The 358,818-nt window shown below is 66.5% G+C and carries 340 protein-coding genes, 1 tRNA gene, 2 other RNA genes and 2 pseudogenes (1 of these 345 running past the window's edge); 200 read left to right on the top strand and 145 right to left on the bottom strand.

Going from position 1 to position 358,818, the window contains the following annotated elements; translation table 11 throughout:
* Positions 1 to 556 (top strand): transposase (locus LJ725_RS05845; RefSeq protein WP_230549672.1); only part of this gene is annotated, 556 nt, incomplete at its 5' end.
* 118 nt (positions 557 to 674) lie between these two features.
* On the opposite strand, the gene moaA is transcribed toward LJ725_RS05845, so the two are convergent.
* From moaA to LJ725_RS05830, 3 genes are all read right to left on the bottom strand, one after another.
* Positions 675 to 1,667 carry a GTP 3',8-cyclase MoaA gene (moaA, locus tag LJ725_RS05840; RefSeq protein ID WP_230549671.1) on the bottom strand — a complete coding sequence of 331 codons (993 nt, stop codon included), beginning with the start codon at positions 1,665 to 1,667 and terminating at the stop codon, positions 675 to 677.
* A gap of 78 nt (positions 1,668 to 1,745) precedes the next feature.
* Positions 1,746 to 3,323: a cisplatin damage response ATP-dependent DNA ligase gene (locus tag LJ725_RS05835; protein WP_230549670.1), complete on the bottom strand. Its 1,578-nt coding sequence runs from the start codon at positions 3,321 to 3,323 to the stop codon at positions 1,746 to 1,748.
* Between the two features lie 3 nt (positions 3,324 to 3,326).
* Complete coding sequence (locus tag LJ725_RS05830) at positions 3,327 to 4,358, bottom strand: ligase-associated DNA damage response exonuclease (protein WP_230549669.1); 1,032 nt, start codon at positions 4,356 to 4,358, stop codon at positions 3,327 to 3,329.
* Between LJ725_RS05830 and LJ725_RS05825 the strand changes: the two genes are divergently transcribed.
* On the top strand, positions 4,357 to 6,828 hold the full coding sequence (locus LJ725_RS05825; protein ID WP_230549668.1) for a ligase-associated DNA damage response DEXH box helicase: 2,472 nt from the start codon (positions 4,357 to 4,359) through the stop codon (positions 6,826 to 6,828). The genes LJ725_RS05830 and LJ725_RS05825 overlap by 2 nt on opposite strands.
* Before the next feature lie 6 nt (positions 6,829 to 6,834).
* On the opposite strand, the gene LJ725_RS05820 is transcribed toward LJ725_RS05825, so the two are convergent.
* Positions 6,835 to 7,203 (bottom strand): hypothetical protein, encoded by a 369-nt coding sequence (locus tag LJ725_RS05820; protein WP_230549667.1) that lies wholly within the window; start codon positions 7,201 to 7,203, stop codon positions 6,835 to 6,837.
* An 8-nt stretch (positions 7,204 to 7,211) separates the two neighbouring features.
* The gene (gene hrpB / locus LJ725_RS05815) at positions 7,212 to 9,680 is read right to left on the bottom strand and encodes an ATP-dependent helicase HrpB (protein ID WP_230549666.1); all 2,469 of its coding nucleotides are present in this window, start codon (positions 9,678 to 9,680) and stop codon (positions 7,212 to 7,214) included.
* Between the two features lie 80 nt (positions 9,681 to 9,760).
* Here hrpB and LJ725_RS05810 point away from each other — a divergent pair, with 80 nt between their 5' ends.
* Positions 9,761 to 10,165, top strand: a complete 405-nt coding sequence (locus LJ725_RS05810) for a VOC family protein (protein WP_230549665.1) — start codon at positions 9,761 to 9,763, stop codon at positions 10,163 to 10,165.
* 194 nt (positions 10,166 to 10,359) lie between these two features.
* On the opposite strand, the gene LJ725_RS05805 is transcribed toward LJ725_RS05810, so the two are convergent.
* The 6 genes from LJ725_RS05805 to LJ725_RS05780 all read right to left on the bottom strand — a co-directional run bounded on the left by LJ725_RS05805 (position 10,360) and on the right by LJ725_RS05780 (position 15,715).
* Entirely contained in the window at positions 10,360 to 11,148 is a 789-nt protein-coding gene (locus LJ725_RS05805; protein ID WP_230549664.1) for a phosphodiesterase, read from the bottom strand.
* Positions 11,149 to 11,212: 64 nt separating this feature from the next.
* Positions 11,213 to 12,472, bottom strand: coding sequence for an ABC transporter substrate-binding protein (locus LJ725_RS05800; protein WP_230549663.1), 1,260 nt, complete (start codon positions 12,470 to 12,472; stop codon positions 11,213 to 11,215).
* Between the two features lie 57 nt (positions 12,473 to 12,529).
* Entirely contained in the window at positions 12,530 to 13,366 is an 837-nt protein-coding gene (locus LJ725_RS05795; RefSeq protein ID WP_230549662.1) for a carbohydrate ABC transporter permease, read from the bottom strand.
* Between the two features lie 24 nt (positions 13,367 to 13,390).
* A complete protein-coding gene (locus tag LJ725_RS05790) occupies positions 13,391 to 14,290 on the bottom strand; it encodes a carbohydrate ABC transporter permease (protein WP_230549661.1) in 900 nt (299 codons plus the stop codon).
* Entirely contained in the window at positions 14,287 to 15,339 is a 1,053-nt protein-coding gene (locus LJ725_RS05785; protein WP_230549660.1) for an ABC transporter ATP-binding protein, read from the bottom strand. The genes LJ725_RS05790 and LJ725_RS05785 overlap by 4 nt, the downstream gene beginning before the upstream one ends.
* A gap of 55 nt (positions 15,340 to 15,394) precedes the next feature.
* The gene (locus LJ725_RS05780) at positions 15,395 to 15,715 is read right to left on the bottom strand and encodes a hypothetical protein (RefSeq protein WP_230549659.1); all 321 of its coding nucleotides are present in this window, start codon (positions 15,713 to 15,715) and stop codon (positions 15,395 to 15,397) included.
* Between the two features lie 323 nt (positions 15,716 to 16,038).
* On the opposite strand from LJ725_RS05780, the gene gltB reads away from it, so the two are divergent.
* The 3 genes from gltB to LJ725_RS05765 all read left to right on the top strand — a co-directional run bounded on the left by gltB (position 16,039) and on the right by LJ725_RS05765 (position 22,686).
* Positions 16,039 to 20,679, top strand: a complete 4,641-nt coding sequence (gene gltB / locus LJ725_RS05775; RefSeq protein WP_230549658.1) for a glutamate synthase large subunit — start codon at positions 16,039 to 16,041, stop codon at positions 20,677 to 20,679.
* 65 nt (positions 20,680 to 20,744) lie between these two features.
* Positions 20,745 to 22,196 (top strand): glutamate synthase subunit beta, encoded by a 1,452-nt coding sequence (locus LJ725_RS05770; RefSeq protein WP_230549657.1) that lies wholly within the window; start codon positions 20,745 to 20,747, stop codon positions 22,194 to 22,196.
* 52 nt (positions 22,197 to 22,248) lie between these two features.
* Positions 22,249 to 22,686 carry a type II 3-dehydroquinate dehydratase gene (locus LJ725_RS05765; RefSeq protein ID WP_230549656.1) on the top strand — a complete coding sequence of 146 codons (438 nt, stop codon included), beginning with the start codon at positions 22,249 to 22,251 and terminating at the stop codon, positions 22,684 to 22,686.
* On the opposite strand, the gene LJ725_RS05760 is transcribed toward LJ725_RS05765, so the two are convergent.
* Both LJ725_RS05760 and LJ725_RS05755 read right to left on the bottom strand, forming a co-directional pair.
* Positions 22,632 to 23,768 (bottom strand): glycosyltransferase family 2 protein, encoded by a 1,137-nt coding sequence (locus LJ725_RS05760; RefSeq protein WP_230549655.1) that lies wholly within the window; start codon positions 23,766 to 23,768, stop codon positions 22,632 to 22,634. The genes LJ725_RS05765 and LJ725_RS05760 overlap by 55 nt on opposite strands.
* A gap of 60 nt (positions 23,769 to 23,828) precedes the next feature.
* Positions 23,829 to 24,764 (bottom strand): pyridoxamine 5'-phosphate oxidase family protein, encoded by a 936-nt coding sequence (locus tag LJ725_RS05755; protein ID WP_230549654.1) that lies wholly within the window; start codon positions 24,762 to 24,764, stop codon positions 23,829 to 23,831.
* A 170-nt stretch (positions 24,765 to 24,934) separates the two neighbouring features.
* Between LJ725_RS05755 and LJ725_RS05750 the strand changes: the two genes are divergently transcribed.
* The 3 genes from LJ725_RS05750 (at position 24,935) to LJ725_RS05740 (ending at position 27,208) form a co-directional block, all read left to right on the top strand.
* Positions 24,935 to 25,831, top strand: a complete 897-nt coding sequence (locus LJ725_RS05750) for a LysR family transcriptional regulator (protein ID WP_230549653.1) — start codon at positions 24,935 to 24,937, stop codon at positions 25,829 to 25,831.
* A gap of 58 nt (positions 25,832 to 25,889) precedes the next feature.
* A complete protein-coding gene (locus LJ725_RS05745) occupies positions 25,890 to 26,243 on the top strand; it encodes a DUF1428 domain-containing protein (RefSeq protein WP_230549652.1) in 354 nt (117 codons plus the stop codon).
* An 83-nt stretch (positions 26,244 to 26,326) separates the two neighbouring features.
* Positions 26,327 to 27,208 (top strand): FecR family protein, encoded by an 882-nt coding sequence (locus LJ725_RS05740; RefSeq protein WP_230549651.1) that lies wholly within the window; start codon positions 26,327 to 26,329, stop codon positions 27,206 to 27,208.
* Between the two features lie 3 nt (positions 27,209 to 27,211).
* On the opposite strand, the gene LJ725_RS05735 is transcribed toward LJ725_RS05740, so the two are convergent.
* Together LJ725_RS05735 and LJ725_RS05730 are read right to left on the bottom strand one after the other, a co-directional pair.
* Positions 27,212 to 28,045 (bottom strand): class I SAM-dependent methyltransferase, encoded by an 834-nt coding sequence (locus LJ725_RS05735; protein ID WP_230549650.1) that lies wholly within the window; start codon positions 28,043 to 28,045, stop codon positions 27,212 to 27,214.
* A 79-nt stretch (positions 28,046 to 28,124) separates the two neighbouring features.
* Positions 28,125 to 29,027, bottom strand: coding sequence for a DUF1194 domain-containing protein (locus LJ725_RS05730; RefSeq protein ID WP_230549649.1), 903 nt, complete (start codon positions 29,025 to 29,027; stop codon positions 28,125 to 28,127).
* 133 nt (positions 29,028 to 29,160) lie between these two features.
* On the opposite strand from LJ725_RS05730, the gene LJ725_RS05725 reads away from it, so the two are divergent.
* From LJ725_RS05725 to LJ725_RS05715, 3 genes are read left to right on the top strand one after another with little or no spacing between them, the layout of a single operon-like run.
* Positions 29,161 to 30,369 carry an acyl-CoA dehydrogenase family protein gene (locus LJ725_RS05725; RefSeq protein ID WP_230549648.1) on the top strand — a complete coding sequence of 403 codons (1,209 nt, stop codon included), beginning with the start codon at positions 29,161 to 29,163 and terminating at the stop codon, positions 30,367 to 30,369.
* 53 nt (positions 30,370 to 30,422) lie between these two features.
* The gene (locus tag LJ725_RS05720; RefSeq protein ID WP_230549647.1) at positions 30,423 to 31,358 is read left to right on the top strand and encodes a DnaJ C-terminal domain-containing protein; all 936 of its coding nucleotides are present in this window, start codon (positions 30,423 to 30,425) and stop codon (positions 31,356 to 31,358) included.
* The gene (locus LJ725_RS05715) at positions 31,355 to 31,684 is read left to right on the top strand and encodes a chaperone modulator CbpM (protein WP_230549646.1); all 330 of its coding nucleotides are present in this window, start codon (positions 31,355 to 31,357) and stop codon (positions 31,682 to 31,684) included. The genes LJ725_RS05720 and LJ725_RS05715 overlap by 4 nt, the downstream gene beginning before the upstream one ends.
* 1 nt (position 31,685) lies before the next feature.
* Here LJ725_RS05715 and LJ725_RS05710 read toward each other — a convergent pair whose 3' ends face one another.
* The 3 genes from LJ725_RS05710 to LJ725_RS05700 form a co-directional block, all read right to left on the bottom strand.
* Positions 31,686 to 32,270, bottom strand: coding sequence for an NAD(P)H-dependent oxidoreductase (locus tag LJ725_RS05710; protein WP_230549645.1), 585 nt, complete (start codon positions 32,268 to 32,270; stop codon positions 31,686 to 31,688).
* A 90-nt stretch (positions 32,271 to 32,360) separates the two neighbouring features.
* Positions 32,361 to 33,329, bottom strand: a complete 969-nt coding sequence (locus LJ725_RS05705; protein WP_230549644.1) for a Bug family tripartite tricarboxylate transporter substrate binding protein — start codon at positions 33,327 to 33,329, stop codon at positions 32,361 to 32,363.
* Between the two features lie 55 nt (positions 33,330 to 33,384).
* The gene (locus LJ725_RS05700) at positions 33,385 to 34,257 is read right to left on the bottom strand and encodes an MBL fold metallo-hydrolase (RefSeq protein ID WP_230549643.1); all 873 of its coding nucleotides are present in this window, start codon (positions 34,255 to 34,257) and stop codon (positions 33,385 to 33,387) included.
* 62 nt (positions 34,258 to 34,319) lie between these two features.
* Between LJ725_RS05700 and LJ725_RS05695 the strand changes: the two genes are divergently transcribed.
* Genes LJ725_RS05695 through LJ725_RS05685 form a run of 3 tightly spaced genes read left to right on the top strand, consistent with a single transcriptional unit; the run spans position 34,320 to position 35,980 of the window.
* The gene (locus tag LJ725_RS05695; RefSeq protein ID WP_230549642.1) at positions 34,320 to 34,637 is read left to right on the top strand and encodes an ArsR/SmtB family transcription factor; all 318 of its coding nucleotides are present in this window, start codon (positions 34,320 to 34,322) and stop codon (positions 34,635 to 34,637) included.
* A gap of 24 nt (positions 34,638 to 34,661) precedes the next feature.
* Positions 34,662 to 35,189: a rhodanese family protein gene (locus tag LJ725_RS05690; RefSeq protein WP_230549641.1), complete on the top strand. Its 528-nt coding sequence runs from the start codon at positions 34,662 to 34,664 to the stop codon at positions 35,187 to 35,189.
* Positions 35,189 to 35,980 (top strand): sulfite exporter TauE/SafE family protein, encoded by a 792-nt coding sequence (locus LJ725_RS05685; RefSeq protein ID WP_230549640.1) that lies wholly within the window; start codon positions 35,189 to 35,191, stop codon positions 35,978 to 35,980. Before LJ725_RS05690 ends, LJ725_RS05685 begins: the two co-directional genes overlap by 1 nt.
* Here LJ725_RS05685 and LJ725_RS05680 read toward each other — a convergent pair whose 3' ends face one another.
* Complete coding sequence (locus LJ725_RS05680) at positions 35,981 to 38,269, bottom strand: xanthine dehydrogenase family protein molybdopterin-binding subunit (RefSeq protein ID WP_230549639.1); 2,289 nt, start codon at positions 38,267 to 38,269, stop codon at positions 35,981 to 35,983.
* Between the two features lie 157 nt (positions 38,270 to 38,426).
* Here LJ725_RS05680 and LJ725_RS05675 point away from each other — a divergent pair, with 157 nt between their 5' ends.
* Positions 38,427 to 40,490 (top strand): hypothetical protein, encoded by a 2,064-nt coding sequence (locus LJ725_RS05675; RefSeq protein WP_230549638.1) that lies wholly within the window; start codon positions 38,427 to 38,429, stop codon positions 40,488 to 40,490.
* 13 nt (positions 40,491 to 40,503) lie between these two features.
* Here LJ725_RS05675 and LJ725_RS05670 read toward each other — a convergent pair whose 3' ends face one another.
* Complete coding sequence (locus LJ725_RS05670) at positions 40,504 to 41,547, bottom strand: threonine aldolase family protein (protein WP_230549637.1); 1,044 nt, start codon at positions 41,545 to 41,547, stop codon at positions 40,504 to 40,506.
* A gap of 54 nt (positions 41,548 to 41,601) precedes the next feature.
* Here LJ725_RS05670 and LJ725_RS05665 point away from each other — a divergent pair, with 54 nt between their 5' ends.
* Both LJ725_RS05665 and LJ725_RS05660 read left to right on the top strand, forming a co-directional pair.
* Positions 41,602 to 42,432 (top strand): enoyl-CoA hydratase/isomerase family protein, encoded by an 831-nt coding sequence (locus LJ725_RS05665; protein ID WP_230549636.1) that lies wholly within the window; start codon positions 41,602 to 41,604, stop codon positions 42,430 to 42,432.
* A 67-nt stretch (positions 42,433 to 42,499) separates the two neighbouring features.
* Complete coding sequence (locus LJ725_RS05660) at positions 42,500 to 42,865, top strand: hypothetical protein (RefSeq protein ID WP_230549635.1); 366 nt, start codon at positions 42,500 to 42,502, stop codon at positions 42,863 to 42,865.
* 4 nt (positions 42,866 to 42,869) lie between these two features.
* Here LJ725_RS05660 and LJ725_RS05655 read toward each other — a convergent pair whose 3' ends face one another.
* The 3 genes from LJ725_RS05655 to LJ725_RS05645 are packed head-to-tail and all read right to left on the bottom strand — an operon-like array spanning position 42,870 to position 46,326.
* Positions 42,870 to 43,877, bottom strand: a complete 1,008-nt coding sequence (locus tag LJ725_RS05655) for an NADPH:quinone oxidoreductase family protein (protein WP_230549634.1) — start codon at positions 43,875 to 43,877, stop codon at positions 42,870 to 42,872.
* Between the two features lie 13 nt (positions 43,878 to 43,890).
* Complete coding sequence (locus LJ725_RS05650) at positions 43,891 to 45,093, bottom strand: acetyl-CoA acetyltransferase (protein ID WP_230549633.1); 1,203 nt, start codon at positions 45,091 to 45,093, stop codon at positions 43,891 to 43,893.
* 12 nt (positions 45,094 to 45,105) lie between these two features.
* Positions 45,106 to 46,326, bottom strand: a complete 1,221-nt coding sequence (locus LJ725_RS05645; protein ID WP_230549632.1) for a cytochrome P450 — start codon at positions 46,324 to 46,326, stop codon at positions 45,106 to 45,108.
* Positions 46,327 to 46,402: 76 nt separating this feature from the next.
* On the opposite strand from LJ725_RS05645, the gene LJ725_RS05640 reads away from it, so the two are divergent.
* Together LJ725_RS05640 and LJ725_RS05635 are read left to right on the top strand one after the other, a co-directional pair.
* On the top strand, positions 46,403 to 46,939 hold the full coding sequence (locus tag LJ725_RS05640) for a TetR/AcrR family transcriptional regulator (RefSeq protein ID WP_230549631.1): 537 nt from the start codon (positions 46,403 to 46,405) through the stop codon (positions 46,937 to 46,939).
* Positions 46,936 to 47,358: a GNAT family N-acetyltransferase gene (locus tag LJ725_RS05635; RefSeq protein ID WP_230549630.1), complete on the top strand. Its 423-nt coding sequence runs from the start codon at positions 46,936 to 46,938 to the stop codon at positions 47,356 to 47,358. The genes LJ725_RS05640 and LJ725_RS05635 overlap by 4 nt, the downstream gene beginning before the upstream one ends.
* 59 nt (positions 47,359 to 47,417) lie before the next feature.
* On the opposite strand, the gene LJ725_RS05630 is transcribed toward LJ725_RS05635, so the two are convergent.
* The gene (locus LJ725_RS05630; RefSeq protein ID WP_230549629.1) at positions 47,418 to 48,257 is read right to left on the bottom strand and encodes an enoyl-CoA hydratase-related protein; all 840 of its coding nucleotides are present in this window, start codon (positions 48,255 to 48,257) and stop codon (positions 47,418 to 47,420) included.
* A 115-nt stretch (positions 48,258 to 48,372) separates the two neighbouring features.
* Here LJ725_RS05630 and LJ725_RS05625 point away from each other — a divergent pair, with 115 nt between their 5' ends.
* Complete coding sequence (locus tag LJ725_RS05625; protein ID WP_230549628.1) at positions 48,373 to 49,164, top strand: enoyl-CoA hydratase; 792 nt, start codon at positions 48,373 to 48,375, stop codon at positions 49,162 to 49,164.
* Positions 49,165 to 49,170: 6 nt separating this feature from the next.
* Here LJ725_RS05625 and LJ725_RS05620 read toward each other — a convergent pair whose 3' ends face one another.
* On the bottom strand, positions 49,171 to 50,109 hold the full coding sequence (locus LJ725_RS05620) for a branched-chain amino acid ABC transporter permease (RefSeq protein ID WP_230549627.1): 939 nt from the start codon (positions 50,107 to 50,109) through the stop codon (positions 49,171 to 49,173).
* Between the two features lie 43 nt (positions 50,110 to 50,152).
* On the opposite strand from LJ725_RS05620, the gene LJ725_RS05615 reads away from it, so the two are divergent.
* The 3 genes from LJ725_RS05615 (at position 50,153) to LJ725_RS05605 (ending at position 51,793) form a co-directional block, all read left to right on the top strand.
* Positions 50,153 to 50,902: a VOC family protein gene (locus LJ725_RS05615; protein ID WP_230549626.1), complete on the top strand. Its 750-nt coding sequence runs from the start codon at positions 50,153 to 50,155 to the stop codon at positions 50,900 to 50,902.
* 89 nt (positions 50,903 to 50,991) lie between these two features.
* Positions 50,992 to 51,393, top strand: a complete 402-nt coding sequence (locus LJ725_RS05610) for a hypothetical protein (protein WP_230549625.1) — start codon at positions 50,992 to 50,994, stop codon at positions 51,391 to 51,393.
* Positions 51,394 to 51,397: 4 nt separating this feature from the next.
* Entirely contained in the window at positions 51,398 to 51,793 is a 396-nt protein-coding gene (locus LJ725_RS05605) for a hypothetical protein (protein ID WP_230549624.1), read from the top strand.
* An 89-nt stretch (positions 51,794 to 51,882) separates the two neighbouring features.
* Here LJ725_RS05605 and LJ725_RS05600 read toward each other — a convergent pair whose 3' ends face one another.
* From LJ725_RS05600 to LJ725_RS05590, 3 genes are all read right to left on the bottom strand, one after another.
* Complete coding sequence (locus LJ725_RS05600; protein ID WP_230549623.1) at positions 51,883 to 52,857, bottom strand: NAD(P)H-dependent flavin oxidoreductase; 975 nt, start codon at positions 52,855 to 52,857, stop codon at positions 51,883 to 51,885.
* Between the two features lie 101 nt (positions 52,858 to 52,958).
* Positions 52,959 to 53,789: an alpha/beta hydrolase gene (locus LJ725_RS05595; protein WP_230549622.1), complete on the bottom strand. Its 831-nt coding sequence runs from the start codon at positions 53,787 to 53,789 to the stop codon at positions 52,959 to 52,961.
* 10 nt (positions 53,790 to 53,799) lie between these two features.
* Positions 53,800 to 54,921: an NAD(P)/FAD-dependent oxidoreductase gene (locus tag LJ725_RS05590; protein ID WP_230549621.1), complete on the bottom strand. Its 1,122-nt coding sequence runs from the start codon at positions 54,919 to 54,921 to the stop codon at positions 53,800 to 53,802.
* A gap of 54 nt (positions 54,922 to 54,975) precedes the next feature.
* Between LJ725_RS05590 and LJ725_RS05585 the strand changes: the two genes are divergently transcribed.
* From LJ725_RS05585 to LJ725_RS05560, 6 genes are read left to right on the top strand one after another with little or no spacing between them, the layout of a single operon-like run.
* Complete coding sequence (locus tag LJ725_RS05585) at positions 54,976 to 55,737, top strand: SDR family oxidoreductase (RefSeq protein ID WP_230549620.1); 762 nt, start codon at positions 54,976 to 54,978, stop codon at positions 55,735 to 55,737.
* A gap of 2 nt (positions 55,738 to 55,739) precedes the next feature.
* A complete protein-coding gene (locus LJ725_RS05580) occupies positions 55,740 to 56,111 on the top strand; it encodes a dihydroneopterin aldolase (RefSeq protein WP_230549619.1) in 372 nt (123 codons plus the stop codon).
* Between the two features lie 12 nt (positions 56,112 to 56,123).
* Positions 56,124 to 57,044 (top strand): DMT family transporter, encoded by a 921-nt coding sequence (locus LJ725_RS05575; protein WP_230549618.1) that lies wholly within the window; start codon positions 56,124 to 56,126, stop codon positions 57,042 to 57,044.
* A complete protein-coding gene (locus tag LJ725_RS05570) occupies positions 57,041 to 57,970 on the top strand; it encodes a DMT family transporter (RefSeq protein ID WP_230549617.1) in 930 nt (309 codons plus the stop codon). Before LJ725_RS05575 ends, LJ725_RS05570 begins: the two co-directional genes overlap by 4 nt.
* Before the next feature lie 19 nt (positions 57,971 to 57,989).
* On the top strand, positions 57,990 to 58,418 hold the full coding sequence (locus LJ725_RS05565) for a sugar 3,4-ketoisomerase (protein WP_230549616.1): 429 nt from the start codon (positions 57,990 to 57,992) through the stop codon (positions 58,416 to 58,418).
* Positions 58,415 to 59,515, top strand: a complete 1,101-nt coding sequence (locus LJ725_RS05560) for a DegT/DnrJ/EryC1/StrS family aminotransferase (protein WP_230549615.1) — start codon at positions 58,415 to 58,417, stop codon at positions 59,513 to 59,515. The genes LJ725_RS05565 and LJ725_RS05560 overlap by 4 nt, the downstream gene beginning before the upstream one ends.
* A 42-nt stretch (positions 59,516 to 59,557) precedes the next feature.
* Here the strand turns inward: LJ725_RS05560 and rfbB are convergent, their stop codons facing one another.
* The 8 genes from rfbB to LJ725_RS05520 all read right to left on the bottom strand — a co-directional run bounded on the left by rfbB (position 59,558) and on the right by LJ725_RS05520 (position 68,866).
* A complete protein-coding gene (rfbB, locus tag LJ725_RS05555; protein WP_230549614.1) occupies positions 59,558 to 60,610 on the bottom strand; it encodes a dTDP-glucose 4,6-dehydratase in 1,053 nt (350 codons plus the stop codon).
* Positions 60,611 to 60,664: 54 nt separating this feature from the next.
* Positions 60,665 to 61,435, bottom strand: a complete 771-nt coding sequence (locus LJ725_RS05550; RefSeq protein WP_230549613.1) for an amino acid ABC transporter ATP-binding protein — start codon at positions 61,433 to 61,435, stop codon at positions 60,665 to 60,667.
* Positions 61,436 to 61,455: 20 nt separating this feature from the next.
* Positions 61,456 to 62,736, bottom strand: a complete 1,281-nt coding sequence (locus LJ725_RS05545; RefSeq protein WP_230549612.1) for an amino acid ABC transporter permease — start codon at positions 62,734 to 62,736, stop codon at positions 61,456 to 61,458.
* A gap of 2 nt (positions 62,737 to 62,738) precedes the next feature.
* Entirely contained in the window at positions 62,739 to 63,929 is a 1,191-nt protein-coding gene (locus tag LJ725_RS05540) for an amino acid ABC transporter permease (protein WP_230549611.1), read from the bottom strand.
* 131 nt (positions 63,930 to 64,060) lie between these two features.
* Complete coding sequence (locus LJ725_RS05535) at positions 64,061 to 65,098, bottom strand: amino acid ABC transporter substrate-binding protein (protein ID WP_230549610.1); 1,038 nt, start codon at positions 65,096 to 65,098, stop codon at positions 64,061 to 64,063.
* 81 nt (positions 65,099 to 65,179) lie between these two features.
* Positions 65,180 to 66,193 (bottom strand): amino acid ABC transporter substrate-binding protein, encoded by a 1,014-nt coding sequence (locus LJ725_RS05530; RefSeq protein ID WP_268990391.1) that lies wholly within the window; start codon positions 66,191 to 66,193, stop codon positions 65,180 to 65,182.
* Between the two features lie 115 nt (positions 66,194 to 66,308).
* Complete coding sequence (locus LJ725_RS05525; protein WP_230549608.1) at positions 66,309 to 67,331, bottom strand: amino acid ABC transporter substrate-binding protein; 1,023 nt, start codon at positions 67,329 to 67,331, stop codon at positions 66,309 to 66,311.
* 128 nt (positions 67,332 to 67,459) lie between these two features.
* Entirely contained in the window at positions 67,460 to 68,866 is a 1,407-nt protein-coding gene (locus LJ725_RS05520) for a M23 family metallopeptidase (protein ID WP_230549607.1), read from the bottom strand.
* Positions 68,867 to 69,297: 431 nt separating this feature from the next.
* On the opposite strand from LJ725_RS05520, the gene LJ725_RS05515 reads away from it, so the two are divergent.
* Complete coding sequence (locus tag LJ725_RS05515; protein WP_230549606.1) at positions 69,298 to 70,176, top strand: pirin family protein; 879 nt, start codon at positions 69,298 to 69,300, stop codon at positions 70,174 to 70,176.
* A gap of 6 nt (positions 70,177 to 70,182) precedes the next feature.
* Here LJ725_RS05515 and LJ725_RS05510 read toward each other — a convergent pair whose 3' ends face one another.
* Genes LJ725_RS05510 through LJ725_RS05490 form a run of 5 tightly spaced genes read right to left on the bottom strand, consistent with a single transcriptional unit; the run spans position 70,183 to position 76,007 of the window.
* Positions 70,183 to 71,748: an ABC transporter substrate-binding protein gene (locus LJ725_RS05510; RefSeq protein ID WP_230549605.1), complete on the bottom strand. Its 1,566-nt coding sequence runs from the start codon at positions 71,746 to 71,748 to the stop codon at positions 70,183 to 70,185.
* 10 nt (positions 71,749 to 71,758) lie between these two features.
* The gene (locus tag LJ725_RS05505; RefSeq protein ID WP_230549604.1) at positions 71,759 to 73,294 is read right to left on the bottom strand and encodes a M81 family metallopeptidase; all 1,536 of its coding nucleotides are present in this window, start codon (positions 73,292 to 73,294) and stop codon (positions 71,759 to 71,761) included.
* Complete coding sequence (locus tag LJ725_RS05500) at positions 73,295 to 74,140, bottom strand: alpha/beta fold hydrolase (RefSeq protein ID WP_230549603.1); 846 nt, start codon at positions 74,138 to 74,140, stop codon at positions 73,295 to 73,297.
* A gap of 14 nt (positions 74,141 to 74,154) precedes the next feature.
* Positions 74,155 to 74,973 carry an SDR family NAD(P)-dependent oxidoreductase gene (locus tag LJ725_RS05495; protein WP_230549602.1) on the bottom strand — a complete coding sequence of 273 codons (819 nt, stop codon included), beginning with the start codon at positions 74,971 to 74,973 and terminating at the stop codon, positions 74,155 to 74,157.
* A complete protein-coding gene (locus LJ725_RS05490; RefSeq protein WP_230549601.1) occupies positions 74,970 to 76,007 on the bottom strand; it encodes a 2Fe-2S iron-sulfur cluster-binding protein in 1,038 nt (345 codons plus the stop codon). The genes LJ725_RS05495 and LJ725_RS05490 overlap by 4 nt, the downstream gene beginning before the upstream one ends.
* 155 nt (positions 76,008 to 76,162) lie before the next feature.
* Here LJ725_RS05490 and LJ725_RS05485 point away from each other — a divergent pair, with 155 nt between their 5' ends.
* Positions 76,163 to 76,636, top strand: coding sequence for a PaaI family thioesterase (locus tag LJ725_RS05485; protein WP_230549600.1), 474 nt, complete (start codon positions 76,163 to 76,165; stop codon positions 76,634 to 76,636).
* Between the two features lie 100 nt (positions 76,637 to 76,736).
* Here LJ725_RS05485 and LJ725_RS05480 read toward each other — a convergent pair whose 3' ends face one another.
* The 8 genes from LJ725_RS05480 to LJ725_RS05445 are packed head-to-tail and all read right to left on the bottom strand — an operon-like array spanning position 76,737 to position 83,682.
* Positions 76,737 to 77,627: a polysaccharide deacetylase family protein gene (locus LJ725_RS05480; RefSeq protein WP_230549599.1), complete on the bottom strand. Its 891-nt coding sequence runs from the start codon at positions 77,625 to 77,627 to the stop codon at positions 76,737 to 76,739.
* Between the two features lie 5 nt (positions 77,628 to 77,632).
* A complete protein-coding gene (locus LJ725_RS05475) occupies positions 77,633 to 78,382 on the bottom strand; it encodes an aspartate/glutamate racemase family protein (RefSeq protein WP_230549598.1) in 750 nt (249 codons plus the stop codon).
* Between the two features lie 10 nt (positions 78,383 to 78,392).
* Positions 78,393 to 79,193, bottom strand: coding sequence for an ABC transporter permease (locus LJ725_RS05470; RefSeq protein ID WP_230549597.1), 801 nt, complete (start codon positions 79,191 to 79,193; stop codon positions 78,393 to 78,395).
* Positions 79,190 to 80,041: an ABC transporter permease gene (locus tag LJ725_RS05465; RefSeq protein WP_230549596.1), complete on the bottom strand. Its 852-nt coding sequence runs from the start codon at positions 80,039 to 80,041 to the stop codon at positions 79,190 to 79,192. The genes LJ725_RS05470 and LJ725_RS05465 overlap by 4 nt, the downstream gene beginning before the upstream one ends.
* Complete coding sequence (locus LJ725_RS05460; protein WP_230549595.1) at positions 80,038 to 81,102, bottom strand: ABC transporter ATP-binding protein; 1,065 nt, start codon at positions 81,100 to 81,102, stop codon at positions 80,038 to 80,040. The genes LJ725_RS05465 and LJ725_RS05460 overlap by 4 nt, the downstream gene beginning before the upstream one ends.
* A 15-nt stretch (positions 81,103 to 81,117) precedes the next feature.
* Positions 81,118 to 82,170 carry an ABC transporter substrate-binding protein gene (locus tag LJ725_RS05455; RefSeq protein ID WP_230549594.1) on the bottom strand — a complete coding sequence of 351 codons (1,053 nt, stop codon included), beginning with the start codon at positions 82,168 to 82,170 and terminating at the stop codon, positions 81,118 to 81,120.
* A gap of 44 nt (positions 82,171 to 82,214) precedes the next feature.
* Positions 82,215 to 82,802: a pyridoxamine 5'-phosphate oxidase family protein gene (locus tag LJ725_RS05450; protein ID WP_230549593.1), complete on the bottom strand. Its 588-nt coding sequence runs from the start codon at positions 82,800 to 82,802 to the stop codon at positions 82,215 to 82,217.
* Between the two features lie 16 nt (positions 82,803 to 82,818).
* Positions 82,819 to 83,682, bottom strand: a complete 864-nt coding sequence (locus LJ725_RS05445; protein WP_230549592.1) for an ATP-binding protein — start codon at positions 83,680 to 83,682, stop codon at positions 82,819 to 82,821.
* Between the two features lie 118 nt (positions 83,683 to 83,800).
* Between LJ725_RS05445 and yajC the strand changes: the two genes are divergently transcribed.
* From yajC to LJ725_RS05425, 4 genes are read left to right on the top strand one after another with little or no spacing between them, the layout of a single operon-like run.
* Entirely contained in the window at positions 83,801 to 84,232 is a 432-nt protein-coding gene (yajC, locus tag LJ725_RS05440) for a preprotein translocase subunit YajC (RefSeq protein WP_230549591.1), read from the top strand.
* A gap of 23 nt (positions 84,233 to 84,255) precedes the next feature.
* On the top strand, positions 84,256 to 85,926 hold the full coding sequence (gene secD, locus LJ725_RS05435; protein ID WP_230549590.1) for a protein translocase subunit SecD: 1,671 nt from the start codon (positions 84,256 to 84,258) through the stop codon (positions 85,924 to 85,926).
* A gap of 9 nt (positions 85,927 to 85,935) precedes the next feature.
* The gene (gene secF, locus LJ725_RS05430) at positions 85,936 to 87,129 is read left to right on the top strand and encodes a protein translocase subunit SecF (protein ID WP_230549589.1); all 1,194 of its coding nucleotides are present in this window, start codon (positions 85,936 to 85,938) and stop codon (positions 87,127 to 87,129) included.
* A complete protein-coding gene (locus LJ725_RS05425) occupies positions 87,126 to 87,530 on the top strand; it encodes an Mth938-like domain-containing protein (RefSeq protein ID WP_230549588.1) in 405 nt (134 codons plus the stop codon). The genes secF and LJ725_RS05425 overlap by 4 nt, the downstream gene beginning before the upstream one ends.
* 68 nt (positions 87,531 to 87,598) lie before the next feature.
* Here the strand turns inward: LJ725_RS05425 and LJ725_RS05420 are convergent, their stop codons facing one another.
* A complete protein-coding gene (locus tag LJ725_RS05420) occupies positions 87,599 to 88,195 on the bottom strand; it encodes a urate hydroxylase PuuD (protein WP_230549587.1) in 597 nt (198 codons plus the stop codon).
* A gap of 108 nt (positions 88,196 to 88,303) precedes the next feature.
* On the opposite strand from LJ725_RS05420, the gene LJ725_RS05415 reads away from it, so the two are divergent.
* Genes LJ725_RS05415 through LJ725_RS05405 form a run of 3 tightly spaced genes read left to right on the top strand, consistent with a single transcriptional unit; the run spans position 88,304 to position 91,119 of the window.
* Positions 88,304 to 88,963 carry a squalene/phytoene synthase family protein gene (locus LJ725_RS05415; protein WP_230549586.1) on the top strand — a complete coding sequence of 220 codons (660 nt, stop codon included), beginning with the start codon at positions 88,304 to 88,306 and terminating at the stop codon, positions 88,961 to 88,963.
* A gap of 20 nt (positions 88,964 to 88,983) precedes the next feature.
* Positions 88,984 to 89,868 carry an alpha/beta fold hydrolase gene (locus tag LJ725_RS05410; protein ID WP_230549585.1) on the top strand — a complete coding sequence of 295 codons (885 nt, stop codon included), beginning with the start codon at positions 88,984 to 88,986 and terminating at the stop codon, positions 89,866 to 89,868.
* 12 nt (positions 89,869 to 89,880) lie between these two features.
* The gene (locus LJ725_RS05405) at positions 89,881 to 91,119 is read left to right on the top strand and encodes an LLM class flavin-dependent oxidoreductase (RefSeq protein ID WP_230549584.1); all 1,239 of its coding nucleotides are present in this window, start codon (positions 89,881 to 89,883) and stop codon (positions 91,117 to 91,119) included.
* A gap of 6 nt (positions 91,120 to 91,125) precedes the next feature.
* On the opposite strand, the gene LJ725_RS05400 is transcribed toward LJ725_RS05405, so the two are convergent.
* The 9 genes from LJ725_RS05400 to trmFO form a co-directional block, all read right to left on the bottom strand.
* Positions 91,126 to 92,022: a polysaccharide deacetylase family protein gene (locus LJ725_RS05400; protein ID WP_230549583.1), complete on the bottom strand. Its 897-nt coding sequence runs from the start codon at positions 92,020 to 92,022 to the stop codon at positions 91,126 to 91,128.
* A gap of 110 nt (positions 92,023 to 92,132) precedes the next feature.
* Positions 92,133 to 92,909 carry a dienelactone hydrolase family protein gene (locus LJ725_RS05395; RefSeq protein WP_230549582.1) on the bottom strand — a complete coding sequence of 259 codons (777 nt, stop codon included), beginning with the start codon at positions 92,907 to 92,909 and terminating at the stop codon, positions 92,133 to 92,135.
* Positions 92,910 to 92,932: 23 nt separating this feature from the next.
* Positions 92,933 to 94,078 (bottom strand): zinc-binding dehydrogenase, encoded by a 1,146-nt coding sequence (locus tag LJ725_RS05390; protein ID WP_230549581.1) that lies wholly within the window; start codon positions 94,076 to 94,078, stop codon positions 92,933 to 92,935.
* A 120-nt stretch (positions 94,079 to 94,198) separates the two neighbouring features.
* Positions 94,199 to 95,323 (bottom strand): polyphosphate kinase 2, encoded by a 1,125-nt coding sequence (ppk2, locus tag LJ725_RS05385; RefSeq protein WP_230549580.1) that lies wholly within the window; start codon positions 95,321 to 95,323, stop codon positions 94,199 to 94,201.
* A 120-nt stretch (positions 95,324 to 95,443) separates the two neighbouring features.
* Complete coding sequence (gene cobF, locus LJ725_RS05380; RefSeq protein WP_230549579.1) at positions 95,444 to 96,199, bottom strand: precorrin-6A synthase (deacetylating); 756 nt, start codon at positions 96,197 to 96,199, stop codon at positions 95,444 to 95,446.
* A gap of 33 nt (positions 96,200 to 96,232) precedes the next feature.
* Positions 96,233 to 97,582 (bottom strand): MATE family efflux transporter, encoded by a 1,350-nt coding sequence (locus tag LJ725_RS05375; protein WP_230549578.1) that lies wholly within the window; start codon positions 97,580 to 97,582, stop codon positions 96,233 to 96,235.
* Positions 97,583 to 97,648: 66 nt separating this feature from the next.
* Entirely contained in the window at positions 97,649 to 97,939 is a 291-nt protein-coding gene (locus LJ725_RS05370; RefSeq protein WP_230549577.1) for an acyl carrier protein, read from the bottom strand.
* 111 nt (positions 97,940 to 98,050) lie between these two features.
* A complete protein-coding gene (locus LJ725_RS05365) occupies positions 98,051 to 99,016 on the bottom strand; it encodes a hypothetical protein (protein ID WP_230549576.1) in 966 nt (321 codons plus the stop codon).
* 13 nt (positions 99,017 to 99,029) lie between these two features.
* On the bottom strand, positions 99,030 to 100,388 hold the full coding sequence (gene trmFO / locus LJ725_RS05360) for a methylenetetrahydrofolate--tRNA-(uracil(54)-C(5))-methyltransferase (FADH(2)-oxidizing) TrmFO (protein WP_230549575.1): 1,359 nt from the start codon (positions 100,386 to 100,388) through the stop codon (positions 99,030 to 99,032).
* Between the two features lie 48 nt (positions 100,389 to 100,436).
* Here trmFO and LJ725_RS05355 point away from each other — a divergent pair, with 48 nt between their 5' ends.
* The 3 genes from LJ725_RS05355 (at position 100,437) to LJ725_RS05345 (ending at position 102,266) form a co-directional block, all read left to right on the top strand.
* Complete coding sequence (locus tag LJ725_RS05355; protein ID WP_230549574.1) at positions 100,437 to 100,826, top strand: RidA family protein; 390 nt, start codon at positions 100,437 to 100,439, stop codon at positions 100,824 to 100,826.
* Between the two features lie 17 nt (positions 100,827 to 100,843).
* Complete coding sequence (locus LJ725_RS05350) at positions 100,844 to 101,152, top strand: hypothetical protein (RefSeq protein WP_230549573.1); 309 nt, start codon at positions 100,844 to 100,846, stop codon at positions 101,150 to 101,152.
* Positions 101,153 to 101,486: 334 nt separating this feature from the next.
* Positions 101,487 to 102,266 (top strand): gamma-glutamyl-gamma-aminobutyrate hydrolase family protein, encoded by a 780-nt coding sequence (locus LJ725_RS05345; RefSeq protein ID WP_230549705.1) that lies wholly within the window; start codon positions 101,487 to 101,489, stop codon positions 102,264 to 102,266.
* Here the strand turns inward: LJ725_RS05345 and LJ725_RS05340 are convergent, their stop codons facing one another.
* Positions 102,267 to 103,250, bottom strand: a complete 984-nt coding sequence (locus tag LJ725_RS05340; RefSeq protein WP_230549572.1) for a D-2-hydroxyacid dehydrogenase family protein — start codon at positions 103,248 to 103,250, stop codon at positions 102,267 to 102,269.
* A gap of 133 nt (positions 103,251 to 103,383) precedes the next feature.
* On the opposite strand from LJ725_RS05340, the gene LJ725_RS05335 reads away from it, so the two are divergent.
* The 6 genes from LJ725_RS05335 to LJ725_RS05310 all read left to right on the top strand — a co-directional run bounded on the left by LJ725_RS05335 (position 103,384) and on the right by LJ725_RS05310 (position 108,901).
* Positions 103,384 to 105,039, top strand: a complete 1,656-nt coding sequence (locus tag LJ725_RS05335) for an NAD+ synthase (RefSeq protein ID WP_230549571.1) — start codon at positions 103,384 to 103,386, stop codon at positions 105,037 to 105,039.
* 16 nt (positions 105,040 to 105,055) lie between these two features.
* A complete protein-coding gene (locus tag LJ725_RS05330; protein ID WP_230549570.1) occupies positions 105,056 to 105,427 on the top strand; it encodes a hypothetical protein in 372 nt (123 codons plus the stop codon).
* 45 nt (positions 105,428 to 105,472) lie between these two features.
* Positions 105,473 to 106,267 (top strand): phosphodiesterase, encoded by a 795-nt coding sequence (locus tag LJ725_RS05325; RefSeq protein WP_230549569.1) that lies wholly within the window; start codon positions 105,473 to 105,475, stop codon positions 106,265 to 106,267.
* Between the two features lie 98 nt (positions 106,268 to 106,365).
* On the top strand, positions 106,366 to 107,622 hold the full coding sequence (locus tag LJ725_RS05320) for an Nramp family divalent metal transporter (RefSeq protein ID WP_230549568.1): 1,257 nt from the start codon (positions 106,366 to 106,368) through the stop codon (positions 107,620 to 107,622).
* A 26-nt stretch (positions 107,623 to 107,648) separates the two neighbouring features.
* Positions 107,649 to 108,296 (top strand): glutathione S-transferase family protein, encoded by a 648-nt coding sequence (locus tag LJ725_RS05315; RefSeq protein WP_230549567.1) that lies wholly within the window; start codon positions 107,649 to 107,651, stop codon positions 108,294 to 108,296.
* Between the two features lie 2 nt (positions 108,297 to 108,298).
* On the top strand, positions 108,299 to 108,901 hold the full coding sequence (locus tag LJ725_RS05310) for an alpha/beta fold hydrolase (protein WP_230549566.1): 603 nt from the start codon (positions 108,299 to 108,301) through the stop codon (positions 108,899 to 108,901).
* Here LJ725_RS05310 and LJ725_RS05305 read toward each other — a convergent pair.
* On the bottom strand, positions 108,898 to 109,788 hold the full coding sequence (locus LJ725_RS05305) for an NAD(P)-dependent oxidoreductase (RefSeq protein ID WP_268990389.1): 891 nt from the start codon (positions 109,786 to 109,788) through the stop codon (positions 108,898 to 108,900). The two genes, LJ725_RS05310 and LJ725_RS05305, sit on opposite strands and share 4 nt — an antisense overlap.
* 94 nt (positions 109,789 to 109,882) lie before the next feature.
* Between LJ725_RS05305 and LJ725_RS05300 the strand changes: the two genes are divergently transcribed.
* The 3 genes from LJ725_RS05300 to LJ725_RS05290 are packed head-to-tail and all read left to right on the top strand — an operon-like array spanning position 109,883 to position 114,778.
* Entirely contained in the window at positions 109,883 to 113,080 is a 3,198-nt protein-coding gene (locus tag LJ725_RS05300) for a bifunctional cytochrome P450/NADPH--P450 reductase (RefSeq protein WP_230549564.1), read from the top strand.
* On the top strand, positions 113,065 to 114,336 hold the full coding sequence (locus LJ725_RS05295) for a DUF445 domain-containing protein (protein ID WP_230549563.1): 1,272 nt from the start codon (positions 113,065 to 113,067) through the stop codon (positions 114,334 to 114,336). Before LJ725_RS05300 ends, LJ725_RS05295 begins: the two co-directional genes overlap by 16 nt.
* A gap of 16 nt (positions 114,337 to 114,352) precedes the next feature.
* The gene (locus LJ725_RS05290) at positions 114,353 to 114,778 is read left to right on the top strand and encodes a phasin family protein (RefSeq protein WP_230549562.1); all 426 of its coding nucleotides are present in this window, start codon (positions 114,353 to 114,355) and stop codon (positions 114,776 to 114,778) included.
* 105 nt (positions 114,779 to 114,883) lie between these two features.
* On the opposite strand, the gene LJ725_RS05285 is transcribed toward LJ725_RS05290, so the two are convergent.
* Together LJ725_RS05285 and LJ725_RS05280 are read right to left on the bottom strand one after the other, a co-directional pair.
* Positions 114,884 to 115,660: an esterase/lipase family protein gene (locus tag LJ725_RS05285; RefSeq protein WP_230549561.1), complete on the bottom strand. Its 777-nt coding sequence runs from the start codon at positions 115,658 to 115,660 to the stop codon at positions 114,884 to 114,886.
* Positions 115,661 to 115,715: 55 nt separating this feature from the next.
* Complete coding sequence (locus LJ725_RS05280; RefSeq protein ID WP_230549560.1) at positions 115,716 to 117,170, bottom strand: WS/DGAT/MGAT family O-acyltransferase; 1,455 nt, start codon at positions 117,168 to 117,170, stop codon at positions 115,716 to 115,718.
* A gap of 230 nt (positions 117,171 to 117,400) precedes the next feature.
* Between LJ725_RS05280 and LJ725_RS05275 the strand changes: the two genes are divergently transcribed.
* The 4 genes and pseudogenes from LJ725_RS05275 (at position 117,401) to LJ725_RS05260 (ending at position 120,759) form a co-directional block, all read left to right on the top strand.
* A complete protein-coding gene (locus tag LJ725_RS05275; RefSeq protein WP_230549559.1) occupies positions 117,401 to 117,850 on the top strand; it encodes a phasin family protein in 450 nt (149 codons plus the stop codon).
* 100 nt (positions 117,851 to 117,950) lie between these two features.
* Positions 117,951 to 119,638, top strand: a pseudogene (locus LJ725_RS05270) (long-chain-fatty-acid--CoA ligase).
* A gap of 74 nt (positions 119,639 to 119,712) precedes the next feature.
* The gene (locus LJ725_RS05265; RefSeq protein WP_230549558.1) at positions 119,713 to 120,327 is read left to right on the top strand and encodes a hypothetical protein; all 615 of its coding nucleotides are present in this window, start codon (positions 119,713 to 119,715) and stop codon (positions 120,325 to 120,327) included.
* Between the two features lie 9 nt (positions 120,328 to 120,336).
* A complete protein-coding gene (locus tag LJ725_RS05260; RefSeq protein WP_230549557.1) occupies positions 120,337 to 120,759 on the top strand; it encodes a hypothetical protein in 423 nt (140 codons plus the stop codon).
* Positions 120,760 to 120,766: 7 nt separating this feature from the next.
* On the opposite strand, the gene LJ725_RS05255 is transcribed toward LJ725_RS05260, so the two are convergent.
* Positions 120,767 to 121,741: a Bug family tripartite tricarboxylate transporter substrate binding protein gene (locus LJ725_RS05255; RefSeq protein WP_230549556.1), complete on the bottom strand. Its 975-nt coding sequence runs from the start codon at positions 121,739 to 121,741 to the stop codon at positions 120,767 to 120,769.
* 28 nt (positions 121,742 to 121,769) lie between these two features.
* Positions 121,770 to 122,486 carry a dienelactone hydrolase family protein gene (locus LJ725_RS05250; protein WP_230549555.1) on the bottom strand — a complete coding sequence of 239 codons (717 nt, stop codon included), beginning with the start codon at positions 122,484 to 122,486 and terminating at the stop codon, positions 121,770 to 121,772.
* A 330-nt stretch (positions 122,487 to 122,816) separates the two neighbouring features.
* Here LJ725_RS05250 and cysS point away from each other — a divergent pair, with 330 nt between their 5' ends.
* Positions 122,817 to 124,148, top strand: a complete 1,332-nt coding sequence (gene cysS / locus LJ725_RS05245; RefSeq protein ID WP_230549554.1) for a cysteine--tRNA ligase — start codon at positions 122,817 to 122,819, stop codon at positions 124,146 to 124,148.
* A 75-nt stretch (positions 124,149 to 124,223) separates the two neighbouring features.
* Here the strand turns inward: cysS and LJ725_RS05240 are convergent.
* The 3 genes and pseudogenes from LJ725_RS05240 to LJ725_RS05230 form a co-directional block, all read right to left on the bottom strand.
* Positions 124,224 to 124,475, bottom strand: a pseudogene (locus tag LJ725_RS05240) (putative quinol monooxygenase); the annotation flags it as partial.
* 50 nt (positions 124,476 to 124,525) lie between these two features.
* The gene (locus LJ725_RS05235) at positions 124,526 to 125,317 is read right to left on the bottom strand and encodes a thioesterase family protein (RefSeq protein WP_230549552.1); all 792 of its coding nucleotides are present in this window, start codon (positions 125,315 to 125,317) and stop codon (positions 124,526 to 124,528) included.
* 5 nt (positions 125,318 to 125,322) lie between these two features.
* Positions 125,323 to 126,198 (bottom strand): alpha/beta fold hydrolase, encoded by an 876-nt coding sequence (locus LJ725_RS05230; protein WP_230549551.1) that lies wholly within the window; start codon positions 126,196 to 126,198, stop codon positions 125,323 to 125,325.
* A gap of 122 nt (positions 126,199 to 126,320) precedes the next feature.
* Between LJ725_RS05230 and LJ725_RS05225 the strand changes: the two genes are divergently transcribed.
* From LJ725_RS05225 to LJ725_RS05210, 4 genes are read left to right on the top strand one after another with little or no spacing between them, the layout of a single operon-like run.
* Entirely contained in the window at positions 126,321 to 126,680 is a 360-nt protein-coding gene (locus LJ725_RS05225) for an ArsR/SmtB family transcription factor (RefSeq protein WP_230549704.1), read from the top strand.
* Complete coding sequence (locus LJ725_RS05220; RefSeq protein WP_230549550.1) at positions 126,658 to 127,122, top strand: SRPBCC family protein; 465 nt, start codon at positions 126,658 to 126,660, stop codon at positions 127,120 to 127,122. Before LJ725_RS05225 ends, LJ725_RS05220 begins: the two co-directional genes overlap by 23 nt.
* On the top strand, positions 127,119 to 127,811 hold the full coding sequence (locus LJ725_RS05215; RefSeq protein ID WP_230549549.1) for a DUF899 domain-containing protein: 693 nt from the start codon (positions 127,119 to 127,121) through the stop codon (positions 127,809 to 127,811). Before LJ725_RS05220 ends, LJ725_RS05215 begins: the two co-directional genes overlap by 4 nt.
* A 16-nt stretch (positions 127,812 to 127,827) precedes the next feature.
* Positions 127,828 to 128,109 (top strand): DUF427 domain-containing protein, encoded by a 282-nt coding sequence (locus LJ725_RS05210; protein WP_230549548.1) that lies wholly within the window; start codon positions 127,828 to 127,830, stop codon positions 128,107 to 128,109.
* A gap of 73 nt (positions 128,110 to 128,182) precedes the next feature.
* Here the strand turns inward: LJ725_RS05210 and LJ725_RS05205 are convergent, their stop codons facing one another.
* The 3 genes from LJ725_RS05205 to LJ725_RS05195 all read right to left on the bottom strand — a co-directional run bounded on the left by LJ725_RS05205 (position 128,183) and on the right by LJ725_RS05195 (position 130,920).
* Positions 128,183 to 128,764 (bottom strand): hypothetical protein, encoded by a 582-nt coding sequence (locus LJ725_RS05205; RefSeq protein WP_230549547.1) that lies wholly within the window; start codon positions 128,762 to 128,764, stop codon positions 128,183 to 128,185.
* 97 nt (positions 128,765 to 128,861) lie between these two features.
* Positions 128,862 to 129,641, bottom strand: a complete 780-nt coding sequence (locus LJ725_RS05200) for an alpha/beta fold hydrolase (protein WP_230549546.1) — start codon at positions 129,639 to 129,641, stop codon at positions 128,862 to 128,864.
* 4 nt (positions 129,642 to 129,645) lie between these two features.
* Positions 129,646 to 130,920 carry an LLM class flavin-dependent oxidoreductase gene (locus LJ725_RS05195; RefSeq protein WP_230549545.1) on the bottom strand — a complete coding sequence of 425 codons (1,275 nt, stop codon included), beginning with the start codon at positions 130,918 to 130,920 and terminating at the stop codon, positions 129,646 to 129,648.
* A gap of 210 nt (positions 130,921 to 131,130) precedes the next feature.
* Here LJ725_RS05195 and ccrA point away from each other — a divergent pair, with 210 nt between their 5' ends.
* Positions 131,131 to 132,420: a crotonyl-CoA carboxylase/reductase gene (gene ccrA, locus LJ725_RS05190; RefSeq protein WP_230549544.1), complete on the top strand. Its 1,290-nt coding sequence runs from the start codon at positions 131,131 to 131,133 to the stop codon at positions 132,418 to 132,420.
* A gap of 161 nt (positions 132,421 to 132,581) precedes the next feature.
* A complete protein-coding gene (locus tag LJ725_RS05185; protein WP_230549543.1) occupies positions 132,582 to 134,222 on the top strand; it encodes an acyl-CoA dehydrogenase family protein in 1,641 nt (546 codons plus the stop codon).
* An 87-nt stretch (positions 134,223 to 134,309) separates the two neighbouring features.
* Here the strand turns inward: LJ725_RS05185 and LJ725_RS05180 are convergent, their stop codons facing one another.
* Positions 134,310 to 134,522, bottom strand: coding sequence for an HIG1 domain-containing protein (locus tag LJ725_RS05180; protein WP_230549542.1), 213 nt, complete (start codon positions 134,520 to 134,522; stop codon positions 134,310 to 134,312).
* 156 nt (positions 134,523 to 134,678) lie between these two features.
* Between LJ725_RS05180 and LJ725_RS05175 the strand changes: the two genes are divergently transcribed.
* The 3 genes from LJ725_RS05175 to LJ725_RS05165 are packed head-to-tail and all read left to right on the top strand — an operon-like array spanning position 134,679 to position 136,064.
* A complete protein-coding gene (locus LJ725_RS05175; RefSeq protein ID WP_230549541.1) occupies positions 134,679 to 134,981 on the top strand; it encodes a hypothetical protein in 303 nt (100 codons plus the stop codon).
* 43 nt (positions 134,982 to 135,024) lie between these two features.
* The gene (locus LJ725_RS05170; RefSeq protein ID WP_230549540.1) at positions 135,025 to 135,336 is read left to right on the top strand and encodes a GNAT family N-acetyltransferase; all 312 of its coding nucleotides are present in this window, start codon (positions 135,025 to 135,027) and stop codon (positions 135,334 to 135,336) included.
* Positions 135,333 to 136,064: an SDR family oxidoreductase gene (locus LJ725_RS05165; RefSeq protein ID WP_230549539.1), complete on the top strand. Its 732-nt coding sequence runs from the start codon at positions 135,333 to 135,335 to the stop codon at positions 136,062 to 136,064. The genes LJ725_RS05170 and LJ725_RS05165 overlap by 4 nt, the downstream gene beginning before the upstream one ends.
* A gap of 25 nt (positions 136,065 to 136,089) precedes the next feature.
* On the opposite strand, the gene LJ725_RS05160 is transcribed toward LJ725_RS05165, so the two are convergent.
* Both LJ725_RS05160 and LJ725_RS05155 read right to left on the bottom strand, forming a co-directional pair.
* Positions 136,090 to 137,619, bottom strand: coding sequence for an arylsulfatase (locus LJ725_RS05160; protein ID WP_230549538.1), 1,530 nt, complete (start codon positions 137,617 to 137,619; stop codon positions 136,090 to 136,092).
* Positions 137,620 to 137,649: 30 nt separating this feature from the next.
* Positions 137,650 to 138,375, bottom strand: coding sequence for a helix-turn-helix domain-containing protein (locus LJ725_RS05155; protein ID WP_230549537.1), 726 nt, complete (start codon positions 138,373 to 138,375; stop codon positions 137,650 to 137,652).
* Positions 138,376 to 138,475: 100 nt separating this feature from the next.
* Here LJ725_RS05155 and LJ725_RS05150 point away from each other — a divergent pair, with 100 nt between their 5' ends.
* The 12 genes from LJ725_RS05150 to LJ725_RS05095 all read left to right on the top strand — a co-directional run bounded on the left by LJ725_RS05150 (position 138,476) and on the right by LJ725_RS05095 (position 149,074).
* Positions 138,476 to 139,444, top strand: a complete 969-nt coding sequence (locus LJ725_RS05150; protein WP_230549536.1) for a Bug family tripartite tricarboxylate transporter substrate binding protein — start codon at positions 138,476 to 138,478, stop codon at positions 139,442 to 139,444.
* A gap of 8 nt (positions 139,445 to 139,452) precedes the next feature.
* The gene (locus tag LJ725_RS05145; RefSeq protein ID WP_230549535.1) at positions 139,453 to 140,337 is read left to right on the top strand and encodes a TauD/TfdA dioxygenase family protein; all 885 of its coding nucleotides are present in this window, start codon (positions 139,453 to 139,455) and stop codon (positions 140,335 to 140,337) included.
* 12 nt (positions 140,338 to 140,349) lie between these two features.
* Entirely contained in the window at positions 140,350 to 141,006 is a 657-nt protein-coding gene (locus tag LJ725_RS05140; protein WP_230549534.1) for an HAD family hydrolase, read from the top strand.
* Positions 141,003 to 142,430, top strand: a complete 1,428-nt coding sequence (locus tag LJ725_RS05135; RefSeq protein ID WP_230549533.1) for a flavin monoamine oxidase family protein — start codon at positions 141,003 to 141,005, stop codon at positions 142,428 to 142,430. Before LJ725_RS05140 ends, LJ725_RS05135 begins: the two co-directional genes overlap by 4 nt.
* A 6-nt stretch (positions 142,431 to 142,436) precedes the next feature.
* A complete protein-coding gene (locus tag LJ725_RS05130) occupies positions 142,437 to 142,649 on the top strand; it encodes a twin transmembrane helix small protein (protein ID WP_230549532.1) in 213 nt (70 codons plus the stop codon).
* A 3-nt stretch (positions 142,650 to 142,652) separates the two neighbouring features.
* Complete coding sequence (locus LJ725_RS05125) at positions 142,653 to 143,249, top strand: cob(I)yrinic acid a,c-diamide adenosyltransferase (RefSeq protein ID WP_230549531.1); 597 nt, start codon at positions 142,653 to 142,655, stop codon at positions 143,247 to 143,249.
* A 156-nt stretch (positions 143,250 to 143,405) separates the two neighbouring features.
* Positions 143,406 to 144,155 carry an electron transfer flavoprotein subunit beta/FixA family protein gene (locus tag LJ725_RS05120; RefSeq protein ID WP_230549530.1) on the top strand — a complete coding sequence of 250 codons (750 nt, stop codon included), beginning with the start codon at positions 143,406 to 143,408 and terminating at the stop codon, positions 144,153 to 144,155.
* A 1-nt stretch (position 144,156) separates the two neighbouring features.
* Complete coding sequence (locus tag LJ725_RS05115; protein WP_230549529.1) at positions 144,157 to 145,092, top strand: electron transfer flavoprotein subunit alpha/FixB family protein; 936 nt, start codon at positions 144,157 to 144,159, stop codon at positions 145,090 to 145,092.
* Positions 145,093 to 145,113: 21 nt separating this feature from the next.
* Positions 145,114 to 145,986, top strand: a complete 873-nt coding sequence (locus LJ725_RS05110) for a 3-hydroxybutyryl-CoA dehydrogenase (protein ID WP_230549528.1) — start codon at positions 145,114 to 145,116, stop codon at positions 145,984 to 145,986.
* A gap of 16 nt (positions 145,987 to 146,002) precedes the next feature.
* Positions 146,003 to 147,472, top strand: a complete 1,470-nt coding sequence (locus LJ725_RS05105; RefSeq protein ID WP_230549527.1) for a M81 family metallopeptidase — start codon at positions 146,003 to 146,005, stop codon at positions 147,470 to 147,472.
* Between the two features lie 11 nt (positions 147,473 to 147,483).
* On the top strand, positions 147,484 to 148,584 hold the full coding sequence (locus tag LJ725_RS05100; protein WP_230549526.1) for an NADH:flavin oxidoreductase: 1,101 nt from the start codon (positions 147,484 to 147,486) through the stop codon (positions 148,582 to 148,584).
* Positions 148,585 to 148,612: 28 nt separating this feature from the next.
* Positions 148,613 to 149,074, top strand: coding sequence for a hypothetical protein (locus LJ725_RS05095; protein WP_230549525.1), 462 nt, complete (start codon positions 148,613 to 148,615; stop codon positions 149,072 to 149,074).
* A 2-nt stretch (positions 149,075 to 149,076) separates the two neighbouring features.
* Here the strand turns inward: LJ725_RS05095 and nadC are convergent, their stop codons facing one another.
* The 4 genes from nadC to LJ725_RS05075 all read right to left on the bottom strand — a co-directional run bounded on the left by nadC (position 149,077) and on the right by LJ725_RS05075 (position 152,575).
* Positions 149,077 to 149,928: a carboxylating nicotinate-nucleotide diphosphorylase gene (gene nadC, locus LJ725_RS05090; protein ID WP_230549524.1), complete on the bottom strand. Its 852-nt coding sequence runs from the start codon at positions 149,926 to 149,928 to the stop codon at positions 149,077 to 149,079.
* Between the two features lie 7 nt (positions 149,929 to 149,935).
* On the bottom strand, positions 149,936 to 150,925 hold the full coding sequence (gene nadA, locus LJ725_RS05085) for a quinolinate synthase NadA (protein WP_230549523.1): 990 nt from the start codon (positions 150,923 to 150,925) through the stop codon (positions 149,936 to 149,938).
* A gap of 72 nt (positions 150,926 to 150,997) precedes the next feature.
* Entirely contained in the window at positions 150,998 to 151,942 is a 945-nt protein-coding gene (locus LJ725_RS05080; protein WP_230549522.1) for an NUDIX hydrolase, read from the bottom strand.
* Positions 151,943 to 151,984: 42 nt separating this feature from the next.
* Positions 151,985 to 152,575: a TlpA family protein disulfide reductase gene (locus LJ725_RS05075; RefSeq protein WP_230549521.1), complete on the bottom strand. Its 591-nt coding sequence runs from the start codon at positions 152,573 to 152,575 to the stop codon at positions 151,985 to 151,987.
* Between the two features lie 35 nt (positions 152,576 to 152,610).
* On the opposite strand from LJ725_RS05075, the gene argH reads away from it, so the two are divergent.
* The 3 genes from argH to LJ725_RS05060 are packed head-to-tail and all read left to right on the top strand — an operon-like array spanning position 152,611 to position 157,939.
* Entirely contained in the window at positions 152,611 to 154,047 is a 1,437-nt protein-coding gene (gene argH, locus LJ725_RS05070; protein WP_230549520.1) for an argininosuccinate lyase, read from the top strand.
* 2 nt (positions 154,048 to 154,049) lie between these two features.
* On the top strand, positions 154,050 to 155,324 hold the full coding sequence (lysA, locus tag LJ725_RS05065) for a diaminopimelate decarboxylase (protein WP_230549519.1): 1,275 nt from the start codon (positions 154,050 to 154,052) through the stop codon (positions 155,322 to 155,324).
* A 14-nt stretch (positions 155,325 to 155,338) separates the two neighbouring features.
* Positions 155,339 to 157,939 carry a TIGR02302 family protein gene (locus tag LJ725_RS05060; RefSeq protein WP_230549518.1) on the top strand — a complete coding sequence of 867 codons (2,601 nt, stop codon included), beginning with the start codon at positions 155,339 to 155,341 and terminating at the stop codon, positions 157,937 to 157,939.
* Between the two features lie 102 nt (positions 157,940 to 158,041).
* Here the strand turns inward: LJ725_RS05060 and hpt are convergent, their stop codons facing one another.
* Together hpt and LJ725_RS05050 are read right to left on the bottom strand one after the other, a co-directional pair.
* Entirely contained in the window at positions 158,042 to 158,599 is a 558-nt protein-coding gene (gene hpt / locus LJ725_RS05055; protein WP_230549517.1) for a hypoxanthine phosphoribosyltransferase, read from the bottom strand.
* Positions 158,599 to 159,273 (bottom strand): zinc-ribbon domain-containing protein, encoded by a 675-nt coding sequence (locus LJ725_RS05050; RefSeq protein ID WP_230549516.1) that lies wholly within the window; start codon positions 159,271 to 159,273, stop codon positions 158,599 to 158,601. Before LJ725_RS05050 ends, hpt begins: the two co-directional genes overlap by 1 nt.
* A 99-nt stretch (positions 159,274 to 159,372) precedes the next feature.
* Here LJ725_RS05050 and LJ725_RS05045 point away from each other — a divergent pair, with 99 nt between their 5' ends.
* The 3 genes from LJ725_RS05045 to LJ725_RS05035 all read left to right on the top strand — a co-directional run bounded on the left by LJ725_RS05045 (position 159,373) and on the right by LJ725_RS05035 (position 163,482).
* A complete protein-coding gene (locus LJ725_RS05045) occupies positions 159,373 to 160,107 on the top strand; it encodes a lysophospholipid acyltransferase family protein (RefSeq protein WP_230549515.1) in 735 nt (244 codons plus the stop codon).
* 80 nt (positions 160,108 to 160,187) lie between these two features.
* On the top strand, positions 160,188 to 162,494 hold the full coding sequence (locus LJ725_RS05040; RefSeq protein ID WP_230549514.1) for an adenosylcobalamin-dependent ribonucleoside-diphosphate reductase: 2,307 nt from the start codon (positions 160,188 to 160,190) through the stop codon (positions 162,492 to 162,494).
* 7 nt (positions 162,495 to 162,501) lie between these two features.
* On the top strand, positions 162,502 to 163,482 hold the full coding sequence (locus LJ725_RS05035; RefSeq protein ID WP_230549513.1) for a 2-dehydropantoate 2-reductase: 981 nt from the start codon (positions 162,502 to 162,504) through the stop codon (positions 163,480 to 163,482).
* Here the strand turns inward: LJ725_RS05035 and LJ725_RS05030 are convergent, their stop codons facing one another.
* On the bottom strand, positions 163,483 to 164,484 hold the full coding sequence (locus tag LJ725_RS05030) for a Bug family tripartite tricarboxylate transporter substrate binding protein (RefSeq protein WP_230549512.1): 1,002 nt from the start codon (positions 164,482 to 164,484) through the stop codon (positions 163,483 to 163,485).
* A gap of 136 nt (positions 164,485 to 164,620) precedes the next feature.
* On the opposite strand from LJ725_RS05030, the gene LJ725_RS05025 reads away from it, so the two are divergent.
* Positions 164,621 to 165,994 carry a Do family serine endopeptidase gene (locus tag LJ725_RS05025; RefSeq protein ID WP_230549511.1) on the top strand — a complete coding sequence of 458 codons (1,374 nt, stop codon included), beginning with the start codon at positions 164,621 to 164,623 and terminating at the stop codon, positions 165,992 to 165,994.
* A 24-nt stretch (positions 165,995 to 166,018) separates the two neighbouring features.
* On the top strand, positions 166,019 to 167,308 hold the full coding sequence (locus LJ725_RS05020) for a replication-associated recombination protein A (RefSeq protein WP_230549510.1): 1,290 nt from the start codon (positions 166,019 to 166,021) through the stop codon (positions 167,306 to 167,308).
* 39 nt (positions 167,309 to 167,347) lie between these two features.
* Here the strand turns inward: LJ725_RS05020 and LJ725_RS05015 are convergent, their stop codons facing one another.
* A complete protein-coding gene (locus tag LJ725_RS05015; RefSeq protein ID WP_230549509.1) occupies positions 167,348 to 168,835 on the bottom strand; it encodes a L,D-transpeptidase family protein in 1,488 nt (495 codons plus the stop codon).
* A gap of 35 nt (positions 168,836 to 168,870) precedes the next feature.
* Complete coding sequence (locus LJ725_RS05010) at positions 168,871 to 169,761, bottom strand: dienelactone hydrolase family protein (RefSeq protein WP_230549508.1); 891 nt, start codon at positions 169,759 to 169,761, stop codon at positions 168,871 to 168,873.
* 35 nt (positions 169,762 to 169,796) lie between these two features.
* Between LJ725_RS05010 and LJ725_RS05005 the strand changes: the two genes are divergently transcribed.
* From LJ725_RS05005 to LJ725_RS04970, 8 genes are all read left to right on the top strand, one after another.
* The gene (locus tag LJ725_RS05005) at positions 169,797 to 170,804 is read left to right on the top strand and encodes an RluA family pseudouridine synthase (RefSeq protein WP_230549507.1); all 1,008 of its coding nucleotides are present in this window, start codon (positions 169,797 to 169,799) and stop codon (positions 170,802 to 170,804) included.
* 37 nt (positions 170,805 to 170,841) lie between these two features.
* Positions 170,842 to 172,842, top strand: coding sequence for an AsmA family protein (locus LJ725_RS05000; RefSeq protein ID WP_230549506.1), 2,001 nt, complete (start codon positions 170,842 to 170,844; stop codon positions 172,840 to 172,842).
* 98 nt (positions 172,843 to 172,940) lie between these two features.
* A complete protein-coding gene (locus LJ725_RS04995) occupies positions 172,941 to 173,657 on the top strand; it encodes an ATP12 family chaperone protein (protein ID WP_230549505.1) in 717 nt (238 codons plus the stop codon).
* Between the two features lie 8 nt (positions 173,658 to 173,665).
* Positions 173,666 to 174,538, top strand: a complete 873-nt coding sequence (locus LJ725_RS04990; protein ID WP_268990386.1) for a phosphonopyruvate hydrolase — start codon at positions 173,666 to 173,668, stop codon at positions 174,536 to 174,538.
* Between the two features lie 48 nt (positions 174,539 to 174,586).
* Positions 174,587 to 176,119, top strand: coding sequence for an acyl-CoA carboxylase subunit beta (locus LJ725_RS04985; protein WP_230549503.1), 1,533 nt, complete (start codon positions 174,587 to 174,589; stop codon positions 176,117 to 176,119).
* Between the two features lie 34 nt (positions 176,120 to 176,153).
* The gene (locus LJ725_RS04980; RefSeq protein ID WP_230549502.1) at positions 176,154 to 176,348 is read left to right on the top strand and encodes a hypothetical protein; all 195 of its coding nucleotides are present in this window, start codon (positions 176,154 to 176,156) and stop codon (positions 176,346 to 176,348) included.
* Between the two features lie 134 nt (positions 176,349 to 176,482).
* Positions 176,483 to 178,435 carry an acetyl-CoA carboxylase biotin carboxylase subunit gene (locus LJ725_RS04975; protein WP_230549703.1) on the top strand — a complete coding sequence of 651 codons (1,953 nt, stop codon included), beginning with the start codon at positions 176,483 to 176,485 and terminating at the stop codon, positions 178,433 to 178,435.
* A 4-nt stretch (positions 178,436 to 178,439) separates the two neighbouring features.
* Positions 178,440 to 178,721, top strand: a complete 282-nt coding sequence (locus tag LJ725_RS04970; RefSeq protein ID WP_230549501.1) for an acylphosphatase — start codon at positions 178,440 to 178,442, stop codon at positions 178,719 to 178,721.
* Here the strand turns inward: LJ725_RS04970 and lipB are convergent.
* The gene (lipB, locus tag LJ725_RS04965) at positions 178,699 to 179,376 is read right to left on the bottom strand and encodes a lipoyl(octanoyl) transferase LipB (RefSeq protein WP_230549500.1); all 678 of its coding nucleotides are present in this window, start codon (positions 179,374 to 179,376) and stop codon (positions 178,699 to 178,701) included. The genes LJ725_RS04970 and lipB overlap by 23 nt on opposite strands.
* Before the next feature lie 89 nt (positions 179,377 to 179,465).
* Between lipB and LJ725_RS04960 the strand changes: the two genes are divergently transcribed.
* The 8 genes from LJ725_RS04960 to LJ725_RS04925 all read left to right on the top strand — a co-directional run bounded on the left by LJ725_RS04960 (position 179,466) and on the right by LJ725_RS04925 (position 187,942).
* A tRNA-Leu gene (locus LJ725_RS04960) sits at positions 179,466 to 179,550 on the top strand.
* A 93-nt stretch (positions 179,551 to 179,643) separates the two neighbouring features.
* Positions 179,644 to 181,926 (top strand): NADP-dependent malic enzyme, encoded by a 2,283-nt coding sequence (locus LJ725_RS04955; RefSeq protein WP_230549499.1) that lies wholly within the window; start codon positions 179,644 to 179,646, stop codon positions 181,924 to 181,926.
* Positions 181,923 to 183,284: a magnesium transporter gene (gene mgtE / locus LJ725_RS04950; protein ID WP_230549498.1), complete on the top strand. Its 1,362-nt coding sequence runs from the start codon at positions 181,923 to 181,925 to the stop codon at positions 183,282 to 183,284. The genes LJ725_RS04955 and mgtE overlap by 4 nt, the downstream gene beginning before the upstream one ends.
* 105 nt (positions 183,285 to 183,389) lie before the next feature.
* Entirely contained in the window at positions 183,390 to 184,562 is a 1,173-nt protein-coding gene (locus LJ725_RS04945; protein WP_230549497.1) for an isovaleryl-CoA dehydrogenase, read from the top strand.
* A gap of 50 nt (positions 184,563 to 184,612) precedes the next feature.
* Positions 184,613 to 185,236: a TetR/AcrR family transcriptional regulator gene (locus LJ725_RS04940; protein ID WP_230549496.1), complete on the top strand. Its 624-nt coding sequence runs from the start codon at positions 184,613 to 184,615 to the stop codon at positions 185,234 to 185,236.
* Positions 185,233 to 186,768: an acyl-CoA synthetase gene (locus tag LJ725_RS04935; protein WP_230549495.1), complete on the top strand. Its 1,536-nt coding sequence runs from the start codon at positions 185,233 to 185,235 to the stop codon at positions 186,766 to 186,768. The genes LJ725_RS04940 and LJ725_RS04935 overlap by 4 nt, the downstream gene beginning before the upstream one ends.
* A 9-nt stretch (positions 186,769 to 186,777) precedes the next feature.
* Complete coding sequence (locus LJ725_RS04930) at positions 186,778 to 187,452, top strand: sulfite oxidase-like oxidoreductase (RefSeq protein WP_230549494.1); 675 nt, start codon at positions 186,778 to 186,780, stop codon at positions 187,450 to 187,452.
* Between the two features lie 16 nt (positions 187,453 to 187,468).
* Positions 187,469 to 187,942 carry a glutathione peroxidase gene (locus LJ725_RS04925; RefSeq protein WP_230549493.1) on the top strand — a complete coding sequence of 158 codons (474 nt, stop codon included), beginning with the start codon at positions 187,469 to 187,471 and terminating at the stop codon, positions 187,940 to 187,942.
* Between the two features lie 3 nt (positions 187,943 to 187,945).
* On the opposite strand, the gene LJ725_RS04920 is transcribed toward LJ725_RS04925, so the two are convergent.
* Both LJ725_RS04920 and LJ725_RS04915 read right to left on the bottom strand, forming a co-directional pair.
* Complete coding sequence (locus LJ725_RS04920) at positions 187,946 to 188,596, bottom strand: uracil-DNA glycosylase (RefSeq protein ID WP_230549492.1); 651 nt, start codon at positions 188,594 to 188,596, stop codon at positions 187,946 to 187,948.
* Positions 188,597 to 188,609: 13 nt separating this feature from the next.
* Positions 188,610 to 189,230, bottom strand: coding sequence for a LabA-like NYN domain-containing protein (locus LJ725_RS04915; protein WP_230549491.1), 621 nt, complete (start codon positions 189,228 to 189,230; stop codon positions 188,610 to 188,612).
* Positions 189,231 to 189,363: 133 nt separating this feature from the next.
* Between LJ725_RS04915 and folK the strand changes: the two genes are divergently transcribed.
* From folK to era, 8 genes are all read left to right on the top strand, one after another.
* A complete protein-coding gene (gene folK, locus LJ725_RS04910; RefSeq protein WP_230549490.1) occupies positions 189,364 to 189,888 on the top strand; it encodes a 2-amino-4-hydroxy-6-hydroxymethyldihydropteridine diphosphokinase in 525 nt (174 codons plus the stop codon).
* A 71-nt stretch (positions 189,889 to 189,959) separates the two neighbouring features.
* Positions 189,960 to 190,322, top strand: a complete 363-nt coding sequence (rpoZ, locus tag LJ725_RS04905; protein WP_408015719.1) for a DNA-directed RNA polymerase subunit omega — start codon at positions 189,960 to 189,962, stop codon at positions 190,320 to 190,322.
* Between the two features lie 85 nt (positions 190,323 to 190,407).
* Positions 190,408 to 192,588, top strand: coding sequence for a RelA/SpoT family protein (locus LJ725_RS04900; protein ID WP_230549489.1), 2,181 nt, complete (start codon positions 190,408 to 190,410; stop codon positions 192,586 to 192,588).
* A 34-nt stretch (positions 192,589 to 192,622) separates the two neighbouring features.
* Entirely contained in the window at positions 192,623 to 193,375 is a 753-nt protein-coding gene (locus LJ725_RS04895; RefSeq protein WP_230549488.1) for a pyridoxine 5'-phosphate synthase, read from the top strand.
* The gene (gene acpS / locus LJ725_RS04890) at positions 193,372 to 193,773 is read left to right on the top strand and encodes a holo-ACP synthase (protein WP_230549487.1); all 402 of its coding nucleotides are present in this window, start codon (positions 193,372 to 193,374) and stop codon (positions 193,771 to 193,773) included. Before LJ725_RS04895 ends, acpS begins: the two co-directional genes overlap by 4 nt.
* A 109-nt stretch (positions 193,774 to 193,882) precedes the next feature.
* On the top strand, positions 193,883 to 194,707 hold the full coding sequence (lepB, locus tag LJ725_RS04885; RefSeq protein ID WP_230549486.1) for a signal peptidase I: 825 nt from the start codon (positions 193,883 to 193,885) through the stop codon (positions 194,705 to 194,707).
* Complete coding sequence (rnc, locus tag LJ725_RS04880) at positions 194,659 to 195,411, top strand: ribonuclease III (RefSeq protein ID WP_230549485.1); 753 nt, start codon at positions 194,659 to 194,661, stop codon at positions 195,409 to 195,411. The genes lepB and rnc overlap by 49 nt, the downstream gene beginning before the upstream one ends.
* Positions 195,408 to 196,340: a GTPase Era gene (era, locus tag LJ725_RS04875; RefSeq protein WP_230549484.1), complete on the top strand. Its 933-nt coding sequence runs from the start codon at positions 195,408 to 195,410 to the stop codon at positions 196,338 to 196,340. The genes rnc and era overlap by 4 nt, the downstream gene beginning before the upstream one ends.
* A gap of 1 nt (position 196,341) precedes the next feature.
* On the opposite strand, the gene LJ725_RS04870 is transcribed toward era, so the two are convergent.
* Positions 196,342 to 197,895: an alkaline phosphatase D family protein gene (locus tag LJ725_RS04870; RefSeq protein WP_230549483.1), complete on the bottom strand. Its 1,554-nt coding sequence runs from the start codon at positions 197,893 to 197,895 to the stop codon at positions 196,342 to 196,344.
* Between the two features lie 43 nt (positions 197,896 to 197,938).
* Here LJ725_RS04870 and recO point away from each other — a divergent pair, with 43 nt between their 5' ends.
* From recO to LJ725_RS04840, 6 genes are all read left to right on the top strand, one after another.
* The gene (gene recO, locus LJ725_RS04865) at positions 197,939 to 198,655 is read left to right on the top strand and encodes a DNA repair protein RecO (RefSeq protein ID WP_230549482.1); all 717 of its coding nucleotides are present in this window, start codon (positions 197,939 to 197,941) and stop codon (positions 198,653 to 198,655) included.
* A 53-nt stretch (positions 198,656 to 198,708) separates the two neighbouring features.
* Positions 198,709 to 200,949 carry a DNA topoisomerase IV subunit A gene (parC, locus tag LJ725_RS04860; protein ID WP_230549481.1) on the top strand — a complete coding sequence of 747 codons (2,241 nt, stop codon included), beginning with the start codon at positions 198,709 to 198,711 and terminating at the stop codon, positions 200,947 to 200,949.
* A gap of 2 nt (positions 200,950 to 200,951) precedes the next feature.
* Positions 200,952 to 201,758 (top strand): undecaprenyl-diphosphate phosphatase, encoded by an 807-nt coding sequence (locus LJ725_RS04855; RefSeq protein ID WP_230549480.1) that lies wholly within the window; start codon positions 200,952 to 200,954, stop codon positions 201,756 to 201,758.
* A 90-nt stretch (positions 201,759 to 201,848) separates the two neighbouring features.
* Positions 201,849 to 202,955 (top strand): TRAP transporter substrate-binding protein, encoded by a 1,107-nt coding sequence (locus LJ725_RS04850; protein ID WP_230549479.1) that lies wholly within the window; start codon positions 201,849 to 201,851, stop codon positions 202,953 to 202,955.
* Positions 202,956 to 203,128: 173 nt separating this feature from the next.
* A complete protein-coding gene (locus tag LJ725_RS04845) occupies positions 203,129 to 204,235 on the top strand; it encodes a TRAP transporter substrate-binding protein (protein ID WP_230549478.1) in 1,107 nt (368 codons plus the stop codon).
* Between the two features lie 192 nt (positions 204,236 to 204,427).
* Positions 204,428 to 205,531 carry a TRAP transporter substrate-binding protein gene (locus LJ725_RS04840; RefSeq protein WP_230549477.1) on the top strand — a complete coding sequence of 368 codons (1,104 nt, stop codon included), beginning with the start codon at positions 204,428 to 204,430 and terminating at the stop codon, positions 205,529 to 205,531.
* A gap of 76 nt (positions 205,532 to 205,607) precedes the next feature.
* Here the strand turns inward: LJ725_RS04840 and LJ725_RS04835 are convergent, their stop codons facing one another.
* The 11 genes from LJ725_RS04835 to LJ725_RS04785 form a co-directional block, all read right to left on the bottom strand.
* On the bottom strand, positions 205,608 to 207,197 hold the full coding sequence (locus LJ725_RS04835; protein ID WP_230549476.1) for a TRAP transporter large permease: 1,590 nt from the start codon (positions 207,195 to 207,197) through the stop codon (positions 205,608 to 205,610).
* Entirely contained in the window at positions 207,194 to 207,739 is a 546-nt protein-coding gene (locus LJ725_RS04830) for a TRAP transporter small permease subunit (protein ID WP_230549475.1), read from the bottom strand. The genes LJ725_RS04835 and LJ725_RS04830 overlap by 4 nt, the downstream gene beginning before the upstream one ends.
* Before the next feature lie 155 nt (positions 207,740 to 207,894).
* Entirely contained in the window at positions 207,895 to 208,629 is a 735-nt protein-coding gene (locus LJ725_RS04825; RefSeq protein ID WP_230549474.1) for an arginyltransferase, read from the bottom strand.
* An 83-nt stretch (positions 208,630 to 208,712) separates the two neighbouring features.
* Complete coding sequence (locus tag LJ725_RS04820) at positions 208,713 to 209,315, bottom strand: DUF4126 domain-containing protein (protein WP_230549473.1); 603 nt, start codon at positions 209,313 to 209,315, stop codon at positions 208,713 to 208,715.
* A gap of 9 nt (positions 209,316 to 209,324) precedes the next feature.
* Positions 209,325 to 209,918, bottom strand: coding sequence for a recombination mediator RecR (recR, locus tag LJ725_RS04815; RefSeq protein ID WP_230549472.1), 594 nt, complete (start codon positions 209,916 to 209,918; stop codon positions 209,325 to 209,327).
* Between the two features lie 10 nt (positions 209,919 to 209,928).
* Positions 209,929 to 210,258, bottom strand: a complete 330-nt coding sequence (locus LJ725_RS04810; protein WP_230549471.1) for a YbaB/EbfC family nucleoid-associated protein — start codon at positions 210,256 to 210,258, stop codon at positions 209,929 to 209,931.
* The gene (locus LJ725_RS04805) at positions 210,258 to 212,015 is read right to left on the bottom strand and encodes a DNA polymerase III subunit gamma/tau (RefSeq protein ID WP_230549470.1); all 1,758 of its coding nucleotides are present in this window, start codon (positions 212,013 to 212,015) and stop codon (positions 210,258 to 210,260) included. The genes LJ725_RS04810 and LJ725_RS04805 overlap by 1 nt, the downstream gene beginning before the upstream one ends.
* A gap of 97 nt (positions 212,016 to 212,112) precedes the next feature.
* Positions 212,113 to 212,207, bottom strand: an RNA gene (gene ffs / locus LJ725_RS04800) — signal recognition particle sRNA small type.
* A gap of 96 nt (positions 212,208 to 212,303) precedes the next feature.
* Entirely contained in the window at positions 212,304 to 213,590 is a 1,287-nt protein-coding gene (locus tag LJ725_RS04795; RefSeq protein WP_230549469.1) for an LLM class flavin-dependent oxidoreductase, read from the bottom strand.
* A gap of 26 nt (positions 213,591 to 213,616) precedes the next feature.
* The gene (locus LJ725_RS04790) at positions 213,617 to 214,027 is read right to left on the bottom strand and encodes a copper chaperone PCu(A)C (RefSeq protein WP_230549468.1); all 411 of its coding nucleotides are present in this window, start codon (positions 214,025 to 214,027) and stop codon (positions 213,617 to 213,619) included.
* A gap of 56 nt (positions 214,028 to 214,083) precedes the next feature.
* Entirely contained in the window at positions 214,084 to 214,926 is an 843-nt protein-coding gene (locus tag LJ725_RS04785) for an SDR family NAD(P)-dependent oxidoreductase (RefSeq protein ID WP_230549467.1), read from the bottom strand.
* Here LJ725_RS04785 and LJ725_RS04780 point away from each other — a divergent pair.
* Entirely contained in the window at positions 214,889 to 215,641 is a 753-nt protein-coding gene (locus tag LJ725_RS04780; protein WP_230549466.1) for an SDR family oxidoreductase, read from the top strand. The genes LJ725_RS04785 and LJ725_RS04780 overlap by 38 nt on opposite strands.
* Before the next feature lie 9 nt (positions 215,642 to 215,650).
* Here LJ725_RS04780 and LJ725_RS04775 read toward each other — a convergent pair whose 3' ends face one another.
* Together LJ725_RS04775 and LJ725_RS04770 are read right to left on the bottom strand one after the other, a co-directional pair.
* Complete coding sequence (locus LJ725_RS04775) at positions 215,651 to 217,444, bottom strand: hydantoinase B/oxoprolinase family protein (protein WP_230549465.1); 1,794 nt, start codon at positions 217,442 to 217,444, stop codon at positions 215,651 to 215,653.
* Positions 217,441 to 219,519: a hydantoinase/oxoprolinase family protein gene (locus LJ725_RS04770; protein WP_230549464.1), complete on the bottom strand. Its 2,079-nt coding sequence runs from the start codon at positions 219,517 to 219,519 to the stop codon at positions 217,441 to 217,443. The genes LJ725_RS04775 and LJ725_RS04770 overlap by 4 nt, the downstream gene beginning before the upstream one ends.
* A 121-nt stretch (positions 219,520 to 219,640) precedes the next feature.
* On the opposite strand from LJ725_RS04770, the gene LJ725_RS04765 reads away from it, so the two are divergent.
* From LJ725_RS04765 to LJ725_RS04740, 6 genes are all read left to right on the top strand, one after another.
* The gene (locus LJ725_RS04765) at positions 219,641 to 220,663 is read left to right on the top strand and encodes an ABC transporter ATP-binding protein (protein WP_230549463.1); all 1,023 of its coding nucleotides are present in this window, start codon (positions 219,641 to 219,643) and stop codon (positions 220,661 to 220,663) included.
* A gap of 43 nt (positions 220,664 to 220,706) precedes the next feature.
* A complete protein-coding gene (locus tag LJ725_RS04760) occupies positions 220,707 to 221,996 on the top strand; it encodes an ABC transporter substrate-binding protein (RefSeq protein ID WP_230549462.1) in 1,290 nt (429 codons plus the stop codon).
* A gap of 122 nt (positions 221,997 to 222,118) precedes the next feature.
* Positions 222,119 to 222,973, top strand: a complete 855-nt coding sequence (locus tag LJ725_RS04755; protein WP_230549461.1) for an ABC transporter permease — start codon at positions 222,119 to 222,121, stop codon at positions 222,971 to 222,973.
* 1 nt (position 222,974) lies between these two features.
* Positions 222,975 to 223,817, top strand: coding sequence for an ABC transporter permease (locus tag LJ725_RS04750; protein ID WP_230549460.1), 843 nt, complete (start codon positions 222,975 to 222,977; stop codon positions 223,815 to 223,817).
* Between the two features lies 1 nt (position 223,818).
* Positions 223,819 to 224,883 (top strand): cyanuric acid amidohydrolase, encoded by a 1,065-nt coding sequence (gene atzD / locus LJ725_RS04745; protein ID WP_230549459.1) that lies wholly within the window; start codon positions 223,819 to 223,821, stop codon positions 224,881 to 224,883.
* Between the two features lie 22 nt (positions 224,884 to 224,905).
* The gene (locus LJ725_RS04740; protein WP_230549458.1) at positions 224,906 to 226,096 is read left to right on the top strand and encodes an aminotransferase class V-fold PLP-dependent enzyme; all 1,191 of its coding nucleotides are present in this window, start codon (positions 224,906 to 224,908) and stop codon (positions 226,094 to 226,096) included.
* Here the strand turns inward: LJ725_RS04740 and LJ725_RS04735 are convergent.
* From LJ725_RS04735 to LJ725_RS04720, 4 genes are all read right to left on the bottom strand, one after another.
* Positions 226,078 to 227,187: an ABC transporter ATP-binding protein gene (locus LJ725_RS04735; RefSeq protein ID WP_230549457.1), complete on the bottom strand. Its 1,110-nt coding sequence runs from the start codon at positions 227,185 to 227,187 to the stop codon at positions 226,078 to 226,080. The genes LJ725_RS04740 and LJ725_RS04735 overlap by 19 nt on opposite strands.
* The gene (locus LJ725_RS04730; protein WP_230549456.1) at positions 227,184 to 228,212 is read right to left on the bottom strand and encodes an extracellular solute-binding protein; all 1,029 of its coding nucleotides are present in this window, start codon (positions 228,210 to 228,212) and stop codon (positions 227,184 to 227,186) included. Before LJ725_RS04730 ends, LJ725_RS04735 begins: the two co-directional genes overlap by 4 nt.
* Positions 228,213 to 228,241: 29 nt before the next feature.
* Positions 228,242 to 230,005 carry an ABC transporter permease gene (locus LJ725_RS04725; protein ID WP_230549455.1) on the bottom strand — a complete coding sequence of 588 codons (1,764 nt, stop codon included), beginning with the start codon at positions 230,003 to 230,005 and terminating at the stop codon, positions 228,242 to 228,244.
* 138 nt (positions 230,006 to 230,143) lie between these two features.
* Positions 230,144 to 231,433 carry a hypothetical protein gene (locus LJ725_RS04720; protein WP_230549454.1) on the bottom strand — a complete coding sequence of 430 codons (1,290 nt, stop codon included), beginning with the start codon at positions 231,431 to 231,433 and terminating at the stop codon, positions 230,144 to 230,146.
* 44 nt (positions 231,434 to 231,477) lie between these two features.
* Here LJ725_RS04720 and LJ725_RS04715 point away from each other — a divergent pair, with 44 nt between their 5' ends.
* The 7 genes from LJ725_RS04715 to LJ725_RS04685 all read left to right on the top strand — a co-directional run bounded on the left by LJ725_RS04715 (position 231,478) and on the right by LJ725_RS04685 (position 239,404).
* Positions 231,478 to 232,368 carry a polysaccharide deacetylase family protein gene (locus tag LJ725_RS04715; RefSeq protein ID WP_230549453.1) on the top strand — a complete coding sequence of 297 codons (891 nt, stop codon included), beginning with the start codon at positions 231,478 to 231,480 and terminating at the stop codon, positions 232,366 to 232,368.
* 7 nt (positions 232,369 to 232,375) lie between these two features.
* Positions 232,376 to 233,848 (top strand): M81 family metallopeptidase, encoded by a 1,473-nt coding sequence (locus LJ725_RS04710; RefSeq protein ID WP_230549452.1) that lies wholly within the window; start codon positions 232,376 to 232,378, stop codon positions 233,846 to 233,848.
* Between the two features lie 66 nt (positions 233,849 to 233,914).
* Entirely contained in the window at positions 233,915 to 235,501 is a 1,587-nt protein-coding gene (locus LJ725_RS04705; RefSeq protein WP_230549451.1) for an ABC transporter substrate-binding protein, read from the top strand.
* A 67-nt stretch (positions 235,502 to 235,568) separates the two neighbouring features.
* Positions 235,569 to 236,510: an ABC transporter permease gene (locus LJ725_RS04700; RefSeq protein WP_230549450.1), complete on the top strand. Its 942-nt coding sequence runs from the start codon at positions 235,569 to 235,571 to the stop codon at positions 236,508 to 236,510.
* 1 nt (position 236,511) lies between these two features.
* On the top strand, positions 236,512 to 237,387 hold the full coding sequence (locus tag LJ725_RS04695) for an ABC transporter permease (protein WP_230549449.1): 876 nt from the start codon (positions 236,512 to 236,514) through the stop codon (positions 237,385 to 237,387).
* Positions 237,384 to 238,397 (top strand): ABC transporter ATP-binding protein, encoded by a 1,014-nt coding sequence (locus LJ725_RS04690; protein ID WP_230549448.1) that lies wholly within the window; start codon positions 237,384 to 237,386, stop codon positions 238,395 to 238,397. The genes LJ725_RS04695 and LJ725_RS04690 overlap by 4 nt, the downstream gene beginning before the upstream one ends.
* Positions 238,394 to 239,404, top strand: a complete 1,011-nt coding sequence (locus tag LJ725_RS04685; RefSeq protein WP_230549447.1) for an ABC transporter ATP-binding protein — start codon at positions 238,394 to 238,396, stop codon at positions 239,402 to 239,404. Before LJ725_RS04690 ends, LJ725_RS04685 begins: the two co-directional genes overlap by 4 nt.
* Here the strand turns inward: LJ725_RS04685 and LJ725_RS04680 are convergent.
* Both LJ725_RS04680 and LJ725_RS04675 read right to left on the bottom strand, forming a co-directional pair.
* Complete coding sequence (locus LJ725_RS04680; RefSeq protein WP_230549446.1) at positions 239,401 to 240,033, bottom strand: glutathione S-transferase family protein; 633 nt, start codon at positions 240,031 to 240,033, stop codon at positions 239,401 to 239,403. The genes LJ725_RS04685 and LJ725_RS04680 overlap by 4 nt on opposite strands.
* Before the next feature lie 16 nt (positions 240,034 to 240,049).
* On the bottom strand, positions 240,050 to 241,246 hold the full coding sequence (locus LJ725_RS04675) for a pyridoxal-phosphate-dependent aminotransferase family protein (RefSeq protein WP_230549445.1): 1,197 nt from the start codon (positions 241,244 to 241,246) through the stop codon (positions 240,050 to 240,052).
* A 66-nt stretch (positions 241,247 to 241,312) separates the two neighbouring features.
* Between LJ725_RS04675 and LJ725_RS04670 the strand changes: the two genes are divergently transcribed.
* From LJ725_RS04670 to LJ725_RS04605, 14 genes are all read left to right on the top strand, one after another.
* Positions 241,313 to 242,011, top strand: a complete 699-nt coding sequence (locus LJ725_RS04670) for a GntR family transcriptional regulator (protein WP_230549444.1) — start codon at positions 241,313 to 241,315, stop codon at positions 242,009 to 242,011.
* The gene (locus LJ725_RS04665) at positions 242,008 to 243,000 is read left to right on the top strand and encodes a Bug family tripartite tricarboxylate transporter substrate binding protein (protein WP_230549443.1); all 993 of its coding nucleotides are present in this window, start codon (positions 242,008 to 242,010) and stop codon (positions 242,998 to 243,000) included. The genes LJ725_RS04670 and LJ725_RS04665 overlap by 4 nt, the downstream gene beginning before the upstream one ends.
* A gap of 104 nt (positions 243,001 to 243,104) precedes the next feature.
* Entirely contained in the window at positions 243,105 to 246,035 is a 2,931-nt protein-coding gene (locus LJ725_RS04660) for an FAD-binding and (Fe-S)-binding domain-containing protein (protein ID WP_329958338.1), read from the top strand.
* Between the two features lie 118 nt (positions 246,036 to 246,153).
* Complete coding sequence (nudC, locus tag LJ725_RS04655; protein WP_230549441.1) at positions 246,154 to 247,008, top strand: NAD(+) diphosphatase; 855 nt, start codon at positions 246,154 to 246,156, stop codon at positions 247,006 to 247,008.
* Positions 247,009 to 247,025: 17 nt separating this feature from the next.
* Positions 247,026 to 248,162: an NADH:flavin oxidoreductase/NADH oxidase gene (locus LJ725_RS04650; protein WP_230549440.1), complete on the top strand. Its 1,137-nt coding sequence runs from the start codon at positions 247,026 to 247,028 to the stop codon at positions 248,160 to 248,162.
* Between the two features lie 9 nt (positions 248,163 to 248,171).
* Positions 248,172 to 248,528, top strand: coding sequence for a response regulator (locus tag LJ725_RS04645; protein ID WP_230549439.1), 357 nt, complete (start codon positions 248,172 to 248,174; stop codon positions 248,526 to 248,528).
* A gap of 9 nt (positions 248,529 to 248,537) precedes the next feature.
* Positions 248,538 to 250,715: an ATP-binding protein gene (locus LJ725_RS04640; RefSeq protein WP_230549438.1), complete on the top strand. Its 2,178-nt coding sequence runs from the start codon at positions 248,538 to 248,540 to the stop codon at positions 250,713 to 250,715.
* A 27-nt stretch (positions 250,716 to 250,742) separates the two neighbouring features.
* Positions 250,743 to 251,888 (top strand): HlyD family secretion protein, encoded by a 1,146-nt coding sequence (locus LJ725_RS04635; protein ID WP_230549437.1) that lies wholly within the window; start codon positions 250,743 to 250,745, stop codon positions 251,886 to 251,888.
* The gene (locus LJ725_RS04630) at positions 251,888 to 253,033 is read left to right on the top strand and encodes an FUSC family protein (RefSeq protein WP_230549702.1); all 1,146 of its coding nucleotides are present in this window, start codon (positions 251,888 to 251,890) and stop codon (positions 253,031 to 253,033) included. Before LJ725_RS04635 ends, LJ725_RS04630 begins: the two co-directional genes overlap by 1 nt.
* Positions 253,034 to 253,136: 103 nt before the next feature.
* The gene (locus LJ725_RS04625; RefSeq protein WP_230549436.1) at positions 253,137 to 254,036 is read left to right on the top strand and encodes a DMT family transporter; all 900 of its coding nucleotides are present in this window, start codon (positions 253,137 to 253,139) and stop codon (positions 254,034 to 254,036) included.
* Positions 254,037 to 254,297: 261 nt separating this feature from the next.
* Positions 254,298 to 255,386, top strand: coding sequence for an ABC transporter substrate-binding protein (locus tag LJ725_RS04620; RefSeq protein ID WP_408015718.1), 1,089 nt, complete (start codon positions 254,298 to 254,300; stop codon positions 255,384 to 255,386).
* The gene (locus LJ725_RS04615; RefSeq protein ID WP_230549434.1) at positions 255,386 to 256,321 is read left to right on the top strand and encodes an ABC transporter permease; all 936 of its coding nucleotides are present in this window, start codon (positions 255,386 to 255,388) and stop codon (positions 256,319 to 256,321) included. Before LJ725_RS04620 ends, LJ725_RS04615 begins: the two co-directional genes overlap by 1 nt.
* On the top strand, positions 256,311 to 257,138 hold the full coding sequence (locus LJ725_RS04610; protein WP_230549433.1) for an ABC transporter ATP-binding protein: 828 nt from the start codon (positions 256,311 to 256,313) through the stop codon (positions 257,136 to 257,138). Before LJ725_RS04615 ends, LJ725_RS04610 begins: the two co-directional genes overlap by 11 nt.
* Positions 257,139 to 257,168: 30 nt before the next feature.
* Positions 257,169 to 258,710 carry an amidohydrolase family protein gene (locus tag LJ725_RS04605; protein WP_230549432.1) on the top strand — a complete coding sequence of 514 codons (1,542 nt, stop codon included), beginning with the start codon at positions 257,169 to 257,171 and terminating at the stop codon, positions 258,708 to 258,710.
* Between the two features lie 318 nt (positions 258,711 to 259,028).
* Here LJ725_RS04605 and LJ725_RS04600 read toward each other — a convergent pair whose 3' ends face one another.
* Entirely contained in the window at positions 259,029 to 260,321 is a 1,293-nt protein-coding gene (locus LJ725_RS04600) for an RsmB/NOP family class I SAM-dependent RNA methyltransferase (RefSeq protein ID WP_230549431.1), read from the bottom strand.
* Between the two features lie 82 nt (positions 260,322 to 260,403).
* On the opposite strand from LJ725_RS04600, the gene LJ725_RS04595 reads away from it, so the two are divergent.
* The gene (locus tag LJ725_RS04595) at positions 260,404 to 262,119 is read left to right on the top strand and encodes an ABC transporter ATP-binding protein/permease (protein ID WP_230549430.1); all 1,716 of its coding nucleotides are present in this window, start codon (positions 260,404 to 260,406) and stop codon (positions 262,117 to 262,119) included.
* Here LJ725_RS04595 and LJ725_RS04590 read toward each other — a convergent pair.
* Complete coding sequence (locus LJ725_RS04590) at positions 262,102 to 263,031, bottom strand: hypothetical protein (RefSeq protein ID WP_230549429.1); 930 nt, start codon at positions 263,029 to 263,031, stop codon at positions 262,102 to 262,104. The genes LJ725_RS04595 and LJ725_RS04590 overlap by 18 nt on opposite strands.
* A gap of 82 nt (positions 263,032 to 263,113) precedes the next feature.
* Here LJ725_RS04590 and LJ725_RS04585 point away from each other — a divergent pair, with 82 nt between their 5' ends.
* Together LJ725_RS04585 and LJ725_RS04580 are read left to right on the top strand one after the other, a co-directional pair.
* Entirely contained in the window at positions 263,114 to 263,779 is a 666-nt protein-coding gene (locus LJ725_RS04585) for a helix-turn-helix domain-containing protein (protein WP_230549428.1), read from the top strand.
* A complete protein-coding gene (locus LJ725_RS04580) occupies positions 263,776 to 264,261 on the top strand; it encodes a cupin domain-containing protein (protein WP_230549427.1) in 486 nt (161 codons plus the stop codon). The genes LJ725_RS04585 and LJ725_RS04580 overlap by 4 nt, the downstream gene beginning before the upstream one ends.
* On the opposite strand, the gene LJ725_RS04575 is transcribed toward LJ725_RS04580, so the two are convergent.
* From LJ725_RS04575 to LJ725_RS04555, 5 genes are all read right to left on the bottom strand, one after another.
* On the bottom strand, positions 264,258 to 264,428 hold the full coding sequence (locus LJ725_RS04575) for a hypothetical protein (RefSeq protein WP_230549426.1): 171 nt from the start codon (positions 264,426 to 264,428) through the stop codon (positions 264,258 to 264,260). The two genes, LJ725_RS04580 and LJ725_RS04575, sit on opposite strands and share 4 nt — an antisense overlap.
* 59 nt (positions 264,429 to 264,487) lie before the next feature.
* Entirely contained in the window at positions 264,488 to 265,543 is a 1,056-nt protein-coding gene (locus LJ725_RS04570) for a 2-oxoacid:ferredoxin oxidoreductase subunit beta (protein ID WP_230549425.1), read from the bottom strand.
* A complete protein-coding gene (locus LJ725_RS04565) occupies positions 265,540 to 267,384 on the bottom strand; it encodes a 2-oxoacid:acceptor oxidoreductase subunit alpha (RefSeq protein ID WP_230549424.1) in 1,845 nt (614 codons plus the stop codon). The genes LJ725_RS04570 and LJ725_RS04565 overlap by 4 nt, the downstream gene beginning before the upstream one ends.
* Entirely contained in the window at positions 267,369 to 269,180 is a 1,812-nt protein-coding gene (locus LJ725_RS04560) for an FAD-dependent oxidoreductase (RefSeq protein WP_230549423.1), read from the bottom strand. Before LJ725_RS04560 ends, LJ725_RS04565 begins: the two co-directional genes overlap by 16 nt.
* Positions 269,181 to 269,336: 156 nt before the next feature.
* Complete coding sequence (locus tag LJ725_RS04555) at positions 269,337 to 270,131, bottom strand: AraC family transcriptional regulator (protein WP_230549422.1); 795 nt, start codon at positions 270,129 to 270,131, stop codon at positions 269,337 to 269,339.
* A 71-nt stretch (positions 270,132 to 270,202) separates the two neighbouring features.
* Here LJ725_RS04555 and LJ725_RS04550 point away from each other — a divergent pair, with 71 nt between their 5' ends.
* The 10 genes from LJ725_RS04550 (at position 270,203) to LJ725_RS04505 (ending at position 281,766) form a co-directional block, all read left to right on the top strand.
* Positions 270,203 to 271,396, top strand: coding sequence for an MFS transporter (locus tag LJ725_RS04550; RefSeq protein ID WP_230549421.1), 1,194 nt, complete (start codon positions 270,203 to 270,205; stop codon positions 271,394 to 271,396).
* 95 nt (positions 271,397 to 271,491) lie between these two features.
* A complete protein-coding gene (locus tag LJ725_RS04545) occupies positions 271,492 to 272,466 on the top strand; it encodes a Bug family tripartite tricarboxylate transporter substrate binding protein (RefSeq protein WP_230549420.1) in 975 nt (324 codons plus the stop codon).
* Between the two features lie 7 nt (positions 272,467 to 272,473).
* The gene (locus tag LJ725_RS04540) at positions 272,474 to 273,451 is read left to right on the top strand and encodes a Bug family tripartite tricarboxylate transporter substrate binding protein (RefSeq protein ID WP_230549419.1); all 978 of its coding nucleotides are present in this window, start codon (positions 272,474 to 272,476) and stop codon (positions 273,449 to 273,451) included.
* A 5-nt stretch (positions 273,452 to 273,456) separates the two neighbouring features.
* Positions 273,457 to 275,409, top strand: coding sequence for an alkyl/aryl-sulfatase (locus LJ725_RS04535; RefSeq protein ID WP_230549418.1), 1,953 nt, complete (start codon positions 273,457 to 273,459; stop codon positions 275,407 to 275,409).
* A gap of 76 nt (positions 275,410 to 275,485) precedes the next feature.
* A complete protein-coding gene (locus LJ725_RS04530; protein ID WP_230549417.1) occupies positions 275,486 to 276,799 on the top strand; it encodes an ABC transporter substrate-binding protein in 1,314 nt (437 codons plus the stop codon).
* Positions 276,800 to 276,828: 29 nt separating this feature from the next.
* On the top strand, positions 276,829 to 277,608 hold the full coding sequence (locus tag LJ725_RS04525) for an ABC transporter ATP-binding protein (RefSeq protein ID WP_230549416.1): 780 nt from the start codon (positions 276,829 to 276,831) through the stop codon (positions 277,606 to 277,608).
* 13 nt (positions 277,609 to 277,621) lie between these two features.
* Positions 277,622 to 278,326, top strand: a complete 705-nt coding sequence (locus LJ725_RS04520; RefSeq protein ID WP_230549415.1) for an ABC transporter ATP-binding protein — start codon at positions 277,622 to 277,624, stop codon at positions 278,324 to 278,326.
* 8 nt (positions 278,327 to 278,334) lie between these two features.
* A complete protein-coding gene (locus tag LJ725_RS04515) occupies positions 278,335 to 279,207 on the top strand; it encodes a branched-chain amino acid ABC transporter permease (RefSeq protein WP_230549414.1) in 873 nt (290 codons plus the stop codon).
* Entirely contained in the window at positions 279,204 to 280,175 is a 972-nt protein-coding gene (locus tag LJ725_RS04510; RefSeq protein ID WP_230549413.1) for a branched-chain amino acid ABC transporter permease, read from the top strand. Before LJ725_RS04515 ends, LJ725_RS04510 begins: the two co-directional genes overlap by 4 nt.
* Positions 280,168 to 281,766, top strand: coding sequence for a GMC family oxidoreductase (locus LJ725_RS04505; protein WP_230549412.1), 1,599 nt, complete (start codon positions 280,168 to 280,170; stop codon positions 281,764 to 281,766). Before LJ725_RS04510 ends, LJ725_RS04505 begins: the two co-directional genes overlap by 8 nt.
* On the opposite strand, the gene LJ725_RS04500 is transcribed toward LJ725_RS04505, so the two are convergent.
* The 3 genes from LJ725_RS04500 to LJ725_RS04490 are packed head-to-tail and all read right to left on the bottom strand — an operon-like array spanning position 281,734 to position 284,446.
* A complete protein-coding gene (locus tag LJ725_RS04500; protein WP_230549411.1) occupies positions 281,734 to 282,777 on the bottom strand; it encodes an adenylate/guanylate cyclase domain-containing protein in 1,044 nt (347 codons plus the stop codon). The two genes, LJ725_RS04505 and LJ725_RS04500, sit on opposite strands and share 33 nt — an antisense overlap.
* Positions 282,774 to 283,760, bottom strand: coding sequence for a threonine ammonia-lyase (locus LJ725_RS04495; RefSeq protein ID WP_230549410.1), 987 nt, complete (start codon positions 283,758 to 283,760; stop codon positions 282,774 to 282,776). The genes LJ725_RS04500 and LJ725_RS04495 overlap by 4 nt, the downstream gene beginning before the upstream one ends.
* Positions 283,757 to 284,446 carry a haloacid dehalogenase type II gene (locus LJ725_RS04490; RefSeq protein ID WP_230549409.1) on the bottom strand — a complete coding sequence of 230 codons (690 nt, stop codon included), beginning with the start codon at positions 284,444 to 284,446 and terminating at the stop codon, positions 283,757 to 283,759. The genes LJ725_RS04495 and LJ725_RS04490 overlap by 4 nt, the downstream gene beginning before the upstream one ends.
* Before the next feature lie 39 nt (positions 284,447 to 284,485).
* Here LJ725_RS04490 and LJ725_RS04485 point away from each other — a divergent pair, with 39 nt between their 5' ends.
* Both LJ725_RS04485 and LJ725_RS04480 read left to right on the top strand, forming a co-directional pair.
* Positions 284,486 to 284,797 (top strand): YdhR family protein, encoded by a 312-nt coding sequence (locus LJ725_RS04485; protein ID WP_230549408.1) that lies wholly within the window; start codon positions 284,486 to 284,488, stop codon positions 284,795 to 284,797.
* Positions 284,798 to 284,813: 16 nt separating this feature from the next.
* Positions 284,814 to 285,779 carry an aldo/keto reductase gene (locus tag LJ725_RS04480; protein ID WP_230549407.1) on the top strand — a complete coding sequence of 322 codons (966 nt, stop codon included), beginning with the start codon at positions 284,814 to 284,816 and terminating at the stop codon, positions 285,777 to 285,779.
* A 33-nt stretch (positions 285,780 to 285,812) separates the two neighbouring features.
* Here the strand turns inward: LJ725_RS04480 and trxC are convergent, their stop codons facing one another.
* Positions 285,813 to 286,259, bottom strand: coding sequence for a thioredoxin TrxC (gene trxC / locus LJ725_RS04475; RefSeq protein ID WP_230549406.1), 447 nt, complete (start codon positions 286,257 to 286,259; stop codon positions 285,813 to 285,815).
* A 103-nt stretch (positions 286,260 to 286,362) separates the two neighbouring features.
* Entirely contained in the window at positions 286,363 to 288,453 is a 2,091-nt protein-coding gene (locus LJ725_RS29100; protein WP_230549405.1) for a lytic transglycosylase domain-containing protein, read from the bottom strand.
* A gap of 114 nt (positions 288,454 to 288,567) precedes the next feature.
* Between LJ725_RS29100 and dapA the strand changes: the two genes are divergently transcribed.
* From dapA to LJ725_RS04415, 11 genes are all read left to right on the top strand, one after another.
* Entirely contained in the window at positions 288,568 to 289,446 is an 879-nt protein-coding gene (gene dapA / locus LJ725_RS04465) for a 4-hydroxy-tetrahydrodipicolinate synthase (RefSeq protein WP_230549404.1), read from the top strand.
* 44 nt (positions 289,447 to 289,490) lie between these two features.
* Entirely contained in the window at positions 289,491 to 289,964 is a 474-nt protein-coding gene (gene smpB / locus LJ725_RS04460) for an SsrA-binding protein SmpB (protein ID WP_230549403.1), read from the top strand.
* Between the two features lie 32 nt (positions 289,965 to 289,996).
* Entirely contained in the window at positions 289,997 to 290,668 is a 672-nt protein-coding gene (locus tag LJ725_RS04455; protein ID WP_230549402.1) for an SDR family oxidoreductase, read from the top strand.
* Between the two features lie 2 nt (positions 290,669 to 290,670).
* Positions 290,671 to 291,807, top strand: coding sequence for an acyl-CoA dehydrogenase family protein (locus LJ725_RS04450; RefSeq protein ID WP_230549401.1), 1,137 nt, complete (start codon positions 290,671 to 290,673; stop codon positions 291,805 to 291,807).
* A 111-nt stretch (positions 291,808 to 291,918) separates the two neighbouring features.
* The gene (locus LJ725_RS04445) at positions 291,919 to 293,004 is read left to right on the top strand and encodes a TRAP transporter substrate-binding protein (protein ID WP_230549400.1); all 1,086 of its coding nucleotides are present in this window, start codon (positions 291,919 to 291,921) and stop codon (positions 293,002 to 293,004) included.
* Positions 293,005 to 293,050: 46 nt separating this feature from the next.
* A complete protein-coding gene (locus LJ725_RS04440) occupies positions 293,051 to 294,658 on the top strand; it encodes a carboxyl transferase domain-containing protein (RefSeq protein ID WP_230549399.1) in 1,608 nt (535 codons plus the stop codon).
* Between the two features lie 7 nt (positions 294,659 to 294,665).
* On the top strand, positions 294,666 to 295,448 hold the full coding sequence (locus tag LJ725_RS04435) for an enoyl-CoA hydratase/isomerase family protein (protein WP_230549398.1): 783 nt from the start codon (positions 294,666 to 294,668) through the stop codon (positions 295,446 to 295,448).
* A gap of 188 nt (positions 295,449 to 295,636) precedes the next feature.
* Positions 295,637 to 296,020, top strand: a complete 384-nt coding sequence (locus LJ725_RS04430; protein WP_230549397.1) for a hypothetical protein — start codon at positions 295,637 to 295,639, stop codon at positions 296,018 to 296,020.
* Positions 296,021 to 296,038: 18 nt separating this feature from the next.
* On the top strand, positions 296,039 to 298,042 hold the full coding sequence (locus tag LJ725_RS04425; RefSeq protein ID WP_230549396.1) for an acetyl-CoA carboxylase biotin carboxylase subunit: 2,004 nt from the start codon (positions 296,039 to 296,041) through the stop codon (positions 298,040 to 298,042).
* Positions 298,043 to 298,081: 39 nt separating this feature from the next.
* On the top strand, positions 298,082 to 298,288 hold the full coding sequence (locus LJ725_RS04420) for a hypothetical protein (protein WP_230549395.1): 207 nt from the start codon (positions 298,082 to 298,084) through the stop codon (positions 298,286 to 298,288).
* A 99-nt stretch (positions 298,289 to 298,387) separates the two neighbouring features.
* On the top strand, positions 298,388 to 298,864 hold the full coding sequence (locus LJ725_RS04415; protein ID WP_408015720.1) for a disulfide bond formation protein B: 477 nt from the start codon (positions 298,388 to 298,390) through the stop codon (positions 298,862 to 298,864).
* A gap of 13 nt (positions 298,865 to 298,877) precedes the next feature.
* On the opposite strand, the gene LJ725_RS04410 is transcribed toward LJ725_RS04415, so the two are convergent.
* The 4 genes from LJ725_RS04410 to LJ725_RS04395 form a co-directional block, all read right to left on the bottom strand.
* Positions 298,878 to 300,152: a solute carrier family 23 protein gene (locus LJ725_RS04410; protein ID WP_230549393.1), complete on the bottom strand. Its 1,275-nt coding sequence runs from the start codon at positions 300,150 to 300,152 to the stop codon at positions 298,878 to 298,880.
* 26 nt (positions 300,153 to 300,178) lie between these two features.
* Entirely contained in the window at positions 300,179 to 301,051 is an 873-nt protein-coding gene (locus LJ725_RS04405) for a DUF2189 domain-containing protein (RefSeq protein ID WP_230549392.1), read from the bottom strand.
* Positions 301,052 to 301,191: 140 nt separating this feature from the next.
* Positions 301,192 to 302,121: an aminotransferase class IV gene (locus LJ725_RS04400; protein WP_230549391.1), complete on the bottom strand. Its 930-nt coding sequence runs from the start codon at positions 302,119 to 302,121 to the stop codon at positions 301,192 to 301,194.
* A gap of 13 nt (positions 302,122 to 302,134) precedes the next feature.
* Positions 302,135 to 302,893, bottom strand: coding sequence for a GntR family transcriptional regulator (locus tag LJ725_RS04395; RefSeq protein ID WP_268990384.1), 759 nt, complete (start codon positions 302,891 to 302,893; stop codon positions 302,135 to 302,137).
* Positions 302,894 to 303,044: 151 nt separating this feature from the next.
* Between LJ725_RS04395 and LJ725_RS04390 the strand changes: the two genes are divergently transcribed.
* The 7 genes from LJ725_RS04390 (at position 303,045) to LJ725_RS04360 (ending at position 310,230) form a co-directional block, all read left to right on the top strand.
* Positions 303,045 to 304,355: an aspartate aminotransferase family protein gene (locus LJ725_RS04390; protein WP_230549389.1), complete on the top strand. Its 1,311-nt coding sequence runs from the start codon at positions 303,045 to 303,047 to the stop codon at positions 304,353 to 304,355.
* Positions 304,356 to 305,336, top strand: a complete 981-nt coding sequence (locus LJ725_RS04385; protein WP_230549388.1) for an ABC transporter ATP-binding protein — start codon at positions 304,356 to 304,358, stop codon at positions 305,334 to 305,336.
* An 11-nt stretch (positions 305,337 to 305,347) separates the two neighbouring features.
* Complete coding sequence (locus LJ725_RS04380; RefSeq protein ID WP_230549387.1) at positions 305,348 to 306,370, top strand: extracellular solute-binding protein; 1,023 nt, start codon at positions 305,348 to 305,350, stop codon at positions 306,368 to 306,370.
* Positions 306,371 to 306,527: 157 nt separating this feature from the next.
* The gene (locus tag LJ725_RS04375; protein ID WP_230549386.1) at positions 306,528 to 307,349 is read left to right on the top strand and encodes an ABC transporter permease; all 822 of its coding nucleotides are present in this window, start codon (positions 306,528 to 306,530) and stop codon (positions 307,347 to 307,349) included.
* Positions 307,350 to 307,359: 10 nt separating this feature from the next.
* Positions 307,360 to 308,178, top strand: a complete 819-nt coding sequence (locus LJ725_RS04370; RefSeq protein ID WP_230549385.1) for an ABC transporter permease — start codon at positions 307,360 to 307,362, stop codon at positions 308,176 to 308,178.
* A 107-nt stretch (positions 308,179 to 308,285) separates the two neighbouring features.
* On the top strand, positions 308,286 to 309,257 hold the full coding sequence (locus LJ725_RS29095; protein ID WP_230549384.1) for a cupin domain-containing protein: 972 nt from the start codon (positions 308,286 to 308,288) through the stop codon (positions 309,255 to 309,257).
* Between the two features lie 67 nt (positions 309,258 to 309,324).
* Positions 309,325 to 310,230: a hydroxymethylglutaryl-CoA lyase gene (locus LJ725_RS04360; protein ID WP_230549383.1), complete on the top strand. Its 906-nt coding sequence runs from the start codon at positions 309,325 to 309,327 to the stop codon at positions 310,228 to 310,230.
* A 2-nt stretch (positions 310,231 to 310,232) separates the two neighbouring features.
* Here the strand turns inward: LJ725_RS04360 and pbpC are convergent, their stop codons facing one another.
* Together pbpC and LJ725_RS04350 are read right to left on the bottom strand one after the other, a co-directional pair.
* Complete coding sequence (gene pbpC / locus LJ725_RS04355; protein WP_230549382.1) at positions 310,233 to 312,269, bottom strand: penicillin-binding protein 1C; 2,037 nt, start codon at positions 312,267 to 312,269, stop codon at positions 310,233 to 310,235.
* Between the two features lie 12 nt (positions 312,270 to 312,281).
* Positions 312,282 to 317,255 carry an alpha-2-macroglobulin family protein gene (locus tag LJ725_RS04350; protein ID WP_230549381.1) on the bottom strand — a complete coding sequence of 1,658 codons (4,974 nt, stop codon included), beginning with the start codon at positions 317,253 to 317,255 and terminating at the stop codon, positions 312,282 to 312,284.
* 161 nt (positions 317,256 to 317,416) lie between these two features.
* On the opposite strand from LJ725_RS04350, the gene LJ725_RS04345 reads away from it, so the two are divergent.
* Complete coding sequence (locus LJ725_RS04345; RefSeq protein WP_230549380.1) at positions 317,417 to 317,845, top strand: DUF1489 family protein; 429 nt, start codon at positions 317,417 to 317,419, stop codon at positions 317,843 to 317,845.
* Positions 317,846 to 317,854: 9 nt separating this feature from the next.
* On the opposite strand, the gene LJ725_RS04340 is transcribed toward LJ725_RS04345, so the two are convergent.
* From LJ725_RS04340 to LJ725_RS04315, 6 genes are all read right to left on the bottom strand, one after another.
* Entirely contained in the window at positions 317,855 to 319,054 is a 1,200-nt protein-coding gene (locus tag LJ725_RS04340) for a peptidoglycan -binding protein (RefSeq protein WP_230549379.1), read from the bottom strand.
* Between the two features lie 5 nt (positions 319,055 to 319,059).
* Complete coding sequence (locus LJ725_RS04335; RefSeq protein ID WP_230549378.1) at positions 319,060 to 320,211, bottom strand: flagellar motor protein MotA; 1,152 nt, start codon at positions 320,209 to 320,211, stop codon at positions 319,060 to 319,062.
* Positions 320,212 to 320,250: 39 nt separating this feature from the next.
* Positions 320,251 to 321,198: an OmpA family protein gene (locus LJ725_RS04330; RefSeq protein ID WP_230549377.1), complete on the bottom strand. Its 948-nt coding sequence runs from the start codon at positions 321,196 to 321,198 to the stop codon at positions 320,251 to 320,253.
* 115 nt (positions 321,199 to 321,313) lie between these two features.
* On the bottom strand, positions 321,314 to 322,162 hold the full coding sequence (locus tag LJ725_RS04325) for an inositol monophosphatase family protein (protein ID WP_230549701.1): 849 nt from the start codon (positions 322,160 to 322,162) through the stop codon (positions 321,314 to 321,316).
* 73 nt (positions 322,163 to 322,235) lie between these two features.
* Positions 322,236 to 322,805, bottom strand: a complete 570-nt coding sequence (gene efp / locus LJ725_RS04320; protein WP_230549376.1) for an elongation factor P — start codon at positions 322,803 to 322,805, stop codon at positions 322,236 to 322,238.
* A gap of 131 nt (positions 322,806 to 322,936) precedes the next feature.
* Positions 322,937 to 323,290 carry an MmcQ/YjbR family DNA-binding protein gene (locus LJ725_RS04315; protein WP_230549375.1) on the bottom strand — a complete coding sequence of 118 codons (354 nt, stop codon included), beginning with the start codon at positions 323,288 to 323,290 and terminating at the stop codon, positions 322,937 to 322,939.
* A gap of 44 nt (positions 323,291 to 323,334) precedes the next feature.
* Between LJ725_RS04315 and epmA the strand changes: the two genes are divergently transcribed.
* Complete coding sequence (gene epmA, locus LJ725_RS04310) at positions 323,335 to 324,330, top strand: EF-P lysine aminoacylase EpmA (RefSeq protein ID WP_230549374.1); 996 nt, start codon at positions 323,335 to 323,337, stop codon at positions 324,328 to 324,330.
* On the opposite strand, the gene thiE is transcribed toward epmA, so the two are convergent.
* Entirely contained in the window at positions 324,310 to 324,945 is a 636-nt protein-coding gene (gene thiE, locus LJ725_RS04305) for a thiamine phosphate synthase (RefSeq protein WP_230549373.1), read from the bottom strand. The genes epmA and thiE overlap by 21 nt on opposite strands.
* 127 nt (positions 324,946 to 325,072) lie before the next feature.
* On the opposite strand from thiE, the gene LJ725_RS04300 reads away from it, so the two are divergent.
* Positions 325,073 to 326,107: a hypothetical protein gene (locus LJ725_RS04300; RefSeq protein ID WP_230549372.1), complete on the top strand. Its 1,035-nt coding sequence runs from the start codon at positions 325,073 to 325,075 to the stop codon at positions 326,105 to 326,107.
* Here the strand turns inward: LJ725_RS04300 and LJ725_RS04295 are convergent.
* The 3 genes from LJ725_RS04295 to LJ725_RS04285 all read right to left on the bottom strand — a co-directional run bounded on the left by LJ725_RS04295 (position 326,104) and on the right by LJ725_RS04285 (position 330,586).
* Entirely contained in the window at positions 326,104 to 326,607 is a 504-nt protein-coding gene (locus LJ725_RS04295) for an ester cyclase (protein ID WP_230549371.1), read from the bottom strand. The two genes, LJ725_RS04300 and LJ725_RS04295, sit on opposite strands and share 4 nt — an antisense overlap.
* A gap of 45 nt (positions 326,608 to 326,652) precedes the next feature.
* Positions 326,653 to 329,535, bottom strand: coding sequence for a DUF4114 domain-containing protein (locus tag LJ725_RS04290; RefSeq protein WP_230549370.1), 2,883 nt, complete (start codon positions 329,533 to 329,535; stop codon positions 326,653 to 326,655).
* 130 nt (positions 329,536 to 329,665) lie between these two features.
* A complete protein-coding gene (locus tag LJ725_RS04285) occupies positions 329,666 to 330,586 on the bottom strand; it encodes a class I fructose-bisphosphate aldolase (RefSeq protein WP_230549369.1) in 921 nt (306 codons plus the stop codon).
* A 186-nt stretch (positions 330,587 to 330,772) separates the two neighbouring features.
* Between LJ725_RS04285 and LJ725_RS04280 the strand changes: the two genes are divergently transcribed.
* The gene (locus LJ725_RS04280) at positions 330,773 to 332,092 is read left to right on the top strand and encodes an MFS transporter (RefSeq protein ID WP_230549368.1); all 1,320 of its coding nucleotides are present in this window, start codon (positions 330,773 to 330,775) and stop codon (positions 332,090 to 332,092) included.
* A 3-nt stretch (positions 332,093 to 332,095) separates the two neighbouring features.
* On the opposite strand, the gene LJ725_RS04275 is transcribed toward LJ725_RS04280, so the two are convergent.
* Genes LJ725_RS04275 through LJ725_RS04235 form a run of 9 tightly spaced genes read right to left on the bottom strand, consistent with a single transcriptional unit; the run spans position 332,096 to position 339,548 of the window.
* On the bottom strand, positions 332,096 to 333,019 hold the full coding sequence (locus tag LJ725_RS04275; protein WP_230549367.1) for an allantoinase PuuE: 924 nt from the start codon (positions 333,017 to 333,019) through the stop codon (positions 332,096 to 332,098).
* Positions 333,016 to 333,348: a hypothetical protein gene (locus tag LJ725_RS04270; protein ID WP_230549366.1), complete on the bottom strand. Its 333-nt coding sequence runs from the start codon at positions 333,346 to 333,348 to the stop codon at positions 333,016 to 333,018. Before LJ725_RS04270 ends, LJ725_RS04275 begins: the two co-directional genes overlap by 4 nt.
* Positions 333,349 to 333,359: 11 nt before the next feature.
* Positions 333,360 to 334,283, bottom strand: a complete 924-nt coding sequence (locus tag LJ725_RS04265; RefSeq protein ID WP_230549365.1) for a polysaccharide deacetylase family protein — start codon at positions 334,281 to 334,283, stop codon at positions 333,360 to 333,362.
* A 13-nt stretch (positions 334,284 to 334,296) separates the two neighbouring features.
* On the bottom strand, positions 334,297 to 334,770 hold the full coding sequence (locus tag LJ725_RS04260; RefSeq protein ID WP_230549364.1) for an ureidoglycolate lyase: 474 nt from the start codon (positions 334,768 to 334,770) through the stop codon (positions 334,297 to 334,299).
* Positions 334,771 to 334,780: 10 nt separating this feature from the next.
* Positions 334,781 to 335,608: an ABC transporter permease gene (locus tag LJ725_RS04255; RefSeq protein WP_408015717.1), complete on the bottom strand. Its 828-nt coding sequence runs from the start codon at positions 335,606 to 335,608 to the stop codon at positions 334,781 to 334,783.
* Complete coding sequence (locus LJ725_RS04250) at positions 335,595 to 336,434, bottom strand: ABC transporter permease (RefSeq protein WP_230549362.1); 840 nt, start codon at positions 336,432 to 336,434, stop codon at positions 335,595 to 335,597. Before LJ725_RS04250 ends, LJ725_RS04255 begins: the two co-directional genes overlap by 14 nt.
* Complete coding sequence (locus tag LJ725_RS04245; RefSeq protein ID WP_230549361.1) at positions 336,431 to 337,450, bottom strand: extracellular solute-binding protein; 1,020 nt, start codon at positions 337,448 to 337,450, stop codon at positions 336,431 to 336,433. The genes LJ725_RS04250 and LJ725_RS04245 overlap by 4 nt, the downstream gene beginning before the upstream one ends.
* Before the next feature lie 30 nt (positions 337,451 to 337,480).
* Entirely contained in the window at positions 337,481 to 338,575 is a 1,095-nt protein-coding gene (locus LJ725_RS04240; RefSeq protein WP_230549360.1) for an ABC transporter ATP-binding protein, read from the bottom strand.
* A 58-nt stretch (positions 338,576 to 338,633) separates the two neighbouring features.
* Positions 338,634 to 339,548, bottom strand: a complete 915-nt coding sequence (locus LJ725_RS04235; protein WP_230549359.1) for a polysaccharide deacetylase family protein — start codon at positions 339,546 to 339,548, stop codon at positions 338,634 to 338,636.
* Between the two features lie 73 nt (positions 339,549 to 339,621).
* Between LJ725_RS04235 and LJ725_RS04230 the strand changes: the two genes are divergently transcribed.
* The 7 genes from LJ725_RS04230 to LJ725_RS04200 all read left to right on the top strand — a co-directional run bounded on the left by LJ725_RS04230 (position 339,622) and on the right by LJ725_RS04200 (position 348,036).
* Positions 339,622 to 340,902 (top strand): Zn-dependent hydrolase, encoded by a 1,281-nt coding sequence (locus LJ725_RS04230; RefSeq protein WP_230549358.1) that lies wholly within the window; start codon positions 339,622 to 339,624, stop codon positions 340,900 to 340,902.
* Positions 340,892 to 341,629, top strand: a complete 738-nt coding sequence (locus tag LJ725_RS04225; RefSeq protein WP_230549357.1) for a GntR family transcriptional regulator — start codon at positions 340,892 to 340,894, stop codon at positions 341,627 to 341,629. The genes LJ725_RS04230 and LJ725_RS04225 overlap by 11 nt, the downstream gene beginning before the upstream one ends.
* A gap of 148 nt (positions 341,630 to 341,777) precedes the next feature.
* Entirely contained in the window at positions 341,778 to 342,719 is a 942-nt protein-coding gene (locus LJ725_RS04220) for an ABC transporter substrate-binding protein (protein WP_230549356.1), read from the top strand.
* The gene (locus tag LJ725_RS04215) at positions 342,716 to 345,568 is read left to right on the top strand and encodes an ATP-binding protein (RefSeq protein WP_230549355.1); all 2,853 of its coding nucleotides are present in this window, start codon (positions 342,716 to 342,718) and stop codon (positions 345,566 to 345,568) included. Before LJ725_RS04220 ends, LJ725_RS04215 begins: the two co-directional genes overlap by 4 nt.
* On the top strand, positions 345,565 to 345,930 hold the full coding sequence (locus LJ725_RS04210) for a response regulator (protein WP_230549354.1): 366 nt from the start codon (positions 345,565 to 345,567) through the stop codon (positions 345,928 to 345,930). The genes LJ725_RS04215 and LJ725_RS04210 overlap by 4 nt, the downstream gene beginning before the upstream one ends.
* A 3-nt stretch (positions 345,931 to 345,933) precedes the next feature.
* Entirely contained in the window at positions 345,934 to 347,052 is a 1,119-nt protein-coding gene (locus tag LJ725_RS04205; protein WP_230549353.1) for an adenylate/guanylate cyclase domain-containing protein, read from the top strand.
* Between the two features lie 3 nt (positions 347,053 to 347,055).
* Entirely contained in the window at positions 347,056 to 348,036 is a 981-nt protein-coding gene (locus tag LJ725_RS04200; RefSeq protein WP_230549352.1) for an ABC transporter substrate-binding protein, read from the top strand.
* Between the two features lie 81 nt (positions 348,037 to 348,117).
* Here LJ725_RS04200 and gap read toward each other — a convergent pair whose 3' ends face one another.
* Both gap and tkt read right to left on the bottom strand, forming a co-directional pair.
* Positions 348,118 to 349,122, bottom strand: a complete 1,005-nt coding sequence (gene gap, locus LJ725_RS04195) for a type I glyceraldehyde-3-phosphate dehydrogenase (RefSeq protein ID WP_230549351.1) — start codon at positions 349,120 to 349,122, stop codon at positions 348,118 to 348,120.
* A gap of 14 nt (positions 349,123 to 349,136) precedes the next feature.
* On the bottom strand, positions 349,137 to 351,125 hold the full coding sequence (gene tkt / locus LJ725_RS04190; protein ID WP_230549350.1) for a transketolase: 1,989 nt from the start codon (positions 351,123 to 351,125) through the stop codon (positions 349,137 to 349,139).
* A 215-nt stretch (positions 351,126 to 351,340) separates the two neighbouring features.
* Here tkt and LJ725_RS04185 point away from each other — a divergent pair, with 215 nt between their 5' ends.
* From LJ725_RS04185 to LJ725_RS04125, 13 genes are all read left to right on the top strand, one after another.
* On the top strand, positions 351,341 to 351,574 hold the full coding sequence (locus LJ725_RS04185) for a hypothetical protein (RefSeq protein ID WP_230549349.1): 234 nt from the start codon (positions 351,341 to 351,343) through the stop codon (positions 351,572 to 351,574).
* 114 nt (positions 351,575 to 351,688) lie between these two features.
* Entirely contained in the window at positions 351,689 to 352,021 is a 333-nt protein-coding gene (locus LJ725_RS04180; RefSeq protein WP_230549348.1) for a cell division protein ZapA, read from the top strand.
* Between the two features lie 58 nt (positions 352,022 to 352,079).
* Positions 352,080 to 352,236: non-coding RNA, 6S RNA (gene ssrS / locus LJ725_RS04175), on the top strand.
* A 25-nt stretch (positions 352,237 to 352,261) separates the two neighbouring features.
* The gene (locus LJ725_RS04170) at positions 352,262 to 352,837 is read left to right on the top strand and encodes a 5-formyltetrahydrofolate cyclo-ligase (RefSeq protein WP_230549347.1); all 576 of its coding nucleotides are present in this window, start codon (positions 352,262 to 352,264) and stop codon (positions 352,835 to 352,837) included.
* Between the two features lie 3 nt (positions 352,838 to 352,840).
* Complete coding sequence (locus LJ725_RS04165; RefSeq protein ID WP_230549346.1) at positions 352,841 to 353,647, top strand: TIGR00282 family metallophosphoesterase; 807 nt, start codon at positions 352,841 to 352,843, stop codon at positions 353,645 to 353,647.
* Between the two features lie 301 nt (positions 353,648 to 353,948).
* Positions 353,949 to 354,707, top strand: a complete 759-nt coding sequence (locus tag LJ725_RS04160; protein ID WP_230549345.1) for a YebC/PmpR family DNA-binding transcriptional regulator — start codon at positions 353,949 to 353,951, stop codon at positions 354,705 to 354,707.
* Positions 354,708 to 354,717: 10 nt separating this feature from the next.
* Positions 354,718 to 355,209, top strand: coding sequence for a crossover junction endodeoxyribonuclease RuvC (gene ruvC, locus LJ725_RS04155; RefSeq protein WP_230549344.1), 492 nt, complete (start codon positions 354,718 to 354,720; stop codon positions 355,207 to 355,209).
* A complete protein-coding gene (gene ruvA / locus LJ725_RS04150) occupies positions 355,206 to 355,820 on the top strand; it encodes a Holliday junction branch migration protein RuvA (RefSeq protein ID WP_230549343.1) in 615 nt (204 codons plus the stop codon). Before ruvC ends, ruvA begins: the two co-directional genes overlap by 4 nt.
* The gene (gene ruvB, locus LJ725_RS04145) at positions 355,817 to 356,875 is read left to right on the top strand and encodes a Holliday junction branch migration DNA helicase RuvB (protein WP_230549342.1); all 1,059 of its coding nucleotides are present in this window, start codon (positions 355,817 to 355,819) and stop codon (positions 356,873 to 356,875) included. The genes ruvA and ruvB overlap by 4 nt, the downstream gene beginning before the upstream one ends.
* Entirely contained in the window at positions 356,872 to 357,351 is a 480-nt protein-coding gene (ybgC, locus tag LJ725_RS04140; protein ID WP_289296536.1) for a tol-pal system-associated acyl-CoA thioesterase, read from the top strand. The genes ruvB and ybgC overlap by 4 nt, the downstream gene beginning before the upstream one ends.
* 17 nt (positions 357,352 to 357,368) lie before the next feature.
* On the top strand, positions 357,369 to 358,103 hold the full coding sequence (gene tolQ, locus LJ725_RS04135; protein WP_230549341.1) for a protein TolQ: 735 nt from the start codon (positions 357,369 to 357,371) through the stop codon (positions 358,101 to 358,103).
* The gene (gene tolR / locus LJ725_RS04130; protein ID WP_230549340.1) at positions 358,103 to 358,648 is read left to right on the top strand and encodes a protein TolR; all 546 of its coding nucleotides are present in this window, start codon (positions 358,103 to 358,105) and stop codon (positions 358,646 to 358,648) included. Before tolQ ends, tolR begins: the two co-directional genes overlap by 1 nt.
* Positions 358,649 to 358,667: 19 nt before the next feature.
* Positions 358,668 to 358,818, top strand: the start of a protein-coding gene (locus tag LJ725_RS04125; protein WP_230549339.1) for a hypothetical protein. 806 nt of this gene lie beyond the right edge of the window; 151 of the gene's 957 nt are visible here — the first part of the coding sequence; its start codon is at positions 358,668 to 358,670; the stop codon falls past the right edge of the window.

Below are 358,818 nucleotides of genomic sequence, written 5' to 3'. Positions count from 1 at the left end.
ACTGATGGCGCGCCGCCGTCAGCTCATCGAGATGATCGGGGCCGAGAGCAATCGCCGCCGCATGCTCACCGTGCGGCGCACCCTCAAGACCGTCGATCGCGTGCTGGCCACCCTGAAGGCCCAGCTCGAACAGATCGACGACGACATCGATACCGCCGTCCGGGGAACCCCGGCCTGGCGCGAGGCCGAGGACCTTCTGATCAGCGTTCCCGGCATCGGGCCCAGGATCGCCCGCACCCTGATCGCCGAACTGCCTGAACTGGGCCGTCTCGGCCGACGCGAGATCGCTTCCCTGACCGGTGTCGCCCCGTTCAATCGCGACAGCGGCACCTTGCGGGGCCGTCGCACCATCGCCGGCGGACGGCCTGTCGTGCGGGCCGCCCTCTATATGAGCATCCTCGTCGCAATCCGGCGCAAGCTCCCCTTGGCGATGACCTATCATCGCCTGCGCGCCGCCGGAAAGCCCGCAAAGGTCGCCATCGTCGCCTGCATGCGCAAGCTCGTGACCATCCTCAACGCAATCCTCAGGGACAAAAAGCCATGGGCAAACGCTTGACCCTCACGACGGTCGCTCAGGATGAGGTAGGTGCTTGAAGGGATTCAGTTCATTTCCGGCCGACCTCTCAGGATGAGGGCGGTTGTTGATTTTCCTGGGGGAAGAAAAGCCCGACCGCTCAGCCGCCGGTCACGCTCATGTGGCGCGGGACGGCGGGGCCGCTGTTGCGGCGGTCGATGATGAAGTCGTGGCCCTTCGGCTTGCGCGCGATTGCCTCGGTGATGGCGCGGTCGAGTACCTCGTCGCTCTCCGATGCCCGCAACGGGGCGCGCAGGTCTGCCGCATCCTCCTGGCCCAGGCACATGTAGAGCGTGCCGGTGCAGGTGAGGCGCACGCGATTGCAGCTTTCGCAGAAATTGTGGGTGAGCGGCGTGATGAAGCCCAGGCGTCCGCCGGTCTCCTCGACCCTGAAGTAGCGGGCGGGACCGCCCGTCCGGTAGTCGGTCTCGGTCAGCGTGAAGTGCCGCCCGATCTCGGTGCGCGCCAGCGACAGGGGCAGGTACTGGTCGAGCCGCGCCGCGTCGCCGATCTCGCCCATCGGCATGACCTCGATCAGGACCAGGTCCATGCCGCGGCCGTGGCTCCAGCGGATCATCTCGTCGAACTCGCCGTCGTTCACGCCGCGCAGCGCCACCGCGTTGATCTTGATCGCCAAGCCGGCGCGCTGGGCGGCATCGAGCCCGCGCATCACCTGGTCGAGGTCGCCCCAGCGCGTGAGCTGGCGGAACTTGTCGGGGTCCAGCGTGTCCATCGACACATTGACGCGGCGCACGCCGATATCGGCCAGTTCCTGGGCGTACTTCGCCAGCTGACTGCCGTTGGTGGTGAGGGTGAGTTCCTCCAGGGCGCCACTGTCGAGATGCTTCCCGAGCCCGCGGAACAGCGACATCACGTTCTTGCGCACCAGTGGCTCGCCGCCCGTGAGGCGCAGCTTCTTGACCCCGCGGCGCACGAACGCCGTGCACAGCCGCTCCAGCTCCTCCAGCGACAGCACTTCCGCCTTGGGCAGGAAAGTCATGTCCTCGGCCATGCAGTAGACGCAGCGGAAATCGCAGCGGTCCGTCACGGAGACGCGGAGGTAGGAGATGTGGCGGCCGAACGGGTCGATCATGGCTCTTCGGTTACAATGTTGCCCGGATAATGGGCATGCGACATTGCCCCTGCAAGGGGGCGTTTCCGGCCGGCCGGCTCAGGAGAGGAGCCGCAGGAGGTTGTCGACCGAATCGGCCTCGGCGGCCGGCTTGTCGGTCCGGATGCGGCTGATACGCGGAAAGCGCATGGCCACGCCCGATTTGTGCCGGGTCGAGCGGGCGATGCCGTCGAAGGCGATCTCGAGCACCAGCTTCTGCTCGACCTCGCGGACCGGGCCGTAGCGGTTGACCGTGTGGTCGCGCACCCATTTGTCGAGCCAGCGCAGCTCCTCGTCGGTGAAGCCGAAATAGGCCTTGCCGACCGGCGCTAACTCGCGGCCTTCGGCACCGTCGCGCCAGCAGCCGAAAGTGAAGTCCGAATAGAACGAGCTGCGCTTTCCGTGGCCGCGCTGGGCGTACATCATTACGCAGTCCGCGAGCATCGGGTCGCGCTTCCACTTGAACCACGGACCCTTCGGCCGCCCGGCGACATATGCGCTGTCGCCGCGCTTCAGCATCAGCCCCTCGATGCCGTCGGCCCGCATCTCCTCGCGCTTGGCGGCAAGCTCGGCCCAGTCGGCGAAACTCACCAGAGGCGAGAGGTCGAAGCGCGGGCGTTCCTTTTGGGCGATCCAGGACTCCAGCCGGGCGCGGCGTTCGTCGAAGCCGAGGCCGCGCAGGTCCTCGCTCTCGAGCCACAGCACGTCGTAGAGCCGGACATGGGCGGGATGCTCCTTCAGCATCTTCGGCGTCACCGTCTTGCGGTTCAGCCGCTGCTGCAGGTCGTTGAACGGCGCGACCGCGGACTCGCGCCGCACCAGTAGTTCGCCGTCGAACACCCCCTCGAAGTCGATCGCCTCGATGATGTCGGGAAAGGCGCCCGACACGTCCTCGCCCGCGCGGCTGTAGAGCCGCTTCAACCCGCCCGAGGCCGCGACCTGCACGCGGATACCGTCCCATTTCCATTCGGCGCGGAAATGCGCCGGATCCAGCGCGTCCAGTTCGGCGCGGTCGATCGGGTTGGCCAGCATGGCGGGCAGGAAGGCCGCGCCGGCGTTGCTGCTGGGTCGTGGCGCGCCGTTCAGCAGCCAGTCGAACAATGGCCGGTAGGGTGCTTCCAGCCCGTGCCAGACCTCCTCGACGGCATCGACCGGCTGGTCGCCGATGTTGGCGACCGCCTGCTTCGCGAGGCGCGCCGAGACGCCGACGCGCAGCGCGCCGGTCAGCAGCTTCAGCAGCGCCCAGCGGCCGGTCGAATCGAGCGCGTCGAGCCAGCGCTTCAGGATGGCCGGCGTCTGCGTGCGCGTCGCGCGCTGCAGCGTCTCGACGACCTCGCCCAAGGTCGGCGGCGGGCCGGCGGCGGGATCGGTCTCCCAGATCAGCGCCAGCGTCTCGGCGAGGTCGCCGACATAGTCGTAGGACAGGGCGAACAGCTCCTCGCCGATCTTCTCCTGGCCGAAGCCGCGGAGTAGGGCCGGCTTGGCCGACGAAAAATCGAGACCGCCCGTCAGCGCCGCCAGCGCCCAGCCGCGGTCGGGATCGGGCGTTTCGCGCAGATAGGTCTCGATCAGCCGCAGCTTGGCGTTGCGGGCCGGCTGGAAGGAGAGAGAGTCGAGAAGGCGCGCAAAGGCCTGCACGGTTCAGGAATCCTCTTCCTCGCGGCCGGCGAGGTGCAGGGCCTCGGCGTCGATGCCGATACCGCGCGCATAGTGGACAAGCGCTTCCTCGCGGCCGTGCGTCACCCAGACCCTGGGAGCGCCGACATCCTTCAGCGTCTGCGTGAGTTCGGGCCAGTCGGCATGGTCGGAGATCACCAGCGGCAGTTCGGCGCCCCGTTGCCGGGCGCGCGCGCGCACGTTCATCCAGCCCGAGCACACCGCTGCGATCGGTTCGGCGAAGCGCCGCGACCAGCGGTCGGCGATGGCCGACGGCGGACAGAGCACGATGGCGCCCTTGAAGGTTTCGAGGATCGCCTCGGAGACGGGCGCTACGTCGCCGAGATCGACGCCATGCTCCTGGTAGAGCCTGCACAGGGACATCAGCCCGCCATGCAGCCAGATGCGCTTGTCGTAGCCCGCCTCACGCAACAGCCGGATGACCCTCTGGCACTTGCCGAGCGCATAGACGCCCACCAGATGAGTGCGCTCGGGAAAGGTGGCGACGGAGCGCAGCAGCTTGCCGATCTCGCCGGTGTCGGAGGGATGATGGAAGACCGGCAGCGCGAAGGTCGCCTCGGTGATGAACACGTCGCACGGGACGGGCTCGAACGGCGGGCAGGTCGGATCGGGGCGGCGCTTGTAGTCGCCCGACACGACGATGCGCTGGCCTCTGTATGCCAGCACTGCCTGCGCCGAGCCGAGGATGTGGCCGGCCGGCGCGAAGCCGACCTCGACCTCGCCGATCCGCACGCTCTCGCCGTATCTCAGCGCCTGCTGCTCGGTATCGGGCATGTCCTGGAAGCGCGTGCGCATGATCGCCAGCGTCTCGGGCGTCGCCAGCGCCTTGCGATGGCCCGGCCGCGCATGATCGCCATGGCCGTGCGTGATCACCGCACGCGGCACCGCGAAGGCCGGATCGATGTAAAAATCGCCCGGTTCGCAATAGAGGCCGCGCGGCGTCGGATAGAGCCACGTCCGGGGATTGAGGGTCTCGGTTGCCGTCGTTATTGCCATGGCTCCTGATGCATCCTACCCCACGGATATGGGGCTTCCCGACCTGTTTGCACGCTGGTTCGAAAGTCGCGGCTGGGCGCCGCGGCCGCACCAGCTTGCGCTGATTGATCTCGCGCGAAAGGGCAAGGGCGCGCTGCTGATCGCGCCGACCGGCGGCGGCAAGACGCTGGCTGGCTTTCTTCCGTCACTGATCGAACTCACGGAGCGCCGCCAGGCCGGCGAGGACCTTGCCTACAAGAAGGGGCAGGGCGAGCTTCACACGCTCTACATCTCGCCGCTAAAGGCGCTGGCGACCGACATCCGCCGCAACCTCGAACAGCCGATGGCGGAGATGCAGTTGCCGGTGCGCGCCGAGAGCCGCACCGGCGACACGCCGCAGAGCCGGCGGCTGCGTCAGCGCGAGCGGCCGCCCGACCTGCTGATGACGACGCCGGAATCGCTGGCGCTGCTGCTCTCCTATCTCGATGCGGCCAAGTTCTTCGCCAGCCTGAAGTGCGTGATCATCGACGAACTGCATGCCTTCGCGACCAGCAAGCGCGGTCACCATCTGGCGCTCTGCCTGTCGCGTCTGGCGACGCTCGCCCCGCAGGCGCGCTTCGTGGGGCTTTCCGCGACGGTCGCCGATCCGCCGGCGCTCGCCGAGTTCCTCAACCTGCGCGACGAGCCGGTCGAGATCGTGGTGGGCGAGCCCGGCGCGCCGCCGGTCGTGTCGATCATCGATGCGCAGGAGCGAATCCCGTGGGGCGGCCACATGGGGCGCCACGCTGTACCCGAGATCTACAACATCATCCGCCAGCACAGGACGTCGATCATCTTCGTGAACACGCGCGCCCAGGCGGAGCTGGCCTTCGACGCGCTGTGGCGGATCAACGACGAGAACCTGTCGATCGGGCTGCATCATGGATCACTCGCGGTCGAGCAGCGGCGCAAGGTCGAGGCCGCGATGGCGGCCGGCAAACTCCGTGCTGTGGTCGCGACTTCGTCGCTCGATCTCGGCATCGACTGGGGCGATGTCGACCTGGTGATCCAGATGGGCGCGCCCAAGGGCGTCAGCCGACTGATGCAGCGCATCGGCCGCGCCAACCACCGGCTCGACGAGCCCAGCCGCGCCATGATCGCCCCGGCCAATCGTTTCGAGGTGCTGGAATCGCTGGCCGCGCTGGAGGCCGTCGAGGCGCGCGAACTCGACGGCGATCCGCCACGACCGCCCTGCCTCGACGTGCTGGCGCAGCACATCGTGGGCACCGCCTGCGCCCAGCCGATCGACCGCGAGGCCTTCTTTGCCGAGGTGCGGCGCGCGCAGCCCTATCGCGACCTGCCGCGAAAGGATTTCGACGACACGTTCGATTTCGTGGCGACCGGTGGCTATGCGCTGGCGGCCTACGATCGCTGGCACCGGCTGAAGCAGCTGCCCGACGGACGCTGGATGCTGGCCTCGCCGCTGGTGGCCAAGCAGTTCCGCATGAATGTCGGCACGATCGTCGAGCTGCCGCTGATGAAGGTTCGGCTGCGGCGCGGTCCGGTCCTGGGCGAGGTCGAGGAGGGCTTCGTCCAGGGGCTGGTGCCGGGCGACACGTTCGTCTTCGCCGGCCGACTGCTGCGCTTCGAGGGCGTGAAGGAACTGGCGGCGATCTGTTCGCCGGCGACCGGCGGCGATCCCAAGGTGCCGGCCTATGGCGGCGGCCGGCTGCCGCTCTCGACGTTCCTGGCCAACCGGGTGCGCGGGATCCTGCAGGATCCGCTGAAGCATCCCAAGCTGCCGGCCGAGGTTCAGGAATGGCTGCGCATCCAGGTCTTCCGCTCGATGCTGCCGCCGGCCGACAAGCTGCTGGTCGAGGGTTTCCCGCGCGGCGGCAAGCAGTTCCTGGTCGCCTACTGCTTCGAGGGCCGCAACGCGCACCAGACGCTGGGCATGCTGCTGACGCGGCGCATGGAGCGGATGGGACTGCGGCCGCTGGGCTTCGTCGCCACCGACTATGTGCTGGGCCTGTGGGGATTGCGGCCGGCCTCGCCGAAGCAGATCGAGGAGCTGTTCGACGAGGACATGCTGGGTGACGATCTCGAAGCCTGGATGGACGAATCGAGCATGCTGCGGCGGTCCTTCCGCAACGTCGCGGTGATCGCGGGCCTGATCGAGCGGCGGTTCCCGGGGGAGGAAAAGTCGCGCCGCCAGGTCACGTTCAGCTCAGACCTGATCTACGACACGCTGCGCCAGCACGAGCCTGGCCACATCCTGCTGCGCGCCACGCGCCAGGATGCGGCGTGGCAGCTCGCCGACCTCAAGCGGCTGGGCGACCTGCTGAGGCGCGCCAAGGGCCGCATCGTCTATCGCCGCCTCGACCGCATCTCGCCCCTCGCCGTGCCGGTGCTGCTGGAGATCGGCCGTGAAAGCGTGCAGGGCGGCACCGCCGAGGACGAACTCCTCGACATCGCCGCACAGGAGCTGATCGACGAGGCGACGCGGCTCTGACGGGTTTTAAGGCTCGGCGAGCCGCCGGTACTTCACTTCGAGGCGCGTGAGCACCGCGAGATTGCGCGTGGCCTCGGGACCGGCCCAGCGACGGTTGATGGCGCTGGCCTCGCGCACCCGTTCGAGCGTGCGGCGATAGGTTTCGAGCCAGGTGGCGCTGTCGCTGGCCTGCACGCCCTCGCGCATCGCCTGGCTGAGCGTCGTGTCGATGTTGATCATGCGGCAGGTGTAGCCGTAGGCCGCGAGCTTGAGGTCGGGCGAAGCGATCCAGGCCTCCAGCGTTATGGGCACATAGCGAGGGCAGTCTTCCAGTGCCTGCGCGGCCGCCGGCGTGGCGAAGGCCATGACGACGAAGAAGATCGAGAGCGCGCGCACCGCTGCACTCAACGCGGCCGCGGCCGGGCGCGGGCGGTGGGTTCGGCCACCAGCGGATCGTCCGGCCAGTAGTGGCGGGGATAGCGGCCCTTCAATTCCGACTTCACGGCCTTGTAGCCGTTCGCCCAGAAGCTCGCGAGATCGCGCGTCACCTGCACCGGTCGCCGGGCGGGCGACAGGAGGTGGATCGTGAGCGGGACCTTTCCGCTGGCGATACGCGGCGTCTCGGTCAGGCCGAACATCTCCTGCAGGCGCACCGAGAGCGTCGGCTCATCGGGATTGGAATAGTCGATCGCCACCCGCGATCCGCTCGGCACTTCCACATGAGTCGGCACGAGGCGGTCGACCTCGCGTTGCCTGTCCCAGGGAACGAGCACCTTCAAGGCGGCGGCGAGATCGATCCGCGCGAGATGATCCCGCCGCGACGCGCCGTCGAGATGCGGCCCCAGCCAGTCTGCGAGCGAGGATAGAAGTGCCTCGTCGGAGAGATCGGGCCACTCCTCGCCGGCGTGGCGGCGCAGGAAGCCAATGCGCTCGCGCCAGCGCACGAGATCGTCGCTCCACGGCAAGGCGCCGATCCCCAGCTGGCGCACACCGTCGAGCATGGCGGCCCGCACCCTGTCGGCATCCGGCCGGGCCAGCGGCTTGTCCTCGAGCGCCAGCGCCCCCAGCCGGCGGCGTTGACGGGCCAGCACCGCGCCGTCGCGGGCGCTCCATTGGACGAGCTGTTCGTCGAGGATGCGATCGGTATAGAGATCCTCGATCTCGGCCGCGGTGATCGGGGCGGCGAGGAAGATGCGCGCTTCCTGGGCCGCGCCGTCGAGATCGGCGACGACGAGGAACTCCTCGTTGGCCAGCGGGTCGCCTTCGGACAGCACCGCGCCGCGCCCGCCCGACAGAAGGTAGCGCCCCGCCGTGCCCGGACGGCGGCGACCGATGCGGTCGGGATAGGCCAGCGCCAGCAGCGGTCCGGTCATGGCGATGTCGGGACGCTCGTCGCCCGCGTTGCGCAGCATCAGGCGGCGGGCCGCCTCATGGATCAGGCGTAGCGGGCCGTCGCGCCGGCCGCCCAGCGCAATGTCGACGCGGTGACGGAGATCGGCGTCGCGCTGGCCGGGGGGCAGCCGCAGGAAATCGCGCTCGCCCAGGATGGCGGCGATCAGGGCGGCGATTCTGCCCTGTCCCATCTCCCGTCCCTTCAGCACCAGATGGGCGATGCGCGGGTGCTGGCCGAGGCGCACCATGGCGCGGCCGTGCGGGGTGATCGCGCCGCGGGCGTCGATGGCCCCCAGATCGGCCAGCAATGTACGCGCCGTGACGAGCGAGGCGGCCGGCGGCGGGGTGAGCCAGGGCAGGCTCGCGGCGTCGCCGGTGCCCCAGGCGGCGAGTTCCAGCGCGAGGGGCGCGAGGTCGGCGTCGAGGATTTCCGGCGGCGTGAACGGCAGCAGGCCGCGCTGGGATTCCTCCGGCCACAGCCGATAGCAGACGCCGGGTTCTAGACGGCCGGCGCGTCCGCGACGCTGGTCGGCCGAGGCCTGGCTGACGCGCACGGTTTCGAGGCGCGTCATCCCCGAGCGGGGCGAAAATTTCGGGACACGCATCTGTCCGCAGTCGATCACGATGCGCACGCCCTCGATGGTGAGGCTGGTCTCCGCGATCGACGTCGCGAGTACGACCTTGCGCCAGCCGGGCGGCGAGGGGGCAATCGCGCGGTCCTGGTCGGCGGGCGAGAGGTCGCCGTAGAGCGGCGCGACGTCGACGTTGGCGCCGATGCCCTGCAGCCGCTCCTCGACCCGGCGGATCTCGCCGACGCCCGGCAGGAACACGAGCGCGCTGCCGGTCTCCTCGGCCAGCGCGCGCCGCACAGCGGCCGCGACATTGTCCTCGATGCGGCCAGCGGGCTCGCGGTCGAGGTAGCGCGTATCGACCGGAAACATGCGGCCCGCACTCTCGATCACGGGGGCGCCGCCCAGCCGTGCCGACACCGGGCCGGGATCGAGCGTCGCCGACATGGCGACCACGCGCAGATCCTCGCGCAACGCCGCCTGCGCCTCGCACACCAGGGCAAAGGACAGGTCGGTTTCGAGGCCGCGTTCGTGCAACTCGTCGAAGATCACGCAGCCCACCGACTCGAGCGAGGGATCGTCCTGCAGCAGGCGCAGGAAGAGGCCGTCGGTGACGACCTCGATGCGCGTGCGCGGCCCGATCTTGCTGTCGAAACGCACGCGATAGCCCACCGTCTCGCCGACCGCCTCGCCGAGGCTCGCGGCCATGCGCCGGGCGGCGGCGCGGGCGGCCAGCCGGCGCGGCTCCTGCATCACGATCCTGCGGCCGGCGAGCCACGGCGCGTCGAGCAGGGCCAGCGGCACGCGCGTCGTCTTGCCCGCGCCCGGCGGCGCCACCAGCACCGCGGCGTTGCGGCTCTCCAGCGCGGCGCGCAGCCGCGGCAACGCCTCGTCGACGGGAAGTTGCTCCATCGATCCCTGTTAGCGCGCAAGCGGATGGACGGGAAGGAGGGGCGGGTTCACTCTGGGGGCCCGAAAATCGAGGTCGTGCAATGGCTGTTGTCGTCGAGGCGCTGGATCATCTCGTCATGAATGTGCGCGACGTCGAGGTCGCCGCCGCCTGGTACGAGCGCGTGCTGGGCATGACGCGCAAGGTCACCGAACCGTCGCCCGGCCGACGCGTGACCTCGATGCATTTCGGGCGCCAGAAGATCAACCTGCGCCCCGAGACGGCCACCCAGAAGCAGTGGTTCACGGGCCGGACGGTGGCGCCCGGCAGCGACGATCTGTGCTTTCTCACCGCGTCGCCACCGCAGGCCGTCGCCGACCACTTCCGCGCCTGCGGCGTGGAGATCGAACTGGGGCCGACCGAGAAGAGCGGCGCGATGGGCACGATCGTCTCGGTCTATTGCCGCGATCCCGACGGCAACCTGGTCGAGGTCTCTTCCTACAAATAGAGACCGAGCGGCCAGAGTCCTTCCGATGGAGATAGATCAAGTACCTGCCTCATCCTGAGGAGCGCCGCGAAGCGGCGCGTCTCGAAGGATGGACAACAAACGCGGTGCCCGTGCCCATGCTTCGAGACGCACTCCTGCGGAGCGCTCCTCAGCATGAGGTTGGTGTCGGTGATTTTATCGTGTTCAGAGCGACCCTAAAGCAGGAAGGTGTTCGTGCGGTCGAGGAAGTCGTGCATGTGCACGATCATCTGGTCTTCCTCGAGCAGGCAGACTCCATAGGCCGGCGGCTCGTGGCTGCCGGGGATACGGCCCTCGATGACGAAGTCGAGCGCGACCTGGTGGCTGGTGGCGCGCAGCGTCGAGAGCGGGATGCCGCGCCAGGCGCCGGCGATCGGCCGGTGGAGATGGCCGAAGAACAGATGGCGGATGTTCCGGCGGCCCTCGATCGCCTTGATGAAATGCTGCGGATCGAGCAGCGAGATGTCGTCCATTCGCTTCAGCCGCACCTTGAAGGGCGGGTGATGGATGAAGATCATCACCGGCCTGTCGCCCAGCCGGTCGAGCGTCGCCTTCAGCCAGGCGCCGCGCTTCTCGCAGAAGGTGCCCCACGGCTTGCCGGGCTCGTTGGTGTCGAGGCAGATGCCCGTCACGCCCTCGCCCATGTCGAGCGTGTATTGCACGAAGCCGTTCTCGTCGAACTTCGCCTGCGGGAAGGTCGTCCGGAAGTTCTCGCGATCGTCATGGTTGCCCACCAGCAGGTGATAGGGGATCACCAGCTTGTCGAACTCGCGCTTCAGTGCGGCGTAGGCTTCCATCTCGCCCTTGTGGGCGAGGTCGCCGGTGACGATCGCGAAGGCCGCATCGGGATGGTTGCGGTTCACGTCGGCGACGCAGAGCGCCAGACGGTCGATCGGGTTGAGGCCGTAGAGCAGGTTGCCCGGCGGCACGAAATGGGTGTCGGTAATGTGAATGAATTTTTGCACGTCGTTCCTCTGACATGACAGGCGGAGCAGGGGATCCCGCTCCGCCCGCATGTTTCGTCTGGCGTTATTTCGGCAGCAGCGCCTGCGTGTCCGAGGTCATCTTCTTCAGCGCGTCGGCGGGCTTGGCGCTGCCGTTCACGACCGTCTGCAGATGATCCTTGATCACGTCGGTGATCTTGAGGCCGTTCTCGCCCGGGAAGGCGTACCAGGCGGTCATGCTGGGGAGCTGGCCGATGGCGACGCGATGGTTCGGGTTCTGGGCGTAGAAATCACCCAGCATCTTCGGATCCTTGGCCGGGATGGCGTTGGCCGGGAAGTAGCCGGTGCCCTTGACCATGATGGTCGCGCCGACCGGGCCGGTGGCGAACTTGATGTATTCCCAAGCGGCTTTCTGCTTGGCCGGATCCTTGGCCAGCATCATGGCGACGTTGCCGCCGGCCGGCAGGCGGGAGTCGGCCCCGGCGCCCAGCGGGAAGGTGGCGGTGCGCAGGTTGAACACGCCCTGGGCCTGCTTGGTGACGCCGCCGAGGCGCGACGTCGAGTGCGCCCAGATGCCGAGGCGGCCCGCGACGAAGTCCTGCAGCGAGGTCGCCTGGCTCACGTCGCGCATCCCGCCGTCGGTGATCATGAGGCGCAGCGTCTCGATCGCCTTCTGGCCGGGCGGCTGGTCGAAGGCGACCTTCTTCTCGTCCGCCGTCAGCATCGTGCCGCCGTTGGAGAAGACGAGGGCCTGCCACATCCAGTTGCCGGTGATGTCCCAGTCGAAGTGGAAGCCGGTGATCTTGTTGGCCGGATCGTTGATCTTCCTGGCGAGCGCGAAGATGCCTTCCCAGGTCTTGGGGAAGTTGTCGGGATCGCCGCCGGCCTTTTTCACGAGATCGGCGTTGAAATAGATGATCGGCGTCGAGAGCGAGAAGCCCATGCCGTACTGCTTGCCCTTGACCTGGCCGAGCGTCAGCAGCGCGCCGTCGTAGCCCGCCTTGGCCCAGTCCTTTTCGGCAGCGATGAAGGGATCGAGCGGCTGGGCGATGCCGCGATCGGCCAGGATGCGCTGGCGGTTGAGGCCCTGGAAGGTGACGTCGGGGAGTTGGCCGGTGACGGCGTTGCGCAGCACCTGCTGCGTGGCGTCCTCGTACTCCTTGGTCGGCTGGGTGAATTTCACCTTGATGTTTGGGTTCGCCGCCATGAACTGCTTGGCGATCTCCTCCTGCACATCCTTGAAGATGTCGGGGATCGCGTACTGGACGGTTATTTCGGTCTGAGCCGCGGCGGGACCGGCCACGAATGCGGCGGCGAGCGCCGCCACCCCCAAGAGCTTGCGCATGACTTCTCCCTTCGTTGAACGTTTCCTCTCATCACACGGCTATGTTGCCGTTTCCTTTCACCCCTTCATGCCGCTCAGCGTGACTCCCTCGATGAAGCGCCGCTGGGCGGCGAGGAACAGCAGGACGAGCGGTGCGGTGATGACGACCGTGCCGGCCATCAGGGGACCGAAATCGCTGCCCGCCTCCTCGTTGCGGAAGAAGAGCGTACCCAGGGGGGGCGTGGCAAGGTCGCCGGTCTGGATGACGATCAGCGGCCAGAAGAAATCGTTCCAGTGCGAGACGACGGAAATGACCCCGAAGGCCAGCATGGCGGGCATGGCGAGCGGCAGCATGATCCGCCACAGGATCTCGAATTCGCCCAGCCCGTCGATCCGGGCGGCATGCATCAGGTCGTCCGGCACCGTCTTGAAGAACTGCCGCATCAGGAAGATGCCGAACGCCGAAAAGACGAACGGGACGATGAGGGCGGCATAGCTGTCGAGCAGGCCCACTTCATAAAGCATGACGTAGCGCGGAATGGCCGGCGCCTGGGCGGGGATCATCAGCCCGATCAGGACCATCGTGAACAGGATGTCGCGACCCTTGAAGCGCAGCTTGGCCAGCGCATAGGCGGCGGGCAGGGAGACGACCAGCTGCAGCAGGAAGATGCCGCCGGTCACGATCACGCCGTTCAGCAGGTAGCGCAGCAGCGGCACCTTGGTGAAGGCCTTGCCGTAGTTATCGGCCGCGGCCCAGTTGTTGGGCAGCAGGCTGAGCTTGGTCGAGAAGATCTCGTTGGGCGGCTTCAGCGAGGTTGAGATCATCCAGACGAACGGCGTCAGCATGATCACCAACCCGGCAATCAGCAGGAGGTGACGCAGAATGTGGCCGAGGATCGACCCGCCGGGTTTCATGCGGGGCGCCTCATCCGCAGTGCCTCATCCATAGTGCGTCCTCTTCTCGCCGGCCTTCACCTGCAGGAGGGTGAGGGCCAGCACCACCACGAGGAACACCACGGTGATGGCGGCGCCATAGCCGGTCCGGAAGAAATTGAAGGCCTCGGTGTACATCGTATAGAGCAGCACCTCGGTCGACTTGTTCGGTCCGCCCTTGGTCAGCACTTCGACGGTGTCGAAGACCTGGAAGGAGCGGATGCCGGACACCACGGTGACGAACAGGGTCGCCGGCCCCAGCATCGGCCAGGTAACACAGCGGAAGCGTTCCCACGCCGAAGCCGCGCCGTCGATCTCGGCGGCCTCGTAGAGGTCGGCGGGGATCGACTTCAGCCCGGCCATGAACAGCACCATGTTGAGCCCGGCCGATTGCCAGATGCCGATGCCGGCCAGCGTGAACAGTGCGCGGCTGGGGTTCTTCAGCCAGTCGCCGCCGGTGATGCCGACCTGTTCCAGCACGATGTTGATCAGGCCGACGCTGGGATGCAGCAGGAACTCCCAGACCACCGCCATCGCGATCAGGGTCGAGGTCACGGGCAGGAAGTAGGCCGCGCGGTAGAAGCCACGGCCGAAGGTGGCGCCCTCGATCAGCAGCGCGAGGCCGAGCCCCAGGAAGACCGAGCCCGGCACCGTGACGAGGCAGTAGACGGCGGTGTTGCCGAACGATTTCCAGAATACCCGGTCGGCAAAGAGCTGCTCGTAGTTGCCCAGGCCGATGAAGTTCATCGTCGGCGCGCCGAGCTGCCAGTCGGTGAGCGACAGGACGAACACCGCCAGTGTCGGACCGGCCAGCAGCACGATGAAGGCTAGCCAGGCGGGCGAGACCAGCGCCAGCGCGGCGCGGCGCTCGGCGGGCGTGGCGTCGTTTGCCGCCGGCGCCGTCACCGGACCCGCCTTCCCTCGGAGTCGAACTTCAGGACGCGGTGGGGCAGCGGCTTCAGGCCGACGGCTTCGCCGCGCTGCGGGTCGCGTTCCGCATGGGCATCGATGCGGGCGATCAGCGGTGTCGGCTGTCCCTTCACCTCGACGTGGACGAGGCTTTCCGAGCCCATGTGCTCGACCAGCCGGACATGGCCCGCGATTGCGCCGGCCTCGTAGGGGGCAACGAGCTGCATCGCCTCTGGGCGTACGGCGTGGAAGCCGCCCTCGACCGGCATGACGTTGATCTTCGGGCTGCCCACGAACTCGGCGACGGCGAGCGTCTCGGGATCGTCGTAGAGCCGGCGCGGCGGCGCCACCTGCTCGAGCCTGCCCGCCAGCATGACCGCGACGCGGTCCGACATGGTCATCGCCTCGGCCTGGTCATGCGTCACGTAGATCATCGTGGCCCCCAGCCGGCGCTGGAGCTCGGTGAGCTCCGACCGCATCTGCACCCGCAGCTTGGCGTCGAGATTGGAGAGCGGCTCGTCGAGCAGGAAGGCCGCCGGGTGGCGGACCATGGCGCGGCCCAGCGCCACGCGCTGCTTCTGGCCGCCCGAGAGCTGGCCGGGCTTGCGGCCAAGCAGGGGGCCGATGTCGAGGGCCTGCGCGGCTTCAGCCACGTCCTTTGCAATGGTCCTGCGGGCGGCGGCGGTGCCAGGCAGCATCGAGCCGATCCAGGGCAGGCGTTGCCACACGTTCATGCGGCGCATCGAGAGCGGCAGGCCGATGTTCTGGGCGACGGTCATGTGCGGATAGAGAGCGTAGCTCTGGAACACCATCGCGATGTCGCGGTCGCGCGCCGGCAAGTCGTCCACGCGGCGGCCGCCGATCACGATCGCGCCGGCGTCGTTGCGCTCCAGTCCGGCAATGATGCGCAGCAGGGTCGACTTGCCGCAGCCAGACGGGCCGAGCAGCGTCAGGAATTCGCCGTCGGCGATTTCCAGCGAAATATCCTTGAGGACCTCGACAGGACCGAAGTTCTTGCGGACTGCTTCGATGGAAATGGTCGCCACTCGGCGGTCGCCCCCCACACCTTCGATTCAGCCTAGCCGACTAGTGTTACAGCCGCTATTGGCCCGCCACAGGCGGGGGAGGCGGGTCGATCGGGTAGAACCCGTACGGCTTCGGCCGGCCCGGATGATTTACGCAGAGCATTTCCGGCGAAACGATCGGGCCGAGCTTGATGCGCTCTTCCTCGCATTTTTCGTAGGTGAACGGTCCGCCGAACACCTTCGGGCTGCTGGCAAGGATGATGTAGGATTTCTCGAGGTACCAGCCCGGCCCCGTATAGGCCTGGGGGGCGGTCGGCGTCGAACAGGCGCCGAGCGTTGCGGCCAGCAGGGGAGCCGCCAGCAGGGTCGCCCAGCGACCGATCGAACGTTCCGACATCAGCTCAGTCTCTCCCCCCGGGCACGAACGCTGCCCGCGTGCGGTCGGCAAGGTAGGCCATGGCGGCGATGGCTTCAATGCACTCGCTGCGCCGGTGCTCCGGGCGTGCACGGCGTCCACCTTGCGGACCCGCAGCATCGGGGCTGCACCGGGCCCGACCGCAATCGCTCTGAAATTCAAGCGGGTAGAGTAACGACCTGAAGTCGGCTATTGCGACGCAACGAGGGCTTTCGCCGGAGCCCGCGACCGGTCTAATAATGCGCCGATAGACGAAAGCATCCGGGGGGATGCTGGGCCCGCTCGCGCGCCAGCAGGATAGAGTCATGGGATTGCCTGAAAAGCAGGGACTGTACGATCCACGCAACGAACACGACGCGTGCGGCGTGGGCTTTGTCGCCGACATCAAGGGGCGCAAAACCCATGACATCGTGCGCCAGGGTCTGCAGATCCTGGTCAACCTCGACCATCGCGGCGCCGTGGGCGCCGACCCGCTGATGGGCGACGGCGCCGGGGCCATGATCCAGATTCCCGACGCGCTGCTGCGCGACTGGGCGCGCAAGGAAGGCGTCGATCTGCCGGAGCCCGGCCACTACGCGGTCGCGATGTGCTTCCTGCCGCAGGATGAGAAGGCAAGATCGTTTGCAATCAAGCGCTTCGAGCATTTTGTTAAAGTAGAAAAGCAGAAGCTCGTCGGCTGGAGAGACGTGCCGACCAACCTCGACGGTCTGGGCAAGGCGGTCATCGCGTCGATGCCGGTCATCCGCATGGCCATCGTCGGGCGCAGCTCGAAGCTGGCCGACCAGGACGCGTTCGAGCGCAAGCTCCTGGCGATCCGCAAGCAGACCCAGAACCCGCTGGCCGACCTCGAGAAGAAGCAGAAGCTGCCCGGCCTGTCGCAGCTCTACATGCCGTCCTTCTCGTCGCGGACCGTGGTCTACAAAGGGCTGCTGCTCGCCCACCAGGTTGAGAGTTTTTATGAGGATCTGAGGAATCCTCTTTGTGCATCAGCGCTTTGTCTCGTTCATCAGAGATTCTCCACGAACACGTTCCCGTCGTGGAAGCTGGCGCATCCCTACCGGTTCATCGCCCATAACGGCGAGATCAACACGGTCCGCGGCAACGTCAACTGGATGTATGCCCGCCGGCGGACGATGGAATCCGACCTGATCGGCGCCGACCTCGACAAGATGTGGCCGATCATCCCGCACGGCCAGTCGGACACCGCCTGCCTCGACAACGCCCTCGAACTGCTGGTCGCCGGCGGCTACTCGCTCAGCCACGCCATGATGATGCTGATTCCGGAGGCCTGGGCCGGTAATCCGCTGATGGATGGCAGCCGCAAGGCCTTCTACGAGTACCACGCAGCCTTGATGGAGCCGTGGGACGGACCGGCCTCGATTGCCTTCACCGACGGCCGCCAGATCGGCGCCACGCTCGACCGCAACGGCCTGCGGCCCGCGCGCTTCCTGATCACCGAGGACGACCTCGTCGTGATGTCGTCCGAATCGGGCGTCCTGCCGATCCCCGACAACAAGATCGTGCGCAAGTGGCGCCTGCAGCCCGGCAAGATGCTGCTGATCGACCTGGAAGAGGGTCGGATCGTCGAGGACGAGGAGCTGAAGCGGACGCTGGCCGAGGCCGAGCCCTACGAGGAATGGCTGAAGGAGACGCAGCACAAGCTGGAAGAGCTCTCCGAGATTCCCGACGCGCCGTCGCCGGTGCCGTCGAACGATCCCTCGACCCTGCTCGATCGCCAGCAGGCCTTCGGCTACACCCAGGAGGACATCAAGTTCTTCCTCGAGCCGATGGCGAGCGAGCCGGACGATCCGATCGGCTCCATGGGCACCGACACGCCCATCGCCGTGCTCTCGAAGAAGCCCAAGCTCCTCTACAACTACTTCAAGCAGAACTTCGCGCAGGTCACCAACCCGCCGATCGATCCGATCCGCGAGGAGCTGGTGATGTCGCTGGTCTCGATGATCGGCCCGCGCCCCAACCTGCTCGGCCGGCACGCCGGCATGCACAAGCGGCTCGAAGTGGCGCAGCCGATCCTGACCAATGCCGAGCTGGAGAAGATCCGCTCGATCGAGGATCTGCTCGACGGCTCGTTCCGCACCGCCACCATCGACACGACCTGGCTGGCGTCGGAAGGCGCGGCGGGGCTCGAGAAGGCGCTCGACCGCGTCTGTGCCGAAGCGACGGACCTGGTGCTGGCCGATCGCAACATCCTGATCCTGTCGGATCGCGCGGTATCGGCCGAGCGGGTGCCGATCCCGGCGCTGCTCGCGACCGCGGCCGTGCATCACAGCCTGATCCGGCGCGGCCTGCGCACCCAGACCGGCCTCGTGGTCGAGACCGGCGAGGCGCGGGAGGTCCATCACTTCTGCTGCCTGGCCGGCTACGGCGCCGAGGCGGTGAATCCCTATCTCGCCTTCGAGACGCTGGAGGCGCTGCGCATCCAGAACGGCCTGCCGCTGAAGCCCTACGAGGTTCAGAAGAACTTCATCAAGGCGGTCGGCAAGGGCCTGCTCAAGGTCATGTCCAAGATGGGCATTTCGACCTACCAGTCCTATTGCGGCGCCCAGATCTTCGACGCCGTGGGCCTCCATTCCGGCTTCGTCGAGAAGTACTTCACCGGTACCGCCACGACGATCGAGGGCGCGGGCTGGCAGGAGATCGCCGAGGAGACGGTGCGCCGCCATCGCAACGCGTACGGCGACAACCCGGTCTACCGCAACATGCTCGACGTCGGCGGCGACTATGCGTTCCGCCTGCGCGGCGAGGACCATGCCTGGACGCCGGAGAGCGTGTCGCGCCTGCAGCACGCGGTCCGCGGCAATTCGTCGGCCGAGTACAAGGCCTTCGCCACCACGATCAACGAGCAGAGCGAGCGGCTGCTGACGATTCGCGGCCTGATGCAGTTCAAGTGGTCGGACAAGCCCGTTCCGGTCGAGGAAGTCGAGCCGGCTGCTGCAATCGTAAAGCGCTTCGCCACCGGCGCCATGAGCTTCGGCTCAATCAGCCGCGAGGCGCACACGACTCTCGCCATCGCCATGAACCGGATCGGCGGCAAGTCGAACACCGGCGAGGGCGGCGAGGAGGCGGATCGCTTCAAGCGCCTGGCCAACGGCGATTCGATGCGCTCGGCGATCAAGCAGGTCGCGTCGGGCCGCTTCGGCGTCTCGGCCGAGTACCTGGTCAATGCCGACGACATCCAGATCAAGATGGCGCAGGGCGCCAAGCCCGGCGAGGGCGGCCAGCTGCCCGGCCACAAGGTCGACGAGAACATCGCCCGCGTCCGCCGCTCGACGGCCGGCGTCGGCCTCATCTCGCCGCCGCCGCATCACGACATCTATTCGATCGAGGATCTGGCGCAGCTCATCCACGACCTCAAGAACGTGAACACGAAGGCACGTGTCTCCGTGAAGCTGGTCTCCGAGGTCGGCGTCGGCACGGTCGCGGCCGGCGTCAGCAAGGCGCGCGCCGACCACGTCACGATCTCGGGCTATGAGGGCGGCACCGGCGCTTCGCCGCTCACCTCGCTCACCCATGCCGGCTCGCCCTGGGAGATCGGCCTCGCCGAGACGCAGCAGACGCTGGTGCTGAACGGGCTGCGCGGCCGCATCGCCGTCCAGGTCGACGGCGGCCTGCGCACCGGCCGCGACGTCGCCATCGGCGCGCTGCTGGGCGCGGACGAGTTCGGCTTCGCCACCGCGCCGCTGATCGCCGCGGGCTGCATCATGATGCGCAAGTGTCACCTCAACACCTGCCCGGTGGGCGTGGCGACGCAGGATCCGGTGCTGCGCAAGCGCTTCACCGGCCAGCCCGAGCATGTGATCAACTACTTCTTCTTCGTGGCCGAGGAACTGCGCGAGATCATGGCGCAGCTGGGCTTCCGGACGCTGAACGAGATGATCGGCCGGGTCGACCGGCTCGACATGCGCAAGGCCATCGACCATTGGAAGGCGGGCGGCGTCGACCTCTCGAAGCTGCTCTACCAGGCGCCGGCCCGCGAAGGCATCGCGATCTGGAACGCCGAGCGTCAGGACCACGGGCTGGACAAGGCCCTGGACCACAAGCTGATCGAGGCGGCAGGTCCGGCGCTCGACGGCGGCCACCCGGTCCGGATCGAGCTGCCGATCACCAACGTCAACCGCACCGTCGGCGCGATGCTCTCGGGCGAGGTGGCGCGGCGCTACGGCCATGTCGGACTGGCCGAGGACACGATCTCGGTGCGTCTCACCGGCACCGCCGGCCAGAGCTTCGGCGCCTTCCTGGCGCGCGGCGTGTCGCTGGAACTGTCGGGTGACGGCAACGACTATGTCGGCAAGGGTCTGTCGGGCGGTCGCGTCGTCGTGCGCCAGCCCAGGGACTGTGCGCGCGATCCGCTGAAGAACATCATCGTGGGCAACACGGTGCTCTACGGCGCCATCGCGGGCGAGGCCTACTTCGAGGGCGTTGCGGGCGAGCGCTTCGCCGTGCGCAACTCGGGCGCTGTCTGCGTCGTCGAGGGCACCGGCGACCATGGCTGCGAATACATGACAGGTGGCGTCGTCGTGGTGCTGGGCGACACCGGCCGCAACTTCGCGGCCGGCATGTCGGGCGGCATCGCCTACGTCTACGACCCGAAGGCGCGCTTCAAGGACCTTTGCAATCCCGCGATGGTCGACCTCGAGAAGGTCGGTCCGGCGTCGGGCGAGAGCGAGGAGACCGGAAAGCCGCGTCAGCGGGCGGTGGATGTCGAGGACAACGGCATGGGCGACGTGCTGCGGTTCGACGCCGAGCGGCTGCGCATCCTCGTCGAACGCCATCTTCTCCACACCGGCAGTGCGCGGGCACGCGCGCTGCTGGAGGATTGGGACAAGGCGCTGCAGAGCTTCGTGAAGGTCATGCCGCGCGACTACAAGCGGGCCCTGTTGCAGGCCCGCGAGCGGGCGGCGGCGAAGGCCGTTGCTGCGGAGTGAATCGGGTTCCTCTGCCCCGCTAGGGGGAGAGGAGAGGAAATCAGCGAGCTGAAGGATATCGGACGATGGGCCTAGCCACAGGCTTCCTCGAGATCGAGCGCAAGGACCGGTCCTACGAAAAGGTCGAGTCCCGCCTCAAGAACTACAGAGAATTCGTGCTGCCGATGCCGCCGGCCGAGGTCTCCCGGCAGGGCGCGCGCTGCATGGATTGCGGCATTCCGTTCTGTCACAACGGTTGCCCGGTCAACAACATCATCCCCGAGTGGAACGAGCTGGTCCGCCGCGACCGCTGGAAGGACGCGCTCGAGGTCCTGCACTCGACCAACAACTTCCCGGAGTTCACCGGCCGCATCTGCCCCGCGCCCTGCGAGGCCTCCTGCACGCTGAACATCGACGACAACCCCGTGACCATCAAGTCGATCGAATGCGCGATCGTCGATCGCGGCTGGGAAGAGGGCTGGATCCAGCCCGCTGTTCCTGCGCACAAGACCGGCAAGCGTGTCGCCGTCGTCGGCTCCGGCCCCGCCGGCCTTTCCTGCGCCCAGCAGCTCGCGCGCGCCGGCCATTCGGTGACGCTGTTCGAGAAGGCCGATCGCATCGGCGGCCTGCTGCGCTACGGCATTCCCGACTTCAAGATGGAGAAGCACCTCATCGACCGGCGCATGCGGCAGATGGAAGCCGAGGGCGTCGAGTTCCGCACCGGTGTCGAGGTCGGCGCGACACTCTCGATCAAGTCGCTGCTCGAAGGCTACGACGCCGTCGCGCTGACGGGCGGCGCCGAACTGCCGCGCGATCTCGAAGTGCCGGGTCGCGAGCTCGACGGCATCCATTTCGCGATGGATTTCCTGACGCAGCAGAACAAGCGCAACGCGGGCGACGACGAATCGCGCGCGGCGCCGCGCGGCACGCTCAGCGCCAAGGGCAAGCACGTCATCGTCATCGGCGGCGGCGATACCGGCTCCGATTGCGTCGGTACGTCGAACCGCCATGGCGCCGCGTCGGTGACGCAGCTCGAAGTCATGCCGCAGCCGCCGGTGCGCGAGAACAAGGCGCTGACCTGGCCGGACTGGCCCCTCAAGCTGCGCACCTCGTCGAGCCACGAGGAGGGCGCGGCCCGCGACTTCGCCGTGCTGACCAAGCGCGCGATCGGCCGCAACGGCAGGATCGAGGCGCTGGAATGCGTTCGGGTCGAATGGGTGAAGGGCGCGGACGGCCGCATGGCCATGCAGGAGGTCGCGGGCAGCAGCTTCGAGCTGAAGGCCGATCTCGTACTTCTGGCCATGGGCTTCCTCGGCCCGCGCAGGCCGGGCCTCGTCGAGCAGGCCGGCGTCGCGCTGGATCCGCGCGGCAACGTCGCCGCCAACGTCACGGACTACCGGACGTCGGTGCCCAAGCTGTTCGCCGCCGGCGACATGCGTCGCGGCCAGTCGCTGGTCGTCTGGGCAATCCGCGAAGGCCGCCAGTGCGCCCGGTCGATTGACGAAAGCTTGATGGGTTCGACCACGCTGCCGCGTTGATCTGCCGAACGGATGGTTCGCGTGGTCAGCCGGTTGCCCTAGGATGCGCCAGATGAAGCTGCTGCTGATCCAGGGCGCGAACATGGAGTATCTGGGCAAACGCCAGCCCGAACTCTATGGAACCACCACGGCCAGGCAACTCGACGCGCTCATACGCCGGCGCGCGCGGGAACTCGGCGTATCGGTCGAAATTCTTTACACGAACATCGAGGGCGAGGCGGTGTCGGCGATCTACAAGGCCGACCGCGCCAGGTTCGACGGGTTGCTGTTCAATCCCGCGGGCTTCCTCCATGCTGGCTATGCTCTGCGGGATTGTCTGCGGTCGATCGCAATGCCCGCGATCGAAATCCATATGACCAACATCGAGAAGCGCGGGTTCGGGTCCATCACCGCGGCGGCAGCCGTCGGCATGATCGCGGGATTCGGAACCGATTCCTACCTGCTGGCGCTCGAAGCGATGGTGGCGCGACTTCGCTCGGCGGCTGTCTGATCTTCGGCCTCGCCTTCGTACTTGCCGATGTAGAAGGCGTCCTGCCGGTCAGCCTCGTTTGCCGGGGCCTCCAGCCTGTCGAGATAGGGCGCTTCCCTGCGCCGCAACTTTTCGGCGCCCGCGAGCATCAGGTGCAGCGCCCGGAAGCCTGCCAGGTTCAGCACGGCATCGCCGAGCTTGCGTTTCAGGGGGCTCCGCGGCGGCGGCGTCACGTAGTAGCGCTCGCCGCCCCATTCCCGGAACGCAGCGGCGAGCTGCGGCATGTAGCTCCGGCCCGCCGCCACGATGGACAGCCGGATCAGACTGTCCATCAAGCCGTTGCGCAGGGCTTCCGCGCAGGCCCGGTGCTCGGGATGGTCGCGCAGGATCGCCGCCCACTTCAGCCAGTAGCGCGCCGACCATAGAAGCTGGTTGGTGTCGTCCCCGGCATGGGTGATCCGCGGCGCTCCATGGACGCGGATATAGTACATGCCGACTTCGCGGCCGATCACGTGCAGGCCGGACAGGATGGCCCGTCCGCACAGGTCGAAATCCTCGTAGAAGCTCAGGGTCTCGTCCCATGTCTCCGTGTCGAACAGGCGGCGAGGCCACAGGATCGTGGTGTGCGTGATGGTGCGCAGCGCCGTGGGCTCGAGGAACTGGATCAGCGTGTCGGTGTCGGAGCGCTCCGCCGCGGTCCAGACCGGTGGGCTGAATACGATGCTGTCGTCGCGGACGGCGAAGTCTCGCGAGCGCCCGGCGACGAGCGATTGAGGAGGAGCGGCCAGGGTGGCCGCCAGGAGTTCCGCCAGGTGCGAGGGGTGCATCAGGTCGTCGTCGTCGTGGAAGAAGATCCACTCGCCCGATGCAACGGCCACACCGGCGTTGCGCGCGGCGCTGGGCCCCTTCGACGAGGGATGATGGACGACCTTCACCTCGGGAAAGGAGGTCGCGAGCATCGAAAGCGTATCGTCGGTCGATCCATCGACGACGACCACGATCTCCTTGTCGCGCAGGGTTTGCGATTGCACGCAGACGAGCGCGCGTCGCAGCAGCGAAGCGCGGTTATGCGTCGGTATGACGATGCTGACCCTGTTTCCCACGACTTCCCGACCCCTGCCCGACATAGCCTGTCAGGCAGGGACTTGTCCGGACGAATGTGGCTACCAGGTGCCCGTATGAAGGGTGCTGGGAGAAAATTCACCGAAAGTTGACCCCGAGGGAAACGCAGAGCGTGTGCGCCAGGCGCGCTCGACCTTCACGCGCCAAAGCCGCTCCGCTCCGGTGGGCTCGCTTCCCTCCGGCTGCCAGTCGATCGTCACCGTGCCCTGGATCTGGAGAAGGTCGCCGTTGCTGAAATCGATGAACAGCAGGCCCGCCCGGGGATTGCCCAGGAGGTTTCCCAGCGTGTTGAAGAAGCCATTGCCACGAAAATCCGGAATCACGAGCGTCTCTCCCTGCACGGCCACGAAGCCCGGCCGTCCACCGCGATGAGACATGTCGAAACCGCCTTCTGTCCCGAGTTCGTCGCGGCCTCGGCTGGCGACGAAGAACGTGTCGGCCGACTCGATGAGATCCCGCGCGGCTTCGTCCAGTCGGTCCAGGTCGACCGACGCAGCAACGACGCCCCGGCCGTCGGTCTTCGTCGCCGGGACCGAACGTGTCTGGATGTATTGCGGGCAATTGCCGAAGCTCTGCGCGATGCGCACGGTCAGCCCCTGGTTACGGCTGACGATGCTGCCGTTGGCGCGATTGCGCCGCCGGGTCGCGAGGTCGAGACCCAGCAGACCGATCTCGGTACCCGCCGCGAAGCCGGGTTCGGCCGGATCGTCGGCTTGCGGCAGCGCGTCGATCCGCAAGGTCGTCGGATCGGGCGATGTGATGAAGCCACGTGGACCCGTCAGCACCGAGGCCAAGGGCCAGCCCCGCTCATCGGGCGTGGCGGTGAACAGGTAGGTGAGGAGGGGGAAGAACGCGCGGTGCTGTTCCGGCATGAACGGGCGAATGGGCGCGATGCGTCCGGGCGTGAGGCCGGCCCGCAATTGTGCCGCCCGCTCGTCGGCGTTGAAGGGCAAGAAAGTGGTCGTGTCGATGCTCATCACAGGCCCTCCTGTTCGATGCGGGCGTCTGCCTGGTCGGTGACCGCGCCGCAGGGGCAGCTTCCATTCAGCATGCCGGCTCTCCTTGAGGGGGCGAACATAGGGCCGGTCGATTGCGGCGATAACAGCACGAATGCTAAAGTAATAATTCCAATTACTGGAAGAATAACATGGACCGGCTCGACGAGTTGGCGATCTTCGTGCGCATCGTGGAAGATGGAAGCCTCGTGCGGGCGGCGCGCCGGCTGCGGCGCTCGCCGCCCGCGGTCACGCGCGCGCTTGCGGCCCTCGAGGACCGGATCGGCGCGCGGCTGATCGACCGGACCACGCGCCGTCTCGCGCCCACGGAAGCGGGGCGCAACCTGTACGAGCAGGCGCGGGCCGTGGTGGCCGGTTACGAAGCGGCGACGGCGGGCGCGCGCGAGGCGCCGGTGCGCGGCTTGCTGCGCATCGCCGCGCCCGTCCAGTTCGGACGACGACACGTGTCGCCCCTCGCGGCCCACTTTCTCGATACGCATGCGGAAATCGAGATCGAACTGCTGCTGAACGACCGCAACGTTGATCTGATCGACGAGGATGTCGACGTGGCGGTGCGGATCGGGGCGCTGGCCGATTCCAGCCTGACGGCCCGGCGCGTCGGGCACGTGCGTCGGCAATGGGTGGCGAGCCCCGACTATCTGGCGCGTCGCGGCGTGCCGAAGAATCCAGCGGATCTGGCGCGGCACGAGGCCCTGCTGGGTACGTCGCTTGGTGCAATGGACTGGAGTTTTGCCAGGCGTCGCCGCGGGGCGCCGCTTCGCCTGGAAGGGCGGTTCCGCACCGATGACATCGAAACCAGACTACGCGCGGTTCGGGACGGGCGGGGGATCGCGCAGTTCCTGTCGTATCAAGTGGCTGACGACCTCGCGGCCGGCCGCCTGGTGCGCCTGCTGCGCGCCTTCGAGACGGCGCCGTTGCCTGTCCACTTGCTGACGAAGGGCCGCGCCCACCGCGCTCCGAAGATCGACGTATTCCTCGAATTCGCGGCAAGCAGATTGTCGGCCCTGCCGGTACTGCATCCGGATTGACACATCGTGTGAAGCGCAGTTATTCCGCACCCGAATGATCAACTGATGGGAGACCGAGATGTCGTACGTCGATGGCTTCGTCCTGGTCGTTCCCAAGAAGAAGCTGGCTGCCTACACGAAACTGGCTCGCATGGCCGGCAAGGTCTGGCGCGAGCATGGCGCTCTCGACTATCGCGAATGTGTCGCCGACGACCTGAAAGTGAAGTTCGGTCTTCCATTCACCAAGCTGGTGAAGACCAAGCCGAGCGAGACGATCATGTTCTCCTACATCGTCTACAAGTCGAGGGCTCATCGCGACAAGGTCAACGCCCGGGTGATGGCCGACCCCCGCATGCAGGAACCGCCCAAGGATATCCCGTTCGATCCCAAGCGCATGGCCTATGGCGGCTTCAAGACGATCGTCGCTGCGTAGCGTCTGCGAATTGACCGTGCGGTGCGACGATTGCCCGCCGCGGCGGATGGGGATGGCGGGCGCCGCGTTCGCGTAGCCCTCTCATGTCGAACATGCGGAAGGCACTCCTTGTGGGTGCAGCAATCATGACGGTGCCGCTGGCGACGAGCATGTCGGCGGCGGCCGATGCGCCCCGGGTGGGGATCGCCTCCGCGGTCGCGGGCGATCCGACTGGCAAGCCTCCGGACGAGATCGAGCGGGTCCTTCATGTCGGCCTCGACGTCCAGGCGGGCGAGGTCATCACCACCGGCAGCGCCGATCGCGCCCATCTCCTGTTCCTCGACGGGACGGCACTGACGATCGGCAGCGAGGCCCAGGTCACGCTCGACAGGTTCGTCTACGATTCGGACAGGAAGCTGGGCGAGCTTGGCGTGACGGCCACCAAGGGCGTGTTCCGGCTGGTCGGCGGCAAGATCAGCAAGAAGACGCCGGTCATTGTCACGACGCCGTCGGGCACAATCACCATCCGCGGCGGCATCGCCCTGTTCAGCGTCGAGCCGACCAGAACGACCGCAACCTTCGTGTTCGGTTACGAGATGACGCTGACGAGCCAGGGGCGAACTCGGAGAGTGACCGCGCCGGGCTTCCAGGTGAGTGCGATGCTCGGCCAACCGCCGGGACTGGCATCGCCCGTTGCGCGGCGAGGACTTGCCGACAGTATCGGCCGGCTCGAGGCGAACGGCGGCAAGCGCGACGGCGGGGCCGATCGGGCGGCCAAGGCAGCCGGGCTTGCGGAAGCCAATTCGGCGAGAGGGCCCAATGCGGCAGGCCCCGTTCAGGGCGGTCCGGCACCGGCGTCGCAGATGCCCGGTGGTCCGAACGGACCCGGCGGCCCACCCCGGATGGGGGGCTTCGACCCGCAGGGGGCTGGACCGATGCAGCCTTTTCCGCCGGCGGGAGCAGGAGTCGCGCGCACTGCGCCTTAGGCGCTACTTGACCGCCACCAGCCGTATGCCGCCGAGTTCGCGCTTCGTGATGAGGTCGACGAAGCGGATGTAGGATTCGTGGAAGGCGTCGTGCCCCATGGGTGTGCCGGCCACGCGTGCCTCTTCGCGGAGGCGCTGATACATGGCGAGCCGTTGCTTCAGGATCGGTCCCCATTCCTCCGTCAGGTCGGTCGCCGCCTCGACCCGGAATCCGGCAGCGCGCGCAAGTTCGCCGTAGGTCGCGAGCGTTTCCAGTGGCTGGATCGCCATGCCGTCCCACATGAGCTTGGCGTCCGGCACGGACAGCGGCTTGTTGGCGATCCAGTCGGTCATGGCCAGCCGGCCGCCTTTCCGCAGAACCCGGAAAGCCTCTGACAACGTCTTCGCATGGTCGGGGACATGGCAGAGCGCTTCCTGGCTCACCACGACGTCCACGCATTCGTCGGCCAACGGCACGTCCATTACATTGCCTTGCCGGACGCGGGCGCGTTCCTGCAGGCCAACCAGCGCAATGAGCTCTTCTGCGGCCTGCGCACGCGAGGCCGTGAGCTCGATGCCGGTCACGTCGGCGCCATAGCGATGGGCGAGGTAGCGCACGGTGCCGCCCAATCCGGCACAGAAATCCGCGACCTCGGTGCCCGGGCCGATGGAAGCGGCCGCCGCCAGCGCATCGGTCGCAGCGATGCCTCCGTAGTGATCCTGGTCGTGGGGCCAGAGTTCCTCGGGCGTGACGCCGTCCAGGTGGCCACGCGCCGCCTGTAACTTCGCCTTGATGATCTGGCCCGACATCGGATGCCGGTCGTAGAAATAGATCGCCTGGGCGGTCGCGTCGTTCATGGGCTCCCCCGGCCGGAGCGCCCGACCCTTATTGCTTGGCTGGGAGCATCTTCAGGACGGCGCGTCGCGCGTCAAACGGTCAGTCCGGCGTGACGCCGAACCGGCGCTGCCAGAAGTCGCGCGAACGCCGCTCGCCGACGTCGCAGCCCAGTTCGTATTCGGGGCGCACGAACCGGGTGTAATCGTCGTCAGCCTTGACGGCCCGACGACCGCCGGCGGACTGCGCGAGCTGCACGCCGTCGCGTGACTTGCCGAGTTCGCCGATGTCGAAGTCGTTCAGCGGACCGATGTCGGCCACTTCCTGCAGGAGCTTCTTGCGGATGGCGCGGGGAAAGTCCTCGAAGCTGCGCGCCACCTCGACGAAGGAGCGCGGGCCGCCGGTGACGCAGTGCAGGTAATACCTGTCGAGATCGTCCTCGGCGGGGAAGCCGAAGGGATTGGGCCGGCCGTTCATGATCGGCAGGCCGTTGATCACGATGCGCTCCTTGAGGGCGTCATGGCGGATGTCGGTGACGAGCCCGCCGTCGTTGTTCGATCCGTCGCCCGAAATGTCGAGGACCTTGCGCTCGGCCTCGTAGGGGCTGCGGCTGTACATCGGAATGGCATAGCGGATCGCGCCGCTGATCGAGGTGCGGCGCGCGATCGAGATCGGTGCATCCGCGAGGCGCTGGGAGAAGGCTGCGATCGCGGCCTCCGAATCGAGCAGTGTCCAGTCGATGAGCAGCTTCTGCACCCACGAATCGGACCATTCGAAATAGGCGACGGCAATGCGGCCATGATTGCCGCCGAGGATCGCCTTGACGATGACGGGGTCGCTGAACGCCTCGACATAGCCCTGGCGCTGCAGCCGTGCTTCGTCGGGATCGATGCTGCCCGAGATGTCGATCGCCAGAACCAGCGCGAGGTCGACTTCCTTGCGCTCCTGCGCAGCCGCCGGCAGGGCCAGGAAGAGAAGGGCGATCAGACCAACCAGTCGGGCCACGGCGACCTCCGCGTTCGGTTACGCTTGCGAGGCAAGAACCATACCGCCCGTCGGAAGCCCGTGTCAGCCGCGCACTGGACGGGCCATGGCGTCGGTCGCTAGCCTCTTCCCAAGGAAGCAAGGGAGCAGGCTCATGGATCTGGCGCTGAGCAGGGAAGACGAGGCCTTCCAGGATGAAGTCCGGCGTTTCCTCGACGAGAACCTGACCGAGGACCTGCGGGAGGCGGGGCGCAAGACCGGAGGCGTCTTCGCCGACTTTGCAGCCGGTCTGCGCTGGCATCGGGTCCTCGCCCGGCGCGGCTGGTCGGCGCCGAGCTGGCCGAAGGAGTATGGCGGTACCGGCTGGAACGCCACCCAGCGCTACATCTTCAGCCGCGAGTGCACTGCCGCCGATGCGCCCCGCATCTTCTCGATGGGCCTGCGGATGGTCGGACCGGTGATCATGAAATTCGGCACGCCGGAGCAGAAGGCCAAGTACCTGCCGCGCATCCTCTCGGGCGATATCACCTTCTGCCAGGGCTATTCCGAACCCGGTTCGGGCTCCGATCTCGCCAGCCTCAAGACCCGCGCGGTTCGTGATGGCGACGACTACGTCATCACCGGCACCAAGATCTGGACGACCGGTGCGCATGTCGCCGACCACATGTTCTGCCTCGTCCGCACCTCGACCGAAGGCAAGCCGCAGGACGGCATCTCCTTCGTCCTGATCGACTCGATGAAGACGCCGGGTGTTTCGGTTTCCCCGATCCTGACCCTGGCCGGGGACCACGAGGTCAACCAGGTGTTCCTCGACAACGTCCGCACGCCGATCGCCAATCGGATCGGTCCGGAGAATGCCGGCTGGACGGTGGCGAAGTACCTGCTCGAGTTCGAGCGTGGCGGTGATGCCTACACGCCCAACCTCCATGCCCGCCTCGACGACGTGAAGCGCATCGCGCGGGAGGAGGCAGCCGACGGATCGGGCCGCTTGATCGAGGACCGCGGCTTCGCCGAACGGCTGGCCGAGACCGAGATGGAAATCCAGGCACTGGAGATGATCGAGATGCAGGTCCTCTCCGATCTAAGCCAGGGCCGCAACCCCGGCGCCGTTTCCTCGGCGATGAAGATCCGGGGCAGCGAGACGCTGCAGAAACTCGATCATCTCGGCGTCGAGGCGCTGTCATGGTACGCCGCGCCCTTCGAGCCGGAGGCGCGGGAGCTCGGCCACAACGAGCCGACCGTGACACCGTCCTGGGGCGTCACGGCGATGCCGCTCTACCTCAACAACCGGGCCTCGACGATTTATGCCGGTTCGAATGAAATCCAGCGCAACATCATCGCCAAGGCGGTGCTCGGACTGTGAGCCGGCCGGCGAGGGGCTTGTAAGGTGACAATTCACTGCACATCTGTAGGGCTATGACCGATCCCTATTCCGTCCTAGGCGTGCCGAGGACCGCCTCCGAGGACGACATCCGCAAGGCGTTCCGCAAGCTCGCCAAGAAGCACCACCCCGACCTCAATCCCGGCGACAAGGCGGCCGAAGCCAAGTTCAAGGAAATCGGGCAGGCCAACGACATCCTCTCGGATCCCGAGAAGCGTCGGCGCTTCGACGCGGGCGAAATCGACGGCACGGGCCAGGAGATGCCGCCGCGCGGTTTCTATCGCGACCAGGCGGGCGGCCGTGGCGGCAAGTACGAGCATGCGGGCGGCCATGAGTCCTTCGTCGACATGGGCGGCATCTTCTCCGAGATGTTCGGCGAGCGCCGGGGCGGGCATGGACCGGGCTTCGGCGGCGGCGGCTTCGACATGGGCGGCATGCCCGTCAGCTACAGCCTGCGCGTGCCGTTCCTCGTGGCGGCGCGCGGCGGCAAGCAGCGCGTCACGCTGCCCGACGGCAAGACACTCGACATCGACGTGCCGGAAGGCACGACCGACGGCCAGACCCTTCGCCTGAAGGGCCAGGGCATGCCGGGCTCGCAAGGGCGGCCGCCCGGCGACGCCTATGTCGAGATCCACGTCGAGCCGCACGCCTTCTTCCAGCCGCGCGACAACGACATCCATGTCGAGCTGCCGGTGACGGTCACCGAAGCCACTCTCGGCGGCAAGGTGAAGGTACCGACGGTCGGCGGGGCGGTGATGCTGAACGTGCCGGCCGGGTCGAACACCGGCACGTCGTTGCGCCTCAAGGGCCGCGGCCTGCTTGACCGCAAGTCCGGGCAGCGCGGCGACCAGTACGTGAAGCTCAAGGTCGTGCTGCCCGAGACGCCGGACGACAAGCTGAAGGAGTTCCTCGCGAGTTGGGAAGCGGGTCGCGGCTACGATCCGCGCAAGGAGATGGAGCAGTTCACATGACGAGCCTCGACGACCTGCTTCGCCAGCATGGCCGGTTGACGGCCGTTCACGTCGAACGCTGGGTGGCCCGCGGCCTGTTGCGGCCGGCCGGCAGCGGCGACAGCTGGACCTTCGAACAGATCGACGTCGCCCGCGCGCGCCTGCTGGGCGAGCTGGTCGACGAACTCGGCTTCGACGACGAATCGGTGGAAACCGTGGTCGATCTCGTCGACCAGGTGCACACCTTGCGCCGCCAGCTCGATCTCCTGGGCCGTGCGATCGCCGAGCAGCCCGCAGCGGCGCGCGAGGCGATCGCCGTCTCGCTCGACCGTCTTTCCCGACGCTAGCTCAGCGCGCGGCCCGGCCGAGGGCGCGCATAGTTTCGAAATGCTGCGCCATGGTCGCCGGCTTGGCCGACCCGACACTGCCAACGACGGTGTCGCGGACCGGGGCATAGCCGACGAAGCCAAGAATGTTGCGCTTCAGGTTCTTCACTGCGTGCGCGCGGAAGTACCAGCGATACACGATTTCCGGCATGCCCATGGTGACGACCAGCCGGGCGCTTCGCCCTTGCAGGTGCTTCTGAGGGAAACCGCTGGGGCGGTAGGCGAAGGCGAAGCTCGGTCGCAGGGTCTGCTCGAAGAACCCCTTCAGCAGCGCCGGCATGTCGCCGAGCCAGAGGGGGAAGACGACGACGAGGTGATCGGCCCGCCGTATCGCCTCCTGAGCGGCCACGATGTCTGCCGGCGCCGTTCCGGTCTCGAAGTCGGCCTGGGAGCGCAGCAGGTCGAAATGCAGCGCGCCGATGTCGAGCCGCTCGACCGTGTGGCCGCCGGCGGCGCCCCCTTCGGCATAGGCATCGGCGAGGGCGCCACAGAGGCCCTTGCGGGTGACGTCTGGATGTCCGTTCAGGATCAGGATGCGAGAGCCCATGCGGGACACGCTCGCATGGGCAGACCGACCGGTCCTTGACGTGGATCAGCCCGGATCGTTCTGGAAAAGGCTTCCCGCGCGGCGGTCAGCTCATTCGGGCTCGACACCGGCGCGCTTCACCGCATCGCCCCAGGCGGCGCAGCCGGTTCTCATGATCTCGCCCATCTCGGCCGGCGTGGTGCCGGTGGCGATCAGACCCATGTCGAGCAGCTTCTCCTTGCCCTCGGGCGTCTGCACCAGCTTGCGGATCTCCGCGCTCAGCCGTTCGACGATCTCCTTCGGCGTGCCGGCCGGCGCCATGATGGCGTTCCAGCCGGTGAGGTTGATCTTGTAGCCGGCCTCCTCGAAGGTCGGGACGTTCGGCAGGCGTGGCCAGCGCTGGGCGGAGGTGACGGCGAGCGGTGTCAGCTTGCCGCCGTTGATCGCACCGCCGCTGGCGGCGAGATCCTGGATGGTCATCGGGATGTGCCCGGCGACGACATCCTGCACCGCGGGGCCCGCGCCCTTATACGGCACGTGGGTCATGTCGAGCTTCTCGGCCTGGTTCAGCATCTCGCCCCAGATGTGCGAGGACGAGCCGTTGCCGAAGGACGCGAAGTTGACCTTGCCCTTGCGCTCGTTGGCCCAGGCGACGAAATCCTTGACCGTCTTGAGGCCGAGCGACGGCGGCACGACCATCGCCAGCGGCGCGAGACCATGCTGCGTCACCGGCATGAAGTCCTTGAAGCCGTCGTAGGGCATCTTCTTGTAGACGTACGGGTTGATGCACATCATCGACGAGTTGACGTAGACGAACGTGTAGCCGTCGGCCGGCACGTTCTTGACGATCTCCATGCCGACCATGCCGTTGGCGCCGGGCTTGTTGTCGACGATGACCTGCTGGCCCAGGACGCCCGAGAGTTTCTCGGCGAAATAGCGCGACACCACGTCGGTCTGGCCGCCCGGCGGGTAGGGCGCCACCAGCTTGATGGGCTTGTTCGGCCATGCGGCCTGGGCGAACGCCGAGCCGGCGAACAGGATGAGCGCGCCCGCCAGCGCGGCGACCGATTTCTTGGACATGCGTTTCTTCTCCCTTTGGAACGACCCTAGCGGGAGCTGAATGCAATGCCAATCGTCAGGCCGTGACGAGCTTCACCGGAATGCGGAGATAGCTCTGCCCGTTGTCGTCCGGCGGCGGGAAATGGCCGGCCCTGATATTGACCTGAACCGACGGCAGCAGGAGGACCGGCGCAGCCAGCGTGGCGTCGCGCTTCTTCCGCATCGCGACGAACTCTGCTTCCGCCACGCCGTCGTGCACATGGACATTGCGTGCGCGCTCGTCGGCAACGCTGGTCTCCCAGGCATACTGATCGCGGCCGGGAGCCTTGTAGTCGTGGCACATGAACAGGCGGGTCTCCGCCGGCAGGGAGAGCAGGCGGCGGATCGATCGATAGAGGGTCGCAGCGTCGCCGCCGGGAAAATCGGCGCGGGCGGTGCCGTAGTCGGGCATGAAGATTGTGTCGCCCACGAAAACCGCAGCTCCGATGCTGTAGGCGACGTCGGCCGGCGTGTGACCGGGCAGGTGCATCACCTCGATCGCGAGATTGCCGAGCGGCAGCGTCTCGCCGTCCGCCACGAGCTTGTCGAATTCGCGCCCGTCTTCGCTCACGTCGCTGGCGTTGAACACCTTCCTGAAGATCCTCTGCACATCGCGGATGTGTTCGCCGATGACGGTACGAGCGCCGGTCCGCGACTTGAGAAACGGCGCGGCCGTCAGGTGGTCGGCGTGGGCATGCGTCTCGAGAATCCAGTCGATGGACGCCTGCCGTTCCGCGGCCTTGGCGAGGACGCGCTCGGCCGACCGGGTCGAGGCTTTTCCCGACTTGGGATCGTAGTCGAGGACCGGGTCTACGATCGCAGCGCGCTTCGTCTGCGGATCGGTCACCAGATAGGTCACCGTGAAGGTCGCCTCGTCGAAGAAGGCGTCGATGATGGGCTTGGACGGCATGATTTCTCTCCTCAGTGGTCTTGACGGATATATTAGTAATAGCTAAATTAGCAATACCTAAAATGAAGACGAAACAGAACATCGATCCCAAGGCCCTCCAGGCGAAAGCCGGGGAGGTGGCCGGCATCCTCTCGGCGCTCGCCAACGACCGCCGTCTCCTCATCCTCTGCAAGCTCGTGGAGGTGGGTGAGGCGACCGTCGGTACGCTGGCGGCCGAGGTCGGCCTGTCGCAGTCGGCCCTGTCCCAGCATCTCGCCCGCATGCGGGAGGAGGGGATCGTCGCCTTCCGGCGCGAGGCGCAGACCGTCTGGTATCGGATCGGGGACGTCCGGATCGAGACGCTGCTGTCGACCCTTCATCGTCTCTATTGCGCGGATTGAAGAGCCGCGCGGAAAGGAACTCATATGTCTTTGCAAACCATCGATGCCGCCACTGCCCGCCGGCTCGTCGCCGAGGGCGCCGTGCTCGTAGACGTGCGCGAGTCCGACGAACGGGCGCGCGAGCACATTCCCGGCACCCGGCACACGCCGCTGTCGGCCCTCAAGCCGGTCGAGGCGCCGGGTGCGAAGGCGGTCATCTTCCACTGCCGCTCCGGCGCGCGGACCGGCGCGAATGCCGGCCGTCTCGCGGAAGCAGCCGGCTGCGAGGCCTATCTCCTGGAGGGCGGACTCGACGCCTGGAAGCGCGCCGGCCTCCCGGTCTCGACCGATCGCAAGCAACCGATCGAGATCATGCGCCAGGTCCAGATCGTGGCTGGCAGCCTGGTGGTGCTCGGCGTCGTGCTGGGGCTCCTGGTCGCGCCATCCTTCTTCGCGCTTTCGGCGTTCGTCGGCGCGGGCCTCGTCTTCGCCGGCAGCACCGGATGGTGCGGCATGGCCAAGCTGCTGGCCGTGATGCCCTGGAACCGCGTGACGCGGAAGGCGATGGCGTGATGTTCGCCCCGGTCGCGGCACTCGCCTCGGGCGGTGTGGTCGGCCTGGTACTCGGGCTGATCGGTGGCGGCGGTTCCATTCTCGCCGTGCCGCTTCTGCTCTATGCCGTCGGTATGCCCTCGGCCCACATCGCCATCGGCACCGCAGCCGTCGCCGTGGCGGTCAATGCGGCGGCCGGGCTGGCGCTGCACGCGCGCAAGGCGCCGATCCGGTGGCCCTGCGCCATCGTGTTCAGTCTGGCCGGCGTCGGTGGCGCCTTTGCAGGCGCGGCGTTCGGCAAGGCGGTAGACGGGCAGAAGCTCGTCGCCCTGTTCGGCGTCCTGATGATCGTCGTCGGTCTGATGATGCTGCGGCCCAAGGACAAGGGTGGCCAGACGTCGGCCTGGCTGACGCGCGAGAACGCCGCATACATGCTGCCGCGCCTCGTGCTGCTGGGCGCGGGCGTGGGCCTCCTGTCCGGCTTCTTCGGGATCGGCGGTGGCTTCCTGATCGTCCCGGGACTCATCCTGGCGACCGACATGAAACTCGAGGATGCGACCAGCGCATCGCTGGTGGCCGTGACGGCCTTCGGACTCTCGGCGGCCGCGAGCTACGCCTGGTCGGGCCTGGTCGACTGGAACGTGGCGGGACTGCTGATTGCCGGCGGCGTCGCAGGCGCATTGGCCGGTACCAAGGCCAACGCCATCCTGGCGCGCCGCAAGGGGGCGCTGACGATGCTCTTTGCCGTGTTCGTGATCCTGGCGGGACTCTACGTCGGGGGCCGGGGGCTGATCGACCTTCTGCAGGGCTGATCAGCCGCGTCGTTGCAGGGCTGTCCAGACCTTGGCGGCGGTGAGCGGCATGTCGATGTGGCGGACGCCGAACGGCCGCAGCGCGTCGAGAACGGCATTCGCCACGGCCGCCGGCGCCCCGTTGGTCGGCAACTCGCCCACGCCCTTGAAGCCGAGCATGTTGTTGGGCGATGGCGTCACGATCGTCTCGACCTGGAGAGACGGCACGTCATCGGCGCGGGGCAGGGCATAGTCCATGAGAGTGCCGCTCAGGAGCTGGCCGCTCTCTTCGTCGTAAAGAGCCTCCTCCATCAGGGCATTGCCCAGCCCATGCACGATGCCGCCATGCATCTGACCGGCCAGCAGGCGGTGATTCACCACCGTGCCGCAGTCTGCGACGGCCAGCAGGCGGTCGACGTGGGTTTCCCCGGTTTCCGGATCGACTTCGACTTCGCAGACCATCACCCCGGTGGGGAAGGAATCGATCCTGTCGGCGAACACGGCATCGCCGTCGAACGGCTTCCAGGCGGCCAGCTCGAACAGTCCGATGCGACGGTCGGTGCCGACGACTTCGAAGGCGCCGTCGCGATAGGCGATGTCGGCCGGCGCGGTCTCGAGCCGCTCGGCGGCGAGATCGCGGCCACGCTCGATCACGACATCGGCTGCGCGCTTCAGGGTGGTGCCGCTGATGATGGTCGAGGAGGAGCCGCCGGTGCCTCCGCCGCGCGGGATGCTGCGTGTATCGCCCTGCCTGATCTCGATGCGCCCGACCGGGACGCCGAGCGCTGCGGACAGGATCTGTGCGAAGACGGTCTCGTGGCCCTGGCCCTGGCTTTGCGTGCCGACGCGCGCGACCAGCCGGTCCGCCTCGACATTGACCACGACATGCTCGTCGGCGATACCGCCGGTGCCATGGAGATGGCAGGACAGGCCAAGCCCGCGATACTTTCCCGCCGCCTCGCTGGCGGCGCGTCGGGCCGCGAAGCCTGCCTCATCGGCCGTTGCCAGGGCGGTCTCGAACAGTCTGGTGCAATCGGCGGCGTCGTAGGTGTAACCGCTGGCGGCTGCGTAGGGCATCTCGTCGGCGCGCAGCAGGTTGATGCGCCTTAACTCGACCGGCGAGCGGCCTGTCTCGTGCGCCGCCAGGTCGACGAGACGCTCCAGCAGGAAGAGCGCCTCGGGCTTGCCCGCACCGCGGATGGCATCGACTGGCACGGTGTTGGTGAAGGCGCAGTCGAAATCGACGCGGATCGCGGGAATGCGATAGAGGCCCGAAATCACCTTGGCGAGGCCCGTGGTCGGAATCGTCGGCGCGAACATCGAGACATAGGCGCCGTAGTTCGCCTCGGCCTTCACGCGCAGGCCGATGAAGCGTCCTTCCGCATCCAGCGCCAGTTCCGCCGTGGCAACGAGGTCGCGCGCATGACTGTCGGCCTGGGAAAGCTCGGCGCGCTCGCAGGTCCAGCGCAGGCCGCGGCAGAGTTTTCGCGTGGCCCAGGCGATCAGGGTCGATTCCGCCGATATCGGATATTTGGGACCGAAGCCGCCGCCAACATCCTCCGTGACGAGACGCAGCTTTTCCTTCGGCAGGTCGAGGACGCGCTCGCACATCAGCCGATGCGGAATCTGGACGCCCTGCGAGGAGAAGGTCACGGTGACGAGGTCGTCCGTGGCGTCGTAGCTCGACCAGGCCGCGCGCGTTTCCAGGTAGTGAACGATCTGACGTGGCGAGCGGATGGAAAGCGTGGAGACGTGAGCGGCGCGCCCGAAGGCGGAGTCCGTCGCGGCTCGATCGCCCTTGCCCCAGCGGCACATCAGGTTGCCCGGAACATCCTCGTGAACGAGGGGCGCACCGGGCGCCAGCGCCTGTGCCACGGTCACGACCGCCGGCAGGACTTCGTAGTCGACGGCGAGGACCTCTGCGGCATCGCGCGCCTGTTCGAGCGTATCCGCCACGATCATGGCCACGATGTCGCCGACATGCCTCACCTTGCCGGCCGGCATGGGAAGATGGAGGGGCTCGCGATGGCGGTTGCCGGCTTCGTCCTTGAGCTCGCTGATGGCCGGAAGATGCCCCACCTTGTCGGCGAGGAGATCGGCCGCCGTGAAGACTGCCGCGACACCCGGGAGAGCGAGCGCGGGTCCCGTGTCGATGCCTGAGATCCGGGCATGCGCATGCGGCGAGCGCAGAAACAGGACATTCGAGGCTTGGACCGGTGCCGTGTTCGCGGCATACCGCCCGGCGCCTGTCAGGAAGCGTCGATCTTCACGGCGCGTGATCGGTTCTCCGAGCTTGAGGGCGGTACTCATCGGCCCAATGCAGGCAGAATCGAGGCGCGGTGCCCGGCTGGACGGGTTGTTGTAGTCTTTGCCACCAAATGCTCTCAGTCGTTGGTTAGGGAGCTTTATACACCGGTTCGGGCAACCATCAGCGACGATGAAATCTAGGCTTTGGATCAAGTCTGCCTTGGCAGTAGCCCTGACGATGCCCTGCGCCGCATCGGTTGGCCATGCCCAGGCGCCGGCGGAGCGGACGACGCTCGGGCGCGCGATCGAACTGGTCGACGCGCATCTCGCCAAGGCACGGCAGGAGCCGAACGCCGACCTGAAGCGGCGCCTGGAGATCGAGGGCTATCTCGCGCTGCTCTCGCTCCCGTCGAACCGTCGCCCGTACGAGGCGGCGGACAGGCTGAGAACGATCGACGAGGCGCTGGGCGACAAGCCCGTATCCGGCGATCGCGAGGTGATCGAGGGCGGGCTGAACGTCGTGAAATCGCTGGCCGAGGAACGCGACGACCTGCAGCGCATCTTCCTGGTCGATCGGCAGTATTCCGGGCTTTCCTCAGGCGAAGGCGTCAACCAGCAGTATTTCTGGCAACTCATGCGCGCCAACGATCCCGACGCGATGACCTGGTACTTCCAGTCGATGCAGCCGGGCGTTGGGGAAACTGCGGGCATCGTCAATCGCGGTCTGGGCATCAGCCTCTTGTGCCAGCACGGCTATAGATCGCTCGCCCGGCAGGTGGCCGTCCGTCTGACCGAGCCCGAGCTCGACTACACGATCGGTCCACGATTGGCGGACCTCGGCGCCACGGCCGAGGCTGAGCAGCGGGCGAACCGCACCATGACGCAGACGACTCGCCGCGCGCCCGCGGGGCCGGAGATCCTGATCCGCCTCGCGGTGGCCGCCAGCCGCCGCGGCGATGGCGCCGAGGTGGAGCGTCTCGCACGCAAGGTCATCGAAGCCGTCGAGCCGCGCCAGTTCTCGCCCGAGCGCCGGGTCTCCACGGACTATGGCGATTGCGACTGGACGCTCGGTCGAGACTTCGCGCGGCGCTGGCAGGAACGCAGCGTCTACTGGCAGTCGGCCTTCAAGCTGACGGCCGATCCTTCCGGGACGACTCCGGGACGTCCCTACCTCGTGGCACTCGCCGAGACGGTCGCCGGCGCCGGTGGGGGCGATGGCTCCGTCGAACTGATCGACCAGCTGATCGCCATCTTCGACAAGAGCGCGCGCGAGAACGGCATCGACCTCACCAATGCGGCGATCCTCGCCGCCGGCGCCGAAGGCGATACCGCACGCCGAGAGATCGGGCCGGTCCTCGCGTGGCACTGGACCCGTCAATCGCTGATCCTGGCGCGCCTGGCAGCCGGTGGAGCGATCGACGAGGTTACCGCGAAGGCGCTCAGTCTCGACTGGGCGGTTGGCTTTCTGGCGTCCTATCCGCACTCGGCCCTGGCGAAGCGCATCGGTGACCTCTCCGAGACGGAGCGGCAGAGCGTCGAGCGGATGAATCCCCAGCTTCTTGGCCGTCTCCAGCTCGTCGCACTGGTGCTGGAAGGCCGGATCGCCGATGCCCACGCGCTGGTCGAGTCGGACCCGGCCGCGAGCGAATTCGACGGGTCGCGCATCGTGCCCCTGATCGAGGCCCAGGAAAATGCGGGCCTTCGGTCGCGCGCGACCGCTGCCCTCGACGCCTATCTCGGGGTGTTTCCGGCAAAGGATCTGGCGGCTCTTCGCCTGCTGCTCATGCAGCGGCAGACGGAGAAGGCGAAGACCATGCTCAGGGCTTTCGTCGCCGGCGGCGCCGGAGCCTTCGGCGTCTCGGACATCTTCGTCGGTGTCATGCTGCTGCACGAGCTGGGCGACGACATGGATGTTCCGACGCTGGTGGGCCTCCGCAAAGGTGCTGACGGTATCGAAGCGTCGCGGCGCCTCATCGAGATCGCCGATGCGCTGGCCTGGGACGGAAGACCCGCCGAGATCGAGGCGGCCATCCGCCAGCCGCCCCGGGAAGTCGCTCAGTTGCCCGCCAAGGATATGGCGTGCCTTCGCGATACGCTGCAGGGCCTGCTCGCGGTCTCCCTGGCGCGGCGCGGCATGCTCGAAGAGGGCATCCGGCTGGTCGCCGACCGCAAGCTGGAGCAGCGCCAGTTCTGCTGGGTCGGCCGTGGCTACGACAGCAAGCCGATCTTCGACGTTCGCTTCCTGGTGCAGGAGTGGGTCCGGCGCGGCCACGCCGCGCCGTGACCCGTCGCAGCTGTCAGGCGGCCAGCGCGTCGCTGATCACCTTCAGGGCGCTGTCGATGTCGGCCCTGTTGACGTCGAGGTGCGTCACGGCCCGAATGCGATTGCCGGCCGCGGTGCCCATGCCGACGCCGCGTTCCTTGCAAGCCTCGACCAGCTTGGCCGGCGTCCAGCCGGGCTTGGTCACCTCGAAGAAGACCAGATTGGTCTCCATGCGCGGCACGTCGATCTTCAGGCCCTTGATGTTGGCGATGCCTTCCGAAAGATGGCGGGCATTGTCGTGGTCCTCGGCGAGCCGGTCCCAGTTATGTTCCAGCGCATAGAGCGCGGCTGCGGCGATGACACCGGACTGCCGCATCGAGCCACCCAGCATCTGCTTCTGACGCCAGGCCTCGTGGATGAACTCCTTCGATCCCGCAAGGCTGGCGCCGACCGGTGCGCCGAGGCCCTTGGTGTAGTCGAGCCACAGCGAGTCGACGCAGGCGGCGTAGTCGCTGGCCTTGGTGCCCGACTTGACGACCGCATTGCAGAGACGCGCCCCGTCCATATGCAGGCTGAGGCCGGCCTCGCGCGCGACCTTCGTCACGCCCTGCATGGTGGCAAGCGGCCACACGGTGCCGCAGCCACCGTTCGACGTGTTCTCGATCGACACAAGCCGCGACCGCGGCGCGTTGCGGCTGTTGGGATCGCGGATCGCTTCCTTGACCTGCTCGCCGGTGAAGACGCCGTAGGGACCGTCGAGCATGCGGATCATCACGCCCGCGTTCGCGGCGGTGCCGCCCGACTCGGCATTGATGATGTGGGCGGTGCGGTCGGCGATCACCTCGTCGCCCAGGCGGCAGTGGACGCGGATGGCGATCTGGTTGCCCATGGTGCCGCTGGGAAGGAAGACCGCGTCTTCCTTGCCGAGAAGTTCGCACACGCGGTCGCGCAGGCGGTTGACCGTGGGGTCTTCCATCTTCTGCTCGTCGCCGACTTCGGCATCGGCCATGGCCTTCCGCATCCCGGGCGAGGGCTTGGTCTTGGTGTCGCTGTAGAGGTCGATGAAACGGTTTTGCATGGCGTGTTGTGATCTCCTGCGCCACCATAGCGGCAATCGCCAGAGGGAGGAAACATGAGCCAGTTTGCGGCCCAGCCAACAGCTTCGGCAATGCCCGATGAGCTGCTCTATGCCATCGACGGCGCGATCGCGACCGTGACGCTGAATGCACCACAGCGCATGAACACGATCTCGGGCCCGATGCTGAAGCAGCTCACCGATGCGCTCGTGAAGGCCAACGAGGACCGCGCCGTCCGCGTGGTGATCCTGACCGGAACCGGCCGCGCCTTCTGCGCCGGCCTGAACCTCGAGGCGCAGAACAAGGGCACCGACAATCTGAGCGTCGGCTCGGGCGCGACGCCGACCAATATCGACCTGCGCAACACGCCGCCGCCGGTCCTGCATGCGATGGACAAGCCAGTGATCTGCGCCCTCAACGGCTCGGCCGCGGGCTACGGGCTGGACCTTGCGCTGGGTGCGGACATAAGGGTGATGGCGCAGTCGGCCAAGCTTGCCGCCTCATATGCCAAGCGCGGCGTGCTGCCGGAGTCGGGCGGCACCTGGTACCTGCCGCGCATGCTGGGCTGGGCGAAGGCGGCGGAACTGATCTTCACGGGGCGGACCCTGAACGCCGCACAATCGCTGGAGATCGGGCTGGTGAACAAGGTCGTGCCCGATGCGGATGTCATGGGCGCCGCCCGCGACCTGGCGCTGGAGATCGCCGCGAACGCGCCGCTCGCCATCCAGGCGGCGAAGCGGATGATGCGCATGGCCTGGAACGAGCCCTTCAACGAGCACGTTCATCATGTTTTCCTCCAGCTTCTGCCGCTGATGCAGACGGAAGACATGAAGGAGGGAATCAAGGCATTCCTGGAGAAACGGGAGCCCAACTTCACCGGCCGGTAGCACGTCGATTTCCTCGACGGATTTCGCCGACCTGCCTCCAACGCTTGCCCCACACGGGAGACCCTCGATGAGCCGGATCTTTGCAGCAACCACCGTGGCCCTCCTGTTCGTTGCCGGCGCAGCGCAGGCCGACCCCGTCGTCTATGCCTGGACCGGCTACGGCACGAATGTTCCCGGCAGCGGAAAGTGCCCGACATACAAGATGGTGGTCGAGGTCACCGTGGATGGCGACCAGGTCAGGGGCAGGTTCCAGCAGGAGGGGCGGCCGGAGCGCGTTTTCCAGACCACGCTCGGCAGGAATGGAGCCATCAAGACCGCTGCCATGGTCGGCGGCGGCGGCATGATGGACGTCATCGGCCAGATCAAGGACGGCGATTCCCGGATCAAGCTCGACGGCTACTGCGTCTTCGAAGGCAAGCTGACGAAGAAGTAGGCCGTCATTCCATCACGATCGCGACGCGGCCGGTCACGCTGCGCTCCAGAAGGGCACGCATCGCCTGAGGTGCCTCGGGAAGGGCGAAGGTACGGTCGACATGCGGGCGGCAAAGTCCCTGCTCGCACCAGTCGCGGATTCGCTCCGCCAGGGCAAGCGTGCGATGCGCTTCCTCGAAGCGCGCGTCGTGCGGACTCCAGCCGACATAGTAGCCGTAGTTGAAGCCCGTCACGGCCAGCGTCTTGACCAGCAGGATGTTGGCCGGAATCTGCGGAATGGTGCCGCTGGCAAAGCCGATGGGACAGATGCGTCCGCCCACCGCCATGCAGCGCAGCGACTGGGTGAAGACATCGCCGCCGACCGGGTCGTAGACACGGTCGACACCACGGCCGCCGGTGATCCTGAGCACCTCCTCGCGGAAATCCGTGGCGCTGTAGTCGATCACATGGTCGGCGCCGTGCGCCTTGGCGAACTCCGTCTTGCGCGCGCCGCCTGCGGTGGCGATTACCGTCGCGCCGAGGATCTTGCCGATCTCGACCGCCGCCATGCCGACGCCGCCGGCCGCGGCGTGCACCAGCAGCGTGTGGCCGGACCGCACGTCCAGCCCCTCGGGCCAGGTCAGCGCGCCGGCCGATGTCGGATAGGAAATCGCGAGCTGGATGGCCTCGACGAAGCCCACGGTGCGCGGCTTGGGGAAGACGTTGACCTCGTGCGCGACGACTTCCTCCGCGAGCCCGCCCCAATCGAGCACGGCCACGACCTCGTCGCCCACCCTGATGCGCTTGCATGCCGGATCGACCTCCGTTACGACGCCTGCCGCTTCGGTACCGGGCGCGAAGGGGAAGGGCGGGCGGCGCTGGTACTTGCCCGCAATGACCAGCGTGGTGGCGAAGCTGACGCCGGCCGCGCGCACGCGGATGCGCACCTGGCCGGTCTTCAGCGGGACGGGCTGGATCTCCTCCAGTCGCAGGTCTTCGGGACCGCCCCACTGGCGGCAGATCATGGCCTTCATGAGAAGCCTTCTATCAGGCGCCGAGGGCGCCGACGATGGCGACGGAACAGACGTTGCGCGCCGGGAAACCGCCGAGGTTGTGGGTGAGGCCGAGACGGACATCAGGACGCTGCCGGGCGCCGGCGCGGCCCTGCAGCTGCAGATACATCTCGTAGATCATCCGGATGCCGGACGCGCCGATCGGGTGGCCGAAGCATTTCAGGCCGCCATCGATTTGGCACGGAACCTTGCCGTCCGAATCGTAGAAACCGTCGAGCACGTCCTTCACCGCGCCGCCCTCCGGCGAGATGAACAGGTCTTCCAGCGTCACCAGCTCGGTGACGGAAAAGCAGTCGTGGCATTCCACCAGGCTGAGCTGCTCGCGCGGACGCTCGATGCCGGCTTCGCGGTAGGCACGCTGGGCGGCGACGCGGGCGGTTGCGAAATAGCTCCCGTCCCAGGTGTTGTGTTGTTCCTCCACGCCATTGGAGCCCGCGATCTGGAGCGCCTTGACCGAGACGATGTCCTTCTTGCCGAGGCTGCGGGCGATCTCGGGCGTGGTGACGATGGCGGCGGCCGCGCCGTCGCTCACGCCGCAGCAATCGTAGAGGCCCAGCGGATCGGCGATCAGCGGCGCGTTCAACACATCGGCTTCGGTGATCGCACGCTGCAGATGAGCCTTTGGATTCTTGACGCCATTGGCGTGGCTCTTGACGGAGATGTGGGCCATCGCCCGCTTGAGGTCGTCCCGACTGACGCCATGCTTGGCGCGATAGGCCGAGGCGAGCTGGGCGAAGCTGCCGGGGGCCGTGAGGTTCGCCCACCAAAGCGGCGGCGTCGATCCGGCATTGAGCCCGGGCAAGCCGCCGAAGCCGGTGTCCTTCAGTTTCTCGACGCCAAGCGCCAGCGCCATGTCGCACGCGCCGGCCGCGACGGCATAGACCGCCGAGCGGAAGGCATCGGAGCCGGAGGCGCAGTAGTTCTCCACGCGGCTGACGGGGATGTAGTCGAAGCGCAGCGTCTCGGAGAGCGGCAGGCCCGACTTGCCGACATGGACCTCGTCGAGGCAGGTCGAAAGCCAGGCCGCATCGATCCGCTTGCGCTCGATGCCGGCGTCGGCGATCGCCTCCTCGAAGGCGCCGACCATCAGTTCCTCGGCACCCTTGTCCCAGTGCTCGCCGAAGCGCGTGCAGCCCATGCCGACGATGGCGACCTTATCGCGAATCCCAGAGGCCATGCCGAGATCTCCCTAGAAGAGCTGCACCGGCAATCGCTTGACGCCGCGCAGGATGAGCGAATCGTGCCATTCTGGATCGCCGCCGGAAAGCCGGATGCCTGGAAGGCGTTCCGCGAGCCGGGTGGTCGCGATCTGCGCCTCCAGGCGGGCGAGCGGCGCCCCCAGGCAGAAATGGATGCCGTGACCGAAGGTGAGGTGGGCATTGGGTTCGCGGCCGATGTCGAAACGCTCGGGATCGGCGAAGGCCTCGGGATCGCGATTGGCCGCATTCATGAAGGCAAAGACGCGCTGCCCCTGGCGAATCGTCCTGCCGCCCATCTCGATGTCTGCCCCCGCGACGCGGGCAAGGGCGCCCGAGGGGCCGTCGTAGCGCAGGAACTCCTCGACGGCGCTTTCGGCCAGGCTGGTGTCTGAAACCAGTCTTTCCCACTGATCGCGGTTCCTCATCGCGTACAGAAAGCCGTTGCCGATCAGGTTGGTGGTCGTCTCGTGGCCCGCGAACAGGAGCAGGATGCAGGTGCCGATGATCTCGTCGGTCGTGAGGGCTTCGCGATCGTCGCGCGCCAGCAGGAGGTTGCTGATCATGTCGTCGCGCGGCTCCGCCGTGCGCGCCGCGATCAGGCCGAGGAAATAGTCTGCCATGGCCTTCGCGCCGGCTTCGGCGCGCAGGTACTTGTTGCCGGCAACCTGCGCGGTGCCGATGAACAGGGCGATGTCGTCCGACCAGATCTTCACCCGCTCGAGGTCGGCTCGCGGCACCCCCAGCAGGTCCATGATCACCGAAGCCGGCAGCGGATAGGCGAAGTCGGCGATGTAGTCGACGGTCTCGCCGCGCCGGGCCTTGGCTTCCATGCCGTCGATCAGGTGGGCGACGATGCCCTCGATGCCGGGCCGCAGGTTGGAGACCGAGGTTGGCGTGAAGGCCTTGTTGAACAACCGCCGCAGCCGCGTGTGATCGGGCGGATCGCGGAACACCATCCAGTGATTGAGATAGCGAACCAGGCTGTCGATCGAGCCGCGCTGGTACTCGGCATTGGTCTTGAAGAAGGGCGTCAGCCGGTCCGCCGAAATCTGCCTGTTCAGCGCCACCTGCTTCACGTCCGCGTGGCGCGTGATGATCCAGGCCTTCATGGCGGACGACCAGTGGACCGGATCCTCGGCACGCAGACGCGCGAATTCCGGGAACGGATTGGCGTTGGTCGCGGGGTTGCCGAGATCGAAGGCGTAGGTCACCGGGCGAGGCTAGCGCTTCGCGGTTTACCAAACAAGCGTTTGGTTGGTACAAGGGCCCATGTCCCGAGAGACTTTGATGGCCGTCTCCGCCCGCCTGTTCGCCCGCGGGGGCTTCGATGCCACCTCGATGCGCGACATCGCGGGCGAGGCCGGGATGCTCGCGGGCTCGATGTACTATCACTTCCCCTCGAAGAACGACCTGATCGCCGCCGTCTACGAGCGCGGGGTGGCGGAGATCGGCGGCGCGGTCGATGCGGCGCTGGAGGGACGGCAAGAGCCGTGGGAGCGCCTGGAGGCGGCCTGCATCGCCCACCTGGATTCCCTGCTAGCCGATCGGGCCCATGCGGCCGTGATGACCGCCGATCTCAGCCGGCTCGATCCGAGGCTGCGGCGCCGGCTGGTGAAGATGCGCGACGGCTACGAGCGGCGCTTCATCGGCCTGGTCGCGGCCCTGCCGCTGGCGCCCGGCATCGATCGAGGCCTTTGGCGCCTTCAGCTTCTGGGAGCGCTCAACTGGACCCCGACCTGGTACAGGGCGGATGGCAAGCCGCCAGCGGCTATTGCCCGGGCCCTGGTCGCAGCGCTGAAGCCTTCGGCTACGGAGGCATCATGACCGCGGAAATTAGATACGTGCGGCCGGGCGATGAGGCGCTGTTCGAGCGCGTGGCGCCGGAAGTCTTCGATCATGCCCTGGAGCGTGACCAACTCGCCCGCTATCTCGCCGCGCCCGGTCATTATCTTTTCGTGGCGATCGTCGATGGGCAGATCGTCGGTCAGATCGCCGCCGTCGTGCACTGTCATCCGGACGGTCGACCGACCGAACTCTACATCGACGAGGTGGGTGTGACGCCGGCGTGCCAGAGGCAGGGAATTGCCCGGAGGCTTCTCGACGCCATGCTCGCGCACGGGAAAGAACTGGGCTGTCGGGAAGCCTGGGTTGGTACCGAGCCCGACAATGTCGCGGCACGCGCTCTCTACAGGTCCGGAAGCGGGCCAGCCGAACCCTTCGTCATGTATGTGCTAAGGCTCTAGCCTGCGGGGTGCGCCGCCGGCCGCCTTTGCGAGGCCGCTTCCCGACCACGCGCCCGGTTCTACTTTGCCCACGGTCCGAAGGGCGGCATGTCCTTCGAGGGCTTCAGAGGAAAGTCGGGCGCGCGCTTCTCGAAGAACGACTTGATGCCCTCCTGCGCATCGGCGCCGGCTGCGAGATGGCCGACGCATTGCAGGTCGAGCGTCACGGCGTCGAGCGGATCCTGCGCGCCCCACATGCTCCACATCAGGCGCCGGTTGACCGCCGCCGCCACGGCGGAGGACGTCGCGGCGGCAAACTTTGCCGCCAGCGCCTGCGCCGCTGGCAGCAGTTCGTCGGGCTCATGAACAGAGCGGACGAGGCCGCCCTTCAGCGCCTCGTCCGCACCGAACAGTTCGGCGGTCATCACCCATTCCTGCGCCTGCTGCATGCCGACGAGACGGGGCAGGAACCAGGAACTGCCGGCCTCCATGGCCATGCCGCGCTTGTTGAAGACGAAGCCGATTCGCGCTGTGGTCGACATCATGCGGATGTCCATGGGCAGGCACATGGTGATCCCCACCCCCACGGCGGCGCCGTTGATCGCCGCCACGATAGGCTTGAGGCAATTGAAGATCGCCAGGGTGATCGAATCGCTGGCTTCGCGCTTCTGCGGCTTGTTGCCGTCGTTCCAGACCTGGAAAGCGCCCGTCCCGCCGGAGATGTCGGCGCCGGCGCAGAAGGCGCGGCCGGCGCCGGTGACGACGATGGCACGCACCTCGTCCATCGAATTCACGCGCTGGAAGAAGTCGATGAGTTCTCGGCTCATCGTCGTCGAGAAGGCGTTGAGCTTGTCGGGACGGTTGAGCGTGACCGTCATCACGCCGTTCGCGAGAGCGGTCTGCAGGGTCTCGTAATCCATGGTCGAAGGGCCTCCCGGCGTGTTCCGCCCAGCAAGACGGAATGTCGTTGCGCGACTGATTGGTTTGGGAAACATTCGCCGCAACACTCGCCGACTGCAATCCCGGAGGAAGCCAATGTCGCATCTGATCAAGACCGTCGAAGACGGCGTCATGAAGATCGTTCTGAACCGTCCCGACGCCATGAACGCGCTGAGCCGCGACATGATGCAGGCGCTGTCCGATGCGCTCGAGGAAGCGGCCGGCAGCCGCGCCATCGGTTGCGTCGTGGTGCGCGGTGCGGGCGAGAAGGCGTTCTGCGCCGGCGGTGACGTGAAGTCGATGGCCGCTGGTCGTGATCACGACAAGACCTACGAGGACAAGGTCCACGACATCCGCGAGCGCATGAAGGTCTCCGAGCTGCTGCACGAGATGGGCAAGCCGACGATCGCCATGGTGAACGGCGTCGCCGCCGGCGCCGGCCTGTCGCTGGCCCTCGCCGCCGACATGCGCTTCGTCGGCAAGAGCGCGCGCATGACGACGGCCTTCGCCAAGGTCGGCTTCTCGGGCGACTTCGGCTCGCACTACTTCCTGCACAAGCTGGTGGGCACAGCCAAGGCCCGCGAGCTCTACTTCACCGCCGAGATCCTGAACGCCGAGCAGATCGAGAAGCTCGGCCTCGCCAACCGCGTGATCGACGACGCCAACCTCGATGCCGAGACGATGGCCTTCGCGAAGAAGCTGGCGGCCGGTCCGCGCGTCGCCTGGTGGCACGTGAAGAAGAACATGAAGGTTGCCGAAGAGGGCACGCTGTCCGAGGCGCTCGACAGCGAGGCTGCGCGCATGATCCGCACCGGCGAGACGGAAGATCACAAGGAAGCGGCTCGCGCCTTCGTCGAGAAGCGCGCCCCGGTCTTCAAGGGCAAGTAGGCTCGGTCAAGGACGCTTGTCCTTGAGCCAGGCGGCAAGGCGGGCCAGCGCGCCCGCCAGGCCGCCCGGCAGCGCCACCATGGCGGCGATCAGCAGCAGGCCATAGAGCAGGGCCGAGTAGCCCTTGCCGAGCCCCGCCGTGACGTCGGGGAAGAACTGCAGGAAGAGCCCGCCCAGGATGGCGCCGGCGAGCGAGTGCATGCCGCCGATCACCAGGCCGAACAGCATTTGGACGGACAGCGCGAAATTGTAGCTGCCCGGTCCCACGAATCCGAACTGCCAGGCCGACAGGCAGCCGGCGACGGCGAGGTAGGCGCCGGCGATGCCGCTCGCCGCCGCACGGGTCTGCGGCACGCGAATGCCCTGGGCGGTCGCCGCGAGATCCTGGTCGCGCGCCGCCTTCATGGCGCGGCCGGAGCGGCTGTGGATGAGATTGTGCGCGAGCCAGGTACCGGTGCCCAGGATCGCAACCGCCATCAGGAAAGCCCAGCGGTCGTTGCTGAGCAGGTCGGTCGGTGGCGGCGGGAAGTCGAGATAAAGTCCCTGGACGCCGCCGGTCCAGTGCTCGAGCGGCCGCCAGCGCAGCAGTTGCGGAAAGGCGATGACGACGGCGTAGGTGACAAGGGCCTGCGTCCAGAGCGTGTGCGCGCCGGCGACACGGCCGATGCCATAGCCCGCGGCGAAACCCAGCAGCGGAGCCAGCGCGAGACCGGCATAGGGCGAAAGCGCGGTGTGTGCGGCCAGCATCGCCGCGCCATAGCCGCCAATGCCGAACAGGGCGGCCTGCGCCAGCGAGAACTGCCCGCTCACGCCGCAGACGATCACCAGGCCCATGAGCGCGATGGCCCAGATCGCCGCCTGCGTGAAGCGGAAGACGATGAAGTCCGGCAAGCAGAAGGAGAGGGCGGCCGCTGCCACGAAGCCCATGGTCCACACGGTCCGCATGGGACTACGATAGCCGGTACAACAACCGAATGGGAGCGAAGCAATGAGGCTGAGGCAATGCGTCTTCGTCTGCAAGGACCTGGAAAGCTCCGCCGAGGAGCTGTGCGACATCCTGGGCATCGAGGTCGCCTATCGCGATCCGGGCGTCGCCAAGTGGGGGCTGGCCAATGTGGTCTGTCCGACCGGGCATGATTTCCTCGAAATCGTCTCGCCGTTCAAGGAAGGGACCTCGGCGGGGCGCTATATCGACCGCCGCAAGGGCGATGGCGGCTACATGGTGATCATCCAGGTGCCCGACGCCGCCGCCGAGCGCCAGCGCGTGACGGCCCTCGGGGTCCGCGCCGTGGCCGAGAAGGACCTGCCGGAATACCAGTACACGCACTTCCATCCGTCGGACACGAACGGCGTGCTGCTGTCGCTGGACACGACCTTCGCGCCCAAGGGCACCGATCCGGCCCTGTGGTGGCCGCCGGCGGAGAAGGATTGGCTGAAGCACGCGCGCTCGGACGTCACCAACGGGCTGGCCGGCGTGGAGATCCAGCATGACGATCCGGACGGCGCCGCCGCTTCCTGGTCGCGGATCCTGAACCGGCCGGCGATCGACAACATCATCCGCCTCGACGGCTCGCAGATCCGCTTCGTGCCGATCGTCGACGGACGCGGCCCGGGCGTCTCGGCCTACGACGTGAAGGTCGTCGATCGCGAGCGCGTGCTGGCGGCTGCCGAGAAGCGTGGCCGCAAGATGGGCCCGGCTCAGGTCGAGGTCTGCGGCTGCCGCATTAACCTGGTTTGATGCACGGCGCGCCATCAGCTGATAATGGCGTAACCGATCTGGGCCGCCTGTGGGCAGTCGAGTAGGCTCACAGGCTACGAACAGGGCACATGTACGGTATCCCTCCCTTTGTTTCTGCGCAGCTTATTACCGCCCTTGGGATCGGCGTGGTTGCCGGTGCGCAGATAGGGTTCGGATCGGCACTGTTGACGACCGGCTTGATGTTCGGAGGGGCGGCTGTAAGCGTCGTGATCTCGTCGTTCATCTGGCCAACACAAGAAGCAGCGGGTTGGAAGCTGCTCCTGGTCGCGATGGTCTGCAATCCCCTGGTGTGGTTTGCTCTATTGCTTGCCGGGGCAGGTTGGCATTGCTTTCCCCGCGGAGGCGAACTCTTCGCCTGCCTTGGTCCCATGGTTGCCGTCCTCGTCATTGTCGTTTGCCTGCTGCCACCGTCGGCTGGGTTGCTATGGCGCGCGTGGAAGCGGCGTCGTGGCGGCGTGCGTGGTTTCTGACTCCATGCTGCGGATCCGACCCTTCGTCATGGGCCACCTGGTCGCCGCCCTTCTCGTGGGCGCGGGAGCGGGGGCCTTCCTGGCGGCCGAGGCCATGCTGATCGGTGGCCTCGGAATGCTGGCCGGCGCGATCGTGAGTTCGCTGGTGTGCCAATGGAAACCCGGCGTCGAGGCGCCGGCCTGGCAGCTTTGGGCGGTCGCCGTTGTCGCCAACCCGGTTTTTCTGGGAGCGCTCGTCTTCATGGCCCTCGACTGGCAATGCGTCGTGGGCGTCCAGCGCGGCTGGGGCTGCCTCGTCGCGGCGATGGCCATCATCGTCGCGAGTCTGTGTTTCCTGCCGCCGCTCGGCGGCCTCTTGTGGCGAAGCTGGAAGCGCTACCGCGCGGGACCGCGGTCATAGGAGCGCGCAACTCCAGTTGCGCTCAAGCTTCGTCGAGCATCAAAGAAAGAGCGCAACTGGAGTTGCGCGCTCCCTTGACGCTTCCAGCGCTAAGCCGCGAGCGACTTGGCGAGGCGGCCGCGGATCATCTCCTCGGCTTCGCGGACGATACGCTCGACCAGTTCCTTGCAGGACGGGATGTCGTTGATCAGGCCCATGCAGGTGCCGGCCGACCAGATGCCGTGTTCCATGTCGCCGGTCTCGTAGACGACCTTGCCCTTGGCGCCAGCGACGATCGGGCCGATCTCCTGGATGGTCTTGCCCTCGCCTTCCATCTCGATCGTCTTCTTGGCGACGGAGTTGCCATAGACGCGGCTGGTGTTGCGCATGGTGCGGAGGATCAGCGACGTGCTGCGCTCGTCCGAGGCGACGATCTTCTCCTTCACGTTCTGGTGGATGGGCGCTTCCTTGGTCGCCATGAACCGGGTGCCCATGTTGATGCCCTCGCAGCCCAGCGCGAGTGCGGCCACGAGGCCGCGCGCGTCGGCGAAGCCGCCCGAGGCGATCATCGGGATCTTGATGACGTTGGCGGCGGCCGGCAGCAGCACCAGGTTCGGCACGTCGTCCTCGCCGGGGTGGCCGGCGCACTCAAAGCCGTCCATCGAGATCGCGTCGACGCCGGCCTTCTCTGCCGAGAGGCCGTGGCGGACCGCGGTGCACTTGTGGATCACCTTCACGCCGGCTTCCTTGAGCTTGGGCAGGAAGGGCTTGGGATTGTTGCCCGCGGTCTCGACGATCTTGATGCCGGAATCGATGATGGCGTCGATGTATTCGCCGTAGGGGCGCGGCACGAGCGTCGGCAGGATGGTGAGGTTCACGCCGAACGGCTGGTCGGTCATCTCGCGGCAGCGCTTGATCTCCTTGCGCAGATCCTCGGGCGTCGGCTGGGTGAGGCCGGTCAGGATGCCGAGAGCACCGGCATTGGAGACCGCGGAAGCGAGTTCGGCGCGGCCGACCCACTGCATGCCACCCTGCACGATCGGGTGCTTGATGCCGAACATCTCGGTGAAGCGCGTCTTGATCATATGGACTTTTCCCCCTGGGTAAGTTCCCCAAGCATTAGCGAACCCGGAGGCCGGGGGCCAGCCTACGGATCGCACCGTGGACATCCCGTCCGCGATGCGGATCAGGTGTGGTCGATGAAGGAAATCGTGTCGTCGAGGCTGGGCGCGCGCTTGCGCAGCAGTTCGGAGAAGGAGCCGACGATGTCGATGTGATCGACTTCCGGATAGAGCTTCAGTTCGGCCTTGCCGCCGGCTTTGCGCCAGGCCGCCGCAAGGCGCTCGCTGTTGAAAGGCTTCACCGTCGTATCGGCGGTGCCGTGCAGCAGCAGCAGGGGAGGCAGAGGCGCACGGGCGTATTCGATCGGCTGGGTTTCGCGTCGGTTCGGCCCGCCGAAGATCTCCTGCAGGCGCCGCGACGTGAGGGGCAGGAAGTCGTAGGGGCCAGCGATGCCGATACCCGCCGGCAGCTTCATGCGATCGACGCCTGCCGCCGCGAGATAGGGCGTGTTGGCGACCATCATGACCGAGATGTAGGCGCCGGCGGAATGGCCGGCGACGAACAGCTTGTCCGCTCCCACCCGGCTTGCCGCCCAGGCCGTGGCGGCCGCGCCATCGTCGAGGAAGGTCGGGTAGCGCACCTCGGGATAGACACGATAGTCGGGAATGATGGTGGTGATGCCGCGGGCCGCCAGCGCCTGGCCGACGAAGAGATAATCGCCTTTCGCGCCGGAGTCCCACGAGCCGCCGTAGAAGAAGATCACCGACTTCCCGTCCGCGCGCGGCTCCTCGGGCGTGTAGATGTCGAGCTTCTGGCGCGGAAGGCTGCCGTAGGGAATGTCGGCGTCGAGCCTGTAGCCTGAGCGTGAGACTGTCGTGTTCAGGAGCGCGGCAGGAGAGCAGCCGCCGAGCAGGCCGAGAAGTCCGGCAATGAGGCCTCGCCGCGCCAACGTCATGCAGAGCGGGTCATGCAGAGCGGGCGAGGTCGCGCACCTGCTCGGCCAGTGCCAGCGAAGCGGTGAGGCCGGGCGATTCGATGCCGAACAGGTTGATGAGGCCGGTCACGCCATGCTCGGCGGGGCCGGTGATGGTGAAATCCTGCGCCGGCGCACCCGGCGGCACGATCTTGGGGCGGATGCCGGCATAACCGGGCTGAAGGGCACCGTCCTTGAGGCCCGGCCAGTACTTGCGCACGGCGGCATAGAACTTGTCGGCGCGATGGGGATCGACGCTGTATTCGATGCTGTCGATCCATTCGACGTCGGGACCGAACTTCGCCTGCCCGCCCATGTCGACGGTGATGTGCACACCGAGGCCGCCCGGCACGGGCACCGGGTAGATCAGGCGGGAGAAGGGCGAACGGCCGGTCAAGGTGAAGTAGTTTCCCTTGGCGTAGTACGCGGTCGGAATGTGCTCGGATGGCATGCCCACGATCTTTTTTGCCAGGCCGGGGGCGTGCAGGCCCGCCGCGTTGATCAGCAGTCGGCAACGCAGGTTCATCGGCTCGGTTCCACCGACCTCGATCTCCACGCCTCCATCGACGACGCGGCCGCTCTTCACCGGACTGTTGAAGGCGAACATCGCGCCGTGGCTCTCGGCGTCGCCCTGCAGCGCGAGCATGTACGAATGGCTGTCGACGATGCCGGTGCTGGGCGAGAGCAAGGCCGCGGTGCATTGCAGGTTGGGCTCCATCGCCATCGCCTCGGCGGCGCTCAGGAAGCGCATGCCCTCGACGCCGTTGGCCTCGGCCCTTCCCTTGATCTCGGCAAGCTTCTCGCTCTCGGCCTGGTTGGTCGCCACGATCAGCTTGCCGCAGTTGAGATGCGGCACGCCGTGGTCCTTGCAATAGGCATAGAGCATGCGCCGGCCGGCCACGCAGGAACGGGCCATCAGGCTGCCCTTGGGGTAGTAGATGCCGGCGTGGATGACCTCAGAGTTGCGCGAACTGGTCTCTGTGCCGATGGCGTCGGCCGCCTCCACGACGATGACCTCACGGCCGGCAAGGGCAAGAGCGCGGGCGACGGCGAGGCCGACAACACCTGCGCCAATGACAACGCAGTCGACGGTTTCGAACGGGGACGAATTCATGGTCGCATGCTAGAACCCGCCACTCTTTCAGTCACCAAGGGCGGGTGTCGCAGCATGAAAGGCGCGTTGGTCACGGGGGCGGGGGTACGGATCGGCCGCGCGCTGGCCATGGCGCTGGCGGCCGACGGCTTTTTCGTCTTCGTGCACCACAAGGACTCGGCTGCCGGGGCGCGGGAGACCGTGGCCGCCATCCGAAAGGCCGGCGGCAAGGCGGCGGCGGTGAAGGCCGATCTTGCCTCGGTGAAGCAGACCGAGGCGCTGATCGGCAAGTGCAGGGCACCCGGCGTGGCTCTCACCTGCCTGGTCAACAGCGCCTCGCTCTTCAAGCTGGACCGGGCGCCGACCGCGACGGCGGCCGATTTCGACCTGCACATGGCGATCAACCTGCGGGCGCCGCTGCTGCTCGCCCAGGCGCTGGCGCGGCAGCTTCCCGCCGGCGAGACCGGTTTGATCGTGAACGTGCTCGACCAGAAGCTGTTCAATCTCAACCCCGACTTCCTGACCTATACCCTTTCGAAGGTCGGCCTCCAGGGGCTGACGACCCTGCTGGCGCAGTCCTTCGCGCCGCGGCTGCGGGTGGCCGGCATCGCGCCCGGATTGACCCTGCGCAGCGGTAGCCAGACCGACGCACGCTTTGCCGAGCAGCATGCCGCGAACCCGCTGGGCGTCGGCGTGACGACGGACGATCTCGTCCGCGCGCTCCGCTTCATCGTGGCGACGCCGAGCTACACGGGCGATACGCTGATCGTCGATAGCGGCGAGCACCTGACCGGTCGCCCCCGCGACATCGCCTTCGACAAGAAAAAGAAGAAGTGACCATGGCCACCACCTCCCAGCGACGGATCTTCATCCGCGACCTGCGCCTGCAGGTCTCGATCGGCATCTACGATTTCGAACTGGCCAAGCCGCAGGCGGTCGTCATCAACGTCGATCTGCTGCTGGCGGAGCCCGAGCGCGCAGCCGACGACAGCATCGCCAACGTGCTGAACTACGACATCATCCACGACGGCGTCGTAGCGCTTGCCGGCAGCCGGCACTTCAACCTCCAGGAAACGCTGGTCGAGGCCATCCTCGACCTTTGCCTCGCCCAGCCGCAGGTCGTCGAGGCCCGGGTCTCGACCGAGAAGCCCGACGTCTACGGCGATTGCCGGGTCGGTTACGAGGTTGTCCGCCGTCGCTCTCCGGGCTGAGCGGCGCGGTCGGTGTCTCCTTCCGTCGGTGCGCTGCGCCGCGCCTCCCTCGTGCTGCTGCTGGCGGCCCTCATCTGGGGGTCGATGATCCCGGTGCTGGCGGCCCTGGCCGAGCACTACGACAACTGGCTGCTGTCCTGGTCGCGCTACATCCTGGGCCTGCCGGTCCTTTGGCTGGCCGTGCTGCTCAGCAAGCGGCCAGCGGCGCCTCCTCGCCCGCTGCAGTGGGGGCGGCTGCTGAGACTCGGGACGGCCATGACGGCTTTCTCGGTGCTCTACACGTTCGGCGTCGCGCATGCCCATCCGGCGACCTCGGCGATCGTCCTGATGTGCGGGCCGATCTGGGCGACGCTGCTGTCGCGCGTGATGCTGGGATCAACCACGCCGTCCGGCTTTCTCTTCACGCTGGTGCTGGTGGTCGCAGGCGGCATCGTCGTGGTCCTGGGCACGCCGGGCCGGGCGCCGGGCTCGTTCGGTCTCCAGGGCGGGGAGGGGCTGCTGGTGATCGCCCAGCTCTGCTGGAGCTGGTATTCGATCCGGGCCCAGCAGTGGCTTTCCGATCGCGGCCAGATCGCGTTGTCGGCGCTCACCTCGACGGTCGCAAGCGTGCTTCTCGGTCTGGTCTGCGCAGTCGTCTGGGCGCTGGGCGGCCTGGTCTGGCCGACACGCCCGCCGACGCCGGTCGAGTGGGGCATGGTGGCCTGGATCGGTGTGCTGGGGGTGGCTGTCGCCGTGCTCCTCTGGAATACCGGCGTGTCGCTGGTCGGCGTGCCCGTGGCCTCGCTGTTCGCCAATTCCGCGCCGGTGTTCGCCATCGGCCTCGCGGCCCTGATGGGGCGCGAGCCGAGCTGGATGCAGGTCGCGGGCGGCTTCGTCGTGCTGGCGGGTATCGCCCAGCATCAGATCCGCCAGACGCGCGCGGCGCGGCGATGACCCAGATTGCCGGCCGTGACCGGAACCGCATGCTGGGCGCCTTCGCCGCCATGGTGTTCGTGGGGCTGAGCTGGGGCGCGAACGTGCCCGTCTCCAAGGTCATGCTCCAGCACTTCGACGTCGTGCCGATGCTGGCCGTGCGCACTCTGGCGGCCGTGGCCACGCTGGCGATGGTCCTCGTCCTGGTCGAAGGGGCCGGCAGCCTGAGGATCGACGTCGGCCTGAAGCGCTTCCTGCTGATCGGCCTGATGATGAGCGGCTTCTTCGTGATCTTCACGATCGGCATCCGCTTCAGCAATCCGATATCGGCGGCGGCGGTCCAGGTGGCGGGCCCGCTGGTGGCGGCGGTGACGGTGCGCCTCGTAACCGGCATGCGCTTCGATCCGGGGTTCGGCGTGGCGCTGGCGCTCACCCTGTCTGGTGGGGCCATACTCGCGGCCGGCAGCCTGTTCGGCCGGGGCGCGCTCACGCTCGGCGGCGGCGAGATCGTGGTTCTGCTCTCCAACGCCCTGTGGACCCTCTACAGCCTCAAGGCGCAGGCCTGGTTCGACCGGGCCAGCCAGCTCCACCGCGCCTATGTCGCGTCCCTGTCAGCGCTGGGGTGGATGGTTCCGCTCAGCCTGGCCCTGGTGGTCATCGGCTGGGCGCGGTCGCCCTTCGCGGTGGCCGACGCCTGGATCTGGACGCAGCTCCTGCTCATCGCCGTGTTCGCCAGCGCGATGGGCGCCTATTTCTGGAACATCGGTGCCAGCCGGCTCGGTGTCGCAATTGCGTCGCTCTGGGTCAATCTGGTGCCGTTTTTCGCCGTATTGTGGTCAATGGCGTATGGCTTCATGCCCAACGTCTACCAGATCGTCGGCGGGCTGGTTGCCCTGAGCGGGGTTGTCTACATGCAATGGCGCAAGCTGCAAACGATGAAGCGCTGAGATAGGCTGCCGCCCGCCCATGACCCTTCCTTCGCTCAAGACCCGTCATTGCCGCTGGCTTTCCGTTCCCGGAAAGAGCGACACACGCGGCAGCATCAACTTCCTGGAGTTCGATCAGGAACTCGGCTTCGCGCCGCGCCGACTGTTCTGGCTGCACGGCATCGCTCCCGGTCAGTGGCGCGGACGCCATGGGCACCGTGAGTCGCACCTCGTCACACTGGTGATGAACGGTTCCTGCCGGGTGCTCCTGGACGACGGCAGCGTCAGCGAGACGGTGTCGCTCGACGATCCGGGGCGGGCGCTGCACATCGGCCCGATGGTCTGGCATGAACTGACGGACTTCGCGCCGCAGACCGCCATCCTGGTGGTTGCCTCTACCCTCTACGACGAGGGCGAGTACCTGCGGGACTACGAGGCCTTCAAGCGCGAAGCGGCGAGGGGCGCATGATCCCGTTCCTGGACATGAAGTCGGTCTATGCGGAGCTCAAGCCCGAACTCGATGCCGCCTATGCGCGCGTGATGGAATCGGGATGGTTCGTGCTTGGTAGGGAGGTCGAGGCCTTCGAGGCGGAGTACGCCGCCTATTGCGGCACGAAGCATTGCATCGGACTGGGCAACGGCCTCGAGGCGCTGGAACTCGTGCTGCGGGCCTGGGACCTCGGCGCCGGCGATGAGGTCATCGTGCCGTCCAACACCTACATCGCGACCTGGCTCGCGGTGACCGCGGTGGGCGCCCGGGTCGTGCCGGTCGAGCCGACGCCCGGCGGGCCCAACATCGATCCCGACAGGATCGCTGCCGCGGTGACGTCCCGGACGCGGGCGATCATGCCGGTTCACCTGTACGGCCAGCCGGCCGACATGGATGCGATCATGGCGCTCGCGGCCAAGCATGGGCTGAAGGTGATCGAGGACGTGGCGCAGGCGCAGGGCGCGCGGGTACGCGGGCGACGCACCGGCTCGCTCGGTGATGCCGGCGCCCACAGCTTCTTTCCCAGCAAGAACATCGGCGCCTTCGGAGACGGCGGTGCGGTCACGACGGACGACGCGGCGTTGGCCGAACGTCTGCGGGTGCTCCGGAACTATGGCAGTCGCGTGAAGTACGTGAACCTGGAGCGGGGCTTCAATTCTCGGCTCGATGAATTGCAGGCGGCGTTCCTGCGCGCCAAGTTGCCCAGGCTCGATGAGTGGAACGACCGCCGTCGGATCATTGCGGCACGCTACGACGACAGACTGGCCGATATCCCGAGCCTCGCATTGCCCAACGTTCCTCAATGGGCGGAGCCGGTCTGGCACTTGTATGTCGTCCGCACGGCTCGCCGTGCAGACCTGGTCAAGGCGCTCGAGAACGCCGGGATCGGGTCGCTGATCCACTATCCGATCCCACCGCATCTCCAGGACGCCTATGCCGACCTCAAGCAGGGGAAGGGCAGCTATCCTCTTGCCGAAAAGCTGGCTGACACCGTGCTCAGCCTGCCCATGGGGCCGCACATGCCGCTGGAGGCGGTCGACGAAGTCTGCTCGATTGTCAGGCAGGCGCTGGCCTGAGGCTCCGGCGCGGCGCGGCGCGGCTGCCGCGCTACGATCGGCTCAGCCCAGGCCCAGCCGCTCGCCCCGGTAGGCGCCGCTCATCACCCGTTCCCACCAGGCGCGATTGTCCAGGAACCAGCGCACCGTATCGCGCAGGCCGCTCTCGAAGTCGTGCCGGGGGCGCCAGCCCAGTTCGCTCGATATCTTGCTCGCGTCGATGGCGTAGCGTGCGTCATGGCCGGGCCGGTCGGTCACGAACCCGATCAGGGATTCGTGCGGGCGATGTGGGCTGTCCGGCACCATCTCGTCGAGCAGGCGGCAGATGCCGAGCACGACGTCGATGTTCCGGCGCTCGCTGTCGCCGCCGACATTGTAGGTCTCGCCTGGACGCCCCTTGCGCAGCACCAGGGTGAGGGCCTCGGCATGATCCTCGACGTGAAGCCAGTCCCGCACGTTCTCGCCCTTGCCGTAGACGGGCAGGCTCTCGCCGCGCAGCGCGCGGATGATGATCAGCGGGATCAGCTTCTCGGGAAAATGATAGGGGCCGTAATTGTTCGAGCAGTTGGTGGCAAGGGTCGGCAATCCGTAGGTGTGGTGCCAGGCGCGGACGAGATGGTCCGAGGCCGCCTTGCTGGCGGAATAGGGCGAGTTGGGCGCGTAGGGGGTCGTCTCCGTGAAGCGCCCGGTCGAACCCAGGGAGCCGAAGACCTCGTCGGTCGAGATGTGCTGGAACCGGAAGCGCGCCCGCGTGCTCTCGTCGAGCGTGCGCCAGTAGGCGAGGACGGCCTCCAGCAGGGTATAGGTGCCGACGACGTTGGTCTCGATGAAGGGGGCGGCGCCGTCGATCGACCGGTCGACGTGGCTTTCGGCGGCCAGGTGCAGGACGGCCTCGGGCCGGACGTCGGCCAGCACCGCGTCGATCGCGCCGCGATCGCAGATGTCGACCTTGAAATGGCGGTGCCGGTTGCTGGTGCGGGCCTCGGCCAGCGATTCGAGATTGCCGGCATAGGTGAGCTTGTCGACATTGGCGACGGTCCAGTCGGTGTCGCGGATGATGTGGCGCACGACCGCCGAGCCGATGAAGCCCGCGCCGCCGGTGACGAGTATCCTCATGCCCGGCCTTCTAGGCGGAGATCGCGGCGGAGCCAAGGCGGCTCCGCGGCGTCTTCAGTGGTTATGGAGGATCTGGCCGAGGAAGAGCTTGGTCCGTTCGTTCTTCGGATTGGCGAAGAACTCCTCCGGCTCGTTCTGTTCCACGATCTCGCCGCGATCCATGAAGATCACGCGGTCGGCCACGGCCCGGGCGAAACCCATCTCGTGGGTCACGCAAAGCATGGTCATGCCCTCGCGGGCCAGTTCGATCATGACGTCGAGGACTTCCTTGACCATCTCGGGATCGAGGGCAGAGGTCGGCTCATCGAACAGCATGATCTTGGGCCGCATGCAGAGCGCACGGGCGATCGCCACGCGCTGCTGCTGGCCGCCCGAGAGCTGACCGGGATACTTCAGCGCCTGCTCCGGGATACGCACCCGGGTCAGGAGGCTCATGGCGATCTCCTCGGCCTCCTTCTTCGGCATCTTCTTCACCCAGATCGGCGCCAGGGTGAGGTTGTCGAGGATCGTGAGGTGCGGAAACAGGTTGAACGACTGGAAGACCATGCCGACTTCACGGCGGATCGCCTCGATGTTCTTCACGTCGTTGGACAGCGTGACGCCGTGCACCACGATGTCGCCGCGCTGATGTTCCTCCAGCCGGTTGATGCAGCGGATCAGCGTCGACTTGCCCGAACCGGAAGGGCCGCAGATGACGATCTTCTCGCCTTCCTTCACGTCGAGATTGATGTCGGACAGTACGTGGAACTGCCCGTACCATTTGTTGACGCCCTTCAGCTGGATGACCGACTCGGCTTTCGAGAGATCGCGGGCGGTTGCGGCCATGAATTGCTCCCTGACGGCGCCTAGCGGCGCGTACCCTTGTTGAGTTCGACCTCGAGATACTTGCTGTACCGCGACATCGAGTAACAGAAGATGAAGTAGACGAAGGCGGCGAACAGGTAGACCTCGCCTGGAAAGCCCGCCCAGTTTGGATCGACCAGCGCCTGGTTGGCGGTGTTGAGGAAGTCGAAGATGCCGATGATCAGCACCAGCGACGTGTCCTTGAAGAAGCCGATGAAGGTGTTGATCAGCGGCGGGATCACCACCCGCAGGGCCTGTGGCAGGATGATCAGCAGCGTCTTCTGCGGATAGTTGAGGCCCATCGCGTCGGCGGCCTCGAACTGGCCCTTGGGCAGGGACTGCAGGCCGCCGCGAATGACCTCTGCGATGTAGGCACCCGCGAACAGGATGACGGCGACCTGGGCGCGCAGGAACTTGTCGATGGTCGTGCCCGACGGCAGGAACAGCGGCAGCATCACCGAGGCCATGATCAGCAGGCTGATCAACGGAACGCCGCGGATCAGCTCGATGAACCCCACGCAGAGACCCTTGATCAGGGGCAGGTTGGAGCGCCGTCCCAGCGCGAGCAGGACACCGTAGGGGAAGGCGAAGGCGAGGCCATAGGTGGCGAGGATCAGCGTCACCGGCAGACCGCCCCACAGGCTGGTCTCGACGTAGCTGAGCGGCGCGATGCCGATGCTCCACTTGGGCAGGACGCCCAGGATGCGCAGGACGAGGCCCACCGCGCCGATGCCGATCAGCGCGTAGTAGGCCATGCGCTCGGACGGCGTCGCGAGCGCGCTGCGCAGCGCGAGGCCGGCACCGCCGCAGACCAGCGCCACGAACAGGATCAGGCTCAGCGGGATGTGGATCTGGCCGAACATCAGCAGGAAGGTGACGAACGAGCCGATGCCCCAGATCACGAGAAGGCGCCAGTTCCACATGCGGCGGTCGGCGCTCAGTACCAGCATGGCCAGCATGGCGATGACGGCGAAGAGCGGCCGCCAGTGCTGCTCGTAGGGGAAGGAGCCGAAGAAGATATAGCGGAACTTCTCGCGGATGAGCGCCCAGCAGGCGCCGCCCCCGCGGCATTCGCTGCCGGTAGAGGCCGTGAAGTTGGCCGTGAACAGGGCCCATTCGAGGAACCCGTTCAGCACCCAGACGACGGCTACGATCAGCACGATCGTCGTGATCCCGTTGCCCCAGCTCGAGAACAGGTTCTTGCGAGCCCACCCGATCATGCCGGTGTCTTCGACGGGAGGGGCGAGCGGCTTGCGGTCGCCGGCAGGCATGGCGTCGGTCATGCTCAGCGCTCCGTCAGGGCGATGCGTTTGTTGTACCAGTTCATGAACGCCGAGATCGAAAGGCTGACCGAGAGATAGGCAGCCATGATGATCAGGATGTTCTCGATCGCCTGGCCGGTCTGGTTGATCGTCACGTTGATCGAGGCGACCAGATCCGGATAGCCGATCGCGATGGCGAGCGAACTGTTCTTGGTGATGTTGAGATACTGGCTGGTCATCGGCGGGACGATGACCCGCAGCGCCTGGGGCAGCAGCACCAGTCGCATCGCCTGACCGCGCGACAGGCCGAGCGCCGCCGCCGCCTCGCTCTGGCCCTTGTGCAGGGCCAGGATGCCGGAGCGCACGATCTCAGCGACGAACGCAGAGGTGTAGAGCACGAGGCCCACCAGAAGTGCGGTGAACTCCGGCTGGATCACGGTGCCGCCGGCGAAGTTGAAGCCCTTCAGTTCCGGCCAGCTCATGTGGTGCGGCGCGCCGCCGGCCAGCCAGACAAGGGCGGGCAGGCCGACCATGATGCCGAGGCTCGCGGAGATGACCGGGAAGGGCTGTCCCGTGGCTTCCTGCCGCTTCCTGGCCCAGCGGGCCACCAACCAGGCGCCGGCGATTCCGACCAGGAACGCCAGGCCCATCCACTTGTGGATGGGGTCGGCCATCGGCACCGGGAAATAGACGCCGCGATTGCTGAGGAAGACGCTGTTCCACATCAGGGAGATCGCCTGACGGGGGCCGGGAAAGGCCTCGCTGATCAGCTTGTAGAAAAGGAACAGCCACAGGAGGAGCGGCACGTTGCGGAAGGCCTCGACGTACCAGCTGCAGATGCGGCTGAGCAGCCAGTTGGGCGAGAGCCGGCCCACGCCGATGATCGTGCCCAGAAGGGTGCTGAGGATGATGCCGAGGACGGCGACGCGCAGCGTGTTGAGGATGCCGACCCAGATCGCGCGCGCGTACGTACTCGCCGGCGAATACTCGATCATGGTGTCGCCGATCTCGAACCCGGCTTCACGCTCCAGGTAGTGGAAGCCGCTCGCGATCTTCTGACGCTGGAGATTGTCGATCGTGTTGCTGACCAGATACCAGGCGAGAAACCCGACAAGTCCGACCACGACGATCTGGAACACCCAGCCGCGGATGACCGGGTCGTTCCATGGAGCCACTTTCACCCGTGGCGCAGAGCCGAGAGACTCGACTGCCATACGCTATTCCCCCTGCCCGATGCGGTTTTTCCGCGCGGGCGTTGACTGCCCGATATTGCCCCCAGTGTAGGTGGGAATTGTCCCGGTGCAACCGGACAAACCCCACCCCGGGCGGTGTGCCCGCCTTCCCATCAACGGATTGGCGGCGCGTACTGGAGACCCCCTTGGGTCCACAGCGCGTTCTGGCCGCGCGGGATCTTCAGGGGCGAGCCCATGCCGACGTTGCGGTCGAAGCTCTCGCCGTAGTTCCCGACCTGCTTGACGATGTTGTAGACCCACTTCTCATCGACGCCGAGCGCCTTGCCCATGCCCGGCGTGACGCCGAGGATGCGCTTGATGGCGGGGTTGTCGCTCTTCAGCATCTCGTCGACATTTTTCGAGGTGATGCCGTACTCCTCAGCCTCGAGCATGGCGTAGAGCGACCAGCGCACGATGTCGGCAAATTGATTGTCGCCGTGGCGCACGACCGGTCCCAGCGGCTCCTTGGAGATGATCTCCGGCAGGATCACGTAGTCGTCGAAGGTCTGCGGCGGCGGCACGTTGGCCGCCCGCGTCGCGGCCAGGCTGGACGCGTCCGTCGTGTAGACGTCGCAGCGGCCCGAGAAGAAGGCCGAGCGGATCTCGTCGACCTTCTCGATGACGACCGGCTTGAAGGTCATCTTGTTGGCGCGGAAATAGTCGGCGAGGTTGAGTTCGGTGGTGGTGCCGGGGGCGACGCAGACCGTGGCGCCGTTCAGCTCCTTGGCGCTTTTCACGCCGAGCTTCTTCGGCACGAGGAAACCCTGTCCATCGTAGTAGTAGACGCCGGTGAAATCGAGGCCGAGCGCGGTGTCGCGGGTCAGCGTGTAGGTGGCATTGCCCATCACGATGTCGACTTCGCTCGACTGGACGGCCGTGAAACGCTGCTGTGAGGTGAGCGGGACGTACCGGACCTTCTCCGAATCGCCGAAGATCGCGGCCGCGACGGCGCGGCAGACGTCCACCGAAAGACCCTTCCACTTGCCCTGGCTGTCGGCCAGCATGAACCCTGCGGTGCCGATGCCGACCCCGCAGTTCAGGGTTCCGCGGGACCTGACGGCATCGAGATCCTTGCCCGCGTGTGCCGTTCCGGCGACTCCGAAGAACGCCGCGGCCAGACCGGCCGCCGCCGCCACGAACCTGTTTCGCATTTCACCTCCCTGTCGTTCTTGGTCACCACAATGCCGCCTTCTTCGTGAGGCTTGCAAGCCGCAGGCCAAAACGGTGAGGGATCAGCGGATCGGCGGGGCGTACAGCATGCCGCCGTCACGCCATGGGTTATTGAGGCCGCGCGGGATCTTGAGCACGGTGTTGGCTCCCAGATTCCGCTCGTAGCTCTCGCCGTAGTTCCCGACCTGTTTCACGATGTTGTAGGCCCACTTCTCGTCGACCCCGAGCGCCTTGCCCATTCCGGGCGTGACCCCGAGAATGCGCTTGAGGACGGGATTGTCGATCTTCACCGCCTCGTCGACGTTCCGGGACGTGATGCCGTATTCCTCCGCCTCGATCATCGCGTAGACGGACCAGCGGACGATGTCGGCGAACTGGTGGTCGCCATGCCGCACGGCGAGGCCGAGCGGCTCCTTGGTGATGGCGCGCGGCAGGATCGCGTAGTCGGAGGGATTGGGCGCGTAGGCGGCGCGGGTGGCATAGAGGTTGGACAGGTCCGCGGTGAGGACGTCGCAGCGGCCGGCAAAGAAGGCGGTGCGCAGTTCGTCGACACTCTCGATCAGGACCGGCTTGTACGTCATCTTGTTCTGCCGGAAGAAATCCGCGACGTTGGCTTCGGTCGTGGTGCCCGGCTGGATGCAGATCGTGGACCCGTTGAGATCGCCCACGACCCGCTTGCCCAGCTTGCGGGGCAGCATGAACCCCTGGCCGTCATAGTAGTAGATGGCCGCGAAATCGGCGCCGGCGTCGCGGCTCAGCGTCATGGTCGAATTGGAGGCGAGGAGGTCGACCTCGCCGGCATCGAGAGCCGGAAAGCGCTTGGCGGCGTCGAGGGGAATGTACTTGACCTTGCTCGCGTCCCCGAACAGCGCGGCAGCCGTCGCGCGGCACATGTCGATCGAAAGCCCTCGCCAGGCGCCCTGGCTGTCGGCATGCATGAAGCCGACGATTCCGGGATGAACACCGCAGTTGAGTTGTCCCCGGGCCCTGACGGCATCCAGTACGGGACCGGCAGTTGCAGCCGTTGTCACGAAAGCTGATACGCCGGCGATTATCGTTAGTACGATTTTCAGCATAGTGTCCCCCGACACTTCCCCGATCCCACAGTTCCGCATCCCACACGGGTTTGCAACGCCCAAACGAAAACCGCCGCCCTTGCGGGCGGCGGTTGACCTCGTCCTGCGCGGATCCCTAGCGGATCGGCGGAGCGTACTGCAGGCCGCCCTGGGTCCACAGCGCGTTCTGGCCGCGGGCGATCTTGAGCGGCGAGCCGGCGCCGACGTTGCGGTCGAAGACCTCGCCGTAGTTACCGACCTGCTTGATGATGTTGTAGACCCACTTCTCGTCGACCCCGAGGGCCTTGCCCATGCCCGGCGTGACGCCGAGGATGCGCTTGATGGCGGGATTGTCGCTCTTCAGCATCTCGTCGACGTTCTTCGAGGTGATGCCGTACTCTTCGGCCTCGAGCATCGCGAAGAAGGCCCAGCGCACGATGTCGGCGAACTGGTTGTCGCCATGGCGCACGACCGGTCCCAGCGGCTCCTTGGAGATGATCTCCGGCAGGATGATGTAGTCGTCCGGCGTCGGGGCGTTCGCGGCGCGGGTGGCGTAGAGGCCCGAGGCGTCGGTCGTGAACACGTCGCAGCGGCCGGCGAAGAAGGCGGCGCGGACTTCCTCGATCTTCTCGATGACGACCGGCTTGAAGGTCATCTTGTTGGCGCGGAAGTAGTCGGCCAGGTTGAGCTCGGTGGTGGTACCCGGCTGGACGCAGACCGTGGCGCCGTTCAGCTCCTTGGCGCTCTTCACGCCGAGCTTCTTGTTCACCATGAAGCCCTGGCCATCGTAGTAGTTGATGCCGGTGAAATCGAAGCCGAGCGCGGTGTCGCGGGTCAGCGTGTAGGTGGTGGTGCGGACCAGCAGGTCGACCTCGCCCGACTGGAGCGCGGTGAAGCGCTGCTGGGCGGTGGTCGGGATGAACTTGACCTTGTCGGCATCGCCGAAGATGGCGGCGGCGACGGCGCGGCAGACATCGACGTCGATGCCCGTCCACTTGCCCTGGCTGTCGGCCGATGCGAAGCCCGCGACACCGGTGCTGACGCCGCACAGCAGCTGGCCGCGCGCCTTGATGGCATCGAGATCCTTGCCCGCGTACGCCGTGCCGGCGGCGCCGACCAGACCGGCGGCGAAGATGCCGGCCATGACTTTCTTGAACATATGACTTCCCTCGTGGTTGCCTCTGCCGTCCCGTCGGCTGCTGAGTGCAGCCGTTCGGGATCGATGGCGCAATTCCTAGGCGAACAACTGAAGGCGCGCAACGGCGCCGCGCGCCGGACTATGGCACCTTAGAGGCGGTCGGCGGCGCGGGACGAGAAGGGGTTGGAAGACCACGGCTCGGCGCCCTGCAGCCCGGGATAGCGGTTCTCGCCGCCGCTGCGGCCGCGGTCGGCCGCGCGCTTAATCTCCTGCTGCCACTGCCGGTAGGAGACGAGCTGCTCGCCGGTGAGCGCATTGTGGCCGCCCTTGTCGGAAATGTAGGGCGCGGGATCGACGAACTGGCCGTTCACGATCACGGAAAAGTGCAGATGGGCCCCTGTCGAGCGGCCGGTCGACCCGACATAGCCGATCAGGTCGCCCTTGCGGACGCGCGTGCCCGGCCCGACGCCGTCGGCGAAGCGCGACATGTGGGCGTAGAGGGTCTCGAAATTATCCGCGTGCCCGATCTTCACCGTGCGGCCGTAGTTGAAGTACCAGCCCTGGTGGTTGATGACCCCGTCGGCCGCCGCGTAGATCGGCTCCCCGGTCTTGCCCTCGAAATCGATGCCGTTGTGGAAGGCATTGCTGCTCTTGCGGCCGTAGTAATGGCGGGTGCCGAACGGAGAGGACATGCGGGCGTCCGGACGCGGATTGGCCAGCGCCGTGCCGCCGAGGCGACGGCCCTGATCGTCGAACCAGCCTTCGGGCTGGTTGGGAGGCGCGAACCACCAGAACGACTGCTTGGCGGCGCCGTCGCCCAAGCTGGCGACGAGGACGCGGGGCGTCCCGTCCACGGTGCGGCCCTGAACGACGTCGATCTTCGCGGCGGCGGTCGAGAAGCCGGCGAGGGCCTGGGTGAGTTCCTTCAGGGCGGCCGGGTTGGCGCCTGTCGGGGCGAGGCTGGAGGCCAGGGTGGCGCTGCTTGTCTTCACGGTCTTGACCGAGTCGGCGACCACGGAGCGCGCACCGGCACCGGACGTCGGAGCCGACCCGGGCAGGCTGGAGACGCGCTCGTCGTCGTCCTCGGTCGCGCCGGGCGCGAGCTTGAAGCCGAAAGAGCCATCGGCGCCGCGGGCGAGGTCGACCGCGAGGGACTTGTTCGAATAGAGCTGGAGGGAGACGAGGCGCTTGGGCTGGCCGGTGCCCTGGGGGGCGAGCACGGCGCGGCCGGAGCTTGCGGCCTTGACCTCGGGCTGGCTCAGCGCCTTGCTGACGGCATCGGCGGCGGCCTGGGCATCGGTGGGGTCGACGCGCAGCAGGATGAGCTGCTGGACGACCGAGCTGTCGGCCGCGATCGAAAAGGCCTGAACATCTTCGCTCGGTGCCGACGAAGACGGAGCGGCGGCCCGGGCGGCCGGCTTCTTGAGCTGGTTCTTCGGCGGGGCTTTCACCTGCGCCATGGCGCCGGCGGCGCAGAACATCGATGAGATCGCAAAGGTCGCTGCCACGAGGGTGCGGACGGTTCGCCAGCAATAGGCGCGTTTGGGACGCGTCATGTTGGACGTCATCAGTCGGCCTCTCCGTTCATTGAACGCTACTGATTTACATTTGAGGCTACTGGCGATTCATCGACCTCCCCCGGTCGATGCCCCTCGCGTGCCCCGCTTGCGCGCCACTGTGGCCACGGAGTATCCACAAGTCCAACAAAAAGTTGCAAAAATGCAACACCCGTGAAAACCCCTTAACATGTTGTGATTGTTATATTTTCTTCATTTTCTGAAAATCGACCGTGAAAAGTCACAGTGGGCAACCTGCCGGATTTGCTGCATTTGCGAAGAGTGCACGGGGCGGGCGCCGACCGGGCGGGCAACAGATTGATCGGCGCAACGCTTCCGCCCCGCCCGAAGCGCCTGCAGTATGGGGCGCGCGGCGGAGCCCATCGGGTTCGCCGATGGTGTTGCGGCGTTGGCGTAGAGGGAGAGCGATGATGGCCGATCCGATCGAGCTACTGGTCCAGGGGCGGGCTCATGATCTGGGGGGAGGCTTCGCCGTCCGCCGCGTGCTGCCCAGCGTCAAGCGCCGCACGGTCGGACCCTTCATCTTCCTCGACCATTTCGGTCCCATGGACGTGCCGCCCGGCGGCGGTATGGAGGTGCGGCCCCATCCGCATATCGGCCTGGCGACGGTGACCTACCTCTTCGACGGCGGAATCTACCATCGCGACAGCCTGGGCTATTCCCAGGCGATCCGGCCGGGCGACGTCAACTGGATGACCGCCGGCAGCGGCATCGTCCACAGCGAGCGGACGGAACCGGAGATGCGCGCCACCGGCTTCCGGATGCATGGCGTCCAGACCTGGGTGGCGCTTCCGAAGACCCATGAGGAGACCGCCCCGGCCTTCGAGCATGTCGAGAAGGCGCGTCTGCCGGCGTGGAGCGAAGGCGGCGCTGACCTGCGCCTGATCGTCGGCACCTATGCGGGCCGGACCGCGCCCACCAGCCACTTCTCGCCGATCTTCTATGTCGGTGTGGAGATGACGGCCGGCGCCGCCCTGGCCGTAACGCCCGACCACGAGGAGCGGGCAATCTATGTCGCCGAAGGCATGATCGTCGTGGGCGAGAGCCAGCTTGGCGTGGGCGACCTCGCGGTGCTGGCGCCCGGCCAGACGGTGGAAGCGCTGGCCGGGCCGGACGGCGCCAAGGCCATGCTGCTGGGTGGCGCGACGATCGACGGTCCGCGCCACATCTGGTGGAACTTCGTCTCCTCCAGCAAGGAGCGGATCGAGAAGGCCAAGGAGGACTGGCGCGAGAAGCGCTTCGCCATGGTGGCAGGGGATCCCGAGTTCATCCCGCTGCCCGACCGGTAGGACTGTTTACTTCTTCTCGACGTTCCAGAAGACGGTGATGGGCGATTCGATGTTGCCCGTCACGCCCTTGCGCCGCGCCATCGGCTGAAGGAACTGGCCGAGCGGGACGGTGACGCCCTGCTCGAGGATGCGCTTCTGGACCTGCTCCGCGATCTGCAACTGCTTCTTCGGGTCGCCTTCGCCGACGAAGGCCACGCGCAGCCGCTCGATTTCCTCGTCGAGCGGCCAGCCGAACTGGGCGCGATCGCCGCTTGCCTCGGCATAGTGGTTGTTGACCGGGTCGATCAGCAGCACCGCGGCGGCCGCGGTCATGGCGATGTTCCATCCGCCCTGCGCGACCGGATCCTTCTTGGCGCGCCGGGCGACCAGCGTCTGCCAGTCCATCGACTGCATGTCGACCTTGAAGCCGCCGCGCTCCAGCAGCGTCTTGGCGACCGGCGCGAGGTTGGTGAGCACGGCCAGGTCGGTCGATTGCAGCAGCACGATCGGCGTGCCGTCGTAGCCGGCCTCCTTCAGGATCTTCCTCGATTCCTCGAAACGCGATTCCAGGATGCCGTCCGTGCCGGCCGAATTCTCCAGCGGCCCGCCGCAGCTGAACATCGCCTTGCAGATCTTGTAGTAGCGCGGATCACCGATGACGGCCTGCAGGAAGTCCTTCTGGTTGAACGCGATCATCGCGGCGCGCCGGTAGCGCACGTCGTTGAACGGCGGTTGCTTCCAGTTGAAGCGCAGGATGTAGGTCGATCCGAGCTGGTCGGGGATGATGATCTCGACGTTCTTGTCCTTCTCGATGACCGGCAGCAGGTCGTGCGAGGGCTGCTCGATCATGTCGATCTCGCCCTGCTGCAGGGCATTGATCGCGGTCTGGGTGTCGGGGATGGAAACCCATTCGACCCGGTCGACCTTGGCGACCTTGCCGCCGGCAAGACCCGACGGCGGTTCGGCGCGCGGCCTGTAGTCGGGATTGCGCAGATAGACGACCTTCTCGCCGGGCTTCCATTCGTCCTTCTTGAAGATGAACGGCCCCGAGCCCGTCGTGTCGGAGATCTGCTGCGAGACCGGCGTCTCGGCGACCCGTTTGGGCATGATGAAAAGCGGTACGGACGATGGTTTCGCAAGCGTCTTCAGCATCATGCCGTAGGGCTGCTTCAGGACGATCTGGAAGGTCCGGTCGTCGATCGCCTTCATCTCCTGCGTCTGCTTTCCCAGCAGCCCGCCCAGCGTGTCCTTGTCGGTGAATCGCTTGATCGAGGGCAGAACGTCCGCCGTCGTGACCGGCTGGCCGTCATGCCACTTCAGGCCTTCCCGCAGCTTGAACGTCCAGGTCAGCTGGTCGTCGCTGACGGTCCAGCTCTCGACCATCTGCGGCCGCGGCTCGAGCTTGGCATCGAAGGCAAACAGGGTGTCGTAGATCAGGTAGCCGTGGTTGCGGACGATGTAGGCGGTCGTCCAGACGGGATCGATGATCTTGAGGTCCGAGTGCATGACCGCCTTCAGGGTCTTGCTCGGTTGCGCGGAGGCAGGCGCTGCCGCGACCAGTGCGATGGCGGCAAACAGGGCACGACGCAGCATTGCGATCTCCTTAGCCGATGGCGGGTGGGTTCCAGGTCGTTTCTTCGTCGAGCGGGTAGACGGGTCTCGGCAACTTGGTCCAGGTGAAGTTCGCCAGCACCGGCGAGGTCAGGCCCGGGCAATCCACTTCGTAGATCTGTTCCGGCTTGAAGAACTCGTCGAAGCCGCCGCGGAAATGGCCGCGGCTCTTCACGACGACGGTTCGCGCCTGTGCGATGTCCAGGCCGAACATCTCGAACTGGCGCGGGTCCATGCACTGGCAGCGGATACTGATGACCACGACGAGAATGCCGCCGAGATCGAGCAGGGCCGAGGGACCCATGTCGGCAGAAACGTTGCGGAGGACCCCGCGCCGGCCGACATACTGACCGTCCGACAGTTTCACGACCTTGGCCTCGCAGTCGAACGGCAGGGAGAACTCCTGGTGCTCCTGCGTGTTGAAGGAGGCGTTGAAGATCGCGCCTTCGCCCAGCGCGTGCGCCTTCGCGGCAAGCGCGGCGTCGTTGAAGACACCGAAGATGACGCCCTGGACCTTGGCGCCCTTGAGGGCGCGCAGCAGGTAGGTCGTGTTGCCGCGACCGCCACCACCGGGATTGTCGGCGACGTCGGCCAGGATGATGGGCTTGCGCCGCTTGTCGCGGCCGACCGAACCGGCGAGTTGCACGGCGTCGGCCAGGGTCATCATCTCGCGCTTGAAGCGTTCCCGCATGCCCCAGGCCCGTTGGGCGATGTCGAGGGCGAGGTTGGCGGCGGCCTTGCGGTTGCCGTTGCGCGCCGTGACGACGGCGGTCAGACCGTTCTTGGGGCTGTCGCTGTAGGCGAAGCCCGCCATCACGGAGACGTTGAGGATGTCGCCACCCACCTTGGTCTGGCCGTAGCGGATGAGGTCCGCGTAGGGGCCCTTTGCCGTCAGCAGCGAAATCTGCGGCGGGACCAGCGGCAGCTTCACCATCTCGATCGCCGTGCGCGTGCCCGCCAGCAGCTCGCGCATGTGCGTGGCCGCCTCGACGCCGCGCTCGTAGATGTCGACGTGCGGGTTCTCGAGATAGCCCACGAAGACGCTGAGATTGTCGATCATGCGGCGCGAGACGTTGGCGTGCAGGTCGAACACCGACACGATGGGCACGTCGGGGCCCGCGACGCGGCGCAGGATCTCGAACAGGTCGCCATCGGGATCGTCGGTGCCCTGGGCGAGCGCCGCGCCGTGGCAGGAGACGAAGATCGCATCGACCGGCAGCACCGACTTCAGGCCGGCCTCGATCTCGGCGAGATAGGCCTTGAAGAACTGCTCCTCGACCGGGCCGCCGGGCTGGGCCAGCGAGACCCGCAGGGGAACCGGCGTCCAGTTGCCGGTGCGATCCATCTCGTCGAAGAAGCCCGGCAGATCCGGCATGGTGATCGATTTGCCCGAGCGGGCCTCGCTCACGATGCGATTGCCGCGGATGTCGACATCGTGTTCGAAATCCTCCGCCGTCGTCACCGGCGAGAACCGGTTGCACTCGATGGCGAAGCCGAGAACGGCGATACGCGGATTGTCCTGGGACAATTAAACCTCCTGGCGCTGTCGCGCGAGGAACGCGTCGACCAGCGTATTGAATCTAGCGGCCTGCTCGAAATAGGGCGAGTGGCCGGCATCGGGAAGGGTCTCGGCTTCGCCGCAGGGCAGGCTTGCCGCGATGGCGCTTGCCAGGAAGGGCGGGAAGACGACGTCTTCGCCGCCCGCGATCAGAAGCGTCGGCACGCGGAACGTCTTGAACTCGGCCAGGGTGCGCGTCGCGGTGCGGCGCAGGCCGGCGCGCAGCTTCTCCTTGTCGAGCGCCCCCGCCATCTCGTCGATGCTGCGATAGAGAAGATGCAGGTCGGGAAAGCGCCTGGCCGCGCGCTCGCCCATCGCGGGGTGGATGCCGCGCGCCACGCCGTCTCCGATCGCCGCCTCGGCTTTCGCCAGCCAGGCATCGTAGGCACTGCCGCCCGACGGATCGGCACCGCGCCGGTCGATGGTGCCGGAGGTCGAACTCATCACCAGCGCCTTCACGCGATCCTGATGCGCGAGCGCGTATTCCAGCATGGTCCAGCCGCCCATCGACTGCGCGACGAGGCGGACGTCGGCAAATCCGAGATGATCGATCAGGGCCGTGAGGTCGCCGGCATAGTCCGCGGGATCGACGCCCGATGGCACCGGATCGGACGGCGCAAAGCCCCGATGAGCGAAGGCGACGCAGGTGTAGTGGGGCGCGAAGTGCGCCACCTGCTGCCACCAGCTCAGGTGATTGCCGCCCAGGCCATGAGCGAAGAGCAGGGCCGGCCCGCTGCCCGAGATCTCGTAGTAGAGATTTCCGAACGGGCGCTTCAGTCGACCGACGGTGCGGGGTGGCGCGGCGTAGGAACTCATCGGGGGCCTCTCCTTCAAAAGACGAACGGGGAGGCAACCTGACCGCCGAGTCTTCCGGCGATGTCGCCCACGAGCCTGCCGGGTTCGCCTGCGTCGAAGCTTGCGACCGGCTGCGGCTCCCCGAACAGGAAGACCTCGCGACCGCGCACGCCCAGCAACCGGCCGGTAATGGGCCCGCCCGCCGGCAGGCAGAGCGCCGTCACCAGGCTGGCGACGTCGGCAGGCTGGCTGCCCGCGAGCGGCAACACCGCGTTGGCCGTGATCTCCTCGTCGGCGAGGTCCATCGCCGTAACGCGCGTCAGCGCGAGCAGGCCTGCCTTGGCGCTGGCATAGGCAGCGTGGCCGGGAGCGCCGGAAAGGCCCACCGACGAGACGATGTTGACGATGCGGCCTGCCTTGCCCCGGTTGCGCATCACGCCCGAAGCGGTGCTGGTCAGATGGAAGGCGGCAGAAAGATTGGTGCGGATCACCGCGTCCCAATCGGCCGGATCGGCGTCGAATACAGGGGCATCGCGCCGGATCGCGGCGTTGTTCACGACGATGTCGATGCCGCCGAACGTCCTGACCGCGAGGTCGACCAGCTGGCGGGCCACGCCGGGCGAGGCGACGCTCTCGGTGAAGGCGAGAGCGCTCGTACCGCCCGCCTTGTCGTTCAGTTCCCGGGCGGCCGCGCGCGCCACCTCGGGATCGCTGCCGGCGCCCGAGATCGAGGTGCCATTGTCGGCCACGACGACCCGAGCGCCTTCCGCCACCAGCGACTCCGCGATGGCGCGACCGATGCCCCGGCCCGCGCCGGTGACGATGGCCACTCTTCCCGGCAGCAGATCGCTCACAGGTCCGCTCCGGTCTTCTTCCCGGCAGTCGCCATTTCGGCTGCCGTATAGAAGGCATCCGCGTGTATGTCGGCGCGGCGCATGCCGCGCTGCTCCAGCATCAGCGTCGCGGCCTCGACCATGACCGGCGGGCCGGCGAGATAGGCCTTGCAGCCATCGACCTCGTCGAAATCCTGCGCGACGGCCTCGTGTACCAGACCCTGTCGCAGGGGCGAATCACCGCCTTCGCTGAGGACGGGCATGAAGTGCAGCGTCTTGTGCTTCGCCGCGAGCGCGGCGAAATAGTCGTGCAGGTAGAGGTCTCGTTCGCTGCGGACACCGAAATAGAAGTAGATGTGCTGCGGCAACTCCTTCTGCAGGGCACGCTCGACGATCGACTTGATCGGCGCCATACCGGAGCCGCCCGCCACGGCGATGATCGGGCCGCGATGGCTCTCGCGCAGGTAGGACGCGCCGAACGGGCCCTCCACGCGCACGCCATCGCCGACCTTCAACCTCTCCCAGACATGCGCGCTGGTCGCGCCGCCCGCGGTCCGGCGGACGTGGAACTCGAGGACCGGGTCGCCCGGCACGTTGGCCATCGAATAGTCGCGCGGCGGACAACCCTCGAACGTCACCGAGGCAAACTGGCCGGCCGAGAAATCGAAGGGACCGCCCGAGGCGATCGCGAGCCGGATGCGCTTGATGTCGTGCGTGGCATCGTCGAGGGCGACGACCTTGCCGGCGAGGATGCGGCGCGGATGGACGATCAGGTCGTCCTCCTCCAGCCAGGCGACTTCGCTGTCAGCCCCGGGCACGGCGCGACAGGCGAGAATCAGGCCGCTCGCCTTCTCGTCATCCGAAAGCGCGAAGTCCGAATAGCCCCGCATCGTCACCTCGCCCTTCACGAGGCGCGATTTGCAGGCGCCGCAGTTGCCGGACTGGCAGCCGAACGGAAAGGCGATGCCGGCGTCGAGCGCGGCGTCCAGGATGGTTGTGCGCGGCGGCACATCGATCGTGCGGCCGGCGGAGGCGATGTGGACCTTGAAGCTCATTTCCTTCGGCAATTCGTTTGGGCCGTAGTGGGGCAGGCGTTGTACCGCACGTAGGCCGCAGTCGCCGCTGGTACTTTCGACGGCCGAAACATGAGCCCGGATCGGTCCAAGGCGGAAGGTGCGGGCGCCGGTGCGTTCGGTATAGTCCGCCGGCCATGAGTTCAGCCCATCCCGACTTCCATCACGTCCCCAAGGATTTCGTCCACGATTCGGAGATCCTGGAGATCCTGCGCGCAAACCCGCCCGAGGCGTTGAAGACGCTGAACGGCGAGCTGCTCGACATCGACTCGACGCGCGGCTATGCGCGCTTCCGCTTCGAGGTCGTGCCGGCCTTCTGCCACTCGCAGGGACGCGTCTGCCAGGGCGGCTTCCTCACGGGCATGGTCGATACGGCCATGGCCAACGCCGCCATCGTCAAGGGCAAGCTCGGCGTCGCCGTGCCGACGCTCGAACTCAAGATCAGCTTCTTCGAGGCGATGGGACCGGGCATCGTCTATGCCGAGGGTCGCGTGATGCGCTGGGGCGGGACGGTCGGCTTCCTCGATGGCGAACTCAAGGACGAGAAGGGCCGCCTGATCGTCCACTCCACCTCGACGATCAAGATCGTGCGGCCGAAGGTGAAGGCCTAAGTTTCGTGAAGGATGGTTGCCGGGAGCGCGCCACTCCAGTGGCGCTCTTTCTCGGTGTGTAGCAAAGATCATGAGCGCCACTGGAGTGGCGCGCTCCCAACTATGAGTCTTTGAACCGCGCGTTCCAGTGCTCGGCGATCTGGCGGCGGGTGGCAAACCAGGCGCCGCCCTTCTGCCTCATGTGCGACACGATGCGGTCGAGGGCGGCGATGCGGCCGGGGCGGCCGATCATGCGCAGGTGCAGGCCGATCGACATCATCTTCGGTGACTTCTCGCCCTCGGCCCACAGTGTGTCGAAGGCATCGCTCGTGTAGTCGGCGAAGTCGCGGGCCGACACGAAGCGGTGGAAGCCCTGGTGATAGTGCATGTCGTTGGTGTCGAAGCTGTAGGGCAATACCAGGTGGCGCTTGCCCGCGAGCTCGACATGGAACGGCAGGTCGTCGGAGTAGTCGTCGCTGTCGTAGAGGAAGCCGCCTTCCTCGACCAGCAGCCGGCGCGTGTTGGGCGAGGGCGTCGAGCGGGTGTGCCAGCCGACGGGCCGCGTGCCGGCGATGTCCGTCAGCGCCTTGACTGTGCGGGCGATGATCTCGCGCTCCTTCGCCTCCTCCATGTGGGCATGCTTCTCCCAGCGCCAGCCGTGACAGGAGATTTCATGGCCGCGCGCCACGGCGTCCTGGATCAGCCAGGGCGACAGTTCGGCAGCCAGGCCGCAGGTGCTCACCGTTGCCGGCACGCCCAGCCGCTCCAGCGAATCGGCGATGCGCCACCAGGCTGCCTTGGTGCCGTACTCGAAATGCGATTCCATGCACCGGTCGGGCACGCCCACGACCTCGTCGGTGACCTCGTAGACCTTCTCGTTGTGGGCGTCGCCCGCCGACAACGACATCTCCGCGCCTTCCTCGAAGTTGATCACGAAGGAGACGGCGACCCGGGCGCCGCCGGGCCATTGCGGATCGGGTGGCGTGCGGCCGTAGCCCTTGAGGTCGCGCATCGCGGTCACGACTCGCGATGGCCGATGATATCGGCCAGGGGGCCCGCAAGGCCCTTGGAGTCCTTGGCCGCGGGGCGGCGATAGGTGCCTTGCGTCGCCTTGCGCGGATTGAGGCGCACCAGCCCCTCGGCCATCGTCACCGCGGCCTGGATGCCGTCGACCAGCGGCACCGGCACGCGGTCGCGGATCGTGTTGGCGAGCCCGGCCAGCGGCGCGCCGGCCAGAATCACGACGTCGGCGCCGTCGTTCTTCACCGTGCCGAGGGCAATGTCGATCAGCACCTGCTCCTTCTCGTGCTGTACGTCGTCGATCGAGCGGAAGCCTTCGTCCGGCGTGCGGATCGCGGCGCAGCGGCCGGACATGCCATGCCAGTCGACGATTTCGGCGAACCACGGTTCGAGCGCCTTGGCGAAGCTCACGATCGCGAACTTGCGACCGAGCGTGCAGGCCACCAGCATCGCGGCCTCCGCCATGCCGACCACGGGGAAGTCGAACAACTCGCGCGCGCCGCCGAGGCCGGGGTCGCCGAAGGCGGCAACGATGGCGGCGTCGAAGGTGCCGCGGCGTTCGGCCAGCATCTCGAGCATCATGGCGCTTCCGATGGCGGCCTCGGCGCGGGTGGCGATGTAGGGCACGCCGCGCGGCGCGGTCATCGGCAGCAGTTCGGTGCCGGGGCTGGCGACGAGCTTGCCCGCGGTCACGAGCCGGTCGGTCACGCCGGTAGACGTGTTGGGATTGGCGACGAGGATTTTCATTCGGCCGTTCCTAGAAATCAGCGAGCTTGCGCAAGCCCACGAGACGGTCTCCGATCACGAGCGCCACGATGGCGAGCAGCACCAGCCCGGCGGAAATCGCCGCGATGGTCGGGTCGGGCCGTTCCTCGACATATTGCAGCATCTGGATGGGCAGTGTCTTGGTCCAGGCATCGGTGAAGAACATGGAGATCGGGTAATTGTCCATCGACGCCAGGAACGCGAACATGCCCGACGTGAGGAACGCCGGGGCGAGGGCCGGCACCAGCACGCGCGTGAGCGCGGCGGGGTAGGAACAGCCCAGCGTCCGTGCCGCGTCGATCAGCGAGAAGTCGAAGAGCGAGAGTGCGCCGACCACGGTGCGGACGATGTAGGGCAGCGTGATCACCACGTGCGCGATCAGCAGGCTGGCATAGACGTCGCGCAGGCCCATCGCCTTGAAGCCCTGCAGCATGGCGATGCCGATGACGAGACCCGGCAGCATCAGCGGCGATACGAGGAAGGTCGAGATCGTCTCGCGGCCGGGGAAGCGGCCGCGCACGAGGGCAATGGCGCAAAGTGTGCCCAATACAAGGGCGACCGCCGTCGAGGCGGCAGCCACTTGCAGGGAGACTAGGAGCGCGGGCAGCAGGCCGCGCATGCCGGCGAGACGTTCGTACCATCGCAGCGACCAGTCGGGTGGCGGCAAGGTGAAGACCGTCGAGGAGCCGAAGGAGACGGCGATGGTCACGACCAGCGGCGTCATCAGGAAGACGACGGTGAAGGTTGCGATGAACCAGACGACGTACTGCGAAGTGCGCTCGAGGGCGGTCATGTGGTGCTGCCTCCGATCCGCCGCGCCAGCCAGGTCGATCCGACGACGATGGCGACGGCCAGGACCAGCAGGATCACTGCCGTGGTCGAGCCGAGCTGTTCGTTGCGCATCAGCAGGAAGGAGCGACCGGTGAGCGTCGACAGGGTCTGGAAGCGGTCGCCGATCAGCAGCGAGGGGATGACGAACATCGACACGCTCATCGAAAAGACGAAGGCGACGCCCGAGACGATGCCTGGGAGGGTCAGCGGCAGAGTGACATGGGCGAAGCGGTAGAGCGGCGTCGCGCCCAGGGTCGCGCCGGCCTCGCTGAGACGGGGATCGATCAGCTTCACCACCGAATAGATCGGCAGGATCATGAACGGCAGGAAGATGTTGGCCGCGCCCAGCACCAGGCCGGTCTCGGTGAACAGAAGTCGCTGCGGCTCGTCCCAGAAGCCGAGGCCGACCAGGATCTGCGAGACGATCCCGTCGCGGCGCAGCACGATCTGCCAGGCGAAGGCCTTGACCACGGCGCCGACCGACAGCGGCAGGATGATCGCGACCAGCATCACGATCTGCAGGACCGCGCCGGCGCGGGCCAGCGCGAAGGCGGCGGGATAGCCGATCAGGAAGCAGACGACGGTGACCCAGGCGGCGACCCGCAGCGTGTTGCCGACGACGCGCCAGTTGAAGGGGTCGCCGAGGAACGAGACGTAGGGCTGGAGCGTGAAGCCGGTCGGGCCGGTCAGGCTCTTCATGAACAGCCAGAGCAGCGGGAAGGCGTAGATGACCAGCAGGTAAAGGACCGCCGGCGCCGCGAGGAGCGCGACGGGATCACGCCAGGGCGAGGGCGCGCTCTTCGGGGTCATGACGCCGGGTAGATCAGCGTGTCGGCGACGGCCCAGCCCAGGCGCATCTCTGTGCCGGGTGCGGGCAGGCCATCGGAAAGGTCGGCCGTTTCGACCATGAGATGGTCGCCGTCCCGGGCCTCGAAATGCAGCTGCACCTTGGAGCCCTGGAAGACGGCGTCGCGCAGCCGCGCCACCAGCGCATAGTCTCCCGGTGCATTGACCTTGATCCGCTCGGGGCGCACTGCCAGCACCACCGATGCGCCTGGCACGAAGCTGCCCGGCGCGCGCAGCTGACCATAGGCGGTATCGACGACGACATGTTCGTAGTCCTGGCCGACGACCGTGCCTGAAATCCGCGAGGAGAGACCGACGAATTCGAGCACGAAGGCGGTGGCGGGCGACCGGTAGATCGTCGCCGGTTCGGCCAGCTGCTCGATCGCGCCCCTGTTCATCACCGCGATGCGATCGGACATGGTGAGCGCCTCGTCCTGATCGTGCGTGACGAACACGGCGGTGATGCCCAACTCGCGCAGCAGGCGGCGCAGCTCGATCTGCATGTTTTCGCGCAGCTTGCGATCGAGCGCGGAGAAGGGCTCGTCGAGCAGCAGCAGCTTCGGCTTCACCGCCAGCGCGCGGGCCACCGCGACGCGCTGCTGCTGGCCGCCCGAGAGGGCGCGAACGGAACGGTCGGCGAAATCGGTCAGATGGACCAGCGACAGGAAGCGCCGCACTGTCGGGCCGATCTCTCCGGCGGGATGCTTCCGCGCCTTGAGGCCGAAGGCGATGTTCTCCGCGACCGTCAGATGCGGGAACAGGGCGTAGTTCTGGAAGACGACGCCGACATCGCGGCGGTGCGGCGGCCGGGCGCCGATCTCCTCGCCGTCGAGCCGGATGGAGCCACGATCGGCGGCCAGAAGACCGGCGATGATTCGTAACAAGGTGGTCTTGCCGCACCCTGAGGGGCCCAGCAGCGAGATGAACTCGCCGGCCGCAACCCGAAGGTCGACACCGCCGAGGACGGTAACGCCGCCGAACGCCTTTTCGGCGCCGGCGACGTCGAGGAAGGAATCAGAGGTCACGTGGCGGCTGCGCGACTACATCGCCATGTCCCGGTCCCAGCGCTTCACCCAGTCGGCGCGATTGTCGGCGACGAACTTCCAGTTGATACCGAAGATCGTCGCGTTTGTCGGCGCGCCGGCCGGCACCGGCGTGTCCTTGTTGGTCGGCAGCGAGTAGGTTGCGGCCGACAGCTTGGCCTGGATTTCCGGCCCGATCATTTCGTTGATGTAACCCGCGGCCAGTTCCGGCTGCGGCCCGCCCTTCACGAGTGCGACGCCCGACGGCATGGCGAAGATGCCTTCCTTCGGCACGGCGATGTCGACCGGCGCGCCCGCGGCCTTGCGCTCCAGCGCCACCTGGGAGATCGCGCTCGAGATCATGAAGCCTTCGCCCTGTTCCAGAAGATTGTAGGCCTGCGGCATCTGGGTGTAGGCGGTGAGCAGGTTGGGCTTGATGGTGACCAGCTTCTTGAAGCCGGCATCGACGTCCTTCTGGGCATCGGCCATCGGCTTCCCGGTGGCGAGGAAGGCCGCCATGAACAGGTTGGCGAGGCCCTCGGTGTTCTGCAGCGAGGGCAGGATGACCCGGCCCTTGTACTTGGGATCGTAGGCGTCGGCCCACGAGGTCGGGGCCGTCTTCATGGCCTTCGGGTTGTAGGCGATACCCAGCCAGGGCTGGAGATAGTTGCACCACATCCCGTCCATGTGGACCGTACCCGGCTTCAGCGCGGCGAGGTTCGGCACCTTGGCGACAGTGAGCGGATCGAGCAGCCCCTCGGCGACCGCCGGGATCATGACCGGATCGTCCATCATGACGACCGACAGGTACTGCTTGTCCTTGTTCTTCTGCATCTTCTCGAGATTGACCAGCGAGCGGGAGCCTTCGAACACGACCTTGCAGGAGAACTTCTTCTCCACGACCGGCGCGATGATGGTCTCGACGAAATTCTTGTGGCTGGCGGCGCCACCGACGACGAGTTCCTTGCCCTGGGCGCGCAGGATGCGCGGCGCCGCGAGCGCGGCGGTGGCGGCACCCGCCGCGGCGAGGACGGTGCGGCGGTTGAGGATGGCGGTCTTCGACTTGTTCATGTGCAATTCCCCCTGATCGGGAGGGGAACTAGCAAGGACCGTGCCTAGCCCTTCAGTCGCGCCACTTCTTCTTCCAATTCCTTGATCCGCCGCGTGAGCTGATCGACCGCCGGCGCAATTTCAGCCTCGCTGTAGCGGGGCACGATGTGTTGTCGGCAATTGATGTCCCAGGCTTCGATGCTGAAGGCGATCGCCCGCATCGGCCGCGCGCGATAGTGTGGATCGACCAGCCGTTCCATCAATTCGAGATCGCCTTCGACGATCCGGGCGCGACCCCAGAGCTTCACACGCTGCTGCGTGGCGAAGTGAAGGATGAAAATGTGGGCGCGATCGTTTTCGCGCAGGTGGCCGAGCGAGATGTACTGGTGATTGCCCGCGAAGTCGGCGAAGGCCAGCGTATGCGTGCCGATGGGCTTCAGGAACCCGGGCGGGCCACCGCGATGCTGGATGTAAGGCCGGCCGTCGGTGCTGGCCGTCGCAAAGAAGAAGGTATCGACGATCGCGAGGAACTGCCGGAGATCGTCGGTGATCTCCGTGTTCCATGTCCGGCCCTCGAACCGGGCGCGCGACCCCAGACGCGTCTGCTCCGCCTTCACGGCGGGAGAGAACATCACGTCTTCGGGATCGCTCATCCCGGTTGCTCCATCGTTACCCCAGTTTCTTGCCGAGGCGTCCGGCGGTTTCCTGGATGAACTGCCAGGCGACGCGGCCCGAGCGGGAACCGCGGGTGATCGACCATTCGACCGCCTGCTTGCGCAGCTCGTCCTTGGGCACGTCGAGTCCGTAGAACGCGCAATAACCTTCGATCATCGAGAAGAAGGTGTCCTGGTCGGCATTGTGGAAACCGAGCCACAGGCCGAAGCGGTCCGACAGCGAGACCTTTTCCTCTACCGCCTCCGACGGGTTGATGGCCGTCGAGCGCTCGTTCTCGATCATGTCGCGCGGCATCAGGTGGCGCCGGTTCGAGGTCGCATAGAACACGACATTTTCGGGCCGGCCCTCGATGCCACCGTCGAGCACCGCCTTCAGCGACTTGTAGGCGGCATCCTGACCGTCGAACGAAAGATCGTCGCAGAACACGATGAAGCGGCGGTTGGAATCGCGGATCATGGTCAGGAGCGCGGGCAGGGACGGGATGTCCTCGCGATGGATCTCGACCAGGGCCAGCGGGCCCGGCGGGCCGCCCATCTCTCGGTTCACATGGGCGTGGACGGCCTTGACGATGGAGCTCTTGCCGGCGCCGCGGGAGCCCCAGAGCAGGGCATTGTTCGCCGGGAGGCCCTTGGCGAAGCGCCGTGTATTCTCGACCAGGGTCTCCTTCTGGCGGTCGATGCCGACCAGGAGATCGAGGTTCACGCGGTTGACCTTCGGGACCGCCTCGAGGCGGGGGCCGGCCGCGTGCCAGACATAGGCTTCCGCCCCATTGATGTCGGCGCCGGGAGGGAGCGGGGGCGCCAGACGGTCGAGGGCTGCCGCAATGCGTGAAATAGTGGCTTTAAGGTCTTGATCCATCGTCGCCGGCCGCTGAAAAGGGGGGCGACCATATCGTCCCCCGCTTGCATTGCAAAGCGGGGCAAGACCGCTATAGTCCGCGCGCTTTTTCGACGGCCGGAAGATTCGGGAGCAGACGATGTTGATTTCGCAGGCGTGGGCGCAGGGTGCAGGTGGCGGCGGCGGGGATTTCCTCGTCCAGCTCTTCCCGCTGATCCTCATCTTCGTCGTCTTCTATTTCCTGCTGATCCGGCCGCAGCAGGCCAAGGTGCGCGCCCAGCGCGAAATGCTCGCCGGGGTGAAGCGCGGCGACCGGGTCGTCACCGGCGGCGGCATCATCGGCCTCGTGACCAAGGTGATCTCGGACAACGAGGTCCAGGTGGAACTCGCCGAGGGCGTCCGGGTCCGCATCATCAAGCAGACCATCACCGACATCCTGACCCGCGGCGAATCGGTGCGCGGTCCGAAGGACAGCAGCGAGGAAGACGACAAGCCCATGCTGCCGCCCCCGGCCCCCGCGCCTGAGCGGAAGAGCCTGCTCGGCAGCCTGTTCGGCGGCGGCAAGAAGTAACGAGCGCGAGAGGCCAGGTCGGCATGCTCAATCTTCCGCGCTGGCAGACGATCGTCATAGCCGGCATCACGCTGTTGTCGGCGCTGTTCGCGCTGCCGAACCTGCTGCCGTCCAGCGTGCTCGACCACATGCCGCACTGGTACTCGAGCAGCCGCATCAATCTCGGCCTCGACCTCCGCGGCGGCGCGCACTTCCTGCTGGAAGCCGATCTGCGCTCGGTATTGAACGAGCGGCTGACCAACCTGTCCGACTCGATGCGCGCCGAACTGCGCAAGCAGCAGGTGCCCTTCAAGGACGTCACTGTCGAGCCGGGCCGAGCCCTCGTCGTCAACCTGCGTGACGAGTCCACGCGCAGCAAGGCCATCGAGGCGATCCGCGCCGTCGATCCGTCGCTCGTGATTTCCGGCACTGGCGACACGATCCGGGTTGCCTACTCCGACCAGGAGATGGCGAAGAAGAAGAAGGAGGTGATCGACCAGTCGATCGAAATCCTTCGCCGCCGCGTCGACGAAACCGGCACGCTCGAGCCGACCATCACGCGTCAGGGCGACGAGCGCATCCTGCTTCAGGTCCCGGGCATCAAGGATACGACCGACCTCAAGCGCAAGATCAACCAGACCGCCAAGCTCACCTTCCATCTGGTCAACGAAGATGTTGCGGCGACCGGCCAGAACATTCCCCAGACCGTGCCGCCGACCACCTACCTGGTGCCGACGCGCGAGGGCATGCAGGAGTTGCGGCGCACCAATCCGAAGGCCTGGGAGGACATCCAGTCCGCCAATCCGCGCCTGTCGCCGGAGCAGATCTGCCGCCGCTACCAGCCGCAGTGCCTGCCGGTGCTGAAGCGCGTGGTGGTCGGTGGCGAGGACCTCGACGATTCCAAGGCCACCTTCGAGCAACAGCAGGGCGGCCGCCCGATCATCAGCTTCACCTTCAATTCGGCCGGCGGTCGAGCCTTCTGCGCCGCCACGCGCGCCAACATCGGCAAGCGGCTGGCCATCCAGCTGGACGGCGAGATCATCAGCGCTCCGGTCGTGCAGAGCGCGATCTGCGGCGGCAGCGGCATCATCACCGGCAGCTTCACGACCCAGCAGACCCAGGAGCAGTCGCTTCTGCTTCGCTCCGGCGCGCTGCCCGCGACGCTGACGATCATCCAGGAAAGCACTGTCGGTGCCGACCTCGGCGCGGATGCCATCCAGGCCGGCACGGTGGCGGCGCTCGTCGGCACCCTCCTTGTGGCGATCTTCATGTTTGTGGCCTACGGGCCGGTGTTCGGGGGCTTCGCCAATCTCGCCATGCTGGTGAACCTGTTGATGGTGTTCGCCGGCATGTCGATCCTCGGCGCCTCGCTGACCCTGCCGGGCATCGCGGGCCTCGTCCTGACGGCGGGCCTCGCGGTCGATGCCAACGTGCTGATCTACGAGCGCGTGCGCGAGGAAAAGGCCCTGGGCCGCTCCCCGTTCAGCTCGCTGGCGACGGGATACGAGAAGGCCATGTCGGCCATCATCGACGCCAACCTCACGACCCTGGTTGCGGGCGTACTGCTGTTCGGCTTCGGATCGGGACCGATTCGCGGCTTCGCGACGACCCTGACGCTCGGCATCATCACCTCGATGTTCAGCTCGACGATCTTCACGCGCATGCTGCTCTCGGTCTGGGTGCGCTGGCGGCGTCCCTCTGAACTCGTGATCTGAGGCGCAGCCATGTGGAAGCCCGTCCGCCTGTTCGCCTTCAAGAGGAAGTTCGACTTCCTCGGTCAGCGCCGCATCGCGCTGATCCTGTCGACCCTGATCAACATCGTCTCCATCGTCGGCGTCTTCACGATCGGCCTCAACTTCGGCATCGACTTCAAGGGCGGCATCGCCATCCAGGCCAAGGCCAAGGACGGCAAGGCCGAACTCGACCAGCTGCGCAACACGGTGGGCGCGCTCGGCGTCGGCGAGGTGTCGCTGCAGGAATTCGGTGATCCCAGCACCGTCCTGATCCGCGTCCAGCGTCAGGAAGGCGACAACCAGTGCGTCGCGGGCGCCCAGCGCGTGATGCAGAAGCGCGCCGGGCCGGGCTGGCTGGTCAAGCCGGGCGCCGCCGGCACGGGCGACGTCGAGTTCACTGCGCCGGCCGCGCTCGACGGCGCCAACTGGCGCGATGCGGTGAGTCGGGTCGGCCTGACCCTGCAGGAACGCCAGCTGCCGCGCGGCACGACCAACACGGCCAAGGTCGACATGTCGGTCGAGCAGCGCGCCGAATGGTGCCAGCAGGTGGCGATCAAGCTGGTCGAGGATGCGATCGGCACCAATTACGAGCTGCGCGGCACCGAATCGGTCGGCCCGAAGATCGGTGACGAGCTGATGCGGAGCGGCATCTGGGCCGTGATCGCCACGATGGTTGCGATCGCGATCTACGTGTGGGTGCGTTTCGAGTGGCAGTTCGCGGTCGGCGCGCTGATCGCCATGCTGCACGACGTGATCTCGACCATCGGCATCTTCGTGCTGTTCCAGCTGGATTTCAGCCTGACCGCGCTCGCCGCGGTGCTGACCATCGCCGGCTACTCGATCAACGACACCGTCGTGATCTTCGACCGCGTGCGCGAGAACATGCGCCGCTACAAGAAGATGCCGCTGCTCGATCTCCTCAATCAGAGCATCAACGAGACGCTGTCGCGCACCATGATGACCTCGGCCACGGTGTTCGTTGCCGTGGGTGCACTGGTGCTGTTCGGGGGGCCGGTCCTGCACAGTTTCTCGATAGCTATGCTGTGGGGCGTCATCGTCGGTACCTACTCGTCGGTCTGGGTCGCCTGTGCGGGCCTCGTCTATCTCGGCCTGCGCGCCGACCAGCTTCGTCCCGCCGACGACAAGGCCGATAAGGCCGACAAGACGGAGCAGGCAGGGGCGTGAAGCCACCGGCCCCGGGACCTGCCGACAAGAGTCTGCCGACGCCGGACCCGAAGCAGGTCCAGTACATTCGCAGCTACGGTCCCGGCCGCTTCCTGATCAGCGAGCGGGAATGGCAGTCTCCGGTGCTGGTGACGCCGGCCGCGACCTATCCGTGGAGCGTGACGAGCGCCGCGGAGCTTTCCCTCGAAAGCCTGGCGCCGCTCCGCGAGGCCGCGATCCCGACGGAAATCCTCGTGCTGGGCTGCGGCGCGCGCGCGGTCTTCGTGCCGCCCGACCTGCGCGCCGCTCTCAAGGGCGCCGGCATGGGGATCGAAGTGGTCGACACCGGCTCGGCCTGCCGCATCTACAACGTGTTGCTGGCCGAGGGACGCCGGGTGGCGGCGGCGCTGATCCCGCTGTAGCGGGCGGTGCGCCGGACCCACGAAAACGGGGCCCCGCGGGCCCCGTTCCTTTTCCAAGGTGACGTCGGTCAGATCGGCGCGTTTTGCTGCGCCACCATGCAGTAGAGCATGCCGATCGAGAACATGGTGTTGAAGCGGCTGGCATAGAGGGCGCGCGGTGCCGCCGCCGCCTTCTCCTCGGCGGTCGCCTCGACCAGACCCAGGATCTTCTGCTGCGCCGGCCAGATGATGAACCAGACGTTGAAGGCCATGACAAGGGCCATCCACATCCCGATGCCGATCATGACGAAGCCGGGCCGCAGGGTGAACGCCTCGACGAGGTACTTGTTCATCGTTGCGAGCAGCAGGCCGGTGATGACGGTCGCGAGGGCGGCGTAGCGGAACCACCAGAGCACGGTCGGAGCGATGAACTTGGTGATGGCGGTGCGGCTTTCGACCGGCTGGATCTTCGGCATGGTGGGCACCTGCACGAAGTTCAGGTACCAGAGCAGCCCGATCCACATGATGCCGCAAACCACGTGCAGCCACCGCATGATGACCGTCGCGTAGGAATGATCGATCTTGATCGACTGTCCGGACAGCACACCGGCGCCGACGACGATCACAACCAGGAGCACGATGCCTGCGGAAACGGTGCGCCCAAGAGAGGTAAACAAGGCACCCATGATGAATATCCCCTTTTATCTTATTGAGAGGATTGAAGAATCCCCGATGGTCATATTGTAAACTCAACCCTGCCTGCGTTCAACGGTCGCACCCTGTCGTTATCCCCGATGTCCGAATCCCCGCCGAACAGTTACAGCGCCCCCGAGGCTTCGCACCGCTACGTGCTGGACATTGTGCGCGCTGCGGACCGCGAGCGTTTCCTCGGCGCACTGTTCGCGCCGGAGCCGCAGCGCAGCGGATTGCTGTCCCTGCTGGCGTTCGACCATGAGCTGGCGCGCACCCGCAATGTGACTCGGGAACCGATGTTGGCGCGCATCCGGCTGGAATGGTGGCGCGAGGCGATTGCCGAAGCCGTCGGTGCCGGGAAGCCACGAGCGCAGCCCATTGTCGAATCGCTCAGTGAAGCCGTGCGCCGGCATGGTCTCCAGCGCGAAGCCCTGGTCCGGCTAGTCGACGCTCGCGAGGAAGAGATCGAGGGGCCGCTGGACGTGATGACGGCCGGGCAGGCGCTGGCCGATCTCGAACTTTCGGTGCTGGGCGTGGAGGATGCCGCCTCGCGGCAGGCCGCCCATGCGATCGGTGCGGCCTGGCTGATGGGCGAGGGGACCGAACGCGACCAGCTGGTCGGCGATGCCCGGGCCCTGCGCGGCAAGGTCGATCCCCGTTCCCTGCCGATCCTGCTGCCGGCTCTGTCCCTCGACCGGCCGATGGGACCGCTGCGGCGGCCGCTGGCCTATTGGTGGGCGGCGAGACGCGGGCGATACTGACGGGCAACCCCGGAGGAAGCGTGGCGAAGACCAAGGCCAATGGCATCGAGATCGAATACGAGACGTTCGGCAGGAAGGGCGACCCCGCCCTGTTGCTGATCATGGGCCTGGGGGCGCAGCTGACGCTGTGGCCGGAGTCGCTGTGCGAAGGGCTGGCGGGCCAGGGCTTCTTCGTCGTGCGTTACGACAACCGCGATGTCGGCCTGTCGACCGATTTCGACAAATGGGGTGTGCCCGACCTGATGGGGGCCTTCGCCAGGCTGATGAAGGGAGAGAAGGTCGAGGCGCCGTACCTGCTGGGCGACATGGCCGCGGATGCGATCGGCCTGCTCGACGCGCTGGACATCGACCGTGCACACATGGTTGGCGCCTCGATGGGCGGCATGATCGCCCAGGTGATCGCCGGCACCTATCCGCAGCGCACGCGTTCGCTGGTCTCGATCATGTCGACCAGCGGCCGCATCGGGCTGCCCATGGGAAAGCCGGAGGCGGTCGCCATGCTGTCTTCGCTGCCCGAGGGGCCGGCGCGCGAGCAACTCATCGCCCACGGCATCAAGCTGCGCAGCGTGATCGGCAGTCCGGGATATCCGACCGATCCGGCGAGGATGCGCGCCCTGGTCGAGCGCAACATCGATCGCCGCTACTATCCTGCTGGCGCTGCGCGGCAGTATCTCTCGATCATGGTCTCAGGCCCGCGCGTCGATCTGCTGAAGACGGTCAAGGTGCCCACTCTGGTGCTGCACGGCGAGGACGATCCGCTGCTGCCGGTCGAGTGCGGTCGCGACGTCGCGAGCCTGGTTCCGGGCGCGAAGATCGAAACCTTCCCCGGCTGGGGCCACGATGTTCCCGAGCAGATGGTGCCGAAGCTGGTCGGCAGCATCTCCGGTTTCTGCAAGTCGGCGTGAGGAAAGACTCCCATGAAATTCGGCATCTTCTACGAGCATCAGCTTCCGAGGCCCTGGGGCGAGAAGAGCGAATATCAGCTCCTGCAGGATTCGCTGACCCAGATCGAGCTCGCCGACCGGCTGGGCTACGACTACGCCTGGGAGGTCGAGCATCACTTCCTTGAGGAGTATTCCCACTCCTCCGCGCCCGAAGTATTCCTCGGCGCGGCGAGCCAGCGCACCAAGCGCATCCGGCTGGGCCATGGCGTGATCCAGCTCACCACCAACAACCCGCACCGCGTCGCCGAGAAGGTCTCGACGCTCGACCTGCTGTCGGGCGGCCGGGTCGAACTCGGCATGGGCGAGGCGGCGGGGCCGGCGGAACTGCATCCGTTCAACATCCGCGTGCGCGACAAGCGCGAGCGCTGGGAGGAGGCCGTGAAGGCCATCGTCCCGATGTTCACCAAGGAGAGCTGGGAGTTCCACGGCCAGTACTACGACTTCCCGGCGCGCAACGTGATCCCCAAGCCGTTCCAGAAGCCGCATCCGCCGCTCTGGGTCGCCTGCTCGAACATCCAGACGATCGGCAAGGCCGGCGAATGGGGCATGGGCGCGCTGGGCTTCACCTTCGTGACGCCCGAGGCCGCGCGCGCCTGGGTGCACCGGTACTACAACAACCTGCTCAACAACTCGAACAAGCTTGCCGACTATCCCAGCAATCCCAACGTGGCGATGGTCTCGGGTTTCATGTGCGCCGCCACCGACGAGGAGGCCGAGGCCAAGGCCGCGGGCTGGACCTTCTTCATCTTCGCGCTCTCCTATTACGGCCGCAAAGGCGTCGACGCGCCGGGCACGTCGAACCTGTGGGAGGAATACCAGGCGTGGCGCGGCGGGCCCGAGGAGAAGAAGGCGCTCGATTCGGGCCTGATCGGCTCGCCCGAGACGATCCGCCGGAAACTGCGCCAGTTCCAGGCCAGCCGCGTCGATCAGGTGATCCTGCTGAACCAGGCCGGCAAGACCAGCCACGAGGACATCTGTTCCTCCCTCGACCTCTTCGCGCGCGAGGTGATGCCGGAGTTCCATGCGGCGGAGGCCGAGCATGCCGTCTGGAAGCAGAAGGTGCTGTCGCGCGAGATCGTGCTCGAGGACCTGGATGTCGCGAAGTACGACATCTTCAGCCACCAGAACGAACACATCGTCCGTCTCACGCCGGAGCAGCTGAAGCAGAAGATGGCGGAGAAGGAAGCGGCGGCGAAGCGCGCGTCGGCCTGACGTGCGCTACTGCGTGGGCGGCACCTGGGTGCGGTACCAGTCGAGGATCTCGGCGCCCGTCCACATCACGACGCCCTCGTGGCCGAGGATGTAGTCGTACAGCATCTCGAGATACTTGATGCGGTGCGGCACGCCCGTGAGATAGGGGTGGATCGAGATCGCCATGACGCGCGGCGCTTTCAGCCCGTCGAGATAGAGACGATCGAACTGGTCGCGGCCGCGGCGGTAGATCTCGTCCGACGGCTGCTGCTGGACGGCGCTGATGACGACGTCGTTGATCTCGACCGTGTAGGGAACGGAAACGATCTCGCCGTGTGCCGTCCTGAGCGGCAGCGGTTGCTCGTCCATCACCCAGTCTGCGACATACTCGATGCCGGCCGCGGCCAGCAGGTCGAGCGTCTCGTCGGTCTCGGTGAGGCCGGGGCTCTCCCAGCCCCGCGGAGGCTTGCCGGTCAGCGCCTCGATGGCGCGGATCGTATCGGTGATGGCGGCCTTCTGGTCCTCGACCCTGTGCATGGGCTTCTGCACCCAGCCGTGACCCATGAAGTCCCAGCCGGCCTCGTGCGCGGCCTGGCAGGCCTCGCGGTAGAGCTCGCAAGCGGTACCGTTGACGGCAAAGCTCGCCTTGAGCTTGCGCGCGGTCAGCGTCTCGAGGAAGCGCCAGAAGCCGACCCGCATCCCGTACTCGTGCCACGCCCAGTTCGGCACGTCGGGCAGCAGCGGGACGCCCATTGGCGGCGGCAGCACGGTCCGCGGCATGGCGCCGGCCGGCGACCAATTCTCGACGTTCACGATCGTCCAGACGGCGACCCGCGCCTTACCCGGCAGGGTAAGCTTAGGCCGCTTATGGATCGGCAGGTACGGCGTCCGCCCGCGGACGCTGTCTCCGGTTTCGCGCGGCATTTGTTCAGTCCTCTGTGTGTCTGCCCGGAAAGGGGCCGCTCAGCGGGGCTGTAGCAAGGTTCGGGCCCAGGCGTCGTCGAGGCCCTCTTCACCGTTTGGCGCAGGTGCGACTAGGGCAGTCCCCAGGCCGGTCCGAGGGTTTGCCAGACGATGGTGCGGGCCCGTTCGAGCGCCTCCGCGTTGGGTTCGTAGCGGAAGACCTGACTGGAGGCGCGGAAGGTCCCGCTGGAGCGGCCGTCGAAGCCGTGATGCGCACCGGGAATGTTGTGGAAGACGATCTTGCCGCCCGCGAGACGGCGGCACTGGCCGTAGCTGTCGCGATGCTTGCCCCAGTCGTCGACGTCGCCGTAGAGAATCTGGACCGACGTCGGGCCGGTCCTGGCATAGTCCGTCGTGCACCAGCCCTCGCAGCCGGGATAGAAGGCGAAGACGGCGATGGGTTGTGCCGGAGCGTTGGAAAAGCTCTTCGCGGAATTCAGCACCTCCGTCCCGCCGCGGGAAAAGCCCATGACCGCGAACCGCGTTGTGTCGATTCTCGGCTGCTCCGTCCGGGCGAGATCGAGGACGTCGCGCGCATCGCCGCTGTACTGCAGGCTGCAGCCGGTGCCGCTCCAGTCCTGGCGGTTGCGCGCCGCGGCGCTGCGGACCTGTGCCACCGCGACGCCGCGCGCGGTGAGCCAGTCGGTCCACGTGCTGCGGGCGTTGGGGCGTGTGCCGCCATTGCCTTCGATGAGGATCACGAGCGGCGCCTTCTGGTTGCCGGGTGGCAGCGACCAGAGAACGAACTCGCGGAAATCCTCGGGTTTGGCGAAGGCAGCGGCAGGGAGGAGCGTCGAGGCGATCACCAGCAGCGCCAGGCGAGACATGGCCAGCATCCGGTTTCGCATCGACGTGCTCCTCCGGCCGGACCTCAATCCGCCTTGTTCGGGTTGATCAGGAACTTCTCGCCGGTGGCGCGCTTGGCGTAGGCGGTGAGGTTCTTGAGGTCGAGAGCCTCCGGCAGCGAGATGGTCTTGGTGTAGTGGCTGGCGAAGGTCGTCTTGAGCGAGTTGACGACACGCTCGCGCAGGCGCGTCTGGTCGGGGCGGCCGATCTTCTGCAGGAACGGCGTCAGCAGCCAGCCGCCCACGCCCCAGGCCATGCCGTAGTTGCGCGTGAGTTCGACAGGAGCGGTGTTGAGGCTGCCGTAGACATAGACCTGCTTGTGCACGGACGAGCCGTAGCGGTTGTAGGTCGTCGCAGTCTTGTTGATGGCGATTTCCATGGCCGTGAGGATCTGGCTGGCGAGCTTGCCGCCGCCGATCGCATCGAACGCGATGGTGGCGCCGGTCTCGACCAGCGCCTGCACGAGATCGTCCTGGAAGGTCGCGGCGCTCGAATCGACGACGTGCTTGGCGCCGATCCCCTTCAGCAGCTTGGCCTGCTCGGGGCTGCGCACGATGTTCACGAGTCCGATCCCGTCCTCGTTGCATATCTTGTTCAGCATCTGGCCGAGGTTGGAGGCGGCGGCCGTGTGGACCAGCGCCTTGTGGCCTTCGCGCTTCATGGTTTCCGTCATGCCGAGCGCAGTCAGCGGATTGACGAACCACGAGGCGCCTTCGGCGGCGGTCGTGCCGGCCGGCAGGGGCTGGCAGTCGCGGGCGTTCAGGACGCGGTACTGGGCATACATCGAGCCGCCGACCATCGAGACGAGTTTGCCCTTGAGCGCCTGCGCGGCCTCGGAGGAACCCGTCCTGATCACGGTACCCGCGCCTTCGTTGCCGACCGGCATGGATTCGTCCAGCCGGGTCGCGAGGAAGGGAAGGGCGGCCGCGGAAACCGGCGCCGTCACCTTGACGGCCTCACCGCTGCCGCTCGACGTGGCCTTGGTCAGGTCGGCAGGGCCGGTGAGCAGGCCGAGGTCCGACGGATTGATCGGCGTGGCCTCGACCTTGACGACCACCTGGTCGGGGCCGGGTTCGGGCACGTCGACCCGGACGAGCGACAGTTCGAGCTGGCCTGCCTTGGAGATCAGGGAGCGAAGCTGCAGTCCCGTAATCTTGTTGGTGTCGCTCATCGTTCATCTCCCATTGCTGAATTGGCGTCCAGCATAGCACGACGGGACAGCGGGGAAGTCCCTTGCGAGCCCGTATGAAAGAGGGGAGAACGGCCGCCCAGGCATCAGCGGGGCGGAATCTCAGAGAACGACGGATGCGTTTTCGCCACGCTCGTAGACGACGTGGGCCCGCCCGACCAGCAGGGGGTCGAGAGCGCCGATCTTCTTGGGATCCTTGCCGTCGTAGGGAAGCCGGTGCAGCAGGTATCGCATTGCGTTCAGCCGCGCCCGCTTCTTGCAGTCCGACTTTATGACCGTCCAGGGCGCATCGGCCGTGTCGGTGTGCTGAAACATCGCTTCCTTCGCCTTGGTGTAGTCCTCCCACTTGTCGAGGGACGCCAGATCGATGGGCGACAGCTTCCAGTGCTTGAGCGGGTGAACCTGTCTTTCCTTGAAGCGTCTTCTCTGCTCCTCGCGGCTCACGGAGAACCAGAACTTGATGAGATGCAGTCCGCTGCGCGTCAGGTTTCTCTCGAACTCGGGCGCCTGGCGCATGAACTCCTTGTATTCCTCGTCGGTGCAGAACCCCATCACCCTTTCGACTCCCGCTCGATTGTACCAGGAGCGGTCGAACAGCACGATTTCACCGGCGGTCGGCAGCTCCTGCACATAGCGCTGGAAATACCATTGGCCGCGCTCCGTCTCCGACGGCTTCTCGAGGGCCACGACCCGCGCGCCGCGCGGATTGAGATGCTCCATGAAGCGCTTGATCGCACCGCCCTTGCCGGCAGCATCCCGGCCCTCGAAGAGTATGACGACCTTCTGCTTTTGCTCCTTGGTCCAGCTCTGAAGCTTCAGCAGCTCGACCTGCAGCCCGTACTTGGCCTTTTCGTAGCTCCGGCGGAGCATGAGATTGCGGTAGGGATAGCCGCCCTGTCGCCAGTCATCGGCCAGTTCCTCGTCGGGGTGGGGCCCCGCGACCGCCTTCTCCGCTTCGGAGGTCTGGAGGGCGCGCTTCAGGGCGATGGCGTCGTCGGGAGATGCGCCCGCCATGATCGCCTGAAGCGCTTCGGCCAACTCGTGCTTTCGGTCGGGAACCATCAGCCCGAGGATGTCGCGCACCGCGATTTCCTTCGACTCCTCCGCAGCCTCGACGGCTTCCTTCTCGACCGACTTCTGGATCGCGCGGGAAGACCGCGCTCGTGCCGTGTCGCCGAGTTTGACGGAACGCCGGGAGGCTGCGCGCGTGCGGCTTTTTTTCTTCATGCCCGAGACCCTGGAGACGTGCTTTGAACCAATTCCGGATTGTAACTGAGAACCGCACGCCCGGTCGCGGAATGATCCAGATCAAGCCGAGAGGTCGCGCGGCTGGCGAGCCGTGCGCGGCTAGGCTCTCCGCATCAGATAGGTGTCCATGATCCAGCCGTGTTTCCGCCGCGCCTCGCTGCGCCGGCGGTGGATCTCTTCGACGACCTCATCCAGTTTGCCGGCGATCAGGATCTCGTCGGCCGTGCCGAGATAGGCGCCCCAGTAGATTTCCATGTTCTGGCCGGTGAACTGGCGATAGGTGTCCTCGCCATCCAGCAGGACCACCACGCTCCGGGCATCCGCAGGAAAACCCTCGGCCAGCCTGCGGCCGGTGGTCAGCAGGACGGGCTCGGCGATGCGGTTCAGTGGGATCTTGTGCCGGGCCGCCAGTGCCTGAACCGCGCTGATACCCGGGATGACCTCGTATTGGATCGCGTGCGTTCCTGCGACGGCAATGGCTTCGATGTTGCGGATCGTGCTGTCGTACAGCATCGGGTCGCCCCAGACGAGGATACCGGCGGTCTCGCCGTCCGCCATGTCGGCGATCATGCGTTCGAACACGGCCTGCTTGGCGGCATTCAGCTCATCGACGCAGGCGCGATAGTCGGCCGGCTGCGTATCGCGCGGCGGGCTGGGCGCCTCGACGAAACGATGCGGATGACCAGGGGCGATGTGGCGTCGGCAAATCACTTCGCGCAGCGCGCGTAGCTTGGTCTTGGCCTGTCCCTTGTCCATCAGGAAGAAGACGTCGGTGCGGTTGAGCGCCTTGATGGCCTGGACCGTCAGATAGTCGGGGTCGCCGGCCCCGATACCGATGATGAGGATCGTCTTCACGTTCTGCCCTGTTGCGTCGCCCGGTGGCGGAGCTTAGCCGGTCCAGGCCCGTCTGGTCGTCGAGAAGGCGAGCACGGCGGAGAAGGCCACGATGCCCAGCGCCACGCAGGCGTAGAGGCCCGACACGCCCCAGCCGAAATGGTCGAGCGCGAGCAGGCTGCCGCCGCCGGCGATGGTGATGCGCGTGATGTTGGCGCCGACCGGCCAGATCATCTCACCCGTGCCCTGCGAGGCGAAGTAGAGCGCCATGGCCAGGCCGAAGAAGCCGTAGGCGGGGCCGACGATGCTGAGATAGTGGCGGCCCGAGGCCAGCGCGCCCGGATTGGTCGTGAAGAGGCCGAGCCAGAGGTCGGGCCAGATCGCGACGATCGCGCCGATGGTCGCGGCAACGGCGCCGGCCATCAGGGCACCGGTCCAGGCCATGCGCTGGGCGCGGGCATATTGCTTCGCACCGATGTTGGTGCCGACCAGGGCGGTGAGGGCCGCGCCGATTCCGAAACTGATCGGGATCAGCATGTATTCGAGCCGCGAGCCGATACCGTATCCCGCGATGGCGGCGTCGCCCTCGCGGCCGATCAGGCCGGTAACGACCAGCACGGTACCGTTGGTCAGGATGACCACCAGGCAGGCGATCAGGCCGACCTTCAGGATGTCGCGGAAGGCCCGCCAGCGGAAACCATCGACCGGCCAGCGCAGTCGAAGCGCCGCCTTCTCGCCGGTGAGCTTGGAGAGCATCCAGAGTGCGGCGAGGGCGAAGGCGATCACGGCGGCGATGGCAGGGCCGCGAATGCCGAAGGCGGGCAAGCCGAACCAGCCCAGCGTGAGGGCGCCGGTAAGCGGGATCTGGATGGCCGCCGTGACGACCAGGGCAAGGCCCGGAGTCTTCATGTCGCCGGTCCCGCGCAGCACCGAGGCCATCGAATTGGCGACCCAATGGGCGACGCAGCCGGAGAACAGGATGGTGGCGAAGGCCTCGGCCCGGTCGAGCGCGGCACCGCTGCCGCCGAGGGCGCCGTAGATCTGGCGGCCGAAGCCCACGAAAACGAGGCCGAACAGCGCCGCCATGCCGATGGCGATGGCGAGTGCATGCGCCGCCGCGGCCTCGGCGCCCGCCTTGTTTCCCGAGCCCAGGGCGCGGGCCACCGAGGAGGAGATGCCCCCACCCATGGCGCCAGCCGACATCATTCCGAGCGTCATCTGGGTCGGGAAGACGAGCGCCAGCGCGGCGAGGTCGATCACGCCGAGCTGGCCGATGAAGTAGCCGTCGGCGATGCTGACGAGGCTCTGCATGGCCACGTTCAGCACGTTCGGCGTCGCTAGGGCGAGGATGGTGGGCACGATCGGCCCGGCCAGCATCATCTGCCGGCGTTCTGCGGGAGTCATCGCAGGTTACGTAGCACGAGCCGCGCAACGTGCTCGCGAACTTATCTCATGGGCGGGGTAATTTTGTCAGCGACGCGCGCGCTGCGAAACCACGGCCTCGGCGAGCTGGTCGATCGTTACGATGTTGGCGGCTACGCTCATGGGGATGGTGACGTCGAAACGGTCCTCCAGCTCCATGATCACGTCCATGATGGTGAGCGAATCGACGGTCAGGCCCTTGGAGATGACCGTCTGCGGGGTGATCGGCTTGCTGCCGACATTGTAGGGGGCCAGCAGCGTGAAGATCTCGCGCATCACGTCGAACTGCAGCGAGGGTGCGCCGCCGGTGGGGGCGATCAGTTCCTGAACGGCCTGCATGCTTCACTCCGTCGGGGGAAGGGGATGAGGCATTTCACTCCGGCGGCCCCCGCCTGTGAAATAACGTTTGGTTACCCACTGTTGCGGGACGTTACGGAATGTTTCCGCCGTTCAGGCCGCGTGAACGATATTGAGCCGGTGCCGGGCTTCGTCGATCGGCATTTCGACATAGGGCCAATAGTCCCATTTGTCGGAGAGATCGGTGTTCACGAGGGCGCCGCGCTCGATCGCCGCGAACATCCGCTCGGCGGCACCCGGTTCACCGAGCACGCCGACGGTCGTGTAGCCCTCGGCGGTCGGCCGGGCATTGAAACCGGCACTGAAGATCAGCACGGCGAACAGGATCAGGTAGAAGGGACGGGTCTGCTTGAAACCGGCGGTGAACGACGCGACCTGCAGTTCGCCCGCCGGATCGGTGCCGTAGCCGCCCAGCACATGGCAGAAATCGTGATAGAGGCCCGCCTCGGGGAAGCCGAACCGCTCGCCCGGCATGCCGAACTTGTTGGACTGGAAATACTCCCACATCGACCGGCCGACCGTGCCGGCCGGCAGCCTCTCCCAGGCGCGGTAGCGCGCGGCCAGCTCGTTGTCTTCCATGAGACCGCGCATGCCCAGCACGCTCTTGGCCAGCGCCAGGACGCCGTGCTGGTCGAGCTGATTCCTTAGAATGTCGCCGACCTGGCTGCGCCGCAGCAGGTCGAGCTTGAAAAGCGTCGTGTGATGCTCGGCGAGTCGCCGCTGGTTGGCGAGTTCCGGCGTGGCGATGCCCAACGCTTCCGCAAAGGCCTCGACCCTGCTGACGGTTTCGCGCGAGGGCACTCCGTCCGCCAAGGCCAGCACCATCAGCCCATGGACGAACTGGTGGCGGAGGTCGACCGACGGGAAGCCTGCGGCCAGTTCGGCTGGCGTGATCGGCGACAGCGTAGTGATGTCGGCATCGATGTGAAGAATCACCCGCCGCGCCGCTTCCATCAGCGCGAGTTGTGCCTTTCCCGGGGCGCCCGATGCCGAGGCCACCGTCTTCATGGCGCGCAGCCCGAGAAGAGCGGCGGCGGGCTCCGGCTGCATCAGGCGCATGATTGTCCCCGTTTCACTCCGCTGCGAGAGGTGTCGGCTTCAGCCACTCGTCGAAGTCGCGCAACGCCCGCACCGCCATCGCCTGCTTGCGCTCCTTGCCCTTGAAGCTGCCAGCGATGGGCGGGAACAGGCCGAAGTTGATGTTCATTGGCTGGAAGGTCGTGGCGTCGGCGCCGCCGGTGATGTGTCCGAGCAACGCGCCCATCGCCGTGGTCGGCGGCGGCGGCGCCTGCACCCGGCCCAGTCGCTCCGCCGCCGCAAACCGCCCGGTCATCAGGCCGACGGCGGCGCTCTCGACATAGCCTTCGCAGCCGGTGATCTGGCCGGCGAAGCGCAGTCGCGGCATGGCCTTCAGGCGCAGCGTGCCGTCCAGCAGGCGCGGGCTGTTGAGGAAGGTGTTGCGGTGCAGGCCTCCCAGCCGCGCGAACTCAGCGTTCTGCAGGCCGGGGATTGTGCGGAAGATGCGGGTCTGCTCGCCGTGCTTCAGCTTGGTCTGGAAGCCCACGATGTTCCACAGCGTGCCCAGCGCATTGTCCTGGCGGAGTTGCACCACGGCCCAGGGGCGATGGCCGGTGCGCGGATCGCGCAGGCCGACCGGCTTCATCGGGCCGAAGCGCAGGCTCTGCGGGCCGGTCGAGGCGATGACCTCGATCGGCTGGCAGCCCTGGAAGTAGGGCGTGTTGTGCTCCCACTGCTTGAACTCGGTCTTCTCACCGGCCAGCAGCGCCGCGACAAAAGCCTCGTATTGCGGCTTGTCCATCGGGCAATTGAAGTAATCCGCACCGTCACCGCCGGGGCCGCCCTTGTCGTAGCGCGACTGCTTCCAGGCGATCGACTGGTCGATGCTCTCGTAGTGCACGATCGGCGCGATGGCGTCGAAGAAGGCCAGCGAGTCTTCGCCAGTCAGTTGGGCGATGGCGTCGGCGAGCGCCGGTGAGGTGAGGGGACCGGTCGCCACGATCACGCTGTCCCACTCCTCGGGCGGCAGGCCCGCCACCTCTTCGCGCTCGAGCGTGACGAGCGGGTGCGCCAGAAGAGCCTCCTGCACGGCGGCCGAGAAGCCGTGCCGGTCGACCGCGAGCGCGCCACCCGCCGGCAGTTTGTGCGCGTCGGCGGAGCGCATGATCAGCGAGCCGGCGCGACGCATCTCCTCGTGGATCACGCCGACGGCGTTGTTGGCGGCATCGTCCGAGCGGAAGGAATTGGAGCAGACCAGCTCCGCGAGGCTGTCTGTGAGGTGTGCCTCGGTCCCCCGCACCGGCCGCATCTCGTGCAGCACCACCGGCACGCCCGCCTGGACGAGCTGCCACGCGGCCTCGCTGCCTGCGAGGCCGCCACCGACGACGTGTACGGGCTTGATGCTTGACGCCATGCTCTCGGACCTGAAACCGTGCGCCTCCCTTACAATGGAGAGCCCGGCATGACCATCAAGTTCCACAATCCCAAGTCCGTCTCCGTGGCCGGCAAGTACAGCCTCGGCGTCGAGGTGCCGCGCGGGGCGCGCGTGCTCCACGTCTCGGGGCAGGTCGGCGTGGATTCTGCGGGCAAGCTGCAGGACGGGATCGAGGCCCAGAGCGACCAGGTCTGGAAGAACATCGGCGAGGTGCTGCAAGCCGCGGGCATGGATTTCCGCGACATCGTCAAGCTCACCGTCTTCCTGACCGACAGCCGCTTCATCCCGGCATTCCGCGAGGTGCGCGGCAAGTACGTCGGCCAGGAGCCCTATCCGGCGTCCACTTTGCTGGTCGTCGCGGGGTTGGCCGATCCCTCGATGCTGGTCGAGGTCGAAGTGGTGGCGGCCAAGCCCTAGACCGAATGGAGCGGGGGTTGCTTCACCTCGAGGCCGTTTCCCGCGACGCCTTTCATGCGAGCGTGAACGCGGCATCGGAGGCTATCACCGGGGCGGGTGGCTGGGTCTCCGGCCATTCGCTGCTCTCCGATGCGATGGCGGTCCTCCAGTTTGAGATCCCGGGCGACCGCCTGCGCGAGCTGGTGGAAGAGCTTGGCGCGCGCGGGCTGAAGACGGAGCTTCCCCTCGAAGCGTCGACCCGCACGAAGGATGTCGCCGGACGCCTGACGCTGCACTTCAGTCGGGGCAGCGGCGACGTGCGGCGTGACGTACCGCCGTTCCAGTAAACCTGGTTGCTGCAGAGGCGCGGTGAAGAAGGTTGGGTCTCGAAGCGAACGCCGGGAGCGGCCTGGTTGGGGTCTCGCCCAACTGATGCGACCCGCTGGGGCCGCTCCCGCCGTGCCGTTCGTGGGTGCCGCTATGCCGTAGCCCGAACGATTGCCCCGGCAATCCTTGCGGCACGTTGCTTGGGTGGAAGCATCTAAACCTCCCTGCTGCATGCGATGCCCGATTCACGCACCGGTGGGCGCTGCTGTCAATCCAAACCGGTGACAGCGGACTCGCTCCGTGCCGGGGCTGGTGCCATTATCGGCAGCGAATGGTCAAAGCAGGCGAGCGTTGATTTCCAGCACCAAGAAGAAGCCCGTGGTCGGGGTGATCGGCAATTCCGGTGTCGTGAACGACCGGCACAACGTCCAACTCGTCGGGCAGCGAAACATGCGGGCGGTCGCCGAAGTCGCCGGCGCGCTGCCGCTGATGTTCGCCGGCACGCCGGACATCACCGACATCGAGGCGCTGCTGGGCGCTGTCGACGGCATTCTCCTCACCGGCGCGCGCGCCAACGTCCACCCGACGCGCTTTGGGCTGGAGCCGCATCCCGCCCACGAGCCGTACGACCAGGATCGGGACGCCATGGCGCTCGGGCTGATCGAGGCCTGCGTCGAGCGCGGCGTGCCGATCTTCGGCATCTGCCGCGGCTTCCAGGAAATGAACGTGGCGTTCGGCGGTTCCCTGCATCCGGAGATCCGGGAGATTCCGGGCCGCATGAATCATCGCATGCCGCGGCTCGAGAATGGCGAAGTGCATCCCGATCCCACGGTGGTGTTCGCTGACCGCCACGAGGTGAGGCTGGTACCGGAGGGCTACTTCGCCACGCTGCTGGGATGCGACTGCATCCGGGTGAACTCGCTGCACGGGCAGGGGATTCTCGATCCCGGCAAGCGCGTTGCCATCGAAGGCGTGGCGGAGGACGGCACGATCGAGGCGATCTGCATTGCCGACGCGCCCGGCTTCGCCGTGGGCGTCCAGTGGCACGCCGAATACGATCCCCAGACCAACCCGATCAACCGCAAGCTCTTCCAGGCGTTCGGCGCCGCGTTGCGCGAGCGCGCCGAAAGCTGATCAGCGGCGCCGGGCGGCCAAGACCGCCGGATTGACGACATGGCTCGGGGTGCCCGCGACGTAGTCGACGATCTGGTCGAAAATGTCGCTGAACTGCACCTCGTACTCGTCGCGCGACACATAGCCGATGTGCGGCGTGGCGATGACGTTGGGCATGTTGAGCAGCGGATCGGCGGTATCGAGCAGCGGCTCCTTCTCGAACACGTCGACTGCCGCCATGCCGGGGCGCCCGGCCTGCAGGGCGGCGACCAGCGCCCCGGGTTCGATCAGCGGTGCGCGGCTGGTGTTCACCAGGATCGCCGTCGGCTTCATCTCGGCGAGATCGGTGCGGGTGACGATACCGCGGGTCGCATCCACCAGCCGCATGTGCAGCGAGAGCACGTCGCATTCCCGGAAGAAGGTCTGCTTGTCGGGCGCCACCTCGTAGCCGTCCCGCCGCGCATCCTCGCGCGTCTTCTCGCGCGACCAGACGAGGACGCGCATGCCGAAGGCGCGACCGTAGCCCGCCACCGTCGCACCGATGCGGCCGTAGCCGTAGATGCCCAGCGTCTTGCCGCGCAATGTCGAGCCGACACCCATCTGCCAGCGGCCGCTCTTCAGCGCTTCGATCTGTTGCGGCAGCAGGCGCGACGCGGCCAGCGCCAGTGCCCAGGTGAGTTCCGCGGCCGCATAGGACGGGGTTCCGGCATGCTGACTCGAGGAGACGACGATGCCGAGCCGCGTGCAGGCATCGATGTCGATGTGAGGGTAGACGCTGCGCTGGCTGATCAGTTTGAGCTTCGGCAAACGCTCCAGCAGCGGCGCGCGGATCTGGGTGCGCTCGCGGAACAGGACCAGCACCTCGGTGTCGGCGAGCCGCTTGGCCAGGCGATCAACGTCCTGCTCATGATCGTTCCACACCGTGACGTCGTGGCCTGCGAGCTTGGCGAAGCAGGGCAGGGTGCGCAGCGTGTCGAAGTAGTCGTCCAGGATCGTGATCTTCATGGCGCGATGCTGGCCGCCCGCGTGTGCTTCCGTCAAATACGCGGCGGATTGCCAAGGCATACTCCCCGTATATGGAGCGTGCAGGAGAAATGCGGATGAATGCCCGTGGAAATCGCGGCACACTGGCCGCGACATGACGGACACACTGAAAGTCGGGTTGGCGCAGCTCAATCCCAAGGTCGGCGATGTCGCCGGCAATCTCGCGAAGGTCCGCGCTGCACGCGCCGAAGCGGCCCGTCAGGGCGCCGACCTGGTGCTCTTCTCCGAGATGGTGCTCGCGGGCTACTTCCCCGAGGACCTCGTCCTCAAGCCTGCCTTTCAGCAGGCCTGCCACGATGCCGTCGAGGCGCTGCGTGCCGATACGCGCGACGGCGGCCCGGCGCTGTTCGTCACCACGCCGTGGCGGGAGGAGGGCAGGCTCTACAATGCCGTCGTCGCCCTCGACAAAGGCGAGATCGTTGGCAAGCGCTACAAGGTCGATCTGCCGAACTACGGCGTCTTCGACGACAAGCGCGTCTTCTCGCCCGGACCGATGCCGGGGCCTCTCGTCTTCCGCGGCGTGCGCATCGGCGTGCCGATCTGCGAGGATGTGTGGACGCCCGACGTCGTCGAGTGCATCGCCGAGACCGGCGGCGAGATCCTGCTGGTGCCCAACGGCTCTCCCTACGAGGCCGGCAAGACCAACATTCGCGTGCAGCTCGGCGTCAAGCGCGTCGTCGAAAGCGGCCTGCCCTTCGTCTACCTGAACCAGGTGGGCGGGCAGGACGAGGTCGTCTACGACGGCGCCTCGTTCGTCCTCGGCGCCGACCGGTCGCTCAAGGCCAAGCTCGCATCGTTCGCGGAGGAGGTCGCCACGGTCGAGTTCCGCCGCACCGCGGACGGCTGGGACTGCCAGCCCGGGCCGGTCGCCCGCGAGTTGGACGGTCTCGAATCGATCTACCACGCGATGGTACTGGGTCTGCGCGACTATGTGAACAAGACCGGTTTTCCCTCGGTGGTGATCGGCCTCTCGGGAGGCGTCGATTCGGCGATCACGGCGGCTGTGGCAGCCGACGCGCTGGGGCCCGAGCGCGTGCACGCGATCATGATGCCGTCGCCCTATACCAGCCGGGAGTCGCTGGAGGATGCCGAGGCTTGCGCCCGGGCGATCGGCATTCGCTACGACGTGGTCGATATCGGCCCGGCGATGGAAGCGTTTCGCGGCATGCTGACGCCGCTGTTCGGCAATCGTGCCGAGGACGTGACAGAGGAGAACATCCAGAGCCGCGCACGCGGCGTCACCCTGATGGCGGTGTCGAACAAGCTGGGCGGCATGGTAGTGACGACCGGCAACAAGTCCGAGATGGCGGTCGGTTACGCCACGCTCTACGGCGACATGTGCGGCGGCTTCAACGTGCTGAAGGACGTCTACAAGACGACGGTGTTCGATCTTTGCCGCTGGCGCAATGCGAACCTCCCGATCGGTGGGCTCGGCCGGCCGGTCTCCGTGATTCCCACGCGCATCATCGACAAGCCGCCCTCGGCCGAATTGCGGCCCGACCAGCAGGATACCGATTCGCTGCCGCCCTACCCGACGCTCGATGCCATCCTGAAGGGCCTGATCGAACGCGACCTCGACACCGCTGCGCTGGCAAAGGAGGGGCACGATCCTGCGATCGTCGATCGGATATGGCGGCTGCTGGAAGGTGCCGAATACAAACGCCGCCAGGCGCCGCCGGGCGTGAAGATCACCTCCCGCAGCATCAGCCGGGAGCGGCGCTACCCTATCGTGAACGGATTCAGAGGATAGAGGCAGGAGTTTCGACGTGAACGACGAGCTCGGGCGGCTGGCGACCCGCGAATATGACGTGACCCTGCCGGATGGTACGCAAGGTCGGCTGGCTTTCGCCCTGTGCGATATCGCCCGGGACAATGCGCTCGCCCAGCATGCCCGGCGGCGGCAGGCCGTCGCCTTCGGCTTGCTGAGCTTCGAGGGTTTGCCGGATGCGCCGCGCAACACGCTGCTCTGGGTGCGCACCAAGGACGGGATGGAGATGACGACCGCCGACGGCGACGACCAGCCCGGCGGCGAGTTGCAGCGCGTGGTGGCGCGGCACTTCATCGTGTTCTTCGATGAGATCAAGGACGTGGCGCCGGAACTCGCCTTGCTGCCATTTCACCTGAAGGATGGCGACTAGGCTCTGGATACGGAGCCAGCGACTTCAGACACCCTGAGGATGGACATGCTGATCGTACAGATCTCCGACACCCACCTGAAGCGCGAGGGCGAGCTGCTCTACGGCCGCCTCGACACGCAAGCCTATCTCGAGCGCGCCGTTGCCCACGTGAACGCGCTCGATCCGCGGCCGGACATCGCGCTGGTGACGGGCGATCTCGTCGACAGCGGCAAGGCGGAAGAATACGCGAACCTGAAGCGCGTGCTGTCGGCACTGGCCGTCCCGTTCTATCTGATCCCCGGCAACCACGATGCGCGTGATGCGCTGCGGCAGGCCTTTCCCGGTCATGCCTACCTGCCGCGGGACGGTTTCCTGCACTATGTCGTCGAGGATTTGCCGCTGCGGCTGATCGCGCTCGACACGCTCGTCGAAGGCAAGGGGCACGGCGCGCTTTCCGCCGGCCAACTCGACTGGCTGGCGGCGCGGCTGGCCGAAAGCGACCGGCCGACGCTCCTGTTCATGCATCATCCTCCGTTCGACGTCGGCATCGCGCCACTCGATGCAGCCCGTCTCCAGGAAGGATCTGGGCGTCTGGCAGAAATCGTACGGCGGCACGACAATGTCGAGCGCGTGCTGTGCGGCCACGTCCATCGGCCGATCACGGTGCGTTGGGCCGGGACCCTGGCGTCGATCGCGCCGAGCACCGCCCATCAGGCTTCGCTCGACCTTCGCGACGGTGCCAAGCTGTCGATGACCATGGATCCGCCCGGTGTCGCGCTGCATCTCTGGCGGCCGCCCACGGGACTGATCACCCATGTGAGCTATGTGGGAGACTTCGAAGGCCCACGCCCCTTCCGCTAGGCCCAGCACTTCAGAAGGACTGAACGTCTACGGCTCTCTTTCGGACTGAGATGGGGGCCTGAGGAACTTGCGTGCTGCTGGCGACGTTTGCGGGGTCCATGACTGCCAATGCTCAGGGACTGATCAAGAGACTGGGGCCCGGTGTCATCACCGGTGCCGCCGACGACGACCCGAGCGGGATCGCCACCTACTCGCAGGCCGGCGCTCATGCGGGTTTCGGTCTTCTCTGGACGGTAGTCCTCACCTGGCCGCTGATGATGGCGGTCCAGTCCGTCAGTGCCCGCATCGGACGGGTTACCGGCCGGGGGCTTGCCGCCAACATGTGCCGGAGTTTCCCGCGCCCCGTGGTCCTGGGAGCGGTCCTGCTGCTGTTCGTCGCCAACACGATCAACATCGGCGCCGACCTCGCGGCGATGGGCGCGGCGGTGGCGATGCTGGTCGGGTGGGGACAGGTGGTCTTCACTTTCGTCTTCGCCATCGCTTCGATCCTGGCGATCGTGTTCATTCCCTACAGCCGCTATGTCGGATTCCTGAAGTATCTGACCTTCTCACTGTTCGCCTATGTCGGCGTCGTCTTCACCGCTCATCTCGACTGGCGTGCGGTGGGCGTGGGTGCGCTGGTGCCGAAGTTCGCCTTCGACAAGGAGACGCTGACCTTGGTGGTGGCGGTCCTGGGCACCACGATCAGCCCCTATCTCTTCTTCTGGCAGAGTTCCCAGGAGGTCGAGGAGGAGGAAGGCGACGACGAGGCGGGGCCGCTCAAGGAAAATCCCGAGCAAGCGCCGCGCGAGCTGACGCGCATCGGCTGGGAAACCGGCATCGGCATGGCCATATCGAACCTGGTGGCCTTCTTCATCATGCTGACGACGGCCGCGACGCTGAATGCCAATGGCAAGACCGACATCGAGAGCACGCAGCAGGCCGCCGAAGCGCTGAAGCCGATCGCGGGAGAGGCCGCCTTCCTGCTGTTCAGCCTGGGAATCATCGGCACTGGCCTGCTGGCCGTGCCCGTGCTGGCGGGATCAGCCGCCTATGCACTCGGCGAGGTGCGGCGCTGGAAGGTTGGGCTGGAGCATGACTTCGGCGAGGCCAGGCCCTTCTATCTCACGATCGCGGCCGCCATCCTCGTGGGGCTCGGCGTCGTGCTCCTGCCGATCGACCCGATCAAGGCGCTGATCTGGAGTGCGGCGTTGAACGGCGTGATCGTGGTGCCGATCATCGGGTTCATGATGATCGTGGCGTCGCGGCGCGAGATCATGGGCGAGTTCACCGCAGCACCCTGGCAACGCGTATTGGGCTGGCTGACGCTGGCAGTGATGGCAGCTGCCGCCGTCGGCATGTTCGTATTGATGTAGCGCTGCGACTCCCTAAGGTGGCCGCCATGAAACTCTATTCCGGTCCTCTCAGCATGTTCGGCGCCAAAGCCGAGATTGCCCTTCGCGAGAAGAGCATCCTGTTCGACCTCGAGATGGTGCCCTTCGAGATGAAGACGCTCTACGAGCCGAAGCATCCGGAGGTCGTGCGCATCAACCCCAAGCGTCAGGTGCCGGTCCTGGTCGACGGCGATCTCGAACTCTTCGATTCGACGCAGATATTCGAGTATCTGGAATCGCTGAAGCGCGATCCCGCTTTGTGGCCGTCTGAGCCGAAAGCGCGGGCACGGGCGCGTCTGCTGGAGCACAAGTCCGACGAGGTCTATTTCCCGCACATCATCCGCCTGATGAGCGATCCGAAGGCGCCCGGCGCGCACGATGCCGCGTCCCGCTTCTACGCCGACATGGAAGGGACGATCGGCGAGCGGGAGTGGCTGGCGGGGGCCTATGGATATGCGGACATCGCCTTCTACATGGCGCAGCTCTTCGGCGAACGGATGGGCGCGCCCATCGCCGCCGAGTTCCCCCGCCTGCACGCCTGGCGCGATCGCATGAGCGCGCGGCCGGCCGTGAGGCAGGTGGCCGGGGCGATGGGGCGTTACCTCCTGTCGATCGGGCGGACCCTCCCGCCCTTCATGAGCAAACTGGGACTCTGACCGTGGCGAGGAACAAGATCCTGTTTCTGCCGGGCGCCGGCGGCTCGCCGCACTTCTGGAAGCCGGTCGCCACGGCCCTGCCGTCGGATTGGCCGAAGGAGCATTTCGGCTGGCCGGGTCTCGGCGCTCAGCCGCACGATCCCGCGGTGCGTGGCCTCGACGATCTCCAGAAAATGGTGACGGACCGCATGGACGGCCCGGTCGACCTGGTCGCGCAGTCGATGGGTGGCGTTCTGGCGGCGCGGATCGCGCTTGAGCACCCGGAGCTGGTGCGCCGGCTGGTCCTCTGTGTCACGTCAGGCGGCGTCGACATGGCGGGACTGGGCGCCTCGGACTGGCGTGCCGACTATCGCAAATCGTTTCCGCGGGCGGCCGCCTGGATCACCGACACACGTCAGTCGGAGCCGCTGCCGGTCGAAAAAATCGCCGCGCCGACGCTGCTGATCTGGGGCGACAGCGACCCGGTGAGCCCTGTCGCTGTCGGCGAACACCTCCTCGCGCGCCTGCCCGATGCGCGCCTCGAGGTCGTGCCGGGTGGCGATCACGACGTGGCCAGCACTCACGCCGACCTCGTCGCTCGCCTGATCGCGAAGCACCTGGCCTAAGGCTTCACGGTCTTCTTCAGGACCGACTCGTAGACCTGCAGGATCGCCGAGCTGTCGTTGTTGCCGAGACCCATGCGGCGGGCCATGCGCTGCAGGTTGTGCGTGGCCGATCCCTGAGGGAGCGGTACATCCAGTTCGTCCGCCAGTTCCATCGCGAGATGCAGGTCCTTGTGCGCGAGGTTGAGCGCGAAGGAAGGCGGCGAGAACTTGCCGGAGAGAGCACGCTCCGAGAAGGACTTGAAGGCCGAGGAATTGCCGCTCGAACTGGAAATCACCTGCACCAGCTTGTGCGGATCGAGGCCGGCGGTGACGCCCAGCATCAGACCTTCGGCCGCGGCGGCGGCGTTGCAGAAGGCCATCATGTTGTTGACCAGCTTGGCGACCGTGCCGGTGCCCAGCTCTCCCATGTGGATCACGTTGGCGCTGAAGGACTGCAGGACAGGGAGCGCGTCGTCGAACACTTTCTTGTCGCCGCCCACCATGATGGCGATGGTCGCCGCCTCGGCGCCGACCGTGCCGCCGCTCACCGGCGCGTCGAGCATGGCGACACCCTTGGCGGCCATGGCGGCGCCGATCTTCTTCACCATCGACGGGGCGTTGGTGCTGAGGTCGATATAGGTCTGGCCCTTGCCTGCATTCGCCAGGATGCCGTCGGCGCCCAGGGTGACCGCCTCGACGTCCCTGGGCATGGGCAGCGAGGTCATCACGATATCGGCACCCCGGGTCACGTCCGCGATGGACTTGCCGGCCGTGGCCCCCAGATCGGTGCAGGTCTTCACCGCCTCGGGGTTCAGGTCGAAGACCGTGACCGAGTGATTGCTGCGCTTGATGAGGTTCCGGCACATGGGGCCTCCCATGTTTCCGACACCGATATACCCGACCTTCATGCGTCCCTCCGGAAATCTGCAGTTGCCGGGACTATACGACAGAAACCCCGGTCCCTTGCTATAAGGAGCGCAATACTGGGAGGAACGACGCCTCATGGCGCGAAACAAACTGCACCCGATTCCCCATCCGCCGCGCACGCCGCTGCTGGGCAACATGCTGACCGTGGACGGCGGGGCGCCGGTCCAGGACCTGATGCGGATTGCCCGCGAGCAGGGACCGATCTTCTGGCTGGACATGATGGGCACGCCGCTCGTCGTCGTGTCAGGCGCCGACCTGGTGGCCGAGCTGTGCGACGAGAAACGGTTCGACAAGGCGGTCCGCGGCTCGCTGCGCCGGGTGCGCATGCTCGGCGGCGACGCCCTGTTCACCGCCGAGACCCAGGAACCCAACTGGCAGAAGGCGCACAACATCCTGCTGCCGACCTTCGCGCACCGGATGATGCAGACCTATCACGAGGGCATGCTCGATATCGCTGACCAGCTTGTGACCAAGTGGGAACGGCTGAACGCCGACGAGGAGATCGACGTCGTGCGGGACATGACCGCACTTACGCTCGACACGATCGGCCTGTGTGGGTTCAACTACCGCTTCAACTCGTTCTATCGCAGCGACAACCATCCCTATGTCGAATCGCTGGTGCGCGCGCTCGAGGCGGTGATGAAGATGCGCGGCCTGCCGCTTGAGGACATCACCCAGCGCAAGACCCGCAAGAAGCTCGAGGAAGATGTCGGCTTCATGAACGGGATCGCCGACCGGATCATCCGCGAGCGCCGGGAGATCCCGGCGGACGACACCACCAAGCCCGACCTGCTGGGCTTCATGCTGAGCGGGCAGGACAAGCAGACGGGCGAGCGGCTCGACGACGTCAACATCCGCTATCAGATGAACACCTTCCTGATTGCCGGTCACGAGACCACGAGCGGGATGCTGTCCTTCGCCATCTACTTCCTGCTGAACAATCCGCACGTGCTGCAGAAGGCCTATGAGGAGGTGGATCGCGTACTCGGGCGCGACGTGAATGCAAAGCCGACGGCGCAGCAGGTCAACCAGCTCGTCTATATCGGCCAGATCCTGAAGGAGTCGCTCAGGCTGTGGCCGACCGCGCCGGCCTTCGGCCTGTACCCGTACCAGAACGAGACGATCGGCGGGAAATACAAGCTGCGCAAGCGCACCTTCGTGACGGTGCTGACGGCGATGCTCCATCGCGACAAGACGGTCTGGGGACCGCAGGCCGAAGTCTTCAACCCCGACAATTTCGCGCCCGAGCGCGAGGCCAAAATGCCGAGCCATGCCTTCAAGCCGTTCGGGAACGGCCAGCGCGCCTGCATCGGCCGGCAGTTCGCCATGACTGAAGCGACGCTCGTGCTTGGCATGATCCTGCAGCGCTTCCGGCTGGTCGATCACACGCGCTACCAGCTCAAAATCAAGGAATCGCTCACCATCAAACCCGAGGGGCTGGTGATGAAGGTGCGGCTGCGGCCCGATATCGTGCGCGGCAGCGGTCGCGCGGCCGTCACCACGACGCCCGCACCGAAGAAGGCTGTCCGCAAGGTGGCTGCCAGCCACGGCACCAAGCTCGCCGTGCTGTTCGGCTCCAACATGGGTACTGCCGAGGAACTTGCGCGCACGATCGCCGAGGATGCCGAGGCAGCGGGCTTCGGCACGACCCTGGCCGGCCTAGACGACATGGCGGGCAAGCTGCCGACAGAGGGCGCCGTCGCCATCGTCTGCGCCTCCTACAATGGCGGGCCCCCGGACAATGCCGTCCAGTTCCTGGAGAGCCTGAAGGGAGCCGCACCCGGTGCGCTCGCCGGCGTGCGCTACACCGTGTTCGGCTGTGGCAACCGCGACTGGGCCTCGACGTATCAGGCGATCCCGCGCCAGATCGACGAGTTGATGGCGGCCAGGGGAGCCGAGCGGCTTTATGCCCGCGGCGAGGGCGATGCGAAGGAAGACCTCGATGGCAACTTCCAGGACTGGTACGGGCCGATGCTGCCGGCCGTCGCGGACAAGCTCGGCATCAAGCTCGACGCCGACGACGGCGCCGCGCAGGAGCCGCTCTACCAGGTTCGGACGGTCGACAGGGCGCCGGTGAACCCGATCATCGGCGGCAGCCATGCCTTGCCGATGCAGGTCCTTGCCAATCGCGAACTGCAGAACCCTGCAATGTCTGGCCGCAGCACGCGCCACATCGAGGTTCTGCTGCCCGATGGCGTGAGCTATCGCGCCGGCGATCACCTCAGCATCGTGCCCCAGAACGGTGCGGCGCTGGTCGAGCGGGCGGTCCGGCGCTTCGGCTTCGCTCCCGGCGCGCATGTCGAGCTGACCGCGGCCGAGGGCAGGCGTGCCTCCCTGCCCACGGGGGAGGCGATTTCGATTCATCGCCTCCTGTCGGATTATGTGGAGCTGCAGCTCCCGGCGACGCGCAAGCAGATCCAGACCATGGCCCTGCACACGCGCTGCCCCTTCACCCGGCCGAGGATCGAGGCGTTGCTGGAAGAGGAGAAGTTTCGGGCCGAGATCCTGGCGAAGCGGAAGTCGGTGCTCGACCTGCTGGAGGAGTTTCCGGCCTGCGAGCTTCCCTTCGCGGCCTTCCTCGAGATGATGCCGCTGATGGTGCCGCGCTACTATTCGATTTCGTCTTCCCCGGTCGCCGACGGCGCGCGCTGTTCGGTGACGGTTGCGGTCGTCGAAGGGCCGGCGCGGTCCGGGGCGGGCGTCTACCACGGCGTATGCTCGAACCATCTCGCGCGTCAGTCGGCTGGCTCCACGGTCCAGGCCTTCGTGAAGGAAACCAAGGTGGGCTTCCGTCTCCCGGTCGATCCGGCCGCGCCGATCGTGATGATCGGGCCTGGCACGGGCTTGGCGCCGTTCCGCGGCTTCCTGCGAGAACGGGCGGCGCTCAAGGCGCAGAACCGGAGGCTGGGACCCGCGATGTTGTTCTTCGGTTGTCGCCATCCCGAGCAGGACTTCATCTATGCGGACGAGCTGAAGGAACAGGCGGATGCGGGAGTCGTTGATCTACGGGTCGCCTTCTCGCGACACGACGGAAGAAAGACCTACGTGCAGGATCTCCTGACCGAGAATGCCGACAAGGTTGCGGCCCTGATCGAGCAGGGCGCCATCATATATGTCTGCGGTGATGGTGGGCGCATGGAGCCGGACGTGAGAAAGGCGCTGATCGCCATCCATCGGGCGAAGGCCGGCGTGAACGAAGCGGCTGGCGAAGCGTGGATGGCAGGGCTCTCGGCCGACAATCGCTACGTGTTGGACGTGTGGGCGAGCAGCTGAGCCGCGACGCCGAGCGCGCCCGCGCGTTGTGGCGGGTCAAGCTCGCCGCGACGTTGCTGCTCGTGGCGACGGGCGTGCTGTTCGTCGTGGCCCGCCACTTCGAGCCGGTCCACTGGATCTGGGGCTATGTCGCGGCCTTCGCGGCGGCCGCGACGGTCGGAGGGCTGGCCGACTGGTATGCCATCGTGGCTCTTTTTCGCCGGCCTCTGGGCCTGCCGATCCCCCATACGGCGATCGTTCCGCGCAATCACCATCGCATCGCCGAGAACCTGGGCGAGTTCATCGAGACCAACTTCCTCGCGCCCGAGCCCGTGGAGGCTCGCCTGCGGGAAGTCGACTTCGCCGCTCTCGTCGCCGACTGGCTGAACGATCGCGAGCGTAGCGCGTCGCTGGCCGGGTTCATCCTGCGCCTCGTGCCCCAGGCGCTGTCCGCCGTCGACCAGTCCGGCCTGAAGGGCTTCCTCGGCCAGCGCGCAATGGCCGAGCTGCAGCGCATCGAGCTCGCTCCCCTGGCTGCCGGTCTGCTGAGTGCGGTCACGGAAAAGGGACGACACCAGAAGCTGCTCGACGAGCTGCTGGTCGCGCTGGAGAAGGTGCTGGCGAACGAGGAAACGCTGGCGGCGATGCGCGAGAAGATCCGCCAGGAACTGCCGGCGCTGTTCAATCTCTATCGCGCCGATGCCTACCTCCTGCGCAAGATCGTGGCCTCGACGACCGCCTTCATCAGAGATGCGCGTGCCGACAAGAGCCATCCGCTGCGACAGGAATTCGACAGTTTCGTTACCGGTTTCATCGTCCGCCTGCGGACGTCTTCTGCCTTCGCCCGGCGCGCCGAGACCCTGAAGCGCGACCTGCTGGCGCGGCCGGAGATCGCGGCCATGGCGGAGGGCGCCTGGGACAGCGTGCGATCCTTCCTCGAACAGGATTCGCGCAGCGCCGACAGCCAGGTTCGCCGCCAGCTCGAAGCCATGCTGGTCGATGTCGGCAGCCAGCTTGCGCGCGATCCCGCCATCCGGGCCGAAATCAACCGCGGCATGGTGCGCGTTCTCGCGGATTTCGTGCAGAGCCAGAAGAGCGGCGTCGGTCGCTTTATCGCCGACCAAGTGAAGTCCTGGGACATCGACGTGCTGATCGGCCGCATAGAGCTGACGGTCGGTCGGGACCTGCAGTATATCCGCTTCAACGGCGCAATCATCGGGGGGCTGGCCGGTTTGGCCTTGCACGCGCTGGAGCAGGGGTTGAAGCTGCACTTGTAACCCACGGGAGGTTCATATGGCCGATGCGACGCAGCCCTTCACGGACATGTTCAAGAAGCTTGGCGAGCAGCTCAAGGTGCCAGCCTTCGACGTGTCGAAGATCATGGAACACCACCAGAAAAACCTCGACGCGATGACGCGGTCCTGGCAGGCGGTGGCCGGCGGGGCGAGCGAGATCGCCGCCAAGCAGCGCGAGATCTTCGAGGCCGCGGTGAAGGACGTCACAGAGATGGCCAAGTCCTACAAGCCGGGCGGCAGCCCGCAGGAAGTGATCGAGAAGCAGACCGAGTTCGCCAAGAAGGCGATGGAGGCCGCCATCGCCAACACGAAGGACATCGCCGAGCTGGTCCAGAAGTCCAGCACCGAGGCCTTCAAGATCGTCCAGGAGCGGATGAAGGAATCCTACGAGGAAATCCGCGCGACCGTCGAAAAGAAGTCGTAAGACTTTCTCACGGAAGCACGCCACTCCGGCGGCGCTTAAACTTCGTCGATAGCCAGGACACGAGCGCCACTAGAGTGACGCGCTCCCATTGAAGCTGCGGGTTCTTCAGCCCCGCCGCCAGTCCGGGAAGACCAGGCTCTTCCAGCCGGAGCGGTCGAACTTCTTCCATTGGCCTTCGGGCTGGGCGAGGCGATCGGCGACCGCATAGACGGCGGCCGGATGGTGGCCGAGCCCGCAGTGGCTGCCGTAGACCTCGATGTTCTCGACCTGCTCGCTTTCCTCGTTGATGCAGGTCTGCCAGGCGCAGATTCCGTCGGTGCGGCTGAACACCGACGTCGTCGGCACCGGCGGCGGCATTGCGAGCCCGCCGGCCATCTTGTGTTCGCTGGCCTCGACGCTCTGGCCCGAGGCGAACTCGTAGACGCGCCACGCGTTCGTCGCCTTCGGGCTGCCGGCAAACGGGCTCCCGAGGCTGATCACCGAACGCACCTTGTCGGGGACCATCTTCGCGATCTGGCGGGCGTAGATGCCGCCCAGGCTCCAGCCGACGAGGCTGATCCTGCGTTGGCCATAGCGCTCGTAGAGTTCCTCGACCCGCTCCAGCATGCCCTCTTCGATGCCGGAGCGCAGGCCGAGATTGCGTCCCTGCTTCCAGCCGTGTGCGGCATAGCCCTGACCCTTGAGGAACGAGCGCAGTGGCCGCGTCGACAGGTCGCTGGCGAGCAGGCCGGGCAGGACCAGGACGGGATGGCCGTCGCCGCGAGGCGCGGCCGAGAGCCACGGCCGCAGCATCATGAAGGCGCCGAGTTCCTGCAGGGCGCGTCCCTCGAGGAACAGCAGCGTACGCGAGGGGGGACGCAAATCTTGGGCGACAGCCGTCATGAGGGCTCCTTTGTTGCGCCGTGAATCTCACATATCGGAACGCGAATTGCGACTTTCAACCTGAAATGACCGCCCGCTTCAGCTCGTCGGTGGCCTCGACAAGATAGTCTCCCAGCCGCGCCACGTCCGGCACCGCGCGCCGGTCGGCGGTCAGGCCGAAGTTCAGCGCATCCATGTAGCTCTGCACGGTAATGTTGAGTGCCGCACCGTGCGCGGGGATCGAAACGGGATGCAGCGCCGTCACCTTGGCGCCGGCGCAATAGAGCGGCATCGGCGGGCCGGGTACGTTGGAGATGGTGACGTTCATCGGCATCGGGAGCTTGTCGGCCAGGCCGCTGCGTCCGTACACAAGCATCACGAGCTGCAGCAAGATAGGCGCCCCCACGAAGGCGAAATCCTGCGGCACGGCATCGCGGAACGTGCCGGCAATCTGCTTGGACTCGGTCGAGGACTTCACGATGGCGCGCAGCCGCTCCGCCGGATCGGCGATCTCGGTGGCGAGTTGGCAAAGCATCCCGGAGACCTGGTTGTTCTGCCGCGTGTCGCCCGGCTCGCGCAGGCTGATGGGCACGCCGGCGATCAGCGGCTTGTCGGGAAGCTGGCCCTTCTCCTGCAGGTAGCGCCGCAGCGCGCCGCTGCACACCGCCATCACCACGTCGTTCAGCTTGGCGCCGCCCGCCTTGGCGATCGCCTTGGCGTCGTTCAGCGAGATCGTGCGCGCTGCGTAGCTGCGCTCGCGCGTGATGGTGGCATTGAACGGCGTCTTCGGCGCACTGAGCGTCGGAAGCTGGCTGGCGAGGCTCTGCAGGGTGCTGAGTGCCTTGGGCATTTCGCCGGGCTTGCCGAGGAAGGCACTGGCCATCGAGTTCATGATGTCGGGGGCGGCCTGCAGCATCTTCAGCTGCTGGCGCATCATGTTGCCCATGATGTCGGCCATGCCCTTGATGGGATCGACGGCCGTTGGCGAGCTCGGGGCCGAGGCGGCGCCCGCCGGCTTCGGCGGCGGCGGGGCCACGTCGCGCGGCGTCGCACTCACATCGTAGAGCGCCTTGTTGATCGCCATGCCCGCGCCGCCGTCGATCGCGGCATGATGGACCTTGGAATAGAGCACGCCCTGGCCGTTCGCGAGGCCGGTGATCACGTAGAACTGCCAGAGCGGGCGGCTGCGATCGAGCGTGTTGGCGTGAAGCCGCGAGATCACCTCCTCGAGTTGCTCCTCCGTGCCCGGCGACGGCAGCGCCGTCTCACGCAGATGGTAGTCGAGATCGATCGTGGCCTCGTCGACCCAGCCGGGATGGTCGAGATCGTAGAGGGAGGGCGCCAGACGCTTCGAGAAGATCGGGATCGTGTGCAACCGGCTTTCGAAGAACTTCCGGAAGTGCTGGTAGAAGCTGCCCTCGAAGCCGGGCGGCAATTCGAAGTAGGTGAGGCCCGCCACATGCATGGGCGTCTCGGGCGTTTCCAGATACAGAAACGAGGCATCGATTCCGGAAAGCTGCTGCAGGTCCATTGGCGTCCTCCCCGTGGTCCGCCTTGCTTGTCGTTGGACAATTTGTCCTCCGTCCGGTCCCGGTAAGGCAAGAGCCGCCGGAGGGGGCATCCTTCTAAGTTATTGATATATAATCATTATCAATTTTCTTCGCCGCAGCGCACAAATTTATGTTGCAACGCACAATGGCGATCCCATATACGCCCCATCGCCATTTGTTACCACACCAACCAATTGCAGGACCTTACGCCATGACCACCCAGACCGCTGCCATCGAGAACGTCATCGAGCACGCCAACGAGACCACCAAGGCCGCCGGCGAGCGCGTCCGCGAGTTCGCCCAGATCGGCGTCCGCAAGGCCACCGAGGGCTTCGAGAAGATCAGCCAGGCCGCGCAGAGCGCCTCGGAGGAGCTGAACACCCAGTACGCCCAGGTTCGTGATGGCGCCACCAAGGCCAGCCTCAAGCTCCTCGACGTCGCCAAGGAAGACGCCGACGCCGGCTTCGCCGCCATGCGTGACTTCCTCTCGGCCAAGTCGCCGCTCGAGGCGTTCGACGTCTCGGCCAAGTACTGGCGCGGCCGTCTCGAGACCCGCATCGCCCAGGCGCAGGACCTCGGCGCGTTCGTCCGCAAGTCGGCCGACGACGTCGTCCGCCCCGTGCAGGAGCGCATCGAGAAGTTCACCAAGACTGCGGCCTAAACTGCCCCAGGCTTCGAGTTCGAAGGCCCGTCCGCGAGGACGGGCCTTTTTTCGTGCGCCGACGGTATAGTGCGTTCAACGACGTTCTGGGAGGAACGACATGGACCGCTTCTGGCTCAAGAATTATCCGCCGGGCGTGCCGTCGGACATCGATCCGACCGCCTATGCCAGCGTCGTGACCCTGTTCGAGGAGAGTTTCTCGAAGTATCGCGATCGCAAGGCCTATGTCTGCATGGACAAGGCCCTGACCTTCGGCGAGATCGATTCACTGTCGCAGGCGCTGGGCGCGTGGCTGCAGGGCAGGGGCCTGAAGCGCGGCGCGCGCGTGGCCATCATGATGCCGAACGTGCTGCAGTATCCGGTCGCCGTGGCGGCCGTCCTGCGCGCGGGCTTCATCGCCGTGAACGTCAATCCGCTCTACACGGCGCGCGAACTCGAGCACCGCTGAAGGATTCCGGCGCGGAAGCCATCGTCATCCTCGAGAACTTCGCGACGACCCTGCAGCACGTCGTCGCGGAGACCGGCGTCAAGCATGTCGTGGTGGCGTCGATGGGCGACCTGCTGGGCTTCCCCAAGGGACTGATCGTCAACTTCGTCGTCCGCAACGTGCGTAAGATGGTACCGGCCTGGTCGCTGCCGGGCCATGTCACGTTCAACGACGCCGTGAGCGCGGGTCGCCGGCTGACGCTCGCGAAGCCGCAGCTCGGCCCCGACGACGTCGCGGTACTGCAATACACCGGCGGCACGACGGGGGTCTCGAAGGGCGCGACCCTGCTTCATCGCACGCTTGTCGCCAACCTGCTGGCGTCAGAAGCGTGGATGCAGCCGGGCCTCAACCGCCGGAAGATCAGCGGCCAGACCACCATCGTCTGCGCTCTGCCGCTCTACCATGTCTTCGCCTTCGTCACCTGCGGCCTGCTCGGCATGCGCACCGGCGCGCTCAATATCCTGATTCCCAACCCGCGCGATCTCGCGGGCACGGTCAAGGAGCTGGCCAAGTACCGGATCAACATCTTCCCGGCGGTGAACACGCTGTTCAACGGTCTGGCCAACAACGCCGACTTCGCGAAGCTCGACTTCTCCGAGCTGGTCATCTCCAACGGCGGCGGCATGGCGGTGCAGGAGGCCGTCGCGAAAAAGTGGCTCGCGGTCACCGGCTGTCCTATCTGTGAAGGCTACGGGCTCAGCGAAACGTCTGCAGGAGTGACCTGCAATCCGACCGATTCGGAAGCCTATACCGGTACGATCGGCCTGCCGCTGCCCAACGTCGAGATCCGCATCCTCGACGATGGCGGCCAGGATGTGCCCCTGGGGCAGGCCGGGGAGATCGCGATTCGCGGGCCGCAGGTCATGCGCGATTACTGGCAGCAGCCGGAGGAGACCGCGAAGGTCATGACTCCCGACGGCTTCTTCAAGTCGGGTGACGTCGGCATCATGGATGCGCGCGGGTACACGAAGATCGTGGATCGCAAGAAGGATATGATCCTCGTGTCCGGCTTCAACGTCTATCCCAACGAGGTCGAGGCGGTCGTGGCGGCGCATCCGGGCGTGCTGGAATGCGCCGCCATCGGGGTGCCGGACAAGAATTCCGGTGAGGCCGTGATGTTGTTCGTGGTCCGGAAGGATCCTGCGCTCACGCAGGAAGCGCTGATGGCCTACTGTCACGATGAGCTGACGGGCTACAAGCGGCCGAAGGTCATCGAGTTCCGCCAGGAGCTTCCCAAGACGAATGTCGGCAAGATCCTGCGCCGCGAATTGCGCGACGGGGTGATCAAGCAGCGGGCCTGATCGCGCAGGCAACCTGCAACCCGCGGCGCTGTTTCCCGTTCTGGCCCCCAGGAATTTACCTGGAGGACATCCTCATGAGCGCTTCGAAGATCCTGGCCGTGGCCGCCTTGGGCCTCTCGGCCGCCGCCTGTAGCAGCACTACCTACGAAACCCGCACCGCTCGTGCCTATCCGGTGAGCAGTTCTGAGCAGGCCTGCCTGGACTATGGTTTCCGCGCGGGCACGGACAACTACAATCGCTGCGTCTCGCGGGAAGCCGCGGCCCGTGCCCAGGGGCGGGTCCCCGTCGGGTACACGGTCGCCAGCCTCGACGCCGACGCCCGGAACGCCTGCTATTCCTACGGGCTCACGCCCGGCAGCACGATGTACGATCGCTGTGTGGGCCGAGAGATCGATGCCCGGCGCTACCGCGACCAGGCCGCCGTGACGCCGGTTCCGGCACCGGGGAGCGTCTATTACCCCTCCCAGACCACGACCTACTATCAGACCGCCCCGGCAGCCCCGACCTATTACGGACCGGCCACGACCGTCTCGACCACTACCTACAGCACCCCGCCGGTCGCCTATCAGCCCACCCCGCCGGCAGGCGTTGAGGCCTTCCGCGACGAGTATGGTTTCCGCTATGATGGCCAGGGAAACCGGCTCGACCGCAACGGCAACATCATCAGCCCGCAGTCGACCACACCATGAGGGGGTTTGATGGCTGCGAGAGCTTTGGTGGGTGCGGCGCTTGGTGTGTCGCTTCTCGCAGCCTGCGACCCGCTGCCCCAGCCGCTGTATAGCGAGACCACGCCGCCGCCCGCGTATCGGGTGCAGCCAGGCGGACTTCGGGTCGACAATGAGGGCTTTGCAATGGATCCCGAGGGCTACCGGATCGACAAGAGCGGTGCCCGCGTCGGTATCATCGATGTGCCCGCCAAGACCGCGGGCGACAATTCCAACGCAGTCGCCGGTTATTACATCAGCAACACCGGGGCGAATGCCCCGGGCCGCGTGGCGTCGACGGACGGTATCTCGACCGGTCCGAACAGCATGAACCTGCCGACGCCGGCCCAGATGCCGCAGCAGGCGCCGATCGCACCGGCGCCCGCGAACGTGCCGCCCCCGGCGGGGTATCGCTGAGCGGGCTCTATTCGATCCTGATCCCGGCGGCCCGGATCACCGGCGCCCATTTCGCGATCTCGTCGTTGATGAACTTCGCCGTGAGTTGAGGCGTGGTGTCGGTCGTCGGCACGGCGGCGATGTCTTCCAGGAACTTGATGGTGGCCGGATCCTTCATCACCCGGCGCGCCGCCTGGTCGAGGACGTCAACGACGGGTTGCGGCACGTTTGCCGGGCCAAGGATGAGATTGAAGGTATAGGCCTCGTAGCCCTTCACGCCGGCCTCGATCATCGTTGGAATTTCGGGCGCGACGGGCGCGCGCTTGGAGTAGGCGTAGGCCAGGATGCGAACCTTGCCGGCCTTGTGAAGCTGAAGCGTCGTGCTGAATGTCTCGAACATCCAGGCGGTCTGGCCCGCCATCATGTCCTGCAGCGCCGGTGCCGACCCTTTGTAGGGGATGTGCTCGACGTCCATGCCCCCGACCTCGCGTTTGAAGTACTCGCCGGCCAGGTTGATGATCGAGCCCGCCCCCGATGACCCGTACGAATACTTGCCGGGGTTCTTCTTCATCAATTCGACCAGGCCCATCACCGTGTCCGGCATGTCCATGCGCGCAACGAGGACCAGCGGATTGACGCAGATCGACGCGATGGGTGTGAAGTCCTTCACGGCGTCGTAGGCCGGCTTCACGAAGGCCGTCGGATTGATGGCGTGCGTGGAGGAGGGCGCGCACAGCAAGGTGTAGCCGTCGGGCTTGGCGTTCTTCACGTCGACCGCGCCGATCGAGCCGGCAGCACCCGCCTTGTTGTCGACGATGACCTGCTGGCCCAGGATGGCGCTGAGCTTCTCCGCCGCCATGCGACCGATGATGTCGGTGGGGCCGGCCGGCGCGAACGGGATGACGAAGCGGATCGGCCTGTCGGGGAACTTGCCCTGCGCGCGGGCGATGGACGGGGCGACCAGCGCGGCCGCTCCGGGGACGATCAGTTGACGGCGCTTCATTTCGTTTCCTCCCTTGTTTTTCCGAAGCCTAGTTCAGTGTCTCGTCGAACAACTCGATCATGGCATTCCACGAGCGGCGATCGGTGGCCGCGTGGTAGAAGAACCCCCTCATGCCGCGCGAATCGGCGGCCGGGTTGGTGAAGCTGTGGCCGGCGCCGCCATAGAGCTGCAGCCGCCAGTCGACGCCCCCGCTCTTCATCTCGGCTTCGAAGGCAGCGCGCTGCTCGGGAGGAATGATCGGATCGTCCGCACCGATGCAGACCAGCACCCTGGCCTTGATGTTCACCGCATCCTGCGGCCGCGCCGTCGCGAGGCCGGAATGAAAACCGACGACCGCCTTCACGTCGGCGCCGCTGCGCGCGATCTCCAGCGCGGTGGTGCCGCCGAAGCAGTATCCGATGGCGGCGAGCCGCGCGGGATCAACCTCCTTCTGCTCCTTCAGTACATCCAGCGCCGCCCGGGCACGGCTGCGGATGCCTGTCGGATCGGCCATCCAGGGCTGCAGCCGCGCCATGGTCTGGCTGGGATCTGCAAGCGGCTTGCCGTCGCCGTGATAGTCCATGGCGAAGGCCGCATAGCCGAGGGCTGCGAGGCGCGCCGCGATCTTCTTCGTATGGTCGGTGAGGCCCGGACCCTCGTGGCAGACGAGGACTCCGCCACGACGCCCGGGCTTGCTGTCGTCGACCACATACTGGCCGATCATGCGGACGCCATCGGCGCGGTACTCGATACTTTCGGTGCGCATCGTCGTTCGTTTCCTCCGCAATTGCCGCAAGACTAGCGGAGCAGGCCTGACCCGCCAACGACTGGCCGCCAAGGTCCTACCCGAGGCCACGCCACGATTTCGCCGGCTGACCTGCCGATCGTCCGTTATGCGCCCGGCCCCGCCGGGCTTCCGCATGTGACCTGGAAAGTGTTGCCACGGGCCGCGAATTGCGCAGCAGGAACCCATCGTATAGATTGGGATCATGTCGCAGATCTTTCTTCCCGCCGCGCGCATCGCGCGATGTATCGAGGCCTGAGGCCCGCCAGGGTCCTGTAGCCTTCGTTCGTATTTGAGTCGGGAGAAGGGGCGATGTCCCTCGTCGTTTACAACACGCTGTCGCGCGAAAAAGAGCCGTTCGTGCCGCTCGATCCGTCGCATGTCCGCCTCTACGTCTGCGGCCCGACGGTCTACGACTACGTCCATATCGGCAATGCGCGGCCGGTCGTCGTGTTCGACGTGCTCTACCGACTGCTGAAGCGGCGCCATCCGAAGGTCACCTATGTCCGCAACATCACGGACATCGACGACAAGATCATGGTACGCGCCGCCGAGAACAAGGAGTCGATCGACGCGCTGACCGAGCGTACGGCGACCGCCTACCAGAGCGACATGAGCCGCCTCGGGGCGCTCGCGCCCGATGTCGAACCGCGCGCTACCAAGTATGTCGGCGAGATGATCGCCCTCATCGAGCGGCTGATCGCGCGTGGCCACGCCTATGAGGCCGAGGGACACGTCCTGTTCGACGTGCCGAGCATGGAAGACTATGGCCGCCTGTCGCGCCGCTCGCATGACGAGTTGATCGCGGGCGCCCGGGTCGAGGTCGCGCCCTACAAGAAGGATCCCGCCGACTTCGTGCTGTGGAAGCCCTCGACGGACGCCCAGGCGGGCTGGCCGAGCCCGTGGGGCCGCGGCCGTCCGGGCTGGCACATCGAGTGCTCTGCCATGAGCGGCGCACTGCTCGGCGAGACCTTCGACATCCACGCCGGGGGCCTCGACCTCATCTTCCCGCACCACGAAAACGAGATCGCGCAGAGCCGCAGCGCCTTCGGTCACGCCATCATGGCGAAGTACTGGATGCACAATGGCTTCCTGAACATCTCCGGGGAGAAGATGAGCAAGTCGCTCGGCAACTTCTTCACCGTGCACGAGCTGCTCGACCAGTATCCCGGCGAGGTGATCCGGCTGCTGCTGCTGTCGGCGCAGTACCGTCAGCCGCTCGACTTCACGCAGGAAGGCCTGGCCCAGGCCAAGGGCACGCTCGATCGCTGGTACGGGTTGCTGCGAGGCAAGACGCTGGAGGAGAAGCCGAGCCCGGCTTCGGTCGAGGACGCGCTGTCGGACGATCTCAACACGCCGCTGGCCATCAGCGCGTTGCACCAGTTGCGCGATCCGTCGGAGCTGAAGGCGGGCGGCTTGGCGCTCGGGCTGCTGCAGCAGGATCCCGAGGCGTGGTTTCGCTGGATGCCGGCGTCGGCCGCCGAGGGCCCATCCGATGCCGATATCGAGGCCGCCATCGCGGCGCGTCAGTCGGCGCGCAAGGCCAAGGACTTCAAGGAGTCCGATCGCATCCGCGACGATCTCAAGGCGAAGGGCGTGATCCTCGAGGACGGGCCGAAGGGTACGAGCTGGAAGCGGGGGTAGGCGCATTCCCATGCGCCAGCTGGCGGCGCCGCCTTCAGAGGCTCGGCGGCACGCTCGGTTCAGAAACGTTTTGGACTATGCGTTCGGCATCGGTCGCTCCGGGCCGAGCTCGTGGCATCTGATCGTGACCGACTTCGGCTTCAGGTCGCGCAGCGCCTTGAGGAAGACGGCCATGTGCGGCGTCGCAAAATGGTCCTTCAGCGCCTGCTCGTCCTTCCACCATTCGCGCACGCGCATCAGGCCCGGCTCGAGCATGTCGAACGCATAGTCGTAGCCGGCGCAGCCGGCTTCGGCACGCGAAGCCTCGATCATCGGACGTGCGATGGCGACGACGTCGTCCGTCTAGGCGGGATCGAACCGCGCATCGGCAAGCACGATCAGCATGGTGTCCTCTCTCTGCGCTTCTCGAATATGACGCTCTGTACGGCGCGGCCGAAATAGCCGTTGGCGTCGGCCAGTCGCGCGGCGGCGATGCCCACCGAGTCGGGTCCCACCCAGGTCTCGGCGTCGAGAAGGATCCACTCACCGACAGGCTCGCGCCCGAGGCTGACGCTGAGGTCGGCGTTGATGAAGGTCCAGTCCTTCATGTCGAACACCGACGAGGTGCCGTTGCAGAAGTCCGCCGCGATGACCGCGCGCATCAGCGGGGAGATCGCCGTGCCTTCAACGATCGGCCGTGTGGCGCGATACCAGACCGCGGCGGGACCGGGGATCCGGAAGCCGCCCTTGGCCGTGCGCATCTCGATGCCTTTCAGGAAGGGCGTCTCGGTCGCGAAGAAATCGGGCGGGCTGCAATGCTCCGGCTGTGGCAATTCCAGGGGCGGCCCGCCGGCGATGGCGGGCATCTCCTTCGGATCGATGCGGATGCGCAGTGCGCTGGCTCGCACGACCTCCTCACGGTCGGCAAGCAGCCGCACCGACACGAGCTGGATCTTGCGGCCCTCGCGGACGATCTCGGTCTCGATGGCGAGCGGTGCCACCGGCACCGGTCGCATCAGGTCGACGGTGAGGCGCGCGATGCGCATGGGCACGGGCGAGGGAAGGCGTTCGACCGCCCAGCAGATCAGCGACGACGGCGCCGCCCCATGCTGCAGTTTCGGGCTCCACGGCCCGCCGGCGAAGGCGCTCGTATCGGCGATGGCGCCTTCGACGCGGTAGATCGATTCCATACGCTTCAGCTCCGGATGAACCGGAGCAGGTCGTCGTCGAAGCGCTCGCGGTCGGTGATGAAAAGCCCGTGGGGTGCGCCTTCATAGACTTCGACACGACTCCCGGCAATCGCGGCCCCGGTGCGCCGCGCGTTGCTCGCCATCGACGGCAGATCGCCGGAGCCGTAGACGACCAGTGTCGGCACCTGGAGCGCGCGCAGGTCGGACCGGAAGTCGGTTTCGCTGAAGCTGCGCAGGCATTTCTCGAGCGCCCGGGGATCGGCCTGGTACGCCATGTCGAGCGCCCACTTCACCGTCTCGGGTGCCGCGTCCTTTCCGAGCAGGCCGGGCGCGCCGGCCGCCAGATAGGCTTTAGAATCGGCCGCGAGGGCGGCGGCGAGTTGATCGAAGACACGCCGGTCGGTCCCCTCGGGGTTGTCTGCCGTCTTCAGTGCATAGGGCGTCGTCGGGGCAACGAACACGGTGCGCGCGATGTGCTTGCCGCCATGTCGCGCGAAGTAGCGCGCGATCTCGCCGCCCGCCATCGAATGGCCGACCAGCGTCGCGTTCGTCACCCCGGTTCGCGCCAGGACCGCTGCGAGATCGTCGGCGAGTGTGTCGAAGTCGTATCCGCTTTGCGGTTTGGTCGAGCGTCCATGTCCCCGTCGGTCGTACACGACGACGCGGTGTCCGCGGGCTGCGAGGAAGTCGACCTGAGGTTGCCAGATCGCCCCTGCCAGCGACCAGCCATGCAGGAAGACGATGGGCGTTCCGGTGCCGGTGTCGCGGACGGCGATTTCCTGTCCATCGGGCGTGTCGACGAATCCATCGGCCGCGTCCGAGGCCGAAGCGGTGGTCAACGAGCTTGCGGCCAGGGAAGCGATCAGGGTTCGGCGGTTCATGACGGTCCTCCTTTCGGGATGTGCCTGAAATGCGCTTGGAAGGTCGTGAGGTCGATGACGCGGCAGGTAATGACCGGAGCAGATGGCTTGACGATCATCTGTATTTAACATACATGTTAAATATGGATGTCCTCTCCCAGACCTTCTCGGCCCTCGCCGATCCCACCCGCCGCGCCATCCTGGCGAGGCTCGCGGCCGGCGGCGCCACCGTCGGCGAGCTTGCCGAACCCTTCGACATGTCGCTGCCGGCGGTATCGCGTCACCTCAAGGTGCTGACCGATGCCGGGCTGATCGAACGTCATACCGAGGCGCAATGGCGTCGCTGCGAACTGCGCGGGGAGGGGCTGCGCGCCGCGGCGGACTGGATCGAGCACTACCGCAGGTTCTGGGAGGCGAGCTTCGACCGGCTCGATGCCTTCCTGAAGGACACCGACCCGAAGACGAAGAAAGGAAAGCCGAATGCCCGACGCAAGGATCGATAGTGACACGCTGCACGTCAGCCGCATCTTCGATGCGTCTCGCGACCGCGTGTTCGAGGCCTGGACCCGTAAGGATCAGTTCGTCCGATGGATGTGCCCGCCCGGGGTGGAGATCACGCTGTGCGAGATCGACGTTCGACGCGGCGGTGCCTGGCGCATCGACGGGCGCAATGCCCAGGGAGTTTTCTCCTCATCGGGCGTCTATCTCGATGTCGTTCCGCCGGAACGGCTCGTCTTCACATGGGCACACCATGCCGACGGCGATTTCGCGGGCGCGCGGGGCCACGAGACGACGGTGCGGGTCGAGTTTCGCTCTCTGGGCAATCGGACCCAGCTCACCCTGATCCACGGCCCGTTCGCCGACACCGAGGACTTCCGCTGCCATCGCGAGGGCTGGGACGGCTCGTTTGGCAAGCTGGAGACGCTCCTGCGAGGTGCGCCATGACCATGCACCCCGTCGTATCCCACGAGGCCTGGCTGGCGGCGAGCCGCGAGTTCCTGGCCCGGGAGAAGGAGTTCACGCGCCTGCGGGACGAGCTGTCGCGCCAGCGCCGCGAGTTGCCCTGGGAGCGGGTCGAGAAGGACTACTCGTTCGATACAGCGGAGGGACCCGCGGGCCTTGCCGACCTGTTCGGCGGCCACGGGCAACTTCTGGTCTACCACCTGATGTTTGGCCCGGACTGGACCGAGGCCTGCAAGAGCTGCTCGTTCTGGGCCGACAACTTCAACGGCATCGACGTCCATCTCGCGCACCGCGACACGGCATTGGTCGCCGTCTCGCGAGCGCCGCTGACCACGCTCGAGGCCTATCGCAAGCGGATGGGCTGGACCTTTCGTTGGGTGTCATCCGGCGGAAGCGACTTCAACTTCGACTATGGCGTGAGTTCGCGGCCCGGCGAGTCGGAGATGCCTTACAATTTCGGAACGATGACGGTGGGGCCGGGCGAGATGCCGGGGTTCACTGCCTTCCGGCGGGGCGAGGATGGCGCGATCTATCGTACCTACTCGACGTACGCGCGCGGCGTTGACATGCTGAATGGCGCCTACCACCTGCTCGACCTGACGTCGAAGGGCCGCGACGAAGATGGACTTTCGTTCACGATGGAGTGGGTACGGCGGCGCGACCAGTACTGATGCGAGGAGGCTCGTCATGAAGGCGATCTGGCGCGGCAAGGTGATCGCCGAGAGCGATCGCACGCTCGAGGTGGACGGCTACCGTTACTTTCCGCGCGACGCCGTCAGGATGGAGCTTCTCAGCCTCTCGCCGAAGACGGGCGGCGATCTGAAATGCCCGCATGGCGTCCAGTTCTACGATGTCGTCGAAGGCGAGGCGCGAAGCCCTCGCGCGGCCTGGTCCTACGAGGCGCCCCAGGAGAAGATGAAGCCGGTCGATCACTGGATCGGCTTCTGGGAGGAAGTCGCCGTTCGCTGACGGTGCCGGGCCAACGAGCGGCCAAAAAAAACGGCCGGCGAATGCCGGCCGTCTGGACTTCGGTCCGGAGCGTCTAGCGCGCCGGCGAGATCGCCGTGATCGTGAGCGGCGTGGTCATGCCGATCACGACATCGCCGACCTTGATCTTCTTCAGCATGTCCTGCTTGGCGATCGAGTTGGCGGCATAGGTGCGGACCGGGCCGCCGCGGCCGTCGATCACCGAGACGGTATTCTTGGCGAGATCGACGCCGACGACCGTGAGCGTGAAGCGGCCGGCCTCGACGTCGGTCTGGTTCGTCTGGCCCATCTGGTCCTTGCGGGCGAGCTGTGCGCCCGGGCCTTTCTGGCGGAGGTTTAGCATGGTGATCACCTCGGAATAGGTGACGTTCGCCATCGAGCCGTCGTCAATCGACGCCAAGTTCTTCACACTGTCGGCCACCGGCAGGATCACGAGCTGGCCGGTCGGCGTCGTGAACGCCACGGTGCGGCTCTCCGGATCGGCCGTCTCGATCTTGACCCGCTGCGTGACCACGTCGTTGAAGGCCACGCCCTCGCGCGGCACCGCCGTCACCTGGGCCGACGCCTGCCGCTCCGGCAGGCTCGTGCCGACCGCCAGGACCGCCGCGAACAGGGAGACGCCAGCGGTCATCTTCATCGAACGGATCGTCATTGCCGTGTACCTCGCAAAACCCCTAACGCGCCGGACAATAGCGATCCGAACCGCCGAAGCAACCACCAAGGGCGTGAGCCGCTCAGGCAAAATGTTTCAGCACGGCGTTCGCGACGGCCTCGGGCCGGTCGAGATAGGCGAGATGACCCGCATTCGCGATGGTCTCGACACGCGCTGCCCCCTTGATCGCCCGCGCGAACGTGCCGGCATAGACCGGCGGCAGGATGGCGTCCCGATCGCCCCACAGGATCAGCGTCGGCGCCTCGATCAGGCCCAGCCGCTTCTCCAGCCTGGTGTTGCCAAGCGGCCAGAAGGCGCGGGCGGCAGCTTCCGAGGCCCGGGTCATCTCGATCGGCCATTCCACCGAATTGGCGCCTTCCGGCGGGGCGACGAGTTCGTTCCAGGTCGCCGCCTCGGCACACATCAGGCCGGGCAGCACGTCCTTGCGCTGGGCCCACGGATCGGCGGCGGGCTCCTTGTCGTCGAACAGACCGAAGGGGGCGATCAGCGCAAGCCTACCCACACGCTCGGGGAAGATCGCCGCCATTTCGGCCGCGAAGGCGCCGCCGACCGAGGCGCCCACGAGGTCGGCGCCGCCGAGACCCGCCTTGTCGAGCAGCTGGCGCACCGCCAGCACCCAGTCGAGATGCGTGTCGAGTTCGGTATGGCCGGTCGCGCCTGGATAGCCTGGCAGGGACGGGGCGACGACCGTCCGGCTCTCGGCCAGCCGGTCGAGGAAGGGGACCCAGCGCGGCAAGCCGCCCAGACCGGCGAGGAAGCCGACCTTGGGGCCCTGGCCCTTGGTCCAGACGCGGCAGGCGTGGCCGTTGACCTCGACGGTCGCGGTCGCAGGTTGGGACACGAGCTTACTCCGCGGCCGCGGCGTGGGGACGGAAGGCGGGGATGGCCGCGCGTTGGCCCTTGTCCATCGGCTTGGGCCACCACTTGTCCTCCCACTCGCCGAACAGGTCCTTGACCTTCGGCATCACCTTCTCGGCGAACAGGCGCGTGTTGTACTTGGTCGTGTCCTTGCTCATGTTGCCGTACTGCAGCAGCAGCATGAGGTGTCCTACGTTGAGGCTCGTGGCGACGTGGCGGATCTGTTCTACCACCTCGTCGGGCGAGCCGATGATGACGTATCCGCCGTCGACGATGTCTTTCATGTTGGTGGCCTTGAGGCTGAGCTTGCTCGAGTAGCTCGCCGTGTTGGCTGCCTTGCTCACCATGCTCTGGATGCCAGCGCGCTGCGTGGCTTCAGTCGTGTAGCCGGGCGGCGTCGCGAAGCGCGCATCGACATGCAGGCAGCGGCCGTAGAAGTATTCGGCGGGCTCGGTGTAGAGATCGAGCGCCTGCTGGCGGCTCTCGGCGACGCCGACGAACTGCAGGAAGCCCGCGCGGTACGGATTTCGGTCCTTGCCGAGCTTCTCCATCTCGTTCCAGAAACCCTGCATCGTCGTCAGGCCGGCTTTGTAGCCGTAGTAGGAGAGATAGCAGTAGACGTAGTCCATCTCCGCGCACCACCGCCACGTCTCGACCGAGCCGCCGCCCGGGATCCAGATCGGCGGATGCGGATCGTTCTGGATCGGCCGCGGCCAGATGTTGACGTAACGCTGCTGGTTGTAGCGGCCGTTGAAGGCAAAGGTGTCCTTCTCGGTCCAGGCGCGCTTCACCAGGTCATGCGCCTCGAGATAGCGTTCGCGCAGCAGGCTCGGATTTTGGCCGTAGGCGTAACAGGTATCCATCGGCGAGCCGACGGGGAAGCCGGCGATCAGCCGGCCGCCCGAGATGCAGTCGATCATCGCGAATTCCTCCGCGACGCGGGTCGGCGGATTGTAGAGCGCCAGCGAGTTGCCCATGACGCAGAGCGCGGTGTCGGTGGTGCGGCGCGCGAGCGAGGAGGCGATCAGGTTGGGCGAGGGCATCAGCCCGTAGCCATTGGAATGATGCTCGTTCACGCAGACCGCGTCGTAGCCGAGTTCGGCGGCGTATTCGAGCTCGTCCATGAAGTCGTTGTACATGTGGTGCGCGCGCCTGGGGTCGAACAACGACGAGTGGATGTCGACCCAGACCGAGGGATGCTTCTGATTGAAGTCGTCCGGGAGCTCCGTGTACGGCATCAGGTGGAACCACATGAGCTTCATGGCGCGCTCTCCCTAAACTCGACCTGCTTGGTAAACGCTCGTTTACTTGCCGAGCGTGGCGCGACTTTTGGGAGCCGGCAATGCGGGATTTCCGCAGGGCAGGGGTAATATTGTTGTTTTTCCACTGTGCCAATCGTTCCGATTCGTATTTTGTGCATTGCACTCTCGCTTTCGCAGCAATAGTTTCGCTGCAACGCAGGAGGATTTGCCATGTCCGTCGTCGCTTTCGCGGCTCGCCCTCATCCCACGGCCAACCAGCCGAAGAAGGATCTCTACGAGGTCGGCGAGATTCCGCCGCTCGGGCATGTGCCCAAGAACATGTACGCCTGGGTCATCCGGCGCGACCGCCATGGGCCGCCCGAACAGTCCATGCAGCTCGAAGTCGTGCCGACGCACGCGATCGGCGAGGATGAGGTGCTCGTCCTCGTGATGGCAGCCGGCGTGAACTACAACGGCATCTGGGCGGGCCTCGGCCTGCCGATCTCGCCGTTCGACGTGCACAAGCAGCCGTTCCACATCGCGGGCTCGGACGCCTCGGGAATCGTCTGGGCGGTCGGCGCCAAGGTGAAGCGCTGGAAGGTCGGAGACGAAGTCGTCATCCACTGTAACCAGGACGATGGCGACGACGAGGAGTGCAACGGCGGCGATCCGATGTTCTCCACCAGCCAGCGCATCTGGGGCTACGAGACGCCCGATGGGTCGTTCGCCCAGTTCTGCAAGGTGCAGGCGCGCCAGCTCATGAAGCGCCCGCTGCATCTCACCTGGGAGGAGAGCGCCTCCTACACGCTCACCCTCGCCACCGCCTATCGCATGCTGTTCGGCCATCGCCCGCACATCCTGCGGCCCGGCCACAACGTGCTGGTCTGGGGCGCGGCGGGCGGCCTGGGCTCGATGGCGATCCAGTTGATCGCCACGGCCGGCGCCAACGCCATCGGCGTGATCTCCGATCCGTCGAAGACGGACTTCGTGATGTCGCTGGGCGCACGCGGCGTCATCAACCGCAACGACTTCGACTGCTGGGGCCAGCTTCCCGACGTCGACGACCAGGCGGGCTATGCCGAATACATGAAGAAGTGCCGCAAGTTCGGCGGCGCGATCTGGGAACACACCGGCAAGGGCAACGACGTCGACTTCGTGTTCGAGCATCCCGGCGAGCAGACCTTCCCGGTCTCCTGCTTCGTCGTGAAGCGCGGCGGCATGGTGGTGTTCTGCGCCGGCACCACGGGCTTCAACCTCACCATGGACGCGCGTTTCGTCTGGATGCGCCAGAAGCGCATCCAGGGCAGCCACTTCGCCAATCTGCTGCAGGCCAGCCAGGCCAACCAGCTGGTGATCGAGCGCCGCATCGATCCGTGCATGAGCGAAGTCTTCGAATGGGCCGACATTCCCAAGGCCCATACCAAGATGTGGAAGAACCAGCACAAGCCCGGAAACATGGCGGTGCTCGTTTCGGCCAAGCGCCCCGGCCTGCGCACCCTCGAGGACGCGCTGGAAGACTAAGACTCTTGCCTCCCCCGGTCCCGCGGGGGAGGTCGCCTCAGGCGCCTGTGAAGGCGCCGCGCCGGAGGGGGCGAGCCCCGATCCGGTCTGTTTCTTTCCCCCTCCGCCCCTCCGGGGCACCTCCCCCGTGTGACGGGGGAGGAGATGATGTCGAGTCCGCCATGTCCTTGATCCTCCCAGACCTTTTCTCCCTGTGCGCAGACGCCGAGGCCGCGGCCGAACGGCATGAGACCGCCGCGCGCGAAGCGGTGCGCGGCCTTGTGGCGCCGCAGGGCAAGGTTGATCCCAAGCTGCTGGAACGCGAGCAGTTCGCCTCGCACGGCTACGCCTGGATCGCGACCTATGTCGCGGCCCTGCGTCAGATGCGGCGATGGGCCGAAGCGGGGGCCGGCGGGGAACTCGAGAAGCTCATCCTCCAGTCGGCCTATGGCGAGTATCTCGCGCAGCTGAAGGGCGGCATCGCCATCAGCCAGGTCGAGATCGTGCGACCCGGCGACCTCGGCCTCGACGGCGCCGCGCTCGAGACTCCGGCCGTCGCAAAGCTGATCGCGGCCAATACCGCGGCGGTGCGCGGCCGCATCGCCGAGCTGATCGCCGACGGTCTCGACACCGGCGGCTTCGGTTCGCTCGAACTGGGCGACGAGGCACTGGAGGAGGTGCGCCGCCAGTTCCGCCGCTTCGTCGATACCGAGGTGGCGCCGCACGCCCACGGCTGGCATCTGCGCGACGAACTCATCCCGCTGCCGGTGGTGCAGCAGATGGCCGATCTCGGCGTGTTCGGTCTCACGGTGCCCGAGGAATGGGGCGGGCTGGGCATGGGCAAGCTCGCGATGTGCGTCGTCACCGAAGAACTGTCGCGCGGCTATATCGGCGTCGGCTCGCTCGGCACGCGCTCGGAGATCGCGGCCGAGCTGATCCGCTCCGGCGGCACCGAGGCGCAGAAGAAGAAGTACCTCTCGCGCATCGCGTCGGGCGAGCTGCTGCCGACGGCGGTGTTCACCGAGCCCAATACGGGTTCCGATCTCGCCAGCCTGCGCACGCGCGCCGTGCTTGACGGCGACACCTACAGGATCAACGGCAACAAGACATGGATCACCCATGCAGCGCGTGCCGACATCATGACCCTGCTGGCGCGCAGCGATGCCTCCAAGCCCGGTTATCAGGGCCTGTCGATGTTCCTCGCCGAGAAGCCGCGCGGCACCGACACCGAGCCGTTCCCCGCCAAGGGCATGAGTGGCGGCGAGATCAAAGTCCTCGGCTATCGCGGCATGAAGGAATACGAGATCGGCTTCGATGGGTTCGAGGTGCCGGCCGCCAATCTGCTGGGCGAGAAGGAGGGCCAGGGCTTCAAGCAGCTCATGGCGACCTTCGAGAGCGCGCGCATCCAGACCGCCGCCCGCGCCGTCGGTGTGGCGCAGAACGCGCTCGAACTCGGCCTGCGGTATGCCAAGGAGCGCATCCAGTTCGCCAAGCCGCTCTACGCCTTTCCGCGCGTCGCCGGGAAGATCGCCTGGATGGCGGTCGAGACCATGATCGCCCGCCAGCTCACCTACTTCGCCGCGCGCGAGAAGGACTCCGACCGGCGCTGCGACATCGAGGCGGGCATGGCCAAGCTACTCGCCGCGCGCGTCGCCTGGAGCAATGCCGACAACGCGCTGCAGATCCACGGCGGCAACGGCTACGCGATGGAGTATCCCGTCAGTCGCGTCCTGTGCGATGCGCGCATCCTCAACATCTTCGAGGGCGCGGCGGAGATCCAGGCACAGGTCGTCTGCCGTGGCCTGATCGAGGGGCGCAACTAGGCCCGCCCTCGGGGCGGGCCTGGGTGATATTGCCTGGACCGCCCGATCCCGGTCGTCGTTCAGGCCTCGGACGATCTTGCCACTCCGTCAGTCGCGGCTGGCGAGGTACCACAGCGGTATCAGCAGGACGGTGACCAACTGTAGCCGGACGCGCCACGCCATCAGGCGGTTGCCAAGGCGTGCGCCGGCCGGCGCGTCGGCATCTTCGCGCGCCATCGAGAGCACGCCGGCGAACATGACCAACAGGGTTGCGAATGCGGAAACAAGGACGAGCACGAAGAGCAGGTTTGCCAGTGTCATGAGGGCTCCAGACCGACGCCGCGGTCGGTTGCCCGACAGGTGGTTGCGCAGGTGATTGACGACAAGTCCTTCCGCGGGACAGAGCTGCGATGTCGCATGCGTGATCCGTCGCGGCTCCCGGCGCGTAATTGGTTCAGTGTCCACCGGGAGCAAAGAATGAATTCAGTCTATCGCGCCGTCATGGACTCCAGCGTCAACCCGCTTCGGACGCTGCCGGCGGCCCAGCGCTTCCAGCTGATGCTGTTCCTCAGCGTCATGTGGACCAACATCTTCTGCCTCAGCGCCGGAGCATGGATCTGGTACGGCGAACTGATCGTGTTCCATGTGCTCGTCGCGGCCGGCGTCATCATCACGGGTCTCGTCTTCCAGCAGGCCGCGATGACTTCCGCCTATCGCACCTACCGTCATTTCCCGCTGAAGGACGGCACTGCCCGCTACGACGACGTGTGGGGCGGCTAGCGCGGGGAGTTCGCGGATCGAGCGTTCGTACGGCAGCCTGAGAATGGAGCCCCGGATCAACCATGCCGACGGCATCATCACGATCGCCGATGCGAATACGACCATCGGCTATTGCCGGTACGATGAGTGCGGGGCGATCGAGTATCTTTTCGTCGGCCCGCCGTTTCGGCGGCGTGGCTATGCGAGGCGGATGCTCTCCATTGTCGAGGAGCGCCTGGGCAAGACGCTCGACTTCAAGCCGCCATTCAGCCCGCTGGGCCGTCTGCTCGTGGAAGCCTACCGTAGAGAATCCGGTACCGGGGAGCCGCAGTCCGGTGGCGCGGCGCGCGCCGATCGCGAAGCGACCGGGGCATGAGCCCGCACTCCGTTAATGATGTGTCCGAGGCGATCCCGCCGGGGGGCATCGCCATCGTTGTCGGTGCGTCGGGCGGAATCGGCGGGGCCTTGTACAGGCGCCTTTCATTGCAGTCGTGCTTTTCTACCGTGCTTGCGCTGGGGCGCGGAATCTCGCCCGCGCTCGATCTCACGGACGAGGAAAGCATGGCCGCAGCCGCGCGCCATGTGACGGGTCTTGGGGGCGAGCTTCGTCTTCTTATCGACGCGAGCGGATTGCTCCATGGCGACGGCATGGCACCGGAGAAGAGTTGGCGCGATCTCGACCCCGCGCACATGGCGAGGGCCTTTGCCGTCAACGCGATCGGCCCGGCGCTGTTGATGAAGCACTTCCTGCCGCTGCTGCCGCGCCAGGGCCGCTCTGTATTCGCCACCCTGTCGGCCAGGGTCGGCAGCATCGGCGATAACCGGCTGGGCGGGTGGTACAGCTATCGCGCCTCCAAGGCGGCGCTGAACCAGTTCGTCCGGACGGCCAGCATCGAACTCGGCCGGCGACAGCCGGCGGCGATCTGCGTCGCGCTCCATCCCGGGACGGTGTCGACGCCTCTCTCGGCGCCGTTCGTGAAGGCCGGCCTCGACGTCCAGACGCCGGAGGAGGCAGCCGCCCGCCTGCTCGACACGATCGAGGGCCTTGGCCCGGGCAGCAGCGGTGGCTTCTTCGATCACCGCGGCGATCCGGTGCCCTGGTAGCGGCACGGGACAGTGCGCGCAGTTTCTATTCGCGCTTGTCCGCCACGTTGATGCCCATCACCTGCTTGGCCGGGAACTTCCTGAAGGTGCCGAGATGGCCGCGCATGCCGAGCTGGAACGCCTCGACGTAGGCGAGCTTGCGCGTCAGGTAGTTGTGCTGCTCTTTCGGGTCCAGATAGAGATTGAACAGCTTCGGATAGGCGTAGCGCTCCAGCACGCCGGTGAAGCCGCCCGTGCCGAACGCGTCCGTCGCATCGTCGCTCGTGGCCGACAGCACCATCTTGTATTCGCCGCAGCGCAGGCCGGAGAAGGTCTGGCTCAGCCAGTAGTAATGGTACTTGCGGTTCGACAGGCCGTCGGGCGCCAGCAGGAACGAGGTCTGGTCGACGCCGTCGATGTAGCGATCCGACGGCAGAAGGTCCGAGGCCCCGGCGAGGCCGAGCGCCGTCGGCACGATGTCGTTGAAGTCGAACAGACCATCGCTCTGGCGGCCGGCCTCGATCGTGCCCGGCCAGTACATCAGGCCGGGAACGCGCACGCCGCCCTCCCAGGTCGAGCCCTTGGCGCAGCGGAACGGCGTGAAGGCGGCGTCCGGCCATGTCTCCATATGCGGACCGTTGTCGGACGAGATGAAGATCAGCGTGTCCTCGAGCTGGCCCGACTTGCGCAGCGCCTCGACGAGGCGACCCATGATCTCGTCCAGTTCCAGCAGCGTGTCCTTGTAAGGGTGCTTCGCCGGCGACTTGCCGAGATACTTTTCACCCGGATAATTGTCGAAGTGCGCGCCGCGCGTGCAGTGGTAGAGCAGCCACGGCTTGTCGGACTTGGCCTGCTTCTCGATGAACGCCTCGGAATACCTGCACCACTTCTCGTCGAGCTCCGAGAGGACCGGGATGGTCACCTCCTCGACGTTGGTCAGCTCCTCGCCCTTCTTCGCGTGCACGAAGCAGCGGTTGAAGGGCATGTTCTTGATCCACTCTGTGCGCGCCGCCGAATAGACGATCTCGGGAAAGAAATGCGGGTCGCGCCATTCCGTGTACATGTCGGACACGGAGAGGAAGCCGTAGAAATCGTCGTAGCCGACATGCTGCGGCTGGCTTTCGACGTTCTCCCCCAGATGCCACTTGCCGACCGCCTGGGTCGTGTAGCCGGCCTGGCTCAGCAGCATCGGCAGGGTGATCTCGCCCTGCAGGCCGCCGGGCTCGCCGTACATCGGCGGCCGGTGCAGGCCGTGGCGGTTGGGCACACGGCCGGTGTGCAGCGTGGCGCGCGAGGGCGAGCAGGAGGGTTCGGAATAGCAGGAGGTGAGCTGCAGGCCGCCGCGCGCGATCTTGTCGAAGTTGGGAGTCGGCGCGCCCACGGCCACGCCGCCGCCGTAGCAGCCGAAGTCGCCCCAGCCGACATCGTCCATCAGATAGATCAGGATGTTCGGCTTCTTCTTGCGAGCCGCCAGCTTGCGCGCCGCCACCTCGACGTCAGCCTTGTGCACGAAGCCCGGCTCGAGATGGGCCGCCTTGCGGACGGTCTGCGTGGCGATGGCGTCGAACGTCGTCATGTTTCCTCCAGTCGATTTTGGCGCACGCTACTAGCTTGCGGCGTCCGTGGCGATGGCGCGTGCCAACGCATTGAGCGGTGCGCCGAAGCGGGCGCCGGCCTCGGCCTCGCTCATCGCCGAGCGCACGAATCGCATCGAGATACAGCCCAGCACGCGGTCGCGCTTGCGGATGGCGACGGCGATGCCCTGGAGGCGTCCCGATCGCGGCAGGATCGCGAACGCATGCCCGTCGCGCCTGATGCGGGCGAAGACGGCCGCCAGTTTCGCGTCGTAGCGCACGCCGAGATCGCGCAGGATCGCGCGGCGCTCTTCGTCCGCGGAGAAAGCGAGCCAGGCGCGACCGAGCGCTCCGGACAAAATCGGGCTGCGCCGATAGAGGGCAGTGCGTTCGAACGACATCGGACTCTCGGCGGCCGTCGAATAGCGGATGGTGATCGCGCGATGGCTGATCGAGCCGAGATAGAGCGGCCATCCGTGTTCCTGCGTGAAGCGTTGCATGTGCGGCGCCGCCGCGTCCACGAATCGATCGATGAAGCGTATCCCTTGCGCCAGCCCCAGCACGCGGTCGGTGAGCCGATAACCGATCAGCCGCGACACCTGGGTCGCGTATCCCAGTTCCACCAGGGTGCCGAGCAGGCGGGCGACGGTGGGGCGGGGCAGGCCCGTTTCCTCCGCGAGCGTCGCGATCGTGCCGTGCGGACGGCGGCTCAACGCCTCCAGAATCGCGAAACTGCGGCGGACGGGCTCGATCGGCATGCCGGGAACGATATTCCGTAATACGGACTCTGTCGACTTAGGACCGGCGGGGCGTCGCGAAAGCGTCTAGCGTCGCGCCCATAAGAAACGGCGAGGAAACATGTTCGGCAGACGACAGTTCGCCAAGGCGATGGGCGTTGCGGCCTTTGCGGTTCCCGCCATCGGGCGCGCGAAGAAGTTTCCGGCCGGCCGCGTCACCATGGTCGTGCCGTTTCCGGCGGGTGCGGCGACCGACATCAGTGCCCGCGTCTATGCCGAGCGACTCTCGGCGATCTGGGGCCAGCCGGTCGTGATCGACAACAAGGGCGGCGGCAACGGCATTCCGGCGGCCGAATCCGTCGCGCGTGCCAAGCCGGATGGTCTGACGTTGTTCGCGACCTCGGCGATGACGCAGGTCGTCAATCCAGCGATCTACGACAAGCTGCCCTACGATCCGATCGCGGACTTCGCGCCGATCTCGCGCATGGGGACGTCGCCCTTCGTGCTGCTGGTGGACCGCAACAGCCCGATCAACACGGCGGCCGAACTGACGGCGAAGCTCAAGGCCGAGCCCGGCAAGCACAATTACGGCGCCGGCGCCTTGCCCGCCCGCGTCGCGTCGGAGCTGTACAAAATGGCGGCCGGCGTGGACGCGGTCTATGTCGGCTACAAGAGCAACCCACAGGCCATCCCGGACGTGCAGAGCGGCCTTCTCACCTTCATGATGATCGATACGGTCAACGCCAAGATCGCCATGGACCGCGGCGCGCTCAAGGGATTGTTCGTGACCGACAGCGAACGCTATGCGGCCGTGCCGGCCATGCCGACGGCGGCGGAAGCGGGGCTGCCCGAGGTCCTGCTGACGACCTGGACGGGGTTCTACGCACCGAAGGGAACGCCGGCGGAGATCGTCGACCGCATCAATGCCGACCTCTACGCCGTGTCTGCCATGCCGGAAGTCGTCGAGCGCCTGGCGGCGCTGGGCGGCACGCCGAAGCTCATGCGACCGGCCGAGTTCGCCGCCTTCGCCAGCGCCGAGAAGGAGCGCTGGGGGCAGATCATTCGTCGCGCAAACATCAAGGTCGAATAGGAGAACCCATGTCTGGATCCCTGAACGCCAACGCCGGACCGCGCTATCGGCACACCGCCGACGAGAGCGCACCGTACGAGACCATCACCCTCGACAAGCTGACGCCGATCCTCGGCGCCGAGATCAGCGGCATCGACCTCAGCCAGCCGCTGTCCAACCGACAGCAGGACGAGATCCACCGTGCCCTGGCGGAGAATCTCGTGATCTTCTTCCGCGACCAGCACATCACCCAGGACCAGCACCTGGCGTTCGGCCGCCTGTTCGGCGACCTGCACACGCATCCCGCCGCGCCGAGCGAACCCGGCAAGCCCGAGCTGATGATCATCCACGCCGACAAGGATTCGCCGCGCGCCAACGGCGAGGGCTGGCACACCGACGTGAGCTGCGACCTCGAGCCGCCGATGGGCAGCATCCTCTACATCAAGAAGTGCCCGCCCAAGGGCGGCGACACGCTGTTCGCCAGCATGTATGCCGCCTACGAGGCGTTGTCGGACCGCATGAAGGCCTATCTCGACGGGCTGACCGCGGTCCACGACGGCGAATCGGTCTATCGCGGCCTCTACAAGAACTACAACGTCGTCGACAAGCCGGAGTATCCGCGCGCCATCCACCCGGTGGTGCGCACCCATCCGGTGACAGGCAAGAAGGCGCTCTACGTCAATCGTGGCTTCACCCGCTCGCTGGTCGGGCTGCCGCGCGACGAGAGCGATGCGATCCTGCGTTACCTGTACGAACACATGGAAAACCCGCTCTTCCAGTGCCGTTTCCGCTGGCAGGAGAACTCCATCGCCTTCTGGGACAATCGCTGCGTCCAGCATCGCGCGATGTGGGACTACTGGCCGCACACCCGCAGCGGCAACCGGGTCACGGTGGCAGGCGACAAGCCTTACTGATATCTCTGGCGGGTGCTGGTCATATTCGATTGCGACGGGGTGCTGGTCGACAGCGAGCCCCTCGCTAACACCTGCTTTGCCTGTGCGCTCGAGCGCGAGGGCCTCGACTGGACGGTCGAGGAGACGATGCGCCGCCTGATGGGGCGTTCGATGAAATCCTGCGTGGAGATCGTCGAGGGCGAACTCGGCCGGGCGCTGCCGTCCGACTTCGTCGACCGGCTGCAGGCGGACACGTTGCAGGCTTTCCGCGATGCGCCGCTCCAGGCCGTTCCGGGCGTCGTCGAGGCGATCGACGCGATCGAGGCGGCGGGGATCGCGACCTGCGTCGCGAGTTCGGGCGGCCTCGACAAGATGCGCGTGACGCTCGGAATCACCGGCCTCTGGTCACGCTTCGAGGGGCGCATCTTCAGCGCGAGCCAGGTCTCGCGCGGCAAACCGTTCCCCGATCTCTTCCTTCACGCCGCCATCCAGATGGACGAGCAACCGTTCGGCTGCACGGTGGTCGAGGATTCGCTGCCGGGCATCCAGGCGGCGCGTTCCGCGGGCATGCGCGCCCTGGCCTATGTCGGTGCCACGCACAGCGACCCCGAGGCACTGCGCGCCGCCGGCGGCCGGACTTTCGATTCGATGTCATCGCTGCCGATGCTGGCCTGGGCGCCGCGGGTATGAGCCGGACTGGTTCCTGGTCGATGGGGACGGGCAACGGCGAGCGCGTCGTCGTCGTGGGCGCCGGGATGGCCGGACTGGTCGCGGCGAGGCTTCTGCACGATTCCGGTTTCACCGTCAGCGTGCTGGAAGCGCGCGGGCGCGTCGGCGGCCGGACCTGGACCGACGATCGCGTCGGCGCGCCGGTCGACCTCGGCGGCTCCTGGGTGCATGGCGTGGATGGCAATCCGCTCACCCTGTGGTGCGGGAAACTGGGGATCGACCTGGTCGAGTCGCAGGGCGAGCGTCTGCTGATCGACAGGCGCGCGACCTCGCCGACCCGTGAAGGCCAGCGACGCCGCGCGGTGATGGGACGGATGGCCTTCAAGGCCGCCATCGAATGGGCGACCTGGAAGAGCAAGGCGCTGACGCGCGTTCGCGGCCCTCGCTCGATCTCCGTGCGCGAGGCCGTCGAGCCGCTGCTCACCGCATCGTGGCTGCCCGAGATCGACCGGTTGGTCGTGGCCACGTTCGTGGAGATGAGCGAGGGCGTGCAGAGCGCGCCGTGGGACGCCGTGGCCGCGGAGGAGTGGTTTCCGACCGAAGGTCTCGAGCGCAACGCGCAGCCCCGGGGCGGCTACAAACAACTGATCGACGATGTCGCGCCCGGCCTCGACATCCGTACCGGCGCCGTTGTTGAGCGGGTACTCTGGAGAGGCAACGGCGTGACGGCAATCCTGCAGGACGGCCAGCGCATCGAAGCGGATCGCGCGGTGATCGCCGTGCCGGTTGGGCTGCTGCGCGCAGGCTTGCCGGCGCTGGACCCGGCGCCGCCGGAGCGGCAGCGTATTGCCATCGGCCGCCTGGGCTACGGGGCGGGAATCCTGGGCAAGCTCTATCTCCGCTTTCCGCGGCGCTTCTGGCCGGACCAACCCAAATGGTTTGGGCGGCTGCCCGATTCCCCGCAGCAGCGTGGCGGCTTCAACACCTGGGTGAGCCATGAGCAGGAGACCGGCCTGCCGATCCTGCTGAGCTTCTGCAACGGCCATACCGCCATCCGTCTCGACCGCGAGGCGAGCGACGCGGAGGTGACGGCGGTCGCGATGCGTTCATTGCGCGCGATGTTCGGCGACGACATTCCCGAGCCGGAGGCGATGGTCTTCCCGCGCTGGCTGAGCGATCCCTGGTCGCGCGGCGGCTATTCCTATCCCGGCGTCGGCAGCGATCCCGACGACTGCACCACCCACGCGCGACCGCTCGGCAACCGTGTGTTCTTCGCGGGGGAGGCGACCGAGCCGGTCGAGTATGGGACCGTGCATGCGGCCCTTTGGTCGGCCGAGCAGACCGCCGAGACGATTTTCCGTCTCGCCACCGGAACCGATGCGTCGCGCGACGCGCGGCCGTGGGCTGGCGCCCGTACTGGCGCGGGCCGGCACAATGCGGGATAAATCCCCATGACCCTCGCCAATGTCCTTTTCGTCCTCGTGCTGGTGTCGGCGTTCGCCACGCTCGGCACGCTGTTCGCTGGCCTGATCAACATGAGTCAGAATCAGGATGCCAACATCGAGGGCAGCCGCCGCAGCAACAAGTTCATGTGGTGGCGCGTGCGGCTGCAACTGCTCACGGTCGTGCTGATACTCCTTTGGTACTTCGCGAGCAGGAGCTAGCAGATGGCCGTCACCCTCAATCGCATCTACACGCGCGGCGGCGACGCCGGACAGACGTCGCTCGGCCGTGGCGAACGCGTGCCCAAGCACGACATCCGTGTCGAAGCCTATGGCACCACTGACGAGGCGAACTCGGTGATCGGTCTTGCGCGCAATGCCATCGCGCGTGCGGGCGCGTCCGATCCGCGATTGGCCGAGGCCGACGCGATGCTGGGCCGCATCCAGAACGATCTGTTCGACCTGGGCGCCGATCTCTGCACGCCCGAAGGCAAGGCCAAACGCGACGAACAGGCGCTGCGCATGGTTCCCTCGCAGGTCGAGCGCCTCGAGCGCGAGATCGATGCGATGAATGCCGAGTTGCAGCCGCTCAAGTCTTTCATTCTGCCGGGCGGCAGCGAGGCGGCGTCGTGGCTGCATCTGGCGCGCACCGTTTCGCGGCGCGCCGAACGGTGCATGACGCGTCTTGCCGCCGAGCAGACGATCAACCCGGAGGCGATCAAGTACGTCAATCGCCTGTCCGACCACCTGTTCGTGTTGGCCCGCCGGCTCAACGACAATGGCGCGGCAGATGTGCTCTGGGTGCCGGGCGGCTCGCGCTAATCACTCCAAGCTGTTGAAAGATAGAGGAAAAATCTTTCACCCTGCGGTTTTGTGCAGTGCGCCATAGCCTTGACACGGTCGGCTGAACACCCCTACACGAAAACCCCTTCGCCGGACGGGACAGTCCGGCCGCAACTCACCGATAGGCGCAACGCGATGAAAGTGCTGGTCGCGGTCAAGCGGGTCATCGACTACAACGTCAAGATCCGCGTAAAGGCCGACAACACGGGTGTCGAGACGGCTAACGTCAAGATGTCCATGAATCCCTTCGACGAGATCGCCGTGGAAGAGGCGATCCGCATGAAGGAGAAGGGCGCCGCGACCGAGGTCATCGCGTTTTCCGCGGGCCCGGCGCAGTGCCAGGAGACGATCCGCACGGCGCTCGCCATGGGCGCCGACCGCGGCGTCCTCGTCCAGACCGATGCCGAACTGCAGCCGCTGGCCGTCGCCAAGCTGCTCAAGGCCGTGGTCGACAAGGAACAGCCCGGCCTCGTGATCGTCGGCAAGCAGGCGATCGACGACGATTCCAACCAGACCGGCCAGATGCTGGCCGCGCTGCTCGGCTGGTCGGTCGGCACCTTTGCCAACAAGCTGAACGTCGCCGACGGCTCGGTCGAGGTGAAGCGCGAGGTCGACGGCGGCCTCGAGAACATCAAGATCAAGATGCCGGCGGTGATCACCACCGACCTGCGCCTGAACGAGCCGCGCTACGCGTCGCTGCCGAACATCATGAAGGCGAAGAAGAAGCCGATCGAGACCCTGGCGCCGGACGCGCTGGGCGTCGACGTGGCGCCGCGCCTCAAGACGCTGAAGGTCGAAGAGCCGCCGAAGCGCAAAGCCGGCATCAAGGTGAAGACCGTCGCGGAGCTGGTCGAGAAGCTGCGCAACGAAGCGGGAGTGATCTGAAATGGCCGTCCTCGTCGTCGCCGCGCATGACGGCAAGACCGTCCGCGCCAATGTCGCCAACGCCGTCGCGGCCGCGGCCCAGATGGGACCCGAGGTCCATGTGCTGGTCGCCGGCAGCAATGCCGGAGAGGCCGCCAAGTCGGCGTCCGAGATCCAGGGCGTGGCCAAGGTGCTGCAGGCCGAGGATGCGGCCTACGCCAACTGGCTGGCCGAGGATATCGCGCCGCTCATCGTCAAGCTTGCACCGGGCTACAGCCACGTCGTGATGGCGGCCGATTCGGTCGGCAAGAACGTCGCGCCGCGCGTCGCCGCTCTGCTCGACGTCGCGCAGGTGTCGGAGGCCATCCAGGTCGTCTCCCCCGACACGTTCGTCCGCCCGATCTATGCCGGCAACGCCATGGCGACGGTGCAGACCGCCGACCAGATCAAGATCGTCACCGTCCGCCCGACCAACTTCAAGGCGGCGGCGGGCGGCGGTTCGGCCGCGATCGAACAGATCGCCGGCACGGGCGCGGCGGGTCTCTCCTCGTTCGTCGGCGCCGAGCTCTCCAAGAGCGAGCGTCCCGAATTGACCAGCGCCAAGATCGTCGTCAGCGGCGGCCGCGGCCTGCAGAGCGGCGACAACTTCAAGATGCTCGAGACGCTGGCCGACAAGCTCGGCGCCGGCCTCGGCGCCAGCCGCGCCGCGGTCGATGCGGGTTACGTGCCCAACGACTACCAGGTCGGCCAGACCGGCAAGGTGGTCGCGCCCGACCTCTACATCGCCATCGGCATCTCCGGCGCGATCCAGCATCTCGCCGGCATGAAGGACAGCAAGACCATCGTGGCGATCAACAAGGACGAGGAAGCACCGATCTTCCAGGTGGCCGATTACGGCATCGTGGGCGACCTGTTTCAGATCGTCCCCGAGCTGACTGCCGCAGTCGAGAAAAAGTAAGCAAACCCGAGGACACCCATCATGATCAAGCGCATCGGCGTCATCGGTGCCGGCCAGATGGGCAGCGGCATTGCCCATGTCTGCGCGTTGAAGGGCTACGACATCCGCCTCGTGGATGTCGACCAGCCGCACGTGGACAAGGGTATCGACGCGATCGGGCGGAACATGGACCGGCAGATCGGCCGTGGCATGATCCGTCCCGAGGACAAGGATGCGGCGCTCGGCCGTATCGCCACGGCCACCGACTACAAGCCGCTCTCCGATTGCGACCTGATCATCGAGGCGGCGACGGAGAACGAGGCGGTCAAACGCGAGATCTTCAAGAAGGTCTGCGACGGCCTTCCCGCGAACGTGCTGCTGGCGACCAATACCTCGTCGATCTCGGTGACGAGGCTCGCATCGGTCACGGATCGGCCCGGCAAGTTCATGGGCATGCACTTCATGAACCCGGTGCCCCTGATGGGGCTGGTCGAGCTGATCCGCGGCATCGCCACGGAGGAGGAGACCTTCCGCACCGTCCGCGAGGTCGTGGTCAGGCTGGAGAAGAAGCCGGTCAATGCCGAGGACTTCCCGGCCTTCATCGTGAATCGCATCCTGCTGCCGATGATCAACGAGGCGGTCTATGCGCTGTACGAAGGTGTCGGAAACGTCGAGGCGATCGACACCGGCATGAAGCTGGGCGCCAACCACCCGATGGGCCCGCTCGAACTCGCCGATTTCATCGGACTCGATACCTGCCTTTCGGTCATGCAGGTGCTGCACGAAGGGCTGGCGGATTCGAAGTACCGCCCGTGCCCGCTGCTTGTGAAGTACGTCGAGGCCGGCTGGGTCGGCCGCAAGGTCAAGCGCGGCTTCTACGACTATTCCGGCGAGCGCCCGGTTCCGACGCGCTGACGAGGCGGGCGGCGCGATGCGCATCGCCGTCCTGCAGTTTGCCCACGAGACGGTGACGTTCCTTCCGAACGACACGACGCTCGCCGATTTCATCTATCCCGGCTCGCCCGCCAGCGGCGAAGCGCTGCTGACGCACGATCCCCGGTCCTACATGGGCGGGTTCGTGAAGGTGGCGCGCGAGTATGACGGCGTCGAGCTGGTCGGCATCGAATCGCCGCTCTGGCCGCGCACCGGCACCGGCTCGGGCTGGATCACGGAGGAAGCCTACGAGACATTTCTCGGCCGCATGATCGCGGGCCTGAAGGAGCAGGGGCCGTTCGACGGCGTCTATCTCAGCCTGCACGGGGCGATGGGCGTCCGCGGCGTGCTGCGACCGGAAGCGGACATCGCCCGCCGCGTCCGCGAAGTGGTTGGGCGCAAGGCCTTCATCGTCGGAACCTTCGATCCGCACGGCAACGAGGACGCCGAGTTCCTGGCCCAGGCCGACATGGCCTTCACGGTGAAGTACTTCCCGCACTACGACAGCCACCTGCAGGGCGAGCGCGCAGCGCGCATGCTGGTGCGCGCGATCCGCGGCGACTACCGGCCCGAGACCGTCACGGTGAAGGTGCCGATCATCACGCCGACGGTGCTGCAATGGACCGGCGCCTCGCCGTGGATGGACCTGGTGCAGCGTGCGCTGGTCTGGGAAGCGCGCGAACCCGACGTCTACGTGAACGTCTTCTTCGGTTTCCCCTTCGCCGACGTGCCCGACGTCGGGCTCACCTTCCAGGTGATGACCAACGGCAATGCGGCGCTGGCCCGAAAGGTCGCCGACGACATGTCGTCCTGGGCCTGGCGCCGCCGCGAAGCGCTGCTCAACACGGCGAAGGTCTATCCGATCCCCGAGGGCGTCAGGCTCGCTGGGGAAGCGATGGCGCGCGGCGAGACGCCGGTCGTACTGGCTGACCACAGCGACCGCTCGGGCTACGCGACCTGGATTTTGAAGGAAGTGATCGAGCAGGACCTGTCTGATGTGCTGATCGCGACCATCGCCGACGCCAAGGTCATCGATGCGCTGAAGGCCGAAGGCGTGAAGGTAGGCGATCCGTTCGACCGCGAGATCGGCGGCCTCGCCGACGAATCCGCCGGCCAGCCGGTGCGCGTCACAGGCACGGTCGTGGGCGCGCACGAAGCCTATGGTACGTTGTGGGTAAGCGTCGCCTTCGGTCGCGGCAACGTCGTGCTGATCAGCCGATACCTCACGCAGATTATCGAGCCCTCGCAACTCGCGGGCCCCGCCTTCGACCTTGCGCAGTTCAAGGCGATCGCCATCAAGTCGCGCGTGCACTTCCGCCGCGGTTTCGACGATAGCGGTTTCGCGAAGACGATCCTGCTGGTCGAGCCGGTCGAGCCGTTCCTGGGCACCGTGCGACTCGACGGACTGCCCTACCGCAACGTCGACCTGAAGAACTTCTATCCCTACGGCGACGTAGATTTCCCTTAGGCGAGACCTTCATGACCAGTCCGCTGTTCCACCCCTTCGCGACCAAGTCGCTGTCGCTGCCCAATCGTCTCGTCATGGCGCCGATGACGCGCTCCAAGAGTCCCGACAGCGTCCCCGGCGCCGACGTCGCGGCCTATTACCGCCGCCGGGCCGAAGGCGGTGTCGGCCTGATCATCACCGAAGGTACCACGGTCGACCGCCCTGCGGCGTCCAATGACACCAACGTGCCCGACTTCCATTCGCCGGCAAGCCTCGAAGGCTGGCGCCGCGTCGTCGCGGAAGTTCATGGCGCGGGTGGCAAGATCGCGCCGCAGCTCTGGCACCAGGGAATGATGCGCAAGACCGGCACCGGCCGGAACCCGGAGGCACCGTCGGACGGCCCGTCCGGCCTCTCGGCTTCGGGCAAGCAGGTCGGCCCGCCGATGAGCGAGGCCGACATCGCCGACACGATCGACGCCTTCGGCCGCGCGGCCGGCGTCGCCAAGGAGATCGGCTTCGACGCGGTCGAAATCCACGGCGCACATGGCTACCTGATCGACCAGTTCTTCTGGGAAGGCGCCAACAAGCGTGACGACGCCTGGGGCGGCGACTTCGTGCAGCGCACGCGCTTCGCCGCCGAGATCGTGAAGGCGATCCGCGCGCGGGTGGGCGCCGATTATCCGATCATCTTCCGCTTTTCGCAGTGGAAGCAGCAGGACTTCACGGCGCGGCTGGCGCCGACGCCGGGTGAGTTGGAGCGCTTTCTCGAACCGCTCGCCGAAGCCGGCACCGATATCTTCCACTGCTCGACGCGCCGCTTCTGGGAGCCGGAGTTCGAGGGCTCGCCCCTCAATCTCGCCGGCTGGACCAAGAAGCTCACCGGAAGGCCCACGATCACCGTGGGTTCTGTCGGCCTAAAGGGCGCGGACTTCGTGCAGACCTTTCGGACACGCGAGGATTCGGAGATCGGCGATCTCGGGGAGCTCGAGGCGCGACTGGAGAAGGGCGAGTTCGATCTCGTTGCGGTCGGACGGGCACTGCTCGCCGATCCGCACTGGGCCGCGAAGGTGCGTGAAGGTCGCTTCGCCGAACTGGCGCCGTTTTCGGCTTCATCGTTGGCGACACTTTCGTAGCGGGCCGCTCGACCGAAGGAGTGCATCCATGCTCAAGATCCTCAAGCCCATCGTCGCGGCCGGCGTGCTCGCCGGGCTCCTGCTGCCGTTCGCGCCGGCGCAGGCGCAATGGGTTTTTGTCGCCCGAAAGGCGCTGGGGCGCATTCACCAGATGACCGAGGGCAACCAGCCGAACGGCCGGGCCGGCTACGACTTCGCGACCGTCCTGCTTGACGCCCCTGCCGACAGGATCTTCTCGACCGCGCTCGAGCTTGCGCGGAAGAACCAGTCGGTGCGGGTGTTGATGCAGGACCCCGGACAGCGGCGCATCCAGATCGCCGAAGGCGACCGTACGGCCACGCTGAACGTCGTGCCGTTCAACGAAGAGGTCTCCCAACTCATGATCGCGGGCCATGCGGGACCGGGCGAAGGTTCGACCACGTCGCTCGTCGTCCAGGCGGTGCTGCGCGTCTGCAAGGAAATGGGCAAGCACTGCGAAGTGAGCAACTGAGCTCACGCCTGCCAATCGAGGCCGATATCGAGGACGCTGGCGCTGTGGGTCAGCCAGCCGGCTGATATGAGGTCGACGCCGCTGGCGGCGATGGCAGGCGCGATCAGTGGCGTGATGCGGCCCGAGGCCTCGGCGATGGCGCGTCCGTCGATCATGCGAACGGCGACGGCGAGCTGGTCCGGCGTCATGTTGTCGAGCAGGACCGCGTCGACTCCGGTCGCAAGCGCCTCTTCGAGCTGATCGAGCGTATCGACCTCGACCTCGATCTTCACGAGATGGCCGACGCCGCGGCGGGCCGCGAGGATCGCGCGCCGGATGCCGCCGGCCACGGCGACGTGGTTGTCCTTGATGAGGACGCCATCGTCGAGGCCGAAGCGATGGTTCATGCCGCCGCCCACGCGGACGGCGTACTTTTGCAGGGCGCGCAGCCCCGGCATCGTCTTGCGCGTGCAGCAGATGCGCGCCTTGTGGCCGCGGACGGCCTCCACCAGTGTCGCCGCCGCGCTCGCGACACCGCTCAGGTGGCCCAGGAAGTTCAGGGCGACCCTTTCCGCGGTCAGCATGCCGCGCGCCGGACCGGCGATGGTGGCAATGAGGTCGCCGGGCGCCAGGCGCGTGCCGTCCGGCCGCTGCACGGAAACCTCGATCGCCGGGTCGACCAGCCGGAAGGCGGTTGCCGCCGCGTCTAGGCCCGCCACGATGCCGGGCTGGCGCGCCACCAGAGCGGTCCTGGCTCTCTCTGACGGCGGTACGATCGCGTCCGTCGTGAGGTCGCCGGCGCGGCCGAGATCCTCAAGGAGAGCCGCACAGACGACCGGTTCGACCATGAGAAGGGGGAGGGAGGGGATCGTCATCGCCGCCTCAGACTTCCAGCATGCGTTCGACGGCGCGCCGGGCGGGCTCGGCCACGTCGGGATCGATCGTCACCTCGTGCCGCATCGTCTCGAGCGCGTGGCGGATCTTCGGCAGCGTGATCCGCTTCATGTGCGGGCAGAGGTTGCATGGCCGGATGAACTCGGTGCCGGGATGCTGCACGGCCACGTTGTCGCTCATCGAGCATTCGGTCACGAGCACGACCCGCGCCGGCCGCTCGAGGCCGACATAGTCGATCATCGCCGCGGTGGAGCCGGTGAAGTCGGATTCGGCCACGACCTCCGGCGGGCATTCGGGATGGGCGAGGACCACGATGCCGGGATGACCGGCGCGCAGCTGCCGGATATCCCGCGCCGTGAAGCGCTCGTGCACCTCGCAGTGCCCTGCCCAGGTGACGATCTCGACGCCGGTCTCCGCCGCGATGTTCTGCGCCAGATACTCGTCGGGCAGCATGATGACCTTGGGCACGCCGAGGCTCTCGACGATCCTCCTCGCATTGCCGGAGGTGCAGCAGATGTCGCTCTCGGCCTTAACCGCAGCCGAGGTGTTCACATAGGTGACGACCGGCACGCCGGGATAGCGCTGGCGCAGCAGCCGGACGTCGGCGGCGGTGATGGAGGCTGCAAGCGAGCACCCCGCACCGAGATCGGGGATCAGAACGCGTTTGGCCGGATTGAGGAGCTTCGCCGTCTCGGCCATGAAGTGGACGCCGGCGAGCAGGATCACCCCGGCATCGACCTTCATGGCCTCGCGGGCCAGCGCCAGGCTGTCGCCGACGATGTCCGCCACACAGTGGAAGATTTCGGGCGTCTGGTAGTTATGCGCGAGGATCACGGCGTTGCGCTCACGCTTCAGCGCCAAGATGGCATCGATGTCGTCGGCGAAGGCCGGCCACTCGATTGACGGAATCACCGACTTTACGCGCTCGTAGAGTGGGGCAGTGCGGGCCATCAGGTCTGATGAAAACGCTAACGACATCTGGCGTCTCCTTATGCTCATTGGGAGCATTATTTATTTATACTAGAAATGAGCATTAATGGCGTCAAGTTTTCAGAGAGGACGGGAGAGGGGAAGCTTGGTGCCGGCGACGGCGCGCTCGAGGACTATCTCGCGGCGGAAGCGGAACAGCTTGGCGGGCCGCCCGCGCGCTTCCGAAGTGATGCCACCCGTCGGTTCGACCAGGCCCTGCTGGTCGATCAGGCGACGGAAGTTCTGCTTGTGCATCGGCCGTCCGGCCAGCGCCTCGACGGCGCGCTGCAGCTGCAGCAGCGTGAACTCGGGGGGCATCAGTTCGAAGAAGACAGGCCGGTATTTGATCTTGGCCCGCAGCCGCGCAATGCCGGTCGCGAGGATCCGCCGGTGGTCGTGGCGCATCGGCATCCCCGGCACGGGATCGGCCCCGGCCGACTTCGCTTCGCGCGCCTTAGCCTCGGGCACCAGGCCCGCCTCGTAGAGCAGCTCGTACCGTTGCAGGACGAGGTCCTCGTTCCAGTTTTCCAGGCCGTCGCCGAAGGTCATCTGGATGCGCTGCTGGCGGTCGCGTCGAGCCGATGCGTCCGCACCTTCGGCCCATGTCGCCAGGCGCGGCAGGATCGACTGGGCGACCAGCGGCGATGGGCCGGTCCGCCAGTCCTCCCAGGGGAAATAGCGGTACCAGCTCCGCCACTCCGGATCGCGTGGACCTGCGGAGAGGCGCTCGCGGGTGAGCCCGAGATAGCTGATCGACACCACGCGCCGCTGTCCGTCGGAGGCCGGGCGGTTCGGATCGGCAAACGTGTAGAGCTGCTCCACGTAGCCCAGCGGATGATGGGTCTGTCGCTCGACCCAGGCCCGGACGCCGCTCTGGAGGGTGGGGTGTTCGGTGGCGAAAGGTCCCGACGGCAGCAGCGCACCGTCGTCCAGGGTCAGGACCTGCGGCTGGTTAGCCGTCAGGGCAACCAGCACCGCGTTGAGTTCGATGGCAACGGTGTCGGGGGTCGCGGGAGACGGCGTCATGTCGGCCGCATTATGCACGAATGCAGGCCGGCTTCTCGCCCGTCAGCCCTTGTCTGCCATGGCCGCCTTCATCAGGGCGATCGATTCCGGCATGTCCCAATCGGCATCGCCCTCGATGCGGCCGAGTTCGCGCCCCCCGGCGTCGACCAGGATCGAGGTCGGCAGCAGGGTGACGTCGAGCCCCTGCATCGTCTTGCGGCCCTTGTCGAAGTAGATCCCGAGGTTCTTGAGCTTTTGGTCATTGTAGAAAGGCGCGACCTTGGGTTTCGTCGGACCGTCGATCGACAGCGGCACGATGAGGAACCTGTCCTTCGGCAGCGCGGCCTGCAGGCGGTCGAGGCTCGGCATCTCCTTGACGCAGGGCGCGCACCAGGTCGCCCAGAAGTTCAGCAGCAGGACCTTGCCCTTGAGGTCGGCGAGCTTCAGCGGCTTGTCGTCGGCGTCCTGGATTTCGAGGTCGGGCAGGGGCTTGGGCGTCCTGGCGAGCTTGAAGCGCTCCATGGCGCCCTTGGCCATGTCGGGCTTGACGCCGGCCAGGCTCGGCGTGGCCGTCGTCGGGATCGCGAGCGCCGCCAGGGCGCCGCAAAGAATGTAGCGTCGGCCAAGGAGGAAATTAGGGACAGGATGTGCCATAAGCCGCGTTCCTAAAGGATCAGTGGCGTTAATTCATGGCACGGAAGAACACGACTGCGCGAGCAGCCAATCGTCGCTCCAACACGATGTGGGGTGGCCGCTACAAGCTCGGCCCCGCGGAAATCATGGAGAAGATCAACGCCTCCATCGGTTTCGACCGGCGGCTCTACGCGCAGGACATCGCGGGCTCCGTCGCGCACTGTGACATGCTGGTGGCCCAGGGCATCCTGACGGCCAAGGACGGGCGCGACATCAAGCGCGGCCTCGCTCAGGTCAAGGCCGAGATCGAGAGCGGCAGGTTCAAGTTCTCGACCAAGCTCGAGGACATCCATTTCAACGTCGAGCAGCGGCTGACCGACATCATCGGGCCGACCGGCGGGCGGTTGCACACCGCGCGCTCGCGTAACGACCAGATCGCGCTCGACGTGCGCCTCTGGGTGCGCGACACGATCGACAAGTTCGAGGAGATGCTGCGCGACCTGCAGGCCGCCTTGATCGACCGGGCCGACGAATATTCGGCGACCATCATGCCGGGCTTCACCCACCTGCAGACGGCCCAGCCCATCACCTTCGGCCACCACCTGATGGCCTACGTCGAAATGATCGGCCGCGACCGCAGCCGCTTCGCCGACTGCCGCGCGCGTCTCAACGAATCGCCGCTGGGCGCCGCGGCGCTGGCGGGCTCGCCGCATCCGATCGATCCGCGCAAGACCGCCAAGGCGCTGGGGTTCGATCGGCCGATGGCCAACTCGCTCGATGCCGTGTCGGATCGCGACTACGTGGTCGAGTTCATCGCCGCCGCCTCGACGACTGCCATGCACCTGTCGCGCCTCTCCGAGGAGATCGTGATCTGGTGCTCCGCGCCGTTCCGCTTCATCGCGCTGTCGGATGCCTTCACGACCGGCAGCTCGATCATGCCGCAGAAGCGCAATCCCGACGCCGCCGAGCTGACGCGCGCCAAGGTCGGCCGCATCGTCGGCGCCTTCGTGGCGCTGTGCACCATCCTGAAGGGCCTGCCGCTGACCTACGGCAAGGACATGCAGGAGGACAAGGAGCCGCTGTTCGACGCCGCCGATTCGCTGGAACTCGGCATTGCGGCGATGACCGGCATGATCCGCGACCTCAAGGCCAATCCGGAACGCATGCGCGCCGTGGCCTCGGCGGACTATTCCGTGGCGACCGATCTCGCCGACTGGCTGGTGCGCAAGGTCGGCCTGCCGTTCCGCCAGGCCCATCACGTGACGGGCCGTCTGGTCGGCATCGCCGCCGACAAGGGCATCGACCTCGACAAGCTGTCGCTCGAGGAGATGCAGGCGGTCGAGCCCAAGATCGACCGCAGCGTCTATCGCGTGCTGACCGTCGAGGCCTCGGTCAACGCCCGCAAGAGCCTGGGCGGCACCGCGCCGGCCAACGTCGCGCGGGCCGTGGCCGAAGCGCGGCGTCGCTTCCTCGGCAAGGCCGGGGGGCGCTGAGGATGAGCTTCTTCGCTTACAAGGGCGGCGAGATGCACGCCGAGGGCGTCGCGCTGGCGGTCATCGCGGCCCAGGTCGGCACGCCGTTCTACTGCTATTCGGCCGGGGCGCTGCGCGCCGGCTGGCAGGAGTTCGCCGACGCCATCAAGGGGATGAAGGCCAGCGTCGCCTACGCGATGAAGGCCAACAGCAACCTGGCCGTCATCCGCCTGTTCGGCGAGATGGGCGCCGGCGCCGACATCGTCTCAGTCGGCGAGATGAAGCGGGCGCTGGCGGCCGGCATTCCGGCCCAGCGCATCATTTATTCCGGCGTCGGCAAGAAGCCGTCCGAGCTGATGGCGGCGCTCGAAGCGGGCGTCGGCCAGATCAACGTCGAGAGTTCGGCCGAGCTGGAGACGCTGAACGCGGTGGCGGGCCAGCTCGGCCTCAAGGCCGACATCACCATCCGGGTGAATCCCGACGTCGACGCCAAGACGCACGCCAAGATCACGACGGGTCGCAAGGAGAACAAGTTCGGCATCGACATCGACCTGGCGCGCGAGGCCTTCGCGCTGGCCGGCCGCCTGCCCAACCTCAACGTCGTCGGCGTGGCGATGCACATCGGCTCGCAGCTTACCTCGCTCACGCCCTATCGCGACGCCATCGTGCGGGTGCGCGAGCTTATCGGGCAGTTGCGCGAGGACGGACACTCGATCGAGCGGTTCGACATCGGCGGCGGGCTGGGGATCGTCTATGCCGACGAGAAGCCACCCTCGATCGCCGAGTTCATGGCGGTGGTGGCGCGCGAAACCGAGGGACTTGGCTGCGAACTCTCCTTCGAGCCGGGCCGCCGGCTGGTGGGCGAGGCGGGCGTGCTGGTGGGCGAGGTCATCCTCGTGAAGCCCGGGTCCGCCAAGACTTTCGTCATCGTGGATGCGGCGATGAACGACCTGATCCGGCCGACCCTCTACGAGGCCTGGCACGATATCCTGCCGGTCAGGCAGCCGCGCCCCGATGCGGCCACGATCCGTTGCGACATTGTCGGTCCCATCTGCGAATCCGGCGACTTCCTCGCGCAGAATCGTGATCTGCCGCCGCTGGTTGCCGGAGACCTCGTCATGGTACGCTCGGCGGGCGCTTATGGGGCGGTGATGGCGTCGAGCTACAACAGCCGGCCGCTGGCGCCCGAGGTGATGGTGGATGGCACGAGGTTTGCGGTTACGCGACCGAGGCCCACTGTCGAAGACATGATCTCCGCCGAGCGGCTTCCGCCCTGGATGGAGCCGAAAAAGGCCTGAACGAAAGGACGTCGATGGACGCCAGCCAGACCACCCCGACGATCCAGGCCCCAGGGCTGGGACGCAAGATCGGTTTGGCGTGGGCGGCTTTGGCTTGGGAAGGCCTGTGGCCCCGTTTCGTGCCACTGCTCTCCTGCGTCGCCCTGTTTGTCGCAGCGGCCCACCTTGATCTGTTCGCCGGTCTCGATCCCTGGGTTCACACGGGCATCCTCGCGGCTCTTGTGCTGGCGTTCGCCGGTCTGGCTTGGTGGCAGCTCCGTTATTTTGCGTGGCCCGCGCGGGAAGAGGCCATCCGGCGCCTCGAACGCGACAGCGAGATTCCGCACCGCCCGCTCGTCGCCGTGCAAGATCATCTTGCTGCTGGCAACACCGACCCGATGGCAGTGGCGCTCTGGGAGGCCCATCGCCGCCGCGAGGCCGAGCGCCTCGCCAACCTGAGCAACAAGGCGGCCCATCCGGGCCTCGCCAGCCTCGACAAGTGGGCGCTGCGCTTCGTGCCGATGCTGGCGCTGATCGTGGCCGTTGCCGCTGCCGGCGGCTGGCGCAGCGACCGCATGGCCGCTGCCGTGACCCCTGCCTTCCCGCCGCCACCGCCGGTCGTCGCCAATCTCTGGATCGCGCCGCCGGCCTATACCGGCAAGCCGCCGGTCTATCTGGACATGGCGGAGCACGACAAGGTCCTGCGCGTTCCTGTCGGCAGCAAGATTGCGGGATTCGTCGACGATACGCGGGGGCGCAAGCCGCCGGTTCTCTCGATCGATGGCAAGAAGACCGAATTCTCGACCGTCAGCAAGGGCAAGTACCAGGTCGAGGAAACCATCACCGAGGGCAAGCAGATCACTCTGCAGGCGCGTGGCGACGACCAGGCGCGCTGGAAGCTCCACGTCATCCCGGACCTTCCCCCGACCATCGACTTCACCCGGGCGATCGGCGTCGACAAATGGTCGACCAAGATCGAGTACCTGGCCGGCGACGATTTCGGCGTGACCGGCGTCCAGCTCCAGATGCGCCTGCACGGCAGCGTGCTGGGCGACGACGCGCTGAGCAGCGACGAGGAGCCGGAGGTGCTGCGCGTCGACCTGCCGGTTGCGGGCAATTCCAAGAAGATCGCCGACACCTTCGTGCGCGACCTGACGAGCCACCCGTGGGCTGGCCTCAAGGTCACGGTGATGCTGTTCGCCACCGATGCGCTGGGCCAGAAGGGCCGCAGTTCGGTCGAGACCTTTCTGTTGCCGGAGCGGGTGTTCAACGATCCGACCGCGCGGGCGCTGATCGTGCTGCGCAAGGCCCTGACCCGCGATCCAAAGGGCTATCGCATCGACGTCGCCGACGGCATGCGTCTGGTCCACGCGAATCCCAAGAGCTACCGCGAGGATCCGGTGGTCCAGCTCGGCCTGAGGATCGGCTCGGTGAGGCTGGCCCATAAGGACGACAAGGAAACCATCACCGACACCCAGAAGCTTCTCTGGGATCTCGCGATGCGCCTCGAGAGCGGGGCCACGTCGGATGCCGAGCGCGCCGTCGAGCAGGCCCGTCAGGAACTGCGCGACGCCATGCAGCGCCAGGCCGGCGACGAGGAGATCGAGAAGCTGATTCAGCAGCTCTACGACGCGATGGCGCGTTGGCAGCGCGAGTTGGCCGACAAGATGAAGGATCCCGACGAGCGCCGCCGCATGGAAGAGCAGGCGGAGAAGATGGATCCGAACAACACCATCACCGGCGACGATCTGCAGAAGATGCTCGACAAGATTCGCGAGATGGCCAAGAACGGCCAGCGCGAAGAGGCCAAGCGCATGCTCGAGGAGCTGCGCAAGATGATGGAAAACGCCACTCCGATGATGGCGAACCCCAACGGCCAGCAGCGCCAGCAGCAGGGCCAGCGCGGCCAGCAGGGCCAGGGTAACCAGCAGGGCCGCGAGATGATGAACCAGCTCGACCAGCTGTCGCGCCGGCAGAACCAGCTGCTGGGCGAGTCCGAGCGGGAAGGTCGTCAGCAGCAGGGCCAGCGCGGCCAGCAGGGACAACAGGGTCAGCGCGGCCAGCAGGGGCAGCAGGGGCAGCAAGGCCAACAGGGGCAGGGCCAGCAGCCCGGCCAGGGACAAGGTCAGGGCCAGGGTCAGTGGGGCGAGCAGCAGCGCGGCCAGCAGGAAGGTCTGCGCGGCCGTCTCGGCGAGTTCATGAAGAAGCTCGACGAGAACGGGCTGCAGATGCCGGAATCGCTGGGCCGGGCGGAGCGTTCCATGCGCGAGGCCGAGGACGCTCTTCGCCGCGGCGATCCGCGCGAGGCCTCGCGGGCCCAGCGCCGTGCGCTCGACAACCTGCAGCAGGGCATGGGCGATATGGCCGAGCAGATGCGCCAGCAGCGCGGCCCCGGCAACAACCAGGACATCGCCGAGATCGAGGAGCGCGAGCGCCGCAGCGAGGATCGCGATCCGCTGGGTCGTTCCGACGGCAACTATGGCGACGCGATCGACTCCGGCGCCGACAAGGTGCCTCTGGAACTCGACCGCCAGCGCAGCCGCGAAATCCTCGACGAACTGCGCCGCCGCGCTGGCGACCAGCTGCGTCCGAAGGAAGAGCTCGACTACATCGACCGTCTGCTGAAGACGTACTGATCGCCTTCAGTCTCGATACGGGACAGGTTCGGCCGCTCCGGGACTGCTTGACCTACGTCCCTCGGCGGATGACCGAGATCGGTTCGCCGTCGTCGGGCGGGCTTACCCGGCCGTTTTCTCCACGACGCCGATGTAGGGCAGGCCGCGGAAACGATGGGCCCAGTCGAGGCCGTAGCCGACCAGGAACTCGTCGCCCGCCTCGAAGCCCACGAAATCAGCCGCGAGCGAAGTCCGCCGCTTGGCAGGCTTGTCGAGCAGGGTGCAGATCGAGACGCGCCGCGCGCCGCGCTCTTCCAGCAGCTTCTTGGCAAAGCTGAGCGTCAGGCCCGATTCCAGGATGTCGTCGACCAGCAGCACGTCGCGGCCGCGCACGTCGTCGACGATGTCGCGCACGATGCGGACGTTGCCGCTCGTCTCGGTGCCGCTGCCGTAGCTGGAGAGGGTGAGGAAATCCATCGACCAGTCGGCGCCGGCGCGGCTGAGTGCCCGGATCAGGTCTGCGGCGAAGACGAAGCTGCCCTTGAGGACGGAAACGACCAGCGTGTCCGGTTCCAGCTTGCCGGCGAGGTCGGTGGCCATTTCCTCGACCCGCGAGGCGATCTCGGCGGCGGAGAAGCGAATGGAAACGACGGGGCGTTCGGAGGGGGAGCGATCGGGCATCAGTCGACTGTCGGTATGATGTTGGTCGCCCCGGAGGGCGGCTCGTCGAGGGGCAGCTTGAAGCTCATGCGGGCGCCCGGTGCGATCGGTCCCTCGATCAGCGGCATCGCGCGCTCGGCCAGGACCTCGTTGCCCGCCCGGAAGACGAGCTTCAACCGGCTGGTCGTGCCGGGCGCGGTGCCGGTGTTCACCAACTCGCCCTGAACCACGTAGCGCCCGTCCACCAGGTCGATCTTGGTGACGGCCATGTCGATCCCGACCTGCGGTCGCGCCGGCGCTGCCGCGGCGCCCTTGGGATGGAGCAGGCTGCGCCAGGATTCGGGCAGGCGGGCCTTGATCTCTGCCCGATAGGCATAGCCTGCGCCGCCGAACAGGACGCCAAACACGATGGCAAAGGCGATCCAGGTGCCCCAGTTCGTCTTGCGTGGCGGGGGCGTGGTCAGCGCCGGCAGGCCGGCGCCCGGTGTCGAGGGACGGATGACGAAATCGGGAACAGCGACTGGCGCCGCCGGGCCCGCCTCGGTATCCGCGGGCGGCTTGCCCGTCGACGGCGCGGCCGATTCCTGGAACCAGCGATGATTGCATCGGACGCACTGGACGGTCCGGCCCGTCGGGCCGATCGCCGCCGGATCGACGGCGTAGCGGGCGCCGCAGTTTGAACAGGTTACTTGCATGATGAGCGGGGTATACCCCACCAGATGTGCTTTGCGAGCGGACACTAGGCCACTAAAACTTGGCGGACAAGCAACACGTCGTTCACGCATACATTTGAAATGATTGGCCTCGGCCTGCGCTCGTTCTTCTTCAATGTCGGCTGGTATGCCGGGACGACGATCATCGCCATCGTCGGCTCGCCCATCCTGTTGATGCCACGACGTTTCGTGGTCGCCTGGTCGCTCTTCTGGATCGACTTCTGCCTGTGGTGGCTGCGGATCACCTGCCGCCTGACGCATCGCGTCGGCGGACTGGAGAACATGCCGGCCGGTCCGGTCATCTTTGCCTGCAAGCACCAGTCGTCGTGGGAGACGCTGGCCTTCTCGCGCCTGTTTCCCGGCGCGGCGACGGTGATGAAGCGCGAACTGGTGCTGATTCCCGTCGTGGGTTGGGCGATGGCGCGCGTCGGCAACATTGCGGTCGAACGCGGCGACGGCTCCAAGGCGCTGCGCGGTCTGGTGAAGCAGGCCAAGGCGACGCTGGCCGAAGGTCGTTCGATCCTCATATTTCCGGAGGGCACGCGCGTTGCCGTCGGCGACGAGCGGCCGTACCAGGTCGGAACGGCGGCGCTCTACCGGCAGCTCGGGGTGCCGGTCGTGCCTGTGGCGCTCAATTCCGGCCTGTTCTGGGGCCGGCGCAAGTTCATCAAGCGGCCCGGAGTGATAGACGTCGAGATCCTGCCGGCCATTCCCCCCGGCCTCAGTCGGGACGCCTTCATGAAGACCTTGCGGGAACGCATCGAAGGGGCCACGAACCGCCTGGTTGCCGACGCCCAGGCACGCGAACGAAAATAGAACGATCTGTTGATATCCTCCGGCCTTAGGCCTACTTTTTCCGGATGGAATGGGCTCCGGTCTCCCAGCGCATCTGGGACATGAAATACCGCTTCAAAAATGCCGCAGGTCAGGGCGCCACGGGGACGCCCGACGCCGACCTTGAGGCGACCTGGTGGCGGGTGGCGCGGGCGCTGGCGGCCCCGGAGCGCGATCCCGAGCTTTGGGCCGTGCGCTTCCACGAGGCGCTGTCCGGCTTCAAGTTCCTGCCAGCGGGTCGGGTGATCGCGGGCGCCGGCACCGGCCGCAGCGTCACCCTCTTCAACTGTTTCGTCATGGGCACGATCCCCGACGACATGTCGGGCATCTTCGAGAGCCTGCGCGAGGCGGCCCTCACCATGCAGCAGGGCGGCGGCATCGGGCACGATTTCTCCAGCCTGCGGCCGCAGGGTGCTCCGGTGATGGGGGTAGGCGCCGACGCTTCCGGTCCCCTGTCCTTCATGGATGTCTGGGACGCGATGTGCCGCACCATCATGAGCGCGGGCTCCCGCCGCGGCGCCATGATGGCGACCCTGCGCTGCGACCATCCCGACATCGAAGCCTTCATCGACGCCAAGCGCGATCCCAAGCGCCTGCGCATGTTCAATGTCTCGGTGCTGGTCACCGACGACTTCATGAAGGCGGTCACGGACGACGCGGACTGGCCCCTGGTGTTCGGCGGCAGGACGTTCAGGACGGTGAAGGCCCGGGCGCTGTGGGAGCGCATCATGCGCGCGACCTACGAGGTCGCCGAACCCGGCGTGATCTTCATCGACCGCGTGAACCGGCGGAACAACCTGCGTTACTGCGAGAGCATCCAGGCTACCAACCCCTGTGGCGAACAGCCCTTGCCGCCGTACGGTGCCTGCCTGCTGGGCTCGGTCAATCTCGCCACGCTGGTGAAGGCGCCGTTCACGCCGCAGGCCGAGTTGGATATGGAGGCGCTGGAGCGGCTGGTGCCACTCGCGGTGCGCATGCTCGACAACGTGATCGACGTCTCGCGCTTTCCGCTGCCGCAGCAGGAGAAGGAGGCCAAGGCCAAGCGCCGTATCGGGCTCGGCGTGACCGGTCTCGCCGATGCGCTGATCTTCTGCGGCGTGCGATACGGCTCGCCCGAGGCGGTGCGGCTCACGCGCGAATGGCTGGGGGCCGTGCAACGCCTTTCCTACGTGGCGTCGGCGGACATCGCCGCGGAGAAGGGCAGCTTCCCGCTCTACGATCGCGCAAAGTATCTGGGCGGCGAGACGATCAAGGCGCTGCCCGAAGAGGCGCGCACTGCGATCGGCCGCTACGGGATCCGCAACGCGCTGCTGAACTCGATCGCGCCCACGGGCACGATCTCGCTGCTGGCGGACAATGTCTCGTCGGGCATCGAGCCGGTCTTCGCCTTCAGCTACGTCCGGCACGTGCTGCAGCCCGACGGGAGCAAGCGCGAGGAAAGCGTCGATGATTTCGCCTTCCGCGTCTGGCGTGAGTTAAAGGGCAACGAGGCGCCGCCGACGGATGTCTTCGTCGATGCCCAGACACTGACGCCGGCCGACCATCTCGCCATGCAGGCCGTGGCGCAGGAATACGTCGACAGCTCCATCTCCAAGACCATCAACCTGCCGCGCGACATCTCCTTCGAGGCGTTCAAGGGCGTCTACGAGGAGGCCTACGCGCAGGGCTGCAAGGGCTGCACGACCTACAGGCCCAACGACGTGACGGGTGCGGTGCTCGAAGTGAAGCCGGCCCAGACCGCCCCGGTGGAGGCTCAGCCGCGGACGCTGGTGCCGGCCAGCGACGAAAGCGGCGTCGTCTACATCGCCCAGCCGCTCGACCGGCCGCAGGATCTGCCGGGCCGCACCTACAAGATCAAATGGCCGGGCAGCGACCACGCCATTTACATCACCATCAACGACCTGATGCAGGATGGGCGGCGGCGGCCGTTCGAGATCTTCATCAATTCCAAGAACATGGAGCACTATGCCTGGACGGTGGCGCTGACGCGCATGATCTCGGCGGTGTTCCGGCGCGGCGGGGACGTGTCGTTCGTCGTCGAGGAACTGAAGGCCGTGTTCGACCCGCGTGGCGGGCAGTGGATGGAAGGCCGCTACGTGCCCTCGCTGCTGGCCGCGATCGGCGGCGTGATCGAACGGCACCTGGTCGAGATCGGTTTCCTGGCGCCCTCCGAATCGCCCCGTCTGATCGATCCGGCCGAGGAGCGCATGCGCATGTCGGCCGGAGGCGGGGAGGACAGGCGCGATGCGCCGCCCCGGGCCGGTTCGGTCAAGGCGGCAGGCCAGTGCCCCAACTGCGGCGCGGCGGCGCTCAGCCATCAGGAAGGTTGCGACGTCTGCTTGAACTGCGGCTACTCGCGCTGCGGATAGGATCGCCATGAAGGTCTGCATCGTTGGCGCCGGCGCGGTCGGCGGTCTGATCGGGGCGCGGCTGGCCGCCCATACGGATTCGGACGTGAGTGCGATCGCGCGCGGCGCGACACTCGAGGCACTGAACGCCCACGGCTGGCGGCTGAGACAGGGGGACGAACTCTTTAGCGGCAAGGCCCGAGCGTCGTCGGACGCAGGCGAACTCGGCCCGCAGGATCTCGTGGTCGTCGCGGTGAAAGCCCCCGCGATGGCGACGATCGCCGCGCAGATCGGCCCTCTGCTCAAGCCGGATACCGTCGTGCTGCCGGCCATGAACGGCGTTCCATGGTGGTTTTCGCAAGGTCTCCCGGCCGTTGGCGATCAGCCGCTGCAGAGCGTCGATCCGGGCGGCGCCATCGCGTCGGCTATACCGCTTCGCCATGTGATCGGCTGCGTCGTTCACCTCAGCGCCGCGACCGTCGAACCCGGCATCGTCCAGCATCGCAACGGCATGGGACTGATCGTCGGCGAACCGGACGGCTCGGCCTCGGCGCGCCTCGAGACGCTGCATGCACTGCTGGCGAAGGCAGGCTTCGACGTCACCTCGTCGACCGCGATCCGTCACGACATCTGGTACAAGCTCTGGGGCAACATGACGATGAACCCGGTGTCGGCGATCACCGGCGCCACCGGGGATCGCATGCTCGACGATCCGCTGGTGCGCGGGTTCTGTTCGGCCGTGATGCGGGAGGCCTCCGCGATCGGCGCCCGGATCGGCTGCGTCATCGACCAGGATCCGGAAGCGCGCCACGCGATTACGCGGGAACTCGGCGCCTTCAAGACATCGATGCTCGTCGACGTCGAGCGCGGCAAGCCGATCGAACTCGACGCCATCGTGACGGCCGTCCACGAACTCGGCGGCCGAACCGGCATTGCGACGCCGAACATCGACGCCCTGCTCGGGCTCACGCGTCTTTTTGCGCGAACCCGAGGCCTGCTTCCCGGCTGATCAGCCCAGTTCGAGCTCGATGCCGGCGGACTTGCTGACGCCGGCCCACAAGGTGGCGAACTCGCCGACGAAAGCCGTGTACTCCGCCGGTGTCATCGGCTTGTCGCCCGGGAGCAGGACCACTTCCTTGAAGCGCTCCACCACCTCGGGGGCCTTGTAGGCCTTCTGCAACTCGTCATAGAGCCGCGCCACGACGTCCGGCGACATGCCCTTGGGGCCCGAGACGCCCACCCAGGTCGAGGTGGTGAGCTTGGGGAATCCCTGTTCGGCGAAGGTCGGCGCGTTCGGATACATGTCGAGGCGCTTGTCCGAGCTGACGGCCAGCAGGCGGACCTTGCCCGAGTTAATGTGCGGCACGTTGGTCGTGATCGGGTCGAACATCGAGGGGATGGCGCCGGCCAGCATGTCCTGCAGGGACGGGGCGGAGCCGCGATAGGGCACGTGCTTCAGCTTGATCCCCGCCAGGCTGCCCAGCAGCTCGCCCATCAGGTGGGTGTTGGAGCCGATGCCCGAGCTGCCGAAGGCGATCTGGTCGGGCTTGGCCTTGGCCGCGGCGATGTAGTCGGCCAGCGTCTTGTAGGGCGAATCGCCCGGCACGATCAGGACGTTGGGCGTGTGACCGATCAGGGTAACGTGGGTGAAGTCGGTGATCACGTTGTAGGGCAGCTTGGGATAGATGCCGGGCGCGATGCCCAGCGGCGAGGCATGGGAGATGACCAGCGTGTAGCCGTCCGGCGCGGCCTTGGCTGCGAGGTCGGAGCCGATCGTGCCGCCGGCGCCGGGCCGGTTCTCGACCACCACCTGGGTGCCGAGCCCGGCCGAGAGCTTGGGGGCCAGGATGCGCGAGATCGTGTCGGCGGTGCCGCCGGGCGGGAAGGTGGCGATCAGCTTGATGGGCTGCTTGGTGGGCCAGCCGGGGCTCGCCTTGACGGCGGGCGCGGCGAGCGACGAGCCAAGGGCGGCGGCCGATCCGGCCAGGATGGTACGACGGGTCAGTTTCATGAAGCGCTCCGGTTTCCCCTCGCGCCAATGGCTGGCGCATTGTCCGGAACCCAAGCAATCGATATGCCAGCGCCAATCAGCCCTTGATTTGCCATAAGGGAGGTCGCAAATCCGGGCCGGGCAAGGAGATGTGCGGATGATTCGGCGGGCAATTCTGGCGACGGTACTCATGGGATGCGGTGCGGCGGTCGCCCTGCCACCGGCCGCCCAGGCTCAGGGGCTGCCCAACTCGCGCACGGAACTCGCCTATTCCTATGCCCCGCTGGTCAAGAAGGTCTCGCCGGCCGTGGTCAACATCTACACCACCACGACCGCCCGCGTTCAGCGCCGCCTGCCGTTTCCCTTTCCCGGCATGCCCCAGCAGGGCGGCGAGCGGGTGCAGAATTCGCTCGGCTCCGGGGTGCTGGTGCGGCCCGACGGGCTGATCGTGACCAATGCACACGTCGTCAAGGGCGCCGACGAGATCCGGGTGGTGCTGGCCGACCGTCGCGAGTTCGAGGCCAAGCTCATCACCCAGGACGAACGCTATGACCTGGCGCTGCTGCGCATCGAGGGCACGGACGAGAAGTTCCCGTTCCTCGAGCTGCGCGATTCGGATTCGATCGAGGTGGGCGACGTCGTGCTGGCCATCGGCAATCCGTTCGGCCTGAACCAGACCGTGACCAGCGGCATCGTCTCGGCCGTGGCGCGCAGTGCCGGCGGGATCAACGATTCAAACTTCTTCCTGCAGACCGATGCGGCCATCAATCCGGGCAATTCCGGCGGCGCGCTGGTGGCGCTGGACGGGCGGCTGATCGGCATCAACACGGCGATCTACTCCCAGACCGGCGGATCGGTCGGCATCGGCTTCGCAACGCCGTCCAACATCGTCGAGCGGATGGTCGCGACGGGCACCCAGGGTGGCCGCATCATCCGGCCCTGGCTCGGGGTCAGCATGCAGCGCGTGACCCCCGACCTTGCAGCAGGATTCGGCCTGTCGCGGCCGGCGGGTCTCGTGGTCAAGGAAGTCTTCGCCAATGGGCCGGGCGCCAGTGCGGGCCTGAGGCGAAACGACGTCATCATCGGCATTCGCGAGCAGGCGATCGACGACGAAGCGGCCCTGCGGTTCCGTTTGTCGACCCTCAACGTCGACACCACCGTGCCCGTGAAGATCATGCGCGGCGGCAAGGAGCAGGTCGTGCAGCTGAAGCTCGCGGCTCCGCCCGAGGATCCGCCGCGCGACCTCTCGCAGCTCGATGGCCGCCAGCCGCTGTCGGGGGCGTCGGTCGTCAACATGTCGCCGGCGGTCGCCGAGGAGATGGGGCTGGCCGAATGGCGGCCGGGCATCGTCATCGTCGACGTGAAACCAGGCGCCTATGCCGGCCGGTTCGTGCGACCCGGCGACATGATCCTCGCGGTCAACGGCCAGGACGTGAAGACGGTCGCCGATCTGAAGAAGCGCGTGGCGAGCGGCATCAACAGCATCAGCGTCGGCCGGGACGGCGTGATCTTCCCCGTCCAGTTCCGCTGAGCCCGTAGGGAAATCCGGGTCGTCGTGCCGGCCGAACTCTTCGCGTCGCTCGCCCCGACCCCGCTGGCCGAACGCCTGCGCCCCAAGAGCCTGGGGGAAATCCTGGGGCAGGACCACCTGCTGGGGCCCGAGGGGCCGCTGGGTCGCATGCTGGAGGCCCGCAAGCTCGGCTCGTTGATTCTCTGGGGGCCGCCGGGCTGCGGCAAGACCACGATCGCCCGGCTGCTGGCCGAGTCCGTGGACCTGCACTTCGAGCCGCTGTCCGCGGTCTTTTCCGGCGTCGCCGACCTGCGTCGTGTCTTCGAGGCCGCGCGCCAGCGCCGCAAGGACGGCAAGGGTACGCTGCTGTTCGTCGACGAGATCCACCGCTTCAACCGCGCCCAGCAGGACGGCTTCCTCCCTTATGTCGAAGACGGCACGGTGACACTGATCGGCGCCACCACGGAGAATCCGTCCTTCGAGCTGAACGCCGCGCTGCTGTCGCGATGCCAGGTGCTCGTCCTGCGCCGTCTCGACGACGCGGCCCTGTCGACGCTGCTGGCGCGGGTCGAGGAGGCGATCGGCCGCAAGCTGCCGGTGGACGAGGAGGGGCGGCAGGCCCTGTTCGCGATGGCCGACGGCGACGGACGCTACATGATCGGACTCGCCGAGCAACTCGCACAATTGAAGGACAAGGGGCCGGTGCCGCCGGCGCGGTTGGCGACGCTGCTTCAGAAGCGCGCGCCGCTCTACGACAAGGGCCAGGAAGCGCACTACAACCTGATCAGCGCGCTGCACAAGTCGCTGCGCGGCTCCGATGTCGATGCCGCGCTCTACTGGTTCGCGCGCATGCTCGATGGCGGCGAGGATCCCAAATACATCGCCCGTCGCCTCGTGCGTTTCGCCGTCGAGGATATCGGCATGGCGGATCCGCAGGCGCTCACCCAGACCCTGGCCGCGTGGGAGACCTACGACCGACTGGGTTCACCCGAGGGGGAACTCGCGATCGCCCAGGCGGTGATCTATCTCGGCACCGCGCCGAAATCGAACGCGGGCTACGTTGCCTTCGGGGCGGCCAAGCGCGCCGCCAAGACGCACGGCTCCCTGACGCCGCCCATGCACATCCTGAATGCGCCGACCAAGCTTATGAAGGAAATCGGCTACGGAAAGGGCTATGAGTACGATCACAATGCTGCCGATGGCTTCTCGGGACAGAACTATTTCCCCGACGGCATGGATCGCGAGGAATTCTACCAACCGGTCGAACGCGGCTTCGAGCGCGAGATCGTGAAGCGCCTCGAATACTGGAAGAAGCTCAGGGACAGGAAGCGATAGAAGGCCGGGCAAAGCTCGGCCTCCGACCGTCTCGCTATTTCAGGACCTGCCCATTGCCCGCACGACGCGCTTGTCGCGACCATAGACGTCGTCGCGGAAGGTCGGCACGCCCTCCGGACTGGCGCTGACCGTCCGGTAGGTCACGTAGAGCGTGATCGGTTCGGGGAAGGTGTAGTGGGCCTGCTGGCCGGCAGCGATCACCTGCTGCACGCGCTCCTTGCTGAAGCCGTTCTTGCCGTTGAAGACCCTGTCGACGAAGTCCAGCGGGTTCTGCAGGCGGATGCAGCCATGGCTGAAGTTGCGGCTGCCTTCGGTGAACAGCCAGCGGCTCGCCGTGTCGTGCATGTAGATCCCGTACTTGTTGTTGAACGGGAAGAAGATGTAGCCCAGCGCGTTCGACGCGCCCGAGTCCTGCCGGATGCGATAGGGGAAGGCCTTGGGATGGATGGAGCTCCAGTCGATCGTGTTGGGATCGATCTCGTCGTCGGTGTTCCAGCTTGCGAAGATCTTGAAGCCGCTGCCCGCCAGGGCATTCGGATCGCGGCGCAGGATCGGGAGGTACTCCTCGCCGGCGATCGACGGCGGCACCGTCCAGTAGGGGTTGGTCTGGAAGCCGCGCATGGTGGACTGGATTTCGGGCGTCGGGTCCTTGGGCGTGCCGACGATGACTTGGCTCTGGAAGGCGACCTTGCCCTCGTTTACGAACATCATCGAGTAGTCGCCGGTGTTCACGAACACGAAGCGGCTGCCGAGATCCTCGGGAAGCCAGCGGCGACGCTCGAGATTGGCGACGATCTGCTCGATGCGTTCGTCGATCGTGGTGTTGAGCGAGCGCACGGTCTTGGCACCGATGACGCCGTCGACCGTCAGGCCCTTCATTTCCTGGTAGGCCTTGACGATGGCGACCAGCGGCTCGTCGTACAGATCGGCCACGGCGCCGGCCGGGGGCACCGTGAAGTCGAGTTCGGCAAGCCGCTTGCGCAAGGTCGGGACACGCCCGTCCACCATGCCGGGCTTGAGCGCCGGACCGTCGACCATTGGCGTGTAGGTGACCTTGCCGCGCTTCTCGCGCCACTTGGCGAGCGCCTTCTGCAGGGCGGGGTAGTCTCCCTTGGGCGGCAGCGACGCGAGGTATGCGGCAAAATCCGGCGCGTCGGCGGCAGCCTGCAGGAGGGCGGCCTTGTCGGCCGTGCGCTGGATGATGTCGATTTCCTTGTCGACCCGGTTGGCCCGGACGCGGCCGGTCGAGACGTCGCTGGCATAGGCCACGAAGGCCGCTGACAGCAGGGCTTCGGCGGCGGCCGGGTCGGCGCCGGGCACCAGCGCCTTCTCCAGGTCGGCGATGCCGTACCACTTGGGATCGAGACCATGGTCGCCGGCGGCGCGCAACGCCGTCAGCAGCGCCTCGGCGCGAGCGGCGGCAGGGCCCGACCCGGTCCACAGGACACCCGAGGCATAGGAGGAAGAAGCTCCCGAAAACGAGAGCGCGAACGCCAGGAAAGCGGCGAAAAAATTGAAGCGGATCACACCGGGGGTATACCCGGAATCGCCCGATTCGTCCATCAGCCGACGAAGCCGTGCGCGGCCAGGAAGGTCAACAAATCGGCACTGGCGCGGGCTTTCAGCTCGACCGTGCCGCCGCCGGCCCGGGCGCCCCGGGTGACGCAGTGGACGCGCGCCCAGGCCTGGAACTCGGGTTCGTCGAGCGCCCGGCCGAGGCTCGGCACGAAATGGCGACCGTCATCCTCGATCAGGTTGCGGCAGCACGCCCAGTTCTCGGCGTCCCTGATGTCGAACACCGGTCCCACGGACTCCCAGCCGTGATGGGCGCTGCCGTAGATCTTGACCTTGATCCGGCGATTGCCGGCGGCGCGCATGCGCTCGGCATACTCGATGGCGAGTTCGGCCGGCGTGTAGTCGTCCTTGGCGGCCAGCATGAAGTACATCGGCCGTCCGTGCGTCGTGGCATCGCGGTGCTGCGCCGTCGCACCGGGGCAGAGGGCGACATGCAGGTCGAACAGATGCGGGAAATCACCGCGCCAGCGCTGGCGCACGGCAATGGCGGCGTTGAGGGTGGCCACGCCTCCCTTGGAGACACCCATGATGCCGATCCTTGCCGCATCGATCCGGGCATCGCTGCGAAGCAGGGCAAGGGCTGCGAAGGCGTCGCCTTCCATCTGGGCGGCCGAAACCAGGCTCTGGTCCGCCACGGTCCGCCGCACGCCGCGGCCCCTGAAACTGTCGACGATCAGGGCGGCCACCCCTGCCCCGTTGAGCAGATCGGCGTAGTAGTGCTCGCGATGGCGCTGGACACCGGCGCTGCTGGTGAGGATGACCATGCAGGCGGCCGGCCCCGGTCGCTGCTGCGGCATATGCAGGGTCGCGGAAATCCGCGCCGGCCGTGAGGCCGTCGGATGGTCGAACGTCAACGTCTCGAAAGACACCGATTCCATGGACCCTGTGTAGCTTGTCCCTTAGGTTGTGCGCCATGAGCCAGAGCCCCGCCACCGGTGGTACCCGCCAGGTCCAGAGCCGTACCGTCACGGAGGACGAGGCCGAGATGCGCCTCGACCGCTGGTTCCAGCGCCACTTCCCCGAGTTGAGCCATGGGGCGCTGCAAAAGCTGCTGCGCACCGGCCAGGTGCGGATCGACGGCAAGCGGGCCGAGGGCAAGGACCGGGTCGAGCCCGGCCAGTCGATCCGCCTGCCGCCAGGCGTTTCCAATTCGCCGGCCCCCAGGCCACAGGCCGCGTCCCGGCCGGCGGGCCCCACGATCTCGGATCGGGATGCCGCCGAGATCCAGAAGATGGTCATTCACCGCGACGACCATGTGATCGTGCTCAACAAGCCGCCGGGGCTCGCGGTGCAGGGCGGCAGCGGCACCGAGAAGCACATCGACGGGATGCTGGACGGGCTGCGCTTCGGCTTCGAGCAGAGGCCGAAGCTGGTCCACCGGCTCGACAAGGACACCAGCGGGCTGCTGCTGATCGCGCGGACCGGCCAGGCGGCCAAGCACCTGACGGCCTCGTTCCGTGATCGCGAGACCGAGAAGCTCTACTGGGCGATCGTGGTCGGCGTGCCCCCGAAGAAGGAGGGGGCGATCAACCTCCCCCTCGCCAAGCGGCCAGGCGCCTTCGACCGCGAGCTGATGCAGGTCGACGAGGAGAACGGCCAGAAGGCGCTGACCCATTTCCGGGTGGTCGACAGCGCCGGCCGGCGCGCCGCGCTGCTCGCCCTGTGGCCGCGCACCGGACGGACCCATCAGCTGCGCGTCCATTGCACGGCCATCGGGTGCCCGATCCTCGGCGATCGCAAGTACGGCGGCGAGGAAGCGTCGCTGTCGACCATCGCCGACTCGCGCAAGCTGCATCTCCATGCCCGCCGCCTGACGCTGCCGCATCCCTCGGGCAGGGGCGAACTCAAGGCGCAGGCCGAGCTGCCACCTCACTTCCGCCGCACCGTCGAGGCATTTGGCTTTTCGACGGACGGTGTTTGAGAGAGAATCGAACAGGATGCGGATTCCCTGGAGGCGCGTGGCGGTGATCACGGCGGTGGCGGTGCCCATCGCTGCCGTCGTCGGCGTCGTCTGGGCCGCCACCCGCGACCTGTCTCGCTATCAGGCCCGACTGACCGAGCAGGTCCGAAAGGTCACCGGCCGCGAACTGGCTGCCCGCGTCCCGCTCACCGTCAGGCTCGGCAGCGAGCCGGCGATGGTTGCCGAAGGCGTCACCCTCTCGAACGCATCCTGGGGCTCGCGGCCCGATCTCGCGCGCGTGCGCCGCCTGACGCTTTTCCTCGATCCGTTCTCGCTGTTCCTGGGCGAGGTCAAGATCGGCAAGATCCTGCTCGAAGGCGCCGACATCCTCGTTGAGCGCAACGAGGTGGGCGATGCCAATCTGGAAATGCTGCCGCCGCCCGATGGCTCCGGTCCCCATCCCGGCGACAACCGATCGCTGCGGCTGCGCACGACGGCCGCCTTCCCGTGGATCAGCACGGTGGAGATCCGCGATTCCGTCCTGACCGTCTCCGAGGGCGGGGGCCGCCCGCCGGTCGTGATCGAGATTCCCAAGGCCACGCTGAAGGCCCCGGCGCCGAACCAGACCCTGCAGGTCGACGGGCGGTTCGGGGTGGCGCAGGGCGTGCCGATGGAACTCACCGGCTCGGCGGGTTCATTCAATGGCTGGATGGCCGGGCTGCCGGGCAACATCGACCTGCAGGGCGGTTTCGGCGGCGGCCGGATTTCGCTGAAGGGCAGCATCAACGCCAAGGGCACGTCGCTGCAAATCAATTCGGAAGGACCCGACGTTTCGGTATTCGGGCCCTATGTCCGCCTGCCCGTGCCGTCGGGCGGCCCCTATGTGATGAACACCAAGGCCTCGACCCAGCGCAACGGTTTCAAGGTCGAGGTCCAGACGCTGAAGGTCGGCAACAGCGAGGCCGCGGGCGAGGCGCTGTTTCGCATCGACCGCAAGGGCACGCCGACGATCGTCGTGAATGCCGACATCAGCCGGCTAGACGCTTCCGAACTGAAGGCGGCGCCCGCGGTGGCCGCGCCTCCCTCGCAGGCGCCCGTCCAGCCGCCGCGCCTCATTCCCACGATGCCCTTTGTGGCGAACTGGCTCGGCCGTTCGGCCCTGTCCGTCACGGTGCGACTGGGCGAAGTCGTGGGACTGGGCTCGAAGATGCAGAATGCGTCGGTGACCCTTGTTTCGGGCGAGACGCGCTTCACCTTTCGCGCAGCGGCGACCATTGGCGGCGGCTCCGCCGGTGTCGATCTCGTCTACGACCCGGCCGGCCGCCTCGGCCAGACGACGTTGACCGCGACGGCCAACCGCGTGTCGATCGGCGAACTCTCGACCCTGCTCGGGCTCGATCTCGGCCTGCGCGACGGCATGGCCGACGTCGACCTTCGCCTGCGCGGCAGCGGCCGTACGACCCGCGATGCGCTGAACTCGGCCAGCGGCTCGATCGACGTCGCGATGGGCAAGGGATTCTGGCCGCACAGCCAACTCGCGAACTGGCCGCCGGAGACGCAAAGGCTCGCGGGGGGCACTGATGCAGGCGTGCCTTTCAACTGCATGGCCGGACGCTTCGAGGTCAGCAGCGGCGTCGCCAACCTGCGGCGCCTCGTCGTAGATACGCCGCGCGGCGTGCTGATCGGGGGCGGCTACTTCCATCTCCGCACGGAGGGGTGGGAGTTCATCGTCGCGCCCGAGGCGCGCGACGGACAGAACGCCGCGCTCGCGACGCCGATGCGCATCAAGGGCGGCGCGGGCAAGCAGACGGCGAGCGCTCTCGATCCCAATCTCTCCAAACTGCTGGTCGGCGGCGGCACCATACCCAGCCTGGTCGCGCAGGTGGCGCAGGCCGGCCGGCCGGCCGGTGCCAATGCCTGCGCCGTCCTGGCCCCCCGTATCGAGGCCCTTCGCCCCGGCCTGCGGGCACAGTTGCCCGTTCCGACGTCCGATGTCCGGCAACGGGCGTCGCGGCCCGCGGCGCAGACCCCCGGTCCACAGCGCAGCCAACAGCGTTAAGCCCGCCCTTGTCGTCAGGCCGTCCCGGCGTGTAATCCCGACGCCACGATGCGACAGCCGGATGAAGGGTTTCGCATCGTGAGTGGTCCGGGAGCTGTATGAAGCGGTTCTACAAAGAAGCGGGTGTCGCGGCAGGCGAGGGTGGTTTCTGCGTCCTGCTGGACGGCAAGCCGATGCGTACGCCCGCGAAGGCGACCCTGGTGGTGCCGACGCAGGCGCTCGCGGACGCCATTGCCGCCGAATGGGCTTCGGTGCCCGAGAAAGCCGAGATCAATGCCGCGCATCTGCCGCTCACGCGCCTCGCGGCCACCGGCATCGACCGTGTCGTCTCGCGGCGGAACGAGGTCATTGCCGACACCGCGAAGTATGCCGGCTCCGACCTGCTTTGCTATCGCGCGACCGCCCCCGAGAGCCTCGTGAAGCTGCAGCGGGATCGCTGGCAGCCGTTGCTGGACTGGGCCGCCGAGCGTCATGGCGCGCGGCTGGTGACCGCCGAGGGGATCGGTTTCGTGGAACAGCCGGAGGACGCGAAAGCCCGGCTGCGCGAAGCGGTGGCCGCACACGGCGATCTGGCGCTGTCGGCGCTCTACAACCTCACCCACACGGCCGGTTCGGTGGTGATCGCGCTGGCCGTCTCGGACGGCCGTCTCGATGCGGCGGAAGCCTTCCAGGCCGCGCAGACCGACGAGCTTTACCAGATCGATCGCTGGGGCGACGATCCGACGGCGGAAAAGCAGCGCGAGGGCGTTCGCCAGGACATCGCGGCGGGTGCGCGCTTTCTTTCATTGCTGGAAAACGCGCGGATGCGCGGCTGAGAGGGATCATGGGAGCGGGCACCAGGCTGCGGAAGGCCATGGCGGAAAAAGGCGTCGTCGAGGCGATGGCGGCGCACAGCCCCCTGTCGGCGATGCTCGCGGCGGAAGCGGGTTTCGACGCGATCTGGGCCTCGGGCTTCGAACTGTCTGCGATGTATGGCGTGCCGGACGTCAGCGTGGTGTCGATGACCCAGCATCTCGACATGACGCGGGCCATGGTGGACCGCGCGGGGCTGCCCGTCGTGGCCGACATCGATACCGGGTTCGGAAACGCCATCAACGTGCTCTACGCCGTGGAGCAGTACGAGAGGGCCGGCGTCGGCGCGATCGTGATGGAAGACAAGAGCTTCCCCAAGGTGACCAGCCTGATCGCCGGCGGGCGCCAGGACATGGTCCGCATCGAGGAGTTCCAGGGCAAGATCGAGGCGGCGCGTTCGGCGCGGCGCGATCCCGATCTCGTCGTCGTGGCGCGCACCGAGGCGCTGATCGCCGGCCTCGGCCAGGACGAAGCGCTGAAGCGGGCGCGGGCCTACGAGGCTGCCGGCGCCGACCTCATCCTTGTTCATTCCAAGCAGAAGACGCCGGACGAGATCGAGGCCTTCATCAAGGCTTGGGACGGGAAAGTGCCGATCGCCCTCGTGCCGACCGCCTATCCGCAGATGACGGTGGCACGCGTGCGCGAGCTGAAGAAGGTCGGGCTCCTGATCTGGGGCAACCATGCGATCCGCGCCGCGGTGGGCGCGATGCGCAGGACCTTTGCCCAGATCCGTGCGGATGGCGGAATCCACGGAGTCGAGGCCAGCATCGCCACCGTCGACGAGGTCTTCGATTTGCAGGGTATGGGAACGGTGAAGGACAACGAGAAGCGATTCCTCCGCTAGACGTGATGGCGTTATTGGCCGAAAACTGACCGAGGGCCGGAGATTCAGATGCAGAAAATGTTGGAAGAACTCGAGCGCAGGCGTGCAGCGGCGCGTCTGGGCGGGGGCGAGCGCCGCATCGAGGCGCAGCACGCCAAGGGCAAGCTGACCGCGCGCGAGCGCATCGACGCGCTCCTCGATCCGGGTTCGTTCGAGGAATACGACATGTTCGTCGAGCATCGCTCGATCGATTTCGGAATGGAGAACCAGAAGATCCCGGGCGACGGCGTGGTCACCGGCCATGGGACGATCAACGGTCGCCTGGTCTTTGTCTTCAGCCAGGATTTCACGGTCTTCGGCGGCGCCCTGTCGGGCATGCACGCCACCAAGATCTGCAAGATCATGGACATGGCCATGAAGGTCGGCGCGCCGGTGCTCGGCCTGAACGATTCGGGCGGCGCGCGCATCCAGGAAGGTGTCGATTCGCTCGCGGGCTATGCCGACGTGTTCCAGCGCAACGTGCTGGCCTCCGGCGTGATCCCGCAGATCTCGATGGTCATGGGCCCCTGCGCCGGCGGCGCGGTCTATTCGCCGGCCATGACCGATTTCATCTTCATGGTGAAGGACAGCTCCTACATGTTCGTCACCGGCCCCGACGTGGTGAAGACCGTCACGCACGAGACGGTCACCCAGGAGGAGCTGGGCGGCGCGCTGACCCACACCCAGAAGTCGGGCGTGGCCGATCTCGCCTTCGAGAACGATATCGAGGCGCTGCTGCAGCTGCGCCGCTTTGTCGACTTCCTGCCCTCAAACAACCGCGAGAAGGCGCCGGTCCGCACGACGCTGGATTCGATCGACCGCGACGACTTCTCGCTCGACACGCTGGTGCCGGAAAACCCGAACAAGCCCTACGACATCAAGGAGCTGATCCTGAAGGTCGTGGACGAGGGCGATTTCTTCGAGCTGTCGCCGGAATGGGCCGCCAACATGGTCGTGGGCTTCGGCCGCATGGCCGGCCGCTCGGTGGGCTTCGTGGCCAACCAGCCGATGGTGCTGGCGGGCTGCCTCGACATCGACAGCTCGCGCAAGGCGGCGCGCTTCGTGCGCTTCTGCGACGCCTTCAACATCCCGATCGTGACCTTCGTCGACGTGCCGGGCTTCCTGCCGGGCACGACGCAGGAGTTCGGCGGCATCATCAAGCACGGCGCCAAGCTGCTCTACGCCTATGCCGAGGCCACCGTGCCGAAGGTGACGGTGATCACCCGCAAGGCCTATGGCGGCGCCTACGACGTGATGGCGTCCAAGCATCTGCGCGGCGACGTGAACTATGCCTGGCCGGGGGCGGAGATCGCGGTGATGGGCGCCAAGGGCGCGGTCGAGATCATCTTCCGCTCCGATGTCGGCGACGCGAAGAAGATCGCGGCGCGCACCGAGGAGTACCGCGAGAAGTTCGCCAACCCCTTCGTGGCGGCCAATCGCGGCTTCATCGACGACGTGATCATGCCGCACGGCACGCGCCGCCGGATCTGCCGCGCTCTGGCCACGCTCGAGACCAAGAAGCTCGAGAATCCGTGGCGCAAGCACGGCAACGTCCCCCTGTGACGGGAACGACGTGCATCTATCTCCCGAGGAGCGCATGAGGCGCGGCCGGATCGTGCGAAAGCACCTGATGGTCGGGCTTCTCGCGCTGCTCGTGATCATCCCGCTGAATTTCATCGTCAGCCGCCAGTATCCCTGGTGGCTCTGGGTCCTCATCGTCTGGTTGCCCCTGATTGCCGCCCACTCGCTGTGGGCCAAGGGCTTCTTCGATCGCAGAAAAGAAGGAATGTGAGCATGGCCGCCAAGAAGAAGGTCGCCAAGAACGCCAAGGGTGCTCTCAAGGGCGCCAAGGGCACCGCGGCGGCGAAAGCGCCGGTGACGGCGCCCAAGAAGGCGCCGGCGCGCAAGTCCGCGGGCGACGGCCCGCTGTTCGACAAGATCCTGATCGCCAATCGCGGTGAGATCGCCTGCCGCGTCATCCGGACCTGCAAGCGGCTCGGCATCAAAACCGTGGCGGTCTATTCGGAAGTTGACGCCGATGCGCTGCATGTGCGCGAGGCCGATGAGGCGGTGCTGATCGGGCCGCCGCCGTCCGCGCAGTCCTACCTGCTGATCGACAAGATCGTCGAGGCCTGCAAGCAGACCGGCGCGCAGGCGGTCCACCCGGGCTACGGCTTCCTGTCGGAGAAGGAAGCCTTCCAGAAGGCCCTCGCCGAAGCCGGCATCAAGTTCATCGGCCCGGATGCGCGCGCCATCTACGCGATGGGTGACAAGATCGAGTCGAAGAAGCTCGCGCAGAAGGCCGGCGTCAGCACCGTACCGGGCTATCTGGCGGCGATCCCCAATGCCGACGAGGCCGTCAAGATCGCCCAGAAGATCGGCTATCCCGTCATGATCAAAGCCTCGGCCGGCGGCGGCGGCAAGGGCATGCGCATCGCCTGGAACGACGCCGAGGCGCATGAAGGCTTCGGCTCGGCGACCAACGAGGCCAAGGCCTCGTTCGCCGACGATCGCGTGTTCATCGAGAAGTATGTCGAGGAACCGCGCCACATCGAGATCCAACTCATCGCCGACGGCCACGGCAACTGCGTCTATCTCTGGGAACGCGAGTGCTCGATCCAGCGCCGCCACCAGAAGGTGATCGAGGAGGCGCCGAGCCCGTTCCTCGATGCCAAGACGCGCAAGGCGATGGGCGAGCAGGCCGTCGCGCTGGCCAAGGCCGTCAAGTACAAGAGCGCCGGCACCGTCGAGTTCATCGTCGACAAGCACCGCAAGTTCTACTTCCTCGAGATGAACACCCGCCTGCAGGTCGAGCATCCGGTGACCGAGCTGATCACCGGCCTGGACCTCGTTGAGCTGATGATCCGCGTGGCGGCGGGCGAGAAGCTGCCGTTCCAGCAGAAGGACGTGAAGCTCGAAGGCTGGGCCGTCGAGGCTCGCCTCTATGCTGAGGACCCGTTCCGCAACTTCCTGCCCTCCACGGGCCGTCTCGTGAAGTATCGCGAGCCGCAGCCCGGCCCGGACGTGCGCGTCGATACCGGCGTGTTCGAGGGTGGCGAGATTTCGATGTTCTACGATCCGATGATCGCCAAGCTGTGCAGCTACGGCCCGACGCGCAACGCCGCGATCGATCGCATGCGCCGCGCGCTGGACGAGTTCTATGTGCGCGGCGTGTCGCACAATGTGCCGTTCCTGGCGGCGCTGATGGCGCATCCGCGCTTCGTCGCCGGCAACCTCACGACCAACTTCATCGCCGAGGAGTTCAAGGGCGGGTTCACGGCGGAGCATCTGCCGCCGGGCGATCCGGCCATGCTCGCCGCCATCGCCGCCGTCGTCGATCGAATCCACGCCCATCGCGCGGGCGCGCCGCAGTCCGAGCGCGTGGTCATGCTGAACCGGAAGCCGTTTCCCGTGTCGGTGAGCGGCGGCGGCCTGGAATACGTCGTCGAGACCGAGGGGCGGCACATCGTGATCGAGACCGGCTGGCTGCCGGGCGAGCCGCTGGTGCACGCGAAGGTCGACCAGCACGACATCGTCGTGCAGGTCGATGCGCTCGGCTCGGGCTGGCGCCTGGTCCACGAAGGAGGGCAGGCGGACGTGCTGGTTCTGACGCCGCGCCAGGCCGAACTCTATGCGCTAATGCCGGTGAAGGCTGCGCCCGACACCTCGAAGTTCCTGCTGTCCCCGATGCCGGGCCTGCTCGCCTCGGTCGCGGTGAGCGAGGGGCAGGAGGTCAAGGCGGGCGAAGCGTTGGCGGTGGTCGAGGCCATGAAGATGGAGAACGTGCTGCGCGCCACGCGCGACGGTACGGTCAAGACGCTTCACGCCAAGGCCGGCGACAGCCTGAGGGTCGATCAGAAGATCATCGAGTTCGCCTGAGCGCATGGCGCTCCAGGCTCGCCTCGTCATCACAGGCCGCGTCCAGGGCGTGGGCTATCGCGATTGGGCGATGGCCAACGCGCGGCGGCTCGGTCTCAAGGGTTGGGTGAGAAACCGCGTGGACGGATCGGTCGAGGCGCTGGTCGTCGGCGACGAAGACGCCGTCGGCAAGATGATCGAAGCCTGCCGGCACGGACCGCCACTCGCCAAGGTGGACGCCGTCGACGTCGAGTCGGTCGATCTCGACGTACTGCCGTCGGACTTCAGGCGGCTGCCGACGGCCTGACCGCGCCGAACACTTCGTCGAATGTCTCGGCCAGCGCCGCGTCGAGATCGGCCAGCGTCACCGGCAGCCCCAGATCGACCAGCGACGTGACGCCATGGTCGGCGATGCCGCAGGGAACGATTCCCGCATAGTGCGAAAGGTCGGGCTCGACGTTGATCGAGATTCCATGGAAGGCCACCCAGTGGCGGATGCGCACGCCGATGGCGGCGATCTTGTCCTCGCGCGGCGTGCCGTCGGGCAGGGGAGGCTTGTCCGGCCGGACGACCCAGACGCCGACGCGACCCTCCCGCCGCTCGGCCTTCACGTTGAAGCGGCCCAGCGTCCGGATGGTCCATTCCTCGAGGTCCGACACGTAGCGGCGCACGTCTTGGCGGCGGGCGCGGAGGTCCAGCATCGCATAGGCCACGCGCTGGCCGGGCCCGTGATAGGTGTACTGGCCGCCGCGCCCCGCGACATGGACCGGAAAACGTGCGGGTTCGAGCAGGTCCTGGGGGCGCGCGCTGGTCCCGGCGGTGTAGAGCGGGGGATGCTCGAGCAGCCAGATCATCTCGCCCGCACGGCCGGCGCGGATGTCGGCTACACGGGTTTCCATGGCCGCAAGAGCTTCTTCGTACGGGACGGCGCTGTCGGCGATGCGCCATTCGGGCCTGTTCATGGGCGCAAAATCGGCACTTCCGGGTCTTCGTGCAAGCCCGCCTTGCCACTGGGGAGGCGATTTGGTATCCCCCGCGCCATCGAACCGGCGCGGCCATGGCGGAATTGGTAGACGCGCTAGCTTGAGGTGCTAGTGCCGCGAGGCGTGGAAGTTCGAGTCTTCTTGGCCGCACCATCGCCGGTTCGAATGAAAAGGTAGACGAGAGGTCGCCGCCTGTTGGTAAAGTCCAACTGGCGGCCCTTTTGTTTTTAAGGCGGGAGACGAGCTTTGGCGGATGAACTCAGCGAAAGCGCGCTCCGATACCATCGCCTGCCCAGACCCGGCAAAATCGAGGTCGTTCCGACCAAGCCGCTGGCCACCCAGCGCGACCTCTCGCTCGCCTATTCGCCGGGGGTCGCCGCCGCCTGCAACGAAATCGTGCGTGATCCCGGGACGGCCGCCGAACTCACGGCTCGCGCCAATCTCGTCGCGGTCGTGACCAACGGCACGGCCGTGCTGGGGCTGGGCGCCATCGGCCCGCTGGCTGCGAAGCCGGTGATGGAAGGCAAGGGCGTCCTTTTCAAGAAATTCGCCGGCATCGACGTCTTCGACCTCGAACTGGCCGAACTGGACCAGGAGAAGCTGGTCGAGATCGTCGCCGCGCTGGAGCCGACCTTCGGCGGCATCAATCTCGAGGACATCAAGGCGCCCGAGTGCTTCTACGTCGAGCAGAAGCTGCGCGAGCGGATGAAGATCCCGGTGTTCCACGACGACCAGCATGGCACCGCCATCATCGTCGGCGCCGCCCTGCTGAACGCGCTGTCGCTGGTCGGCAAGGATATCGCCAAGGTGAAGCTCGTCGTGTCGGGCGCGGGGGCGGCGGCCCTGTCGTGCCTCGGCGTGCTGGAGAAGCTCGGCCTGCCGCGCGAGAACATGTGGGTCACGGACATCGCCGGCGTGGTCTGGAAGGGTCGCAACGAGCTGATGGACCCCTGGAAGGAGCGCTATGCCCGTGACACGCAGGCGAGGACCCTGGGCGAGGTGATTGGCGGCGCCGACGTGTTCCTCGGCCTGTCCGCCGCCGGCGTGCTGAAGCCCGAGATGGTCGCGCGCATGGCCGACAAGCCGCTGATCTTCGCGCTGGCCAATCCCAATCCCGAGATCACGCCCGAGGATGTGGCCGGCGTGCGCGACGACGCCATCATGGCGACCGGGCGCAGCGACTATCCCAATCAGGTCAACAACGTCCTCTGCTTTCCCTACATCTTCCGCGGCGCGCTCGACGTCGGCGCGACCACTGTCAACGACGAGATGAAGATCGCCTGCGTGCGGGCGCTGGCGGCGCTGGCCCGCAAGGAGCCGTCCGAAGTCGTGGCCCGCGCCTTCGGCGAGCAGGCCGGCGGCTTCGGCCCCAGCCAGATCATCCCCAAGCCTTTCGATCCGCGCCTGATCGTCGAACTGGCGCCGGCTGTCGCCAAGGCGGCCATGGACAGCGGCGTTGCCACGCGGCCGATCGCCGACTTCGAAGCCTACCGCCAGCAGCTCAGCCAGTTCGTGTTCAAGTCCGGCCTGGTGATGCGCCCGGTCTTCGAGCAGGCCCGTTCCGATCCCAAGCGCGTGATCTTCAGCGCCGGCGAGGACGACCGCGTGCTCCGCGCGGTTCAGATCATCCTCGACGAGGGCATCGCCAAGCCGATCCTGATCGGCCGTCCCGAGGTCGTCCGCCGGCGCGCCGAGCGGCTGGGGCTGCGCTTCCAGCCCGGCGTCGATGTCGAGCTGGTCGATCCGTCGAGCGACCCCCGCTACGACAAGTACTGGGGCGCGTACCACGAGCTGATGGAGCGGCGAGGCGTCACGGAACCCACGGCGCGCAACCTCGTGCGCTCAAGCCCGACGCTGATCGCCGCGCTGGCGGTCAAGCTCGGCGACGCCGACGCCATGATTGCCGGCGCCTATGGCCGGTTTCGCACGCACCTCGCGCACGTTCGCGAGATCATCGGCCTGCGCGAGGGCGTCAAGAACATGGCGGCGCTCAGCCTGCTGGTCATGCCGACCCGCTCGCTGTTCATCGCCGACACCTACGTGAACTACGATCCCGATCCGGAGACCCTGGCGGAGATCACCCTGCTGGCGGCCGACGAGGTGCTGCGCTTCGGCATCCAACCCCGCGTGTCGCTGCTCTCGCATTCGAGCTTCGGCAGCTCGGAGCATCCCTCGGCCAAGAAGATGGCGGCGGCGGTGAAGATCCTGCATAGCCGCGCGCCGACCCTGGAGGTGGACGGGGAGATGCACGGCGACGCCGCGCTCAACCTCGAGATCCGCCACAGCGTCTTTCCGCGTTCGAAGCTGAAGGAAGTGGCGAATCTCGTCGTCTGCCCGTCGCTCGATGCCGCCAACATCGCCTTCAACCTGCTGAAGGAAGGGGCCGACGGCCTGCACATCGGCCCGATCCTGCTGGGCACCGACCTTCCCGCGCATGTGCTCACGCCGTCGGTCACCGCCCGCGGCATCCTCAACATGACGGCGCTCGCCGTGGTCGAGGCGCAGCGCCTCGCGGAATCGCGTGGATGAGCGGCGAGATCGACCACCTCGATGAAGTGACGCCGGAACTCGTCCGGCGGGTCGAGGCGGCGCTCGCGGAGAACAGGCCGGAGGAGGCGAGGGGACTGCTCGCCAATCTGAGCGCCACCGGCCAGGCCTCCATCCTCGAACAGGTTTCGGAAGCCGAGCGCGACAAGCTCGTCGGCATCCTGAAGGGCGACCTCGATCCCGAGGCCCTGACCGAACTCGACGAGGAAGTGCTCGAGGACGTCCTCGACCAGCTCGACAGCAAGGAGATCGCCGCTGCGGCGCGCGAACTCGAGGCCGACGACGCCGCGACCATCCTCGAGGACCTTTCGGAAGACGAGCGACAGGAAGTCCTGGCGGAAATTCCGGCCGCCGAACGCGCGGACATCGAGCGGGCGCTGGCCTATCCGGAAGACACGGCCGGCCGCCTCATGCAGCGCTCGCTGGTCAAGGTCGCCGACAGTTGGACCGTGGGCCAGGTGATCGACTACTGCCGAGAAGCGACCGATCTGCCCGACGACGTCTATGACATTTTCGTCGTCGACGAGAGCGGTCGGCTGCGCGGGTCGGTGCCGCTCGGGCGCATGTTGCGCACCAAGCGCCCGGTGCCGATCTTCGACATCGTAGACCCCGACATCCCGTCGTTGCCCGCCACGGCCGACCAGGCCGAAGTGGCGCACGTGTTCCGCGACAAGAACCTGGTCTCGTGCCCGGTCGTCGACGAAGACGGGCGGCTGCAGGGCGTGATCATGGTCGACGACGTCGTCGACGTGATCGACGAGGAGGCCGAGGAAGACCTGCTCAAGATGGGCGGCGTCGGCTCCGACGACATGCATGCCGATACGGTGACCACGGCGCGGCTGCGGGCGCCCTGGCTGCTGGTCAACGTCGCAACCGCCCTGGTCGCGTCCTTCGTCATCAGCCGGTTCGAGGACACGATCGAGAAGATCGTGATCCTGGCCGCCCTCATGCCGATCGTCGCCTCGATGGGCGGCAACGCGGGCATCCAGACCGTCACCGTCACGGTGCGCGCGCTGGCGATGGGCGAGCTGACGGCCGCCAACGCGATGCGTTTCATCGCCAAGGAAGCGGTGGTGGGGAGCCTGAACGGGCTGCTGTTCGCCTTTCTGCTCGCTGTCGGCGTGATCGTCGTGTTCCACGACTGGCGGCTGGGCGGTGTCATTGCGGGTGCCATGGTCTGCAATCTGATGGCCGCCGCGCTCGCCGGGTCGCTGATCCCGCTAGGCCTGCAGAAATTCGGCGTCGATCCCGCCGTGTCCTCGACGGTGTTCCTCACGATGGTCACCGACGTGACCGGCTTCCTGACATTCCTCGGACTGGCGACGATCTTCCTGCTCTGAGACTGGCCCGCTGCGGCCCGGACGCGCTATCGTCGTCCAGGGAAGGCAACGTTCGAGAAATGCTGGCCGGGCGGTGCCGATGACGATGAAGCAGGTAAGAGGATCATGATCCCCAACGCGATGCCCCCGTTCGATTTTGGCCTGGGCGAGACCGCCGATGCGCTGCGCGACCAGGTCCAGCGATTTGCCGCGTCCGAGGTGGCGCCGATCGCCGCCGAGATCGACAAGAGCGATCGTTTCCCGCGCGAGCTTTGGCCGAAGATGGGCGAACTCGGCCTGCATGGTATCACCGTCGAGGAGGAATTCGGCGGCGCAGGCCTCGGCTATCTCGAACATGTGATCGCGGTCGAGGAGGTCAGCCGCGCGTCCGCCGCCGTCGGCCTGAGCTATGGCGCCCACTCCAATCTCTGCATCAACCAGATCCGCCGCACCGGCACCGACGAGCAGAAGAAGCGATTCCTGCCCAAGCTGATCTCCGGCGAGCATGTCGGCAGCCTCGCCATGAGCGAGACGGGCGCCGGCTCCGACGTCGTGTCGATGAAGCTCAGGGCCGAGAAGAAGGGCGACCGCTACGTCCTGAACGGCACCAAGATGTGGATCACCAACAGCCCCGACGCGCAGGTGATCGTGGTCTACGCCAAGACCGATCCGGCGGCCGGGTCGCGCGGCATCACGACCTTCATCGTCGAGACCGACCGCAAGGGGTTCAAGGTCGCCCAGAAGCTCGACAAGATGGGCATGCGCGGCTCCTCGACCGGTGAACTGGTTTTCGAGGATTGCGAGATCCCCGAGGAGAACGTGCTGGGCGCGGTGGGCAAGGGCGTCAATGTGCTGATGAGCGGTCTCGACTACGAACGCGCCGTGCTGGCGGCGGGACCGATTGGCATCATGCAGGCGGCGATGGATATCGTCGTTCCCTACGTCCACGAGCGCAAGCAGTTCGGCCAGGCGATCGGCGAGTTCCAGCTGGTCCAGGGCAAGCTCGCGGACATGTACACGACGATGAACGCCTGCAAGGCGTATGTGTATGCCGTCGCCAAGGCCTGCGACCGCGGCCAGACCACGCGCAAGGACTCGGCCGGCGCGATCCTCTATGCCGCCGAGAAGGCCACGATGGTCGCCCTCGACGCCATCCAGCTGCTGGGCGGCAACGGCTACATCAATGACTATCCCACGGGGCGCCTGCTGCGCGACGCCAAGCTCTACGAGATCGGCGCCGGCACCAGCGAGATCCGCCGCATGCTGATCGGCCGCGAGCTGTTCGCCGAGACGGCCTGATTTGACGGCACGAAGGTTCTTTCGTACACAGTGTGTATGAAAGCCCTTCGATGCCGCGCTATCTGACCGAGAAGGACATCGCCGACTTCCGCGCCGAACTGTGCCGGGTCGCGACCGAGCGGTTCGCGCGCTTCGGCTATGAGGGCGTCACCATGCGCCAGCTGGCCGAGGCGCTGGGCTGCAGTCCAAAGACGCCCTACCGCTACTTCAAGGACAAGGCCGACATCCTGGCGACGGTGAGGGCGGAGGCCTTCTCGCGCTTCGCCGAGACGCTCGAAGCCGCGGCGGCGAAGGGCGACGGGCCGCTCGACAGGGCGCGCCTCGTCGGCGATGCCTACCTGCGGTTCGCCGACGAGCATCCACACGCTTATCGCATCATGTTCGAAATCGACCAGCCGATTGGCGAAGAGCATCCCGATCTCCTTCGCGAATCGAAGCGGGCCCGCACCTTCGTGACCCAGCAGGCGGAAGACATGGTGAAGGCCGGTCTGATCGACGCCGATCCCCAGCTGTTCGGCTGGTCGATGTGGGCCGCCACGCACGGGCTGGTCATGCTGAAGCAGGCCGGCATGCTCGAGCACGGGCCCGATATCCGGACGCTCGCCGGCTTTCACGGAGCGCTGATGTTCAGAGGGGCGCTGGCCACCTCCGCAAAGACAGGGAGGAAGCGATGACGGCAGGCGTTACGGCGGGCGAGCGGTTCCGCAGCTGGGCGGAGATCCAGGACAATGCGGCGCGCGCCGCCGGCGGGCTGGCCGCGCTCGGCGTCGGCGACGACAGTGCCGTGGCGCTGATGCTGCGCAACGACTTTGCAACTTTCGAAGTCAACATGGCGGCGAGCCAGGTGGGCGCCTATGCCGTCCCGATCAACTGGCACTTCACGCCGGAAGAGGCGGGCTACATCCTGCGCGACAGCGGCGCGTCGGTACTGGTGGCCCATACCGACCTGCTGGCGCAGATCGCAGGCGGCATACCCGAGGGCGTGACGGTGTTCGCCGTGCCGACGCCGGACGAGATTGCCGCGGCCTTCGGCGTTCCTGCCGAGAAGCGGCAGGTGCCCGCGGGCGCCGAGCCCTGGGATGTGTTCGTGGCGGGTTCGTCGCCGCGCACCGAGCCGCCGCGCGCGGCGCGCGGCAGCATGATCTACACGTCCGGCACGACGGGGCGACCGAAGGGCGTTCGTCGCCAGCCGAGCACGCCCGAGCAGCAGGCCGCCGCCGCCCAGGAAGCGGCCCTGTTCTGGGGGCTGAAGCCGGACCCAGAGATCGTCGTCCTGATGAACGGGCCGATGTACCATTCAGCGCCGTCGGCCTACGGCAACGCCAGCTCGCGGCTTGGCCTCCACATGGTGCTGCAGCCGCGCTTCGAGGCCGAGGACATGCTGCGGCTGATCGCGCGGCACGGCGTCACCCACATGCACATCGTGCCGACCATGTTCGTCCGCCTGCTGCGCCTGCCGGCCGAGGTGCGGGCGCGCTACGACGTCTCCTCGCTGCGCTTCGTCAGCCACGGCGCGGCACCCTGCGCGCCGGCGGTGAAGCGCCAGATGATCGAATGGTGGGGGCCCGTCATCAACGAGTATTACGGCGCGACCGAGACCGGTGTGGTCGTCTGGCACGGCTCGGAAGACGCGCTGCGCAAGCCCGGCACGGTGGGCCGCGCGGTGCCCGGCGCGACGGTGCGGGTTGTCGACGAACAAGGCCGCGACGTGCCGACCGGGGAGGTCGGCGAGATCTACGTTCGCGGGCCGCACCTGGCGGATTTCACCTACAACAACGACGACGCCAAGCGGCGCGAGGTGGCGCTCGGCCAACTCGTCACGGTCGGCGACATCGGCTACCTGGATTCCGACGGCTTCCTGTTCCTGTGCGACCGCAAGCGCGACATGATCATATCCGGCGGCGTGAACATCTACCCGGCGGAGATCGAGGGCGCCCTGATCCAGATGCCGGGCGTACGCGACTGTGCGGTGTTCGGCATCCCCGACGACGAGTTCGGCGAGCAGATCTGCGCCTATGTCGAGCCCGTGCCCGGGGTCGGACTCGATGCGGCGTCTGTTCGCGCCTACCTGGCCGAGCACCTTGCGCGCTACAAGGTGCCGAAGGTGGTCGAGTTCCGCGCCGCGCTGCCGCGTGAGGATTCGGGCAAGATCTTCAAACGCAAGCTTCGCGCGCCATATTGGGAGAAAGCGGGCCGCAGCATTTGAGGAGTCCCCATGGCCGATGACGACGTCACCCTGTCCGGTGAGATCCGGGGCAAGCTGGTCGACAGCAAGCAGAAGTGGGCGGAAGAAGGCCGTCTGCTGACCGGAAAGACCGCCGCGCATTCGGAACGCCTGCCGCCGGGGCAGCGCCGGGTCGAGACCTGGCCCGTCCTCGACCTGGGTATCCAGCCCGATATCCCCCCACATGCCTGGCGCCTGTTCGTCGATGGCGAGGTCGACAACCCGGTCACCTTGAAGTGGGACGAGTTTGCGGCGCTTCCGAAGACCGAGCTGACGACCGATATCCACTGCGTCACGGCCTGGTCGCGCTACGACAACAAATGGGAAGGCGTCAGCGCCCGCGACCTGATCGCCCTGGTGAAGCCCAGGGCTTCGGCGCAGCACGTCATCTTCCACTCCTACGACACCTACAAGACCAACGTGCCGCTGGCGGACTTTGCGGCGGAAGACGTCATGCTGGCGTGGAGCTGGAACGGCGAACCGATCAGCCGAGAGCATGGCGGGCCGCTGCGTGTCGTGATCCCGAAGCTCTACTTCTGGAAGAGCGCCAAGTGGATCAAGCGGATCGAGTTCTCCATCATGGACAAGCCCGGCTTCTGGGAAGTGCGCGGCTATCACAACTACGGCGATCCGTGGCGGGAGCAGCGCTACGACGACGAGATTTGACGGGAGGATTCCGACCATGAGCGCGCATGATTTTTCCTTCACGACCATCGACGGCAAGCCGCTCGACATGAAGAGCCTCGCGGGCAAGCCGGTCCTGGTGGTGAACGTCGCGTCCTATTGTGGATTCACGCCGCAATACACCGACATGCAGGCGCTGCACGAGACCTACGGTCCCAAGGGTCTCGTCGTGCTGGGCGTGCCCTGCAACGACTTCGGCGCGCAGGAGCCGCGCAGCGACGGCGAGATCGCGAAGTTCTGCGAGTCCATGTACGACGTCACCTTTCCGATGACCTCGAAGCAGAAGGTGATCGGGCCGGAGGCCCATCCGCTCTACAAGTGGATCGCGGCGGAGGCGGGCGAGGGCGCGGCGCCCAAGTGGAACTTCCACAAGTACCTGATCGGCAAGGATGGCAGTCTGCAGGGCGCCTGGCCGAGCCGCGTGCGGCCGGCGTCGGACGAAGTCAGGACCGCGATCGAAGCGGCGCTTTAGTCATCAGGCGTCGAGCGCCCGGCGGACGCCGTCGAACACCTGGTGGAACATCTCGGTCGTGAGCCGGCCGGTGTTCGTGTTGTAGCGCGAGCAGTGATAGCTGTCGGCGAGGATCAGGCCGGTCGGTAACTTGTGCAGGCGCCCGTGTATGAACGGGTAGGCGCCTGCAGGCCGGACCATGAGGGCGCGCAGGATCTGATCATGAGCACCTTTACCCAGCGCCACCAGGATCCGTAGCTTTGGCAGCACGGCAAGTTCGGCCTGCAGGAACGGCCGGCAGGCGGTGAACTCTACGGGCAACGGCTTGTTCTCGGGCGGAAGACAGCGCACCGCGTTGGCGATGCGGCAGTCGATCAGCCGGAGCCCGTCGTTCGGATCGGCACGATAGGTGCCCTGCGCGAAGCCGAACTTCAGCAGCGTCGAGTAAAGGAGGTCGCCGGCATAGTCGCCGGTGAAGGGGCGGCCGGTGCGGTTGGCGCCCTTCATGCCGGGTGCCAGACCAACGATCAGCAGGCGAGCGTCGAGTTTGCCGAACGAGCGGACCGGTGCGTTCTTCCAGTCGGGGAACTTGCCCTGCAGGTCGTGGCGGAAGTCCACGAGCCGCGGGCAGCGCGGGCAGTCGAGCGGTGGCTCTTCGAAGGAGGGCGCGGACACCGAAGCGGTGTGCCTAGGCCGAACGCATCAGCGATTCGGATGGGGCGTCGTCGTGCTCGGCGTCCGGTTCGCGGGCCGCCGGGCGCGTCGCCCGCTCCGACGGGTTGCGGGCGATCAGCGGGGCCAATTCGGACAGCTCGATGAAATCGTCGGCCTGGCGGCGCAGCTCGTCGGCCACCATCGGCGGCGCGGACTTGATGGTGCTGACGACCGAGACCCTGAGGCCGCGGCGCTGCACGGCCTCGACCAGCCGGCGGAAGTCGCCGTCGCCGGAGAACAGGATCACATGGTCCAGATGATCGGCCATCTCGAGCACGTCGATCGCCAGCTCGATGTCCATGTTGCCCTTGACCTTGCGGCGGCCCATGGCATCGGTGAACTCCTTGGCCGGCTTGGTGACCATGGTGTAGCCGTTGTAGTCTAGCCAATCGATCAGCGGTCGGATCGGCGAGTACTCCTGATCCTCGATCAGGGCCGTGTAGTAATAGGCCCTGACCAGCCGGCCCTTCTCGCGGAACACCTTCAGGAGGCGGCGGTAATCGATGTCGAAGCCCAGGGAGCGGGCAGCGGAGTAGAGATTGGCGCCGTCGATGAACAGCGCCACGCGCTCGTTCTCGTAGAAATTGCCTCTCATGGCAGTCAAACCCTTTAAGAATATGCGCGAACCAGGCGAATAATTATGAGACGCCGAAAAGGCAGTAACCCAAGCCCTTCGTCAAGCATATTAAGAGTAGGTTGTTAGGCATTGGATCACAAGGGGTAGGAGGATGGCGCTGGTGGACAAGAACAGCACCCGCCCGATTTTCGTCGGCGCCGGGGCCAACCTGCCTCATCCGTCCTATGCGTCGCCGCGCGAGACGCTCCAGGCGGCGCTGCTGGAACTGGACCGGCGGCAGACCCGTGTCCTGCGCTATTCGCCCTGGTACAGCACCGCGCCGGTGCCGGCTTCGAGCCAGCCTTGGTACGTCAACGTCGTGGCGGAGGTGGAAACCGCCCTGGCCGCGGACCAACTTCTGGAGCTGCTTCACGACATCGAGGAGCTGTTCGGGCGCGTCCGCAGCGTCGCCAACGCGCCGAGGCTGATCGACCTGGATTTACTCGATTTCAGGGGGGAAACCGCCCCAGGCGGCCTCGGCAGGGCGGTGCTGCCGCACCCCCGCATGGCCCTCAGGGCCTTCGTGCTGCGCCCGCTGGCCGACCTGGCCCCGGAGTGGCGGCATCCGGTCTCGGGAACGACCATTCGGGAGCTGCTCGCGGCCCTGCCGGCCGACCAGGCCGCCCACCGGCTGTAGGGCTGGTGCGCTTGCCTTTTGAGCGGGGGAGGGTATAACCCGCCGCTTCCGCAAAATTTGAGGGCCTCGCCATGGCGCGTGTCACCGTCGAAGACTGCATCGTGCAGATCCCCAACCGCTTCGAGCTCGTCATGTTCGCTTCCCAGCGCGCGCGGGATATCTCCGCCGGCGCCCAGATCACGTTGGACCGTGACCGCGACAAGAACCCGGTCGTCGCGCTGCGCGAGATTGCCGAGGAGAAGCTGGATCATGCGGCGCTCAAGGACTCGCTGATCTCGGGCATGCAGAAGCATGCCGACGTCGACAAGCCCGAGGAGGTCAATGAGATGGCCGAACTCGAGCAGGAGCTGGCGGCGGCGCTGGCGCAGGGCGGTGCGGAAGCCGCCCAGCCGAAGGCCCTGCCGATGGCCGAGGAAGACGACGTTACCGAGTAAGAACCGGGCTGCGGCAGGTTCGACCTGCTATTCGTGCAAACGTCGTGGAGTGAACGCAATCGCCCCCATATAATGGGTGATTGCGATGATTCGTCAGTTTGAACTCGTCGAGCGTGTACAGGCCTACGATCCGGATGCGGACGAGGACGTGCTCAACCGCGCCTACGTCTACGGGCTGAAGAAACACGGCAACCAGCTCCGCGCCTCGGGCGACCCCTATTTCTCGCATCCGGTGGAGGTCGCCGGCATTTTGGCCGAGATGCGGCTCGACACCGCCTCGATCGTGACCGGCCTGCTGCACGACACGCTGGAGGACACCGACGCCACGCGCGACGAGATCGCCGGCATGTTCGGCGAGGACATCGCCCGGCTGGTCGACGGAGTGACCAAGCTTTCGCGCCTGGAGATCCAGTCGGAGAGCACCAAGGAAGCCGAGAACCTGCGCAAGCTGGTGCTGGCCATGTCGTCGGACATCCGCGTGCTTCTGGTGAAGCTCGCCGACCGGCTGCACAACATGCGCACGCTCCATCACATAAAGGAGCCGGCCCGGCGGCGGCGCATCGCGCGCGAGACCATGGACCTCTACGCGCCTCTGGCGTCCCGTATCGGCATGGAGAAGGTGAAGCGCGAACTCGAGGAGCTCGCGTTCGCCGAACTCAATCCCGACGGGCGGACGTCGGTGCTGGCGCGCCAGGGTTACCTGCGCGAGCGCGGCGACAAGCTGGTGCCCCAGATCGAGGTCGAGTTGGTCAGGACGCTGAAGGACGGCGGGCTCAACGCGCAGGTCTCCGGGCGCGAGAAGGCGCCCTATTCGATCTGGCGCAAGATGCAGACGAAGAACGTGTCCTTCGAGCAGCTCGCCGACATCATGGCCTTCCGCATCATCGTTGCGGACGTGGCTCAGTGCTACCAGGCGCTCGGGCTCCTGCACGGCAAATACCAAGTCCTGCCGCAGCGCTTCAAGGACTACATCTCGGTGCCCAAGCCCAACGGCTACCGCTCGCTCCATACCGGCGTGATCGGCCCCCTGGGGCAGCGGATCGAGATCCAGATCCGGACAGAGGAAATGCAGGACCAGGCCGAGCGCGGCGTTGCCGCGCACTGGATCTACAAGCAGGGCGGTCCGTCCACCGACGCGCCGCAATATGCCTGGCTGCGCAGCCTGATGGACATCCTCGACAAGGCGCCGAATGCCGAGGAGTTCCTCGAGCACACCAAGCTCGAGATGTTCCAGGACCAGGTCTTCTGCTTCACGCCCAAGGGCAAGCTGATCGCCCTGCCGCGCGGCGCAACGCCGATCGACTTCGCCTATGCCGTGCACAGCCAGGTGGGCGATACCTGCGTCGGCGCCAAGATCAACGGCCGCATGCTTCCACTGCGGACGCAGCTCTCGAACGGTGATCAGGTCGATATCATCACCTCCAAGGCGCAGACCCCGTCGCCGACCTGGGAGCGCTTCGTCGTCACCGGCAAGGCCAAGGCCGCGATCCGCCGCTTCATCCGCACGCGCCAGCGCGAGCAGTACATCCAGCTCGGCAAGTCACTGCTCGACAAGGCGTTCCACGAGGAGGGGTACGAGGTCACCGAGAAGGGACTGGACGGGGTCCGGATCAACTTCAAGCAGGCCTCGGTGGACGACCTCGTCGCGACGGTCGGCGCCGGCCTCGTCGGTGCGCGCGAAGTCCTGACGGCGGTCTATCCAGGCCTGAAGCAGCCGCGCAAAGGCGGGGCTGACGTGGTGCCGATCTCACGTGCCCGCGCCAAGTCCGGCAAGCCCGGCGAGGGTGCCCGTTCGGGCAAGCCGGAGGATGGCCAGATCGCCATCCGCGGCCTCATTCCGGGCATGGCGGTGCACTTTGCGCGCTGCTGCCATCCGCTTCCGGGCGACCGCATCGTGGGGATCATCACGACCGGCAAGGGTGTCACGATCCACACGATCGATTGTGCCACGCTCGAAAGCTTCTCCGAGGCGCCGGAACGCTGGATCGACGTCGGCTGGGACTCCGCGAACGACGGCGACGGCGGCGTCTACACGGGACGCCTCAAGGTGACGGTCGCCAACCAGCCCGGCAGCCTGTCCAGCCTGTCGACGGTGATTGCCCGTCACGAGGGCAACATCTCGAACCTGCGCATCGTCAACCGGTCGATGGATTTCTTCGACATGGTGATCGACGTCGAGGTCGCCGACGTGAAGCATCTCGCCGACATCACGGCCGCGCTGCGCGCCACGCCCGCCATCAACGCCGTCGAACGCGCCCGCAATTGACGGCTCCCTCATTCCTTCAGCGCGAAAGATGCGTATGACTGCGTCCAATCACCTGCGTCTCGGCATCAACATCGATCACGTCGCGACCGTGCGGAACGCACGCGGCGGCCATCTCCCCGATCCGCTGCGCGCCGCGCGCCTGGCCGAGGCCGCCGGTGCCGACGGCATCACCGCGCACCTGCGCGAGGACCGGCGCCACATCGTCGACGCCGACATCGAGGGCCTGATGCGCGAGTTGAAGGTGCCGCTCAATTTCGAGATGGCGGCCACCGAGGAGATGGTTGGCATCGCGCTGCGCCACAGGCCCCACGCGGCCTGCATCGTGCCCGAGAAACGCGAGGAGCGGACCACCGAGGGTGGGCTCGATGCCGCCGGCCAGCACAACAACCTGAAGCCGATGATCGCGCGCCTGCGGGATGCCGGCATCCGCGTCTCGCTGTTCATCGAGGCCGATCCCCGGCAGCTCGAGGCGGCAGTCGCGCTGGGCGCGCCCGTCGTCGAACTGCACACCGGCCGCTACTGCGAGATCGAGGGCGAGGCCAAGCAGGCCGAACTTCAGCGCATCCGCGAGGCCGCCACCCTGTGTGCGAGGCTCGGCCTCGAATGCCACGCCGGCCACGGGCTGAGCTATTCCGACGTCTCGCCGATCGCGGCGATACCCGAGGTGAGGGAGCTCAATATCGGGCATTTCCTGGTCGGCGAGGCCATCTTCGTCGGCCTGGAGCCGGCGATCCGCGAGATGCGGCGGATCATGAATGCCGCGCGGGCCGGGGGAACGTCCCGGTGATCATTGGCCTGGGGAACGATCTCTGCGACATCCGGCGTATCGAGAAGTCACTCGAGCGGTTCGGCGAGCGATTCATCCAGCGTGTCTTCACGGAGACCGAGCAAAAGCGCTCGGAGGGACGCGCCACCCGGGCGGCAAGCTACGCCAAGCGGTTTGCGGCCAAGGAAGCCTGCGCCAAGGCGCTGGGCACGGGGCTGCGGGCGGGCGTCTTCTGGCGTGACATGGGCGTGATCAATCTGCGCAGCGGCAAGCCCACGATGGCCCTGACGGGCGGGGCGCTGGCGCGCCTCCAGAAGATCACGCCGGCCGGGATGACAGCGCAAATCGACCTCAGCATCACGGACGAATATCCGCTCGCCCAGGCGATCGTGATCATTTCCGCGGTCCCGGCCGCATGATCCGCAGGGCGCGTTCGGCGATCCCGAAGGCTCCCATGCCGCGCCCGGGGCGGGAGACAGGGCGGCCGGGCCCTGCTATAGCCCCGGGCTGTTTGAAACTGGTACGGCGATGACGGACGTGGCTGAGCGTCGGAAGCGGGGACAGGAAAAGACCGGCGGCTGGGGGGAAACCATCCGGACGGTGGTCTATGCCGTGCTGATCGCACTGGTCGTGCGGACGTTCGCCATAGAGCCGTTCAACATCCCCAGCGGATCGATGATCCCGACCCTTCTGGTCGGCGACTATCTGTTCGTCTCCAAGTATTCGTACGGCTACAGCAAGCATTCGTTCCCGTTTTCGCTGGGCGTCTTCTCGGGCCGGATCTTCGGCTCGCCGCCGGAACGTGGCGACGTCGCCGTGTTCAAGTATCCGGGCGACCAGGGCCAGGGCGTCAACCGCACCGACTACATCAAGCGCATCGTCGGCATGCCGGGCGATCGCATCCAGGTGACGAACGGCCTGCTGCACATCAACGGCGTCGCCGTCGATCGCAAGAAGATCGGCGACAATGGGAAGGGCACCAACGGCAGTTACCAGAAGGGTACGCTCTACAGCGAGACGCTGCCCAACGGCCGCCGCTACACGGTGCTGGAGTATCGCGACGACGGCATGGCCGACAACACGCCGGAGTTCCTGGTACCGGCGAACAGCTACTTCGTCATGGGCGACAATCGTGACGATTCGCTCGACAGTCGAACGCGCCTGATGCTGCGCGACTTCTCGGGCTCGACGCGTGATCGCGACCAACTCGGCTGGTACGTGCCCTCGGAGAACCTCGTGGGCCGCGCCGAGTTCATCTTCTTCTCGCACGATCCGTCGGCCGCAGGCTGGCTGGAGCCATGGAAATGGCCTCAGGCGATACGCTGGAACCGCTTCTTCATGGCAATCCACTGAGTTCGACCGACGTCGATCTGACGGCGCTGTCGAAGGGGGTGGGCCATTTGTTCGTGCGCCCCGAATTGGCGGCGGAGGCGCTCACGCATCGTAGCGCCCTCGATCGCCGACCCGAACTCAAGGCGGCGTTCCCCAACGGCAACGAACGGCTGGAATTCCTGGGCGACCGGGTTCTGTCTCTCGCGATGGCCGATCTCCTCCTGCGCCGTTTCCCGCAGGAACGGGAGGGCGAACTGGCCCGCCGCCACGCCTCGCTCGTGCGTGCCGAGACCCTGCTCGAGATCGCGACCGCGATCGGGTTGGGCGAGCATCTGCGGCTGGGCGATTCGGAGCGCGCCCATGGCCACGGCGTGAAGCCGAACATCCTTTCAGACGCTCTGGAGGCATTGCTCGGCGCGGTCTTCCTCGACGCGGGGCTGGAAGCTGCGGCGGCCAGCGTGGAACTGCTGTGGGGAGATCGGCTGAGCAGCCTCGCCGTCGCCCCACGCGACCCCAAGACGGCCTTGCAGGAATGGGCACAGGCCCGCCGCCTGCCCCTGCCGGCCTATCGGGAAGTCGAACGCGAAGGGCCGCCGCATGCGCCCGTGTTCGTTGTCGAGGTTGTCCTAAAGGGACGTGATCCCGCACAGGGCCGCGGCGGCAGCAAGCGCGAGGCCGAGCGGCTGGCCGCGATGACATTGTTGGAAAGGTTGGAGAAGGCATGAGCACGCCTGCAACGCGGGCCGGGTTCGTCGCCGTCGTCGGCGCGCCGAACGCCGGAAAATCGACGCTGGTGAACGGGCTGGTCGGCTCCAAGGTGAGCATCGTCTCGCCCAAGGTTCAGACCACGCGCATGCGCGTGATCGGCATCGCGATGGCCGACATCCCGGACAAGGGCGAGGGCGAGGCGCGGGCGCAGGTCGTGCTGGTCGACACGCCCGGCATCTTCAGCGTCGCCAAGCGGCGGCTGGAGCGCGCCATGGTCGCCGCTGCCTGGCAGGGCGCCGACGACGCCGACGTGGTGGCGCTGGTGGTCGATGCCGAGCGCGGCGTCGGAGCAGAAACCAAAGCCATCGCCGAGCGGCTGAAGGACTCGCGCGCGCCGCGGTTCCTGGTCCTGAACAAGATCGACCTGGTGCCGCGCGAGAAGCTCTTGTCGCTGACCGCCGAGTTGAACGCGATCGTGCCATTCGAGCGCACCTTCATGGTGAGCGCCCTCAAGGCCGACGGTGTCGGCGACCTGCTGGCCGCCTTCGCGCTCGCCGTGCCGGCGGGGCCGTTCCTGTATCCCGAGGACCAGGCCGCCGACCTGCCGCTGCGACTGCTTGCCGCCGAGGTGACGCGCGAGCAGGTGTTCCTGCAACTGCACCAGGAACTGCCCTACGAGGCGGCGGTCGAAACCGAGAAGTGGGAAGATCGTCCGGACGGCAGCGTGCGGGTCGAGCAGACGATCCATGTCCAGCGCGAGGGCCAGCGCGCGATCTTCCTGGGCAAGGGCGGCGCCCGCATCAAGCAGATCGGCGCCCGCGCGCGTCACGAGCTCTCCCAGATGCTGGAGCGCCAGGTGCATCTTTTCCTGCACGTGAAGGTGAGCGAGCGCTGGGCCGACGATCCATCGCACTACCGCTCGATCGGTCTCGACTTCAAAGCCTAGTCTAAGCTGGCACGATATCGATTGCGTGGATGACGGCGCCGGCGGCGTTGCGATGGCTTACGGTCATCACGCCTGACTTTCCGTCGATCCTCACGTGCCCGAAATGGCACGAACCTTCGAGCGGCGAGAGGTCGAAGCGGCCTGTCGGCGGCACCTTCTGGAAGACCACCTGCGGTCCGAACGTGCCGTCGAGCGCGTTGGGGCCGAAGCCGCCGGCACAGAGCGGGCCGGAGACGAATTCATAGAACGGCGTGAAGTCGGGGAAGGCGGCGCGGGCGGGATCGTAGCGGTGTGTCGCCGGATAATGCACGTCGGCCGTGATCCAGTGCACGTTGCGGATGCTTTCGTGCCGGATGAACGACAGGAGATCGGCGATCTCCAACTCGCGTCCCAGCGGGGGGCCATCGTCGGCATTGGCAACGGCCTCGAAGCCCGACTTGCGGCGCCAGTCGTCGTAGACGACGAGCCCGAGCGGCATGTCTGCCGCGATGATCTTCCAGGTGGCTGTCGAGCCCTTGAGCGCCTGCTTCAGCCAGATGATCTGCTCGATACCGAGGAACGCCGTGTTCAGGCCGGCGGATGCCTGCCGGTTGGGACCGTTCGGCGCGCGGAAGCTGCGCATGTCGAGGCGGAAGAGGTCGAGCCGCGGTCCGAAGGAGAACTTGCGGAACAGGCGCATCGTGCCGTCCAGGCCGTCGGCCAGCGGCATGAACTCGCGAAAGGCGCGCTCCGCCTTCTGGGCCAGCACGCCCGCGTTCTTCTCGTGGTAGCGCGGATCTTCGTCGAGTCTCCGCTCCCAGTACCAGTTGTCGAGCACATCGTGATCGTCCCACAAGGCGATCATCGGGACCTCGCCGTTGAAGCGGCGGAGATTGTCGTCGAGGAAGTTGTAGAGGTGGTTGCCGCGGAAGTCGGCGAGCGTCTCGGCGACCCTGGATTTCGCCTCCGTGGTGACGTTCTTCCAGACGCGGCCGTCCGGCAGTTTCTTCTCGGGCGCCAGGGGATCGTCGGCGTAGATCGTGTCGCCGCAATGCACGAAGAAGTCGGGCGCGAGCGACCGCATCGCCTCGTAGATCGTCATGCCGCCGACCTCGGGATTGATACCCCAGCCCTGGCCCACCGTGTCCGCCGACCAGACGAAGCTCACGTCGCTGGGGACCGCCGAAGGCGTGCGGAAACGGCCCCTCACCCACTCGCTCGTTGCGCCGCCATTCGTGAGGTCTTCATAGGCGATGCGGTAGAAGATCGTCTGGCCGGGCGGCAGGCCCGTCAGCCGCAGGCGCGACGTGTGGCCGGTATCCTCGAGGGCGTTCGGTCCGCGGAGGCGCGTCGCCCCGGCCAAGCCTTCCTGCGTGGAATACTCGACGATCATGCGCGCCGGCCGGTCCGACCGGCTCCACAGGGTCGCGCTGTCGAACCCGACGTCGCCCGACTGCACGCCCTGCAGCAGGCGGGGGCGGCCGGCCGAATTCGTCTGGGCAAAGACCCGGTGGGGCAGGGCGGCGAACGCGCCTGCGCCCAGCATTGCCCGCCGCTGGAGCTTTGGTCTGGTCACGGCCCAACCTAGCGCGATTTGCCCGGACGCGGCATACAGGCCCATGGACTGGAGCGACGAAGGCATCGTGCTCGCGGCGCGGGCTCACGGGGAAACCGGCCTCGTCGTGTCGCTGCTGACGCGCGACCATGGACGCCATTCGGGCTTCGTGCCGGGCGGTATCTCGCGCCGCGCCCGTCCGGTCTGGCAGTCCGGCAACCTGGTCGAAGTCGGCTGGCGGGGCCGTCTTCCCGAGCAGCTCGGCAATTACTCGGGTGAACTGCGCGAGCCGCATGCGGCGCGTGCCATGGACGATGCCATTGAGCTGGCGGGGCTGGCGTCGGCCTGCGCCGTCATCGATGCCGCCCTGCCCGAGCGGGAGCCCCATCCGGCCATGTTCGACGGATTTCGGGCGTTCCTGGGCTCGCTCGGGCATCCGGGGTGGCCGACCATCTACGTCCGGCTTGAACTGGGCCTGCTGCAGGAGCTGGGCTTCGGGCTCGACCTGGAGAAATGCGCCGCCACGGGCTCGACCGACGACCTGGCTTTCGTCTCGCCCCGGACGGGTCGCGCCGTCAGCCGCGAGGCCGCTGGCCCCTACAAAGAGAAGCTGCTGGCCCTCCCGGCGTTTCTATCCACCGGCGGGCTGCCGTCCGATGAGGAGGAACTGCGGCAGGGTCTCGATCTGACGGGGTTTTTCCTCGAGCGGCACGTGTTTTGGCCGCACAACAAGCCCTTGCCTCCCGCACGGTCGAGATTTATGGAGTCGCTCCAACGCTAGAATAATCACGGCCGCGGCTGGAACTGCGGTCTTTCCCCTCGGCAATCTGGTCCATGGCAAAGCGCAACAACGTCGTCCAACTGGCCGAGGTAAAGCCGGTGCAATTCGGGCAGGCGCTCTCGGAGCGCTACCTGTCCTATGCGCTGTCGACCATCATGTCGCGGTCGCTGCCGGACGTGCGCGACGGGCTGAAGCCGGTGCATCGCCGTCTGATGTACGCGATGCGCCAGCTCCGGCTCGATCCGAACAGCGCCTTCAAGAAGAGCGCCCGCGTCGTCGGCGACGTGATCGGCCAGTATCACCCGCACGGCGACCAGTCGATCTACGACGCGCTGGTGCGCCTCGCCCAGGAATTCGCTGCGCGCTATCCTCTGATCGAAGGGCAGGGCAACTTCGGCAACATCGACGGCGATAACCCCGCCGCCATGCGTTACACCGAGGCCCGTCTCACCGAGGTGGCCGAGGCACTGCTGGGCGGGATCGATGAGAACGCCGTCGACTTCCGGCCGAACTACGACGGCTCGACCGAGGAGCCGATCGTGCTGCCCGGCGGGTTCCCGAACCTGCTGGCCAACGGCGCCGCCGGCATCGCGGTCGGCATGGCGACGTCGATTCCGCCGCACAATGTCGGCGAACTCTGCGACGCGCTGCTGCATCTCATCAAGACGCCGAACTCGCGCATCGAGACACTGGTCGATCTGGTCAAGGGGCCGGATTTCCCGACCGGCGGCATCCTGGTCGAGCCGCGCGAATCCATCGTCGAGGCCTACAGGACCGGCCGTGGCGCATTTCGCCTGCGCGCCCGGTGGGAAGTGGAGCAACTCCCGCGCGGCCAGTACCGCATCGTCGTCACCGAAATCCCCTATCAGGTGCAGAAGGGGCGGCTGATCGAGCGGATCGCGGAAATCATCAACGCGAAGAAGCTGCCGATCCTCGAGGACGTGCGCGACGAATCGGCCGACGATGTGCGTATCGTGCTCGAGCCGAAGACCGGCAACGTCCCGGCCGAGCTGCTGATGGAGCAGCTGTTCAAGCTCAGCGATCTCGAGACGCGCTTCCCGCTGAACCTGAACGTCCTGGACAAGGACAACACGCCGCGCGTGATGGACCTGCGCGAGGCGCTGCAGGCCTTCCTCGACCACCGGCGCGAGGTGCTAGTCCGCCGCTCGACTTTCCGGCTGGCCGCGATCGAACGCCGCCTCGAGATTCTCGACGGCTACCTGATCGCCTATCTGAACCTCGACAAGCTGATCAAGATCATCCGCGAGGAAGACGAGCCCAAGCCCAAGATGATGAAGGCGTTCGGGCTCACCGACCTGCAGGCCGAGGCGATCCTGAACATGCGCCTGCGCGCCCTGCGCCGGCTCGAGGAATTCGAGATCCGCGGCGAGCACAAGAAGCTGAGCGGCGAGCGCAAGGACCTCAAGGCCCTGCTGAAGAGCGAAGAGCTGCAGTGGAACGCGATTGCCGACGAGGTGCGCGAGACCAAGAAGAAGTTCGGCGGCAAGACCGAACTCGGCCGTCGCCGTACCGAGCTGGCGGACGCGCCGGCCGAGATCGAGCACACGATGGACGACTTCGTCGAGCGCGAGCCGGTGACGATCGTGCTCTCCGAGAAGGGCTGGATCCGCGCCGCGAAGGGCCATCTCGACGACAAGGCGGCCGCCGAGCTGAAATACAAGGAAGGCGACGCGGCGCGCTTTGCCGTTCACGCGCAGTCGACCGACAAGATCCTGGTGTTCGCCACCAACGGGCGTTTCTACACGATCGGCTGCGACCGCCTCCCGAGCGCGCGGGGCCACGGCGAGCCGATCCGCCTGATGATCGAACTGGGTAACGACCAGGACATCGTCCAGCTCGAAGTGCTGAAGGGCGGCCGCAAGTTCCTGGTGGCGTCGGATGCCGGGCGTGGCTTCATCGTGCCCGAGGACGAGGTCGTGGCGCAGACCAAGAACGGCAAGGGCGTCCTGACCCTCGCGGACAAGGAGAAGGCGCAGGCCTTCGCCATCGTGCCCGAGGGTGCGAACTCGGTGGCCGTACTCAGCGAAGGCCGCAAGCTGCTGATCTTCCCGATCGACCAGGTGCCCGAGATGGGCCGTGGCCGCGGCGTGCTGCTGCAGAAATCAAAGGGCGACCGGCTGTCGGACGCGCAGGCCTTCCTGCTCTCCGACGGTCTGCCGTGGGGCAACCGCACCATCCCGGCGAGCGAACTGAAGTTCTGGCGGGGCGAGCGCGCGCAGGCGGGGCGCATGCCGGAGAAGGGCTGGCCGCGGGCCAAACGTTTCAAGGACTGAAGATGGACCTGACGCTGATCTGGAAGGCGCTGCTGATCGGCGTTGTCGAAGGTCTCACCGAGTTCCTGCCCGTCTCCTCGACGGGGCACATCATCCTTGCCGAGGAAGTGCTGCACTTTCAGGGACCGCCGGGCAAGGTCTTCGAGATCGTCATCCAGCTGGGCGCGATCCTCGCGGTCTGCCTGCTCTATCGCGCCAAGATCTGGAACACGGTCGAGGGCGTCCTGCAGCGCGACAAGCGGGCGATCCGGTTCGCCACGGCCATCGTCGTGGCCTTCCTGCCAGCCGCCATCGTTGGCGTCGTGGCCCACAAGTACATCAAGTCCGTGTTGTTCAGCCCGTGGGTGGTCGCCATCGCGCTGATCGTTGGCGGTATCGCCATTCTCCTGATCGAACGGTTCGCGCAGCGCCCGCGCATCAAGAGCCTCGACGATGTCGACCTGAAGACCGCTTTGTACATCGGCCTCTGTCAGTGCCTGGCCATGATTCCCGGCGTGTCGCGGGCGGGCGCCACGATCATGGGTGCGCGCGCATTTCGCGTGGATCGTGCGACCGCGGCGGAGTTCTCGTTCTTCCTCGCGATGCCCACGATGCTGGGTGCCACGGTCTACGATCTCTACAAGAACTGGTCGTCGCTGAGCTGGGAGCATGGCGGCATCATTGCCCTGGGCTTTGTCGCCGCCTTCGTCTCCGCCATGCTCGTGGTGCGCGCCTTCGTGCGCTTCATCAGCCGCCACGGCTTCACCGTCTTTGCCTGGTATCGCATTGCAGTGGGCGCATTGGCGCTCACCTTATTGCTCATGCGTTGAACCTTTCGCCTCTCCGGCCGCGCGTGTCATAAGCCGCGCAATTCGGGCGGCACTCCGTGCCGACCTGCAACACGCGTTCGGAGTAGTCGCATGCAAAGACGTAAATTCATCCGCACGGCGGGCATCGGCACGGCCGTGGTCGCCGCCACCGGCACGCTGGCCGCTCCGGCCATCGCCCAATCGTCGCCCGAGGTGAAGTGGCGGATGGCTTCCAGCTTCCCGAAGTCCCTCGACACGATCTTCGGTTCGGGCGAGCTGTTCACGAAGTACGTGTCCGATGCGACCGACGGCAAGTTCCAGATCCGTCTGTTCGCCGCGGGCGAGATCGTCCCGGGCCTGCAGGTCGCCGACGCCGTGCAGAACGGCACTGTCGAGATGGGCCATACCGCTTCCTACTATTACGTCGGCAAGGACCTGACCTTCGCCCTCGACTGCGCCGTGCCGTTCGGCCTCAACGCCCGCCAGCAGGATGCCTGGTGGAACTGGGGCGGCGGTCGCCAGGCGATGAACGAGTTCTTCAAGGACTACAACATCCACTCGATGCCCTGCGGCAACACCGGCGCCCAGATGGGCGGCTGGTTCCGCAAGGAGATCAAGTCGGTCGAGGACCTCAAGGGCCTGAAGTTCCGGGTCAGCGGTTTCGCCGGCGAGGTTCTGTCCAAGCTCGGCGTGGTGCCGCAGCAGATCGCCGGCGGCGACATCTACCCGGCGCTCGAGAAGGGCACGATCGACGCGGCCGAGTGGGTCGGCCCCTATGACGACCAGAAGCTCGGCTTCAACAAGGTTGCGCCGAACTACTACTATCCCGGCTGGTGGGAAGCCGGCCCGCAGCTCTCGGCCTACGTGAACCTGGCCAAGTGGTCGGAGCTGCCGAAGTCGTACCAGGCGATCGTCGAAGCCGCCGCCGCCAAGGCGCATACGTCGATGCTCTCCAAGTACGACGCGCAGAACCCCAAGGCCGTGCGCGAGCTGGTGGCGTCCGGCACCAAGCTGCTGCCGTTCTCGCCGCAGATCCTCGAAGCCTGCTTCAACGCCACCAACGACGTGTTCGCCCAGCTGAACGAGAAGAACCCGAAGTGGAAGAAGATCTTCGAGACGTGGAAGCCTTTCCGCGCCGAGGAGGTCCTGTGGTTCCGCGTCGCCGAGAACACGCTCGACAACTTCATGGCGCGCCAGTCGGCCGCCGGAAAGCTCTGAGACAGGCCTCCCGGAAGGTTCGGAAAGCCCCGCTTCGGCGGGGTTTTCTTTGCCCGCGGCCCCGGCGGCGGCAGCTTTTCATCAAGGTTGCGCTATGCGATAACCCGTCACCGCCAAGGTGGTTCGCGCTGCGAAAGTGCGAACAGAAAAGAGTCTTTAGGGAGTTATTCCAAATGCAACGTCGCAAGTTCTTGCGTACCGCCGGTGTCGGCGGTGCCACGGTCGCCGCTGCCGGCGCCCTGGCCGCTCCGGCGGTCGCCCAGTCGATGCCCGAGGTGAAGTGGCGCCTGGCGTCGAGCTTCCCCAAGTCGCTCGACACGATCTACGGCGCGGGCGAGTACTTCGCCAAGCGCGTCGCAGCCCTGACCGACAACAAGTTCCAGATCCGCGTCTTTGCCGCCGGCGAGATCGTCCCCGGCCTGCAGGTCGTGGACGCCGTGCAGAACGAGACGGTCGAGTGCGGCCATACCGCCTCCTACTACTATGTCGGCAAGGATCCGACCTTCGCCTTCGATACGGCGCTGCCGTTCGGCCTCAATACCCGCCAGCACAATGCGTGGGTCTATTTCGGTGGTGGTCTCGAGCTGATGCGGGACTTCTACAAGGAATACAAGATGACCTCCTTCCTGATGAGCCATACCGGCGCCCAGATGGGCGGCTGGTGGCGCAAGGAGATCAAGACGGTCGACGACCTGAAGGGCGTGAAGATGCGCATCGGCGGATTCGCCGGCCAGGTCATGGCTAAGCTCGGCGTGGTGCCGCAGCAGATCGCCGGCGGCGACATCTACCCGGCCCTCGAGAAGGGCACGATCGATGCGGCCGAGTGGGTCGGCCCCTATGACGACCAGAAGCTCGGTTTCAACAAGGTCGCACCGTATTATTACTATCCCGGTTGGTGGGAAGGCTGCGCGGCCCTTTCGCTCTACTGCGGCGACAAGGCGTTCGACGCGCTGCCGCCGATGTACAAGGAGGCGATCGCCGCCGCGGCCGCCGATGCGGTGAGCTGGTCCGTCGCCAAGTACGACGCCCAGAACCCGCGCGCCTTGCGCGAGCTGGTGGCGGCCGGGACCAAGTTCCTGCCGTTCCCGCAGGCCGTCATGGAGGCCAGCTACAACGCCGCCAACGAGCTGTACGCCGAGACCATCGCCAAGAACCCGAAGTTCAAGAAGGTCTACGATTCCTGGAAGCCCTTCCGGAACGAAGAGGTCCTCTGGTTCCGCGTCGCCGAGAACACGTTCGACAACTTCATGGCGCGCCAGTCGGCGGCCAACAAGCTCTGACCAGGCCAACGGCCGAACGAAAAGCCCCGCTCAGCGGGGCTTTTTTGTTGCCCGTTTCAGCTCCCTCGGCTGGCCAACATTGCAGATATTTAAGGACTTTCCGGCATGCGGGCGCTTTTCAAAGCCATTTACGCATGCCAGTGTTGCAGCCGCTGAAGGGGGCCATGAAGGCAACCAGGGAGGAAGAGGAATATGCAGCGCAGGAAGTTCATCAAGACCGCAGGCGTGGGTGCCGCGGGTGTTGCGGCGGCGACGACGGTGGCCGCACCGGCCATCGCCCAGAGCATGCCGGAAGTTAAGTGGCGTCTGACGTCGAGCTTTCCCAAGTCGCTCGACACGCTCTACGGCGGCTCCGAACTCTTCGCGAAGATCGTCGGCGAAATGTCGGACGGCAAGTTCCAGGTCCGTCCGTTCGCGGCGGGCGAAATCGTCCCCGGTCTGCAGGTTGCCGATGCGGTGCAGAACGGCACCGTCGAGGCCGGCCAGACCGCGGCTTACTACTATTTCGGCAAGCATCCGAACTTCGTGTTCGAGACCGGCCTGCCGTTCTCGATGAACCAGCGCCAGTACTACGCCTGGCTGGAGTTCGGTGGCGGCCACGAGTTGGTGAACGAGTTCTATAAGGACTACAACTTCCGCTCCTTCACCTTTGGCGGCACGGGCTGCCAGATGGGCGGCTGGTTCCGCAAGGAAATCAAGTCGATGGACGACATGAAGGGGCTGAAGTTCCGCGTCGGCGGCTTCGCCGGCCTGATCCTCACGCGCCTGGGTGTCGTGCCGCAGCAGATTGCCGGCGGCGACATCTACCCGGCGCTGGAGAAGGGCACGATCGACGCCTGCGAATGGGTCGGCCCGTACGACGACGAGAAGCTCGGGTTCAACAAGGTCGCCAAGTACTATTACTATCCGGGCTGGTGGGAAGGCGCGTCGGTCGGCTCGCTCTACATCAACAACGACGCCTGGGCGAAGCTGCCGAAGCCCTACCAGGCGATGGTCGAGGCCGCTGCCGGCCGCGTCACCTCATGGATGGTGCCCAAGTACGATGCCGGCAACCCGCCCGCACTGCGTCGCCTGGTGGCGGCCGGCACTGAACTGCGGCCGTTCCCGCGCGCCGTGCTCGAGCCGTGCTTCCTCGAGGCCTACAAGTACTACGACGAGCTGGCGGCGAAGGATCCGAAGTTCAAGAAGATCTACGACAACATGAAGGCCTTCCGCGCCGACGAGAACCTGTGGTTCCGCGTCGCCGAGAACACCTTCGACAACTTCAACTTCTCGATGTCGGCCCAGGGCCGCTAGAGAGGAAAGACCACAAAGAGAAAGCCCCGCCGGTTGGCGGGGCTTTTTTGTTGTCCTCGGTCTATCTGAAGACCGGCTACTTGAAGACCGGTGGTGCCGAATCTTCCGACGGTGGGGCCTGCAACTCGATGGTCACCTTGCTGGGATCGACCCCATGCGGCTTGTCGAGGAAGAAGGTCACGGTCTGCGGTACGAAGATCACGATCGCCACCATGATGAGCTGCAGCACGACCCAGGGGACCGATCCCCAATAGATGTCCGAGCTCTTCACCTCCTTGGGGGCCACGCTGCGCAGGTAGAACAGCGCGAACCCGAAGGGCGGGTGCATGAACGAGGTCTGCATGTTCACGCAGAGCATGACGCCGAACCAGATGAGCGCCGCATCGGCACCGACGACCGGCGTGAGCAGCTTCTGGGCGACCGGCGCCAGCATCGGGATGATGATGAAGGCGATCTCGAAGAAATCGAGGAAGAACGCCAGGAAGAAGACGAACAGGTTGACGACGATCAGGAAGCCCCAGACGCCGCCCGGCAGGCCCGACAGCAGATGCTCGACCCAGTGGCCGCCATCGACACCCGCGAACGAGATCGAGAAGCAGGTCGCACCGACCAGAATGAAGGCCACCATCGCGGTGATGCGCATGGTTGCCTGCATGGCCTGGATGATGAGGTCGCGCAGATCCTTGACCTGCCAGGCACGCCAGCACAGCCAGATGACCGAGGCGAACATCACGGTGAAGGCGGCCTGGAAGGGCAGGGACTTAAAGGCGACGGTGCCGATCAGCCCGCCGATGATGGCCGCGGCGCAACCGACGACGAACATCACGCGGTCGAACTTGGTGAGCGGTGCGTTGCGCACCACCGCCAGAACGATCGCACCGATCGTACCCATCGCGCCCGCCTCGGTGGGAGTCGCGAGGCCCATCATGATGGTGCCGAGCACCAGGAAGATCAGGACTGCGGCCGGGATGATGCCCCAGGCGCACTTGATCAGGAGCGCCTTGCCGAACAGCGTCCGCGGGACCGGCGGGAGGGCATCCGGCTTCACCAGCGTCAGATAGAACGTAAAGGCGGCAAACAGCGCGATCTGAAGCAGTGAGGGGCCCCACGCGCCCAGATACATGTCTCCCACCGAACGGCCGAGCTGATCGGCCAGCACGACGAGCACCAGCGAGGGCGGCACGAGCTGTGTGATCGTGCCGGAGGCAGCGAGCACGCCGGTCGCATAGCGCATGTCGTACTTGTACCGCATCATCACCGGAAGGGTGATCAGCGCCATGGCGATGACCTGGGCGGCCACGGTGCCGGTGATCGCGCCGAGGATGAAGCCGACGATGATGGTCGAGTAGCCCAACCCGCCCTTCACGGGGCCAAAGAGCTGGCCCATCGACTCCAGCATGTCCTCCGCCAGCCCGCATTTCTCCAGGATCGCGCCCATGAAGGTGAAGAACGGGATGGCAAGCAGCAGCTCGTTCGACAGGATCGAGCCGAAGACGCGACCAGGGATGGCCTGCATGAAGGCCATCGTGAAGTAGTTCATCTCGATCGCGAGGAAGCCGAAGAAGAAACCCACGGCGCAGAGCGAAAAGGCGACCGGGTATCCGATGATCATGAAGACGACGAGGCCGCCGAACATCAGCGGCGGCATCCAATCGAGCGGGATCATTGCGTCGGCCTCTCGTAGTGCGCTTCAAGGCTGTCGACGGCATACCCGTTGAGGAAGGCGACGCGCTTGATGAGTTCGGAAATGCCCTGCAGGGCGACCAGGGCGAAGCCCACGGGAAGCACCAGCTTGATCGGCCAGCGCAGCAGGCCGCCGGCGTTCGAGGAGTGCTCGTAGACATTGTAAGACTGCATGAAGAACGGCCAGCTCAGCCACGCGAGGATGGCGCAGGTCGGCAGCAGGAAGAACAGCGCGCCGAGAATGTCGATCCAAAGCTGCCCGCGGCGGCTCAGCGTCATGTAGAGGATGTCGACGCGCACATGCTCGTTGCGCTTCATCGTATAGGATGCGCCGAACATCACGATGACGGCGAACATGTACCACTGCACTTCGAGCCAGGCATTGGAACTGCTGTCGTAGGCGTAGCGCACCATGGCGTTGCCGGCGCTGACGACACACGCCAGCAAGACGAGCCAGTTACACACGTTCCCTATTTTTTCGTTTAACGCGTCGATCAGCGCGCTGAATGACAGCAATGAGCGCATCCCATCTCCCCTGAAAGCGAGTTCTTATTTTGCCGCTCATCCGTTCTCGCCAACGGACATGCTTTCTTAACTTGGTCCGCTGCGCGATGCCATAGCCTGCGTTGGTCGGCAATGCAGGCGAGGTGCGTCAAGTCGCTCCACCGCCCGGACATTGCCTAGGACGTAGGCAATTCGGCCCAGCCCTCCGGGCCGAAGAACTCGAGCGGCCTGAAGGACTGTTTGTAGGCCATCTTGGTCGAATCGGCGATCCAGTAGCCGAGATAGACGTAGGGAAGCCCCCGCCGGGCGGCGGCATTGGCAAGCCAGAGGATCATGTGCGTGCCGAGGCCCCGCCGGGGATCCTGGGGATCGAAGAAGCTGTAGACGGCCGAGACACCGCTCGACAGCCAGTCGACGAGGCAGCACCCGACGAGCCGGCCGTCCGCGGAATCGTCCCGGAATTCGATGATCGCCGTTTCGACCGGGCTTTCCTCGACCATCGCGCGATAGTCGTCGAAATCCATGTCCGCCATGTCGCCGTCGCGGTGCCTGGTCAGCACATAGCGGGAAAACAGCGAAAACTGCTCGCCGGTCGCCAGGGCCTGTACCTCGGTGGCGTGGACATGCTCGTTGCGACGCTGGATGCGCCGCTGCGCCCGGCTCGGCTCGAAGTCGCGGACGCGGATGCGAACCGGCACACAGGCCCTGCAGCCGTCACAGAGCGGCTTGTAGACGAAATGATGGGAGCGGCGGAAGCCGGCGTCGGTCAGCGTATCATGCTGGGAGATCGCGTCCGGCCCGCTCAGTTCAGTCACGAGCTTGGTCTCCAGGCGATGCGGCAGGTACGGGCAACGCATCGCCGGCGTGGTGCGGAAAAACCGAAGGGACTGGATGTTCTGGCGGATGAACATGTGCTTGCGGTTGAGAGTGTACGCCTCGGACCGGGGAAGGAAAGTACCAGTTCCTGTGCCGAAAGCCCGCGACGGGGCGCTGGCTAGGGACCGTGCCGGGCTCGCACCATCCGGCGAAACGGCTTCATTGCCAGACGAAACAGCCTCGGCAGCAGCCATAGCAGCAGCAGGACGAAGACCGCGAGCAGGCACAAAAATGTGATCGGATGGGCGATCGCCAGCGCAAGGCCCCCGAAGACGGTCACGTCCTCGCCCACCGACGCGAGCACGTTGGTGAAGGGCTCCGGGGAGGCATTGATCAGAGCCCGCGAACCGGCCTTGGCGACGTGCGTGCCGGCGGCCAGCGTGCCGCCGAGCAGTCCGGCGATGATCGCGACTTCCGGGCTCAGGCCGCCTGCCGCGCCATAGGCCAGGAGGGCGCCCGCCGGAATCCGGACGAACGTCTGCAGCGCGTCGTTGATGCTGTCGACGTAGGGGATCTTGTCGGCCAGGAAATTGAGCGCGAACAGGATCGCCGCCACGCCCAGCACCCAGGGCGAGCCCAGGACCTGGAGATCGTGGGGCAGGGCCGCGAGACCGAGGCGCTGCGCGCCGCCCAGCACGAGTACCGCGGCATAGGCGTTCAGCCCGCTCGCCCACCCGGCGCCCAGCGCGACGGCGATGGCGGCGAGGGTTTCGGTGCTCACGGCAGACCGCTACAGCGCACGCCGCGCCTTGAACGCGGTGGCCAGCGTGCCGTCGTCGAGCCAGTCGAGTTCGCCACCGACCGGCACGCCGTGCGCCAGGCGGGTGAGGGGCACCTCGTGCTCGGCCAGCCGTTCGGCCAGGTAGTGGGCCGTCGTCTGCCCATCGACCGTGGCGTTGGTCGCCATGATGACCTCGCGTACCCCGCCGGCTGCGACGCGCTTCACCAGCGAGCCGATGTTGAGTTCCTCGGGCCCGATCCCGTCGAGCGCCGACAGCGAGCCGCCCAGGACGTGGTAGCGGCCTGAAAAGATCCGGCCGCGTTCCATGGCCCACAGGTCGCCGACATCCTCCACGACGCAGATGAGGCCGGCATCCCGGCGCGAATCGGCGCAGATCGAGCAGGGATCGATCGTGTCGAGGTTGCCGCAGACGCTGCAGGCACGAATGGCGCGCGCGGCATCCGCCAATGCCGTGCCGAGAGGCTGCATCAGGGTCTCGCGCTTCTTGAGGAGATGCAGCGCCACCCGGCGCGCCGAGCGCGGCCCCAGACCCGGCAGGCGGCCGAGGAGCTGGATCAGCCGCTCGATCTCCGGTCCGTTCATCGGCGATGTCCTAGAGCTTGAAGCCCGGCGGCAGCGGCAGGCCACCGGTGATGTCCCGCATCTGCGCCTGGACGGTTTCCTCGACCTTGCCGCGGGCGTCGTTGGCGGCCGCGACGATCAGGTCCTCGACCACGCCCTTGTCCTCGGGCTTGAAAAGGGAGGCATCGATCTCGATCCGTCGCGTCTCGTTCTTGCCGTTGACCGTCACCTTGACCAGTCCGGCCCCGGACGTGCCCACGATTTCAAGGCGCTCGAGCGCCGCCTGCAGCTCCTGCATCTTCTGCTGCATCTGCTGGGCCTGCTGCATCAGGCCGCCAAGGTCCTTGAGCTTGTCGAACATCAGTACTCGCTTTCCGGGATATCGTCGTCGGCCGGGTATTCTTCGGCGGGAGGCGGCTCGTCGGCCGTGAAGTCGCCAAGGCCGGAGACGAGGGAGGTCTCCTCGCCCTTGCGTCGCACGGCGTCGAGTTTGGCGCCGGGGAACGTCTTCAGGATGGCCATGACGAGTTCGTTGTTCTCGGCGGAATTGCGGAGCCCATCGGCCTTGTCGGCCTTCTGCTGGGTGAGGGTCGGCTTGCCCTCGGCGCTGGAGACCGAGGCGATCCAGCGGCGCCCGGTCCATTGGCTGAGCAGTTCGCTGAGGCGCGGTGCGAGATCGGCCGGTGCCCGGGGCTCCGGCCGGAACTCGATCAGGCCGGGCTCGCACCGTACCTCGTGGACGTGATGCACCAGGCTGTGGACCAGCCGCGCCTCACGCCTGGTCTCGAACAGCGCCACGACTTCGGTGAAGTTGCGAGGGGCCGGCATCGCCGGTTGGGCCGCGACCGCGGCGACCGGCTGGGGAGCGAGCCGCGCCGCGGCGCTACCACCTCCGTTGCCCCGTGGCGCGGGTGCTGCCGCCGTGCCGCCCGGAACGCCGCCCCCCGTCTGAAGTGCCTTGATCGCATCGCCGGGCGAGGGCAGGTCCGCGACGTAGCAGAGGCGGATCAGTGCCATTTCGGCGGCGCGCAGGGGGGAGGGCGCGGCCAGCGTCTCCTGCAGGCCCTTGAGCAACAACGTCCAGGCCCGCGTCAGCGAAGCCATGCTGAGCTTGCCGGCCATGGCCAGGCCCTGGGCACGCTCGGTGTCGGCCGTTGCGGCAGCGGCATCGGGCGCCACCTTGAGGCGCGTCACCCAGTGCGTGAGTTCGAGCAGGTCCTGCAGGACGACCACGGGGTCGGCGCCGGAATCGTGCATCTCGCCGAGCGCGCCCACGACCGAGGGAGCGTCGCCGCGCATCACCTTCTCGAACAGGTCGAGCACCCGGCTGCGGTCGGCCAGGCCCAGCATGTCGCGCACCTGCGCGGCATCGACCACGCCGCCGCCGTGGGCGATTGCCTGGTCGAGCATGGAGAGACCGTCGCGCACCGATCCGTCGGCGGCGCGCGCCAGCAGCGTCAGCGCCTCGGGCGAGATCTCGACCTTCTCGGCCTGTGCGATCTTGCCGAAATGCTCGACCAGCGTTTCCTGCGGCACGCGCTTCAGGTCGAAGCGCTGGCAGCGCGACAGCACCGTCACCGGCACCTTGCGGATCTCGGTGGTGGCGAACAGGAACTTCACGTGCGGCGGCGGCTCTTCCAGCGTCTTCAGCAACGCATTGAAGGCCTTCTCCGACAGCATGTGCACTTCATCGATGATGTAGACCTTGTAGCGCGCCGACACCGGGCGGTAGCGCACGCCTTCGATCAGCTCGCGTACGTCGTCGATGCCGGTGCGGGAGGCCGCATCCATCTCGATCACGTCGACATGGCGGTCCTCGGTGATGGCCTTGCAATTGTCGCAGACCCCGCAGGGATCGACCGTGGGGCCCCCGGTGCCGTCGGCGCCGACGCAGTTCAGGGCGCGGGCGATAATGCGGGCGGTCGTCGTCTTGCCGACGCCGCGCACGCCGGTGAGCATGAACGCATGGGCGATGCGGCCGGTGGCGATGGCATTGCGCAGGGTGCGCACCATGGCTTCCTGGCCGACCAGGGTCGTGAAGTCGACGGGACGGTATTTTCGGGCGAGGACGCGATAGGGGACTGCCGGGTCTTCCGAGCCCTTGGTGGCCTTCGCCATGGCGATCACCCGCTAATCTGCGCCGTGGCCCCATTCAGGCCGGGCGGTCATCGCGCCCGGGCCGCCCGCCCTCCGCGGCGGCGCGCGCAGGGGAACGGGTGAGAGACCGACATGACCCGAAGCGAATTCGTTACGGCTGCTTCCTTCCGGATCTGACCGGGTTGGCGACTGCTCCGCCCACATCGGCCCCTCGAGGCCGTTATATCAGGAGTCCGGCCGCCCGGCGCAAGAGCGGAGTGCAGGACCAGGATAAGTTCGATCAAGCCATTGATTTGAAATGGTATTTTCTCAACCGCGACGGTCGGCGGGGCGCCTCAGTCCCAAGTGGTCGCGCAATGTGGTGCCGGTGTAGTCGGCGCGGAACAGGCCGCGCTCCTGCAGGATCGGCACGACGCCCCGGGCGAAGGCGTCGAACTGGCCCGGGAAAAACGGCGGCATGACGTTGAACCCGTCGGCGGCGCCCTCGCGAAACCAACGCTCCAGCACGTCGGCGATCTGGAGCGGCGTCCCGATCGGCAGGAGATGGCCGCGCGCCGCCGCGACCCGATGGAAGAGTTCGCGGAGACTGAGATTCTCGCGACGCGCCATCTGGATCAGCAGGGTGGCCCGGCTCTTCAGGTGCTCGGTCTCTGGCACGTCGGGAACCGGCCCATCGAGCGGATGGACCGACATGTCGGCGCCGAGCCGTTCCGACAGCACGGTGAAAGCCTGCGCGGTGTCGATGTTGCGGTTGAGTTCGGCGAAGATCTCCCGGGCCTCGCGCTCCGTCCGGCCGACCACCGGCATCACGCCCGGCATGACCAGCGCGGCATCGACGGCCCGTCCGCATCCGGCAAGCTGGGCCTTCAGGCTGCTGTAGAAGGCTTGCGCTTCGGCGAGGTCGTTCTGCGCCGTGAAGACCACGTCTGCGATGCGCGCCGCGAGCGCCTGACCCGGACCGGAAGAGCCCGCCTGGATGAGGACTGGATGGCCTTGCGGTGGCCGCGGGACGTTGAGCCCACCGCGCACCGAGAAGTACTTCCCGTCGAAGGCCGGCACGTGGAGGCTGCCCGGCCGCACGAAGAGGCCGGCTTGCTTGTCGGCGATGAAGGAATCGTCGTCCCAACTGTCCCACAGCAGGCGGCAGGCTTCGACGAATTCCTCGGCCATGGCGTAGCGCTCGGCATGGGGCGGGTGCTGGCGGCCGAACACGGCGCTCGATTTCGAATAGGCCGTGGTCACCACGTTCCAGGCCGCGCGCCCGGCAGACAGGTGATCCAGCGAGGCGAAGGAGCGCGCCACGTGATAGGGCTCGGCGTAGGTCGTGGAGGCCGTTGCCGCGAGTCCCAGTCGCGTCGTGCTCATGGCGAGCGCCGAAAGCAGCCCGAGCGGCTCGAACTTGCCGATAGTCGAGGGATGTTCGCCGTAGCCTGTGGCGAAACCGTCGCCCAGGAAGAACATGTCGAATTTGGCCGCCTCGGCCGTGGTGGCGATGTGCTGCATCAGCGCGAGGTTCGGCGTCCGCGCATCCGCCTCCGGGTGGCGCCAGCCGCCGACATGATGGCCGGGCGTCTGGACGAAAACGCCGAGGCGCATCTGACGGGACGACCGATCCATGCGCGTCAGGCGCTGAGCGCGGCTTGTCCCACTGCGCCCGGCGCCTCGACGGGGAAGTCCACGGTGACGCTGCCGGCCTTCTCGAAGACGAGGGTGACGGGCAGGCTGGTACCAGCAGCCAGGGGGGCCGAAAGCCCGGTCATCAGCAGGTGGTAGCCGCGCGGTTTCAGGACCTGTCGATTGGCCGGCGGTATGACCAAGCCTCCCTCGACCTGCCGCATTTCCAGTCGCGGACCCTTGACCCGGATGGCATGGATCTCGATCGAGGAGGCGACGGGACAGGACGCCGAGACGAGTCGGTCGGTATCGCCATCGTTGGCCACCGTCATGAAGGCCCCCGCGAGATCGGGATACTGCGATGACGAGCGCGCCCACGGCTTCACGATCTGCAGCGGACCCAGGCTTGCCGCCGGCACTTCCTTTTGCTCAGAACGACGAAGCCACTTCAGCAAATCCATCCTCCGCCGCACCCCTAGTGCGCGAAATAGTGCATGCCGCCATCCACCGGAATGACCGCGCCCGTGATGTAGCGCGCCGCCGAGGAGGCAAGAAAGGCGACGAGGTTTGCCACATCCTCCGGCTCACCGAAATACCCGATGGGTATGTTTCGCTCGATGAAGCTACGGCGCGCCTCTTCGCTCGGATGAAGTTTCTGCAGGATCTGTTCGCTGTTGATGCGGCCTGGCTGAATGGTGTTCACCGTCACGCCGTCGGCGGCCACGTCGCAGGACAGGCCCTTGGCCCACAGGTGCAATGCGGCCTTGGCGGCGATCGCCGCATTGAGGGCCCGTGGCTCCATCGAGCCGCTGATGTTGATCACCCGGCCCCACTTGCGCGCCCGCATCGCAGGCAGCAGGGCCTTGGTGAGCCGGCGCGCGGCCGTGAAGTTGAGCGCGAAGGCTTCCTCCCAGACGTCCTCCCCGGCGTCGGGACCGGTCGGCCGCGAGCCGCCGGCGCAATTCACCAGGATGTCGATCGCGCCGACGGCGTCGGTCGCCTCGGCCGCGATGCGCACGAGGTCGGCCATGTCTGTGACGTCGCCCGCGACCGCGGAAACACCGTCGAGCCGCTCGATTTTCTCGACCCGCCGCGCCGTGGCGACGACCCTGGCGCCTTGCCGTGCCAGCAGCCGGACCACGCCGGCACCTATGCCCGAACTGGCGCCGGACACGAGGCAGGTCCGATCCTTCAGTTGGTAATCCATCGTGCCTTGATGGATCAGAAGTCGCATTCTGCCAATAGATGCTTGTTGAGACGGGACGTTGGGAGGGCACGCGATGGCGACGAGATTCGAAGGGCAGGTGGTGCTCGTCACCGGCGGCAACAGCGGTCTGGGACTGGAAGCGGCCAGGGCGTTCGCGGCCGAAGGCGCTGAGGTCGTGATCTCCGGTCGGGACCGGGCCAAGCTCGATGCGGCGGTCGCAGGGGTCGGTTCCAAAGCGACCGGCATCGTGGCGGACGTTTCGCGCCTGCAGGATATCGCTTCCCTCATGCGCAAGGTCGCGGGGAGCAAGGGGCGCATCGACGTGCTGTTCGCCAATGCCGGTATCGCGCGCTTCGCGCCGATCGAATCGGTGAGCGAGGCCGACTGGGACGGCTTGATGGGCACCAATCTGAAGGGGCTGTACTTCACGGTGCAGCAGGCCCTGCCGTTGATGCGGCGGGGCGGCGCCATCGTGCTCAACGCCTCGCTGGCGGCGAGAAAGGGGGTGTCGAATGCGTCGCTCTACTCGGCCAGCAAGGCCGCGATCCGCTCGCTGGGCCGTAGTCTTGGTGCCGAACTGGTCGATCGCGGCATCCGGGTCAACGTGGTCAGTCCCGGTCCGATCGACACACCGATTTTCGAGACCTTCGCCACGGGTGCCGACGAGGTCGCCGCAACGAAGCGGCAGTGGGCCGGCGACAATCCCATGAAGCGGTTCGGTACACCCGCCGAAGTGGCGCATGCCGTCCTGTTCCTGGCGTCGGCCGAAGCCAGCTACATCACGGGCAGCGAGCTTCCCGTCGATGGCGGCGCCGCGAGCTTCTGACCGGCCGGCCTATCGGCCCTCTCGTGCCCGCCGCGTCGCCTCGGAATCGACGACGCCCTTGGCCGAAATCACCACGCCATAGTCCCTGAGCGCGGTCTCGACCGAAATCACGCCATCGAGAACGTCGTCCGCCACCTTGGCGGGATCGCGTTCCAGCGGGTTGCCGTAGCCGCCGCCGGCCGGGCCGTAGCAGACGAAACGGCCGTCCTTGGCGATGTTCATGTGCGGTACCTTCGAGGGTAACGCACGATCTGCCTGGCCGGGCACCATCAGGTCGAGCTTGGCCGGCATGCCTTCGTTGCCGCCCAGAAAGCCCCAGGGGCGGTAGCGATGGCCCTCGCCTTCGACCGAGGCGCCGCCGTCGCTGAGGAAAGTGAACTCGCGGACCGAGCCCAGGCCGCCGCGCCATTTGCCGGCGCCGGCCACGTCCTCGCGCAATTCGTAGCGCAGCACGCGCAGCGGCAGGTGGGTCTCGATGTCCTCGATCGGGTTGTTGCGGGTGTTGGCGTACAGCGTATCGACGGCGTCCATGCCGTCCTTGCCGAGACGGCCGCCATAGGAGCCCTCGAAGATTTCCATGTGCACCCAGTGAGTCTCGTCCTTGAGGCCGGAGAAGGCGATGACCTTGAGGTTTCCGATGCCGGCCGAGACGTTGCCCGGCATGGCCTGCGACAGCGCCTTCATCACCGTGTCGGCGAGCTGGTTGCCGGGGCAGAAGCGCGCGATGGTCGGGGCGGGGAAGGTCGGGTTGGCGAGGCAACCCTTGGGCGCCACGATGGTGATCGGACGGAGGAGGCCCGCGTTCACCGGGATGTGGCCGTGGACCTCGGTGTCGAGCAGCACCGATCGGATGGTGAGCCAGATCGCGATGTCGGCGGTGCCTTCGAGCGGCATGTTGATCGGCCGGTCCGGCACCTGCGGCGCCGTTCCCGTCAGATCGACGACCAGTGAATCTTCCTTCTTGGTGATGGTGACGACGATCGGCAGTTCCTTCTTCGTCGGATCGTCGCTGTCGAGATAGCCATCGATCGCCGTTCCGGCGCGATAGACGCCGTCGGGCAGCCGGGCGATCGCCTGCCGCATCAGGCGCTCGGCATGATCCATCAGTGCGTCGCAGGCCTGCTCGAAGGTGTCGAGCCCATAGCGCTCGATCAGTTCGACCATGCGCTCCGCGCCGATGCGGGCGGCCGCCACCTGCGCATCCATGTCGCCGACCACGAGGTCGGAAGCGCGGATGTTGTCGCGCACGATCTGCCAGACGGCGTCATTGCGAACGCCGCGGTCGTAGACCTTGATCGCCTTGAACTGCAGCCCCTCGGCATAAGCGTCGATCGCCTCGACGATGCCACAGGATCCCGGTGACAGCGCGCCGATGTCGAGATGGTGCGCCGTCGTCGCGGCGAAGGCGATGAGGCGGCCCTGCGCGAAGACCGGCACGATGAAGGCGACGTCCGGTCCGTGGCTGGCGCCGGAATAGGCGTCGTTGTGCATGATCACGTCGCCCGGCCGGATTGTTTCGCCCCGCGCCGCCAGGATGCGCTGGACGCCGCGCACGTAGCCCGGGATCGGCCCCGACTGCAGCGGTGTCGACTGCGCCGATTCGGCGAGGCCGCGGCCTTGCGCGTCCACGAGGGCCGCTCCGAAATCCTCCGATTCACGGATGATTGAGGAGTAGCTCATGCGCATGAGCTTGTAGCCCATCTCGACGGCGATGTTCTCGAGCGCGCCCTGGATCACGCTGGTGGTGATCGGGTCGATGCGATCGGGCTTGGTCGCGGGCTGGCGCAGCGGCTGGGTGCTCATTGCTTGGCCTCCTTGCGGATCATCAGATTGCCGGCGCTGTCGGCCTCGAAGCTGAAGTGCGGCGGCACCACGGTGGTCGTGTCCATCTGCAGGACGATGGCCGGGCCGGGGATACGCTCGCCGACCGGCAGAAGGTCGCGGCGATAGAAGGTGGTCGGATAGTCGGCGAGCTTGCCGTCGACGCGGAAGGTGCCGCTGCCGGATCGCACCGTCGCCGCCGCGAGCGAACGCACGCCGTCGGGCACCGGCTTGGCGATGGTGGCGGCGCTGGCGGCGCCCACCAGCCGTAGATTGACGATCTCGATCGCGGAGTCGGCGAAGTGGTGCCCGTATTCGCGCCTGTGCACCTCGTGGAAGGCCTCGAACGCCCGGGCAAGGGCGGCTTCATCGAGCGTGCCGCCAGGGAACGGCACGCGCAGCTCATAGCCCTGTCCCACGTAACGCAGATCGCCGCGCCGCTCGAACGTCACCTTGGCGAGGTCGATTCCATCGGCGGTGAAGCGGCCAGCCAATTCCGTCGCCATGGCGGTGAAGTCGGCGTTTATCCGGTCGAGGTCGGCGGCTCCCGAGATCTGGAACGAGGTACGGATGGCGTCGTAGCGCAGGTCGCTGATCAGGAGGCCGACCGCGGAGGTGATGCCGGGATGGGGCGGCACGATCACTTCGGTCACGCCCAGCATGTCGGCGACCTCGGCACCGTGCAGCGGGCCCGCGCCGCCGAATGCCACCAGCGCATAGTTGCGCGGATCGATCCCCTTCTGAACGGTGCGGGAGCGGATGGCGTTGGCCATGTTGGCATTGATGAGAGTGATCACGCCTTCGGCGGCTTCGCGATCGGAGAGGCCGAGGTCGCGGGCCAGTTCGCCGATGACGCGGCGGGCCGCGACCCCGTCGAGCGACATGCCGCCGCCCAGGAAATTGCCTCCGTCGAGGCGGCCCAGCACGACGTTGGCATCGGTCACCGTGGCGCGCGTGCCACCGCGGCCATAGGCGGCGGGGCCGGGCACGGCGCCTGCCGAGCGGGGGCCGACCTTGAAGGCGCCTGCCTGGTCCACATAGGCGATCGAGCCGCCGCCGGCGCCGATCGTGTGCACGTCGATCATCGGGACGAGCACGGGGAAGCCCGCGATCCAGGTGTCGCGCGCCGTGGCCTCGCCGAAGCCGCCCTCGGTGACGATGCCGATATCGGCCGAAGTGCCTCCGACGTCGAAGGTGATGTGGTTGCGCTTCTCCGAGAGCGCGCCGGCCCAATCGCCGCCGATCACCCCGGCAGCGGGCCCCGACAGGAGCGTGAGCACCGGGCGCTCGGCAACCATCGCGGGCGTGGCGACGCCGCCGTTGGACGCCATGATGCGAAGGTCGGCCTTGAAGCCCGACGCCTCGATCTCGGACTCCAGTCGGGTCACGTAGTTGCGCACCTTCGGTCCCACGAAGGCATTCATCGCCGTCGTCGTGAACCGCTCGAACTCACGGAACTGCGGCGACACCGACGAGGAGGTGGTGGCGAAGCACTCCGGGTACTCCTCGCGCACGATCTCCAGTGCGCGCGCCTCATGGCTGGCGTCGAGGTAGGAGAAGAGGAAGCAGATGGCGATGGCCTGGACTCCGGCGTCCTTCAGTTCGCGCACGGCTCGGCGGACGCCTTCCTCGTCGAGCGGTTCCAGCACCTCGCCGCGCGGCGGCACCAGCCGCTCCTTCACCGTCTTGCGATGCCGCCGTTTCACCAGCGGCCGGTCCTGCCAGGGGATGTCCTGCATGATGGAGTAGTGCTGCGGCCGCTGGTGGCGGCCGATGTGAAGGATGTCCCGATAGCCGCCGGTTGTGATCATCCCGGTCACGGCGCCGTCGTGCTCCAGGATCGCATTCGTCGCGATCGTCGTACCGTGGAACACCGTGTCGATCGTCTCGCGGGGGATCGAGTACTTTTCGCACAGCGCCATCAGGCCCTGCACCACGCCGCGGGAGGGATCGTCAGGCGTGGTCGAAATCTTGTGCACGCAAGTGCGGCCCGCCTCGGTATCGGCATAGACGAGGTCCGTGAAGGTGCCGCCCACGTCCACGCCGATCAACCGCATCACAGCCTCCCTCCACCTAGCGTTCGCCAGAAGGGAGCAAGAGCCGCGCCAATCTCGCGGTGCCGCGGCTCCGTCCCCAGGGATTTTACACTGCTGGCATGCGCCTTGCTTCGCCCGCAGCATGGCGAAGCAGCCGGACATCGAACTGGTTTCCCTGACCAAGCGCTACGGCGAGACGGTGGCGGTCGATTCGATTGGCCTGCGCATCCCCGCCGGTTCCTATTGCTGCCTCCTGGGACCCAGTGGCTGCGGCAAGACCACGACACTCCGCATGATCGCGGGGCACGAAGAGGCAAGCGAGGGCGACATCATCCTCGGCAGCGAGAACATCACCGGCTTGCCCCCGGCCGCGCGCGGCACGGCGATGATGTTCCAGAGCTACGCGTTGTTTCCGCATCTCGACTGCACCGACAACGTCGCGTTCAGTCTGAAGATGCGCGGCATGGACAAGGACACGCGCCGCGCCCGGGCCGTCGACATGCTGAAGCGCGTGCACATGGACGCCTATGCCGGCCGCCTGCCGGCCCAGTTGTCGGGCGGCCAGCAGCAGCGTGTGGCCCTAGCACGGGCGCTGATCACTGATCCGCAGGTCCTGCTTCTCGACGAGCCGCTGTCGGCCCTCGATCCCTTCCTGCGCATCAGGATGCGCGAGGAACTGAAAAGCCTGCAGACCCGGCTGGGCATCAGTTTCATCCACGTCACGCACAGTCAGGACGAGGCGATGGCGCTGGCCGATCTCGTCGTGGTGATGAACGGCGGCAGGATCGAGCAGGCGGCGCCGCCACGCGAGGTCTTCAACAAGCCGGCCTCGGCCTTCGTCGCCAAGTTCATCGGCGGGCATAACGTGCTGCCGGCCGCGGTCGCGCGCGCTGGCACGGGCGAGGGGCCGTTCGTCGCTATCCGCGCCGACCGCATGTCCGTGCAGGCAGGAACTTCGGGAGAGGCCGGCGTCACGTCGCTGCACGGCGTCACCCGCTCGGTCGAATATCTCGGCTCGACAGTGCAGGTCGGCATCGACGTCACTGGCCTCGAGACGCTGTCCGCGACGCTGACGGAGGCACGCTTCGATGCGTCGCCGGTGCGGCCGGGCGAGCCCGTGATTCTGTCGTGGAAGCCCGAGGACGTGCACGTCCTCGGACGGTGAGGGAGGCGGCCCCGCGCCGTCGCTGTTGAAGGAGGAAGACGACATGGCTCGGAAATCGAACGACGGCATCGGCCGTCGCAGGATGCTGAAGGGCGCGGCCGGCATTGCGGGCGCCGCGGTGGGCAGCGGCGCGATCACCGGCTTCCCGGTGATCTGGGCACAGAACAACAAGAACATCGTGCTGCGCCAGTGCGGTACCGGCGTGTCGGCGATCAACGAGATCGCGGAGAAGTGCAAGGCCGACCTCGGTATCACGCTCCAGATGACGGCACTCGATTCCGACGCGGTGGTGCAGCGCGTCGTGACGCAGCCCAACTCCTTCGACATCGGCGACATCGAATACTGGATGATCAAGAAGGTCTTCGGCGCCAACACGCTGCAGGCGATGGACGTCAAGAAGATCAAGCTGTTCGACAAGATCGTGCCGATCTTCACCACCGGCAAGCTGAAGGCCGACAGCGTCATCGCGCAGGGCACGGCGCCCAGCACCGTGAGCTTCGTCGAAGGCGCAGGCTCGACCAAGTTCGCCAAGGGCCAGACCCAGTGGTTCACCATCGTTCCCACGATCTACAACGCCGATACGCTCGGCATCCGCCCCGACCTGGTCGGCCGCAAGATCGATTCGTGGAAGGACATCCTCGATCCGAAGTTCAAGGGCAAGACGTCGATCCTGAACATCCCGTCGATCGGCATCATGGATGCCGCGATGATCTGCGAGGCCGCCGGCATCGTGAAGTACGGCGACAAGGGCAACATGACCAAGGCGGAGATCGACAAGACCATCGATTTCCTGATCAAGACCAAGAAGGATGGCCAGTTCCGTGCCTTCTGGAAGACCTTCGACGAATCGGTGAACCTGATGACGTCGGGCGAGGTGGTGATCCAGTCCATGTGGTCGCCGGCGGTTTCCGCGGTGCGCGGCAAGGGCGTGCCCTGCACCTACCAGCCCCTGAAGGAAGGCTATCGCGCCTGGGGCGGCGGCCTCGCGCTCGCCAAGCACCTGCAGGGCGCGCAACTCGATGCGGCCTACGACTACATCAACTGGTACCTGTCCGGCTGGGTCGGCGCCTTCCTCAATCGCCAGGGCTACTACTCGGCGGTGCTGGAGACGGCCAAGGCCAACATGACGGCCGACGAGTGGGGCTTCTGGATGGAAGGCAAGCCCGCCCAGGGCGACATCAAGAACCCGCAGGGCCAGATCGTCGAGAAGGCCGGTGCTGTGCGCGACGGCGGCTCGTTCTACGACCGCATGGGCGCCGTCGCCTGCTGGAACGCGGTGATGGATGAGGACCGCTACATGGTCCAGAAGTGGAATCAGTTCATCGCCGCCTGATCGTTGGGCCACCTTCATATTCCTCTCCCCCGCCAGGGGGAGAGGCTAGGTGAGGGGGCCAGTCGAGTGCGCAATCCCCTTACCCAACCTCTCCCCCTGGCGGGGGAGAGGGGTATGAATTGATGAACCGCGTAAAGTCCTGGGTCACCTACCTGCAGGTCGCGCCGCTCGCGCTGGTGTTCCTGCTGTTCCTCATCGTCCCGATCCTCACGATCGTGGTGGTGAGCTTCTTCGACTACAACACGACCCAGATCATCCCGGCCTTCCTGCTGCAGAACTACGAGGAGCTGCTGCTCTCGCCGGTCACCTGGCGGACCTACAAGCAGACCATCCAGTTCGCGCTCATCACCTGGGCGCTCACCCTGCTGATCGGCTTCACGGTCGCCTATTTCGTGGCCTTCCACGTGCGCTCGTCCACGATGCAGACCGTGCTGTTCCTGCTCTGCACCATCCCGTTCTGGACCTCCAACGTGATCCGCATGATTTCGTGGATCCCGTTCCTCGGCCGGCACGGCTTGGCCAACACCACGCTCATGAATCTTGGCCTGATCGATCAGCCGCTGGAGTTCCTGCTCTATTCCGACTTCTCGGTCGTGCTGGCCTATGTCCACCTCTACACGCTGTTCATGGTGGTGCCGATCTTCAACTCGATGATGCGCATCGACCGCAGCCTGCTCGAAGCGGCGCGCGACGCCGGAGCGACCGGCTGGCAGACGCTGGTCAACGTCATACTGCCGTTGTGCAAGCCGGGCATCGCCATCGGTTCGATCTTCGTCGTCACCATCGTCATGGGCGATTTCGTGACGGTGCGCATGATGAGCGGCGGCCTGAGCGCCTCGGTTGGGCTGATGATGGCGAACGCCATGTCGCTGCTGCAGTATCCGGCCGCCGCGGCCAATGCGGTCGTGCTGCTGCTGCTGGTGCTCGGTATCGTCGCGGCCATGATGCGCATGGTCGACATCCGCAAGGAGCTGTGACGTGCAACACGGCAAGCGCGGTCCCGCCTTCTGGCTCCTCGGCGCCCTCTTCTGCCTGTTCGTGCTGTTCCTCTACGGGCCGACGTTGACGATCCTGATCCTGTCGTTCCAGGGACCGTCGGGCGGGCTCACCTTTCCGATGAACGGCGTGTCGCTGCACTGGTTCAGGAACCTGTTCGAGAAGCAGATGGTGGGCGACTTCGCGGGCTCGCTGCAGCGCTCCCTGATCCTGGGCGTCGCCGTCATGCTGGTGACCGTCGTCGCGTCCTTTTCGGCGGGCCTCGCCTTCCGCTCGCGCTTCCGCGGCTCGGCTGTCCTTTTCTATCTGGCCATCGCCAGCCTGATCGTCCCGTCGATCCTGATCAGCCTCGGCATCGGCCTGCTCTATCGCGTTCTGGGATGGGATCCCGCCTGGTACAGCTCGGCGTTCGGCGCCCATCTGACCTGGACGCTGCCTTTCGGTCTCCTGATCATGTTCGCCGTCTTCAACCGGTTCGACCGCCGCTATGAGGAAGCCGCGCGCGACCTCGGCGCCACCTCCTGGCAGACCATCCGGCATGTCGTCGTGCCGATCCTGCTGCCCAGCCTGATCGGCGTGGGCCTGTTCGGCTTCACGCTTTCCTACGACGAGTTCGCGCGCAGCCTCTATACGGCCGGCACCTTCAACACGCTGCCGCTGGAGATCTACGGCATGACGACCAACGTGACGACGCCGGTCCTCTATGCGCTGGGCACCGTCACCACGGGCGTGTCCGTGCTCGTGATCGCGCTGTCGCTCCTGTCGGTCACTTGGCTGCGACGGCGTCGGACGCGCCATGGCAGCGACGCCGGAAAGGCCGCCTGACATGACCCGCCAGACCAAAGTGCTGCGCCTGCCGACCGCCGGCCCGCAGGACACGGCGCCGCTCGCCGCCGCCATCGCGGCCGGCGATGTCGACGCCCGGAACATCGTCGCCATCGTCGGCAAGACCGAGGGCAATGGCTGCGTCAACGATTTCACCCGGGGCTACGCCACGCTGGCCCTGAAGCTGGTGCTGGCGGAGTCTCTGGGCTGCCCGCTGGCGGAAATCGAGAAGCGGGTTGCCATCGTGATGTCGGGCGGTACCGAAGGCGGGCTGTCGCCTCATCTGCTGATCTTCTGCCGTGAAGAGGTGTCGTTACCGGCTTCGGCGGGACCTCGGCTCGCCATTGGCGTCGGCCTGACGCGGCCCTTCAAGCCCGAGGAGATCGGCCGGGCGGCGCAGATCGAGGAGACGGCGGCGGCGGTGACGCTTGCCATGGGGGACGCAGGCATCGCCGGGCCTTCTGACGTGCATTTCGTCCAGATCAAGTGTCCGCTGCTGACCAAGGAGCGGATCGAGGAAGCGGCCCGCCGTGGCGCGGCGACCGCCACCGACGAGACCTACCATTCGATGGCCCTGTCGCGCGGCGCATCGGCGCTGGGCGTGGCGCTGGCGCTCGGTGAGATCGCGGACGCGCCGGAAGAAGCGGTCTGCAAGGACTTGTCCCTGTTCTCGCGTGTTGCCAGCACGTCGGCGGGTGTCGAGCTGCTGCGCAACGAGATCGTGGTGTTGGGCAATGCGAAGGGCTGGGCGGGCGATCTCGTGATCGGCCACGATGTCATGAAGGACGCCATCGATGCCGAGGCCGCGCGGCGCGTGCTGGCGGACCTGGGTGGCGAGACGGTCGCGGTGCTGGCCAAGGCCGAAGCCTCGCCGACCGGCGAGATCCGCGGCCGGCGGCATACGATGCTGGACGACAGCGACATCCATTCGACCCGCCATGCGCGCGCCCTCGTGGGCGGCGTGCTGGCCGGCACGATCGGCGACACGATGCTCTATATCTCCGGCGGCGCCGAGCACCAGGGTCCTGCGGGTGGCGGCCCTATCGCGATCATTGGGCGGGTCTGAGCGGCTGGGCTAAGCTCGCCGCATGAACGAGACGGATCCCTACGAACTTCTCGGTGTGCGCCGGCGAATCAATGCGGCCGGCGCCCTGACGCGGCTGGGCGGCGCGGTGATGGCGCCCGAGGTGGTGGCGGCCATGGCCGCCGCGTCGCGGGCCTCTGTCGACATCGGCGAACTGCAGGATGCGGCCAGCCGGCGGATCGCAGAAGCGACGGGCGCCGAGGCGGGGCTGGTGACGACCGGTGCGGCGGCAGCCCTCACGCTCGCGGCGGCCGCTGCCATCGCGCGCTGGGACATCGCGAAGATGGCGGCGCTTCCTCATGCCGGGGCGTTTCCCCACGACATCCTGATCCCGCGCACCCAGCGAACCGGCTACGCCCATGCGCTCGCGGCCTCCGGCGCCCGACTGGTCGACATCGGCCACAATGATCGCGGCACCGGCGCAGGCGTGCGCGGCCTCGAGGCCTGGGAGATCGAAACGGCGATCACCCCGTCGGTCGTGGCGATGGCCTTCTCGGTCAACGCCGGCAGCATCGTCGACCTGCCGGCCGCCATCGCGACCTGCCGGGCCAACGGCATTCCGCTGATCGTCGATGCGGCGGCGCAGCTTCCACCGAAGGAGAACCTGCGGCGCTTCATCGACATGGGCGTCGATCTGGTCGCCTTCTCGGGAGGTAAGGCGCTGGGCGGACCGCAGGCGTCGGGCATCCTCGCCGGCCGGCGCGATCTCGTGGCCTCGGCCCTGCTGCAGCAGCTCGACATGGACGTGGCGCCCGATACCTGGACGCCGCCCAGGCTGGTCGATCGCGCCAATCTGCGCGGCGTGCCGCATCATGGGATCGGTCGCGGCTTCAAGGCCGGCAAGGAGGAGATCGTCGGACTGCTCGTGGCGCTGGAGCGCTTCGTGAAGGCCGACGACGCCGCTGCCAATGCGGTATTGCAGTCGCGGCTGGAAGCGATCGCGGCATCGTTGAGCGGCTTCGACGTAAAGCTCCTGCCCGCCACGCAGACTGGCCGCGTACCGGTTCTGGAAATCGCGGTGGCCGACGCGCTCGCCGTCAGCGCCGCGCTGCAGAAGGGCAATCCGCCGGTTCATCTGTCGGAGCGGCACGCCGCGCGGGGCGTGCTCACGCTCGATCCCCAGGTCCTGCTGCCCGAGCACGATGCGCCGCTGGCGGCGGCGCTTCGTGAAACGCTTCAGTCGACCGTGGCCTGACCCTCGTCGCGATAGGCCCAGCAGCTGTCGGGCGGCAGTGTGAGGGCGACCTCGCCGTCGTTGTGACGGGCCGCCGTGCCGAGTTCCAGCACTTCGACTCTCTGTCCGCCGAACTCGACGTCATAGATGGTCTGCATGCCCTGGTAACGCCGCTCGATCACCCTTCCCGTGAAGCTGTTGGCCGGGCCACGCTCGCCGAGGCGGATGTTCTCGGCGCGCAGCGCCACATGGGCATTGTCGCCCGCCACGAGCGGCTGCGGCGTCCACGCTTCGATGCGGCCGGCGGCGCCCAGGTCGATGACGGCCTGCTCGCCCTTGCGCTCCAGCACCTTGCCCTTGAGCACGTTCGCGGCGCCCGTGAAGTTGGCGACGAAGGAATCAGCCGGCCTGTTGTAGATCTCGCCCGGCGGCGCCATCTGCAGCAGCTTGCCGTCCTTCATGACGCCGATCCGGTCGCCCAGCACCACGGCCTCGGACTGATCGTGCGTCACGTAGAGGCCTGTCATGCCGGTCATCTTCAGGATGCGGCGCAACTCGTCGCGCAGGCGGATGCGCAACTTGGAATCGAGATTCGACAGGGGCTCGTCGAGCAGCAGCAGCTGCGGCCGGTAGACCAGGCTGCGCGCCAGCGCGACGCGCTGCATCTGCCCGCCCGACAGCGACGTCACCGGCCGCTGGGCGTATTCGCCGAGGCCGACCAGCTCGAGCGTCTCGCGGACCTTGGTGTCGATGTCGGCGCTGCCGCTGGTGTTCTTGCGGCGATACTTCAGCGGATAGGCGACGTTCTGGTGCACCGTCATGTGCGGCCAAACCGCATAGGACTGGAACACCATGCCGATGTCGCGCTCGCGCGGGCTCACCAGCGTGCCGCGCTGGGGTTCGGACACGACGCGACCGCCGATCGAGATGCGGCCGACGGTCGGATGTTCGAGGCCGGCGACGCAGCGGAGCGTCGTGGTCTTGCCGCAGCCCGAAGGCCCCAGCAGCACCACGATCTCGCCCGCCGGGACGTCGAAACTGACGCCGTCGACGGCCGCCTTGCCGGTCCCGAACTTCTTGACCAGGTCCTCGACGAGGAGCGCAGCGCTCACTGGCGGTACCCGTAGGTCTTGTTCCACTCTTCCATCCACGAGTTGCGCAGCTTGCTGAACTCGTCGAACTTCGGCACCCAGACCTTTACGGTCTTCGGATCCCAGCCCTTCGGATAGGCGGGCGGCTCCTTGAGGGACGTGATGTTGCCAAGCTTGTTGATCATGAAGGTCTGGCCTTCCTTGGACAGTCGCCAGTTCATGAACAGCTTGGCGGCGTTGGGATTCTTCGACGCCTTGGTGACGCCATCGGCGTAGGGAACGATCGGCACGCCCTCGGGCGCGAAGATGGCCTCCGCCGGCGCGCCCTCGACGATCTTGGTGTAGATGATGTTGTAGAGCAGCGGCGCGATGGAGACCTCGCCGCGGACCAGCGCGTCCGATAGCGGAGCGCCTGACGGATAGAGCGCGATGCCCAGTTCAGCCTGCTTCTTCCAGTAGTCCTCGCCGAGCACCTGGCGCTCGAACATGATGCGGGTCCAGGTGGTGCCGCCCGACGGTCCGATCACCTGGCCGATCTGCTTGTTCTTGTACTCGGGCTTGGTGAGATCCATCCACGTCTTGGGCGCGTTCTTCACGAGCTGCGTGTTGTAGGCGATCGCCCAGCCCAGCGTGACGCCCGGCCACAGCTTCGGCGAGACGAGCGCGTCGGGCCGATAGTCGGCGGCGTTCGGCGGCGCGTAGTCCTGGAAAAGGTCGGCGATCTCCAGCATCAGGCCGCGGTCGGAGTGATTCACCACATCGGCGCCGAGCTTGTCGGCCGCCGCTTCCGTCTTGATGCGGGTGATGAGCTGACCGCCTGGCGCCCGCACCATCGCGACCTTGATCTTGGGGAAGCGCTTGTTGAACTCCTTGATCACTTCCTGCTGGGTCTCGGCGAAGTCGGCCGTGTAGAGCGTCAGTCCGCCTTCCTTTTCGGCCGCAGCGATCAGCTCCTTCGAGCCGAACGGATCCTGTTGTGCGCGGGCGGGGAGTGCGGCGGTGGCGGCCGCGCCGGCAATGCCGGCCAGTACGGTTCTGCGCTTCATGTTCTTTTCCTCCGATTGTTGTTGGGTCGTCAGCCGGCGCGTGCGCTGCTCTCGGCGGCGCCACGGGAAAGCCAGGTGGTGATGCCCAGCAGCACCGCGAGAATTACGGTCTGCACCAGGCTGAAGGCGGCCGTCTTGCCGACGTTGCCGCCCTCGTAATAGTCGAGCAGCAGCACGGCCATGACGGTCGTGTCGCTGGTGTAGAGGAACAGGGACGAGCCGAGCTCGCGCACCGACAACACGAACAGCAGGGTCATCGACGCCACGATGCCGGGGCGGGCCAGGGGAACCATGATCGTGGCAATCGTGCTGAGCAGGCCTCGACCGCAGATCCAGGCGGCTTCCTCGAGTTCGCGATGGATCTGCATGAAGGAGGTCGACAGCGCCTTGACCGTGTCGGGGATGAAGCGGGCCACGAAGGCCAGCGCCAGGATCCAGATCGTGCCGTACAGGCCGCCCGGCAGGCCGATCCAGGCCCAGAGGTAGGCGACGCCGACGACAAGGCCGGGAATGGCGACGGGAATCGTCGACAGCAGGTCGATGATCTTGCGGCCGGGAGCCTGCGTGCGGTTGATCGTATAGCCGATGGCGAAGGCCAGGACGCCGCCGACGACGGCTGTGATCACGCCGACCTTCATCGTGTTCCAGATCGAGATCATGGTCAGCGGATTGTCGAAGATCGAATTGAAGTGCACCCAGCTATAGGCCTTCGTGTCGAAGACCGCGTCGAAGTCCTTGAAGAACAGGAACCGGCGGAAGGCGGCGATCACCAGGGCGATGGTGGGCAGCACGACGACGATGAACAGGTAGGCGAGAGCGAGGCCGAAGGTGAGCCAGCGCCACGGTCCGAGATTGAGGCTGCGCGGACGGAAAGCCTTGCCGGCGACCGTGGCGAAGCTGCGCCCCGACAGGACGCGCTGCTGCGCCCAGACGAAGATGGCCGTCACGACCATCAGGAGGATCGCGACCGCCGCCGCCGTGTTGTAGAGCGGCGGGCTCCAGGCGGTAAGCTTGAAGATGTAGGTCGTGAGCACGCTGATGTTGGCCGGCGCGCCGAGCGCGGCGGGTATGCCGTAGATGCCCAGCATCACCACGAACGACAGGAGCGAGCCCGCCAGGATCGCCGGCGCGATCAGCGGGAACGTGACGGTGAACAGGGTCGTGAAGGCCGAGGCACCGGAAACCTCGGAGGCTTCCTCGAGGCTCGGGTCCATGTTCCGGAGCGCCGAGGCGGTGAACATGTAGACGTAGGGCGCGTAGTAGAATCCGAAGACCAGGATGAGGCCCGACATCGAATAGAAGTCGAACCGAAAATCGACACCAATCCACTTCAGCACGGTGTTCAGCAGGCCCGTCTTGGGGGAGCCGAGGATGCTCCAGGCGACGCCCGCCACCAGCGGCGGCACGAACAGCGGGATCATGCTGGCGCCAGCGATGAAGCCCTTGAACGGCGTGTTGGTCCGCACGACGATCCACGAGAAGGCGAGGCCGATCACGACGGCCAGCACCGTCCCGCCGCCGCAGGCGACGAGGGCGTTGAAGAAGGCGAGGCGCACGTTCTCGTTGCCGAGAACCGCCATGAAGTGCGTCAGCGAGGGATTGAACTTGCCGAAGCCGTCAATCACCGGGTTCGAATCGCTGATGGCGCCAAAGAACAGCATCAGCAGCGGGTAGATGACGAGGAACGTCAGGATGACCAGCAGCGCGCCGATCCACAGCGGCACGGCGAGCCTGCGCGCAACGGGCACGGCGTCGGTCGTCACAGGCAAAGCGGCAGCACTCGTCGCCGTCAACGCGTTCTTCCTCCCGGGTCGTCCGCAGCCTGGAAGGGTGCGGCTTCTTCATTAAGACTGCGATGCTAGCCCATCCGCATCTCCGGCGCTACGGCCCGCGCATGCGTGGAGTCGTCGCCTGTCTTTGTGAAATGGCGCTCACTGGTCGCCGTTGACCCCGGTCAAGAACCTCTCCGAATAGGAATTCATGATCTCCTGCCACGTCGCTCTGGTGCCGCTGGCCGACCAGTTGAAGATCGGCTTCAGCGTCTTGGTCGTAAAGTCGACCATCGAACCGAATGAGCCGGTGATGCCGTTGGTGATGATGCTGGCGTTCCGCGTGCCCTCCGGATCGAGTGTCGTCGCCTTGGCCGCAAAATACGAGAGATTGTAGTAGCTGTAGCTCGAGCAGCCGAAGAACGCGTAGATCTGATACTGCTCCTTGTTCATCCGGATGGGCGTGCCGATCTGCTCGCCCATGTAGATGAGATCGAGCAGTCCGACGCGGGAATGTCCCGCATAGAGGAACATCGAGCCGCGCTCGGCGGCCTCCTTCGCCATGCAGAAGAACGCCACGCTGTCCTCGCCGATGTTGGTCACTCCCCAGAACAGGCGCGCCACGACGGTGCGCGCGCCGTCCTTGCGGATGAACTCCTCGACGAATCCCGGCGATGCGGCGAGCGATTTCGACGTGCCGCACTCGCGCTCGCGTTCGTCGGCCGGCACCGTACGCACGGCGAAACCCTGCCCCAGCAGGAACTTGCGGATTTCGCGGTAATTGCCCGCGTTGTAGTCAGTGTTGCTCTTGTCGGGAGCGGACTTGCCGTTCCGGTCCTCGTCGGCGCCGAACGTCAGGACGATCCGCATCTCGCCGTTGCGGTTGGAAAGACGCTCGTAGGCCGGCGCGGTGTTCGCGGTGTTCGGCCGCCTGGCCACGATGGTGCCGTCCGCGGTCGAATAGTCGACGCCCTCGACCAGCGGGCAGCCTTTGTTCAGCGGCGCCCAGAAGTAGGCCATGCGATACTTCTCGCCCCAACTGAAGCACTTGTCGGTCGAGCGCTCCCAGACCTCGTCGAGGTTGAGCGGGAGGCGGATCTTCACGACGTCCTGGAGGCCGTTGTCGAGAACGAAGGTACCGGTGTAGCGGTAGCGGACATAGAGCTTGCCAGTCTTGCCGTCGCGATGCTTGCCGAGAACATCGACCTTGGCGTCGTTCTTGGCGGCGGCTTTCCTCGGTGCGGCCTGCAGCGGGCCGGCGAGGTACAGGAGCTGCCGGTTGATGTAGGAGGGCAGCAGGATGTAGTCGGGCGCGTCCTCCGCGATCTCGACCTGGCTCGTGAAAGTCACCTCGGCTTCATAGGAGTCTTTTGAGTAGTAGGCGAAAGCCGGCGTGCCCAAGATGAGAAACAGGCAGCCGGCGAGAGCCGCCGACAGAACGCGATCGAGCATGGCTAACCGTAGCCCTTCCTGGTTTGCGACGTTAATTTGTCGGGATGGAACTCAAGACGCACAATCGATACGCCTATACACCCCTGCGGGGTCGCGCCGACTACACTTGGCCGGCTGGCCGGAGACTCGCCGTCTACTTCGCGCTCAATCTGGAGCATTTTTCCTATGGCGAGGGGCTTGGCGCTGAATTGGCCCCCGGTGGTCCGCACCCGGACATTCTCAACTATGCATGGCGCGATTATGGCAATCGCGTCGGCGCCTGGTACATGCTCGACGCCTTTGATGGCCTGCGGCTGCCGATGGCCGCCCTGGTCAACAGCGCGATGTACGACTACGCCCCGGAACTGGTCGCCGCCTGCCGCGCACGCGGCGACGAGATCGTGGGGCATGGTCGCACCAATGCGGAGCGGCAGGGCGTGCTCGACGAACCTGGCGAGCGGGCTCTCATCGTCGAGGCGACGACGCGGCTGGCGGAGGCCGAAGGCCGCCCGCCGGAAGGCTGGCTGGGTCCGTGGATTTCACACAGTCACGTCACGCCCGACCTGCTGGCCGAAGCGGGCTACCGCTACCTGCTGGACTGGTGCATGGACGACCAGCCCATCTGGTTCCGCTGCCGCAACGACAGGCGCATCCTCGCCGTGCCTTACCCGCAGGAAGTGAACGACATCCCCCAGATAGTCGGGCGCAAGATCGGCGGCGACGCGTTCGCCGACATCATCGTCGACCACTTCGACGAGATGATGGAGCTGTCGAGGGAGCGACCGCTGGTGATGGGCGTCGCGCTGCATGCGTACCTGGTAGGCCAACCGCACCGGTTGCGGCATCTCAAGCGGGCGCTTCGTCACATCGCCCGTCATCGCGACTCGATATGGCTGACCACGCCGGGCGCAATCGCCCGGCATTGCGCGTCTCTTCCCCAAGGCATCGTCCCCTAGGAGCACCATGCGTCTCTTTTCCGCCACGCTGGCCACCGAAACCAATACTTTTTCTCCCTTGCCGACGAGCCTGGAGAATTACCGCGAGTCGGTGTTCTTCCGGGCGGGTGAGCATCCGGCCGATGCGCCGCGCATGTGCACCGCGCCGCTGTTCGTCGCGCGCGCCCGTGCCCAGGCAGAGGGCTTCGAGCTGATCGAAGGCAGCTGCTTTGCCGCCAGCCCGGCTGGCACGACAAACCGGGCCGACTACGAGACGATGCGCGACGAGATCCTGGGGCAACTCAAGGCAGCGCTACCGGTGGACGGGATTCTACTCGGACTGCATGGCGCGATGGTGGCGCACGGCTACGACGACGTGGAGGGCGACATCATCGAACGCTGCCGCGCGATCGTCGGGCCGAAATGCGTCATTGGCGTCGAACTCGATCCGCACTGCCATCTCACCATGAAGCGTGTGTCGAACGCCGACATCATCGTCCTCTACAAAGAGTTCCCCCATACCGACGTCGTCGAGCGGGCCGAGGATGTGCTCGATCTCGTTCTGGCGACGCTGCGCGGCAAGGTGAAGCCGGTGATGTCGGTCTACGACTGCCGGCAGATCCAGAGCTATCCGACGACGATGCAGCCGATGCGCAGCATCGTCGACCGGATCATGGCGATGGAGGGCAAGGACGGAATCCTCTCCGTGTCGATCGCCCACTGCTTCCCCTATGGCGACGTTCCGGAAATCGGAACGCGCGTGCTGGTCATCGCCGACGGCGACAAGAAGAAGGCCGATTCGCTGGCGACACAGCTGGGCGAGGAGCTGGTCGGCCTGCGCGGCAAGACCGCGCCACAGTCGCTCGATGTGGCGGCCGGCATCGCCGAAGGAGTTGCCTTCAACGACCTGCCCGTAGTGGTTGCGGATCCTTCGGACAATGCCGGCGGCGGGGCGCCATCGGACAATACGGACATCCTGAAGCATATCATCGAAAAGAACGTCGAAAGCGCCTGTCTCGGCCCGATCTGGGATCCAATTGCCGTCCGCATCTGTTTCGATGCCGGGCTGGGCGCCCGCATCGGCCTGCGGTTCGGCGGCAAGATCGCGCCCAGTTCGGGGCAGCCCGTCGACGCCGAGGTCGAGATCGTTGGCCTGAAGCGCGACGCCTGGCAGAGATTCGGACCGACGCAGGTGCCGGTCGGGGACTGTGCAGCCGTTCGCATCGGCGGCGTCGAGGTAGTGCTGATTTCCAAGCGCACGCAGGCGACCGGACTGGAGCTCTTCACCAACGTGGGCATCGATCCGACGCAGCGGAAGCTGGTCGTGGTCAAGTCGACGAACCACTTCATGGCGGCCTACGGTCCGATTGCGAAGAAGGTGATCTACGTCGAATCGAGCGGGCCGCTGCCGCGCGATCATCGCAAGGTACCGTACACGAAGGTCGAGCGGCCGATCTGGCCGCTGGACGAAGGGGCATCGCCGCGCGGTCTGATCTACTAGCGTCGCGCTGGACAAATCGAAGCGCAGCTTTGCATACTCTCTGCGGGGAGCAAGGGAGTGTTTCGAATGTTCAATCGAGTCTTCGCGGGCGCGCTCGCGCTGGCGCTTCCGTTCGCCGCCGTGCAGGCGCCGGCCCAGGCGCAGGAAAAGGTCCTGAAGGCCGTGATGCACGCCGACGTGCGCGTGATCGATCCGATCTGGACCACCCAGACCATCGCCAACATCCATGGCGCGCTGATCTACGACACCCTGTTCGGCAACGACGCCGACCAGAAGCCGCAGCCCCAGATGGTCGGCAAGTACGAGGTCAGCCCCGACAAGCTCACCTATACCTTCACCCTGCGCGACGGGCTGAAGTTCCACGACGGCTCGCCCGTCACGACCAAGGACGTCATTGCCTCGCTGAAGCGGTGGGGGGCCAAGGACGGCGTCGGCCAGCGCTTGATGGGCTTCGTCACCAAGATGGAGCCGGTCGACGACAAGACCTTCACCATGGTGCTGAAGGCGCCCTACGGCATGGTGCTCGAGTCGCTGGGCAAGACGTCCAGCTCCATCGCCGCCATCATGCGCGAGAAGGATGCGCTGACCGATCCTCAGCAGCAGGTGAAGGAAGCGGTCGGGTCCGGCCCCTACATGTTCGCCAAGGACCAGTGGGTCCCGGGCAGCAAGGCGGTCTATCTCAAGAACAAGGACTATCAGCCCCGCACCGAGCCGCCGTCTTCCTTCGCCGGCGCCAAGGTGCCGGGCGTCGACCGCATCGAACTGGTCTGGATCTCCGATCCGCAGACGGCGATGTCGGCGCTGATCAACGGCGAGATCGATTTCTACGAGGCGCCGACCAACGACTTCCTGCCGCTGCTGGAGAAGGCGCGCGGCGTGAAGCTGATGAAGACCGGCAAGATCGACAGCACCCAGGGCTTCATCCGTCTGAACCATCTCCAGCCGCCGTTCGACAACGTGAAGGCGCGGCAGGCGATGTACTACCTGATCAACCAGGAAGACTTTCTGCGCGCCATCGTCGGCAACCCCAAGTACTACAAGGTCTGCCCGGCGCTCCTGACCTGCGGCGGCCCCTACGAGAGTGCTGGCGGCCGCGAGTGGATGAAGGAGTACAACCCGAAGAAGGCGCTGCAGCTTCTCAAGGAGGCCGGCTACAAGGGCGAGCCCATCACCGTCCTGTCGGCGACCGACCATGCCACGATCACCCCGGCGACCCAGGTCCTGATCCAGGCGATGCGCGAGGCTGGCATCAATGTCGACGCCCAGTCGATGGACTGGGGCTCGGTGGTCTCGCGTCGCGCCAAGAAGGATCCGCCGGCGCAAGGCGGCTGGAACATCTTCGTCACCACCTCGGGCGGCGTCGGCTCGGCCAATCCCGTGCTGCACACCTGGATCGGCGCGGCCTGCGACAAGGGCCTGTTCGGCTGGCCCTGCGACGCCAAGATAGAGGAGCTGCGCAACGCCTTCGGCATGGCGCAGAGCGAGGAAGAGCGGAAGAAGATCGCCAACGAACTGCAGGCGCGGGCGATGGAGCAGGTCGTCTACATTCCGTTCGGCCAGTGGGACACGCCGCTCGCCTATCGTGCCGACCGGATCGACGGCATCGTGCCGAACACGGGTCTTGCCGTGCTCTGGGGGATCACGAAGAAGTAATGTCGTCACGAGTACGCGTCGCCATCGCCCGCCGCGAGGCCTTGCCTGAGAAGGGCAAGGCCTCGTCATGACCACCTACATAGTCCGTCGTCTCTTTGCGACGCTGCCGGTCATGGCCGTGGTGGCGTTGTTCGTCTTCTTTCTACTGCGCTTCGCGCCCGGCGATCCGGCGGCGATCATCGCCGGCGAGGACGCCACGGCGGAAGCGATCGCCGCCGTCCGTGCCAAGCTCGGCCTCGACCGGCCGATGGTCGAGCAGTTCGTCGTCTGGACGATGCAGCTCGTGCGCGGCGACATGGGCGTGTCGATCTTCTCCAATCTTCCGGTCACCCGGCTGATCTCGCAGCGTCTCGAGCCGACGGTCGCACTGACGCTGTCGACCCTGTTCGTTGCCGTCGCAATGGCCATTCCCATTGGCGTGCTGGCGGCCTGGAAGGCGCGCAAGCTCGTCGACCGTCTGGTCATGGGATTTGCCGTGCTGGGCTTTGCCATGCCGGTCTTCGTGCTGGCCTACATCCTGATCTATTTCTTCGCCGTGCAATGGCAGCTCCTGCCGGTGCAGGGCTACCAGCCGATCAAGGAAGGCCTTTGGCCCTTCGTACAGAGCCTGATCCTGCCCTCGCTGGCGCTGGGCATCACCTACATGGCGCTGATCGCCCGCACCACCCGAGCCTCGATGCTGGAGGTGCTCGCGCAGGACTACATGCGCACCGCGAATTCCAAGGGGCTGGCAACCAATCGCGTTCTGCTGCTGCACGCGCTCAAGAACGCGGCCGTTCCGATCGTCACGGTGATCGGCATCGGTATCGCGCTGCTGATCTCGGGTGTCGTCATCACCGAGACGGTGTTCAATATCCCTGGCCTCGGTCGGCTCACCGTCGATGCCGTGCTGAAGCGCGACTATCCGGTGGTGCAGGGGCTGATCCTGGTCTTCGCCGGCGCCAAGGTGCTGGTGAACCTGATCATCGACATATCCTACGCGTTCCTCGACCCGCGGATCCGGTACTGACATGGCCGTAGTCACCGACGACCTCGCCGTGCCGTCCGCCCGCCGCTTCTCGCTGTGGCGCGCGATCCGGCGCAATCCGACCATCGCGCTGGGCGCGGTGTTGCTCTCGGTGCTGATCGTGCTGGCGGTGTTCGCGCCGTTCATCGCCACCAGCGATCCGTTCAAGATCGCGCCGGTCAACCGGCTGCGGCCGCCCTCGGAGCGCTGGTGGTTCGGCACCGACCAGTTCGGTCGCGACGTGTTCTCCCGCACGATCTACGGTGCGCGCGTGTCGCTGATCGTCGGCCTTTCGGTGGCGGCCTTCTCCAGCATCCTCGGCCTCGCGCTGGGCCTGGCCTGCGGCTACTTCCGCAAGGTCGACGCGCTCGTCATGCGCGTGATGGACGGATTGATGGCGATACCGTCGATCCTGCTGGCGATCGCCCTGATCACCCTGTCGCGACCGGGACTCGGCATCGTGATCGTGGCGATCGTGATCCCCGAGGTGCCGCGCATCGTGCGCGTGGTGCGGGCCGTCGTGCTCTCGATCCGGGCCCAGCCCTATATCGAAAGTGCCATCGCGGGCGGGACGAAGAACTGGAAGCTGCTGACGCGGCACATCCTGCCCAACACTTTGGCCCCGCTGATCGTGCAATCGACCTACGTGTGTGCGTCCGCCATGCTGATCGAAGCGGGCCTGAGCTTCCTCGGTGCCGGCGTGCCGCCGGAAGTGCCGAGCTGGGGCAACATCATCGCCCAGGGCCGAACCTTCTTCCAGATCGCTCCCTGGACGATCATGATTCCCGGCGCCTTCCTCGCGGTCACGGTCCTTGCCGTGAACCTGCTGGGCGACGGCCTGCGCGACCGACTCGATCCGCGCCTGGCGAGGCGCCTGTGAGCGGCAATCCGAACGCGATCCTCGAGGTCCGCGATCTCCATACCCAGTTCAGCACGCTGGACGGCGTGGTGCGCGCCGTGGACGGCGTGTCGTTCGAGGTGGCCCGCGGGGAAACGCTGGGAATCGTGGGCGAATCCGGTTGCGGCAAGTCGGTGACGGCCATGTCGATCCTGCGGCTGATCCCGCCGGAAACCGGCCGCATCGCCTCGGGCTCGATCAAGTTCGAGGGCGAGGAACTCACGACGCTTACCGAAGAGGCGATGAAGCGCCTGCGCGGTCATCGCATCTCGATGATCTTCCAGGAGCCGATGACCAGCCTCAATCCGGTCCTGACGGTCGGCACGCAGATCGCCGAGAACGTCGTGCGCCATCTCGGCGTCTCGTGGAAGGCGGCGCGCGAGCGCGCCTTCGAGATGCTCGACCTGGTGCGCATCGCCGACGCGCGCCGCCGGCTCGACGAATATCCCCATCAGCTCTCGGGCGGCATGCGCCAGAGGGTCATGATCGCCATGGCTCTGTCGTGCGATCCGCAGGTCCTGATCGCCGACGAGCCAACCACGGCACTCGACGTCACCATCCAGGCGCAGATCCTCGACCTGATGATCGAGCTCAAGGAGAAGACGGGAACGGCCATCGTGCTCATCACCCACGATCTGGGGGTCGTCGCCGAGACGACCGAGCGCGTCGTGGTGATGTATGCCGGCCGCAAGGTCGAGCAGGCGACTGTCGATGCGTTGTTCGAGGAGCCGCTGCACCCCTACACGCGCGGCCTGATGCGGGCGATCCCGCGGCTTGACGTCGAGGCGGACGCCGCGGGGACGCGGCCGCGCCTGCAGGAGATTCCCGGTCTGGTGCCGATTCTCACCCAGCCGATCATGGGCTGCGCCTTCGCGCCGCGCTGCGGGTTCGCCACCGACCGCTGCCGCGGGGAGCGACCACCGCTGGTGGACGCCGGGGCCGGTCATCTCGTCGCCTGCTGGGAGATCGAGCGCGTGAGGAGGGCTGTATGAGCGACGCACCCGTCCTGCAGGTCGAAGGGCTCGTGAAGCACTTCCCGATCCATGGCGGCCTCTTGCAGCGCCGTGTCGGCGAGGTGAGGGCAGTCGACGGCGTCACTTTCTCGATCCGCCGCGGCGAGACGTTGGGCCTGGTAGGCGAGTCGGGCTGCGGCAAGTCGACGATCGGCAAGGTCGTGCTGAAGCTGATCGAGCCCACGGCCGGCAAGATCGTGCTGGCGGGCGAGGACGTGACGTCGCTGAAGCCCGGCGCGATGTGGCCCCATCGCCGGCGCATCCAGACGATCTTCCAGGATCCGTACTCCTCGATGAACCCGCGCCTGTCGTCCGGGACGATCGTGGGCGAGCCGCTGGAGAATTTCGGCATCGCCCGCGGGGCCGAGCGCGACGACCGGGTGGCGCAGCTCTTCCAGCGTGTCGGCCTGCGGCCCGAGGCGATGCGCAAGTTCGCGCATGAATTCTCGGGTGGCCAGCGCCAGCGCCTGGGTATCGCCAAGGCCCTTTCGGTGAACCCTGACGTGATCGTGGCCGACGAGCCGGTCTCGGCGCTGGACGTGTCGGTACAGGCGCAGGTGCTGAACCTGCTGATCGACCTGCAGGAAGAGTATGGTCTTGCCTACCTGTTCATCAGCCATGACCTCGCGGTCATGCGGCACATCAGCCATCGCATCGCGGTGATGTACCTGGGCCGCATCGTCGAGCTCACGGACAAGCGCACGCTCTTCACGCAGCCGCTGCATCCCTACACTGAGGCGCTGCTGTCGGCCGCGACCGCGCCCGACCCCAAGCGCCGTCGCAAGCGCAAGAAGATCGTACAGGGCGACGTGCCGAGCCCGGCCAAGCCGCCGCCCGGCTGCCACTTCCATACTCGGTGTATCTATGCGACGGCGGAATGCCGCGTGACCGCGCCGCCGCTCGTCGAGGTGGCGCCCGGCCACCACGTTGCGTGTCTGCGCCGTCCCGTTGGCGGCGATCCGGGACCGCTTGCGATCCCGGGTTAGCGCTCCGGCGTCTCGGCCGGCTCCGTCGCCTTCATCGTAGGGCGTTGTGCGACGGTGTCGTACCAGCCCGTGAGCGTCGGAGCCGCCTCGCGCCAAGCCGGCCCATAGCGCCAGTCGTCGTAGCCGCAGGCCACGGCCGTCGTGATCTGCGCGAGATCGAAGGCATCGCCGAAAGAAGGCACCTGCTTTTCCAGCGCCGCGAAGCAGCGCAGGCCGCGGTCGCGCATCTTGGCGATGAAATCGTCGGAGCGGTCGGCGCCGATGCGCAACAACTCGGCCCGGCGCATGATCTGCGCTTCGAGGATAGCGCAGGCCAGGGCGTTGGTTTCCTGTGCCTTCCAGCGCCCGGGACCGTCCGCCGCGAGGAGCCGGTGGTTGCCGAACTTGCCGTCGAGATAGTCGATGATCGAATGCGAATCGGTCAGCGTGACATCGTCGGCGACGAGGGCCGGGATGCGCACGACCGGTGTCGCTTCGACGAAGTCGGCGGGCATTTCCACGGTCCGCGTGCCCCAGGCATGCGGCCACCGCGTCTGCACGTACTCGAAGCGATCGCCAATGCCGAGTTCGTCGATGCAGACCCTGACACGGCGGACCCAGGGCGAGGCCGGCGTGACGTAGAGGCGCATTCGGCCGTCTGTTGCCTCAGGCATTGCGGGCGCCGGGAGCGGTGTCCCGCAGATAGGTGAGGGCGGCCTGCGCGCCGCCGGCCTTGTGCGGCACCTTGGCAAGGCCGAGGGCCATCTCGACGCCGGACAGCGTGCCCATCAGCATCAGGTCATTGAAGTCGCCGAGATGGCCGATGCGGAACACCTTGCCCGCGACCTTGGTGAGGCCCTGGCCCAGCGACATGTTGAAGTTCTCCAGCGCCACCTTGCGGAAGGCGTCCGCGTCGTGGCCTTCGGGCATGACGATGGCCGTCAGCGAGCCCGAATAGGCCGTGGGATCGCTGCACAGGATTTCGAGGCCCCAGGCGGTGACGGCCGTGCGGGTCGCCTCGGCATGACGTGCGTGGCGGGCGAACACGGCGTCGAGTCCCTCTTCGAGCAGCATGTCGCAGGCCTCGTTGAGGCCGTAGAGCAGGTTGGTGGCGGGCGTGTAGGGGAACCATCCGTTGGCGTTGGCCGTCAGCATCTCGTCCCAGGCCCAGAACGCCTTCACCATCTTCGAGGCCTTGGACGCCGCGATCGCCTTCTCGCTCAGCGCATTGAAGGAGAGGCCGGGGGGCAGCATCAGGCCCTTCTGGGAGCCGGCCACCGTGACGTCGACGCCCCAGGCGTCGTGGCGATAGTCGATCGACCCCAGCGAGGAGATCGTGTCGACCAGCAGGAGGGCGGGGTGCCTGGCCGCGTCGATGGCGCGGCGGACCGCGGAGATGTCGCTCACGACGCCCGTGGAGGTCTCGTTGTGGACGATGCAGACCGCCTTGATGGCGTGGCCGGTGTCTTCCTTCAGGCGCTTTTCGATCGCCGCCGGATCGGCCGGCTTGCGCCAGTCGCCACCCAAGAATTCGGATTTGATTCCAAGCTTGTCGGCCATCTTCTTCCAAAGAGAAGCGAAGTGGCCGGTCTCCCACATCAGCACCAGGTCGTCGGGCGAGAGCGTGTTCACGAGGGCGGCTTCCCAGGCTCCGGTTCCAGATGCGGGATAGACGATAACCGGTTGTTTTGTCTGGAAAACCTGTCGAACGGAGCGAAGCACCTTTTTGGCCAGCGCGTTGAACTCAGGCCCCCGGTGATCGATCGTCGGATAATCCATTGCACGAAGAACGCGGTCCGGAACGTTGGTCGGACCGGGAATTTGCAGGAAATGACGTCCGCTAGGATGGGAGTTCAGGCGCATGTCGTGAGGTCCTTTCGGCTTGCTGTTGCATTTTGTATACAATATGCCATAGTGAGTCCAGAGAAGATGGATGGTTCAAGTTTCCCGATCGCACGTCTGACGCTGCCCGAGGCGGCGGCCGAGCGCCTGCGCGCGCTGATCGTCGAAGGCGATCTGGCGCCGGGCGCCAAGCTCAACGAGCGCGAACTCAGCGAACGGCTGGGCGTCTCACGGACGCCTCTCCGGGAGGCCTTCCGTATGCTGGCCGCCGATGGGTTGCTGGTTCAGCTTCCCAACCGCGGCGCCCAGGTCGTGGCCCTGTCGCGCGAAGACGTGCGGGACGCCTTCGAGGTGATGGGGGCGCTGGAAGGGTTGGCGGGCGAACTGGCCGTCGCGCGTGTGACCGACGCCGACGTTGCGGATTTGCGCGTGCTGCAGGCGCAAATGGAAAGCGCGCACGCCGCGCGGGACCTGCCGGCCTATTACCGGGTCAACCGCGCCATCCACGACCGGCTCAACGCCATCGCCGGCAACGCGGTGCTGGGCCAGACCTACCGCACGCTCAATGCGCGGCTGCATGCGCTCAGATTTCGTTCCAACCTGAATCCGGCCAAGTGGGATCTGGCCGTCTCTGAACATCGGTCCATGATTGCAGCCCTTGCCGCGCGTGACGGCGCTGCGCTACGTGGTCTGCTCGTCGGGCATCTGCGTGCCAAGCAGCAGGCGGTCCTCGATTCAATGGACAACAGAGACGACAAGAACCTTCAGGGAGGAACAGAACCATGACGACGACCTTCTCCACGTCGCGCCGCAAGGCTCTCAAGCTTGGCCTGGCCGCCACCCTGGCGGCCCCCGCCGTGGCCCGCGCCCAGCAGGGATGGCCGAGCGGCCCGATCACCTGGGTCAACCCGTTCCCGGCGGGCGGCGGCACCGACGTCTTTGCCCGTCCGCTGGCCGCCCAGGTCGGCGAGCAACTGGGCGTCCAGATCCTGATCGACAACAAGGGCGGCGCGGGTGGCACGGTGGGCGCCTCTCAGGCGGCCAAGATGAAGCCTGACGGCCAGACCTTCTTCGTCGGCGCGATCCATCACACGATCGCCCCGTCCGTCTACAAGAACCTCGACTACGATCTCGAGAAGAACTTCGAGCCGATCACCATGATCGCGCTGGTCCCGCAGGTGATCTCGATCAACCCGAACAAGGTACCGGCAAAGACCGCGGCCGAGTTCATCGCCTATCTGAAGGCCAATCCGAACAAGGTGAACTACGCCTCGGCCGGTGCCGGCACCGCGCATCACCTCGCCGGCGAGCTGTTCAAGCTCGAGACCAAGACCGAGATCGTCCACGTGCCCTATCGTGGCGCGGGCCCGGCCATGCAGGACCTGCTGGCTGGCAACGCCGACATGATGTTCGACGGCATGGGCACGTCGGCTCAGCAGATCAAGGCCGGCAAGCTCGTGGGCCTTGCGGTCGCCACGGACAAGCGCGTGCCCGAATTCCCCGACATGCCGACGGCCGCCGAGATCGGCGTGCCCGCGTGGATCGTGTCGACCTGGTACGGGGTGTGGGCCATCAAGGGCACGCCGCAGCCGATCGTGAAGCGCATGTACGACGAGATCGTGAAGGCGCTGGCCAACCCCAAGCTGCAGACGATCTGGAAGGAGCAGCTGGCGCAGGTCGGCGGCGAGTCCCCGGCCGACTTCGCCAAGCGCATTCGTGCCGAGATCGAGAAGTGGCAGAAGGTCGTCGCGGCGGCCGGGGTCAAGCTCGACTAGGATGACGAGCATGCTCCGATGAACCTGCCTCGGGTAGCGATCACTCTGCCTTCTCCCTCCGCGCCTGGCGCGGAGGGAGAAGGCGCCATCGGATGCCATCGGACATGAGCAAGCTCGAACAAAATCTGCGCCGCAGCCTCAAGGGAGATGTCCTGTTCGACAGGGCCTCCCGCGGCCGCTACTCGACCGACGCGTCGATCTACCAGATCGAGCCGGTGGGCGTGGTCGTGCCGCGCGACGAGGCCGATCTCGCGCTGGCCGTCGACGTGGCGCGCGACGCCAAGGCGGCGATCCTGCCGCGCGGCGCGGGCACCTCGCAGTGCGGCCAGACCGTCGGCGACGCGCTGGTGATCGACTGCTCGAAGTACCTGCGCGAGATCGTGGGCTTCGACAAGAACAAGTCCCAGGTGACGGTCCAGCCGGGCGTCGTGCTCGACCAGCTCAACGCCTGGCTGAAGCCGCACGGGCTCTGGTATCCGGTCGATGTCTCGACCTCGGCGCAGTGCACGCTGGGCGGCATGGCCGGCAACAATTCCTGCGGCTCGCGGTCGATCCGCTACGGCAACATGGTGCACAACGTGGCATCGATCGATGCGCTGCTGGCGAACGGCCAGCGGGCACGCTTCGGGTCGGCGCGTCCGGAGCACATGCCCGAGGGCGTGCGCGCCATCGCCGACAAGGTCGCGGAACTCGCCTTTGCCGAGCGCGACGAGATCGAGCGCATGTATCCGCGCGTGCTGCGTCGGGTCGGCGGGTACAATCTCGACATCTTCTTTCCGCAGTCGGAGCGGCCCTACACGACCGACAATTCGGTGAACCTCGCGCACCTGCTGGTCGGCAGCGAGGGCACGCTGGCGGTGACCGAGCGGCTCACGCTCAATCTCGCGCCGCTGCCGAAGCACAAGACCCTGGGCGTCGTGAACTTCCCCAGCTTCTACAAGGCGATGGACAGCGCCCAGCACATCGTGAAGCTGAATCCGGCCGCCGTTGAGCTGGTCGATCGCACGATGATCGAGCTGGCGCGCGCCAATCCGGCCTTCCGGCCGGTCATCGAGCGGGCGCTGATCGGCAAGCCCGAGGCCATCCTGCTGGTCGAGTTTGCGGGCGAGGAGCGAGAGGCGCAGCTGCGCGACCTCACGCGTCTCGTCGAGCTGATGGCCGATCTCGGCCTGCCCGGCAGCGTCGTGGAGATGCCCGAGCCCAGGCCGCAGTCGGAACTGTGGGAAGTCCGCAAGGCCGGCCTCAACATCATGATGTCGATGAAGGGCGACGGTAAGCCGGTATCCTTCATCGAGGATTGCGCCGTTCCGCTCGAGCATCTCGCGGACTACACGCAGCGTCTCACGGACGTGTTCGGCAAGCACGGCACGCGCGGCACCTGGTACGCCCATGCCTCCGTGGGCACCCTGCACGTGCGACCGATCCTCGACATGCGCCGCGAGGGCGCCGAGAAGATGCGGGCGATCGCCGAGGAGGCCTCGGCGCTGGTGCGTGAATACAAGGGCGCTTTCTCGGGCGAGCACGGCGATGGGCTGGTGCGCTCGGAATGGGTCGCGTGGCAGTTCGGGCCGCGCCTCACGAAGGCGTTCGAGACGGTCAAGGACCTGTTCGATCCCGAAAACATCCTGAACCCGGGCAAGATCGTGCGGCCCTCGCGCATGGACGATCGCTCGCTGTTCCGCTTCAAGCCGGGATACGAATCGATCAAGTACGAGCCGGCGCTCGACTGGTCGGCGTGGAACGTCCAGACCGATCCGGTCACCGAGATCTCGACGGCCCCCGGCACCGGTGGCGATCTGGCCGGCGGCTTCGCGAAGGCCGCCGAGATGTGCAACAACAACGGCCATTGCCGGAAGTTCGACGCCGGCACCATGTGCCCGTCCTTCCGCGTGACGCGCGACGAGAAGCACCTGACGCGCGGGCGCGCCAACACGCTTCGCCTGGCCTTGTCCGGCCAGCTCGGATCCGAGGGGCTGCGTTCCGATTCCGTCGCGGCGGCGATGGACCTGTGCGTGAGCTGCAAGGGCTGCAAGCGCGACTGCCCGACCGGCGTCGACATGGCGCGCATGAAGATCGAGGTGAAGTCGGCACGCCGCATGGCCAAGGGCCTGAGCTGGCGCGACCGGCTGATCGGCGCCACGCCGTCGATGGCACCGTGGGCGCGCCGCCTGCCGTGGCTGTTCAACGCCGCCTGGTTCGTTCAGTCATACCTCGGCTTCGCCAAGCAGCGCCGACTGCCTCAGTGGCGCGGCGATACGTTCCTGTCGACTACCGATGTCGACGACGGGCACGGCGAGCCGACCGTGGTGATCTTCGCCGATACTTTCTCCAACAATTTCGAACCTGAGATCCTTCACGCCGCGCGTCGCGTGCTGGCGGCGGCCGGCCATCGCGTGGCGGTGGCGTGGCCCACCCTAGGTGCGCCGGCGCTTTGCTGCGGCCGTACCTATCTGGCGACCGGCCAGGTCGAGCGGGCGAGGGCGGAGGCGCGGCGCACGCTGAACGCGCTGCTGCCCTTTGCGCAGAAGGGCGTACCTATCGTCGGCCTGGAACCTTCCTGCCTGTTCACGATGCGGGACGAGTTCCTGGCAATGGGCCTCGGTGAGGATGCCGATCTGGTCGCGGCGCATGCCGTTCTGTTCGAGGAATTCCTGGCGCGCGAGCAGAAGGCGGGGCGCCTCGACCTGGCGCTCCGGCCCCTGTCGGAAAGGAAGGCGCTGCTTCACGGCCACTGCCACCAGAAGGCCTTCGGCGCCATGAGCGCCGTGCAGGAAGTGCTGTCGCTGGTGCCGGACCTCGCCGTGACGCCCATCGAATCGAGCTGCTGCGGCATGGCCGGCAGCTTTGGCTATGAGGCCGAGCACTACGAGACCTCCATCGCGATGGCCGAGCTTTCGCTGCTGCCGGCCGTGCGCAAGGCCGATGCCGGGACGCTGGTCGTCGCCGACGGCACCTCTTGCCGGCACCAGATTGCCGACGGGGCGGACCGGCAGGCGATACACGTGGCGCAGGTTCTGGAGCGCGCTCTGGCGTGATCCAATTGCGGCGGCGGCGGGCGTGTGGCACGGTCCGCGGCCTATGAGAAACCCAAGAAATCCCTATTCCAGCGCCGAAATCGACCGTGCCAGCCATGAGCGCGAAGACGATGAACGGATGATCGAACTGGCCTCCTCGGGGGCCGCCCGCTTCGTGCCGATCGACACGGAGAAGAACCTCGTGAAGACCGGGGGCAACCCCGAAGCCGTGTTCCTCCAGGGCATGATGGGACGCGCCGTCGCCAATTCGAGCGACGTCCAGATCTTCCTGGGCTACGTCGAAGGCACGCCGTACTTCGCCGTCGATGTGACCGGCAAGGACGTACCGCTCAAGGACCTGGGCGAGTTCGTCGACCTGCGCCAGGTCGGGCCTCTGCTGTTTGCCCGCGAAGGGTCGATCCTCGCCTACGCGCGCGGCATGACCTACTGGCACCGCCGCCATCGCTATTGCGGCGTCTGCGGCGCCACGACGAAGGTCACGCGCGGCGGGCACGTGCGCATGTGTACCAACGAGAACTGCAAGACCGAGACCTTCCCGCGCACCGATCCCGCGGTGATCATGCTTGTCCATCATGGCGACAAGTGCCTGCTGGGGCGCGGCAAGCATTTTCCGCGCGGCATGCACTCGACGCTGGCGGGCTTCGTCGAGCCCGGCGAGAGCTTCGAGGATGCCGTGGCGCGCGAGGTCTACGAGGAAGTGAAAGTCCGGGTGAAGGACGTGGTCTATCGCTCGTCCCAGCCCTGGCCGTTCCCGGCCTCGGTGATGATCGGTTTCCACGCCGAGGCCGAATCGATGGACTTCAGCGTGAACGAGTCCGAGCTGGAGAGCGCGCGCTGGATGAGCCGCGAGGAACTGCGCACCGAGAACCTGCCGAAGGACGGCTCCTTCTTCATGCCGCGGCGCGATTCGATCGCCCGCCGCCTGATCGAGGAATGGCTGGGCCATGAGGCCGGACCTTCCGTCAACGGCTGATCTTTTCGAGGAGTCCCATGACCGCCCAACTCTTCACCCCGGTCGAGCTCGGGGGCGTCACGCTCCCCAATCGCATCATCGTCTCGCCGATGTGCCAGTACTCGGCCGTCGATGGCAGCGCCCAGCCCTGGCACCAGGTGCACTACGGCATGCTGGCGATGTCGGGCGCTGGCCTGCTGTGCCTCGAGGCCACTCATGTCGAGCGCGAGGGCCGCATCACCCAAGGGTGCCTCGGCCTCTACAGCGACGAAAACGAGGCGGCGCTGAAGCCGGTCATCGACTGGATTCGCGGCTGGATGCCCGGCGTGAAGCTGGGCGTGCAGCTCGCCCATGCCGGCCGCAAGGCGTCGGCGCAGCGCCCGTGGAAGGGCGGCGGTCCGCTGACCCAGGCCGACGCGCCCGATCTTCCCTGGACGACCTACGGCCCTTCGGCGCTGGCCTACGATCCGGAAAAAAACTGGCACACGCCGGTCGCCCTCGACTCCGTCAGCCTCAAGCGCGTGAAGCAGGCCTTCGTCGAGGCCGCCGAGCGCAGCCTTCGCCTCGGCTTCGACGTGGTCGAACTGCACGGCGCCCATGGCTACCTGCTCAGCCAGTTCCTGTCGCCGCTCAGCAACCAGCGCACCGACGAGTATGGCGGCAGCGCCGAGAAGCGCCGGCGCTTTCCGCTCGAAGTGTTCGAGGCCGTACGCAGGATGTGGCCCACGGACAAGGCGCTGGGCATGCGGCTCTCGGCCGTCGAATGGGTCGAGGGCGGGGTCACCATCGAGGACACGGTCGAGACGGCCCGCCAGCTCAAGGCGCTCGGCTGCGATTTCGTAGACGTCAGTTCGGGCGGCAACGCGCCGGGCCAGAAAATCACGCTGGGTCCCGGCTATCATGTCCCGTTCGCGGCCAGGGTCCGCAAGGAAGCCGGCATCAAGACCTGGGCGGTCGGTCTCATCACCGAGCCTGAGCAGGCGGAGAAGATCATCGCTTCCGGCGAAGCCGATTGCACGGCGCACGCGCGCCCCTTCCTGCTCGACCCGCGCTGGGCGTGGAACGCGGCGCGGACGCTGGGTGTGGAAACGCCGCCCTTGCCGTTGCCTGCGGCGCGGGCGACAACGATCCTGCCGTTCAAGCCTCGGCCCTCGATGGCGAAGGCGGCGGAATAGGGCTGCCGGATGTCGAGTGTTCTGCTGGCTGAAGACGAGTTCCTGATCCGCGCCGTTCTGGTCGATTCGCTGGCCGACGTCGGCATCGAGTGCATCGAGGCGGCGACCGGCCAGGAGGCGATCGACGTGGTGCGCGGGGATCAGCCGCTGATCGCGATCATCGTCGATATCGGCCTGCCGGACATGTCCGGCGAGAAGGTCATCGAAGCGGCGGCGCAGCACCGGCCTGACGTTCCGATCATCCGCTGTTCGGGCGCGTCGGCGCCGAGCAGCCTGCCGCCCGGGATCGCGATGCATTCGTTTCCCAAGCCCTATAGCCCGTCCGAACTGTCGAACTTCGTGGCTTCCCTCGTCCGAAAGGGATAGAGGGCGCACGTGCGGCGACTCCTGAAACTCCAGACCTGGACGCTGCGCGGCACGACCGCGGCCGATGCATCATTTGTCCTGCTGGCCGCTACCGTCCTCGTTCCGCTGGTGCTTTTCGCCGGCGCCAGCTGGATGGCCTATGGTGAGACACAGCGCCAGTACGAGGAGCGGGTTTCGCGGACACTCGACCTGCTCTATGTGGGTGCCCGCGCCACCTTCGAGACCCAGCAGCTTGTCGTCAGCAACGTGCTGGGTCTGATCGACGATTTCAGCGACGGCGAGATCCGGCAGAACGAAGCCCGGCTGCACGAACAGCTCCAGCATCTGGTGCGGAGACTGCCGCAGGTCGAGGATGTGTTCGTCCTCGACAGGAACGGGCTGCCGCTCGTGGCGGCCAATGTTTACCCATTGCCGGCCAATGTCTCGGCTGCCGACCGACCATACTTCATCGCCCATCGCGACGGCAGGGAAGCGCGCTACGTAAGCGAGACGTTCCGTAGCCGGATCAAGGGCTCCGAGATCTTCCAGTACAGCGAACGACGACTGAGGCCGGACGGCGGCTTCGACGGAGTCGTGCTTGTGGCGATCCCGCCCGCCTATTTCGGCAAGCTGTTCGAGCAGGCCGCCGAGGCCGACCACTATACGACGTCCCTCATCCGCGCCGATGGGGAACTGTTGGCGCGCTTCCCTGCCTACACCGGGAGCGTGACGCGCCTTGAAGCCAGTTCGAGCTTCATGCGGGCGATCGCCGCCAGTCCAGACGGCGGCCGCTACAGCACTCCCAGCGGCGCCTTCGATGGCATCGCGCGAACCGTGGTCTATCGAAAGTTGCCGGACCTGCCGGTCTATGTCGCGGTCGGTGTCGCCCGGGACGCCATGTTGCAGGCCTGGCTGCACCGAATGGGTTCGCATCTGCTGTTCGGCCTGCCCGCCACCCTGGCACTGTTTGCGCTCGCCCTGCTCGCTTCCCGTCGAGCGGCACGGCAGGGAGAGACGCTCGAGCGGCTGCGCGAGGAGCAGATCAAGCGCACCGCGGCCGAGGAGAGCCTGCGCCAGTCGCAGAAGATGACCGCTGTCGGCCAGCTTACCGCCGGCATCGCGCACGATTTCAACAACCTGCTGACGGGCATCGGCGGGGCGATCGAGATGATCGGCCGCCGCGTGCCGGAGCCGACGCCGGAGGTGGTGCGCTTCCTCGAACTGGCGCGCACCGGCGTGGCCCGCGCCGCGACGCTCACGCAGCGCATGTTGGCCTTCTCACGGCAGCAGCCGCTGCAGATCGAGGCGATCGACGCCAACCGGCTGGTGACGGGCATGTCCGAACTGCTTCGCCGGACGCTGGGTGAGACCGTGCAGATCGAGACCGTGCTCAGCGGCGGCCTGTGGCGGGCCAAGGCCGATCCAACGCAGCTCGAGGCGGCCGTCCTCAATCTCGCGATCAATGCGCGTGACGCCATGCCGGGCGGCGGGACGCTTACGATCGAGACCGCGAACGCCCACCTCGACGATGCCTACGCGGCGGCCAACGCCGAAGTGACGCCGGGCCAGTTCGTGATGATCGCGGTGTCCGACACCGGCACGGGCATGGACCAGCAGACCATCGCCCGGGCTTTCGAACCCTTCTTCACCACCAAGGAACGCGGGCAGGGGACCGGCCTCGGTCTCAGCATGACCTTCGGCTACGTGAAGCAGATCGGCGGTCACCTGAAGATCTACAGCGAGCTGGGGCACGGAACGACCGTCAAGCTCTACCTGCCGCGGGCCCACATGGAGGTCAGAGCGCTCCCCGAACTGGCGCCGGCCGCCAGCGTTGCGTCCGGAACCGGACCGATCACGTTGGTCGTCGAGGACGATCCGGTCGTTCGCGATTTCGCGGTTGCCGCCTGTCGCGAGTGCGGCTGCAGCGTCTACGAGGCTGGCGACGGCGAGCAGGCGCTTCGGATATTGGAGCAGCACGGCGACATTCAGCTCCTCTTCACCGATGTAGGGCTGCCGGGCGGCATGAACGGCCGTCAACTGGCCGGCCTAGCAACGACGCGCCGCCCCGATCTCAAGGTCCTCTATATGACCGGATACACGGCCAACGCGATCGTGCATCACGGCGTGATCGATGCCGGGGTCAATTTCCTCGGCAAGCCGTTTTCCGTTTCCGCTCTGGCGGCCAAGATCAAGGGCATGGGCTTCTAGCGCCCGGCGCGTTATTTTCCGAGGGTCATGCCACCTGACGCGACCCCGTCCGAACGGACGTCAGATACCGCGCCCGCCGCACCGGTTTCGGCGGCTTCCGCGTCCCAGCCGCCGTCGGCGCCGGTCCCTGGTGCGAGCGCCGAAGCCTCCGCTGCGCCGGCGCCTGTTTCTCCGACCGGATCGGCAAGGCCTGAAGTCGAGACGAGCCGCCTCCATCGTCTGCTCACGGTCGGCGGCGCCATCCTCGGCCTGTTCATCCTCTACGAGGTGTTCACCTATTTCGTCGCCTATACCGACGATGCCTATGTCCGCTCCGACCTCGTGGCTGTGGCGCCCCAGGTGACGGGACAGATCATTGAGGTCCATGTCGTCGACAACCAGGAGGTCAAGATCGGCGACAAGCTGTTCACCATCGACCCGGAACCCTTCCAGCTCGTGGTCAACCAGTGGAAGGCCCAGATCGATCGTGCCGCCGCCCAGCTCAAGGTCGCACAGGAGGAACTGGCGGTCGCACAGGCGGCCCTGCAGGTCTCGACCTCGACCCATACCTACGCGGTACAGGAACAGAGCCGCTTCTCCGATCTCGCCAAACGCCAGTTCGCGCCCATCGCCGAACTCGACAGGGCCAACGATGCGTTACGGCGATCCCAAGCGGAGATGACGATGTCCACGGTCGCCATTGCCAAGGCGCAGACCGACATAGGTGCCCACCAGGCGGCGCTGGAACTGGCGCAGGCGCAACTGGCATCGGCCCAGTGGAATCTCGACCGCACCGTCGTCCATGCGCCGAACAACGGGCCGATCACCAACCTGACGGTCCGCAAGGGCGACATGGCCACGATCAACGTGCCGATCATCGGCATCGTCGATGCCGATGCCTGGCGCATCATGGCGAACTACAAGCAGTACTATATCCGCGACTTCAAGGTGGGCGACACCGCCTGGGTCTGGCTGGACAGCGCGCCATGGCATTTCCACAAGGGCCGCATCACCGGCATCGCCCGGGGCTTCAGCCGCAACCCCGGTGTCGACAAGCTCCTGCCCTACGTCGCGCCGACGACCGACTGGATCCGCCTGCAGCGCCGCATTCCGGTGACGATCGTGCTGGAGGACCTGCCGCCGGGCTACAAGCTGTACATGGGCGCCGACGCGCGCACCGTCATCTTCCCGTGATGCGCCTCGGCATCGCGCGCTACGGGCGGGCCGTCGCGGAGGACTTCCGCGAGGGCGCCCGGCTTCTCGACCGCACGCTCACCGGATTCTGGCGCGAACTGGCCGACATCGGCAGCCGGCCGGCGCAGTCGCGCATGGGCGTCGTGGCTGCCGTCTCGGTGGTGCTGACCACGAGCGTGGCGCTGCTGATGCAGCTCGATGCGCCTTGGTGGGCTGCGATCAGCGGATACATGTCCCTGATGTCGACCGGTGCGGGCTCCGTGCGGCGTGGTCTGCTTCGGCTGAGCGGCACCATTGCCGGCGCCTTTCTCGGCTTCGTCATGGGGCGCTGGCTTCTCTATGACCAGGTCGCGCTTTGCCTCTTTCTGGGCGCCGCCACCATGGTCGGCGTCGTGGCGGTACAGGTGAGTCCCCACGGGCTGGCGTGGCTCTTCATGGCGATCACCTCCAGCCTCGTCTTGCTGATGAGCCTCAACGATCCAACCACTGCCTTCCAGGTCGCCTGCAACCGCACGATCGACGTGGCGGTCGGCGTCTCCTGCGCGATGGTGACCGCCAAGGTCCTGCAGGACTGGCATGCCGAGCCGCCCCCGACGGCGCCGGGGTGGAGACACCTGCTCGGCGCACAGTGGCCGTCGGTGCTGCACGGGCTTCGGGCGGGCATTTCCGTGGTCACTGTGCTGATCGTGTGGACGATGGTCGACCTGCCGGACGTCGGAGAAATGGCGGTCACGATCGCCGTCGTCATGGCGGCTCCCCTCATTGCTGACGGGGGTACCTCGACGCGCCATCTCGTGGCGGAGAAGTCCTTCCATCGCTTCATGGGGTGTCTGCTGGGTGGGTTGGTAGCTCTGGCCTGCCTCGCCCTGCAGGTCGAATCGCTCTTCTGGTGGCTGGCCATGATCGGCGGAGTCGTTTGGGTCGGCATGCACATCCAGATGGGGCGTCACGGCATCCCCTATGTCGGGACGCAGTTCGCCTTCGTCTATGTCATCACGATGGTGCAGGGATTGGCGCCGCCAGAGAGCATCATGCCGGGCGTCGACCGCTTTGCCGGGATCACCGGCGGCCTCGGCATCCTGATGGTCGTGTCGCTGCTGCTGTGGCCGAACGACCAGGAACTGAAGAACGAACTCCGCTCCTGACGTATCCGGCGTGCCAACCTCCTCAAAGACCTATGCGCTCCGCACGACCGCTTAGTCCGCGCCTGCACTTGTTGGCGGGGGCGGGCAGGGTAAGTTCCCGGCAATGACTGAAAAAGCGCCCCCGCCGACCGACCGTATCCTGCGGGCGATTCTCTCGATCATCTTCTCGGTGCTGTGCTTTTCCGTCCTGAACGCCATGTCCAAGACGCTCAGCCAGACCTACCCGGTCATCGAGGTCATCTGGGGCCGCTACGTCTTCGCCTTCGTCTTCATGATGGCGATCTTCCTGCCGCGCGCCGGCATGGCTCTGTTTCGCTGGCACAACGTGCCCAGCCAGATCGTGCGCGGGCTGCTGCTGTTCTTCTCGTCGTTCCTCTATTTCCACGGCATCGTCGACATGCCGCTGGCGTCGGCGGCCTCGATCTCGCTCACCAGCCCGCTGATCGTGACGGCGCTGTCCGCGAAGTTCCTGGGCGAGCCGGTCGGCCCGAAGCGCTGGGCCGCCGTCATGGTGGGCTTCGTCGGGGCGCTGATCGTGGTGCGGCCGGGCTCCGCGCACTTCGAGTGGCATTCGCTCTGGATCGTCGGCAGCACGATCTGCAGCTCGCTCTATCAGCTCTTCTCGCGCCGCTACGGCCAGGCCGAGCGGCCCGATGCCTCGGCCACCATGGCCACGATCGTCGGTACTGTGGCGGCCCTGCCGATGCTGCCGTTCGAATGGGTTACGCCTGCCTTCGGCTGGCACTGGGTGCTGTTCGTCGGCATGGGCATCATGGCCGGTGTCGGCCATTACTTCCTGACCATCGCCTACAGCCAGGCGCCTGCAGCCGTGGTGGCACCCTTCAACTATGTGCAGCTGCTGGGCGCCGCGGCGCTCGGCTATCTCGTGTTCGGCGACTTTCCCGACTTCTGGACCTGGGCGGGCGCGGGCGTGATCATCTGCTCGGGCCTCTATCTCGGCCATATCGAGAGGCAGCGGCACAAGGCACTGATCAAGAAATAGCGCGCGTGGTCAGGAATTGACCTGAGGTCATTCTCTCGGCCGATGGGCGCGTTGCGCCATCGCTGCATTCCGGCGCTGGCACATCCCTTGCTTCGAAATCTGCAGCGCAGAATCGCGCTAGCGCGATTCTTCTCGGTTGGCGTGCCGGCACCTTTGAGGACGGTCGCGCCGAGTGGCGACCGACAAGGAGTTGTCAGTCGCAGAATCGCCAGAACCCACCAGTTCCAGTCCAGAAATCTCCGCTGCCCGAGGAGGCTCCCCATGTGTGATCGCATCGGCTGTACGCATTTCCCAGATCTCTCCCGAATGAACTTCGCTGCCGCTGCCGCTGCAGCGCCCTCGCGCCGAGGCTTCCTCAGGGGAGCCGCCGCCGTCGGCACGATCACCATGGCGGCGGGACCGGGCATGTTGCTGAGCGGCCCTGCTCATGCCGGGCCAGCGCTGAAGTCGACCCACGGCACCGGCTTCTGCAATCTCAACCTGTTCCTCGCCCATTCGCGCCAGTTCGCGAAGGCCGCCGGCACCGAACTGGTGTTCGTGAACACGCCGACCTCGGCCGAGATGGTGACCTTCCTCGGCATGGGCCAGGTCGATCTCGGCCTGATGCCCTACACCAGCTTCATGGCGCTCTACGATGCCGGCGCGCCGGTCAAGATCGTGGCCGGCGGCGGCGTCGAGGGCTGCGCGATCGTGGCGCGTCCGGGGCTCGATACGCCCGAGAAGCTCAAGGGCAAGACGCTCGGCACCTTCCAGCTCGATACGCTGGAGGTCATGCCCTACGACTATCTGAAGAAGAACAACATCTCCTTCAAGGACGTGAAGGTCCGCTACATGGGCAATACGCCGGAGGCCGTTGAGGCCTTCAAGGCCGGCGCCATCGACTGGATCTGCACGATCGAGCCCTACGCCACGGCGCTGGTGAACGACGTCAAGGGGGCGGTCATGCTGACCAACGGCGTCGACCTCTACGGCAAGGGCTATACCGACTGCGTGCTCGCCTCGCGCGCCAGCCTGATGAAGGACAATCCGGCCGGCCTCAAGGCGATCATCAAGAGCATGATGCAGGCCCAGCTCGAAGCCGAGACCAAGACCGACGACGTGCTGAAGGAGCTGGTCGGCAAATACTACAAGACCTCGATGGAGAACGCGAAGATCGCGCAGGGCAAGCAGCCGGCGATCGTCGATGCGCGCAGCCAGACCGACTTCATCCTGCAGCGCACCGACAGTGTCATGGAGATGGGCTACATCAAGAAGAAGCCCGGTCGAGACGCGATCGACTGGACGCTGCTGGAAGAGGTCATCAAGGAAAACCCGGACCTCTACGGCAAGCTCAAGTACAAGTCCGCCTGATGGCCGTCGTCACGCGTGACGGTGAAGCTGCGGGCCCCGCCGCCGGGACATCCCGCCCGGCGGCGGTCTCGCGCTTCTATACCGGCATGCTTAACCTCGAATGGTTGACCAAGGCCTGGTGGACCATCCTGTCGATCAGCCTGTTCGCCGGTATCTGGGAACTGTGCTGGGCGTTCGGCTGGGCCGACCCGAAGCTGCTGCCGCCGCCGCACATTTTCCTCGGGAATCTTGCGGAGCAGGGCAAGTTCTTCAACACCGCCACGCGCTGGCAGGTCGGTCAGGCGATGAACGCCGGCCCCTCGGCCTTCGAATCGGTGATGATCACGGTGGGCGCGACGACGGCCCGCGTGTTCGTCGGCCTTGCCATGGCCTCGGTGCTGGCGATCGGGATGGGCGTCCTGATCCGCTACTACCATTTCTTCGACAAGCTGGTGCTGCCGACCATCACGCTGCTGTCTCCGGTATCGCCCATCGCCTGGCTGCCGGTCGCCATCTTCCTGTTCGGCATCGGCAACGCACCCGCTATCTTCATGGTCGTAGTGGCGCTGTTCTTCCACATGGTGCTGGCCACCGTCGCCCAGATCGACGGCGTCAGCCCCAATTTCATCAACGTCGCGCGTACCATGGGCGCGTCGAAGCGACAGATCTACGGGCGCGTCATCGTGCCGGCCATCCTGCCCGGCATGCTGCAGGTTCTGCGGCTCAACCTGTTCGGCGCCTGGATGGTGGTGCTGGTCGCGGAATCGACGGGTGTCGGTTACGGCATGGGCCAGGTCATCATGCTGGCTCGCAACACCTTCAACCCGTCGCTGGTGTTTTTCACCATCGCGGTGATCGGTGTGCTGGGCTTCGCCTTCGACTGGCTGCTGCGCCAGGCCCAGCGGCGGATCCTCTATTGGCTGCCCGACACCAAGGAGAAGCTGCGTGGCCTTTGATGCACCGCCGACATTCTCGTCGAAGGACGCCGTGGTGTGCCGCGGCGTTGGCAAGACCTGGGCGGCCGGCACCAGGCGCGCCCATAATGCCCTGACCGGCATCGACCTCGATGTCGCACCGGGCGAGTTCGTGGTCTTCCTCGGGCCGTCGGGCTGCGGCAAGAGCACCTTGCTCTACCTGATCGCCGGCCTCGAGGACGCTACCGAGGGGCAGCTCTGGTCGTTCGGCGATCTTGTCGACACACCGTCGCCCGAGCGCAGCCTGATCTTCCAGGAGACCTCGCTCTTCCCTTGGCTGACCGTATGGGAAAACGTGAGCTTTGGCCTGTCGATCCGGGGGGCCGGCAAGGAGGAGCGCCGCAGCGTCGCGGCGGAAGCCCTGCAGCGCGTCGGTCTCAAGGCCGCCATGGACAAGAGGCCGGACGAACTGTCCGGCGGCATGCGCCAGAGGGTCGCCGTCGCCCGCGCGCTCGCCATGCGCCCCAAGGTCCTGTTGATGGACGAGCCGTTCGCGGCGCTGGACGTGCAGACGCGGGCCCGCATGCAGGATTTCCTGCTCGACGTCTGGCGCGATTCGGGCGCCTCGGTCCTGTTCGTCACCCATCACATCGACGAGGCGGTTGCGCTGGCCGACCGTGTCGTCGTCTTCACCTCGCGCCCGGGACGCATCAAGACCATCGTGCCGATCGACCTTCCGCGGCCCCGCAACCTTTTCTCGCGCGAGGCCGAGGAGCTCAGGATCCGGCTCACCGATCTCCTGCGCGACGAGGTCGACCGCGCCTTCGCCGAGCAGGAAGCGCTCGCCGTCACCGCCTGATACCATGACCCGCACCCAGGAGAAGCTGACATGGCCACCAGCCTGATCCGTAGCCGCGCCGCCATCACGGGCACCAAGGACCGATTCACCTGGAACGAAGTTAAGGACGGCGCGGTGCTGCAGGAGGACGGCGTGATCGTCGCCGTCGGTACCTACGAAGACCTCCACGCCAAGCATCCGACGGTGCCGGTGATCGGCATGGGCAAGGAAATCCTGCTGCCGGGTTTCGTCAACGGCCATCACCATGTCGGCCTGACGCCCGTGCAGCTCGGTTCACCCGACATGCCGCTGGAACTCTGGTTCATCACCCGCATGGTGATCCGCAACGTCGACCTCTATCTCGACACGCTCTACTCGGCCTTCGAGATGATCGGCTCGGGCATCACGACCGTACAGCACATCCAGGGCTGGATGCCGGGTACGCTGCCTGACGTCGAGAAGCGGGCAAACGATACCATCCGGGCCTACGAAGACGTCGGCATGAGGGTCAGCTACTGCTACGCGGTGCGCGACCAGAACCGGCTCGTCTATCAGGCCGACGACGAGTTCGTCAGGAGCCTGCCGAAGGAACTGCAGGGGCCGATGCAGCGCTGGTTCGACCGGTTCAAGATGGGCCTCGACGATGCGATGGACATGTTCAAGTCCTTCCACTCGCAGCATCACAACAAGCGCCGGGTGAAGATCCAGCTGGCGCCGGCCAACCTGCACTGGTGCTCCGACACGGCGCTGACGAAGCTCAGCGAGGCCTCGGCCAAGTACAATGTCCCGATGCACATGCACCTGCTCGAAACCGCCTACCAGAAGGAATATGCCTGGCGGCGCGGCAACTGCACGGCGCTGGAATACATCGACCGCTTTGGCATGGTGAATGAGCGGCTGACCCTGGGCCATGGCGTGTGGCTGAACGAGAAAGATATCGACCGGCTGGCCGAGGCCAGGGGCTGCGTCTGCCACAATTGCTCGTCCAACTTCCGCCTGCGCTCGGGCGTGGCGGCGCTCAATCACTTCGAGAAGAAGGGCATCAATACCGCGATAGGTCTCGACGAGGCCGGCATCAACGACGACCGCGACATGCTGCAGGAGCTGAAGCTCGTTCTGCGCGCCCATCGCGTGCCGGGCATGGTCGAGGCCGACGTGCCGACCATGGCGCAGGTGCTACGGATGGCTACCGTGGGCGGCGCGAGGACGACGCCGTTCGGCGAGAGCATCGGTACGCTCGAGGTCGGGAAGGCGGCCGACATGGTGCTGATCGACTGGGAGAGCGTGGCCTATCCCTATCTCGACGAGATGACACCGACGCTCGACGCCGTGGTGCAGCGAGCCAAGCAGCAGGCCGTCACCATGACGATGTGCGACGGGGAGGTGATCTACAAGGACGGCACCTTCACCAAGGTTGACCGGACGGCGGCCCTGAAGGCCCTGCACGACGATCTCGGCAAGGCCCTGGCCGACGACGAGGTCGAGCGCCGGAAACTCTCGGTCGCCCTGCTGCCGCACGCCCGCAAGTTCTATGAGAACTACATGGACCCCTCGAAGCACCAGCCGTTCTACAGCCCGAGTTCACGGGTGTGACTTCTTCCTCATTTGTTCCGACGGCGCCGATCGAATCTGGATCGGCGCGATATGAATGCTCCGCTCCCGACCAGCATGCCCAGGATGACAAACGGCAGCGAAACGACCAGGGCCAACCCCATCCCGCCTGACGTGCCGCCCATCATCCACAAGGGTATCGAGATGAAAAGCGCGACGATGATGCCGACCAGTATGAGCAGCCCACCGGAGACTCCCGACAAGACACGCCAGCCCGTCAGATTCTCCTTCGGCGGGGCCGGTGGAGTAAGTGGTGTGCGGGAGTGCGGGCTGGGCATGTAGTCGACGGCTACGGGTGTCTCAGTTCGTGGTTAACCGAGCCATATAGAATCCGTCGATGCCGCCGCGGTCGGCCCACATGAAGGGGAGGGTGCGGACGTCCCCTCGCGGGGTGATCGCATCCTCGAGGCCGGGGAGCTCAGCCGGCGTGACGCGGATTCGCTTCACCTGCGGGTTCCTGACGAGGACGCCGTTGATCCGCTCGAAGCCTTCGTCCTCCTGCAGCGAGCAGACGGCGTAGACGAGCGTTCCGCCCGGCTTCAGCAGGCCGAGCGCGTGCACCAGCAGACGGTCCTGGGTCACGGTGAGGCGCGCCACGTCCTCCTCGTCCTTCAGCCAGGCGATGTCTGGATGGCGGCGCAACGTGCCGGTGCCGGAGCAGGGGGCGTCGAGCAGGATCGCGTCGAACTTCTCCCCGGGCGTCCACTTGCTGGCATCGGCCGTCACGAGATTGGCCGACAGGCCGGCGCGCGCGAGGTTGTCGCCGAGCCGCGCCATGCGGCGGGCCGAGATGTCGACCGCCGTCACCTGGGCGCCCGCAGCGCAGAGTTGCATCGTCTTGCCACCGGGAGCGGCACAGAGGTCGGCGACGCGCTTGTCCGTGATGTCACCCAGCAGCCGCACGGGGAGGGCCGCGGCGGCGTCCTGCACCCACCAGGTGCCCTCGGCGAAGCCGGGCAGCTCGGCAATGTGGCCGCCGCCCTTCCGGCGCAGCGTCCCGGTGGGCAGCTTCTCGGCCTCGAGCTGGACCGCCCAGTGGTCGGCATCCCGGCGGACGGTGAGGTCGAGCGGGGCCTCGTTGAGGTGCGCGGCGGCAATCGCTCGCGTCGTATCCTCGCCGTAGGCATGGATCCAGCTCTCCCACAGCCAGCGCGGCGTATTGAGCCGCGCGGGGTCCCGATCCACCAGAAGGGCGTCGCCGTCCCGCGAAATACGGCGCAGCACGGCGTTCACCAGGCCCTTGAGGTGATGCAGGCCGGCATCCTCGACCAGCCGCACCGAGGTATCGACGGCGGCATGCGGTGGCGTTCCCAGGAACATCAGCTGGGCGGCGCCGAGGCGCAGGACCTGGCGGCCGACCGCGTTGGCGCCCTCCAGCGGCTTGGTGATCAGGCCGGACAGCACACCCTCGATCTCGCCCAGGTGGCGCAGGGTGCTGGCCAGAAGCAGCCGCACGAAGGCACGGTCGCGCGGGTCGAGGGCGGCGAAGCCGCGGTGCTGGCCGAGCGCGTCGTCGAGTGGCTGGCCCTTGTCGAGGCAGGCCATCAGCACATCGACTGCGGCGCGGCGGGAGGCGAGGGGGGTGGCGTCCATCGTGCGGCGCTATAGCCGCCGCGAGCGCCGTTGTCATCGTCGCCCTGTCTCGGGCAGTGTGCCCGCCGAAAGGATTTCCTGCATGAAGAGCGTGAGTTCCTACCTCGGCGACTGGTGGCGGCTGGTCATTCCGTACTTCCGCTCCGAGGAGCGCTGGATCGCCATCGGACTGCTGGTCGGCGCGATCGTGCTCACCCTGGCGGCCGTGACGGTCAACGTCGCTTTCAGCGAGTGGAACAGGCGCTTCTACGACAGCCTCCAGAACAAGGACGAAGCCGCGTTCTGGACCGAGATGGGGAACTTCGGCTGGATCGCCGCACTGGCGATAGCCTTCGGCGTGGCGCGGGGACTGGTGAGCCCCTACCTGCGCCTGCGCTGGCGGCGGTGGCTGACCGGCCACTATCTCTCGCATTGGCTGGACGGCCGCGGCTACTACCGTATCGAACTCGAACGCAAGGTCGACAATGCCGACCAGCGCATCGCCGAGGATCTGCGGCTGCTCGGCTTCTACACCATGACCCTCCTGCTGGGACTGATCAGCGCCGTGGCGACACTCGTCTCGTTCCTGTTCATCCTGTGGCAGCTCTCGGGACCGATGTCGCTGTCCTTCATCGGCCTCGACGTGGTGATCCCCGGCTACATGGTCTGGGCGGCGCTGATCTATGCCTTCCTCGGCACCTGGCTCGCCAATCTGGTCGGCCGGCGACTGATCCCGCTCAACTTCCTGCAGCAGCGCTACGAGGCGAACTTCCGCTTTGGTTTGATGCGCGTGCGGGAGAACGCCGAGGGCATCGCGCTCTATCGCGGCGAGCCGCGCGAGAACGAGGTGCTCGAAGCCAAGTTCACCGACGTGTTCAACAACGCCTGGCGCGTGCTGGTGACCGAGATGCAGCTCGTCTTCTACCAGATCGGCTACGGCCAGCTCGCCATCATCTTCCCCTATATCGTGACGGCGCCGCGCTTCTTTGCCGGTGCGATCACGCTGGGCGTCGTAATGCAGACGGCCCAGGCCTTCGGCCAGGTCCAGACGGCGCTGTCCTTCTTCATCGACAACTACACCAACGTGGCCGAGCTGCGCGCCGTGATGGACCGCCTCAAGGGGCTGCAGGAGGCCATCGAGGAGAAGCCGGCGGAGAACATCGCTGTCGCTTCCGAGCCCGGCCGTGCCGATGTCGGCACCAGCGGCCTCGATCTGGCGCTGCCCAACGGCCAGACCCTGCTCAGGGATCTGAACCTCGTGCTGCCGAAAGGTAGTTCGACGCTGATCACCGGGACGAGCGGATCGGGCAAGAGCACGCTGTTCCGGGCGATGGCGGGCATCTGGCCCTTCGGGCGCGGCCGGATCCTGATCCCGGCTGGCGCGCGCGTACTGTTCCTGCCGCAGAAGCCGTACATCCCCATCGCCACCTTGCGCGATGCCGTGAAGTATCCGGACGAAAACTCCACAGCGAGCGATGCCGACATCGTGAGCGCTCTGGAGGCGGCCCGGCTCGGACATCTGGCGGGCCGCCTCGACGAGGAGGCGCATTGGAGCAACACGCTGTCCGGCGGCGAACAGCAGAGGCTCGCGATCGCGCGCGCGCTGGTGTTCAGGCCCGACTGGCTGTTCCTCGACGAGGCCACGGCCTCGCTCGACGAGGCCAACGAGGCGGCGGTGTACGGCGTGCTGAAGGAACGCCTGCCGGGCACGACGATGATCTCGATCGGCCACCGGCCGTCGTTGCGGCAATGGCACGAGCAAAAACTCGAGCTGAAGCGGGCGCCGGGCGAAACGGGAACGCTAAACGTCGTGACCTGAGGACCGCTCGATGGTGAGGCCGGGCACTCGCTCCAGGGCGTGCACGGCCTCTTCGATGGCGCGCGACTTCCAGGCGTCGCGCGCCCACCAGCCGCCGATGTCGATCGATGAGAAGCCGCCGCCGCGCGCCGGCTCGACGCTTGCGACCCTGACGCGCGTGGTATCAGGCCCTCCCAGCACGATCGTGCAGGCCGATGTCGACAGGTACCACCGTGTGCCTGCCGCATCGCTCCAGAGGGCGAAGCCGCGCTCGCCGAGTCCGTGCGCAATCGAATGTGGCGTGTCGAGCAGCTCGGGAGAATTGAGGCACCGGTTGGCGATGCGGAAGGGCTCATGGGCGTCGCTTGCCCGCACGTCGTAGCCGACGCTGAACCGGGCGATGCTGCCGGGTGACTGCGCAGCTTGCGCGACCGCGGCGTTGGCGGCCTGCCATTCGTCTATCCATGGCGCGGCAGCGGCTTCGAGATTGCCCCAACTGAGGTAGAGCAACCCGGCACTGTCGCCGAATCGACTGGTTCGCGCCGCCCCGAAGAGCGAGAGGCCGATCGGAATGCCGTCGGCCGTCCGCCAGGTCGCATGGAGCACGACATGGTCCGGCGAGCTTGCATAGGGCGAAAGCTCGTCGCGCTGGATCGTGTGCGGCGCTCCGAGGCGCATCACCAGCGGGGCGAACAGGTCGCGGGCGGGACTGGCCGTGGCGGCCAGCTCGTAGGTCACGGTCAGAACCGGCCGGTCGGGTCGTGGCGCCGAAGGCTCCGCCGAGCGGGTGGCGAAGCCGTAGGCCTCGTCGCAGGGCATCTGCCGGCTTGCGTAGCCTGTTCCTTCGAAGTCGCTGACCACGGAGTCGAAGCGCGTGCCCCACGGGAAGAAGCTGGCCTTGCCGAGGCGAAACCCTGTCGCAGTGTCGTCCATGAACTCAAGCCTACGCGATTTCAGGGCATGCCAGCTGAGAAAGAGAACTTGCCTACAGTGAAAGTATCGTTCATCAGAAGCCATGAGCAGATCAGCAGAACGCATCGCCGAGACGACCCGGGACATCGGCCGCCGGCTGCGGGCTGCGCGGACGGGCGCGGGCCTCACCCTGGCGCAGGTGGCCGGACGCGCCGGCGTCTCCGAGGGCTTCCTGTCGAAGCTCGAACGTGGGCAGGCGGCGGCCTCGATCGCCAATCTCATCCAGTTGGCCGATGCCCTGCGGCTGGGACTGCACGAACTCTTTCCCAACGAGGCGGCGCCGGCCAAGACCATGGTGGCGGTGCACCGGGCCAACGAGGGTGGGCTGCAGGAAGTGGCCGCGACCGGATATCGCTGGCGTCATCTGGGCGGCGGTGCACCGCTCGACCGCCTGGAGGTCTTCCATCTCGTCTTCCCGCGCGCCAAGGGCATGGAGGCCACCGTCTCCCATCCGGGGCAGGAGCATTGTTACGTGCTGTCGGGCGAGGTGCTGTTCTATGTCGGCGACGCGCAGTATCGCCTGAAGGCTGGTGACGGAATCCTGATCGATTCGCAGCAGCCCCATCGCGCCGAGAATGCCGGCCGCGGCCAGGCGGAGGTCTTGATGTCGGTGGCGAAGCCCGCCGACGCGGCCGAGGTGCCGGACTGGTGGCGCCTCTCGTCCGCAATCCCGAAGGAAGAAAAGCCAAAGGAGGAAAGCAAGCCATGAGCAAGCACGTTCCGGATACCGCAGCCGCCAATGCCGCCCTGGCGACCGCGCGTGAGGCGTCTCGCCGAGACCACAAGCCCTATCAGGTGCGCCATCTCGATGACGTCGAATGGGAGACGATCCGCTGGCCCGGCGAGACCGGCAAGATGCTGTTCCATCCGCGGCCGGAGGATCCGACGCAGCCCAACGCGGGAATCCTGCGGCTCGAACCGGGCGCCTGGCATCCCGAGCACTATCACGGCTTCGCGCAGGTCTGGCTCGTGCTGAAGGGAGACTTCACGATCGACGGCCGTACCTGCACGCCGGGCACCATGCTCTATCACCCCGATCCGCATTTCGAGGGCGCGTTCCGGACCGAGACCGGCGGCGAGATCCTGATCGTCCAGTACCCCGGCCCGACGACCGGCGAACGACCGATCTATGCCGGCCGCTTCAACATGGAGACCCGCAAGTCGGTCTCCGAGGAGCGCGTCGACCTTTAAGGGGCAGAGCGCGGTGCAGGCTTCCAGGAGCGGAGGACCAGCCAGCCGCCGAGGCCGAAGCCCAGCACGCTACCCAGCGGCAGGCCGACGGCGACACCGCCCATCGCAGCCGAGCCCTCGAACGAACCGCCGATCGCGGTGAAGAGGAGGCCGAGCCCCAGGGCCATCACGCCGGCGCCAATACAGGCGCCGACAAGGGCGGCCAGCAGGGCGACCAGCCAGCGGATCAGCGCAGGCTCGCGTTGATCTTGTCGAGTGCCGAGGTGCCCGGGCAGAGTTCGGGGGCATCCAGCGTGTTCAGCGGCACGTCGACCGTGTTGAGGTTGGCGTGCAGGTCGCTCGGCGTCGGATCGACGTAGAGGAGGCCGGTCACGACCTCGCCGGCATGCATGCCTTCCTGGATGCGCTTCATCGCCGAAACCTTGTCGGACGGATCGTAGTCCTCGCCGAGCTTGCGCAGGCGCAGGATCGAACCGTCATGCTGCTGCACGGTCTTCGTCGTGCCCGGGTCGTAGGAAGTGGTGATCTCCTCGCGGCCTTCGATGAAGTCGATGCGGTTCAGCGCCTCGTTGTGCTCGCGCACGTAATCGTAGCTCTTGGTCGAGCCGGCGTGGTTGTTGAAGGCCACGCAGGGGCTGATGACGTCGAGGAAGGCCGCACCCTTGTGCGCCATGGCCGCCTTGATCAGCGGCACGAGCTGGTGCTTGTCGCCCGAGAAGGAGCGACCGACGAAAGTGGCGCCCATCAGGATCGCGAGCGACACCATGTCGATCGAGGAGTCGGAGTTGGCGACCCCCTTCTTGCTGATCGAGCCCTTGTCGGCGGTGGCGGAGAACTGGCCCTTGGTCAGGCCGTACACGCCGTTGTTCATGACGATATAGGTCATGTTCACGCCGCGCCGCATGACATGGGCGAACTGGCCGAGGCCGATTGAGGCGGAATCGCCGTCGCCCGACACGCCCATGTAGATCAGGTCGCGGTTGGCCAGATTGGCGCCGGTCATCACCGAGGGCATGCGGCCGTGCACGGTGTTGAAGCCGTGGCTCGCACCCACGAAGTAGGTCGGCGCCTTCGACGAGCAGCCGATGCCCGAGAGCTTGGCGACCTGATGCGGCAGGATGTCGAGCTCGTAGCAGGCCTGGATGATCGCGGCGCTGATCGAATCGTGGCCGCAGCCGGCGCAGAGCGTCGAGACGGCGCCCTCGTAGTCGCGGCGGGTGTAGCCGGCCTTGTTCTTGACCAGCGAGGGGTGATGCAGACGGGGCTTGGCGATGTAGGTCATGACGCGGCCTTGTCGAACGAGACAACCTTGAACTGACCGAGCTTCTTGGCGATGTCGGTCGCGATGAAGCGCGCGGTGATCGGCGTGCCGTCATAGTGCAGGACGGGCACGATCTTGCGGGCGTCGAGCGTGTATTCGCTGAGCAGCATGGTGCGCAGCTGCGCGTCGCGGTTCTGCTCGACGACGAACACCCTGTCGTGTTCGTGGATGAAATCCTCGACGCTCTGGGCGAAGGGGAAGGACCGGACGCGCAGTGCGTTGACGTGATGGCCCTCGGCCTCGAGATGGTCGAGTGCCTCGTCCATCGCCGGGCTGGTCGAGCCGAAGTAGATCACGCCGAAGCGGGTGGGCTTGGGAGAGGAATAGCGCAGCGGCTGCGGCGCAATCTTCTTCGCGGTTTCCCACTTCTTCTGCAGCCGCTCCATGTTGCGCACATAGACCGGGCCTTCCTCGGAGTAGCGCGCGAACTCGTCCTTGGTCGTGCCGCGCGTGAAGTAGGAGCCCTTGGTCGGGTGCGTGCCCGGATAGGTGCGGTAGGGGATACCGTCGCCGTCGACGTCGAGGTAGCGGCCGAAGGTCTTGCCCGCCTCCAGTTCCTCGGCGGTCATCACCTTGCCGCGGTCGAGCACGCGGTTCTCGTCCCAGGCGAACGGCTTGCACAGGCGGTGGTTCATGCCGATGTCGAGGTCGGTCATGACGAACACCGGAGTCTGCAGCCGGTCGGCGAGGTCGAGCGCATCGGCGGTGAACTCGAAGCACTCGCGCGGATCCTCGGGGAACAGCAGCACGTGCTTGGTGTCGCCGTTGGAGGCGTAGGCGCAGCCCAGCAGGTCCGACTGCTGCGTGCGCGTCGGCATGCCGGTCGAGGGGCCACCGCGCTGGACGTTGACCAGCACCGCCGGCACTTCGGCGAAGTAGGCAAGGCCGATGAACTCGGTCATCAGCGAGATGCCGGGACCCGACGTGGCCGTGAAGGAGCGCGCGCCGTTCCAGGCGGCACCGATCACCATGCCGATCGAGGCGAGTTCATCCTCGGCCTGGACAATGGCGTACTTGGCCTTGCCGGTTTCCTTGTCGTGCCGGAACTTCTTGCAATGGCTCTGGAAGGCCTCGGCGAGAGACGAGGAGGGCGTGATGGGATACCAGGCGCAGACCGTGGCGCCGCCGTAGACGGCACCGAGCGCCGCGGCGCTGTTGCCCTCGACGAAGATGCGGTCGCCGACATTGTCGGCGTGGCGGACCTTCAGCTTCACCAGGTCGGGATCGATGTGCTGCTTCACCCAGTCGCGACCGAGGTTCATCGCCTTCACGTTGGAGTCGATCAGCTTTTCCTTGCCCTTGAACTGTTCGCTGAACAGCCGCTGGATCTGCTTCTCGTCGATATCGAGCAGCACCGAAAGCGCGCCGACATAGATGATGTTCTTGAACAGCTGGCGCTGGCGCGCGTCGGTGTAGGTGGCATTCGTGATCGCCGTCAGCGGCACGCCGATCACGTTGATGTCCTCGCGGAACATCGACGAGGGCATGGGCTTGGTCGAGTCATAGAACAGGTAGCCGCCGGGCGTGATCTCATTCACGTCCTCGGCCCAGGTCTGCGGGTTCATCGCGACCATCATGTCGACGCCGCCGCGCCGGCCGAGATAACCCTTCTCGGTGACGCGTACCTCGTACCAGGTCGGCAGGCCCTGGATGTTCGAGGGGAAGATGTTGCGCGGGCTGACGGGCACGCCCATGCGCAGGATCGAGCGGGCGAAGAGTTCGTTGGCCGAGGCCGATCCGGATCCGTTGACGTTCGCGAACTTGACGACGAAGTCGTTAACGGCGGCTATTGCTTGCGGCATGCTTGCTCCGCGTGGGTCATTTCGATGTAGTACTTGCGCATGTCCCATGCGCCGGTCGGACAGCGTTCGGCGCACAGCCCGCAATGCAGGCAGACGTCTTCGTCCTTGACCATGACGCGCTGGGTCTTGAGGCCGGCGCCGACATAGAGGTCCTGCGTCGGGTTCATCGCGGGCGCGGTGAGGCGCGTGCGCAGCTCCTTTTCCTCGCCGTTCTCGGTAAAGGTGATGCAGTCCATCGGGCAGATGTCGACGCACGCGTCGCACTCGATGCAAAGCTGGCCGCTGAACACCGTCTGGACGTCGCAGTTGAGGCAGCGTTGCGCCTCCTTGAAGGCGAGCTGCGGATCGAAGCCCAGTTCGACCTCGGCCATGATGTCCTTCAACGCTTCCTGCTTGGGACGATGCGGGACCTTGAGGCGATGGTCGATGGTGGGGGCGTTGTCATAGCTCCACTCGTGGATGCCCATCTTCTGGCTGGCGACGTTGACGCCCGGAGCGGGGCGCTCCTCGGGGTTTTCGCCGATCAGCATCTTGTGGATGGAGGTCGCGGCCTCGTGGCCGTGCGCTGCCGCCCAGATGATGTTCTTCGGACCGAACGCCGCGTCGCCGCCGAAGAACACCTTCGGATGCGTGCTGGCGAAGGTCTTCTCGTTGAGCTGCGGCAGGCCCCACTTGTCGAACTCGATGCCGGCGTCCTTCTCGATCCACGGAAAGGCATTCTCCTGGCCGATCGCGACCAGCACGTCGTCGCACTCGTAGAATTCGTCGGGCTCGCCCGACGGGACCAGCGAGCGGCGGCCCTTGTCGTCGTACTTGGCAACAACCTTCTCGAACAGCACGCCCTGGATCTTCCCGCCCTCGTGGCGGACTTCCTTCGGCACGAGCATGTTGAGGATCGGAATGTCCTCGCCGATCGCGTCTTCCTTTTCCCAGGGCGACGCCTTCATCTCGTCGAAGCCGGAGCGGACGATCACCTTCACGTCCTCGCCGCCGAGGCGGCGGGCGGTGCGGCAGCAGTCCATCGCGGTGTTGCCACCGCCCAGCACGATCACGCGCTTGCCGACCTTGTCGATATGACCGAACGAGACCGACGACAGCCAGTCGAGGCCGATATGGATGTTGGCCGCCGCTTCCTTGCGGCCGGGCACGTCGAGGTCGCGGCCGCGCGGCGCGCCGGAACCGACGAACACCGCGTCGTAGCCTTCGGCCAGCACGGCCTTCAGCGAATCCACCCGCTGGTGACGGAACTCGACGTTGCCGATGCCGGTGATGTAGCCGACTTCCTCGTCGATCACCGACTCGGGCAGGCGGAAGTGGGGAATCTGCGTGCGGATGAAGCCGCCGAGCTTGGGGTCCTGGTCGTAGATGACGATCTCGTAGCCCAACACCGCCAGGTCGCGCGCCACGGTGAGCGAGGAGGGGCCGCCGCCGATGCAGGCCACGCGCTTGCCGTTCTTCGCCGGCGCCTTGGGCATCCGCGCGGCGATGTCGTCGTCCTTGTAGTCGGCGGCGACGCGCTTCAGGCGGCAGATCGCGACCGGTTCCTTCTTGCCCTTCACGAGGTTCTCGTCCTCGACGCGACTGCGCCGGCAGGCTGGCTCGCAGGGGCGGTCGCAAGTCCGCCCGAGGATTCCCGGGAACACGTTGGACTTCCAGTTGATCATGTACGCGTCGGAATAGCGTCCGTGCGCGATCAGCCTGATGTACTCGGGGACGGGCGTATGGGCGGGACACGCCCATTGGCAATCGACGACCTTATGGAAGTAGTCGGGATTGGCGATATCTGTCGGCTTCAACATAAACTCCAGGCGGCGGCGGGAGCGCAGACACTCAGGTAAATGACGATTTAGATTACTCTAAAAGGGGCGCGCATTGGGGGATTATTACCGTCCAGCGTCAAGGGCTAACCATTTGCAACAACGTGCAAAATCCCCTCACAACACACAGGGCTTTTAGCGTGATGGCCGGTAAGCGCTGGGGGATACGCCGGACGCTCTGCGGAACATTGCGCTGAAGGCGCTGACACTGTCGTAACCCAAATCGAGCGCGACGTCGGTGACGGCCTCGCCGCCGCTCAGGCGGCCCATCGCTTCCAGCACGCGAGCCTGCTGGCGCCAGGCGCCGAACGTCAGGCCGGTCTCGGTCACGAACAGCCGGGCGAGGGTGCGCGGACTGGCATTCGCCCATCCCGCCCAGTCTTCGAGCGTCCGCTGGTCGCCGGGCGCCGCGAGCAGGGCCGAGCAGACCCTTTGCAGGCGCCGGTCGCGCGGCATTGGGAGGTGGAGCGGCAACGAGGGTTCGTGGTGCAGTTCATCGAGGATCAACGCCACGACGTGGCCGGCGGCGCCGCGCTCGTCGTAATGCACTGGCATTTCGGTCGCCCGTACGATCAGTTCGCGCAGCAGGGGGGAGATGTGCAGCACACGGCAGACGTCGGGCATGCCGGCGGCCGCATCCTGCCGCAGGTAAAGGGTGCGCATGGTCACGTCGCCCGACATTACGATCGAGTGCCGCACGCCCGGCGGCATCCAGAGCGCGCGTTGCGGCGGCACCACCCAAACCGCGTCCGCCGTGGAGACGCGCATCGTGCCGGCGGTGGCATAGATCAGCTGGGCCCGGCGGTGGCGATGCGGCGCGATCTCGTGGCCGTCGGCGAAATCCTTCGGCATCGCGGCTACGGCCCGCGGCACCTGCTGATAGTCTTCGGGATCGGTCGAGCGCCGGTCGGCTTGGCCATTTTGCGACATTGGTTGGCATTCTACCGCAAGACAGACAGGCCGCCCAAGCCTAGTCTTGCTTTCCTGGAGGAACCAACAAGATGAGCCACGGCAGTCCCACCTCGATCCTGCTCAACATCGGCCACGCCATGGATCACTGGATCCTCGTGGTCTTCGCCTATTCCTGGGGTGTCATCGCCGGGGTCTGGGGTGTCGAGTGGACCGAACTCACGCCCTTCAACTATGGGGCGCTCTTCATGTTCGGCGCCGGCTCGATCGTGAGCGGCCGCCTCGGCGACCATTGGGGTCGCTGGATCATGATGGTGATCTTCTTCGTCGGCATGGGCGTGTCGGCGCTCATCATCGCGCTGTGCACCAACAAGTGGCAGATCGGCGCGGCGCTGACCCTGATGGGCGCCTTCGCCTCGATCTATCACCCGGTCGGCATCCCGATGCTGGTGCAGAAGGCCAAGAATCCTGGCTTCACCATCGGCGTGAACGGCCTCGCCGGCAACATGGGCATCGCCATTGCGGCCGGCCTCTCGGTCTACATCGCCCAGCGTTTCGGCTGGCAGGCGGCGTTCATCATCCCGGGCGTCATCTGCCTCGTCTGCGCCGTCGCCTTCGTGGCGCTGGTGCCGCGCGAGGAAGAGGCGCCGGCCAAGCGCAAGGCCAAGATGCTCGACCTGCCGCCGTCGGTCATGGCGCGCGTATTCGCCATCATGACCTTCACCGCGGTGACCGGCAGCATCGTCTTCAACTTCACGACCAACGGCAACGGCGAGCTTCTGGCCAGCCGCGCCAAGAGCATCGCGCAGGATCCGGCGATGCTGGCGACGATGCTGTTCGTCATCTTCTCGCTGGCCTCGCTGGCGCAGCTCGTGGTCGGCAAGCTGATCGACCGCTACCCGCTGAAGAACATCTATCTGCCGATCGTGCTGCTACAGGTGCCGCTGTTCCTGATCGCCTCGCAGGTCGAGGGCTGGGCCCTGTTCCTGACCGCCATCGCCTTCATGCTGCTGGTGTTCGGCGCCATTCCGTTCACCGACGCGATGATCGTGCGGTACATCGACGATCGCATGCGCAGCCGGGTGACCGGCGTTCGCCTGGCGATCGGCTTCGGCGTCAGCTCCTTCGTCGTGGCACTGATCGGCCCGGCGGTGAAGGATGCGGGCTTCCCGGTCCTGCTCTCGGTCCTGGCGGGCGTGGCCTTCTGCTCCTTCCTCGCTCTGTCGATGCTGCCCAGCGAAAAGGACGTGCACGCCATCGGGGCCGCGCCCAAACCCGCCGAGTAGGCAGGCTGCGGGGAGAACCGGCGGGCGCGCCTGGATTGCGCGGCCGTCGCGCGTTTGCGATCCTGCCTCCCAAGAAACAGACCAAGGGTGGGATCATGCTCAAGAGACGCGCCGTGCTGGCGGGGGCCGCCGGCTGGACGATCGTCGGCGCTTCGGCGGTGCGTGCGCAGGCTTGGCCGAGCCAGCCCATCAAGATCGTCGTTCCCTACATTCCCGGCGGCGCCACCGACACGGCCGGCCGTATCGTCGCCGAGAAGATGGGCGCGCTGCTCGGCCAGCAGGTGATCGTCGAGAACAGGGGCGGCGGAAACACCATCATCGGCATGGAACTGGTGGCCAAGTCCAAGCCCGACGGCCACACGCTGCTGCTCGGCACGACGACGCTGGCGACCAACGCCGCGCTCGGGCTCAAGCAGCCCTACGATCCGCTGAAGGACTTCCAGCCGATCTCCACGGTGGCCGACATTCCCGACATGATCGCCGTCAACAAGAACGTGCCTGTGCGCAACTACGCCGAGTTCGTCGAATGGGTGAACAAGCAGCCCGAGAAGGTGCGCTACGGCACGTCGGGCGTCGGCAACCAGCCGCACCTGTGGGGCGAGCTGTTTCGCGCCCGCACCGGGCTCAAGATGGAGAATGTCGCCTACAAGGGCGTCGCCGATACGCTGCGCGACGTAATGGGCGGTCATGTGCCGGTCATCATCGATGTCGTGCTGCCGACCGGCAATCACGTCGCCGCGGGTCGCATGACCGGCATCGTCGTCGCCTCGGCGCAGCGCTCGACGATCTGCCCCGATGTGCCGACCGTCGCCGAGATCGGCATGAAGGACATGGAGAGCGCTGTTTTCTATGGCGTCGTGGCTCCCGCTGGCGTGCCGCGCCCGATCGTCGACCGGCTCAACGGGCTGGTGCAGCAGATCATCAAGGATCCCGAAGTCATCAAGAAGTACAACGACCTCGGATTCTTCATGACCGGCAGCACGCCGGAGGCCTATCTCGAGAAGCTCAAGTTTGAGACCGAGCGGTGGTCCAGGGTGGTCAAGGACAACAACATCAAGGTCGAGGGTTAGAGGGATCATGTTGAAGAGACGCGTCGTACTGGCGGGCGCCGCCGGCTGGACCATCGTCGGCGCTTCCGCCGTGCGGGCGCAGGCCTGGCCCAGCCAGCCGATCAGGCTGGTGGTCCCCTACGTCGCCGGCGGTTCGACCGACACGGCAGCCCGCATCGTCGCGGAAAAGCTGACCGGGCTGCTCGGCCAGCAGGTGGTCGTCGAGAACAAGGGCGGCGGCAACACGATCATCGGCATGGATGCCGTGGCCAAGGCAAAGCCCGACGGCAACACGCTGCTGCTGGGCGCGGCGACGATGGCGACCAACGTCGCGCTGGGCCTGAAGCAGCCGTTCGATCCGTTGAAGGATTTCCAGATGATCTCGACCCTGGTCGACATCCCGGATCTCCTGGCGATCGACGGCAAGGCTTTGCCGGCGAGGAACTACACCGAGTTCGCCGAATGGGTGAACAAGCAGCCGCAGCGCGTGCGCTACGCCACCTCCGGCATGGGCAACCAGCCGCATCTCTGGGGCGAACTGTTCCGCACGCGCAACAAGCTCAATCTCGAGAGCGTCAGCTACAAGGGCGCGGCCGACGCCCTGCGAGACGTGATGGGCGGTCACCTGCCGATCATGATCGACGTCGTGCTGCCGACCGGAACGCACGTTGCGGCAGGACGACTGACCGGTATCGCGGTCGCGTCGCCCGAGCGCTCGACCGTCTGCCCCGACGTACCGACGGTGGCCGAACTCGGCATGAAAGATCTGGAAAGTGCGGCCTTCTTCGGCCTCGTCGGTCCCGCCGGCCTGCCGGCGCAGATCATCGACAAGCTGAACGCGTTCTGTCTCGAGACCTTGAAGGATCCGGCCGTGAAGAAGCGGTTCGCGGAACTCGGCTTCTTCACCACCGGCAGCACGCCGCGGGCCTATCTCGATCGGGTCAGGTTCGAGACGGAGCGCTGGACGCGCGTGGTCAGGGAAAACAACATCAAGGTCGAGGGCTAGCAGCCATGGCGTCAGCGTCGGCAGTTCCGGTTCCTTCCTCCCATCTCGACGCCGCGCGCGACGCCGAACCCGCAACCAGGGCCGCAAATGCGGCGATGGCGGCAAAGCTGCCCTTCGCCGACACTGCAGACTTCGAGGCCGCGCAGCGCGGTCTCATCGCAACCGTGCCCGAAGGGCTCGTGCGCACAGGCGGCGGCACGGTCCTCTGGAACCTCGGCGAGTACGCTTTCATCGACGGCGAGCTGGCACCCAGCACCGTCAATCCCAGCCTGTGGCGCATGGCGCGGCTCAACCTCGCGAACGGCCTGTTCAAGGTCACGGAGCGCCTCTACCAGCTGCGCGGCTTCGACATCGCCAACCTGACGGTGATCGAGGGCGACAGCGGTCTCATCCTGATCGATCCGCTGACCACGGCAGAGGTCGCGCGGGCGGCGCTCGAACTCTACTACGCGCACCGGCCAAGAAAGCCCGTGGTCGCGGTGATCTACACCCACAGCCACATCGACCACTACGGCGGCGTCCGGGGCGTGGTCGACGAAGCCGACGTGAAGGCGGGCAAGGTCAAGGTGATAGCGCCGGCCGGCTTCATGGAGGCGATCTCCGGCGAGAACGTGCTGGCGGGAGCGCCGATGTCGCGCCGCGCCCAGTTCCAGTTCGGCACGATGCTGCCGCGCGGGGCGAGGGGACAGGTCGATGCCGGCCTCGGCAAGAGCGTGGCGCGTGGGACGCCCGGCCTCATCGCGCCGACGCAGTCGATCGCCAAGGCCGTCGAGACGCACACGATCGACGGCATCGAGATCGTCTTCCAACTGGCGCCGGAGACCGAGGCGCCGGCCGAGATGCACATGTTCTATCCGCAGCTCGGCGTACTCAACATGGCGGAGAATGCCTGTCCCTTGCTGCACAATTTCATCCCGCTCCGCGGGGCGGTGGCGCGCGATCCGCGCATCTGGGCCAAGTACATCGGCGATGCCATCGCGATGTACGGACCGAAGACGAAGGTGCTGATCGGTCAGCACCACTGGCCGACTTGGGACAGCGCGAAGATCATCGACTACCTCGAGGCGCAGCGCGATCTCTACAAGCACATCCATGACCAGACGCTGCGCTACATGAACCGCGGCTGGCGTCCGGCCGAGATCGCCGAGGCGATCGACCTGCCGCCGGGCCTTGCCGAGCGCTGGTCGGTGCGTGGCTACTACGGCTCGGTGAGTCACAACGTGAAGGCGGTCTATCAGCGTTATCTCTCCTGGTACGACGGCAACCCCTGCAACCTGCACCCGCTGCCGCCGGCACCCGCGGCGGCCAAGTTTGTCGAGTACATGGGCGGCGCCGCTGCGGTGATCGAGAAGGCGCGCGCCGACTTCGCCAAGGGCGAGTTCCGCTGGGTCGCTCAGGTGATGAAGGAGGTCGTCTACGCAGAGCCACAGAACAAGGAGGCTCGCGCGCTGTGCGCCGATGCGCTGGAGCAGATGGGGTACCAGGCCGAGTCGGCGACGTGGCGAAACGCCTTCCTCTACGGCGCACAGGAACTGCGCCATGGCGTCTTCCAGATGCCGGTCCGCCCCGGCATGGGGGCCGACACCCTCGCCGGCCTGACGAGCGACGTCTTCTTCGACCTGATGGCGATCCGTCTTGATGCCGCCAAGGCCGCGGGGCAATCGCTGGTCGTCAACTGGCGCTTCACCGATCGCAACGAGATGCTGGCGCTGACCCTGAAGCACAGCACGCTCACGCATCGCATGGGAGAGACGGCCGCCAATGCCGACGTGTCCGTCACGACGACGCGGGCCACCATGGACCAGATCGTGATGCGCAAGCTCACCATTCCCGATGCGCTGGCGAGCGGTGCGCTGAGACTCGAAGGGGAGATTCCCAAGCTGGCCGCGCTGTTCTCGATGATGGATCCCCCGACGGGAATGATGTTCGAGATTCTGACACCGGGAGAAGGTCGCTGACGCGAAACGCTTGACAGAACCTTCCGCGCACTCTGTGATGCGCGCAATAAATATCAAGAGTCTACGGGAGGGGAATATGCTCAAGCGTAAGGCTGTGCGCCTGTTGGGGGGCGTGGTTGCCGCGGTCGCGGCGTTGGGCATGGCGGTTTCCGCCCAAGCCCAGGAAAAGAAGATCAAGATCGGCGTCATCTACGATCTCACCGGGCCCCTGGCCGGAGGCGGGTCGGAGCTGCAGTACGTCGGTGCCAAGATCATGATCGACAACTTCATCAAGCAGGGTGGGGTCGAGGGCTACAAGATCGAGGCGATCTACGCCGACGCACAGAGCAAGCCGGACGTCGCCATCAACGAGGCGGTGCGCCTGATCGAGCAGGAGAAGGTCAATCTCGTCCTGGGGTTCTTCTCCTCGGCGCAATGCGTGCCCGTCGCGGCCCGCGTCGAGCAGCTCAAGAACTTCATGTGGATCACGACCTGCATTTCGACGGCCGTCGTCGAAAACAAGAACCTGAAGTACGTTTTCCGCCCGCAGGCCAGCGGCCAACAGTTCGGCCTGATGGCCGCCGACATGATCGAGAAGAACGCCAAGGCGAAGTTCGGCAAGGAGCCGAAGGACATGCGCGTGGCGATCATCCACGAGGATGGCTCGTACGGTGTCGACGTCGCCAAGGGCAACGAGGCGGGCTCCAAGAAGGCCGGCTTCAACATCGTCCTGAAGGAAGGGTATTCGGCGACCGCGCCCGACCTGTCGTCGCTGGTGACGAAGCTGAAGCGGGCCCGTCCCGACGTAATCTTCCACACCGGGTACAACCCCGACATCACGCTGTTCGCCCGGCAGGCGCGTGAACAGGGGCTGAAGTTCGGCGCCCTGGTCGGTCACGGCGCGGGCTACGGCGTCTACGAGAAGCTCAAGGAGGGCATGGGCAGCGATGTGAACTACGTGTTCAACATCGATCCGATCTCCATCTGGCTGGCCAACCAGTCGGCACTCGATCCGAAGCTGCCGCCTGTGATCAAGATGGTCGGCGAGGAGTTCGACAAGGTGAAGCCGGGCGTCGCGATCCGTTCGGCCCATGTCGGCATGGCCGCTTCCAATTCGTACGTGTTCTTCACCGAGGTGCTGCCGCGCGCGATCAAGAAGTACGGTGGCGTCGATCCGGAAGCGCTGCGCAAGGCGGCGCTCGAGGTCGATCTGCCGGAAGGCGGCACGATGCTGGGCTTCGGCGTGAAGTTCGCGGGCGAGGGCTCGCCGATCGCGGGCCAGAACGAGCGGTCCTTCCCGGTCATCATCCAATACGTCGACGACAAGTCGTACGTGGTGTGGCCGAAGAGCCAGCAGCAGCGTGAGCCGGTGCTGCCGCTACCCAAGACCTCGGGGTTCAGCAACCAGTAGGCCGCGGCCGCAACGAACGAGGGCGCGCCGTGCTGGTCGTCGATGGTCTGGTAAAGCGTTTCGGCGGCTTCACGGCCGTGAACAATGTGTCGTTCAAGGTCGATCAGGGCGAGATTCTCGGCCTGATCGGTCCGAACGGCTCGGGCAAGAGCACGATCTTCAACATGCTGTCGGGCACGTTCCCGCCCAGCGCGGGATCGATCAGGTTCGCCGGCACCGAGATCGCGGGCCTGCCGCCGCACCGCATCATCAACAGCGGCATCGGACGTACCTTCCAGATTCCGCGCCCGTTCCGCCGTCTTTCGATCTTCGAGAACGTGGCGCTGGCCGGCTATTACGGCCAAGGAAGCCATAGCCGGTCCAAGGCCGACGAGGCCGCCGAGCGGGCGCTTGCCATGGTCGGCCTGCCGACCGACCGCACGGCGAGTGTCGACGGTCTGGGCGCTGCGGGCCTGAAGAAGCTGGAACTCGCCAAGGCCATCGCCACGGGGCCGAAGCTGCTGCTGGCCGACGAGAGTCTGGGCGGTCTGGACGAGGCCGAGATGGACCAGGCCGCGGAGATGCTGCGCAAGATCCGCACCGAGCTCGGCATCACCATCATATGGGTCGAGCACATCATGGGTGTGCTCATGCGCGTCGTCGACCGCGTCATGGTGCTGGATCACGGCGAGAAGATCTCGGAGGGGCTGCCGAGCGCTGTGTCGCACGATCCCCGCGTCATCGAGGTGTATCTCGGCACCGACGCCCATGCCACGCAGGCCACCGCCGCGGCGGCCGCTGCCGCCGGCAGCGACCCGGCCCGGCGCTGACGGGGGCGGCGACATGCTCGAACTGAGATCGATCGATGCCGGCTATGGCAGGTTCCAGGCGCTTTTCGGCATCGACCTCGATGTGAAGGCGGGCGAGGCCGTGGGCGTCATCGGGCCCAACGGTGCGGGAAAGACGACCCTGATGCGGGTCATTTCCGGGTTGATCCGTCCGACCAAGGGCTCGATCAGCATGCAGGGCACCGACGTGCTCACCACCCCGGCGCACAGGATCGTAAGCCTCGGCATCGCGCACGTGCCGGAGAATCGCCGCCTTTTTCCGCGCCTGAGCGTCGAGGACAATTTGCGCATGGGCGCGTTCATGCCCGAGGCCCGCGCGCGCTACCGCGAGCGCATGGACTTCGTGTTCGACCTGTTCCCTCGAATGAAGGAGCGTCGCAACCAGCTGGCCGGCACCATGTCGGGCGGCGAGCAGCAGATGTGCGCCATCGGCCGCGCGCTGATGAGCGATCCCAAGCTTCTGCTGCTCGACGAGCCTTCGGCCGGACTGGCGCCAGTCGTGGTGCAGCAGGTCTTCGAGCTGGTGAAGCGCATCCGGGCCGGTGGCCTCACGGTTCTGATCGTCGAGCAGAATGTGCAGCAGGTGCTGCAGGTGGTGGATCGGGCCTATCTCCTGGAGGCCGGTTCGATCCGCGCCTCCGGCGCATCGGCCGATCTGCTGGCCGACGATTCCATCCGGCAAGCTTATCTCGGCGTGTAGGTGAAGCGATGATGGAGATTTTCGACATCTACCTGCTCGAGGCGCTGGTCAACGGCATCCTTCTGGGTGGCGTGCTGGCGCTGCTGGCGCTCGGCCTCAACCTGATCTTCGGCGTCATCGACGTCACATGGATCTGCTACGCCGAGCTGGTGATGATCGGCATGTACGGCATGTACTACCTGTTCTCCGTCTATGGCCTGCCGTACTGGGTCGCCGCGCCGATCTGCATCCTGCTGGTCGCAGCGCTGGGGGCGGCCCTGCACTTCCTGGTGATCGAACCGCTGCTGGGGGCGCCACCGATCAACCAGCTGCTCGCCACGGGCGGCGTCCTGTTCGTGCTGCAGAGCTTCGCGACCGTGGCGTTCGGCATCGACTTCCGCAATCTCGGCATCCGCCTGCCGGTGCTGGCGCTGGGCGAGATGCATTTTAGCTACGCCCGCCTGCTGGCCTTCGTCGCCGCCCTGATCGGCATGGTCGCGGTCTATCTCTTCATGACGCGCACCTACACCGGCACGGCCATCCGGGCGATCGCACAGGATCGCCAGATCATGGCGCTGATGGGCGTTGACACGAAGAAGATCTACCTCGTCACCTCGGCGCTGGGCGGCGGCCTGGCGGGTCTCGCGGCCTGCCTGCTGGTGCTGCAGTACGACGTGCATCCGTTCGTCGGCCTGTCGTTTGGGCCGATCACCTTCCTGATCTGCGTGCTGGGCGGATTGGGGAACTTCGTCGGCGGCTTCGTGGCGGCCTTCCTGTTCGCCGAGATCATCTCGCTCGGCGGTCTCTTCTCCGACCTCGAATGGGGCTACGTGCTCGCCTTCGCCTTCTTCATCGTCATGATGTTCATCCGGCCGGCCGGCCTGCTGGCGAAGCGCTCATGAACAAGCAGCTCGCCTGGGGCGTCGGCCTGGCGGCGCTGGTCGCGCTGCCCTTCGTCTATCGCGATCCCTACCATCTGCACATCCTGGTGCTGATCCTGATCTGGTCGTTCGCCTACACCTCGTGGTCGATGATGGGGCGGTTCGGCCTGGTGTCGCTCGGCCATGGCGGCTTCATGGGCGTCGGGGCCTACGTGACCGCCCTGCTGTGGAACCATCTCGGCGTATCGCCGTGGATCGGCATTCCCGCCGCCATGCTGTGCGCGGGCGTGCTGGCGCTGATCGTGGCCTATCCGTGCTTCCGCTTTCGCATCACCGGTCACTATTTCGCGCTGGTGACGCTCGCCCTCTCGGGCATCGTCCTGCAGATCATCATTGCCACCCGCGACTACACCGGTGGATCTCTGGGTTACACGCCGGAGCGCACCAAGGGCAGCCACATCGTGGCGCTCCAGTTCGACGACAAGGTCGTGTGGTACCTCATCGCCCTCGGGATCTGGGCCGGCGGGCTGGCGATCTGGTACTGGATCGACCGCAGCATGAGCCGCTACGCCATGGAGGCGATCTCGGAGGACGAAGACGCCGCCGCCGCCGCGGGCGTCAATGTGACGGCCGAGAAGCTGCGCATCACCGTCCTCAGCGCGGTCATGACGGCCATGGCGGGGGCCCTCTACGGCCAGTACCAGATGTTCATCTCGCCCGACACGGTGAGTGGAATCGCAGTCTCTCTGCAGATGGTGTTCGCCGCCGTGGTGGGTGGCATCTACGTGGCGCTGGGACCGACCGTCGGCGCCATCATCACCATCCTGCTGGCTGAGGTCCTGCGTATCGGATTCGGCACCAAGGCGGTCGGCTGGGACAATCTGGTCTACGGCGTCCTGCTGGTCCTGTTCATCATCTTCCTCCCCAAGGGCATCCTCGGCAGCTTGCTCGCGTGGCTGAAGTCGCCTAGCAAGCACAGGGATGGATGAGTTCGATTTCGTCGTCGTAGGGGCGGGATCCTCCGGCGGCCCGATCGTTGACCGGCTGACTGCGGGCGGGCGCTATTCCGTGCTGCTCCTGGAGGCCGGCCCCGAAGCCAGGAGCCGCTGGCTGTCGATTCCGGCCGGTTTTGCCAAGACCTTCCTCGATCCCGCCGTGAACTGGAAGTTCAGGACCGAGGCCGAGCCCGAACTGGGCGGCCGCCGCATTTACTGGCCGCGCGGCAAGGTGATCGGCGGCTCCAGTGCCATCAACGGCATGGTGTACATCCGCGGTCTTGCCTCCGACTACGACCAGTGGCGCCAGATGGGCAACGAAGGTTGGTCGTTCGAGGATTGCCTGCCGTACTTCCGGCGCCTCGAAGGATACATCGACGGCGAAACCGCTCTTCACGGCGGCGAGGGGCCGGTCAGGATCACCCAAAGGGACTACGCCAACGAACTCGGCGACACCTTCCTGGCGGCCTGCACCGAGGTCGGCCTGGAGTCCAACGACGACTTCAACGGCCCCGAACAGATCGGCGCCGGCTACTATCACGCGACTGCCAGCGATGGCCGGCGCAGTTCGACGGGCCGGGCCTATATCGCGCCCGCCCGCCGCCGCTCCAACTGCAAGGTACTGACGGGGGCGCTGGTCGAGCGCGTGGTCATCGAGGACGGGCGGGCGGTCGGAATCGCCTTTAGTCACCGCGGCAGGAGCCGGATCGCCCGGGCGCGGCGCGAAGTGATCCTGAGCGCCGGCACCGTCGGCTCGCCTCAGATCCTGCAGCTCTCGGGAATAGGATCCGGGGCCCATCTTTCCGCGCTGGGCATTCCGGTCGTGCGCGACCTGCCGGGCGTGGGCGAAAACCTGCAGGATCATTTCTGCGTCCGCTCGACCTACAAGACCTGGTGGCGGCTGACGCTGAACGACGATTTCAGCACGTTTCCCCGGCGGGTCAGCGCCGCGCTGCTCTATGCGCTGGCGCGGGTGGGTCCACTCACCGCGTCACCGGCTTTCGCGGGAGCCTTCGTCAAGCTCCTGCCGCAGTCGTCGGAGCCCGATACGCAGATTCATTTCTTCCCCTGGTCGGTCGACCGGATGGATCAGGGACCTCATCCGTTCTCGGGATTCACCATCCTGGCGAACCAGTCGCGACCCGAGAGCCGCGGCCACATCCGGATCACCTCGCGCGACGCCGCGACGGCTCCCGCGATCGTGGCCAACTACCTGTCGACCGAAACCGATCGGCGGGCGGTCATTGCCGCCGGAAAGTTCGAACGGCTGCTCGCACGCAGCTCGGCACTGGGCCGCATCATCACCGACGAGATGCTGCCGGGCGTCGAGGTCTGGTCGGACGAGGATTTCCTCGACTACGCGCGGCGCGAGGGCCAGTCGGCCTACCATCCGGTGGGTACGTGCCGCATGGGGCATGACGCCGAGTCGGTGGTCGATCCGCAGTTGCGGGTGCACGGAATCCGAGGACTGCGCGTGGCCGACGCCTCGGTGATGCCGACTCTCATCTCCGGCAACACGAACGCCGCCTGCATGATGATCGGCGAGAAGGTGTCAGACCTGATCCTGGCCGACGCGCAGCGTTAGCGCGGCGATCGCCAGTGGCGCGGCCCGGCCGCGGATGGACAGGGTAGGCAGAGGTTCAGCGATCAGTTGTGCAGGGAGCCGCACACTCGTCAGGAGTTCAGCCGAAATCAGGACGTCCCGCTGCAGGGTCTTGGATGCCTCGAGCAGACGCGCGGCGACGTTCAGCGTGTCGCCGACATAGGCGATCTCGCGGCGCACATCCCCGATCTCGCCGGCGACGATCTCGCCGGAATGGAGGGCGGCGCGAAACTCGGGAAGCGCGCCGAAGCGGCGGCGGTAATCTTCGGCGTTGTCGGCTATATGTCGCCGGGCGACAAACGGGCAGGCGAGGCAGGAGCCGTCGGACACGGCCTTGTCCCTCGACCAGGTCAGGATTGCTTCGTCGCCCACATACTTGTGGATCTCCGCGCCACATTCGAGTGCCGCGTCCGCAACGTCGCGGAAGAAGTCGTTGAGCAACTCGTGGAACCGGATCGGGCCCAGCCTCTCGGCAAGTCCCGTCGAATTCTTCATATCGATCAGCAGGAAGACCCGCTGCTCGGCCTTCGGCTTGGCATAGCGGCCTGTCACCAGGTTCGAGAGGGTCCTGAAGCCCAGCAGCAGCCCGATCTGGAAGGCGATGTTGGCGACTGCCGCCATCGATATGGCGAAGACAAGCGAATCCCGGAACGTGGCGTCGAAGCTGAAGCCGTTCTTGCCGATTGTAGCCCGCGAGGCGATCAGTCCGCCGACGATGATCACGGAGTAGAAGGCGACCCGAAACAGGAAGTACCAAAGCAGCGGCAGTCGCCGCAGCCGCCGCACGAACCCGAGCCTCTGGCCCTTCACCTCGAACAGCAGAATGGGCGTCGCGATGACCAGGGAATTGAAGACGCCCGAGAGCGCCGACCGCCACCCCGGCACGTTGCCTTCGCCAACCGCATAGCCGAAATAGGCGCTGATCAGCGCGCTCGCCAGGCTCAGCCAGAGGATGACCCGCCAGTCGCGCCGGTTCCGGCTGCCGGAGATCATGCAGCCGCCCGGTCGATCGCCCGCTTGAAGGTCGCGTGGTCGACGTTGCCGCCGGAGCAAATCACGGCGACGGCACGGCCCTTCACCGGCAGCTTGCCTGTGAGCGCGGCCGCCAGCGCCACGGCGCCGCCCGGCTCAACGACCAGCTTGAATTCCCGGAACGCCACCTCCATCGCGTCCAGCACCTCCTCGTCCGTGACCACAAGGCCCGGTCCTAGGACTTTCTGCGCCAGGGGAAAGGTGACGTCGCCCGGCGTCGGCGCCAGCAGAGCATCGCAGATCGAACCCGAAAGCCTGTCGTTCTTCTGTTTGGATCCCGAAGCGAGGGAGCGGGCCAGATCGTCGAAGCCGGCGGGCTCGCCGGCGTGGACGGTCGTTGTCGGGCTGATTCCCTTGACGCCCAGCGCCACGCCGGTCGCCAGCCCGCCGCCCGAACAGGGGGCGGCGACGGCGTCGAGCGTGACGCCGCGCGTCGCCGCCTGTTCGGCGATCTCGAGGCCGGCGGTGCCCTGGCCGGTCAGGATCCAGGGATGGTCGTAGGGGGGCACGATGGTGGCGCCCGTCCTGGCGGCGATCTCCTGGCCGATCTCCTCGCGACTGTCCTTCACGCGATCGTAGAGCACAATCTCGGCGCCGCTGGCGCGGGTATTGGCAACCTTGAGCGCCGGTGCGTCGGCCGGCATCACGATGGTGGCCTTGACACCGAGCAGCCGGGCCGCTTCGGCCAGTCCCTGCGCGTGGTTGCCCGACGACCAGCCCACCACGCCCCTGGCGCGATCGGCTTCGGTCATGGAAGCGAGGAAATTGTAGGCGCCGCGCAGCTTGAACGAACCGGTGCGCTGCAGGCATTCGGCCTTGAGGAACAGCCGGCCGCCCAGCCTTCGGTTGACGCGCTCGTTCTCGAGCAGCGGCGTGCGGATCGTCACCCCGTCCAGCCGGCGGGCGGCGGCCTGGACGTCGGCAAATGTCGGAAGCGCAGTCATCGGGGAACACCAATCAGGTCGGGGAGGTCGGAAAGGTCACGAATCTGGGCGGCAAGGACACCGGGCAGCCTGTCGTCGGGCGCGCCGGTCCGGTTCACCCAGACGGTCCGGAAGCCGAAGCGGGCGGCACCGTGGGCGTCCCAGCAGTTCGAGGACAGGAAGCACACTTTGTCGGGAGTCACGCCGCAGCGTGTCTCGACGAGTCGATAGACGCGGGGATCGGGCTTGAACATCCGGACTTCATCGACGCTCAGCACCGCCTCGAAACGATCGGCGAGCGTCGACCGGGCAACCATCGGGTCGAGCATGCCGCGATCGCCGTTGGAAAGGATCGCGCTCCGCATGCCGCCGCGTGCGAGGCATGCGAGCATGCCCGGGACCTCGGGGAACGGGTCCAGCGCCAGATAGGCGCCCATCAGCCGCTCGCGCACGTCGGGATCGGGGATGCGGTGTGCGGCCAGGCAATGATCGAGCGCCTCGCCGGTGACCTGCCAGAACGGCGCGTATTCGCCCATCGCGTTGCGCAGCCACGTGTACTGGATCTGCTTTTGCCGCCACATCTCCGACAGTTTGGCGGCGGAAGGGCCGATCGCCCTGCGATGCCTCGCCACCGCCGAGTTGAAGTCGAACAGCGTGCCGTAGGCGTCGAAGACGCATATCTCGATGCTAGGCAGGACGGTGGCCATTCAATTGCTCCAGAGGGGTGTAGACCGTAGGCTAACGGCATGTTCATCGCCATTGTTCAAATCCCCATGTCCAAGCGGCCGCGGGAAGCAGCCGTAGAAGCCGCGCAGAAGTCCGCGCCCACCTACACCGCGCTCGGCGCCAAGGGACTGCTGCGCAAGTACTACCTCAACGGCGAGGCGGGCGGCGGCGGAGTCTACCTGTGGGAATCGGAGGCGGCGGCGCGTGCCTGGTACACCGCCGAGTGGGAGGCCCGCATGGAGAAGGCGTTCGGCGCCAAGCCCACCGTCACCTACTATGACAATCACGTCGTGGTCGACAACGAGTCGGGCCAGGTCCGCGTCGACGGCTGAGACAGGGGAGCAGAGGATGCAGAAGCGCAGGCTTGGCAGGACGGGCCTCGAGGTTTCGATCCTGGGTTACGGTGCAGGTGCGGTGGGCGGCCTGTTCACCAAGGGCGCGGCGCACGACCAGGAGCGCGCCGTGGCGCGGGCGATCGAGGCTGGCGTCAACTATTTCGATACGGCAGCGAAGTACGGCGACGGCGAATCCGAGAGGAATCTCGGCCGCGTGCTCAAGGCTCTGAAGGCCGATGTCGTCCTCGGCACCAAATTCCGCCTGACTGCCGCGGATCGTGCCGACGTCGAGGGGCTGGTCGTCCGCTCTACCGAGGAAAGCCTGAGGCGCCTGGGGCGCGACCATGTCGACCTGCTGCAGCTCCATAATCCGCTGGCGGCGGTTGACGGCGGCGACACGCTCGACGTCGAGATCGCGTTGAACGAAGTCGTGCCCGCGCTGGAGAAGCTTCGCCGGCAGGGCAAGACGCGCTTCATCGGCTTCAGCGGCGTCGGCGAGCCGGCGGCGCTGCTGAAGGCCGTCGATTCGAGGCTCTTCGATACGGTGCAGGTCGTCTACAACGCGCTGAACCCCAGCGCCGGTGGCCCGATGCCCAAGGGCGCGCCCGGCCTCGACTACGGCCGGCTACTGGATCGCGCCAAGGCCGCCGACATGGGCACCATCGTCATCCGCGCGCTCGCCGGCGGCGCGCTCGCCGGCACCACCGACCGTCATCCCCTCGCGCAGCAGCAGGTGCCGCCGATCGGCTCGGCGCCGGATTTCGCGGGAGATGTCGCGCGCGCCCGACAGCTGGAGCCGCTGCTGAAGGACGGCGCGGCGAGCAGCCTCACAGAACTGGCCGAACGCTTCGTGATCTCGCACCTCAACGTGTCGACGATGCTGGTCGGTTACTCGACGCTGCAGCATCTCGAGGAGGCGATCGACGCCGTGAACAGAGGCGCGCTGCCGACCGCTACGGTTCAGCGGATCTCGGAATAGCTGCCAGCGTCTTTCACGGCCGCAGCTTTGCAGTCAGCGGGCGAGCGCGTCGCGCGTCCAGCGTTCGATCGTACCGGCGTCCATCGCGCCCGACTGGCGTGCGACTTCCTTTCCTTGGCGGAACAGGATCATCGTCGGAATACCCTGGATGCCAAACCGGCGGGCGAGATCCTGCTGGTCGTCGGTGTTGACCTTGGCCAGGCGAACCTGAGGTTCGAGGCGGGCCGCCGCGCGCTCGAACTGCGGCGCCATGGCCTTGCAGGGGCCACACCACGGTGCCCAGAAGTCCACCAGCAGCGGCAGATCCGCCTTGCCCGCGTGGGCTTCGAAGTTTCCAGACCCGAGGCTGACCGGATGGCCGTCGAACAGCAGGGCGCCGCACTGGCCGCATTTTCCCGAATCTCTCGTGGCCAGCTTTGCACGGGGAAAGCGGTTCAGTGTGCTGCAGGCGGGACAGGCGACTATCAGGGCTTCGGTCATGGTGCATCTCCTGTTGCCACGATGCTGGCGATTGGAACGATGGCCCTTGAGGCAAATCAACGTCGAGGCCCGTCCGACGTTTCCTGTCGAGCCGTCGCTTTGCTCAGGATCGTCCCGTCGCCGGCGGCACGCTGCGGAACTGTCCGTTCAGGCGTTCGCGATAGACGGTCACGCCTTCCATGATGCGCTGCACATAGTTGCGCGTCTCGCGGAAGGGGATCATCTCGATCCAGTCGACCATGTCGATCTTGCCGGTGCGCGGATCATTGCCCGCTTCGAGCCAGCGCGCCACGCGGTTGGGGCCGGCATTGTAGGCGGCGGCCGCGATTTCGTAGGAGCCGCCAAATCGCTGCAGCATCTCACCGAGATACTGGCTGCCCAGCTGGACGTTGTAGGTGGGATCCCGCGTGAGCTTGTCCTGGATGAACGGCACGTTGAGGCGGCCCGCTACGTCGCGGGCCGTGCCGGGCAGGAGCTGCATCAGGCCGAGCGCGCCCGAGGTCGACACGGCCCCCGCGTTGAACGAGCTTTCCTGCTTGGTGAGAGCGAGTGCCAGCGAGCGCTCGACCGAACCGGTCGGGCCGAGGTCGACGATCGGGAAGGCCGCATCGAACAGAACCACGCCGTTCTCGGCGCCGCGGCGGGCCACTGTGAGGCCGACGTCGGGCCGCTTGAGGTCGAGGGCGAGCTGGGACAGCAGCGCCACCTCGCCCGGCGACGTGATCGCGCGCGCGAGGCGCAGCAGGAAGGGGCGGGCGCGATCGTAGTCGCCGGCCTGGCCGAGATACCGCGCCATGATCGCCAGTTCGCGGCCGGCCAGGGCCTGCTTCTCGGCTTCTGTCGGCACCGGATCGACTGGCAGTTTCGGACTCGCGCCGGAGAGTTTCCGCGCGGCGAGTTGACCGTAGAAGGTCTGGCCGAACCCGGCAGCGCGCGCGTACCAGTCGTTGGCGTCCTTCGTCTGCTTCACCGCTTCGTAGGTGCGGGCGAGCCAGTAGGCGCCGCGGCTCTTCGAGAGGTCGGTCGAGACGCCGTCGTACAGCGTGGAAAAATGCTTCAGCGCATCGGCCGGTTTCTTGAGCTGGCGCAGCGCGATCCAGCCGGCGAGGAATTCGGCTTCGGCGAAGCCCACACCCTTGGTCAGACCGTGGTTGATCGCGACGGCATAGGCGTCGGCAGGCCGGTTGGCGGCCAGCAGGTCGCGCACCACGACGTTGCGCTCGTTCCACCACGCGTCGGTCTGGTTGGGAATTTGGCCGGCGAGGGCGGCCTTGGCCTCGTCGAGCGTGCCGGTCCGCCTGATCCATTGTACGCGCTCAAGCCGCAGCTGCGGCTCGGCGAGACGGGCCGGAGAAAGGGCTTTCAGGAGCGCGCCGGCATCCGCGGCCTTCGCGGCCATGGCAAGTCGGGCATTGGCGACCGGCTGGTAGTCCGGCGGCAGCTTCGGCACGAGATCGCGGGCGACCTGATGGCGGCCTTCCCGGAAGATCCGGTCGAAGCGGGCGACTTGGTCCGGCCCGGTCAGGTGCTGGGCGTAGCGATTGAGGAAATCGTTCTCGTCCGAGCCGCGCAGCGTCGCGTTCTGCCAGGTGTCGCGGGCAAAGCGCGCGACGTCGCCGGGGGCCGCCGTGCTGGCTGCCTCCAGCCGGCGCATATGCCCTGTGCTGGTGAGCGGCGGGAAGGCCGTGAAATAGCGGACGACCTCGGTCGCGGGTGTTTCGGGGCCGATCCGCTCCTCGGCCTGACGGCGCAGGATCTCGGGCTCGGGCCAGTCGGGCTGCTCGCGCAGGAACCGCCAGGTGTCGGCGAAGCTCGCTTCGGTGCGGGGCGCGGCCCGCAGGATGCTCCAGGCGACGTAACGGTCGAGCAGGGTGTTGCGGAAACTGGCGACGGCAGCCCGCGCGTCCGCCCAGCGACTTTCGTCGATCGCCTTCAGGGCGGCTGCGAAAGCGGCGGCTTCCGCCGCGGTCAAGGGCTTGGCCGTGAGGGGGGGCTGTGCTCCCACGGGCTGGGTCGCGGTGGGCGAGGGGCCGCTCTCCTGCACGGTCGTTGCGGTCGGGGGCGCCCCGACCGCCTTGCCGCCGTCGGCGGGCAGCCGACGGACGCCGGTCGTCGGCGCCGAGGTCTGGGCGAGGGCCGGGCCGGTCGCGGCCAGCAGCGCCAGCAAAATGAGGGGGTATTTGTTGTTTTTCACGCCCGAAATCGTAGGCAGGCAGATGCGGCATCACAATGGCAAGTTGCTCACCTTGCAGCGCCAAACCCCGAGGCTTAATAAGGTGAATTGCCAAGGGAAAATCGGAGGAAAGCCATGTTCACCGGATCGCTCGTCGCGCTGATTACGCCGTTCAAGAACGGATCGGTGGACGAGAAGGGATTCGAGAAGTTCGTGGCGTGGCAGATCAAGGAAGGCACCGACGGGCTGGTTCCGTGCGGCACCACCGGTGAATCGCCGACCCTCTCGATGGAAGAGCACAAGCGGGTCATCGACATCTGCATAAGCGCGGCCAAGGGCTCGGGCGTGCCGGTGATCGCCGGCACCGGCTCGAACTCGACCGCCGAGGCCATCGAGCTGACCCAGCACGCCAAGAAGGCCGGTGCAGACGCCGCCATGCTGGTCGTGCCGTACTACAACAAGCCGACCCAGGAAGGCCTGTTCCAGCATTTCAAGGCGGTGGCCGAAGCCGTCGACATCCCCATCCTGCTCTACAACGTGCCGCCCCGCACCGGCGGCGACATGCAGGTCGAGACCGTGATCCGGCTCTCCCAGGTCAGGAATATCGTCGGCATCAAGGATGCCAGCTACGACATGGCGCGCCCGACCCTGACCCGCCTCAAGGCGAAGAAGGGCTTCGTCCAGCTCTCCGGCGAGGATGCGAGCGCGCTCGGCTTCCTGGCGCAGGGCGGCGACGGCTGCATCTCGGTGACGGCCAACGTCGCGCCGCGCCTCTGCGGCGACATGCACGATGCGTGGAAGAAGCGCGACCTCGACAAGGCGTTCGAGCTGCAGGACCGGCTGATGCCGCTGCACAAGGCGATGTTCTGCGAGACCAGCCCCGGCCCGGTGAAGTACGCCGCCGAGCTGATCGGCCAGTGCAGCGCCGAGATGCGCCTGCCGATGGTGCCGATCGCGGAGAGCAGCAAGAAGGCCGTCCACGAGGCCATGGTCCATGCCGGCCTGATCAACTAAGACAGTCGACTAGAAGCAGAGCTTCACCAACTCACGAGCGTCCTGTGGCCAAGAAACCGGAACTGGACCGCACCGTTGTGGCCCAGAACCGCAAGGCGCGGCACAACTACTTCATTGAGGAGACCTTCGAGGCCGGTCTGGCGCTGACCGGCACCGAGGTCAAGTCGCTGCGCGGCGGCCGCAGCACGATCGCCGAATCCTACGTCACGGAGGAGGGCGGCGAGGCCTGGCTGGTCAATGCCAACATCCCGATCTATGCCGCGGGCAACCGCAACAACCATGAGCCGCGTCGGGCGCGCAAGCTGCTGCTGCATCGCGGCCAGATCAACAAGCTGATCGGCGCCATCCAGCGCGAGGGGCGGACGGTCGTTCCCCTTCAGGTCTATTTCAATCCGCGTGGTCGCGCCAAGATCGAGATCGCGCTGGCCACCGGCAAGCAGGCGCACGACAAGCGTCAGTCCATCAAGGATCGCGACTGGCAGCGCCAGCGCGCCCGGATGATGTCGTCCCGCCGGTAAGGCCCCGCGGGATCCATGAGGAGGAGCAGGCGATGAGCACAGTTCTGGTAACCGGCGCTGCCCGCGGCCTCGGTCTGGACTTCGTCAAGCAGTACGCGGCCAGGGGCTGGAAGGTCCACGCCTGCGCCCGCTCGCCTGAGGCCCTGAAGCAGGTCAAGGGAGACATTCACGCCCACAAGCTCGAAGTGACCGACTACGAGGCGGTGAAGGCACTGGCAGCCGGTCTGAAGGGCGAGGCGATCGATGTGTTGATCTGCAACGCCGGCGTGGCGGGCCGGGAGGCCGGCGATCTCGGCCGCATCGATCCCAAGGTCTGGCGCGACACGTTCGAGGTCAATGCGCTGGCGCCGCTGATGATGGCCGAGGCCTTCGTCGATCACGTGGCGGCCTCCAAGGATCGCAAGCTGATCGCGATCTCCAGCCGCCTGGGCAGCATCACCCACAACGACGGTGCTCGGTACGCCTATCGCGCCAGCAAGACAGCGCTCAACATGGAGTGGAAGAGCCTGTCGAAGGACACCGCCGGCAAGGGCCTGATCTGTGTCGTCCTGCATCCGGGCTGGGTGCAGACCGACATGGGCGGCGGCAGCGCGACACTGACAATCGACCAGAGCGTACCCGCCATGGTGAAGGTGATCGATGGCCTGAAGTCGTCCGACAATGGCCGCTTTTTCAACTACGATGGCGCCGAGTTGCCCTGGTAACCATGCTGCTCAACGAAGAACAGACTCTCATCCGCGACACCGCCCGCGCCTTCGCGCAGGAGCAGGTGCTGCCGCACGTGCGGGCCTGGGAAGCGGCCGGCGAGATCCCCCGGTCGCTGCTGGCCGAGATGGGGCGTCTCGGTTTCATGGGCATGACGGTGCCGACCGAGTGGGGCGGGGCCGGCGCCGACATGGTGTCCTACGTGCTGGCGCTCGAGGAGATCGCCGCCGCCGACGGCGGCCTGTCGACCGTGATGAGCGTCAACAATTCGCCCGATTGCGCGGCGCTGCTGGCCTACGGCTCGCCCGAGCAGAAGGAGAAGTGGCTTAAGCCGCTCGCCCGTGGCGAGATGCTCGGCGCCTTCTGCCTCACCGAGCCGCACGCGGGATCGGATGCATCAAATCTGAAGACGCGCGCCGAGAGGCGCGGCAACGGCTGGGTGCTGAACGGCGTCAAGCAGTTCATCACCTCCGGCCGCACGGCGGACATCGCGCTGGTCTTCGCCGTCACCGATCCGTCTTCGTCGAAGCGCGGCATCTCCTGCTTCATCGTGCCGACGAACACGCCGGGCTACCGTGTCGCATCGGTCGAGAAGAAGCTGGGCCAAAAGTCCTCCGACACCTGCCAGATCGCCTTCGAGGACTGCACGGTCGGCGGCGATGCGATGCTGGGCGGGGAGGGTGAGGGCTATCGGGTGGCTCTGGCCAATCTTTCCGTTGGAAGGATCGGCATTGCGGCGCAATCGGTCGGCATGGCGCGCGCTGCGTTCGAGGCCGCACGCAGCTACGCCCAGGAGCGCGAGGCCTTCGGCACCCGAATCGTGAACCACCAAGCCGTCCTGTTCCGCCTGGCCGACATGGCCACCAGGATCACCGTGGCCCGGCAGATGGTCCTGCACGCGGCCACGTTGCGCGATGCCGACCGGCCATGCCTCACCGAGGCCGCAATGGCCAAGCTATATTCATCCGAGATGGCCGAGGAGGTGTGCTCGGCCGCAATTCAGATCCACGGCGGCTACGGATACGTTTCCGACTACCTGGTGGAGAAGATCTGGCGGGACGTCCGTGTCTGCCAAATCTACGAGGGCACCAGCGACGTGCAGCGCATCCTGATCGGTCGTGGCCTGGCAGCCTTATAGGCTCGTCTTTCGCTTGTTCCCCGCCACTCCGCATGCCAACATCATGTGGTGTGAAGACCGCAGGAAGCGGTAGCTGGGGGCTTGGGGGAGCCGGGCGACGGATGGTCGGTCGTGCGCCGTAACTTTTTGAAACTACTGGGTTTTGCCGCAGCGGCGCTGCTGTCGGCGACGGGCGGTTCTGTCGCTCAGGACAGCAAGCCGGCGGCGAAAAACGTCTCCGCGCCGTCGACCGGCCGCGTGATCCAGATGCAGACCGCCTTCAACCCGGCCCTGCCCGGCTCTGGAGAAGGGGTCCGGGTCTTCACCCGCGCCGTGAAGCACATGACGGCCGGGGCCTTCGCCATCAAGATTGTAGAGCCCGGCCGTGTGGCGCCGACGGCCGACATGCTGGACGCGATTGTGTCGGGTGATCTGGAGGCCGCGTTCACCTGGTCGGGCTATGCGGCAAACAAGGCGCCGGTCTTCAACATCTTCGCGACCATTCCGTTCGGCCTCGGCCCGGACGAGATGGCTTCCTGGATGCTCGAGGGCGATGGCTCCCGAATCCACCGCGACGCCTACGACAAGCTGGGCGTGGTAGGTGTTCCCTGTGGTATCCAGGGGCCTAAAGGGGGGGGCTGGTTCCGGGGCGAGGTCAACACGGTGGCCGACTTCAAGGGCCAGCGCCTGCGCTACGGCAAGCTGGCGGCCGACGTGATTGCCCGCCTGGGCGCGATCCCCGTGCCACTGCCGCCGGGCGAGTTCTTCTACAAGCTGCAGCAGGGCAACGTAGACGGCGGCGAGATGTCGACCCCGGCCATGGACGCGGCCCTCGGTTTCGACAAGCTGGGCCTGCCATACTACCTGCCGGGCTGGCAGCAGCCGTCGGCCGTGCTCGACTTCCTGATGCGCAAAGACAAGTGGGCGGCCCTGCCGGCGTCGCTGCGGGCGCAGATCGAGACGGCCTGCCAGGCGAACATCGCGTGGATGCTCGGCCGCTCGCCGAACGTACAGGGTCTGGCGCTGGAGAAGCTGAAATCGTCGGGAGTGGTGGTCCGCGAATGGTCGCCGGACGTGCTGGCCGCGTTCCGCAAGAACAGTGACATCGTGGTCAAGGACCTCGCCGAGCGCGATGCCGACTTTGCGGCGGCGCTTGCGAACCAACGGGCGTTCATTGCCCAGGGCGCGCACTGGCGGTCGATGTCCCGCCTGCCGTAACCCTCTGCTTGCACGCGGTCATCGGTCCGGGCAGTTTGCCCGGGAAATGACCGTACTTTCCTCCCAGATCGATACCCGTTCCGACGCCTTCAAGAGCAACGCCGAAGCGATGCGCGTGCAGGTCGAGGATTTGCGCCGCCGCACCGATACGGTCCGTCTCGGAGGCGGAGAGGAATCCCGCAAGCGCCACGTCTCCCGCGGCAAGCTGCTGCCCCGCGAGCGGGTGCGGGCGCTGCTGGATCCGGGCTCGCCCTTCCTCGAACTGTCGCCGCTCGCGGCGCTCGACATGTACGACAACGAAGCGCCGGGCTCGGGCGTGATAACCGGCATCGGGCGCGTGAGCGGCGTCGAGTGCGTGATCGTCTGCAACGACGCCACCGTGAAGGGCGGCACCTATTATCCGATGACGGTGAAGAAGCATCTCCGCGCCCAGGAAGTGGCGATGGAGAACCGGCTTCCCTGCGTCTATCTCGTGGATTCCGGCGGCGCCAACCTGCCGCAATGGCCGGATGTGTTCCCCGACAAGAATCATTTCGGCCGCATCTTCTACAACCAGGCCAACATGTCGGCCCAGGGCATCCCGCAGGTCGCGGTGGTGATGGGCTCGTGCACCGCGGGTGGCGCCTACGTGCCGGCGATGAGCGACGAGACGGTGATCGTGCGCAAGCAGGGCACGATCTTCCTCGCCGGCCCGCCGCTGGTGAAGGCGGCGATCGGCGAGGTGGTGAGCGCCGAGGACCTGGGCGGCGCCGACGTGCACGCCCGCACCTCAGGCGTCGCCGACCACTATGCCCAGAACGACAGCCATGCGCTGGGCATCGCCCGTCGCATCGTGGCCAACCTCAACTGGAAGAAGTCGCCGTCGGCGTCGCTGCTGCCGCCGCGCGATCCGATGTACGCCGCCGAGGAACTGTACGGCGTCGTGCCGACGGATACGCGCACGCCCTACGACATCCGCGAGATCATCGCGCGTCTGGTCGACGGCAGCGAGCTCGACGAGTTCAAGCACCTCTACGGCACGACCATCGTCACCGGCTTCGCGCGCATCTGGGGCTATCCGGTCGGGATCGTCGCCAACAACGGAGTCCTGTTCAACGAATCGGCGCTGAAGGCGGCGCACTTCATCGAATTGTGCGGCCAGCGCGGCATTCCGCTGCTGTTCCTGCAGAACATCACCGGCTTCATGGTCGGCCGCAAGTACGAGGCGGGCGGGATCGCGCGCGACGGCGCCAAGATGGTGACCGCGGTTTCGACCGTGAACGTGCCGAAGTTCACCGTGATCGTCGGCGGCAGCTACGGCGCCGGCAATTACGGCATGTGCGGCCGCGCCTACAGCCCGCGCTTCCTGTGGATGTGGCCGTCAGCGCGCATCTCGGTGATGGGCGGCGAGCAGGCGGCGAGTGTGCTGGCGACGGTCCGGCGCGACAACATCGAAGCCAAGGGCGGCACCTGGGCGAAGGACGAGGAAGAGAAGTTCAAGCAGCCGATCCGCGAGGCCTACGAGCGCGAGGGCCATCCTTATTACGCGACGGCGCGCCTGTGGGACGATGGCATCCTCGATCCGGTCGATACGCGCATGGCCTTGGGGCTCGCCCTCTCGGCCTCGATGAACCAGCCGATCGGACCGACGAAGTTCGGCGTCTTCCGGATGTGATCTGGACATGACCGATCCTATCCTAACGAAGGTCGAGGGCGGTGTGGCGACACTGACGCTCAACCGGCCCAAGGCGATGAACTCGTTCGACGGCGACACCGCGCGCGTCATCATCGACGCGGTGGAAGCCTTTGCGGCTGACGAGGCCGTGCGAACCCTCGTGGTGGCGAGCGACGGGCCGGTCTTCTGCGCCGGCGGCGATTTCAACTGGGTGCTCACCTGGCCCGAGCTCGACGCCATCACCCGCAAGGTCGGTGCCGATTCGATGATGGCCGCGGTCCAGGCGGTCTACGATTTCCCCAAGCCTTCGATTGCGCGGGTCCAGGGCGCGGCGGTGGGTGGCGGCGTCGGCTTGATGCTGGCCTGCGATTTCGCGGTCGCCGTCTCCTCGGCGCGCTTCGGCCTCACCTCGGCCCGCAACGGCCTGCTCGCGGGCATCGCCATCCCGGTGCTGATCCAGGCGGTCGGCCCGCGCATGGCGCGGCAGCTCCTGATGCACGGCGGCATGTTCGATTCGGCGACCGCGCTGCGCATCGGCCTGGTCGACCAGGTGGTCGAGGAGGATGCGCTCGACGCGACGGTCGCCGCCCTCACCGACGAACTGCGCCGCGGCGCGCCCTCCGTCCAGACTTTGGTCAAGAAGCTGATCACCGAAATCGACGCCATGCCGCACGATCGCGCGGTCGCCGACCTGATCGGCGAGCATGTCGCCGTCCAGTGCACGACCGACGACGCGATCGAGGGCATGAGTGCGTTCCTTGCCAAGCGCAAACCGAAGTGGGCGCTGTGAGGCACGCGTCGGCAGTCTTAGGCGTGCTTGCCGCGGCTTCCGCGGCGTCCTGCGGGGCGGGCACGGCGCGTGCGGAGCCGGATGTCTGGGGGGCAGGTAAGAGTCTGGAATTCGCCATCGGCTCAATCGGTCGGCTAAAGGCGGCCAGTGAGCTGTGCGGGTACCACGGCAGGGACCGGTGGGATGCCATGGTGACTGCCATCGACGAGCGCTACGAACGTTGTGTTGTGGCAGACTCTCGTTGGTCCAGGCTGGAGGACAAGGCCGCTCGTAAGGCGTGCGAAGCCAAAGGTCCGGATGCTCGATGTGGCCTAGGCTCGCTCAACGTTCAGTTCGAAGCGGATAAGGTCACTAGGCGCGCACGACTGGCCGGCGTTCAGGCGTTCTGCGATGGCTTTCCTTGGAAATGGGTGCTGGAGCCGGGACCGGACAACGAGAAGGCGAAGGCCGACTACGTCAAGGCCCATCCGCAAGGAGAGATCACCATATTCTTGAGGGTATTCGACTGGCTCAAAACTCTCGGTCGCAATCCGGATTGGGTCAAGGCGCCCTGCCACACGTCCTTTTGGTAAGAGCGGACACGAAGCACCATGTTCTCCAAGATCCTGATCGCCAATCGTGGCGAGATCGCCTGCCGGGTCATCAAGACGGCGAAGCGGCTGGGCATCAAGACGGTGGCGGTCTATTCCGACGCCGACCGTAATGCGCGGCACGTCGCGATGGCAGATGAGGCCGTCCACATCGGCCCGTCGGCGGCGCGCGAGAGCTATCTCGTGGCGGACCGGATCATCGATGCAGCCAAGCGGACCGGCGCTCAGGCGATCCATCCGGGCTACGGGTTTCTCTCCGAGAATGCCGGCTTCGCCGATGCCTGCGCCGCGGCGGGCATCGTGTTCATCGGGCCGCCGGCCGACTCGATCCGGGCCATGGGCTCCAAGAGCGAAGCCAAGAAGATCATGGAGAAGGCGCGCGTGCCGCTGGTGCCCGGCTATCACGGCGACGATCAGTCGCCGGAGCTGCTGGCGGCCGAGGCCGCGAAGATCGGCTTCCCGGTGCTGATCAAGGCCTCGGCCGGCGGCGGCGGCAAGGGCATGCGCGTGGTCGAGAGCGCGGAGAAATTCGCCGATGCTTTGGCGGGGGCCAAGCGCGAGGCCAAGGCCTCGTTCGCCGACGATCATGTGTTGGTCGAGAAGTACCTGACCCGGCCGCGGCATATCGAGATCCAGGTCTTCGCCGATGCGAGCGACTGCCTCTATCTGTTCGAGCGCGACTGCTCGCTCCAGCGGCGCCACCAGAAGGTGATCGAGGAAGCGCCGGCGCCGAACATGGACCCGGTGCGGCGCAAGCAGATGGGCGAGGCGGCGGTCGCCGCGGCGCGGGCCATCGGCTACCAGGGCGCCGGCACGGTCGAGTTCATCGCCGACCAGGACGGCACCTTCTTCTTCATGGAGATGAACACGCGTCTGCAGGTCGAGCATCCCGTGACCGAGGCCATCACCGGCCAGGACCTGGTTGAATGGCAGCTCATCGTCGCAGCGGGCGGCAAGATGCCGCTCACGCAGGACGAACTTCGCATCGACGGGCATGCCGTCGAGGTCCGCCTCTATGCCGAGGATCCGGCGCGGAACTTCCTGCCCTCGACCGGCACGCTCGTGCACCTGAAGCTGCCGCAGGAGGGCGCGCATGTCCGCGTCGATACCGGCGTACGTCCGGGCGATACGGTGACGCCGTTCTACGATCCCATGATCGCCAAGGTGATCGTCCACGACCGCGACCGCACCTCGGCCCTGCGGCGCATGGCGGCGCTGATGGGCGAGACCGAAGTGGTCGGCGTCACGACCAACGCAGGTCTGCTCAAGGCACTCTGCTCGCATCCCGCCTTCGTGGGCGGCGAGGTCGATACCGGCTTCATCGAGCGCCATCGTGCGACACTGTTCGCCAAGCCGGCGCCGGCCGGTGACCGCGCCTTCGCCGTGGCCACCCTGGCGCGCCTGCTCGAATGGCAGGATGCGGCCCAGCCGGCCGCGCACGATCCGTGGTCGCCGTGGAACGCGCACAATGGATTCCGTCTGCTCGACGAGGGCCACGAGGAGGTGCGCTGGATCGACGGCGAGCGCGAGGTCACGGTCATCGCGCGGCGCCTGCGCTCCGGCGGCCTGCGCCTGGAGCTACCCGAGGGCGTCCGGGAGGCGCGGGTCCAGCGTCTGGCGGACGGTCGACTGTCAGTCAATTTGGGCGAGGATTCCTTCCAGGCGACCGTCGTGCGGCGCACGGCCCTGGATGGCGGCATCGATTACACCCTGTTCATGGATGGCGGCAGCGTCCGCCTGCGGCTGGTCGATCCGCTCGACGTCACGCAGTATGAGGCGACGGCTTCGGCCGATGCCATGGTCCGCGCGCCGCTGCCGGGCAAGATCATCGACCTCAGGGTCAAGGCCGGCGACACGGTGAGCAAGGGCCAGGCGCTGCTGGTCCTCGAAGCCATGAAGATGGAGCATACGCTCGCCGCCCCGGCCGACGGCATGGTGAAGAGCCTGCGCTACGCGGTGGGCGAACAGGTGCCCGAGGGCGCCGAACTGGTCGAGTTCGAATGAGCGTGCCATGAGAACGCGCTCGACGGGGCGCTTCTCCCCATGATGACGATCACTTTCGCCCTGCTGTTGGCGGCGTTTGTGCTGGGACTTTCGGGTCGGTCGCGGCCGGCGATCGCCTGCCTCTTCCTGTCGTCCATAATGGCCATCGGCCTTTTCCTCTGGGAGATCTACAGCCCCGACTATGGCTTTCGCATGCCTTGGCTGCAGGTCGAGTTGAGGCACGCCGTCCCCGCAGGAATCGGCTGAATGCCGGCGCTGCGCCTCGAACCGTCCACCCTGGTCACGCTGGATCGGCTCATCCTGCTGCTCCTGACGGTGATTCTATCGGCGGCTCTCACCGCCGCGATGGTGATGCAGTTTGCCTTCGGGGAAATCCCATGCCCGCTGTGCCTGCTCCAGCGAGTGGCCATGTTCGGCTGCTGCTTCGGGCTGCTTCAGCAACTCCGCGCGCGTGAGTCGGAGCGGGGCGGCGGGATCGCCCTGCTGTTTGCCCTGCTGCTCCTCGTCATCGCCGCACGGCAGACTTTGCTCGATATCGTGCCGCGCCCCGGTCACGCCTATATTGGCACCGCGGTCTTCGGCCTTCACATGCCGGTCTGGTCGGTCGTGATCGCTGTCTCCCTTCTGCTGGCTCTGGCCCTGCGGCTCACGGTCTTCGGAGCGCCGCGCCCTCTGCCGCCAGCCGCACGGCCGCCGCTCGCCCAGGCGGCACGCCTTCTGGAATTCTACGTCGTGCTGATCTGCGCCCTCAACCTGGCGTCGGTGGTGTTCCAATGTGGCCTCGGCGAATGCCACACGTCCGGATATCGCCTCCTCACCTGACTGCATTGGCGGGCTAGCGTCGCGCGGCGCTCAGCACGGTGTTCAGCAGGATCGCCCCGAAGGTTGCGGTGCCGATTCCGCCCAGGGCGAATTCGCCGAACTTGAGGGTGAAGTCGCCCGTGCCCAGAACGAGGGTGATACCGGCCACCATGAGGTTGCGGCTGTTGCCGAAGTCGACCTTGTTGTCGACCCAGATCTTGGCGCCGGCGACGGCGATCAGGCCGAACACCACGATGCTGACGCCGCCCATCACCGGCAGAGGGATGGTGTGGATCAGCGCACCGAACTTCGGGGAAAAGCCCAGCAGGATGGCGAACAGGCCGGCCACGACGAACAAGGCCGTCGAGTAGATGCGGGTGGCGGCCATCACGCCGATGTTCTCGGCGTAGGTGGTGACGCCGGTGCCGCCGACGCTGCCCGCCACCATCGTCGCCACGCCATCGCCCAGGAAGGCGCGGCCGACATAGGGATCCATGTTGCGGCCGGTCATGGCGCTGACGGCGCGCAGATGGCCGAGATTTTCGGCGACCAGGATCAGCGCGACGGGCGCGATCAGCACGATCGCGCGCGTGTCGAAGAGCGGCGCGGTGAAGGCAGGCATGCCGAACCAGGCGGCTTGCTCCAGCAGGGCGCCGCTCACCGGCTTGCCCCAGCCCAGCCCGTTGGCCAGCAGGGCATATACGAGCGTGGCCACGACCAGCCCAACCAGCACCAGAAGGCGCCGGGTCATGCCGCGTGTGAAGACCGCGACCAGCGCGATGCTCAGGAAGGTCACGGCCTGCATCCAGGCATCGAACGAGGTCGGCGCCATGTTCTTGACCGGCACGGCGGCCAGGTTCAGGCCGATGACGGCGACCACGGCGCCGGTCACGACCGGCGGCATCAGCCGTTCGATCCAGCTGGTGCCGCTTACCATCACCGCGAGCCCGATCAGCGCGTAGAGCGCGCCGCAGACCACGATCCCGCCCAGCGCGACCCCGATATTCGCGTTGGCGCCCTGGCCGGTATAGCCGGTCGCCGCCACGACCACGGAGATGAAGGCGAAGGAGGAACCGACATAGCTCGGCACCTTGCCGCCCACGGCCGCGAAGAAGATCAGTGTACCGACGCCGCTCATCAGGATGGCGACGTTGGGATCGAAGCCCATCAGCAGGGGCCCCAGTACGGTGGCGCCGAACATCGCCACCACATGCTGGATGCCCAACGCGACGGTCTGCGGCCACGGCAGCCGCTCGTCGGGCGCGACGACCATGCCGTCGGCCGGCTGTTTCACCGTCCAGTCGAGCATTCTCCCTCTCTTTGGCTTCTAGTTGGTTAGACGACGACCTTCCTATAGAGGTGCCACGTCGCGTGGCCTAGCACCGGCAGCGCGATGGCAAGGCCGATCAGGAGGGGCAGGGCGCCGATCGCGAGGCCAGCCGCGACGATCATGCCCCACATCGCCATCGGTCCAGGGTTCATCCGCACCGCTCTGACCGAAGTCGCGATGGCGGTGCCGACACCGACAGTGCGGTCGAGCAGCATCGGAAGCGACACGACGCCGATCACCAGGACGACCAGTGCGAACAGGAAGCCCACGCCGATGCCGACGATCGTCATGGTCAGGCCCTGCGACGTGGTCAGCGCATCGCGCGCGAAGGCCTGGGCCGAGACCGGCGCGTCCGGTCCCAGCGTGACGGTGTAGAGAAGGTTCGCCGCGAAAAGCCATAGGCCGAAGATCGCCAGCAGAATCAGGCCCATGACCATGATCGAGCCGATGTTGGGCGAGCGTGCGACGGCGAAAGCGTCCGTCCAGTGCGTTTCCCGGCCGCGCTCGCGCCGGCGGCTGATCTCGTAGAGGCCGAGCCCGAACAGCGGTGCGATCAGGGCGAAGCCGGCGATCAGCGGAAAGACGAGGGCGAGCATCCCGTAGTCGAAGGCCATGCGCGAGATCGCGAGGCCAGCGATCGGGTAGAGCAGACAGAGCATCATCACGTCTGATCGGCAGGCGCCGAAGTCTCGCACGCCTTTGGCCAGCGCATCGCCGATATCGGCCGAGGTGATGCGGCGGACCGCTGGAGGCGCGACGACGCGACCTTCCCACGCGCCTTCCATCGAGGTGGCGGCCGAACCGACGGCCTGACTTGTCTGCTTCAGATGATCCCATCCCCACTCGAGGGGATTGCGGACGTGGTTCTGCATGGCCATGACTGCCTCCTTGCGAACGAAGTTCGAAGGTCGCGGTCTGTCGTCGATCACGACAGGGCGCGATCTACCACGAGGAGGAGTCTACGCCTGGCGGAAGGGGATGTCGTCCCCCTTCCCATGCGCTGCGAAGGAAGCCTTCGCTACTGCGAGAACTTCAGGTACTGGGCCACGAAATCGCAGCCGACGCTCTTGGAATAGGCGTCGATCAGCTTCTGGGTGATCGGGCCGGGTGCCTTGCCGTCGCCCACCGGTGCGCCGTTGAAGCTCTTCACCGGCAGGATGCAGAGGCTGGTGGAGGTCAGGAACATTTCCTCGGCGTTGGCGGCGTCGAACATATCGATGTCGCCCGGCGTGCACTCGACGCCGATCTGCTTGGCCATGTCCATGGTCATCTGGCGGCTGACACCCGGCAGCACGTAGCGTTCGGACGGGGTGAACAGGGCGCCCTCGCGCACGATGAAGATGTTGCTGCCCAAGCCCTCGGCCAGGTTGCCGTTCTCGTCGAGCAGGATCGGCCAGGCGTCCGGATTGAGCGCCTTGATCGGCTTCTCGGCCATGATCATGTTGAGGTAGTTGTGCGTCTTGGCGCGCGGGCTGAGCATCGACGGGGCGATGCGGCGCGCCGTCGTGGTCATGACCTCGGCGCCCTCGCGATAGAGCTTGCCGCGCTTGGCGAGGGGCAGCGGCAGCATCTCGATCACGACGTTGGGGCCGGTATGGTCCCAGCCCTCGTCGCCCACGGCGTCGACGCCGCGGCTGACGCGCTGCCCCAGCCACCAGTCGCCGACCTCGGCGCGCAGATGCTCATTGCGGGCCACGACTTCCTCGCTGTGCGCGACCATTTCCTTGGCCGACAGGCCGGGGTCGATCTGCAGGTAGCGGAGCGAGCGGTAGAAGCGGTCGATATGCTCCTTCAGACGAAAGGGCACGCCATTGAAGGTGCGGGTCATGTCGAAGGCACCGTCGCCGTACTTCCAGCTTCGGTCGCGGAACGGGATCATGACCTCGTTCTCCGGCAGGAACTTGCCGTTGAACCACGCGATACGCTGATTGCTGAGTTGCTGGGCCATGATTTCCTCCTGATCAGTTGGCGTGAAGGTCGAAGGCGGCGGCGCCTGCTCGCGGGCGGTGTCCCCTGGTGACGGTCGCCGGAGCGGCTGGCGCGATATTGCCGTTCTCGTCGGCGAGGTCGGCGACGTACGAGAGGGCGCGACGGATATCGTCGGCCATCTCGCGTCGTGCGACGGAAGGGTTCCGGGCCTGCAGCGCCTCGATCAGGCGTTGCCGGCCGGCAGGGCCGCGCGACGAGGAAATGAAGCCCGGATAGAGCAGGTTCATGTAGGGGCCGGTCTGCAGCCACAGGCTCTCGATCAGGCGCAGCAGCGTCGGCTGGCCCGCCGCCGCATAGACGGCAAAATGGAACTCGCGGACCTTCTGGCGGTCGGTCGCGCTGTCGCCGCGGGTGCGGGCGACCATGATTTCGCGTGCGGCGCGGCGGATGTCGGCGATCTGGCCGCGGGTCGCCGCCGTAGCGGCCTTCGCGGAGGCGAGGCCTTCCAGTTCGATCCGGATGTCGCGCAGTTCGAGGACCTTGTCGCGCGTCATCAGCGGCACGCGGACCGAGCGGTTGGGGTTCATCTCGAAGGCGCCTTCCGCCACCAGACGTCGCAGGGCCTCGCGCACCGGCGTCAGGCTGACGCCCAGCACGCCGGCGACATAGCGGAAGGTGACTTTCTGTCCCGGCGCGAAGCGGCCCATGGTCAGCGCTTCGCGCAACGACGCGTACACCTGCTGGCGGAGCGAGGTGTCGGCAGCGTCCGGAGATGGCGCGGTACGAGGCATCTGTCGCGGAGCTTAGCGCAGACTACCGGGATTTGTGATCACAAAAATGCATTGCTGGCGCGACAGCAGGCCGTTACGCTCCCTCGATTCGTGATCACATTTTCCCGCGCCACCGCGGTGTCGTGGGCACTGTTCTTGCTGGGTGAGGGACATGCGCTCCTACGCAGAATCGATCGCACTCTACGAAAAGACCCGAAAGCATCTGGCCGGCGGCGTCAGCAGCAACGTGCGTTATGCCAGCGTTCCGGTACCCCTGTTCTTCGCCCGGGGAGAGGGCGCCCGGCTGCATGACGTCGATGGCAATGTCCATATCGACTACGTGCTGGGAAACGGCCCGGCTATCCTGGGGCACGCGCCAAAAAAGGTAATCGATGCCGTCGCGGCTTCACTGGGTGAAGGACAGCTCTTCGCCGCGCAAAACCCACGCGAAACCGAACTGGCGGAGCGTCTCTGCGCTCTCTTGCCGGGTGCCGATGTGGTTCGCTTCTCGACCTCGGGCACGGAAGCCGTCCTCATGGCCTTCCGTCTGGCGCGCGCCTTTACCGGCCGCGACAAGATCCTGAAGTTCGAGGGCCACTATCACGGCTGGAGCGACCAGGCCTATATCAGCGCGCGGCCACCGCTGAACGAGGCGGGGCCGGCCGATACGCCGGTGCCGGTCGCCGGTTCGCCCGGCATGCCGCCCAGCGTCCTCGGCGATGTCGCCGTGTGCACCTGGAACGACCTCGACCTTCTGGAACAGACCCTGGAGCGCCATCGCGGTCAGATTGCCGCCGTGATCATGGAACCCATCATGGTGAATGGCGGGGCCATTCCGCCGGCGCCGGGCTATCTCGAAGGCGTTCGGGCGCTGTGCGACAAGCACGGCACGCTCTTCATTTGCGACGAGGTCATCACCGGGTTTCGCGTCGGCCTGCGCGGCGCGCAGGGCAAGTTCGGCGTTACAGCCGATCTCAGCATCTATGCAAAGGCGGTCGCCGCGGGCTTCCCGCTCGCCATGGTCGCCGGTCGGCGGGACATCATGGACACGCTGCTCGACAAGGGCGTGATGCACGGCGGCACCTATAACGGCAACGTGCAGAGCATGGCGGCGGCGCTGGCGGCCCTCGACGTTCTCGAGGCCGATGACGGCAAGGTCTATCGCGATCTGGAAGCACGCGGCACGGAACTGATGCAGGGGCTGTCTGCGCTGGCCAGGAAGCACAAGCTGCCGGTCCTGGTGCAGGGCATGCCCGCGATCTTTCAGACGTTCTTCACCAAGGGCCCTGCGCCGCGAAACTATCGCGAGTCGGCAGCTTGCGATCGCGACGCCATGCTGGCATTCCACGCCGCGCTGCAGGAGGAGGGCGTGCGGTCGCAACAGGCCGGCAAGTGGTTCCTGTCCACTGCGCACGACAAGCCGGTCATCGAAGAGACCCTGGCCGCGGCCGACCGCGCCATGGCCAAAGTGGCGCACGCCTAGATGTCGGATATCCGTCTCGAAGGGGTCACGAAGCGCTACGGCACCTTCGCCGCTGCCGATTCGGTCGACCTCTCGGTGACGCAGGGCGAGTTCGTCACGATCCTGGGGCCGAGCGGGTCGGGCAAGACGACGCTTCTCTCGCTGATCGCGGGCCTCAACCGACCGACGTCGGGACGCATCTTTATCGGTGGCCGGGACGTGACCAATGCCACCGCACAGGAGCGCAACATCGGGCTGGTCTTCCAGTCCTATGCGTTGTTCCCGCACATGACGGTCCTGCAGAACGTCCTCTTTCCCCTGGGCGTGCGCAAGATCGGCGGCGCCGAGGCCGACAGGCTGGCGCGCGATGCCTTGAAGCTCGTGCGCCTCGACGGCTTCGAGAACCGCCGGCCATCGCAGCTTTCCGGCGGCCAGCAGCAGCGTGTGGCGCTGGCGCGGGCCGTGGTGTTCAAGCCCGACATCCTGCTGCTCGACGAGCCGCTGGGCGCGCTCGATCGCAAGCTGCGCGAGGAACTGCAGGTCGAGCTGAAGCAGCTCCAGCGCACGCTCGGCGTCACCACGCTGCTGGTGACGCACGATCAGGAAGAGGCGCTGTCGCTGTCGGACCGGATCATGGTGCTGGACAAGGGACGCACGCAACAGATCGCCGCGCCTACGGAGGCCTATCTCCGGCCCGCGAACCGCTTCGTGGCGGAGTTCCTGGGTATCGCCAACTTCGTGAGCTTGCCCGACGGCCGGCAGGGCGTGGTGCGCCCGGAGCGCGTGCGGCTGGCCGGTGCGGGGCAGGGACAGGGACAGGGACAGGGACAGGCCGCGCGCGTCGTGGAAGCCATCTATCTCGGGCAGATGGTGCGTTACCATCTCGCGCTCGACGACAATCGGTCGGTGGTTGCAGCAGTGCCGTTCCTCGGCGCTGCCCACGCGCCGGGCGAGCGTATCAGCGTTTCGTGGGAGTCGGCCGACGTGTGGCCGGTAACATAGAGGGGATCGAGATGAAGAGACGTACTTTCGTCGGCGCCGCCACCGCACTTACGGGCGCCAGCTTCCTGCCGGGCTTCGCGAACGCGCAGTCCAAGGAAATCCGCATGATCGAATCGGGCGGGGCCTCGGGCGAGTCCATCCAGAAGGGCTACATCGATCCACTCAAGGCCAAGACCGGCATCAACGTGGTGCGCGAGAGTCCCAGCTCGCTGGGCAAGCTGCGGGCCCTGGTGGAGAGCGGCCAGACCGGCACGACCCTGTTCGAGCTGGGCTCCGGCGTCGTGCTGCAGGCCAAGAAGCTCGGCCTGATCGAGAAGCTCGACTGGGCCGCGATCAATCCGGCGCCGATGTTCCCCGAGGCGAAGAACGAGTACGGCTTCGGCTACCAGTACTTCTCGACCATCATGGCCTGGCGCAAGGGTGCCAAGGAGCCCAAGAACTTCACCGAGTTCTTCGACACCAAGGCTTTTCCGGGCAAGCGCTGCCTGCCCGACTACCCGCACTACTGCCTGCCCTTCGCCGTGCAGGCGGCGGGCGTGCCGATCGACAAGCTGTTTCCGCTCGACGTCGATCTTGCCTTCAAGAAGCTTAACGAAATCAAGAAGGACGTCGCGGTGTGGTGGAAGGCGGGCGCCCAGCCGCCGCAGCTCATGAAGGACAACGAGGTGCAGTACTCGATCTGCTGGTCGGGCCGCGTCGTCGGCGATCCGGCTTTCGGTCTCAATTTCGCCGGCGGCAAGGCCGACCTTTCCTTCATCTGCGTGGTCAAGGGCTCCAAGCCCGAGGACAAGGCGGCGGCCAACAAGCTGTTCTACGAGATGTCGCTGCCCGAGAACCAGGCCAAGGCGGCAGAGGTGATTTCCTATACGGGCCCGAGCCCTACTCTCGACGCCCTGTTGCCCAAGGACAAGCTCTGGCAATTCCCCACCAGCAAGCAGAACAAGGACGTGCAGTACTTCGAGAACGCCGAATGGTGGGCCGACAACGGTGAAGCCGTGAACAAGAAGTGGGAAGCTTTCAAGCTCAGCCTGTGATGACGAAATCGGTCGATCGCGCGCCTCCCCATACGAATGGGGAGGTGTCGGCGGGTTGCGCCGACGGTGGTGGCGTGCGTGCCGAACACGGCGGCGCGCGTGCCCCTTCCGTCGCGGATGACAGGGCCACCTCACCATCTCAACGGGCCGGATGTCGATGACGCGCTCGACCGGCTTTTCGTTCATCGCACCGCTGCTGGTGTTGATGGTCGTCGCCTTCAATGCGCCCATCGTCTACATGCTGGGCCTCGCCTTCTGGGAGAAGGGGCGGGGCTTCACGCTCGAACACTATGAGGGCCTGGTCGAGGCGCCGGTCTATCTGCGTGTACTTGGCAATACGATGCGCATTGCGCTGATTGCGACCCTCGCCAACATCGTCATCGGCTATCCGCTGGCGCACTGGATGCGCGGCCTCGGCAGCCGCGGCCGCATGATCGCCATCGCGCTGGTCGTGCTGCCCTTCTGGGTCTCGATCCTCGTCCGCACCTATGCGTGGATCGTCGTGCTGGGCAATGGCGGCATCGTGAACCGCGCCCTGCAATGGAGCGGACTCACGGATTCTCCGGTCTCCTTCCTGTACAACGAACTCGGCGTGACGATCGGCATGGCCAACGTGTTGCTGCCCTTCCTGGTGCTGCCCCTGTTCGCGGCCATGCTACGCATCGACGACCGGCTGCTGCAGGCCGCCGCCTCGCTGGGCGCGCCGCCGCGCACCATCTTCTGGAAGGTCTATTTTCCGCTTACCCTGCCGGCGCTGGCCGCGGGCTCGCTGCTGGTTTTTATTCTGTGCCTCGGCTTCTACGTCACGCCCGCCATCCTGGGCGGAGGGCGGGTGCCGATGATCTCCAACCTTCTGGACACGCTGATCAACCAGATCCCGCGCTGGGAGCAGGCCTCGGCGATCTCGACCATCCTGCTGATCGTGACACTCGCCATCTTCGCGGCCTACCGCCGGCTCGACCGAAAGGCGTCGGCATGAGGATTGGGGCATGAACCGCGAATCGATCGGCGGCTCGATCTGGGCTCGGCGCGGGCTGGCCGCGATGGGTATCTTCGGCCTCGTCTTCCTGACGGTGCCGCTGGTCATCGTGATCCCGATGTCGTTCTCCTCGGCGCGGGCGCTGACCTTTCCGCCGCCCAGCCTGTCGCTGCGCTGGTACGAGACCTTCTTCGGCGATCCGCGCTGGATGGAGGCGATGTGGACGTCGGTCCTGGTGGCGGCAATCTCGTCGGTGGCGGCGCTGCTCTTGGGCGGCCTGGCGGCCTACGGCCTGCGGCGCGGCACGTTCAAGGGACGGGACTGGGCCGAAGGCAACTTCATGGCGCCGCTGATCGTGCCGACGATCATCGTCGCCATTGCCCTGTATCTCGCTCTGGCGAAGGTCGGCCTTCTCGGATCGCTGCTGGGCCTGGTAGTTGCGCATACATTGCTCAACGTGCCGCTGGTGATGATGGTGCTGGGTGTCGCGATCCGCGAGTTCGACCAGCGGATCGAGCAGGTCGCCTGGAGCCTCGGCGCCTCGTGGGGCTACACGATGCGCAAGATCGTGTTGCCGAACCTCGCGCCGAGCGTCTTCGCAGCCTGGATCTTTGCCTTCATCGGCAGCTTCGACGAGGTGATCGTGACGTCGTTCATCGCGGGCAAATTCGAGACCGTGCCGAAGAAGATGTTCAACGAGCTGATCCTCGAGGTGAACCCGACCATCACCGCTGTCGCGACCCTGCTGATCGCCTTCACCGTGCTGGCGCTCGCTGCGGTCGCGATCGTCTTGCGCCGGGCCGGAAAGCTCAAGGATACGGTTGTATAGGATTCAGGCGGCACGATTTCGGCCATGGACTCGGGATCCGGTGAGGCTGCAAATTGGCCTCGGTGAGCGGGCGGCGTTCCGCGAGAGCCCGGACGAGGGAGACTGGTGTGGCTGGTGTCGAGAGCTTTCCCAATTATGAACTGCTGACGAGCGACGCACAGTATTTCGACTACAGTTCGGCCGTGAACCCGGTCGGCCAGGGCATCATCCCGCCCGTGCCGTACCGGGCCTTCTCGCCGTCCTTCTTCGACCAGGGACCGACGCGCATTCAGCCGCTCGACGTCAGCGAGGAACTGGGGATCGTCGGCCCCGCGACGACGCCGGCGCTCTGCGCGAACTTCATTCGTATCGTTCGCGGCTCCGTCATGACCTCGGCGGAGGCGACGAGCCAGGTGTTCTTCGTGTTCAGGGGCAGCGGGCGGACCGACGCGTGCGGCGAGACGATGCACTGGTCGCAGGGCGACTACTTGGTCCTGCCGGCGCACGGCCACGCCATGCACCACTCCGACGGCGAGGCGGGACTCTATTGGGTGCATGATGCACCCCTGCTGCGCTATCTCGGCGCGACGCCGACGGTCGCGCGCTTCAAGCCCACTTTCTATCAGCACACCCAGGCCCAGCAGAAGCTGACGGAGATTGCCACCGATCCCAAGACCGCGAATGCCAATCGCGTCAGTGTCCTGCTCGCCAACAGGAATTTTCCCAGTACCCGGACCATCACGCACACGATGTGGACGATGTTTGGGCTCCTGCCCAAGGACGCCGTCCAGTACCCGCATCGTCACGAGTCGGTCGCGGTCGATTTCGTCATCGACTGCAAGCCCGGTTGCTACACGATGATCGGCACGGAACTCGACGAGTCCGGCATGATCAAGAACGGTCGCCGGGAGGATTGGGCACCCGGCGCCAGCTTCATCACGCCGCCCGGCTACTGGCACTCGCACCACAACGAATCGGGGGAGGACGCCCACGTCCTGCCGATCCAGGATGCCGGGCTGCACACCTACCTGCGCACCCTGGAGATCATGTTCAGCCATCCGGGACATGATCGGACTGCGCATATTTCGCAGACGCCGTAGGGGCAAAAATCCTGTCTGGCGACCTTCCCGCTGGTGCAGTATGTGGCGCGAGGACCGGGAGGCAACGATGAATCATCCCAAGCGCGTGCGGCTCGTCGAAGTGGGGCCGCGCGACGGTTTGCAGAACGAAGCGAAGCCCGTGCCGGTCGAGGCCAAGGTGGCGCTGATCGACGCGCTGTCGGCCGCCGGTCATTCGGCCGTCGAGGCCGGCAGCTTCGTGTCGCCGAAGTGGGTGCCGCAGATGGCCAATACCGACGAGGTCATGGCCCGTATCCAGCGCAAGCCTGGGGTCAGCTATCCGGTCCTGGTGCCTAACAAGCAGGGGATGAACGGCGCCGTAGAGGCCAAGGTCGAGGAGATTGCCATCTTCACGGCGGCCTCGGAGGCCTTCTGCCGCAAGAATACCAACTGCTCGATCGACGAGAGCTTCGAACGGTTCGCACCGGTGATGGAAGCGGCGGAGAAGCACGGCATGAAGGTGCGCGGCTACGTCTCGACCGTGATCGCTTGCCCCTATGACGGCAAGGTCCCGCCGGCCAAGGTTGCCGAGGTGTCGGAGCGGCTCTTCCGGATGGGCTGCTACGAGGTCTCGCTCGGCGATACGATCGGCGTCGGCACGCCCGGCGAATGCGTCGCCATGATCGACGCCGTGGCAGAGAAGATGCCGCGCGAGAAGATCGCGGCCCACTTCCACGACACCTACGGCCAATCTCTGGCAAATATCCTCGCCGTGATGGAACGCGGCATCTCGGTGTTCGACACGGCGGTCGCCGGGCTCGGCGGCTGTCCCTACGCCAAGGGCGCGTCGGGCAATGTCGGCACTGAGGACGTGATCTATCTGCTGAACGGGCTCGGCATCGAACACGGGGTCGACCTGGATGCGATCGCCAAGGCGGGGCGCGAGATCTGCGCGGCGCTCGGCCGGGAACCCGCTTCCAAGGTGGCACAGGCGCTGAAGGCCAAGGCGGCCTGACGCTATCGCCGCTCGACGATCCTGACGGTCACCGAGGTCGAGCGACCGGCTTCGTCGACGACGGCGAGGCGCGCGACTCCCGCCCCGGCTGGCACCCATTGGTTGCCGTCGAGCGGCCGGCCGTCGACCAGCCAGCGCAGTCGCCCGTGGCCGCCCATCGCATTCAAGGGAATGGCCTCGCGCTCGGTCAGCTCGATGCGGGCATCGGCCGGCGGGTAGGCGATGCGCGGCCCACCGCTCGTCTCCGCATGGGGGCCGAGCGTGCGCATGCGTGGGGGCAGGTCACGGTGTGACGAGACCTTGATCGCGTCGACTGGCGGGCGGATGGCGCGATTGTCCTCGCCGGGCAGGCGGCCGAACGCCTTGAACAGGATGGGCAAGGCCGAGAGCCGGCCGAGTTGCCCGGGGCGCGGTGTCCCGTCGGCATGGCCGACCCAGACGACCACCGTCCAGTTGGTGCTGTAGCCCGCAGCCCACGCGTCGCGATAGCCGGCGGAGGTGCCGGTCTTGAAGGCGATGCGGCGCTCGCGGAGCGCCACGGGAAGCGACGCAAAGCCTTCCGGGAGAGGCGCCTCGGCCAGCACGTCCGAGACGTACCAGGCGGCCGTGGGGCCGAGGAGGCGCACCGGCAGGGGGCGGGGCCGGTCGCGCCGGACTTGCGGCGGCGCAAAGCTGCCGCCGTTCGCGAGACCGGCATAGAGGCCGGCCATCTCCAGCGGCGAGAGGGTCGCGCTGCCGAGCGCGATGCCAAGCGAATTTCCGGTGTCGCCCGGCGGCAGGCCGGGCGTGGCGCCCGCGGTGCGCAGCGTCGAGAGGAAGCGCTGCGGTCCGACCTTCTCCAGCGCCAGAACGGCCGGCACGTTCAGCGACTGCTGCAGGGCGCGGCGCACCGTCACGGCGCCCTGATGGTCGCGGTCGAAGTTGCGCGGCAGCCAGTCCCGAAAGCGAACCGGCACGTCCTCGACCACGGTCTCGGGGTGCAGGGTGCGATCGTCGAAGGCCATGGCATAGATCAGCGGCTTCAGCGCCGATCCCGGTGAACGCCGCGCACGCACCAGATCCACCTGTCCGGCGCGGCCGAAGAAATTGTCGCCACCCAGCCAGGCCACGACGCCGCCCGTGCGGTTGTCGAGAACGACCATCGCGATCTCGGCGCCGTCGGCGAACTGTCGGCGCTCGTCGTGCGCCAGCTGGCTCAGCGACTGCTGCAATTCGAAGCGCAGGGTGGTCGGCACGACGGCGCCCGGCGACTGGCCGGCCAGCCAGGCGGAAAGATGGGGCGCCTGCATCGGCAAGGCGAGGCGACGGTCAGGAGCAGGGCGGCTGCGCGCCATCTCGAACAGAGGGGCGTCGATCACGCCATGTTCCAGGCCGCGGGCCAGAACGCGATCGCGCGCGGCCCGGGCAGGAGCGGAGGCGCGGTCGGGGCGGCGGCGCTCCGGCGACTGCGGGATTGCCACCAGCAGCGCAGCTTCCGCGGCGCTGAGCTGGCGCGGCTCCTTGCCGAAATAGGCGAGCGACGCGGCACGTACGCCTTCCAGATTGCCGCCCATCGGCGCCAGCGTCAGGTAGACCGCCAGTACCTCGCGCTTGGAATAGCGCCATTCGAGCTGCAGCGCGCGGGCGGACTGGATGGCCTTCGTCGTGAAGCTCCGGGGCCGGGGATCGAGCAGGCGAGCGGCCTGCATCGAGATGGTGGACGCACCTGACACGATGCGGCCGCGCTCGGCGAGCTGCCAGGCTGCCCGCACCGCGGCGACCGGATCGACGCCCCAATGGTCGTCGAAGCGGCGGTCCTCGTAGGCCTTGAGAAGCGCCAGGTAGAGCGGATCGACATCGTCGACGGTCGTCTTGAGACGCCACTTGCCGTCCAGGGTCGTGAAGGCGCGCAGCAATCGGCCGTTGGCGTCGACCACTTCGGTCGAGCGCTCGTGGTAGCGCGACAGGTCGGGCGGGAAGGCGCGGTCGAGCGCGAGGCCCACCGCCGCCAGCGTCGTGGCGGCGACGGCAATGCCTGCGAGGAGGATCCGCAGCTTCACGCCCAGCGCCCGTCAGCGCGCGTCCGGTGGGACGATGGTCAGGGTGCCCATCGCGGTACGGCCATAGATGCGTGGGGCGTACATGTCCGAGACGTTGGTCGCGGGAACGGCGTAAGTGCCCGGAGTCACGGCGCGCACGATGTAGGCGACATGATAGGAGTTCGGGTTCTTGGCCGAGGCGTCCCACCAGGTCTGGTACGGCCGGGTCCCCATGTTGAAGGACGCGAAGAAGCGGTCGTCACGGGCCTCGGCAACGCGGGTCTGCGTCAGCTCCGCCAGGAACGGAAACGACTTCACCGTCTCGTCGTTCAGCACCGCTTCGATCTCGAAGCCCGCGGGCAGCAGGTCGAGCAGCGCCACCTCATGGTAGCCGCCCTCCAGGTTGCGGCCCGAGATCGAGACGATGAAGCGCTCGTTCTGACGTACGCGGCTGAGTGCGCCCGGTTCGCCATTCAGCTTCAGGAAGTCGCGCTTCACACTGATGCCGGCGGTCGCGGCGGGCTGCGGGTCGAGCGGCACACCGCGCGCCGTCACCTGCATCCAGATCGGCCGGTCGCCGTCGTTGCGCAGCTTGAGGCCGCGGTCCAGCGCGGGCGCGTCGGGGTTGAACACCACCGGCTCGGCCGCCGACTGACGCTGCTGGCCGTCGACCGAATAGGCGAGCTGCGTACTGCCGCTCATGGCGCGGGCGGCCATCACCAGCCAGGCCTGTTCCTGCGTCGTGGTCTGGCCGATCGAGGCGGCGAGACGCTCGCCGACGAGGCTGGTCACTTCGGTCAAGGCCTCGCGGCCGCCCGCCTCGACGGCGAGGGTCACCAGCGCGGCGCGATTGCGCAGCGGCGAGCCGTAATAGTCGTTGGGATCGCGCTCGTCGATGCGCTGGCGGGCCGTGGCGAAGGCGAGGCGGCCACGCCCCGGCTCGCCCACCTGGTTCAGCGCCGCGGCTAGCATCGCCCAGGCAATGCCGCCCTTCATCTCGGCCGCCTTCGTGTCCTGGAAATAGCGGACGCGACCGGGATCGGCGAAGCCCGACTTCGCCAGCACGTACCAGGCGTAGGCCTGCGCATTCGGGGAGAACTTGTCGGCCGTCTTGTTGAGCCAGCTCAGCGACCGCTGCAGGGAGGCCGACGGCACTGCCATCTGCTGCTGGTTGGCGCGGACCAGGAAGTCCAGCACGTAGGTCTGCAGCCATTCCGCCGCGGGTGTCGAGAAGGGACCCCACATGCCGAACGAACCGTCGGGCAACTGCATGTCGACGATGCGATAGACGGCATCCTGGACGCGATCGTTGATGCGCGGATCGGTCGGGCCGTAGCCCAGCATCGCCACGTCGTTGTAGTAGAGCAGCGGCATGGCGCGGCTGGTCGTCTGCTCGATGCAGCCGAACGGATACTTGTCGAGCGCGCGCAAGAGGCCCGCCACGTCGATGCCGGGGATGCGCGTCAGAGAGGCGCTGACCTGCGCGGTGCCGGGAGCGAAGGGGGCGATCACGTTGCGGTCGACCGTGGCGTCGTTGCCGGGGCCGAGGCGCGCCACCGTGTCGACTGCGCTGGGTGTCTGCGCCGGCCGCACCTGGATCTCCCATTCGCGCTGGACGGCGAAGTTGCCGGGCCCCTGGACCGCGACGGTCACCTTGCCGAAGCCGGCATCGCCAGCACGCAGTGGCCAGGTCAAAAGCTCGCGCTGGTTGGCGGCGAGCCTCCTGGTTTCGCCCACCGGCCGTTCGAGGGAGACCGACCCGGTCGCGGTCAGCGTCACGCGGTAGTCGCCCGCCTGGCCGTCGACATTGTGCAGCGACAGCGCCACCCGCCCGAGATCCTTCGGGGCGAGGAAGCGCGGCAGAACGGCGTCCGCGGTGACGGCATCGCGCACGAACAGGCGCTGCTCGCCAGAGCCCACGCGGCTCTTGTCGTAGGCGACGGCCATCAGCCGAAGCTGGCCGATGAAGTCGGGGACGTCGAAGGCGATCTTCGCCTCGCCCTTGTCGTCGAGTTTCACGGGGCCGCTAAACAGCGCCACGGTGCGCGTCGGCACCACGTCCAGCCCGCCGATCTCGCCGGCATCGCCACCGGACCGGATTCGGCCGAGTTCGTCGGCCCGGGTGTCGAGCAGGCGCCCGTAATCGTCGCGCATCGCGACGCCGAGACGACGCTTGCCGAAATAGTGGCTCGCCGGATCGGGCGTCTTGTAGCGGGTGAGTTGCAGAATGCCCTCGTCGACGGCCGCCAGGGTGACGAAGGCTTCCTGGCCGGCCTGCAGATTGGACACCTTCACGGGCACATCGATGCGCTGGCGCGGCGTGATCTTCTCGGGCGTGCCGATCTGAATGCCGAGCGTACGCAGAGCCGGATTGAGCCCCAGCCACACCGCGCCGATCGCGCGCGTGGGCGTGCGTTCGGCCGGGGCCGCCAGCGGCCGCCAGGCCGTGACCAGTGCGTAGGCGCCCGCGCCCCACTCGCCCTTTACCGGGATGTCGATGGTCGTGCCGCCGGCCGGCACCTGGACCGACTGGGTGGACACGATGCGGTCGGTCGCGATGGCGATCAGCGCCTCGCCGGCGAACGGTGCCTCGATACGCAGGCGGGCGCTGTCACCCGGCGAATAGTTCTGCCGGTCGCTGGCCACCCGCAGCGTGTCGGGGGCTTCCTCGGCCGAGGTGCCGCCGTACCAGCCGACATAGAAGGTCAGGCTGGTGGTCGTGTTCTTCTCGTTGTCGATGACCGTGAGCTTGTGCTGGCCCCACTCGAGGCGCTGCGAGAGCCGGGTGGGCGCGTCCGCCTTCAGAGTGACCTTGTCGGCGGTAACCAGCCTCGTGTTGGTGACCGACTGCCAGCGCCAGCGGCCATCGACCTGGAACCACTGATAGGCATAGACGATCCGTTCGATGCGGTACTCGACCGCAGGCCGGGCGACCTGCGCCCCGCCGGCATCGACCGCGACGATGTCGAATTCCGTGTCGACACCCTCACGCGAATAGCGCCCCTCGAAGGTCGGGGCGATCCCGAGGTAGGTGTCGCGGGTGCGTACCGGCAGGATCTTGTCGGTCTTCGTGGCGCGGCCACCGCCCGGTTCGAAGACGCGGGCCTGGACCTGGGCGCGCAACGGCAGAACCGTATCCTTGGCGAGATCGCCGGCCCACAGGAGGCTCGACTTGCCGCCCCTGTCGGTGTTCTCGCCCTTCAATTCGATGAAGGGCGGCTCGAATTTCTCGCGCTCCTCCTCGGAACCGAACCTGTACTTGGCGAAGGCGGGGAAGGGCGCATCGTCCACGGTGATCCGCATGTCGCCCTCGACGGCGAGGTCGGAGGCGGGTGCGCCATAGAGGAAGTCGGCCGAGATCGCGAAGCGGTTCACGGTTCCCGGCCTGAGGATCGGCTGTTCGGAGGTCAGCTCGACCTTGAGCTTCTCCGGCACGAAATCCTCGACTGAGAATTCGACACGGCCGACGGAGGCGCCTTTGGGGTCGATGTGCGCCGCCACGGACCAGCGGCCGCGCCGGGAGGATTTCGGCAGGTCGATCGACTGGGAGACGGCGCCGGATGCCTGCAGCGCATGGGTGTAGCGGGTGAACTCGCTGCCGTCGGGCCGCTTCACGATTAGCGTGACGGGCAGATTGGACAGCGCGTTGGCCGAGTCGTCGCGCAACAACGCCATCAGATGGATGGTTTCGCCGGGGCGATAGACGCCGCGCTCGGTGTAGAGAAACGCGTCGACCGGGCCGGGCTGCGGCCGGCCGTCGATCCCGCGATCCGAGAGATCGAAGGCGGACTTGGTCAGTTCGAGACGCGCAAAGTCCTTCTTGGCCGGATCCTGCGCCATGACGGCCACGGCCTCGGCAGCGCCGGTTCCCTTGAGAAGGCCGGCAGCGAAAGAGGCACGGCCGTCGGTGCCGGTGACGACCTTGCCGATCGGCTCGTTGCCGCGCGAGAGGACCGTGACTTCTATACCGGGCATCGGCTGGGCGGTCTGCAGTGAGCGGGCGAAAACGTTCAGTCCGTCGTCGCCGCTGAAAGAGGTGAGCCCGATATCCGTGTCGATCACCCACAGGCCAGCGGCGCCGCCGCCTGTCGTCTCGTCGTCGTCATAGTCGCGCGACGGCGGCTTGGCGGCGTTCCAGACCACCACGAAATAGGCACCGGGCTTCCACTCCCGGATCGTCTCGCGGATCGGGAAGGCGGTGACGACGGCCTGGTTGGGCACGTTGCGCACTTCCATCGTACCCGACCACTGCTCAGCGCCATTGCTGCCGTTCAGCCAGCTGCGCAGCGACCACGACTCGGTGATCGGCTCCGAGCCGGGGAACGCCACGTCGTAGTATCGGTCGGCCGAAAAACGGTCGATCCCGCGCTCGTTCACACGGTAGACCGAGATGCCGACCTTCGAGACGTTGATGGTGGTGACCGGCAGGCCGGCAGCACTGCCGCGCGGCAGGATGAAGCCCTTGCCGGGCAAGGTGACGACGGCGGGCCTCGCGCCGAGCGCGACGCTCACGCTCTGTTCGTCGCGCAGTTTCTGTCCGTCGCGACCGGGGAAGCCCGCCAGCAGCTTCACCGTATAGTCCTGTCCATAGGTCAATCCGGCGATGCACAGTCTATCGTCCACCGCGCGCAACGCCGTCTTGGCCTCCGGCTCGATGCGGATGAAGTCGGCATACTTCACGTCACCGGTGGCGAGCGGCTTGTTGAAGGCGAGGCACGCCTCGGCTTCCGAGCGGCTCGAATCCACGCCGACGCGGCGGAAGGCGAAGGGATCGGTCGGAAGGGCCGGCGGCTGCGGGAGCGGTGCGGGAGCGGCCGATTGCGGCGCGGGGGCCGGCGGAGTCGAAGCCGGAGGCGGTGTCGTGGGAGGAACTATCGGCGGCGCTGCTACGCTTCGTGTCGGCGCCGGGCGATCGACCGAATCGGAGGGCTTTCCGATCAGGTATCCCGCAATGCCCGAGCCCAGCATCAGGGCCACGACCAGAGCAGCCAGCGTCGAACGATTCATGAGAACCCCGCGGAAAAAGCGTCCGGACTTTAGAGCGTGGATTGTGCAGACATTGTGGAGTCCGAGGTCCGGTCAGCAATTCTCGCAGGCTGTGGCGGGAAGGTCACGCTGTGGATAGGCGGCGCTTGAGGAAGCGGGTCGGGGCGTACTAATCGCAAGCGATGGCGTTGCATCTCATCAAGCTCGCGGTCGGCGTCGACGACCTTGCGCATATGAAGAAGGTCCAGGCGGCACGGCGGAAGGAGCGCGGGCAGCCGCCGCGCTCGCCGCATTGGGTCTACACCCGCAACTCGCCGCGCCGCGGAGAAGATCTGGTGGGTGGCTCCTTGTACTGGGTGATCCGCGGCGTCATCCGCGTCCGGCAGGAACTGGTGGGCTTCGAGGACGAATTCGACGAGGAGAGCGGCAAGAAATTTTGCCGGATAAAGTTGAAGCGCACGTTGATCCAGACGGCGCCGCGTGCCTGCAAGGCCTTCCAGGGCTGGCGTTACCTCGAGCCCGAGCGGGCGCCGCCGGACCTGGCGAGCGGCGACACGGCGGACATGCCGCCGGAAATGGCTGCGGAACTGAAGCGGCTGGGGCTGCTGTAGCCGGTTCGGCTATCGGTTGGTGAGCTTCAGCTCGATGCGCCGGTTGCGGGTTGTATCGGTGGACGAGAGCGGCTGGTATTCGCCGTAGCCAGCCGCCACCAGGCGGTTGTTGGGAATCCCTTCGCTGTGCAGGAACTTCACCACGGCGATGGCGCGGGCGGCCGACAGTTCCCAGTTCGACGGATAGGTGGCGTTGCTGATCGGCTTGTTGTCGGTGTGGCCGTCGACCTGCAGGACCCAGTTGATGTCCTTGGGAATGGTCGCGGAAATCTCCACCAGCCGCTTGGCAACGCTGGCGAGCTGCTTTTCGCCGCTCTCCTGCAGCTTTGCCGAGCCCGACGGAAACAGGACTTCCGACTGGAAGACGAAGCGGTCGCCGACGATCTGGACGTCGCGCTGGCCGCGCAGAGCCTCCCGCAGCTTGCCAAAGAACTCCGAGCGATAACGCGCCAGCTCCTCGACCTTGCTGGCGAGCGCACGATTGAGCTTCTGGCCGAGATCGACGATCTGGGCCTGCTGGTCCTTCGCCTTGGCGTCGGCGGCATCCAGGGCGGTCCCGAGCCGGGCCAGCTCGTCCTTGAGGGCCGCCAGTTCAGCGGTAAGTCGCACGACGGCCGCCTTCTGCTCGGCGCTGAGCTTCTGCTCCTCCGTGAGGTCGCCGAACAGCTTGCCCTTGTCCTGGTTGGCTGCCGCGAGCGAGGCGGCCAGGCGGGTGAGCTCCAGGCGCTGCCGTTCGATCTCCTTCTGGAGGTCATCCGCCCTTGCGGCCGCCTCCTTGTTGGTGCTTTCGAGCGAGGAGGCGAGCCGGTCGCGCTCCGCAAGCATCGAGGTGAGGCGCTCCGTCAGGGCGTCGCGCTCGATCTTGAGCGCATCGGCTGCGCCGCGCTGGGTGGCGAGATCGGCGCTCAGCCGGTCGCGCTCCGCCTGGTTCTGGCGAAGCTGCAGGGTCAGCTTCTCGAGGTCCTGCTTCAACCCCTCGCTGGCGGCCTTCTCGATGGAGAGGACGTTGGCGAGACTGCCGAGCTGCTTGTTGAGGGCCTCGATCGCGCTGTCCCGCGTGTTCAGCGTGTCGGTCAGCGTGAACTGCGCGACGCTGAAGAGCGACAGCAGGAAGATCAGGACCATCAGCAGTGTGGTGAGCGCGTCGACGTAACCCGGCCAGGTATAGTCGGCCGAGCCCCCTCCGCGGCGGCGGGATGCGGCCGCCATGGCGGCTAGTCGTCGCCCGGCGGCGTCGCGCCGCGCGTCGAAGCGATGGTCCGGGCGAGAAGGCGGAATTCACCGCGCAGTTCGTCCGCCAGCGCCGTGCGGCTGCGAACGCTCTCGTCGATCAGGCGGGCGATCCCGGCCTCGAGATTGCGCTGATGGGCCAGCAATACTTCCTGGTCGTGTGCTTCCGGCTTGCGCTCGGTCAGCCGCGCGACCGTGCCGCGCAGCTCGATGGATTGCTCCGCGAGCCGCGCCAGCAGTGCCTGCTGGGAGCGCATGCTCTCGGTCAGAGAAGACAGACGCTCAACCAGCGCGGCATTGGCGGCCGCGGCCTGTTCACGGCCTTCCTCACTGCGGCGAAGCGTGCGGGTGAGATCGTCCAGCCCATCGGCGGTGCGCTCCAGCAGTGCCTCGACATAGGCCGAGACGCCTTGTTCGCCCTCAGCCTGCAGCGTGCCACTGGAGAGTCGTGTCGCGCCGGCCAGCCATTCCTCCAGCTCGGTGTGGAAGCGGCCCTGTGCCTGGCTGGCCTGAAGTTCGAGGAAGCCGAGGACGAGCGATCCGGACAGGCCGAACAGCGACGCGCCGAAGGCGGTCGACATGCCCTTGAGCGGGCCTTCGATTCCCTGCTTCAGCTTGGCGAAGATCTGGACGGCGTCGCCTCCGGTCACCTGCATGCCGACGATGGCGTCGGCGACGGCGCCGATCGTCTCCAGCAGCCCCCAGAAGGTGCCGAGCAGGCCGAGGAAGATCAGCAGGCCGATCATGTAGCGGCTGAGTTCGCGGCGCTCGTCGAGGCGACTGGCGATGCCGTCGAGCATGGCGCGCGTCGCCGTCGGAGACAGGCGGAAATTGTCCTGTCGCTCGCCCATCATCGCGGCCATCGGTGCCATCAGGTCGATCGAGCCGGCATCGAGCGGTGGCGCGCCCGGCTCGCGGTGCTGGAAGCGCCGAAGCCAGCGAACCTCGGGCCACAGGGAGAGCACCTGGCGCATCACGAAGAAGATGCCGATCACGAGCACGCCGACGATGACGCTGTTCAGGATCGGCGTGTTCATGAACACGCGCAGCAGGTCATGGTGGAGCAGGTAAGCGATGCAGGCGACGACCGCGAGGAACAGCAGCATGCGAACGAGATACGGAAGCGGATTACTCATGCGAACTCCCGCTGCCGTTAAGGCCGTGCCTGCGGGCGATCATGTGTTGGGCACCACGATTTCGACCCGCTCGTTGCCGTCGCTGCTGGAAAAGGTGCCGATCTCGATCTTCGATTTCACGCCCTTGTCGATGAGATAGGTGCGGACGTTAAGGGCGCGGGCCAGCGAGACCTTGCGGCTGTCGGCCTCGCCGTTGGCAGCAAACGATTTCAGTTCGACCTGGCGCAGGGCGCGGTCGGAGATGCTCTTGATCAGACGGTCCAACTCCGCGCGCGCGGTGTCCGAGAGTTCGGCAGAGCGCGCCGGGAAGACCAGGGAGACGGTGAGGGGAACCCGCGCCGGGGCCGGGGGCTGCGGGGCCAGGGCCGCCATCTTCGGTTCAGGCGCCGCCGGTGCTGTGGAATCGGCGCCGGCTGGTGGGGCGACCTTAGGTGCCGCCGGGGCTGCCGTCGCCACCGGCGTGGTCGCCGTTGGGATCGGCTTGGACGCGGGCGGCGTCGCCTGGACGGGCGGTCCAGCCGTCGGTGGCGCAGACTTGGGCGCCGCAGCCGCGACGGTCCGCGTGCGCGGAGCGGCGCTGGCTTTCTGTGCGACGCGCGGCCGAGCCCGGTTCGTGGTCAGCTCCGGCACGGCGACGACGCGGCTCGCGATCCGGCCGGGCGGCGGTGGCAGGTTGGTCCCGGTCGCCGGTGAGCGCACCGACGCGGACGCCGATGACGGCGAGGGCTGGGGAGCCAGCGGAGGCGGCGCCGGGAGTGTCCAGGGATTGAAGGCCGGCCCTGCCAGTTGACCCGAAGGCGCCATCGGAGCCGTCACGGCCGGCGCCGCGGCCGGCGAGGCGCTCTGGGATGGCGGCCCGCCCGGCAGGCCGAGGCCGGAGTAGGGATTGAACGCGGTGACGTTCTGCCCGCGGGCCGCGAACGCCGCAGCGCCGACGCCGAGGACGGCGAGCGCCAAGCTGCGTGCAGCGACCGAAGAGGGGGGCATAACCGATTGCCTTTCCAAGGGATTTGGCAATCGACCATACCGAATGGACTGTGCCCGCTCAACCGCCTGCGGACCAATTGCAGTGGTGGCCGGGCGCGAATGCTCCGGAGAACCCTCAGGCCTTCGACAGGATATCGACCATCGCGTCGCGCAGCCCGAAATTGCTGGCGAGAAGGGACGGACCGCCCAGCTCGTAAGGTTGGCCCGCGACATCACCCACGAGACCGCCGGCTTCGCGCACCATCAGAACGCCGGCCGCGACGTCCCAGGGCGCGAGGCCGAATTCGAAGAAGGCGTCGTAGCGGCCGGCCGCCACGAAGGCGAGGTCGAGCGCCGCGGCACCCCAGCGGCGGACGCCGGCGGTGCGCTCCGTCACGGCCGCCAGCTTGGCGTGATAGGCGGCATGGTTGCCCTTGCCGATATGCGGGATGCCGGTGCCGACCAGCGCTCTCGCCGGATCCTTGCGCCCCGAGACGCGCAGGCGGCGCGAACGGGCGTTCGGCGTGTCGATATAGGCGCCATTGCCCTTCTCGGCCCAGAACAGCTCGTCGGAGATCGGCTGGTAGATGACACCCGCGATGATCTCCTTCTCGCGCTCCAGCGCGATCGAGATGGCGAAATGCGGAACGCCGTGCAGGAAGTTGGTCGTGCCGTCGAGCGGGTCGACGATCCAGCGGTTGCGGCCATCGCCTTTCGTCTCGCCGCCTTCCTCGCCGAGGAAACCGTAGTCGGGACGAACTCGCGACAGCTCGGTGCGCAACGTGCGCTCGGCCTTGATGTCGGCATGGCTGACGAAGTCGCCGGGCCCTTTCTCGGAGATCTGCAGGTGCTCGACCTCGCCGAAATCGCGCTTCAGGCTCTTGGCCGCGGCAAAGGCGGCACGGATCATCACGGTGATCGTGGCCGAGCGCGCCGCCAGCGACTTGCGCTCGGGCGGGCCCGAACGCTCGCGCGCTTCGCCCATCGGGGCGCGGCCGACGCGGGCGACCGGTGTTTCGCGGGGAGGACGGTTGGTCGGGAGGGCCACGGGTACGGCCCTAGTCCTTGGCACGTTCCATGTAGGTGCCTTCCTCGGTGTTGATCACCAGGCGGGTGCCGACGCCGATATGCGGCGGCACCATCACGCGGATGCCCCCCTCGACTATGGCCGGCTTGTAGGAGGAGGAGGCGGTCTGGCCCTTCACCACGGCATCGGCCTCGGTGACGGCAAGAACGACGGTCTTCGGGAGCTCGGCGCCGACCGGCGTGCCTTCGTAGAGAGACACGGTCACTTCCATGCCGTCCTGCAGCCAGCGGGACTGATCCTCGTCGAGCACGTCGGCGCCCACCACGAGCTGCTCGAACGTCTCCTTGTCCATGAACGTGAAGCCGTTCTCGTCCTTGAACAGGTAGGTGCACTCGCGTTCGTCGATGTGGACACGCTCGATGGTCTCGCCCGAGCGGAAGCGCTCCTGCAGCTTGTTGCCCTCGCGCAGCGCCTTGGCCTCGATGGCGACGAACGCGCCGCCCTTGCCGGGGCTGATGTGCTGCACCTTGGAAGCGACCCAGAGCTTGCCGTTGTACTCGATGACGTTGCCGGCTCGGATGGAATTGACTTGGACTTTCATGGCTTTACCCGGCCTTACCGCTGTCTCGGATGAATGGATTCGGCCTCGTCCGCGGGGCGGTACGAGGCCGGCGCGGCCTTCTATCAAAGGCGGCCCGGGGTCGCAACCGGGCGGCGGGAGCCCTCATGGGGCTATTTCAGGCCCAGTTCGGCCCGTTTCTTCTTCGAAAGGCCGGCCGCGACGACGGCATGCGCCTGTTTCAGGTAGGCGCGCGTCTCGGCCGGAGTCAGGACCGAGGGATCCTCCAGGGCTACCCAGGTGGCGCGCGCCAGGTAGGGAGCTGGCTTGAACCCCTTCGCATGGGACAGCGCCTCGAAATGTTCCGGCGGGCACTTGAAGCAGAGGCGCGCGACGGAATGGCCGGGCGGGCCGATCAGGCAGAACATCTTGCCGCCGACCTTGAAGACGGTGACGCCCTCCCACTGCACCGTCCGGGTGGCGGCCGGCAGACTGCGGCAATAGGCATCGACCTGCTTCGGCGTCATGACGACATCCTACACGCCGGCTCGCCGCCATGCGAAGGTGCGACATGACCGAATGGCGTCCCGACAGGCTTGCACGGCGCCTGCCGCATCTCGAGGCGCGTGCGCGCCTGCTGGCTTCGATGCGGCGATGGTTCGCCGCCGAGGGATTTCTCGAAGTCGAAACCCCGATCCTGCAGGTCGCGCCCGGCGCGGAAGTCCACCTCACGGGCTTCGCCACCGAATGGGAGCTGCCGGACGGCGAAGCGCGCGAGCGCTGGCTGCACAGTTCGCCCGAATTCGCGATGAAGAAGCTGCTCGCGGGCGGGCTGCCTCGGATCTTCCAGTTCGCCCGGGTGTTCCGCAATGCCGAGGGGTCTGCGCTCCACCATCCCGAGTTCACGATGCTCGAATGGTACCGCACGGGCGTTGGGTACGAGGCCATCATGGACGATTGCGCGGCGCTGCTGGCCTGCCTCGGCGTCGACGAGCTTCAGTGGGACGGGCAGGTCTGCGATCCGCATGCGCAGCCGGAGCGCCTGACGGTCGCGGAGGCCTTCGCGCGCCATGCCGGCGTCGATCTCTTCGCGACCGCCGGCAATGCCGAGGCGCTTTCGGGCGCGTCCGGCGTGCCCATGCATGCCGGCGACAGCTGGGAAGACGTCTTCTTCCGGATCATGTTCGAGAAGATCGAGCGGCGGCTGGGCATGGGCCGCCCCACGATCCTTTGCGAGTATCCGATTTCGATGGCCGCGCTCGCACGTGCCAAGCCGGGGGACCCGCGGGTCGCCGAACGCTTCGAGCTCTATGTCTGCGGCGTCGAGCTGGCCAATGCCTTCGGCGAACTCACCGACGCGAGGATCCAGCGCGAGCGCCTGGAAGCGGACATGGACCTCAAGGACCGGCTCTACGGCGTGCGCTGGCCCGTCGACGAGGACTTCCTCGCCGCGCTCGATCACGGGCTGCCGGACTGCTCCGGCATCGCGATGGGCTTCGACCGCCTGGCCATGCTGGCCACCGGCGCATCACGCATCGAGGACGTGCTATGGCTGCCCGTGCGCTGAGAAGATTTCGTTGAACGCCCGGACTGCGGCCTCCGGCCCTTCCTTGTAGTTCCACACGCCGCTGGCGACAGCGAGAAAGTCGGCGCCGGCCGCGACGACCGGCCTGCAGTTCTCGACCGTGATGCCGCCGATCGCCACGCTGGGCACTTCCATCAACTCGTTCCACCATTCGAGGATCTCGAGGCTGGCGGGGCTGGTGACCTGCTTGGTCGTGGAGGGGAAAAACGCGCCGAAGGCCACGTAGTCGGCTCCGGCTTCGGCCGCCTCCATGGCGAGGTGTCGGGAGGCCTTGCAGGTGACGCCGACCTGCCGGTTGGGTCCGACGATCCGGCGGGCCTCGGCATAGGGCATGTCGTCCTGGCCGACATGCACGCCGTCGCAGTCGAGTTTTACCGCGAGGTCGGGACGGTCGTTCATGATCAGCGCCGTGTCGCGCTGCTGGCAGATGGGGCGCAGCGTGTCGGCGGCACGGGCGATCGCGTCGTCGGGAACATCCTTCAGTCGAAGCTGGAACGCGGCGACGTCGCCGCCGTCGAGGGCGGCGCGCAGTTCGTCGGCGAAGATCGACGGATGGTCGATGCGGGCGGGCGAGATGAGATACAGACGGGCGGTCACGGGCTTCCTGATTTTTGTGTGGTTTATGCGGAACCCGCCGCGCCGTCGAGGCCCAGTCAGGAGAAACCTGACGTTGTCTTCCCGCCTTGGCGCGGGCTAACTGACATCAGCCTTCTCGCCAGGAACCATGAACAAAGCCAGCAAGACCGTTCTTTTGGTGCTGGTGTCGACCGCGGCCAGCATTCTGGTCGGTATCGCCATCGCCGCCTACCTGACCATTCCGCGAATCCCTCTCATTTCGGAAGGCGACCGGCTCCTCGTATTCGACCCCGAGATTGGCGCCAGGGCCAATCCCAGCTCCCACGCCCGGCGCATCTACCCGGCCGTCCGCGACCGCCAGACATTCGCTTTCGACATCTACACCGACGATCGCGGTGCGCGGGTCGATGGGCCGGGACAGAGCAGCCCCGCCCAGGTTGACGTGCTGGTGGTCGGCGATTCCTTTTCCTGGGGCTACGCCCTGTCGAACCAGGAGACCTATGCCCGGCACCTCGCGCGCGAACTCGGAACCGGCGTCTCGAACTTCGCGATGGCGGCCTACGGCACTACCCAGTCGCTGCAGATGATGCGTCGAAACGGCGACCTCAAGCCCAAGCTGATCGTCTACGGCATCATCGCCCATCACTTCGAGCGCAACGTGATGCCGTGCCTCCCATCCTACTATCCGTTCTGCTTCGATGCCTCGCACGTGGCCTGGAACGAGGCGGGGAAGCCGTACATCGCCCCGCCGCAGAGCAATGGCGTGCGTCGCTTCCAGCGGCATCTGTCGGGGGACTATACCAACCCCGTCACATGGTTGACGCACGGCATCGACGTGATCCGCGGCCGGATCGAGTATGCCGAGGCCACCTACAGCACGCCGAGCGACCAGAAGAAGGAAGAGGCGCTGGGGTTCCTGTTGGGGAACATGCAGAGGTCGGCCGCAGACATCGGCGCCAAGCTGCTCGTCGTCTATCTGCCGACGAATTACTACTCCGCGCCGGAAGGTCTGGGTCGCGTGATCGGCGACATCCAGCTGCTCGACCTCACGCAGGCCTTCCAGCGGGAGAGGGACAAGGGCACCAACCTCTACATCGTGGGCGACGGGCATCCCAACCGGGCCGCGCACGAGTTGATCGCGAAAGAGATCGCGAAATACGTCCGGGACAACGGCCTGCTTTAGCGTCGGTCGAAGCTGAGGCCTCCCGCTTTTGCCGGGGCGAGACGCGACTGTAAGCCGTGGACGTCGCCGAGCACCCACAGATCGCTAACGAGCGGACCGTCGAACGTGAAGATGGGCGCGCCGTACCACCAGACCCGGCGACCGGTCGGCGCCTCTCCGAACATCGTACGGCGATGGATCCCGTGGAAGCGCAGCTTGCCCGAAACCCGGTCGCCTTCTTCCACCAGTTCCAGAATGTCGGACGTGTAGTCTTCCAGCGTTTCAGTGAGCCAGCTCACATACTCGCCGAACTGCCGGTGCCCCACGAGCACGGGGCCGAGTGATCCGCGAAACGTGAAGTCGGGATGGAAAATCGTCGGAATGAGACCGAGATCGGCCTTGTCCCACAGATCCTTGTAGAACACGCGCACGACGTTCTTCTGCGCGCTGAGACGGGACGGCGTGAGATCGATTTCCTCTTCGCGAGGCAAATCGAGGTGTTCATTTTGACGATGGGTCATGGAAGAACGCCCGTGAACACAGCATGGTCCAGTCGCTTCAGGCCCTCAGACAAGCAGGCCACTCCCGGCGGTGCTGGTGAAGTCGAGCTGGACGACGAGGTCGTTGAAGTCGCGGTCGCCGCCGCCATACAGGTCTTCCCAGCCCCAGGTGTTGAGGCCGTAGTTCCAAAGATGGGCGACGTTTTCGCCACCGACCATCTCGTTGGCCTGACTGAATGCCCAGAAGGTGTCGCCGTTGGTGATGTTAGTGAGTTGCATGGCGATCAGGTCGCCGGCATCGACATCGGTGATCTGGACCTGGCTGTAGTTGCCATTGCCGGGACCGGCGATCACCGAGCCTCCGCCCTGGACGTTGTAGGCCGCCGCCGCAGCCAGAGCCGCGTAGCCTGCCTCGCCGGGCGCCACGCCGCCGATCATACCGTTATAGTCGTCGACCTTGTAGAGCATCAGGGACAGGTCGGCGCCGGCCACCTGGCGCATGCGGACCACGACGTTGACGTCGTCGGCGCCGCCGGCGGTCTCGGCGACCGCGACTGCCTGTGCCATGCGCACCGAATCGTTTGCATCCGAATAGAAGTCGGCGAAGCCGAATGAACTGGTGAGCGCCGCCCGCGTGGCGACGGTGGTGTTACCGTTGAAGGTGACCGATAGGCTGTCACCGTTTGTGACGACAGCCTGGGTGAGGGTTCCCTGGCTCTGGCCGTCGAACAAGGCCAGCAGGTCGCCATCGAATTCGGTGTCGGTCTGCAATGATTGCTGTGCGAGCTGGCTGGTCCAGGCGTATGTCGCGTGCGCGGCGCTGCTGGCATCGATTGCCGTCGAGCCGGTCGTGACGGTGACGGCCGCATCGGCGTTTGCGGTGGTCTGTAGCAGCAGCGTCTGCGTCGTGCCGCTGGTCCAGCCGCCCGAGCCGTTGGCATCGATCACGTCGGGTGTCGTGGCGAAATGGACCTGAGCGTTCGTGATTTCGGAGATCGCGCGCGCCAGCAGCAGGCCGTTGGGGGAGCCGAGGCCGGAGGCCAGGTCGTAGCCCTGGTCGGCCTCGTAGCCGTGGCCGGTCGGTGTGATGTCCTGACCGTCCGAATGATAGGTGCCCTTCAGGTAAAAAGACGAGGTGTTGTTGCCGACCCGAATATCGTTGAAGGATCCCGGTGCGACGGCGGCCGCAATATAGAGCAGGTCGGTCATGTACCCGAGCTTCAGGTGCATTCCCTGATCCAGCAGGATCGCGTTTATCTGGATTGCAAGCGAGGCCCAGAGCGGCGTTGCCGCGCTTGTTCCGGCGTCTCCATGCGTCTCTTTCATATCCGGCTTGGGCACGAGGTAGAAAAGGTTGCCGCCGGCATTGGCCGATACGTCGGGCACGCCGCGACCGGTCAAGGCCTGTCCGTCCGTTGTCGTCGGCGTCAGCCCGAAGGCAGTCTGATACCAAGGGATGGCCTGCGTGGAATCCACGCCGCCATTGCCGGCAAGGTTCCCGAAGTAACCTTTCTCGGCAAAGGTGTTGTCGTCGAGCGAATAGGTATTCCACACGGTCTCGATCAGGCGGTCGCAGTCCAGGGCGTTGGCGGGCAACACGTTGAGGCCGTTGGTGACCAGCCGCCAGATCGTATCGAGATCGCCCGCCAGGGCCTTGGCCATGATGGTGGATAGCGTCGCATCGGTTGTCGCTATTTCCATGCTGCTGAGCGACGTGCCGCCAACGATGACGCTGTACTGGCTGGCGCGCGCGCCGCTTACGTTCGTCAGGCCGTTTGCGGTCTGATATCCCGAGCCGCCATCGCCCGCCGATGAGAATACGGTGATGCCGGCAAGGGCGGCATCGATCAGGAGTTGGTTGACGGCGAAGGCAAAAGGCGAATCCGGAGTCATCTGCGAGGTGGCAAAACGCTCGGATGAGGAGATCACTTCGGGGTCGTGGCGGGTGTCCCAGATGGCGGCCTGATACGTGGTGAAGGGTTCGGACTTGGCATCATCCTTCTTGCCCGAACCGGCGTAGAGCACGAGCTTGCTCTGAGGGTTGATCGTCGTGGCGATTCCGACATCCAGTGAGCGCTCGCCGCTCGTCTTGTCCGCATCGCCGCCCGGGTCGACACCCACCGCGTCGCCCGGCGTGTCGATGCTGGCGCCCTGCCGATAGGTGGCGAGCAGGCTGGCGAAGTCGTTGTCCTTTACCCTGATCCCCAGATCGGACTCGAGCAGGCCGATGGTGCCGGTCTGAACGCTGAGGCTGGTATCGCCCGTCAGGGGGAAATTGTAGTAGTTGGCCGCTATGTCGGAGGGATAGAGCGCCTTGTCATCCGGTCTCAGCGTAGAGGCATTGCCGACGCTCTGTGATCCCTGACCCAGTGGCGCCGGGAGCACGCCCGTCTTGTCGGGCAACGCCGTGGTGAACTCGTAGCTGTCGAACCATAGCCCCGCCACGCCCTGGATGCCGGAGAGTTCCGTCGGCAGCGACAGATTGCCGTCCCAGTACCACGTCGCTTCCCCGGTGGCCGTTTGACCTTGCAGCAGCTCCGTGCCGAAGAGGGTTTTGAACGCAGACTTGTCGAGTTCAACCCAAAGGGTCCGTGATTCGACCGAGGAGATGTATTGCGTGCTCGTCGTCTCGAAGTCGCGGATCTTGATGTTGACGTCGGGTGACTTCAGGAAATCAACGGCCTTTTGGTAGGCCTCTGCGTTCGCCCCGTAGGTCGACCAGAGCGTGCCCGCGCTGGTCATCTGGGCGATTTCCTGTTGGCGCGTTCCCCAGTCCTGACCGAGCAGGGCTTCGAGCTGCGAGGTTGGCGCGTTGCGCTCGAATACGAGGGCAACGTTGACCTTGAAGTCGTCGACGACTATTCCGCCCAAAAGGGGAACGACGTCGCTGCGATACCCTTGAAAGTCGAGGAAAGAAGAGTTTTCCAAGGCAACGTAACTAATCGTCATGTTCGAAAGCTCAGTCGGAAACTCCCCAAGGAACGGTAGTCGGTGGCCCGGAGTCGGTCAACGGAAGCCAGGCAGCAAAAAAGGCGCCGGGTAACCCGGCGCCTTTGAAACTCCTGCCAGAGCCGATGCCCTACATCTTGCCCTGATAGATGCTGATGATCTTGTCGAGCATGTCGAGCGCGTCGGCGCGCGGGCGCTGGAAGGTGTTGCGGCCGATGATCGAGCCGTTGGCGCCGCCGTCGCGCAGGCCGCGGATCTCGGTGAACAGGCCCTCGAGGTCCTTCGCCTCGCCGCCCGAGAAGACGACGATGCGGCGGCCGTTGAAGGTCGCCTGCATCACGTGCTTGATGCGCGCGGCCAGGGTCGAGGTGTCGACGTTGGCCTTCTCGTAGGCGGCCTTCGCCTCGGGCTGCCACAGGACGTTCGTCGGCGGCTTCACCTTGATGATGTGGGCGCCGAGCAGGGCCGCGATGTGGGCGGCGTAGGCGCAGACGTCGAGCGCCGTCTCGCCGGCCTTGTCGAGCTTCCCGCCGCGCGGATAGGACCACATGACGACGGCGAGGCCGACCGACTTGGCCTCCTCCGACATCTCGCGGATCTCTTCCATCATCTCGTACTGGTCTTCCGAGCCCGGATAGATCGTGAACCCGATCGCCGAGCAGCCGAGGCGCAGCGCGTCGGAGACGGTGGCGGTGACGGCCTGGTCCTTGTTGGTCGACAGCGAGTTGGCCGAATTGACCTTGAGGATGGTCGGGATGGCGCCCGCGAACGTGTCGGCGCCGGCTTCGAGCGGGCCGAGCGGGGCGGCATAGGCATTCAGGCCGGCATCGATGGCCAGCTGGTAGTGGTAGTGCGGATCATAGGCGTCCGGGTTCGGCGCGAAGGAGCGGGCCGGGCCGTGCTCGAATCCCTGGTCGACGGGGAGGATCACCATCTTGCCCGTGCCGCCCAGGCGACCGTGCATCAGGATGCGGGCGAGGTTGGCCTTGGTGCCGGGGCAATCGCTCTCGTAGTTGTCGAGGATCTTCTTGACGGTACGGGTGATTTTCACGGTCCAGCTCCCAAAGCGGTTCATTCGAGGGGAAACGGAGGCGGTGATAGCGGTGCCGGGGGGCCGGTTCAAGCCCCGCAGCGGACGACTACCTGCCGCGTCATTGACCCCGGGAGCGAGCTATGGACAGGCTGCCTGCTCCTTCTTGCCACAATGCGACAGGCGAAACGGATAAAGGAAGCATCGGTGCCGTCTCCTGCCTTGCCCCCGCGACCCGCTTCGTTCGCGGCGCGCCTGCCGTTCTTCTTCGGCTGGGTGATCATCGCGATCGCGTTCCTGACCGTCGCGGTGAGCGTCACCACGCGGACGGCCTTCTCCCTGATGTTCCCGCCGATCGTCGATGAATTCGGCTGGGATCGCGGCCTGGCGGCCGGCGCCTTTTCCTTCGGTTTCCTGGTATCGGCGGTGATCAGCCCGGTGGTCGGCCGGACGATGGACCGGCGCGGGCCGCGCTTCGTGATCGAGATCGGTGTCGTGCTGACGGCAGCGGGCCTGCTGGGTGCGACCGTGATCGACTCCCCCTGGCAGCTCTACGCCACCCTCGGCGTTCTGGTGGGCGCGGGCGCGAACTGCATGAGCTTCTCCGTTCAGTCCCAGTACCTGCCCAACTGGTTCGTGCGCCGCCGCGCGCTGGCGACCGGGCTGGCCTTTTCCGGCGTGGGTGTCGGCGCGATCCTGATCCTGCCCTGGCTGCAGTCGATTATCCTGAAGGACGGATGGCGCGGCGCCTGCTGGGCGCTGGGACTGATGACCCTGCTGGTGCTGCTGCCGCTCAACCTGTTCGTGACCAAGCGGCCGCAGGATCTCGGCCTGCTACCCGACGGCGCGAAGGAAGCGGGCACGGCGGCCGCCCGCCGGGCTGCGGCCATCGTCGATCCGCAGTGGGTCGCCGTGGAATGGACGGTCGGCCGGGCGGCGCGGACCCATCGCTTCTGGTGGCTCTGCCTCGGTTTCTTCAGCACCGGCTATGCCTGGTACGCGGTGCAGGTGCATCAGACCAAGTATCTGGTCGAGATCGGCTTCGGCCCGATGGAGGCCGCCTGGGCGCTGGGCCTGGTGGCGATGGTGGGCATTCCCGGCCAGATCCTGCTCGGTGCGCTATCGGATCGGATCGGACGCGAGATCGTCTGGACGATCGCCGGCTCAGGCTTCGTGATCTGCTACGGCGCGCTCCTGGCGCTCGGCGCCCTGCCGTCGAAGCCGTTGCTGTACCTGATGGTCCTGTCGCAGGGGGGGCTGGGCTACGCCTTCACCAGCCTTATGGGATCGGTAGTGGCGGAGATCTTCGAGGGGCCGCACTTCGGCTCGATCTTCAGCATCATCATGGTGTCGCTGCTGGCCGGCGGCGCGGCGGGACCGTGGATCACCGGCGTGCTGTACGATTACGAAGGCGCGTACCGCCTGGCCTTCATCGTGGCGCTGGGCTTCAGCGTGCTCGGCGCCGCCTCGATCTGGTTCGCGTCGCCCGGCAAGGTCCGCATGGTCGCCGGGCGCGCGAAGGTCTAGCGGCTATTCATTCAAGCCCTTGCCTGGATACGGATGCGTCGCGATCCAGTGTTTCGCGATGTCGATGCGCCTGGTGACCCAGACGTCCTGATGCTTCTGCACGTAGTCCAGGAAGCGCCAGAGGCCGGCCATACGGGCGGGATGGCCGATCAGGCGCTGGTGCAGGCCGACCGACATCATTTTGGGCTGGGTCGATCCTTCCTTGTAGAGGACGTCGAATGCATCCTTCACAAGCCCGAACCATTGGTCCGAATGGACCATGCCGGCGGCGTACTTGCCGTCGTTGTTGGTCAGCGAATAGGGGACGATGAGATGCGGCTTGTCCTCGACCGTCTGCCAGAAAGGCAGTTCCTCGCCGTAATAGTCACTGTCGTAGGTGAAGCCGCCTTCCTCGATCAGCAGGCGGCGCGTGTTCACGCTGGGGCCATAGCGGCAATACCAGCCGGCCGGCCGCTCGCCGACCGTCTGCTCCAGCGACTTGATGGCCTTCTGAATATGCTCGCGTTCTTCGGCTTCGGAGAGCTGGAAGTGACGCACCCAGCGCCAGCCGTGGCAACAAACGTCCCAGCCGGCGGCCCGGATCGCCTCGGCGGCCGGCAGGTTACGCTCCAGCGCAAGCGCGCAACCGAACACGGTGAGCGGCAGGCCGCGTTCCTGGAAGGCTCGGTGGATGCGCCAGAAGCCGACGCGGCTGCCATATTCGAACATGCCCTCGCCGGCGAGATCGCGGCCCTTCAGGCCGATCGAGGAGGTGCTCGATTCGGTGAGGCCGGTCTCGGTGTAGCCCTCGCCATCCTGGACCGAAGGCTCCGAGCCTTCCTCGTAGTTCACGACGAAGTTGATGGCGATGCGCGCGCCGCCCGGCCACTTCGGGTCGGGCGGATTGGCGCCGTAGCCGACGAGGTCGCGTTTCGGTTGCCAGCTCATGAAGGTCTCCTCACCAGTTCGGCGCCCATCTGACGGGCGATGTCGGCAATCTTGTCGTTCCAGGTGCGCATCGAGAGGGTACGCACCCCGGCGCGCAGGCAGGCCAGCGCATAGCCGGGCGCATCGCCGCAATCGACGATGAGCGTGAAGTCAACATCCGGGAATTCCTCCCGGGCCCGCTGCTGCAGCGCCCCGAGATAGCCCGCGCCGTAGTACGAGGCGGCATCCTCAGGCGTCAGCAGCACCGGCGCCGTGCCCGCGGCGCGCGCGGCCAGCAGCGCCGCCTTGGTCTGCCTCCAATCGCGTACCAGGATGGTCTCGCCTGCCATGACGCGCGATACTACTCATTCAGGCCCTTGCCCGGATAGGGATGGGTCTTGATCCAGTGACGGGCGATGTCGAGGCGACGGGTCACCCAGACGCCCTCGTGTTTCTGGATGTGGTCGAGCAGGCGCTGCAGGCCGACGGCGCGCGCGGGATGGCCGATCAGCCGCATGTGCAGGCCGATCGACATCATCTTCGGCTGCGTCGCGCCCTCCTTGTAGAGCATGTCGAACGCATCGCGCACGAATGAGAACCACTGGTCCGACGTACCGATCGAGGCGCCGAACTGGCCGTCGTTGTTGGTGACGGAATAGGGCACGACGAGCTGCGGCTTGCCGTCGACGGTGACCCAGAAGGGCAGCTCCTCGCCGTAATAGTCGCTGTCGTAGAGGAAGCCGCCTTCCTCGACGACGAGACGCCGCGTGTTCACGCCCGGCCCATAGCGGCAGTACCAGCCGAGCGGGCGCTCGCCGGTCATCTTCTGGATGGCGGCAATTGCCTTGCGGATGTGTTCGCGCTCCGTGGCCTCGTCGAGTTCGTAGTGCTTGATCCAGCGCCAGCCATGCGAGCAGACGTCGAAGCCCGACTCGGCGATGGCGGCCGAGGCCTCGGGATTTCGCTCCATCGCGAGGCCGCAGCCGAAGATCGTCATCGGCAGGCCGCGCTCCTGGAAGAGCCGCATCAGCCGCCAGAAGCCGACCCGGCTGCCATATTCGAACAGGCCTTCGGCGGCGAGATCGCGGCCAGTGATCGACTGCCCCATGCCGGCGGCGTCGCTGAGGCCGATCTCGGTATGGCCCTCGCCATCCTGGATGGAAGGCTCGGAGCCTTCCTCGTAGTTCATGACGAAGTTGACCGCGATGCGCGCCCCGTTGGGCCATTTCGGATCGGGCGGGTTGGCGCCGTAGCCGATGAAATCGCGGCGAACCTCGTAGGGCATCTGGGGCTCCGGATCAGGGAATGCGGACGGTGAACGGAGGAACGGGCACGAACTCCTCGTCGCCTTTGCCGCCGTCGCGCCACATGAAGACGGCAAAGCGGCCAGGACGGTCGAGCACGGTGAGGCCGTGGTGCCACGTGTTGGGCCGGTATGTGACGCCCTGCTTGCCGGTGGCGATGAAGGCCCGCACGCCCGCGAAATCGGGGCCGCCGGTCGCGGCGTGCGGCGCCACCACGATCAGGTAGCGACTGACGTCGAGCGGCATGAAGGTCTGCGAGGAGAATTCGTGGCGTTCCAGGTAATCGCTGCGCAGCGGTCGGTCCGGCGTCTCGGCCTTCAGGCTGACCGAGAGGCTGGCGTGGGCCGTCGGACGCAGGTTGCCCAGCGCATCCTCGTAGTAGGTGCGGCCGGCCACGTCGGGAACGTCGATCACGTCGCCGAACGGGGCGAAGGCTTCCTTGGTGAGCGGCTGGGGGATCAGTTCCATCGGCGGGTCCTCAATCGCGCATGCGGCGGGTCAATCCCACCGTCCATTCCATGACCAGCATCAACAGGAAGGCCGCGGCGATCAACACGCCCGACACGGCGGCGATGCGCGGGTCGAGCGTCGATTCCATCATCCCCCACATGCGGATGGGCAGCATGTCGGTGCGCGCCGTCGACAGGAACAGCGACACCGGAACGTTGTCGATCGAGGCCATGAAGGCGAGGAACGCGCCGGCGAAGATGCCGGGCGCGATCAGCGGCAGGGTCACGCGGCGCAGCGTGTAGAACCAACTCGCGCCCAGGCTCTGGGAACTGTCGTTCAGGGCGGGATCCAGCTGCGAAAGGCTGGCGGACGTCGTGCGAAGGATGAACGGGACAGTCACGATCATGTGCCCGGCGATGATCAGGTTCAGCGAGGGCCGGAAGCCGATCAGTGTGAAGTACATCAGCGCCGCGAGGCCGAAGGTGAGGCCCGGCAGGACCAGTGGCGACAGGAACAGACCGTCGGCGATCCGCGCCAGCCTGTGGCGATTGCGGGCGATCCCGAGCGACGCCATGCTGCCGAACAGGATGCCGAAGCCGGTCGACCAGGCAGCCACTTCCAGCGAGTTCTGGACGGCGCGATGGATCTGCCTCGACTTCGATGGATCGAACAGGGCTTCGTACCATTGCAGGGAGAAGCCGGTCGGGGGGAACTTGAGCGATCGTCCCTCGGTGAAGGAGGTCGTCAGCACGATGACAACCGGTGCGACGATGATCAGCAACGCCAACGCCGCCAGGCTGCCGATGACAAGGGCATAAGAGAGGTCGGCGAAGCTGCGGCGCCTACCCATGGACATAGCCTCCGGTGCGGCGTCCGAGATACGACAGTGCGCTCACCACGGTCAGCACCGAGACCAGCAGCGTGAGCGAAACAACGGCGGCGAAGGGCCAGTTGAAGACCACCAGAGACTGCTGCCAGATCAGCAGCGGCAGGTAGATCAGTCGGACGCCGCCGATCACGGTCTGCGAGATGAATGCGGTGGTGGAACTCGCGAAGACGAGCAGGCAGCCCGCGACGAGACCCGGCATGCTGAGCGGCACGATCACCTTGAACAAGGTCCTCCAGCGCGAGGCGCCGAGCGCGGAAGAGGCGTCGCGCAGGTTCGGATCTAGGCGCGACATAACGCTGATCAGCGGCAGCAGCATCAGCGGCATTTCGATCTGGGTGAGGGAGATCACGAGGCCGAGTTCGGTCTGCAGCAGACGCAGCGGCTCGGAGATGATGCCGAGTTGAAGCAGAATCGTGTTCACGACTCCCTCGCGGCCGAGCACGACGATCCAGGCGAATGTGCGGACGACCACGGAAAGCAGCAGCGGCATCACGATGATGAAGATCAGCACCTTCTGCAGGCGGGGCGAGGCGTCGAGATAGATCAGGGCCAGCGGGTAGCCGATCACGATGGTGGCGCAGACGGTCTTGAGTCCGAGCAGCATCGTGTCGGCGATCACCTTGTAGCTGAAGGGATCGCCGAGGAACTTGGCCCACTGGCCGAAGCCCGGCTGGCTGATCTTGTCGTCGTTGAAGAAGCTGACGCCGACCAGCATGAGGAGCGGCGCCAGGAAGATCGATGCAAAGGCCAGCGCGAGCGGCAGCGCGAGCTGCCACTCCGCTAGCTTCCTCACTTCGCCATTTCCTTGTTGAACTTCTCGATCCAGCCGGCGCGGAGCGGATTGATCTTCGCCCAGTCGTGGCGGACGAAATTGGACATTTCGTCGAGGTTCTTCATCGGCAGGTAGTCGGGAAGCGGCACGTCCTTGTTGACCGGGATGAAGTTGTACGGCGGCTTGGTGAGTGCCTCCTGGACTTCCTTGCCGGCGACGATGTCGAGGTACTTGTAGGCGTTCTCGACTTCGGCGGCGCCCTTGGCGATGTGAAGGGTGGTGAGGAAGGTGATGGCACCGGTCTCGGGCTTGACGAACTCGATGTCGACGCCGCGGCCCTTGAGCGTCGCAACGGTCTGGGTGTTGGTGTAGATCACGTCGCATTGACCCTGCTGGAACAGACCGGGCATGGCCGCCGGTTGGCCGACCGCCGCGATCTTCGGCAGCACCTTCTTGAGCTCGACGAGCGCCGGCTCGATGTTGGTCTCCGAGCCGCCGAACACCTTGGCGATCTCGATCAGGGACACCGTGCCGAAAGTGGTCTGGAAGCCCGTGATGCCAAGCCGGGATACCCAGGGATCCGTGAACAGGTCCTTCCAACCCTTGGGGGCGGGCACCTTCTTCGGATTGTAGGCGATGCCCACGACCTGCGCGTTGACGCCGATGCCCCATTCGTCCACGAGGCCGGCCGGCAGCTTGGAAGCATTGCTGATTTTCTTGATGTCGATCTTGTCGAACAGACCATCCTGGATCGCGGTGATGCGCGGGCCCGGGTCGAGCACGAAGGCGTCGAACGGCGGCGCGCCGCGCGCGGCCTTGGCCTTGGCGACCTGGTCGACGGCGAACAGCGGCTGCAGCTCGAGGTCGACACTGTCCTTCTTCTTCAGTGCCGGAGCGACGATGGCGCGGAACGCCTCCTCCCAGGTGCCCGGGTAGATGGCCGCGGCGACGCTGCCCTTGGCATGGGCGATCGAGGGCAGGAGCGAAGCGCCGCCCAGTGCCGTCGTGCCGGCGAGAAAATGTCTGCGACTGAACATGAGGGCTACTCCGTTGGTTCGTTGGATGGGTCAGGCGGGACGCGGAAACAAGGATGGGCGGGCATCGGCGGTCAGCGTGCAGTAGATGCGACCGGGTTCCGCGCCGGTGGGACGGCGCGGTTCGACGATCTTCAGGGCCGCGCCGTCGGCCGTGCGCGCCTCGTGTACGAGTTGGGCGCCGATCGGCAGACTGAGGCCGGGATCGACCTTCCAGGCTTCGGGGCCGGCAGCGGAGGAAAGGGCGAGCTGCTCGGGCCGCACCGACAGGAGAATCGGCTGGCCGGCGCCCAGGCCCTGCGGTGCCGGCAGGAGGAGGCTGGCGCCGGCATCCAGCGAGACGGTCGCGGTGCCGTCCTGCAGCGACGTGATCCGTCCGGGCATAAGGTTGGTGGTGCCGATGAAGCCGTTCACGAACAGCGTCTGCGGCCGGTCGTAGATCGCGACGGGGCTGTCGAACTGCTCGACCTTGCCCTTGTTCATCACGGCGATGCGGTCGGCGACGCTCATCGCCTCGTCCTGGTCGTGTGTCACCAGGATGGTGGTGAGGCCGAGCGTGCGTTGCAGCCGCTTCACCTCGATCTGCATGTCGAGGCGCAGATTGCGATCGAGGGCGGCGAAGGGCTCGTCGAGCAGCAGGATCTGCGGCTCGACGGCCAGCGCCCGGGCGATCGCGACGCGTTGCTGCTGGCCGCCGGAAAGCTGGCGCGGCAGGCGCTCCTTGAAGCCGCCCAGCTGCACGATCTCAAGGAAGCGGCTGACGCGGGCCGCGACTTCGGGGCCGCCGATCCCGCGCGCGCGCAGGCCGTAGGCGACGTTCTCCGCCACGGTCATGTGGGGGAACAGCGCGTAATTCTGGAACACGATCCCGATGTTGCGCTGGTTCGGCGGGAGGTGGTCGATCACGGTGCCGTCGACGCGCACGCGGCCGGCTGCCTGGCGCACGAAGCCCGCGATGACGCGCAGCAGGGTGGTCTTGCCGCAGCCCGAGGGGCCCAGCAACGCGACGACCTCGCCCGGCTCGATGGCGAGCGTCACGCCATCGACCGCCGTGGACGTCCCGTAGCGGACCGTCAGGTCCTCCACGTCCAGCGTGCGTGCCGCCTTGGCTTTCGATGCGTCCTGCAAGTCTGCCGCCTCCCTCAGACTGCAAACGCAAGGGGCATGCCAACCAGTTGGGGGCGCTTCAGGCCGGGAACTGGCTGCGCCACGACGCGGCGATGGCGTCGCGGCGGGCGACCCACAGGCGATGCCCGTAGGAGTCGAGCAGGGCGAGCACGCGCTTGAAGGCGGCGAAGCGGCCGGGGCGGCCGGCGATGCGCAGGTGCCAGCCGATGTTCAGAAGCTTGGGATGTCCGGCCTCGCCTTCCTCCAACAGCATGTCGATGGCATCTCGGACATAGTCCACCATCTCGTCGGCTCGCACGAAGCCGTTGGGATGGAAGAACTTCATGTCGTTGCTGTCGAGCGCATACGGCACGACCATCAGGGGATGCTGCGGATCGGACATGTCCCAGTAGGGCAGGTCGTCGTCGAAGCCGTTGCTGGCATAGCCGAACCCCAGTTCGCGCAGGATCGAGCGCGTTTGGGGGCTCTCGCTGCCACGGCAGAAGAAGCCTGTCGGGCGTTGCCCGGTGGCCGTTTCCATCACCTCGACACAGCGCCTGACATCGTTCAGTTCGCTGTCCCGATCCGTGTAGTCGGCGTGCGGCCGCCACAGCCACCCGTGACAGGCGGCCTCATGTCCGGCCTCGACGATGCGTCGGGCAACCTGGGGCAAGCGCTCGACCGCGCGACCACACATGTAGAAGGTGACAGCCCGGCGGTGCTTCTCCAATGCCGCCAGCATGCGCCAGATGCCGGCCCGCATGCCGTAGGCGAAGATCTGCTCGTTGCCCTGGTCCCAACGGCCGGGCGGTACCACGCTCACCACTTCGGAGATCTTCTCGGCCTGCGGGTCGCCGTCGCTGACGGCGAACTCCGCGCCCTCCTCGAAGTTGATCACCAGGGAGACCGCGAGTTTGGCCCCGCCGGGCAGCTTCCAGGCCGGCGGCGTGCCGCCGTAGCCCACCAGGTCACGCGTCTGGCTCAGGCCTTGCATGTCTTTCCTCCAACAGAATGTGCACATTTCTTGACGTTATGTGCACATAATTTTACCAACCGCCGGCAGGCCCATGACCGACCTCGACCGTGACCTCGATCCCGAAACCGCCTTGGCGGGCCGGTTGTTCGAACATCTGCGCACGCATTCGAAGAGCCGCCTCGGCGTCACCCGCGCGTCCTACGGCGAGGGCGAGCAGATGGCGCACGACCTGATGCAAGCCATCGGCCAGTCGCTCGGGCTCAAGACGCGCACCGATGCCGCCGGCAACCTCTATCTGACCCTCGCAGGGCAGGACCGCTCGCTGCCCGCGATCATGACGGGCTCGCATCTCGATACGGTGCCGGAGGGCGGCAACTACGACGGTGCGGCGGGCGTGGTCGCCGGCATGGCCATGCTGGCCCGCTGGCATCGTGCCGGCCGCAAGCCGAAGCGCGACATAACGGTAATGGGCGTGCGCGCCGAGGAGTTGTCCTGGTTTCCGGCTCCGTATATCGGCAGCCGCGCGGCCTTCGGACTGCTGGAGCCGGAGGCGCTCGACGCGTGCAGGCGACCCGATACCGGCAGGACGCTGGCCGAGCACATGAAGGGCGCGGGCTTCGCGCCGGAGCGCATTCGTGCCCGCGAGCGGCAGCTCGATCCGGCGCGGATCGCCTGCTTCCTGGAACTGCATATCGAGCAGGGGCCGATGCTGGTGGATCGCGGACTGCCCGTGGGCATAGTCACTGGGATCCGCGGGAACCTGCGATACCGCGATCCTCACATCGTCGGGCGCTACGGCCATGCCGGCGCTGAGCCGCGGCTTTCCCGCAACGACGCTGTTATGGCGGGAGTCGAATTCGTGTCGCGCCTCGAGGCGCTGTGGCTGCAACACGAGGCGGCCGGCAAGGACCTTGTCTGTACGGTGGGGCAGTTCCATACCGACACGGCCGTCCACACCATGACGAAGATCCCCGGCGAGGTCTGGTTCTCGATGGACATCCGCAGCGAGGACAACGAAGTGCTGCTCGCGGTCGACCGGCGGCTGCGCCAGATCGCAGAGGAGATCGGCGCAGGGCGCGGCGTGACCATCGATCTCGGTGCTTTCACCAACGCGAAGCCCGGTCCAATCGACCCCGCGCATCGCGTGCGTCTCGAGCGGCTGGCGGCCGAGCTCGGCATCGACGCGCTGCCGATGGCGAGCGGGGCGGGACACGACGCGGCGGTGTTCGGCATCATGGGCGTGCCGACGGCGATGATCTTCATCCGCAACGACCATGGCAGCCACAATCCCGACGAGGCGATGGAACTCACGGACTTCGCGCAGGGCCTCAGGCTGCTCGTTGCCGCGGTGGAGGAGATCGATGCCGCGTAAGCCGAGAAAGGGCGACGTTGCCGCCGACGAGGCGGTATACGGCGCAATCCGGCGGGCGATGCACATGGGCCGGCTGTCGCCCGGAACGAAGCTGCAGGAGCCGGCGCTGGCGCGCGTGCTGGGCGTCAGCCGCGAGCGCGTGCGCAAGGCTCTGCACCGGCTGGTGCACGAGGGCTGGCTGACCGCCATTCCCAATCGCGGCACTTTTGTGCCTTCGCTCACCGTGGAGGAAATGCGCGAGATCTACGACGTGCGCTCGATGCTGGAGGGGGCGATCGTGCGTCGGCTGAGCGAGAGCCATTCGGCGGTGGCGGCCAGGCGACTCAAGGCGCACGTTGCCGAGGAGAAGGCGGCAACTCGCCGCGCCGATCGTGGCCGCCTGTTCGAGCTGTCGGGCGAGTTTCACGTTCTGCTCGCCGAACTGTGTGGCAACGACGAGCTGACGCGGCTGCTCCGTGGCCTGCTCATCCGCTCGACGATGCACTTCTCGATCGCCGCGCCACAGCAGTTCACCAATTGTGCCGGGCCCCACGATCACGGCGACATCGCCGAAGCGATCCTGAGCGGCAGGGCCGACCGCGCGGCGAAGCTCATGCTCGGTCACCTTACAGGTCTGGTTGACCTCCAGGCCGGGCGCCCGGCGCGCAATCAGCCCGTGGATCTGCAGGTAGCTTTTCGGGGCATAGACGGTCAGCCCGCTCAATCAACAGGCTCACGAAGACCTTGAATTGCATTGACTGTGATGCGGCACGCCTCATCAAGTCACTGCCAACGCAATCCACTGCGTGACTCCCGTTGCTCTGGACCGTGGAGGACGGTGCGCTAGACTGCGCTCGTCCTCCGGAATCAGGACGCGATCGGGTGAGGAGAGTTGATTGAGGCGGCGCGCGCTGCTCCTGGGTTTCGGTGCCGCCGGCCTTTCCACTGCGGCCCTTGCACAGAAGCCTCCCCGTGTGGGCTTCCTCGTGTCCGGGGAAGCCGGCCCGAGCTGGCTGCCGTTCCGCACGGCCATGTCCGAGCTGGGCTACGTCGAAGGCCGGACGGTCTTCTTCGACTTTCGCGATGCCGGGGTAAACAGTGGCGCCATCGACTCGCTTGCCCAGTCTCTCGTTGCAGCGCAGCCCGATGTCGTCGTCGCGGTTCTGTCGCAGGCGATCGTGGCGGCACGTAAGGCTACACAGGATATCCCCATCGTCTTCTTTGGGGCGGCGCCCGAGATCGGCGGGATCAGCAACGTCGCCCGGCCGGAAGGCAACCTCACGGGGGTGTTCAGTCCCAGCGCGGCGGTGGCCGCGAAAGGCCTCCAGCTGTTCGCCGAAATCCGGCGCGAGACGCGCCTTTTCGGCCTCGTGCTGAATAATCGCGATCCATTCAGCGTGTCCTTGCGCCGGGAGGTGGAGGCGTCCGCAGCCGCGCAGGGCATCGGACTGCTTCCCATACCGGTCGACGCGCCCGGCGATCTGACGGATGCCTTCGAGGCGGCCGCGCGGGCGGGCGTGGCGGGGGTGATGGTGCAGCCCAGTCTGGGGTTCGAACGCACGGCTGAACTCGCCCTTCGCAACCGGCTGCCGGCGGTTTCCTTTCGTCGGGAATTCGCGGCGGCGGGGGGCCTCATGGCCTACGGGGCCAGTCAGGCCGACAACATGCGGGCGGTTGCGGGATACGTCGATCGTATCCTGAAGGGTGCCCGGCCGGCCGATCTGCCGGTTCAGCAATCGTCGCGCTTCGAGCTGGTCGTAAACCAGAAGACCGCCAAGGCGCTCGGCATCGACTTGCCGCCGCTCTTCCTTGCGCGCGTCGATGAGGTCATCGAGTGAAGCGGGGCCTCTTTCTCAAGTACGTCGTACTGTTCGTGGGCCTCGTTGGTGGCGTTCTGGTCATAAACGCCGCGCTCGACCTCTACTTCGTGTACCAGGAGAACCGCCGCGCCTCGATCGAGGTCCAGCGTGAGAAGGCCGAGGCCGCAGCGCAGCGGATCGAATCCTTCGTTCGGGAGATAGAGCGGCAGATTGGCTGGGTCGCCCAGGCCCAATGGGCGTCCCTCCCGGCCGACCAGCGGCGGTTCGACTATGTCCGGCTGATGCGCCAGGTGCCGGCGATCACCGAACTGGTGCAACTCGACCGCGAGGGACGCGAGCAACTCAGCGTTTCGCGCCTCGCGATGGACGTGGTCGGGGCCGGTACCGACCGTTCGGCCGAGGCTGCCTTCGTCGGAGCCATGGCCCACAAAGTCTATTTCGGCCCCGTGTATTTCCGGCAGGGCAGCGAGCCCTACTTCACCATGGCCGTGAGCCACGGCGCTCGCGGCGGAGTCACGGTCGCCGAGGTAAACCTCAAGCTCATCTGGGACGTCGTCTCGCAGATCAAGGTCGGCCGCGACGGGTATGCCTACGTCGTCGACAGGTTGGGCCGGCTGGTCGCGCACCCCGACATCTCCCTGGTGCTGAGGGGTACCGAGATGAAGGGGCTTCCGCAGGTCGCCGCGGCATTGCGTGACCGGGACGCGGGGGCGGCCCTGGATACGCGCAACCTTTCGGGTGTCTCCGTCCTCTCTGCCCATGCGTCCATCCCGGCGCTCGGGTGGATCGTCTTCGTGGAGCTTCCGACGTCGGAAGCGGAACTGCCGGCGATCAATGCCGGACTGCGCGCGCTGGCGCTGCTTGTGCTCGGTCTGATCATTGCAGCGCTCGCCGCGGCGCTGCTGGCGCGACGCATGGTGGTGCCGATCCGCGCCCTGCGGGCCGGTGCCCAGCGGATCGGCAGCGGCGAACTCCACCACCGGCTCGACATCCGCACCGGAGACGAACTCGAGGCACTCGCAAATCAGTTCAACAGGACCGCCGAGGCACTGGAGGATTCCTACGCGACGCTGGAGAACCGTGTCGAAGATCGGACGCGGGAACTAAGCGAATCTCTCGAGCAGCAGACGGCGACTTCGGAGATACTGAGGGCCATTTCGAAGTCCCCGACCGACGTGCGGCCCGTCCTCGATGTCGTGGTGGCGGCGGCACGCCGCTTCTGCGGCGCCTCCGATGCGGCGATCGTTTTGCGCGATGGCGAAGAGCTGGTCGGTGCCGCTCATGACGGTCCTTTGTCGGCCTGGGTGGGTGAACGACGCCCCCTCGATAGGGCCAGCACCACAGGGCGCGCCATCGTCGACGGCCAGACCGTGCACACGCCGGATATCGATGCACTCGACCCGGTCGAATTCGCGGCGGCGATCGCGATGGCGCATCGCCACAAGTGGCGAGCGAACCTGGTGGCACCCATGTTGAGGGAGGGTGCCGCGATCGGCTGCATCGTGCTTCGCAAGACGGAGCCGGGCGCCTTCACGCCGCGGCAGGTCGAGTTGCTCGAAACTTTCGCCGCGCAGGGCGTGATCGCCATCGAGAATGCGCGACTTTTCTCTGAGCTGCGCGAGGCCCTGGAGCAGCAGACCGCGACGGCCGATGTGCTGCGCGTGATCTCCCAGTCGCCCACGGATGTGAAGCCGGTCCTCAAGGTCGTTGCCGAGTCTGCGCTGCGATTCTGCGGTGCCTCCGACGTGATGATCGACCTGCGCGAGGGCGACCAACTGGTTACGGCGGCGCATGACGGTGCCCTGCATGCCGAGATCGGTCGACGTCGTGCGATCGACCGCAGCAATGTCAGCGGCCGCGCGATCATCGACGAGAAAACCGTGCATGTCCCGGACGTGGCGGACCTGGATCCAGGCGATTTTGCCGGAACGCTCGCGATATCGCGTGAACGTGGATGGCGCGCGGCGCTCGCGGTTCCGATGCTTTGCGAGGGTTCGCCTGCGGGAACCATCATGCTGCGCAAGACGGAGCCCGGTCCCTTCACGGCACGCCAGATCGAACTCCTGGAGACCTTCGCCGCGCAGGCGGTGATCGCCATCGAGAATGTGCGGCTGTTCACGGAGATCCAGGAGAAGAGCCGCCAGCTCGAGATCGCGAGCCAGCACAAGTCTCAGTTTCTCGCCAACATGAGCCATGAACTCCGTACGCCGCTGAATGCGATCATCGGTTACACCGAGATGATGGCCGACGGGCTCTACGGCGAGGTGTCGGAGAAGGCGGCGGCGGTTCTGGAGCGCGTCCAGAAGAACGGGCGGCACCTGCTCGACTTGATCAATGACGTGCTTGACCTGTCGAAGATCGAGGCGGGTCAGCTTGTGCTTTCGAGCGAGCCCTACAGCGTCGCCGACGTCGTTGCCTCGGTGCTGGCGTCCACGGAATCGTTGGCGCGGGCCAAGGGACTTGTCCTCGGATCAACCGTTGCGTCCGGCTTGCCAACCGGTACTGGAGACGCACGCCGCCTCACGCAGGTGCTTCTCAACCTCGTGGGAAATGCCATCAAGTTCACGGACAGTGGGTCCGTCGAAGTGCGGGCGGAGAAAATCGGAGAAATGTTCGAGATATCGGTCGTCGATACGGGGTTCGGCATCGCACCGGCGGATCAGGCGAAGATCTTCGAGGAGTTCCAGCAGGTCGACAATTCAAGCACGCGCAAGAAGGGCGGTACCGGACTGGGGCTGTCGATCTCGCGCCGTATCGTCGAATTGCACGGCGGGCGCATCGGCGTCGAGTCTGAGGAAGGCAAGGGTTCGACCTTCAGGATCACACTGCCGATCCAGGCACCGTCTGCGGGGAGTGCCGCGCAATGAGCAAAAAAATACTGGTGGTCGAGGACACAGAGGACAACCGGCAGATTCTCCGCGATCTGCTCGACATGGCCGGATACGAAATGATCGAGGCACATGACGGCGCCGAGGGGGTGGCCATGGCGGAACGGCACCGGCCGGACCTCATCCTGATGGACATCCAGATGCCGGTGATGGATGGCTACGAGGCGACACGTCGCATCAAGGCCATTCCCGAGCTTCGGACGATTCCGGTGGTCGCGGTAACGTCCTACGCCCTTTCGGGAGACGAGGCCCGCACGCGTGAAGCCGGTTGCGACGCCTACATCGCCAAGCCCTACAGCCCGCGCCAGCTTCTGGCCAAAGTCCGCGAGATCATAGGCTGAACCATGCGCGATCCCGCCCGCATCCTCGTCGTCGACGATGTTCCCGACAATGTCGAGATCCTTCGGATGCGTCTCGAAAGCCTGGGTTATGAGATCGTGACGGCGGCGGACGGCGAGCAGGGGCTCGCGATGGCGCATGAGGCGCAGCCGGACCTGATTCTGCTCGACGTCATGATGCCGGGGATCGACGGGCTGGAGGTGGTACGCCGGCTCAAGGCCGATCGCAGCCTGCCGTTCATCCCGGTCATCATGGTCACCGCCAGGACCACGCCGAAGGACGTCGTCGCCGGCCTCGAAGCGGGCGGTGACGACTATCTCGCCAAGCCGGTCGACCATGCGGCGCTGATCGTTCGGGTGCGGGCAATGCTGCGCATCAAGGCGCTCCATGACGAAATCCAGGAGATGAACCGCCAGCTGGAGGCGAAGGTGGCTGCGCAGGTCGACGAGCTCCAGCGCGTCGGTCGTCTGCGCGGCTTCCTGGCGCCGCAGCTCGCACAGGCGATCGTGTCTTCGGGCGACGAGAAGATCCTGGAGAATCACCGACGCGAGGTCGTGGCGATGTTCTGCGACCTTCGCGGCTTCACTTCCTTTTCCGAGACCGCGGAGCCCGAGGACATCATGGCTGTCCTCGCCGAGTATCACGGCGCGGTGGGGCCGCTGATCCGCAAGTATGAAGGCACGCTCGACCGTTTCACGGGCGACGGCATGCTCGTGTTCTTCAACGATCCGCTTCCCTGCGAGGACGCACCCGATCGTGCCGCACGGCTGGCCATAGAGATGCGTGACGCCGTGGCATCGCTCGTGCCGCGCTGGCAGAAGCGGGGGCACCGGCTGGGTCTCGGCATCGGCATGGCGCAAGGCTATGCCACGCTGGGCCGTATCGGTTTCGAGGATCGCTTCGACTACACCGCCATCGGCGCGGTGATCAACCTGGCGGCACGGCTGTGCGCGGAGGCAAGCGACGGCGAGGTGCTGGTGAGTGGCCGGCTCGCGGCTGCCATCGAGGCGATCTCCGAGGTCGAGGATCTTGGCGAACGGCAACTCCGAGGCATGGCGCGACCGGCGTCGGTCGCGAGACTGCGCGGGGTCAGGATCGTCCCGGAAATGGGTGCGCGGGAGTAGGTGATGAAGCGGCGTATTCTGTTGGCGGCGCTCGCGGCTTCGGCAAGCCTCACCGCACATGCTGCGGCCCAGCCGGCCCAGAGAGTGTGGCGGCTCGGCATGCTGATGCCGGACACGGCTCCGGCGCTGAAGCGCGACATCGATATCTTCCAGGCGGCGCTGCGAGACCTCGGCTACGTCGAAGGGCGCAATATCGCGTTCGAGTACAGGTACACCGATGGCAACGCCGAGCGGCTGCCGGTGATGGCGCGCCAGCTCGTGGAGCGCCCGGTGGACTTGATCGTGACCTATACATCCGGTGCGTCGGTCGCCCGCCAGTTCACAGACCGGATTCCGATCGTGCAGGTGGCTGGCCCGGATCCCGTGGCAGTCGGCATCGCCAGGAGCATTGCGAAGCCGGGCGGCAACGTGACGGGGCTCACGATCTTCGTCGCGGAAATCATGGCCAAGCGGCTGGAGTTGCTGCGAGAAGTCGATCCGGCCGTGCGCCGGGTAGGCGTACTCCTCTACAAGTCCCATCCGGCGAATCCACCAATTTACGACAGGATGGGGGAAACGGCGGCTGCACTCGGTATCGAGCTGATGCCGATTGAGGTGCGCGGGGCGCCGGAATTCGCGGCCGCGTTCGCCGCCTGGCGGGACCGGAAGGCGCAGGCCGTGATCTCGCACGACCATTCTGTTTTCGCGCTGGGCGCCAATGCGCAGGAGCTCGCCGCCCTCGCCATCGGGCAGCGGATTCCGCTGGTGGGGGCCGTCGATCAGTGCCGCAACGGCGGGCTGATGTCCTACGGCGTGAACATCCAGGCGCTGTTCATGAGATCGGCCAGTTACGTCGACCGGATCCTGAGGGGGGCCTCGCCCGGCGATCTGCCGATCGAGCAGCCCTCTGAGTTCGTCTATGCCGTCAATCTCAAGACCGCGAAGGCCCTCGGCATCATCATCCCGCCCAGCATACTCGTGCGCGCCGACGAACTGATCGAGTAGGACGGGCTTACTGGGACGGGCGCTCAACGAAAACGGGCGCCCCGTAGGGCGCCCGTTCGAACTGAGAGGCGTCGAGCTGCCTTAGAGCTTGCCCATCGCGACGGCGGTGTCGGCCATGCGGTTGGAGAAGCCCCACTCGTTGTCGTACCAGCTCATGACGCGAACCAGCGTGCCTTCCATGACCTTGGTCTGGTCCATGTGGAAGGTCGAGGAGTGGCTGTCATGGTTGAAGTCGATCGAGACGTTGGGCTGGTCGGTCCAGCCGAGGATGCCCTTGAGCTGGTTGGCGGCGGCGCGCTTCACGGCCTCGTTGATCTCTTCCTTGGTCGTCTTCTTCTTGGCAACGAACTTGAAGTCGATGACCGAGACGTTCGGCGTGGGGACGCGGATCGAGACGCCGTCGAGCTTGCCGTTCAGTTCCGGCAGCACGAGGCCGACGGCCTTGGCGGCGCCGGTCGAGGTCGGGATCATCGACAGCGCCGCTGCGCGGCCGCGGTACATGTCCTTGTGCATCGTGTCGAGCGTCGGCTGGTCGCCGGTATAGGCATGGATGGTCGTCATGAAGCCGTGATCGATGCCGACCGCGTCGTTCAGGACCTTGGCGACCGGGGCCAGGCAGTTTGTCGTGCACGAGGCGTTCGAGACGACGATATGGTCCTTGGTGAGCTTTTCGTGGTTCACGCCGTAGACGACCGTGAGGTCGGCGTTGTCGGCCGGCGCGGAAACCAGCACGCGCTTGGCGCCGGCGGTCAGGTGGGCCGAGGCCTTGTCCTTCGAGGTGAAGATGCCGGTGCATTCGAGGGCGATGTCGACGCCCATCGCCTTGTGCGGCAGCTTCGAAGGATCGCGCTCGGCGGTGACCTTGATCGGGCCGCGGCCCACGTCGATCGTGTCGCCGGCGACCTTCACTTCGCCATTGAAGCGGCCGTGAACCGAGTCGAAGCGGAAGAGGTGGGCGTTGGTCTCGACCGGACCGAGGTCGTTGATCGCCACGACCTCGATGTCCTTGCGGCCCGATTCGATGATCGCGCGCAGAACATTGCGGCCGATGCGGCCGAAGCCGTTGATTGCAACACGAACAGCCATCTTCTTTCCCTCCGTTATTGCGCGAGCCTGCGCACCGCTTCAGCGATCGCCTCGGCCGTGATGCCGAAATGCTTATAGAGATCCGAGGCCTTGGCGGACGCGCCGAAGCCCTTCATGCCGACGAATGCGCCCTTCGAACCGAGCCAGCGCTCCCAGCCGAAGCCGGTCGCGGCCTCGCAGGCCACGCGGACTGTGCCGTCGCCGCCCATGACCTTGGTGCGATAACTGTCGTCCTGGGCCGCGAACAGCTCCCACGATGGCATCGACACCACGGCTGCCGCTTTGCCTTCCTGCGCCAGGAGATCGCGCGCCGCGAGGGCGAGCTGCACCTCCGAGCCCGATGCGATCAGGCGGATCGGTGCCGACTCGTCGCCGGCCAGGATGTAGGCACCCTTGGCGCACAGGTTCTCGTCGCCGGCGCCGCGCACGGTCGGCAGGTTCTGGCGCGTCAGCGCGAGAACGCTCGGTACGTGCTTGGCCTCCAGCGCGATCTGCCAGCATTCCGCCGTCTCGATGGCGTCGGCGGGACGAAGCACCTGAAGGTTGGGAATGGCGCGCAGGGCGGGGAGGTGCTCGACCGGCTGATGGGTCGGACCGTCCTCGCCGAGGCCGATCGAATCGTGCGTCATGACGTAGATCACCCGGACGCCCATCAGCGCCGAGAGGCGGATCGAGGGACGGCAGTAATCGGTGAACACCATGAAGGTGCCCCCATAGGGAATCACACCCCCATGCAGCGCCATCCCGTTCATGGCCGCGGCCATCGCGTGCTCGCGGATGCCGTAATAGATGTAGCGGCCGGCAGTATCGGTGCGCGAGGCGCCCTTGAGCGTGGCCGTCTTGGTGTTGTTGGAGCCGGTCAGGTCGGCCGAGCCGCCGATCGTGTCGGGCAGCACCGGGTTGATGACCTCGAGCGCCTCCTGGCTCGACTTGCGCGTGGCCCAGGACGGCTTGTCGCTGGCGAGCTTCGCCTTGAAGGCGGCGATCGCCTCGCCGACGGCCGGGGGCAGGTCGCCCTTCTGGCGGCGGTCGAACTCGGCGCGATCCTCGGGCGCCATGGCGGCGAGGTTCTTGTTCCACTTGCGGCGGGCGGACTTGCCGCGGGCGCCGATCTTGCGCCAGGCCGAGAAGATCGCCTCGGGGATGTCGAACGGGCCGTGGTTCCAGCCGAGCTTGGCGCGGGCGCCGGCGATCTCGTCCTTGCCCAGCGGCGAGCCGTGCGTGGCGGCGGTGCCGGCCTTGGTCGGGGCGCCGTAGCCGATCACCGTCTTGCAGGCGATCAGCGAGGGCTTGTCGGTGACGTTGCGCGCCTTGCGGATGGCGCGGGTGACGGCCTCGGCGTCGTGGCCATCGACCGAAAGCACGTGCCAGCCGGCGGCGGCGAAGCGCTTCTTGTGGTCTTCCGAGGTCGACAGCGAGGTCGGGCCGTCGATCGAGATGCCGTTGTCGTCGAACAGCACGATGAGGCGGCCGAGGCCCAGATGGCCGGCCAGGGTGATTGCTTCCTGGCCGACGCCCTCCATCAGGCAGCCGTCGCCGGCGATGACGTAGGTGAAGTGGTCGACGATATCGCGGCCGAACCGCTCGCTGAGCGCACGCTCGGCCAGCGCGAAGCCCACCGAGTTGCCGAGGCCCTGGCCGAGCGGGCCGGTCGTCGTCTCGATGCCGCTCGCATGGCCGTATTCGGGATGGCCCGCGGTGCGGGCGCCGAGCTGGCGGAACTTCTTCAGCTCGTCCAGGGTCATGTCGGCGTAGCCGGTGAGATGCAGCAGCGAATAGAGCAGCATCGAGCCGTGGCCGGCCGACAGGATGAAGCGGTCGCGATCGGGCCAGTTGGGCTCGGAGGCGTCGAACTTCAGGAACTTGGAGAACAGGACGGTGGCCACATCGGCCATGCCCATGGGCATGCCGGGATGCCCCGAATCCGCCTGCTGCACGGCGTCCATGGCCAAGGCCCTGATGGCGTTCGCCATGTCGCGCGGGGCAGCGGTCTGATCGGTCATTTTGGGCTTGTACCGTGTGGTTTTTCGAATGGCGCGCAACATGACGACCACCCATTGGCGCGTCAATGCGCAAAACCGGTGGGAAGGCCAACATATTGAGGTCTTTCAGCCGCTTCCGGGGCAAGATGTTGACCGCTCACAGGCACACCTCTTATCCTCGGTCGATGGAGCAGATTCAGCCGGTCTCTGAACGGCGATCCGCTGTCGGGGGAGCAATGTCCAGGGCAGCCACCGCAAAGGACCGTGTCGACAGCGCACTCAGCCGGCTCGAGTCGATGGTCGACGAGCGCCTGCGCATCGAACGGGAGCACTCGGAAGCCCTCGCCGCACGGCTCGCGAAGGTCGAAGCCGAGCATGAAGAGCTGAAGCGTGTGGCCGTGGAAGTCGAAGCCCGTCTCGAACGGGCGATGGAATACATCCGCTCGCTGCTCGCCGCCGATCAGTCCTGACACCCTGACGTCGGATTTACTCCCCAGCCCGGACGTGCGTGGCCGCTGCCGGCATGGCAAAGTGCATGTCCCCTCGGACGCCGGGTAAGGCGCAAAAAGCAGGAGAAGCGGAAAATGCCGCAAGTTTCGGTTCAGATCGCCGGCCGCACCTATGAACTCGCCTGTGGCGACGGCGAAGAAGCGCGCGTCCAGGAGTTGGCCGCGTACGTCGATGAGAAGGTGACGGATCTTCGTCGCCAGCTGCCGGGTACTCCCGAATTCAAGCTTCTCGTCTTCGCATCGCTTCTGCTGGCCGAGGAAAGCCGTGAAGCGCGCGGCGCCGCCAAGGCCGCGGAAACCGCGCGTGCGACCGCCACCGACAGCGCCGAGACGCTCGCCACCGCGCTCGAGGACCTGATTACGGCGCGTGTCGACAAGATGTCCAAGAAGGTGAGCGGCGCCGCCTGAAACGGAACGGCGGCGCGCATTGCGGTGGCCGGTCCGAGTGCTTAGATAGGGGTGGGGCGGATTTCTGCGCGGCGCGTAGTTCGCTTAAAACCCCGGGGCCAATAAGAACTCCTGGGAGTTGTACCTGGCCTTGACCCTGGTCTTGGCCACACGACGCCCACCTGCTTTTGCAGGCCTTGGTGGTTCTACGAATCACGGCCCATCGTGGAGCCGCCCCACTCGCTTTCCGGCAACCGCAGTATGACCCTGATCGACACCAAACGGGCCCTGCGTGCCGACATGGCGGCCAGGCGCCAAAGTCTCGGCGAATCGATGCGCCGCGCCGCCGCCGCCAGCCTGCGGGACCTGTTTTTCCTCGAAGCACCGATCCGCCTGCCGGCTGTGGTTTCCGGCTTCTGGCCGATCCGGGACGAGATCGACGTTCGTCCACTGATGGACGCCCTGGTCGACGCGGGCGCCCAGCTGGTACTGCCGGTCGTACAGGGCCGGGGGCAGCGTCTGTTGTTTCGTGCCTGGCGACCGGGCGAGCCGCTGGAGGCGGGCGTGTTCGGTACCTTGCAGCCGCCGGCTTCGTCGGAAACCCGCGAACCGGATGCGCTGCTCGTGCCGATGCTGGCCTGCGACGGCGAGGGGTGGCGGCTGGGCTATGGCGGCGGCTTCTACGATCGCACGCTCGCGGACCTGCGCAGCCGCCGCAGCGTGACGGCAATCGGCGTCGGGTTCGACCTGCAACTCGTGCCGGAGGTCCCGCATGGCGCCGACGACCAGCGGCTTGATTGGCTGTTGACCGACCGGCGCGCTTGCGCCTTTGTCTAGCGCATGAAGATCATGTTTTGCGGCGACATCGTCGGCCGCGCCGGCCGCGACGCGGTCGTCAAGGAAGTGCCCCGGCTGCGGCGCGAACTCGGGCTCGATTTCGTCGTGGTGAACGGCGAGAACGCGGCGGCCGGCTTCGGGATCACTGCAAAGATCTGTGCAGAGCTGCACGAGGCGGGCGTAGACTGCATCACCACCGGCAACCACGCCTGGGACCAGCGCGAGATCATCCCCTACATCGCGCAGGACAAACGTCTGTTGCGGCCGATCAATTTCCCGCCCGGCACGCCGGGGTGGGGCGCCAATCTGTTCCAGACCCCGCGTGGCCAGAAGGTCGTCGTGATCAATGTGATGTGCCGCCTGTTCATGGACGCGCTCGACGATCCTTTCCGGGCGCTCGACGCAGAACTCTCGAAGTACGCATTGGGGCGTGGGGCCCAGCTGATTCTGGTCGACGTCCATGGCGAGGCGACCAGCGAGAAGCAGTCGATCGGTCATTTCTGCGACGGCCGGGCCTCGGCGGTGCTGGGCAGCCACAGCCACGTGCCGACGGCCGATGGCTGGGTGCTGCCGGGCGGCACGGCCTACCAGACCGACGTCGGGATGTGCGGCGACTATGACAGCGTGATCGGCATGAAAAAGGAAGTCGCGATGCAGCGGTTCATCCGGAAAATGCCGGGTGAGCGGCTCTCGCCTGCTGAGGGCGAGGGGACTTTGTGCGCGGCGGTTGTCGAAACCGACGACCGAACGGGGCTGGCGAAGTCGATCCGCCCGGTCAGGGTGGGGGGGCGCCTGGCTCAGACCGCCTGATTTCCCGTATCTGGTATCCGGCACGCACCCTGCACACCTATTAGGAGTGGCTTGAAAAGCGTCGTTGACGGCCTGGGGAAAAACCGGCATCCTTTTGAAGTTAAAGAGTTTTTCGCCATCTTGGGCGAACGGTCTTCTAGGTTAGAGGGGGCGTCGGAATCAAGGTTCCGACGTTTTTTAGCGGGGGCTTCGGCCCCCGCCTTTTTTTGTCCCGATGGGCCGTTGGGACGTCTCTAGCCTGCCAAAACCCACGAGAAGTGGTATAGGCGGCTCTTCTCGTTACCTAATCTGGTTGTCGGCGATGGCGGGGCATTCCCAATTCAAGAACATCATGCACCGCAAGGGGCGTCAGGACGCCGTGCGGGCCAAGATCTTCACCAAGCTGATCCGCGAGATCACGACAGCCGCCCGGCTGGGCGCCGCCGATCCCGCCTCGAACCCGCGCCTGCGCGCCGCCGTGATCGCCGCCCGCGATGCCAACATGACCCGCGACACAATCGACCGCGCGATCAAGCGCGGTTCGGGACCGGACGCGGACGCGAACTACGACGAGGTGCGCTACGAGGGCTACGGCCCGGCGGGCGTCGCCGTGATCGTCGAGGCGCTGACCAACAACCGCAACCGTACCGCAGGCGAGGTCCGCTCGATCTTCTCCAAGCACGGCGGCAACCTGGGGGAGTCCAACAGCGTGTCGTTCATGTTTGACCGGCTGGGCGAGTTCCGCTTCCCGCTCAGCGTCGGCACGGCCGACGAGGTGATGGAGAAGGCGATTGAGGCCGGTGCCGACGACGTGGTGAGCGGCGAGGGTGAGGGCGCGGTCCACGAGATCTACTGCGCGCAGGACGATTTCAATCTGGTGCGCGAGGCGCTGGAGAAGTCGCTCGGGCAGCCCAGCGTCGCCAAGCTGACCTGGCGTCCGAAGACCGGGGCGCCGATCGAGGGTGAGACGGTGCAGACCCTGCTCGATCTGATCGCCGCGCTTGAAGACAACGACGACGTCCAGAATGTCTACGCCAACTTCGAGGTTTCGGACGACGCGCTCGCGAAGTTCGCGGCCTGAGCCGGGCGGGATGAGATTGATCGGCCTCGACCCCGGTCTGCGGTTGACCGGCTGGGGTGTGATCGAGGTCGAGGGCAATCGGCTGCGCCATGTGGCGCACGGTGTCGTGAAAGTCGCCACGTCGGGCACGCTGGCGGAGCGGCTGAGAGAGTTGTTCGACGGCGTCGCCGGCGTCATCGAAGCGCAGCGCCCGATCGAGGCCGCGGTCGAGGAGACCTTCGTGAACGTCAATCCCGGTTCGACCCTGAAGCTCGGCCAGGCGCGCGGCGTGGTCATGCTGGCGCCGGCGCGCGCGGGCCTCAAAGTATTCGAGTATTCCGCGAACCTGGTGAAGAAATCGGTGGTCGGCGCGGGCCACGCCGACAAGAATCAGATCGCCATGATGGTGAGCCGGCTGCTGCCCGGTGTCGATGCCAGGGCCGACGCGGCCGACGCCCTGGCCGTCGCCATCTGCCATGCCCATCACCGCGCCACGGCGCGGCGCATCGAGGCTGCCCTGTGATCGCCAAGCTGAAGGGGCTCGTCGACTCGGTCGACACCGACAGCGCCGTCATCGACGTGGGCGGCGTCGGCTATCTCGTGTCGGCGTCGGCGCGTACGCTGCGCGATCTGGCGGTCGGCGGGCAGGCCACCATGCTGGTCGAGACGATCGTGCGCGAGGACGCGATCTCTCTGTACGGCTTCCTGGACACCGCCGAGCGCGACTGGTTCCGCATCCTCACGACGGTGCAGGGCGTGGGAGCCCGCGTGGCCCTGTCGATCCTCTCGACCCTGTCGCCGGACGAGATCGCGCGCGCCATCGCCGCGCAGGACAAGGGCACGCTCTCGCGGCCGGCCGGTGTCGGTCCGAAGCTGGCCGCACGGCTCGCGACCGAACTGAAGGACAAGGCCGCCGCCTTCGGCATCGCGGCGGCGCCCGTGTCGGAAAGCAAGACGGGCGTGCCGGTCGCGGCTGCCGGTTCGATCAACGAGGACGCCATCTCCGCCCTCGTCAACCTTGGCTACAAGCGCGTCGAGGCCTTCGGCGCGGTCGCCCGCGTCACCCAGCGTCTCGGAGCCGAGGCCAAGCTCGACGCCGTGATCCGGGCGGGCCTGCAGGAGCTGGCGCGATGAACGCCGCCCCCGAGCGCCTGGTGACCGGCAAGCGCGCCGAGGAGGATGCCGCGGAACTCGCCCTGCGTCCGCAGACCCTCGACGATTTCATCGGCCAGAAGCAGGTCCGGGAGAACCTCAAGATCTTCATTGCCGCCGCCAAGGGGCGCGGCGAGGCGCTGGACCACGTGCTGCTGCATGGCCCGCCCGGCCTCGGCAAGACCACGATGGCCCAAATCGTTGCCCGCGAGATGGGCGTTGGATTCCGCGCGACCTCCGGCCCGGTGATCCAGAAGGCCGGCGATCTCGCGGCGCAGCTGACGAATCTACAGCCGCACGATGTGCTGTTCATCGACGAGATCCATCGTCTCAATCCTGCAATCGAGGAAGTTCTCTATCCCGCGATGGAGGACTTCCAGCTCGACCTGATGATCGGCGAGGGACCCGCTGCACGCTCGGTGCGCATCGAGCTGCCGCCGTTCACCCTGGTCGGGGCCACGACACGTTCGGGCTTGATGACGCGGCCGCTGCGCGAGCGCTTCGGCATCCCGCTGCGCATGATCTTCTATACGCCGGACGAACTCGAGACGATCGTGCAGCGCGCCGCACGTGTCCTGAAGATGTCACTGGCTCCGGACGGCAGCGCCGAGATCGCCAAACGCTCGCGCGGGACGCCCCGTGTCGCGAACCGGTTGCTGCGCCGGGTCCGGGATTTCGCCGCCGTCGCGGGAAATGCCGGTGTCGATGCCAGGATCGCCGATGCGGCCCTGACGCGCCTGGAGGTCGACGACCGCGGTCTCGACGCCATGGACCGCCGCTACCTCGCCTGCATCGCCGAGAATTACGGCGGCGGCCCCGTGGGCGCCGAGACGCTGGCGGCGGCGCTCGCGGAACAGCGCGACGTCATCGAAGACGTGATCGAGCCCTACCTGATGCAACTCGGGCTCTTGATGCGCACCCCGCGCGGCCGGTTGCTGTCGGAAGGCGGGTACCGCCATCTCGGCCTGTCGATTCCGAAGGGCCAGAAGCAGCAGCTCGATCTGCTGGTGGGCGGCGGCCCGGCGGAGGAGGCATGACCGCGGGGCCGACCTCGGGCCGCATCGACGCCGGCACCCACGTGCTGCCGCTGCGCGTCTACTATGAAGACACCGATGCCGCCGGCATCGTCTATTACGCGAACTGGCTGCGTTTTCTCGAGCGTGGCCGCACCGAACTCCTGCGGCTTCTTGGGCAGCAGCATACGGCACTGCGCGAGGAACGTGGCGTCAACTGGGTGGTGCGCCGCTGCGCCATCGACTACCTGAAGCCCGCCCGGCTGGACGATACGATCGAAATCGTCACGGCCTGCGGGGAATTGCGCGGCGCCTCGCTGGACATGCTCCAGCATGCGCGCCGCGGTGAAGAGATCCTGGTTCGAGCCGAACTCGTCGTCGCCTGCATGGGCGAGGGCGGTCGGCCTGTCCGATTGCCGCCGCTCGTGCGGACTGCCCTGGCCCAGGTTGCGGTGAGCGGTTCGCCCCGCTCACGCCATATTCGGATACAACCCTCTTGAACCAACGGAGAACATAAATGGACGCGTTTGCGCAGGTCGCCGGAGCCCCCCTCGGCGGCGGCACTGGGACTATCGACATGTCCGTATACGGCCTGTTCATGCAGGCCGACTGGGTGGTGAAAGCCATCATGATCCTTCTGCTGATGGCCTCTTTCTGGTCGTGGGCCATCATCTTCGAGAAGGTTCTCCGTCTCCGTTCGCTCAAGCGCAGCGCCCAGAGCTTCGAGGACACGTTCTGGTCGGGCGTCTCGCTCGAGGATCTCTATGACCGCGTCGGTGCGAAGCCCGACGATCCGATGTCGAGCATTTTCTCGGCCGCCATGCGCGAGTGGCGACGGTCGGTGTCCAAGGGGCTCGCCTCGAGCGCCACCGCGCGGGCGGCTTTGCGCCAGCGCATCGAGCAGGTGATGAGTGTCACCATCCAGCGCGAGATGGAGGCGATCGAGAAGCGGCTGGGCTTCCTCGCCACGGTAGGCGCCAATGCCACCTTCGTGGGCCTGTTCGGCACGGTATGGGGCATCATGAACAGCTTCAGCCATATCGCGCAGTCGAAGAACACGTCGCTGGCGGTGGTGGCGCCCGGCATCTCGGAAGCGCTGTTCGCCACCGCGATCGGCTTGGTCGCCGCCATTCCCGCCGCCGGCGCCTACAACATCCTGTCGGGGCAGGTGTCGCGCTACGCGCAGCAGCTCGAGGCGTTCGCGGGTGAATTCATCACGATCCTGTCGCGTCAGCTCGAGGAGCAGGTCTGATGTCGGGCATCATCCCGGCACCCGGCGCTAGCTCCGGCGGCAAGTTCAAGCGCCGCAGCTATACCCCCATTGCGGACATCAACGTGACGCCGTTGGTCGACGTCATGCTGGTGCTGCTGATCATCTTCATGGTGACGGCGCCGCTGCTGCAGGTCGGCGTGCCGGTCGACCTGCCGAAGACCAGCGCGCAACAGGTCGGCGGCAAGGACGAGCCCATGGTCGTCTCGGTCAATTCCCAGGGGGAGGTCTTCCTCGGCGAGACCAAGTATGACGTGGCCGAACTCGGCGCCAAGCTGAAGGCGATCCATGAGGAGAAGCCCGACCAGCGCGTGTTCATGCGCGGCGACAAGAGCGTCGACTACGGAAAGATGATGGAGGTCATGGGTGTCGTCATCGACAGCGGCTTCCGCCAGCTCGGCCTGCTGGGCGAGCAGGCGCAGGCGCTGGGACGTGGCGGCGGGACGGTGAGCCCGGCCGCGCCGGCGCAGCCCGCCGCGCCGCGAGCGCCCACGCCGCAACCCCAGGCGCCTGCTCAGCGGCGTTAGCACGGATCCGAAGCAGGCGATGGCTCAGCGTCACCCTTCCAGCATCGAGATGCGCACACCGGCGATCGTGTCGGCGATGGTGCACGTCTTCGTGCTGGGGGCGGCGGTGCTGAACCTCGACTTCTTCGGCAAGCCGCCGCCGATGGAACCCGAGCCGGTGATGGTCGAGT

Source organism: Reyranella aquatilis (assembly GCF_020880995.1).
Taxonomy (GTDB): Bacteria; Pseudomonadota; Alphaproteobacteria; order Reyranellales; family Reyranellaceae; genus Reyranella; species Reyranella aquatilis.
Note: the sequence above shows the minus strand (reverse complement) of the source record. Positions and strands in the feature narration are given on the sequence as shown.

Excerpts from the sequence above, each read along its gene's own strand:
- LJ725_RS05465 (WP_230549596.1), bottom strand. The coding sequence starts at position 80,041 with ATGACCCCGAAGAGCGCGCCCTCGCCCTGGCGTGATCCCGTCGCGCTC.
- LJ725_RS05655 (WP_230549634.1), bottom strand. The coding sequence starts at position 43,877 with ATGAAGGCCATGATCTGCCGCCAGTGGGGCGGTCCCGAAGACCTGCGA.
- LJ725_RS04760 (WP_230549462.1), top strand. The coding sequence starts at position 220,707 with ATGGCTCGGAAATCGAACGACGGCATCGGCCGTCGCAGGATGCTGAAG.
- lysA (WP_230549519.1), top strand. The coding sequence starts at position 154,050 with ATGAGCTTCTTCGCTTACAAGGGCGGCGAGATGCACGCCGAGGGCGTC.
- LJ725_RS05340 (WP_230549572.1), bottom strand. The coding sequence starts at position 103,250 with ATGAAGATCACGATCCTGGACGACTACTTCGACACGCTGCGCACCCTG.
- trxC (WP_230549406.1), bottom strand. The coding sequence starts at position 286,259 with ATGACCGAAGCCCTGATAGTCGCCTGTCCCGCCTGCAGCACACTGAAC.
- LJ725_RS05455 (WP_230549594.1), bottom strand. The coding sequence starts at position 82,170 with ATGAACAAGTCGAAGACCGCCATCCTCAACCGCCGCACCGTCCTCGCC.
- LJ725_RS05035 (WP_230549513.1), top strand. The coding sequence starts at position 162,502 with ATGAAGGTCTGCATCGTTGGCGCCGGCGCGGTCGGCGGTCTGATCGGG.
- LJ725_RS05110 (WP_230549528.1), top strand. The coding sequence starts at position 145,114 with ATGATCAAGCGCATCGGCGTCATCGGTGCCGGCCAGATGGGCAGCGGC.
- LJ725_RS04165 (WP_230549346.1), top strand. The coding sequence starts at position 352,841 with ATGAAGATCATGTTTTGCGGCGACATCGTCGGCCGCGCCGGCCGCGAC.
- LJ725_RS04435 (WP_230549398.1), top strand. The coding sequence starts at position 294,666 with ATGACCGATCCTATCCTAACGAAGGTCGAGGGCGGTGTGGCGACACTG.
- recO (WP_230549482.1), top strand. The coding sequence starts at position 197,939 with ATGGACTGGAGCGACGAAGGCATCGTGCTCGCGGCGCGGGCTCACGGG.
- LJ725_RS04740 (WP_230549458.1), top strand. The coding sequence starts at position 224,906 with ATGAACGAGACGGATCCCTACGAACTTCTCGGTGTGCGCCGGCGAATC.
- LJ725_RS05745 (WP_230549652.1), top strand. The coding sequence starts at position 25,890 with ATGTCGTACGTCGATGGCTTCGTCCTGGTCGTTCCCAAGAAGAAGCTG.
- LJ725_RS05120 (WP_230549530.1), top strand. The coding sequence starts at position 143,406 with ATGAAAGTGCTGGTCGCGGTCAAGCGGGTCATCGACTACAACGTCAAG.
- nadC (WP_230549524.1), bottom strand. The coding sequence starts at position 149,928 with ATGACGATCCCCTCCCTCCCCCTTCTCATGGTCGAACCGGTCGTCTGT.
- LJ725_RS05620 (WP_230549627.1), bottom strand. The coding sequence starts at position 50,109 with ATGCGGACCGTGTGGACCATGGGCTTCGTGGCAGCGGCCGCCCTCTCC.
- LJ725_RS05600 (WP_230549623.1), bottom strand. The coding sequence starts at position 52,857 with ATGATCAAGACGCGCTTCACCGAGATGTTCGGCATCAAGCACCCGATC.
- LJ725_RS05375 (WP_230549578.1), bottom strand. The coding sequence starts at position 97,582 with ATGACTCCCGCAGAACGCCGGCAGATGATGCTGGCCGGGCCGATCGTG.
- LJ725_RS04520 (WP_230549415.1), top strand. The coding sequence starts at position 277,622 with ATGCTCGAACTGAGATCGATCGATGCCGGCTATGGCAGGTTCCAGGCG.
- LJ725_RS04380 (WP_230549387.1), top strand. The coding sequence starts at position 305,348 with ATGAAGAGACGTACTTTCGTCGGCGCCGCCACCGCACTTACGGGCGCC.
- LJ725_RS05595 (WP_230549622.1), bottom strand. The coding sequence starts at position 53,789 with ATGACGTTGGCGCGGCGAGGCCTCATTGCCGGACTTCTCGGCCTGCTC.
- LJ725_RS05025 (WP_230549511.1), top strand. The coding sequence starts at position 164,621 with ATGATTCGGCGGGCAATTCTGGCGACGGTACTCATGGGATGCGGTGCG.
- moaA (WP_230549671.1), bottom strand. The coding sequence starts at position 1,667 with ATGATCGACCCGTTCGGCCGCCACATCTCCTACCTCCGCGTCTCCGTG.
- LJ725_RS05570 (WP_230549617.1), top strand. The coding sequence starts at position 57,041 with ATGACCCAGATTGCCGGCCGTGACCGGAACCGCATGCTGGGCGCCTTC.
- LJ725_RS04395 (WP_268990384.1), bottom strand. The coding sequence starts at position 302,893 with ATGCCTCGTACCGCGCCATCTCCGGACGCTGCCGACACCTCGCTCCGC.
- LJ725_RS05650 (WP_230549633.1), bottom strand. The coding sequence starts at position 45,093 with ATGGCCTCTGGGATTCGCGATAAGGTCGCCATCGTCGGCATGGGCTGC.
- LJ725_RS04675 (WP_230549445.1), bottom strand. The coding sequence starts at position 241,246 with ATGCGCCTGAACTCCCATCCTAGCGGACGTCATTTCCTGCAAATTCCC.
- LJ725_RS04585 (WP_230549428.1), top strand. The coding sequence starts at position 263,114 with ATGAGCAGATCAGCAGAACGCATCGCCGAGACGACCCGGGACATCGGC.
- LJ725_RS04805 (WP_230549470.1), bottom strand. The coding sequence starts at position 212,015 with ATGGCGAAGGCCACCAAGGGCTCGGAAGACCCGGCAGTCCCCTATCGC.
- LJ725_RS05510 (WP_230549605.1), bottom strand. The coding sequence starts at position 71,748 with ATGCTGCGTCGTGCCCTGTTTGCCGCCATCGCACTGGTCGCGGCAGCG.
- LJ725_RS04335 (WP_230549378.1), bottom strand. The coding sequence starts at position 320,211 with ATGAGTAATCCGCTTCCGTATCTCGTTCGCATGCTGCTGTTCCTCGCG.
- rfbB (WP_230549614.1), bottom strand. The coding sequence starts at position 60,610 with ATGAGGATACTCGTCACCGGCGGCGCGGGCTTCATCGGCTCGGCGGTC.
- LJ725_RS04935 (WP_230549495.1), top strand. The coding sequence starts at position 185,233 with ATGACGGCAGGCGTTACGGCGGGCGAGCGGTTCCGCAGCTGGGCGGAG.
- LJ725_RS05475 (WP_230549598.1), bottom strand. The coding sequence starts at position 78,382 with ATGAAAATCCTCGTCGCCAATCCCAACACGTCTACCGGCGTGACCGAC.
- LJ725_RS05445 (WP_230549592.1), bottom strand. The coding sequence starts at position 83,682 with ATGGATCAAGACCTTAAAGCCACTATTTCACGCATTGCGGCAGCCCTC.
- LJ725_RS04855 (WP_230549480.1), top strand. The coding sequence starts at position 200,952 with ATGGACCTGACGCTGATCTGGAAGGCGCTGCTGATCGGCGTTGTCGAA.
- recR (WP_230549472.1), bottom strand. The coding sequence starts at position 209,918 with ATGAACGGACCGGAGATCGAGCGGCTGATCCAGCTCCTCGGCCGCCTG.
- LJ725_RS05260 (WP_230549557.1), top strand. The coding sequence starts at position 120,337 with ATGGCTGCGAGAGCTTTGGTGGGTGCGGCGCTTGGTGTGTCGCTTCTC.
- mgtE (WP_230549498.1), top strand. The coding sequence starts at position 181,923 with ATGAGCGGCGAGATCGACCACCTCGATGAAGTGACGCCGGAACTCGTC.
- LJ725_RS04555 (WP_230549422.1), bottom strand. The coding sequence starts at position 270,131 with ATGTCGCAAAATGGCCAAGCCGACCGGCGCTCGACCGATCCCGAAGAC.
- LJ725_RS04360 (WP_230549383.1), top strand. The coding sequence starts at position 309,325 with ATGAATCATCCCAAGCGCGTGCGGCTCGTCGAAGTGGGGCCGCGCGAC.
- LJ725_RS05195 (WP_230549545.1), bottom strand. The coding sequence starts at position 130,920 with ATGAAGCTCATGTGGTTCCACCTGATGCCGTACACGGAGCTCCCGGAC.
- LJ725_RS04625 (WP_230549436.1), top strand. The coding sequence starts at position 253,137 with ATGACTGAAAAAGCGCCCCCGCCGACCGACCGTATCCTGCGGGCGATT.
- rnc (WP_230549485.1), top strand. The coding sequence starts at position 194,659 with ATGGCCTCAGGCGATACGCTGGAACCGCTTCTTCATGGCAATCCACTG.
- LJ725_RS04620 (WP_408015718.1), top strand. The coding sequence starts at position 254,298 with ATGTGTGATCGCATCGGCTGTACGCATTTCCCAGATCTCTCCCGAATG.
- era (WP_230549484.1), top strand. The coding sequence starts at position 195,408 with ATGAGCACGCCTGCAACGCGGGCCGGGTTCGTCGCCGTCGTCGGCGCG.
- LJ725_RS05115 (WP_230549529.1), top strand. The coding sequence starts at position 144,157 with ATGGCCGTCCTCGTCGTCGCCGCGCATGACGGCAAGACCGTCCGCGCC.
- ruvB (WP_230549342.1), top strand. The coding sequence starts at position 355,817 with ATGAACGCCGCCCCCGAGCGCCTGGTGACCGGCAAGCGCGCCGAGGAG.
- LJ725_RS05735 (WP_230549650.1), bottom strand. The coding sequence starts at position 28,045 with ATGAACGACGCGACCGCCCAGGCGATCTATTTCTACGACCGGCATCCG.
- LJ725_RS05010 (WP_230549508.1), bottom strand. The coding sequence starts at position 169,761 with ATGGAATCGGTGTCTTTCGAGACGTTGACGTTCGACCATCCGACGGCC.
- LJ725_RS04580 (WP_230549427.1), top strand. The coding sequence starts at position 263,776 with ATGAGCAAGCACGTTCCGGATACCGCAGCCGCCAATGCCGCCCTGGCG.
- LJ725_RS05765 (WP_230549656.1), top strand. The coding sequence starts at position 22,249 with ATGAAGCTGCTGCTGATCCAGGGCGCGAACATGGAGTATCTGGGCAAA.
- LJ725_RS04700 (WP_230549450.1), top strand. The coding sequence starts at position 235,569 with ATGACCACCTACATAGTCCGTCGTCTCTTTGCGACGCTGCCGGTCATG.
- LJ725_RS05005 (WP_230549507.1), top strand. The coding sequence starts at position 169,797 with ATGAGCCAGAGCCCCGCCACCGGTGGTACCCGCCAGGTCCAGAGCCGT.
- LJ725_RS05250 (WP_230549555.1), bottom strand. The coding sequence starts at position 122,486 with ATGCGCACCGAAAGTATCGAGTACCGCGCCGATGGCGTCCGCATGATC.
- LJ725_RS05420 (WP_230549587.1), bottom strand. The coding sequence starts at position 88,195 with ATGGGTGCCTTGTTTACCTCTCTTGGGCGCACCGTTTCCGCAGGCATC.
- hpt (WP_230549517.1), bottom strand. The coding sequence starts at position 158,599 with ATGCCCGATCGCTCCCCCTCCGAACGCCCCGTCGTTTCCATTCGCTTC.
- LJ725_RS05045 (WP_230549515.1), top strand. The coding sequence starts at position 159,373 with ATGATTGGCCTCGGCCTGCGCTCGTTCTTCTTCAATGTCGGCTGGTAT.
- LJ725_RS05230 (WP_230549551.1), bottom strand. The coding sequence starts at position 126,198 with ATGAACCGCCGAACCCTGATCGCTTCCCTGGCCGCAAGCTCGTTGACC.
- LJ725_RS05615 (WP_230549626.1), top strand. The coding sequence starts at position 50,153 with ATGAGGCTGAGGCAATGCGTCTTCGTCTGCAAGGACCTGGAAAGCTCC.
- LJ725_RS05800 (WP_230549663.1), bottom strand. The coding sequence starts at position 12,472 with ATGCGCAAGCTCTTGGGGGTGGCGGCGCTCGCCGCCGCATTCGTGGCC.
- LJ725_RS05470 (WP_230549597.1), bottom strand. The coding sequence starts at position 79,193 with ATGACCGCCCTCGAGCGCACTTCGCAGTACGTCGTCTGGTTCATCGCA.
- LJ725_RS04510 (WP_230549413.1), top strand. The coding sequence starts at position 279,204 with ATGAACAAGCAGCTCGCCTGGGGCGTCGGCCTGGCGGCGCTGGTCGCG.
- LJ725_RS05300 (WP_230549564.1), top strand. The coding sequence starts at position 109,883 with ATGGCGCGAAACAAACTGCACCCGATTCCCCATCCGCCGCGCACGCCG.
- LJ725_RS04650 (WP_230549440.1), top strand. The coding sequence starts at position 247,026 with ATGACCGCCCAACTCTTCACCCCGGTCGAGCTCGGGGGCGTCACGCTC.
- LJ725_RS04330 (WP_230549377.1), bottom strand. The coding sequence starts at position 321,198 with ATGCCCCCCTCTTCGGTCGCTGCACGCAGCTTGGCGCTCGCCGTCCTC.
- LJ725_RS04485 (WP_230549408.1), top strand. The coding sequence starts at position 284,486 with ATGTTCATCGCCATTGTTCAAATCCCCATGTCCAAGCGGCCGCGGGAA.
- rpoZ (WP_408015719.1), top strand. The coding sequence starts at position 189,960 with ATGGCGCGTGTCACCGTCGAAGACTGCATCGTGCAGATCCCCAACCGC.
- LJ725_RS05610 (WP_230549625.1), top strand. The coding sequence starts at position 50,992 with ATGTACGGTATCCCTCCCTTTGTTTCTGCGCAGCTTATTACCGCCCTT.
- dapA (WP_230549404.1), top strand. The coding sequence starts at position 288,568 with ATGTTCACCGGATCGCTCGTCGCGCTGATTACGCCGTTCAAGAACGGA.
- LJ725_RS04400 (WP_230549391.1), bottom strand. The coding sequence starts at position 302,121 with ATGGCCCAGCAACTCAGCAATCAGCGTATCGCGTGGTTCAACGGCAAG.
- parC (WP_230549481.1), top strand. The coding sequence starts at position 198,709 with ATGGCAAAGCGCAACAACGTCGTCCAACTGGCCGAGGTAAAGCCGGTG.
- LJ725_RS05795 (WP_230549662.1), bottom strand. The coding sequence starts at position 13,366 with ATGAAACCCGGCGGGTCGATCCTCGGCCACATTCTGCGTCACCTCCTG.
- lipB (WP_230549500.1), bottom strand. The coding sequence starts at position 179,376 with ATGAACAGGCCCGAATGGCGCATCGCCGACAGCGCCGTCCCGTACGAA.
- LJ725_RS04480 (WP_230549407.1), top strand. The coding sequence starts at position 284,814 with ATGCAGAAGCGCAGGCTTGGCAGGACGGGCCTCGAGGTTTCGATCCTG.
- hrpB (WP_230549666.1), bottom strand. The coding sequence starts at position 9,680 with ATGGAGCAACTTCCCGTCGACGAGGCGTTGCCGCGGCTGCGCGCCGCG.
- LJ725_RS04850 (WP_230549479.1), top strand. The coding sequence starts at position 201,849 with ATGCAAAGACGTAAATTCATCCGCACGGCGGGCATCGGCACGGCCGTG.
- LJ725_RS04210 (WP_230549354.1), top strand. The coding sequence starts at position 345,565 with ATGAGCAAAAAAATACTGGTGGTCGAGGACACAGAGGACAACCGGCAG.
- LJ725_RS04705 (WP_230549451.1), top strand. The coding sequence starts at position 233,915 with ATGTTCAATCGAGTCTTCGCGGGCGCGCTCGCGCTGGCGCTTCCGTTC.
- LJ725_RS05155 (WP_230549537.1), bottom strand. The coding sequence starts at position 138,375 with ATGCCGATCGAGCCCGTCCGCCGCAGTTTCGCGATTCTGGAGGCGTTG.
- LJ725_RS04200 (WP_230549352.1), top strand. The coding sequence starts at position 347,056 with ATGAAGCGGCGTATTCTGTTGGCGGCGCTCGCGGCTTCGGCAAGCCTC.
- LJ725_RS05695 (WP_230549642.1), top strand. The coding sequence starts at position 34,320 with ATGAAGACGAAACAGAACATCGATCCCAAGGCCCTCCAGGCGAAAGCC.
- LJ725_RS04915 (WP_230549491.1), bottom strand. The coding sequence starts at position 189,230 with ATGAGAGGCAATTTCTACGAGAACGAGCGCGTGGCGCTGTTCATCGAC.
- LJ725_RS05810 (WP_230549665.1), top strand. The coding sequence starts at position 9,761 with ATGGCTGTTGTCGTCGAGGCGCTGGATCATCTCGTCATGAATGTGCGC.
- ruvC (WP_230549344.1), top strand. The coding sequence starts at position 354,718 with ATGAGATTGATCGGCCTCGACCCCGGTCTGCGGTTGACCGGCTGGGGT.
- LJ725_RS04980 (WP_230549502.1), top strand. The coding sequence starts at position 176,154 with ATGAGGCGCGGCCGGATCGTGCGAAAGCACCTGATGGTCGGGCTTCTC.
- LJ725_RS04495 (WP_230549410.1), bottom strand. The coding sequence starts at position 283,760 with ATGACTGCGCTTCCGACATTTGCCGACGTCCAGGCCGCCGCCCGCCGG.
- LJ725_RS04575 (WP_230549426.1), bottom strand. The coding sequence starts at position 264,428 with ATGGCCCTGGGGCTCGGCCTCCTCTTCACCGCGATCGGCGGTTCGTTC.
- LJ725_RS05335 (WP_230549571.1), top strand. The coding sequence starts at position 103,384 with ATGACGGACACACTGAAAGTCGGGTTGGCGCAGCTCAATCCCAAGGTC.
- LJ725_RS05605 (WP_230549624.1), top strand. The coding sequence starts at position 51,398 with ATGCTGCGGATCCGACCCTTCGTCATGGGCCACCTGGTCGCCGCCCTT.
- LJ725_RS04500 (WP_230549411.1), bottom strand. The coding sequence starts at position 282,777 with ATGATCTCCGGCAGCCGGAACCGGCGCGACTGGCGGGTCATCCTCTGG.
- LJ725_RS05750 (WP_230549653.1), top strand. The coding sequence starts at position 24,935 with ATGGACCGGCTCGACGAGTTGGCGATCTTCGTGCGCATCGTGGAAGAT.
- LJ725_RS05290 (WP_230549562.1), top strand. The coding sequence starts at position 114,353 with ATGGCCGATGCGACGCAGCCCTTCACGGACATGTTCAAGAAGCTTGGC.
- LJ725_RS04995 (WP_230549505.1), top strand. The coding sequence starts at position 172,941 with ATGAAGCGGTTCTACAAAGAAGCGGGTGTCGCGGCAGGCGAGGGTGGT.
- LJ725_RS04765 (WP_230549463.1), top strand. The coding sequence starts at position 219,641 with ATGGCGAAGCAGCCGGACATCGAACTGGTTTCCCTGACCAAGCGCTAC.
- LJ725_RS04345 (WP_230549380.1), top strand. The coding sequence starts at position 317,417 with ATGGCGTTGCATCTCATCAAGCTCGCGGTCGGCGTCGACGACCTTGCG.
- LJ725_RS04900 (WP_230549489.1), top strand. The coding sequence starts at position 190,408 with ATGATTCGTCAGTTTGAACTCGTCGAGCGTGTACAGGCCTACGATCCG.
- LJ725_RS04795 (WP_230549469.1), bottom strand. The coding sequence starts at position 213,590 with ATGCGCCTCGGCGTTTTCGTCCAGACGCCCGGCCATCATGTCGGCGGC.
- LJ725_RS04225 (WP_230549357.1), top strand. The coding sequence starts at position 340,892 with ATGCCGCGTAAGCCGAGAAAGGGCGACGTTGCCGCCGACGAGGCGGTA.
- LJ725_RS04295 (WP_230549371.1), bottom strand. The coding sequence starts at position 326,607 with ATGACCCATCGTCAAAATGAACACCTCGATTTGCCTCGCGAAGAGGAA.
- LJ725_RS04570 (WP_230549425.1), bottom strand. The coding sequence starts at position 265,543 with ATGACCTACATCGCCAAGCCCCGTCTGCATCACCCCTCGCTGGTCAAG.
- LJ725_RS05180 (WP_230549542.1), bottom strand. The coding sequence starts at position 134,522 with ATGACACTGGCAAACCTGCTCTTCGTGCTCGTCCTTGTTTCCGCATTC.
- trmFO (WP_230549575.1), bottom strand. The coding sequence starts at position 100,388 with ATGGCGTCAAGCATCAAGCCCGTACACGTCGTCGGTGGCGGCCTCGCA.
- LJ725_RS04645 (WP_230549439.1), top strand. The coding sequence starts at position 248,172 with ATGTCGAGTGTTCTGCTGGCTGAAGACGAGTTCCTGATCCGCGCCGTT.
- LJ725_RS05685 (WP_230549640.1), top strand. The coding sequence starts at position 35,189 with ATGTTCGCCCCGGTCGCGGCACTCGCCTCGGGCGGTGTGGTCGGCCTG.
- LJ725_RS05225 (WP_230549704.1), top strand. The coding sequence starts at position 126,321 with ATGGATGTCCTCTCCCAGACCTTCTCGGCCCTCGCCGATCCCACCCGC.
- LJ725_RS05565 (WP_230549616.1), top strand. The coding sequence starts at position 57,990 with ATGACCCTTCCTTCGCTCAAGACCCGTCATTGCCGCTGGCTTTCCGTT.
- LJ725_RS04265 (WP_230549365.1), bottom strand. The coding sequence starts at position 334,283 with ATGCCCTACGAGGTTCGCCGCGATTTCATCGGCTACGGCGCCAACCCG.
- LJ725_RS05700 (WP_230549643.1), bottom strand. The coding sequence starts at position 34,257 with ATGCCGTCCAAGCCCATCATCGACGCCTTCTTCGACGAGGCGACCTTC.
- LJ725_RS05130 (WP_230549532.1), top strand. The coding sequence starts at position 142,437 with ATGACCCTCGCCAATGTCCTTTTCGTCCTCGTGCTGGTGTCGGCGTTC.
- LJ725_RS05400 (WP_230549583.1), bottom strand. The coding sequence starts at position 92,022 with ATGCCGCGCGAAACCGGAGACAGCGTCCGCGGGCGGACGCCGTACCTG.
- nudC (WP_230549441.1), top strand. The coding sequence starts at position 246,154 with ATGATCGAACTGGCCTCCTCGGGGGCCGCCCGCTTCGTGCCGATCGAC.
- LJ725_RS05715 (WP_230549646.1), top strand. The coding sequence starts at position 31,355 with ATGACGAGCCTCGACGACCTGCTTCGCCAGCATGGCCGGTTGACGGCC.
- LJ725_RS04720 (WP_230549454.1), bottom strand. The coding sequence starts at position 231,433 with ATGCTCGATCGCGTTCTGTCGGCGGCTCTCGCCGGCTGCCTGTTTCTC.
- LJ725_RS04455 (WP_230549402.1), top strand. The coding sequence starts at position 289,997 with ATGAGCACAGTTCTGGTAACCGGCGCTGCCCGCGGCCTCGGTCTGGAC.
- tolQ (WP_230549341.1), top strand. The coding sequence starts at position 357,369 with ATGGACGCGTTTGCGCAGGTCGCCGGAGCCCCCCTCGGCGGCGGCACT.
- LJ725_RS04375 (WP_230549386.1), top strand. The coding sequence starts at position 306,528 with ATGACGCGCTCGACCGGCTTTTCGTTCATCGCACCGCTGCTGGTGTTG.
- LJ725_RS05125 (WP_230549531.1), top strand. The coding sequence starts at position 142,653 with ATGGCCGTCACCCTCAATCGCATCTACACGCGCGGCGGCGACGCCGGA.
- LJ725_RS04590 (WP_230549429.1), bottom strand. The coding sequence starts at position 263,031 with ATGGACGACACTGCGACAGGGTTTCGCCTCGGCAAGGCCAGCTTCTTC.
- yajC (WP_230549591.1), top strand. The coding sequence starts at position 83,801 with ATGTTGATTTCGCAGGCGTGGGCGCAGGGTGCAGGTGGCGGCGGCGGG.
- LJ725_RS04205 (WP_230549353.1), top strand. The coding sequence starts at position 345,934 with ATGCGCGATCCCGCCCGCATCCTCGTCGTCGACGATGTTCCCGACAAT.
- LJ725_RS04415 (WP_408015720.1), top strand. The coding sequence starts at position 298,388 with ATGGTGATGCAGTTTGCCTTCGGGGAAATCCCATGCCCGCTGTGCCTG.
- LJ725_RS05665 (WP_230549636.1), top strand. The coding sequence starts at position 41,602 with ATGAGCCAGTTTGCGGCCCAGCCAACAGCTTCGGCAATGCCCGATGAG.
- LJ725_RS05705 (WP_230549644.1), bottom strand. The coding sequence starts at position 33,329 with ATGTCCAAGAAATCGGTCGCCGCGCTGGCGGGCGCGCTCATCCTGTTC.
- LJ725_RS04895 (WP_230549488.1), top strand. The coding sequence starts at position 192,623 with ATGACTGCGTCCAATCACCTGCGTCTCGGCATCAACATCGATCACGTC.
- LJ725_RS05320 (WP_230549568.1), top strand. The coding sequence starts at position 106,366 with ATGACTGCCAATGCTCAGGGACTGATCAAGAGACTGGGGCCCGGTGTC.
- LJ725_RS04370 (WP_230549385.1), top strand. The coding sequence starts at position 307,360 with ATGAACCGCGAATCGATCGGCGGCTCGATCTGGGCTCGGCGCGGGCTG.
- LJ725_RS04170 (WP_230549347.1), top strand. The coding sequence starts at position 352,262 with ATGACCCTGATCGACACCAAACGGGCCCTGCGTGCCGACATGGCGGCC.
- LJ725_RS05490 (WP_230549601.1), bottom strand. The coding sequence starts at position 76,007 with ATGAGCTTCAAGGTCCACATCGCCTCCGCCGGCCGCACGATCGATGTG.
- LJ725_RS04605 (WP_230549432.1), top strand. The coding sequence starts at position 257,169 with ATGGCCACCAGCCTGATCCGTAGCCGCGCCGCCATCACGGGCACCAAG.
- LJ725_RS04945 (WP_230549497.1), top strand. The coding sequence starts at position 183,390 with ATGATCCCCAACGCGATGCCCCCGTTCGATTTTGGCCTGGGCGAGACC.
- LJ725_RS04245 (WP_230549361.1), bottom strand. The coding sequence starts at position 337,450 with ATGTTCAGTCGCAGACATTTTCTCGCCGGCACGACGGCACTGGGCGGC.
- LJ725_RS04710 (WP_230549452.1), top strand. The coding sequence starts at position 232,376 with ATGCGTCTCTTTTCCGCCACGCTGGCCACCGAAACCAATACTTTTTCT.
- cysS (WP_230549554.1), top strand. The coding sequence starts at position 122,817 with ATGTCCCTCGTCGTTTACAACACGCTGTCGCGCGAAAAAGAGCCGTTC.
- LJ725_RS05545 (WP_230549612.1), bottom strand. The coding sequence starts at position 62,736 with ATGACCGACGCCATGCCTGCCGGCGACCGCAAGCCGCTCGCCCCTCCC.
- LJ725_RS05280 (WP_230549560.1), bottom strand. The coding sequence starts at position 117,170 with ATGGACCTGCAGCAGCTTTCCGGAATCGATGCCTCGTTTCTGTATCTG.
- LJ725_RS04530 (WP_230549417.1), top strand. The coding sequence starts at position 275,486 with ATGCTCAAGCGTAAGGCTGTGCGCCTGTTGGGGGGCGTGGTTGCCGCG.
- LJ725_RS04660 (WP_329958338.1), top strand. The coding sequence starts at position 243,105 with ATGAGCAAGCTCGAACAAAATCTGCGCCGCAGCCTCAAGGGAGATGTC.
- LJ725_RS04635 (WP_230549437.1), top strand. The coding sequence starts at position 250,743 with ATGCCACCTGACGCGACCCCGTCCGAACGGACGTCAGATACCGCGCCC.
- LJ725_RS04185 (WP_230549349.1), top strand. The coding sequence starts at position 351,341 with ATGTCCAGGGCAGCCACCGCAAAGGACCGTGTCGACAGCGCACTCAGC.
- LJ725_RS04545 (WP_230549420.1), top strand. The coding sequence starts at position 271,492 with ATGCTCAAGAGACGCGCCGTGCTGGCGGGGGCCGCCGGCTGGACGATC.
- LJ725_RS05580 (WP_230549619.1), top strand. The coding sequence starts at position 55,740 with ATGGCCACCACCTCCCAGCGACGGATCTTCATCCGCGACCTGCGCCTG.
- LJ725_RS05560 (WP_230549615.1), top strand. The coding sequence starts at position 58,415 with ATGATCCCGTTCCTGGACATGAAGTCGGTCTATGCGGAGCTCAAGCCC.
- LJ725_RS04835 (WP_230549476.1), bottom strand. The coding sequence starts at position 207,197 with ATGATCCCGCTCGATTGGATGCCGCCGCTGATGTTCGGCGGCCTCGTC.
- LJ725_RS05325 (WP_230549569.1), top strand. The coding sequence starts at position 105,473 with ATGCTGATCGTACAGATCTCCGACACCCACCTGAAGCGCGAGGGCGAG.
- LJ725_RS04840 (WP_230549477.1), top strand. The coding sequence starts at position 204,428 with ATGCAGCGCAGGAAGTTCATCAAGACCGCAGGCGTGGGTGCCGCGGGT.
- nadA (WP_230549523.1), bottom strand. The coding sequence starts at position 150,925 with ATGTCGTTAGCGTTTTCATCAGACCTGATGGCCCGCACTGCCCCACTC.
- LJ725_RS05690 (WP_230549641.1), top strand. The coding sequence starts at position 34,662 with ATGTCTTTGCAAACCATCGATGCCGCCACTGCCCGCCGGCTCGTCGCC.
- LJ725_RS04440 (WP_230549399.1), top strand. The coding sequence starts at position 293,051 with ATGACCGTACTTTCCTCCCAGATCGATACCCGTTCCGACGCCTTCAAG.
- LJ725_RS04845 (WP_230549478.1), top strand. The coding sequence starts at position 203,129 with ATGCAACGTCGCAAGTTCTTGCGTACCGCCGGTGTCGGCGGTGCCACG.
- LJ725_RS05740 (WP_230549651.1), top strand. The coding sequence starts at position 26,327 with ATGTCGAACATGCGGAAGGCACTCCTTGTGGGTGCAGCAATCATGACG.
- gltB (WP_230549658.1), top strand. The coding sequence starts at position 16,039 with ATGGGATTGCCTGAAAAGCAGGGACTGTACGATCCACGCAACGAACAC.
- LJ725_RS04490 (WP_230549409.1), bottom strand. The coding sequence starts at position 284,446 with ATGGCCACCGTCCTGCCTAGCATCGAGATATGCGTCTTCGACGCCTAC.
- LJ725_RS05220 (WP_230549550.1), top strand. The coding sequence starts at position 126,658 with ATGCCCGACGCAAGGATCGATAGTGACACGCTGCACGTCAGCCGCATC.
- LJ725_RS05060 (WP_230549518.1), top strand. The coding sequence starts at position 155,339 with ATGGACGCCAGCCAGACCACCCCGACGATCCAGGCCCCAGGGCTGGGA.
- LJ725_RS05145 (WP_230549535.1), top strand. The coding sequence starts at position 139,453 with ATGTCTGGATCCCTGAACGCCAACGCCGGACCGCGCTATCGGCACACC.
- LJ725_RS04235 (WP_230549359.1), bottom strand. The coding sequence starts at position 339,548 with ATGCAAGGCCTGAGCCAGACGCGTGACCTGGTGGGCTACGGCGGCACG.
- argH (WP_230549520.1), top strand. The coding sequence starts at position 152,611 with ATGGCACGGAAGAACACGACTGCGCGAGCAGCCAATCGTCGCTCCAAC.
- efp (WP_230549376.1), bottom strand. The coding sequence starts at position 322,805 with ATGAAAGTCCAAGTCAATTCCATCCGAGCCGGCAACGTCATCGAGTAC.
- LJ725_RS05660 (WP_230549635.1), top strand. The coding sequence starts at position 42,500 with ATGAGCCGGATCTTTGCAGCAACCACCGTGGCCCTCCTGTTCGTTGCC.
- LJ725_RS04325 (WP_230549701.1), bottom strand. The coding sequence starts at position 322,162 with ATGGGCGAAGCGCGCGAGCGTTCGGGCCCGCCCGAGCGCAAGTCGCTG.
- LJ725_RS04600 (WP_230549431.1), bottom strand. The coding sequence starts at position 260,321 with ATGGACGCCACCCCCCTCGCCTCCCGCCGCGCCGCAGTCGATGTGCTG.
- LJ725_RS05185 (WP_230549543.1), top strand. The coding sequence starts at position 132,582 with ATGTCCTTGATCCTCCCAGACCTTTTCTCCCTGTGCGCAGACGCCGAG.
- LJ725_RS04770 (WP_230549464.1), bottom strand. The coding sequence starts at position 219,519 with ATGCGGTTGATCGGCGTGGACGTGGGCGGCACCTTCACGGACCTCGTC.
- LJ725_RS05725 (WP_230549648.1), top strand. The coding sequence starts at position 29,161 with ATGGATCTGGCGCTGAGCAGGGAAGACGAGGCCTTCCAGGATGAAGTC.
- LJ725_RS04505 (WP_230549412.1), top strand. The coding sequence starts at position 280,168 with ATGGATGAGTTCGATTTCGTCGTCGTAGGGGCGGGATCCTCCGGCGGC.
- LJ725_RS04670 (WP_230549444.1), top strand. The coding sequence starts at position 241,313 with ATGGATGGTTCAAGTTTCCCGATCGCACGTCTGACGCTGCCCGAGGCG.
- ccrA (WP_230549544.1), top strand. The coding sequence starts at position 131,131 with ATGTCCGTCGTCGCTTTCGCGGCTCGCCCTCATCCCACGGCCAACCAG.
- LJ725_RS05315 (WP_230549567.1), top strand. The coding sequence starts at position 107,649 with ATGAAACTCTATTCCGGTCCTCTCAGCATGTTCGGCGCCAAAGCCGAG.
- ppk2 (WP_230549580.1), bottom strand. The coding sequence starts at position 95,323 with ATGAAGAAAAAAAGCCGCACGCGCGCAGCCTCCCGGCGTTCCGTCAAA.
- LJ725_RS05770 (WP_230549657.1), top strand. The coding sequence starts at position 20,745 with ATGGGCCTAGCCACAGGCTTCCTCGAGATCGAGCGCAAGGACCGGTCC.
- LJ725_RS05105 (WP_230549527.1), top strand. The coding sequence starts at position 146,003 with ATGCGCATCGCCGTCCTGCAGTTTGCCCACGAGACGGTGACGTTCCTT.
- LJ725_RS05540 (WP_230549611.1), bottom strand. The coding sequence starts at position 63,929 with ATGGCAGTCGAGTCTCTCGGCTCTGCGCCACGGGTGAAAGTGGCTCCA.
- LJ725_RS05075 (WP_230549521.1), bottom strand. The coding sequence starts at position 152,575 with ATGGCACATCCTGTCCCTAATTTCCTCCTTGGCCGACGCTACATTCTT.
- LJ725_RS04270 (WP_230549366.1), bottom strand. The coding sequence starts at position 333,348 with ATGGCAGGCGAGACCATCCTGGTACGCGATTGGAGGCAGACCAAGGCG.
- LJ725_RS05640 (WP_230549631.1), top strand. The coding sequence starts at position 46,403 with ATGGCCGTCTCCGCCCGCCTGTTCGCCCGCGGGGGCTTCGATGCCACC.
- LJ725_RS05210 (WP_230549548.1), top strand. The coding sequence starts at position 127,828 with ATGAAGGCGATCTGGCGCGGCAAGGTGATCGCCGAGAGCGATCGCACG.
- LJ725_RS04260 (WP_230549364.1), bottom strand. The coding sequence starts at position 334,770 with ATGGAACTGATCCCCCAGCCGCTCACCAAGGAAGCCTTCGCCCCGTTC.
- LJ725_RS04425 (WP_230549396.1), top strand. The coding sequence starts at position 296,039 with ATGTTCTCCAAGATCCTGATCGCCAATCGTGGCGAGATCGCCTGCCGG.
- atzD (WP_230549459.1), top strand. The coding sequence starts at position 223,819 with ATGACCCGCCAGACCAAAGTGCTGCGCCTGCCGACCGCCGGCCCGCAG.
- secD (WP_230549590.1), top strand. The coding sequence starts at position 84,256 with ATGCTCAATCTTCCGCGCTGGCAGACGATCGTCATAGCCGGCATCACG.
- LJ725_RS04680 (WP_230549446.1), bottom strand. The coding sequence starts at position 240,033 with ATGCGCCTCTACGTCACGCCGGCCTCGCCCTGGGTCCGCCGTGTCAGG.
- LJ725_RS05520 (WP_230549607.1), bottom strand. The coding sequence starts at position 68,866 with ATGACGCGTCCCAAACGCGCCTATTGCTGGCGAACCGTCCGCACCCTC.
- LJ725_RS05170 (WP_230549540.1), top strand. The coding sequence starts at position 135,025 with ATGGAGCCCCGGATCAACCATGCCGACGGCATCATCACGATCGCCGAT.
- LJ725_RS04780 (WP_230549466.1), top strand. The coding sequence starts at position 214,889 with ATGGCGACGAGATTCGAAGGGCAGGTGGTGCTCGTCACCGGCGGCAAC.
- LJ725_RS04970 (WP_230549501.1), top strand. The coding sequence starts at position 178,440 with ATGGCGCTCCAGGCTCGCCTCGTCATCACAGGCCGCGTCCAGGGCGTG.
- LJ725_RS04385 (WP_230549388.1), top strand. The coding sequence starts at position 304,356 with ATGTCGGATATCCGTCTCGAAGGGGTCACGAAGCGCTACGGCACCTTC.
- LJ725_RS04550 (WP_230549421.1), top strand. The coding sequence starts at position 270,203 with ATGAGCCACGGCAGTCCCACCTCGATCCTGCTCAACATCGGCCACGCC.
- LJ725_RS05755 (WP_230549654.1), bottom strand. The coding sequence starts at position 24,764 with ATGAGCATCGACACGACCACTTTCTTGCCCTTCAACGCCGACGAGCGG.
- folK (WP_230549490.1), top strand. The coding sequence starts at position 189,364 with ATGGCGCTGGTGGACAAGAACAGCACCCGCCCGATTTTCGTCGGCGCC.
- LJ725_RS04390 (WP_230549389.1), top strand. The coding sequence starts at position 303,045 with ATGCGCTCCTACGCAGAATCGATCGCACTCTACGAAAAGACCCGAAAG.
- LJ725_RS05630 (WP_230549629.1), bottom strand. The coding sequence starts at position 48,257 with ATGGATTACGAGACCCTGCAGACCGCTCTCGCGAACGGCGTGATGACG.
- LJ725_RS04990 (WP_268990386.1), top strand. The coding sequence starts at position 173,666 with ATGGGAGCGGGCACCAGGCTGCGGAAGGCCATGGCGGAAAAAGGCGTC.
- LJ725_RS04410 (WP_230549393.1), bottom strand. The coding sequence starts at position 300,152 with ATGCTCGACTGGACGGTGAAACAGCCGGCCGACGGCATGGTCGTCGCG.
- LJ725_RS04985 (WP_230549503.1), top strand. The coding sequence starts at position 174,587 with ATGCAGAAAATGTTGGAAGAACTCGAGCGCAGGCGTGCAGCGGCGCGT.
- LJ725_RS04160 (WP_230549345.1), top strand. The coding sequence starts at position 353,949 with ATGGCGGGGCATTCCCAATTCAAGAACATCATGCACCGCAAGGGGCGT.
- gap (WP_230549351.1), bottom strand. The coding sequence starts at position 349,122 with ATGGCTGTTCGTGTTGCAATCAACGGCTTCGGCCGCATCGGCCGCAAT.
- LJ725_RS05480 (WP_230549599.1), bottom strand. The coding sequence starts at position 77,627 with ATGCGCGACCTCAAGGGCTACGGCCGCACGCCACCCGATCCGCAATGG.
- LJ725_RS05215 (WP_230549549.1), top strand. The coding sequence starts at position 127,119 with ATGACCATGCACCCCGTCGTATCCCACGAGGCCTGGCTGGCGGCGAGC.
- LJ725_RS05535 (WP_230549610.1), bottom strand. The coding sequence starts at position 65,098 with ATGCGAAACAGGTTCGTGGCGGCGGCGGCCGGTCTGGCCGCGGCGTTC.
- LJ725_RS05635 (WP_230549630.1), top strand. The coding sequence starts at position 46,936 with ATGACCGCGGAAATTAGATACGTGCGGCCGGGCGATGAGGCGCTGTTC.
- LJ725_RS05590 (WP_230549621.1), bottom strand. The coding sequence starts at position 54,921 with ATGAATTCGTCCCCGTTCGAAACCGTCGACTGCGTTGTCATTGGCGCA.
- LJ725_RS05680 (WP_230549639.1), bottom strand. The coding sequence starts at position 38,269 with ATGAGTACCGCCCTCAAGCTCGGAGAACCGATCACGCGCCGTGAAGAT.
- LJ725_RS05255 (WP_230549556.1), bottom strand. The coding sequence starts at position 121,741 with ATGAAGCGCCGTCAACTGATCGTCCCCGGAGCGGCCGCGCTGGTCGCC.
- LJ725_RS05450 (WP_230549593.1), bottom strand. The coding sequence starts at position 82,802 with ATGAGCGATCCCGAAGACGTGATGTTCTCTCCCGCCGTGAAGGCGGAG.
- LJ725_RS05585 (WP_230549620.1), top strand. The coding sequence starts at position 54,976 with ATGAAAGGCGCGTTGGTCACGGGGGCGGGGGTACGGATCGGCCGCGCG.
- LJ725_RS04715 (WP_230549453.1), top strand. The coding sequence starts at position 231,478 with ATGGAACTCAAGACGCACAATCGATACGCCTATACACCCCTGCGGGGT.
- LJ725_RS05165 (WP_230549539.1), top strand. The coding sequence starts at position 135,333 with ATGAGCCCGCACTCCGTTAATGATGTGTCCGAGGCGATCCCGCCGGGG.
- LJ725_RS05710 (WP_230549645.1), bottom strand. The coding sequence starts at position 32,270 with ATGGGCTCTCGCATCCTGATCCTGAACGGACATCCAGACGTCACCCGC.
- LJ725_RS04810 (WP_230549471.1), bottom strand. The coding sequence starts at position 210,258 with ATGTTCGACAAGCTCAAGGACCTTGGCGGCCTGATGCAGCAGGCCCAG.
- LJ725_RS04925 (WP_230549493.1), top strand. The coding sequence starts at position 187,469 with ATGAGCGCGCATGATTTTTCCTTCACGACCATCGACGGCAAGCCGCTC.
- LJ725_RS04515 (WP_230549414.1), top strand. The coding sequence starts at position 278,335 with ATGATGGAGATTTTCGACATCTACCTGCTCGAGGCGCTGGTCAACGGC.
- lepB (WP_230549486.1), top strand. The coding sequence starts at position 193,883 with ATGACGGACGTGGCTGAGCGTCGGAAGCGGGGACAGGAAAAGACCGGC.
- LJ725_RS05830 (WP_230549669.1), bottom strand. The coding sequence starts at position 4,358 with ATGGCAATAACGACGGCAACCGAGACCCTCAATCCCCGGACGTGGCTC.
- LJ725_RS04830 (WP_230549475.1), bottom strand. The coding sequence starts at position 207,739 with ATGCGCTCATTGCTGTCATTCAGCGCGCTGATCGACGCGTTAAACGAA.
- LJ725_RS04230 (WP_230549358.1), top strand. The coding sequence starts at position 339,622 with ATGACCGACCTCGACCGTGACCTCGATCCCGAAACCGCCTTGGCGGGC.
- tolR (WP_230549340.1), top strand. The coding sequence starts at position 358,103 with ATGTCGGGCATCATCCCGGCACCCGGCGCTAGCTCCGGCGGCAAGTTC.
- LJ725_RS05095 (WP_230549525.1), top strand. The coding sequence starts at position 148,613 with ATGCTCAAGATCCTCAAGCCCATCGTCGCGGCCGGCGTGCTCGCCGGG.
- LJ725_RS05030 (WP_230549512.1), bottom strand. The coding sequence starts at position 164,484 with ATGAAACTGACCCGTCGTACCATCCTGGCCGGATCGGCCGCCGCCCTT.
- LJ725_RS04930 (WP_230549494.1), top strand. The coding sequence starts at position 186,778 with ATGGCCGATGACGACGTCACCCTGTCCGGTGAGATCCGGGGCAAGCTG.
- LJ725_RS05175 (WP_230549541.1), top strand. The coding sequence starts at position 134,679 with ATGAATTCAGTCTATCGCGCCGTCATGGACTCCAGCGTCAACCCGCTT.
- LJ725_RS04540 (WP_230549419.1), top strand. The coding sequence starts at position 272,474 with ATGTTGAAGAGACGCGTCGTACTGGCGGGCGCCGCCGGCTGGACCATC.
- LJ725_RS05160 (WP_230549538.1), bottom strand. The coding sequence starts at position 137,619 with ATGACGACGTTCGACGCCATCGCCACGCAGACCGTCCGCAAGGCGGCC.
- LJ725_RS04405 (WP_230549392.1), bottom strand. The coding sequence starts at position 301,051 with ATGGCCATGCAGAACCACGTCCGCAATCCCCTCGAGTGGGGATGGGAT.
- LJ725_RS04565 (WP_230549424.1), bottom strand. The coding sequence starts at position 267,384 with ATGCCGCAAGCAATAGCCGCCGTTAACGACTTCGTCGTCAAGTTCGCG.
- LJ725_RS05275 (WP_230549559.1), top strand. The coding sequence starts at position 117,401 with ATGACCACCCAGACCGCTGCCATCGAGAACGTCATCGAGCACGCCAAC.
- LJ725_RS04615 (WP_230549434.1), top strand. The coding sequence starts at position 255,386 with ATGGCCGTCGTCACGCGTGACGGTGAAGCTGCGGGCCCCGCCGCCGGG.
- LJ725_RS04255 (WP_408015717.1), bottom strand. The coding sequence starts at position 335,608 with ATGTCCATGGGTAGGCGCCGCAGCTTCGCCGACCTCTCTTATGCCCTT.
- LJ725_RS05285 (WP_230549561.1), bottom strand. The coding sequence starts at position 115,660 with ATGACGGCTGTCGCCCAAGATTTGCGTCCCCCCTCGCGTACGCTGCTG.
- tkt (WP_230549350.1), bottom strand. The coding sequence starts at position 351,125 with ATGACCGATCAGACCGCTGCCCCGCGCGACATGGCGAACGCCATCAGG.
- LJ725_RS05825 (WP_230549668.1), top strand. The coding sequence starts at position 4,357 with ATGGCTCCTGATGCATCCTACCCCACGGATATGGGGCTTCCCGACCTG.
- LJ725_RS05135 (WP_230549533.1), top strand. The coding sequence starts at position 141,003 with ATGAGCCGGACTGGTTCCTGGTCGATGGGGACGGGCAACGGCGAGCGC.
- LJ725_RS05515 (WP_230549606.1), top strand. The coding sequence starts at position 69,298 with ATGGCCGATCCGATCGAGCTACTGGTCCAGGGGCGGGCTCATGATCTG.
- LJ725_RS04275 (WP_230549367.1), bottom strand. The coding sequence starts at position 333,019 with ATGAGCTGGCAACCGAAACGCGACCTCGTCGGCTACGGCGCCAATCCG.
- LJ725_RS05355 (WP_230549574.1), top strand. The coding sequence starts at position 100,437 with ATGACCATCAAGTTCCACAATCCCAAGTCCGTCTCCGTGGCCGGCAAG.
- LJ725_RS05415 (WP_230549586.1), top strand. The coding sequence starts at position 88,304 with ATGTCCGAATCCCCGCCGAACAGTTACAGCGCCCCCGAGGCTTCGCAC.
- LJ725_RS05670 (WP_230549637.1), bottom strand. The coding sequence starts at position 41,547 with ATGCAAAACCGTTTCATCGACCTCTACAGCGACACCAAGACCAAGCCC.
- LJ725_RS05395 (WP_230549582.1), bottom strand. The coding sequence starts at position 92,909 with ATGCGAAACCGGATGCTGGCCATGTCTCGCCTGGCGCTGCTGGTGATC.
- epmA (WP_230549374.1), top strand. The coding sequence starts at position 323,335 with ATGACCGAATGGCGTCCCGACAGGCTTGCACGGCGCCTGCCGCATCTC.
- LJ725_RS04450 (WP_230549401.1), top strand. The coding sequence starts at position 290,671 with ATGCTGCTCAACGAAGAACAGACTCTCATCCGCGACACCGCCCGCGCC.
- LJ725_RS05405 (WP_230549584.1), top strand. The coding sequence starts at position 89,881 with ATGAAATTCGGCATCTTCTACGAGCATCAGCTTCCGAGGCCCTGGGGC.
- LJ725_RS04290 (WP_230549370.1), bottom strand. The coding sequence starts at position 329,535 with ATGACGATTAGTTACGTTGCCTTGGAAAACTCTTCTTTCCTCGACTTT.
- LJ725_RS04595 (WP_230549430.1), top strand. The coding sequence starts at position 260,404 with ATGAAGAGCGTGAGTTCCTACCTCGGCGACTGGTGGCGGCTGGTCATT.
- LJ725_RS05305 (WP_268990389.1), bottom strand. The coding sequence starts at position 109,788 with ATGAAGGTCGGGTATATCGGTGTCGGAAACATGGGAGGCCCCATGTGC.
- LJ725_RS05525 (WP_230549608.1), bottom strand. The coding sequence starts at position 67,331 with ATGTTCAAGAAAGTCATGGCCGGCATCTTCGCCGCCGGTCTGGTCGGC.
- LJ725_RS05100 (WP_230549526.1), top strand. The coding sequence starts at position 147,484 with ATGACCAGTCCGCTGTTCCACCCCTTCGCGACCAAGTCGCTGTCGCTG.
- LJ725_RS05780 (WP_230549659.1), bottom strand. The coding sequence starts at position 15,715 with ATGTCGGAACGTTCGATCGGTCGCTGGGCGACCCTGCTGGCGGCTCCC.
- LJ725_RS05040 (WP_230549514.1), top strand. The coding sequence starts at position 160,188 with ATGAAATACCGCTTCAAAAATGCCGCAGGTCAGGGCGCCACGGGGACG.
- LJ725_RS04940 (WP_230549496.1), top strand. The coding sequence starts at position 184,613 with ATGCCGCGCTATCTGACCGAGAAGGACATCGCCGACTTCCGCGCCGAA.
- LJ725_RS04775 (WP_230549465.1), bottom strand. The coding sequence starts at position 217,444 with ATGAGCACCCAGCCGCTGCGCCAGCCCGCGACCAAGCCCGATCGCATC.
- LJ725_RS04340 (WP_230549379.1), bottom strand. The coding sequence starts at position 319,054 with ATGGCGGCCGCATCCCGCCGCCGCGGAGGGGGCTCGGCCGACTATACC.
- LJ725_RS04430 (WP_230549397.1), top strand. The coding sequence starts at position 295,637 with ATGGTGACTGCCATCGACGAGCGCTACGAACGTTGTGTTGTGGCAGAC.
- LJ725_RS04420 (WP_230549395.1), top strand. The coding sequence starts at position 298,082 with ATGATGACGATCACTTTCGCCCTGCTGTTGGCGGCGTTTGTGCTGGGA.
- LJ725_RS05080 (WP_230549522.1), bottom strand. The coding sequence starts at position 151,942 with ATGACGCCGTCTCCCGCGACCCCCGACACCGTTGCCATCGAACTCAAC.
- LJ725_RS04695 (WP_230549449.1), top strand. The coding sequence starts at position 236,512 with ATGGCCGTAGTCACCGACGACCTCGCCGTGCCGTCCGCCCGCCGCTTC.
- secF (WP_230549589.1), top strand. The coding sequence starts at position 85,936 with ATGTGGAAGCCCGTCCGCCTGTTCGCCTTCAAGAGGAAGTTCGACTTC.
- LJ725_RS04315 (WP_230549375.1), bottom strand. The coding sequence starts at position 323,290 with ATGACGCCGAAGCAGGTCGATGCCTATTGCCGCAGTCTGCCGGCCGCC.
- LJ725_RS05150 (WP_230549536.1), top strand. The coding sequence starts at position 138,476 with ATGTTCGGCAGACGACAGTTCGCCAAGGCGATGGGCGTTGCGGCCTTT.
- LJ725_RS04755 (WP_230549461.1), top strand. The coding sequence starts at position 222,119 with ATGAACCGCGTAAAGTCCTGGGTCACCTACCTGCAGGTCGCGCCGCTC.
- LJ725_RS04730 (WP_230549456.1), bottom strand. The coding sequence starts at position 228,212 with ATGAAGCGCAGAACCGTACTGGCCGGCATTGCCGGCGCGGCCGCCACC.
- LJ725_RS04630 (WP_230549702.1), top strand. The coding sequence starts at position 251,888 with ATGCGCCTCGGCATCGCGCGCTACGGGCGGGCCGTCGCGGAGGACTTC.
- LJ725_RS05530 (WP_268990391.1), bottom strand. The coding sequence starts at position 66,193 with ATGCTGAAAATCGTACTAACGATAATCGCCGGCGTATCAGCTTTCGTG.
- LJ725_RS04350 (WP_230549381.1), bottom strand. The coding sequence starts at position 317,255 with ATGAATCGTTCGACGCTGGCTGCTCTGGTCGTGGCCCTGATGCTGGGC.
- LJ725_RS05550 (WP_230549613.1), bottom strand. The coding sequence starts at position 61,435 with ATGGCCGCAACCGCCCGCGATCTCTCGAAAGCCGAGTCGGTCATCCAG.
- LJ725_RS05365 (WP_230549576.1), bottom strand. The coding sequence starts at position 99,016 with ATGCGCCTGATGCAGCCGGAGCCCGCCGCCGCTCTTCTCGGGCTGCGC.
- ybgC (WP_289296536.1), top strand. The coding sequence starts at position 356,872 with ATGACCGCGGGGCCGACCTCGGGCCGCATCGACGCCGGCACCCACGTG.
- LJ725_RS05485 (WP_230549600.1), top strand. The coding sequence starts at position 76,163 with ATGAGTTCAGCCCATCCCGACTTCCATCACGTCCCCAAGGATTTCGTC.
- LJ725_RS05050 (WP_230549516.1), bottom strand. The coding sequence starts at position 159,273 with ATGCAAGTAACCTGTTCAAACTGCGGCGCCCGCTACGCCGTCGATCCG.
- LJ725_RS05370 (WP_230549577.1), bottom strand. The coding sequence starts at position 97,939 with ATGCAGGCCGTTCAGGAACTGATCGCCCCCACCGGCGGCGCACCCTCG.
- LJ725_RS04180 (WP_230549348.1), top strand. The coding sequence starts at position 351,689 with ATGCCGCAAGTTTCGGTTCAGATCGCCGGCCGCACCTATGAACTCGCC.
- LJ725_RS05390 (WP_230549581.1), bottom strand. The coding sequence starts at position 94,078 with ATGAGCGACACCAACAAGATTACGGGACTGCAGCTTCGCTCCCTGATC.
- LJ725_RS05265 (WP_230549558.1), top strand. The coding sequence starts at position 119,713 with ATGAGCGCTTCGAAGATCCTGGCCGTGGCCGCCTTGGGCCTCTCGGCC.
- LJ725_RS05720 (WP_230549647.1), top strand. The coding sequence starts at position 30,423 with ATGACCGATCCCTATTCCGTCCTAGGCGTGCCGAGGACCGCCTCCGAG.
- LJ725_RS05500 (WP_230549603.1), bottom strand. The coding sequence starts at position 74,140 with ATGAGTTCCTACGCCGCGCCACCCCGCACCGTCGGTCGACTGAAGCGC.
- LJ725_RS05205 (WP_230549547.1), bottom strand. The coding sequence starts at position 128,764 with ATGAAGATGACCGCTGGCGTCTCCCTGTTCGCGGCGGTCCTGGCGGTC.
- LJ725_RS04665 (WP_230549443.1), top strand. The coding sequence starts at position 242,008 with ATGACGACGACCTTCTCCACGTCGCGCCGCAAGGCTCTCAAGCTTGGC.
- LJ725_RS04300 (WP_230549372.1), top strand. The coding sequence starts at position 325,073 with ATGAACAAAGCCAGCAAGACCGTTCTTTTGGTGCTGGTGTCGACCGCG.
- LJ725_RS04685 (WP_230549447.1), top strand. The coding sequence starts at position 238,394 with ATGAGCGACGCACCCGTCCTGCAGGTCGAAGGGCTCGTGAAGCACTTC.
- LJ725_RS05625 (WP_230549628.1), top strand. The coding sequence starts at position 48,373 with ATGTCGCATCTGATCAAGACCGTCGAAGACGGCGTCATGAAGATCGTT.
- LJ725_RS04535 (WP_230549418.1), top strand. The coding sequence starts at position 273,457 with ATGGCGTCAGCGTCGGCAGTTCCGGTTCCTTCCTCCCATCTCGACGCC.
- LJ725_RS04825 (WP_230549474.1), bottom strand. The coding sequence starts at position 208,629 with ATGTTCATCCGCCAGAACATCCAGTCCCTTCGGTTTTTCCGCACCACG.
- LJ725_RS05235 (WP_230549552.1), bottom strand. The coding sequence starts at position 125,317 with ATGGAATCGATCTACCGCGTCGAAGGCGCCATCGCCGATACGAGCGCC.